The sequence below is a fragment of the Ulvibacter antarcticus genome (assembly GCF_003688405.1).
Lineage (GTDB): Bacteria > Bacteroidota > Bacteroidia > Flavobacteriales > Flavobacteriaceae > Ulvibacter > Ulvibacter antarcticus.
The window spans coordinates 403700-865072 of sequence record NZ_REFC01000012.1; the positions used below are offsets into that span (position 1 = coordinate 403700).

The 461373-nt window shown below is 36.3% G+C and carries 416 protein-coding genes, 3 tRNA genes, 4 pseudogenes and 1 riboswitch (2 of these 424 only partly in view); of the genes and pseudogenes, 270 read left to right on the top strand and 153 right to left on the bottom strand.

From position 1 onward, the window contains the following. Nucleotides 1–117 carry the beginning of a redox-regulated ATPase YchF gene (gene ychF / locus BXY75_RS06620; RefSeq protein ID WP_121906929.1) on the bottom strand. 978 nt of this gene lie to the left of the window's left edge, so the window shows 117 of its 1095 coding nt (coding positions 1–117); it begins with the start codon at nucleotides 115–117; its stop codon lies off the left edge, out of view. 193 nt (nucleotides 118–310) lie between these two features. On the opposite strand from ychF, the gene BXY75_RS06625 reads away from it, so the two are divergent. Next, a complete protein-coding gene (locus tag BXY75_RS06625; protein WP_121906930.1) occupies nucleotides 311–760 on the top strand; it encodes a hypothetical protein in 450 nt (149 codons plus the stop codon). A gap of 72 nt (nucleotides 761–832) precedes the next feature. On the opposite strand, the gene aceA is transcribed toward BXY75_RS06625, so the two are convergent. Both aceA and aceB read right to left on the bottom strand, forming a co-directional pair. Next, nucleotides 833–2110: an isocitrate lyase gene (aceA, locus tag BXY75_RS06630; RefSeq protein WP_121906931.1), complete on the bottom strand. Its 1278-nt coding sequence runs from the start codon at nucleotides 2108–2110 to the stop codon at nucleotides 833–835. A gap of 116 nt (nucleotides 2111–2226) precedes the next feature. Continuing rightward, nucleotides 2227–3819, bottom strand: a complete 1593-nt coding sequence (gene aceB / locus BXY75_RS06635) for a malate synthase A (protein ID WP_121906932.1) — start codon at nucleotides 3817–3819, stop codon at nucleotides 2227–2229. A 127-nt stretch (nucleotides 3820–3946) separates the two neighbouring features. Here aceB and BXY75_RS06640 point away from each other — a divergent pair, with 127 nt between their 5' ends. Further along, complete coding sequence (locus tag BXY75_RS06640) at nucleotides 3947–5428, top strand: helix-turn-helix domain-containing protein (protein ID WP_121906933.1); 1482 nt, start codon at nucleotides 3947–3949, stop codon at nucleotides 5426–5428. Between the two features lie 10 nt (nucleotides 5429–5438). On the opposite strand, the gene BXY75_RS06645 is transcribed toward BXY75_RS06640, so the two are convergent. Together BXY75_RS06645 and BXY75_RS06650 are read right to left on the bottom strand one after the other, a co-directional pair. After that, a complete protein-coding gene (locus BXY75_RS06645) occupies nucleotides 5439–6236 on the bottom strand; it encodes an alpha/beta hydrolase (RefSeq protein ID WP_121906934.1) in 798 nt (265 codons plus the stop codon). A 1-nt stretch (nucleotide 6237) separates the two neighbouring features. Next, nucleotides 6238–7098: an alpha/beta hydrolase gene (locus BXY75_RS06650; RefSeq protein ID WP_121906935.1), complete on the bottom strand. Its 861-nt coding sequence runs from the start codon at nucleotides 7096–7098 to the stop codon at nucleotides 6238–6240. Between the two features lie 129 nt (nucleotides 7099–7227). On the opposite strand from BXY75_RS06650, the gene BXY75_RS06655 reads away from it, so the two are divergent. Continuing rightward, entirely contained in the window at nucleotides 7228–9906 is a 2679-nt protein-coding gene (locus BXY75_RS06655; RefSeq protein ID WP_121906936.1) for a TonB-dependent receptor, read from the top strand. Nucleotides 9907–10088: 182 nt separating this feature from the next. Then, nucleotides 10089–10619 (top strand): hypothetical protein, encoded by a 531-nt coding sequence (locus tag BXY75_RS06660; RefSeq protein WP_147437243.1) that lies wholly within the window; start codon nucleotides 10089–10091, stop codon nucleotides 10617–10619. Nucleotides 10620–10726: 107 nt separating this feature from the next. Here BXY75_RS06660 and BXY75_RS06665 read toward each other — a convergent pair. Next, nucleotides 10727–11119: pseudogene (locus BXY75_RS06665) on the bottom strand (4Fe-4S dicluster domain-containing protein); the annotation flags it as partial. Nucleotides 11120–11142: 23 nt separating this feature from the next. Between BXY75_RS06665 and BXY75_RS06670 the strand changes: the two are divergent. From BXY75_RS06670 to BXY75_RS06705, 8 genes are all read left to right on the top strand, one after another. Then, complete coding sequence (locus BXY75_RS06670; protein ID WP_121906939.1) at nucleotides 11143–12252, top strand: acyl-CoA reductase; 1110 nt, start codon at nucleotides 11143–11145, stop codon at nucleotides 12250–12252. 214 nt (nucleotides 12253–12466) lie between these two features. Further along, complete coding sequence (serC, locus tag BXY75_RS06675) at nucleotides 12467–13534, top strand: 3-phosphoserine/phosphohydroxythreonine transaminase (protein ID WP_121906940.1); 1068 nt, start codon at nucleotides 12467–12469, stop codon at nucleotides 13532–13534. Nucleotides 13535–13616: 82 nt separating this feature from the next. Continuing rightward, entirely contained in the window at nucleotides 13617–14576 is a 960-nt protein-coding gene (locus BXY75_RS06680) for a D-2-hydroxyacid dehydrogenase (RefSeq protein WP_121906941.1), read from the top strand. A gap of 40 nt (nucleotides 14577–14616) precedes the next feature. Then, nucleotides 14617–15255 (top strand): DUF937 domain-containing protein, encoded by a 639-nt coding sequence (locus BXY75_RS06685; protein ID WP_121906942.1) that lies wholly within the window; start codon nucleotides 14617–14619, stop codon nucleotides 15253–15255. Between the two features lie 117 nt (nucleotides 15256–15372). After that, nucleotides 15373–15801, top strand: a complete 429-nt coding sequence (locus BXY75_RS06690; protein ID WP_121906943.1) for a DUF6146 family protein — start codon at nucleotides 15373–15375, stop codon at nucleotides 15799–15801. Further along, nucleotides 15798–16100: a DUF6787 family protein gene (locus BXY75_RS06695; protein WP_121906944.1), complete on the top strand. Its 303-nt coding sequence runs from the start codon at nucleotides 15798–15800 to the stop codon at nucleotides 16098–16100. Before BXY75_RS06690 ends, BXY75_RS06695 begins: the two co-directional genes overlap by 4 nt. Continuing rightward, nucleotides 16100–16426 carry a hypothetical protein gene (locus BXY75_RS06700; protein ID WP_121906945.1) on the top strand — a complete coding sequence of 109 codons (327 nt, stop codon included), beginning with the start codon at nucleotides 16100–16102 and terminating at the stop codon, nucleotides 16424–16426. The genes BXY75_RS06695 and BXY75_RS06700 overlap by 1 nt, the downstream gene beginning before the upstream one ends. A gap of 48 nt (nucleotides 16427–16474) precedes the next feature. Continuing rightward, on the top strand, nucleotides 16475–18688 hold the full coding sequence (locus BXY75_RS06705) for a TonB-dependent receptor (RefSeq protein ID WP_121906946.1): 2214 nt from the start codon (nucleotides 16475–16477) through the stop codon (nucleotides 18686–18688). An 83-nt stretch (nucleotides 18689–18771) separates the two neighbouring features. Here the strand turns inward: BXY75_RS06705 and BXY75_RS06710 are convergent, their stop codons facing one another. Together BXY75_RS06710 and folE are read right to left on the bottom strand one after the other, a co-directional pair. Continuing rightward, the gene (locus BXY75_RS06710; RefSeq protein WP_121906947.1) at nucleotides 18772–19086 is read right to left on the bottom strand and encodes a hypothetical protein; all 315 of its coding nucleotides are present in this window, start codon (nucleotides 19084–19086) and stop codon (nucleotides 18772–18774) included. Nucleotides 19087–19176: 90 nt separating this feature from the next. After that, complete coding sequence (gene folE, locus BXY75_RS06715) at nucleotides 19177–19776, bottom strand: GTP cyclohydrolase I FolE (protein WP_121906948.1); 600 nt, start codon at nucleotides 19774–19776, stop codon at nucleotides 19177–19179. Between the two features lie 154 nt (nucleotides 19777–19930). On the opposite strand from folE, the gene BXY75_RS06720 reads away from it, so the two are divergent. The 12 genes from BXY75_RS06720 to BXY75_RS06775 all read left to right on the top strand — a co-directional run bounded on the left by BXY75_RS06720 (nucleotide 19931) and on the right by BXY75_RS06775 (nucleotide 34167). Continuing rightward, nucleotides 19931–22360, top strand: coding sequence for a DUF5916 domain-containing protein (locus tag BXY75_RS06720; protein ID WP_121906949.1), 2430 nt, complete (start codon nucleotides 19931–19933; stop codon nucleotides 22358–22360). A gap of 40 nt (nucleotides 22361–22400) precedes the next feature. Beyond that, nucleotides 22401–23057: an ABC transporter ATP-binding protein gene (locus BXY75_RS06725; protein WP_121906950.1), complete on the top strand. Its 657-nt coding sequence runs from the start codon at nucleotides 22401–22403 to the stop codon at nucleotides 23055–23057. Between the two features lie 4 nt (nucleotides 23058–23061). Next, nucleotides 23062–24768 (top strand): LIC_10190 family membrane protein, encoded by a 1707-nt coding sequence (locus tag BXY75_RS06730; protein WP_121906951.1) that lies wholly within the window; start codon nucleotides 23062–23064, stop codon nucleotides 24766–24768. After that, on the top strand, nucleotides 24761–25525 hold the full coding sequence (locus BXY75_RS06735) for a TIGR02757 family protein (protein ID WP_121906952.1): 765 nt from the start codon (nucleotides 24761–24763) through the stop codon (nucleotides 25523–25525). The genes BXY75_RS06730 and BXY75_RS06735 overlap by 8 nt, the downstream gene beginning before the upstream one ends. Nucleotides 25526–25633: 108 nt before the next feature. Next, nucleotides 25634–26836, top strand: coding sequence for a sensor histidine kinase (locus tag BXY75_RS06740; protein ID WP_121906953.1), 1203 nt, complete (start codon nucleotides 25634–25636; stop codon nucleotides 26834–26836). 62 nt (nucleotides 26837–26898) lie between these two features. Further along, nucleotides 26899–28095: a sensor histidine kinase gene (locus BXY75_RS06745; protein ID WP_121906954.1), complete on the top strand. Its 1197-nt coding sequence runs from the start codon at nucleotides 26899–26901 to the stop codon at nucleotides 28093–28095. A gap of 89 nt (nucleotides 28096–28184) precedes the next feature. Further along, a complete protein-coding gene (locus BXY75_RS06750) occupies nucleotides 28185–29411 on the top strand; it encodes a T9SS type A sorting domain-containing protein (RefSeq protein ID WP_121906955.1) in 1227 nt (408 codons plus the stop codon). Nucleotides 29412–29512: 101 nt separating this feature from the next. Beyond that, entirely contained in the window at nucleotides 29513–31438 is a 1926-nt protein-coding gene (locus tag BXY75_RS06755) for a BatA domain-containing protein (RefSeq protein ID WP_121906956.1), read from the top strand. Between the two features lie 36 nt (nucleotides 31439–31474). Then, nucleotides 31475–32734 carry a dihydroorotase gene (locus BXY75_RS06760; protein ID WP_121906957.1) on the top strand — a complete coding sequence of 420 codons (1260 nt, stop codon included), beginning with the start codon at nucleotides 31475–31477 and terminating at the stop codon, nucleotides 32732–32734. After that, on the top strand, nucleotides 32731–33051 hold the full coding sequence (locus BXY75_RS06765; protein ID WP_121906958.1) for a hypothetical protein: 321 nt from the start codon (nucleotides 32731–32733) through the stop codon (nucleotides 33049–33051). Before BXY75_RS06760 ends, BXY75_RS06765 begins: the two co-directional genes overlap by 4 nt. Nucleotides 33052–33095: 44 nt before the next feature. Beyond that, nucleotides 33096–33425 carry a DUF4870 domain-containing protein gene (locus tag BXY75_RS06770; protein WP_121906959.1) on the top strand — a complete coding sequence of 110 codons (330 nt, stop codon included), beginning with the start codon at nucleotides 33096–33098 and terminating at the stop codon, nucleotides 33423–33425. A 79-nt stretch (nucleotides 33426–33504) separates the two neighbouring features. After that, nucleotides 33505–34167, top strand: coding sequence for an alpha/beta hydrolase (locus BXY75_RS06775; protein WP_121906960.1), 663 nt, complete (start codon nucleotides 33505–33507; stop codon nucleotides 34165–34167). A 9-nt stretch (nucleotides 34168–34176) separates the two neighbouring features. On the opposite strand, the gene BXY75_RS06780 is transcribed toward BXY75_RS06775, so the two are convergent. Beyond that, the gene (locus BXY75_RS06780) at nucleotides 34177–34671 is read right to left on the bottom strand and encodes a hydrolase (protein ID WP_147437244.1); all 495 of its coding nucleotides are present in this window, start codon (nucleotides 34669–34671) and stop codon (nucleotides 34177–34179) included. A 111-nt stretch (nucleotides 34672–34782) separates the two neighbouring features. Beyond that, nucleotides 34783–35559, bottom strand: a complete 777-nt coding sequence (locus BXY75_RS06785; RefSeq protein WP_121906962.1) for an MBL fold metallo-hydrolase — start codon at nucleotides 35557–35559, stop codon at nucleotides 34783–34785. An 80-nt stretch (nucleotides 35560–35639) separates the two neighbouring features. Here BXY75_RS06785 and BXY75_RS06790 point away from each other — a divergent pair, with 80 nt between their 5' ends. Next, the gene (locus BXY75_RS06790; protein WP_121907374.1) at nucleotides 35640–37094 is read left to right on the top strand and encodes a TonB-dependent receptor; all 1455 of its coding nucleotides are present in this window, start codon (nucleotides 35640–35642) and stop codon (nucleotides 37092–37094) included. On the opposite strand, the gene bcp is transcribed toward BXY75_RS06790, so the two are convergent. Next, nucleotides 37091–37543, bottom strand: a complete 453-nt coding sequence (bcp, locus tag BXY75_RS06795) for a thioredoxin-dependent thiol peroxidase (protein WP_121906963.1) — start codon at nucleotides 37541–37543, stop codon at nucleotides 37091–37093. The genes BXY75_RS06790 and bcp overlap by 4 nt on opposite strands. A gap of 30 nt (nucleotides 37544–37573) precedes the next feature. On the opposite strand from bcp, the gene BXY75_RS06800 reads away from it, so the two are divergent. Next, nucleotides 37574–38233, top strand: a complete 660-nt coding sequence (locus tag BXY75_RS06800; RefSeq protein ID WP_121906964.1) for an endonuclease III domain-containing protein — start codon at nucleotides 37574–37576, stop codon at nucleotides 38231–38233. A gap of 89 nt (nucleotides 38234–38322) precedes the next feature. Here the strand turns inward: BXY75_RS06800 and BXY75_RS17135 are convergent, their stop codons facing one another. After that, nucleotides 38323–38475: a hypothetical protein gene (locus tag BXY75_RS17135; RefSeq protein ID WP_170152860.1), complete on the bottom strand. Its 153-nt coding sequence runs from the start codon at nucleotides 38473–38475 to the stop codon at nucleotides 38323–38325. 59 nt (nucleotides 38476–38534) lie between these two features. Further along, nucleotides 38535–39119 carry an RNA polymerase sigma factor gene (locus BXY75_RS06805; RefSeq protein ID WP_121906965.1) on the bottom strand — a complete coding sequence of 195 codons (585 nt, stop codon included), beginning with the start codon at nucleotides 39117–39119 and terminating at the stop codon, nucleotides 38535–38537. A 186-nt stretch (nucleotides 39120–39305) separates the two neighbouring features. Here BXY75_RS06805 and uvrA point away from each other — a divergent pair, with 186 nt between their 5' ends. From uvrA to BXY75_RS06825, 4 genes are all read left to right on the top strand, one after another. Further along, the gene (uvrA, locus tag BXY75_RS06810) at nucleotides 39306–42149 is read left to right on the top strand and encodes an excinuclease ABC subunit UvrA (protein ID WP_245962934.1); all 2844 of its coding nucleotides are present in this window, start codon (nucleotides 39306–39308) and stop codon (nucleotides 42147–42149) included. 41 nt (nucleotides 42150–42190) lie between these two features. Further along, nucleotides 42191–43063, top strand: a complete 873-nt coding sequence (locus tag BXY75_RS06815) for a T9SS type A sorting domain-containing protein (RefSeq protein ID WP_121906967.1) — start codon at nucleotides 42191–42193, stop codon at nucleotides 43061–43063. Between the two features lie 266 nt (nucleotides 43064–43329). Next, nucleotides 43330–44190: a T9SS type A sorting domain-containing protein gene (locus tag BXY75_RS06820; RefSeq protein WP_121906968.1), complete on the top strand. Its 861-nt coding sequence runs from the start codon at nucleotides 43330–43332 to the stop codon at nucleotides 44188–44190. A 327-nt stretch (nucleotides 44191–44517) separates the two neighbouring features. Then, the gene (locus BXY75_RS06825; RefSeq protein WP_147437245.1) at nucleotides 44518–45810 is read left to right on the top strand and encodes a hypothetical protein; all 1293 of its coding nucleotides are present in this window, start codon (nucleotides 44518–44520) and stop codon (nucleotides 45808–45810) included. Between the two features lie 87 nt (nucleotides 45811–45897). Here BXY75_RS06825 and BXY75_RS06830 read toward each other — a convergent pair whose 3' ends face one another. The 3 genes from BXY75_RS06830 to BXY75_RS06840 all read right to left on the bottom strand — a co-directional run bounded on the left by BXY75_RS06830 (nucleotide 45898) and on the right by BXY75_RS06840 (nucleotide 50007). Then, entirely contained in the window at nucleotides 45898–47181 is a 1284-nt protein-coding gene (locus tag BXY75_RS06830; protein ID WP_121906970.1) for a glycosyltransferase, read from the bottom strand. A 4-nt stretch (nucleotides 47182–47185) separates the two neighbouring features. Beyond that, nucleotides 47186–49648: a YfhO family protein gene (locus BXY75_RS06835; protein ID WP_121906971.1), complete on the bottom strand. Its 2463-nt coding sequence runs from the start codon at nucleotides 49646–49648 to the stop codon at nucleotides 47186–47188. Nucleotides 49649–49725: 77 nt separating this feature from the next. Further along, a complete protein-coding gene (locus tag BXY75_RS06840) occupies nucleotides 49726–50007 on the bottom strand; it encodes a DUF4834 family protein (RefSeq protein ID WP_245962935.1) in 282 nt (93 codons plus the stop codon). An 89-nt stretch (nucleotides 50008–50096) separates the two neighbouring features. Here BXY75_RS06840 and BXY75_RS06845 point away from each other — a divergent pair, with 89 nt between their 5' ends. Further along, nucleotides 50097–51107, top strand: a complete 1011-nt coding sequence (locus BXY75_RS06845; RefSeq protein ID WP_121906972.1) for a transporter — start codon at nucleotides 50097–50099, stop codon at nucleotides 51105–51107. A 6-nt stretch (nucleotides 51108–51113) separates the two neighbouring features. Next, a complete protein-coding gene (locus BXY75_RS06850) occupies nucleotides 51114–52229 on the top strand; it encodes a GTP cyclohydrolase (RefSeq protein WP_121906973.1) in 1116 nt (371 codons plus the stop codon). A gap of 57 nt (nucleotides 52230–52286) precedes the next feature. Here the strand turns inward: BXY75_RS06850 and BXY75_RS06855 are convergent, their stop codons facing one another. The 3 genes from BXY75_RS06855 to BXY75_RS06865 form a co-directional block, all read right to left on the bottom strand. Next, nucleotides 52287–53546 carry an aminotransferase class I/II-fold pyridoxal phosphate-dependent enzyme gene (locus BXY75_RS06855; RefSeq protein WP_121906974.1) on the bottom strand — a complete coding sequence of 420 codons (1260 nt, stop codon included), beginning with the start codon at nucleotides 53544–53546 and terminating at the stop codon, nucleotides 52287–52289. A 131-nt stretch (nucleotides 53547–53677) separates the two neighbouring features. Beyond that, on the bottom strand, nucleotides 53678–54715 hold the full coding sequence (locus tag BXY75_RS06860; RefSeq protein ID WP_121906975.1) for a PLP-dependent cysteine synthase family protein: 1038 nt from the start codon (nucleotides 54713–54715) through the stop codon (nucleotides 53678–53680). 74 nt (nucleotides 54716–54789) lie between these two features. Beyond that, nucleotides 54790–56925 carry a S9 family peptidase gene (locus BXY75_RS06865; RefSeq protein ID WP_121906976.1) on the bottom strand — a complete coding sequence of 712 codons (2136 nt, stop codon included), beginning with the start codon at nucleotides 56923–56925 and terminating at the stop codon, nucleotides 54790–54792. Between the two features lie 65 nt (nucleotides 56926–56990). Here BXY75_RS06865 and BXY75_RS06870 point away from each other — a divergent pair, with 65 nt between their 5' ends. Further along, entirely contained in the window at nucleotides 56991–57314 is a 324-nt protein-coding gene (locus tag BXY75_RS06870) for a YbaB/EbfC family nucleoid-associated protein (protein WP_121906977.1), read from the top strand. A 2-nt stretch (nucleotides 57315–57316) separates the two neighbouring features. Here BXY75_RS06870 and BXY75_RS06875 read toward each other — a convergent pair whose 3' ends face one another. Then, complete coding sequence (locus BXY75_RS06875) at nucleotides 57317–57784, bottom strand: thioredoxin family protein (protein WP_121906978.1); 468 nt, start codon at nucleotides 57782–57784, stop codon at nucleotides 57317–57319. A 128-nt stretch (nucleotides 57785–57912) separates the two neighbouring features. Continuing rightward, nucleotides 57913–58401 (bottom strand): annotated as a pseudogene (locus BXY75_RS17275) (OmpA family protein); the annotation flags it as partial. A gap of 1451 nt (nucleotides 58402–59852) precedes the next feature. Here BXY75_RS17275 and BXY75_RS06885 point away from each other — a divergent pair. Next, the gene (locus BXY75_RS06885; RefSeq protein ID WP_121906980.1) at nucleotides 59853–60173 is read left to right on the top strand and encodes a YegP family protein; all 321 of its coding nucleotides are present in this window, start codon (nucleotides 59853–59855) and stop codon (nucleotides 60171–60173) included. Between the two features lie 47 nt (nucleotides 60174–60220). Here BXY75_RS06885 and BXY75_RS06890 read toward each other — a convergent pair whose 3' ends face one another. Then, nucleotides 60221–61246: a threonine aldolase family protein gene (locus BXY75_RS06890; protein ID WP_121906981.1), complete on the bottom strand. Its 1026-nt coding sequence runs from the start codon at nucleotides 61244–61246 to the stop codon at nucleotides 60221–60223. Between the two features lie 477 nt (nucleotides 61247–61723). On the opposite strand from BXY75_RS06890, the gene prfB reads away from it, so the two are divergent. Together prfB and BXY75_RS06900 are read left to right on the top strand one after the other, a co-directional pair. Beyond that, nucleotides 61724–62831 (top strand): peptide chain release factor 2 gene (gene prfB / locus BXY75_RS06895; protein ID WP_121906982.1). Its coding sequence is split into 2 segments (ribosomal slippage): nucleotides 61724–61786 and nucleotides 61788–62831, totalling 1107 coding nucleotides; the frame shifts between segments, so codons are not numbered across the junction. 55 nt (nucleotides 62832–62886) lie between these two features. Beyond that, on the top strand, nucleotides 62887–65178 hold the full coding sequence (locus BXY75_RS06900; protein WP_121906983.1) for an Ig-like domain-containing protein: 2292 nt from the start codon (nucleotides 62887–62889) through the stop codon (nucleotides 65176–65178). Nucleotides 65179–65354: 176 nt separating this feature from the next. Here BXY75_RS06900 and BXY75_RS06905 read toward each other — a convergent pair whose 3' ends face one another. The 3 genes and pseudogenes from BXY75_RS06905 to BXY75_RS17390 form a co-directional block, all read right to left on the bottom strand. Then, the gene (locus tag BXY75_RS06905; protein ID WP_147437246.1) at nucleotides 65355–66599 is read right to left on the bottom strand and encodes a YCF48-related protein; all 1245 of its coding nucleotides are present in this window, start codon (nucleotides 66597–66599) and stop codon (nucleotides 65355–65357) included. Nucleotides 66600–67071: 472 nt separating this feature from the next. Continuing rightward, nucleotides 67072–68313 carry a T9SS type A sorting domain-containing protein gene (locus tag BXY75_RS06910; protein ID WP_121906985.1) on the bottom strand — a complete coding sequence of 414 codons (1242 nt, stop codon included), beginning with the start codon at nucleotides 68311–68313 and terminating at the stop codon, nucleotides 67072–67074. A 261-nt stretch (nucleotides 68314–68574) separates the two neighbouring features. Further along, nucleotides 68575–69828: pseudogene (locus BXY75_RS17390) on the bottom strand (DUF4331 family protein). Nucleotides 69829–69969: 141 nt separating this feature from the next. Here BXY75_RS17390 and miaE point away from each other — a divergent pair. The 11 genes from miaE (at nucleotide 69970) to BXY75_RS06975 (ending at nucleotide 79597) form a co-directional block, all read left to right on the top strand. Beyond that, entirely contained in the window at nucleotides 69970–70551 is a 582-nt protein-coding gene (gene miaE, locus BXY75_RS06925) for a tRNA-(ms[2]io[6]A)-hydroxylase (protein ID WP_121907376.1), read from the top strand. A 35-nt stretch (nucleotides 70552–70586) separates the two neighbouring features. After that, nucleotides 70587–70973 (top strand): hypothetical protein, encoded by a 387-nt coding sequence (locus tag BXY75_RS06930; RefSeq protein WP_121906988.1) that lies wholly within the window; start codon nucleotides 70587–70589, stop codon nucleotides 70971–70973. A gap of 224 nt (nucleotides 70974–71197) precedes the next feature. Further along, nucleotides 71198–72055 carry an ATP phosphoribosyltransferase gene (gene hisG / locus BXY75_RS06935; protein ID WP_121906989.1) on the top strand — a complete coding sequence of 286 codons (858 nt, stop codon included), beginning with the start codon at nucleotides 71198–71200 and terminating at the stop codon, nucleotides 72053–72055. Beyond that, entirely contained in the window at nucleotides 72055–73344 is a 1290-nt protein-coding gene (gene hisD / locus BXY75_RS06940) for a histidinol dehydrogenase (RefSeq protein ID WP_121906990.1), read from the top strand. The genes hisG and hisD overlap by 1 nt, the downstream gene beginning before the upstream one ends. Next, nucleotides 73337–74365 carry a histidinol-phosphate transaminase gene (gene hisC / locus BXY75_RS06945; protein WP_121906991.1) on the top strand — a complete coding sequence of 343 codons (1029 nt, stop codon included), beginning with the start codon at nucleotides 73337–73339 and terminating at the stop codon, nucleotides 74363–74365. Before hisD ends, hisC begins: the two co-directional genes overlap by 8 nt. Beyond that, a complete protein-coding gene (hisB, locus tag BXY75_RS06950; protein ID WP_121906992.1) occupies nucleotides 74362–75453 on the top strand; it encodes a bifunctional histidinol-phosphatase/imidazoleglycerol-phosphate dehydratase HisB in 1092 nt (363 codons plus the stop codon). The genes hisC and hisB overlap by 4 nt, the downstream gene beginning before the upstream one ends. Beyond that, nucleotides 75450–76028, top strand: coding sequence for an imidazole glycerol phosphate synthase subunit HisH (hisH, locus tag BXY75_RS06955; protein WP_121906993.1), 579 nt, complete (start codon nucleotides 75450–75452; stop codon nucleotides 76026–76028). Before hisB ends, hisH begins: the two co-directional genes overlap by 4 nt. Beyond that, nucleotides 76025–76738 (top strand): 1-(5-phosphoribosyl)-5-[(5-phosphoribosylamino)methylideneamino]imidazole-4-carboxamide isomerase, encoded by a 714-nt coding sequence (gene hisA, locus BXY75_RS06960; protein ID WP_121906994.1) that lies wholly within the window; start codon nucleotides 76025–76027, stop codon nucleotides 76736–76738. Before hisH ends, hisA begins: the two co-directional genes overlap by 4 nt. Beyond that, nucleotides 76732–77493: an imidazole glycerol phosphate synthase subunit HisF gene (hisF, locus tag BXY75_RS06965; protein WP_121906995.1), complete on the top strand. Its 762-nt coding sequence runs from the start codon at nucleotides 76732–76734 to the stop codon at nucleotides 77491–77493. Before hisA ends, hisF begins: the two co-directional genes overlap by 7 nt. Nucleotides 77494–77498: 5 nt before the next feature. Next, the gene (gene hisIE, locus BXY75_RS06970) at nucleotides 77499–78089 is read left to right on the top strand and encodes a bifunctional phosphoribosyl-AMP cyclohydrolase/phosphoribosyl-ATP diphosphatase HisIE (protein WP_121906996.1); all 591 of its coding nucleotides are present in this window, start codon (nucleotides 77499–77501) and stop codon (nucleotides 78087–78089) included. Between the two features lie 389 nt (nucleotides 78090–78478). Further along, nucleotides 78479–79597 (top strand): MBL fold metallo-hydrolase, encoded by a 1119-nt coding sequence (locus BXY75_RS06975; RefSeq protein WP_121907377.1) that lies wholly within the window; start codon nucleotides 78479–78481, stop codon nucleotides 79595–79597. A gap of 3 nt (nucleotides 79598–79600) precedes the next feature. Here BXY75_RS06975 and BXY75_RS06980 read toward each other — a convergent pair whose 3' ends face one another. From BXY75_RS06980 to BXY75_RS06995, 4 genes are read right to left on the bottom strand one after another with little or no spacing between them, the layout of a single operon-like run. Then, complete coding sequence (locus BXY75_RS06980; RefSeq protein ID WP_121906997.1) at nucleotides 79601–81325, bottom strand: hypothetical protein; 1725 nt, start codon at nucleotides 81323–81325, stop codon at nucleotides 79601–79603. Between the two features lie 2 nt (nucleotides 81326–81327). Then, nucleotides 81328–82530: a DUF4249 domain-containing protein gene (locus tag BXY75_RS06985; RefSeq protein WP_121906998.1), complete on the bottom strand. Its 1203-nt coding sequence runs from the start codon at nucleotides 82528–82530 to the stop codon at nucleotides 81328–81330. A 6-nt stretch (nucleotides 82531–82536) separates the two neighbouring features. After that, nucleotides 82537–85290, bottom strand: a complete 2754-nt coding sequence (locus BXY75_RS06990) for a TonB-dependent receptor (protein WP_121907378.1) — start codon at nucleotides 85288–85290, stop codon at nucleotides 82537–82539. 31 nt (nucleotides 85291–85321) lie between these two features. Then, nucleotides 85322–86035, bottom strand: coding sequence for a hypothetical protein (locus tag BXY75_RS06995; RefSeq protein WP_147437247.1), 714 nt, complete (start codon nucleotides 86033–86035; stop codon nucleotides 85322–85324). A 336-nt stretch (nucleotides 86036–86371) separates the two neighbouring features. Between BXY75_RS06995 and BXY75_RS07000 the strand changes: the two genes are divergently transcribed. From BXY75_RS07000 to BXY75_RS07010, 3 genes are all read left to right on the top strand, one after another. Next, a complete protein-coding gene (locus BXY75_RS07000; protein WP_121907379.1) occupies nucleotides 86372–86848 on the top strand; it encodes a hypothetical protein in 477 nt (158 codons plus the stop codon). Between the two features lie 21 nt (nucleotides 86849–86869). Next, complete coding sequence (gene arsC / locus BXY75_RS07005; protein ID WP_121907000.1) at nucleotides 86870–87211, top strand: arsenate reductase (glutaredoxin); 342 nt, start codon at nucleotides 86870–86872, stop codon at nucleotides 87209–87211. A gap of 85 nt (nucleotides 87212–87296) precedes the next feature. Next, on the top strand, nucleotides 87297–89804 hold the full coding sequence (locus BXY75_RS07010) for an outer membrane beta-barrel family protein (RefSeq protein WP_121907001.1): 2508 nt from the start codon (nucleotides 87297–87299) through the stop codon (nucleotides 89802–89804). Nucleotides 89805–89877: 73 nt separating this feature from the next. Here BXY75_RS07010 and BXY75_RS17140 read toward each other — a convergent pair whose 3' ends face one another. After that, nucleotides 89878–90048, bottom strand: a complete 171-nt coding sequence (locus tag BXY75_RS17140) for a hypothetical protein (RefSeq protein ID WP_170152861.1) — start codon at nucleotides 90046–90048, stop codon at nucleotides 89878–89880. A gap of 237 nt (nucleotides 90049–90285) precedes the next feature. Between BXY75_RS17140 and fumC the strand changes: the two genes are divergently transcribed. Continuing rightward, entirely contained in the window at nucleotides 90286–91680 is a 1395-nt protein-coding gene (gene fumC, locus BXY75_RS07015) for a class II fumarate hydratase (RefSeq protein WP_121907002.1), read from the top strand. Nucleotides 91681–91857: 177 nt separating this feature from the next. Next, entirely contained in the window at nucleotides 91858–93144 is a 1287-nt protein-coding gene (locus tag BXY75_RS07020) for a 7TM diverse intracellular signaling domain-containing protein (protein ID WP_121907003.1), read from the top strand. 85 nt (nucleotides 93145–93229) lie between these two features. On the opposite strand, the gene ccsA is transcribed toward BXY75_RS07020, so the two are convergent. The 3 genes from ccsA to BXY75_RS07035 all read right to left on the bottom strand — a co-directional run bounded on the left by ccsA (nucleotide 93230) and on the right by BXY75_RS07035 (nucleotide 97162). Beyond that, nucleotides 93230–96397 (bottom strand): cytochrome c biogenesis protein CcsA, encoded by a 3168-nt coding sequence (gene ccsA, locus BXY75_RS07025; protein WP_121907004.1) that lies wholly within the window; start codon nucleotides 96395–96397, stop codon nucleotides 93230–93232. Nucleotides 96398–96474: 77 nt separating this feature from the next. Beyond that, on the bottom strand, nucleotides 96475–96873 hold the full coding sequence (locus BXY75_RS07030; protein WP_121907005.1) for a group III truncated hemoglobin: 399 nt from the start codon (nucleotides 96871–96873) through the stop codon (nucleotides 96475–96477). A gap of 1 nt (nucleotide 96874) precedes the next feature. Further along, the gene (locus BXY75_RS07035; protein ID WP_245962936.1) at nucleotides 96875–97162 is read right to left on the bottom strand and encodes a hypothetical protein; all 288 of its coding nucleotides are present in this window, start codon (nucleotides 97160–97162) and stop codon (nucleotides 96875–96877) included. A 73-nt stretch (nucleotides 97163–97235) separates the two neighbouring features. On the opposite strand from BXY75_RS07035, the gene BXY75_RS07040 reads away from it, so the two are divergent. The 10 genes from BXY75_RS07040 to BXY75_RS07085 all read left to right on the top strand — a co-directional run bounded on the left by BXY75_RS07040 (nucleotide 97236) and on the right by BXY75_RS07085 (nucleotide 108096). Further along, nucleotides 97236–97823 carry a Crp/Fnr family transcriptional regulator gene (locus BXY75_RS07040; RefSeq protein ID WP_121907006.1) on the top strand — a complete coding sequence of 196 codons (588 nt, stop codon included), beginning with the start codon at nucleotides 97236–97238 and terminating at the stop codon, nucleotides 97821–97823. A gap of 30 nt (nucleotides 97824–97853) precedes the next feature. Beyond that, nucleotides 97854–98642, top strand: a complete 789-nt coding sequence (locus BXY75_RS07045; protein WP_121907007.1) for a Rossmann-like and DUF2520 domain-containing protein — start codon at nucleotides 97854–97856, stop codon at nucleotides 98640–98642. Beyond that, the gene (locus BXY75_RS07050; RefSeq protein WP_121907008.1) at nucleotides 98620–99159 is read left to right on the top strand and encodes a KdsC family phosphatase; all 540 of its coding nucleotides are present in this window, start codon (nucleotides 98620–98622) and stop codon (nucleotides 99157–99159) included. The genes BXY75_RS07045 and BXY75_RS07050 overlap by 23 nt, the downstream gene beginning before the upstream one ends. Before the next feature lie 77 nt (nucleotides 99160–99236). After that, nucleotides 99237–100151 carry a geranylgeranylglycerol-phosphate geranylgeranyltransferase gene (locus BXY75_RS07055; protein WP_121907009.1) on the top strand — a complete coding sequence of 305 codons (915 nt, stop codon included), beginning with the start codon at nucleotides 99237–99239 and terminating at the stop codon, nucleotides 100149–100151. A 155-nt stretch (nucleotides 100152–100306) separates the two neighbouring features. Continuing rightward, nucleotides 100307–100897, top strand: coding sequence for a Maf family nucleotide pyrophosphatase (locus BXY75_RS07060; protein WP_121907010.1), 591 nt, complete (start codon nucleotides 100307–100309; stop codon nucleotides 100895–100897). Between the two features lie 34 nt (nucleotides 100898–100931). Next, the gene (locus tag BXY75_RS07065) at nucleotides 100932–101876 is read left to right on the top strand and encodes a septum formation inhibitor Maf (RefSeq protein ID WP_121907011.1); all 945 of its coding nucleotides are present in this window, start codon (nucleotides 100932–100934) and stop codon (nucleotides 101874–101876) included. 5 nt (nucleotides 101877–101881) lie between these two features. Continuing rightward, nucleotides 101882–102448 carry a mechanosensitive ion channel domain-containing protein gene (locus BXY75_RS07070; RefSeq protein WP_121907012.1) on the top strand — a complete coding sequence of 189 codons (567 nt, stop codon included), beginning with the start codon at nucleotides 101882–101884 and terminating at the stop codon, nucleotides 102446–102448. Between the two features lie 54 nt (nucleotides 102449–102502). After that, on the top strand, nucleotides 102503–104998 hold the full coding sequence (locus tag BXY75_RS07075; RefSeq protein WP_121907013.1) for a PIG-L family deacetylase: 2496 nt from the start codon (nucleotides 102503–102505) through the stop codon (nucleotides 104996–104998). 180 nt (nucleotides 104999–105178) lie between these two features. Continuing rightward, nucleotides 105179–106873 (top strand): sodium:solute symporter, encoded by a 1695-nt coding sequence (locus BXY75_RS07080; protein WP_121907014.1) that lies wholly within the window; start codon nucleotides 105179–105181, stop codon nucleotides 106871–106873. A gap of 95 nt (nucleotides 106874–106968) precedes the next feature. Beyond that, the gene (locus tag BXY75_RS07085) at nucleotides 106969–108096 is read left to right on the top strand and encodes a putative porin (protein ID WP_147437248.1); all 1128 of its coding nucleotides are present in this window, start codon (nucleotides 106969–106971) and stop codon (nucleotides 108094–108096) included. A gap of 62 nt (nucleotides 108097–108158) precedes the next feature. Here the strand turns inward: BXY75_RS07085 and BXY75_RS07090 are convergent, their stop codons facing one another. Beyond that, on the bottom strand, nucleotides 108159–109022 hold the full coding sequence (locus tag BXY75_RS07090; RefSeq protein WP_121907016.1) for a DUF2911 domain-containing protein: 864 nt from the start codon (nucleotides 109020–109022) through the stop codon (nucleotides 108159–108161). Between the two features lie 189 nt (nucleotides 109023–109211). Between BXY75_RS07090 and BXY75_RS07095 the strand changes: the two genes are divergently transcribed. The 6 genes from BXY75_RS07095 to BXY75_RS07120 all read left to right on the top strand — a co-directional run bounded on the left by BXY75_RS07095 (nucleotide 109212) and on the right by BXY75_RS07120 (nucleotide 113542). Further along, a complete protein-coding gene (locus BXY75_RS07095) occupies nucleotides 109212–109874 on the top strand; it encodes an MIP/aquaporin family protein (protein WP_121907017.1) in 663 nt (220 codons plus the stop codon). A gap of 187 nt (nucleotides 109875–110061) precedes the next feature. Further along, nucleotides 110062–110523: an SRPBCC family protein gene (locus BXY75_RS07100; RefSeq protein ID WP_121907018.1), complete on the top strand. Its 462-nt coding sequence runs from the start codon at nucleotides 110062–110064 to the stop codon at nucleotides 110521–110523. Between the two features lie 3 nt (nucleotides 110524–110526). Then, on the top strand, nucleotides 110527–111222 hold the full coding sequence (locus BXY75_RS07105) for an SDR family NAD(P)-dependent oxidoreductase (RefSeq protein WP_121907019.1): 696 nt from the start codon (nucleotides 110527–110529) through the stop codon (nucleotides 111220–111222). Next, nucleotides 111223–112539: a cryptochrome/photolyase family protein gene (locus tag BXY75_RS07110; RefSeq protein ID WP_121907020.1), complete on the top strand. Its 1317-nt coding sequence runs from the start codon at nucleotides 111223–111225 to the stop codon at nucleotides 112537–112539. Nucleotides 112540–112636: 97 nt separating this feature from the next. Then, nucleotides 112637–112858 carry a (4Fe-4S)-binding protein gene (locus BXY75_RS07115; RefSeq protein ID WP_121907021.1) on the top strand — a complete coding sequence of 74 codons (222 nt, stop codon included), beginning with the start codon at nucleotides 112637–112639 and terminating at the stop codon, nucleotides 112856–112858. A 105-nt stretch (nucleotides 112859–112963) separates the two neighbouring features. Then, the gene (locus tag BXY75_RS07120) at nucleotides 112964–113542 is read left to right on the top strand and encodes a hypothetical protein (protein WP_121907022.1); all 579 of its coding nucleotides are present in this window, start codon (nucleotides 112964–112966) and stop codon (nucleotides 113540–113542) included. Nucleotides 113543–113731: 189 nt separating this feature from the next. On the opposite strand, the gene murA is transcribed toward BXY75_RS07120, so the two are convergent. From murA to BXY75_RS07135, 3 genes are all read right to left on the bottom strand, one after another. Then, entirely contained in the window at nucleotides 113732–115045 is a 1314-nt protein-coding gene (gene murA / locus BXY75_RS07125) for a UDP-N-acetylglucosamine 1-carboxyvinyltransferase (protein ID WP_121907023.1), read from the bottom strand. A 17-nt stretch (nucleotides 115046–115062) separates the two neighbouring features. Further along, nucleotides 115063–115722: a DUF4290 domain-containing protein gene (locus BXY75_RS07130; protein WP_121907024.1), complete on the bottom strand. Its 660-nt coding sequence runs from the start codon at nucleotides 115720–115722 to the stop codon at nucleotides 115063–115065. A 118-nt stretch (nucleotides 115723–115840) separates the two neighbouring features. Beyond that, the gene (locus tag BXY75_RS07135) at nucleotides 115841–116131 is read right to left on the bottom strand and encodes a DUF493 family protein (RefSeq protein ID WP_121907025.1); all 291 of its coding nucleotides are present in this window, start codon (nucleotides 116129–116131) and stop codon (nucleotides 115841–115843) included. Between the two features lie 174 nt (nucleotides 116132–116305). On the opposite strand from BXY75_RS07135, the gene BXY75_RS07140 reads away from it, so the two are divergent. From BXY75_RS07140 to BXY75_RS07160, 5 genes are all read left to right on the top strand, one after another. Then, nucleotides 116306–116851: an AAA family ATPase gene (locus BXY75_RS07140; protein ID WP_121907026.1), complete on the top strand. Its 546-nt coding sequence runs from the start codon at nucleotides 116306–116308 to the stop codon at nucleotides 116849–116851. Beyond that, the gene (locus BXY75_RS07145) at nucleotides 116848–118743 is read left to right on the top strand and encodes a RecQ family ATP-dependent DNA helicase (protein ID WP_121907027.1); all 1896 of its coding nucleotides are present in this window, start codon (nucleotides 116848–116850) and stop codon (nucleotides 118741–118743) included. The genes BXY75_RS07140 and BXY75_RS07145 overlap by 4 nt, the downstream gene beginning before the upstream one ends. 53 nt (nucleotides 118744–118796) lie before the next feature. Continuing rightward, entirely contained in the window at nucleotides 118797–119744 is a 948-nt protein-coding gene (gene fmt, locus BXY75_RS07150; RefSeq protein WP_121907028.1) for a methionyl-tRNA formyltransferase, read from the top strand. A 180-nt stretch (nucleotides 119745–119924) separates the two neighbouring features. Continuing rightward, the gene (locus tag BXY75_RS07155; protein ID WP_121907029.1) at nucleotides 119925–120197 is read left to right on the top strand and encodes an HU family DNA-binding protein; all 273 of its coding nucleotides are present in this window, start codon (nucleotides 119925–119927) and stop codon (nucleotides 120195–120197) included. Between the two features lie 138 nt (nucleotides 120198–120335). Next, entirely contained in the window at nucleotides 120336–120896 is a 561-nt protein-coding gene (locus BXY75_RS07160) for a YqgE/AlgH family protein (RefSeq protein WP_121907030.1), read from the top strand. An 8-nt stretch (nucleotides 120897–120904) separates the two neighbouring features. On the opposite strand, the gene BXY75_RS07165 is transcribed toward BXY75_RS07160, so the two are convergent. From BXY75_RS07165 to hisS, 5 genes are all read right to left on the bottom strand, one after another. After that, entirely contained in the window at nucleotides 120905–121771 is an 867-nt protein-coding gene (locus BXY75_RS07165) for an aminotransferase class IV (RefSeq protein WP_121907031.1), read from the bottom strand. Between the two features lie 59 nt (nucleotides 121772–121830). Further along, nucleotides 121831–122217, bottom strand: a complete 387-nt coding sequence (locus BXY75_RS07170; RefSeq protein ID WP_121907032.1) for an START-like domain-containing protein — start codon at nucleotides 122215–122217, stop codon at nucleotides 121831–121833. Nucleotides 122218–122345: 128 nt separating this feature from the next. Beyond that, nucleotides 122346–122419 (bottom strand) — tRNA-Met (locus BXY75_RS07175). Nucleotides 122420–122709: 290 nt separating this feature from the next. Beyond that, nucleotides 122710–123798, bottom strand: coding sequence for a T9SS type A sorting domain-containing protein (locus BXY75_RS07180; protein WP_121907033.1), 1089 nt, complete (start codon nucleotides 123796–123798; stop codon nucleotides 122710–122712). Nucleotides 123799–124190: 392 nt separating this feature from the next. Beyond that, entirely contained in the window at nucleotides 124191–125561 is a 1371-nt protein-coding gene (gene hisS, locus BXY75_RS07190; RefSeq protein ID WP_121907035.1) for a histidine--tRNA ligase, read from the bottom strand. 319 nt (nucleotides 125562–125880) lie between these two features. On the opposite strand from hisS, the gene BXY75_RS07195 reads away from it, so the two are divergent. Next, entirely contained in the window at nucleotides 125881–127119 is a 1239-nt protein-coding gene (locus BXY75_RS07195; RefSeq protein WP_121907036.1) for an ABC transporter permease, read from the top strand. Between the two features lie 226 nt (nucleotides 127120–127345). On the opposite strand, the gene BXY75_RS07200 is transcribed toward BXY75_RS07195, so the two are convergent. The 4 genes from BXY75_RS07200 to rpsF form a co-directional block, all read right to left on the bottom strand. Further along, nucleotides 127346–127942, bottom strand: a complete 597-nt coding sequence (locus BXY75_RS07200) for a DUF6495 family protein (RefSeq protein WP_317125242.1) — start codon at nucleotides 127940–127942, stop codon at nucleotides 127346–127348. A 122-nt stretch (nucleotides 127943–128064) separates the two neighbouring features. Next, complete coding sequence (gene rplI, locus BXY75_RS07205) at nucleotides 128065–128517, bottom strand: 50S ribosomal protein L9 (RefSeq protein ID WP_121907037.1); 453 nt, start codon at nucleotides 128515–128517, stop codon at nucleotides 128065–128067. Nucleotides 128518–128531: 14 nt separating this feature from the next. Next, nucleotides 128532–128828 (bottom strand): 30S ribosomal protein S18, encoded by a 297-nt coding sequence (gene rpsR, locus BXY75_RS07210; protein ID WP_121907038.1) that lies wholly within the window; start codon nucleotides 128826–128828, stop codon nucleotides 128532–128534. A 3-nt stretch (nucleotides 128829–128831) separates the two neighbouring features. Then, entirely contained in the window at nucleotides 128832–129173 is a 342-nt protein-coding gene (gene rpsF / locus BXY75_RS07215; protein WP_121907039.1) for a 30S ribosomal protein S6, read from the bottom strand. 211 nt (nucleotides 129174–129384) lie between these two features. On the opposite strand from rpsF, the gene BXY75_RS07220 reads away from it, so the two are divergent. Then, nucleotides 129385–130098, top strand: a complete 714-nt coding sequence (locus tag BXY75_RS07220) for a LytR/AlgR family response regulator transcription factor (protein ID WP_121907040.1) — start codon at nucleotides 129385–129387, stop codon at nucleotides 130096–130098. A 23-nt stretch (nucleotides 130099–130121) separates the two neighbouring features. Here BXY75_RS07220 and priA read toward each other — a convergent pair whose 3' ends face one another. The 5 genes from priA to nadC all read right to left on the bottom strand — a co-directional run bounded on the left by priA (nucleotide 130122) and on the right by nadC (nucleotide 135533). Then, a complete protein-coding gene (gene priA / locus BXY75_RS07225; protein ID WP_121907041.1) occupies nucleotides 130122–132572 on the bottom strand; it encodes a replication restart helicase PriA in 2451 nt (816 codons plus the stop codon). A 142-nt stretch (nucleotides 132573–132714) separates the two neighbouring features. Next, a complete protein-coding gene (locus tag BXY75_RS07230; RefSeq protein WP_121907042.1) occupies nucleotides 132715–133146 on the bottom strand; it encodes a DUF2147 domain-containing protein in 432 nt (143 codons plus the stop codon). A gap of 16 nt (nucleotides 133147–133162) precedes the next feature. Next, on the bottom strand, nucleotides 133163–133726 hold the full coding sequence (locus BXY75_RS07235) for a chalcone isomerase family protein (RefSeq protein ID WP_121907043.1): 564 nt from the start codon (nucleotides 133724–133726) through the stop codon (nucleotides 133163–133165). A gap of 28 nt (nucleotides 133727–133754) precedes the next feature. Beyond that, complete coding sequence (locus BXY75_RS07240; RefSeq protein ID WP_121907044.1) at nucleotides 133755–134675, bottom strand: YihY/virulence factor BrkB family protein; 921 nt, start codon at nucleotides 134673–134675, stop codon at nucleotides 133755–133757. Then, nucleotides 134676–135533 (bottom strand): carboxylating nicotinate-nucleotide diphosphorylase, encoded by an 858-nt coding sequence (nadC, locus tag BXY75_RS07245; RefSeq protein ID WP_121907045.1) that lies wholly within the window; start codon nucleotides 135531–135533, stop codon nucleotides 134676–134678. Nucleotides 135534–135635: 102 nt separating this feature from the next. Between nadC and rlmH the strand changes: the two genes are divergently transcribed. After that, entirely contained in the window at nucleotides 135636–136109 is a 474-nt protein-coding gene (rlmH, locus tag BXY75_RS07250) for a 23S rRNA (pseudouridine(1915)-N(3))-methyltransferase RlmH (protein WP_121907046.1), read from the top strand. Between the two features lie 9 nt (nucleotides 136110–136118). Here the strand turns inward: rlmH and BXY75_RS07255 are convergent, their stop codons facing one another. From BXY75_RS07255 to BXY75_RS17315, 9 genes are all read right to left on the bottom strand, one after another. Further along, nucleotides 136119–136634 carry a hypothetical protein gene (locus tag BXY75_RS07255; protein ID WP_147437250.1) on the bottom strand — a complete coding sequence of 172 codons (516 nt, stop codon included), beginning with the start codon at nucleotides 136632–136634 and terminating at the stop codon, nucleotides 136119–136121. Between the two features lie 73 nt (nucleotides 136635–136707). After that, a complete protein-coding gene (locus BXY75_RS07260; RefSeq protein ID WP_317125243.1) occupies nucleotides 136708–137022 on the bottom strand; it encodes a DUF6122 family protein in 315 nt (104 codons plus the stop codon). 5 nt (nucleotides 137023–137027) lie between these two features. Then, nucleotides 137028–137750, bottom strand: a complete 723-nt coding sequence (locus BXY75_RS07265) for a carboxypeptidase-like regulatory domain-containing protein (protein WP_449441481.1) — start codon at nucleotides 137748–137750, stop codon at nucleotides 137028–137030. A 117-nt stretch (nucleotides 137751–137867) separates the two neighbouring features. After that, entirely contained in the window at nucleotides 137868–139721 is a 1854-nt protein-coding gene (locus tag BXY75_RS07270) for a DEAD/DEAH box helicase (RefSeq protein WP_121907049.1), read from the bottom strand. Between the two features lie 208 nt (nucleotides 139722–139929). After that, a complete protein-coding gene (locus tag BXY75_RS07275) occupies nucleotides 139930–140502 on the bottom strand; it encodes a non-canonical purine NTP diphosphatase (protein ID WP_121907050.1) in 573 nt (190 codons plus the stop codon). A gap of 93 nt (nucleotides 140503–140595) precedes the next feature. Further along, nucleotides 140596–140970: a VOC family protein gene (locus BXY75_RS07280; protein ID WP_121907051.1), complete on the bottom strand. Its 375-nt coding sequence runs from the start codon at nucleotides 140968–140970 to the stop codon at nucleotides 140596–140598. Nucleotides 140971–141000: 30 nt separating this feature from the next. Further along, nucleotides 141001–141531: an SRPBCC family protein gene (locus tag BXY75_RS07285; protein ID WP_121907052.1), complete on the bottom strand. Its 531-nt coding sequence runs from the start codon at nucleotides 141529–141531 to the stop codon at nucleotides 141001–141003. A 28-nt stretch (nucleotides 141532–141559) separates the two neighbouring features. Continuing rightward, nucleotides 141560–142249 carry a TrmH family RNA methyltransferase gene (locus tag BXY75_RS07290; RefSeq protein ID WP_121907053.1) on the bottom strand — a complete coding sequence of 230 codons (690 nt, stop codon included), beginning with the start codon at nucleotides 142247–142249 and terminating at the stop codon, nucleotides 141560–141562. Between the two features lie 251 nt (nucleotides 142250–142500). Further along, a complete protein-coding gene (locus BXY75_RS17315; RefSeq protein WP_262697278.1) occupies nucleotides 142501–142629 on the bottom strand; it encodes a hypothetical protein in 129 nt (42 codons plus the stop codon). A gap of 52 nt (nucleotides 142630–142681) precedes the next feature. Between BXY75_RS17315 and BXY75_RS07295 the strand changes: the two genes are divergently transcribed. The 4 genes from BXY75_RS07295 to purB all read left to right on the top strand — a co-directional run bounded on the left by BXY75_RS07295 (nucleotide 142682) and on the right by purB (nucleotide 145634). Then, complete coding sequence (locus BXY75_RS07295; RefSeq protein WP_121907054.1) at nucleotides 142682–143362, top strand: SIR2 family NAD-dependent protein deacylase; 681 nt, start codon at nucleotides 142682–142684, stop codon at nucleotides 143360–143362. Between the two features lies 1 nt (nucleotide 143363). After that, nucleotides 143364–143621, top strand: coding sequence for a hypothetical protein (locus tag BXY75_RS07300; RefSeq protein WP_121907055.1), 258 nt, complete (start codon nucleotides 143364–143366; stop codon nucleotides 143619–143621). 1 nt (nucleotide 143622) lies between these two features. Continuing rightward, on the top strand, nucleotides 143623–143934 hold the full coding sequence (locus tag BXY75_RS07305) for a hypothetical protein (protein ID WP_121907056.1): 312 nt from the start codon (nucleotides 143623–143625) through the stop codon (nucleotides 143932–143934). A gap of 356 nt (nucleotides 143935–144290) precedes the next feature. Beyond that, nucleotides 144291–145634 (top strand): adenylosuccinate lyase, encoded by a 1344-nt coding sequence (gene purB / locus BXY75_RS07310; RefSeq protein ID WP_121907057.1) that lies wholly within the window; start codon nucleotides 144291–144293, stop codon nucleotides 145632–145634. Between the two features lie 375 nt (nucleotides 145635–146009). Here purB and BXY75_RS07315 read toward each other — a convergent pair whose 3' ends face one another. Genes BXY75_RS07315 through BXY75_RS07330 form a run of 4 tightly spaced genes read right to left on the bottom strand, consistent with a single transcriptional unit; the run spans nucleotide 146010 to nucleotide 148044 of the window. Next, nucleotides 146010–146552, bottom strand: a complete 543-nt coding sequence (locus BXY75_RS07315) for a DUF4252 domain-containing protein (RefSeq protein ID WP_121907058.1) — start codon at nucleotides 146550–146552, stop codon at nucleotides 146010–146012. Between the two features lie 2 nt (nucleotides 146553–146554). Further along, nucleotides 146555–147097 carry a DUF4252 domain-containing protein gene (locus BXY75_RS07320; protein ID WP_121907059.1) on the bottom strand — a complete coding sequence of 181 codons (543 nt, stop codon included), beginning with the start codon at nucleotides 147095–147097 and terminating at the stop codon, nucleotides 146555–146557. Between the two features lie 19 nt (nucleotides 147098–147116). Next, nucleotides 147117–147551 (bottom strand): hypothetical protein, encoded by a 435-nt coding sequence (locus BXY75_RS07325; RefSeq protein ID WP_121907060.1) that lies wholly within the window; start codon nucleotides 147549–147551, stop codon nucleotides 147117–147119. After that, nucleotides 147538–148044: an RNA polymerase sigma factor gene (locus BXY75_RS07330; RefSeq protein WP_121907061.1), complete on the bottom strand. Its 507-nt coding sequence runs from the start codon at nucleotides 148042–148044 to the stop codon at nucleotides 147538–147540. Before BXY75_RS07330 ends, BXY75_RS07325 begins: the two co-directional genes overlap by 14 nt. Nucleotides 148045–148216: 172 nt before the next feature. Between BXY75_RS07330 and BXY75_RS07335 the strand changes: the two genes are divergently transcribed. Further along, nucleotides 148217–149617, top strand: a complete 1401-nt coding sequence (locus BXY75_RS07335) for a S41 family peptidase (protein ID WP_121907062.1) — start codon at nucleotides 148217–148219, stop codon at nucleotides 149615–149617. A gap of 124 nt (nucleotides 149618–149741) precedes the next feature. Here BXY75_RS07335 and BXY75_RS07340 read toward each other — a convergent pair whose 3' ends face one another. Together BXY75_RS07340 and BXY75_RS07345 are read right to left on the bottom strand one after the other, a co-directional pair. Beyond that, nucleotides 149742–150806: a YncE family protein gene (locus BXY75_RS07340; protein WP_121907063.1), complete on the bottom strand. Its 1065-nt coding sequence runs from the start codon at nucleotides 150804–150806 to the stop codon at nucleotides 149742–149744. A 3-nt stretch (nucleotides 150807–150809) separates the two neighbouring features. Further along, complete coding sequence (locus BXY75_RS07345; protein ID WP_121907064.1) at nucleotides 150810–152639, bottom strand: TonB-dependent receptor plug domain-containing protein; 1830 nt, start codon at nucleotides 152637–152639, stop codon at nucleotides 150810–150812. 23 nt (nucleotides 152640–152662) lie between these two features. Next, nucleotides 152663–152863, bottom strand: a riboswitch (cobalamin riboswitch). A gap of 48 nt (nucleotides 152864–152911) precedes the next feature. Between BXY75_RS07345 and BXY75_RS07350 the strand changes: the two genes are divergently transcribed. The 6 genes from BXY75_RS07350 to BXY75_RS07375 all read left to right on the top strand — a co-directional run bounded on the left by BXY75_RS07350 (nucleotide 152912) and on the right by BXY75_RS07375 (nucleotide 158375). Continuing rightward, on the top strand, nucleotides 152912–154048 hold the full coding sequence (locus tag BXY75_RS07350; RefSeq protein ID WP_121907065.1) for an ABC transporter substrate-binding protein: 1137 nt from the start codon (nucleotides 152912–152914) through the stop codon (nucleotides 154046–154048). Beyond that, nucleotides 154048–155079: a FecCD family ABC transporter permease gene (locus BXY75_RS07355; protein WP_121907066.1), complete on the top strand. Its 1032-nt coding sequence runs from the start codon at nucleotides 154048–154050 to the stop codon at nucleotides 155077–155079. The genes BXY75_RS07350 and BXY75_RS07355 overlap by 1 nt, the downstream gene beginning before the upstream one ends. After that, entirely contained in the window at nucleotides 155079–155873 is a 795-nt protein-coding gene (locus tag BXY75_RS07360) for an ABC transporter ATP-binding protein (RefSeq protein WP_121907067.1), read from the top strand. Before BXY75_RS07355 ends, BXY75_RS07360 begins: the two co-directional genes overlap by 1 nt. Nucleotides 155874–156107: 234 nt before the next feature. Beyond that, nucleotides 156108–157430 (top strand): DNA recombination protein RmuC, encoded by a 1323-nt coding sequence (gene rmuC, locus BXY75_RS07365; protein ID WP_121907068.1) that lies wholly within the window; start codon nucleotides 156108–156110, stop codon nucleotides 157428–157430. 17 nt (nucleotides 157431–157447) lie between these two features. After that, nucleotides 157448–157816 carry a 6-phosphogluconate dehydrogenase gene (locus BXY75_RS07370; RefSeq protein ID WP_121907069.1) on the top strand — a complete coding sequence of 123 codons (369 nt, stop codon included), beginning with the start codon at nucleotides 157448–157450 and terminating at the stop codon, nucleotides 157814–157816. A 1-nt stretch (nucleotide 157817) separates the two neighbouring features. Further along, a complete protein-coding gene (locus tag BXY75_RS07375; protein WP_121907070.1) occupies nucleotides 157818–158375 on the top strand; it encodes an acyl-CoA thioesterase in 558 nt (185 codons plus the stop codon). A gap of 144 nt (nucleotides 158376–158519) precedes the next feature. Here the strand turns inward: BXY75_RS07375 and BXY75_RS07380 are convergent, their stop codons facing one another. The 7 genes from BXY75_RS07380 to rpmH all read right to left on the bottom strand — a co-directional run bounded on the left by BXY75_RS07380 (nucleotide 158520) and on the right by rpmH (nucleotide 164777). Continuing rightward, entirely contained in the window at nucleotides 158520–159092 is a 573-nt protein-coding gene (locus tag BXY75_RS07380; RefSeq protein ID WP_121907071.1) for a T9SS type A sorting domain-containing protein, read from the bottom strand. Between the two features lie 106 nt (nucleotides 159093–159198). Next, the gene (locus BXY75_RS07385) at nucleotides 159199–160083 is read right to left on the bottom strand and encodes a DUF5777 family beta-barrel protein (RefSeq protein WP_121907072.1); all 885 of its coding nucleotides are present in this window, start codon (nucleotides 160081–160083) and stop codon (nucleotides 159199–159201) included. Between the two features lie 6 nt (nucleotides 160084–160089). After that, nucleotides 160090–160467 carry a hypothetical protein gene (locus tag BXY75_RS07390; protein WP_121907073.1) on the bottom strand — a complete coding sequence of 126 codons (378 nt, stop codon included), beginning with the start codon at nucleotides 160465–160467 and terminating at the stop codon, nucleotides 160090–160092. A gap of 9 nt (nucleotides 160468–160476) precedes the next feature. Further along, nucleotides 160477–161025, bottom strand: a complete 549-nt coding sequence (locus BXY75_RS07395; protein ID WP_121907074.1) for a YceI family protein — start codon at nucleotides 161023–161025, stop codon at nucleotides 160477–160479. Between the two features lie 5 nt (nucleotides 161026–161030). Then, entirely contained in the window at nucleotides 161031–161399 is a 369-nt protein-coding gene (locus BXY75_RS07400; RefSeq protein WP_121907075.1) for a c-type cytochrome, read from the bottom strand. 262 nt (nucleotides 161400–161661) lie between these two features. Continuing rightward, entirely contained in the window at nucleotides 161662–164514 is a 2853-nt protein-coding gene (gene carB / locus BXY75_RS07405) for a carbamoyl-phosphate synthase large subunit (RefSeq protein ID WP_121907076.1), read from the bottom strand. Nucleotides 164515–164615: 101 nt separating this feature from the next. Then, entirely contained in the window at nucleotides 164616–164777 is a 162-nt protein-coding gene (gene rpmH / locus BXY75_RS07410) for a 50S ribosomal protein L34 (RefSeq protein WP_082830860.1), read from the bottom strand. Nucleotides 164778–165073: 296 nt separating this feature from the next. Here rpmH and BXY75_RS07415 point away from each other — a divergent pair, with 296 nt between their 5' ends. Together BXY75_RS07415 and BXY75_RS07420 are read left to right on the top strand one after the other, a co-directional pair. Continuing rightward, on the top strand, nucleotides 165074–165640 hold the full coding sequence (locus tag BXY75_RS07415) for a DUF2892 domain-containing protein (RefSeq protein WP_121907077.1): 567 nt from the start codon (nucleotides 165074–165076) through the stop codon (nucleotides 165638–165640). A gap of 140 nt (nucleotides 165641–165780) precedes the next feature. Then, nucleotides 165781–166485 carry a TlpA family protein disulfide reductase gene (locus tag BXY75_RS07420; RefSeq protein WP_121907078.1) on the top strand — a complete coding sequence of 235 codons (705 nt, stop codon included), beginning with the start codon at nucleotides 165781–165783 and terminating at the stop codon, nucleotides 166483–166485. A 120-nt stretch (nucleotides 166486–166605) separates the two neighbouring features. On the opposite strand, the gene BXY75_RS07425 is transcribed toward BXY75_RS07420, so the two are convergent. Both BXY75_RS07425 and BXY75_RS07430 read right to left on the bottom strand, forming a co-directional pair. Beyond that, nucleotides 166606–167535 (bottom strand): lytic transglycosylase domain-containing protein, encoded by a 930-nt coding sequence (locus BXY75_RS07425; RefSeq protein WP_121907079.1) that lies wholly within the window; start codon nucleotides 167533–167535, stop codon nucleotides 166606–166608. 59 nt (nucleotides 167536–167594) lie between these two features. Further along, nucleotides 167595–168260: an alpha/beta hydrolase gene (locus BXY75_RS07430; RefSeq protein WP_121907080.1), complete on the bottom strand. Its 666-nt coding sequence runs from the start codon at nucleotides 168258–168260 to the stop codon at nucleotides 167595–167597. A gap of 107 nt (nucleotides 168261–168367) precedes the next feature. Here BXY75_RS07430 and BXY75_RS07435 point away from each other — a divergent pair, with 107 nt between their 5' ends. Continuing rightward, nucleotides 168368–168685, top strand: a complete 318-nt coding sequence (locus tag BXY75_RS07435) for a hypothetical protein (RefSeq protein ID WP_121907081.1) — start codon at nucleotides 168368–168370, stop codon at nucleotides 168683–168685. 77 nt (nucleotides 168686–168762) lie between these two features. Then, a complete protein-coding gene (locus BXY75_RS07440) occupies nucleotides 168763–169062 on the top strand; it encodes a GNAT family N-acetyltransferase (RefSeq protein WP_121907082.1) in 300 nt (99 codons plus the stop codon). A gap of 164 nt (nucleotides 169063–169226) precedes the next feature. Here the strand turns inward: BXY75_RS07440 and mtaB are convergent, their stop codons facing one another. Further along, nucleotides 169227–170564 carry a tRNA (N(6)-L-threonylcarbamoyladenosine(37)-C(2))-methylthiotransferase MtaB gene (gene mtaB / locus BXY75_RS07450; protein ID WP_121907084.1) on the bottom strand — a complete coding sequence of 446 codons (1338 nt, stop codon included), beginning with the start codon at nucleotides 170562–170564 and terminating at the stop codon, nucleotides 169227–169229. Here mtaB and BXY75_RS17320 point away from each other — a divergent pair. The 4 genes from BXY75_RS17320 to BXY75_RS07465 all read left to right on the top strand — a co-directional run bounded on the left by BXY75_RS17320 (nucleotide 170555) and on the right by BXY75_RS07465 (nucleotide 173268). After that, nucleotides 170555–170686, top strand: a complete 132-nt coding sequence (locus BXY75_RS17320) for a hypothetical protein (RefSeq protein WP_262697279.1) — start codon at nucleotides 170555–170557, stop codon at nucleotides 170684–170686. The two genes, mtaB and BXY75_RS17320, sit on opposite strands and share 10 nt — an antisense overlap. 120 nt (nucleotides 170687–170806) lie before the next feature. Further along, the gene (locus tag BXY75_RS07455) at nucleotides 170807–171163 is read left to right on the top strand and encodes a four helix bundle protein (protein WP_121907085.1); all 357 of its coding nucleotides are present in this window, start codon (nucleotides 170807–170809) and stop codon (nucleotides 171161–171163) included. A gap of 8 nt (nucleotides 171164–171171) precedes the next feature. Further along, nucleotides 171172–172818, top strand: coding sequence for an ABC transporter substrate-binding protein (locus BXY75_RS07460; protein WP_121907086.1), 1647 nt, complete (start codon nucleotides 171172–171174; stop codon nucleotides 172816–172818). Nucleotides 172819–172962: 144 nt separating this feature from the next. Continuing rightward, on the top strand, nucleotides 172963–173268 hold the full coding sequence (locus tag BXY75_RS07465; RefSeq protein ID WP_121907087.1) for a hypothetical protein: 306 nt from the start codon (nucleotides 172963–172965) through the stop codon (nucleotides 173266–173268). Between the two features lie 5 nt (nucleotides 173269–173273). Here the strand turns inward: BXY75_RS07465 and BXY75_RS07470 are convergent, their stop codons facing one another. Continuing rightward, on the bottom strand, nucleotides 173274–174449 hold the full coding sequence (locus tag BXY75_RS07470) for a GlmU family protein (RefSeq protein WP_121907088.1): 1176 nt from the start codon (nucleotides 174447–174449) through the stop codon (nucleotides 173274–173276). 120 nt (nucleotides 174450–174569) lie between these two features. Beyond that, nucleotides 174570–174851, bottom strand: a complete 282-nt coding sequence (locus BXY75_RS07475; RefSeq protein ID WP_121907383.1) for a type B 50S ribosomal protein L31 — start codon at nucleotides 174849–174851, stop codon at nucleotides 174570–174572. 334 nt (nucleotides 174852–175185) lie between these two features. On the opposite strand from BXY75_RS07475, the gene BXY75_RS07480 reads away from it, so the two are divergent. From BXY75_RS07480 to BXY75_RS07510, 7 genes are all read left to right on the top strand, one after another. Then, complete coding sequence (locus tag BXY75_RS07480; RefSeq protein ID WP_121907089.1) at nucleotides 175186–175728, top strand: DUF4199 domain-containing protein; 543 nt, start codon at nucleotides 175186–175188, stop codon at nucleotides 175726–175728. Nucleotides 175729–175731: 3 nt separating this feature from the next. Beyond that, a complete protein-coding gene (locus BXY75_RS07485) occupies nucleotides 175732–176676 on the top strand; it encodes a glycosyltransferase family 2 protein (RefSeq protein ID WP_121907090.1) in 945 nt (314 codons plus the stop codon). A gap of 128 nt (nucleotides 176677–176804) precedes the next feature. Beyond that, the gene (locus tag BXY75_RS07490) at nucleotides 176805–178508 is read left to right on the top strand and encodes a phospho-sugar mutase (protein ID WP_121907091.1); all 1704 of its coding nucleotides are present in this window, start codon (nucleotides 176805–176807) and stop codon (nucleotides 178506–178508) included. 11 nt (nucleotides 178509–178519) lie between these two features. Further along, nucleotides 178520–180346 (top strand): ABC transporter ATP-binding protein, encoded by a 1827-nt coding sequence (locus BXY75_RS07495; protein WP_121907092.1) that lies wholly within the window; start codon nucleotides 178520–178522, stop codon nucleotides 180344–180346. Nucleotides 180347–180858: 512 nt separating this feature from the next. Next, nucleotides 180859–181419 carry an RNA polymerase sigma factor gene (locus tag BXY75_RS07500; RefSeq protein ID WP_121907384.1) on the top strand — a complete coding sequence of 187 codons (561 nt, stop codon included), beginning with the start codon at nucleotides 180859–180861 and terminating at the stop codon, nucleotides 181417–181419. A 5-nt stretch (nucleotides 181420–181424) separates the two neighbouring features. Then, entirely contained in the window at nucleotides 181425–181925 is a 501-nt protein-coding gene (locus BXY75_RS07505; RefSeq protein ID WP_121907093.1) for a hypothetical protein, read from the top strand. 1 nt (nucleotide 181926) lies between these two features. Next, nucleotides 181927–182364 carry a sensor of ECF-type sigma factor gene (locus BXY75_RS07510; protein WP_121907094.1) on the top strand — a complete coding sequence of 146 codons (438 nt, stop codon included), beginning with the start codon at nucleotides 181927–181929 and terminating at the stop codon, nucleotides 182362–182364. Nucleotides 182365–182370: 6 nt separating this feature from the next. Here the strand turns inward: BXY75_RS07510 and BXY75_RS07515 are convergent, their stop codons facing one another. After that, the gene (locus BXY75_RS07515; protein WP_121907095.1) at nucleotides 182371–183414 is read right to left on the bottom strand and encodes a WD40/YVTN/BNR-like repeat-containing protein; all 1044 of its coding nucleotides are present in this window, start codon (nucleotides 183412–183414) and stop codon (nucleotides 182371–182373) included. A gap of 106 nt (nucleotides 183415–183520) precedes the next feature. Between BXY75_RS07515 and BXY75_RS07520 the strand changes: the two genes are divergently transcribed. From BXY75_RS07520 to BXY75_RS07565, 10 genes are all read left to right on the top strand, one after another. Beyond that, a complete protein-coding gene (locus tag BXY75_RS07520; RefSeq protein WP_121907096.1) occupies nucleotides 183521–184744 on the top strand; it encodes an RsmB/NOP family class I SAM-dependent RNA methyltransferase in 1224 nt (407 codons plus the stop codon). Next, complete coding sequence (locus tag BXY75_RS07525) at nucleotides 184734–185771, top strand: endonuclease (RefSeq protein WP_170152862.1); 1038 nt, start codon at nucleotides 184734–184736, stop codon at nucleotides 185769–185771. Before BXY75_RS07520 ends, BXY75_RS07525 begins: the two co-directional genes overlap by 11 nt. A 403-nt stretch (nucleotides 185772–186174) precedes the next feature. Further along, nucleotides 186175–189870, top strand: coding sequence for a phosphoribosylformylglycinamidine synthase (purL, locus tag BXY75_RS07530; protein ID WP_121907098.1), 3696 nt, complete (start codon nucleotides 186175–186177; stop codon nucleotides 189868–189870). A gap of 416 nt (nucleotides 189871–190286) precedes the next feature. After that, on the top strand, nucleotides 190287–192065 hold the full coding sequence (locus tag BXY75_RS07535; RefSeq protein WP_121907099.1) for an AMP-dependent synthetase/ligase: 1779 nt from the start codon (nucleotides 190287–190289) through the stop codon (nucleotides 192063–192065). A 65-nt stretch (nucleotides 192066–192130) separates the two neighbouring features. Further along, nucleotides 192131–193468: a T9SS type A sorting domain-containing protein gene (locus BXY75_RS07540; RefSeq protein WP_121907100.1), complete on the top strand. Its 1338-nt coding sequence runs from the start codon at nucleotides 192131–192133 to the stop codon at nucleotides 193466–193468. 145 nt (nucleotides 193469–193613) lie between these two features. Further along, entirely contained in the window at nucleotides 193614–194063 is a 450-nt protein-coding gene (locus BXY75_RS07545; RefSeq protein WP_121907101.1) for a MarR family winged helix-turn-helix transcriptional regulator, read from the top strand. 1 nt (nucleotide 194064) lies between these two features. Next, nucleotides 194065–196473: a 3-hydroxyacyl-CoA dehydrogenase/enoyl-CoA hydratase family protein gene (locus BXY75_RS07550; protein WP_121907102.1), complete on the top strand. Its 2409-nt coding sequence runs from the start codon at nucleotides 194065–194067 to the stop codon at nucleotides 196471–196473. A gap of 61 nt (nucleotides 196474–196534) precedes the next feature. Then, complete coding sequence (locus BXY75_RS07555) at nucleotides 196535–196894, top strand: four helix bundle protein (protein ID WP_121907103.1); 360 nt, start codon at nucleotides 196535–196537, stop codon at nucleotides 196892–196894. Nucleotides 196895–196937: 43 nt separating this feature from the next. Beyond that, nucleotides 196938–198128, top strand: a complete 1191-nt coding sequence (locus BXY75_RS07560) for an acetyl-CoA C-acyltransferase (RefSeq protein WP_121907104.1) — start codon at nucleotides 196938–196940, stop codon at nucleotides 198126–198128. 125 nt (nucleotides 198129–198253) lie between these two features. Next, nucleotides 198254–200062: an acyl-CoA dehydrogenase family protein gene (locus BXY75_RS07565; protein ID WP_121907105.1), complete on the top strand. Its 1809-nt coding sequence runs from the start codon at nucleotides 198254–198256 to the stop codon at nucleotides 200060–200062. A gap of 86 nt (nucleotides 200063–200148) precedes the next feature. Here the strand turns inward: BXY75_RS07565 and BXY75_RS07570 are convergent, their stop codons facing one another. Continuing rightward, nucleotides 200149–201456 carry a metal-dependent hydrolase family protein gene (locus BXY75_RS07570; protein WP_121907106.1) on the bottom strand — a complete coding sequence of 436 codons (1308 nt, stop codon included), beginning with the start codon at nucleotides 201454–201456 and terminating at the stop codon, nucleotides 200149–200151. Nucleotides 201457–201631: 175 nt separating this feature from the next. Between BXY75_RS07570 and BXY75_RS07575 the strand changes: the two genes are divergently transcribed. Continuing rightward, nucleotides 201632–202507: a TolB family protein gene (locus BXY75_RS07575; RefSeq protein ID WP_121907107.1), complete on the top strand. Its 876-nt coding sequence runs from the start codon at nucleotides 201632–201634 to the stop codon at nucleotides 202505–202507. 2 nt (nucleotides 202508–202509) lie between these two features. Here BXY75_RS07575 and BXY75_RS07580 read toward each other — a convergent pair whose 3' ends face one another. Continuing rightward, nucleotides 202510–203568 (bottom strand): helix-turn-helix domain-containing protein, encoded by a 1059-nt coding sequence (locus BXY75_RS07580; protein WP_121907108.1) that lies wholly within the window; start codon nucleotides 203566–203568, stop codon nucleotides 202510–202512. A 113-nt stretch (nucleotides 203569–203681) separates the two neighbouring features. Here BXY75_RS07580 and BXY75_RS07585 point away from each other — a divergent pair, with 113 nt between their 5' ends. The 7 genes from BXY75_RS07585 (at nucleotide 203682) to BXY75_RS07620 (ending at nucleotide 213795) form a co-directional block, all read left to right on the top strand. Continuing rightward, nucleotides 203682–204314: a M23 family metallopeptidase gene (locus tag BXY75_RS07585; protein WP_121907109.1), complete on the top strand. Its 633-nt coding sequence runs from the start codon at nucleotides 203682–203684 to the stop codon at nucleotides 204312–204314. Nucleotides 204315–204380: 66 nt separating this feature from the next. Beyond that, a complete protein-coding gene (locus BXY75_RS07590; protein WP_121907110.1) occupies nucleotides 204381–205712 on the top strand; it encodes a M28 family metallopeptidase in 1332 nt (443 codons plus the stop codon). Between the two features lie 128 nt (nucleotides 205713–205840). Beyond that, the gene (locus BXY75_RS07595; protein WP_121907111.1) at nucleotides 205841–207463 is read left to right on the top strand and encodes a M1 family metallopeptidase; all 1623 of its coding nucleotides are present in this window, start codon (nucleotides 205841–205843) and stop codon (nucleotides 207461–207463) included. Between the two features lie 237 nt (nucleotides 207464–207700). Continuing rightward, on the top strand, nucleotides 207701–208267 hold the full coding sequence (locus tag BXY75_RS07600) for a YdeI/OmpD-associated family protein (RefSeq protein ID WP_121907112.1): 567 nt from the start codon (nucleotides 207701–207703) through the stop codon (nucleotides 208265–208267). 82 nt (nucleotides 208268–208349) lie between these two features. Then, a complete protein-coding gene (locus tag BXY75_RS07605; protein ID WP_121907113.1) occupies nucleotides 208350–211652 on the top strand; it encodes an amidohydrolase family protein in 3303 nt (1100 codons plus the stop codon). Between the two features lie 335 nt (nucleotides 211653–211987). After that, nucleotides 211988–212659 carry an ATP-binding cassette domain-containing protein gene (locus tag BXY75_RS07615; protein WP_121907115.1) on the top strand — a complete coding sequence of 224 codons (672 nt, stop codon included), beginning with the start codon at nucleotides 211988–211990 and terminating at the stop codon, nucleotides 212657–212659. A gap of 77 nt (nucleotides 212660–212736) precedes the next feature. Next, nucleotides 212737–213795, top strand: coding sequence for a proline iminopeptidase-family hydrolase (locus tag BXY75_RS07620; protein WP_121907116.1), 1059 nt, complete (start codon nucleotides 212737–212739; stop codon nucleotides 213793–213795). A gap of 47 nt (nucleotides 213796–213842) precedes the next feature. Here the strand turns inward: BXY75_RS07620 and BXY75_RS07625 are convergent, their stop codons facing one another. Further along, complete coding sequence (locus BXY75_RS07625; protein WP_170152863.1) at nucleotides 213843–214472, bottom strand: fasciclin domain-containing protein; 630 nt, start codon at nucleotides 214470–214472, stop codon at nucleotides 213843–213845. Nucleotides 214473–214683: 211 nt separating this feature from the next. Between BXY75_RS07625 and BXY75_RS07630 the strand changes: the two genes are divergently transcribed. Both BXY75_RS07630 and BXY75_RS07635 read left to right on the top strand, forming a co-directional pair. After that, nucleotides 214684–215061, top strand: coding sequence for a LysM peptidoglycan-binding domain-containing protein (locus BXY75_RS07630; protein WP_121907117.1), 378 nt, complete (start codon nucleotides 214684–214686; stop codon nucleotides 215059–215061). 60 nt (nucleotides 215062–215121) lie between these two features. Then, on the top strand, nucleotides 215122–215886 hold the full coding sequence (locus tag BXY75_RS07635; protein WP_121907118.1) for a sulfite exporter TauE/SafE family protein: 765 nt from the start codon (nucleotides 215122–215124) through the stop codon (nucleotides 215884–215886). A gap of 76 nt (nucleotides 215887–215962) precedes the next feature. Here BXY75_RS07635 and BXY75_RS07640 read toward each other — a convergent pair whose 3' ends face one another. Both BXY75_RS07640 and BXY75_RS07645 read right to left on the bottom strand, forming a co-directional pair. Continuing rightward, nucleotides 215963–217426, bottom strand: coding sequence for a magnesium chelatase (locus tag BXY75_RS07640; protein ID WP_121907119.1), 1464 nt, complete (start codon nucleotides 217424–217426; stop codon nucleotides 215963–215965). A 182-nt stretch (nucleotides 217427–217608) separates the two neighbouring features. Next, nucleotides 217609–218748: a vWA domain-containing protein gene (locus BXY75_RS07645; RefSeq protein ID WP_121907120.1), complete on the bottom strand. Its 1140-nt coding sequence runs from the start codon at nucleotides 218746–218748 to the stop codon at nucleotides 217609–217611. Nucleotides 218749–218873: 125 nt separating this feature from the next. Here BXY75_RS07645 and BXY75_RS07650 point away from each other — a divergent pair, with 125 nt between their 5' ends. From BXY75_RS07650 to BXY75_RS07665, 4 genes are all read left to right on the top strand, one after another. Beyond that, nucleotides 218874–222077, top strand: a complete 3204-nt coding sequence (locus BXY75_RS07650; RefSeq protein WP_245962937.1) for a WD40/YVTN/BNR-like repeat-containing protein — start codon at nucleotides 218874–218876, stop codon at nucleotides 222075–222077. Between the two features lie 62 nt (nucleotides 222078–222139). Further along, entirely contained in the window at nucleotides 222140–222664 is a 525-nt protein-coding gene (locus BXY75_RS07655; RefSeq protein ID WP_121907122.1) for an LVIVD repeat-containing protein, read from the top strand. 29 nt (nucleotides 222665–222693) lie between these two features. Beyond that, nucleotides 222694–223404 (top strand): LVIVD repeat-containing protein, encoded by a 711-nt coding sequence (locus BXY75_RS07660; RefSeq protein ID WP_170152864.1) that lies wholly within the window; start codon nucleotides 222694–222696, stop codon nucleotides 223402–223404. A 78-nt stretch (nucleotides 223405–223482) separates the two neighbouring features. Continuing rightward, nucleotides 223483–224073, top strand: a complete 591-nt coding sequence (locus tag BXY75_RS07665) for a superoxide dismutase family protein (RefSeq protein WP_121907124.1) — start codon at nucleotides 223483–223485, stop codon at nucleotides 224071–224073. A gap of 507 nt (nucleotides 224074–224580) precedes the next feature. On the opposite strand, the gene BXY75_RS07670 is transcribed toward BXY75_RS07665, so the two are convergent. Then, complete coding sequence (locus BXY75_RS07670; RefSeq protein WP_121907125.1) at nucleotides 224581–227826, bottom strand: M36 family metallopeptidase; 3246 nt, start codon at nucleotides 227824–227826, stop codon at nucleotides 224581–224583. Nucleotides 227827–228090: 264 nt separating this feature from the next. Next, nucleotides 228091–230748 carry a M36 family metallopeptidase gene (locus tag BXY75_RS07675; RefSeq protein WP_121907126.1) on the bottom strand — a complete coding sequence of 886 codons (2658 nt, stop codon included), beginning with the start codon at nucleotides 230746–230748 and terminating at the stop codon, nucleotides 228091–228093. A gap of 141 nt (nucleotides 230749–230889) precedes the next feature. Between BXY75_RS07675 and BXY75_RS07680 the strand changes: the two genes are divergently transcribed. The 12 genes from BXY75_RS07680 to BXY75_RS07740 all read left to right on the top strand — a co-directional run bounded on the left by BXY75_RS07680 (nucleotide 230890) and on the right by BXY75_RS07740 (nucleotide 237293). After that, complete coding sequence (locus BXY75_RS07680; protein ID WP_121907127.1) at nucleotides 230890–231423, top strand: RNA polymerase sigma factor; 534 nt, start codon at nucleotides 230890–230892, stop codon at nucleotides 231421–231423. 9 nt (nucleotides 231424–231432) lie between these two features. Continuing rightward, on the top strand, nucleotides 231433–232224 hold the full coding sequence (locus BXY75_RS07685) for an anti-sigma factor (RefSeq protein ID WP_121907128.1): 792 nt from the start codon (nucleotides 231433–231435) through the stop codon (nucleotides 232222–232224). A gap of 236 nt (nucleotides 232225–232460) precedes the next feature. Next, nucleotides 232461–233042, top strand: a complete 582-nt coding sequence (locus BXY75_RS07690) for a Crp/Fnr family transcriptional regulator (protein ID WP_121907129.1) — start codon at nucleotides 232461–232463, stop codon at nucleotides 233040–233042. Between the two features lie 76 nt (nucleotides 233043–233118). Next, nucleotides 233119–233508 carry a VOC family protein gene (locus BXY75_RS07695; RefSeq protein ID WP_121907130.1) on the top strand — a complete coding sequence of 130 codons (390 nt, stop codon included), beginning with the start codon at nucleotides 233119–233121 and terminating at the stop codon, nucleotides 233506–233508. Between the two features lie 15 nt (nucleotides 233509–233523). After that, a complete protein-coding gene (locus tag BXY75_RS07700; RefSeq protein ID WP_121907131.1) occupies nucleotides 233524–233937 on the top strand; it encodes a VOC family protein in 414 nt (137 codons plus the stop codon). 7 nt (nucleotides 233938–233944) lie between these two features. Continuing rightward, nucleotides 233945–234388: an SRPBCC domain-containing protein gene (locus BXY75_RS07705; protein ID WP_121907132.1), complete on the top strand. Its 444-nt coding sequence runs from the start codon at nucleotides 233945–233947 to the stop codon at nucleotides 234386–234388. A 232-nt stretch (nucleotides 234389–234620) separates the two neighbouring features. Then, entirely contained in the window at nucleotides 234621–234992 is a 372-nt protein-coding gene (locus tag BXY75_RS07715; protein WP_121907134.1) for an iron chaperone, read from the top strand. Nucleotides 234993–234998: 6 nt separating this feature from the next. Beyond that, nucleotides 234999–235307 (top strand): hypothetical protein, encoded by a 309-nt coding sequence (locus BXY75_RS07720; protein WP_121907135.1) that lies wholly within the window; start codon nucleotides 234999–235001, stop codon nucleotides 235305–235307. After that, nucleotides 235294–235683: a VOC family protein gene (locus BXY75_RS07725; protein WP_121907136.1), complete on the top strand. Its 390-nt coding sequence runs from the start codon at nucleotides 235294–235296 to the stop codon at nucleotides 235681–235683. Before BXY75_RS07720 ends, BXY75_RS07725 begins: the two co-directional genes overlap by 14 nt. A gap of 49 nt (nucleotides 235684–235732) precedes the next feature. Beyond that, nucleotides 235733–236035, top strand: a complete 303-nt coding sequence (locus BXY75_RS07730) for an antibiotic biosynthesis monooxygenase (protein WP_121907137.1) — start codon at nucleotides 235733–235735, stop codon at nucleotides 236033–236035. Between the two features lie 54 nt (nucleotides 236036–236089). Beyond that, the gene (locus tag BXY75_RS07735; RefSeq protein ID WP_121907138.1) at nucleotides 236090–236572 is read left to right on the top strand and encodes a YdeI/OmpD-associated family protein; all 483 of its coding nucleotides are present in this window, start codon (nucleotides 236090–236092) and stop codon (nucleotides 236570–236572) included. 136 nt (nucleotides 236573–236708) lie between these two features. Next, nucleotides 236709–237293 carry a YdeI/OmpD-associated family protein gene (locus BXY75_RS07740; protein ID WP_121907139.1) on the top strand — a complete coding sequence of 195 codons (585 nt, stop codon included), beginning with the start codon at nucleotides 236709–236711 and terminating at the stop codon, nucleotides 237291–237293. A 245-nt stretch (nucleotides 237294–237538) separates the two neighbouring features. Here BXY75_RS07740 and BXY75_RS07745 read toward each other — a convergent pair whose 3' ends face one another. The 3 genes from BXY75_RS07745 to BXY75_RS07755 all read right to left on the bottom strand — a co-directional run bounded on the left by BXY75_RS07745 (nucleotide 237539) and on the right by BXY75_RS07755 (nucleotide 240327). Further along, entirely contained in the window at nucleotides 237539–238822 is a 1284-nt protein-coding gene (locus BXY75_RS07745) for a tetratricopeptide repeat protein (protein ID WP_121907140.1), read from the bottom strand. A 152-nt stretch (nucleotides 238823–238974) separates the two neighbouring features. After that, the gene (locus tag BXY75_RS07750; protein WP_121907386.1) at nucleotides 238975–239604 is read right to left on the bottom strand and encodes a DUF4331 family protein; all 630 of its coding nucleotides are present in this window, start codon (nucleotides 239602–239604) and stop codon (nucleotides 238975–238977) included. A gap of 27 nt (nucleotides 239605–239631) precedes the next feature. Beyond that, nucleotides 239632–240327 (bottom strand): DUF4331 family protein, encoded by a 696-nt coding sequence (locus tag BXY75_RS07755; protein WP_121907141.1) that lies wholly within the window; start codon nucleotides 240325–240327, stop codon nucleotides 239632–239634. A 176-nt stretch (nucleotides 240328–240503) separates the two neighbouring features. Here BXY75_RS07755 and BXY75_RS07760 point away from each other — a divergent pair, with 176 nt between their 5' ends. Next, nucleotides 240504–241721: an LETM1-related biofilm-associated protein gene (locus BXY75_RS07760; RefSeq protein WP_121907142.1), complete on the top strand. Its 1218-nt coding sequence runs from the start codon at nucleotides 240504–240506 to the stop codon at nucleotides 241719–241721. A 347-nt stretch (nucleotides 241722–242068) separates the two neighbouring features. Here BXY75_RS07760 and BXY75_RS07765 read toward each other — a convergent pair whose 3' ends face one another. The 8 genes from BXY75_RS07765 to BXY75_RS07800 form a co-directional block, all read right to left on the bottom strand. Next, on the bottom strand, nucleotides 242069–242824 hold the full coding sequence (locus BXY75_RS07765; RefSeq protein ID WP_121907143.1) for a LytR/AlgR family response regulator transcription factor: 756 nt from the start codon (nucleotides 242822–242824) through the stop codon (nucleotides 242069–242071). A gap of 6 nt (nucleotides 242825–242830) precedes the next feature. Next, nucleotides 242831–243970 carry an amidohydrolase family protein gene (locus BXY75_RS07770; RefSeq protein ID WP_121907144.1) on the bottom strand — a complete coding sequence of 380 codons (1140 nt, stop codon included), beginning with the start codon at nucleotides 243968–243970 and terminating at the stop codon, nucleotides 242831–242833. A 22-nt stretch (nucleotides 243971–243992) separates the two neighbouring features. Then, nucleotides 243993–244331, bottom strand: a complete 339-nt coding sequence (locus tag BXY75_RS07775) for a 2TM domain-containing protein (RefSeq protein ID WP_121907145.1) — start codon at nucleotides 244329–244331, stop codon at nucleotides 243993–243995. 14 nt (nucleotides 244332–244345) lie between these two features. After that, nucleotides 244346–244654 (bottom strand): 2TM domain-containing protein, encoded by a 309-nt coding sequence (locus BXY75_RS07780; protein ID WP_121907146.1) that lies wholly within the window; start codon nucleotides 244652–244654, stop codon nucleotides 244346–244348. Between the two features lie 102 nt (nucleotides 244655–244756). Beyond that, nucleotides 244757–246088 (bottom strand): 2TM domain-containing protein, encoded by a 1332-nt coding sequence (locus BXY75_RS07785; RefSeq protein ID WP_121907147.1) that lies wholly within the window; start codon nucleotides 246086–246088, stop codon nucleotides 244757–244759. 2 nt (nucleotides 246089–246090) lie between these two features. Next, on the bottom strand, nucleotides 246091–246729 hold the full coding sequence (locus BXY75_RS07790; RefSeq protein WP_121907148.1) for a tetratricopeptide repeat protein: 639 nt from the start codon (nucleotides 246727–246729) through the stop codon (nucleotides 246091–246093). A 39-nt stretch (nucleotides 246730–246768) separates the two neighbouring features. Then, nucleotides 246769–247185 carry a DUF2141 domain-containing protein gene (locus BXY75_RS07795; RefSeq protein WP_121907149.1) on the bottom strand — a complete coding sequence of 139 codons (417 nt, stop codon included), beginning with the start codon at nucleotides 247183–247185 and terminating at the stop codon, nucleotides 246769–246771. Nucleotides 247186–247286: 101 nt separating this feature from the next. Next, on the bottom strand, nucleotides 247287–249455 hold the full coding sequence (locus BXY75_RS07800) for a TonB-dependent receptor (RefSeq protein WP_121907150.1): 2169 nt from the start codon (nucleotides 249453–249455) through the stop codon (nucleotides 247287–247289). 173 nt (nucleotides 249456–249628) lie between these two features. Here BXY75_RS07800 and BXY75_RS07805 point away from each other — a divergent pair, with 173 nt between their 5' ends. The 9 genes from BXY75_RS07805 to BXY75_RS07845 all read left to right on the top strand — a co-directional run bounded on the left by BXY75_RS07805 (nucleotide 249629) and on the right by BXY75_RS07845 (nucleotide 261877). Then, nucleotides 249629–250225 carry a YdeI/OmpD-associated family protein gene (locus tag BXY75_RS07805; protein ID WP_121907151.1) on the top strand — a complete coding sequence of 199 codons (597 nt, stop codon included), beginning with the start codon at nucleotides 249629–249631 and terminating at the stop codon, nucleotides 250223–250225. Between the two features lie 105 nt (nucleotides 250226–250330). Continuing rightward, nucleotides 250331–251347, top strand: coding sequence for an adenylate/guanylate cyclase domain-containing protein (locus tag BXY75_RS07810; RefSeq protein ID WP_170152865.1), 1017 nt, complete (start codon nucleotides 250331–250333; stop codon nucleotides 251345–251347). 56 nt (nucleotides 251348–251403) lie between these two features. After that, nucleotides 251404–252396 carry a glycosyltransferase family 2 protein gene (locus BXY75_RS07815; protein ID WP_121907153.1) on the top strand — a complete coding sequence of 331 codons (993 nt, stop codon included), beginning with the start codon at nucleotides 251404–251406 and terminating at the stop codon, nucleotides 252394–252396. An 88-nt stretch (nucleotides 252397–252484) separates the two neighbouring features. Beyond that, nucleotides 252485–253345: an OmpA/MotB family protein gene (locus BXY75_RS07820; RefSeq protein WP_121907154.1), complete on the top strand. Its 861-nt coding sequence runs from the start codon at nucleotides 252485–252487 to the stop codon at nucleotides 253343–253345. A 237-nt stretch (nucleotides 253346–253582) separates the two neighbouring features. Beyond that, the gene (locus BXY75_RS07825) at nucleotides 253583–256492 is read left to right on the top strand and encodes a gliding motility-associated C-terminal domain-containing protein (RefSeq protein WP_121907155.1); all 2910 of its coding nucleotides are present in this window, start codon (nucleotides 253583–253585) and stop codon (nucleotides 256490–256492) included. A gap of 19 nt (nucleotides 256493–256511) precedes the next feature. After that, on the top strand, nucleotides 256512–257474 hold the full coding sequence (locus BXY75_RS07830) for a PorP/SprF family type IX secretion system membrane protein (RefSeq protein ID WP_121907156.1): 963 nt from the start codon (nucleotides 256512–256514) through the stop codon (nucleotides 257472–257474). Between the two features lie 11 nt (nucleotides 257475–257485). Further along, on the top strand, nucleotides 257486–259525 hold the full coding sequence (locus BXY75_RS07835) for an OmpA family protein (RefSeq protein ID WP_170152866.1): 2040 nt from the start codon (nucleotides 257486–257488) through the stop codon (nucleotides 259523–259525). Between the two features lie 162 nt (nucleotides 259526–259687). Continuing rightward, nucleotides 259688–261364 carry a phytoene desaturase family protein gene (locus BXY75_RS07840; protein ID WP_121907158.1) on the top strand — a complete coding sequence of 559 codons (1677 nt, stop codon included), beginning with the start codon at nucleotides 259688–259690 and terminating at the stop codon, nucleotides 261362–261364. A gap of 18 nt (nucleotides 261365–261382) precedes the next feature. Further along, entirely contained in the window at nucleotides 261383–261877 is a 495-nt protein-coding gene (locus BXY75_RS07845) for a nuclear transport factor 2 family protein (protein WP_245962938.1), read from the top strand. Between the two features lie 6 nt (nucleotides 261878–261883). Here the strand turns inward: BXY75_RS07845 and BXY75_RS07850 are convergent, their stop codons facing one another. Next, entirely contained in the window at nucleotides 261884–262501 is a 618-nt protein-coding gene (locus tag BXY75_RS07850) for an L-threonylcarbamoyladenylate synthase (RefSeq protein WP_121907160.1), read from the bottom strand. A 110-nt stretch (nucleotides 262502–262611) separates the two neighbouring features. Between BXY75_RS07850 and BXY75_RS07855 the strand changes: the two genes are divergently transcribed. Next, the gene (locus BXY75_RS07855) at nucleotides 262612–263490 is read left to right on the top strand and encodes an alpha/beta hydrolase (RefSeq protein WP_121907161.1); all 879 of its coding nucleotides are present in this window, start codon (nucleotides 262612–262614) and stop codon (nucleotides 263488–263490) included. Between the two features lie 33 nt (nucleotides 263491–263523). Then, nucleotides 263524–263886, top strand: a complete 363-nt coding sequence (locus BXY75_RS07860) for a hypothetical protein (protein WP_121907162.1) — start codon at nucleotides 263524–263526, stop codon at nucleotides 263884–263886. Between the two features lie 20 nt (nucleotides 263887–263906). Here BXY75_RS07860 and BXY75_RS07865 read toward each other — a convergent pair whose 3' ends face one another. Beyond that, entirely contained in the window at nucleotides 263907–265178 is a 1272-nt protein-coding gene (locus tag BXY75_RS07865) for an NAD(P)/FAD-dependent oxidoreductase (protein WP_121907387.1), read from the bottom strand. A 124-nt stretch (nucleotides 265179–265302) separates the two neighbouring features. On the opposite strand from BXY75_RS07865, the gene BXY75_RS07870 reads away from it, so the two are divergent. Beyond that, nucleotides 265303–265797, top strand: coding sequence for an RNA polymerase sigma factor (locus BXY75_RS07870; protein ID WP_121907163.1), 495 nt, complete (start codon nucleotides 265303–265305; stop codon nucleotides 265795–265797). Nucleotides 265798–265804: 7 nt separating this feature from the next. After that, nucleotides 265805–266452, top strand: coding sequence for a hypothetical protein (locus BXY75_RS07875; protein ID WP_121907164.1), 648 nt, complete (start codon nucleotides 265805–265807; stop codon nucleotides 266450–266452). Nucleotides 266453–266600: 148 nt separating this feature from the next. Here BXY75_RS07875 and BXY75_RS07880 read toward each other — a convergent pair. Together BXY75_RS07880 and BXY75_RS07885 are read right to left on the bottom strand one after the other, a co-directional pair. Beyond that, nucleotides 266601–267406, bottom strand: a pseudogene (locus tag BXY75_RS07880) (lysophospholipid acyltransferase family protein). A 104-nt stretch (nucleotides 267407–267510) separates the two neighbouring features. After that, a complete protein-coding gene (locus tag BXY75_RS07885; protein ID WP_121907166.1) occupies nucleotides 267511–268152 on the bottom strand; it encodes an NUDIX hydrolase in 642 nt (213 codons plus the stop codon). On the opposite strand from BXY75_RS07885, the gene BXY75_RS07890 reads away from it, so the two are divergent. Together BXY75_RS07890 and BXY75_RS07895 are read left to right on the top strand one after the other, a co-directional pair. Next, nucleotides 268146–268883 carry a peptidylprolyl isomerase gene (locus BXY75_RS07890; RefSeq protein ID WP_121907167.1) on the top strand — a complete coding sequence of 246 codons (738 nt, stop codon included), beginning with the start codon at nucleotides 268146–268148 and terminating at the stop codon, nucleotides 268881–268883. The two genes, BXY75_RS07885 and BXY75_RS07890, sit on opposite strands and share 7 nt — an antisense overlap. 143 nt (nucleotides 268884–269026) lie before the next feature. Beyond that, on the top strand, nucleotides 269027–269641 hold the full coding sequence (locus BXY75_RS07895; protein ID WP_121907168.1) for a MarC family protein: 615 nt from the start codon (nucleotides 269027–269029) through the stop codon (nucleotides 269639–269641). 572 nt (nucleotides 269642–270213) lie between these two features. On the opposite strand, the gene BXY75_RS07900 is transcribed toward BXY75_RS07895, so the two are convergent. Together BXY75_RS07900 and BXY75_RS07905 are read right to left on the bottom strand one after the other, a co-directional pair. Next, a complete protein-coding gene (locus BXY75_RS07900; RefSeq protein WP_121907169.1) occupies nucleotides 270214–270837 on the bottom strand; it encodes a trimeric intracellular cation channel family protein in 624 nt (207 codons plus the stop codon). After that, the gene (locus BXY75_RS07905) at nucleotides 270834–271550 is read right to left on the bottom strand and encodes an RDD family protein (RefSeq protein WP_121907388.1); all 717 of its coding nucleotides are present in this window, start codon (nucleotides 271548–271550) and stop codon (nucleotides 270834–270836) included. The genes BXY75_RS07900 and BXY75_RS07905 overlap by 4 nt, the downstream gene beginning before the upstream one ends. A 36-nt stretch (nucleotides 271551–271586) precedes the next feature. Here BXY75_RS07905 and BXY75_RS07910 point away from each other — a divergent pair, with 36 nt between their 5' ends. The 8 genes from BXY75_RS07910 to BXY75_RS07945 all read left to right on the top strand — a co-directional run bounded on the left by BXY75_RS07910 (nucleotide 271587) and on the right by BXY75_RS07945 (nucleotide 279578). Beyond that, nucleotides 271587–272558 (top strand): stage II sporulation protein M, encoded by a 972-nt coding sequence (locus BXY75_RS07910; RefSeq protein ID WP_121907170.1) that lies wholly within the window; start codon nucleotides 271587–271589, stop codon nucleotides 272556–272558. Then, nucleotides 272536–273402, top strand: coding sequence for a hypothetical protein (locus BXY75_RS07915; RefSeq protein WP_121907171.1), 867 nt, complete (start codon nucleotides 272536–272538; stop codon nucleotides 273400–273402). Before BXY75_RS07910 ends, BXY75_RS07915 begins: the two co-directional genes overlap by 23 nt. A gap of 3 nt (nucleotides 273403–273405) precedes the next feature. Next, the gene (locus BXY75_RS07920; RefSeq protein WP_121907172.1) at nucleotides 273406–274179 is read left to right on the top strand and encodes a DUF4129 domain-containing protein; all 774 of its coding nucleotides are present in this window, start codon (nucleotides 273406–273408) and stop codon (nucleotides 274177–274179) included. Beyond that, nucleotides 274172–275389: a DUF4350 domain-containing protein gene (locus BXY75_RS07925; protein WP_170152867.1), complete on the top strand. Its 1218-nt coding sequence runs from the start codon at nucleotides 274172–274174 to the stop codon at nucleotides 275387–275389. Before BXY75_RS07920 ends, BXY75_RS07925 begins: the two co-directional genes overlap by 8 nt. Continuing rightward, a complete protein-coding gene (locus tag BXY75_RS07930; RefSeq protein WP_121907174.1) occupies nucleotides 275376–276374 on the top strand; it encodes an AAA family ATPase in 999 nt (332 codons plus the stop codon). The genes BXY75_RS07925 and BXY75_RS07930 overlap by 14 nt, the downstream gene beginning before the upstream one ends. Before the next feature lie 2 nt (nucleotides 276375–276376). After that, nucleotides 276377–277705 carry a DUF58 domain-containing protein gene (locus BXY75_RS07935; RefSeq protein WP_394347347.1) on the top strand — a complete coding sequence of 443 codons (1329 nt, stop codon included), beginning with the start codon at nucleotides 276377–276379 and terminating at the stop codon, nucleotides 277703–277705. 345 nt (nucleotides 277706–278050) lie between these two features. After that, entirely contained in the window at nucleotides 278051–278479 is a 429-nt protein-coding gene (locus BXY75_RS07940; RefSeq protein ID WP_121907176.1) for a DUF2141 domain-containing protein, read from the top strand. Between the two features lie 163 nt (nucleotides 278480–278642). Further along, complete coding sequence (locus BXY75_RS07945; RefSeq protein WP_121907177.1) at nucleotides 278643–279578, top strand: LysR family transcriptional regulator; 936 nt, start codon at nucleotides 278643–278645, stop codon at nucleotides 279576–279578. Nucleotides 279579–279631: 53 nt separating this feature from the next. On the opposite strand, the gene BXY75_RS07950 is transcribed toward BXY75_RS07945, so the two are convergent. The 3 genes from BXY75_RS07950 to BXY75_RS07960 all read right to left on the bottom strand — a co-directional run bounded on the left by BXY75_RS07950 (nucleotide 279632) and on the right by BXY75_RS07960 (nucleotide 281425). Beyond that, a complete protein-coding gene (locus BXY75_RS07950; RefSeq protein WP_093142442.1) occupies nucleotides 279632–279829 on the bottom strand; it encodes a hypothetical protein in 198 nt (65 codons plus the stop codon). 124 nt (nucleotides 279830–279953) lie between these two features. Next, nucleotides 279954–280754 (bottom strand): AIM24 family protein, encoded by an 801-nt coding sequence (locus tag BXY75_RS07955; protein WP_121907178.1) that lies wholly within the window; start codon nucleotides 280752–280754, stop codon nucleotides 279954–279956. A 215-nt stretch (nucleotides 280755–280969) separates the two neighbouring features. Continuing rightward, nucleotides 280970–281425 (bottom strand): DUF4442 domain-containing protein, encoded by a 456-nt coding sequence (locus BXY75_RS07960; protein ID WP_121907179.1) that lies wholly within the window; start codon nucleotides 281423–281425, stop codon nucleotides 280970–280972. Between the two features lie 132 nt (nucleotides 281426–281557). Between BXY75_RS07960 and BXY75_RS07965 the strand changes: the two genes are divergently transcribed. The 7 genes from BXY75_RS07965 (at nucleotide 281558) to BXY75_RS07995 (ending at nucleotide 287444) form a co-directional block, all read left to right on the top strand. Then, nucleotides 281558–282073: a DUF4870 domain-containing protein gene (locus tag BXY75_RS07965; RefSeq protein WP_121907180.1), complete on the top strand. Its 516-nt coding sequence runs from the start codon at nucleotides 281558–281560 to the stop codon at nucleotides 282071–282073. Continuing rightward, a complete protein-coding gene (locus BXY75_RS07970; protein ID WP_121907181.1) occupies nucleotides 282057–282257 on the top strand; it encodes a hypothetical protein in 201 nt (66 codons plus the stop codon). Before BXY75_RS07965 ends, BXY75_RS07970 begins: the two co-directional genes overlap by 17 nt. A 92-nt stretch (nucleotides 282258–282349) precedes the next feature. Then, the gene (locus BXY75_RS07975) at nucleotides 282350–282688 is read left to right on the top strand and encodes a PadR family transcriptional regulator (RefSeq protein ID WP_121907182.1); all 339 of its coding nucleotides are present in this window, start codon (nucleotides 282350–282352) and stop codon (nucleotides 282686–282688) included. After that, nucleotides 282685–284439, top strand: a complete 1755-nt coding sequence (locus tag BXY75_RS07980; RefSeq protein WP_121907183.1) for a PspC domain-containing protein — start codon at nucleotides 282685–282687, stop codon at nucleotides 284437–284439. Before BXY75_RS07975 ends, BXY75_RS07980 begins: the two co-directional genes overlap by 4 nt. Nucleotides 284440–284498: 59 nt before the next feature. Continuing rightward, the gene (locus BXY75_RS07985; RefSeq protein ID WP_121907184.1) at nucleotides 284499–285221 is read left to right on the top strand and encodes a head GIN domain-containing protein; all 723 of its coding nucleotides are present in this window, start codon (nucleotides 284499–284501) and stop codon (nucleotides 285219–285221) included. Between the two features lie 94 nt (nucleotides 285222–285315). After that, on the top strand, nucleotides 285316–286827 hold the full coding sequence (locus BXY75_RS07990) for a serine hydrolase (protein ID WP_121907185.1): 1512 nt from the start codon (nucleotides 285316–285318) through the stop codon (nucleotides 286825–286827). A 176-nt stretch (nucleotides 286828–287003) separates the two neighbouring features. Beyond that, entirely contained in the window at nucleotides 287004–287444 is a 441-nt protein-coding gene (locus tag BXY75_RS07995) for a hypothetical protein (RefSeq protein ID WP_121907186.1), read from the top strand. A 70-nt stretch (nucleotides 287445–287514) separates the two neighbouring features. Here the strand turns inward: BXY75_RS07995 and trxB are convergent, their stop codons facing one another. After that, entirely contained in the window at nucleotides 287515–288477 is a 963-nt protein-coding gene (gene trxB, locus BXY75_RS08000; RefSeq protein ID WP_121907187.1) for a thioredoxin-disulfide reductase, read from the bottom strand. 103 nt (nucleotides 288478–288580) lie between these two features. Here trxB and acs point away from each other — a divergent pair, with 103 nt between their 5' ends. The 3 genes from acs to BXY75_RS08015 all read left to right on the top strand — a co-directional run bounded on the left by acs (nucleotide 288581) and on the right by BXY75_RS08015 (nucleotide 295065). Next, nucleotides 288581–290608, top strand: a complete 2028-nt coding sequence (gene acs, locus BXY75_RS08005) for an acetate--CoA ligase (protein WP_262697280.1) — start codon at nucleotides 288581–288583, stop codon at nucleotides 290606–290608. 283 nt (nucleotides 290609–290891) lie between these two features. Continuing rightward, nucleotides 290892–293816: a PEP/pyruvate-binding domain-containing protein gene (locus BXY75_RS08010; protein ID WP_121907188.1), complete on the top strand. Its 2925-nt coding sequence runs from the start codon at nucleotides 290892–290894 to the stop codon at nucleotides 293814–293816. 4 nt (nucleotides 293817–293820) lie between these two features. Further along, entirely contained in the window at nucleotides 293821–295065 is a 1245-nt protein-coding gene (locus tag BXY75_RS08015; RefSeq protein ID WP_121907189.1) for a serine hydrolase, read from the top strand. Here BXY75_RS08015 and BXY75_RS08020 read toward each other — a convergent pair. The 5 genes from BXY75_RS08020 to BXY75_RS08040 all read right to left on the bottom strand — a co-directional run bounded on the left by BXY75_RS08020 (nucleotide 295052) and on the right by BXY75_RS08040 (nucleotide 302161). Continuing rightward, complete coding sequence (locus BXY75_RS08020; RefSeq protein WP_121907190.1) at nucleotides 295052–297895, bottom strand: NTP/NDP exchange transporter; 2844 nt, start codon at nucleotides 297893–297895, stop codon at nucleotides 295052–295054. The two genes, BXY75_RS08015 and BXY75_RS08020, sit on opposite strands and share 14 nt — an antisense overlap. Nucleotides 297896–297917: 22 nt before the next feature. Next, complete coding sequence (locus tag BXY75_RS08025; RefSeq protein ID WP_394347349.1) at nucleotides 297918–298808, bottom strand: serine hydrolase; 891 nt, start codon at nucleotides 298806–298808, stop codon at nucleotides 297918–297920. Between the two features lie 315 nt (nucleotides 298809–299123). Then, nucleotides 299124–299936 carry a sulfite exporter TauE/SafE family protein gene (locus tag BXY75_RS08030; RefSeq protein ID WP_121907191.1) on the bottom strand — a complete coding sequence of 271 codons (813 nt, stop codon included), beginning with the start codon at nucleotides 299934–299936 and terminating at the stop codon, nucleotides 299124–299126. A 330-nt stretch (nucleotides 299937–300266) separates the two neighbouring features. Beyond that, on the bottom strand, nucleotides 300267–300944 hold the full coding sequence (locus tag BXY75_RS08035) for a LytR/AlgR family response regulator transcription factor (protein WP_121907192.1): 678 nt from the start codon (nucleotides 300942–300944) through the stop codon (nucleotides 300267–300269). 149 nt (nucleotides 300945–301093) lie between these two features. Beyond that, nucleotides 301094–302161, bottom strand: coding sequence for a sensor histidine kinase (locus BXY75_RS08040; protein WP_121907193.1), 1068 nt, complete (start codon nucleotides 302159–302161; stop codon nucleotides 301094–301096). A gap of 191 nt (nucleotides 302162–302352) precedes the next feature. Here BXY75_RS08040 and BXY75_RS08045 point away from each other — a divergent pair, with 191 nt between their 5' ends. The 12 genes from BXY75_RS08045 to BXY75_RS08100 all read left to right on the top strand — a co-directional run bounded on the left by BXY75_RS08045 (nucleotide 302353) and on the right by BXY75_RS08100 (nucleotide 315682). After that, nucleotides 302353–302646 (top strand): EF-hand domain-containing protein, encoded by a 294-nt coding sequence (locus BXY75_RS08045; RefSeq protein ID WP_121907194.1) that lies wholly within the window; start codon nucleotides 302353–302355, stop codon nucleotides 302644–302646. A 123-nt stretch (nucleotides 302647–302769) separates the two neighbouring features. Next, nucleotides 302770–303519, top strand: a complete 750-nt coding sequence (locus BXY75_RS08050) for a hypothetical protein (protein WP_121907195.1) — start codon at nucleotides 302770–302772, stop codon at nucleotides 303517–303519. Between the two features lie 373 nt (nucleotides 303520–303892). After that, nucleotides 303893–304633: a YHYH protein gene (locus BXY75_RS08055; RefSeq protein ID WP_121907196.1), complete on the top strand. Its 741-nt coding sequence runs from the start codon at nucleotides 303893–303895 to the stop codon at nucleotides 304631–304633. A 3-nt stretch (nucleotides 304634–304636) separates the two neighbouring features. Further along, nucleotides 304637–305260, top strand: a complete 624-nt coding sequence (locus BXY75_RS08060) for a toxin-antitoxin system YwqK family antitoxin (RefSeq protein ID WP_121907197.1) — start codon at nucleotides 304637–304639, stop codon at nucleotides 305258–305260. Further along, nucleotides 305229–305921, top strand: coding sequence for an SCO family protein (locus BXY75_RS08065; RefSeq protein ID WP_121907198.1), 693 nt, complete (start codon nucleotides 305229–305231; stop codon nucleotides 305919–305921). The genes BXY75_RS08060 and BXY75_RS08065 overlap by 32 nt, the downstream gene beginning before the upstream one ends. 335 nt (nucleotides 305922–306256) lie before the next feature. Further along, on the top strand, nucleotides 306257–306877 hold the full coding sequence (locus BXY75_RS08070; protein WP_121907199.1) for a hypothetical protein: 621 nt from the start codon (nucleotides 306257–306259) through the stop codon (nucleotides 306875–306877). Nucleotides 306878–307389: 512 nt separating this feature from the next. Then, nucleotides 307390–307827 carry a hypothetical protein gene (locus BXY75_RS08075; RefSeq protein WP_121907200.1) on the top strand — a complete coding sequence of 146 codons (438 nt, stop codon included), beginning with the start codon at nucleotides 307390–307392 and terminating at the stop codon, nucleotides 307825–307827. A 73-nt stretch (nucleotides 307828–307900) separates the two neighbouring features. Further along, complete coding sequence (locus BXY75_RS08080) at nucleotides 307901–309085, top strand: TolC family protein (protein WP_121907201.1); 1185 nt, start codon at nucleotides 307901–307903, stop codon at nucleotides 309083–309085. 66 nt (nucleotides 309086–309151) lie between these two features. Continuing rightward, nucleotides 309152–309340, top strand: coding sequence for a hypothetical protein (locus tag BXY75_RS08085; RefSeq protein WP_121907391.1), 189 nt, complete (start codon nucleotides 309152–309154; stop codon nucleotides 309338–309340). 18 nt (nucleotides 309341–309358) lie between these two features. Beyond that, nucleotides 309359–310861 (top strand): efflux RND transporter periplasmic adaptor subunit, encoded by a 1503-nt coding sequence (locus BXY75_RS08090; RefSeq protein WP_121907202.1) that lies wholly within the window; start codon nucleotides 309359–309361, stop codon nucleotides 310859–310861. 12 nt (nucleotides 310862–310873) lie between these two features. Then, entirely contained in the window at nucleotides 310874–313954 is a 3081-nt protein-coding gene (locus BXY75_RS08095) for an efflux RND transporter permease subunit (RefSeq protein ID WP_121907203.1), read from the top strand. Nucleotides 313955–314491: 537 nt separating this feature from the next. Continuing rightward, entirely contained in the window at nucleotides 314492–315682 is a 1191-nt protein-coding gene (locus BXY75_RS08100) for a dipeptidase (RefSeq protein ID WP_121907204.1), read from the top strand. Nucleotides 315683–315927: 245 nt separating this feature from the next. Here the strand turns inward: BXY75_RS08100 and BXY75_RS08105 are convergent, their stop codons facing one another. Next, nucleotides 315928–317007, bottom strand: coding sequence for a pentapeptide repeat-containing protein (locus BXY75_RS08105; RefSeq protein WP_170152868.1), 1080 nt, complete (start codon nucleotides 317005–317007; stop codon nucleotides 315928–315930). A gap of 343 nt (nucleotides 317008–317350) precedes the next feature. Here BXY75_RS08105 and BXY75_RS08110 point away from each other — a divergent pair, with 343 nt between their 5' ends. From BXY75_RS08110 to BXY75_RS08130, 4 genes are all read left to right on the top strand, one after another. Next, nucleotides 317351–318634, top strand: a complete 1284-nt coding sequence (locus BXY75_RS08110) for a M20 metallopeptidase family protein (RefSeq protein ID WP_121907206.1) — start codon at nucleotides 317351–317353, stop codon at nucleotides 318632–318634. Between the two features lie 239 nt (nucleotides 318635–318873). Beyond that, nucleotides 318874–319842, top strand: coding sequence for an NAD(P)-dependent alcohol dehydrogenase (locus tag BXY75_RS08115; protein ID WP_121907207.1), 969 nt, complete (start codon nucleotides 318874–318876; stop codon nucleotides 319840–319842). Between the two features lie 191 nt (nucleotides 319843–320033). After that, nucleotides 320034–320819, top strand: a complete 786-nt coding sequence (locus BXY75_RS08120; protein WP_147437252.1) for a hypothetical protein — start codon at nucleotides 320034–320036, stop codon at nucleotides 320817–320819. 231 nt (nucleotides 320820–321050) lie between these two features. Further along, nucleotides 321051–321506: a hypothetical protein gene (locus BXY75_RS08130; protein ID WP_121907210.1), complete on the top strand. Its 456-nt coding sequence runs from the start codon at nucleotides 321051–321053 to the stop codon at nucleotides 321504–321506. A gap of 298 nt (nucleotides 321507–321804) precedes the next feature. Here the strand turns inward: BXY75_RS08130 and BXY75_RS08135 are convergent, their stop codons facing one another. After that, nucleotides 321805–323514, bottom strand: a complete 1710-nt coding sequence (locus tag BXY75_RS08135) for a potassium channel family protein (protein ID WP_121907211.1) — start codon at nucleotides 323512–323514, stop codon at nucleotides 321805–321807. Nucleotides 323515–323780: 266 nt separating this feature from the next. On the opposite strand from BXY75_RS08135, the gene BXY75_RS08140 reads away from it, so the two are divergent. The 13 genes from BXY75_RS08140 to BXY75_RS08205 all read left to right on the top strand — a co-directional run bounded on the left by BXY75_RS08140 (nucleotide 323781) and on the right by BXY75_RS08205 (nucleotide 336610). Next, nucleotides 323781–324716 carry an alpha/beta fold hydrolase gene (locus tag BXY75_RS08140; protein ID WP_245962939.1) on the top strand — a complete coding sequence of 312 codons (936 nt, stop codon included), beginning with the start codon at nucleotides 323781–323783 and terminating at the stop codon, nucleotides 324714–324716. Nucleotides 324717–324779: 63 nt separating this feature from the next. Beyond that, the gene (locus tag BXY75_RS08145) at nucleotides 324780–325649 is read left to right on the top strand and encodes an AraC family transcriptional regulator (RefSeq protein WP_121907212.1); all 870 of its coding nucleotides are present in this window, start codon (nucleotides 324780–324782) and stop codon (nucleotides 325647–325649) included. Between the two features lie 106 nt (nucleotides 325650–325755). Beyond that, the gene (locus BXY75_RS08150) at nucleotides 325756–326718 is read left to right on the top strand and encodes an MBL fold metallo-hydrolase (protein ID WP_121907213.1); all 963 of its coding nucleotides are present in this window, start codon (nucleotides 325756–325758) and stop codon (nucleotides 326716–326718) included. Nucleotides 326719–326790: 72 nt separating this feature from the next. Continuing rightward, nucleotides 326791–327177, top strand: coding sequence for an antibiotic biosynthesis monooxygenase family protein (locus BXY75_RS08155; RefSeq protein WP_121907214.1), 387 nt, complete (start codon nucleotides 326791–326793; stop codon nucleotides 327175–327177). 36 nt (nucleotides 327178–327213) lie between these two features. Further along, a complete protein-coding gene (locus BXY75_RS08160) occupies nucleotides 327214–327843 on the top strand; it encodes an O-methyltransferase (protein ID WP_121907215.1) in 630 nt (209 codons plus the stop codon). A gap of 4 nt (nucleotides 327844–327847) precedes the next feature. Beyond that, nucleotides 327848–328705, top strand: a complete 858-nt coding sequence (locus tag BXY75_RS08165) for an SDR family oxidoreductase (RefSeq protein WP_121907216.1) — start codon at nucleotides 327848–327850, stop codon at nucleotides 328703–328705. Nucleotides 328706–329009: 304 nt separating this feature from the next. Next, nucleotides 329010–329552 carry a DinB family protein gene (locus BXY75_RS08170; RefSeq protein ID WP_121907217.1) on the top strand — a complete coding sequence of 181 codons (543 nt, stop codon included), beginning with the start codon at nucleotides 329010–329012 and terminating at the stop codon, nucleotides 329550–329552. A gap of 6 nt (nucleotides 329553–329558) precedes the next feature. Further along, nucleotides 329559–330653: a serine hydrolase domain-containing protein gene (locus BXY75_RS08175; RefSeq protein WP_121907218.1), complete on the top strand. Its 1095-nt coding sequence runs from the start codon at nucleotides 329559–329561 to the stop codon at nucleotides 330651–330653. Between the two features lie 798 nt (nucleotides 330654–331451). After that, nucleotides 331452–331904 carry a nuclear transport factor 2 family protein gene (locus BXY75_RS08180; RefSeq protein ID WP_121907219.1) on the top strand — a complete coding sequence of 151 codons (453 nt, stop codon included), beginning with the start codon at nucleotides 331452–331454 and terminating at the stop codon, nucleotides 331902–331904. A gap of 224 nt (nucleotides 331905–332128) precedes the next feature. Then, on the top strand, nucleotides 332129–332494 hold the full coding sequence (locus BXY75_RS08190) for a hypothetical protein (protein WP_121907221.1): 366 nt from the start codon (nucleotides 332129–332131) through the stop codon (nucleotides 332492–332494). Nucleotides 332495–332752: 258 nt separating this feature from the next. Further along, nucleotides 332753–334612: a PLP-dependent transferase gene (locus BXY75_RS08195; protein ID WP_121907393.1), complete on the top strand. Its 1860-nt coding sequence runs from the start codon at nucleotides 332753–332755 to the stop codon at nucleotides 334610–334612. Nucleotides 334613–335557: 945 nt separating this feature from the next. Beyond that, a complete protein-coding gene (locus BXY75_RS08200) occupies nucleotides 335558–335740 on the top strand; it encodes a hypothetical protein (protein WP_121907222.1) in 183 nt (60 codons plus the stop codon). Between the two features lie 153 nt (nucleotides 335741–335893). Then, nucleotides 335894–336610: a VIT1/CCC1 transporter family protein gene (locus BXY75_RS08205; RefSeq protein WP_121907223.1), complete on the top strand. Its 717-nt coding sequence runs from the start codon at nucleotides 335894–335896 to the stop codon at nucleotides 336608–336610. Between the two features lie 50 nt (nucleotides 336611–336660). Here the strand turns inward: BXY75_RS08205 and BXY75_RS08210 are convergent, their stop codons facing one another. After that, on the bottom strand, nucleotides 336661–337338 hold the full coding sequence (locus BXY75_RS08210; protein ID WP_121907224.1) for a class I SAM-dependent methyltransferase: 678 nt from the start codon (nucleotides 337336–337338) through the stop codon (nucleotides 336661–336663). Between the two features lie 307 nt (nucleotides 337339–337645). On the opposite strand from BXY75_RS08210, the gene BXY75_RS08215 reads away from it, so the two are divergent. From BXY75_RS08215 to BXY75_RS08230, 4 genes are all read left to right on the top strand, one after another. Then, complete coding sequence (locus BXY75_RS08215; RefSeq protein ID WP_245962940.1) at nucleotides 337646–339862, top strand: S9 family peptidase; 2217 nt, start codon at nucleotides 337646–337648, stop codon at nucleotides 339860–339862. 63 nt (nucleotides 339863–339925) lie between these two features. After that, nucleotides 339926–340291, top strand: a complete 366-nt coding sequence (locus tag BXY75_RS08220; protein WP_121907226.1) for a DUF2200 domain-containing protein — start codon at nucleotides 339926–339928, stop codon at nucleotides 340289–340291. An 80-nt stretch (nucleotides 340292–340371) separates the two neighbouring features. Further along, entirely contained in the window at nucleotides 340372–340839 is a 468-nt protein-coding gene (locus tag BXY75_RS08225) for a DUF1203 domain-containing protein (RefSeq protein ID WP_121907227.1), read from the top strand. Nucleotides 340840–340846: 7 nt separating this feature from the next. Beyond that, entirely contained in the window at nucleotides 340847–341350 is a 504-nt protein-coding gene (locus BXY75_RS08230; RefSeq protein WP_121907228.1) for a lipocalin family protein, read from the top strand. 50 nt (nucleotides 341351–341400) lie between these two features. On the opposite strand, the gene BXY75_RS08235 is transcribed toward BXY75_RS08230, so the two are convergent. Then, the gene (locus tag BXY75_RS08235) at nucleotides 341401–341808 is read right to left on the bottom strand and encodes a response regulator (protein WP_121907229.1); all 408 of its coding nucleotides are present in this window, start codon (nucleotides 341806–341808) and stop codon (nucleotides 341401–341403) included. Next, nucleotides 341792–344248: a PAS domain S-box protein gene (locus BXY75_RS08240; RefSeq protein WP_147437253.1), complete on the bottom strand. Its 2457-nt coding sequence runs from the start codon at nucleotides 344246–344248 to the stop codon at nucleotides 341792–341794. Before BXY75_RS08240 ends, BXY75_RS08235 begins: the two co-directional genes overlap by 17 nt. An 843-nt stretch (nucleotides 344249–345091) precedes the next feature. Here BXY75_RS08240 and BXY75_RS08245 point away from each other — a divergent pair. The 3 genes from BXY75_RS08245 to BXY75_RS08255 are packed head-to-tail and all read left to right on the top strand — an operon-like array spanning nucleotide 345092 to nucleotide 347462. Then, nucleotides 345092–345871, top strand: a complete 780-nt coding sequence (locus BXY75_RS08245; protein ID WP_121907231.1) for a HipA family kinase — start codon at nucleotides 345092–345094, stop codon at nucleotides 345869–345871. After that, the gene (locus BXY75_RS08250; protein WP_121907232.1) at nucleotides 345861–346244 is read left to right on the top strand and encodes a DUF3037 domain-containing protein; all 384 of its coding nucleotides are present in this window, start codon (nucleotides 345861–345863) and stop codon (nucleotides 346242–346244) included. Before BXY75_RS08245 ends, BXY75_RS08250 begins: the two co-directional genes overlap by 11 nt. Nucleotides 346245–346253: 9 nt before the next feature. After that, on the top strand, nucleotides 346254–347462 hold the full coding sequence (locus BXY75_RS08255; protein WP_121907233.1) for a PGAP1-like alpha/beta domain-containing protein: 1209 nt from the start codon (nucleotides 346254–346256) through the stop codon (nucleotides 347460–347462). A gap of 62 nt (nucleotides 347463–347524) precedes the next feature. On the opposite strand, the gene BXY75_RS08260 is transcribed toward BXY75_RS08255, so the two are convergent. Beyond that, nucleotides 347525–348592 carry a methyltransferase gene (locus tag BXY75_RS08260; RefSeq protein WP_121907234.1) on the bottom strand — a complete coding sequence of 356 codons (1068 nt, stop codon included), beginning with the start codon at nucleotides 348590–348592 and terminating at the stop codon, nucleotides 347525–347527. Nucleotides 348593–349080: 488 nt separating this feature from the next. Between BXY75_RS08260 and BXY75_RS08265 the strand changes: the two genes are divergently transcribed. From BXY75_RS08265 to BXY75_RS08360, 20 genes are all read left to right on the top strand, one after another. Then, nucleotides 349081–349470, top strand: a complete 390-nt coding sequence (locus BXY75_RS08265) for a hypothetical protein (protein ID WP_121907235.1) — start codon at nucleotides 349081–349083, stop codon at nucleotides 349468–349470. A 217-nt stretch (nucleotides 349471–349687) separates the two neighbouring features. Next, nucleotides 349688–350197, top strand: a complete 510-nt coding sequence (locus tag BXY75_RS08270; RefSeq protein ID WP_121907236.1) for a contractile injection system tape measure protein — start codon at nucleotides 349688–349690, stop codon at nucleotides 350195–350197. Nucleotides 350198–350215: 18 nt separating this feature from the next. Then, on the top strand, nucleotides 350216–351190 hold the full coding sequence (locus BXY75_RS08275) for an alpha/beta hydrolase family protein (RefSeq protein ID WP_121907237.1): 975 nt from the start codon (nucleotides 350216–350218) through the stop codon (nucleotides 351188–351190). Between the two features lie 495 nt (nucleotides 351191–351685). Further along, nucleotides 351686–353965, top strand: a complete 2280-nt coding sequence (locus BXY75_RS08280) for a chondroitinase-B domain-containing protein (RefSeq protein WP_121907238.1) — start codon at nucleotides 351686–351688, stop codon at nucleotides 353963–353965. Between the two features lie 21 nt (nucleotides 353966–353986). Beyond that, nucleotides 353987–355030, top strand: a complete 1044-nt coding sequence (locus BXY75_RS08285; protein ID WP_121907239.1) for a polysaccharide lyase family 7 protein — start codon at nucleotides 353987–353989, stop codon at nucleotides 355028–355030. Between the two features lie 12 nt (nucleotides 355031–355042). Then, entirely contained in the window at nucleotides 355043–356926 is a 1884-nt protein-coding gene (gene gndA / locus BXY75_RS08290) for an NADP-dependent phosphogluconate dehydrogenase (RefSeq protein WP_121907240.1), read from the top strand. Nucleotides 356927–356949: 23 nt separating this feature from the next. Continuing rightward, nucleotides 356950–358224, top strand: a complete 1275-nt coding sequence (locus tag BXY75_RS08295) for an Nramp family divalent metal transporter (RefSeq protein WP_121907241.1) — start codon at nucleotides 356950–356952, stop codon at nucleotides 358222–358224. Between the two features lie 43 nt (nucleotides 358225–358267). After that, nucleotides 358268–359356 carry a polysaccharide lyase family 7 protein gene (locus tag BXY75_RS08300; protein WP_121907394.1) on the top strand — a complete coding sequence of 363 codons (1089 nt, stop codon included), beginning with the start codon at nucleotides 358268–358270 and terminating at the stop codon, nucleotides 359354–359356. Between the two features lie 21 nt (nucleotides 359357–359377). Beyond that, nucleotides 359378–360148 carry an SDR family NAD(P)-dependent oxidoreductase gene (locus tag BXY75_RS08305; RefSeq protein WP_121907242.1) on the top strand — a complete coding sequence of 257 codons (771 nt, stop codon included), beginning with the start codon at nucleotides 359378–359380 and terminating at the stop codon, nucleotides 360146–360148. 146 nt (nucleotides 360149–360294) lie between these two features. Beyond that, nucleotides 360295–362589 carry an alginate lyase family protein gene (locus BXY75_RS08310; RefSeq protein ID WP_121907243.1) on the top strand — a complete coding sequence of 765 codons (2295 nt, stop codon included), beginning with the start codon at nucleotides 360295–360297 and terminating at the stop codon, nucleotides 362587–362589. A gap of 16 nt (nucleotides 362590–362605) precedes the next feature. Further along, nucleotides 362606–362953, top strand: coding sequence for a cupin domain-containing protein (locus BXY75_RS08315; RefSeq protein ID WP_121907395.1), 348 nt, complete (start codon nucleotides 362606–362608; stop codon nucleotides 362951–362953). 284 nt (nucleotides 362954–363237) lie between these two features. Further along, nucleotides 363238–366417, top strand: a complete 3180-nt coding sequence (locus BXY75_RS08320; protein ID WP_121907244.1) for a SusC/RagA family TonB-linked outer membrane protein — start codon at nucleotides 363238–363240, stop codon at nucleotides 366415–366417. A 57-nt stretch (nucleotides 366418–366474) separates the two neighbouring features. Then, nucleotides 366475–367743 carry a RagB/SusD family nutrient uptake outer membrane protein gene (locus BXY75_RS08325; protein ID WP_245962941.1) on the top strand — a complete coding sequence of 423 codons (1269 nt, stop codon included), beginning with the start codon at nucleotides 366475–366477 and terminating at the stop codon, nucleotides 367741–367743. Nucleotides 367744–367988: 245 nt separating this feature from the next. Then, nucleotides 367989–368690, top strand: coding sequence for a FadR/GntR family transcriptional regulator (locus BXY75_RS08330; RefSeq protein WP_121907246.1), 702 nt, complete (start codon nucleotides 367989–367991; stop codon nucleotides 368688–368690). A gap of 215 nt (nucleotides 368691–368905) precedes the next feature. Next, nucleotides 368906–370180, top strand: a complete 1275-nt coding sequence (locus BXY75_RS08335) for an MFS transporter (protein WP_121907247.1) — start codon at nucleotides 368906–368908, stop codon at nucleotides 370178–370180. A gap of 41 nt (nucleotides 370181–370221) precedes the next feature. Next, complete coding sequence (locus BXY75_RS08340; RefSeq protein ID WP_121907248.1) at nucleotides 370222–370986, top strand: SDR family NAD(P)-dependent oxidoreductase; 765 nt, start codon at nucleotides 370222–370224, stop codon at nucleotides 370984–370986. Nucleotides 370987–371110: 124 nt separating this feature from the next. Continuing rightward, on the top strand, nucleotides 371111–372133 hold the full coding sequence (locus BXY75_RS08345) for a sugar kinase (RefSeq protein ID WP_121907249.1): 1023 nt from the start codon (nucleotides 371111–371113) through the stop codon (nucleotides 372131–372133). Nucleotides 372134–372144: 11 nt separating this feature from the next. Continuing rightward, nucleotides 372145–372813: a bifunctional 4-hydroxy-2-oxoglutarate aldolase/2-dehydro-3-deoxy-phosphogluconate aldolase gene (locus BXY75_RS08350; protein ID WP_121907250.1), complete on the top strand. Its 669-nt coding sequence runs from the start codon at nucleotides 372145–372147 to the stop codon at nucleotides 372811–372813. Beyond that, entirely contained in the window at nucleotides 372810–373334 is a 525-nt protein-coding gene (locus tag BXY75_RS08355) for a LacI family DNA-binding transcriptional regulator (protein ID WP_121907251.1), read from the top strand. The genes BXY75_RS08350 and BXY75_RS08355 overlap by 4 nt, the downstream gene beginning before the upstream one ends. 66 nt (nucleotides 373335–373400) lie before the next feature. After that, entirely contained in the window at nucleotides 373401–374240 is an 840-nt protein-coding gene (locus tag BXY75_RS08360; protein ID WP_245962942.1) for a DMT family transporter, read from the top strand. Nucleotides 374241–375007: 767 nt separating this feature from the next. Here the strand turns inward: BXY75_RS08360 and BXY75_RS08365 are convergent. The 4 genes from BXY75_RS08365 to BXY75_RS08380 form a co-directional block, all read right to left on the bottom strand. Continuing rightward, nucleotides 375008–375081: transfer RNA gene (locus BXY75_RS08365), tRNA-Pro, on the bottom strand. A 613-nt stretch (nucleotides 375082–375694) separates the two neighbouring features. Beyond that, on the bottom strand, nucleotides 375695–377236 hold the full coding sequence (locus BXY75_RS08370; RefSeq protein WP_121907253.1) for an acyl-CoA carboxylase subunit beta: 1542 nt from the start codon (nucleotides 377234–377236) through the stop codon (nucleotides 375695–375697). A 13-nt stretch (nucleotides 377237–377249) separates the two neighbouring features. Then, nucleotides 377250–378692 carry an acetyl-CoA carboxylase biotin carboxylase subunit gene (gene accC, locus BXY75_RS08375; protein ID WP_121907396.1) on the bottom strand — a complete coding sequence of 481 codons (1443 nt, stop codon included), beginning with the start codon at nucleotides 378690–378692 and terminating at the stop codon, nucleotides 377250–377252. 5 nt (nucleotides 378693–378697) lie between these two features. Then, a complete protein-coding gene (locus BXY75_RS08380) occupies nucleotides 378698–379183 on the bottom strand; it encodes a biotin/lipoyl-containing protein (RefSeq protein ID WP_121907254.1) in 486 nt (161 codons plus the stop codon). A gap of 324 nt (nucleotides 379184–379507) precedes the next feature. Here BXY75_RS08380 and BXY75_RS08385 point away from each other — a divergent pair, with 324 nt between their 5' ends. Beyond that, a complete protein-coding gene (locus tag BXY75_RS08385) occupies nucleotides 379508–382717 on the top strand; it encodes a tetratricopeptide repeat protein (RefSeq protein ID WP_121907255.1) in 3210 nt (1069 codons plus the stop codon). Nucleotides 382718–383221: 504 nt separating this feature from the next. Here the strand turns inward: BXY75_RS08385 and BXY75_RS08390 are convergent. Both BXY75_RS08390 and BXY75_RS08395 read right to left on the bottom strand, forming a co-directional pair. Beyond that, nucleotides 383222–383296 (bottom strand) — tRNA-Pro (locus tag BXY75_RS08390). A gap of 123 nt (nucleotides 383297–383419) precedes the next feature. Then, nucleotides 383420–389038 (bottom strand): CHAT domain-containing protein, encoded by a 5619-nt coding sequence (locus tag BXY75_RS08395; protein WP_121907256.1) that lies wholly within the window; start codon nucleotides 389036–389038, stop codon nucleotides 383420–383422. Between the two features lie 404 nt (nucleotides 389039–389442). On the opposite strand from BXY75_RS08395, the gene BXY75_RS08400 reads away from it, so the two are divergent. The 16 genes from BXY75_RS08400 to BXY75_RS08475 all read left to right on the top strand — a co-directional run bounded on the left by BXY75_RS08400 (nucleotide 389443) and on the right by BXY75_RS08475 (nucleotide 404186). Continuing rightward, nucleotides 389443–390603 carry a PQQ-dependent sugar dehydrogenase gene (locus BXY75_RS08400; RefSeq protein WP_121907257.1) on the top strand — a complete coding sequence of 387 codons (1161 nt, stop codon included), beginning with the start codon at nucleotides 389443–389445 and terminating at the stop codon, nucleotides 390601–390603. Between the two features lie 17 nt (nucleotides 390604–390620). Beyond that, complete coding sequence (locus tag BXY75_RS08405) at nucleotides 390621–391076, top strand: c-type cytochrome (RefSeq protein WP_245962943.1); 456 nt, start codon at nucleotides 390621–390623, stop codon at nucleotides 391074–391076. A gap of 31 nt (nucleotides 391077–391107) precedes the next feature. Continuing rightward, nucleotides 391108–391566 (top strand): c-type cytochrome, encoded by a 459-nt coding sequence (locus tag BXY75_RS08410; protein ID WP_121907258.1) that lies wholly within the window; start codon nucleotides 391108–391110, stop codon nucleotides 391564–391566. A 70-nt stretch (nucleotides 391567–391636) separates the two neighbouring features. Beyond that, nucleotides 391637–392245, top strand: a complete 609-nt coding sequence (gene udk / locus BXY75_RS08415; RefSeq protein ID WP_121907259.1) for a uridine kinase — start codon at nucleotides 391637–391639, stop codon at nucleotides 392243–392245. A 6-nt stretch (nucleotides 392246–392251) separates the two neighbouring features. Further along, nucleotides 392252–392587, top strand: coding sequence for an FtsB family cell division protein (locus BXY75_RS08420; protein WP_121907260.1), 336 nt, complete (start codon nucleotides 392252–392254; stop codon nucleotides 392585–392587). Continuing rightward, nucleotides 392580–393950 carry a methylmalonyl-CoA mutase subunit beta gene (locus tag BXY75_RS08425; protein WP_121907261.1) on the top strand — a complete coding sequence of 457 codons (1371 nt, stop codon included), beginning with the start codon at nucleotides 392580–392582 and terminating at the stop codon, nucleotides 393948–393950. The genes BXY75_RS08420 and BXY75_RS08425 overlap by 8 nt, the downstream gene beginning before the upstream one ends. A 49-nt stretch (nucleotides 393951–393999) precedes the next feature. Next, entirely contained in the window at nucleotides 394000–396135 is a 2136-nt protein-coding gene (scpA, locus tag BXY75_RS08430; RefSeq protein WP_121907262.1) for a methylmalonyl-CoA mutase, read from the top strand. A 202-nt stretch (nucleotides 396136–396337) separates the two neighbouring features. Next, on the top strand, nucleotides 396338–396859 hold the full coding sequence (locus tag BXY75_RS08435; protein WP_262697284.1) for a GNAT family N-acetyltransferase: 522 nt from the start codon (nucleotides 396338–396340) through the stop codon (nucleotides 396857–396859). A 157-nt stretch (nucleotides 396860–397016) separates the two neighbouring features. Then, nucleotides 397017–397898 (top strand): SDR family oxidoreductase, encoded by an 882-nt coding sequence (locus BXY75_RS08440; RefSeq protein ID WP_121907264.1) that lies wholly within the window; start codon nucleotides 397017–397019, stop codon nucleotides 397896–397898. 193 nt (nucleotides 397899–398091) lie between these two features. Next, the gene (locus BXY75_RS08445; RefSeq protein WP_121907265.1) at nucleotides 398092–398856 is read left to right on the top strand and encodes a ParA family protein; all 765 of its coding nucleotides are present in this window, start codon (nucleotides 398092–398094) and stop codon (nucleotides 398854–398856) included. Between the two features lie 6 nt (nucleotides 398857–398862). After that, nucleotides 398863–399762 (top strand): ParB/RepB/Spo0J family partition protein, encoded by a 900-nt coding sequence (locus tag BXY75_RS08450; protein WP_121907266.1) that lies wholly within the window; start codon nucleotides 398863–398865, stop codon nucleotides 399760–399762. Nucleotides 399763–399787: 25 nt separating this feature from the next. After that, a complete protein-coding gene (locus tag BXY75_RS08455) occupies nucleotides 399788–400348 on the top strand; it encodes a DUF5683 domain-containing protein (RefSeq protein ID WP_245962945.1) in 561 nt (186 codons plus the stop codon). Further along, nucleotides 400345–401046, top strand: a complete 702-nt coding sequence (dapB, locus tag BXY75_RS08460; protein ID WP_121907268.1) for a 4-hydroxy-tetrahydrodipicolinate reductase — start codon at nucleotides 400345–400347, stop codon at nucleotides 401044–401046. The genes BXY75_RS08455 and dapB overlap by 4 nt, the downstream gene beginning before the upstream one ends. Nucleotides 401047–401223: 177 nt before the next feature. Continuing rightward, nucleotides 401224–402795: a signal peptidase I gene (gene lepB / locus BXY75_RS08465; protein WP_121907269.1), complete on the top strand. Its 1572-nt coding sequence runs from the start codon at nucleotides 401224–401226 to the stop codon at nucleotides 402793–402795. A gap of 26 nt (nucleotides 402796–402821) precedes the next feature. Beyond that, the gene (lepB, locus tag BXY75_RS08470; protein ID WP_170152870.1) at nucleotides 402822–403487 is read left to right on the top strand and encodes a signal peptidase I; all 666 of its coding nucleotides are present in this window, start codon (nucleotides 402822–402824) and stop codon (nucleotides 403485–403487) included. Nucleotides 403488–403559: 72 nt separating this feature from the next. Then, complete coding sequence (locus BXY75_RS08475) at nucleotides 403560–404186, top strand: WbqC family protein (protein ID WP_121907271.1); 627 nt, start codon at nucleotides 403560–403562, stop codon at nucleotides 404184–404186. Between the two features lie 52 nt (nucleotides 404187–404238). Here BXY75_RS08475 and BXY75_RS08480 read toward each other — a convergent pair whose 3' ends face one another. From BXY75_RS08480 to BXY75_RS08510, 7 genes are all read right to left on the bottom strand, one after another. Next, on the bottom strand, nucleotides 404239–405285 hold the full coding sequence (locus tag BXY75_RS08480) for an endonuclease/exonuclease/phosphatase family protein (protein WP_121907272.1): 1047 nt from the start codon (nucleotides 405283–405285) through the stop codon (nucleotides 404239–404241). Nucleotides 405286–405299: 14 nt separating this feature from the next. Continuing rightward, complete coding sequence (locus BXY75_RS08485) at nucleotides 405300–406172, bottom strand: rhomboid family protein (RefSeq protein ID WP_170152871.1); 873 nt, start codon at nucleotides 406170–406172, stop codon at nucleotides 405300–405302. A gap of 6 nt (nucleotides 406173–406178) precedes the next feature. Beyond that, entirely contained in the window at nucleotides 406179–406913 is a 735-nt protein-coding gene (locus BXY75_RS08490; RefSeq protein WP_121907274.1) for a rhomboid family intramembrane serine protease, read from the bottom strand. Further along, on the bottom strand, nucleotides 406914–408776 hold the full coding sequence (mutL, locus tag BXY75_RS08495; protein WP_121907275.1) for a DNA mismatch repair endonuclease MutL: 1863 nt from the start codon (nucleotides 408774–408776) through the stop codon (nucleotides 406914–406916). It abuts the gene before it with no gap. Next, a complete protein-coding gene (locus BXY75_RS08500) occupies nucleotides 408776–409078 on the bottom strand; it encodes a hypothetical protein (protein WP_121907276.1) in 303 nt (100 codons plus the stop codon). Before BXY75_RS08500 ends, mutL begins: the two co-directional genes overlap by 1 nt. Nucleotides 409079–409272: 194 nt before the next feature. Beyond that, entirely contained in the window at nucleotides 409273–409770 is a 498-nt protein-coding gene (ribH, locus tag BXY75_RS08505; protein ID WP_121907277.1) for a 6,7-dimethyl-8-ribityllumazine synthase, read from the bottom strand. 2 nt (nucleotides 409771–409772) lie between these two features. Then, nucleotides 409773–410537: a tetratricopeptide repeat protein gene (locus tag BXY75_RS08510; RefSeq protein WP_121907278.1), complete on the bottom strand. Its 765-nt coding sequence runs from the start codon at nucleotides 410535–410537 to the stop codon at nucleotides 409773–409775. Nucleotides 410538–410686: 149 nt separating this feature from the next. Between BXY75_RS08510 and recF the strand changes: the two genes are divergently transcribed. The 6 genes from recF to BXY75_RS08540 all read left to right on the top strand — a co-directional run bounded on the left by recF (nucleotide 410687) and on the right by BXY75_RS08540 (nucleotide 416945). After that, nucleotides 410687–411775: a DNA replication/repair protein RecF gene (recF, locus tag BXY75_RS08515; protein ID WP_121907279.1), complete on the top strand. Its 1089-nt coding sequence runs from the start codon at nucleotides 410687–410689 to the stop codon at nucleotides 411773–411775. Nucleotides 411776–412067: 292 nt separating this feature from the next. Then, nucleotides 412068–412490 (top strand): hypothetical protein, encoded by a 423-nt coding sequence (locus BXY75_RS08520; RefSeq protein WP_147437254.1) that lies wholly within the window; start codon nucleotides 412068–412070, stop codon nucleotides 412488–412490. A 103-nt stretch (nucleotides 412491–412593) separates the two neighbouring features. Continuing rightward, complete coding sequence (locus BXY75_RS08525) at nucleotides 412594–412890, top strand: DUF721 domain-containing protein (protein WP_121907281.1); 297 nt, start codon at nucleotides 412594–412596, stop codon at nucleotides 412888–412890. Between the two features lie 411 nt (nucleotides 412891–413301). Continuing rightward, nucleotides 413302–414447, top strand: a complete 1146-nt coding sequence (locus BXY75_RS08530; RefSeq protein WP_121907282.1) for a carboxypeptidase-like regulatory domain-containing protein — start codon at nucleotides 413302–413304, stop codon at nucleotides 414445–414447. 162 nt (nucleotides 414448–414609) lie between these two features. Then, a complete protein-coding gene (locus BXY75_RS08535; RefSeq protein WP_121907283.1) occupies nucleotides 414610–416163 on the top strand; it encodes a hypothetical protein in 1554 nt (517 codons plus the stop codon). Nucleotides 416164–416396: 233 nt separating this feature from the next. Beyond that, complete coding sequence (locus BXY75_RS08540; RefSeq protein ID WP_147437255.1) at nucleotides 416397–416945, top strand: hypothetical protein; 549 nt, start codon at nucleotides 416397–416399, stop codon at nucleotides 416943–416945. Between the two features lie 137 nt (nucleotides 416946–417082). Here BXY75_RS08540 and BXY75_RS08545 read toward each other — a convergent pair whose 3' ends face one another. The 5 genes from BXY75_RS08545 to glyA all read right to left on the bottom strand — a co-directional run bounded on the left by BXY75_RS08545 (nucleotide 417083) and on the right by glyA (nucleotide 421743). Continuing rightward, nucleotides 417083–417613: a YybH family protein gene (locus tag BXY75_RS08545; protein WP_121907285.1), complete on the bottom strand. Its 531-nt coding sequence runs from the start codon at nucleotides 417611–417613 to the stop codon at nucleotides 417083–417085. Nucleotides 417614–417622: 9 nt separating this feature from the next. Further along, on the bottom strand, nucleotides 417623–418126 hold the full coding sequence (locus BXY75_RS08550) for a GNAT family N-acetyltransferase (protein WP_121907286.1): 504 nt from the start codon (nucleotides 418124–418126) through the stop codon (nucleotides 417623–417625). A 22-nt stretch (nucleotides 418127–418148) separates the two neighbouring features. Further along, nucleotides 418149–418865: a DNA alkylation repair protein gene (locus BXY75_RS08555; RefSeq protein WP_121907287.1), complete on the bottom strand. Its 717-nt coding sequence runs from the start codon at nucleotides 418863–418865 to the stop codon at nucleotides 418149–418151. Nucleotides 418866–419070: 205 nt separating this feature from the next. After that, a complete protein-coding gene (locus tag BXY75_RS08560; protein ID WP_147437256.1) occupies nucleotides 419071–420327 on the bottom strand; it encodes a hypothetical protein in 1257 nt (418 codons plus the stop codon). Nucleotides 420328–420468: 141 nt separating this feature from the next. Then, nucleotides 420469–421743 (bottom strand): serine hydroxymethyltransferase, encoded by a 1275-nt coding sequence (gene glyA, locus BXY75_RS08565; RefSeq protein WP_121907398.1) that lies wholly within the window; start codon nucleotides 421741–421743, stop codon nucleotides 420469–420471. Nucleotides 421744–421850: 107 nt separating this feature from the next. Between glyA and fahA the strand changes: the two genes are divergently transcribed. Further along, nucleotides 421851–423134 carry a fumarylacetoacetase gene (fahA, locus tag BXY75_RS08570; RefSeq protein WP_121907399.1) on the top strand — a complete coding sequence of 428 codons (1284 nt, stop codon included), beginning with the start codon at nucleotides 421851–421853 and terminating at the stop codon, nucleotides 423132–423134. Nucleotides 423135–423258: 124 nt separating this feature from the next. Next, the gene (locus BXY75_RS08575; RefSeq protein WP_121907289.1) at nucleotides 423259–424443 is read left to right on the top strand and encodes a hypothetical protein; all 1185 of its coding nucleotides are present in this window, start codon (nucleotides 423259–423261) and stop codon (nucleotides 424441–424443) included. 73 nt (nucleotides 424444–424516) lie between these two features. Here the strand turns inward: BXY75_RS08575 and ytxJ are convergent, their stop codons facing one another. After that, complete coding sequence (gene ytxJ, locus BXY75_RS08580) at nucleotides 424517–424912, bottom strand: bacillithiol system redox-active protein YtxJ (RefSeq protein ID WP_121907290.1); 396 nt, start codon at nucleotides 424910–424912, stop codon at nucleotides 424517–424519. Between the two features lie 263 nt (nucleotides 424913–425175). Here ytxJ and clpB point away from each other — a divergent pair, with 263 nt between their 5' ends. Continuing rightward, entirely contained in the window at nucleotides 425176–427785 is a 2610-nt protein-coding gene (clpB, locus tag BXY75_RS08585; protein WP_121907291.1) for an ATP-dependent chaperone ClpB, read from the top strand. An 88-nt stretch (nucleotides 427786–427873) separates the two neighbouring features. On the opposite strand, the gene BXY75_RS08590 is transcribed toward clpB, so the two are convergent. After that, nucleotides 427874–428668 (bottom strand): T9SS type A sorting domain-containing protein, encoded by a 795-nt coding sequence (locus BXY75_RS08590; RefSeq protein ID WP_170152872.1) that lies wholly within the window; start codon nucleotides 428666–428668, stop codon nucleotides 427874–427876. 91 nt (nucleotides 428669–428759) lie between these two features. Between BXY75_RS08590 and BXY75_RS08595 the strand changes: the two genes are divergently transcribed. Continuing rightward, entirely contained in the window at nucleotides 428760–429356 is a 597-nt protein-coding gene (locus BXY75_RS08595) for a TetR/AcrR family transcriptional regulator (RefSeq protein ID WP_121907293.1), read from the top strand. A gap of 28 nt (nucleotides 429357–429384) precedes the next feature. After that, nucleotides 429385–429870, top strand: a complete 486-nt coding sequence (locus BXY75_RS08600; protein WP_121907294.1) for an acyl-CoA thioesterase — start codon at nucleotides 429385–429387, stop codon at nucleotides 429868–429870. A 64-nt stretch (nucleotides 429871–429934) separates the two neighbouring features. Here BXY75_RS08600 and BXY75_RS08605 read toward each other — a convergent pair whose 3' ends face one another. Continuing rightward, nucleotides 429935–430120, bottom strand: coding sequence for a CsbD family protein (locus BXY75_RS08605; protein ID WP_121907400.1), 186 nt, complete (start codon nucleotides 430118–430120; stop codon nucleotides 429935–429937). A gap of 302 nt (nucleotides 430121–430422) precedes the next feature. Between BXY75_RS08605 and BXY75_RS08610 the strand changes: the two genes are divergently transcribed. Next, nucleotides 430423–430950: a SixA phosphatase family protein gene (locus BXY75_RS08610; RefSeq protein WP_245962946.1), complete on the top strand. Its 528-nt coding sequence runs from the start codon at nucleotides 430423–430425 to the stop codon at nucleotides 430948–430950. On the opposite strand, the gene BXY75_RS08615 is transcribed toward BXY75_RS08610, so the two are convergent. Next, the gene (locus BXY75_RS08615; protein WP_121907402.1) at nucleotides 430937–431692 is read right to left on the bottom strand and encodes a DUF6503 family protein; all 756 of its coding nucleotides are present in this window, start codon (nucleotides 431690–431692) and stop codon (nucleotides 430937–430939) included. The genes BXY75_RS08610 and BXY75_RS08615 overlap by 14 nt on opposite strands. Before the next feature lie 148 nt (nucleotides 431693–431840). Between BXY75_RS08615 and smpB the strand changes: the two genes are divergently transcribed. After that, nucleotides 431841–432305: an SsrA-binding protein SmpB gene (smpB, locus tag BXY75_RS08620; RefSeq protein WP_121907295.1), complete on the top strand. Its 465-nt coding sequence runs from the start codon at nucleotides 431841–431843 to the stop codon at nucleotides 432303–432305. Nucleotides 432306–432368: 63 nt separating this feature from the next. After that, nucleotides 432369–434852 (top strand): DUF5686 and carboxypeptidase regulatory-like domain-containing protein, encoded by a 2484-nt coding sequence (locus tag BXY75_RS08625; protein WP_121907296.1) that lies wholly within the window; start codon nucleotides 432369–432371, stop codon nucleotides 434850–434852. Here the strand turns inward: BXY75_RS08625 and BXY75_RS17145 are convergent. Further along, on the bottom strand, nucleotides 434812–434970 hold the full coding sequence (locus BXY75_RS17145) for a hypothetical protein (protein WP_170152873.1): 159 nt from the start codon (nucleotides 434968–434970) through the stop codon (nucleotides 434812–434814). The two genes, BXY75_RS08625 and BXY75_RS17145, sit on opposite strands and share 41 nt — an antisense overlap. Before the next feature lie 178 nt (nucleotides 434971–435148). On the opposite strand from BXY75_RS17145, the gene BXY75_RS08630 reads away from it, so the two are divergent. Then, the gene (locus BXY75_RS08630; protein WP_121907297.1) at nucleotides 435149–435316 is read left to right on the top strand and encodes a lmo0937 family membrane protein; all 168 of its coding nucleotides are present in this window, start codon (nucleotides 435149–435151) and stop codon (nucleotides 435314–435316) included. A 99-nt stretch (nucleotides 435317–435415) separates the two neighbouring features. After that, nucleotides 435416–435943 carry a nuclear transport factor 2 family protein gene (locus tag BXY75_RS08635; protein ID WP_121907298.1) on the top strand — a complete coding sequence of 176 codons (528 nt, stop codon included), beginning with the start codon at nucleotides 435416–435418 and terminating at the stop codon, nucleotides 435941–435943. Between the two features lie 76 nt (nucleotides 435944–436019). Here the strand turns inward: BXY75_RS08635 and BXY75_RS08640 are convergent, their stop codons facing one another. Then, complete coding sequence (locus tag BXY75_RS08640; RefSeq protein ID WP_211331812.1) at nucleotides 436020–437720, bottom strand: DUF2207 domain-containing protein; 1701 nt, start codon at nucleotides 437718–437720, stop codon at nucleotides 436020–436022. Nucleotides 437721–437795: 75 nt separating this feature from the next. Next, nucleotides 437796–438356 (bottom strand): LemA family protein, encoded by a 561-nt coding sequence (locus BXY75_RS08645; protein WP_121907299.1) that lies wholly within the window; start codon nucleotides 438354–438356, stop codon nucleotides 437796–437798. A gap of 202 nt (nucleotides 438357–438558) precedes the next feature. Here BXY75_RS08645 and BXY75_RS08650 point away from each other — a divergent pair, with 202 nt between their 5' ends. Next, nucleotides 438559–439542 (top strand): DUF1028 domain-containing protein, encoded by a 984-nt coding sequence (locus tag BXY75_RS08650; RefSeq protein WP_121907300.1) that lies wholly within the window; start codon nucleotides 438559–438561, stop codon nucleotides 439540–439542. 21 nt (nucleotides 439543–439563) lie between these two features. Here BXY75_RS08650 and BXY75_RS08655 read toward each other — a convergent pair whose 3' ends face one another. Next, a complete protein-coding gene (locus BXY75_RS08655; protein WP_121907301.1) occupies nucleotides 439564–440205 on the bottom strand; it encodes a protein-L-isoaspartate(D-aspartate) O-methyltransferase in 642 nt (213 codons plus the stop codon). 233 nt (nucleotides 440206–440438) lie between these two features. Here BXY75_RS08655 and BXY75_RS08660 point away from each other — a divergent pair, with 233 nt between their 5' ends. From BXY75_RS08660 to miaA, 8 genes are all read left to right on the top strand, one after another. Next, nucleotides 440439–441407 (top strand): Gfo/Idh/MocA family protein, encoded by a 969-nt coding sequence (locus BXY75_RS08660; protein ID WP_121907302.1) that lies wholly within the window; start codon nucleotides 440439–440441, stop codon nucleotides 441405–441407. A 37-nt stretch (nucleotides 441408–441444) separates the two neighbouring features. Then, the gene (locus tag BXY75_RS08665; protein WP_121907303.1) at nucleotides 441445–442332 is read left to right on the top strand and encodes a 3-hydroxybutyryl-CoA dehydrogenase; all 888 of its coding nucleotides are present in this window, start codon (nucleotides 441445–441447) and stop codon (nucleotides 442330–442332) included. A gap of 103 nt (nucleotides 442333–442435) precedes the next feature. After that, a complete protein-coding gene (locus BXY75_RS08670) occupies nucleotides 442436–442801 on the top strand; it encodes a four helix bundle protein (protein WP_121907304.1) in 366 nt (121 codons plus the stop codon). 73 nt (nucleotides 442802–442874) lie between these two features. Further along, nucleotides 442875–444113, top strand: coding sequence for a DUF1015 domain-containing protein (locus BXY75_RS08675; RefSeq protein ID WP_121907305.1), 1239 nt, complete (start codon nucleotides 442875–442877; stop codon nucleotides 444111–444113). Between the two features lie 59 nt (nucleotides 444114–444172). Then, nucleotides 444173–444823 carry a YggS family pyridoxal phosphate-dependent enzyme gene (locus BXY75_RS08680; RefSeq protein ID WP_121907404.1) on the top strand — a complete coding sequence of 217 codons (651 nt, stop codon included), beginning with the start codon at nucleotides 444173–444175 and terminating at the stop codon, nucleotides 444821–444823. Between the two features lie 115 nt (nucleotides 444824–444938). Next, nucleotides 444939–446327 carry an exonuclease domain-containing protein gene (locus BXY75_RS08685; protein WP_121907306.1) on the top strand — a complete coding sequence of 463 codons (1389 nt, stop codon included), beginning with the start codon at nucleotides 444939–444941 and terminating at the stop codon, nucleotides 446325–446327. Between the two features lie 28 nt (nucleotides 446328–446355). Beyond that, nucleotides 446356–447225, top strand: a complete 870-nt coding sequence (locus BXY75_RS08690) for an ion transporter (RefSeq protein WP_121907307.1) — start codon at nucleotides 446356–446358, stop codon at nucleotides 447223–447225. Beyond that, nucleotides 447225–448142 carry a tRNA (adenosine(37)-N6)-dimethylallyltransferase MiaA gene (gene miaA, locus BXY75_RS08695; protein ID WP_121907308.1) on the top strand — a complete coding sequence of 306 codons (918 nt, stop codon included), beginning with the start codon at nucleotides 447225–447227 and terminating at the stop codon, nucleotides 448140–448142. The genes BXY75_RS08690 and miaA overlap by 1 nt, the downstream gene beginning before the upstream one ends. Before the next feature lie 149 nt (nucleotides 448143–448291). Here miaA and BXY75_RS08700 read toward each other — a convergent pair whose 3' ends face one another. From BXY75_RS08700 to porD, 9 genes are all read right to left on the bottom strand, one after another. Next, nucleotides 448292–449008 carry a response regulator transcription factor gene (locus tag BXY75_RS08700; protein WP_121907309.1) on the bottom strand — a complete coding sequence of 239 codons (717 nt, stop codon included), beginning with the start codon at nucleotides 449006–449008 and terminating at the stop codon, nucleotides 448292–448294. A 3-nt stretch (nucleotides 449009–449011) separates the two neighbouring features. After that, the gene (locus tag BXY75_RS08705) at nucleotides 449012–450574 is read right to left on the bottom strand and encodes a sensor histidine kinase (RefSeq protein ID WP_121907310.1); all 1563 of its coding nucleotides are present in this window, start codon (nucleotides 450572–450574) and stop codon (nucleotides 449012–449014) included. Between the two features lie 84 nt (nucleotides 450575–450658). Then, nucleotides 450659–451237, bottom strand: coding sequence for a dephospho-CoA kinase (coaE, locus tag BXY75_RS08710; protein WP_121907311.1), 579 nt, complete (start codon nucleotides 451235–451237; stop codon nucleotides 450659–450661). Next, nucleotides 451234–452184, bottom strand: coding sequence for a CdaR family protein (locus tag BXY75_RS08715; protein WP_121907312.1), 951 nt, complete (start codon nucleotides 452182–452184; stop codon nucleotides 451234–451236). Before BXY75_RS08715 ends, coaE begins: the two co-directional genes overlap by 4 nt. A gap of 26 nt (nucleotides 452185–452210) precedes the next feature. Beyond that, nucleotides 452211–453212: a glycosyltransferase gene (locus BXY75_RS08720; RefSeq protein ID WP_121907313.1), complete on the bottom strand. Its 1002-nt coding sequence runs from the start codon at nucleotides 453210–453212 to the stop codon at nucleotides 452211–452213. A 73-nt stretch (nucleotides 453213–453285) separates the two neighbouring features. After that, nucleotides 453286–458022, bottom strand: a complete 4737-nt coding sequence (locus tag BXY75_RS08725; protein ID WP_121907314.1) for a GEVED domain-containing protein — start codon at nucleotides 458020–458022, stop codon at nucleotides 453286–453288. A gap of 185 nt (nucleotides 458023–458207) precedes the next feature. Further along, nucleotides 458208–459023, bottom strand: coding sequence for an enoyl-ACP reductase FabI (locus BXY75_RS08730; protein WP_121907315.1), 816 nt, complete (start codon nucleotides 459021–459023; stop codon nucleotides 458208–458210). 106 nt (nucleotides 459024–459129) lie between these two features. Continuing rightward, complete coding sequence (gene recN / locus BXY75_RS08735; RefSeq protein ID WP_121907316.1) at nucleotides 459130–460782, bottom strand: DNA repair protein RecN; 1653 nt, start codon at nucleotides 460780–460782, stop codon at nucleotides 459130–459132. A gap of 69 nt (nucleotides 460783–460851) precedes the next feature. After that, nucleotides 460852–461373 carry the 3' portion of a type IX secretion system protein PorD gene (porD, locus tag BXY75_RS08740; RefSeq protein WP_121907317.1) on the bottom strand. The gene runs 369 nt beyond the window's last position, so the window shows 522 of its 891 coding nt (coding positions 370–891); its start codon lies off the right edge, out of view — the gene reads right to left on this strand; it ends in the stop codon at nucleotides 460852–460854.

The window sequence follows — 461373 nt, forward strand, 5'->3', positions numbered from 1 at the left end:
AATATTTGGTTCAATGGTACAAAAAGGGAAGTTTGCGCTTTGAGCTTTCGCATTCGACAAACAATTAAAAAGGGTGGATTTCCCAACATTTGGCAATCCTACTATACCTGCTTTCATAGAAATATCTGTTAAAATAGTCGTCCGAAATATAGTTTCGGATTATAAGGGTGCAAATATAAGTCTTCAATTAAACTTTTGGGGCTTTTTATGCAAATGGTTTTTAGATTTCAAAACCAATATTTTAACGTTTAGCAAATTCTTAACATATTGTGCAGTATCTTTACTCTAAATCAATAATAAACCTAATACGATGAAAACAATTACATGTTCAATTGCTGCGATCCTCTTTTCCGTTGGAGCTATTTATGCACAGGAAAACGTAGACGTAAAGAAAGAAACGACCACGAAAACAGTGGTAGTTAAAGACACTAATGTGGAAACCACGGTGATAAACGATGTTAATACTGAAGAAAGTATCATACAGGTTAATGATAACAATGCTGTTAATCAAGATGCTACTGTGGTAACTAAAAAGAATGTAACTTCAGAAATGGTTGAAGACAAGGTTACACCGAATGCTCCAAATGATGCTGACGTTAAAAGTTACACGAAAAAAGAGGTTATGAAAACCGATGCTGCGATTAAGGAGCAAAAAGCGGCGAATCAAGCTGGTATGAATCAGGATCAACAAGATGTACAGGATGCTGAGGATATGACAGCACCTAAAACTAATGTCAAAAAAGTAAAGAATGACAATTAAATAATGTTGTTCGATAAAAAAGACCGTTACGACTTAAATTGTAACGGTCTTTTTTGTTCAAACTAATTTTACTTAAAACTGTGCCTCTTCGGTAGAATCTTTCATCGCGACCGTTGATGCCTTTCCGGCGGTCACCACATTTTGAACAGCATCAAAGTATGTTGTTCCTACAAAAGTTTGGTGTTTCACAGCTCTAAATCCTTTTTCCTGCAAAGCGAATTCTCTTTCCTGTAATTCTGAATAGCCTGCCATTCCATATTCTTTATATGCCAATGACAACTCGAACATGCTTGTATTTAAAGCATGGAAACCTGCAAGGGTAATAAATTGAAACTTATACCCTAAAGCAGCGAGCTCTTCTCTAAATGTCATCATTTCCTTTCTCGACAATTTAGCCGCCCAATTAAATGAAGGAGAACAGTTATACGCAAGTAATTTTCCCGGAAATTGCGCATGGATAGCTTCAGCAAAAGCTTTTGCTTGTTCGATGCTTGGTGTGGAGGTCTCCATCCAAATTAGATCGGCATAAGGCGCATACGACAAACCTCTATCTATACCCTGAGTAATCCCATTGTTTACATGATAAAAGCCTTCCGAAGTACGTTCTCCAGTGATAAATTTGCGATCTCTTTCATCTACATCCGATGTTATTAAGTTGGCAGCATCGGCATCGGTGCGAGCGATAATCAAGGCTGGAACGCCCATTACATCGGCCGCCAACCTCGCTGCTACTAATTTATTAATAGCTTCCTGAGTCGGCACTAACACCTTTCCACCTAAATGCCCACATTTCTTTGCAGACGATAGTTGGTCTTCAAAATGAACTCCTGAAGCACCACTTTCTATCATGGCTTTCATCAATTCAAAGGCATTGAGATTTCCACCGAATCCAGCCTCTGCATCTGCTACAATAGGAACCAAATAGTCTTTTTTGTCATCAACCCCATTCACGGTCTGAATCTGGTCTGCTCTCAACAGCGCATTGTTGATACGTTTTACCACTAGTGGCACACTATTGACAGGGTACAACGACTGATCTGGATACATCTGTCCAGCTACATTCGCATCGGCCGCAACTTGCCAACCACTTAAATAAATGGCCTCAAGTCCCGCTTCCACTTCCTGAATGGCTTGATTTCCCGTAAGCGCTCCCAATCCAGCGACCCAATCCTGATTGTTTAATTTTTGCCATAGTTTTTCTGAACCTAATTTAGCTACCGAATGTTCAATTTTATAACTTCCTTGTAAACTCACAACTTCTTCTGCGGTATAAGGCCGTTCGACCCCTTTCCAGCGGGGATTAACTGTCCAATCTGTAATGAGTTCCTGAATTCTTTCTACTTTGTTCATGAGTAAAGGCGTTTTAAGTTATAATTATTTAAAAATTGACAATATTTATCTTCACTCCTTCTTCGGAATGGTTTTCAATTCAGAATAAATCTGAAGCTATTTATAGTTTAGTTTACCTATAGAAACTCATAGGCGTCGGTGGTTAGAAAGTCTTTGAATTCTTCTGAAACAACCAGATCTTCAAACAACTGAAGGGCTACTTCAAGATTTCCGTCCCGTATTTTATAAAGCGCTATATAGTCTTTTACAACTATCAGTTCACTTAGAAAAAGCTCATGGTATAGATCTATATTGAAAACTCTACCGTCTTCCAAAGTAACTTCATTGTGTAACCATTGCCATAACTGTGCTCTGCAGATTTCGGCAGTAGCAGCATCTTCCATTAAGTTATAAAGTGCAGCTGCACCATTTCCATTTAACCAGGAAAGAATATAGAGAACACCAACGTTGATGTTTATTCTGATTCCTTTTTCGGTTACTACTCCTTCCGGTTCCTCAAGTAAATCGGCTTCTGTGATGGTGAGCCCTTCTATTTGTTTATGAATCTGATTAGGTTCTGACATATACTCGTCGAAAATATCCTTTGCCAGAACAACAAGAGCAGGATGTGCCACCCAAGTACCGTCGTGTCCGTTTTTAACCTCTGCGAGTTTATCTCTTCTAACTTTTTCGAAAGCAGCCTCATTTGCTTCGTCATCACCTTTTATTGGAATTTGCGCAGCCATCCCGCCAATAGCGTGTATTCCTCTTCTATGACACACTTGAATTACTCTAAGCGAATATGCCTTCATGAATGGGGATTGCATGGTCACTTCTGCCCTATCAGGGATGTTGATATTATGCGCTTTTAATTTTTTGATATAGGAGAAAATGTAATCCCATCTTCCACAATTTAGCCCAACTATATGATCCTTTAATTCAAAAATAATCTCATCTAATTGGAAACTTGCTGTAATTGTTTCAACTAAAACAGTAGCTTTTATGGTTCCTACGGGAATTTCCATATAATCTTGTGCAAATTCGAAAACCTCATTCCACAGACGAGCCTCAAGATGATGCTCAAGTTTTGGCAGGTAAAAATAAGGTGCAGATCCATTTTCAATTAATCTTTTAGCATTGATAAAGAAGTACAACCCAAAATCAATTAAGGAAGCAGAGACCAATTCATTATTTACTAGCAAGTGTTTTTCTTCCAAATGCCACCCTCTCGGCCTTACTAATAAGGTGGCTGTTGTTGGGTTAAGCGTATAAATTTTATCTTTTAAGACGTTCTTTAAAGTGATTGTTCCATTCACCGCGTCGCGAAGATTAATTTGACCTTGCATTACATTCTCCCAGGTTGGAGATGTACTATCTTCCAAATCGGCCATAAAAGTGTTAGCTCCGGAATTTAATGCGTTAATAATCATCTTTCGATCAACCGGACCCGTTATCTCAACTCGTCTATCTTGTAGATCTGAAGGAGTACTTCCCGCCTTCCAATCCTTTTCACGAACACTTTTAGTCTCCGACAGAAATTTTGGTTTTTTGCCTGTATCAAACAATTGCTGCTCTACTACCCTTCTTTCAAGTAATTCCAAGCGTTGGTCGTTAAACTTTTCATGAAGTGCTGTAAGAAAATCAAGAGCTTCGTTCGTGAGAATTTCAGAATAATAGTTACTCACTTTATCGCTGAAACTTAATTTATGTTGATTTATTATGAAAGACATACTTCTATGCGTTTAAATTATTTTAGACAATATTAAAATAAAATATTTTACAAAACAAGCGAACGTTCGCTAATTTATAAAAATTTATTATTTATTGTATATTCGCAATGTAATTAGCAATCAACAAATGGTACTTAAAGAAGAATACATCCGACTTATTTTTGGTTTGAAACTAAAGCAGATTCGTACGAAGCGAAATTTATCACTCTTTGGGCTTTCGAAGTTGTCTGGACTTTCAAAATCATATCTCAACGAGATCGAGAATGGTAAAAAATACCCGAAGCGTGACAAGATTCTTATCCTTGCCGAAAAGCTAGAGGTTACTTACGACGAAATGGTCTCTACTAAATTAGACAAGAATCTGGCTCCTATTGGTGAGATTTTACAATCGGGTATTTTAAAGGAAATCCCATTAGAGGTCTTCGGTATTGCGGAATCGGACCTCATCAATATAATCTCGAATGCCCCTTCTAAGGTAAATGCATTTATTAGCACTATTATTGAAATAGCCCAGAATTACAATTTGGGTATTGAAAGTTTTTATCTTGCAGCTCTTCGATCTCTACAGGAGGCCGAGAACAATTATTTTCCAGAAATCGAGGAAGCCGTTCTCCAATTTTCGGAGGCATATCAGTTAGATCTTTCAGAAAATATAAAAAGCATGGAGCTTGAAGAAATTCTAGTTGAAGAATACGGTTATACTATAGTTCCAGACGCCATTGACCAAAGTCCAGGTTTAGAGAATTTAAGGTCCATTTATGTGCCAAAATCGAAAAAATTATTGTTGTCTTCTCGAATGGATGAAGCTCAAAAGGCGTTCATTTTTGCAAAAGAAATTGGTTATAATTACTTGGAAATTAGCACAAGACCGTATACCTTCAGTTGGATTGAATTTAAAAGCTTCGATGAGGTCCTGTCAAATTTTCAAGCCTCTTACTTTGCCGGAGCTTTGTGTATTCCTCGGAAAAGACTTCAGAATGAATTAAAAAAATTCCTTCAATTAAAAAAATGGGATGACAAGGAAATGATCAACATGATGCAATCGTTTAATGCTTCGCCCGAATCATTTTATCAACGCTTAACCAATATACTTCCAAACGATTTTAATTTCAAAAATCTCTTTTTTCTGCGTTTTACTCATGAAGAAGGGGCTCCAAAATATTATCTCAAGAAAGAGTTGCACATTACCCATCATCAAGAACCACACGCTAATGAGATCAACGAACACTATTGCCGTCGATGGGTTTCATTAAAAACATTGATGGAAATTTCAACAACGAAAAAATCACATGTTTTCAATACTCAGATTTCAGAATACGAGAACAGCAAGAATCAATATCTAGTTATTTCATCCGCCACGGCAGATCCCTTTAAAAAAGGGCATTACAGAAGCATTAGCATAGGTATTTTACTTACTTCGTCGCTTCAAAAAAAGTATCCGTTTTTAACCAATCATAACATTCCAACGGCCAAAGTTGGAGTCACTTGTGAGAGTTGTAGTATCACCGATTGCGATGTTAGAGCAGCTGCTCCTAAACGGGTTTTAAAGGCAGCGAGTTTTAAGGAAACTGTTTTAAAAGTTGAAGAGCTAACTAAAAAATTTGAATAATGTTTGTTGATTACTGAAGGGCTTCAGAAATGCCTTTGCTATATTCTTTAAATGAAAGTAGATCGTTATGGTCGCCATCCGGAATACTAATAAAACTCAGTTGTGGTGTTGGAACTAATTCAGATAGCTGAACACCAGATTCATAAGGAACTACACTATCCTCGGTCCCGTGAAAAATTACAACAGGACACTTTACATTTTGAATGTATTCGTTACTCGGAAACTTATACCGCAAGAAATAAGAAACTGGAAAATAAGGAAATCGAAGTTTCGCCATTTGCTCCATACTGTAAAATGGGGTTTCCAGAATTAATTTATTCGGGCTGTTTCGTGAAGATACATAGGCCGCGAAAGTGGTTCCTAAAGACCTTCCTAAAACAACTATTTTTTCTTCGGAATACATTTCGTTTACATAATCATAAAAAAGCTGGGCATCCTGCAGCATAGCTACTTCTGAAAGTTTACCAGTACTTTTCCCATAAGTGCGATAATCCATTACCAAAACATCATAATCAAATTTGGTGTACTCTGAAGCAATTTCCCCCCATCTTGAAAGATCACCGGCATTTCCATGGAAATACAAAATGATTCCTTTAGGTTTTTCTGCTTTAAAGTGAAGGGCGTTTAATTGTGCTCCATCCTGGGCATCAAGAAAAATCTCTTCAAAAGAAGTACTAAAATCGTAGCTATAGTCGGTTTGAAGCTTAGTTGGTAAAAAAATGATCTTTTCCTGCATAAAATAGAGTCCTAGGGATAAAAATATATAAGCGGACAACACAAAAATCAGTCCTTTTTTAAGAATGCGCATTTTATTTTTTATATGAATGTTGCACACCAATACTCGTTGTGGACAAATCTATCTTTTTTTCATCACCCAAAATAATCTCACTTAGAACTTTATGATATTCTTCAAAAGTATTCATGTTTTTATGCCCGCCTCCTATTATTGGATACAAGCGCGTTATTTTAGGGCGTATCTGCGATAGTTTTACACTACTTTTAAAAGGTATCAACTTGTCTTGAGTGCCATGGATGATACGTACCGGGCAGTTTACATATTTCAACCATTTGTAAGTTGGCATAGGATAGCGCATAATGACAGACAATGGCATAAATGGCATATATCTACCAGTTACATTCGTAAGACTATAATAAGGTGCGTCGAGGATAAGCATCTTTGGGTCGTTCATACTTGCTAGTTTGGTTGCAAATCCCGAACCCAGAGACCTTCCGTAGAGTATTATATATTTTTCTGAAACTTTTTCAGTAATCCTTTTATAAATAAACTGAAGATCATGCTTTATCGCTTTCTGTGATCTTTTTCCGGTACTCTTTCCGAAGCCTCTATAATCCACCATGATTACATCGTACCTATGCCTGGTAAAATCTACAGCAAATTTTCCCCAGCCTTTAATACTCTTCGAATTTCCCTTAAGATACAGTACTACCCCTATTGGTTTCTCTACTTTAAAATGAAGACCATTAATAATAGCACCATCTCGCGTTTCGATATTGTACTCCTCCACCACCTGATTCTCATACAAAAATTGAAAATCCTTTGGTAGCTTTTCAGGTTTAAAGAGAAAGAATTCCTGTAAATAATAGAGTAATATACTAATCGCTAAATAGACAATCAGAACAATTATCAAAACATGTAACCAGATTGGCATATTTGCTTTTTATTTAAAAGTACAAAATTAAAACGTTTGATAAGTTTGTTTATAAAAAGGAAGTTTAATTGAAGAATACCAAAAGTTTAACTTGTAATTTAAACATCAATTAACTTTTAACAAACCAATATGAAAAAAATTACATTTTTATTAGTAGCCCTACTATCGGGCATTTGCTTTTCGCAAAATGATGTTTCAGGTACCGTCACCGACGAAGCCGGAGTGACTTTGCCCTTCGTTAACGTAGTTGAAAAAGGCTCCAATAACGGTGTCATTACTTCAGAAAACGGAGATTATTCCATAACAGTAAATGATGACGCAACTTTGGTCTTTAGCTATGTCGGCTTCGGTACTCAGGAAATTGATGTAGCAGGTCAAAGCACAATTGACGTGAGTTTATCTGAAGGTGAAGCGTTGAGTACAATCATGCTCGTGGGTTCCAGAAGCCCTAAACGTACTGCTATAAATACAGCAGTTCCAATCGATGTAATCGATCTCGAGGACAATAGAATTCAGCTTGGTAAAGTTGAAATAAATGAGCTATTGCAGTATGCGGCACCTTCGTTCAATGCCAGTAAACAATCCGGATCTGATGGTGCCGATCATATCGACCCAGCCTCACTTCGTGGATTAGGACCTGATCAGACATTGGTTCTTATCAATGGAAAAAGGAGACATCAATCCTCCTTAATTAACATTTTTGGAACAAGAGGTCGTGGGAATACCGGTACCGATTTAAATACCATTCCGGCGTCTTCAATCAAAAGAATAGAGGTTTTAAGAGATGGCGCAGCGGCACAATATGGTAGTGATGCTATTGCCGGGGTGATTAATATTGTTTTAAGGGACAATGTCGACGAATTAACCGGAAGTGTAAGTTATGGCCTCTACAGCACCAATGCTGATATCGATTCGAGTGATTCTCCAATTTGGAATTCCGATGGTTTCAGACTAGATACAGATCGTGATGGTAATGCCATTGGTGAAGACAAAAGTTTTGACGGTGGATCTCTTAAAATTGGCGCTAATTATGGCTTCGGAATTGGTGAAAAAGGCGGCTTTGCAAATTTCACTACCGAATACATCAATAAAGAAAAAACCTTGCGTCCGGGTTTCAGTTTTAGAAAAGGGTTTGGGGAAGCAGCAATTGAAGGTTTTAATTTCTTCGGAAATATGGCCATCCCTGTATCAGAGAATACTGAAGTATATGCTTTCGGTGGCAGAAACTACCGTGATACTGACGCCTACGCGTTTACAAGAAACCCAGGCGAAGAAGCACGTGTTGTATTAGAAATTTATCCAAATGGATATACTCCACGAATTACATCTATCATTATCGATAATTCGGTTTCAGCGGGTGTAAGAACCAAAACAGACAGCGGATGGAATGTGGATGTGAGTAATACTTATGGAAAGAACAACTTCCATTATTACATAAAGGGAACGTTAAATGCGTCTTTGGTAGAAGCTTCTCCAACAGATTTCGATGCTGGTGGGCATAGTCTTTCTCAAAACACGATAAATGTAGATTTTTCAAAATATTATGAAGACGTTTTGGCAGGTATGAACCTGGCGTTTGGTGGAGAATATAGAACCGAGCGATTTACAATTTTCGCAGGTGAGGCAGGATCTTATGGAACATTCGATGTAAATGGAGTCCTAATAACAGATCCTTCAACTCAAACTCAGCCTATCGATCCTGAGACCGGCGATGTAAGACCGGGTGGTTCTCAAGGGTTCCCTGGATATGGTCCGGATAATGAAGTTGACAGAAGTCGTTCTAATGTTTCATTATATGCTGACTCAGAATTTGATATAACAGAAGCATTTTTGTTAAGTGTAGCGGGTCGATTTGAAAACTATAGTGATTTTGGAAGCACATTAAATGGTAAATTAGCGACACGTTACAAAGTAACAGACAATGTAAACATAAGAGGTTCCGTAAGTACTGGTTTCAGAGCCCCTTCATTGGCTCAGATCTATTATAATCTACGTTTTACAAACTTTATTGGAGGAGTTGCCACCGATCAATTATTATCGCCAAATAATAGTCCAGTAACCGCCTCGTTTGGAATTGGTCCTTTACAAGAAGAAAAATCACTGAATGCAGGTTTAGGATTTACAGCAAACTTCTCGAAGTTTACGGCTACTGCCGATTTGTATTATATAGATGTTCAGGACAGAATTGTATTAACCGGTAATTTCGATGCACCTTTGTTGCCAAATGTTGATTCTGCACAGTTTTTTGCGAATGGTGCTGACACAGAAACAACAGGATTAGACCTTGTACTTTCTTACAAGGATAGTTTTGGAAATAGTAAGCTAGGCGTTTCTGTTTTAGCCAATTTCAACAATATGGTAATTAAGGATGTCAAAAATGGTGATTTGGATGAACAGACATTTTTTGGAGAGAGAGATAAAGCGTTTTTATTAGCCTCTGCTCCTGAAAGTAAAATTACCGGATTGATCACTTTTAGTCATAATTGGTTTAATGCAGGTCTTAACGTCACTCGATTTAGTGAAGTTACTCTTATTGATTTTCAAACTTTCGAACCATTAGATGAATACGGAACCTTTGCAAACCAGATAGCTGCAGCCACAGACACCTATACTGCCAAAATTGTAACAGATCTAAACCTAGGTTTTGAATTATCTGATGCCTTAACGCTTAACGTTGGCTCTAATAACCTATTCAATGTCTATCCAGATCAACAAGACGACTGGTCTGAAGGTGGAGGATATTGGGATTCTGTGCAAATGGGCTTTGGAGGTGCATATTATTACAGTCGCTTAAATTTCAAATTCTAAATTCTTAAAAATACCAAACTAATAAAAGCTCTTTCTATTCAACGAAAGAGCTTTTTTTTTGAACATTTATCATAATTAGTGTTAATACGTTCATAGTTTGTGAAATTCTTAGCATGGCTTTATAAGTACTTAACATTCTATTGCCCTAGTTTTATACCATGATAAATATTAAAACCAAAACAATGAAGAAAATACTGATGATTATTGCTCTTGCAGGAGTTACTTCTGTATTTGCACAGGAAAATAAGAATGAAAAGAAAGAAACTGTGGTAACTAAAACTAAAGTCACAGATAATATGGGAACCGACGTCGCAACCAAATCGGTTACTAAGACCGAAAAGCAGGTAATTGCTTTACAAAGTGGTGATGAGAATAAAACCAATCAGGAGATTGTGATGTTGCCCGCCAATGTAAACACCGAAGTTGATTACAGTAACGAAGGTATTAATTATACCTTTGAACAAGATGACCGCGGTTATAGAATGATTACTGGGAATGGAACAGACGATATAAATGATTACGCCATTTTACGCCCGTCAACACAAAAAGGATATTATATAATATCTCAGGACGGTAATAACTCGTTTGGATATTTTGACAATGATGGAAATTTTGTTCTTGAAAGTTATAATGCAGTCGATGACACTGTAACTTCCACGGTATATCAACTAGAAATGAAAGAAAGAAAAATTATGAAAAAGGATAAGATGTAATTTCATCCCATTCTTTTTAAAAGCCATATTGCTGTCGTAGGTAATATGGCTTTTTTATTATTTCAAAAGAAGTTTAAATAATCCCCAAATCAAATTAGGTAACATATCTAATCCTTAAAGTGCATAAAAGACTGTTTTGCAAGCAAGGTTTCTTCGCTTTCCACATTATCTTCGTCTGGAATACAGCAATCTACAGGACATACAGCCGCACATTGAGGCTCTTCATGGAACCCTTTACACTCTGTACATTTGTCAGCAACAATATAGTAAATTTCGTCGCTTACAGGCTCCTGAGTTTCATTGGAGTCGACCGATTTCCCATTTGGAAGCACTAGTTTGCCTTCCAGATCCGTTCCATCGGCATATCGCCAATCATCTGCTCCTTCATAAATTGCGGTATTTGGACATTCAGGTTCGCAAGCACCACAGTTAATACATTCGTCTGTTATTATAATTGCCATCGATTTTCTTTTTCTAACTTTGTGCAAATTTAACGCCTTAAAAGGGCAACTCCAAACGAAGTATGAATTTACAGGAAAGAATTAACGCTTTTGTTACATTAGGAAAGTTTTTAGGCCAATTTTCAGACCCTTTCGATACTGCTACGGAAGTGGATACAGAAATTGTTGAAGCGCAGGAAGCTATTCCATTTTTTGAAATTTTTTACGACGGAATGCTTCAGCAATTAGAATTAGCTGGGAATCACAATGGATGGTTTACTTCGGAAAACCTTCAGTTTACATGTAATAGCTGGTCTGAAGCTCTTTCAGAAGAAAATCTGCAAAAATGGGTAGCTGCCTATGATTTTAGTGCTTCCGAAGCTTCCGAAAAAACTAAAACGATTGCGATAATAATGGCGGGGAATATACCTATGGTTGGATTCCATGATTTCCTTTCTGTGCTTATAAGCGGGCATAAAGTGCTTGCAAAATTATCGTCTAAAGACAACCAACTACTACCCTATTTGGCAAAATACCTGGTTGAAATCGAACCTAAATTCGAACCCTATATTAGCTTTACAAAAGAAAAACTCGAAAATTTCGATGCCGTGATTGCAACCGGAAGCGATAACTCTTCCCGCTATTTTGACTATTACTTCGGAAAATATCCGCACATTATTCGTAAAAACCGAAATTCGGTAGCAGTACTTACCGGAAAAGAAACTCCACAACAAATGGAGGCTCTAGCCGATGATATATTTCGTTACTTCGGATTAGGTTGTAGAAATGTTTCAAAGATCTATCTTCCGAAAGGATACGAGATGGATCGTTTCTTTAATGGCATGTTTTCCTGGAAAGAAATGATAAATAATAACAAATATATCAACAACTACGATTACAACAAGGCCGTTTATCTTATGAGTGGTTTTGATCTACTGGACAACGAATTCTTACTTTTAAAAGAGTCTGAAGACCACTCCTCACCTATTTCTGTAATCTATTATGAATACTACAACGATCTTTCTGAACTCAAAATAAAATTGGAAGCGGAAAAAGAAAAAATTCAACTAATCGTTGCTAATGCTGGACTGAACAAAGAAATCCCCTTTGGAAAAGCGCAGCAACCAGAGCTATGGGATTATGCAGATGGAATTGACACCCTTCAGTTTCTTGTAAATATAACTAGTGAGTAAATCGCTGTAGGACTTAATAGGTTTTGCATTCAAAATTTAGATTTTTGTATGATGGTTTTTTGAATAATTTGTTAAGAAACTCTTTAATAAGTTATCTTAATTCCTTCCTTAAATAATCAGATAATTCACATCTTTGCAACTTTATTAGTCGTCAATCTAATGTCATTATTGAGCTAACTGCAATATATGATGATAGTTACTTAAACCGGAAGAAATGAAGAAACATAATTTTAGCGCAGGTCCTTGTATTCTGCCTCAATCTGTATTGAAAAAGGCTTCAGATGCCGTTCTAAATTTTAATAATTTGGATCTTTCGCTAATTGAAATTTCACACCGTAGTAAGGATTTTGTCGATGTTATGGAAAATGCCCGGGCATTATCTTTGGAACATTTAGGACTTCAGAATAAAGGATACAAAGCCTTATTTCTGCAAGGAGGTGCAAGTTTAGAATTTTTAATGGTAGCTTATAACCTGCTAGAGAAAAAGGCAGCGTACCTTAATACCGGCACATGGTCTGACAAGGCGATAAAAGAAGCTAAATTGATGGGTGAAATTGATGTGGTAGCTTCTTCAAAAGAACAAAATTTTAATTTTATACCGAAAAATTACAAAATTCCGGCAGACGCCGACTATTTCCATTGTACCAGTAACAACACTATATTCGGAACACAAATGCATAAGTTTCCGGAAACTGCTGTTCCCTTTATCTGTGACATGAGTAGTGATATCTTTTCAAGGCAATTAGATTTTTCAAAATTCGACCTTATTTATGCCGGAGCACAGAAAAATATGGGCCCGGCAGGTACTACTCTTGTTATAATTAAAGAAGAAATACTGGGAAAAGTAAGTCGTACAATCCCGTCAATGTTAGATTATAAAGTACATTTATCAAAAGACAGTATGTTCAATACTCCTGCTGTATTTCCTATTTATGTCTCTATGTTAACTTTGCAATGGCTTAAGGATTTGGGAGGGGTTTCAGAAATTGAGAAAGTTAATAATGTCAAGGCTGCACTTTTATATAATGAAATCGACAGAAACGACTTATTTAAAGGATTTGTGACAAATGCTGAAGATCGTTCCAAGATGAATGCAACCTTCACACTTACAGCTGAGAATCGTAAAGAAGCTTTTGACTTAATGTGTAAAGATGCGGGTATTAATGGTTTAAACGGTCACCGTTCAGTAGGAGGTTATCGAGCTTCAATGTATAATGCCTTACCTCTGGAAAGTGTACAGGTATTAGTAGATGTAATGAAAGAATTGGAGCGAAAGGGATAATTTCATAATCCGAAAAGTCATTCACTTAAAAAGTGAAGACCAGTCAGGAAAATATTTAAAATTTAGAACTTAACATCATCATATGAAAGTATTAGCAAACGACGGAATTTCAATTTCAGGAGTTAAAGCTCTGGAAGTAGCCGGTTTTGAAGTAATCACAGTAAAAGTGGCTCAGGAGCAGCTAGTCAATTATATTAACGAACATAAGATCGATGTTTTGCTAGTAAGGAGCGCGACCACTGCTCGAAAAGAATTGATTGATTCTTGTCCTAGTCTAAAAATAATTGGCCGTGGAGGTGTAGGAATGGACAATATTGATGTCGCTTATGCAAGAGAGCAGGGTTTAAAAGTAATCAATACTCCGGGAGCTTCTTCGGCTTCTGTTGCCGAATTGGTATTTGCTCATTTATTTAGTGGGGTTCGATTTTTACATGATTCGAATAGAAATATGCCATTAGATGGTGATAGTCGTTTTAAAGACCTCAAAAAAAACTATGCCGGCGGAAGTGAGTTAAGAAATAAAACTTTAGGAATAATAGGATTTGGCCGCATTGGTCGCGAAGTGGCAAAAATTGCATTAGGATGTGGAATGAAAGTGATCGCGAGTGATAGTCATGTAGGAGAAGCGGATATTACCTTGGATTTTTACGACGGACAGAAGATTACGTTAAAAGTTAAAACTGAACCTGTAGCAGAATTGATTAAACACAGTGATTTTATAACCTTACATGTTCCAGCTCAAAAAGATTATGTAATTGGCCGTGAGGAAATAGAGAAAATGAAAAATGGTGCTGCAATAATAAATGCTGCCAGAGGTGGTGTAATTGATGAGGTAGCCTTAATAGAAGCTTTAGATAGTGGTAAACTTTCTTTCGCAGGACTCGATACCTATGAACAAGAACCTACCCCTGCGGTAAAAGTCTTGATGAATCAAAAAATATCCTTAAGTCCTCATATTGGGGCTGCTACTGAAGAAGCTCAGGACAGAATAGGTACTGAATTAGCCGAACAAATTATTGATATTTTACAAAAAGTGAAGTAAATTTAAGTACCTTACAAGCTATTAACAAAAACTTTTTTTCATGTCATCAATTTTAGATTTATTAAACAGCGATATGGGCCGTCAGCTCATTTCTGGAGCAAGTACTCAAACAGGACAATCCCCGGATAAAACAGCAGCCGTATTAAGTATGGCACTTCCAACTATATTGGGAGCAATGAAACGAAACGCAGCTACACCAGAAGGCGCTCAAAGTCTTAACAATGCCCTATCAGACTCGCGTCATGATGGTTCCATTTTAAGTCAGTTAGGTGGTTTATTGGGTGGCGGCAGTGCAGATAACAGCCTTTTGAACGATGGAGCAGGTATATTAAAGCACGTTTTAGGTGGAAACCAACAACGTGTTGAAAATAATATTAGTGTGAACAGTGGTGTTGACGCTGGTTCGGTTGGACAAATCATCAAGATGGCTGCACCAATTTTAATGGGTGTTTTAGGAAATCAGAAACGTAAAGACAATGTTGATCAAAATGGCATAGGAGGCCTTCTAGGTTCTCTTATGGGTGGTAATAACGGAAATGATGATCAATCACTTATAGAAAAACTATTGGATGCAGATGGAGACGGAAGCATTATAGATGATGTAGCGGGAATGGTTTTAGGTGGAAACAAGAAAAAAGGTGGCCTTGGCGGTTTGCTGGGAGGTCTTTTCGGAAAATAACCTGAATGATATATACAGGAAGCCATCATGAAGTAATTCAAGGTGGCTTTTTTTGTTAAAAGAAGTTAAATGAAATGCGCTCAAATCCCAAATTTGTAACTTTATAAAAAACTCGTCATGAAGTATATCGCCGCATTATTAATAGTAGCAATGAGTATCTATAGCTGTGATTCTGGAAAATCGACTGTAAAAGGATCCGATACCATTAATTCGAATACTGCAGTCAATGATACCGTTAGAATCGCGAATGACAGCCTCGAATACGAGATCTTAATAATTGAACCTGGTTTTAACTCTTGGTTAGTGACTCAGCCACCAAAAGGCCACTACGGACTTACATTTTTAGAATCGAAAAATAGAAATTTCGTTATTGAATACAACAATAGAGTAAGGAATCCTCAACAGTATTCCACAATTTTATATCCGCAGGAAATAAACTATAATACAGGAACCAACTATGGTTTGGAGGTGAATTATATGTTGTATAATTATTTCGTTTACTACCAACAAAGGTATAAGCAAAAATTTATTGGAGGACGCAATTGAAGAAACTAAAACAACGTTGGGGGATAGATTCCAATTGGCAATTATTTGTTATTTTACTAGTGTTCTCAGTAACAGGAAGTAGTGCTGCGAAACTCGCAGGTCCTCTCACTGCATGGATTGGTGTCACTAAAGAAATGGGTGGCTTTATCTATTGGACAATTCGAATTTTAGCAGTATTTCCGATCTATCAGGTGCTACTCGTACTGTTTGGTTGGTTATTTGGAGAATATGAATTCTTTTGGGCTTTTGAAAAGAAAATGTTGAAGAGAATGGGTTTAAAATTTTTATTTAAAGATTAGTGAGACCTAAGAAATACATATGGCTTAAATTATCTGCGATTGTCGCAACCTTGGTATTTCTATTTCCAACGGCAATGCAAGTTGCGCATTCATTGGAAGGTCATCATCACGAAGAATGTCATGAAGTTTCTACACATATCCATGCAAAAAAGCTCGATTGCAACATAAATGATTTTCATTTTTCATCCTTCACTTTTGAATTAGCAATTTATTCTGAAAGCCGTCTAAACGTATCAATTTCTACTCCAACTATACTATATTTTTCTTCGGAAAAAGACACTCCACATTTTCATTATACCCTTAGAGGTCCACCTATTTATACCTAATTTTTCAGTTTACATAGTTTTATTTAAAAATTTAAAAATCAGGTATATATGAAATATTTATATGCCTTGCTTTTGGGAATTATTCTGTTTTCCGAAGCACAGGCGCAAAATACATTTACAGGTAACATACAGAACAAATTAACCAACGAACCATTGATCGCAACCGTCTATATTCCGAAGCTTGAAAAAGGAACTATTGCAGATTTGGATGGAAATTTTATTATTACAAACATACCCAATGGAGACTATACGGTCATTGTTTCATTACTCGGATATAAAACGACTTCAGAAGAAATTCGTTTTTCGAATGATAAGCAAGTTATAGAAAACTTCTTTTTGGTAGAAAGTGCCGTCGAGATGGAAGAAATCATAGTCTCTACTCCCTTTCACAAACTTCAAAGCGACAATGTAATGAAGGTGGATAGAGTTACTGTTGATGCGCTATCATCGCAAGGTGCAGTGACACTTTCTGAAGGAATTGCAAACATGCCGGGTGTAAATACTATAAGTACAGGAATTGGTATAGGAAAGCCTGTAATTAGAGGGCTTAGCTCAAATCGAGTGCTAACATATACACAAGGCATCCGACTTGAAAATCAGCAGTTTGGTGACGAGCATGGTCTTGGAATAAACGAATCCGGGATTGAAAGTGTTGAAGTTATAAAAGGCCCTGCTTCTTTATTATATGGCAGCGATGCGTTGGGAGGCGTTTTGTATTTAAATCCGGAAAGATTCGCCCCAAATGATTCAGTTGTTGTGAGCGGTGAAAGTCGGTATTTTAGCAATACGTCCGGTTCTTCCTCAAATCTTGGTGTGAAACTGTCGGGAAATAAGTTTAAGTTTTTAGCACGAGCTTCGTACGGGATTCATAGCGATTACAAATCTGGAAGTGGCTATAGAGTTACCAATACGCGTTTTGAAGAGAAAGATTTGAAGACAGGAGTTGGTTTTCAGAATACATCGCTAAAATCATCTTTGAGATACAATTACAATCGTTCGCTACTCGGAATTCCTGAAGAAATAGGAATTCAGTCGCGATCGAAAGAGCTTATTGCCCCTTATCAAGCCATCGATGCCCATATACTTAGTTCTGAAAATCGTTTTTTTCTGAAAAACTCGAGCCTGGATGCAAAATTTGGTTATTCGTTTAATAATCGAAAAGAATATGAAGCACTTAGCAGTGATCCTGAACTACATCTGAAGCTCAGTACTTTAAGCTATGATGTTAAATACAATCTTCCTAAAATGGGGAGATTTGAGACTATTGCCGGAATACAAGGGATTTTTCAGAAGAACACCAATTTTGGAGAAGAATTTCTTATTCCGAACGCCAAGGTAATTGATTTTGGAATTTTTGGTACGACCCATTATCATCTTGAGAAGGTAGATTTTCAGGCGGGTTTAAGGTTTGATACAAGAAAAATTAGAAGTGAAGAAACTGGTATTTCTTCGGAAAGTAATTTCATTCCAACTATTGACAGGTCTTTTAGTAGTATAACGGCTGCTTTTGGCGCAAAAACTGATATCACCAATCATTTAGTCTCACGTGTCAATTTAGCCAGTGGTTTTAGATCTCCAAATCTAGCCGAATTAGCTTCAAACGGAGTGCATGAAGGTACAATTAGGTATGAAAAGGGAAATGCTAGCCTTCAGAATGAGCAAAATTTTCAGGCGGATTTTTCTTTAGAATTCAGAAATGAACATATTGAGATATCGGCTAGTAGTTTTTACAATTCGATTCGTGATTACATATTCTTAAGCCCTTCCGAAGAGATAATAGACGGTTATAATGTATTTAATTACCTTCAGAATAATGCAAATTTGTATGGTGGTGAAATTGGAATTCATTTTCATCCACATCCAATAGACTGGTTGCATTTTGAAAGTAGCTTTGAATTAGTGAGAGGAGAATTAGATAATGGTGGTTCCCTCCCATTACTTCCAGCAGACGCATTAAAAAATACACTTAGAGCAGAATTAACGGGAATTGAAGGATTAAACAAACCGTACATTTTTATTACATACCAGAGTACTTTTGCCCAAAAGAGACCAAGTATTTTCGAAACCACTTCTAAAGCTTATAATTTATTATCGGCTGGTTTTGGTAGTGATTTCAAAATTCGAAATTATTTGTTCCATTTTGGAATAACGGCTTCTAACTTAACAAATGAAAAATATATTTCTCATTTATCGAGATTGAAACAGGAAGGAATAGAGAATATTGGAAGAAACATAAGTTTCAAAGTAAAATTTACCATCTAAAAAAAATAAAGCCCGCTGAAGAAAATCTTTGAATTTTAAGATCACCAGCGGGCTTTTAAAATATGTAAAACTTACATCTAGAGTTAATAACGATCGTTTACTTTTACTTCAATTGTTTGAGGCGTTCCTTGTTTCTCTTTTTTCCAAACGAAGGTATACAACCACATTAAAGTAAAAGTAGGTATGAAATCGGTCATGGGTAATATCTCTTCAATAAAGACAATAACCGAAGCTACTTTTCCTTCGGTGCCCTTATACATATCACTCATTTGTTTTGCGGCATACGGTGCCCAAAGTATATCCAGAAAGGGACCAACAAAAGGAATTGCCATAGTAATCATTCCAATAGTATCGTAAAGCAATCCTTTTCTTAGGAGTTTGTAATTTGAATTTTGCATGAGGTCTTGTGTTATAAATTAATAGTTAATATAACGCAAGAAACATACCAAAATTTCAAGCGATGGTTAACTAAAACAGAACTTTAATCCTTAAGAAAGGTCGCTGCTTATTAATTTTAGGAATTCATTTCTGGTTTCAATCTTCTCGAACTGCCCTCTAAAACCTGACGTAGTAGTTACACTGTTCTGCTTTTGCACTCCACGCATCATCATACACATATGTGAAGCTTCAATAACAACCGCTACTCCTAGAGGTTTTAGAGTATTGTTAATACACTCTAAGATATCGTGAGTGAGTCGTTCCTGTACCTGCAATCTTCTGGCGAATACATCTACTACTCTTGGAATTTTACTTAATCCTACAATATGGCCATTAGGAATATACGCGATATGAGCTTTTCCGAAGAAAGGCAACATATGATGCTCACAAAGAGAATACAATTCAATGTCCTTAATAATAACCATATCATTATAACCCTCGGCGAACATAGCGGAACGAAGAATTTCATTCGGATCCATACAATTACCGGAAGTAAGGAATTGCATTGCCTTAGCCGCTCTTTCGGGAGTTTTTACAACTCCTTCTCTATTAATATCTTCACCAATACTTGATAGAATTTGCGAATAATTCTCTTTTAATTGATCGGTAACTTCGTGTTCGTATTCTTCAAAAAACCTGTATGAACTCATGTGATAATTTTGATTTAAAATTAAAGATTGTATCTAGGCTAACAACAAAAAACACTTGGTTTTAACTTTTATTTAGGATAAGTACCAATGCAGAATGTTAGATTTGTTATTGTAGTGGATTTAAATAAAAATCCAAGTTAGACAATCTCAATATATGTTTCGATACATTACGACTGCTCTTTTTATTATTACTGCAACTCAATTATTATCGCAGACAAAGAAAAGCATCGAAGCAATCCGAATTGAAACTCCACCAAAAATAGATGGTATTTTAGATGATACCGTATGGGACAACGTTCCTATTGCTTCAGATTTTTTTATGTATGAACCCGGGAATGAAGGCAAGGCACCGTTTGAGTATAACACAGAGGTGAAAATAGCCTATGACAATAAGGCTGTGTATGTTGCGGCTTATATGTTTGACCCGAATCCATCATTGATGTTCAATCAATTTTCTCAAAGGGATGATGTTTTTGTGCAAGCTGATCACTTTTCAGTGGCATTAAATACAAACAATGATGGTATTAATGAAACACACTTTTATGTAACCAGTGCCGGAACAATTGGTGATGCGATTGCAATACAAAGTGATTTCGATTTTAGCTATGATGTTGTTTTCGATTGTAAAGTTTCCAAAGATAGTAATGGCTGGTACGCAGAATTTAAAATACCATACAACGCACTGAGATTTCCTGAGATTGAAGTGCAAAATTGGGCTGTTAATTTCTATAGAAAACAAGTAGCCAGAAATGAAACTTACACATGGAATCGTATAGATAAATCTGTGGGAGCTGGAAGTCAGTACAGCGGCTTAGTATCCGGGGTCACCAATATCGATCCTCCGGTACGCCTAACGCTTTTTCCTTTTGCACAAGGTGTTGTGAGTACTTTCGATGGTAATACAGATGCAGACTTAAGTGCCGGAATGGATATTAAATATGGTCTTTCCGATAGTTTCACTCTTGATGCTACCCTTATTCCCGATTTTGGTCAAACGGCCTTCGATGAAGTCGAACTAAACTTAGGCCCGTTCGAGCAAACTTTTGATGAGAATCGACAATTTTTTACTGAAGGAATTGATCTTTTCCGTAAAGGAAACATCTTTTTTTCAAGGAGAGTTGGTGGAAAGCCCTCGGTGAAAATAGATCCAGATGAAGATCTAGCTTCCAACGAGAAAATTATAACCGATCCGGAAAGAGTTAATCTTTTAAACGCTATAAAAGTTTCAGGCCGAACCAAGGGAAACTTAGGGGTAGGTTTTTTTAATGCCATTACTGAAAAGACTTATGCTGTAATTCGTGATACTATTACAGGAGCTACCCGAGAAATATTGGTTGAACCATTGGCCAATTACAACATCCTGGTTTTAGATCAACAATTTAATGGGAATTCATTTATTTCGATTATTAATACAAATGTCACTAGAGAAAATAAATATCGGGATGCAAATACATCGGCCTTTGTTTTTAGCTTAGCAGATAATGACAATGTATTTCGTGCTTCAGGGAGAGCAATTATGAGTCAGGTGAGCGATCTGGATGGAAATAGTTCTGGGTTTCTTTCTGAATTGGACATCTACAAGATTAAAGGGAAGTTCAGGTATAGAATCGGGCATGATTTTGCAAATAAGACATTCGATATAAATGATTTAGGGGTAAATTTTACGAACAATTTCAACAATTTTGTAGCGGGTGCCTCCTATGAAATATTCGAGCCTACCCCACATCTAAATAAATATAAATTTGAGTTAACAGCCCGACACAATCGCTTGTATAAGCCCAGTGTGAAAACTGATAATCAGTTAGCATTGGATATGTTCTTCGTGAATAAAAGTCGCTTCGGATTTGGAGGAAATTTCAGTTATAGTTCCGATTATGACAATTATTTTGAACCCAGAGTTGATGGGCGTTTTGTAACATTTAGCAGTAATCTTGGAGGTCGTATTTGGATCTCTTCAGACTACAGGAAAACCTTTGCACTCGATATGGGAATTGGGTATCGAAATTGGTTCGATGACCCAAAGCAAAATATTTTTGTAGACTTCGCTCCAAGATATCGCTTTTCGGACCGATTACTACTTATCTTATCTACAGATTTATCCTTAAACAACAGGGACTTTGGATACATCGCAAACAATGAAACTGATATATTCTTTGGACAACGGGATATTATTAACTTAGAAACTGAATTAACGGCTACTTATAATTTTGACCCATTTAAAGCGATTGACCTCCGCTTCAGAAATTTTTGGAGTTCGGTAGACTATGGCGATAATGTCTTCTACACATTGAATAGAGACGGTACAAGAAGGCAGACTTCCTACGATATTTCCGAAGAAAATCCAAACCGGAATTTTAATATCTGGAATTTAGATGTAAGTTTTCGATGGCGATTTGCCCCTGGGAGTGAGGCTTCCTTATTGTATCGAAACCAGATCTTTAATCAGGATGAACAATCAACAATAGGATATACAAAAAGTCTGTCAGAACTCTTCAATCAACCGCAGCAACATACAGTATCGCTGCGTCTAACTTATTTTATAGATTACAATAATATTGGTACTGTTTTCAATAAAAATAGTTAGATAACATCCAAAATAGTACATTCACACTTTAATAGTTTATATGATAATAGCAAAGAACATCCACAAATATTACGATGACTTACATGTTTTAAAAGGCGTGGATCTTCATATTAAAAAAAGTGAAATCGTTTCTATTGTAGGAGCTTCAGGAGCTGGAAAAACTACATTATTACATATTTTAGGCACCCTTGATGCCATGAAAAAAGGAGGCCAAATTCAAATTAATAACACAGACATTTCCAATTTAAATGGAAAGGAATTAGCACGTTTTAGAAATGAAAACATGGGGTTCATATTTCAGTTCCATCAGCTGCTACCCGAATTTACTGCCTTGGAAAATGTTTGTATTCCCGCTTTTATTAAAAAAACTCCTAAACCTCAGGCCGAAAAAAGAGCCAAGGAATTACTTACTTTTCTCGGACTTTCACATCGTGAGGGACATAAACCACATGAGCTTTCGGGCGGAGAACAACAAAGAGTAGCAGTTGCGCGAGCATTGATAAATAATCCTTCCATTGTATTGGCCGACGAACCAAGTGGTAATCTGGATACCGAAAGTGCGGAGAATCTACATAATTTGTTCTTTAAATTAAGAGATGAGTTTGGGCAAACCTTTGTGATTGTAACCCATAACCTGGAACTTGCAGAAATGGCAGACCGAAAACTCGTTATGCAGGATGGCAAAATACTAACTTAAATTCATGTTAACTGTATTCGCATATTGGATTTACTTATTCATAATTACTTCCATATATGGAATAAGTTTTCAATTTTTCTTTGGTATAAAACAATGCCATCCCGCGTTAACATCACTTTTAGGTGGCTTTCTAATTACAATTTTAGGAAGTATCTGGGCATTTACTGGCGCATTGCATAGTGGTTATGAAAGCGTCTTAATAATTGGAGCTGTATTATTAGCAGCATTTTTAAAAAAGGACCTTAGCTCCTATTTAATTTCCATTAAAAATGAAATTAGCCACACACCGATTTATTTAAAGCTTTTTCTAAGTACTATTTTAGTTTTAAGTGTTGCCAAATGTGCGGGCACCCCTTTTATTCTCGATAATGAATCCTATTATATACAGACCGTTAAATGGTTAGATTCTTATGGTTTTGTAAAAGGTGTGGGGAATTTACATCCCTTCTTAGCACAACATTCGGGCTGGCATATTTTGCAGAGTTCGCTGAATCTCGATATTCTCACCAATAATTTAAACGATATAAACGGCTACTATTTACTATTTGCTAATTTTTATGCCATAGATCATCTTCGTCGTTTTTTCAGAAATAAAGAGCGGCACTACCTCATTATAGGATTGTTTCCTCTTTTTAATATTTTAATGTTTCAATTTATCGGTGCGCCCTCTCCAGACTTGGGAATTTACATTATCACTTACTTTTTATTTTCAGAAACACTAAAACGATTCGACGGCACCCAAAAGCAATCTAATGGTTTTGTATTGTTATGCCTACTTGTCTTATTCGCTGTATTTATAAAGGTTACTGCCATCCTCTTGTTTTTATTCCCTCTTGGTTTATATGCATTCAATACAAAACAACTAATTCGTAAAGGCTATTGGCTTATAGGCTTAAGTCTATTGCTGTGTATCATTTTTTTAGGAAAAAATTATATAGTATCTGGATATCCATTGTACCCATTAGAAATCATCGAAACTTCCGGCGCAAAATGGAAAATGCCATCCTCCCTTCATTATTTTATCACACAAAACACTCGCCTTTACGGCTATTTTTTAAGTGAGTCACAATTTGCTCAATTTACCTTTTTCCAAAGATTCATACATTGGCTTACACTACCGGGATTGCATGGTGTTTTTAATAAATTAATGACGCTACTATTACTAATTTTTCCAATTTTCATTATTACATCTAAATTTAAAAAAACACTTATATTATTGTATTCATTAGCAGTGTTGCAATACATCCTTGTGTTATTTACCTCCCCACAGTATAGATTTTTTCTAGGATTTATAATACTATTTTTGTTGTGTATCGGGGCAACTTTTCTAAGAAGAGAGGTCATAATTAAGCTCAGCTTATTGATTTCTGTGCTTGTTGTAGCGACGCCAATCTTTTTACCATTATCATTAACGAGTCTTACAACCAACGAACATCAAGCAGTGAGTATACCTTTTTCGATTGAGAATTTATGGTTTCCACATTCAAATACCAGATACACTAATGCGACATTTCAATCCATACACGAGGGCAATATGAAGTACTATTCCCCGACGAACATTGATTTTTTCTGGGCCTCCGGAAATGGGGCATTACCTTCGGTTCAAAAAGGACAAATTGATTATTTTAAAGATAAACTTAAAATAGTACCTCAACTTTTGGGAGACGATATTTCTGAAGGCTTCTACTCTTTACACCTCACAAATGAATAAGATAGAGCTTAAATTATTTTTAGACGAAAAAGTTGTTCAATATAACACCACACAGTTTATTGATACTGATCCCATTCAAATTCCGCGACATTTCTCGCTAAAAGAAGATATTGAAATTGCTGGCTTTCTTGTTGCGATCATCGCATGGGGAAACCGCAAAAGCATTATTAACAATGGGAACCGTCTTTTAACCATTATGGGGAATTCGCCTTATGATTTTATTATGAGTTATTCTGAAAAACAATCGGATTACTTAAATGGATTTGTACATAGAACCTTTAATGAAGTAGATCTCTCCTATTTTCTGAAAGCTTTGCAACATATTTATCTGAAGCATGACGGACTCGAATCCGTATTCTCAAAATATTCTGAAACCCGATCGCTTCAGTCGGCTATCCATCACTTTAAACAATTGTTTTTCAGTCTCCCCCATTCAGCCAGAACCCAAAAACATATAAGTGACCCCTTGAAGAATTCCGCAGCGAAAAGAATTAATATGTTTCTTCGATGGATGGTTCGAAAAGATACAACAGGTGTTGATTTTGGAATATGGAATTCAATTTCTCCAGCGCAGCTTTCTTGTCCATTAGATGTTCATAGTGGGAACGTTGCACGTAAATTAGGTTTGTTGCATCGAAAACAAAATGATGCAAAAGCGGTTCAGGAATTAGACAAGGCGTTGAGAACTCTTGACCCTGTTGATCCGGTTAAATATGATTTTGCATTATTCGGTCTGGGTGTTTTTGAAAATTTTTGATTTCGTTCTAATTAATACAATAAAAGTTAAACGTAAAATATAAATGATTTATCTTTATATGAGACTCAGAAAAAGGCCAACTTGAATAATTTTTAAAAAAAGCGAGATTTGATTAAACCCACTATCCCTAAAGATGAAGATGAACGCTTAGAGGCACTTCAGGAATACGGACTTTTAGATACATTGCCCGACCGGGATTTCGACACAATTACGGCTTTGGCTTCGTCTATTTGTGACGTTCCAATATCGTTGATTTCCTTACTCGATTCTGATCGTAATTTTCTGAAATCCCATCATGGCATTCCCTTTAACGAATCACCTAGAGATATTTCTTTTTGTGGACATGCCATTTTAGATGAAAATCCCATCTTTATTGTGCCAGATGCTAGAAAAGATCTTCGTTTTATTAATAACCCTCTGGTAAAAACACAAGACGCCATTTTCTATGCAGGTGTTCGACTCTTAAGTCCAACTGGATATCCTTTAGGTACACTTTGTATATTTGATAAAAAACCAAGAAGCTTAACTGAAACCCAGCAAGAGAGTCTAAAGATGTTGGGGCATCAGGTTATGAATTTATTAGAGGCCAGAAAGAAAAATAAAGAGCTCATTATACTTAGGGACATAATGAAAGCTAAGAATAAGGAATTAAAGAATTTTGCCGGGATTATTTCTCATGATATGAAAATGCCCTTAGCAAATATGATAGTAACCGCAGATCTGCTCAAAGCAAAATACGGCACTCAGTTAGACGAACAAGCACTTAAATATCTAAGTTATTTAAAACAATCTTCATTTACGTTAAGTGACTATATCTCTGGGTTATTAGCCCATTATGAAAGTGATAAAATTCGCAAAAATGATGTTGAGGTTTTTAATCTTCAACATCTTCTGGAAGAAATTTTTGATTTATTAAATATAAATATGGCCTGTGAAATAAACTTCCCTGAGGAAGATATTGAGGTTAGATGTAATAGAGCAGCTTTAGAACAAATTCTCCTAAATCTTATTGGAAACAGCTTAAAATATAATGATAAGGAAAAGATAATTATCGACATAGAGTGTAATAGAGTGAAAAACAAATATCTTTTTAAAATCACTGATAATGGTATAGGTATCCCTCTTGAAAAACAGCATGAAATTTTCAAACTATTTTCAATCGTAGGCAATCTCGATCGCAATGGAAACAAAGGCCATGGAATTGGATTATCCACAGTTAAAAAACTTATTCTGAACCTAGGGGGTAATATTTCCGTCACCTCTGAATTAGGGAAAGGAACGACCTTCAGTTTTTTTATAGCCACTGTTTAAATTAACAAGAGTTTATAATTGTTAATATAGGATATTGCGTAAGTTTACGTCAACCCTAGTTTATGATAAGCCCGGATATTCCTAAAGATGAAAAAGAACGACTTAAAGCGGTCGAAGCGTATAATTTATTAGACACTTTACCTGAAAGTGACTTTGATAATTTAACCAATTTAATATCGAATATTTGTGAAGTTCCTATTTCACTCATTACTTTATTAGATAGCGAACGGAATTACTTAAAATCTCATCACGGAATTTCTTTACAGTCTGCCCCTCGAAATACATCATTTTGCGGACACGCGATACTTGAAGATGACGAAATCTTTATTATCAGAGATGCCAGGCTTGATGAACGCTTTTGCGATAATCCTGTCATCAAAGAGTTTAAAACTGTATTCTACGCGGGAGTTCCTTTAGTTAACCCCGAAGGATTCAAGTTAGGTACCTTATGCGTCTATGACATTATACCTAGAGATTTAACTTTAATGCAACGGAATACCTTGATTGCAATTGCCAAACAGGTGGTTAATTTGTTCGAATTAAGGAAAAGAAATAGCCAACTTACACATGTTAAATTTGAATTACAGCAGCGTAACGAACGATTAAATCAATTTGCACAAGTAATTTCTCATGATCTTACATCTCCACTAGCAAATATTACTTCCCTTACTCGACTGTTACGTGAGGAAAATGTGAATCGTTTAAGTTCAAATTCATTACAATATCTTGAATACCTTGAAGAATCATCAAAAACGCTTAAAGAATATATAAGTGGAATTTTGAAATTCTATAAATCTGAAGCTTTAGTAAGTTTAAATAAAGAAGATATATATCTAAATGAGCTTTTAGATTCGATAGAAGAAATGCTAGCATTTAAAGATGCGAAAATATCCTACTCTTTTAATCAACCTAAAATCAACATCAACAAATCGGCACTCACTCAAATACTATTAAACCTTATTGATAATGGCATTAAATACAATCCAAATAAAATGAGTAATGTGAAGATCGATTTCGAAGAAGACGATCTTTATTATAGATTTACGGTTCAAGATGACGGACGCGGTATAGAACCCGAAAAACAAGATGAGATCTTCGATTTGTTTCAAACTGCCGGTGTAAAGGATAAAGATGGTAAGGAAGGAACTGGTGTTGGACTGGCAACCGTAAAGTCACTTGTCAACAAGCTGGGAGGAGCGATTCAAGTTTTTTCTGAGATTGGCAAAGGGAGTACATTTACATTTTCAATTCGAAAATAAATCACAGCTATTTTTTTAACTTCTTAAGATTCAGTATCTTTTAGATTGACAATCAACCTTTTACATTAAAAGGTTTAAACAATCAAGTCATGATAAGAGTACTTCTACTTCTGTTTTTTCTAAACTGTTTCTCTGGCTATACACAACTACCACCCAACACCACCGATTTTCGCGGGCTTTGGGTAACGAGTTTTAAAGATAATGTTCTAGGAAACACAACAGCCGAGAACGAGTTACTCCAATATGCTGTAGATAACGACTTAAACTACCTTATTTGTACCAATACCTTTCAAATTTTAACAGCTCCATGTGGTTCCTTTACCCCAGATATGATTGCCTTGCAGAGCTTTATTGATAAAGCACACACCGTTTATGGTATTGAGTTTATTAGTGGAAATGTTGGCTCTAGCGCAACAGCTATGGAAATAGAAGCTTATAATAATTGTAGCGATGTATTGGATTCTGAAAAGTTCGATATGATTACATACGAATGCGAGTTCTATAATCCCGCTACAAATGGTTCTTGTTCGGATTTCACTTCATATTATACTCAGTTGCAGGAAATTCGAACGATTTGCGACAATACCTTTTCCAGTGACCCCACCGAGCATCTGGTTTGTGAAGTTTATATAGGTGGTTCTGGAAGTACAGGTTTAGTTCTTACAAATTCTACGCAGGGCGAAATAGTTCAAATTGCAAATATCGCAGACCATATGTTGGTCACTTATTACCGAAGCACTCCCTATCAATCCAGCGGTAATTTTTTTAATTGGACCATCGTACGCTTAGAGTGGATGCACAATCTGGATCTTCCTAACAATGTGGTTTTACTATTCAAATCCAGAAATACAGATAGTAACAATATGTATAATTACCTACTCACCTATCCCGGTACTCATTTTGATGCGATCCGTGCGCCATATTTCAGTTGGGTGGAAGGTATTGCATTCGATCCATTATTGACTGAAGGATATATCGAGAGCTACAACGACGGTACCTACCCTTGGCTCGCAGGTATAAAAATTGAAGGCTTTACATGGTTCGAGAATGAAGCCAATCAAGAAATTGAATTGCTTGACATTCCAGATAATTCTTTTGAAAACGAAATTGTAATCGCCCCTAATCCGGCTAAAAATACCTTTACAATTACAGGAGTCGAAGATGCTGTATTTGAAATGCGAAGTGCTGATGGAAAGCTAGTTTCAGTTCAGAAAGAAAATGAATTCGATAGTTCCTTGTTTTCCAATGGCATCTATTTTATTTCTATAGCTTCGGAAGGAAAACTAACTACAAAAAAACTACTCATTCAGAATTGATAAATCTATCTGAAGAACTTCAGAAAAAAAAGTAAAGCTTCGGAAGCCTAAAGCGTTCGTATATGCAATCCGTTTTATATATTTGACAAATAATTCTTGGAATGCAGTTTAAACACCCCGAACTTCTTTACGCCCTTTTCCTTCTACTTATTCCCATCATTATTCATCTTTTTCAACTAAGACGTTTTCAAAAAGTAGATTTTACCAATGTTGCCTTTCTTAAGAAGGTTACTATTCAAACCCGTAAAAGCTCACAACTTAAAAAATGGCTTACGTTATTCCTGCGTTTAGCGGCAATGACATGTTTAATTCTGGCATTTGCACAACCCTTCACAGCTTCTAAAACAGCTATGAATACTCAGAAGGAGACAGTTCTATATCTTGATAACTCTTTTAGTATGCAGGCAAAAGGAACCCAAGGTCCTCTTTTGCAAAAAGCAATTCAAGATGTTTATAATAATATCTCCGGAAATGAAAAAATTAGCTGGTTTACCAATAATAAATCCTTTAAGAAGTCATCCGTTCAGGATTTTAAGAATGAAGTATTAAAAGTTGATTATGATCAGAAACAACTAAGTCCGAGTGAAGTGTTACTGATGTCTAACAGGATGTTTTCAAAAGATGTCGGTATCGAAAAGCGCCTGATCTATATTTCAGATTTTCAGCAAAAAGAAGCATTCCCTAATATCCCTACTAACACTATTGTTGACGCGGTTCAATTGAAATCGGTGGATAAAGGAAATATTGCAATCGACACGGCTTTTATCGCAGAAAAGAATGCCGGAGTCACGCAGCTAAAAGTAATTGTTTCTGCACAGGGCGATGACCTGCAAAATGTACCCATCTCCTTGTTTAATGATAATGTCTTGATTGCGAAAACAGCGGTTGACCTGAGTGAATCTTCCAAAAACACTGTCACATTCGATATTGAGCATAATGGCGGATTTAATGGAAAACTTGAATTAAACGACCCTACGCTTTTATTTGATAACAGTCTGTTTTTTAGCATAAATGCTCCGCAAAAGCTAAAGGTTTTATCTATCAATGACGCAAATTCTAGCTTCCTACAGCGACTATTTGATCAGCCTGAATTTGAATACACACAGAAATCTTTCCGAAGTTTGGATTATAATGAGATTCCTTCTCAGAATTTTGCAATATTAAATGAATTGAAAGACGTACCGGCTTCATTAATTACTGCGCTTAAATCTTTTTCCGACAACGGCGGAAGTCTTTTTATTATCCCTTCGGAAGAATCCGACTTAAGAAGTTATAATTCGCTACTAAATACGTTTCAATTAGGGACTATTTCAGAAAAAACAGTAACAGAAAAAAAGATCACACAAATTATTTTTGATCATCCCTTATACCGAAATGTCTTTGAAAAAAGAGTAGTTAATTTTCAGTATCCAAAAGTAAACGCCTTCTTTAATATAGGTAGTAATGCGACCTCTGTGCTACAATTTGAAGACGGTAAACCTTTTATATTACAAAAGAATACAGCTTATTTAAGTACTGCTCCTATCAATTCTAAAAACTCCAACTTTCAGAATTCTCCGCTAATCGTCCCAACACTTTATAATATGGCTCAGCAAAGCTTAAAGCTGCCAAAGCTTTATTACAACCTTGGACGACAAAACCAATTTTCGGTACCGATAAGCCTCAAACAGGATGAGATATTGACCCTGCGCGATAGTGTTTCAGACTTTATTCCATTGCAACAAACAAAGGCGAACCAAGTGAATATTACTACTAATGAAGATCCGGTAAAAGCGGGCACTTACGCCATTGAAAAAGAACAAGAATTTTTACAATTTGTAAGCTATAATTACAATCGCGATGAGGGAAATTTACAGTATGCAAATGTTGATGATTGGGAAGGTGTAAACTCATTTGATAATATCGCATCACTATTTGCAAATATTGCAGAAGAAAATACGATTAACAGTTTTTGGAAATGGTTTGCTATTTTTGCATTGCTGTTTCTGTTAGCAGAAATGCTGGTTTTAAAATTTATGAAAAATTAAATGTAAGATCGGAATGTTGATACTCAATACGGAATTATGAATATTTTACTAAAATCGGTTACCATTGTTGATCCGGAAGGAACATTTCATCTTAAAAAAAGAGATATCCTTATTGAAAACGGTAAAATCTCTAAAATAGCAGCTAATATACCTCAAGTAGGAAAAATTAAGGAGGTATCATTGCCAAATCTGCACATTTCCCAAGGCTGGTTCGACACAAGCGTTTCGTTTGGTGAACCGGGCTTTGAAGAAAGAGAAACAATTACCAATGGGCTTAGAACCGCAGCCCTTAGTGGTTTTACAAAAGTCGCTGTCAATTCGAATTGCTTTCCGGTTACAGATAGTAAGGCAAATATTCAGTTTTTTAAGTCGAAAGCATTAGGAAATGCGGTAGAATTACTACCTGTAGGTTCACTCACCGTTGATGGGAAGGGTATAGATCTGGCCGAACTTTATGATATGCATAACGAAGGTGCTGTTGCCTTTTACGATTATAAGAAACCAATCGCAAATGCTAATCTGCTTAAGATCGCACTTCAGTATGCACAGGGCTTTGATGGTTTGGTACAATCTTTTCCGTTGGAAAACTCTGTAGCACGAAATGGAATGATGAACGAAGAGGTGAACAGTACTCGCCTTGGTTTAAAGGGAATTCCAGCACTTTCAGAAGAACTACAAATTACAAGAGATTTGTATCTATTAGAATATGCCGGCGGTAAGCTCCATATTCCTACTATCTCAACTAAGAAAGCGGTACAACTTATCAAAGAAGCAAAAAAGAAAGGTTTAAATGTAAGCTGCAGTGTAGCGGTCACCAATCTTTATCACACAGATAATGCTTTGGAAAGCTTCGATACTAACTTTAAGTTATTGCCACCTTTAAGAACTTCCGAAGATATAAAAGCACTCTTAAAAGGGCTTAAAGAGGGTGTGATTGATGGTGTGACAAGCGATCACAATCCTATGGATGTGGAGCATAAAAAAACAGAATTCGAGCATGCAGAATTTGGTAGCATCGGAATGGAAAGCTGTTTTGGTGCCTTAAATAGTCTTATTGATTTGGACACAACTATTAAGGCTCTAACCACATTAAAGGACCGCTTCGGAATTAATTCTCATGGGATAAAAGAAGGAGCCATTGCCGATTTCACACTATTCAATCCCGATTTGGAATGGACATTTAGTGAAAATGACATTTATTCGACTTCAAAAAACACCTCATTTCTCAACTGCAGATTAAAAGGAAAGGCATATGGAATTTATGCCAATAAACAACTTGTGATATCCTCGGAATGAAAACGAACCCACCCGGAAAAAAGATCGCTCTAATCGCATATATCACATTTATAGGGATGATCGTGGCCTATTATATGAATAGAGATAAAAATTTTGAATTTGCGCACTGGCATTTAAAGAATATGTTTGGCTTATTTCTGTTGTTAATTATCTCTCAGGTTACACAAGCCTATATCAACATGGAAATTGGTGAAGTACTTTGGGTGTTGGCATTTGTTCTGTGGATCTTTTCGATCATTATGGCTTCCTTAAATATAAAACGTGCCATTCCCTTTTTTAGTGAGAAATTTCAGCATTGGTTTAGATTTTTGGATTAGAAGGGCTATATTTAGGGTAATTAACATTAAAAACGCTCATTATCATGACAGAAACTTCTACGGACGACGGTAAAACAGTCGCCATTATCTCCTATATTACGCTCATAGGATGGATTATCGCTTTGATTATGCACAATGGTAATAAAACAGAATTTGGCGCCTTTCATTTAAGGCAATCTTTAGGAATTATAGTAGTGGCAATCGCCTTAGCTATTATTAATTCTTTTATTGGTATTGCCATTTTGGGTTGGATTATTCAAATCGGTATTCTTGTATTCTGGATTCTTGGTTTTATAGGTGCAATTCAAGGTGAGAAAAAATTAGTGCCACTTCTCGGAGCTCAATTTCAAGATTGGTTTAAGGGAATAGGATAAACCAGATTAAAATTATAATTTTGCAATGTCGCAGTTTACTGAATAATTTCGGTAACCGGCGACATTATTTATTATACAAATTATGAAGCAAACTCTTTCTTTGGAACACAATTACAGGCCAGCTAAAAATCCTTCTGAAGCCTCTCCACTCATTATTATGTTGCACGGTTTTGGTAGCGACGAGAACGATCTGTTTTCCTTCGCAAGTGAATTGCCGGATACCTACAGTATAATTTCTTTGAGGGCACCAATTCCAATGCAACCAAATGGTAATGCATGGTATAATATATATTTCGACAATTCAAATGGAAAATTTAGCGATACAGACCAGGCTATCGTTTCCAGAGATCTCATTAGTGACTGTATTGATGAAATAATTAAGAAATACACTATAAAAAAAGATAACATAACGCTGTTGGGATTCAGCCAAGGTACGATCCTGAGTTTTGCGGTTGCACTAAGTTATCCTGAAAAAATTAAAAATGTTATCGGTCTAAGTGGTTATATAAACGAAGACATACTCGTTGACAAATACGCTAAAAATGATTTTAGTAAACTGAATGTATACAGTTCTCACGGTACAGTAGATCAGGTAATTCCGGTAGAGTGGGCTCGTAGAACCAAGCCTTTTTTACAAAAATTGAATATCGATTGTGCCTATTCCGAATTTCCTGTTGGGCATGGAGTTGCTCCTCAAAACTTTTATGAATTAAAAAATTGGCTGGAACAACACAAAGATTAAAACCGCTTGTTATTGAGGGTACAAGATTGAGCCAAGTGTTGTTAATTTTAAATTGTTTTTTTCGTCAAAAAAATATTCAATAAGCATCTCTCCCCAATATGTTCCATCACTAAAGTCGGCCTGAATCCAACGATGATTAAGGAATTTCAGTTTGTTGACTTTCATATTCCCATTGATGCCTTTTAGCGGAACTAGAGGGTTCCCTCCTGCTTCACCATTTTGATCGTAAATAGCATCCGAGACCATTGCTTCCACCTTTGCGGTATCCATCCCCAAAGATTCGAGGTAAGTCATAGCGCTTTCATTACCTTGTAATGTAAAATAATTGAGGTCGGCCACACGGTTTTCAAGTCCGTTTATGGAATCTTTAAAAAGGTCTACTTTCTCAGTAAGGCTGTTTATTTTCCTATCCTGCGACTCGAAGATGGTCTTTTCGTTCATGTATTGAAAAATGATAAACAACACCGCAAAAAGGAACAGATACATAAAAATAGTCTTTCTCATAATAGGTCTTTGGTAGTATTAACGGTTAATAACTTCAGAAAATGTATGTTCTTCTTTATTTCTTTATAAGGCAGCTAAACGAAACAATCGAAGTAGCCATTATTTATTTAATTAAAGCTTTAATTTCAATCCATCGTATGCCAAATGAACATGATTAGGTAGTTTTTCTTCAACTTCGTCATGAAATCCCATTAAGTGACTAATATGTGTAAGATAAGCTGTTGATGGATTCACTTTTTCTATAAATTCGAGTGCTTCGGAAAGACTAAAATGTGAAGGGTGCGGATGTTCTCTAAGTGCATTCACTACTAGAATCTTACAGTCTTTTATTTTTTCGATCTCAGAATCAGATATCGTTTTCACATCAGTAAGATAAACGAACCCATCAATCATAAAGCCTAAAACAGGGAGATTATTGTGATGAGCTTCAACTGTTGTCACTTTTTTTCCTTCCACTTCGAATTTAGAGTCCTTATCAATGATAATTTCATCTAAAGTTGGAGCACCAGGGTATTTGTTCTCGATTTCAAAAATATAACCGAAACGTTTATGAAGTGAATCAAATACTCGTTTTTCAGCATAAAACGGTATATTTCCCTGCTTGAAATAATAGGGACGGATATCATCAATCCCCGCCGTATGGTCACTATGCTCATGTGTGAGTAAAATTCCATTTACGTTCTGCACATTTTCTCTCAACATCTGTTGCCTGAAATCCGGGCCACAGTCTATGACATAATTAAATTCATTCCAACTCAGCATCACCGAAACTCTAAGTCTTTTATCCTTAAAATTATCACTTTTACAAACCGGATGATCGCTACCAATTACCGGAACTCCCTGAGAAGTTCCCGTCCCTAAAAATGTAATTGTAAGAGGTGAAATCATACCGACAAAAATAGCAGTATTTTTTTTGTTTGCCTATTGTATTCACTACCTTTGTTAGTAAGAAAAAACAGATTGCTGCTATGCCAGAACATATTTCAGGAGATAAGGAATTCGAAGATATTCCCTCTATTAGGAGTAAAGCTTTACGTATAAATCTCAACGAGAATATTTACGGAACCTTTGCCGAAATTGGTGCCGGGCAGGAAACTGTTCGGAATTTTTTTAGAGCAGGTGGAGCCTCAGGAACCATTGCTAAAACGATGTCGGCTTACGATAAGGATTTTAGTGATGCTATCTATGGGATTGAAGAAGACGGTAGATATGTAACTGAATCCCGTCTTAAAAAAATGCTTTCTCACGAAATAGATCTTATTGAGGAGCGAATTATTAGAGAAAAACATCCAAGTAAATTGTTTTTTGCATATGCCAATACTGTGGCAACCATTGATTTTGCTAAAAAATATAAGGGCCATGGTTGGATTGGTGTTCGATATCAAGTAGATCCAAATGAAGAATATAACGAAATAGCATTACATATTCGTTTCCATGAAAATGATGCCATGTTACAACAAATCACTCTTGGAATTTTAGGGGTGAATTTAATTTATGGAGCTTATTATAAGTACGATACTCCAAAAAAACTTCTTCGTTACCTTTACGATCACATTGATAAAGACAAAATTGAAATTGATACTATTAACTTTTCAGGTCCAAGATTTGAAAAAGTTGATAATCGTTTAATGAGTTTACAGCTTATTAAAAATGGGATGACCGATGCCGTAATGTTCGATCGCGACGGACATAACATCCTTCCTGCTAGGATTTTATATAAGAAAAACATTCTAGCTTTAAGAGGTAGCTTTCGACCGGTAACAAAGGTGAATATCGATATGTATGAGAAGTCATACGAGATGTTTTTAAGTGAAAATAAGGTTGATAAAGACAGAACTGAGGTCATTTTTGAGATTACGCTTTCAAATCTTCGGGCTGAAGGAGAGATCGACGAGGAAGACTTTATGGACCGCGCCAGGCTATTATGTTCTTTAGGTCATACAGTTATGATCTCCAATTTTCAGGAGTATTATAAATTGGTGGAGTACTTTTCCCGTTATACCAAAATGCGCTTAGGACTTGCCATGGGTGTCAATAATCTTGTTGATATTTTTGACGAGAAATATTATCGTCATTTAAGTGGTGGTATTTTGGAGGCCTTCGGAAAGCTTTTCTTTAAAGATTTAAAGGTATATCTATACCCTATGAAGGATCCTGAAACCGGAAAATACACAACAAGTGAAAATTTAAAGGTTCATCCACGTATGAAAGAATTATACAAGTTCTTTAAATACAATGGTAAGGTTGTGGATATTGAAAATTTCAATCCAGATATTATGAATATTTTCTCACGTGAAGTGTTATCTATGATAGAAACGGGAGAAGCAGGTTGGGAAGGAATGTTACCAACAGGAGTTTCAGAAATTATTAAGGAAAAGTCGCTTTTCAGCTGTAATACCAAAGATGTCGAAATAGACGGCTAGCCTAAAATTTGAGCGGCATGATCCTTGGTTTTTACCTTGTCGATCACTCGTTCAACTATACCTTTTTCATCTATAATAAAGGTCTTACGATGGATACCATCGTATTCTCTTCCCATAAATTTCTTTGGTCCCCAAACTCCAAAAGCATTGATAACCTCCATATCAACATCTGCTAAGAGCGGAAATGGAAATTCATACTTATTCTTAAAATTAAGTTGTCTTTTTTCTGAATCTGCACTTACACCTAATAATGAATATCCTTGTTTTTGCAATTCTTTATAATTGTCTTTTAAATTACAAGCTTCAGCTGTGCAGCCGGGTGTACTAGCTTTCGGATAGAAGAACACTATTAGTTTTTTCCCTAAATAATCGGATAAACTAATACTATTTCCATCCTGATCGTTCACAGTAAAGTTTGGCACCTTACTTCCTTCTTTTAAAGTGTTCATTCGCGTATTTTTGTATAAAAGTAATCAATAATGAACAAGCAGGAAAAAGTAAATTTTACTATTGAAACCCTTCAAAAAATATATCCTGAAATTCCTATCCCATTAGAACATAAAGACCCCTATACGTTGTTAATAGCGGTCTTATTGTCGGCTCAAAGCACAGATGTAAGAGTGAATAAAATTACTCCTATCTTATTTGAAATAGCAGACAACCCATATGATATGGTGAAACTTTCCGTAGAAGAAATTCGTGAAATAATTAAACCGGTAGGGCTGTCTCCAATGAAATCCAAAGGTATTCATGGGCTTTCAAAAATTTTGATTGAAAAATATAATGGGAAAGTTCCTGCAGATATGGAAGCCTTAGAATCATTTCCTGCAGTAGGACATAAAACTGCAAGTGTGGTAATATCACAAGCGTTTAATATTCCGGCTTTTCCTGTTGACACTCATATACATAGATTATTATACCGTTGGGGTTTTTCTAATGGAAAAAATGTAGTACAGACCGAAAGGGACGCAAAACGGCTGTTCCCAAAAGATCTTTGGAATGAACTTCACTTACAAATAATCTGGTATGGACGTCAATATTCTCCCGCACGTGCTTGGGATTTGGAAAAAGATATAATCACTAAAACTATTGGGAGGAAAACGGTAATTGAAGAATATTATAAGAAGAAACGGAAATAAACGGAAATTATAAACAAAAAAAAACTCCGTCGCGCAAGCTTAGGAGTATAATGAAAAAACCCTCCGTCTTAACAACGGAGGGTCAAAGTTTAGTTTAGAAGTGCTTCAAACTTCAAAAATTTATAATCTATAACACTTAAAGCCTTAGAATAATCCAGAAGAAAACGTATCGTATCTTCTTTTGGAGCTAATTTTTCATTCACCCGCTCCGAGTGTGAAGTTTCAGAGTACATTTTTTGCATATTTACGTTATTTTGAGGTTGCTATTTCCTAATAACGACGCAAAAAAAACTTTATTGTATCAATTTGTCAATATAATGTTGTGTTTATCAATTACTTTACGAAGATTAATCAATGCATAACGCATTCTTCCAAGAGCGGTATTTATACTTACACCGGTTTGCTCACTAATCTCCTTAAAACTCATGTCCTTATAAATTCTCATCATAAGCACCTCTTTTTGATCAGCCGGAAGTTCTTCTATAAGACGTCTCACATCATTTTCCACCTGTCCTTTAATCATCGATTTTTCGGCATTTAGAGAAGAATCCGACAATACAGAAAAGATATTAAAATCACCACTGTTCTCGAACTTAGGCATTCTGTTATTTTTTCTGAAATGGTCTATAACCAAATTATGTGCGATACGCATTACCCAAGGGAGAAATTTTCCCTCCTCATTATATGCTCCTCTTTTCAACGTACGAATTACCTTAATAAAAGTATCCTGAAAAATGTCTTCAGCGACATCTCTGTCGTAGACTTTAGAATAAATAAAACTGTAGATTCTTTGTTTATGGCGAGTTATTAATTCTGACAAGGCTGATTCATCACCTGCCATATATGCGCTCACTAAAAGCGCATCTGAGTTTATGCTTTTTTTCATATCAATACTTTTTAAAAATAAACAACTATACTATTTGGTTGTTTAGCCGTTATGTTTTTTATAGTAAAAAGTAAAAATATGCTATAGGCAATAAATTAAATTAATATCGTTAGAGCCGTAAATATAACAACAAACAATCCACAAAAACAAAAAAAAGTTAATATTTTCTTATAAAAATTATAATATATGCAAACGTGTATGGCTGATTTCAATGTGCTATCTTTGCAAAATTCTGCAAAAAATCACCTTACATTGAACACGGAAACAATAGACATTAAGAAGCATATACTTATTCAGGGAGCCAAGCTTCACAATCTTAAAAATGTAACGGTTGCCATTCCCAGAAACAAACTTGTTGTCATCACCGGATTGTCCGGTAGCGGTAAGTCTAGTCTTGCTTTCGATACATTATATGCCGAGGGACAGCGACGCTATGTGGAGAGTCTTTCATCGTATGCACGACAATTCTTAGGAAGATTAGATAAACCAAAAGTTGATTCTATTAAAGGTATTGCTCCAGCAATTGCAATTGAACAAAAAGTAAATGCTACAAACCCAAGATCTACTGTAGGAACTTCCACCGAGATTTATGATTATTTAAAACTGCTTTATACTCGGATTGGTAAAACTATCTCTCCCATTTCGGGCAAAGAAGTTAAAAAAGATACTGTTTCGGATGTAATAGAATTCATTAAGGCATTTTCAGAAGGTGAAAAATTACTTCTCCTGGCTCCTATCCAGCTTGAAGAAGGCAGGTCTATGGAAAATAAACTTCAGGCGCTAGCACAACAAGGATATGCCCGAGTGAAAATTAATGGTGATGTAAAACGTATTGATGAACTTAATGGTAAGACTTTTCCGAAGAAAATGCAATTAGTCATCGACAGAATTATTACCAAGGATGATGAAGATTTTTATAATCGCCTTGCAGATGCCATTCAAATAGCATTCTTTGAGGGAAAGGGTGAATTGTATATCGAAAATATTTCCGAAGCTAAAACAACAGAATTTAATAATCGCTTTGAAGCAGACGGACAATTATTTGTAGAACCCAATGTTCATCTTTTTAGCTTTAACAATCCGTTCGGTGCCTGTCCTACTTGTGAAGGATACGGCGATGTGATAGGAATTGACACAGAATTAGTGATTCCCAATACCGCATTATCGATCTATGAGAATGCGATTTTCCCATGGCGAGGAGAAAGTATGAGCTGGTATCGCGATCAGCTGGTAAACAATGCCTATAAATTCGATTTCCCAATTCATAAGCCTTGGTTCGAACTTTCACAAGCGCAACGACAAGTGGTTTGGGACGGAAATGAATATTTTGAAGGATTACATACTTTCTTCAAATTTTTGGAATCCAAAAGTTATAAGATTCAGAATAGAGTAATGCTTTCACGTTACAGAGGTAAAACTAAATGCAGCACTTGCAATGGGAAACGCCTTAGACCTGAAGCATCTTATGTAAAAATAAACGGGACCTCATTACAGGAATTAGTCGAAATTCCTTTAGATGAAGCAGCCGAGTTCTTTAAAAATCTGAAGCTCTCAGAACATGATCAAACAATAGCTAAGAGATTATTATTGGAAATTAATAACCGACTTGGTTTTTTAATGAACGTGGGACTACGATATTTAACGTTAAATCGGAAATCTAACACCTTATCGGGAGGAGAGTCGCAACGTATCAATCTGGCAACATCGCTTGGCAGTAGCCTTGTCGGTTCCATGTATATTCTGGATGAACCTAGTATTGGCTTACACCCAAAAGACACTGAGCAACTAATCGTAGTCCTAAAAGCATTACGAGATCTGGGTAATACAGTAATTGTGGTAGAACATGATGAGGATATTATGAAAGCTGCCGATGAAATCATAGACATCGGACCGGAGGCAGGAACTTTTGGAGGAGAAATTATGGCGACCGGGACTTATGATGATATATTAAAGTCCGATTCGCTCACCGCCGGTTATTTGAATGGAAAACTTAAAATTGAAGTTCCGAAGAAAAGAAGAACTTGGAAAAATGCTATAACAGTAAAAGGCGCACGTCATAATAACCTAAAAAATATTGATGCCACCTTTCCATTAGGAGCATTCACAGCGGTAACCGGTGTTTCTGGTAGTGGTAAAAGCACCTTGGTGAAAAAGATCCTCTACCCTGCCCTTCAAAGAGAAATTGGAGGATATGGTGAAAAACCCGGGCAATTTTCTGGCCTGGAAGGAGATTATTCGAATGTGAAGAACATTGAGTTTATTGATCAAAATCCGATAGGTCGATCCAGCCGATCGAATCCTGTTACCTATATTAAGGCATACGATGATATCCGAAATTTATTTGCATCACAAAAGCTCTCCGATATTCGTGGGTATAAGGCAAAGCACTTTTCTTTTAATGTAGATGGTGGTCGATGTGAAACCTGCAAGGGCGATGGGGAAGTTACTATCGAAATGCAGTTTATGGCAGATGTACATTTAGAATGTGATACTTGCAAAGGCAAGCGATTTAAAAAAGAAGTACTGGAGGTGTATTTCCATACTAAGAATATACACGATGTACTCACAATGACGGTTGATGATGCAATCGCTTTCTTCGGAATGCATGATGAAAAGAAAATTACAAACAAGCTAACACCCTTACAAGACGTTGGCTTAGGTTATGTTCAATTGGGGCAAAGTTCTTCTACCCTATCTGGAGGGGAAGCGCAACGTATCAAGCTTGCATCATTTTTAGTAAAGGGTACCACTAAAGAAAAAACACTCTTTATTTTCGATGAGCCTACTACAGGCTTACATTTTCACGACATTAAAAAACTTCTCGCTTCTTTTTATGCGCTACTGGACAAGGGTCATACAGTGATCGTAGTAGAGCATAATTTAGATCTTATTAAATGTGCAGATCATATTATCGATCTTGGACCGGAAGGTGGAAATAGAGGTGGTCAAGTGATGGCACAAGGCACTCCCGAAGAGGTAGTAAAGATTAAGGCTTCAGTAACCGCAAAATATCTTATTGAAAAATTATAGTATATTTAGTTATATTGTTTTTCAACTTTAAACTAAATGCTATGAGAATATTGCTATTTATTGTTTCGGTTTTATTTACCACCATTTCAAATGCTCAAGCCATTATCCCCATGTTAGATGAAGCTAATGTATGGAGTGTCGATTTCTTCGCTTGGACTGGCGGTGACATTCGTACCGATCAAATCCAACTTGGAGAAACTGCGGTTTATAATGGAAATACTTATCATCAGGTAGGAACTTATGAAAACACAGCCTATGTTAGAGAAGAAAATGGAATTGTGTATGTAAATAATGAAATATTCAGTAACGATGATAAAATTTTGTACGATTTTAATTTGGAATTGGGAGATTCTTTTACATTAACTGCATCTTCTAATTTATATTCTGATGGTCCTGCAACTGGTCTTATGGAATTTCAAGTTACAAATGTGGAAACACAGTTTATTGCCGGTATGGACAGAAAAATAATTGAATTAAAAGACGATCTGGTTTTTCCACTTTTTACCGAATACTGGATTGAAGGAATTGGTTCTGTGAAAGGATTTGATCATCATCATGAATTCGTTGACTCAGGTTATACAGGCTTAGCTTGCTTTACAACGAACGGCGAAACGTATTTCTTCAATGGTGCGACCGCATGTGATAATACCGTATTAACTGTTGAGGATTTCTCTTCGGAAAAAATTATACTATCCCCTAACCCTCTTGTCAATACTTCTATTCTCAATTTCCCTTCGGAAGTTTCTATAAATCAAATGAAAATTTATGATATAACCGGAAGATTAGTTAGAAGTGAAACAGTTTCAAAAGAGTACGTATCAATAAATGCAATGGACTTCCGCTCCGGACTGTATTTTTATCAGGTTTTTTCTGCAGGACAAATCATTAAAACGGATAAGTTTATCGTAAAATAAAAGACCACAAGAACTAAGTTTGGCATGATGATTGAATTATTATAATCAACAATGTTTCTGAAGCATGCTTTAGAAATAATTGCTAAAAGAAATTACAAGTTTTTGGTTGGTTAGTTAAAGAACCGTCGTAAGGTAAAAGTTACGGCGGTTTTTTTTATGTTTCATTTCCGAAGAAAACAATTATAAAGATAACTCAAGCTCAATAATTTATCGTAAATTGAAGGATTAGTCCAATTTCTACCTTAGTTGTAGAAGGAAATTGAATTATGAAAAAACTATTTTTAATTATCGCCTTCACTTTTTATGGGTATTGCTATGCTCAAAACTATATTCCAGTGTTCGAAGCAGATCATGTATGGAATGTAGATTTATTTAAGTCGGACGGAACCGTTAAAACGAATCAGTTCGAACTTCAACCGGGTTTTCAGTCCGGAGGAATTATGTTCTGGGAAGTAAACGGGATAAATGGCCCTTGTTATTTTGGAGAAGATGCCGGCCTAATCTATCAGAGTGTTAATGGAGTCGTTGATGTGCTCTACGATTTTACTTTGGAAATCGGTGACATACACACCTACCCAGCAGAATCTTGTTTATATACCCCAGACAATCCATATAACGGTGAAACATTTATGGTAACCGATTTGGAGCATCAGCAAATTGGCGGCAGGCAGCGCAAAATGATGCAATTAAAAGACGATATAAATAATCCTACTTATATTGAATATTGGGTGGAAGGAATAGGAACGTTACGAGGCTTGGTCGCATATAACGATCTAACTACTACAGAATATACATTATTGGCTTGCTTCACCGAGGATAATGTGACTCGTTTTTTTAATGGAGCAACTTCGTGTGATAATACAACTTTAGGTATTACTACTCTTTCTTCGGAAGAAATCCTATTCTATCCTAATCCGGTGACAAGTGTATCGGTGTTACAACTTCCATTTGAAGCTGCCGCAGATTTTTTAAAAATATATGATCAAAACGGAAGACTAATCTCTTCGGAAACAATAACAAAAGATCATGTCTTTATTAGTGCAGACGAATTTCAATCGGGCATGTACTTCTATCAAGTTTCTTCAAAAGGAAATACAGTTAAAACTGAACAATTCATAGTAAAATAAAAAACCACAAAAACTTATTTTGGCACGAAGATTGTCTTTAATTAGCTAACAATGTTTGTGAAGTTAGCTTCAGAAATAATTGCTAAAAGAGATTAAAGTTTTTGGTTGGTTAGTTAAGATTCCGTCATAATGTAAAAGTTGTGGCGGTTTTTTTATCTGTTTCTCTTCCGAAGAAAAAATATTAAAACCACTTCCTCCATTTAGTAGCAACCCTCTTAATACCTACTGTATATCAGCACTTTGCGTTTTTGGCACGGTCGTTGTAATTACTAAACCGTACAGCGCTGACCAAAAAATTAAAGCAAGTACGAACTAAAACTCACAGTAATGAAAAAATTTGCAACATTAGTATTCAGTTTCCTTTTATTAGGAATGACTACAAACGCTACAACAGTAGCTTCGGAAGAAAATGAATATAGTATCTACGACGGAAACGCCTACATCTTCTCTGAAGGTGGAGTGGAATTCTCGGTCTTCCCAGACGGACAATTCGATTTCGTATATGTAGGTCCAAATCAAGGAGGAAATGTTCAGGTTAGTGTTAATTCACCTAATGTAAACCTGAGTTTTAATTCAGGGCATGATTATGAAATGTATGTGCAATACGATGATTATGGTGCTGTGATTCAGATTGAAGATGTAGCCGTATATTATGACGGTTATGGTCGAATTACACAAGCCGGAAACGTCGATATTCAATATAACGATAGACGTATAGTTCGTGTTGGTGGTCTACATGTTAATTATGACCATTATGGACATTATTCAGGATACACCGGTTATATTAATGTTCACAACAGATATTATGTAGCTCGCCCATGGCATGTATTCTATGTTCGTCCAATATTCGCAAGTTGTGTAGTATATGATTACCAATATAGAAGCTATTATAGTCCTGTAAGATATAGCTACGGACACCACAGACAATATTACAAGTATGGTCATGGTAAATACAAGAACTCACGTAGAGATTTTTACAGACCTGGAAGTCGTGTTCACTACAAAAATGGTAGAAGCGCAGTAAATAGAAGCTATAATGCAAATCGTAGAAATACGATGGTGGCTCAGAACGATAGAAACCGTTCAAACACGACCAGAGATTTCAGAAAGTCTGAAGTACGTAACAACAGAAGTACTTCAACAGATAGAGATCGTACGGCTACAACACGTAATAGCAATGACAGAACGAGTAGAAGTACAACGAGAAGTGGTAATGATAGAACGAGTAGAAATGCAACTGTAGACAACAGTCGTAGCAACACTGGTAGAAGTACGACTAAAGGGAACACAAGAAACAGTACTGTTAAAAAAAGAACTGCGGCTACAACCCGAAGTACGACAAAAGGAAATACTAGAAATAGTACGGTAAACAAAAGAACGGCGACAACTCGAAGTTCTTCAACAAGAAATGACAGGGGTTCAAAAATTAAAAGCACTCCTCAAAAACGTACCACTGTTGCAAATAACAGAGGTAATAATACAAAGCGAAGTAACGCGACTCGAACAGCTTCAACACAACGTGTAGCAAAGAGTAGCAACGCTTCCAGAGCGAACAAATCCTCTCAAAATACACGAAGTACTTCTTCACGTGGGAAGACTTCAAAGAGAAATAGAGGATAGAAGATTTTTTGGTTGGTTAGTTAGAGACCCTTGGGATTCATTTTTAGTGATGATCGAGGGTCTCGCTTTTTGCAGTAAGCTGAAATATTACACGAGCTTTCGAATTAAATCCGACATGTGACGGCTGAGTTCCCTCCTACTGTATTTTTCAATATTCTCACTTTCGATGACGAGTCCGGTTGTTTTATACTGTTCGTATAAATTAAGAATATGCGCTTTAAGAACTTCCTCTTTATGAGCGCTAAAGAATTTTCCACTTTTAGTCTCGACAATAATATCTTCTATGTCACTTTCAAAAGGCCCCATCGCGAGGATTGGTCTTTTAGCTGCCAAATATTCAAATAATTTTCCAGGTATTATTGCGCGGGTTTCAGGTCGGTCGATCTCCAACAATAAGAGTACTTGTGAATTATGCTGAAGTTGTAATGCTTCGGAATGTGACACATATCCTATTGATTTGGTAGCTTCGGAAAGTCCAAATTTCTCAATACTTGCAAGCACATCATCGCTTACCGTTCCAGCTAATTGAATACACAAATCCGATTTAAACAAAGGTTTTTCCGAAGCAATCTCGGCCAATACTTTCCAAAGTTCTTTAGGATTACGTTCGCTTAACAATGAGCCAATGTGTGAAATTGAAAACGAGGTGTCAAGTTGCGTCTTAACAACGTTAGAAGCAGCATATCCATTGGTAATTACTTCGATAGGAGTTTCCGTTATCATTTCAAATTCTCTCTTCGTCGTAGGGCTTGTCACCACAATACAATTGGCACTATTTAATACCCGAGCTTCCAATTGTTTGTGTTTTCTTTCTGAAGCTTTATTCAAACGTAATGAGGCATGATAATGAATGGTGGTCCATGGATCTCTGAAATCGGCCATCCATTTTATTCCCGTACTTTTCTGAAGCTGCATTGCTATGAGATGCAAGCTATGTGGAGGCCCACTGCTGATTATTATATCTACAGGTTGTTCCAACAAATAATTAGATAAAAAACTAACTGAAGGTCTCACCCATCCGATTCTGGCATCCGGAATAAAAAAATTACCTCTAATGTAGAGCATAACTTTTTCGAGCAGCGATTGCTTCTTCTTAGAAATGATACCGCTGCTTATCGTGTTTGTTTTTTTCTTTGAGAAGAGTCCGGCCAGACGATAAGGTTCTTTTATTGGATGCTTCAGAATTTTTATGTCCTTCGGAACCTCATAAACAAAACTATTGTCTGTCATGGGATAATGAGGATTTTCCGGAATATATACGACCGGTTCAATTCCGAAGTCATTAAAATATTTCACAAACTGAAGCCAACGTTGTACACCCGGACCTCCTGCAGGTGGCCAGTAATATGTAATGATAAGAGCTCGCTTCATAAGTTTAATCGGTTAGCAAAGTCTCATTCTTATTAGATGATGGAAATTCTTTTTTAAAGCTAAAGAACAAACCGCCGAGTAAAATTAGTCCAAAAATCGCACTACTGGCGAGACTTATAGAACTTCCTGTTTTTATAACGGCAGGTTCAAATTTGAATTCAATTTTATTATTTCCTGAAGGAATTGCCATTGCACGTAAAAGATAATCTGCTCTAAAATACTCGGCTGGTTCATTGTTTATATATGCATTCCAACCATGCGGATAATACACTTCAGAAAAAACTGCCAATTGATCGGATTTAGATGAACTTTCGTATACAATATGCTGTGATTGATGACTCACCAAATCAATTGAAGCCGTTGAATCTCTTACTATGTTTTTAGTGGGTATTAAATTAGAGAATTCTTTACTAATTACAGCAGTTTTCTTAGTATCAAGACTATCTAACAACCGTATTTCATTGTTCGCATTATCTGCAAAAATCACATTCTCAACCAACCAGACGTTTCCATTTGCATAAGGATTTTCTTGCGCAATGGATTCACCGTCCTTTGAACGTGAAAGAATGTATTTAACATTCATCATATTTAGAATGCTAATGTTTCCTTTACTCAAATAAAAATCATAAATCTCATTCATTCTCCGAGGTTTGGCAGCATGGTAACCACCTAATGCGTTATGATAATAACTTGCACGTCCGCTATTAAAAGGACTTGAAGCAACATCATACACTCTAAAATATCCATCATCCTTTAAAACTTGTTCGTCTGCTGCCTCTTTTGGAAAGGGTTGCTCCATCACTCTGGCTTGTACAAAATCATCGTTATTAACATAGCGTCTGTCTACTAAAACAAGATCACAAACAATAAGGACTGCGAGTAAAGCGATAGTAGTAGTCTGATTTATTTTAGATTTTAAGTAGAACCATAAAGTTCCAGCAGCTAGCACCACAAATACTAATGATCGCAATGTATCACTGCTAAACAACTGCATCCTATCCTCTCGAAGAGCATCAATTACTTGAATTCCCAATTGCTCACGGATCATTGAATCGTATGGGCTACTAAAATTAAACAAAGTCGATTTTAATAATAAAAATAGTACCGCCAAACCTCCAACTATTCCGACTGACCAAATGAGGGCTTTTTTCTTTTTTTCATCTTGTTCGAAAGAATTAAACCATTGATGCAGCCCAACTACAGCTAACAGTGGTAGAATTAATTCAATTATTACTTGAATGGAAGAAACTGCTCTAAATTTATCGTAAAGTGGAACATAATCAATGAAAAATTCGGTCAGGAAGCTAAAATTCTTACCCCAGGATAATAATAGGCTCAATAGAAAAGCGGCTATAATCCACCATTTAAATCTACCTCTAACTAAAAATAAAGCTAAAATAGAGAGAAATATCACTATAGCACCTATATATGCGGGAGCGGCTACAATTGGCTGATCTCCCCAATATACCGGTAACTGTGCCATGATCTCATGAGCTTCTTGAGGTGAAGCCCCAAGTTTTAGTAGCGCATCTAGCGTTTTAGAGTCATCCGGTAAAGGATCTCCCGATCCTCCACCCATAAAACTAGGAATAAACAGATTAAAACTTTCCAGCTTTCCGTAGCTGTATTCGGTTATATAGTCGAAATCCAGTCCCGTTGAAGGTGCTTTAGGGCTTCCGTCTGCATTTATTGTAAGCTCGCTTTTGCCTCTCGTTGAAGTGTCTGCATATTCTTTGGTTGCCATTAAATTTGTAGCATTCATTCCTAAAGCAAGGAGTACACCCAGAACCATAATTCCTAATGCTTTGAAGTAATGCGGCAACATATTTTTTCTAAATGCATCTATCAAATATGCGATACCAATGCAGATTACTATAAAGAACAAATAGTAGGTCATTTGGAAGTGGTTTGAAACCAGTTCCAAAGCCATTGCCACTGTTGTTAGCAAAAAGCCATAAATATACTTTCCTCGGAATGTGAGAAGAATACCGCTTAATACTAAAGGCATATAAGCGATTGCATGGGCTTTCGCATTATGTCCGACTCCTAATATAATAATTAAGTATGTTGAAAATCCAAACGCCAAGGCACCCAGAAAAGCCAATTTATAATCAACTTTCAAGACTAAAAACAGAATGTACATTCCAATAAAATATAGAAAAAGGTAATCTGCCGGTCGCGGTAAGAAGCGAATCGCTAGATCTAGTTTCTTTATATAATTGTGTGGGTATTTAACACCTAACTGATATGTTGGCATACCACCGAAGGCCGAATCGGTCCAATAAGTCTCTTCTCCAGTTGTTTTACTATAATCTCTAAGCTGCTTTGCCATCCCATTATGTTGGGCAATATCACTTTGAAAAATCGATTTGCCTTGTAAAACCGGGCTAAAGTAAGCTAGTGATGCTATGACAAATAATATTAGAACAACGAGATGTGGAAGAAACTTCTTCAATAAGTTAGCCATGTGAGAGGTGGAATAATAAGTCGGAAAATTATAAAAAATCTATCAGAAAGCCGTAGTTACTTAAGGAAATAAACTAATTATTCAACTTCCTCATAATCTACATATTCTCCTACGGGATTAGTAGTTTTCGAATTTGATCCGGGCATTTTATCGATACTTACACTTCCCTCCTTTTCTTTATTTGTCGACATATTTGGATTTGTACCAAATACCTTACCAAATTTTTCGTTGGCTTTACGAGCGATGTAACGCATAAAATAAGGGGAAAGCAGCTTCACAAGGAACTTGACTCCGTAATATACCAGAAGTATTATTAATATCGTTTTAAGAAAGGCCATTGAATAAAATATTTTCTCCATTCAAAAGTAATGATTGAAGTATAAAAAGACGAAAATCAACTATTAAATAAATGATAAAATCTTATATCTTTGAACTAAACCTAAAATCTATGAAGACTAGCCTTAATTGTCTTTTACTAATATTCATTTTTACATACCTACCCGCCACGGCTCAATATACTGAGACGATCAACAACAATAGGCCTGGTGTTTCACAAGGTGCATTCTCCGTTGGAACGAATGTATTACAGTTTGAAACTGGTTTTTTCTACGGAAAAGAGGAGCATCGATTGCTAAATACTGAGACCACTGGCTTGGGTGCAGACTATGCCTTACGCTACGGTTTTTGGCGTGAAGAACTGGAAGTCAGTATTATTGGCGAGTTTCAATCGAATAACGTTACCGATAATCGCACCGCTAATTCTCGTGAAAATAGCTATGCTAACTTTCAAAGCAATACAATTGGTGCCAAATATTTATTTTTCGATCCGTATCGTAAAAGGGATTTGGCTGGACCGAATTTATATAGTTGGAAAGCCAATAACCGGATGCAGTGGGCTGATCTAGTTCCTGCTATTTCATTCTATGCAGGCGCTAACTTCGATTTTGCCGACAATCCGTTCACCCCGGAACCGGAAAGTAGTATAAGTCCGAAGCTGGTGCTATCGACTCAAAATAACTTTGTAGGCGGTTTTGTTTTTGTTACAAACATTATTGCAGACAGAGTCACAACCGATAACCCTTCTTACGGTTATATTATTACGTTGACACATACACTTACCGATTGGTTCTCTGTTTTTGTAGAAAATCAGGGAATAAAAAGCGATTTTTACGCAGATCAATTGTTTCGAGGAGGAGCTGCTTGTTTAATTAATAAAAACTTTCATGTTGATGCATCTGTGCTCTTAAATTTTAAAGACACTCCATCCCGTCTCTATGGAAGAGTTGGTGTCGCCTACAGATTCGATATGCACAATAGAGATGAATTTATTGAAGAGAAAGGAAAAGCAGGCAGAACGAAGAAAAAAGAGGAAAAAGCGAAGAAAGAGAATAAAAAAGATAAGAAAAGTAAACGAAAAGATGGTTTGGAAGATGATGGAGATGGAGGACAAAAGTTGTAATGCTAAATGATTAAAGTACAAGAAATAACCAAAAAGGAATTAAAACAATTTGTAACATTTCCATTCGGACTGTACAAAAATTGTAAATATTGGGTTCCGCCGTTGATTAAGGATGAAATAGAAACCCTTGATCCGGAAAAGAATCCTGTTTTTAAAAATGCCGATGCTACTTATTATTTAGCCTATAAGGACAATAAAATAGTTGGAAGAATAGCCGTTATCATTAATCATTTAGAGGTTAATGAAATTGGCAAAAAGAAAATAAGGTTTGGTTGGTTGGATATGATCGACGATATCGAAGTGACCAAAGCCTTATTGGAAAAGGTGTATGAAAAAGGACGAGAACATAAATTAGAGTATGCAGAAGGCCCGGTTGGTTTTTCTAATATGGAAAAAGCAGGAATTTTAACCAAAGGGTTTAATGAATTAAATACCATGATCACTTGGTATCATTATCCATACTACGCAGAACATTTTAAGAAATTAGATTTTCAAAAGCAAGCGACTTGGGTAGAATACCAGCTCACAATTCCGAAGGAAGCTTTTGAAAAAGTAAAGAAATTTTCTAGAATCATTCGAGAACGATATAAATTACATGTAATTCGATTTAAGCATAAAAAAGAAATCTTACCTTATGTAGATGATATGTTTGGATTGTTGAACAATACTTACAATACACTACAAACCTTTGTTCCGATTCAGCAATATCAAATCGATTACTATAAAGAAAAGTATTTCAATTTCATTCACCCGGATTATATCACTTGTATTGAAGATAGTGACAACAAATTAATCGCGTTCTCTATTGTTATGCCTTCTTTTTCCGAAGCGCTTAAAAAAGCGAATGGAAGACTTTTCCCTTTTGGATGGTTCCATATTCTGAAAGCACAAAAAAAGAATGAAAAGGCAGCCTTCTATTTAATTGGAATAGATCCTGAATATCAAGGCAAAGGAGTAACCGCTATTATTTTTGAAGAGATGCAAATCCTATTTAATGCCAAAGGGATTGAAACCGTAGAAACCAATCCTGAATTGATCGAAAACACTGCCGTTCAGCTTTTATGGAAAGATTACAACCCAATACAACATAAAGAGCGAAGTACCTTCAAAAAGGACCTATAACAAAAAAACATCCGCATATGGCGGATGTTTTTTTTATATAAAGTTGTTCAGTAGAAATTATTCTCCCATTGCTGCCGAAACAGCCGCTGATAAACGTTTATAAGTTCCATTTTCCAGTCGTTCTCTTATTGATGAAAAGGCTGTTAATGTCTCATTTATATCATCCAGCGTATGTGTCGCCGTTGGAATCATTCTTAGTAAAATTAAACCCTTCGGAATAACCGGATATACTACAATTGAACAGAAAACACCATGGTTTTCTCTCAGGTCTTTTACTAAGGCCATAGCTTCCGGGATACTACCTTTAAGATAAACAGGAGTAACACAACTTTGAGTCGTTCCTATATCGAAACCACTTTCTTTCAATCCATTTTGCAATGCATTTACGTTCTCCCAAAGTTTTTCCTTTAATTGTGGCATGGTTCGAAGCATATCAAGACGTTTTAATGCTCCAACAACTAATTGCATTTGAAGGGATTTAGCAAACATCTGAGAACGTAGATTGTATTTCAGATAGTTCATTATCTCTTCGTCACCTGCAATAAATGCACCGGTACTTGCCATAGATTTAGCGAAAGTAGCGAAATACACGTCAATCTCATCCTGAACTCCTTGCTCCTCACCTGCTCCGGCTCCTGTTTTACCAAGAGTTCCAAAACCGTGGGCATCATCAACAAAAAATCGGAAGTTATACTTTTTCTTAAGCGCAACGATTTCTTTCAGCCTTCCTTGCTCACCTCTCATACCAAAAACTCCTTCAGAAATCAAAAGAATACCACCACCAGTCTTCTCGGCCATTTTAGTAGCGCGTATCAGATTCTTTTCGATACTTTCCATATCGTTATGTTTGTACGTAAAACGCTGTCCTAAATGAAGGCGAACACCATCAATGATACAAGCATGAGCATCTACATCGTAAACAATTACATCGTCTTTAGAAACCAAAGCATCTATGGTAGAAACCATTCCTTGATATCCAAAATTTAAAAGATAAGCCGCTTCTTTATTAACAAATGCCGCAAGCTCGTTTTGAAGTTGTTCGTGAAGATCTGTATGTCCGCTCATCATTCGAGCACCCATAGGATAGGCAGAACCATATTCGGCAGCTGCTTCTGCATCAACCTTCCTTACCTCAGGATGGTTTGCGAGTCCCAAATAATCATTGATGCTCCAGGTTATTACCTTTTTACCTTTAAAACCCATCCGGTTTGAAATTGGTCCTTCTAGCTTCGGAAACACAAAATACCCTTCCGCTTGTTCAGCCCATTTCCCTAGTGGTCCTTTATCTTTGTAAATTTTATCAAATAAATCTCTCATTAAACTGCTACTTTTCAGAATAGACGACAAAATTAGTTAAATTAATCAGGATAACAATATACTTTTTCAGGAAGAAACGAACATAAAAAAAGCCGTTATTGTTAGTAACGGCTTTTTAGAGGTATAACTTTTTACTTTATATATTCTATTGCAACGAGATCTTCCGTCTTCGCGTCAAAGAATCCTTGTTGACTCATCCATTCGTCGTTGTATATTTTACTCATATATCGTGAACCGTGATCTGGAAAAATAACTACAATATTACTTTCCGAAGAAAACGTATTTACTTCATCTAATTGTTTTAACCCTTGCATCGCAGCACCACTTGTATAACCAACAAATAAGCCTTCTTTACCGGCAAGCTCTCTGGCAGTATGTGCACTACTTTCGTCTGTCACTTTTATAAACTCATCAATGCAATTAAAATCTGTCGCGGTGGGAATTAAGTTCTTTCCTAAACCTTCGATTCTATAAGGGTAAATTTCGTTGGCATCAAATTCGCCTGTTTGATGGTATTTCTGTAAAACAGACCCAAAGGCATCAATACCAATCACTTTAATATCCGGATTTTGTTCTTTTAAAAATCTCGCTGTTCCGGAAATTGTACCTCCTGTACCACTACAGGCCACTAAGTGTGTAATCTTACCGTTCGTCTGATTCCATATTTCTGGACCAGTTGTCTCATAATGTGCATCTATGTTGAGCTCATTAAAATACTGATTTATATAAACAGAACCTTTTGTTTCTTCATGAAGACGTTTTGCCACTTGGTAGTAAGAACGTGGATCATCGGCACTAACATGTGCAGGACACACATATACCTTTGCTCCCATGGTTTTAAGCATGCTGATCTTGTCATTAGATGACTTTGAACTAACTGCAAGAATACAATTATAACCTTTTATGATACTCACCATAGCAATACTAAAACCAGTGTTACCACTAGTTGTTTCAATAATGGTATCGCCAGGCTTTAAAATACCTTTCTTCTCGGCTTGTTCAATAATATAAAGTGCAATTCGGTCTTTTGTAGAATGCCCGGGATTAAATGCTTCAACTTTAGCAAAATAATTACCCTTCATTTTAGCAGTAATATTAGAAAGTCTAATTAACGGAGTATTTCCAATAAGCTCTAATATACTGTTGTGGGCTTGAATCTCTTCTCTCATACAGGGAATTTTGTTACAAATTTTAAGATATAAACTCAAATTTAAAACTGGACAAAGGTACGTAAATATTTTAATTACTCCTTAATTCCTTCCAAATCCAATAAAAAAGCATAATCCATGGCTACTTCTTTTAATGCTTCAAATCTCCCCGAAGCCCCTCCATGACCAGCATCCATGTTTATTTGTAACAATAATACTGAATTTCCTTGCTTCAATTCTCTTAATTTAGCGACCCATTTGGCAGGTTCCCAATATTGCACCTGACTGTCATGTAAACCGGTTGTCACCAACATATTCGGATACGCTTTCTTCTCAACGTTATCGTAGGGTGAATACGTTTTCATATAATCGTAATAAACTTTATCATTCGGGTTACCCCATTCGTCATACTCACCGGTAGTAAGGGGGATACTGTCGTCTAACATAGTTGTCACTACATCCACAAAGGGAACCGATGCAATAACTCCGTTATACAATTCTGGAGCTATATTAACTACGGCTCCTATTAATAATCCTCCGGCAGAACCTCCTGAGGCATATAAATGGTCTTTCGATGTATATTTCTCCTGTATCAGGAATTTTGATACATCTACAAAATCTGTGAAAGTGTTTTTCTTTTTAAGTAATTTACCATCCTCATACCATTTCCTTCCCAAATATTCTCCACCTCTAACGTGAGCTATTGCAAAAATAAACCCTCGATCCAAAAGACTTAAACGCACAGATGAAAAATAAGGGTCAATAGTTGAACCATAAGAACCATAGGCATATAAAAGCAAAGGACTTTTCCCATCCTGTGCAATGCCTTTGCGATACACCATAGAGACTGGAATCTTTGTTCCATCATCGGCTGTGGCCCAAACCCGTTTAGATTCATAATTGTTTTTATCGAACTTTCCTCCAAGTACTTCTGTTTCTTTTTTTATCTCTTTATCACGGGTATCCATGTTAAAATCGATAGTAGAACTCGGTGTTGTTAGTGAATTGTAACCATAACGAAGGATTTCAGTATCAAATTCTGCATTCCCTCCTGTACCGGCCGTATAAGTCTCATTATCGAATGGCAAATAGTAGTCATCTTTTCCATCCCAACGAATGATATGTATCTCATTCAAGCCATTGGCGCGCTCACTTACTACCAGATAGTCCTTGAAAATATCTATATCCTCCAATAAAACATCATCGCGATGTGGAATCATATCGACCCATGCCTTCTTCCCTGTATTATTCGCAGGGGTTTTCATCAACTTAAAATTAGTTGCTTTATCCTTATTGGTAAGCACATAAAAACTATCCCCATAATGTGATATGCTGTATTCCAATCCCCTAACACGTGGCTGAAACACTTTAAAATCATTATAAGGTGTATCGGCATTTAATATTCTAAATTCAGAAGTAAGTGTGCTATAACAACCAATAATCAGATATTTTTTAGATTTAGATTTGTACACATAGGTACCAAAGGTTTCGTCATCTTCAGAAAAAATAAGCGTATCGTCTTTCTGGTCGGTGCCTAGCGTATGTCTAAAAATTTGGTTGGAACGCAAGGTTTGTTCATCCTTACGAGTGTAAAATAGAGTTTTATTATCATTTGCCCAAGTGGCGCTACCAGTTGTTAAAGGGATTGACTCTTCCAGAATCTCTCCGGTTTCAACGTTTTTTATATAAATGGTATAATTCCTTCTACTTAATGTGTCTACTCCAAATGAAACAAGTTTATTATCCTCGCTTACGTTGAGTCCTCTAAGGTTGTAATACGAATGACCTTCTGCCATTTCGTTGACGTCAAATAGGATTTCTTCGGAAGCATCCAAAGTGCCTTTTTTACGGGTATGAATAGGATAATCTTTACCCTTTTCATAGCGAGTGATATAGTAATAGCCATTTAATTTATAAGGAACACTTTCGTCATCCTCTTTAATTCTCCCTTTCATTTCATCAAAGAGATCTGTCTGAAACTCTTTGGTATGGGCAGACATTTGATCGTAATAGTTATTCTCACGCTCCAAATAATCAATCACTTCTTCGTTTTCACGATCGTTTAACCAATAGTAGTTATCCTCGCGCACATCTCCATGTATTTCGAGATGTTTTGAGATTTTATTGGCTTTGGGTGGTATTATATTCATATCTTTTTTTGAAGACTCTTTAATGTTACATGAAACGGCAAAAGTAAGTGAAGCAAGGGAAATAATTACAAAATTTTTCATACGCTTATAATTGAAAATATAGGCGGCAAAGTAGTAATTTTGTAAAGAATAAAAAATTAAAGCAAATGTTTGGAGATTTAATGGGAATGATGGGTAAACTAAAAGAAACCCAGGAAAAGGTTGAAGCAACCAAAAAAAGATTAGATACGGTTTTAATAGACGAGCAAAGTACTGACGGACTGCTCAAGGTCACGATAACTGCCAATCGATCCATTAAATCATTAAAAATCGATGATGCTTTATTGGAAGATAAAGAGCAATTGGAAGATTACTTAATTCTTACCTTAAACAAAGCGATTGAGAAAGCCACAGAAATTAACGAAACAGAAATTGCGGCTGTAGCAAAGGATGGTATGCCAAATATACCCGGAATGGACCTCTTTAAATAAAATTAATTCGATCCTGCATACTTTTCAACAAATGCCAAATGATAACTGGTATCTTGATACGTATTATAAGAACTATAACCCGATAATTTCCCCAGTTCTTTTCCTTTAGAATTTAACACCAGTACTTTTGGGAAAGATTTATTGGTATTGTATTTAGCAACTATCTTCTTATTATATGCAAGTTGCTCTTCAGAGATTACATCCATTCTTCTTGGATAATCGATCATCACCAAAACAAAATCATCTGCTTTAGCAGCAAACGCTTCAGCTTCAAAAAAATCTTTTTTCAATGCAATGCACGGTGCACACCAGTCACTACCTGTAAAGTACATCAAAATTGGTTTGCTTGTAGCTTTAGATAATCCTTCAGCTTCTTCAAGGTTAGTCAACCATTTCAAATTCGACTCAGATTCTTGTCCGAAGGTAATAGTTGTAAGGAACAACAAAGAAATAATTAAAAGATGCTTCATGGCGTGGGTTGTTTTCAAAGGTTTAAGCACAATTTATGCCAAAGGTGATAAAAAAAAAAGAATTCCCAAGTAAATGGGAATTCTTTTAAAACGTGTTGATGATTAATTTATTACAATCCTAATAAAAATTAGTTATTGTTAATTAATCTGAACTCAGTTCTACGGTTTGTAGCATGCTCACGCTCTGTACAAGAAACTCCGTCTTTACATCTGTTCTTTAATCTATTTTCACCAAATCCATTAGCGACTAACAAACTGTTGTTAATACCTTTTGCAGCCAAGTAAGCAGCAACGGCAGAAGCTCTTCTTTCAGAAAGATCCTGGTTAGAAGTATTACTTCCTCTAGCATCTGTATGAGAAGCGATTTCTAACTTAACTCCAGGATTAGCTTGTAATACTGGCATTAAACGAGTATCGATAATTCTTTTAGCTTCAGGAGTTAAACTTGCACTTCCAAGATTCCAGTTAATTGGAAGAGCTTGATACTCAACAAGAGCACATTCTACTTCTTTCCAAGTAGTTAATCCACCTTTTGTTTGAAGTACTTCTTTAGAGACTGTTCTTGTTGTTGCAGGAACTGTTGCTTCTTCAATTCTAGCATCAGAAACTAACTTAGTAACTTCAAGATTTCTTGTAGCTCCACGTAATTCAACCGATCTTGTAGTTGGAGGTGTAGACATAACAGTTTTTGTAAAAGTTTTTGAAACTGCAGGAATATCTTCAACTCTAGAAGATTCGTTAGAAATAATCGTTTTCTTAACAGATTGAGTTCTAGCAGCGATTTCAATTCTTTCAGTTGTAGGTGGTGTCACCATAACTTTCTTAGTAATCGTCTTTCTAACTTCTGGAACTTCAACAACTCTTGTTGTAGGTGGTGTCACCATTACAGTAGTTTTTACCGTTTTAGTTACAGAAGGAATATCAATAACTCTTGTAGTTGCAGGACGCACTAAAGTTGTTTTAGTGTAAGTACTCATTCCACAGTCGCTTCCGCTTCCACCATTTTCTTCACAATCTGAAACTCTTACGAAAGACGCATCAGAAGATAAACGTTGTACGCTTACAGTAGTATATTCTGCAGGAACACCTTTGTAACACCAGTATCTACAGTCGTTAGGGTCACTTGAAGCACATTCGGCTGCAGGAGTATCACTCATCTCCCAACGAGCAGTAGCTGGTTTAACTTCGATTGTTTCAGAATCTGAAGTAAAGCTTGCCGCAGTAGTTCTAATAGAAGAACCAAATTCTCTTTTCTTGTACGTTAAAGTTTCAGAACCGTATTCCGCAGGAATTACTTCCAAACGTTGAGACGCTTCTTTCACAGTTATTGTAACATCTCTTGTTTCGTATTGTGCAGGGATGATTTCAACTTTTTGATAAGCTGGTTGTACAACTACTTCAAAATTTCTGTTCTCATATTGTGCAGGAATAACTCTTAAGCTATAACTAGCATCTTCTATAACAACTGTTTCCGTATCTGAGGTTACCTGAGAAGGAACCTTGGTTAATCGTTGTCCGGCATCTTGAGTTACAATGCTGAAAGATTCAGAACCGTATTGTGCTGGAATAATTTCAAGGTCAGAACCTGTTGCTTTAGACTCAACTGTTATAGTCTCTTTAGCGTATTGAGCAGGAACGACACTTAACTTCTTATATGCTGGTGTAACTTGAATAGTAACATCTTGGTTTACCCAGATATCTGGAGTAACACAACGCACATAACATTTACCGGGTTCAGGGTTTGTTGGTAGATCTTGTCCAAAGGTTACAGAAGCAACTAAGACTGAAAGACCTAATAAAATAATTTTTTTCATGTTTGTAGAGGTTTTATGGTTATCAAATATTTTAGCAATATTAATGCTACTAGACCTTAATTTACCGAAAATTAAGAACTTATTTGCTTGAAACTGTAGGCTTTTCGACTAGTTGCGCCTTTAATAGGTTCAAATGCATTAATTATTCGTTGTTTCAATTTTCACAAATAATTCACTTTTGAAACTATCCCAAAACGGGATAATTTTACGATATTTATATCAATTATATCAAGTCTAACTCTTAAAACTATACTATGTTTGAATTAAAGAAAAAAGGGGATCAATTTCATTTTGTGCTAAAATCGGGTAATGGTCAGGTAATACTATCCAGCGAAATGTACAATACCAAAGCAGCAGCAAAAAATGGAATCGCTTCAGTACAAAAAAACTGTGGTGATGATAAATGCTTCGAAAAAAAGGAAGCAAAAAATGGTAAGTTTCATTTTAACCTGAAATCAACTAACGGACAAATTATAGGGTCCAGTCAAATGTACGCTGCCGAAGCCGGTGTTAAAACTGGAATCGAATCTGTACGCAAAAATGCACCGTCTGCCGAAATAAAAGAAGTTGAGTAATACTCAATTGTTTACTTACCAATAAAAACCTCCAGGCCTGGAGGTTTTTATTTTTGATATGATTTTAAAACTTCTAGCAGTTTTTCATGCATCTTCTCCGTATAATCCAAATGTGTGACGATACGTAGTTTCCCCTCCCCCATATTACTTATCCGAATTCCATCATGTAAAAGATCTTCCATAAATTTTTCTTCTGAAAGCTCTTCCTTCAAATAGAATATCACAATATTAGTATCTGTAGGCTCTACCGCCTTTACATAACTGCATTTCTTTAGTGTTCCTGCAATTTCTGAAGCTCTTTGGTGATCTTCTGCTAATCGCACGACATTATTATCCAGAGCAAATAAGGCCGCTGCCGCCATATAACCTATCTGTCTCATCCCGCCACCTAATACTTTTCGCACCCGAATTGCATTTTGCATCAATTCTTTATTACCAACCAGGACAGTGCCAAGCGGCGTTCCCAGACCTTTGCTAAAACAGATGGAAATTGTATCGAATAAATTTCCGTACATCTTTGGATCTTCATTCTTTGCTACCAAAGCATTCATTAATCGCGCACCGTCCAAATGCATTCCTAAACCATGCTCCTTACTGACTTTTTGTATCTTTTTAATCTCTTCTATATCATAACAGGCTCCCCCACCTTTATTGGTAGTGTTTTCTAAACAAACAAGAGAGGTTAGCGGACTATGATAAAAATCCGGCGGATTTATGGACGCCACCACTTGATCGGCAGTAATCATGCCTCTATGTCCATCAATGAGTTTACAGGATACTCCGCTATTAAACGATACACCACCACCTTCATAATTATAGACATGAGCCCATTTATCGCAAATAAGTTGCTCTCCGGGCTGTGTATGTAATTTTATAGCTGCCTGATTTGCCATGCTTCCCGTTGGAAAAAACAAAGCCTCATCCATTCCAAACATCGTTGCCACTCTCGATTCTAACTCGTTTACTGTAGGATCTTCCTTATAAACATCATCTCCGGTTTTGGCCTTCATAATAGCATCCAGCATCTTTACATCTGGTTTTGTAACTGTATCGCTTCTAAGGTCTATGATCATATTTGTTTTTTATATTGTCATTTAGATTTATACTTTCTACAGAAGAAACCCCTCCGCCTTCGGCACCTCCCCTTTAAAATAAGGAGAGGACCTGGTTCATTGAACATTGCTCATTGAACATTGATAATTAAATTTCTGTTCACTTCGGAAAGCATTACTACAATCCTTCATCTAACTTCCACTCGCAAATGTTATAATTATTTTTCAAATTTTATAAGTGGTAGTTTCATTAATTTGAATTCCTTCGGAAAAAAACGCATTTCTAGTTTCTTCCGAAGCATATAACCCTAAAATACTAATCTCGAAGCTGTCACAATTTCTTCCGAAGAAAAGAGAAAAAATTAATAGTACAAACTGTTCCTCATGCCATATTAAATCTTAGTTTTACAAGCAGTTTTACCCTTTAAAATTATTTTTCATTCTCCTATTGAGATTGAAATAAACTAATAAAAACCACTCCAAGACGTGGTATAACCTATGATAACACAAGATCAGATAAAGGATCTAAGAGATCGCCAGGACGCGTTAAGGAGGTATCTTTGACGTCGCCGGGAAACAAATAGAAATCACCAACGACGAAGAAAAAACCTTCGACCCTAATTTTTGGAATAACCCTCAAGAGGCAGAAGCTTTTATGAAAATGCTTCGGAACAAGAAAAAGTGGGTTACCGACTATGAAGCTGCGGTGACTTTTCTTGATGACGCCGAAATCATTTACGAATTTTTTAAAGAAGGCGAAGGGAAAGCTGAAAACGTTGAAGCCAGATACAACGAAGCTCTGGAAGCCACCGAAGCCCTCGAATTCCGTAATATGCTTAGCGAAGAAGGGGATTCAATGAGTGCCGTACTACAAATTACTGCCGGCGCAGGAGGTACCGAAAGTTGCGATTGGGCACAGATGCTTATGCGTATGTACCTAATGTGGGCCGAAAAAAATGGATACGCCGTAAAAGAACTCAACTTCCAAGCTGGTGATGTAGCAGGTGTAAAAACCGTGACTATAGAAATTGATGGCGAATTTGCCTTCGGATGGCTAAAAAGTGAAAATGGCGTGCATCGCTTAGTGCGCATCTCCCCTTTCGATAGTAATGCAAAACGACACACTAGTTTTGCAAGTGTTTATGTGTATCCGTTGGCAGACGATTCGATTGAGATTGATATTAATCCATCAGATCTTTCCTGGGATTTTGCTCGTAGTAGCGGCGCAGGGGGACAGAACGTGAATAAGGTGGAAACCAAGGCAATTTTAACGCATAAGCCCAGCGGAATTGTAATTCACAACTCAGAAACCCGATCTCAACTAGAAAACCGCGAAAAAGCCATGCAAATGCTTAAATCGCAATTGTATGAGATTGAACTGCGAAAACAACAAGCACAGCGTGCCGAAATCGAAAACAGTAAAATGGCGATCGAATGGGGCTCACAAATCCGCAACTACGTTTTACATCCTTATAAATTGGTTAAAGATGTACGAACGGGGCACGAAAGCGGAAACACAGATGCCATACTAGACGGATACATAGATGAGTTCTTAAAAGCATTTTTGATGATGTCCGGACAGAAGGAAAAAAGCGATGAATTGTAAGAAAGTTGAATCATTTTTAATATCTTGTTAATCTTGTATATCCAAAGAAATTAAAATGCGACACTTATTAGTTCTATTGCTTCTCTCAATCTTGCTTGTACAATGTAAAAAGGAGGATGATGAAGCCATATTAGCAAATGAAGCTCCTGTTGCCGTAAACGACTTTGCCGTAACTTTTGAAAGCACTCCGGTTACAATCGATATTCTAGCGAATGATACCGATCCTGATGGTGCAATAGATGGAACTTCAGTTTCTTTAACGACTCCTCCTTCAAATGGCATGGTTACTTTAGATGCGGTATCAGGTAACGCTATTTACACCCCTAACGAAGATTATTCAGGATCCGACACTTTTACATATACCGTTTGTGACAATGGAACTCCTGTGGAATGTGATTCGGCCTTAGTTACTATAACCATTGAATTAGTTCCCAACGATCCTCCTGTAGCCGTAGACGATACTGCCGCTACTTTGGAAAATGTTGCAGTAGATATAAACATACTCGATAACGATACCCATCCCGATGGAACAATTGATCCTACAAGTGTTACAATTGTGAATAATCCTACAGATGGTAGTGTAGTCGTCGATCCAACAACAGGAATGGTAACGTATACACCAAACACAGATTTTGTTGGAACAGATACCTTTATGTATAATGTTTGTGACAACAACGACCCAATTCTCTGCGATAGCGCAACAGTGACGATTACAGTAACTCAAAATGATGACACAAGCCCACCTTGCACTACGGTTTCTAATCTTACAATCGTACAAAACGAAAATAGTGTTACCGTTTCATGGGATCCATGTATAGACCCTAACGGCGAGGAAGTGACATACCGAATAGAATTTCTGAAGTTTTTATATGATTGTGAGCTTAACACACCTTATGACACTTTGGAGGCGTTAGTAACCACAACCGAAACCTCCTATACTTTTAATAATTTGGAGTACTTTTATAAATACGTAGCACAAGTTTCAGCACAAGATCCAAGTGGTAATTCTTCTGATATTTCTGGGGTTGGCAAAAATCTAATTCCAATTGGTACTTATACCGGAGACATAATTCTAAAATATCAGTACGCGGTGGATTTATTTGAAAATCATCAATTGGAAATTGTAAATGGAAACGTGCTAGTAGAGGATAAATGTGGGTTTTCTTCAACTCGAATTTCAGATTTATCCCATTTAGCCGGGATCACTGAAATTAATGGAGACTTAGTAATCGATAGTCATGGATATCACCTTTTCGATGATATAAGCTGTTTCGAAACCTTAACTAAAGTAACAGGCAAGCTTAAAATTACCGGCGGAAGTAATGGCATAAATAATCAAGTACATGACATTAGCCCGCTATCCAATATTATTGGATTGACAGATATCGAAATCTATCGCACGAATATTACAAGTCTAAGTGGGTTCGGAAATATTACGAATCTAACCGGTGATTTTATACTAAAAGAAAATATTAATCTTACAGATCTTTCAGGTTTTAATAATCTTCAGGAGATTAATGGTCACTTTGTGCTCGAAGGAATTAATTCTACAGCTTATGGCTTTATAAACATAAGCGGATTTGAGAATCTGGAAAGAATTGGTGGTAGTTTATACTTTCATTTTAACCCCCAATTAGAATCAATTCAAGGTTTCGATAATTTAACGGATGTAGGTCTCCTCCAAATTATACTTTGTGAAAATTTATCTACCATTACGGCATTTTCAAGTTTGGAAACAACAAATCAAATTGAAATTGAAAGATCCAAACTAACTAATTTGGATTTTCTCCAAAGTATATCAAATATAAATAATGGTTTAAGGTTTTCATATAATACTGAACTAAACAACATTAGTGCAATCAATAATATCTCCTATATTGGTGCATCCATATGGATTACAGGTAGTGATGCGCTTACATCAATCAACTTTAATAATACTCTTTCTACTGGAAATAATTTTGATTTAGTCTTTCAAAATAATTCAAATTTGCAATCTTTAGATGGCTTGAGCAACATTGGAACACTAGGAAATCTGGATATTCGAAACAATGCGAATTTAGAAACAATCAATATATTACAAAATCTGACAACCATAAAAGATGCCATTTTTATAGATAATAATGATAGCTTGACCAATCTTGATTTCCTTTCCAGTTTAGAATTAATAGAATGTGATGCTTCAGGAACACAGGACTTAACTGTTATAGATAATTTTAATTTGGCCGATTTTTGTGGTCTTGTGGACTTCTTTACCAATGGTGGTTTGTGTTCTAACGACTATGAAATCAGCGATAATGGTTACAACCCATCACATATCCAAATAATTAATGGAGACTGTAGTTTATAAATGGTTGCTGAAAACGATTTACGTGAATCGCTTGAAAGGTGTAAATTAACTAGTCAAGAAGATGAAAGTCAATAAAAAATCACAGTTGTCTCAAAACTAAAAAGAGCGAATCCTAATTGGAGTCCGCCCTTTTTTTATCAAATAATATTCTTAGTAGATTCAAATAAAAATCACCCTTATTCTTTCACAACAGTATAAGACCTTCTCCCGTTATTCGTCTGAAAATTTAATACATATGTTCCTGCTGGGTATTCAAAATCAAATGAATATGATTTTTTTCCGGCTTCTGGCACTCTATCTCTTTTTAAATGTTCCAGCAACTTCCCGTTTATATCGTATAATTGAATTAATAAATTATCGACATGTTCATAGTAGATATCAATATTCAGTTTGTTTTTTAATGGTACTGGCGCGATCACAATTTTTATGTCCTCGATCGATACAGGATCAAATTCAGTCACCGATAATTCTTCTTCAAATTTATAAATAGTTTCGCCAGAGCAGTATGCCAACTGATTATTAAAAAATTGGAATCGGTTTAAGGTATACCCTAAACTTATATCAGTCCAGGTATCACCGCCATCATTCGTTTCGTAAAATCCGGTCGTATGTCCACCCATCCATCCGCGTGTCGGACTCACAAATCCAATAGCTTGAATACTTGCTTCTGGTGCATCTTTTTGAACCCAAGTTGCTCCCGAATCGAACGACTTTATCAATTTACCAACGCTATTGGATTGAATTGATCCGTAGATATACGTATTATTCTCCATAAGTTGTAACTTCCAAACATAATCGCCGGGCATACCCGAATTATAAATTTCCGTCCATGAATCCCCGCCATCTGTAGTTTCTAAAATAACTCCTCCAGAAGCATGACTCCCTGATGCATAACCATGGTTTTCATCGATAAACAAAACTTCAACCAAAGCACTTGCAAAGGACGACATATCAGTAAAATCCCAGTTGGAGCCAGCGTCAGTTGACTTAATCACATAGGCTGGACTGAACCAAGATCCACAACCATATATAACAGAAGTACCAATCGCATCCATTCCACATATCGCATCTGGATTACCTGGCAATGGAACAGGTTCCCAAGAGTCTCCACCATCTGTTGATTTGTAAAACAGTCCATCCAAGGTTCCTAAAAAGCCTATATTCTCATCAATAAATTCAATATTTCTGAAGTAGGAACCGTTAACATGAAATTGAAATTCCCAAGACAAACCTCCGTCGGTCGTTTTATAAACATTAGCGGAAGGACCATTTGCTGCCCATCCAAGGTTTTCATTTAAAAAGAAGATGTCATCAAACCTACCTTCGCCTGAGGGTGCATTTTCAAGTGCTTTCCATTCTGGTTGGGCTACAGCAAGCGTAGTTATTATTAGACTCAACGCCAAAAGAGTAATTTTTCTCATAATTTTTTTTATTTTGCTACTGAAGGGTTTTTCACCTGAAATAGGCACTTAGATTGCCTTTTTTCTGATTCAATTGCGGGCCGAAAATACTCAAATATTTCTAAATTACATTTCTTCCGAAGCAAAACAGAACTATTATAATTCGTAGAAGCTCTCAATTCACTTCAATTCGACTTAATTAATTCAACTAAAAACTAGTTTTTATGAAACAAAAAAGACATAGTTTTAAAACAATTGCGTTAATAAACAAATTCTAATTTATTCCTACCAAGCATTGACCAATTATGGAAACCAAGTTGAAAAAGAAAGGTCCTTCGCATTTAGATAATTATCTATATATGGTGTTTTATGTTCAAACGACTATAACATTGACCAATAAAGACAAGTTTCTATATAAAAAGAGCGGATCCCTAAAGGAATCCGCTCTTTTTTATTAAATAATATTCTTAGTAGATTCAAATAAAAATCAGTCTTATTCTTTCACAACAGTATAAGACCTTCTTCCGTCGTTCGTTTGGAAATCCACGACATAAGTGCCCGTGGGATAGTTAAAATCAAACGAATAAGATTTGATTCCGGCGTCGGCTACTCTATCACGTTTTAAATGTTCCAGTAGTTTACCATTTATATCATATAACTGAATAAGTAGATTATCAACATGTTCATAGTAGATATCAATATTCAGTTTGTTTTTAACAGGAACCGGCGCTATAACAATCTTTATATCCTTTGTAGGAGTCTGTTCAAATTCAGAAACAGATAACTCATCTTCAAACTTATAAATAGTATCACCAGAACAATAAGCTAGTTGATCGTTGAAAAATTGAAAACGGTTTAGATTGTACCCCAAGCTAATATTTGTCCAGGTATCACCTCCATCATTGGTTTCATAAAAACCACTATTGTGGCCACCCATCCATCCTCTTGTCGGACTTACAAACCCAATTGCTTGCACAGATGAATCAGGAAAATCTTTTTCTACCCACGTTGCTCCAGAATCGAATGACTTTATTAGCTTACCCTGACTGTTAGATTGAATTGATCCATAGATATAGGTATTATTCTCCATTAATTGAAGTTTCCAAACATAATCGCCCGGAAGATTTGAATTATAAATTTCAGTCCATGAATCACCCCCGTCTGTAGTTTCAAGGATTATACCACCAGAAAAAGCACTACCTGATGCATAGCCATGGTTCTCATCGATAAAAAGTACCTCTACCAACGCATTGGAGTAAGAAGTCATATCAATGAAATCCCAATTGGATCCCCCATCAAACGATTTAATAATGTAAGCTGGAGAAAACCAGGCACCACAACCATAGACTATCGAGCCGTCAACTACATCCAGACCACATATTGCATCAGGGTTATTTGGCAACGCCAACGCGCCCCAAGTTTCTCCTCCATCTGAGGATCTATAAAAAACACCATCTAATGTTCCCAAAAAACCTGTGTTTTCATCCATAAATTCAATGTTCCTGAAATAAGCATTTGTATGAAATTTTAAATCCCAAGATACACCTCCATCTGTTGTTTTATAAACATTCCCCGAAGGACCATTTGCCGCCCAACCTAAACTTTCATTTAAAAAGAAGACATCGTCGAATCTACCTTCACCTGAAGGCGCGTACTCGAGTGCTCTCCATACTGGCTGTGCGAATGCAATCGAAGTTAAAACAAGGCTTATCGCCAAGAGTATGATTTTTTTCATAATATTTTTTTTGCTTTTGAAGGGTTTATCTTTTGAAACGAGTGTTAAATCTTCTTATGCTGAATCTTTTTCGAGATGAAAATAGTTGATTTTTTCTTAAATTTTGTTTTTTCTGAAGTAAAATAGACCAGTTAAAGACTAATTGAGCTCTTAACTCAATTTAAACCAGTCTCTTAAAATGAAGTGCAAAAGCATGCCTTCAGAATAAAAAAAGGCATACGTTTAAAACATATGCCTTGATAAACTTATAATTAAACTTTTCTACCAGGCTTCTGCCAAGTATGGAAATGACGATGAAAACGCTGTATCATTAGCATCAACATGATCATCTGAAAGATTTGGATTTTCGGTAAAATCTTCTCCTCCAAATATAAGTAGTAGTTCAACAGTGATTACATCATCACTTAATGTTCTTCCTGTAAGTACGTTCACTCCGTCAAAGAATGTAGTCGTTCCATCCAAAGATACATTGAGTACATCGGTTGCTAAAAGCCCGGTAAAAGCTGCGGCAGTTAATCCAAGTGCGTTCATATCTGTTGGGACATTAAAAGCTGGGCTTAAGGCCGTTAAATTAGCTTCAAACATGGGTTGAAAAGAATTTTGATCTGATGGTATGGTTACATTAAACTGATCTTTACTTCCGCTTGACACAAAAACTGTGTTCACTGCAGGACGTCCCATCTGGTCTTGTTGCACATAAGTTCCGTGGAAAACTGCGCGACCTTCAAATTCTTCCATGCTTAGATCTTGCTCTGTAGAAGTACTAAAATCTTCTTTTTGACAGCTAAACAAAACAGCGGTCATTACTAAAATTCCTAATATTGTATTTAAATTTTTCATGATATTATCTGTTTTGATTAATTATTGTCTTCTTTTTGTTTCAACCCAAGTATTAATAGTTCCTGAGCCACCAATTAGCGCTTTAGGTACTTCTACTACTATAGACATTACATTAGTTCCTGCAAAAGTATCACTCCCCGGATCGTTGAAACCACCAGCATTACCAGCTAAAATCTGACTGTATTGTGCAAAATCGAAAAAGAAAGGATCATCGCGAGGTCCTGCAAAATATTTAAGACCACGTCTATTTTCAATAATTGGAGCAGATCCGTAAGGCGTTATCCTAACTAATCCTCTATAGCTTCCACTAGTAATCAGTGTACTTTCAAGACCTGTTTGATCTGGTGCAGATGGTCCATAAAAAAACATTCTCCCGGCCCTTGGAATGGCTTGAATTACTAAATCTTCAACATTATCCCCAGTATTGTCTATGTTTATTTCGATCATTAAATCTTCATCAAAGGTTGCATTCGCCGTAGCTGATGGACTTAAGAGCCCTTGCACGTTGGCAATGAACACAATATTGTCTGTGTCCTCTCCTTGAAAGGCATAAAAGTCTGTGATATCACTTGTCTGCCCGGTTACTGCAGGAGCATCGATGTGATCTGCAGCTACGAAAACTAGTCCTGCCGCGATCAGCAAACCAATTCCGAAAATAATTTTTAATTTTTTCATAATTGTAAGGTTTTAGTTAATAATTTAAATAATTGATTATTATATAGTTATGTACGTAGAAAATTCTCAGTTGGTTTTGTTAAACTTTTGTTAATGCATTTTCGATGGATTAAAAGCTATCTTTACAGCTCAAAAATTGATATGCTTAACTTAAAACTGGCAACAGATCCGCGCTGGGTAAACATTGTAGAGTCGAACATTGAAGAGATACTTACAGATCATGCATGGTGTGAACAGAAAGCTGCCACGAACGCGATCACAATAATCACCTTAAACTCGGAACATACAGACCTTGTTACGGATCTATTGAAACTTGCTCAAGAAGAATTAGAGCATTTTGAAATGGTACACGAAATAATTAAACAACGAGGATACAAGCTAGGTCGTGAAAGAAAAGATCATTATGTCAATCAACTGTTTCAGTTTACCAGAAATGGAGGGAATCGCCAGCAATCGATGGTTGATCGTTTGTTGTTTTCAGCTATGATTGAAGCCAGGAGTTGTGAACGATTTAAACTGCTTTCTGAAAGAATAAAGGATCCTGAATTATCAAAATTTTATAAGGAACTTATGATTAGTGAAGCTGGTCATTATACAACTTTCTTAGGCTTTGCCCGAAAGTATGGAGAAGGAATCGATGTAGAAAAACGCTGGAAAGATCTAATTGAGTTTGAAGGAGAGATCATAAAAAATTATGGCACCTCTGAACGCATCCACGGTTAAATTGCAAATTGAAAAATCAAAAAATATAGGAAATTATGACAAATGAGTCAACAATTACAGATCCGTCTGAAGAAGAAAATAAAGCCGCATTTTTAGAGTCGAATATTTTTTTAGACCTAGAGAATCAACATAAAGGAATAAGAGATAAATCTAAACAATACTTTTCTGAAGAAGATTTTAAAAAAGTACTAGAAAGAGCAGCGTATTATGGAATAGGAATCTATAATATTTACGCATTTCGAAAGAAAAAACCATTTGACACCGTTAATCACGAGGATTACAATAAAAAAGCAACACATCCTAAATGGTATAGCAATGCTTTTATTCATCTTAAAAAAAGAGAAAAAGAAATGCTTTATGCGGCAGATTACAGAGTTACAAAAAAATTGCTTTCGGGCAATCCAAAAACAATGGAAAAATAAAAATCTGTTAATTTGTAGTAATTCTTAAAAAAACATTCTAAGTTTGTCCCAACAAAACAACACATGAATTTTACACAATTACATCATCATCATTTTCATATTTGCTCTCAGGCGAACAGGAAATGAACTATGTAATCTAAAAATATTTCAAAACCCGTCTGAGTGAATCAGGCGGGTTTTTTGTTATAATTACTTCCGGTTTACTCAGAATTATTCTCTAAAACATGAGTACACTAAAAATTGCAATTCAAAAGAGCGGTCGTTTACAGTCCGAATCATTACAACTATTAAAATCCTGCGGCATTAATGTTGAAAATGGTCGCGACCAACTAAAGGTTACTATTGGAAACTTTCCTTTAGAAGTCCTTTATCTTCGGAATTCGGACATTCCACAATATCTGGAAGACGGGGTGGTAGATGTAGCTATAGTTGGTGAAAACCTATTAGTTGAAAAAGGAAACAAAGTAAAAATTATTGAGCGATTGGGATTCTCCAAATGCCGAGTCTCCCTGGCTATTCCGAAAGAAATTGATGATAATAAACTTTCCTATTTTCAAGGGAAGAGAATTGCAACCTCCTATCCCAAAACATTGGAAGCTTTTCTGAAAAAAGAAGGAATTGAATCTGAAATACACGTCATCTCAGGCTCTGTAGAAATAGCTCCAAACATAGGTCTCGCCGATGGTATTTGCGATATCGTAAGTACTGGTAGCACGTTGTTTAAAAACGGATTGAGAGAAACTCAGGTTATTTTACAATCGGAAGCTGTCTTGGTAAAATCATTGCAGATAAAACCTGCGCAACAAGAGATTCTCAATCGTCTTGTTTTTAGAATTCAGGCTGTCCTTCGAGCCAAAAACACCAAATATATATTGATGAATGTGCCTAACGATAAAATTGAACAGGTTAGTGCAATTCTACCAGTTTTAAAGAGCCCCACCGTCCTACCCTTAGCAGAAAAAGGCTGGAGTTCGCTTCATTCAGTAATTGATGAAGGTACATTCTGGAATGTAATTGATGAGCTAAAACTAGCTGGTGCCGAAGGTATTTTAATTGTCCCAATCGATAAAATGGTCATCTAATGGAAATGTATAACAAGCCGCCCAAAAAGCAATGGAAAGAACTTACAAGAAGACCGGGATTTGAAAAAAACCAACTTTCATCACTTGTTTACGATATTTTAAACGAAGTGAAATCCTACGGAAACGCTGCACTTCAGAAGTATTCGGAACAATTTGACAAGGTTAGTATTAATGATCTACTGGTTTCTGAAAAAGAAATGGAAATCGCTGAATCGGAAGTTTCCGAAGCGCTAAAAAGTGCAATAAAACTTGCTAAAAATAACATAGAAAAATTTCATGCCTCTCAACAAAATTCCGAAGAAAAAATAGAAACAACTTCCGGTGTATTTTGTTGGAGAAAAGCCGTCGCCATCGAAAAGGTCGGACTCTACATACCCGGTGGTTCTGCCCCACTCTTTTCAACGATACTCATGCTGGGAATACCAGCAATATTAGCAGGTTGCAAAGAAATAGTGCTTTGTACGCCACCAAATGTAAAAGGTAATATACATCCTGCGATACGCTATACCGCTAGTTTAATTGGGATTTCAAAAATTTTTAAGGTCGGTGGTGCGCAAGCAATAGCGGCTATGGCTTATGGTACTGAAACCATTCCGCAAGTATATAAGATCTTCGGACCGGGGAACCAATATGTCACCAAGGCTAAAGAACTCATCCAACAGAGTGGCACAGCAATCGATATGCCGGCAGGGCCAAGCGAAGTACTTGTGATTGCAGATAAGACCGGAATCCCTTCTTTTATTGCTTCAGATTTATTGTCGCAGGCAGAACATGGAGCGGATAGTCAGGTGATTCTTCTTTCAAACGATCAACGTATTATTGACGAAACACTTTCCGAAGTACAGAAACAATTAAACCAGCTTCCAAGAAAAAATACCGCCGAAAAAGCACTCGAGAATAGTAAAGCTATTTTATTAGAAAGCATGGAAGCCTGTATGGAGTTTAGCAATCTTTATGCTCCCGAACATTTAATACTCGCTTCGGAAAGTGCTTCTGGCTTGTCAGAAAAGGTTATCAATGCAGGCTCTGTTTTTCTTGGCAATTACAGCTGTGAAAGTGCCGGCGATTATGCCAGTGGCACTAATCATACGCTGCCAACCAACGGCTATGCACGAAATTATAGCGGTGTTTCATTAGAGAGCTTTCAGAAGAAAATAAGTTTTCAAGAGCTTTCAAAAGAAGGATTAAAAAATATAGGTCCCGCGATCGAGCTTATGGCAGAAGCCGAACAACTCATTGCTCATAAAAATGCCGTAAGTATTCGACTTAAATCCATAAACGATGTTTAAACTGAAATCAGTTATTCGAGAAAATATTGCCAAGTTAACACCCTATTCTAGTGCTAGGGATGAGTTTAACGGGAAAGGAATATTTCTGGACGCCAATGAAAATCCGTTTGGTGAATTGAATCGATATCCCGATCCGTATCAAACCACGCTGAAAAAGAAACTTTCTAAATTGAAAGGTATTTCTGCAGAGAAAATTTTTATTGGCAACGGAAGTGATGAAGTGATTGATCTTGCATTTCGTATTTTCTGTACCCCGGGAAATGATAAAGCCCTTACATTTTCGCCAACTTATGGTATGTATGATGTTTCGGCTGCAATAAATGATATAGAATTATTAAAAATACCGCTTACCTCCTATTTTCAGATCGATGAGAAATTATTAAAGCCTTTTCTGAAAGATTTAAGTCTTAAAATTATTTTTATCTGTTCGCCCAACAACCCAAGTGGGAATTTATTGAAGCGTTCAACAATCGAAAATATACTCGCTAATTTCAACGGAATTGTAATCGTTGACGAGGCCTATATCGATTTCTGCAAAGATGATACTTGTCTGAACCTATTGGCGAATTATCCAAATTTAATCGTTTGTCAGACCTTTAGTAAAGCCTACGGATTGGCAGCTGCGAGGGTTGGAATTGGTTATGCTTCGGAAGAGATCGTTCAATTGTTCAATAAGGTAAAACCTCCTTATAATGTGAGCGAATTAAACCAAAAGGCTGCAATTGAAGCTCTCGACAATTCTGAAGCTTATGAAGAAAATCTGAATATCATTCTAAGTGAAAGAAAGAAACTCGCAACAGCATTAGAAGAGCTGAAAATTGTTTTAAAGGTTTATCCATCAAATGCCAACTTTTTACTCGTAGAAACCATAAATGCAGATGTGATTTACAAGGATTTAGTTAGCCAGAAAATAATTACACGAAACCGAAACAATCTTGTCAATAATTGCATTAGAATTTCGGTGGGAACACCTTCAGAAAATAAAAAATTATTGCAAGCATTAAAAAATATCAACTTATGAAAAAAGTATTATTTATAGATCGTGATGGTACTCTAGTGATTGAGCCACCCGTCGATTACCAACTGGACAGCTTAGAAAAACTGGAATTTTATCCGGGAGTTTTTCAATGGTTAGCTAAAATTGTAAATGAACTGGATTTCGAACTTGTGATGGTGACGAATCAAGACGGTTTAGGTACCGATTCCTTTCCTGAAGATACATTTTGGCCGGCTCAGGAGAAGATAATAACAGCCTTTAAAAACGAAGGAATCGTCTTTTCTGAAATTCTCATTGATAAAAGTTTTCCAGAGGACAATGCGCCTACCCGCAAACCTCGAACCGGTCTTCTAAATAAATACATTCATGGAAATTACGATCTGAAAAACTCATTCGTAATTGGGGATCGAGAATCGGATATGGAACTGGCAAAAAATTTAAAATCTAAAGGAATATTTATAGGAGAAGAAAGTTCAGATTCTGCTGCTCTTACAACTACTTCCTGGAATGAAATTTATCGTTTTTTAAAATCGGAACCAAGAAGAGCAACGGTAAAACGTGCGACAAACGAAACAAATATTTCGGTAACAGTGGACTTGGATGGTGTTGGGAAAAGTGACATTTCTACAGGTTTAGGGTTCTTTGATCATATGTTAGAACAGATTTCCAAACACGGGAATATCGATCTTAGTGTTATTGTAAACGGCGATCTGGAAATAGATGAACATCACACTATCGAAGATACAGCACTTGCTCTGGGAGAAGCATTTCTAAAAGCGCTAGGATCAAAAAAAGGCATTGAACGATATGGATTCCTGCTCCCAATGGATGATTGCCTTGCGCAGTTGGCTATTGATTTTGGAGGCAGGCCTTGGTTGGTTTGGGATGCCGATTTTAAGCGTGAAATGATTGGAGAAATGCCGACCGAACTATTTATGCATTTTTTTAAATCATTTAGTGATACTGCCAAATGCAATTTAAATATTAAGGCTGAAGGTGATAATGAACACCACAAGATAGAAGCAATTTTTAAGGCCTTTGCGAAAGCGATAAAAATGGCAGTTTCAAAAACCGATGATTATTCAATCCCAAGTACGAAAGGAAGCTTATGATAGCCATAATTAAATACAACGCCGGGAATACACAGTCCGTGCAAAACGCCCTTTCCCGCTTAGGTTATTTAAGTGTAATCACCGATGAGCCGGAAACCATTTTGAAAGCGGATAAAGTGATTTTTCCGGGTGTAGGTGAGGCAAGTTCGGCCATGAAGTATCTTAGAGAAAAAGGTCTCGATAAAACAATCTTATCTATTACTAAACCTATGTTAGGTATTTGTTTAGGGCTTCAACTAATGTGCAAATCTTCGGAAGAAAATGACACTGATTGTCTGGGTATTTTTAAGACTAAAGTAAAGCGATTTCCAAGCTTCGGGATTGTTCCACATATGGGTTGGAATAACTTTAATGTATTGAAAGGCGATCTCTTCCGAAGCATAAAAAAAACGGAAGATGTTTACTATGTTCACAGCTATTATGCAGAAATAAATGAAGAAACAATTGCCAGCTGCGATTATATACTTCCATTTGCAAGTGCAATACAAAAAGACAATTATTATGCAACTCAATTCCATCCTGAAAAATCGGCTGGTGTAGGGGAACAAATCTTAAAAAACTTTTTAGAATTATGAAAATCATACCGGCAATTGATATTATCGATGGGAAATGCGTTCGTCTATCTAAGGGAGACTACAGCACTAAAAAAATCTACAATGAACATCCGTTAGAAGTGGCAAAAGAATTTGAGGCCAATGGCATACAATATTTGCATTTGGTTGATTTGGATGGTGCAAAATCCAAACATATTGTGAATTATAAGGTATTGGAAAGCATTTCAAAGAAGACGAACTTAAAAATCGATTTTGGAGGCGGTTTGAAATCGGATGACGATCTAAGAATCGCATTCGAATGTGGCGCGCAACAAATCACAGGCGGGAGTATTGCGGCTTCAGACCCAGAGAAATTTGCAGGATGGCTGCATACTTATGGAGTTGAGAAAATAATTCTCGGTGCAGACTGTAAAGATCGAATGATTGCTGTTAATGGTTGGTTACAAAGTTTAGAAGTTGAAGTAGTTTCTTTTATAACAAAGCATCAGTCCAATGGTATAAAAACTGTGATTTGTACCGATATTTCTAAAGATGGGATGCTCGAAGGACCTTCAATTGAGCTTTATCGCGATATAATAAAATCGGTTGATGTACAATTAATCGCTAGTGGTGGTGTTTCTTCAATGGAAGATTTATTTCAACTAAAAGAAATTGGCTGTAGTGGCGCTATTATAGGAAAAGCGATTTATGAAGGAAAAATAACATTAAAAGAGCTTCAGAAATTATGCTAAAAAAGAGAATTATTCCTTGTCTGGACATTCAAAATGGGAGAACCGTAAAAGGTGTGAATTTTGAGGGTATTCGCGACGCAGGAGATCCTATTGAACTCGCCAAAAAGTATGTTCTTGAAGGCGCCGATGAATTGATCTTTCTCGACATCACTGCGACCATTGAAAATAGAAACACATTACTGGAATTAGTTCGTGATATAGCTTCAGAAATCAACATTCCTTTTACTGTTGGTGGCGGAATTAGCACTGTGGAAGATGTTTCCAGATTAATAAAAGCTGGTGCAGATAAGGTGAGTATTAATTCGGCTGCTGTGAAGAATCCGCAACTTATATCGGCTATTGCAAATGAATTTGGGAGTCAATGTGTGGTGGTTGCGATCGACACAAAATTTAAAGAGAATGAATGGAAAGTTTATGTTCATGGCGGACGAACTCCTACCCCACTTTCGACAGTAAATTGGGCAAAGCAGATTGAGCAATTAGGAGGAGGTGAAATTTTACTCACCTCAATGAACAATGACGGTACAAAAACCGGCTTTGCAATTGATATTACAGCAGAAGTAAGTAATGCTGTACAAATTCCTGTGATAGCTTCGGGAGGTGCGGGAACCATGGAACATTTTAAAGAAGTATTTGAAAAAACAAAAGCAACCGGCGGACTTGCGGCAAGCATTTTTCATTATGGTGAAATCCCTATACCGGAATTAAAAAAATATTTATCAAAAGAAGATATCGCCGTGAGGCAAATTAATTAAGAATTATGAATTTAGATTTTAAAAAAGGAAATGGGCTTATACCAGTCATAGTACAAGACTATCTAACATTACAAGTCCTGATGTTAGGATATATGAATGAAGCCGCATACGAGAGCACTATTGAAAATAAAAAAGTTACTTTCTTTAGCAGGAGCAAAAACAGACTTTGGACAAAAGGTGAGACTTCTGGAAATTTTCTTGTCGTAAAAGATATAAAAATTGATTGCGATAGGGATACTATTTTGATAAAGGCTAAGCCACAAGGTCCAACTTGCCATACGGGTAGCACGACTTGCTTTAAAGAAGAAACATCTCAGGGCTTTATTTATTCTCTTGAACAAACTATTCACGATCGCATTGATAAAGACGATGAGAAATCCTATACCAACAAGCTATTCAAGAGTGGTATTAATAAGGTCGCACAAAAAGTTGGTGAAGAAGCAGTTGAATTGGTGATTGAAGCAATGGATGATAACGATGATTTGTTTAAGAATGAAGCCGCAGATTTATTATACCATTATTTAATTTTACTAAAAGCCAAAGGTTTTAAACTGGAAGACATTGAAGATATATTAAAAGAACGTTCGAGGCAATAATTCGAGTTATCAAAGTATCTAAAAAAACAAAGAGAACAAGATTTTTAAGTCTGGTTCTCTTTGCAAATCATATTCCTTTAGTTGGTATTATCCGACAAAGTTCGACGGGTTTATTTCTCAGCTGTTTAACTTAAGCTCCCCGACATGATAGTTTGATAAATATACAAACTATTTACCAATAAACAATGATAATTTTAATATTTTAACATATTAACTATGCACATTATCCGTCTGAAGGATTATTACCCCCAATAAAGCAAGGAAAATTCTAACTAAAACTGAGCTTTGTACGCTCGTCAACTCTTAGGAAAGCTTAGATTAATTGGGTTATCTTCGCGACTGTGGTTTTTTTACTAAAACGAATGAAGAAATTTTTTAAAACTCTCAAAATGATAATAGGCATCATCGCTTCATTAATTGGTATGATCGTTCTTATCGCTATCATATTTATCAATACCTCTTCTGAATTTGGCGCGAAAAGTGAAGGTGATCGGCTAAAAAGAATAGAAAAATCAGAACACTATAAAGATGGAAAATTTCATAATTTATCTGAAACGAATGTAGACGGAGATATCAATTATATTAAAACATTGGGCGAATATTTCACCAAAGGTAATAAAGTCCCTGATTGGTCCATTCCAGTGAAGAAAATCACTCCTGAAACGATTTCAAAAACTGCAGATTCAGTAACAAAAATTACTTGGTTTGGTCATTCAGCACTCCTGCTGGAAATGGACGGAATGAAAATATTCCTCGATCCAATGTTAGGAGAAGTCCCTGCTCCACACCCTTTGCTGGGCAGTAAGCGATTTAATGATACGCTACCTTTGGCTATTGAAGATATTCCAATTTTGGATGCGGTAATTATCTCCCATGATCATTATGATCACTTAGACTTCGGAAGTATTAAAAAACTAAAAGAGAAGGTGAAACATTTCTACGTACCTCTTGGTATTGGAGCACATCTAATTTCCTGGGGTGTTTCCGAAGAGAACATTACTGAAATGGACTGGTGGGAATCAACAAACCTTGCCGGAATTGAATTAACCGCTGCTCCCTCCCGTCATTTTTCAGGAAGAGGAATCGGTGATCGCTCTAGGACCCAATGGAGTTCATGGATAATTAAAGGAAAAACAAATTCAATTTACTTTAGCGGAGATTCGGGTTACGATACTCACTTTAAGGAAATAGGCGAGAAATTTGGTCCGTTCGACTTAGCCATAATGGAATGCGGGCAATACGACAAACAATGGCCTTTAATACACATGATGCCCGAAGAAACGGTACAAGCCACTATTGATGTAAAGGGAAAACTTCTTTTACCCATTCATTGGGGAGCATTCAAATTGGGATTACACTCCTGGACCGATCCGGCAGAGCGTGTAACCAAAACAGCTTCCGAAATGAACGTATCTATTACGACTCCAATTATTGGTGAAGCCATCGTTCTTGGCAATGAAACACCGCAATCACATTGGTGGGAGCGCACTTCCGAAGTAAAAAACTAAAGCCTATTCTACTTTAAAATAAGCAACATTACGGGTAAATTTCCCTTCACTGCTATAACCTTCAAGAACAATTTCATAAGCTCCGGTTTCATCAGATGTATAAAAACTCAAAGACTCATCTCCCGTAATTCTCACATTTGGCTGCCAAATCAATTGAACCCTGTTATCGGGAATTCGATCGAGAGATTCCTTTTCATAATTAGGCGTATAAAAATGTTTCCTCGGCAAAGGCTGATCCAATGGGATTGAAGCCATAAAGTCGCCTCCCATTGACGATACAAAATCGCCTTTTTTAGTATTGATTGCGATGATTCCACTATAAATCTGTGGTCCAAAACGATAGGCTTCAGCAATTACACGAATGCTATGAATATTCCTGGCATCATAGGCAAGTAGTTCATCATTGTTTTGGATTAGCATCCCATCCATAAGCAATAGCGCAGGTAACTCGCTAAAAAGCCCTTTCTCGCTATAGTTATATTCATCGAATACAATAAATTTACTCTCTTTGCCACTACCCCGCACTGCAGCAAGTTTTATTACTTCAATAAAGGTTTCTTTTACAGTTGGGAATCGTGTATAATCATCCAGTAAATAGGTGGTGCCAAGCTTCCCAAAAAATCTCGGATTAGGCACTTGCACCTCCAAACTATCATTATTGGCGTTGTAATATGCATTTTGAATCTGAAGTGCGATGCTGCGATCTTCAATCCATTGTTTCATCGATTTATCCAATAAAAGTTCGCGATTCGTGCGTAATTCTTCTGAAGCGAAAGTTTTATCATCTAAACTTATTTTATATTGTTTTCTATCGTTTTCCTTAATTTGAAAAGTAGCCTTGGAAGTCAAATAATATTCATCCACAGAAAAAAAGAAGCGTCCATTTTTATTCGTCTTTGCCAATTTAGAAACATAATTCTGTCCTGGAATGGTGAGCGAAACCATCTTATCGGCAACAGCTTGCCCATTGTTTATATCAGTCACTACACCCGATATAAGTTCTCCTCTAAGTTCAGGAATAAAAAAGGTATTGGACGAAGTATCTGTAGTATTCGATAATCCTTCAGTCGATTGGATAGTCAATGGTGGTAGCTTTCGGACCGACAATAGATAATCTCCATTTACAATAGAATTAGCTGAGTTCAATGTTGATAATTCTACTTTCGAGCGCTTAGGGTAATTAGATTTTATCTTTTGAAAAAGCCCGTTAACATCATTATTTAATACTTCTGAAAGCCCTTGAGGAGTAGTATCTATTAGAATCTTATGAAGTTCATTACCAGATTGAGTGATATTTGCTGGTGTTAGGAAAGGATTAATTATATGAATTGTGGAATGGTCAAAAACATCTTGTTTGTTGTTTCTTGAAAAATTGGTGTATCCTATAAGTTCATACACTCCGGTTTTTAAACTTGCTGGAATAAAAAAGTAGCCATTGGCAGCACCATTTTCTAATTTAAGTTTGTGTTGAAAAACTATGGAATCCTTTGCATTTCGAAGTGACACATAAAGTATCTTACTCAATGTGCTTGCCGAATTTGCATTTGTACGACAATATCCTTTGTATAGCAAGGTTTCTCCCGCTAGTAATATATTCGCATTTGAACTTAATTTAATATTCTCCTTCGGAAAAACCTGACTTCCAGACACAACTTCTGAAGCTGGTAGCTGAGCATAAAGTCCCAAATTGAGAAAAAACAGTACTAATATAACAGATGCTTTCTTCATAATTAATCTTCCCAAAAATCGGGTCTTACATTTGATGAAAAATAGGTGCATAGACTGCACTCCGGTTGAACAATTAAATAATTGGGATGAAAGGCGAAAATCACTTGATAATCAAAATACTGGATATGGGTCTTCAAAATTTCACGTTCGTTTGGATCATTGTCAAGTGTCGTATTATCGTTATAATCGATTTCAATAACATTACAATCAATAAAATATGGGGGTACGGGTAATCCCAAATCCTCATGATTAAAATAAATACGCTGCATACTTACTGAAGCTGCCTCAAAAAAACCGAGAACTTTCTCGTTAGGATTGCCAACAGAAGTAATATTTCCACTCACATAACCGGGCTGCCCTTGTGACAATAGACTTTCTACATTTCCAAGTTCATTTATAATTTTGTAAAAAGTATAAGCTTCAACACTCTGCACGAATTGCTTAACGAGTATGCTGTACCGTTCTCGTAATACAGCATTATTTTTATCTAAAAATCTCACCGGAAATCGTTCAACTCGATTTTCATCAAGTTCATTCGTGGCAGTCTGCCGTATTCCTGTCGAAAACTCTGTCGAATAGCATACGATCTCCGGTTCACGCGGTGTTAGTTGTACGTCAAAAGTTTCACTCTGCGAATTGTAATTAATAATTTCAGCGATGAAAGATGTTGGATTAGGAGCAACTATCTTATAAGTCTCAATATATTCATACCTAAAATATTTTGCGTTTCCTGTGGCATCAAATGCATCTACAAATACTTGTACTCCTTCGACCCCATCCTTTGTAATTACCTCCGGGTATACATTTTCTATCGCAACTGTTTCTGGCAATATAACTGCTTCCGAAGTATAATTTAAACCATCTGAACTATTAATCTTTAAAGTATATTCAACATTTGCTTCAACGGCGAAAACGGTATTTGAAATATAATCTCCCGTTTCAGGATCCTGCGAAAATTGATACATATCTCCGTTATTAGCTTCAATCCAAACCTCAGCATTATTTTCAACCTGACCTCCCGGGTTCTCCAAAGTAGAAGTTCTGGAAACTTTTACTTGCTGGTGCCTACTTTCATTTGTAATAGTAGCTTCTACTACCAGAACGTTTTCAAAATCAATCGTTTCTATCTCAAAAGGTTCTGTACATCCAATCTGCAAAAGAAGGAAGAAACTCAAAATCACTTGTAATATTTGTGTCTTTTTCATAGCTTCTTAAAACTTAAAATTATAGGTGATCGTTGGAACCGGGACTGAAAAGATCGAAGTTTTATACGCTTTTATCTGCCCATCTTCATTTACAAAGAACACCGAATACGGATTATTTCTCCCTAGCACATTGTACACCGATATATTAATAAAACTGTGTGCTAGTTTATTCTTTTTATGATTTCCTTCAATATTGAATCCTAGATCCAAACGGTAGTAATCCGGGATTCTAAACTGATTTCTATCACTGTATAACACCTGCTCTTCTCCTGCGAAAACAAAGCTTCCAATAGGATAGGTTACGGGTCGACCAGTTTGATAGGTGAAATTTCCAGAAAAACTAAAACGCTTTGTAAGTTTATAATTAGCCACCATTGTGAAATCATGGGGTTTGTCATAATTCGCTGCAAAGAATTCTCCGTTATTCACCTGCTCTTGTCGTATCTCACTATCGAGTTTTATAAGGGCTCGCGAATAGCTATACCCAAAATAACCGTTTAAACGCCCCTTATTTTTCTTGATTAAAAATTCTACCCCATAAGCTTTTCCTTCTCCTTGAAGCAACTCAGTTTCTAAATCGTCATTTAAAATTAACTGCGCACCAATCTTATAATCTAAAAGGTCGTTCATCTTTTTGTAATAGCCTTCCAAACTAAATTCCAGGTCTTCGTCCACAATGTTTTTAAAGAACCCTATAGAATATTGATCTGCTCGTTGTGGTTCTACATTTAAATCTGAAAGCTTCCAAATGTCTGTTGGCGACATGGTAGTATTAGTCGACAGTAAATGTAGATACTGTATCGTTCGATTATAGGCAGCTTTAAATGAAAAATCATTCCCGAGTAAATACCTACCGGAAATTCGATACTCCGGACCACCGTAGGTCTTTATCACCTCGTTCTTACCATAACTCTTAACCTCAGTAACCGAATTCTCTGATCTTGGCTCCCCATCGGCATACACATTTTGCGTTGCCTCACCCAATGCTGCATATATCGAATATCGCAAGCCGATATCCACCAATAACTTATCGTTTATTTCATATAAATCTGAAACATAAATCGCAGATTCCAATCCTTTTTCCCTATCGATTGTTTTTGCGTTCACATCAGAGTTAGCTCCTATTGGCACAATTTCACCCGGATCTATCGAATATATCTTACTACTTAAACCGTAGCTTAATTTATGTGCGTCGCTTAGGTTGTAATTTAGATTTAGTTTTATCTGACTTTCATTTAGTTTGTAACCAAAGTCAAAATTATTGTTTGCATCGGCTTCAAAACCGATATCATATTTATACTCACTGTTTACAAAAAGTAATTCACCACGGCTTTTTTCACTAAATCTATGGTTGTATTTTAAAGAAAGCAATCGATTATTATAGGAAAAAACAGAATCGGAGGTAATACTAAATCGATCCTTACTGTAATAAAAAGTTCCCTGAAATGTATTATTTTCATTGATGGCGTGCTTGTATTTTACAATCGCATCATAAAAGGAAGCTTCACTGTTCTTAAGCTGCTCTTCATCAAGATTTTTAAGAATATAATCTGAATATGTAGCACGAACCCCCGCAATTACCGAAGCCTTTTCTTTTACAATAGGTACTTCAATCGCCATATTTGCCGTAATTGGCCCGATTGAACCTTCACCAGATACTTTTTCGGTATTTCCAGATTTAGTTTCTATATCAAACACCGAAGACAGTCGTCCGCCGTAGGAAGCTGGAATACTCGCTTTATACACTTCCAGACTTCCTGTCGTGAAAGGATTCACGGCAGAAAAGAAACCCAAAAAGTGCGATGGATTATAGATTACTGCATCGTCCAATAAAATAAGGTTTTGGTCTGCCCTACCACCTCTTACGTTAAATCCGCTTGAGCCTTCTCCTGTTGTTTTAATTCCGGGTAAGGTAGTAGCCACTTTTAAAATATCACGTTCTCCTAAGATTAACGGAATTGTTTTTATAGCTTCTATGTTTATCAAGGTAGCACCAACTACGGCATCTCGTACATTTGCATCTCTTTTAGAAGCTACGACCACTTCATCAAGTGCCTGTGCATTTTCTGTTAAGCTTAGATTCAATCTGCCGTTTCCATATACAATCACATCTTGAAATATCTGCTCAAAGCCCAATAAGTTTGTTTCCAGCTTATTGAGTCCGTAAGGCAATGTAAGGGTATAATTTCCATTGTCATCAGTCACTGCATAATGTGTACGATCTAAAGTAGAAATAGACAAGCTAGCTACGCCTTCGTCGGTTTTTTCATTGATTACCCTTCCTGAAATTTCGTAATATTTTTTAGATGTAGCTGAGTTCTGCTTCCCAATAGTTATCAACCGATTTGTGCGGGATGACGTTTGTGAGGCAAACTCTTCCTGAAAAATTGGAGCTGTATTTTGGCTGTATTCTTCCTTATTTTCATCTTCAAAGTAACCAAGAGGCAATTTATCATTGACAATACTATTGTTCAACAAAAACACAGCCTTGTCATTACTGTAAAAATTTAGAGAGGTGTTTTCAAAAATTCCTCTTAGTACTGTAACTACTTCAGCCTGATCGAAGCTCTTGGTTACCTTCTGATTCTGAAGCCAGGAAGTTTCAAAGAAAAATTGGAGTCCACTTTTACGTTCTACCTCTAAAATGGCGGTTTCCAGTGGCGTATCTTTAAAATCGACGCTTATCTTCGTTGCTGATTGTCCATATAACTGTATAATTGACATTAATGCAATAAGGAATGCTATATATTTCTTTTTCATTGTAGGCTCCTCACAAATTTTACTGTTTTTACTATAACAAACTGCCATCCAAATAGGTAACCAGCTTGATCATAAAACTATTTCGGTTCGATTTATACAAGGCTCTATAACTTTTATAGAAGTCTTTAACTTGTTGGTATTGATCGGGCATTAAATCTTTAAAATCCCGATACGCATTCACTACTTTATAATGTCCGTTGTAATAAACCATATAAAAATTATCTGACTTAAAGCGATACTGTACCCCGCTACTCACTGCCTTTTCTTTTTTGGTTTTTACATTTTTTATATAAAGTTCTACCTTCTCACTTTTAAACCCTACCTCATAGAATCCATTTTTATTTCCATTGAGATCTATATTCGACAAACGAACAAAATCGTGAGTATACAGCGTGAAATTCGACACTTTTCCAGATATTAACTGAACGCTAAAAACACTCATATTATCATCAGACTTTGTGATAAGCTGATCTTCGAACAAATCGTACTTTAATAACACATTCGAATACAATTGCCCATCATATACCACTGTGCCTCTACTAAAATCAAATAGATTGTAATACCTATGTGTTTTATCCGTATTATTATAAATATCCTTAAACTCTGTACCATTGTATAGCCCAGTGTTTTCTTGGCTTACAATCGCATCGTAAGCTTCATATACATCATGATTTTTGGAAGTTTGTGCTAGGGTTGCTATGGTGAAAAATAGACACGTAAAATAGAGTGTGATTTTCTTATTCAAAAACATATGAGGTTCTACTGGTTAATGAGCTAATAAAACTACTAAATCCAAGTTGTATAAAGAAGTTAAAATTTTAAGATTGTGGAATGCTTTTCATATTTATTTCAAAACGCTAACATTCAGGATAATTGATTGCCTTATCTCTATGTTTTATTTATTTTCTTCGGAAATGTTCGCGTTTTAAAAGATGTTAGCATAACATATAAGAGCAAAAAACCCTTCAGAAACATTCTAAATGTGATTGGGTTTCTTCTGAAGCATTTGCTTTCGTTTGAACACTTTTATAAATCTATTCTGAAAGTATTTAAATACTTTTGCTTTCAGAAGAAAAAAGAAATGAAAGCTGCCACTGTTTCAGAAATAAAAAAAGAACTCAAATTCCGTTCTACCGAACAACTTATGGAACTCTGTCTGCGTTTAGCCCGTTTCAAAAAGGAAAACAAGGAACTACTAACTTATCTGTTATTTGAAAGCGATGATGAAGAAGCTTTCATTCGATCCATAAAATCTGAAATGGACGAACAATTCGAGACTATTAACACGAATTCCTACTTTTATATTAAGAAAAGCGTCCGTAAAATATTGCGAAACGTAAAGAAGTATATTCGGTATAGTCCTTTAAAAGAGACCGAGGTAGAATTATTGCTCTATTTTTGTAACAAATTAAAGGATTTGAACCCATCTATAAAACGAAATGTGACGCTTCTTAATTTATATAATCGTCAATTGGATTTTATTAGTAAAAAAATCACTGCCTTACACGAAGACCTTCAATACGATTATAATAAAGAGCTGGAAGATTTGGCTTTTTAAACTAAAAACAACACCAATATAATGATCACTATTTACCACAATAACCGTTGCAGCAAATCGAGAGAATGTTTTGGATTACTCGAAGATAAAAAAATAGAGATGGAAGTTATAAACTATCTACAAGACCCTATTTCAGAAGAAAAACTTAGAGAAATAATCACACTCTTAGGCATTGCTCCTATTATTCTTGTTCGTAAAAATGAAGCAATTTGGAAAGAGAATTTCAAAGGTAAAAATATGAGCGATGAGGATGTGATTAAAGCGATGCTTAAATACCCGAAGTTAATGGAACGACCTATCGTTATTAATGGAAAAAAAGCGGTGATAGGAAGACCCCCAGTTAAAGTGCTGGAAATTTTATAATTCGACCCCCGACTTTTTAACAAAACTTTGGCTATTCTCGACTAAACGTACGGCTATTTTCGCAGTCAAATCGGCTAAAATAAAGATGAGAATATACCTTTCACTACTTTTTGTTTGTATTACATTCACAAGTTACGCACAAAGACCTAATACTGAAATGATTTCGGTTTCGGGTACCATCATCGAAGAAGGATCTAACATACCCTTAGAATATGCAACCGTTGCTTTTATAGATGCATCCAATAAAATAGTGACAGGAGGAATAACCGACATCAACGGAACCTATAAAATTGATGTAGCTCCCGGGGTTTACACCGTACAATTTGAGTTTATTTCTTATCAAACAAAAAGACTCACAAATCAACGATTAGTTAAAGACATTACTTTACCAAGAGTTTTATTGTCCCTCGATGCTTCAAGCCTGGACGAGGTAGTGGTAAGGGCCGAAACCACCGAGGTGCAAGTTCGTTTGGATAAAAAAATATACAATATCGGGAAAGATTTAACTGCAAGCGGTGCTACAGTAAGTGATGCCCTGAATAACGTGCCATCGGTAACAGTGGATGTTGAAGGTGCTATTAGCCTTAGAGGGAATGAAAACGTTCGTATCCTTATTAATGGTAAGCCGTCTGCTATCGCCGGATTTGGTTCAACAGATGCTCTAAGACAACTTCCCGCCGAAGCTATAGAACGGGTCGAAGTTATTACGTCACCTTCGGCAAGATATGACGCTGAAGGAACTGCAGGAATAATTAATATTATTTTAAAGAAGGAAAAAACACTTGGACTTAATGGTTCCTTCACTGCGAATTACGGAGTTCCTTTAAGTAGCGGAATCACGGCAAATATTAACTTACGGACAGACAAATTCAATATCTTTAATACTACGGGAGTGCGTTATAGTAATTCTCCCGGAAATGCTTTTTTTGATAACCGTTATTTTTCGAGAACCATAATCGATACAGCCACTGGTAATCCAATAACTGTAGATCCTGCCTTCGATAGAAGTACCGAAAAACGAAATTACGACAGGTTGAGAACGGGTTTCAATACCAATCTTGGAATTGAATACTTTATAACCGATAAATCTTCTCTTACCGCTTCTGTATTTGCCCGAACAGGGGATGACACTACCACTACTACCAATCTAACAAATGATTATGAGACGCTAGACAATCTTGCATTTACCAGAGTAAGAATCGAAAATGAAGACGAAGATGAATTTAGCTATCAATTTAGTTTAAACTATGTCAATAAGTTTAATGACGATGGTCATGAACTTACCGTTGACTTTCAGTACGAGAATGACTCAGAGACTGAGAAATCTTTTATTACCGAACAAACTACTTTTCCAAGTATAGTAGCTTCTCCTTCTGAAGATATAACAAGTATAGAAGATCAAAACGAATATTTAGCCGCAGCCGATTATGTGCTGCCAATTGGTGAAAATGCTCAATTTGAAGCAGGTTATCGCGGAACCTTTGACCAGACTGTTACAGATTATACCTTGTTAGAAGAAGCTGGTACAACAGGGGTATTTATACGAAATGATGACATCTCTAATGTATTTACATATAATGAGAATGTGAATGCACTCTACACCCAATACGGAAATAAATTTGGTGACTTCTCCTTCCTTTTAGGATTGCGTATGGAAAACACTCAGTTAAAAGGAAAGGTTAATGCCGAGATAGAAACTACAGATCCAAATGCAGTTCCATTAAATTTCGATAAGAACTACACTGGTCTGTTCCCTACTGTTAATTTAATTTATGAATTGGCCGAAGACGAGAATATCACGCTGGGGTACAACCGGAGAATCAATCGACCAAGAAATTGGTTTATCAATCCGTTCCCATCTCGTTCAAGTGAGGCGAATATATTTCAGGGAAATCCTGATTTAAATCCAGCTTACGCCAGTGCTTTCGATCTTGGTTATTTAAAACGATGGGGGAGAAAATTTACATTAACGACTTCAATATATTTTCAAAATGAAACAGATGCTTTTGAGCGTATTCAGGAAGACACTGGGCAAATCACTTCCAATGGGACTCCTATAATTCGTACGATTCCTATCAACTTATCGACTAACAAACGTTATGGCTTTGAAGCAGGCGTGCTCTACAACCCTTTAAAATGGTTGCGACTAAACAGTAGTTTTAACTTTTTTAAGTTTGTTACTGAAGGCTCATTTAACGACATCGATTATGGTGCCGAAAACACCAGCTGGTTCGCCAGATTTAGCTCGAAAGTAAGTTTACCAGCTAAAATTGATTGGCAAACAAGTGCATTTTACCGTGGTCCTAACAATAATTCACAGACAGTAAGTGAAGGGATTTTTATTATGAACCTTGCCCTTAGCAAGGACATTATGAATGATAATGCAACCTTTGCATTTAATGTAAGCGATCTTTTAAATTCCAGAAAGCGAAGTTCTGTTACCACAACCGAAACATTTACAAGCGCAAGTGAATTTCAATGGAGAGAACGACAGTTTAACTTATCGTTTACCTATAGATTTAATGAAAAGAAAAAGCGAGAAAGAGGACAAGGAGGCAATGGTGGAGATGAAGGTGAAGGTTTCGAAGGATAAATATTTCAGAAAACAACATAAAAAAAGAGCGTTGCCATTAGCAACGCTCTTTTATATTTATAAACCTTTCTACTTAAGGTAATTTTTCTGCTTTTATCCCGTCTCTCTTCATTTTCCAGTTTTCATATAATGCACCACCTATCCAGTAAGGGATTATAGATACTAAGAAGATCATTAACCAAAAACCGATGGTTAAGATGGTTAAGAATGCTAAAAATCCTAAATACTGATCAAAATCGAACATAACTAAACTGGGTTTTAATGATGCTTCAAAGATAATAGGTTTTTTTTATAAAAAGGAAATGAATTATAATATTTATTCCATAAAAAGAATTGACATTGTTAACAACAACTGTTGATTGTTCATCTTAAATTCAAATGGATTTTAATGGCTTCGGAAGGAGTCGAGACTTTATTAAAAGATTGGGTTTAACTCCTGATTTAGTTACCTTTGTATACATAGTATAAAACAACGAAAACAATGGAATTCAGAATAGAAAAAGATACCATGGGCGAGGTGAAAGTGCCTTCCAACAAGCTATGGGGAGCGCAAACAGAACGTTCACGGAATAATTTTAAAATTGGTCCTTCCGGATCGATGCCTTTAGAAATTGTTTATGGTTTTGCCTATTTAAAAAAAGCAGCTGCATTTACCAATTGTGAATTAGGAGTGCTGTCTGAAGAAAAAAGAGACCTTATAGGAAAAGTCTGTGACGAAATTCTAGCCGGAAAGCACGATGACCAGTTTCCATTAGTAATTTGGCAAACTGGAAGTGGTACTCAGAGCAATATGAATGTAAACGAAGTAATCGCAAACAGAGCCCATCAAATCGCAGGAAAGAAAATAGGAGAAGGTGAAAAAACCTTACAACCTAATGATGATGTAAACAAATCACAGTCGTCTAATGATACTTTCCCAACGGGAATGCACATCGCGGCTTACAAAAAACTGCTTGAAGTTACAATACCGGGTGTAAAACAACTTCATAAAACTTTGGATGCTAAAGCTAAAGAATATAACAATGTGGTAAAAATAGGGCGCACACATCTTATGGACGCAACTCCCCTAACTCTTGGTCAGGAATTTAGTGGATATGCAGCTCAATTAAAATTTGGATTGAAGGCTTTAGAAAATACGTTACCTCATTTATCACAACTAGCATTAGGAGGAACCGCAGTAGGAACCGGAATTAATACTCCGAAAGGCTATGACGTAAACGTTGCTGCGAATATTGCGAAATTCACCGGATTCCCATTTATAACTGCTGAAAATAAATTTGAAGCGCTGGCAGCGCACGATGCAATCGTGGAATCTCATGGTGCTTTAAAACAATTAGCAGTTGCCCTTAATAAAATTGCGAATGATATTAGAATGCTCGCCAGCGGACCAAGAAGCGGAATCGGTGAAATATCCATTCCTGCAAATGAGCCCGGATCGTCAATTATGCCTGGAAAGGTAAATCCAACGCAATGTGAAGCCCTTACTATGGTTTGTGCTCAAGTAATTGGAAACGATGTGGCGATTACGGTTGGCGGGATGCAAGGACACTATGAATTAAATGTGTTCAAACCTGTAATGGCAGCTAATTTCTTACAGTCTGCTCAATTGATTGGAGATGCGTGTAACTCATTCGACGAACATTGCGCCCAAGGTATAACACCTAATTATGAGGTGATTAAGAAACAACTTAACAACTCACTAATGTTGGTTACCGCCTTAAATCCGAAAATTGGTTATTATAAGGCAGCCGAAATTGCGAATACAGCGCATGAAAACGGAACTACTTTAAAGGAAGAAGCCGTAAAACTTGGTTATTTAACTGAAGAAGAATTCGATGCCTGGGTAAAACCTGAAAATATGGTGGGAAATATTTAACATTTCATTTTTGGTTAAAAAGCCTCGATAATACAGGGCGTACAACTAGATTAGACTAAGTCATTCAGGATAACTGGATGACTTTTTTTGTGCATTTCATCGATTAAATGCAAATAAATTAGTTTAAGTGTATATTATACCTATATTTGAATACCCAAATTAATTTAACCTATTTATATGAGATCACAAAAATTACCCCCGGCTTTGTGTTTTTTAGTGGCTTTGCTCTTATGTTTAAGCTCAACAGTTCTGGCTTCAAAAGCCTTACCAATTAAAATAGAGACTTCAACCACAAAAAAAGAAACGGTCGTTAAAGACGATATCAATTCCATCATCAAAGCGCCTTTTCTTCTACAAAATGAATCATTTTCAGAAAAAAAGAAAGACGAAATAATGATTGTAGAAACAGCTCCTGTTCTTCCAAAGAATAAGGTTGCTATTAGCACAAACCATTCAGAAGGAAACAAGGAAATTATCCATAACCAAGAAGCTGAAAGCACTTTAGCTTTGACAAATGCCTCATTTAATAAAGGGCTATTCTATGGTTTTACAATAATGGTTGTGTTTTTAAATTTAATATGTTTCTTATTGTTTGAAGAAAAAATATTTTTGTTTTATTCGCTTACACTTACAGCGCTTACTTTTACCTTTTTACAGAGTGATTCTTTACTCCAAGTAATAGGAATTGGTGAGATCGCCAACACTGCAGCCCTTCAATCTACATTTTTATTAGTGGCGACGGGAATTGGAGCTGCATTTGCCACGCATTATCTTACTCTACAGGAATTTGCTCCTAAATTAAAATGGTTTACGTCCGGTCTTATATTACTGGCATCTATGATGGTATTTTCAGGATGGATTTCTGAAACCAATTTCTATACAGGTTTAGCAAACACTATCTTAATTAGCGTTTCGGCAGTATATTTTACCACCGGAATGTTACTGTTCAGCAAAAAGAATTACGCTAAATTCTATGTAATTGCATTCAGCATTCCTCTTTTATTCGCTGTGGACTACTTTGTTCTTAGCAAAATGGGAATCAACTTTTTAGCAACGAAAAGTTTTCACTTAAAAGTTGCTACACTGGCAGAAATGCTGATAATAACCTATGCTATTATGTATAGAATGCGAGCAATTAAAGAAGAACACTTAATACGTCAAACTGAAATGCGCATCTTTTTAAAGCGTCAGGAAGTAATTAACAGAACGAATACTGAAAAAATAATGCAGGATATTTACTTAGAGAATCTAATCATGCAATACGATCTTGACGGACTTGAAATTAAGCTATTACAATATATTTCTGAAGGAAAAGACAACGCTAAGATTGCTCGAAAATTAAAGACTACAGAAATTGAAATTGAATTTCTTACAAAAGAACTTTACAATAAACTAGAGGTGAGTAACCAGATACAGGAAGACGTTAGAATGGTAGAAACGCAACCTGATTATATTTATAACTAATCCCCACAAACCTGCTTAGAAAGCAGTAATTATTATCCCCAATTTTCCCCAACTAAATTAGCCGAAAGGATAAGTTTTACTAAACTTATCCTTTTTTTATGTAGTATTTTTTATATCTGAAGTACGAGACCAAGGTCAAAATCACTGCAAACAGTACAATATACCAAACAAACGTAGGCGTGGCAGGCGCATCTCCACTTGCATATGAATGCAATCCACTTAGATAAAAATTAACGCCAAAATAGGTCATCATAATGGAAGCATAAGCAAAAATAGCAAACACATTAAAAATCCATTTGCCTCTTAAACCAGGAACCAATCTCGCATGGATTACAAAGGCATAAATCATAATACTAATTAGTGCCCATGTCTCTTTAGGATCCCATCCCCAATATCTACCCCAACTTTCATTTGCCCATTGACCGCCCAAGAAATTACCAATAGTAAGCATTACCAGACCTACAGTAAGTGCCATTTCTGTAATAATCGATAGTTCTTTAATATTGATGTCCATCTTTTTCAAATTACCCTTTGTGGTAAAAATCATTAACAATAGCGATGTGATTCCTAAGACCATTCCCAAAGTAAATGGCCCGTAGCTTGCAACAATAACAGCGACATGAATCATTAACCAATAACTATCCAAAACAGGCTGTAGATTAGCGATTGCAGGGTCCAGCCAATTTTCATGAGCCACCCACAAAATAATAGCAGCGACAAATGCCGTTGAAGCAATGGTAAGATCACTCTTACGTCCAAAGGCAAGTCCGAAAAACACTGTTGCCCATCCCACGTATATCACAGATTCGTAAGCATCACTCCAGGGTGCGTGGCCACTTATGTACCAACGAGCAATAAGACCCAGCGTCATCATTATAAAAAATGACCAGATCACATATTTACAAAGCTTCACTAAAATATTGATCGCCTTCCCTTCTTTAAATATTTGAAAAATAATAAACACGAACATCAGCGCACCAAAGAGGGCAAAATATTTATATAGTCGGTTAAAAATATCAACCTTATTATATACAATTTCCGCCTTTATTTTTCCTTCGGAAGGAAGTACATCTCCTCCATATTTTTTCTGAAACTTCTTAATACCGATAAGGACTTCATCCGCTTGAGAATAATCTCCCGTTTCACGTGCGGTTCGTAACATTTGAAAATAAACAGGAAGGATGCTTCTCACAACGGTGGAATCCATTCCTTTATAATTAATTTCATCAAGTTCAGGAAAGGATATCCATCGATTATTAGGATCATTCGCCAATGGAAATATTTTCAAAATTCCTCCGCTAAGCGCCTGATTCAACAAATAATAATTTTCATGTGCTTTTACAAAATCCTTCTCAAATTGATTCGGGTTTGCTTTATTAGTGGCATCTTCCAGATAAGGCTCTAATTTATAATTACCTTTTTCATCGAAAAGATCTAATAGCGCTAACTGTTTAGTCCCATCCGGCACTCCGGCGATATGCCGTATACTATCATTTCCTCGTTTTAAAGCAATTAACGGTACTTGAGACCATAATCTCGGGAATTCGATCATAGATATAAACACCTGATTCGCATCGAGACCTTCATAGCTATTCTTTCTACTTACTTTCCGAAGTAATTCACTGGCAAATGTATTTACCGGCTTCATTCGGCCGTTATCCTGAATAATCAATTTTGCAAAGTCTGAAGCGTGCTCCTTTGAAACAACATTTGCCTTAATAATAGAATCGGCAACGCCTTTTTCGAACATTAACTGTGTATGACCTTCGTGCTGAGCGAAACCAGATAGGCTGATTAACAAGGTTAGAATAGTCAAACCTTGTTTTTTCTTTCTTTTGATTTTTTCAAGCATTCTTTCCAAATGCCCAAATCGTGATCCCCTATCGAATAAGATAGCCATTAGTCCTAAATACAGTAAAAAATAACCGATATAAGTGATCCAGGTTCCCCAGAAATCATGATTTACCGATAAGATGGTTCCCTTTTCATCTGGATCAAAACCGGATTGAAAGAATCGATATCCATCCTTATCCAAAACATGGTTCATGAAAATTTCTTCTTCCTTTGTTCCTTTAATAGAATCGTTCACTGTCACTCTACTTTTAAACGCAGAATAGCCTTTTTCTGTTCCTGGATATTTATCAGCTATAAAATCATTAAGAGTAATACTAAAAGGTAAATCCAGTTGTTTGGACCCAAAACTGAGATATACTTTAAGATTAACTAATTGCACTTCTTTAGGATTTGGAGTTGTCCCCTTCCCTCCTAACAGCTCTACGGTTTGAGTTTCACCGGCAGCCGTTACATCAACAAATAACGCATCCTGTATAGAATTATCACTTTCGTCTGCTTTAACAATCCCAAATTTCCCTTTGGTCACAGGCTCCGGAATTACAAACGACATCCCTGCCATTTGATATAGCGATCGCAGCATTAATGGTTGTACCGAATCTTTGAGTACTTCTCCCTTCATCTGATCTGCCATTCGCATATATTCTCCTTCAAAAGGCGAAGCGATTGTATAAGTCCCATCTTCATTATACTCAATATTAATTGCACCTGCTGTAGGCTTATTGAAGGCAAAAAGTATATTGTGAATGTTAGACACTTCTCCTTTTTTCATATAATGATCATGTCGCGAACCATCGCCCGCTTCTACAATCTTGAGGTAATCATCTCCAGTTTCAGAAGGCATTAAACCTTCCTTAGCCCCTTTAATGAATTTATTAAATGCGATGGAAACAGGTTCATCATTATAATCTGAAGAAATGCTGAAATTAGTATTCAACCGTTCAGACAATAACAACTCTTTAGGTGCTATAAGTCGTCTTTGCGCAACCCCATTTACCATATAATCACCATCGATAAAGGCAGTTAAATAGGTTTCTTGTGTAAGAATGGTGTTTTCGGTTTCTCCTTCTCTAATGTGCATGACTCCTTCAAAACCTATATAGCGTGTCACTCCGGCTCCAATCAATATTAAAATAAAGGATGCATGTAACAGAAGCGTGGTCCATTTTTCCTTTCTATAAAGTCTGAACCTAAAAATATTTCCGACGAAATTGATTACAAACAATAACATAATCGCCTCAAACCACCAAGCATTATAAATAAGTGCTTTTGTATAAGCAGATGGAGCATTTTGATGCCCAACATCTAAAAAGGTTCCAACCGCCATGGCAGCTGCAAAAACCAGGAATAATATTGAGGTAAGTCGGGTAGAAAAGAGAATGGATGCTATTTTATTTTGCATTATAGCGAATTTTGGGTGCAAATTTAGACATTTAGCTTTATAATTCCCCCCTAAAATGATGTCAAATTTTAGATCTTTTACTCCCTTAATTTTCGTGCTTCAAAAATCTTTAAATGTAAAAAAGTGCCCATATTTCTGGCTCTATTTTTAGCAATCTGAGTGACTTCGCCCTCGAAGAGTTCATCCAGAGTAGCATACCATAAGTTGAGCCATACACCAAAATGCATTTCATTGATCTTATTCCCCGTATGTTTATCCACCTCGGCGTGCTTTTGCATAGGATTACCATGATATTTTTTCTCAAAGAATAAATTAGACTCCCAAAAATCGGTTAAGTGTTCGAAATGCTTTGGCCAGTCCTTGATTACCGAATTGAAAACAGGTCCCAAGAGTTCATCTTTTTGAACTTTTCCATAAAAAGTGGTGACCAATAAAAATATATCATCACGGTTTACAATGTCTTTTTTATGCTTCAAATTAGATCAGATTAATAATAATTAATAGTGTATTTACAAACAAACTTACCACTAATAACCAAAACGTTGGTTTCGATTTAAATTGTGCTAAAAGAGCAGCATTATACATCATGCAGGTAGCGACGCTAAAAAAGAGTTCTATTCCACTTTGTAAAGTGGTTCCTTTAGACAAAACCAACATGGCAGCGATAGACCCCAAGCAACTCTGGAAAATGATGGTTAATGGGATATACATATATCGATTATAATCAAATTCATCAATTAAATGTTGTACGACTGGTGCTTTCATAATAGATTTATTTAATTTTACTACAAAGTAACTATCTAATAACCGCCCCACTTATGAGGCAAATCATAATTGAATGATTCCTGAAAATTTACTTGAAACCTATGGTGCCGAATGCCTCCAATACGGGGAGAATGAATTAATCTTTTCGGAAAAACGAAGAGCCGATTTTTATTTTCAAATCAAAGCCGGGGAAGTCAAGATGTTTAACCTTAGTGAAAACGGAAAAGAATTTTTACAAGGCATGTTTTTTACTGGTGAAAGTTTCGGCGAACCGCCATTATTTGGTGATTTTAAGTACCCCGCAACTGCAATAACATTAGGTAGTTCAAAAATTTACAGATTGCCTAAAGCCAAATTAATGGAGCTTCTTAAAAGTAACTTTAACCTCCATTTGAAAGTTACCGAGACTTTGGCGAAAAGATTAAAATACAAATCGATGATTATGAAGGAGATTTCAGTACATCCACCAGAACATCGGATTTTAACGCTGGTTGACTTTCTAAAAAAGCAATACGGTGATGAAACTATGTATAAAGTAGAACTAACCCGACAGCAAATTGCAGATCTTACCGGTTTAAGAGTTGAAACTGTTATTAGAGCCTTTAAAAGTTTAGAATCTGAAGGTGAAATTGAAATCAGGAATCACAAGATCTTTCGCTAAAACCATTAAAAAAGTTTTTACCTTCGCTTTATGACACGTATTATATTTATGGGGTTTGGCAATGTAGGGTTTCATTTATGTAGTGCTTTACACAAAATAGATCATGTTTCTGTAAATCAGATATATAGCAGAAATTCAATTACTTTAGCTTCGGAATTAAAATCGATTCCAACGACCCATAAACTTTCAGAAATTGAAGATGCCGATGTCTATATCATCGCTATTCCTGATGATGCAATAGCTCATTTTTCTGAAACGCTACCTTTCAAAAATAAATTGGTGGTTCATACCTCTGGAAGCGTTGCTATGAATGCACTTTCAGAAAAGAACAGAAGAGGCGTTTTTTATCCGCTTCAAACTTTTTCAAAAAACAGAAATGTGAGTTTCAAAGAAATTCCCTTTTGTTTAGAGACTGAAAATGCTTCAGACTTGGCAATCTTAAAGTCCCTAGCTTCTACTTTGTCTGAAACTGTGGTAGAGATCAATTCCGAAGAAAGAGCTAAACTACATTTAGCAGCGGTTTTCGTTAATAATTTTGTGAATCATATTTACAGCATCAGCCATGACTATCTGCTAGATAACAACATTTCATTCGACTTATTAAAACCGTTAATCGCTGAAACTGCAGCCAAAATACAATCTTTACCGCCTTCCGAAGTACAAACAGGACCGGCAAAGAGAAATGATAAAAACACTATAGAAAAACACTTACATTTGTTGGAAGACGGACCGTATTCGCAACTTTATAAAGAGCTAACCAAGGCTATTGTAGAAAAATATAAAACAGAGACCGAAGATGACACAAGAAAAGAGTTATAAAGAATACCTACAACATATCACCAGCTTTGTATTTGATGTGGACGGCGTGCTTACCGATGGTACTATAACTGTTACTACCGAAGGAGAAATGTTGCGTACCATGAATATAAAAGACGGTTTTGCCTTAAAAACTGCTGTTGATCGTGGATTTAATGTCTGTATTATCTCCGGAGGAAGCAACACAGGTGTGCAAAAACGCCTCGAAGGACTTGGCATTAAAGATATTTACCTTGGTGCCCATCATAAAACTGAAACCTTAAACAATTACCTTTCAGAAAAAGGAATAAAGCGAGAAAACGTGCTGTATATGGGCGATGATATCCCGGATCTGTATGTAATGCAGGAAGTGGGACTACCTTGCTGTCCGCAAGACGCTGTTCCCGAAATCAAGGATGTCTCAAAATATATCTCACATAAAAAAGGTGGGAAAGGTTGTGTGAGAGAAGTTATAGAACAAGTACTTAAAGTGCAAGGTAAATGGCTGGCAAACGAGAAAACAAGTGCTAAATACGACTGATTCAGTGTTCAGTGTTCAGTGTTCAGTGTTCAGTGTTCAGAAATAGGTAAAACTTTTAATATTTTCAAAGAAATAATTTGAACTTCCTCAAACTTATTCGGTTTCAAAACCTTTTTATTATTGCCTTAGTTCAGGTTTTTATAAAATATGGGCTATTTGAGTCATTGGATATCCAGTTGGCGATGAACAATTTTCAATTTGCACTTCTTGTTATCGCTACTTTATGTATCGCTGCTGCAGGAAATGTGATAAATGATATTTATGATATTGAAATTGATAAGATTAATAAGCCTGAAAAATTAATAGTCGGTAGGAAAGTTTCAGAAACGGCTGCGAACCGCATTTTTTTAATCCTCAACATACTTGGCGTCGGAATTGGTTTTTATCTAGCAAATACGCTCGGAAAACCGGGTATGGCGTCCATATTTATTATTTGCTCTGCCCTGCTTTATTTATACGCCTCATACTTAAAGGGAATCCTTCTAATTGGAAATATTTTGGTGTCGGTGCTGGTAGCTCTCAGTATCCTAATCGTAGGGGTTTTTGATATAATTCCGGCAATTAATACTGATCAAATGAACATGCAACTAAAGGCTATGAAAATCCTTCTGCATTACGCTTTCTTTGCTTTTATGATTAATTTGATTCGCGAGATCGTAAAAGATATTGAAGATATTAATGGTGATAAAAATGGCGGTATGAACACCTTACCCATAGCTATAGGTAGAAAAAGAGCTGCTTTTGTAGTGTTTTGTTTAGGTGTACTTATGGTTTTTAGCGTTGTAGGGTATATGTATGTCGTGCTTTATAACACACAATATATAATATTGTATTTTCTATTTCTTGTGGTCGGACCTTTACTCTATTTTTGCATAAAAGCATGGAGTGCAGAATCTAAAAAAGAGTTTGCGTTTTTGTCCTTTTTTCTGAAAATTATTATGTTCACTGGCATCTGTTCTATTTTATTATATCCAATGGTAGTTTTGAAATAATGTGCTGGAAGTTGGGAGATGGAAGCTGGGTGCTGGGTGCTGGAAGTTGGGAGATGGAAGCTGGGTGCTGGGTGCTGGGTGCTGGGTGCTGGAATTCCAGGGAAAAAACTTTGAATCTTTGCTAATCTGAAACTCTGAAACTTTAAAAATCAACTATGCTACGAGAAAAACTAAAAAACTACAAAATCATCCTTGCTTCCGGCTCACCCAGAAGGCAGGATTTTTTTAAAGAGCTAGATTTAGACTTTAGTATTGAGGTGAGGGAGGTCGAAGAAATTTTTCCGAAGCATTTACAAAACGGTTCAGAAATTACAGATTATCTGGCAAAATTAAAAGCCTGTGCCTTTCAGGATCTAGCAGAAAACGACATTCTTATTACTAGTGACACTATCGTTTGGAAAAATGGAGAAGCCATAGGAAAACCTGAAAACAGAGAGGAAGCGGAGAAAATGCTACATAATCTTAGTGGAGATTTCCATGAAGTAATTACCTCGGTAGTATTTACTGGCAAAAACTTTCAGGAAACGATCAACGACACTACCAAGGTGTGGTTTAAAGAACTTACCAAAGCCGAAATCGATTACTATTTAACGCATTACAAGCCTTACGATAAGGCTGGAAGCTATGGTATTCAGGAATGGATTGGGTATATTGGTATTGACCGATTAGAAGGATCTTATTTTAATGTGATGGGACTTCCCACCAGACTTGTATATAAAACGTTAATGGAGATTGCCGATCGTTAATTTTCTTCTAATTTTGCATAAAATTCTTCGGAAAATGACGCGTTTATTTATTATCATCTCATTTATTTTGGCTGCTTCAGTAGTATCGATAAGCTGCAAGGAATCTGAACACAATCTTATCCCTGAAAGTAATCAGAAGCCGCAAAGTACCAAAGACAACGAAAAAAAGAGAAATCTTTCCGAAGCCTTTAAAAATTACTGGTATCAAGGAGAAGCAGAAATAACTTCCTACCAACTTCAACAAGCTCGTTACGGTGAGATTCATGAAGGCACCGCCGTTTCCATTTATGTAACAGAAGACTTTCTTCCGAAGGAACAGGTAAAAGCAAATGCCGTATCTTCAGAAAACACAGCTGTTCTTAAATTAAACCTAACCAAAAATTTTGTCACCGGAATTTATCCGTATTCTATTATGAGCAGCACTTTCAGTCCTGTTAATACAGATCAAAACGCCATAAAAATTAGCACTTCCGTACAAGAATGGTGTGGACAAAGCTATCTTCAATTAAACACTAAAAAAGAGTTTGAAATTAAAGCGCATTCGTATTTTGAAGGGGAGGCCGATCAATCAATTTCACTTCCACAAACCTGGTTGGAAAATGACCTTTGGAATCGTATACGCCTTAATCCGGAAGAATTGCCAACTGGCAACGTGTCAATAATACCGTCCTTCGAATTTCTACGCCTGGGGCATAAAGAAATTAAAGCGTATCCCGCCGTCCTAAGTCTAAAACAAGGAGATTCTCTTAGTATTTACAAAATCGAAATCCCAGAATTGGAGCGCAATCTCAGCATTTATTTTAGTAGTGATTTTCCTTATGAAATAGAAAAATGGGAAGAAACTTCAAAAAGCGGATTTGGGCCAAACGCCGAAGCGCTTACTACGACAGCTATCAAATTAAAACGCATTAAATCGGCTTATTGGACTAAAAACCGATCGATCGATCGTAACTTACGGGATTCGCTGGGATTAAAATAACATCTATGTTTGTACAAAATTATTCATCTCAACTAATATACTCTGCAATTCTTATTGCAGTATGTTTGATATTAAGATTGATTTTTATCCAACTTTTAAGACGTTTTGCAAAAAAATCGGAACGTGTTGAGCATCGAATAGGCCTAATTATAAAGCATATTGATTTCGCAGTCATTTTTCTAATAATTTTAGGGGCTATTTTTATTTGGGGAGTGGATGTAAAGAATATTGGTGTACTTATGTCCTCAGTTTTTGCCGTGATAGGGATTGCGCTTTTTGCCCAATGGTCTATACTTTGTAATATTACCAGTGGTGTGATCATGTTTTTCACCTTTCCATATAAGATTGGCGATTATATTAAAATCCATGACAAAGAGTTTCCATACGAAGGGATGATTGAGGATATCAAAACTTTTCATTTAATTTTGAGAACTAAAGACGACGAGATTATCACTTATCCTAACAGTTTAATGCTTCAAAAAGGCGTCACTGTAATAAAGCCTGATGATATTGCCGAATACATTTCCGAAGAGGAAGAAATCGAAAATGTTAAACATCATTCAATAGACTAGAGTAATTTTCCTTTTTGGGTATATTTACTTTTCTGAAATAACAAAAAAATTTTCATGCGTAAATTTCTTTTTGCAAGCTTTTTACTTGTACTATCAACTCAGTTATTAAATGCTCAAAAACCTTCTAAGCCAACGGCTTCAGAAATTTATGCAAAGCTGGAAAAGCTCAACTTTCTAGGTTCTGCCCTTTATGTTGCCGCACATCCGGATGACGAGAATACAAGGCTAATTTCTTATCTGGCGAACGATGTAAAAGCCAATACTGCCTACCTTTCCCTCACAAGAGGTGATGGTGGTCAGAATCTTGTAGGACCTGAAATCAGGGAACTATTAGGTGTTATTCGCACCCAGGAATTGCTCGCTGCCAGAAGAACCGATGGAGGACAACAGCTTTTTACACGTGCAAACGATTTTGGCTATTCGAAACATCCTGATGAAACACTAGCTATCTGGAATGAAAAAGAAGTGTTAGGTGATGTAGTACGGGCTATCAGAAAATTTAAGCCCGATGTTATCGTCAATCGCTTTGACCATCGAAGCCCGGGAAGTACCCATGGACATCATACATCTTCTGCGATGCTAAGTTTTGAAGCTTTTGATTTAGTGGGTAATGCTGGTAAATATCCCGAAACAGCTTCTGAATTTGGCGTATGGCAACCAAAACGATTGCTATTTAATACTTCATGGTGGTTTTATGGAAGTCGGGAAAAATTTGAAAAAGCCGACAAATCTAATTTGATCACTGTTGAAACGGGGAACTACTACCCTAGCCTCGGACTTTCAAATGGTGAAATTGCTTCTTTAAGTCGTTCCATGCATAAATCACAAGGCTTCGGAAGTACTGGTTCCAGAGGCTCCGATTCTGAATATATGGAATTTCTGAAAGGTGATTTTCCTAAAAATAATGATCTTTTCTTCGGAATAAATACTACTTGGTCAAGATTGGAAGGCGGTGCTGCCATTGGTGTAATTCTGGAAGAAGCTGAAAAAACCTTTGATTTTGAAGATCCTTCAAAAAGCATCCCTCAACTTGTCAAAGCATACAAACTCATAGAAACACTTCCTGAAAGTAACTGGAAACAATTAAAGAGCAAGGAAATTATCCAACTTATTTCCGATTGTGCCGGGCTTTATCTCGAGGCTGTTGCCGATGCGCAAAGCAGTACCCCTAAAGGAAGTATTAAAGTTACTGTAGAAGCAATTAATCGATCAAATTCCGATATAAAACTAAATTCAATAAGTTCCCCTATTATTACTTTTCCTGCTCAATTAGTCGCTACTCCACTAACGAACAATAAAAATGTATCTATGGAGAGTGTAGAAGGAACTTTCTCTGCTAATACTTACAGCACGCCATATTGGTTAAATGAAAAAGGAACCTTAGGTATGTACAAAGTTGATAATCCGGCTTTTATTGGACTTCCTGAAGTAGATTTTCAATTTCCTATCAATTTCAATTTGAGTATAAATGATACAGAAATAACAATTGTTAGGAACATAGTTTACAAATTTAATGATCCTGTAAAAGGGGAAGTATACCGTCCTTTTGAAGTTTTGCCGGAAGTAACATCTTCAATCCCCGAAAAAGTACTCATTTTCGCGACTAGTGAAGCCAAGCAAATTCCTGTTAAGATAAGAGCCGGAAGAGACAATATTACAGGAACAGTTACATTACAACATCCTCAAGGATGGGTCGTAACACCCGAGCAGCATACTTTTAGCCTTCAACGATTGGGTGAAGAACAAACACTTTTCTTTACAGTTCAGCCGCCTTCCAATCAGAGTGAAGGGGAATTAAAACCGATGGTTAATATTGGTGATAAAGCCTATGACAAGGAGTTAATCACCATCGATTATGACCATATTCCATATCAGTCTGTTTTATTGCCTTCGGAAGCGAAAGTAGTACGGCTTAATATTCAGAAAAAAGGAGAGAACATTGGGTATATCGACGGAGCAGGAGATGCAATTCCTGAAAGTCTGAAGCAAATTGGATATAAAGTCACCACGATTTTACCTTCAGAAATTACCGAAACTTATTTAAAACAATTTGACGCGGTAGTTGTAGGAATTCGGGCTTACAATACAGTACCGGAGTTAGCTTTTACACAAACTACACTAAACAATTATGTAGAAAATGGCGGAACACTTCTGCTTCAGTACAATACCAGCCATCGTTTGGTAACTGATGACTTAGCGCCTTATACTCTTAAGCTTTCCAGGGATCGTGTTACCGACGAACATTCCGAAGTAAAGATCCTAGATCCTAAAAATCCGGTTATTAACTTTCCGAATAAGATTACTCAAAGCGATTTTGATGGATGGGTACAGGAACGTGGGCTGTATTTCCCAGAAGAATGGGCGAGCGAATTTACACCAATACTAGGAATGCACGACAAAGGTGCGTCGCAAACCAAAGGTTCCCTTTTAGTTGCCAATTACGGAAAAGGACATTATATTTATACAGGGCTAAGTTTTTTCAGAGAACTGCCAGCGGGAGTGCCCGGTGCATATAGATTATTTGCAAATCTGCTTTCTATTGGAAAATAAAAGTAATTTGTTGATTCTAAACTCTGAACCTTTAAATAATAACTAACCGAATGAAAAACACTACAAAAAAAGAGATTATAATAGAAAAATTTGTCTGGAAACGGAGCTTTACGGTAGTGTTATTATTGAATGCGGCTTATATTGTTTTGTTCTATTTTTTAATGCAGCGTTACTCTTAATATGGGGAAAATTGATTGGATTATCCTCATTGGAACGCTCTTCTTTATTGTTGTTTACGGAACCTATAAATCACGTGGAAGTAAAAATGTAACCGATTACCTAAAGGGCGGGAACGAATCGCGTTGGTGGACTATCGGTCTTAGTGTGATGGCAACTCAGGCTAGTGCAATTACATTTCTTTCCACACCCGGACAAGCATTTCATGACGGGATGGGATTTGTGCAATTCTATTTCGGACTTCCAATCGCAATGGTGGTTATTTGTTTGGTTTTTATCCCTATTTATCATCGCCTTCAGGTTTTTACAGCTTACGAATATCTGGAAACCCGTTTCGATCTTAAAACCAGAACTTTAACTGCTATACTATTTCTAATTCAAAGAGGGCTTGCAGCCGGAATTACGATTTTCGCACCTTCCATTATCCTTTCAGCTGTGCTGGGTTGGAATTTAATCTACCTAAATATAATAATTGGTGTTCTCGTTATAATTTACACGGTAAGTGGTGGTACCAAAGCTGTAAGCGTAACGCAAAAGCAACAGATGGGTGTGATTTTCGCGGGAATGATTTTCGCCTTTTTAATGATCCTCAATTATCTTCCACTCGATATTACTTTTAGTAAGGCTTTGGAAATCGCCGGAGCTAATGGAAAGATGGATATTTTAGACTTTTCATTCGATTTTGAAAACCGATATACTTTTTGGAGTGGAATTATTGGAGGTACTTTTCTAGCCCTCTCCTATTTCGGTACTGACCAGAGTCAGGTGCAACGCTATCTCTCAGGAAAATCTGTTAAGGAGAGTCAGAGAGGTCTAATATTTAACGGGGTCTTAAAAATCCCTATGCAGTTCTTTATACTGTTAGTGGGGGTAATGGTTTTCGTTTTTTATCAATTCAACAGCTCGCCTTTGCATTTTAACCCTTCTTCCGTTAAGGTTGTGATGGCTTCGGAATATGCTTCAGATTACCAAGCGCTTTCGGATGAAAAACGTGTCCTCGAAAAGGATCTAAAAACCAAACAAATTGCCTATGCTCGTTCGGAAGCTTCCGAAGAAAAGGAAACACTCTTGGCAGAAATTTCAGCCTTAAACACTTCCGAAGATAATTTAAGAGAACAATCAAGAGCTCTTATTAAAAAAGCAAATCCCGATGCTGAAACCAACGACAAGGATTACGTCTTTATACATTTTATCCTTAACAATCTACCTCGTGGGTTAATTGGGCTTTTGTTAGCAGTAATTTTAAGTGCTGCCATGTCATCTACAGCATCTGAATTGAATGCTCTTGGTTCAACCACCGCTATGGATCTCTATCGCAGAAATGTGCATGAGAAGTCTCCAAAACATTATATGAATGCTTCCAAATGGTTTACACTTTTATGGGGTGTAATGGCGATTGGCGTTGCCTGCGTGGCGAATTTATTTGATAATTTAATTCAGTTGGTGAATATAATTGGTTCTATTTTCTATGGAAATGTACTCGGGATATTCCTGTTAGCGTTCTTTATAAAATTTGTCTCGGGAAGGGCTGTTTTTATTGCCGCACTTATTACACAGGTGATAATTATCTATATCTGGTGGATAGACCTTATGCCCTACTTATGGCTGAATCTAGCCGGTTGTGCAATCGTTATGGGGATTGCTATGGTGTTACAAGTGGTTTTTCCTCCGAATAAACCGAAGGAGCTCTTAGAATAATTTCTTTATCTTAAATTAAATATTTAATTTAGTGTTGCGTCTTTAGTTCGCTACCAAAATTGAACCAATTACGCTTATCAACTAACCATTTTTAAGTGAAAAAACGAACTTATGCTTTAATAGCACTGCTCTTCCCATTAATGCTGTTCGCTCAAAAGGACAGCATTGCTTCAAAATTATCGGTGAGCGGAGACTTCCGATTTCGCGTCGAACAGGATTGGGATTCCCGAAAATCGGATGGTTCATTTCGGGACGATAGAACACGTCTTCGGTACAGAGCGCGATTTGGCGCTTCTTATCAATTTAAAGAATGGGTCTCATTTGGCGCCAGAATTAGAACTGGTGATCCTAAGAAGCAGCAGGATCCGCAGCTTACCCTTGGCGATGAATTTAACAGTCTGCCAATAGCTTTCGAAAAGATATATGCGCAATTTAAATACGATTGGTTTTCTGCCTGGCTCGGAAAAAACAACTTTCCATTCGAAAAACAGAATGAATTATTCTGGAGTGATAATGTTTTTCCTGAAGGTATCGCAATTCGTGGAAAGTGGAAACTTGACAATGCTGTGGTTGAATCGATACAACTAAATGGAGGTCATTTTGTAGTAAACGCCAATGGAGGCGGACTCGATACAGACGGCTACTTTGAAGGGTTTCAGTTGGTAACTTCACATTTTGACAACCGATTAAAACTCTACCCGGCAATCTATTATTTTAATGACATCCCGGATATTCCCGACGGAAATGCAACTACGACACTCGATTATGTTATTTTTCACGCGGGTACTTCAGTCGAAGTGCTTAAAAAACCAAGTACTTCTGTTAGCTTAGATTACTATCAAAATTTAGAAGATTATACTGCAAACGATTCTATTCCGAAGATATTAAAAGATCAAAAAACGGGATTAGTAGGAAGCATTAGCGTTGGAAAACTAAAAAAGAAAAACGATTGGGCCGTACAACTTACTTATGTTAACCTAGAACGCTATGCTGCTGTCGATTTCTTCGCACAGAATGATTGGGCGCGTTGGGATTATTCATCTCAGGGTTCGGCAGACGGCAGACTCACAAATTTTAAAGGATTTGAATTAAGTGCAGGATATAATCTTGATGCGAATATGAATTTGAAATTGCGTTATTTTAATGTGGATCAACTAATTCCAGTGGGAAGCTTTTCAGAAACTAATAGTCGCGTTCGACTGGATTTCAATATTGGTTTTTAGAATGATGCAAAAAAAAATCCTCTGTGCTAAACACAGAGGATCTTCTTATAAAAAATTGTATTCTATTTATCTGCAGCTGCAGGACGTCCTTCCCAAACAGCAATTGACTTCTTGTTTAGAGCAACATAATCATCGTTACCAGCTTCTTTAGCCATTTCCATTGATTTGTTTGCCGCTTTAATTGCAGCTTTCTTATCTCCTGCTTTCGCATAGATTAAAGATTGTTGTCTGTATTGCCAAAATCTAGGAGTTTCACTCATTGATATAGCCTTGTCGATCCAGGTTTTTGCCTGATTAATATCTTTTCCTGATTCAAGATAGTAGACCGCTGCAGAATAGTAATCGCCAGCATCTGGACCATTCATCACTTTATCGATCGAAGAAGAAACCGTTTTATCGGTACCAAACTTAATTGTAACTCCAACATAGCTTCTTTCCCACATAATTCCCAAAACAGCAGAATCGTTTGTAAGATCATCAAAACTCATAGTAAATGATTGGATATCCATTGGTAGTGGGTACACTGGTGCTGTTACCGAAGCAACAACTTTAGATTCTTCCCATGTTGATGGTGTTCCCCCATTATCTGAGTCACTATAAAAGATCACTTCCCAATTTTTCACATTTGGCTTTGTGTATACAGCGTATTTACCCGCTTTTAAAGTTTTTCCTCCTATTTCTACGTCATCACTAAAAGAAATAGTTGTGTTTTTGTTAGCACCAGTTCTCCATAATTTTCCATAAGGAACTAATCCTCCAAAAATAGATCTCTCTCTCATAGCAGGACGAGAATATTCCAGAGTAACTTCGGTCAGTCCAACTGTTTGTTCAATTTTCTGAAACGGACTAGGAGCCGGAGTTTTAATTTGCGCATAGCCTCCCATTGTAAAAGTAATAAGAGCTAAGTAAAAGAATGCTTTTTTCATAATTCGTGGTTTTATTAGGTGTATTAATTCTGGTCACGAAGTTACAAAGTCATTATTTTTTAATAGTTAACAAAAACTTAAATTCGATTGCAAAAAACTATCATACCTTTGTGCTCAATAACTATCATTATTTGTCAGAATATGAGTTAAATAGCTTCTGAAAGATGGTGAAATAACTAATAAAATAAATTGAAACGTTACATTGCCGAAGCCATTGGTACCTTTGCACTCGTTTTTTGCGGAACAGGAGCCATTATTATCAATGAGTTTACAAATGGTGCCGTAACTCATCCTGGAGTTGCCGTTACTTTCGGATTGATCGTTATGGGTATGATTTACGCTTTTGGTGATATTAGCGGAGCGCACATAAATCCGGCAGTTACCATTGCTTTTGCCTACGCGAAAAAATTTCCATGGAAAGAAGTTCCGGCATATATTGTCGCTCAAATTATCGGAGGGTTTGCTGCCAGCGGATTGTTATTTTTTCTTTTTCCTGAAAATGAATTACTGGGAACTACGCTTCCTCACATTGGAGCATTTAAAGTGTTTGTCTTCGAAATAGTACTTTCTTTCATTCTCATGCTGGTCATCATCAATGTTTCTACCGGTTCAAAAGAAATTGGTGTAATCGCCGGTATTGCCATTGGAGGCATTGTCTTACTCGAGGCCATGTTTGCCGGACCTATCACAGGAGCATCAATGAATCCAGCAAGATCTATCGCGCCGGCTGTCGTTTCGGGGAATCTTCAGCATTTATGGATCTATATCACAGCACCTATTATTGGGTGCATCTTAGCAGTTCTAAGTTGTAAAATTGTTAAAGACGAACAATGTTGCGACGAAAACTGTTAATATTTTGTTTAATCATTTGATAAAACAGTGAAACAGTTTTATTTTTACTGAAAACCACAGTGAAATGATAATGCTGCTAAAAAAATTGTTAGGTAATAGAGTCCGAAAACTAGAAAATGAAACCTATCGCCTTCTTCGTATAAACAAAAGACTTTCTAATACTATGCAAAGAAAGTAGTCTTTTTATATGAAAATTTATACGATTCACACAAAACAGAGGATTCCAATTTCGAAAATCGAAGCCTGGGAGTTTCTCTCAGATCCTAAAAACTTGAAAGTGATTACCCCGGATTATATGGGATTTCATATCAAATCCGGAGCAGAAAAAGAAATGTATGCCGGACAGATTATCGAGTATATAGTTACGCCGGTGCTTGGTATTAAAACAAAATGGGTTACCGAAATCACTCATGTGAAGGCTAAATCCTATTTTGTAGATGAGCAGCGATTTGGTCCTTACGCGCTTTGGCATCACAAACATTTTATCAATGAAGTAGAAGGCGGAGTTGAAATGGAAGATCTTATTCATTATAAAATTCCTTTTGGATTTTTAGGGCAATGGCTTCATCCTCTTTTAGTAAAACCGAAACTGGAAGAGATTTTTAACTATCGACAAATCGCATTAGAAAATCGCTTCGGAAAACTTTAGACAATGAAAAAAAATATACTTCTTATTGGAGGATCTTACGGAATTGGCAATGAAATCGCCAATCTTCTGAAAGATTCACACAATGTACATATAGCATCCCGGAGCAACGAAAACCCTTCCGAGGGCATTACTCATTACTTTTTTGACGCACTAACTGATAATATTTTGGATCTGGAACTGCCTGAAGAAATTCATGGATTTGTCTATTGTCCGGGATCCATCAATTTGAAACCTTTTAAAATGTTGCGACCGGAAAATTTTGAAGAAGATATGCAACTCAATTTTTTTTCACTTGTAAAAGTGATACAACAGTTATTGCCAAAATTTAAAGCAGCCGGTTCATCTAGTTTGGTTTTCTTTAGCACTGTGGCGGTAAAAACGGGAATGCCCTTTCATACGAGTATCGCCGCTTCCAAAGGAGCAATTGAAGGATTTGCGAAAGCATTGGCGGCAGAGTACGCACCAAGTTTTAGGGTAAACGTTATCGCACCATCCTTAACCGACACACCACTCGCAAGTAAATTACTAAACAACGAGGATAAGATTGTGAAAATGGGCGACCGACATCCTTTAAAACGCGTAGGGACCGCGAAAGACATTGCTGCAATGGCAACATTCTTATTAACTGATCAATCGTCATGGATTACCGGACAAATACTAGGCGTAGATGGCGGAATATCAACTTTAAACCTTCAATAATTGTCAAATAAAGTAAATATTTTTTGGTTCAGAAGAGATTTGAGATTGGAAGACAATCGTGGATTTTACAAGGCTTTACATGGAAAACATCCAGTACTTCCCATCTTTATATTTGATTCTGAAATACTTGATGAACTACCTAAAAACGATCCTAGAGTTTCATTTATTTCTGAAAGACTTCAGAAGATGCAGCAGTCATTAAAGGATCATGATAGTGGCATTGCGGTGTATCAAGGCACTCCTGAAGCCGTATTTAAACAAATCACTTCAGAATATACAATAGCGAACGTTATTACAAATCATGACTACGAATCTTACTCCCTCGTGAGAGATTCCGAAGTGCAAACATTGCTTGAAAGCAAAGGTATTGGATTTTACACCTATAAAGATCAGGTTATTTTTGAAAAGGATGAGGTTGTAAAATCGGATGGAACGCCATATGTTGTCTATACGCCTTATATGAAAACCTGGAAGTCTCAATTTAAAACAGCTGTTGATTTAAAGAATTATGATTGTAAATCGCATTTTGACAATTTATTAAAAGGGACGTCACTACCGTTTCTCACTTTAGAAGATATCGGCTTTGAGAAAAGTGATATTCGCGTTCCCGACTTTGATATCTCCCCAGCTACGATTAAAAACTATCAAGCCACACGAAACTTCCCATCTGTAGAAGGCACCTCTCATCTTGGTCCACATCTACGATTTGGCACCATTAGCATTCGTGAGGCCGTACGGAAAGCAATTTCAGAAAAGAATGAAATCTTTTGGCAAGAGTTGATTTGGAGAGAATTCTTTATGCAAATTCTATGGCACTTTCCGAAAACAGTAAATAATGCTTTCAGAAAAAAATACGATCTGATCGAATGGCGGAATAATGAGAAGGAATTTGAAAAATGGAAGTCTGGAAAAACAGGATATCCTTTAGTAGATGCCGGTATGCGAGAATTAAACAAAAGCGGATATATGCACAATAGAGTGCGAATGTTGGTTGCGAGTTTTTTGTGCAAACACTTATTAATAGATTGGCGTTGGGGGGAGGCCTATTTTGCTGAAAAACTTTTAGATTATGAGCAGGCCAGCAATGTAGGGAATTGGCAATGGGCTGCCGGAAGTGGTGTTGATGCAGCCCCTTACTTTAGAATTTTTAATCCCACCACTCAAATTGAAAAGTTTGATAAGGACCATATCTATATCAAAAAGTGGATTCCAGAGTATGGAACTGATCAATATCCCGAACAATTAGTCGACCATAAAATGGCGCGTGAACGCTGCTTAAAAGTATACAAAGAAGCTGTTTCTCAACATATTGTATGATTTTTCCTATAAAAATTATTGTTTAATCGTATTTTTATATATATTTAACGATATATTTGCCTTATTAGCAATTACATAACCCCCAAAATGTAAGCTTATGGAAATTCTTGCCACCGAATTCACCAATGGTGAAATCACAGTAACTTTCGAACCAAAAAAATGCATTCACGCCGAGCGATGTGCCAAAGGTTTATCTGAAGTATTTCGAACAACTGTCATACCTTGGATCGATATAGATGCGGCTACTTCACAAAAAATTATTGCACAAATTAAAAAATGTCCCTCCGGTGCTCTCAATTACTGTAGGAATGAAGACTAATGGATGTTAAAAAAAACTAAATTTGTTTGTAAATTTGGGTCGTTTCACACAATTTTTCTACTCTTGTAGTGTTAAATTATTTGAATTGACCTAACCTCTCTTATAATGAATTTTAAATTTTTCGCACTTATCACTTTTATGTGTGCATCCCTATCCGTTTTTTCACAGGAAAACGGTAACACTATTGAAGACCAATTTGTCGATGTTGTTGACAAATCGAACAACTATCAGGAATTTAAGGTAATTAAGAAATCCAAGATTAATGTCTTGAGAAAAAACATCCTCGATTCTGTTGCAGCTCTAGAAAATACGATCACAACGGCATACGCCGAAATTGATACTCAAAAGACTGAAATTTCTACTCTTAAGGCAACACTCGCCACTACTCAGGATAATTTATCTGTTTCCAAAGAGAAAGAAGACGGTATAGAACTTATCGGTATACTTACACAAAAATCCACTTACAATACCGTTATGTGGTCTATTGTACTTGTTTTACTTGCAATACTCGCTTTCTTATTTTATAAATTTAAAAATAGTCATGCGGTAACAAAGGATGCCAAATTGAGACTTGATGAGACAGAAAGTGAATTTGACGCCCACCGAAGAAAGACTTTGGAAAACGAGCAGCAATTAAGAAGGAAGCTACAAGATGAAATTAACAAGAATAGGAATGTTTCTTAGTTAATAAATCTTTACCACCACCACCCAATAACATCCCTCTGTATCTCCTCTCAAATGGAGACGTAACAAAGTATTCCCTTACTTCGAAGGAAGAGTTGGGGAAGGATGTTTCATAAAGTACTTATATAATTAAAAAACACCCTATACTTTATTAAATATAGGGTGCTTGTAAATTTTTATCTTTTTGGTTTAGCTTTCCGTTCGGGTGATCTTCGCACCAATAGCTCTTAATCTTTCATCAATATTCTCATACCCTCGATCTATCTGTTCGATATTATGTATAATACTGGTTCCTTTAGCAGATAAAGCGGCAATCAACAAAGAAATACCTGCTCGAATATCTGGAGACACCATCGTCGTTGCTTTTAAGGCCGACGTAAAATTATGCCCTATTACAGTCGCACGATGAGGATCACATAAAATTATCTTTGCGCCCATATCGATGAGTTTATCTACGAAGAATAATCTGCTTTCAAACATCTTTTGATGTATCAAAACACTACCCTTTGCCTGCGTACAAACGACTAATACAATACTCAATAGATCCGGTGTAAATCCGGGCCAAGGAGCATCCGCCACTGTTAAGATCGATCCGTCGATATATCCTTGAATTTCATAAGATTCATGTGCAGGAATATAAATATCATCACCTCGTTTTTCAAGTGTGATACCTAGTTTTCTAAAGGTATCAGGGATAAGTCCAAGATTTTCCCAACTCACATCTTTAATTGTGATTTCACTATGTGTCATAGCTGCCAAGCCAATCCAACTTCCAATTTCGATCATATCCGGAAGCACACGATGTTTACAACCACCAAGTTTCTTTACTCCTTCAATAACAAGTAAGTTAGAACCAATACCTTTTATATCGGCACCCATGGAATTTAGCATTTTACAAAGTTGCTGCAAATAAGGTTCACATGCAGCATTATAAATGGTAGTAGTTCCCTTAGCGAGAACAGCAGCCATCACAATATTGGCCGTCCCCGTTACAGAAGCCTGATCCAATAGCATATAGGCGCCGGTAAGTCCGTTAGGAGCTTCAACCCCATAAAAACGTTCTTCTTTATTATATCTGAAAGTAGCTCCAAGATTAATAAACCCTTCAAAGTGAGTATCTAGTCGACGTCTTCCAATTTTATCTCCACCCGGTCTTGGTATATATCCTTTTCCGAAGCGAGACAATAAAGGACCAACAATCATGATAGAACCTCTAAGTGAGCTTCCCTCCTCTTTGAAAAGTTCAGATTCCAGGTATTCTAGATTTAAGTCATCTGCTTTAAAAGCATACTTACCTTTTCCTAGTTTCTGGGTTTTTACGCCTAAGTTGCCTAGAATTCCAATAAGTTTATTGACGTCACGTATATCGGGAATATTCTCGATAATGACTTCTTCCGAAGTAAGTAAAACGGCACAGAGTATTTGTAAAGCCTCGTTTTTGGCTCCTTGGGGGCGGATAGATCCTTTTAGTTTATGCCCACCTTCAATTTGAAAAGTTCCCATAAATTATGGCAGATATTTTAGTAACGCTTACGGTTTGTATTTCGATTCGAATTGCTTTTGTAATTCTTTTTTCCTGAAGTGCTCGAAGTACTACTGTAGCGCTTTTTAGATTTTAGTAAAGCTGAAGCATCAGAAAGGTCTTCATCGCTATTTTTTAGGTTTATTTTTCCATCTGAAAGTTCAAACAAATGATTAAAAATCACGTCATCTTCAACCGTATCTTTGTTCCAATTAAGGAAACATTTTTTCATATGATTGGCAATGGTAAGAATTAAACCTTCTTTTTTGTCGCCTTCTTCCCATCCAACAGCTACATCAATCATTCGTTTAATATTATTTCCGTAGAAACGATATTTTGGAAAATTCTGTGGATAATCTAAAGGTTCAGGGCGTTCCGCTAATTCTTCACGGGTTGGAATTGGAAAAGGAGAGTCAACATCTAGTTTAAAATCTGAAATAATAAACAACTGATCCCAAAGCATGGGCTGGAAATCCGGCACATCTCTTAAGTGGGGGTTTAAATTTCCCATTACGGCAATAATGCTTTTCGCTATTTTATTGCGTTCAACTCTATCTTCGGTTGCAACGGCCTGATCGACCATTTTTTGCATATGACGTCCATACTCGGGAATAATGAGTTTAGGTCGTTCTGTATTGTATTCTATGTCTTGTATCAAAATGTAAGTATTAGGAAGTATTCTTTAATTCGGAACAACCTTATGAAAGAACAACAGATGTCGATCTGAATCTAAGGTATTTGCCGGGGCGAGTAATACGGTACGCAAAATACTAAATTTATAAGGAAATTACGCCTTCAACCGTAGAAACTTCACGATATTTTTCAATAACTGCCTTCGGCGATTCCATGGTTACTTTAATAGATATACTTGTATAAGTGCCTTTTGATGAGTCTCTTGTATTAATAACGGCGTCAGTTTTATCGAAAATGGATTCAATTTCTGCGATCTTTTCAAGCTCCGAAGGTACTATAAACTTAAATAAATAAGGTGCTGGCCACTTTGTATCACCCTTTAGTTGTTCTTCTAAGCGGGCGTAAAAATCATTCGTTTTTTCGTCTTCTTTCATTTGATTTCTTCAATTTATTACTACAAAGATAGGTTTTCAGTATCAATAAATATTTACGAACTTTGTCTAATAAGTAAAGCTAACCGAAGCTTGCAATTACTATAATTCTAAAGCACAGATACTAAAAAAGCTGACTTAGATCTTTACAGCAAAATTTCATTAAAAGGGAAACGATTGAAAACAAAAAGAATTGTCATTACCGGAGGGCCGGGCTCTGGAAAAACCACTTTAATACATCATCTAGAAAATAAAGGCTACAATTGTATCCATGAGATATCTCGCGATGTGATTCGAGAAGCTCAGCAAGAAGGAATTGAACAATTATTTTTAACGAATCCGTTGCTATTTAGTCAGAAATTATTAGAAGGAAGATATAAGCAGTTTATGTCGGCTTCAGAAAATCAAAAAGGCTTGCTTTTCTTCGATCGAGGAATGCCGGACGTAACAGCTTATATGGATTATATTGGTTCTCATTATCCGAAAAACTTTTCAGAAACCTGTCAAACAAATCGATACGACACTATTTTCTTACTTCCTCCCTGGAAGTCTATTTACAAACAAGATAACGAACGCTATGAATCTTATGAAGAAGCTGAAAAAGTGTACGATTTTTTACTGAAAGGCTATAGAAATTACAACTATGAAGTTATTGAAGTACCTACAGGACCAGTGCAAGACCGATGTGAATACATCGTACAACATTTGAAAAAACTATTTTGAAAACGCCCATCCAAATTCTGGAACGCTATTGGGGATTCACCTCCTTTAGATCAAAGCAAGAGGAGATTATCAACTCATTGTTGGACGGAAGGGACACTGTAGCTTTACTTCCTACCGGCGGTGGGAAATCAATCTGTTTTCAAGTGCCAGCCCTGGTCAATGCTGGTATATGTATCGTCGTTTCACCCCTTATTGCCTTAATGAATGATCAGGTGCAATCTTTAAAAGAAAAAGGCATAAAGGCGCTTACAATTTCGGGAGGGATAACGCCTCATGACCTTAGTGTTTTACTGGATAATGCAATCTTCGGAAATTATAAATTTTTATATCTCTCTCCGGAAAGATTACAGCTTGAAATGGTACAGAATGCCATTAAACAAATGAACGTTAATCTAATCGCGGTCGATGAGGCGCATTGTATTTCACAGTGGGGGAACGATTTTCGTCCTGCCTATAAAAACATCACCATTCTTAGAGAGATTCGCCCTTTGGCACCGGTGATTGCGTTAACTGCCACTGCAACGCCCGAGGTACTTGAAGATACTATTTCGGAACTCCACCTTGAACTTCCAAATATATTTAAGGACTCTTTTCTTCGGAAAAACTTGTCGTATCGGGTGCTGGAGGAAGACGATAAATTGTATCGTATTCAGGAACTTCTTAAAAATAATCCGGGATCTGCCATTGTATATGTCCGAAGCAGAAAGAGTGCGGTAGAAGTTAACAATCAGCTGAATCATTTAGGAATTACAAGTACATTTTACCACGGCGGAATTTCGGCCAAAGACAAGGATTCCCGCTTTCAAGCTTGGAAAAATCGTCGTGTATCCACGATGGTCGCTACAAACGCCTTTGGTATGGGAATCGATCATCCGGATGTCCGGTTTGTGATACATATTCAATTACCGGAAAGCCTGGAAAGTTACTTTCAAGAAGCAGGACGGGCGGGACGTGACGGAGAATATGCAACTGCGGTAATAGTGTTTAATTCGTACGATAAAATTTTAGTGCAAAAGCAGTTTATTGACTCGTTAGCGACCCCAAAAGATCTCAAAACTATATATAGAAACCTGCACAATTATTTTCAGATATCCTATGGTGAAGGGGAGTATGAGCAGTTTAGTTTTAGTTTTTCAAATTTTTGTGAGACCTACAAACTGAACACTTTATTAGCTTACAATGCATTGAACACTTTGGATCGATTGACAATTATACAACTCACTAAAGAATTTGGAAGGAGGTCTATACTTCGTTTTTTAGTGCCTTCGGAAACTTTGCTGGATTATTTTGAAACTGACGTAAAGGCTTCTATTATTGGAAAGACAATTCTTAGGTTGTATGGCGGTATTTTTGAAGCACCCACCGCTGTGAATCTGGATTTGGTTTCAAAAAAATCGGGGCAGAATATATCCGATATCATTTCCGAAGTAAAAAAAATGGAACAAAAGGAACTTTTGGAACTCACTTTACATATTACCGACGCTTCACTTACGTTTTTGGTCCCGAGAGAAGATGATAAAACCATTAATGTTGTGGCGAGAGAAGTGAATGCTTTAAATGAAAAGAAAAAAAATCAGGTGCAGGCTGTTCTCGATTATGTCGCTAATGATACAGTTTGCAGGAATCTTCAGTTGGTGCAGTATTTTGGGGAAAAAAATTCAGAAGCTTGTGGAGTTTGTTCGGTTTGTATTAAAAACAACACTCCGCTTAGCAAAAAAGAAGTCAGAGACATTTCAGATAAAATAAAAAATGCCTTAAAAGAAAGGCCAATGAGTTCGCGAGAGCTTTCAGAAAAACTTATTTTTACCGAGTCGGAAGTAGTAAAGGTGTTGGAATTATTGATGGCTTCGGAAATGATCAAGGTAAATAATAAAAATGAGTACTATATATAAGGTATAGCCGAAACCGATTAAACGGACAAATAACACTAGCAAAAAGAAAAACTGTGAGAGATTTACGTATTGTTTTTATGGGAACCCCCGAATTCGCAGTTGGTGTGCTTCAAAAACTAATTGAAGAAAAAAAGAACATAGTAGCGGTTATAACAGCACCCGACAGGCCCGCCGGACGAGGTAGGAAGTTAAGCTCATCGGCAGTGAAAGAATATGCCGTTTCTCAGGACATTCCAGTATTACAGCCTACGAATTTAAAATCGGATGCTTTTCTGGAAGAATTGCGGTCATTTAATGCAAACCTACAGATCATTGTGGCATTTAGGATGCTTCCGAAAGTTGTTTGGTCGATGCCGGAATATGGTACATTTAATCTTCATGCTTCACTTTTACCTCAATATCGTGGCGCGGCTCCAATAAACTGGGCTATTATAAACAGAGAATCACAAACCGGAGTTACGACCTTCTTTATTGATGAAAAGATTGATACCGGAGAGATAATCTTAAAGTCGGAAGTCCCAATCAAGGATACTGAGAATGTTGGAAGTTTACATGATAGCTTAATGGAGATAGGAAGTGAGCTTGTTGTTGAAACTGTGACTTATATTGAAAACGGCGATGTAAAAACTATTGCACAGCCAAAAAGTGACATCTTAAAAGAAGCTCCAAAACTCACATCCGAAAATACCAGAATCGATTGGACCAAAAGTGGTTTGGAAATAGATGCCTTAATTAGAGGGCTGTCTCCTTATCCTGTAGCATGGTGTGAACTTACGAATAATGAGGAAATACTAAAGGTAAAAATATACGCGGCTACATTTGAAGAGGAAGAGCATATTTTGGCAATTGGTTTTATCGAGGCGGGTAAAAAAGAAATGAAAGTAGCAGTAAAAGATGGTTACCTTAATATTACGGAAATCCAACTTCCTGGAAAGCGAAAAATGGAGATCAGTGCGCTCTTAAATGGATATTCTTTTAGTGAGGAAGCAAAACTTATGTAAAGCCTTACTACCATTGGAATCCCAAAATTCCTACAAAATACGCTGTGTTTATTAACAAACTCCCGAAGTTATCAACAAATACGCCTATTTAGCGCGCTATTACTTGCCTGAACCGATATTCCTGTTAAATTTGTATAGCAATTTATTAAAGTTTAATCAACAATTTAATTTTATCAAACTATGAACAAATCAGATTTAATCGATGGAATGGCAGCTGATGCCGGAATTACAAAAGCTGCTTCTAAAAAAGCATTAGAGTCATTTTTAGGTAACGTACAAGGGTCACTTAAAAAAGGAAACAGAGTTTCATTAGTAGGTTTCGGATCTTGGTCAGTATCTAAAAGAGCTGCAAGAGAAGGAAGAAACCCACAAACTGGAAAGACTATTAAAATTGCTGCTAAAAAAGTAGTGAAATTTAAAGCAGGTTCAGATTTACAAAGTAGTGTGAACTAAATTGTAATAAATATTTTATACAGAAACCCTCTTTTGATAGTCAAAAGAGGGTTTTTGCCGTTATAGTGGGAAGTTATACACAATAAATTGGTTAATTAAAAATTATTTAATTAGATTTAAATAACTAAAACCAACCAAATGACAACGCTTAAACCAACAAAAGGTGTTCTTCTTGTAGCGGAACCGACGATAATTGGAGATGTTTCGTTTAACAGATCTGTCGTGTTGTTAGCCGAATATAACGAAAGTGGATCGGTGGGGTTTATTCTCAACAAACCTCTAGAATACCGATTAAAAGACTTTATCCCTGAGGTAAATTCGAATTTAAAGGTATATAATGGCGGTCCTGTAGAGCAAGACAATTTATACTTTATACATAGAATTCCCGAAATCATTCCAGATAGTATTGAAATTTCGAACGGCATTTATTGGGGCGGTGATTTTAAGGCGATTATAGGATTATTGCAGGAGAATAAATTAAAGTCAGATCAAATTCGTTTCTTCCTAGGCTATTCGGGCTGGGCTAACGAGCAATTAGAGCAGGAATTACAGGTTAATAGCTGGGTGGTAGTTCCCAATGACTATAAAAATGATATCATCGGAAAATCGAACGATGATTTTTGGAAAGAGAAGATGATAGAATTTGGTGGTGACTATGTAATTTGGTCTAATGCCCCCGAAAACCCTTCATTTAATTAATAGATTTCTTATCCTAATCTAGCTTTCAGATTTAATTTGGCCAACAACTCTTTTGCTACTTTGTTAGTGTACTCTTTTTTGCGATATTTTGTGATGGGTTGAATCCCCATAATTACGTTGGTCGTAAACATTTCATCCGCTTTCTGCAATTCGAATGGTGATACTGAAGCTTCTTCTAAAGTATAATCGGGTAGTTGTTTGCAAATAGCTATGAGTTGTTTTCGTAAAATACCATTGAGGCATCCATCTGCTAATGGTGGTGTTTTAATATTGGTACCATTCACTAAAAAAAGGTTGCCATTTAGCGCTTCAACAACCTGTTTGTTTTCATTAAGTAGTAGACAATTGTGATAGTCATTTTCCGAAGCAAAAATACTTCCTAACACATTTATAATCTTGTTATTGGATTTTAATGTAGAAAGCAATCCGGAAGTTATAAAGTGATCTTTAAAAAGTTCTACTTCATAAAATATGTCGTTTAGTGTATAAAACGGTGCATCCAATTCTTCCGAAGTAATCATATACGAAACATCGTTCGTCGATGGATGGTACCTCCCTCCTTCTTCACGCCACACTAGAATTTTAACTCTGATTGCATTTTTCACCTGCCCTACAGCATCCATGTCTTCGGAAAGTGTAGCGATGGTTTTAAAAATTTCATCTTCAAGATATTCTAAGGTAAACGACATGGGGATTTCCATACGTAGTATTCTCATTGAAGCCATGAGACGAAAATAATGATCTTCCCAAAAAAGCACTTTTCCAGCCGAAACTCTAATGGTTTCAAAAACTGCATCTCCATAATTTAGACCACGGTTATCCGGACTTATTGAAGCATCTGATTTTTTGAGTATTGTTCCGTTAAGATTTATCATAAAAAAAACCGTCCCATTTTATTGAGACGGCGCAAAGATATTGAATTTATATAGTTTTATTAGGATGAGCCTAGAATCTGTTTTAACTCAGAAATCATGTTCTCCCACAGCATTTTACCCTCTTCAACTTCGTCTTCTTCAGCAAAATCGGTGATCATTAAGGATACATCCTTAGTTATTTCATCTACTTGTATGCGAAGCTCAAAAAAGAAATCGGTGCCTTCATCTTCAACCCATCTAAATTTTATCCGTTCCGGACTTTTCTTACTCAGCAATTTTGCTTCTTCTTCACTTTCAGACCATATAAAAGTAAAAAACTCACCACGTGAGTTGACATTATCGGCATACCATTCCGACATACCCGAAGGCGTTGAAATATATTGATATAACAGCGTTGGAGAAACGTGTATTGGAAACTCCATTTCGTATTTAATTTTTTCGTCCATAGTTATTGTTAGCTGAGCCCAATATATAGATTTAATTACAAACCTAAAAAGAAAGGGATTAGATTTTTTAGATCATTCGACATAGTTATTTACAAAAAAAATCCCTTTCAAACTGAAAGGGATTTTTGTAGCGAGAACGAGACTTGAACTCGTGACCTCCGGGTTATGAATCCGACGCTCTAACCACCTGAGCTACCTCGCCGTATTTTAAGTTTGCAAAGATAGTAACAAAATGGAGTAGCGCAAATATTAGGTCTAATTTTTTGATAGAAAATTAATCATTTATACATAGTGGGTTTTAGGCTACTTACATAACTCTGGAATAGTATTCTAGTCTGCTTTTGAAGGATTAAACGTATTGTAAGCATTTTAAAAAAAAAGGCAGACTTGTAGCAGGACGTAAAAACCCCTCCGCCTTCGGCACCTCCCCTTAAAATAAGGGGAGGAGTTATTGAGAAGTCTTTTGAATTAGTTGGATGATAATTTGGTAAATTACTTTTTTATCACCTGAAATACACCCGTAATATTATCGGCAGTTATCATTACAAAGTAAGCTCCGGCGCTCAAAGAGGAAATATCTATTGTTTCTTCTGAATTGTTTGTCTTTTCTGAAAACAGTGTTTGACCAAGTACATTTACGATTTCAATCGAATTTATTTTAGCATTAGCTTCTATAGTAAAATAGTCTGAAGCAGGATTAGGATAAATGCTAATCGAAGAGGTTTCAAAATCAGTTATTTCTAATAAACAATCGACAAAAACGGTTTGTGGCGGAATATGTGCAAAGTTATTTTCAGCAAAAGTGATATCGTCCACACAAATTGATTCTAGAATTGGATTATTCGTAGCAAGTAAAATAGTATTACTGTGCCCAGATCCCCAATAACACGTATTCCCTTCTACTAATAAGGTATTTCCTCCATTTTTTAAATTGATATATTCCAGAAAATTATTGCTTCCAACGGTTACTGAACAGAGCAGTGGATTTTGCGAGAAATCGAATTCAGTGAAGGAATTTCCAGCTACAAGATCAATATTAGACAAGATAGGGTTTTGGGTCACATCAATAGTTGATAGCTGATTATTTCCCATACTTAAGGATGCCAAACTTGGTATTTGAGTTACATCCAACTCCACAAGTTCATTGTTCGATCCCCAGAGTATTTCAATATTTGGATTGTTCGAAAGATCTAATTCCGAAATGCTATTACCTGTAAACCATAACCGTCTTAATTGGTCATTATTAGAAATATTGAGCGTTTCCAATTGATTATATTCTATCAGCAACTCCTCTAATATGGGATTGTTAGTGAAATCTACCGTTGTCAAGTTATTGAAACTCAAATACAACCGACTAATATTGACAAAAGCTTCAATTCCTGTAATGTCAGAAATATTTCTACTATTAGCGATGATCACTCCAGCATTCTCGGCTTCACTTACTTGAATTTCACCATCGGCATTCAAGTCAACATTGGATTCCAAAATAGCAGCTTTAAAATTAGGATCAGGGATATTTACTATTTGAGCTGATGAAACTATAGAGATTAACATAAGGAAGACGAGTAGTTGATTTTTCATGATGAATATATTTAATGTGAACCTATTGAATATAAGTGTTTTATGGTTTAAATGAAAGGAGATAGAAGGAAAGTTAAATGAAACTTAAGGTTCACTGCTCAATGTTCACCGCTCACTCTTGATAGTTGGATGCTGGATGCTGGAAGTTGGATGCTGGATGCTGGATGCTGGGAGTTGGGAGTTGGGAGTTGATTTGAAATATATTTATGAGCTTCCGTTAAAATTCATGTTTTTTACCCCTCCGCCTTCGGCACCTCCCCTTAAAAAAAAGGGAGGAGAATTACCCCTCCGCCGTTGGCACCTCCCCTTAAAAAAAGGGGAGGAGAATTTGTATATACTTTCTAAAAGTCTATTGTGATTTTGTTAAAATACTGAGTATTGAGTATCGAACATTATTTCAATTTAGCTACTAACACATCAAAACTAACCTCTTGTTGCTCCCCGCTTTTCATATTTTTAAGCGTATAGGTTTCTGAAGCCATTTCATTGTCTCCAGCGAGTACCGCAAATGGAATATTCCGTTTATCAGCATAACCCATTTGTTTCCCCATTTTAGCTGCATCAGGATATAATTCTGAAGGGATATTTGCTCTTCTAAGCTTAGTGATTGCTTTCATAGCATACAAAGATTCTGCTTCTCCAAAATTGATAAAAAGCACCTTTGTATTTTCTGAAACAGTTTCAGGAAATAAGTCTAATTCTTCCAGGACGAGGGCAATTCGGTCTAATCCGAAAGAGATACCTACGCCGCTAATATCTTTCATTCCGAAGATGCCGGTAAGGTCATCATAACGTCCGCCACCGCCTATGCTTCCCATTTTTACTTCGGAAGGGGCCGCTACTTCAAAAATAGCTCCTGTGTAGTAATTAAGTCCGCGTGCGAGTGTTACATCGATCTCAAGAGCTGCGGTTTGCAAACCAAGTGTTTCAACCGAAGCGACAATAAATTCCAAATCTGAAACTCCTTCTAGGCCGATTTCAGAAGTAGTTAATAATTTTTTTAACTGTGCTAACTTTTCAGAAGCACTTCCGAAGAAAGAAAATAAAGGTTGTAATTTAGTAAGTGCAGTTTCAGAAATTCCTTTCTCAAGCATCTCCTTTTTTACACCTTCTTCCCCTACTTTATCTAGTTTATCTAAGGCAACGGTAAAATCGATCAGCTTATCCTCGGCGCCAATCACTTCAGCAATCCCACTTAAAATTTTACGGTTGTTTAATTTTATGGTAACTCCGTCGAGTCTCAAGTTAGAAAAAACAGCATCATACAACTGAACCAACTCCACTTCCTGCCAAAGAGACTTTGATCCCACCACATCCGCATCACATTGAAAAAACTCCTGAAAGCGACCGTGTTGTGGTCTATCGGCTCTCCATACCGGCTGAATCTGATACCTCTTAAAAGGAAATGTTATATCATTTTGGTGTTGTACAACGTATCTCGCGAAGGGTACGGTAAGGTCATATCGCAATGCTTTTTCGGCAAGTGAATTCGAAAATCTAGCCAAATTTCCTTCTTCTAAAGCTCGTAAATCTGCCTTTTTCACCTTTTCACCAGAATTGAGGATCTTGAATATAAGTCGGTCCCCTTCTTCTCCGTACTTTCCAAGAAGTGTTTCAGATTTTTCAAACGAAGGTGTCTCAATAGGCTGATAACCGTAAGAAGTAAAACAGCTCTTTATGGTATTCATAATATAGCTGCGTTTCGCTACCTCTTCGGGAGAAAAATCACGGGTGCCTTTGGGAATGCTTGGTTTTTTCAAGATGTTAGATGTTAGATGTTAGATGTTAGATGTTAGATGTTAGATGTTAGATGTTAGATGTTTAAAAACTACTCAATCACTTGGTAATAAAATATAAGCAGCCTATTTAATTCAAATTAATTTTAAAAGGATCTATAAATCCTTTCCTCAACAGATCAAGGCTTTTGTCTTATGACTTAAGTCTTTTATCTAAAAGCGGAGCAGTCTTATATCTAAGAGCATAGCGATCTTACTTCTTAGGATGCAAATATCTTAAATAATTAGAGAAATTGTAACATTATCGTAGCTTTATAGTCTAACGATAAATACTTCGACCGACCCTATGTTTTCACTGTTTCGCGAAAATGTGCGTATAGCACTGGACTCCATTAGAACACAGCTTCTTAGAACGATTCTCACCATTATTATTATTGGGATTGGGATTTGGGCTTTAGTTGGGATTTTAAGCGCAGTAAAAGCATTAGAAAACACCATTTCGAGTGACTTCTCCTCTATGGGCTCTAACACCTTTAATATTCAGCGATACGAGTTTACAGTACAACGTCAAGGCGGGGAACGTGAAAAAATTAATCCGGTAATTGCCTATAATGACGTTCGTGAATTTATTGACACTTATTCCTTCCCTTTTACCAAAACGTCAGTTTCATTTATGGGAACGGCAGGTGCCGAAGTGAAATTCGAGAACGAAAAAACCGATCCCGAAGTTCAGGTTTTAGGTATTAATGAAAATTACCTCGATAACACCGGTACCAAGATAGAGCAAGGAAGAAACCTAAATATTTTCGATATAGAGAACAATAATAAGGTCTGTATAATAGGTTCCGATTTTTTAAAGAATCTATTCACTAATGATGATCCGCTTAATAAAACGATTAGTATTCGCGGTGTAAAATTTAAAGTAGTTGGGATTTTGGAATCGAAGGGCGCCACCTTCGGAAATAATCAGGATCTCAAAGTACTTATTCCAATACAAGTAGCTAGAGGGATTTTTACACAGCCTAATATCGATTATACGATTAGCATAAAGGTAGATGATAAAGAAATGATGCAAGGCGCTCAGGATGCAGCGATAGTTACTTTTCGGAACGTTCGCGGGTTGAATCCGATAGAGAAAAGCAACTTCGGAATTGAACGCAGCGATGACCTTATTAATCGCATAGCTACGATTACCGGCTATCTGGAAGTTGCCGCATGGATTATTAGTATCATTACAATTTTAGGCTCCTCAATCGCCTTAATGAACATAATGTTGGTTTCAGTGACAGAAAGAACCCGAGAAATTGGCGTTAGAAAAGCATTAGGTGCTAAAAGTTCCACGATTTCCACTCAGTTTTTTATTGAAACCATTGTGATTGGTCAATTTGGAAGTATCCTCGGAATTATTCTTGGAATACTAACAGGCTTCGGATTTGCCAAAGCATTGGATTTCGAATTCTCACTCCCTTGGTCGGCGATGATCTGGGCTACTATCATCACTTTTATTGTTGCGGTAATTGCTGGTTCTTATCCGGCCGCAAAAGCAGCGAAACTAGATCCAGTGGAGAGTTTGAGGTATGAGTAGTCAGTAGTCAGTAGTCAGTAGTCAGTAGTCAAAATTATAATTCTCCTTTTCAAAACTCTTTCTACTTCTTCTCGATACTCTCGAAGCCTCGGGATTAATTCCCGCTGGTCATTAAAAATCACTCCTTCTCGATACTATCCGCCGCTGGCGGATCACTCGAAGTGACAAAACAGTCTTTCTTCTTTCTTCTTTCTTCTTTCTTCTTTCTTCTTTCTTCTGAATTTAACTAATCAACAAATTTCTCGAAAAATCGGTACAATTCTCCTTTGGTGATTGCGGCACCTTGCTTGATGAGTCCAAATATATCGGCATTTTTATCTTCGGAAAAGGCCTTTGAAGATGTGAAAAATTCGACTTCATCTGAAGCGAAATTTTGTTGTAGCCATTTATAGCCTTCTGCGGAAGTAATGTCATGTGCTTCGTTTGTGACTTTCACAACAATTAGAGACATTTCCGAAGCTCCCACTTCAAACAAAAATAGTTGTTGAGCAGAAATATTTTCCAGGTATGTAGCCTGTTTCAGAACCCCTTCCCAAACCAGATCACTAAAAATATCTAATTCCTGTTCGGCAACTTCGGGTTGTTTTTCTTTTATGGTAGTCCATTCATCACCAGTAATAGACTGGGTTGCTAGAAAAGTAATAAATTCTTTGTTTAAAGATTCGAATTGTTCTTTTGTAAGTCGGGTGTATTTCAATGTTGGATTATTAGATTGTTGGATTATTAGATTTTTCGATTCATGGAATGCTAGATTTTTGATTTTGGCTAAACATGCTCTTGCCTCTTTAGTCTTTCCTCTTTTATCTTTTATCTTTTGTCCCATGTCCCATGTCCCATGTCTCAGGTCTCATGTCTCAGGTCTCCGGTCTCCGGTCTCCGGTCTCTAAAACTAAAAAACCCTCCGAAGCTTACGCAATGGAGGGTAATATATAATAGTACTTAAATCTATTTTGCTTCAGCTACCACGTCGAATGCAAAGTTTGAAATCACATCTCTGTGAAAACGAATTGTTGCTTCGTAGTTTCCAGTACGTTTGATTGTACCTCCGGCGATAGAAATAAATTTCTTCTCGATAGTCACTCCTTCTTTTGCAAGAGCGTCTGCAAGGTCTGCATTGTTGATAGATCCAAATAATTTGTCTCCCTCACCAGTTTTAGCAGAAATTTTAATTTCTAGTCCGTTTAATTTATCTGCTTCTGTTTGAGCATCTTCGATTACTTTCTTTTCTTTAAAGGCACGTTGCTTTAAAGTTTCGGCTAATACTTTCTTTGCAGAAGGTGTTGCCAAAACAGCTTGTCCTTGAGGAATCAAAAAGTTTCTTCCGTATCCGTTCTTTACAGACACTAAATCATCTGTAAAACCAAGATTATCTACGTCTTTCTTTAATATAAGTTCCATATTCTATCTGGTTTTTATTTCATTAAATCGGTTACATAAGGCATAAGTGCCAGGTGACGTGCTCTTTTCACAGCTACAGCCACTTTACGTTGATACTTCAAAGAAGTTCCAGTTAAACGTCTTGGTAAAATTTTACCTTGCTCGTTCACGAATCTTAGAAGAAAATCTGCATCCTTGTAATCAACATATTTAATACCGGATTTTTTGAACATGCAATATTTCTTTGCTTTGTTCGTCTCTATGTTTAACGGAGTAAGATATCTGATCTCTCCGTCTTTCTTTCCTTTTGCTTGTTCTTGAATCGTTGCCATAGCTTATGCAGTTTTTTTGTTATCACGTACTCTTCTTCTTTCCGCCCATGAAATAGCATGTTTGTCAAGAGCTACATTAAGATAACGCATAACACGTTCATCTCTTCTAAACTCGACCTCCATGTCATTAATAGCATCACCTTCTACAGTGAATTCGAATAAATGGTAAAAACCACTTTTTTTGTGTTGAATTGCGTAAGCTAATTTTTTTAGCCCCCAATTCTCTTTGGATATCATCTTAGCACCTTTAGAAACAAGAATATCTTCGTATTTCTTAACTGTTTCCTTTATCTGATCTTCAGATAAAACGGGATTTAAGATGAAAACAGTTTCATAATGATTCATAAAAAATCTATTAAAATTTATAAAATTCACTCGGCACCTTGCCAAGAGCGTGCAAAAATACTACTTTATTTATTATTTTCAAACCCTAAATCAATAAGTTATCGTTTTTCTTACACGCTATGATTAAGTGAACGATTTTTACGACAAAAGTTAAAAAAAGTTGCAGTTCATCGAATTTTTAGTTATAATTGCTGTAAGAAAAACTTGAACTGTGGATAAACCTATTCTTAAATGCGCCATAGTAGATGACTCTACACTGCAACGACTTTCTATTGTAAAGCTTATTGAAAATCACCCTGCCTTAAATTTGGTTGCGGAGTACAATAATGCAATAGAAGCTAAAATGGGTTTGGCTACAACAGACATTGATCTTATCTTTTTAGATATTGAAATGCCAATACTTTCAGGTTTCGACCTTTTAGATGATCTTACATTAAAACCACAGATTATCTTCGTTACTGGAAAAACAAAATATGCGTTTAAAGCATTCGATTACGATGCTGTTGATTATTTACGCAAACCTATTTCGAAAGAACGTTTCTTAAATGCCGTTCATAAGGCAATTACAAACTACAAACTTAAAAACGACGAAGGCTTCGACGATGAAGATTTTATTTTCGTTAAGAGTAATCTTAAAAAACGAAAAGTCTTCCTCAATGAACTTCGCTATATTGAAGCTCTTGGAGATTACGTCAAATTAGTTACCGAGCACGATGCGCTTGTAGTATTATCTACTATGAAGGCTTTCGAAGCTCTGTTGCCATCTGAAAGATTCTTACGTATACATAAATCGTATATCGTAAATCTAGATAAGGTAGAACGGTACAACAGTAAGGTGATAGAGCTCGACAAAGAGCAATTACCATTAAGTCGTAATCGTAAAGCAGATCTTGTGGAAGCTTTGGCCGCCACAATTCGTAACTAATACACTTTCCTTTTTTAAATTACCTAGTAATTATCTACGTCAATCGTTATTTTGACAGTGGAAAATTCTTTTATGGAAGTAAAGGTCCTTTTAACGTTGTTAAGATACTCCTTGGTTTTCGCTAACGATTGTTTCTTCGGAATTTTAACGAGTACATTCGAAATGTATTGATTGCGAACTCGTGCTACCGGCGGAGGTTCAGGTCCAAGGACATTTTCTTTTAATTTTATTTCCAAAGCACGTCCAAACCAAACTGAAGCATTTTGCATCTTCTGAAGGTTCCTATCCTTGAAAATAATTTTAATTGTTCTATAAAATGGCGGATACTTATACTGATACCGTTCTTCATGTTGTTGTTTATACATTCCCTCATAATCATTCACACTCACCTGTTGCAGGATCTGGTGGTACGGATTATATGTCTGAATCAAAACCTTTCCTCTTTTCTGCGTTCTCCCAGCCCTACCCGATACCTGTAATAACAACTGAAAACTTCGCTCATGCGCTCTAAAATCGGGGAAATTGAGTAAGTTGTCTGCATTCATCACTCCAACAAGACCAATATTTCTAAAATCCAATCCTTTAGCTAACATCTGTGTTCCTACTAAGATATCAATCTCTTGCTCATCAAGTCGTTCTATTAGTTTAGCATAGGCGTGTTTTCCACGAGTTGTATCCTGATCCATTCTGGCCGTGGTATGATTTGGGAATAAGGCTTTTAGTTCAGTTTCTATTTGCTCGGTACCAAAACCTTTGGTGTCTAAGGTCTCGCTTCCACAGGCCATACATGATATTAACATTGCCATATGATATCCACAATAATGACATCGCAACTCTTTTTTGTATTGATGATAGGTAAGACTCACATCGCAATTAGGACATTGTGGTGAAATTCCGCAGGTGGTACATTCAACTACCGGAGAAAACCCTCTTCTATTCTGAAAAAGAATAATTTGTTCTTTATTTGCAAGGGCTTCAGTCATTTCTTCAAGCAATTGATCACTAAAATGACCTTTCATTCTTTTTTTTCGATGCTTTTCTTTAATATCCACCAATTCAATTTCAGGCATCAAAACATTTCCGAAGCGCTTCTTTAAATGCACCAAACCGTATTTATCTTGTTCGGCATTATGATAACTCTCCAAAGATGGAGTTGCCGAGCCCATAAGTATTTTAGCCTTGTGAAGATTCCCTAAAACAATGGCACTGTCCCGTGCATGGTAGCGTGGTGATGGATTGTATTGTTTGAATGAGGGTTCGTGCTCTTCGTCAATAATGATAAGTCCGAGATTGTGAAATGGCAGAAACAATGAGGATCGAGCCCCAATTACGATCCGCGCTTTCGATTTCCCTTCCAAAACATTATTCCAAACTTCTACCCTTTCATTAACCGAATATTTAGAATGATAGACCGAGATCTGTTCACCAAAATACAGCTGTAGTCGAGAAATAAGCTGAGTGGTTAAGGCAATTTCGGGAAGCATATATAGCACTTGACGCTCGGAAGCCAACACCTCCTCAATTAAACGAACGTAAATTTCAGTTTTACCACTGGAAGTTACACCGTGTAAAAGGGTAACCTGATGTTTCTCAAAACTTGTTTTTATTTCAGAAAACGCTTTCTCCTGAGCCTCATTTAGTTTTTTAATATCAGCATCACTTTCTCCGGTATATTCTACTCTATCCTTTTGTACAAAATACTCCTCTAGAATACCTTTTTCGATCAAGCTTTTAATGACGGCGGGTGTTGTATTACTTTTCTTTTGAAGTGTTTTTACCTCCACAGGTTTTTTATCTTGTGAGGTGATCATAAACAGCGTCATAAGCACTTCTCGCTGCTTAGGTGCCCGGCTGAGTGTGTCTAGTAACTCTTTTAGGTTTTCTTCGGAAGTGTACGCTACTGCTAGTTTTACATAGCGTTTCAATTTAGGAGTGTACTGCTCATAAAGTGTTTCCTGTACAGATATCACAGCTTTCTGAAGCAATTGCTGCAACACTTTAACAACGTTTTTTCTATCCAGAATCGATCTTATATCGTTTATATGCAAGGAAGATTGATGCTGCAAAGCTTCAAACACTAAAAATTCATCATTGCTTAATTCAGATTCGTGTTCGTATGTTTCCGAAGCTAAACTAACAATAGTTTCGCTTTCCAGTAAAAAAGCACCTGGCAGCGCTGCGCGTATCACTTCTCCCAGCGTACACATATAATAAGAAGCCATCCATTCCCAATGTTGGATTTGGAGAGCTGTAATTAATGGAGTTTCATCCAGAATCTGGTCAATTTCCTTAGTCTCATAGGCAGGAGGTCTATCCTTATAAACTGCATATACAATACCAGTATAGAGCTTCGATTTTCCAAAAGGAACGGCGACACGCATTCCCTGCTTTAAAAAAGCAGCCTCATCCTTGTTTACGTTGTAGGTAAATGTTTGTTTTAAAGGAATAGGAAGTATGACGTCTATAAAATACAATGGATTTATTCTGAAATTGATTTAAAGATTAGATTACAATATAAGAGACTAGACCCGAGAACCAAAACTCACGACTAAGGTCTAAAAGTAAAAAAGGCTGATCAATAAATGAACAGCCTTTCTTTTAATTTATAAACAAACTTTATGAGACGCGTATCCAGTATTGGGTTCTTCCAAGAATCTCAAAACCTATATAACCACGTACTTTCAGCTTATTAGGGTTCTCTAAAACGATTAAACATTTATAATGCTTCCCATTTTCAGGATTCAGTATTGTCCCACCACTATATTCTTCACCATCTTTTTCAAGACCACGGATGAAAGTCAATCCTATAACACGCTGGTCTTTATCATCCCCTTTACATTCAGTACATCGTACCTCTTGAATATCCGGATTAAAAATTTTAATAATTTTTCCGTAAATCTTACCGTCATCACCTTTAAATATTTCTACATACGATTTAGCAGTACCTGTATTATCATCGATAGTTTTCCAAGTACCAATAACATCCTGCGCCTGAATCGAAAAAATTGCGAATAAGCTAAGGATAAAAAATAGAAATATGTTTTTCATAGGTTAGTTTAAGGGATTATTTACCGAGCATGGCTTTTTTAAGTTTGCTATCTGCCGGATCATTCCCTAACCAAATTCCAAAAAGTGCTTTCTTAAAGTCCATACCACTAACAGTACCAAGTTCCTTTCCGTTTTTGTAGCAAACTGCTCCTTTTCCTTTTTGGTAAGTGATATCGAAGGTATCATTCTCTACGATCTCTGCACTGAAAAAACTGATAAACTTTTTAATTTCTGTGGCTAAGGCTGCGGTATTCCCTCCTGTCGATGCTTCAAAACCTTCTGATACAGCTTCACTCATAGCTTCGCTTGAAACAAATCCAGAAGTAATCACCAATTTAATTGCCATAGTTTCATCTGCATTTACAATGGATTTTGCATCAGATGCTTTTTCAGCAAGGTAAAGTCCGCCAGAATATAATTTCAGTACCATAGCTTTTTTACGGATACCCGCACCATTTAATTGCAGGTCTTGTCCGCCAAAGTTCACTGAATTTGGCAATGTTACTTCCCCCACTTGGGTTTGAGCTACCGAAGTATTGATAGTGATCATTGCAAGAGCAAGTAATAATAGATTTTTCATGAGTAAATAGTTTAAATTAGAATTAGTGTTAAAATTTATCTTTCAATCGTCGTATCGAAACATTTAGTTCGAATCCCAGCAATAATAAGTTTGAATTGATCCAAATATATAACATCATTATTAATAGAGCACCAATCGAACCGTATAACTCGTTATACTGGGAAAAGTTATTTATGTAAACCCCAAATAAATAGGTAGTTAGCAAAAATAATAATGTAGTCACTAAAGCTCCAACTGATAAAAATCTGGACTCTTTTCCTTCTACAGTACCATAATAATAGAGTAATGCAATAATTATGTAAATCATAACCACAAAGACGACTAACTGTAAAGCCGAAATCCAAAAAAGATCATTTTGTAAATAGTGACCACCTTTTAGTGAATTTACAATATACTCGCCATACAATATGACTCCAACCGTTATTAACAACAACAATGCCAAAATAAGTGAAATGGCTATAGACACCGTGTACTGTCGGAAAAATGAGCGGTTTAGATTTACATGTACCGAATACTCAAAAGCGCTAAAAATAGCGTTTACCCCGTTGGCGGCTAAAAATAATGAAAGTATAATTACAAACGAAAGCAAACCACCACCTCTTGGATTCATTGCGATATCTGCAATGGTGGGATAAAAGAAATCTGCGGTTTGAGGCGGCAATAAATCTTCAATAAATATAAGAAATCGCGTTTGAAAACCTTCAATAGGGATATAAGGAATCAAATTCATTATAAACAGAATAAAAGGGAAAATCGCTATAAAAAAACTGTAGGCAACCGAACTTGCTCTGGATGAAAATGTACCCTTTATAATTCCCGTGATATATATTTCAAGGAGATCATATAACGACAAACCATTAAAACCCGGAAGCTTAATTAGCTTATGGAATTTTACCAGTGTCCCTACAATAGGAATTTTATTGAGTTTTTCTTCAACCTCAGCACTCATTTAGACTGCTTTTAGACTTAAATCCATATTATATACAGAATGTGTTAAGGCACCACTAGAAATATAATCGACCCCACATTCTGCATACTTTCTGGCGGTTTCTAAGGTGATTCCGCCACTCGATTCTGTGAGACACTTTCCATTTATCATTTTCACTGCCTTGCGAGTGTCTTCGTAATTAAAGTTATCGATAAGAATACGATATACACCATCCGATTTTAAAATCTCCTCGATCTCCGGAAGATTTCTTGCCTCCACAATAATCTTGAGTCCCATACTATTTGTTCTAAGATATTCCTTAGTAGTTTCAATAGCTTTCGTAATACCGCCACAGAAATCTATATGGTTATCTTTAAGCATAATCATATCGTATAAAGCGAATCGATGATTCTCCCCGCCTCCAATTTTTACGGCCCATTTTTCCAGTGCTCTGATGCCGGGAGTGGTTTTTCTAGTATCTAGTATTTTAGTATTAGTACCTTCCAATAATTTCACGTATGCATTGGTTTTAGTCGCAATCGCACTCATTCGTTGCATTGCATTAAGCACTAACCGTTCCGATTTAAGGATAGATTGAGAAAGCCCCGAGACATAAAAGCATACATCGCCATATTTAACACTTTCTCCATCATTTATCTTTACATCTAGTTTTAATCCTGGATCTACATAATTGAATACTTGCTTTGCAAACTCAATACCAGCAATGATCCCTTCATCTTTTACCAAGAGCTTCGCTTTACCCACTGCATCTTCAGGAATACAAGCAAGGGAGCTGTGATCTCCGTCTCCTACATCCTCCCGAATCGCATTGGCAATAATTAGATCAATTTCCTTATTATATTGTTTTTCTGAAATCATAGCGGTATAATTTCAGCTAAAATAATAAAAAGAGTTGGCAGTAATGGATTTTAGCCAACTTCTAAAGCAAAAAACATAATATATTTCAAGTATTTTTGAAACATGAAAATAAACCTGATCGCAATTGGTAAAACCGACAATAGGAACTTACAGTCGTTAATGGATGATTATACTAAAAGACTAGGCTTCTATGTATCGTTCGAGCTTCAGATTATTCCCGACATAAAAAATGCCAAAAATCTTTCCGAAGCACTTCAAAAAGAAGCAGAAGGGAATGAAATTCTCAAACGTATCAATACGTCTGATACCGTGATCTTACTGGATGAAAAGGGAAAGGCATATTCGTCGGTGGGCTTTTCAGAATACCTACAGAAAAAAATGAACAGCGGACTCAAAAATCTTGTATTTGTAATAGGAGGCCCTTATGGTTTTTCGGAAGAAATATACAATCGATCCAACGGAAAAGTATCTTTGTCCCAAATGACGTTTTCACATCAAATGGTACGTCTTTTCATTATTGAACAACTATACAGAGGATTTACTATACTTAAAAACGAGCCCTATCACCATCGATAGAAGTAACCACTAGTTACTACTTCGAATCTTTTTATAGTCTTTTTTAGTAGCGAACATAAATTTATAACTACTCATACCATCGAAATTTGGCGGAATGGTAATTTCGGCAATCATGCCATTATGCTTATATACTTTAATAATATTGCCGCTATCAGTTTTGGAAGAAAATAATTTAAAATCTAAATTGTCAAGCTGTTCTGTGAAGGAGTCGAAAATCTGCTTTGTTCTAAAAGACATCTCGATAGCATTCGCATTTTCATCTTCCGAATAATAATATATGATAAAATACTTTGCTGCATCTCCCACTTTGAAACCTGGTCGATCGAATACAAACTTTACATTACCAAATACTTCTTTAGTTTCGTCAACACCTTGGTAGAAATGCCAGTTTTTTTCTGTTAATACTTCCTGAATTTCACCTAAACTCATTTTACTTAGTTTTAGGAATTCGCCAACGGTTACATTTTGACTTGTCATGATGCTGGTAGCAAATAACATCATAACTAATAAAGTTAATTTCTTCATACTTGGAAATTTAAGCGTCTAGCATTCTCTGGTTAGGAAACTGTGACACAATATTAATAAAAATAAACAAGGTTTACGTCATCCAATAACAATCGATTAAATCTGTGATCATGTGAAACAATAAACCTGTCGCAATAATTTTTGTTCTTTTGAAGAGGAGTAGAACAACAAACATGCCAATTGCAATATACGAATGAAACAGATGAAATCCAATACTGCATCTATCTGCCGAAAACACTGGGCTCGCAAGTAGATGATCCACATCTACTATCATGGTTGCTATCATAATAAGCCAGGCTTTCTTCCAATTTGACCTAAAAAAAATCCAGGCCAAAAGACCTGGAAATATAAAATGTAATCCGTAATGTACTAACTGTTGTAGCATCATCAAGCTTATCCTCGGTCTCTATTTAAAACCTTGTATTGCTCATAACACTCACTTATTGCATCTAATATTTGCAGATCATTGGCAGTTTTTATAAAGTCTGAAGAATAACTGCACTTATTAAGTATTTCATCAATATCAACGCGTTCCAGTTGTAATACCGCCATTAAAGTTTCACGATCGAACTTAGATTGAAGTAAGTTCCTAATGTCGTCATCTTCCTTCATCTGACGCAGTTTACGCATCTGTTTAGGGCGTTTTCCAAATACATTATACAGGAAATCTGCTGGATTAAAAATCGCACTCAGTACTTTATTTACAGCCCCTGGTTGGGTACTACCTCCTTCATAACCGGAACCTAGTCCCGCAATACGATATCGATAATTATCATAAATAGGTATAATTCTCGCATCGACTTCAACATATCCAGTTAACTGAATTGGTCTTACCACCACTTCTTCAAGAGCGATTCCCAATTCGGTCATTTTAATCTTAATTTCACCGTATTTTAACCAGTCGTTTGTTACTCGAACACGAATAGACTTAAAACCCAAGTATGAAAAATAAAGGGTGTCATTTACTGCAGCTCTTACTTTAAACGCGCCTTCACTATCGGTTGTAGTACCTTTAACCTTGTTAAGATTGACAATGTTAACATTTTCCAAAGCTTCATCATTGGCATCGTTTAACACTTTTCCTTCAATAATAACATCCTTGTCTTCCTGAGCCATGATTAGCCCGGTTCCTAAACAAAAAATAAGTAAAAATAAAACTCTCTTCATAGTAAGCACATTGTAAATGTACAATTATAGACTAAAAATCTGTGCCAAAGTTTAGTTAACGACTAATTAAACTCTCTTGCGACGCTTTCCACCTGTTCCTGACGAGTCCGGCTTAGCCGATTTACCACGTCTTTTTCCTGAAAATTTCGGCTTATTATCTCCAAAATCGCTACTGCGTTTTTTGAAACCTCCGCTTCTCTCTCCACCTTCTCTTTCTCCTCGTCTAACATCACTTCTTTTTCTATCGCTTCCTCTTCCACGATCGTCTCGGCTTCGAGAACTTTTTCCTCTTCCCCCGCTTCTTCCGCCTCCGCGACCACCACGGCCTGTATCCTTAGAAACTTCAACAGAAACTCTTCGTCCTTCAAGTTCAAATTCATTAAAGACACTTAACACCATTTCCTGATGTTTCTCGTCTGTATTAAAGAATGAAAAACTTTCCTTTACGTCGACTTTATATACATCATCCTTACCGAGGTTCAGTAAATCTTTTAAGAAATCTTTTAAAGACATCCAATTGAAATCATCTTTCTCCCCAATATTGATAAAGTAACGTGTACTATCTTTTTGATCTTCCGAATATGAGGAATTTCCACCTTCAATATTAAGATCTTTAGATTTTTTATAATAGTTATTGAAGCGTGTAAATTCTACCGAAAAGAACTTTTTAATCAGTTCTTCTTTACTGAAATCTGCCAATGCTTCGTTTAACTTCGGAAGGTGAATATCAATTTCATGATTAATTTCAGTTGAAGCGATATTATTCGCTAAATGGTACAACTGCTTTTCACAGATATCATCTCCTGAAGGAATTTCTTTCTTTTCGAACTTCTTCTGAATCTTCTTCTCTATACTCGAAATCTTACGAACTTCACTCTTAGATACAATTACCATTGAGATCCCTGTCTTACCTGCACGACCAGTACGACCGCTACGGTGAGTGTAAGTCTCTATTTCATCTGGCAACTGATAATTGATAACATGGGTAATATCATCCACATCAATTCCTCTTGCTGCAACATCGGTTGCAACCAACATCTGAATTTGACGATTTCTAAACGATCGCATCACCATATCACGTTGATTCTGACTCAGATCTCCGTGTATAGCACCTGCATTATAACCATCTTGGATTAGTTGTTCCGCAACCTTCTGTGTATCTCTTTTAGTTCTACAAAAAATAACCGAAAATATCTCAGGCTGTGCATCAGCAAGCCGCTTCAATGCAGAATAACGATCTCTGGCGTTTACCAAATAATATTCATGTGAAACTTGAGAAGATCCAACATTTGCAGAACCTACAGTAACCTCTATAGGGTTATTCATAAATTTCTTAGCAATAGTAGCCACTTCTCTAGGCATAGTAGCACTAAAAAGCCAAGTACTCTTATCATTTGGAGAATAGGAAAGGATTTCTGTGATATCTTCATAGAATCCCATATTCAACATTTCATCGGCTTCATCGAGAACACAGTATTCAATTTTCGAAATATCGATCATATTTCTACTAATCATATCTTTCATTCGACCAGGAGTCGCTACAATAACCTGTGCGCCCTTTTTAATGGCTCTTGCTTGATCTGTAATGCTCGCACCACCATAGATAGCAACTACGTTTAAGCCTTTCATGTACTTTCCGTAGTTTTTCATCTCGTTGGTAATCTGCATACATAACTCTCTTGTAGGAGAAAGAATTAGACCTTGCGTAGTCCTGCTCGCAACATCTATTTTTTGAAGCATTGGAAATCCAAATGCAGCAGTTTTTCCGGTTCCGGTTTGAGCCAGAGCTACCAGATCGACATCATCTTTTAATAAAATTGGGATTGCTTTATCCTGTACTTCGGAAGGGGTTTCGAACCCAAGATCAGTAATTGCTTGTAATAGCGTATCGTTAAGACCTAACGATTTAAATTTAGTCATATATAAAGTATAAAGTTATGTGTGCTCATTGGAAGTAAGTCGACACATGTAAACCTTATTACTTCGTAATGCACTACCTCACCCTGAGGATTTTCTGTAAACCACAAATCATAATCAATTATGACCCGGAATTTCAAGCGGCAAAGGTACTGTTTTATTTAGAATTAACACTAATTGACTGCCAATTAATTTTGTAAACTACTGAATATCATTTGGAAAGATAGGCTATCAGCTGTCTCATTGCTTTTCCGCGATGTCCGATTTCACTTTTTTGAAGGAGTGTCATTTGTGCAAAGGTTTTATCAAAGCCCGTTGGTTGAAAAATTGGATCATAGCCAAATCCTCTGTCACCCCTAGCCTCAGCGACAATAATCCCTTCACAAATTCCTGTAAATAAATTGTTAGCTCCTTTTAGTGTAAGCGCAATGGAAGTCTTAAATCGTGCGCTTCTATCATCATGTCCGTCCAATTTCTGAAGCAATTTCTTCATATTTGCTTCAGAATTGTTTTCTATGCCCGCATATCTTGCGCTATAAACTCCCGGTTCATTATTTAGCGACTTTACTTCCAAGCCAGTATCATCTGCAAAGCAATCTAAACCGTACTCATCTCTTACATAATTTGCTTTTATAATAGCATTGCCTTCAATTGTCGTTGCCGTTTCAGGGATATCTTCTTCACAGCCAATATCGGTAAGACTTAGCAGCTCAAAATGATGTGGCAATAATGCCTTTACTTCTTTGTATTTATTCAGATTGTGCGTGGCAAAAACTAATTTCATAGGAATCGTTTATAAAATTCACAAAAGTACTTTTTACTTTTCTCTGATGCGAATAGAACCGTAGATTTTAAACAATCCATTCATAAATACATCTTATTTTTTAGAATAAAGTGCTACTCTATTTCCTTCAGTATCTATAAAAACCGCCATATAACCATGCTCGGGAGAGATCATCGTTTTTTCCTGACGGATGCTTCCGCCGGCTTTCTTAATTCTTTTCAATTCAATTTGTACGTCTTCCGAAGAGAAATAAACCAGAGTTCCTTTTTCCGAAGGGATATATCCTTCATTCTTTATCAAAGTGCCAGTAGCGCCATATGCCTCACCCTCATTGGGAAACCATCCCATAACAACGCCTCCAAAATCCTGAACAGATATTTTAAGATTAAAAACCTGCTCATAAAATGCTTTGGCTCTATCCATATCACTCACCGGAATTTCGAACCAGCTTACCATGTTTTGTTTCATAATGATACATGTTACAATAGTGAAGTTAAATTAATTTTCTAATATTTTTTTTAGATCAGATAGACCTTCTTCAAAATCTTTACCCACGGTCTTATCCATATTATAAAATAGCATCATAATATTAAAAGGAACTTTATTGACTCCTTTAAAGCCCCAGGTTACTTCAGTTTTATTTGACTCTAATTCTTTAACCAGAAAATAGCCCGTACTTACCGATTTAAAGGGTTTAAAGAAACGTAGTTCAGACTCTATCCTCTTATTTTCTTCATCAATCAGAATCAATTCCTGCTCTCCTTCTCCTACTTGCTTATGATCACTTTTCCAGCTATTTATAGACCCAACAGTGCCATCTACTCCGGTTTGAGTTTGCACCATTTTTGGATCACGTTTTTTCCACGGCGACCAAAGGTCCTGATTTTTCACTTTCTTTAGATAATCGAAAGTATCATCTGAAGCATTATTGACAATTACATGTCGCTCGATATTGTAGTTCCTGGGAGCGAGTATTGCGAGAATAATTATTAAAGCAAAAATGGCAAATAATATATAAAGTACGAACATGGTTTAAAGTTTTAGTTAGTACATAAATTTACGGTTTTTTCTGATTATGATACAGTTCAATTATTTCACTCGAACTCTTGATAGATTTTTTAGCCCAATCAAGTTCGATTTCAATTTTCTCCTCTTCGGAAAGCATCCAATCCACATTAGATTGTTTTAGTTTGGTAACAATACTCTGAAGGATAATAGCAGCCGACACAGAAATATTAAGACTTTCAGTAAAACCGTGCATCGGAATTTTTAGAAATCCGTCAGCCTGATTTATTAGTGTATCACTAAGTCCATCGCGCTCGGTTCCGAAGAAAAGAGCCGATTTTTTAGAGACATCAAAATCGTGTAATAAGGTGGAACCATCATGTGGCGTGGTTGCGATGATCTGATAACCTTCTTTACGTAACTTCTCAGTGCAGTCTACCAACCGATTATAACGATGCAAACTAACCCACTTCTGCGCACCCATTGCAATCTCCTTATCAATTCGCTTTCCCAAACGCTCTTCAACCACATGAAGGTCCTGTATGCCAAAAACATCGCAGGAACGCATTACCGCACTTGTATTATGTAATTGAAACACATCTTCAGTAACCACGGTAAAATGTCGTGTACGCTTCGATAAGACTTCATGAAAGAGATCAATGCGTCTATCTGTTAGGAATGTTCTTAAATGTTCTAAAAGGGCTATATCCACAGAATTTACTTTTATCGCTAAGATAGACATGTTTTTATTGGATATAAAATGATGCTTTTGCTGCTGGAAGCTGGGTGTTGGGAGTTGGATGTTGGGTGCTGGGAGCTGGGTGCTGAATTCTAAAATTTAAAATCTGAGGACTAAGTGGTGGTTTAAGTTTTAATACTACCATTTCTCGATACAATTTTAAAACTCCTGTTAGTCGTATTAAAATCACTCGAAGTGACAGCCAATTCCTGCTTCTTACTTCTTACTCCTTACTCTACCCCTCATTACTCACTTCACACTCCACACTCCTCACTTCTTATTTCTTCCTTCTTTCTTCCCGCTGCGTGCTTCCTGTTTCTTTCTTCTTTCTTCTTTCTTCCAGCTTCGTGCTTCCCGGCAGTGCTTCCAGCTTCGTGCTTCATTCTTCTGAATTCTTCCAAATAACTTAGTAACTTAGTAACTTAATTTAAGTTTATGAACATCGCAGTACTTACAGGAGCCGGAATTAGCGCTGAAAGCGGATTGAAAACATTTCGTGACAGCAACGGACTTTGGGAAGGCCATGATGTTATGGAGGTTGCAACCCCGGAAGGTTTTGAACGAAATCCAGATTTGGTGTTGGATTTCTACAATCAGAGAAGAAAACAGCTATTGGAAGTACGTCCTAACGAGGCTCATAAGGCGATCGCGGACTTAGAAAAAGATCACAATGTCAGTGTGATTACTCAAAATGTGGACGATTTGCACGAAAGAGCCGGAAGTTCAAAAGTCGTTCATTTGCATGGTGAATTACTTAAAGTGAGAAGTACAGGCGATCGTAATGATATTATAGAATGGCGTACAGATCTAATTGTTGGTGATTACTGCGAAAACAAACATCAACTGCGACCTCACATTGTTTGGTTTGGGGAAGAGGTTCCCATGATGGAGGTTGCTATTTCTATCGTTGAAAAAGCAGATGTGATTATCATAGTCGGTACATCAATGCAGGTGTATCCGGCGGCCGGACTCATTCAATATGCTTCAGAAGTGGCACAATTATATTTTGTAGACCCCAATCCCTCGCTACATACTTCAGAAAGAATTCTGGTTTTTTCAGAAAAGGCGACTACTGGTATTCCTAAGGTCGTGGCTCATTTAAATATGCTGAACTAAGATGGCTTCGGAAACACTTTCAGAAAAACTCAACATTACAAAAGCCTACAGACAAACCCGTCTCGATGTTGCAAACTGGGTGTTGGATAGACCAGAAACTTTTTCAGAATTACTCAAACACTGCTTTAATGTGAAAGATGAAATTTCGTATAAAGCTGCGTGGATATTAGAATTTGTATGCCTTGAACGACTGGAACTTCTTTTTCCTCATCTCGATTATTATTTTAAAAGCCTTACGACCTTTGGCAAAGGTTTCTGAAATGATAGCAATCACTTATTTCAAAAAAAAAGACCCAAAACTTAGAATACTACTAAGCAAACAACACAAGGAAATAATGACGGAATGTTGTTTCGATTGGTTAATCACCGACCAAAAAGTGGCTTGTGAAGTTTATGCCATGCATTCTTTATATTTTCTAGGGACAGAGAGTGACTGGATCCTTCCCGAACTTCAAACCATAATTGTAGCCAACATCCATCAACGAAGTCCGGCGTACAAGGCACGTGGAAAGTATGTGCTTGAAAAGATTGAGAAATTTAATACTTCTCAAAATAGTTTAAAGGCAGATTAAGATTTTTAAAATTATCTTAAGATATTATTGAATTTTTACTTTTCAGCCTACGAAAATTTTTCATAAAGTTTGAATTGAGTGTGCCGTTAAATTTTAGGCTGTCTGAGCGAATAGATTTACAATGTTTGTTTACATTATGAAAGCGAGTTTCTAAAATTTAGGCACCGAAAGATGAACTTAGAAAAAGTTTCGTAAGCCTAGATTTTTTTGGTTCATTTTTTCATCAATGGAAAAAATGAACGAATTAAATAATTAAGCCAGGATTAGCTTCTTAAAAAGGAATCTCTTAAAAACTGTCAAGTTATATCGGCTAACTCTTAAGTCTTCCGTATCTTTGCAGCTTTCAAAATTTACACATGAACACAAACGCACTCCAAGCAATTTCCCCTATCGACGGTAGATATGCTTCTAAAACAGCTTCTCTTATTCCATTTTTTTCTGAAGAAGCCCTTATTCGATACAGAGTACAGGTTGAAGTAGAATATTTTATAGCATTGGTAGAACTTCCATTGCCACAATTAAAGGATTTTGACAAGAGTTTGTTTTCAGAATTAAGGGATCTATATCTCAATTTTTCAATCGCTGATGCGCAACAAATAAAGGATACAGAGGCGATTACCAATCACGATGTAAAGGCGGTAGAGTATTTTATTAAAGAAAAATTCGACGGATTAAATTTGGTACAATACAAGGAGTTTATTCACTTCGGACTTACATCGCAAGACATTAACAATACCGCTATTCCGCTTTCTTTGAAGGAAGCCATGAATGATGTATATGTGCCAATGTTGTTTAAGTTGTTGGACAAACTAAAAGAACTGGTTACAGAATGGGCAGATATTCCTATGCTCGCACGAACGCACGGACAGCCTGCTTCACCAACACGTTTGGGTAAGGAAATAGAGGTGTTTGTTGTTCGAATAAATGAACAGTTCGAATTATTAAACGATATAAAAAGTGCCGCTAAGTTTGGTGGAGCTACAGGTAATTTTAATGCTCATAAAGTAGCCTATCCAAATATTGATTGGAGAGGATTTGCAGCAAAATTTGTACAAGGAAAACTAGGATTACACCACTCCTTCCCTACTACGCAAATTGAGCATTACGACCATATGGCAGCGCTTTTCGATACTTTGAAGCGTATAAACACTATTATTCTTGACTTAGACAGAGATATTTGGACGTATGTGTCGATGGATTATTTTAAACAAAAGATCAAGGCGGGTGAAGTTGGATCGAGTGCCATGCCACATAAAGTGAATCCAATCGATTTTGAAAACAGTGAAGGAAATTTAGGAATTGCCAATGCTATTTTTGAACATCTATCATCAAAATTACCTGTAAGTAGATTACAACGTGATCTTACAGACAGCACCGTTTTACGTAATATTGGTGTCCCAATTGGGCATACTATAATTGCATTTCAGTCTACGCTGAAAGGATTAAACAAATTACTGCTAAACGAATCTAAATTCGCCGAAGACTTAGAAAATAATTGGGCTGTGGTTGCTGAAGCTATTCAAACCATATTGAGACGTGAGGCATACCCTAACGCCTATGAAGCGCTAAAAGGACTCACCAGAACGAATGAAAAGATTAACCAGAAATCTATTGGTGACTTTATTGAAACATTAGAAGTTTCCGAAGCTGTTAAAAAAGAAATGAGAGCTATTACACCGTCTAATTACACGGGAATCTAATTACAATTCGAAACTCCACCTATTGGATTTTGGAAGTTTTCATGGATTTGTGAATGATTATGGAAGCATTCTTTTTCCTATACGAAAAATCACTTCCGAAGTAAAACAAAAAAACTCAATCTAAAAACATTCTATTAAACTGAAAAAGGCCTCCAATTTAAGGAAGCCTTTTTTTGTGAACAACCTATCCATTTTAGGTTATGGGTCTCGGGTTGGTGAATGAATCTAATTAATCGGGGGAGTTATTTAAACCATTCGCATATCACATTTCAAAGTACGTACCATTTCTGATATTGGATGTTCTAAAAAATTGGTTTTCGACCAAAAACAAAAAAAGCCCCCTTAACGGAAGCTCTTTATAATGTTAACTATTTTTTACATTTTAAAAATATCACCTAAACCGGATAATTTAGAAATATCGATATCTCCATTTTCAACAGAACCTATCAATTTCATTATTTGATCTGGTCTCATATTATTACCCGACAAACGAAATACAGCAAAGCCTTGTTCATTATCACTTGCAAAGACAACAACCTCATCAATCGCATCCTCTTCGCCAAGATATTTTAAGGTTGCCCCTTTGTTTTTAGACCCGTATTTCATTAGCGTTTTATACTTCTCCTGACTAACAATTGCCGCCAGTTTCCCTTTCTCGGCTTCATAATCGGCCATATTTCCATCCTTGATTTTATAAGCAACTACGTTGATCTTTTTCACTGTATTAAGAATTTCCTTTTGTTCTTCGGAAAGGGTATTCTCATCTGATTGTAACAAGCTGGTTGCCACATCGACTTTCAAAAATTTATCATCATCCTGTTTATCTACCAGATATCTCTGAAGCGACTCGTTATTGCTACAGCTAAATAATGATATAACTGTCATTGCAAGAGGTAATATATACTTTAAGACTGCCATGATTATTGTTTTTTCTTGTTCTTATCTATGTTTTTCAACTCTTCACTTCCCGGAACTTTAAGCTCTTCGGTTAATTTAGAAATCTGCTTAAGGTCAATGTTTCCAGTAATACTCATGATTACCGTCATGTCTTTTCCATCAACATTACCAATCATAAACATTAGTAGCTCGCTTACAAAATTATCATTTTTCCCTTCTTTGGAATAAAATTTAATGTTCTTACCATCATCTTTTACTCTCATAAGTTCTCCTAGGCCATTTGATTTTGATACATAGCTATTTACTGAAGTTTCCATTTTCTTAGCCACTGCAGGATTATCTGTAGTGAAAATCTTAATGTTTTCAAGGTTATCCACCATTTCCAAATATGCTTTGGCTTCCGGATCTGTTGAATCCAGATCCATTTTGCTCAATAATTTGAACATGTTCTTTGTAACCACCACAGAGGTAACGTCTTTTTCATCTTCAAATGAATCGAAGGCATTCTGCGCATGAATAAACATGGGGGTTACTACTAGTGCTATTAAAAGTGCTATTTTTTTCATCTCTATTTATTAATTAAGTTTATTTTAAAATTCTATTCTTTGTGTTATTAAATTCATTTACTATTGCCAGATGCCCAGTACCTTTATTAAAGTTTTCTGAAAGAATTAACATCGCTTTTTTACTTTCGTTGAAAGCTGTTAATGCCTCTTGCTCCTGAGCTGTTATTGAAGGTCGAGAAAACATAAACCCTGCCACTAGTACTACTATTGCTGCGGAAGCCGCGATTCCATACCACCAACTACGATTTATTCCTAAAGACTCTGGAAGCACCGGTTCTTTCGTCGCTACCTCTTGTTTTGCTGCCTTAAGACCTGCAAATAAAGGAGCATACATCTGAAATTGAGGTTCAACCTCTTTTTCTGTAAAGTAGGTGCGAAGAATTACTTCTTCATTAAGGGTGGTATTTCCTTCAAAATACGCTTCCAACAGTTTTTCTATATTAACCGATTCCATACTTATGTTGTTGTATTAATTTTTCTCTTATTGTTTTTCTTGCTCTCGATAAAGCAACTCTAATAGCTGTTTCATTACTATCGAGCATTTTTGCAATCTCTGCAAATTCAAATTCTTCAACATCTCTTAACTGAAGTACTATCTTTTGCTGTTCTGGCAGGCTTTCCATTAACTTAAAAACTATTGCCACTCCATCGTTAGCTTCAATTTGCTTTTCAAGATTATCAGAATTCTGATAATTACTATGTACAATTTTCAAATTTGATGCCTGCTTCGATTTTAACCGATCCAGACAGTAATTCTTCGTCATTGTTATTGCAAAGGCTTCGGCACTTTTATAGTTTGATATTTTCAGCCTTCCTTTCCATAATTTCAAATACACCTCCTGAACTGCATCTTCTGCTTCTTCCGAAGAGATCAAAATCCGTTTTGCCAACCGATAAAGCCTGTCCTTAAAAGGAAGTACGATCGATAAAAACTCTTTTTGTTGCATTTCTCTTTGGTTAGTTGATGCTGTTATTAAGTTGACGAATGACTAGCAACTTTGTTACAATTAATTTTCACAACTTGATATCTATGAATTATTCTTGACAACATATTTCATAAGTTACAATATTGTACTTAATTTAGGAGTTTGTAAAAAAACTGATCTAAAAAAGATTTAAATGAAAAAGAGATTAATCTTATCCCTGCTTGCCGTATCCCTAGTTTTCACCTCCTGTTTCAAAGATAAGGACGATGATATACAAATTGCTTCGGTTGCCGAAATACAGAATTTTATCTACCGCGGACTTAACTATTTCTATCTTTATAAGGCCGATACTGCCGAACTTGCCAACGACGCTTTTACTTCCGAAGAGGAAAAAAATACTTTTATTACAAGCTTCGACACTCCTGAAGCCTTATTTGATTATTTAAAGTCGCCTCAAGACCGTTTTAGTATACTAGTTGATAATTATATTGAACTGGAAAATGCACTCAGCGGGATTACCCTGAATAATGGTATGGAATTCGGACTCGTCTTCTACCCTAATAACAGTGGGAATGTCTTTGGATATATTCGTTATGTCATTCCAAATACAGCCGCCTCTTCTGCCGGATTACAGCGAGGAGTGATTTTTAATACTGTAGATGGGCAACAAATAACAGAGAACAACTTTAGCGAACTATTAACGCCAGATGAATACACTATCGGTTTGGCGACCTTTGATGGCACAGAGGTCACACCAACCTCAGATGAAGTGACTCTTACAAAAACACAGGTTTCTGAAAATCCTATTCATGTAGCACAAACCTTAAATGTAAGCGGTCACACCATTGGATATCTAATGTACAATGCTTTTACTTCGGAATTTGATTCGCAATTAAACGGAACCTTTGCACAATTTCAGGCAGATGGCGTAACAGATTTAGTGCTCGATCTTCGATATAATGGCGGAGGATCAGTGAGAACGGCAACCTATTTAACAAGCATGATCACAGGTCAGTTTACAGGTGATTTATTGTACACCGAAGAATGGAATGCAGATCGCCAGAATGAAAACGCAGAAAACGGGGTGTTCCCGGCTACATTTGAAGGTGGTAGTGAAATAATCAACAACCTTGGTTTAAGCCGTGTGTATATATTAACTACTGGAAGAACAGCTTCTGCTAGCGAATTGGTGATCAACACCTTAAATCCATATATAAATGTGATTCAGATTGGTGGGGCAACCACAGGAAAATTCCAAGCTTCATTCTTGTTATACGATGCTCCTGCTCCCGGTTTTAGTCGTAGTGAAGCGAATCAAGGTCATACCTATGCAATGCTTCCTTTGGTGTTTAAAACAGCCAATTCGGTAGGGTTTACAGATTATGTTGATGGACTGACTCCCAATATTGAATTGGGTGAAGATTATAGCAATCTTGGAATTCTAGGCGATGCAAACGAACCTCTATTAGCCGTTGCAATTGCGGACATCGTAGGGCAACCAAGACCTTTTCAGAAGAATCTTGATAAACTTGAAGAAATTTCTGAAAGCAAAGCGAATTCTCCGATTTATCAACTAATGATCGCGGAGCAGTAAAATGAATATGCTATTTTGTAGCTTTAGTTTACTAAAATTGAATAAATTGAAAATAAGGATTAAAACAAAAAGCGCTACCCATGTTTGGGTGGCGCTTTTTAATTACATCTAGGCAGATCTAGACTTATTCATTAAAATAGATTCCTCCAGGGATAATTCCTACGGTAAATGAATCAACTTCGGTGTTAGTCAGCAAATCGAAAAGCGTTAAGGTTCCGTTGCTAGCAAAATCGCCGGCATCCGTCGCATAAAGCATCCCATTTTTTGCGATCATTGCGTAGAAAAATCCTGTTATGATGCTGTTTGATGGTAATGTGGAATCGCTCATATCCATTTTGAAAACCCCACCATTTAATGCATAATACAAGCTTGTACCATCCACGCTAAGCAATCCTGGATGCTCGATATCCTGAAAGTCAAGACTTGTTAATAGTGTATTATCAGAAGTATTAATTCTATATAAACTACCGCCAGTTTCTGCTCCTGTAAAAGAAGGGCTTCCACCACATAATACCCAAAGATCTGTTCCGTTCAATACCATAGAATTAGGCACATCTCCTATCGTAATTTGATTTAAAACAGCATTGGTAGTTGCATCTATCACAGAAATCTGATTATTTTGCCCGTAAGCCCCCTGATGTGCTACATAAACCTTATTGTTTGTTGTAACCATTCTTTCAGGCCCTAGAACTACAGGTATATTTGAAGTGATTGTATTGGTTAAAAGATCGATTACTGCTATATAATCATCTGTTGAGACATTTGGATCTCCCCAATTAGACACATACCCAGTATCACCTACAGCTACAAAATGTCTTGGATTATTAAGTCCAGTATCAATTATAGCAAGTTCTTCGAAGGTATATCTATTCACAACACTGATTTTATGTGAATTGTTAACCACGATATATCCAAATTCTTCATTGAAACCCATAGAATTTACAATGTTTCCAAGATCTGACCCATTTTCTATATTAAAAACCGACGATACCTCTGTACTAAGGTCATTCGATATAAAGGACACCGTTCCTGTGCCTGATCCAAAAGGGCCTTCATTGGTAATCAGTATTCCATGTTCATAGTCGCCAAGAGGCTGCATTTGCTGATCAGCGTTATCATCATCGTCTTTACATGACGCGATTAAAACGACCACTATTAATAAGTAACTAAGTTTTTTAAGGATGTTCATTTTTTAAAATTTAATGTTAATTGATGTTTCAAAATTTCTATCAGGCATGGGCCTGTAGGCTACGTTTTCGTAATAAGTATTGAAAATATTGTTGGCTTTAATTGCTATTGTTATGGGAATATCAGCTTGGTTAAAAGTGTAATCAATTCCAGAATTTATTATATGAGAGGCAGCTACAACCCCAATATTATCGGTAGTTGTATATACTTCTCCTGTGTATCTAGACTGCACAAAAAGCACGAGTTTCTTATAAGCATACGATATTGTTCCTGTTGCCTTATGGAAAGGAACGTAGATTTGTTGTGTGTTTTTTTCTGAATTTATTGCTTTAGTGTATGCATAATTGCTGCTAAAATTCAATGCATGAGACCTAAATTTTCGAGTGTAATTAATTGAAACTTCCAGCCCATAGTTTTGTGCTTCGGAAACGTTTTCGGGAGACCAAACACCGCTCGTATTAGGACGCCACTGTATTAGGTTTTCTGAAGCTATATAAAAAGCATTTAGATCTAACTGAAGCTTCCCAAACTTAATTACATTGCCAAATTCACCTTGAAACGAAGTCTCAGGTTCTAAGTTGGGGTTACCTCCATCTGTCCAAAAGAGATCATTAAATGAAGGAGTTCTATAATTTTTTGAACCGTTGATTTTAAGTGCATACCATTTATTTACTTCAAGCAATGCATCAAATGAAAACAAAAACGGGTTTTCAAAATCATTTAGCAGTTCTTGTCTTAAATTTAAGCCATAGCTTAGTTTTTTTGTAAGTCGATGTTTCAGTAAAAATATTCCTGCCAAGTTATTCCGAGCATTATGATCCAGGTTATCACCACTTCCTTCTATTCTAGTGAAATTCGCATCAAAACTCAGTTCGATATTCTTTCCTGCCTTATAATCGAATACATATCCTGCGATATACGAATTTGCCAATCCTTTATTAAAAGCATATCGATCTCTATTCGGAAAATACCGATACTGCTCCATTAAATGTGCTAGTTTAAAGGTCGACGCAAATCTATTGCCTTCCAGCCTCCATCGAAGCAAATTGCGTGTAGAGATATCATTATAGGCACTATTCGAAGGCGCAGTCAATGAACCTGAGAAGCTTCTATCACCATAAAAATATTCCGAATTCCAGGTGATGAGATGTTGCTTCAGTTTAAACCCGACACTAGCATTCGCGTTAAACCTTAGAAATTCACCATTCTCGTTCTTCATTTTCCGATCTATATAATCGTAGTCATTTTCCGAAGAAATAAAACTACCCCCAACAACAACTGAGACTGCCCTCCCCAAGACAGAACTCTTAAAATATGCTGCGGGGGTAGTATAACTACCGCAGGACAAGCCAATTTCGGTGTCCCGTTGTTCTATAAACTGTAATTCATTGTTAAGATGTACACTGCCGCCAATCGCTCCGCTACCGTATTGCACGCTCCCTCCACCACTTCGAACGGTAATACTATTGTAAGCATTAACGGGCAAAGCATTAAAATCTGATTGACCTGTAAGTGCCGAATTAATTGCAATCCCGTTCCAAATCACAGCTGTTTGCGAGGCATTGGTGCCACGAAAAGATGGCGATGACACCATACCGTAACCATTTTCTTTAAAATAGATCGAAGTGTTATCACGAAGTAGATCGGTAAGCGAATTATTCTTGCTGATTATAGAATCTGAAACCGCTTGCAATTTATACCCATCAGAAAAAGTTGTTAGCCTCACATCGGTTAACACAACAGTTTCGAGTTGTTGCAAAGAGTCTAGTTGCGCATACACAGGAGTAGCACATAACAAAACAAGGGTCGATATTGCAGTATAAATCTGATTCATATAAAACTTTTATCCCGAAAGTTTGATAATTTACAGATCCGGCAGGTCTCCTGACTTGTCTTTTGCGTTACCTTCCCGCTAGCTATGCCAACAGTGGTGTTGAAGTGATACGCTATCCGCCTGAAACGGACGACTTACAGTTGCGGGAACAGCTTCGGCATTGAACCGAATTCCCTTTTAAGAACGATCTTTAAAACCGCTCACCTAAATCTGCCGCAAAAATAAGCTAATTTTTCGGTAGGGATGCCAAACAAAAACTATTATTTTTGGGCATGCTAAAATCGTACGTTTTCATTTTCTTTATTGCTTTTTTCTCTGGGTGTGTGGATCGACCTATCAAGAGCACTTCAAAATCTTCACCTAAAGAATCACTTGAAATAAGATACGCCAAAGGATTTGAAATCAGTAATTTTAATGATTACAAAATAATCACCATAACCAATCCTTGGCCGGGAGCTTCAGAGAAATTTACCTATGCCCTTATTGAGGATGGAACTATACTCCCTGCTTCGGAAAACTACGACGCCGTTATTAAAATTCCTGTTTCAGAAATAGTAGTGACTTCCACAACTCATATTCCTTCTTTGGAAATGTTAGGTGTAGATGAAGCATTGGTAGGATTTCCAAACCTCAACTATATCTCTTCCGAAGCTACCCGAAAAAGAATCAACAATAAAGAAATCGTTGAACTCGGTAAAAATGAAGATATCAACACTGAAGTACTTATCGATCTTAATCCTGATGTAGTCGTTGGCTTCGCTGTAGATGGCAATAACAATGCTTTTAACACGATTAAAAAGACAGGTATTCCGGTGTTGTATAATTCCGATTGGACCGAAACAACTCCCTTGGGAAAGGCCGAATGGATTAAATTCTTTGGAGTTCTCTTCGACCGTGAGCAGTTGGCCGATAGTATTTTTAACGAAATAGAGCAACAATATCACGAAACAAAGAAAATAGCTTCCGAAGCCTTAGTAAAACCAACGGTATTAAGTGGTGCCATGTATAAAGATGTATGGTATTTGCCTCAAGGAAAAAGCTGGGCGGCACAGTTTATCGCAGACGCAAATGGCGACTATTTATGGAAAGACACCAATGGCAATGGCAGCTTATCGCTTAGCTTGGAGTCGGTTTTAGAAAAAGGGCTACATGCCAAGTTTTGGGTTGGCACCAGTCAGTTTAGTAGCCTTTCTCAATTAGAAGAAGCCCATAGTGTGTATAGCGAATTTGATGCGTTTAAAAACATGAACGCTTTTAGTTTTACCACCAAAAAAGGTGCTACAGGCGGGGTTATTTACTATGAATTAGCCCCTAACCGACCGGATATTGTACTAAAAGACATTGTGAAAATATTACACCCGGAACTTTTGCCGGATCACGAACTTTATTTTTTTAGCCGTCTGCAATAATGGAGGGCGTCCAAACATATAAGGCCTATTTTGTGATATTGGTGCTATTGCTGTTTCTTACATTTCTTTTAAACCTAAGCCTCGGATCTGTGTCAATTCCCGTAAATGAGGTCTTTTCGGCACTGTTTGGAGGCGAAACCGCTAAAAGCTCATGGCAATACATCATTATCGATTACCGACTCCCTAAGGCGATTACAGCACTCCTTGCCGGTAGTGGTCTGGCGGTTTCCGGTTTACTTATGCAAACTTTATTTCGAAACCCTTTGGCAGGACCTTTCGTTCTCGGACTGAGCAGCGGAGCCAGTCTAGGGGTTGCTTTTCTCATTTTAGGCGCCTCAGCCTTTGGAGGCTTCTTTGGAAGTCTGTTGTTAAGTCAGTGGAGTTTAGTCATTGCCTCAGCCCTGGGAAGTTTTCTAGTGCTTTTAGCAGTATTAGCGGTTACTTTCAGAATTAAGGATACAATGGCGATATTAATCATCGGACTCATGTTTGGAAGCGTTACGGCAGCTGTGGTAGGAGTTCTTTCATATTTTAGTAACGCCGAGCAGCTGCAGCAATTTATATTTTGGTCATTTGGAAGTTTGGGAAATCAATCCTGGCAAGGCGTGTTAATAATGGCTATTTGCTGTTTTATAGGGCTGGCAGTAAGTTTTTTTAGCAGTAAGTCATTAAATGCTCTCTTACTGGGTGAAAATTATGCCCGAAGCATGGGCTTACATATCAAAAAAACAACTTTCGTTATCATACTTGCTACCAGTATTCTCGCGGGGAGCGTAACGGCTTTTGCAGGTCCCATTGCTTTTGTAGGATTGGCGGTGCCGCATATTACCCGTCAGTATTTTAAAACTTCCAATCATTTTACACTTATTCCGGCAGTGCTACTTTCAGGCGGAATTTTAATGCTTTTTTGTGATACTGTAGCACAATTACCAATGAGTGAATTTACCTTGCCAATAAATGCGATCACCTCGTTAATTGGCGCCCCTGTTGTGATTTGGTTGCTGGTTCGAAAACGTAAACTTTTATTTTAATGGCTTCGGAAGAAAAACATATCATATTGGAAACACGCGATCTCGCGGTTGGTTACACTTCCAAGCGGAAATCGGATGTTATCGCTTCCGGGATATCTTTTTCTGTTTCTGAAGGTGAACTCGTTGCCTTAGTTGGCGCGAACGGGATTGGAAAATCTACTTTGCTAAGATCCTTAGCAGGAATGCAAGCTTCTTTGAAAGGTGAAATATTTCTGAAGGGAAAGCGATTAAGTGAATATGGCATGCTTCAAATGGCAAATGAGTTAAGTGTCGTTCTCACAGAAACTCCCGCGTCAAAAAACTTAACGGTTTTAGAGTTGATTTCCCTCGGAAGACAACCTCATACGAATTGGATGGGGACGCTTTCCGAAGAAGATAAAAAAGCAATAAAATTCGCCCTCGAAGCGACAAACACTGAAACTTTAGCGCAGAGTAAATGCTACGAATTAAGCGACGGACAATTACAAAGAGTATACATAGCACGTGCATTGGCACAGGATACAACGCTAATCATCTTGGATGAACCAACAACTCACTTGGATCTTTATCACCGTGCATACGTTTTAAAATTGCTTAAAAAACTGGCAAATGAAACTGGCAAAGCAATTCTGTACTCAACTCACGAGATCGATCTGGCTATTCAATTAAGTGATAAGATGCTGGTTATGACCCATGAAACCTGTTATTTTGATCGTCCGAAGAACTTAATTGCAGATGGTAGGTTTGACAGCTTATTTCCAACTGAAACCATTGATTTTGATAAAAATTCGGGGCGGTTTACGATAAAAGAGTAGTTTAAAAATCCAATATTCATTTAAGAAAAATTGACAGTTCGAGTGTTCTCGATACAAGCCCGATAGCTATCGGGGTCACTCAAACTGACAAGCTTTAATAATTAAGCGGATAAGAGCTAAATGTTTAATTGGAGTAAATTTACTCGCCAATTTCTTTAGTAACCTATAGACGAAAAAACAATTTGTGACTATCTTTACTTTCAATTCTGAAAACACATAAAAGGATCAATTTAAATGAACGAAACCTTTCTTTTCTTACTACTAGCTGCTATTTGCCTTCTCATTGGGGCATTTATTGGAAACCTTATTGCCAATTTAAAAAGTAAGTCGGTTACCGGCACTTTGGAAGAGCGACTTACGCAATCTAAATTTCAGGAAGAGAAGCTCAATGAACGGTTCGATCTGTTAAATCAAGAGAGAGAGGCAATACGAAAAGAAAAGGATTTTTTAAATCTGGAACTCACCAAACGCAATTCGGAATTTGAGAATCTGGAGACCAAACTTCGCGAACAGAAAAACGAAGTAGAAAAACTTCAGGAGAAATTTACCAACGATTTCGAAGTCCTTGCCAATAAGATTCTTGAAAATAAATCGGAAAAATTCACCAAACAGAACAAAGAAAACATTGATGTTATCTTGAAACCCCTTCAGGAGAAAATAGAAAAATTTGAAAAGAAGGTAGATGACACTCATAAAGAAAGTATTGACCGTCATGCCATGCTTCGACAACAAATTATTGGCTTAAAAGAGCTGAATGAGCAGATGAGCAAGGAGGCGACCAATCTCACCAAAGCCTTAAAAGGTGATAGTAAATTACAAGGGAATTGGGGAGAATTGGTATTGGAACGCGTACTTGAGAAGAGCGGACTTGAAAAAGACCGGGAATATTTTGTTCAGAACAGTTTTACTACCGACGAAGGAAAACGAGTGCTTCCCGATGTGGTTTTACACTTACCGGATCAAAAGAAGATGATTATCGATTCCAAGGTATCGTTGGTTGGATATGAACGCTATATCAATGAAGATGACGAAAGTTTACGTAAGACATTCCTAAAAGAGCATATCAACTCATTGAAGAAACATATTGATCAATTAAGTGCGAAAAATTATCAAGATATTTATCAGATTGAAAGTCCGGATTTCGTTTTACTATTTGTACCTATAGAACCTGCTTTCGCGGTCGCACTCAATGAAGACAACAGCCTTTATAACTGGGCATTTGAGAAGAATATTGTAATTGTAACTCCTACTACCCTTTTAGCAACTTTGCGTACTATCGACAGCATGTGGAACAATGAAAAGCAGCAACAAAACGCGCTGGAAATTGCAATCCAAGCAGGAAGGCTATACGATCAATTCGTGAATCTAACTGAAGACCTGCTTAAAGTTGGCAACCAGTTAAACACTGTGAAAGGTAGTTACGACGGTACTATGAAAAAATTAACAGGGAAAGGAAATCTTATAACCCGCGTCGAGAAACTCAAAAAACTAGGATCAAAAGCAAGTAAGCAGATTAATGATAAGTTATTGAATAAGGCAAATGAAGATTCTGAATAAACATTAAAGAAAATATAATGAAAAAAATCCTCTTTATCATTCTTGGCAGCCTGTTAGCAATCTATCTGCTGTATTTTGCCGTTGTTTATTTTGTGCCATATAGTGAAGGAACACGGGCGGGAGAACTTATTAAATTCAGCCATAAAGGAGTGATCGTAAAAACCTGGGAAGGCGAGATTAGTCAGGGCATAAGTGGGGCTCAGATATTTTCATTTTCGGTACTGGATCAGGAAGGAGACGTAATTAAGAAAATGCAGGAATATCAAGGACAGTATGTAAAACTAACTTATGTGGAGCGCTTTGGGACTTTTTTCTTCTGGGGAGACACTAAACATTTTGTATCTGACGTGAGTTTAGAACAATCCCCACATTTTAATCGAAACTAAAATGCAAGATATTCATAAAAACATAGAAGAATCGCAGGTAACCATTTCAGAGTTAATGCTTCCCTCCCACGCCAATTTTGGTGGTAAGATTCATGGAGGATATATTCTTTCTTTAATGGATCAAATTGCCTTTGCGTGTGCCTCTAAACACAGTCGGAATTACTGTGTCACCGCTTCAGTAGATACGGTTGATTTTTTACAACCCATAGAAGTTGGGGAATTAGTTTTGATGAGAGCATCCGTAAATTATGTAGGTAGAACTTCGATGGTTGTTGGAATTCGAGTAGATACTGAGAACATTCACACCGGAGAAAAAAAGCATTGTAATTCGTCCTATTTCACCATGGTGGCAAAGACCGATGAAGGTGAGAGTGTTGCTGTTCCGGGACTCATTCTGGATTCTAAAAATGAGATCAGACGTTTTATTAAGAGTGCTAAAAGAGTAGAATTAAAAAAGAATCGGAAATCACTTTTTAGAGATGCCGATTTTAAAGCCGAAGATTATTTGGAGGAATTGAAGCAATACAATGTTATCGTTCCTTATAGGTCTAGGGATTAGCAAAACATCCTTCCTTAGCCATTCCTTCGAAGGAAGGGAGTATCTTTTTGCTCTGTTTGATAAATTCCTTTCATAAGCTCGTCAACATAAAAAACCGGCATACAAACAGTAAACCGGTTTTTTTAATAATTTTCTATTGCTATTTTACTGCTTCGTAACTTTAAAAGAAGCTTCCCTATCACCAGATTTTGCATTCACAAAATACATTCCGCTTTGAAGGCTTGACATTTCAATTTCGGTGATGTTACCATTCGCAGCTCCTTGAAGCACCATTTTACCAAGGACATTGTACACTTGATACGAATCTAACTCGTATAGAGAAGTCACCTTTAATCTGTCCTGAACAGGGTTAGGGTAAAAGCTAAGACTCTGTCTGAAATTATCATCAACGGCAGCGACTTGATTTACTGTAATAACACCTTGCATATTTGGATGTACAATACAATCGTATGGATTCGTTCCCGGCACTAAAAAGGTGTAAGAAAATGTAAATGGTGGTGACTGTGTACCACTATCAAAAGTTTCTGTCGATCCACCAAGACTCCTTACTGAATGAGGCGCACCATCACTCCAAACCCAGTTAACTGTATCACCTTGGTCGATGGTTATCGAGGCATCTGTCCCAACTCCAATCGCCCATAAAATTTCATGAGTGGTTTGCGCACTTGCGAATGTCGTTACAAGTGTCAATAAAAAAAGTAGTTTAATTGTTTTCATAATAGTTGTTTTAGGTTAATTTACATTTACTGTTTATATAATTCTCTTTTTCAATTTCTATAAGTTACGTATATTCTTCTTGTCAAGTTTTTACCAGATTTTATATCTAGAACACTCTACTTATGTTAAATCCGAAGAAAAAATCGCCTTCTCCCCAATCGCCTTGTCCCTGGACTATAAATCCATCTTCGAACATGGCTTGTGCATTGGTAAAATGCATTTGAAAAACATGCCCGCCGGTTTCAATATCTACCCCGACAGACAATGGGTTCTTAAAACTTGAGTTTTCATTTCTGTTAAGATGTATGCCGTAATCTGCATTGATGCTCCAGCGTTTTGTTAATTTATATCTCCCTCCTATTCCCATTGCAAATTGATTCGCATTCTCGTCGTAATTTAAGGTGGTTCCATCACTCTGAATCACCCGACTTCTGGTTGCCAGATTTTCATGTACATAGGTTGGAGCAACAAGAAGAGACAAGTCTTCACTCATTTTTTTTGAAATCAGTACCTGAGTAACATAAGTTAGTCGATCACTAAATTCCAAGTTGGCGTAGTTGTCTTTTTCTAGTGAGGAATTGATCGTCATAAGATTATAGCCTACGATAGTCACCGGGAACCCTTCCATTTCTTGTGCTACCAAGCGGTATTTTAAATGCATTCCATATTTCTTCTGAAAAGAACTTCGGGCAACACCAACATTTAGCCATTCATTAAGTCCGTAAATAAATTTAAGCTGTGTCACCGCGTTGTCCAATCCGAAGAAATCATCAAAACCATTCTTAACCGTTCCGAAGCGATGCGCCACTATAAAAAACAAATCCTTCTCACTTGCCAATTTGGTCGATTCGAAATTTACGATTTTCAAACCTTTAAAAGCAGCAATCACCGTTTTATCGACGATTGCTTCGGCCTCCAGGTCTTCCAATAAATCATCCTGTGAAAAAAGCACCATAGGAATGAAAAATAATAAAAAGTATAATTTTTTCATAAATCACTATTTAACGATAGTACATTGGTCCAACTTCACTAATTCAAACAAATCATCATATCCTATACATCTACCTTTGATTCTGACTTCCTTGTTCGTTGCAGTCACGGCTGTTTCCGAAGCCATACTACAATAAACACTAAAATCTATGGTTACCGCTTCGCCCTCAACCTGCGTAACTTTTCCCGTAACGGTGATTGTTCTGTTCAATAGATCTTCTCCATTTCCGGTTTTAAATCGCTCCAATAAATAAGTCCCCGCAATTTCCAGGCTCGGTTCTTCAGTGCTGATATCCCTGTGATCCTTATACATATAGTTATAGGCAAAATACCCACCCACAACAAGCAGGAAGAGTACAACAATAATTTTTCGACGATTGTTCATAATATTTGGCTATTGACTTAATGTAAAATTTGCTGCCACATCCACTTCTTCAGCGATTTTACTACTTACGATAGATGGAATTTTTATATCAAAATCTTCAGGTTTCAGCTTAAATTTTAATGCTACAATAATTGAGTCGCCTTTCATTGATACCGCTGCAGGTATCGCAATCTTTTTATCTACGCCATGGAGGTTTAAAGTACCTTCAAAAATTAGTTCAGTGTTATCTTCTGAAAGATCAGAAAGCACAAGATTCTTTATCACTCCTTTAAATGTTGCCTTCGGAAACTTTGTAGATTCGATATAATTCTCGTTGAAATGCTCTTCCATCAACGCCACTTTAAAACGGAATCCTTTTATAAGAGCCAAAGCTGCAAATTCACCCGTATCTCCTTTTAACACTGCGCTTACATTATTATGTTGTGCCTTAACTTCTTCAAAAGAAGGCACAGATGCTTCAAAAGTAATTTCTCCGCTTTTGGTGCTATACTTTTGCTGTGCAATTGAAACAGTTGCAAGACATAGTAAGAAGCAGAGTATTTTTATTTTAAGTTTCATTTCAATTAATTTTCCAGAAGTCCGTCAGAATTCCATTGTACGATTAAATCAATATCTTGTTGAGGCAATCTCGGTCCTCCCAATGGCATAAGGCCACTTTCTCCTTCGTTTCTACTAATTCTATCCAATAAGCCACGTGTTTCGACAGCATTTTTAACTAAGGCAAAATTTGTTAATGACATGGGCGCTCCATTTTGAGGAGGGTTACTGTGACATGCGCTGCAAATATTTTCAAAAACAAAAGCAACATCCTGATAAGTTACTACCAAAGGCGGAGGAGCCTGTTGTAGTTCTTCCAAATCATCATAAGTGTGCGTTGTACAACTGCCAAGAATGAGAAAAACAATAGAAGATAAATAGGAAAGTAATTTCATAAATAGTGGCTATTATTATTCTTAGTCTAAACCTCAGTTTTAATTTGATAAAAAACCTGGTTAAATACCAAAACTGGTCGCGGTTATTGGTTGTTATAGTAAGAACAGCCCTAATACAAAAAACCCTACTTTGTTATCAAAGTAGGGTTTTTAATAGTTATTGGAAGTTTAAAACAAATGTAAAATTATACAAAGAAGCTTTGAAGTTAAGAAACTCTACAACTTTGAGTCTTTGGGTCTCTCAATCCAATAACTTCATAATTTATCTACTCAAATACATTTTTCTCCTAGCGTACAAATCGTAGAATGCATCGTCTTTCAAACTATCAATAAACAAAATACTCTCTCCTGTACTTTTCATTTCGGGACCTAACTGTTTGTTTACATTCGGAAACTTGTCGAAGCTAAAAACAGGTTGTTTAATTGCGTAACCCTCTAAATGCGGTTTGAAATCGAAATCCGTTACCTTATTATGTCCTAACATCACTTTCGTCGCATAGTTAACATAAGGCTCACCATAGGCCTTAGCAATAAATGGCACCGTACGCGAAGCTCTTGGATTAGCTTCAATGATATACACCATGTCATCCTTAATTGCAAATTGGATATTGATTAACCCAACTGTATTAAGTGCTAAAGCAATCTTTTTGGTATGATCTTTAATCTGTTGCATCACAAATTCCCCTAAATTAAAAGGTGGTAAGGTTGCATTCGAGTCACCAGAGTGTATTCCACAAGGTTCGATATGCTCCATGATCCCAATAATGTAGACGTTTTCACCATCACAGATCGCATCGGCTTCCGCTTCAATCGCCCCGTCGAGGTAATGATCTAATAATAATTTGTTATTCGGAATTTTCCGAAGTAAATCAACAACATGCGCCTCCAGTTCTTTTTTATTGATGACAATCTTCATCCCCTGGCCTCCTAATACGTAGGAAGGTCTTATCAATAATGGGAAATCCAATTTATCGGCAAGTAATAATGCCTCCTCAGTGGTTTCTGCTACACCAAATTCTGGATAAGGAATACCAAGTTCCTTTAATATTGTTGAGAAACTACCACGATCTTCGGCTAAATCCAATGACTTAAAGTTAGTTCCTATTATTTTAATTCCGTAGCGTTCTAATTTTTCTGCCAGCTTCAGAGCAGTTTGCCCGCCTAATTGCACAATAACACCTTCCGGTTTTTCGTGACGGATAATATCGTAAATATGTTCCCAGAAAACCGGTTCGAAATAAAGCTTATCGGCTACATCAAAATCGGTGGATACTGTTTCCGGGTTACAATTAATCATGATTGTTTCGTAGCCCACTTCCGAAGCCGCCAAAACCCCATGCACGCAACAATAATCGAATTCAATTCCTTGTCCGATACGGTTTGGACCGGAACCTAAGACAATGATTTTCTTTTTATTAGTAACTATACTATCATTTTCGGCATAGATTTCCCCGTCTTTGGTCTCCATCGAATTCTCGAAAGTAGAATAATAATAAGGAGTCTGCGCCTTAAATTCAGCCGCACAGGTATCAACGAGCTTATAAACTCGCTGTACATTTAATTCTTCCCTTTTATTGTACACCTGACTTTCAAGGCATTTCAACATATGTGCAATCTGTCGATCACCGTATCCTTTTTGTTTTGCTTCCAGTAATAATTCCCTCGGAAGAGTATCCAAAGTAAAAGTAGATATCTCTTTCTCGAGCATATAAAGTTCTTCGTACTGACGAAGAAACCACATATCGATTCTCGTAATCTCGTGAATTCGGCTCAATGGAATTCCAATTTGAATCGCATCATAAATCACAAACACACGATCCCAACTCGCATTTTTCAGCTTGTCTAAAATTTGCTCATAATCTGTGTAGCTTTTGCCGTCGGCGCCGAGACCGTTTCGTTTAATTTCAAGCGATTGGGTCGCCTTATGAAGGGCTTCCTGGAAAGAACGTCCAATTCCCATCACCTCTCCTACCGATTTCATTTGCAGTCCGATAGTTCTTTCAGATCCTTCAAACTTATCGAAGTTCCAACGTGGTATTTTTACGATAACATAATCTAGTGTAGGCTCAAATAAGGCCGAAGTAGATTTTGTAATCTGATTATCCAACTCATCCAGATGGTATCCGATAGCTAGTTTAGTTGCGATTTTTGCAATAGGATAACCGGTTGCTTTTGAAGCTAAAGCCGAGGAGCGTGAAACTCTTGGATTAATTTCAATAGCGATGATATCTTCCTTTTCGTCGGGGCTCACGGCAAATTGCACATTACAACCGCCGGCGAAATCACCGATACTTCGCATCATTTTGATAGCGAGGTCTCGCATTCGTTGGTAACACGTATCACTTAATGTCATAGCAGGTGCGACAGTGATAGAGTCTCCTGTGTGAATCCCCATGGGATCCATATTTTCAATGGTACAAATAATAACTACGTTGTCATTTTTATCTCTAAGTAGTTCAAGTTCATATTCTTTCCAACCTAATAGGGCTTTGTCGATAAGCACCTCGTGAATAGGAGAAGCTTCGAGACCGTAGGTTAATAATTCGTCGAACTCATCTTCTGTATGTACGAAAGACGCACCGGTCCCTCCAAGTGTAAAAGAAGGTCTAATCACTAATGGAAATCCGAACTCCTGTGCGATCTCCTTACCTTTTAAATATGAATTCGCAATTTTCGCGGGTGCAACAGGTACACCAATCTTTATCATCAGGTTTTTAAACTGATCTCTGTCTTCCGTAATATTAATCGCAGCAATATCAACACCTATAATATCAACATTGAAATCGGACCAGATACCTTTTTCGTCTGCTTCAATACAAAGGTTTAAGGCAGTCTGTCCACCCATTGTAGGCAATACAGCATCAATCTGCGGATGATCCTTTAATATTTTGACAATTGATTTGGTGTTTAATGGAAGGAGATACACATGATCGGCCATTGAAGGATCTGTCATGATAGTTGCCGGATTGGAGTTGATCAAAACGGTTTCTATACCATCTTCACGTAAAGAGCGTAAAGCTTGTGACCCGGCATAGTCGAATTCGCAGGCCTGACCAATTACTATAGGTCCCGACCCGATGATTAAAACAGATTTTAAAGAGGTGTTTTTTGGCATTTTAATGAACTTTTTTCAGTGCGGTAAAATTACGATGCGTTAGGGTATAAAAAAAAGGTGCTGTTTTAAAAACAACACCTTTTATATATAACTTATCAACATTATTTTTTGTGACGAGTTTCAGAAGATACAGAAATTTTCTTTCTGCCTTTAGCTCTACGAGCGGCAAGTACTTTTCTACCGTTTACAGACGCCATACGCTCTCTAAAACCGTGTTTGTTTCTTCTCTTTCTTTTTGATGGCTGAAATGTTCTTTTGCTCATTTTAGTATATCTTTAATCTTCTAATACTTTTTAGTTTTAACAAGCTTGCAATCGAAGCGGGCCTGCCTGCCGAAACAGACAATAGGTTGATCTGCATAGGCGGGTGCAAATATACAACGTTTTTTTACTTTCCCAAATGGAAAACACAAAATATTTTTGAATGTTTTTACTACCTTTGAAGCCGCTTAAAAAAGGATGGCATATCCCCGACTTAGTTGATGATTAATAACTATAGAACAATGTAGATAATTAATCTACATTAAATGATACTTTAACTCATATAATAAAACAATACAATGTTCAACAAAAATATAAAACTCATCTTGGCAGCTGCAGTAATTGGAATGGCAGTTTGGCAATTTACGGAAACCAATATAGGAAATGGGATTATGCTCATTTTGCTATCGTTGATGTTTATCTTTCTTTATTTTAAAAATGAAATTATCCTGCTGGCTTTTTTAAGACTTCGGAAGCAAGACTTCCCTGGAGCCAAAAGGTGGTTAGACAAAATAGGCAATCCGGAAGGTGCACTAATAAAGAAACAGCAAGGATATTACAACTACTTAAATGGTCTTATGATATCTCAAACCAATATGAATGAAGCTGAAAAATATTTCAAAAAAGCTGTAGAATTGGGATTATCAATGGATGCCGATATGGCCATGACAAAATTAAATCTTGCTGGGATAGCGATGACTAAAAATCGTAAAAGAGAAGCTGAAACTTTACTTTCCGAAGCTAAAAAACTAGATAAACACAATATGCTGGATGAACAAATTAAAATGATGAAACAGCAGATGAAAAAAATGGGTCAGCCGAGACAGCAATTTGGAAAGGCAGCAACCCGTGGAAGTAGGAGATAATAATCTATCAGTTAAATAGGGTGATTTCAGAAAAATCTTACGTCACATTGTATTTCAACGAGTATTTGAAACAGTACGTCTAAAACTTCCTACTAAATCTATTTTACCTCCGTAGCTTTGTATCATACAAAATAGAATGTATGATTAAAAAATTACTACTACTACTTTTATTAGCTTCGTTTACCGCTCATTCTCAGGAAATTGGGCCTGAAAATCTATTTTCTACCCAGATCGGAAAGAACATTAAGCAGTACCGCCAAAAATCTCAGGACGCTTATGCGAACAAAGATTTCGAACGTGCAGAATTTCTTTTCGATTCTCTTATAAATAATGTAGTCAACGATAGTTATCTGGATAATTTTAAAGTAAAAAAACTATCCGGACGCAAGGTCGAATTGTATGATTTTGAGAAGCCTGTCTTCCTAATAACATATGCTTCCTGGTGTACAACCGGAGTTGGTGAAATTCCTGCTCTTAATGAACTAGCCGAAAAATATCACAAAGACATCGATTTTGTATTGTTATTCTGGGATTCCAAAGACAAAGTAAGAAAGACAGCTCGTAAATACAGTTCGAAATTTACAGTCTTATATGTAGATGAAAAAGAAAACACTCATGATCATATTGTAGAAACAATGAAGCACAGTCTTGGTTTTCCAACAAGCTTCTTTATTACAAAAGAAAAACAAATTGTTGATGTTAGAAGAGGAATTCTTCATCCTTATAACGAAGAATTCAATAGCTCTTATAACATGCATTACAACGCATATTTAAATGGCATTTCTTTATTAAAAAACCTTAATTTGGACGCAGAAGACGGTTACGTTTCAAAGTTAAAGCCATAAAAAAACTCCGCTTTTCACTTAAATTAGTACGAAAAAAATCTGCGCCTTGAAAAAGACGCAGATTTTTACTTTTATATCGATGTTCTTATTTCTAAGGATAACTGATTTTCATATTAGAAGCTATTGCCCAAATGTATAATAACCATTTTCCGGAATCTCAATGAAGTATTGTTTCCCAGAAGCATTATTCAGATACGTATCTCGTAGCCACGGATTATGAATCTTTAAGATCTTATAATTAATACCGTACTCCTTGGCGAACTTAGCAAAATCTTCAACTGGTTTATCTACCATGACTTTATAAGTAGGCACCTGAGTATATAAATCCTTACCTCTAAAATTAAATCCGTACTTCTGTGGATTACTTAATATTTCTTTAAAAGCCAATATTCTGAAAACATATCTACTCGTCTCATCATTCAATAAAAGGTCGTAATAATCGCTAACATCTTGTCGTTCCATCTGCTTATTAACCCCTGCATTTCCCGCATTATAAGCAGCTGCTGCCGCTGTCCAGCTTCCAAAACGTTCTTTAGATCTCTTCAAGTATTCGGCGGCTACTTTGGTAGCCAACTCCATATTATAACGCTCATCTACATAATCATTAATCTCAAGACCATACTCTTTCCCGGTGCCTTTCATAAATTGCCAGAATCCGGATGCTCCCGCGTTAGACCGTACATTATCCAAACCACTTTCTGCTACTGCCAGATATTTAAAATCATCTGGTAATCCGTATTCAGCCAATAAAGGTTCAATTTGTGGAAAGAATTTATGCGCCCTTTTTATAATTAGAAACATATTAGATTGCCAGTAGGTGTTAACAAGTAGTTCCCTGTCAAAACGTTCACGGATATCCGGATTATTTAATGGAACTCGTTCACCTGCAAATTCCAGATACTCCGGCATTGGCAAGGCATAAACATTATAATTATTGATTAATTTCTCCTCCATTTTCTCATCGGTTGGAGGATCTTGCACTGCATTAATGTATAATCCGCAAATGGTAAAAATCACCGCAGCCAGCCCTATTTTCGATAAAGTATTCATGATTCTAATATTTTCACTAAAGATAAAAAATAATAAGGCGCAATTCCTAAGAGTAGATGTTAATTATTCGCCATGATTTCCAATAGTTTTTCAGAAATTTCCTTCCCCTTATTCAAAAGCATAATATGTGTACCTCCTTCAATAACAGTACAATTGGTAATATAGCGTATCGGAAAAACACCGTCCTTGTTTCCATGAATATGATGCACTTTTGGGTCTGCTTCTACTCGATTCCAGGAAACCATATTTTTTATAGCCCAATCGAGATATCGCTTATCACGAACATGTAAGTATTGATCATATAATTTTAAACGCTTTTCAGATCTTGGACCAACGGCTAGTTTCGAAAGATCCTTCGCACTAAGTACAAACCTTGTAGGCGCCAATTTATACATCCTTGTACGATTCAAATATCGCAATCTTCTTGGCATTTCCCTACGGGACTTTACACTTGAAACAATGATTAGTTTTTTCAACTCCAAAAAAGCACTCATTTCCTGCACTACCACTCCACCAAAAGAAACACCTATGAGAACCGCGTTTGGCTCAGTAATTCTAGCGGCCATTCGCACTGCATAATTACTCAAAGTTTCAGATTTATTAGGGATTAACCACTCTAGAATATGAATCTCATATTTCTCCAGAGGCAGCGCTATATTCCTAAAAATTTCCTTTCCGGCCGCCATTCCCGGAACTAAATAGATATGTACCTTTTCCTGAACCATTTATTTTATAAATCTATATTGAATTTACTAGCTACTATTTGTAAGATATTTCGTAACTTGTACGCTGCAAAGATAAAATTATCTTGCGGTAATTGGGGCATTTACTCATGAAGAAGATATCACAGGAGAAGGCACTACTTGAACCCGGAATTTTTAAGAGATTCCAATCAGGGGTTTTTCTCACACAGAGATCACATCACTCTTCCTATTCTAGAAGACTTCTTGGCTTTTTTGTAAATCAATTAATGCCATTTTTGAATGTTCCTAACATTACACTATTTCCAAAACCTATTTTTATTCACACCAACACTACAAATTCACAATACTCTGTAAACAAACCTACCCTCATTTATGTAAATTCTGGTATCTTTTTTGCTAACAATGAGAGACTTAGTAATCTTAACACCATAGGAACCTGGACTTAAAAAATCCAAACAACTATAGAAACAGACAAATATGTCTAGCATACAAAGTAAATAACATAATTTTAATTTGACCCCCTATGATTGAAGATGTAGAAATTACCGACAACGAATTTTTGAGACAATTCGAGCTTGAAGTTGGTGATAACATGGCGCGAATTGAATATGCGCTACAAGACCGTAAAATATTTCTTACCAAGTACTCAATGCCGGAAGAAATGGAAGAGCAAGGCTTTAGAACAATTTTTATTAGAGCCGTATTCGAAGAAGTGAAGAACCGAAATATCAGTCTGGTTCCTACCAGTCCTGAAATCGCATCATTTCTAAGAAGTAACCGTAGAAAGTATAAGAGTTTATTGCCGGTTGGGATAAATATCTAGAATGCTTTTTTGGGCGTTTCATGAAGTAGAGGCGCTGCCTCACTTCACCACCAGGCTTTCAGCTATATCTTTTAAAGCTGTGAAAAACAGCATAAAAAGGATGCCGCTTCAATCCTTAACGCGTTACATATTCCCTTTTCAAATCTATTCAGAATTGAATAATCTTAAACAGCTCCAATTGTTTGATTTACAAAATTAAAACGAACCAAACCGTCTTCTGCAATATCAGTGAGCTGTATCGTGTGTAGTGTATTTACCAATTCTGGGTTCCAGGGTGCTTTCACTTTTACGTAGTTCTCAGTAAATCCGTGAATATATCCCAATTTATTCTCGCCTTCAAACAAAACTGATCTTGTACTACCTAATTGTCCTTCATAAAAAGCCCTTCGTTTTTTAACAGACAAGCCTCTAAGCATCTTACTCCTTTTGGTACGTACATTTTTAGGCACGACTCCTTCCATCGTCGCAGCCGGAGTATTATCTCTTTCAGAATATGTAAAGACATGCAAATACGAAATATCCATTTCATTCAAAAAATGATAGGTTTCCAAAAAATGTTCTTCTGTTTCACCTGGAAAGCCAACAATTACATCGACGCCAATACAAGCATGTGGCATCACTTCACGAATCTTTGCAACACGTTCCGTATAAAGTTCGCTCATATACCTGCGACGCATTAATTTCAAGATAGCATTACTCCCACTCTGCAACGGAATATGAAAATGAGGCACAAAAGTTCGAGATTTCGCTACAAAATCTATAGTTTCATTTTTAAGAAGATTAGGTTCTATAGATGATATGCGAAGACGCTCTATTCCTTCAACCGTATCTAAAGCTTCACACAATTCAAAAAAAGTGTGCTCGTGCTTTTTATTTCCAAACTCACCTTTACCATAATCACCAATGTTCACACCGGTTAAAACGATCTCTTTTATTCCCTTGGCAGAAATTTCGGCAGCATTATTTAGTACATTTTCCAATTCATCACTTCTGGAAATTCCTCTCGCTAACGGAATCGTACAATAAGTACACTTATAATCACATCCATCCTGTACTTTTAAGAAAGCTCGTGTTCTATCGCCAATAGAATATGAACCCACGTAAAAATCTGCGTCTTCTATTTCACAGCTATGTATTTCCCCATGGTCATTCTTGGATAGATCATTAAGGTAATCGGTGATCTTAAACTTTTCTGTAGCTCCTAACACCAAATCCACACCATGAACATCTGCCAATTCCTGTGGCTTTAGTTGTGCATAACAGCCCACTGCCACTACAAATGCTTCCGGATTTACTTTCTGTGCTTGCTTTACAATGGTTTTAAACCTTTTATCAGCGTTTTCAGTAACACTACAGGTATTAATCACATAGATATCTGCCGTTTCAGAAAAATCAACGCGCTCAAATCCTTCGTCGGTAAAATTTCGTGCAATAGTAGAGGTCTCGCTAAAATTTAGCTTGCAACCCAAAGTATAAAAAGCAACTTTTTTTGATGAATACATTCCTTACATTTGTAAAACAGGATGCAAAGATACAAAGTAATGTTGGAAGCCGGAAGTTGGAAGTTGGAAGCTGGAAGCTGGGAGTAGGAAGTTGGAAGTGGGAAGCTGGAAGCTGGGAGTAGGAAGTTGGAAGATGGAAAATGGAACTTGGGTGATGGGTGATGGGTGATGGGTGATGGGTGATGGGTGATGGGTGTGCTAAAAATAATTAAAAAAAACAACTCCCCATTATAGCAGTGGTTATGAGTTTTAAATTTGAAAAATTGCATATTTGGCAAAAGGCTATGAAATTGGGGGAAGAAATCAATGAAACCGCTAGTAAATTTCCAAAAAAAGAGATTTATAATCTCTCTTCTCAAATTAGAAGAGCAGCTGATTCTGTGGCATTGAATATCTCTGAAGGAAGTATTTTGCAATCGAAACCAGAGCATAGGAGATTTTTAGGATATTCTATAAGGTCATTGGCGGAGGTAGTTACATGTTTATACAAAGCGAAATATAGAAGTTATCTTACTGAAACAGATTTTATTAAAAAATACAACGAATGCTACTTATTGATGAATATGATGATTGCATTTAGAAACACTTTAAAGACTTAATTAACACCGTGCATCGAGCTTCCAACTTCCATTCAGCAATAAAATCAATAGTTTTATTAATTTTCTTATTTGCTATAATTTCTTGCAATAACAAAAACACCCAAGACCGCGACCACCTTGTTTTTCGCTATAACGAACATAGTAACATACCAACTTTAGATCCTGCCTTTGCTAGAAACCCTCAAAGTATCTGGCCGGATAATCAGTTGTATAACGGACTGGTGCAATTGGATGATTCCCTCAATATTATTCCCGACATCGCCAAAAGCTGGACTATAAACGACACCACAAACACATATACATTCACGCTTCGGAAAGATGTTTATTTTCATAAAAACAAAGTATTCGCGAACTCGGGTCTTTCCGAAGAAAACGATTCGACACGAACTGTTATTGCTTCCGATTTTGTGTATAGTTTCGATCGTTTAATAGATGAAAAAGTTGCCTCTTCCGGAAGTTGGGTGCTTCAGAATGTGCATTCTTATCGTGCTATAAATGACACCACATTTAGTATTCAGCTTAAACAACCCTTTCCACCCTTTCTTGGTTTGATGTCGATGCGCTATTGCTCTGTTGTACCTAAAGAAGCTGTAGAATATTACGGCAGCGATTTCCGAAGAAACCCTGTAGGAACAGGTCCGTTTCAATTAAAACTTTGGGAAGAAAGTGTGAAGTTAGTGCTTCGGAAAAACCCTTTGTATTTTGAAAAAGATGAGAATGGTAATCAACTTCCTTATTTAGAAGCTGTCGCCATCACTTTCTTACCCGACAAGCAAAGTGAGTTTTTACAATTGGTTCAAGGTAAAATCGATTTCATATCTGGTTTGGATAGCTCGTATAAAGATGAATTAGTCACTACTCAAGGAAAATTACAAGAAAAGTATAAAGACCAATTGGTCCTTATAAGCGGACCATTTTTAAACACCGAATACCTAGGTTTTTTCCTCGGATCTGAAACATCAGAGATTAAATCTAAATCATTGCGGCAAGCTATAAACTATGGATTCGACAGGGTGAAAATGGTGACCTACCTCCGTAATGGCATGGGAATACCTGCCGTAAATGGATTTATCCCTAAAGGCTTGCCGGGATTCGATGCAATTGAAGGATATAGTTATCAGCCTAAAAAAGCCAGAGCCCTGGTCGTGCAATACAAAGAAGAAACCGGCGATGAGAATCCCCAAATCACCATAGGAACGAATAGTCAGTATTTGGATCTCTGTGAATACATCCAACGAGAATTAGAAAAAATTGGTATTGATGTAACCGTTGATGTAGTTCCTCCTTCTACACTCCGACAAATGAAATCTACAGGAGAACTTGATATTTTTAGAGCTAGCTGGATTGCCGATTATCCCGATGCCGAAAATTATCTATCATTGTATTATAGTCCGAATTTCACTCCCAACGGCCCTAATTATACGCACTTTAAAAATGAAGCCTTTGATAGTTTGTACGATAAAAGTCTAACTATTTCCAATATCGAGGAAAGAAAAGTGCTGTATACTAAAATGGATTCCATAATCGTCGATCAGGCTCCGATAGTACCTTTGTTCTACGATATGGCAGTGCGATTTGTAAGTAAAAAGGTAAGCGGTTTAGGAAGCAATCCTCAGAATTTTTTAGTGTTGAAACGAGTTAAAAAGGAAAAATAATAGCACCTATTATAAAGCTTAACTCTCGATTATAACTCCTGATCATCAATATTTTAACGTATAATCTTTACTTTTTATATAGTTTGACTGCCCTTATGCATTGTAACTTTTCCTACATTTCTTACGTACAATATAGTAAGGAGTATGAAGTATAAAACAACAGGCTTAAAAGCCGGACATAAAATTTTTATTAGAAAACGAGAATCTGCTTTCGACAATGGTTTGCGGCTAAAAGACAGTACTTTTGGCACTTTTGAAGATCATAAGGAGATGAAGACTTATGAATACGCTGCTTTTCAGAAAAAAGTATTTGAAGAAAATAGAATTCTGAAACGTAAAAGAAACATCTTAATCATAATAACCATTATTGCAGTTGTGTTAATCCTACTGTCACTTCCCTTTTTATATGATGAATTGTTCAGTGGTGATTATCAAAAAGTAAAGTTTTAATAAAACTAACTGCGACGCCACTTTGCCGATTCTTCAAAAACGTGCTCCAGTATTTTTGCGTCAGTTTCGGAAAAATCTATTCCTCTTCTAGACATCACTACCTTGGCAACTTCAAAAGCTTTTTTAGTTAAATAGGTGGTCATGCCTCCACTTCCACCCCAACTGAAACTAGGAATGAAATTACGAGGAAAACCACTTCCGAAGATATTAGCGCTCACCCCCACTACAGTACCAGTATTAAACATAGTATTTATACCACATTTACTGTGATCTCCCATCATGAGTCCGCAAAATTGCAGTCCCGTTCTCGCAAAACCTTCTGTTTCATAATCCCAAAGTCGCACTTCGGCATAGTTATTTTTTAAATTGGAGTTGTTAGTATCTGCACCCAGATTACACCATTCTCCGATCACCGAATTACCTAGAAATCCGTCGTGACCTTTATTTGAATATCCAAATAGTACCGAATTGTTGACTTCTCCCCCAACTTTAGAATGAGGTCCGATAGTAGTACCTCCATAAATTTTAGCTGCCATTTTTACAGTTGCATCCTCACAAAGGGCGAAAGGCCCTCTAATCATAGCTCCTTCCATAATTTCGGCATGCTTACCAATATAAATAGGACCATCCGTTGCGTTCAATGAACAAAGCGGAAGGGTTGCTCCTTCTTCAATAAAAATCTGTGCCTCATTAAAAGCAACGGTCTTTTCTGGAATGGGTTGAGATGATCTCCCTTTAGTAAGCAATTCGAAATCCCGCTCGATGGCAAGATGGTTTTTCGAAAAAATATCCCAACTATGCTCGATTCGCAGCACATCATCATACGAATATTCAGTAATATCGTAGCTTTCGAAATCTACTTCCTGCCCTTCAGTAGTATAGAATGCAAGAGGTTCATCCTTGTAAAAAATCGCTTGATTTTCAGAAAGCCCTTTTATTAGACCCACTAAATTTTCCGAAGGTATAAATGAGGCATTGATTAGAATATTAGCATCCATCTCTACCATAGGAAACGCATCCGAAAGATAGTCCTCTGTCACCGTTGTTGTAGTGAAACCAAGCATCTTTTCCCATTTCTCGCGAATAGTTAGAATCCCAATGCGAATATCTGCTACTGGTCTAGTGAAGGTAAAAGGTAATAACTGGTTGCGGACGTTTCCGTCGAAAAGGATATAATTCATCTTGAGTATTGAGTATTGAGTATTGAGTAAATATAATGAAAGAACTTAATGTTTTGAAATAGCTATAAATAAAAAAGCCTTCGAAATTCGAAGGCTTTTAAAATTATGTTGTCAAAAATACTATTCTTCCTCTTTAGCAGCTGCTGCAACAGGTTTTTTGAATTTTGCGTATTTTGTTTTGAATTTATCAATACGACCAGCTGTATCGATAAGTTTAGATTTTCCAGTATAAAATGGGTGAGAAGTTCTTGAAATCTCCATTTTTACTAAAGGATACTCAACACCGTCTACTTCTAGAGTTTCCTTTGTGTCTGCTGTTGATTTAGTAACAAATACATCTTCATTCGACATGTCTTTGAATGCTACTAATCTATAATTTTCAGGATGGATACCTTTTTTCATTTTCTTATATTTTAAATTGTCAATCCCATAGTTCAAGGATTGAGCGTGCAAATTTAAGCATTATTTACAATCCTGCAATATATAATGATGTTTTTTTATTCTGAAAGAATCTAATGTTTTTGTTTCTTTTCTGAAGCAATAATATGTCTGAAACCATTGAATTAAATGCAACTTAATCAATTTCTGAAATGTTCTTCTCATTGGTATCCAATTCATTCTGAAGCAGAACCAAAAAGAATAGAATCATCATCGTTCCAAATGTAACGTTTTGCTATCTTTGTTAACTAACAAACCGAACTACTCTGTTGTTAACGGCAGGATTAAAAACACTTTAATGGAAGCACAAACTATCTCAACTAAAAAAAATGCAGTATCCTATGGAGTTTTATTAGGAATTGTACTCACTCTTATAACAACTGTCCTATATGTAATAAATACAGCACTTCTTACTAAATGGTGGATTGGTATTTTTACCTTACTCCTTGCCATTAGTTTTGGAATTGTCTCTGTAGCAAAAGCTAAATCTTTACAGAACGGTTTAATTTCTTTTAAGGAAGCGTTTACTTCCTATTTTATTACTATCGCAATTGGGCTATTAATAAGCGTTGTAGTGAATATTCTTATTTTTGTGGTTATCGACCCCGATGCTGCCGCTTTCCTGCAGGAGGAGATAATGAATATGACCAAAGGGATGATGGAAAAATTTGGCGCTCCTGAAGCAGAAATTGACAAAGCTTTAGAAAAAATGGCAGAGGATGATGCTTTTTCGGCATTTGCACAATTAAAATCATATGTATTCCAACTTGCCTTTTATTCGATATTCGGACTATTAATCGCATTGATCTTCAAGAAGAATGATCCTAATGCTATCGCATAAACTATGAATTTATCCATCGTAATTCCACTTTTAAACGAGGAGGAATCTATAAATGAATTATACCATTGGATTGCAAAAGTCATGCAATCCAATGGTTTTTTATATGAATTGATTTTTATAGACGATGGAAGTACCGATCATTCCTGGAATATCATAGAGAAACTTTCGGAAGAGCATCCTGAGGTTAAGGCAATTCAGTTTCTACGCAACTTCGGAAAATCCCAAGCTTTACACGCTGGTTTTGCAATGGCAAAAGGAGATGTAGTAATTACTATGGATGCCGACCTACAAGACGATCCGGAGGAAATTCCTGAGCTTTATGAAATGATCACAAAACAAGGATATGATCTTGTTTCCGGTTGGAAAAAGAAGCGTTTTGATTCCGTTTTAAGTAAAAACATGCCTTCTAAACTCTTTAATTTTGCCGCTCGTAAAACCTCTGGTGTACAATTAAATGATTTTAATTGTGGTCTTAAAGCTTATAGAAATGAAGTCGTAAAAACGATAGAGGTTACCGGCGATATGCATCGTTACATTCCTGTACTTGCTAAAAATGCAGGCTTTAGTAATATTGGCGAGAAAGTTGTAAAACATCAGGCTCGTAAATATGGCACGACCAAATTCGGTGCCGAGCGATTTGTGAGAGGTTTTTTAGACTTAATTACAATATGGTTCTTATCGCGCTTCGGAAAAAGGCCGATGCATTTATTTGGAGCCTGGGGTGCGTTAATGCTTTTCGTTGGATTTTGCTTTGCGCTTTACCTCGGAATTGACAAACTGTTTATCCATCAAAGCGGACGACTCATCACGGAGCGTCCACAATTTTATATTTCACTTACCGCCATGATGCTGGGAACACAGCTTTTTCTCGCAGGATTTCTTGGAGAACTAGTTTTAAGAAGCAGAAGAGACACTAAAAATTACATTATAAAGAGGCAAATTGGATAGTTTTTATAGAGCCTTTAATTTTGCAGAATTAATTGAATAAATGCAGAATTAAAAAATTGGTCTCATCGTAATACTGCATTAATCGGTTGCCACTTTTTTTCCTATTTTTACACTTTAAAGTTGAGCAAATGATCTACATTGACCCAAAAATCCTGGAACGCCTTAACAAATGGCTCACTCCCACTTTTGATCAAGAAACACAACATACTATTAAAGAGATGATTGCCCATGATCCGGAAGGTCTGGAGGACAGTTTTTATAAAAATCTCGAGTTTGGTACTGGTGGAATGCGCGGTGTGATGGGTGTTGGTGATAATCGTATTAACAAATACACTCTTGGAAAAAATACGCAGGGAATATCAAATTACTTAAAAAAACAGTTTCCTAATACCCAAACTAAGGTAGCAATCGCTTACGATTGTCGTCATAATAGTAAAGAATTAGCAAGAGTTGTAGCGGAAGTTTTTTCCGCAAATGGTATTAAAGTGTTTTTATTTTCTGAATTACGCGCTACTCCAGAATTATCCTTCGCCGTAAAACATTTAAATTGTCAGTGTGGAATCGTACTAACCGCCTCTCACAATCCTCCTGAATACAATGGTTATAAGGTGTATTGGGAAGATGGCGGACAACTAGTGCCACCTCAAGATGAGGAGATAATTTCAGAAATTAACTCATTACAATACAGCGATATTAACTTTAAGGCTGATGCTTCTAATATATCCATTATCGATACAGAAGTTGACGAGGCCTTTGCTAAAGCTTCAGTCTTAAACGGAAGCTTTCAAACTTCTCAGAAAGCGAAGGACAATCTAAAAATTGTTTTTACATCGCTACATGGCACATCGATCACTATGATTCCGAAGGTACTGGAAATGGCAGGATACAAAAACGTGCAAATTGTTGCCGATCAAGCAATACCTGATGGAGATTTTCCAACCGTGGCATCGCCAAATCCGGAAGAACCTGCTGCCCTTAAAATGGCATTGGAACTCGCAGAAAAAACGGCGGCCGATATTGTAATAGGGACCGACCCGGACTGCGATCGATTAGGAGTCGCTGTGCGGAGCCACGAAGGTAAAATGGTGATTTTAAGCGGTAATCAGGCGATGGCTGTGATGACCTATTTTTTACTAGAGCAATGGCAAAAGAAAAATAAACTCAACGGAAAACAATTTGTTGCGTCTACTATAGTATCTACTCCGCTGATTCAAAAAATAGCGGAAAAGTTTGGAGTACAATATATGGAAGGTCTTACCGGCTTTAAATGGATTGCAAAAATGGTAAAAGACCATCCTGAACTGGAATTTGTGGGTGGCGGTGAAGAGAGTTTTGGATATATGGTTGGTGATTTTGTACGTGATAAAGACGCGGTTACTGCAACCTTATTAGCCTGTGAGATCGCAGCTCAACAAAAAACTGCTGGTGGCAGTGTTTACGCTTATCTTCAGAAGATTTACGAAGAAAACGGGCATTATAAAGAACACCTAATATCGATTGTAAAAAAAGGTAAAAAGGGAGCAGAAGAAATTTCAGAAATAATGAAAAATCTTCGGAATGACCCTTTTCAAAAAATTGGAGGAAGTAAAGTGGTTCGAATTGAAGATTATTCCAATAACAAAGGGTACAATCTAATTGAGGGCACTTCCGAAGCATTGAACATCCCACTATCGAATGTGCTTATTTATTATACGGAAGATGGTAGTAAAATCGCTGCTCGTCCAAGTGGAACTGAACCCAAAATCAAGTTTTATGTCAGCGTTACTTCCGAAGATGAAGCACAATTGGATACCAAAATAAAAACTATTATTTCAGATTTAAACATGGGTTAAACCCAAACTTAATGAAATACCTAAAAAAAATACTTCGTTTTGCCGTTCCTTATAAAAAGTTTGCCTGGTTAAACATCATCTCAAATGTTTTTTATGCCTTGTTTGGCACCTTGGCATTTGTATCGTTAATGCCAATGCTAAAGGTTCTTTTCGATAATTCTGAAAAAATCACTCAAGAACCACAGTGGGAAGGAGTTTTTAAAATAGGGGATTATTTTGAGAAATTTATGAATTTTTACATCAATCAAAAGATCGATAACATTGGGGAAATGAACACCCTATTGATCATGATAAGTGTTGTAATTTCTACCTTTTTATTAAAGAATTTTTTCGGCTATCTGGCTATGTATTTTATTACTTTTCTGCGAAATGGAGTTCTAAAAGACTTGCGTAACGAGGTATATGAGAAGACAATAGACCTTCCTGTTTCATTTTATTCTGAAAAGAGAAAAGGTGATACGATGGCTCGTATTTCCAGTGATGTTCTGGAAATTCAGAATAGCTTTTTATCGGTATTGGAACTGATAGTGAGAGAACCACTTACTATTCTTTTTACAATTATAACCATGTTCATTATAAGTGTAAAGCTTACTATTTTTGTGTTCATCTTTATTCCTGTTTCCGGGTTAATTATATCTAGAATAGGTAAGACTTTAAAAAAACATAGTGACAAAGTACAGCGTGAACAGGGATTTTTTCTTTCTATTGTTGATGAAACTCTTGGAGGGCTTAAAATTATAAAAGGTTTTAATGCTGAAAAGATTTTTAGTTCAAAATTCAAGGAATCTACCCAACGTTACTTCAAATACTCCAACACCTTATTAAACCGTCAAAATTTGGCTTCTCCGCTAAGTGAGTTTTTAGGTATTGTAGTAATTTCTATACTCCTATTATACGGAGGTTCTATGGTTTTGGTTGAAAAGACCTTGGCTCCGGAATTTTTCATTGCATATATGGGCTTAGCGTATAATATTTTAACCCCTGCAAAGGCAATTAGTAAAGCGAGCTATGGCGTGAAAAAAGGAAACGCCGCCGCAGAGAGGGTTTTGGAAATATTGGAAACTGAATCGGCTATTAAAGATGCACCCGATGCGATTGTGAAGGAAGGTTTCACTACTGGAGTTGACATTGAGAACATATCATTTAAATATGAGGACGAATGGGTGCTGCAAGATTTTACACTCAAGGTGCCGAAAGGACACACGGTGGCATTGGTTGGTCAAAGCGGTAGTGGAAAAAGCACCATCGCTAATTTAGTGACTCGCTTTTATGATGTAAATAAAGGTGATATTAAAATAGATGGAGTTTCAGTAAAAGGAATGACGCAACAATCTTTACGTGGGCTTTTAGGATTAGTAACTCAAGATTCCATTCTCTTTAACGATACGGTAAAAGGAAATTTAAAGGTAGCAAAAGAAAATGCGACCGATGAAGAAATAATCGATGCCTTAAAAATCGCAAACGCATGGGAATTTGTAAAAGATCTTCCTAACGGAATTGACACAAATATTGGTGATAGTGGTGGTAAATTGAGCGGCGGACAAAAACAGCGTCTTAGTATTGCTCGTGCAGTGTTGAAAAACCCTCCTATTATGATTCTCGATGAAGCGACTTCAGCTTTGGATACCGAAAGCGAACGCTTAGTTCAGGACGCTCTGGAAAAAATGATGAAAAACCGTACATCGATTGTTATTGCACATAGGTTATCTACCATTCAGAATGCCGATACGATTGTTGTATTGTCGAAAGGTAAGATTGTAGAACAAGGTAAACACCATGAGCTGTTAAGTAATAAAGGAGTTTATTATAGCCTGGTGGAAATGCAGTCTCTTGCGTAACTATAACGCATAAAAAAAGAGCGGTTGGGGCTCCGCTCCTTTCATTTTGACAGTATTACAATTGGGGCTCATAATACTACCTATGATACATAAGTCTGTTAAGTATGGCTCAAATATATTTAACTTTTTATTAACGACCAAATTTTTTGTCGCTTAAACCTTATAAAATGTGCTTTGTCGATTAAAAGATTAATTTTTTAATCTTTTTCCTACAAATTTTTTAAAATATATTTAAGAACATTTATTCAATAAAAAAACGGGCTAGCCCCCGCTTAAGCCCGTTTTTACTACAATCTTAGATAGTCTCGGCTCTTTTAAAAAGCTCTTACCTAAATAGTACAGATCAAAAATAGTAAATATTTTCCTACAAAAAAACATAAAACGCATTTTATCGTGTTTTATTTACACTTAATCGAAAATTATAACTGATTTTCAAATGATTAATGGTTATTAAAATTTTGATTAAACCATTTCAATTTAATTTAGTCTCAGATATAAACGTTTTAAGGTTGGTGACCGAAGAAAAAGAATTAATAAAAAGACTACAAGAAGGAGCAAATCAAGATGCTGCCTTTCGTGAATTGGTGTCTAAATATAAGGAACGTTTGTATTGGCAAATTCGTAAAATTGTGTTGGATCATGATGACACCGATGATGTGCTACAAAATACCTTCATTAAAGTTTTTAGGAACATTGACAAATTTAAATCAGATAGTAAATTGTACACGTGGATGTATCGTATAGCAACAAATGAATCTATAACCTTCCTCAATAAAAAGTCAAAAAAACAAAAAATCACAATTGAAGCTGTGCAAAATCATTTGATACAAAATTTGGAAAGTGACGTATATTTTGAAGGTGACCAAATGCAATTGCAATTTCAAAAGGCTATTGCGACCTTACCTGAAAAGCAACGCCTTGTTTTCAATATGAAGTATTTTGAAGATCATACCTATGAAGATTTATCGGAGATACTTGGTACTTCGGTGGGCGGATTGAAAAGTAGCTATCATTTGGCAGTAAAGAAAATTACAGCCTTTATTAAGAATACTGAGATGAGTCTTGAAAAATAAATAAGATGAAAGACGAAAAAAACATACATGGATTTAAAGTTCCCGATTCTTATTTTGAATCGTTCGAGGAGCGCCTTTTAAAGCGTTTAGCCTCTAAAAAATTACCCAATGAGACCGGTTTTAAGGTTCCTGACGATTATTTTATAAATCTCGAAGACAAAGTGATGGCTCGTTACAAAGCTTCAGAAGAAACGCAAAAAGTCATTCCTCTTTTCCGAAGAAAAAACCTAGCGTATATTTCTGCCGTTGCTGCATCGATTATCATTATTCTATCGGTAGTGCTTACAAACAGTGACGCAACAGCTACTTTTAGTTCTATCGATCCTAACAGCATTGAAATGTATATAATCGACGGGAATTTGGAGTTGGACTCAGATGAAGTTATGGCCCTGCTTTCAAATGAGAGTATTAACGAATTGGAAAATGCCGAGGCATATTTTTCCGAAGAGAACATTGAAAATTATCTTCTGGACTCGCTAGACGATACAAACATATTAATCGAATAACATGAAAAATATTCTTATCACTTTATTATTTATTAGCTTCGGTATGCACGCACAGAGCGACAGACATGAAAAGATCAAGGCTTTAAAAGTTGCGTTTATAACCGAAGAATTAGACCTCACTCCTACTGAAGCCGAAGCCTTTTGGCCAATCTACAATGTATACAGCGACGAGATGCATCAGCTTAGAAAAACTGAAATGAACGAGGTATATAAAAGGTTAAAAGACGGTATAGATACACTTAGCGATGCCGAAGCGAACGAACTTATTGATAAAGGTCACCAGATAGAAAGCGATAGATTGATGCTTCAGAAGGAACTGTCCCTTAAATTAAGAAAGGCTATTCCACCGAAAAAAATTATTAAACTACGGAAGGCTGAAGAAGATTTTAAACGAAAACTGCTCGAAAAGTATAGAAATCAGAAAAGAAGAGGACAATAATGTATATTATTCTTTAAAAACTATTTTCGAAATTCTGTTGGCACCTGAGGCAAAAGCAAGTGTATCATTTACGAATTCGATTGCGTAAAAACCCTCCTTTGTGAGCTCAATCCAGTTCTCACCTTGATCTTTACTATAGGATATACCTGGTGACCCAACCGCTACAATTCCCATCCCTTTACTTCCGGGAACGAATTTAACCGAAGAACGATACCCGGGATCCTTCCCGTTACTAATTAAACTCCAAGTTTTACCTCCGTCATGAGTGATAGCTTTGTTTCCTTCATTAAATTTTTTGTCTTCCCAATTGCCTCCAAATACCACACCCGTTAGTTCATCGTAAAAGGCAATGCTATAAATACCTGTCATTACCTTTCCCTGAACGATTGGAGTTTCAAACACCTCCCAGGTTACAGCCTTGTCTGGCGAATGAAACACTCTGGATTTCTTCCCTCCTGTTGCAATCCAAACATGATCGCCAACGATTGCTATATTCGAATTACTAGCGGCAAAGGCAGCCTCTCCTTTTTCCGATTTAGGAAGCAAATCACAACTCAACTTCTTCCAAGTATTTCCTCCATCGCGAGTGACAATAATAGATAGACAAGCTGCCGTTGGGTCACCCATTGCGATACCTTCTTTATCATTAAAGAAAGAAATTGCGTCGTAAAAAACATTTTCACCTTCTTCCAAATACACTTCTTCAATATTAGAGGCTTCCTTTCCACTCACCCCAATTTTGTACAATACAGCAGGATTTGCAATGCTCAATACAAATACTGCATCTTTTGTTTTTGCAATCGATCGAAAATGCAATAATGAATCCTGATACTTTATTGTTGCTAATTTAGGAGTATCGCCATCTATAATACCAACTTTCCCTTCATTCGCAGCAAACCAAACACTATTCTCATCGACAGGATATATCGCTCGAATGCTTAAACTATCTGTAAACACCGGCGTGATCTCTACAGTTTTAAAGTCTTTAGCGGGATTATTATTGCAGGATAGCAGTACGAATACCGCGAGAAGAAAAATGATTGTACGCATGTTTAATTTTTTGTCAAAAGTAACAAAAGTATTCCTTGCTATTGTGATACCTTTGCAACTTCAAAACATCAAATAGGTAATTTGGTGTTAATCAATTTGAAAACCTATGAAATTACACCGTAATCTGGTATTTGCAACGATAGATTCTCTTCATCTTATCTTTAATGAAGGGAAACAGGCCGATAAGGTTTTAAGAGATACATTAAAAAGAGACAAACGTTGGGGTTCACGCGACCGAAGCTTTATTGCCGAAACTACTTACGATATTGTTCGTTGGAAGCGTCTTTATGCCGAGATTGCCGAAGTAAAAGAACCATTTGCGCGTCCCAATTTGTTTAGGATGTTTACAGTATGGGCGACACTTCACGGTATTGCGATTCCAGACTGGCCTCAATTTGAAGATACTCCAACCCGACGAATTAAAGGGAAATTCGACGAATTCTCCAAAATCAGGAAACTTCGCGAATCCATCCCGGATTGGTTAGATGAGTTAGGTGAAAAAGAATTGGGTAAGAAATGGGATAAAGAAATCGCTGCTTTGAACAAGCAGGCAGATGTTGTGTTAAGGGTGAATCCCTTAAGAGCGACTATCGAGACACTACAAGCAAGTCTAGCGGAGGCAGAAATCCAAACAGAACCTATTAAGGGATATCCACACGCCTTAAAATTGGTTGAAAGAGCCAATGTATTTACAACCGATGCCTTTCAAAATGGTTGGTTCGAAGTACAGGATGCTTCTTCCCAAAAAGTGGCTCAACTTTTAAATCCACAACCTGGCATGAGAGTAATCGATGTATGTGCAGGCGCCGGTGGTAAGAGTTTACACATTGCTTCACTTATGGATAATAAAGGGCAGGTTGTGTCCATGGATATATACGAAAATAAGCTGAACGAATTAAAACGTAGAGCGCGTCGTAATGGAATCCACAATATTGAAACCCGTGTAATCGATTCGACAAAAGCGATAAAAAAATTAATTGGGAAAGCAGATAAGGTTCTTATCGATGCTCCTTGCTCAGGATTGGGCGTTTTAAGAAGGAACCCCGATTCTAAATGGAAATTGCAACCTGAGTTTCTAGACAGAATTAGAGCAACCCAAGCTGAAATATTAGATTCATACTCTAGAATGGTAAAACCTGGCGGACAATTGGTGTATGCAACTTGTTCCATTTTACCTTCGGAAAACGAAAAGCAAGTGAAAGCCTTTCTAAAACGAGAAGCCGGAAATGAATTTACTTTAACAAAAGATGAAAAAATATTACCATCGAGTTCAGGATTCGACGGATTTTACTTAGCCTTACTTCAAAAAAACAATGAAAATGAACAATAGATTACTTCTTCTTTTTATGCTTCCTGCACTATGTTTTGGGCAACAACCATATTATAACGGAATCGACCTTTCCCTTACAGGACAAGATATGTATCTTGAATTACAATCCATAATTAGTAATTACAATTCTAATTTTAATTACGGGGATGTGCGCGATACGGTTTTAATCACCGACGAGGACACCGAAAATTCTAGTAATGTCCTTTTAATTTATGGTTACGATGATACGGGAAGCTGTACTACTGATAGAACAAGAGATAAAGATGATTTTGGTGGGACTAGCTGTGAGTACAATCGTGAACATGTTTTTTCTCGATCGAATGCTAATCCGACCATGGGAAGTGTAAACAATGCTTCAACAGGAATTGGTGCCGATCCACATAATTTGCGTCCTAGTGATCAGCAAATGAATGGGAATCGGGATAATAAAAAGTTCGCAACCGGTTCAGGTGATGCAGGAAATGTAGGTAGTGGAAACTGGTATCCGGGTGATGAATGGAAAGGTGATGTAGCCCGTATGATGATGTATATGTATACTCGTTACGGAGATCGCTGTCTACCATCTTTAAACGGTGCAGGCACAACTCAATCGGGGAACGATATGCTTCAAATCTACTTGCAATGGAATGCAGATGACATGGTGAATGACTATGAAGATCAACGTAATCCATACTTGGAAAATGTCTACGGAAATCGAAATCCATTTATTGACAATCCATATTTAGCAACAATAATATGGGGTGGTCCTGTTGCTGAAGATCGATGGGGACTGGCATCTGTTTCTGAAAATGATCTAAGTAATGTTGTGATTTTCCCTATTCCTTCTTCGGAAACAATTTGGGTGCAATCAAACAGCTCATTTCCATTAGAAGCGTACGTTATTTACGATTTAAGTGGTCGCATTATTTCTGAAGCTACTTTAGATGCTTCCGAAGCTATCGATATTTCAAGCCTTAATAAAGGCCTTTATTTACTAGAAGTAGGTAACACCGACAAAAAGATCACCAAAAAGATCATTGTAAACTAAGTTTCGATTTTATTTGTATAAGAATTGAACTTCCTCATTCAAGGAATGTCGACGAGGATAAGTGTCTATGATCGCTACGCTCAAAGAATAAAGAAGCAAGACTTAATTTCCTTTGTCTTGGCTCTGGTATCTTACTTCTTCTCGATACATTTTTTAATTCCCTGTTGGTCATTAAAAACCACTCGAAGTGACAGTCACAAGTTTTTCTTCTTTCTTCTTTCTTCTTTCTTCTTACTTCTTACTTCTTAATTGAAGATGACTATTTTTTTATATTAACTATTACCGTTAATAAGTCAATTACGATCATAACAAAAACAGTTTACTTTCCTTAAAAATTTGGTATCTTTGCAGCGTTAAAAACCAAGCTGTACTTCGTTGTACCGGCCTTCAAATTCGCTATAGAATGATTCACTTTTTTGGAGACGTAAAAAACACTGTTTTTGCTGTCCAAACGCAGGAAGAAATTTCAAAAACCGACATACAAAAATTAGAGTGGCTATTTGGCAACCAACCTAAAATAAACACATCCGTCTCGAATGATCTCGCGACGGATTTTTTTATTGGTCCCAGAGCTGCAATGATAACTCCATGGAGTACGAATGCCGTTGAGATTACGCAAAACATGGGCGTTCAAGGAATAATTCGTATTGAAGAATTCCATCATGTAACTGAGAATTTTTCAGACTACGACCCCATGCTCTCTCAAAGATATGCTGGGCTTAATCAGGAAATTTTTACTTTCGATATTCAACCGGAAGGCATCCGGGAAATCGACGATATTGCTCTTTACAACAAGCAGGAAGGGTTAGCGCTTAATGACGAAGAAATTGTTTATCTCGAACAAGTTTCAGAAAAAATAAACCGCAAATTAACCGACAGCGAAGTATTTGGATTTAGTCAGGCAAACAGCGAACATTGCCGTCATAAAATCTTCAACGGTAGTTTCAATATTGATGGTAAAGAAATGCCATCGTCGCTCTTCAAACTCATTAAAAAGACTTCTAAGGAAAATCCGAACGAAATCGTTTCAGCCTATAAAGATAATGTAGCATTTATCAATGGTCCGAAAGCCATTCAATTTGCACCAAAAAGTGCTGATAAGCCCGACTTTTACGAAACCAAGGAATTTGACAGTGTGATTTCCATAAAAGCGGAAACTCATAACTTCCCGACTACCGTTGAGCCGTTTAATGGAGCTGCTACCGGAAGCGGAGGTGAAATTCGCGATCGATTGGCAGGTGGAAAAGGATCACTTCCTTTGGCAGGAACGGCTGTTTATATGACTTCCTACTCTCGCTTGGAAGAAAACAGACCTTGGGAAAAAGGAATGAAAGAACGGGAATGGTTGTACCAAACTCCTCTGGATATCTTGATTAAAGCCAGTAATGGAGCATCCGATTTTGGAAATAAGTTCGGACAACCATTGATATGCGGATCTGTATTGACCTTTGAACAACAGGAGAATTTTAACAACGCAAGTGAAACTAAATCTAGAAAATTAGGTTTCGACAAAGTGATTATGCTAGCCGGTGGTGTTGGATATGGTAAAGCAGATCAAGCACTTAAAGACACTCCAAAAACAGGAGATAAAATAGTAATTCTTGGTGGTGAAAATTATCGAATTGGGATGGGTGGTGCTGCGGTATCATCTGCGGATACAGGAGAATTCTCAAGCGGAATTGAATTAAATGCTATTCAACGATCGAATCCTGAAATGCAAAAACGTGCTTCAAATGCAATAAGAGGGATGGTTGAAAGTGACCACAACCCTATTGTATCTATACACGATCACGGAGCCGGCGGACATCTTAACTGCCTAAGTGAACTGGTAGAAGATACAGGCGGACTTATCGATTTGGATAAATTGCCGGTTGGTGATCCTACTTTATCGGCTAAAGAGATTATTGGAAATGAGTCTCAGGAGCGAATGGGATTGGTGATTGGAAAGAAGGATTTGGCAGTTTTGCATCGCATTGCAGACCGGGAACGTTCACCTATCTATGAGGTTGGTGATGTAACCGGCGATCATAGATTCACATTCCAAAGTAAGAAAACAGGTGCTAAGCCTATGGATTTCGCATTAGAAGATATGTTTGGGAGCTCTCCAAAAACAGTGATGACCGATATAACCATAAATCGTGATTATAAAAATGCTGATTACAGTATTGAAAATATAAAAACTTACTTGACACAGTTGCTTCAACTAGAAGCTGTAGCTTGTAAAGATTGGCTTACTAACAAGGTAGATCGCTGTGTTGGAGGAAAAGTTGCGAAACAACAATGTACAGGTCCGTTGCAATTACCATTAAATAATTGTGGTGTAATGGCTTTAGATTATAATGGAAAAGAAGGAGTTGCAACTTCCATCGGTCACTCCCCTATTTCAGGGCTTATCGATCCTGTTGCAGGTTCTCGAAATTCAATTACAGAATCATTAACCAACCTTATTTGGGCACCTTTGGAAAAAGGACTTAAAAGTGTTTCGTTATCAGCCAATTGGATGTGGCCATGTAATAATCCGGGAGAGGATGCTCGTTTGTATAAAGCTGTGGAAGCAGTTAGCGAGTTTTCTATAGATCTAGGCATAAACGTGCCTACGGGGAAGGATTCGCTTTCCATGAAGCAGAAATATAAGAATGAAGAGGTTATTTCTCCAGGAACGGTGATTATTTCTGCCGCTGGTCATTGTAACGACATTAAAAAGGTCGTTGAGCCTACATTGAAAAAATCTCAAGGCAGTATATACTATGTCAATCTTTCTCAGGATGACTTTAAACTGGGAGGTTCTTCATTTGCGCAAGTTCTTGGTACTATTGGAAACGATGCGCCAACAGTAAAAAGCGCGAGCTATGTAAAGAATGTGTTTAATACTATTCAGCAACTCATTTTGGACGAGAAGATTGCCGCAGGACATGATGTTGCTTCAGGAGGGTTGATCACGACTTTATTAGAAATGTGTTTTTCAGATTTGGATTTAGGTGCTAATCTAGATCTTTCAAACTTGGGAGAAAATGACCTTCTAAAGTTGTTGTTTTCTGAAAACTGCGGAATTGTAATTCAGGCTTCGGAAGATGAAGCGGTGACGAGCTTACTTTTAGCAAATGAAATCGATTTTGTAAAACTAGGAGCGGTTTCTGAAAATGCAGTGCTTCAGCTGAAGCATCCACAACAAAACTTAAGCTTCAGTATTCCTGAAATGCGCGATACATGGTACAAAACTTCCTATCTGTTAGACCAAAAGCAAACTGCCAATGGCATGGCCGACGAACGTTTCAGAAACTATAAACAACAACCCTTAACGTATAGCTTTCCGAAGCAATTCACAGGAAAATTACCGTTGATTGGCGAGCGAAAAATAAAAGCAGCCATCATTAGAGAAAAAGGAAGCAATAGCGAAAGAGAAATGGCAAACGCCATGTATTTAGCGGGATTTGACGTGAAAGACGTTCACATGACCGATCTTATTAGCGGTCGTGAAACCCTGGAAGGAATTGAATTTATAGGTGCTGTAGGAGGATTTTCAAATAGTGATGTTCTTGGATCGGCTAAAGGTTGGGCTGGAGCATTTTTATACAATGAAAAAGCCAATACCGCATTGAAGAACTTCTTTAAAAGAGAAGATACTTTGTCGGTGGGTATTTGTAACGGTTGTCAGTTGTTTTTAGAATTGGATCTTATCAATCCGGAACACGAAAAGTTAGCTAAAATGAAGCATAACGTTTCACATAAGCACGAGAGTTCGTTTTCTAGTGTAACCATTCAAGAAAACAATAGTGTGATGCTATCATCACTCGCAGGAAGCACTTTAGGCGTTTGGATAAGTCATGGAGAAGGTAAATTTGATCTTCCTATGCCAGAAAACAACTACAGTATTGTAGCTAAATATGGCTATGAAGGTTATCCAGCTAATCCTAATGGTAGTGATTATAACACTGCAATGATGACCGATAAAACCGGAAGACATTTGGTAATGATGCCACATATTGAGCGATCAACTTTTCAATGGAATTGGGCCAATTATCCTGAAGGAAGAAAAGACGAAGTTTCACCTTGGTTGGAAGCTTTTGTAAACGCTAGAAAATGGCTGGAAAAGAAATAATTATAGGAAGCTAAAAGTTATATAATATATTAAAAGCAGCAATAAATTTTGCTGCTTTTTTTCTGTTTAAAAGTTAGATTCGATAATTTTAATGCTCGAAACAATCACGATTATGTAAATTTTTACCCCACAATTGATGAAAAAAGAAGTTTTTATAGTGATTTTTTAAAGAAATTGACATTTTCTCGATTTTTACAAAATTTAGTAAAAATAAGTCTTCCGAAGCTCCAAAAACCATCCTAGTCACTTCGTTTTCAAAAGAGAAGTACTTTAGAAAATAGTGATTATTTTCACTAAAATTTTGCCAACTTATGCGTAAATTTAGTAGTTATTAAGCAATTCTATTTTAAGTGAATGTTTTCACAATAGAATAAACAATTTTTTTCCTATTTTGCGTGTCTACAATTTAAAACATCATGACAGAACCAAAAAGACTATTTGACTTCCCATATTATCAATTGCAAAAATATCCGCAAGAAAAAGCACTTGTGACCAAAATAAATGGTGAATGGGTGGGAACTTCTACTCAGGAATATATTGATAAAGCGAACGCAATTAGCCGTGGTCTTCTGCGTCTTGGAGTTAAACCAAATGATAAGATTGCCATCATTTCCATGACCAATAGAACGGAGTGGAATATTTGCGATATTGGAATCCTTCAAACGGGAGCTCAGGATGTGCCAATTTATCCTACAATTAGCGAAGAGGACTACGAATATGTGTTAAATCATAGTGAGTGTACTTACTGCTTTGTGTCTTGTAAGGAAGTACGCGACAAAATATATAAGATCAAAGCAAATGTGCCTTCGTTAATTGAAGTCTATAGTTTTGATGAAATGAGTGATTGTAAAAATTGGGAGGAAGTTTTAAAATTAGGCGAAGACAAAAGTAATCAGGATGAGGTAACTAAACGAATGGAAGCGGTACATGAAGATGATCTTGCAACCTTAATTTATACTTCAGGAACTACTGGACGACCAAAAGGTGTAATGCTTACTCATAAGAATATTGCCAGTAATGCGATGCATAGTGAAGGAAGACTTCCTATTGTTATGGGGAATTCTAAATCCTTAAGTTTTCTCCCTGTTTGCCATATTTACGAGCGTATGTTATTGTATATGTACCAGTATTGTGGCGTTAGTATTCACTTTGCTGAAAGTCTTGAAAAAATTAGTGACAACTTAAAAGAAGTACACCCAGAAGTAATGTCGGCAGTGCCAAGATTGCTGGAAAAAGTATATGACAAGATTATTGCCAAAGGTGATGATCTTACCGGAGTAAAGAAAAAATTATTCTTCTGGGCAGTTGACTTAGGTCTTGCCTGGGAACCATACGAGCAAAATGGATGGTGGTATGAAACCAAACTTAAATTAGCTCGAAAACTTATATTTAGCAAGTGGCAGGAGGCATTAGGTGGAAATCTAGTGGCAATTGCATCAGGAAGTGCTGCTTTACAACCTAGACTTGCCCGTGTTTTTAATGCTGCAGGTTGTCCGGTGATGGAAGGTTATGGTTTAACTGAGACCTCTCCGGTATGTACTGTAAATGATATGCGGAATGGCGGATTTAGAATTGGAACTGTTGGTAAAGCCTTGCCGGAAACAGAAATTAAAATCGCTGAAGACGGAGAAATTCTTATCAAAGGTCCTCAGGTGATGCAAGGGTATTATAAAGACCAAGCACAAACTGATGAGGTATTAAAAGGTGGGTATTTCCATACCGGTGACATTGGTGTAATTGATAGCGATGGTTTCTTAAAAATTACGGATCGTAAAAAATCTATGTTTAAAACCAGTGGTGGTAAATACGTAGCACCACAGCTTATTGAGAATGCGATGAAGCAATCTCAGTTCATAGAACAGATTTTGGTAGTTGGTGATGGTGAAAAAATGCCTGCAGCCTTAATTCAGCCAAACTGGGAATATATTGCAGATTGGTCGAAGAAAGAAGAAATGAATATTTCGACAGATCCTAAACAGGCAATCAATGATGAGAAATTGATTTCGAAAGTTCAGGAAGAAATAAATATACATAACGAGCGCTTCGGAAAGTGGGAAAAGGTAAAGACCTTCCAGATGACACCGGATATTTGGAGTATTGAAGGCGGACAACTTACCCCTACTATGAAAGCCAAACGAAAAGTGATCAAAGAAATGTATAAGGATCTTTATGAGAAATTATACGGAAGAGGGTAATTAACTGCCTTAATAACGTTCTTAAAGAGCAGCCATTGGCTGCTTTTTTTACTTAATTGTCAATTATGAATAAAATCTTTTTTAAGTCAATTATTGTCATTGTTCTTATCGGCACTTTGTTTGTCATGAAAGGGCAATGTTTACCTGGTGGTATCGTAATACAATCCCAACAAGAAATCGATAATTTCGCGGTAAATTACCCGGGATGTACCATCATTGAAGGAGATATGTTTATTGATGATGCTAATAGTATTATCAACCTAAATGGACTTTCTCAAATTCAACAGGTAAATGGATCTTTACGAATCGCAAATACAGTAAATCTTCAATCACTAACGGGATTAGATAATTTACAGGGAATTGGAGGCTTCCTAACTATAGGTGGCAATAGTGAGTTAGTTAACCTCGACGGATTGGAAAATCTTACTTTAATTGGAGGTCTTCTATCTATAGAGAATAATTTTGATCTTAGCAACATTTCAGCACTGCATTTAATTACTTCAGTGGGTGGTTTTATTTCAATAAAAAGTAATAATGAGTTAGTGTCGTTAAATGGTTTAAACAATCTTGAAACAATAGGTGGATTTTTCAGACTAGAAAATAATGGCGCGCTGATAGACATTTCAGACCTAGAATCTTTAATCTCGGTTGAAGGTAATTTTTCTTTAAGGGACTTACCAATGCTTGAAAACTTACATGGTTTAGAAAATTTAACTTCCACCGGAGGATTGACTTTAGCCCAAAATTATGCGCTAACTTCATTAGAAGGACTTAATTCACTTTCATTAATAAATGGAGGATTTAATATAGCTTTCAACATTTTTTTAGCCGATTTCAGCAGTCTTTCAAATTTAACAAGCATTGATGGAAATCTATTTATTAATAATACGAAAGCCCAAACTCTTGACGGATTTGATAGTTTAAATTCAATAAATGGTATTTTGAGTATATCGGCGAATGAATTAATTACAAATATAGAAGGTATAAAAAACATAGATGCCACAACACTGAGCGATCTTTGGATTCAAAACAACCCGTTGTTATCGGAATGTGCCGTAAAAAGTGTGTGTGACTTTTTAGATATTAATTCTGCGAACAGCAATATAGTTGTAAACGCGTCAGGTTGCGCTACCCAACAAGAAGTAGAAGACGCTTGCTTATTAGGATTGGAAGAAAATCAACTCACCGAAGTAAAAATCTACCCAAACCCAATCAATAGCATGATTTTTATTGAGGGTATTTCTGAAGGAACTATAGAAATTAAGGATGCTTCAGGAAGAACGATAAACAGTATGAATTTTGTTGGTGAAGCAATTGATCTTTCTGGAATAGCTGAAGGTCTATACTTTCTAACAATTTCTTCCGAAGGGCAATCAATCACTAAGCGAATTCTAAAGCAATAAATAGTACCTAGCTAATTTAAAAAAACCATCCCAACAAGAATTTTATACAAATAGCTAACCCCTGCTCTTTTTTGTATAAATATTTCATCTATTTACTATGCACGCATAGTAAATTTTCGTATCTTTGACTTCCCTAAGTGATTTTATGAAAGAAAAGACAATAGATTATATTCTTCGCTCCACTTGGATGGGTGTACAAAAAATGTACAATGAAGAAGCCGGACGTAAGGAAAGTACTATGGCTACAGGTTTTGCACTAATAAGCATAGATCCTGAAGAAGGAACCGCTTCCACAGCCTTAGGACCAAAAATGGGGATGGAAGCCACTAGTCTTTCACGTACTTTGAAAGTAATGGAAGAAAAAGGGTTGATTGAACGCAAACCCAATCCGTTAGATGGACGAGGTGTTTTAATTCACCTAACTCCTTTTGGCAAAGAAATGCGCACGTTTTCTAAAGGTGTTGTGTTACGTTTTGATGAGGCCGTTAAGGAGAATATTTCGGTCGAAGATCTAAACACATTTAAAAGAGTTGCCAACACCATGTTGGAGCTCATCAATTCAAAAAAAATATACGATTCAGAAAAACATTTATAATATGTCGAAAAGAAGAATAAATAAAGTTGCCGTTATCGGTTCCGGAATTATGGGAAGCGGTATCGCATGCCATTTTGCCAATATTGGCGTGGATGTGTTGTTGTTAGACATAGTCCCACGTGAACTAAATGACAAAGAAAAGGCGAAAGGACTAACATTAGAGCATAAAGTTGTGCGTAACCGCTTGGTGAATGATGATCTTCTAAAGTCAATTAAATCTAAACCTGCTCCTCTTTATCATATAGATTTTGCAAAACGAATCACTACAGGAAATCTGGAAGATGATATTGCAAAAGTTGCAGATGTAGATTGGATCATTGAGGTTGTTGTGGAACGCCTGGACATTAAAAAACAGGTGTTTGAAAATCTTGAAAAGCACCGTACTCCAGGAACACTTATAACTTCGAATACTTCCGGTATTCCTATTAAATTTATGAGTGAAGGACGTAGTGAGGATTTTCAGAAGCATTTCTGTGGAACTCACTTTTTCAACCCGCCACGTTATCTAAAATTATTTGAAATCATCCCGGGACCTAAAACCGATCCTAACGTATTGGATTTCTTGAATGGTTATGGTGAAAAGTTCCTCGGAAAGACTTCCGTAATCGCTAAGGACACTCCGGCATTTATTGGTAATCGTGTTGGTATCTTCGGAATACAAAGTCTTTTCCATCTTGTGAAGGAAATGGGACTCACAATTGAAGAAGTAGATAAGCTTACCGGACCAGTTATCGGTCGTCCGAAATCGGCTACTTTCAGAACAGTTGATGTCGTTGGATTGGATACTTTGGTACATGTTGCCAATGGTATTTATGAAAATGTTCCTAATGATGAAGAACACGATATTTTCCAATTGCCAGCTTTCATCAATAAAATGATGGAAAACAAATGGCTGGGAAGTAAAACCGGGCAAGGATTCTACAAAAAAGTAAAGGGTGATGACGGAAGCAGTGAAATTCTTGGAATGGATCTCGAAACTCTAGAGTACCGCTTAGGAAAGAGAGCTTCTTTCGCTACCTTAGAGCTTACCAAATCAATCGACAAGGTTACAGATCGTTTTCCTGTATTGATCAAAGGAAAAGACAAAGCAGGAGAATTTTACCGTAAGAACTTCGCAGGAATGTTCGCTTATGTTTCTAAACGTATTCCTGAGATCACAGACGAATTATACAAAATTGATGATGCCATGAAAGCCGGTTTCGGATGGGAAAACGGTCCATACGAAATTTGGGATGCCGTTGGCGTTAAAAAAGGAATCGAACTTATAAAAGCAGTTGGAAAAGAACCAGCGGCCTGGGTAAATGATATGCTGGCAGCCGGAATTGAATCTTTTTACACTATAAAAGATGGAGCTACTTATTATTACGATATTCCTCAGAAAAAACATGTGAAAGTTCCTGGACAAGATGCATTTATCATCCTGGACAATATTCGCAAGTCTTCCGAAGTATTTAAAAATAGCGGTGTTGTTGTTGAAGATTTAGGTGACGGAATTCTGAATGTAGATTTTCAGAGCAAAATGAACAGTATTGGAGGTGACGTATTAGCCGGCTTAAATAAGGCTATCGACATTGCCGAAAAGGATTTTGACGGCTTGGTTGTTGGTAATCAAGGAACTAATTTCTCTGTAGGCGCCAATATTGGAATGATATTTATGATGGCCGCAGAGCAGGAATATGACGAATTGAATGCTGCGATTAAGTATTTTCAGGATAGCTGTATGCGACTTCGCTACTCCTCTATCCCAACGGTAGTCGCGCCTCACGGAATGACACTAGGTGGAGGTTGCGAAATGACCTTACACGCAGATCGCGTAGTAGCAGCAGCTGAAAGCTATATTGGACTGGTAGAATTTGGAGTTGGTGTGATCCCAGGTGGTGGTGGATCAAAGGAAATGGCGTTAAGAGCAAGTGATATGTTCCAAAAGGGAGATGTTGAGTTAAACATTTTACAAGACCACTTCCTTACCATTGCAATGGCGAAAGTATCAACTTCGGCACATGAAGCGTATGATTTGAATATCCTAAAACTAGGAAAAGACATAGTAGTTGTAAATAAGGACAGACAAATCGCTACAGCGAAAGCGGTTGCGAGAATGATGGCAGACCAAGGATATACGAAGCCAGTAAAACGGCAAGATATAAAAGTACTTGGGAAACAAGCATTAGGAATGTTCCTAGTAGGAACAGACGCCATGGAAGACAGTCACTATATAAGCGAACACGATCAGAAAATTGCTGATAAATTAGCTTATGTAATGGCAGGTGGTGATTTATCAGAACCAACATTGGTAAGCGAACAATATTTACTTGATTTAGAAAGAGAAGCTTTCTTAAGTCTATGTGGAGAGCGTAAAACATTGGAGCGTTTACAACATATGCTTCAAAAAGGGAAACCATTAAGAAATTAGACTTGAGACATAAGATTTGAGATTTTAAAAAACAGCAACTCCCCGATATAGAATAAAGGATATGCACAATTTTCAAGAATTAAAAATTTGGAGTAAAGCAATGAACATTACTGAGCAGATATATAATATAACTGCTGAATTTCCAAAGGATGAGAAATTTGGTTTAATAAGTCAATTAAGAAGATGCGCTGTTTCTGTTCCTTCAAACATTGCTGAAGGATCTGGGAGAAATACAAATGGAGAGTTTCGAAATTTTCTAGGTATTGCAAATGGTTCAGTAAATGAACTTATCACTCAATTATTAATCTCAAATAGAATGAATATGGTTTCAGAAAATACAATAAACCCGATATTAAATGAACTAATAGAAGTGCAGAAAATGAATTATTCATTGATCAAAAAGTTTTCAAAGAAAAACTAAAAATCTCATTTCTTACATCTAATATCTAACATCTAAATAAAAAATGAAAACAGCATATATAGTAAAAGCATACAGAACAGCCGTTGGGAAAGCACCCAAAGGAGTGTTTCGTTTTAAAAGAACTGATGAATTGGCAGCTGAAACCATCAAGTATATGATGAATGAATTGCCAAATCTAGATCCTAAGAGAATTGATGATGTCATGGTTGGAAATGCTATGCCGGAAGGATCTCAGGGACTTAATATGGCACGACTAATTTCTTTAATGGGATTAGATATCGTAGATGTTCCCGGAGTTACTGTCAATAGATTTTGCTCTTCTGGAGTTGAAACTATTGCTATGGCGTCGGCTAAGATTCAGGCTGGAATGGCAGATTGTATCATTGCAGGAGGCGCAGAAAGTATGAGCGCGGTACCTATGACTGGTTTTAAACCTGAATTAAATTACGATATCGTAAAAGCAGGTCATGAAGATTATTATTGGGGAATGGGAAATACTGCCGAAGCGGTTGCGAATCAGTTTAAGGTTTCACGTGAAGATCAGGATGAGTTTGCTTATAATTCGCATATGAAGGCATTAAGAGCCCAAGCAGAAGATCGTTTTCAGGATCAGATTGTTCCTATAGAAGTTGAACAGACCTATGTTGATGCCAACGGAAAAAAAGCAACTAAAAAATATACAGTAACTAAAGATGAAGGACCTCGCGCTGGAACTAGTAAAGAAGTATTAGCCAATTTAAGAGCTGTCTTTGCTGCCGGTGGAAGCGTAACCGCTGGTAATTCATCACAAATGAGTGACGGAGCAGCCTTTGTAATGGTGATGAGCGAAGATATGGTGAAGGAATTAAATCTTCAACCAATTGCACGTCTGGTAAATTATGCTGCTGCTGGAGTAGAGCCTAGAATTATGGGAATTGGTCCGGTTAAGGCTATTCCGAAGGCATTGAAACGCGCGGGATTAAAGCAGGATGACATTGGATTAATTGAATTAAATGAAGCATTTGCATCCCAATCTCTGGCAGTGATCCGTGAATTGAACCTTAATCCGGATATCATTAATGTTAATGGTGGTGCCATTGCACTTGGTCATCCCCTTGGATGTACAGGAGCTAAATTATCGGTACAACTGTTCGATGAGATGCGCAAACGTGAAATGAAAGGGAAATACGGAATGGTTACCATGTGCGTAGGAACCGGGCAGGGTGCCGCCGGTATATTTGAATTTCTTAATTAGGATTCGAAGCTATTTATAGGATAATCACAAAAAATAAAGTAATATAAAAAATGATATCAAGATTTAAATCCGGACTATGTTAAAAGTCCTGATTCCTGACACTTGAATCTATTATAATCGAAATTATGGAAGCAACAGAAACAAATAAAGACATACTACGAGGTGGACAATTTCTTGTAAAAGAAACAGCTTGTGAAGATATTTTTACTCCGGAAGATTTTACCGAAGAGCAGAAAATGATGAAGGAAGCGGTAATTGAATTCAACGACCGAGAGATAGTTGCTCATAGAGATCGCTTCGAAAATAAAGACTATGCGCTTACTGAAGAAGTGATGCGTAAAGCAGGTGAGCTTGGGTTTTTAGGAGTGGCAGTTCCTGAAGCTTACGGCGGACTCGAAATGGGATTCGTTTCTACCTTACTTACTTGTGATTATATTTCAAGTGGAACAGGATCTTTTAGTACGGCTTTTGGAGCGCATACTGGGATTGGGACTTTACCAATCACACTTTATGGTTCTGAAGAGCAAAAGAAAAAGTATGTTCCAAAATTAGCTACCGGTGAGTGGTTTGGCGCCTATTGTCTTACTGAACCTGGCGCAGGTAGTGATGCTAATAGTGGAAAAACTAAAGCGGTTTTAAGTGAAGATGGAACACATTATAAAATCAGCGGACAAAAAATGTGGATCTCAAATGCAGGTTTCTGTAGTCTGATGATTGTTTTTGCACGTATTGAAGATGATAAAAACATTACCGGTTTCATTGTAGAAAATGACCCTGCTAATGGAATCACCATGGGGGAAGAAGAACGTAAATTAGGAATTCGAGCTTCTTCAACAAGACAAGTATTCTTCAGTGAAACGAAAGTTCCTGTTGAAAACATGTTGTCGACACGAGGAAATGGTTTTAAAATTGCCATGAACGCTTTAAATGTTGGACGAATTAAGTTAGCCGGTGCTTGTTTAGATTCTCAAAGAAGAGTTACTACAACTGCTGTTAAGTATGCTTCAGAACGTAAGCAATTTAATACTCCAATTGCAAACTTTGGCGCTATCAAATTGAAGATCGCTGAAATGTCAACTAGTGCCTACGTTGGTGAGTCGGCTACTTATAGAGCTGCTAAAAATATTGAAGATCGCATTGCCATGCGAGTTGCTTCTGGAAATACACATCAGGAAGCCGAATTAAAGGGTGTTGAAGAATATGCTATAGAATGTTCAATTCTGAAAGTTGCCGTTTCTGAAGATATTCAGAATTGTGCCGATGAAGGAATTCAGATCTTTGGTGGTATGGGATTCTCTGAAGATACCCCGATGGAAGCAGCCTGGAGAGATGCAAGAATTGCGCGAATTTATGAAGGAACCAACGAAATCAACCGTATGTTGGCTGTTGGAATGCTTGTAAAGAAAGCAATGAAAGGTCACGTGGATCTATTAGGTCCAGCACAGGCAGTTGCTTCAGAATTAATGGGAATTCCTTCTTTCGAAACTCCTGATTTTTCCGAAGTACTTTCTGAAGAAAAAAATATGATTGCTAAGCTTAAAAAAGTATTTCTAATGGTTGCCGGAAGTGCGGTTCAAAAATTCGGACCAGCATTAGATGAACATCAGCAAATGCTTATGGCTGCTGCCGATATTCTTATCGAGATTTATATGGCGGAAAGTGCAATTCTAAGAACTGAGAAAAACATAAAACGTTTTGGTGAAGACGCTCAAAAAGAACAACTTGCCATGACAAAACTTTATTTGTATCACGCTGTGGATATTATCTCAATAAAAGCGAAAGAATCGATTATCTCTTTTGCTGAAGGTGACGAACAACGCATGATGTTAATGGGGCTAAAACGATTTACTAAATATCAGAACATGCCAAATATTGGTGCAATGAGAAAACTGATCGCTGAAAAAGTAACAGCCGAAAACAAATATCCATTTTAAGACAACTCCTCACTTTTTCATAGTTAACGATATAGTGAACATCCCTACCGCCTTTAGTTTAAAGGCGGTTTTTTATTGTTCAGATCTTATTCTTTATAAACAACGCCCTCTTTCATTACAAAACTTACTTCCTTCAAAATACTTATCTGTTCGAGTGGATTTCCAATTACAGCAACAATATCTGCCGATTTCCCAGCTTCAATAGTGCCTAGTTGATTTTCCATTCCTAAAAGCTTAGATGCGTTGATCGTTGCTGTTTTAATAGCTTCATTTGGGTCCATACCGTATTTAACCATCAACTCGAATTCTCTCGCATTATCACCGTGTTTACTCACACCGCTATCTGTTCCGAAGGCGATATTAATCTTTGCTGCCAAAGCCTTTTTAAAGGAAGCCTCGACGACGGGACCTACTTGTCTGATTTTATCTGCAATCGCAGGAGGAATATTTTCATTCACATCTAATTCTTCTGTTACTGAAACACCAGCGAGTAAGGTAGGCACCAAATAAGCTCCTGTTTCTTTGAATAATCGTATCGATTCGTCGTTTAAATAAGACCCATGTTCAATTGAATTAACGCCAGCTCTCAAAGCCGCATTCACCCCTTCAGCATCGTGTGCATGCGCTGCCACTTTTCGGCCTAAACTTGCTGCTGTGGATACAATTGCTTCCAATTCGTCATTGCTTAACTGCTGCCCTACTCCAGCTGCGGTGTTGCTGAGAACACCACCGGTGGCAGTAATTTTTATAACATCTGCACCCTGTTTTACAAGAGCTCGAACTGCTCTTCGGCAGTCATCACTTCCATCGCAAATTCCTACTCCTTTCCCATCCAATTCCAATATATCCTTTCGATAGCCATGAAAATCTCCATGACCTCCCGTTGCCGAAATAGCACCCGTAGCTGCAATAATCCTTGGTCCTTCAATAAGTCCTTTTGCTATAGCACGTTTTAATGCATTCATAAGTTTAGCATCTCCTCCTAAATTTCGTACAGTTGTAAATCCGGCTTGCAATGTCCTAGTTGCATAAGGTATCGCGTTAAAAGCATAATCTTCATTCTCAAGTGTAACCCATTCATGTGGATTTTTGTTAGGATCGCGCTCGCCGGTTATGTGTGTATGTAAATCAATAAAACCAGGCATTACAAAGGAATTTTTTAAATCTATTAATTCTATTTCTTCGGAAGCTAAACCAAGTTCGGTTGCCATTAAAAAGCCGTTTCTTACTTCCTTTATCTTACCATCTTTAATTATAATGGACTGATTCTTCTTTGGTTTGTCACCCGGAATAGTCAATACTGTTCCAGCATGAATTACCGTTGTTTGTGCTTTAGTACTGAACACGATTAGATTTATTGAAAGCACAATTAGTAATAATTGAAATTTTGGCATGTCTTGATTTTTGGATTAGTTTGTTAGCTGATTTGTTAAAAGTACAAAAAGATATCAGAAGGTTCCTTCAACAAATTAGAATCTAAAAAGTTAATAATTAAAGCTTTATAACAAAGTTCTTCCATGAAAAATATTTTGGTCTGAACTTTGTTATATTTAAACCAAAATCAGAAATATGAAATACCAGTTATCGGTTTTATTTATGTTATGCTTCTTTTGCTTAAATGCTCAATCCAATACTGAAGTCTATCTTTGTAATCTTGAATCTGTTTACGGCGGAATTGACATCTTTAATATTCAAAATATCTCCAATGACCCGGGCTATGATAGTCAGCCCTCTTTTTCAGATAATAACACTGTTTTATTTGCCGGCAATCACAATGGGCAGACAGATATAGCGCAGTACTCTATTTCAGAAAAATCTAAAACATGGTTTCATCTTCCTACCGATGGAGGTGAATATTCACCAACGCATATTCCTAATGGAAAGAATAATGTAGCCGCAGTGCGTCTTGACCCGGACGGATTACAACGTTTATATTATTACAAAAAAGATTCACCGAACTCTTCCGAAGTAATAGAAGGACTACAAGTTGCATATTTCGCCTACTACGATGACCAGACTCTTCTAGCATCAGTTTTGGGAGGCGAAGACCTGGATTTGGTACTTTGCAACTTAAAAACAAAGACCGTAGATACGTTGCTTACAAATTCAGGAAGATCTATTCATAAAGTACTTGGATCTAAATCCATGAGTTACACTATTATAAATAAAGAAAAAAATGAAGATCTTTATCTATTCGATGTGGACAGTGGTGAGAGCTTTTTTGTTTGCCAGTTACCAATTGGGGTTCAGGATTATACATGGCTAAACAGCTCTCAAATTCTTATAGGCAGTGGGAGTAAAATTTATATGTACGATACTTTTCTCAGCTCAGAATGGAAATTAGTCGCAGATCTCTCGGGTGCGGGTTTTAAAAATATAAGCAGAATGGCAGTGAGCCCGGATGAAAAGAAAATAGCACTTGTGGCCGAGCCTGTTCAAAAATAATCCTATCCTTTTTTACTTTGTTTTCTATATTTTCCGGGAGTAATCCCTGTACATTTCACGAAGGCTTTATTGAAGGTGACATTATTATTGAACCCCGATTCAAAAGCAACGGCAAGAATTTTTAAATGATCTTGTTGTCTATCTCTTAGCAATGCTTTTGCATGTTCTACGCGCTGTAGATTTAGATAATTCGAAAATGAAGTTGAAAAATTTTCAGAAAAGACCTGTGATACATGATGTGTCTTTTCTTGTATTTTATCGCAAAACTGATTGAGACTCAAAGAACTATTCAAAAAAACAAAAGGATCTTTTGTCACATTATTAATTTTCTCGACGATACGGTTTCTATCTGTGGTCTTTAAACTACTACTAAAGTATTTTTTTTGTAGCTGTATTAATATTTCAGGATACGTATACAGCACGAAACCGGCGATTAATACAATTGTGGATGCCAGGAAAAAGTACAGTACAAACTGTCGATAGCTATCTGCAAATCGCGTGAGGTAAGATTGTAATACAGCTGTAAGAAAATAAATCACGGCAACCACTGTTAAATAAACGCCTTGTTGATTATTTCGAAAAACTTTATTCTTTATAATTACAAACAACATCAAGAGCCCATAAAAAGTGACATGTGTTGTCCTAATATAATTTAATGGCATCATATGGCTATTAAAATTAATCCTGGTGTATTCTAATCTTTGAGCCCCCTCAAGTTTAATAATAGGCGCGAGCAGAAAAACAACAAACACTAAAAATGGCAAGGCGTGGAGGAGATGTGTGTATTTAAATTTCAATTCTGGATGCTGCACATATCTAAAATGCATCCATAATGAGGGACCAAACAAAAGGCAAACAGGATATATTAATAAATAATATTCTGGATAAATGAGCACTATATCACTGGTTGTGTATAAAAAATCCAGTTGCTCCAATGTAAATAGAAAAATAAAAATGGCGAGCGTAATATTGGCAGGCGATCTCCTTTTAAAAAATAATCCTCCTGCAATGAATACCCCTAAGAAGCAATAAATAAAAATAAAATATCGAAGTACTTCCACTATATAAATGTAGCCATTTTAAGAAATAAGATTATTAAAGATAATTATTCTTAACTAACTAGTTCACTAAATAAATGTAGAACAGCCCTTCAAATGGTACTTTTAAAATAAAAATGAAACTACTAGTATTAATAAACTTTGTCCTACTTCTTTTTATCAATTGTGAAAAGAAATCTTCAGCAACTGCGATATATAATCCCGGCCAAGGAGGAGCTGGAAATGCTACTATAGGATGTACGAATTACGATTATGGTAATTGGGAAACCTCCTATTATGTTCTACCCTATCCAGTTGATATTTCTTATACTGTAAATTTAAGTCATTGCACTAGTTCCTATCATGCAGAAGGAAGACCGGATCAGTTTGGGATTGATTTTGATATGCCCATCGGCTCTTTAATTACGGCTACAAGAGAAGGTACTGTAATCCATATAGAAGAAAGTGGTATCGACGGAGGCTTTCCTAATAATCTAGTGGTAGTGCAACAAAACGATAATACCTATGCCCAATATATGCACTTAACAGAAAACGGCGCCATCGTATCTGTAGGCGATGTAGTTGAAAAAGGATCTCATATAGGATATAGTGGTTCAACCGGCTTAGCAGGATACCCTCACCTCCATTTTATTGTTACCATTGAATCATGGGAGTATCCATATGTAGGAATTCCTTATAACTTCAAGAATACAGAAGCAAACCCACATAGTTTACAATTAGGCAAAAGCTATACCGCCCTACCTTATTAAGATAAGTTATTAAAATGTACCATAAAAGCCATCTTTTAGCTATTTTTAATCCAAAGTTTTTGGAAAATGAAAATATGTTTATCGGTTATAGGATTATTTATAACTTTCACTACAATATCTCAGACCGATTCCCGTATCTATAATATTATCAATGAGGTTTCTTCAGAAAGAATTGAAGCCGACATCACCATTCTCGCCGGATTTGGAACCCGAAACACCTTTAGTGACACTCTTAGCAGTACCCGAGGAATAGGAGCTGCCAGACGTTGGATAAAATCGGAGTTTGACAAAATTTCAACCAACTGTAATAATTGTCTGGATGTTTTTTATCAGAAGGATTTGGTACTGGCTGAAGGCAATCGAAGAATTCCAATGGATACTTGGATTGTAAATGTGGCGGCAATACAAAAAGGAACAAAGTATCCAAATCGTTATATCATTATGAGCGGTGATATCGATTCCCGAAATAGTGATGGCAATGATTTCACCAAAGACGCGCCCGGTGCAAACGATAATGCCAGCGGAATGGCAGGTGCCATTGAAGCGGCCAGAGTTTTATCAAAGTATTCGTTCGAAAGTAGTATTGTCTATTTAGGGCTTAGCGGTGAAGAGCAAGGTCTCTTTGGCGGCCAAGGGTTCGCAGCTTTTGCTCAGGAGCAGAAATGGGATATTATTGGCGTACTAAACAACGATATGATTGGAAACATAAAAGGCGTTGATGGCGTAATTAGCAATGTGGATTTTAGAATTTTTAGCGAGCCTGTACCTCCCACTGAAACGGAAAAAGAGCGCAATTCGAGGCGATTTTATGGGGGAGAAGTCGATGGCAACTCCAGACAATTAGCGCGATATGTGTATACTACTACTAAAACCTATATGCCCGAAATGAATCCAATGTTGATCTATAGATTAGATCGTTTTGGACGTGGAGGCCATCATAGACCTTTCAACGATCTTGGTTATGCCGGAATAAGAATCATGGAGGCTCACGAAAATTATACGCAACAACATCAGGATATTAGAACTGAAAATGGCATTGATTATGGCGACAAATTAGAATTCGTGAATTTCGACTACGCCAGAAAATTAACGGCAGTAAATGCTATTACAATGGCAAGTCTTGCTTGGTCTCCTCCCGCTCCCACAAACGTTGCTATAGGGGGAATCGTCGAGCCATCGGTGAAGTTAAAATGGGAAAAGAAAGATGGAGCTGTAGGCTATAAAATATATTGGCGCGATACCACCTCCCCTACTTGGGATTATAGTAGGTTTGTAGGTGATGTTTCAGAATTTACTTTAAACGGAATTGTTATTGATAACTTTTTCTTCGGAATTGCATCCGTTGGAAAAGACGGTCATGAAAGTACTGTAGTTTTTCCTGAAGCCGTTTTCAGGTAGTCTCAAAGTTTGAAGTAATTAAAACTCTTTTGTTTCCGGAGTTCTTCAGAATAAAAAGGAAAAGAAATAATGTAAAATTCTGAAGCTGTTTTCAATACGAGGACACTTCCGAAGATAAAATATATAAAATGAAAAAACTAGTAAGCACACTCTTTCTACTAGCAGTTACAATAAGTTGTTACGCTCAAAAAATAAGTGAGGAAGAAGAATTAAGAGGTAGTATTACCCCCGAAAGAGAATGGTGGGACCTAATGCATTATGATCTTGCTGTTGAAGTATTTCCTAATCAAAAGTCAATTAAGGGAAGCAACACTATTACTTATAAAGTTTTAGAAAAAGGTAAACTGCTTCAGATTGATTTGCAGACACCCATGAAAATCGATAAAATTGAACAAGATGGAAAAAAGTTAAAAATAAAATCTAAAGGAAGTGCTCACTTTATAAAACTTCAGAAAAGTCAGAAAAAAGGAGACGAAAACAAGCTCACAATTTATTTCTCCGGAAAGCCTGTGGAAGCAAAGAGACCACCGTGGGATGGCGGATTTACATGGAGTAAGGATGAAAATGGCAAAGATTTTATTGCTACTTCCAATCAAGGCATCGGTTCCAGTATTTGGTGGCCGAATAAGGATCATCCATACGACGAACCTGATAATGGAGTAACAATAGCCGTTACTGCGCCGAAAGATCTTATGGATGTCTCTAACGGACGTCTTATTAATACAATTGATAATGGAACGACGAAGACTTGGGTTTGGAATGTTGTTAATCCAATCAATAACTATGGAGTAAATATTAATATAGGTGATTATGTGCATTTTGGTGAAACTTTCGAGGGACTAAACGGTGATCTCGATATGGATTATTATGTACTTCGTGGAAATCTTGAAAAAGCGAAAGATCAGTTTTTACAAGCTCCTATGATGATGCATGCATTCGAATACTGGTTTGGACCGTATCCGTTTTACGAAGATGGTTATAAATTGGTTGAGGCTCCTTATTTAGGGATGGAACATCAAAGCAGTGTAACCTACGGAAATAGGTACCAAAATGGGTATCTGGGCACCGATCTTTCTGAATCAGGATGGGGTTTACGGTTCGATTTTATAATAATTCATGAGTCGGGACATGAGTGGTTTGCCAACAACATTACCAACAAAGACGTGGCCGATATGTGGATCCATGAAGGGTTTACGGCATATTCTGAAAATTTATATCTAAGTTATCAATTTAGTGACGAAGCTGCTTCTGAGTATGTCCTCGGAACTCGCCAATTAATTCGCAACGACCGTCCAATAATTGGAACCTACAACGCAAATCGACGAGGCAGCAATGATATGTATTATAAAGGGTCGAATATTTTACATACGGTTCGACAGATCATTAACGATGATAAACAGTGGCGATCAATCCTTAAAGGTTTAAACAAGGATTTTTACCATCAAACAGTTACTAGTAAGCAGGTAGAAGAATACATTAGTGAGAAGAGCGGAATTGACCTTTCACTTTTTTGGGATCAATACTTACGTACCGTTGAAATTCCACGTTTCGAATACACCAAGGACGGAATGAATTTAAAGTACAGATTTACTAACGGAATTGAAAACTTTAAAATGCCTCTTATCGTCTATATCAATGGTAATGAAGAATGGATTACTCCAACTACCGAATGGCAAATGATGGAGTTCAAAGAGCCGATAGAAACTGTAGATGTGAAAAAAGACTTTTACGTGGATTTTAATGATGAATGACATATGATGTTAGAAGTTTATTTTGGTTTTGAATTAGTCATTACCGTAAACTGAACACTGAACACTTCTGAAAGCTGGGAGTTGGGAGTTGGGAGTTGGGAGCTGGGAGCTGGAAATTGGATGTTGGATGTTGGATGTTGGATGTTGGATGTTGGAAGTGGAAGTTGGGGCTGGAAGCTGGAAGCTTTGAAACTTTGAAACTCTGTGTCTTTGAATCTTACTTATAAAAATGCCAACATGGAAAAACCAGAAATCTACTTTCCCAGAGATATAGAATGGCGGGAATGGTTGCATATTAATCATACGGAATATGCACAGGGTGTCTATCTTATTTTCTATAAACTGGAATTAAACGTGCCTTCGATGCGTTGGGAAGAGGCCGTAAAAGTGGCTTTGTGTTATGGCTGGATAGATAGCACTGTGAAGAGTCTTGGCAACGGGAAAAGAAGGCAATATTTTTGTCCTAGAAATCCTAAAAGTACCTGGAGCGGTCTCAATAAAAGTCACATAGATGAGCTCGAACGGCAAGGTCTGATTCATGAAAGCGGTAAAAGAAGCATTACACTTGCCAAAAAATCCGGAACCTGGAGCGCCATGGACGATGTCGAAAATCTAGTGATTCCACAAGAGCTTCAGCATGCTTTCGACTTACATCCACTCGCCTTTGGAAATTATAAGCGTTTCGCCCCTAGTTATCGTAAAAGCTATTTGAGTTGGCTACGACAGGCAAAACGCGACGAAACCCGTTTGAAAAGAATCTCAGAAATTATAAAACTCTGTCTTCAGAATAAAAAGTCACGATAAGGTCAGCAATGGTCTACACATAATTTAAATTCTTCAATTCCGTATTTATTATGCTATATTTAACCTTCAAAAATCTATATAAATGCGGCTATTACTAACCATACTGATCGTTTTAATTTCAACTAATGTAAACGCTCAAAAGAAGAAAAAGAAAGAAAAAGAAGAAGAAGAAATCAAATGGGAGGTAACTGCCCCGGGAAAAGATTTCAATTACAAAACTCATAGTTTTACCACAGACGAAGGAACATGGATGAATCTTGATGTGAGTCCGAACGGTCAGTCGATTGTTTTTGATATGTTGGGCGATATCTATTCTATGCCTATAAGCGGTGGTAAAGCAAAAGTGCTTCGGAAAGGAATCCCGTTCGAAGTACAGCCTCGTTTTAGTCCTGATGGACAAAAAATTTCATTTACAAGTGACGCGGGAGGTGGTGATAATATTTGGGTGATGAATGTCGACGGAAGTGATGCAAAGCAAGTAACAAAAGAAGATTTTAGACTGCTCAACAATGCTTTCTGGATGCCTGATGGAAATTCCTTCGTTGCACGGAAGCATTTCACTTCTCGAAGAAGTCTAGGAGCCGGCGAAATGTGGCAATATCATATTACCGGAGGCGAAGGATTACAATTAACCGAACGCAAGAATGATCAGCAAGATGTAAATGAGCCTTGGATTTCTTCAGATGGGAAATATATGTATTACTGTGAAGATGTATATCCGGGAGGTAATTTTCAGTATAATAAAGATCCTAATAGTCAGATTTACGAAATTAAACGCTATAGCTTCGAAGATGGCAAGATCGAAACAATAACCGGAGGTCCTGGTAGTGCCATGCGATCAACTCTTTCAAGAGATGACAAAAAGATGGCATTTGTAAAACGAGTGCGTGAAAAAACAGTACTCTATATTCATGATTTGGAAACTGGGGAAGAATGGCCAATCTACGATGAGTTAAATAAGGATCAAAGTGAAACCTGGGCCATTTTTGGAACCTATCCTAATTTTAGCTGGATGCCAAATAACACAGAAATTGTATTTTGGAGTGGCGGAAAATTACATAAGATTGATATCGATTCGCGCCAAATAACCAACATTCCTTTTTCGGTCGATGTACATATTGACCTGGCAAAAACTGTTCATTTCGATACACCAATCGAAACGGAATCTTTTACTCCAAAAATGATTCGCCACACTGTGACTTCTCCTAACGAAAAATTAATTATCTTTAATGCGCTGGGATACCTTTGGAAAAAAGAATTACCAAATGGAACACCAGTAAGACTAACAAAAGGCACTGATTTTGAATTCGAACCGCAATTCTCCCCAAACGGAAACGATATCGTTTACGTTGTTTGGAACGATATTGAAAAAGGTGCCATTTTTAAAATACCTTCAGTCGGAGGTACTCCCGAGAAATTAACTTCTACCAAGGGAATTTACAGAACACCTTCCTATTCTCCGGATGGTCGAACCATTGTATTCAGAAAAGAAGAAGGAAATACAGATCAAGGAATTTCGTTTACAAAGAATCCTGGAATTTATACAATGAATTCCTTTGGTAAAAACGAAGAAAAAATCAATGATAAAGGGCAATTTCCTCTGTTTAACAAGACGGGAGATCGCATATTTCTACAAACCGGAGGAACTTACTTTGGTGAAAAAACCAAAAGCTTAATCAGTGTAAATTTACAAGGAGATGATGAAAAAATACATATCACTTCCAATTATGCCAACAGATTAGTACCGAGTCCGGATAACAAATGGATTGCTTTCACCAATCTTCATAAAGTATTTTTGGCCCCCTTAGTCCTAAACGGACGCACGGTTGATTTGGATAATAATTCTAAATCGGTGCCGGTTTCACAGATTGCTAAAGATGCCGGAATTAGTATACATTGGTCACCAGACAGTAAAAAAGTGATGTGGACTCTTGGAGACGAATATTTTAGTAATGAGGTGAAAAACCGATTTACTTTTTTACCCGGTTCACCAGAAACGGTTCCAGAAATGACTACAGAAGGTATTAAAATCGGGCTTAACGCATCTGTAGATAAGCCTTCGGGGAGAATAGCTTTCGCCAATGCGAGGATTATTACTATGGATGGTGATAAAGTAATCGAGAATGGAAATATTATTATAAAAAACAATAAAATCGAGACAATAGGAGATGCCGCAACCACTCCCATTCCATCCGATGCTAAAATATATTTGTCACTAGGTAAAACTATAATGCCTGGAATGGTCGACGCACATGCGCATATTGGTGCATTTAGATCCGGACTTACAACACAGCAGAATTGGCAGTTTATGGCGAATCTCGCTTTTGGAGTCACAACTTCCCATGATCCATCAGCAAATACTGAAACGGTCTTTGCACTTTCAGAATTGCAGAAATCCGGAGGACTCACAGGTCCTCGAATCTACTCTACGGGGTTTATTCTCTACGGTGCCGATGGTGATTTCAAAGCAGTCATCAATAGTCTTGAAGATGCCGAAAGCAGTATTAGAAGAACAAAGGCATTTGGAGCAAAAAGTGTGAAAAGTTACAATCAGCCGAGACGTGACCAGCGTCAACAGGTATTACAAGCTGCACGAGAGATGCAAATCAATGTCGTACCAGAAGGTGGCTCGACATTTTACCATAATATGACCATGATAATCGATGGGCACACTGGGGTGGAACATAATATTCCTGTGGCTCCTGTATACAAGGATGTAAAGGAGATTTGGGGGAAAAGTGGCACAGGCTACACTCCTACTCTTATCGTCAATTATGGAGGTTTAAATGGCGAATATTACTACTATCAACGAGATAAGGTTTGGGAGAATGAAAAACTTTTGAATTTCACACCACGTTCAATCATCGATAGCAGATCCAGACATCGTACAATGGTTCCAGAAAAAGAATATGAAAACGGACATATTTTGGTTTCAAAAACCGCTAAGGAACTAAGTGATTCAGGCGTAAAAGTAAATATGGGAGCTCATGGTCAATTACAAGGTCTGGGGGCGCATTGGGAAACCTGGATGCTCGCTGCCGGTGGTATGAGCAACCTTGAAGCACTCAAAACAGCAACTATTAATAGTGCGCAATATATCGGCGCAGGAAATGACATCGGTTCTTTGGAAGAAGGTAAATTAGCAGACCTCATCGTATTTTCTAAGAATCCTTTAGAGGATATTGAGAATACACAGTATATCGATAAAGTAATGGTGAATGGAAGATTATATGACGCCGAAACCATGGATGAAATGGGCAATACAATTAAAGAAAGACTTCCATTCTTCTGGGAAATGGATAAGGCGAGTGAAGCTTTTCCATGGCATGAAGAAACACATGGATTTATGAACGGCGGCTGTGGCTGCCATATTGGAAAACAGTAATTCGTGCTTTCGTTCGGAAGCAAAAAAGCTGCAATTGAAGTCAATTATGAATATTAGAGCTATTTGGCATTTTTATAAGACCTTACTACCTTTTATAATAAGCTTTACTCTGTTGTCAAAAATAATTTTCGGGAGTTTGATTGCCGTTTTTCTTATACCAACTTTTGGTATTCTCCTTGGGTTTTTAGGGTTTTGGTTGATCAAGAAACAGGAGTTTTATTTTTATCACAATTTGGGCTTCAACAAATGGAAATTGTTTAAATCGGCATTTCTATTAAACCTAATTGTTGGTGTTCCGCTAATAATCATCTTATTAATTATAGTAACCCTTTTCTTTGGCGACACTAAACTTATATAAGGCTTCAAAAAGCTTTGGCGCTAAGAAGGTGCTGGAAGATGTATCCATTGATCTTAAAACAGGGGATATTCTGGGCATTTTCGGACGTAACGGCTGCGGAAAATCAACCTTGCTTAAAATGCTCTTCGGAACTTTAAAAGCAGATACGCTCAACCTTAAAATTAACGGGGAACGAATTACTTCTGAAGCTATTATCCCTGGAAAAATTATTGCCTATTTACCACAAGATCCTTTTATTCCAAAAAATGTAAAAGTTCGGGATGTTATTCCCATGTACTATAAGTCACAGAAAGAGCAAGATGCTGTTTTTTACAATCCGGGGGTTGCGAAGATTTCCGCGAAAAAAGTAGGTTCACTTTCCTTGGGTGAACGGCGTTATTTTGAAGTGATTTTAATTGGTAACCTTCCTCATCCATTTATCATGCTCGATGAACCTTTTTCCATGATCGACCCTTTGCATAAGGAAGCCATCAAAACCTTTCTTTTGACACTAAAAAAGACGAAGGGCATCATTCTTACCGATCATTATTATGACGATGTATTGGAGATTACAACACGGAATATGGTTATTTCGGAAGGAAAATCTACTGAAATTGCATCAAAAGAAAGCCTCATAGCGTTGAAGTATCTTTCGAAGCGACAATTATAAGTTTTTTCTAATGCACTTCGGAAGCAAGGAGTTGGTAAAAAACCGTATATTTCAGAAAGAACTAAATCAATCGCTACATGAAATTCTTATTCCTTTTTTCCATCTTGATTCTTTGTGCTTCCGGCTGTAATAACCCTTCCGAAGAAAGACAAAACAATAGCATCCAAACAACAAATAAGTATTTGTCCTTTGAAGGAAAAGACGATCAGTTTACAGGAGGTATTAAAATGATTCCGATAGAAACTCCAAAGGGAACTTTTAATGTGTGGACAAAGCGCGTGGGCAATAATCCTAAAATCAAGGTACTTCTCCTTCATGGCGGACCAGGGATGACACATGAGATCTACGAGAGTTTCGACGGTTATTTTCCGGAAGAAAGTATTGAGTATTATTATTACGATCAGTTGGGTAGTTACTATAGCGACCAACCCGATGATTTAAGTCTGTGGGATACTGCAAGATTTGTGGAGGAAGTTGAACAGGTTCGGTTGGCGTTAGGATTAGATAAAGATAATTTTTATTTGTTCGGACAATCATGGGGAGGGATTCTCGCAATGGAATATGCATTGAAATATCAGGAGCACCTCAAAGGGCTAATAATTTCTAATATGGTTCCTTCTATACCGGATTATATGGAATATAGCGATACGGTATTAGCGCCAAAAATGGACCCGGAAGTACTAAAAGAAATAATGGTGTATGAAAATGCAGAAGACTATCAGAATGAGCGGTATTTGGAATTGGTGGTAAACAACTATTATACCGAACACATTATACGAATGCCTGTTGATGAATGGCCAAATTCCATACAAAGAGGTTTTAATCATCTAAATCCGAAAGTATATGTTACCATGCAAGGACCTAGTGAATTTGGCGTTAAAGGCGATGCTATCCTTAAAAATTGGGATGTAAAAGACAGATTACATACTATTGTCGTGCCTACCTTATCAATAGGAGCAACTTACGACACCATGGACCCGAAACAAATGGAATGGCTGGCAAACGAAGTTCAAAATGGTCGTTTCTTATTATGTCCTAACGGCAGTCATTTGTCGCAATACGACGATCAAAAAAACTTTTTCAATGGATTAATAAAATTCATAAAAGATGTTGACATGGGAGAGTTTAATCCATAAAAAAAGCCCTCACTTTGTGAAGGCTTTTTTCTAAATATATAAAAGAATTACTTCTTTGGCATCATCACCTTGTCGATGGCATGAATAACTCCATTGGAAGCATTCACATCGGTCATGGTAATTGTTGATGTATTCCCTTTCGCATCTTTGATCATAACTTTACCGTCCTTAGCAGACAATACAATATTTTCTCCCTGAAGGGTAGTAACATTGTATTTATTTTTGTTATCTGAAATTGCCTTAAGTACATCGGCAGCCATCCATTTACCAGCTACTACATGGTATTTTAGTAAATTCTGTAATGTTGCTTTATTCTCCGGCTTCATAAGGTTATCCATAGTTGCCTTTGGTACTTTTGCAAATGCATCGTTTGTTGGTGCGAACACTGTATACTCACCTTCACTCATGAATGTTTGTGCTAAATCTGCTTGTTTTAAAGCGGTAACTAAGGTTGAGAAATTATCATTTCCCATAGCTATGGAAGCGATGGTATTTTTCTCAAATTCCATTTTTGCCATTTTAGCTTCTTCTTCTGCCTTCATTTTTGCAGCGTCATCAAGTTTCGCTTGTTCCATTTTAGCTTTTTCTAATTCAGCTTCTTTTTTCTTAGAATCATCACAGGAAACAAATAACATACTTGCCACTGCAACTGACATTATTAACATTTTGATTTTCATTATTTTATATTTTTTAGGTTGGTACCAATGTACGCTTCGAAGTGTGAAAATTTTATTAATTATGATTAATTGTTTGTTAAATATCAGTTTCAACGAATTAGTGCGTAAATCATCGAAAATACTAGTCTTCACGATCAATAATTAATTCAAAATGTAATGCGAAAGTGGCAAATTGTGTATCTTTAAATCATCAATTTAAAATATTTAAAAAATGATTAAAGCAAAATATCAAAGTGTATTGGATTTGGGTGAAAAACTAAAAATTCAAAACGGGGATGTAAAGGTTGAAGGAAATCAATTAAAAGTTAATGGAACCGCCAATACTCAATATGAAAAAAATCTAATTTGGGATGAAATAAAAAAAGTTGGTGGCGAATCTCCTACCGATATCACAGCAGACATTAAAGTTGCAGATACTTCTGTATTTCATCGCCATACGGTGCAAAGTGGTGAATCTCTTAGTAAAATAGCTAAGCATTATTATAAGGACCCGATGAAGTACAATGCAATATTTAAGGCAAATACAGATATATTGAAAAATCCTGATGTGATACATCCCGGACAGGAATTGATCATACCCAATTTATAAGTAGTATATCATTACTTAATTTAGCTGCCCTTTCAATACTTTTGGAAGGGCATTTGTTTTATGTTAGAAATTTTAAGCAACATACCTGTCTGGTTACTCGTTACACTATTTTTTTTAGGCGCGACGACTTTTACTTTATCCACTATCAGTGGCGGAGGTGGTGCTTTGATGCAGATTCCTATTATTAACTTTTTAATTGGAACATCTCAAACTGCACCCGTAATCAACCTCGGAGCATTTATTAGCAGACCCACTCGAATTCTTTTGTTTTGGAAGCATATTCAATGGAAGGTTTTTTGGTATTTCGTTCCATCAGCAATGCTAGGTGCTGTATTGGCAGCCTGGTTGTTTTCTGAAGTCAAAATATACTGGATTCAGCTTATAGTAGGGATTTTCTTGATGAGTACATTTTTTCAGTATCGCTTCGGAAAAAAAGAACGTTCTTTCGAAGTAAAACTTTGGTATTTCATACCTCTCGGACTCCTAATTTCTATAATTGGCACTTTTACAGGCGGCATGGGACCAGTCCTTAATCCGTTTCTTCTTAATGCAGGTATTGAAAAGGAAGAATTGGTTGGAACCAAAGCCGCACAGGCCTTCTTTCTTGGACTGGCACAGATAAGTGGTTATATGTTCTTTGGGCTACTCTCCGGTGATTTATGGATCTACGGAATTGCTCTAGGAGCAGGCGCCATCGTAGGAAATATTATTGGTAAGCATTTATTAAAACGAATGAGTAAACTGGCTTTTAGAAAATGGGTAATCACCATTATGGTTATAAGCGGTTTTGTGCTGTGCATAAAGGCGATTACCGAATTAATTTAGTTTTTTATTCTACGTTCTTTACTTTCTGAAATATGTACGACCTAATTCACTTGTTCGTTGAGTATTGAGTATTATTTTAAAGTCCGCTAATATAACTTCCATAGACATCCTTAAATCGAACTCCGTCACTCAGATTATACTTGCTTAGTTTTTTAAATTCCACCAACGCCCATAAGACGAACTCTTTATAAAATGGTTTGTCTTCTTCAGAAATATCCGGAACATATATGTTTATTAGATCTTCTAAAGCTTGTATTCTGTTTAGCTGTTCTTTATATTCTGAATTGTTCAAACTATCCAGTAATTCGAAGCCGCTTTCTTCAAAAAACCAGTTTACTATCGCAGCATATGGATCTGGATCGCCTTCTTTCTGAAGCTTCTCAATTTTAGGAAAGTATTCCAGAAATTGTGATCGCACGGCATCGGTAATCAATTGATAAGCAACCTGTGCCGCTCCCTCCTGCTCTCCTTCATAAACCAATTCTACTTTCCCGGTTATGGCCGGAACAATTCCGAGGAAATCACTTAAACGCACTGAGGTCATTTCGTCTCCGTTTTGAAGCGCTCTTCTTTCGGCAGTGCTTAATAAATTCTGAAAGGCAGTAATACTTAATCTCGCACTTACCCCACTTTTGGGATCTATGAAATCACTTGCTCTAGCTTCAAAACTAATCTGTTCTAAAATGTCCTTTGCGAGTTCGGGCACGTACACATGTTGTTTTTCTAAAGCTGCTTCGACCGTTTCTTGTTCCGTTATCGTACGTGCCGTCTTTATATCATCTGGATAATGTGTTAAAATCTGACTCCCAATTCGATCCTTCAAAGGAGTCACAATACTTCCTCTATTGGTATAGTCTTCAGGATTAGCCGTAAATACAAACTGAATATCCAGTGGTAAACGCAATTTAAAGCCTCGGATTTGTACATCGCCTTCCTGCAAAATATTGAATAAGGACACTTGAATTCGAGCCTGAAGATCGGGAAGTTCATTTATTACGAAGATGCATCTATTAGCACGCGGAATCATTCCGAAGTGAATTACTCGATCATCGGCATAGGTAAGCTTTAAATTGGCTGCTTTAATAGGATCTACGTCACCTACCAAATCTGCGACAGTGACATCTGGTGTGGCTAATTTCTCTGCAAATCGCTCATCTCTATGAAGCCATTCAATTGGAGTGGCGTCTCCTTTTTCGTGCAAGAGTTCTTTTGCATATCGGGAGATAGGCTTAAAAGGATCGTCGTTAATTTCGCTACCAGCCACAACAGGGATATACTCGTCCAGTAACTGCACCATTTGACGAGCAAGCCGTGTTTTCGCCTGTCCTCGCAAACCTAACAAATTGATATTGTGTTTAGAAAGTATAGCGCGTTCTAATTCGGGAATAACGGTAAAATTATAACCATGGATTCCTTCGAAAGTAGTTTCCTTTTTCAGCAATTTCTGAAGGAGATTTCTTCGTAGCTCTTCCTTAATAGGTTTATAAACGAAGCCTGCTTTTTTTAATTCTCCGAAAGTTTTAATATTTTCTATGTTCATATTTTAAATATTCTCTAATTCTTTTATCTAATTTTTTCTGATCTCACTGTCACTTCGAGTGTTTTTCTTAAAGCTCGATAGAGAATTAGGAAAAATGTATCGAGGAGTGATCTCTTCTCGATACATTTTTTAATTCCCTTCTGGTCATTAAAAATCACTCGAAGTGACAGTCTTATATAATCTTACCTCAACCGTTTCTTTCTATTCGTTTCATAATCTGTAAAGATCATTTCTCCTAGTCCTTTAATTCCAGTATAAAACGCCTTTCCTTGATTTGCCAACGTAAAATTATCCACAAACTGTTGCAAATAGGGATCACTTGCAATCATAAAAGTCGTAATCGGTATATGAAGCTTTCGCGCCTGTGCCGCCATCGAATAACATTTATTAACGATATACGGATCAAGTCCGTTGCTATTTTTGTAATACTGTCCGTCGGGTAATTGCAAGCAACTTGGCTTGCCGTCGGTGATCATAAAGATTTGCTTGTTTGTATTTCGTTTTCTCCTCAACATATCCATGGCTAGTTGAAGTCCGGCCACCGTGTTGGTATGATAGGGACCTACATTTAAATATGGAAGATCTTTTATTTTTATAGGCCAGGCATCATTTCCGAAGACTAAAATGTCTAAAGTGTCTTTTGGATAACGGGTAGTAATGAGTTCAGATAAAGCCATCGCTACTTTCTTCGCCGGGGTAATTCGATCTTCGCCATATAAAATCATACTATGACTAATATCGATCATTAACACAGTACTCATTTGTGCTTTATAGGTAGTTTCTTCAACTACGAGATCATTCTCGTCTAAGGTAAATCCGTCGATCCCATGATTTATCTGTGCATTCTTAAAGCTTTCCGTCATCGAAATTTGTTCGAGGCGATCCCCAAACTGATAATTCCTGTACTCCCCTGCATGCTCGTCACCTTGCCCTGTATGTTTTGTTTTATGGTTACCTGTTCCACTTTTATTTAGCTTTCCGAAGATTTGTTCTAATGCTCTCTTCCGAAGAGAACGTTCCAATTTTTCGGTCATTTTGTTCTTTCCCTTCCCATCTCCTGTACCCGTGCCGTTAGGATCTAACTCTTCACGTATAAAGCCTTTCTTTTTCAGGTCTTCTATGAAATCATCAATAGTATAGTCGTCTGTTGTTAATTCGTATTCCTTATCCAATTGTCGTAACCAATCGATGGCCTCATCAAAATCGCCTGATGTATGCGTAATCAATTCCTGGAAAATCTCGAAAAGTCGTTCGAAGGGTGACTGGTCTTCGGGGGAGTGTTTTGTAAATACAAAGCCTGTATTTCCTTTATTCTGCTTCATTCTTTAAAATTAACATATTTATCACCATTTGTAGAGCAGTTAACATCCATTTGTGAATTGCTTCTGAAAGTATATTATTAACTTTAGAAACTCTAACCAAAATAGCAACCTCTTTGCCTATCAATATGTATAAAAAAATACTCTTCTTACTGCTTTGCAGTATATCGTCCGTGCTTATAGCCCAACAATTTTCAATGGATATTTTACAAGACATGAAACCTCGAAATATCGGCCCTGGAGGAATGTCGGGAAGGGTTACCGCTATTGATGTGGTTACAGAAAATCCGGACATTATGTATGTAGGTACAGCTTCGGGAGGATTATGGAAATCGGCAAGTGGTGGAATTAAGTGGGAGCCTATTTTCGATAAGGAGGTTACAGCCTCTATTGGCTCGGTCGCGATACAGCAATCAAATCCTGCTGTTATCTGGGTTGGAACCGGTGAAGGTAATCCGAGAAATAGCCTTAACGGTGGCTACGGAATCTATCGCTCCCTAAATGGTGGGAAAACTTGGCAACTAATGGGTCTGGAAAAAACACGGCACATCCATAGAATAATTATAGACCCCACAAATCCAAACGTGATATATGCAGGTGCAATAGGTTCTCCTTGGGGTGAGCATCCTGAACGTGGCGTTTTTAAAACAACTGATGGCGGAAAAACATGGAATAAAATTCTCTTTGCGAATAACAAAACCGGCGTAGCAGATATGGTGATGGATCCTTCAAATCCGAACAAACTTCTCGTTGCTATGTGGGAGCATAAGCGCGATCCATGGTTCTTTAAATCGGGTGGTAAAGGTTCCGGTTTGTTCATTACGCACGATGGAGGTACTAGCTGGGAAGAACGCACCGACAAAGATGGGCTGCCGAAAGGTGAGTTAGGAAGAATTGGAATTGCAATCGCTGCCAATAAACCGAACATTATATACGCATTGATCGAAGCCAAAAAAAATGCTTTATACAAATCTGTTGATGGCGGATTTAAGTGGGAAAAGATTAACGACAAAGAAGATATTGGGAATCGACCTTTTTATTATTCTGAAATCTATGTAGATCCTCAAAACGAGAATCGGGTGTTTTCTGTCTTCACCTATATTAATGTGTCGGAAGATGGTGGAAAGAATTTTACTGAACTGATGCCGGCCTATGGGGTGGATAACGGAGTTCATCCGGATCATCATGCATGGTGGATTCATCCCAAAGACGGGAGTTTTATAATAGACGGGAATGATGGTGGAATGAACATCACCCACGATGGCGGAAAATCATGGCGCTTTGTAGGGAATTTACCTGTAGCGCAATTTTATCATATAAATGTGGATAATGAGTTTCCGTATAATGTCTATGGAGGTATGCAAGATAACGGAAGCTGGCGTGGTCCTGCTTATGTTTGGAAGGATCAAGGAATTCGAAATGATTACTGGCAGGAGATCTCTTTTGGCGATGGATTTGATGTAGTTCCCGACCCGGACGACAGCAGATACGGCTGGAGTATGAGTCAGCAGGGTTTTGTGAGTCGTTACGATCATATCACCGGAAACAATTATACAGTGCGACCAACGCATTCAGACCCTGATGTGAAACTTCGCTTTAATTGGAATTCTGCTATTAATATCGATCCTTTCGACTCTAATACGCTGTACTTCGGAAGTCAATTTGTACATAAAAGCACAGATAAAGGTTTGACATGGAAGGTGATCTCAACAGACCTTTCTACAAACGATCCTGAAAAACAGAAACAAGGAGACAGCGGCGGATTGACTATGGACGCCACTGGAGCCGAAAATTATACCACGGTGTTAGTGATTGAACCTTCTCCATTAGAAAAAAATATGTTATGGGCAGGAACCGATGACGGGAGAGTGCATTTTACACAAAACGGCGGACAAACATGGACGGACGTTTCGGCAAATTTAAAGGGTCTTCCAACCGGAAGTTGGATTGTACAGATCAAGGCTTCAAACAAAAATAAGGGCGAGGCTTTACTGGTTGCCAATGACTATCGCAGATTTAACTATACTCCTTATGTATATAGAACAGTCAATTACGGTAAAACCTGGAACCGCATTGTAGATGTAAATGATGTAAAGAGTTATACTTTGTGTATTGTGGAAGATCCGGTGGAGAAAAATCTCTTGTTTTTAGGAACCGACGATGGCTTGTATATAAGTTTGAATGCCGGAAGTAGTTGGACTAAATGGACACATGGCTTTCCAACAGTTTCAGTAAAAGATCTTGTGATACAGCCACGTGAACATGATCTGGTAATTGGTACCTTCGGAAGAGCAGCCTGGGTGTTAGATGATATAAGACCTTTAAGAGCGATCGCAAAGAATGCGAATGTATTGGCTTCGGAAATAGTTGCCTTTGAACCTCCTCTTGCCTACCATGCGGCATATCAACAACCCACAGGAAGCCGTTTTGGTGGAGACGCTTTGTTTAATGGTACAAACAGAGATGAAGGTGGAATTATATCGTATTACTTTCAGAAGAAATCTGAAGAAAAACCTTCCGAAGAAAAGGAAAATGAAGAAGAAGACGCTTCCGAAGAAAAAGAAGAAATGGAAGATGGAAAAAGCAAGGATTCTATTTATATGAGAATCTACGATGGTGACCGACTTATTAGAACTTTAAAACGAAAAACACCTGATAGCAGTGGAATCTACAAAATGAACTGGAGGCTTGATGAAGCTGGTGTTGACAGACCTGCAAGAAAAACAAGAGAACGAAAGAATGAGCCCGGTGGGGTTTCAGTAAAACCTGGATTTTACAAGATCGATTTGCATTACAACGAGGCAATTTCCACTACTCGGATAAAGGTAGAAAGTGACCCAAGGCTTGAAATATCTCAAAAAGCAATTAATGATGGCTATGAGCTAGGGAAACAATTAGAAACAATGACGGCAAAAGCCTCCGAAGCAGTAAAACAGCTAGTTGAAAGTAAAACCTCCGCCGAGGAAATAAGTGATAAACTTAAGAAGGATGATAAGAAAAAGTATAAAGAAGAAATCAAACTGAGCAAGGAGATTGTGAAAAAGATTGATTCTGTGATCGCATTTTATATAGGTAAAGATGACAAGAGACAGGGAATTACGCGAGATCCAGAGGTAACGGTAATGCAGAGATTACGTACTGCGGATTGGTATTCGAGTAGTCGGCCATACGGTACAACTCAAACTGAAACAACCCTACTTAAGCATGCGAAAGATGCCTTAAATGACGCAACAGAAAAAACCAATACATTTTTTGCTTCCGAATGGGTTTCCTACAAAGCAAAAATGGAGACATTAGATTTATCACCATTTAAAGAAACTAAGACTTTTTGAAACTATTGTAAACCGGATGACGACTTAATACTTTATTACCTATTTTAGATAAAAAATTAAACATGAAAAAACTAAAACTTTTACTGCTTACCGCAGTAGTAATTAGCTTGCAGAGCTGTTGCTATTACGGAGGTTGCAATGACGACGATATTGGCGATCCATTTTTTAATGAAACAGATTACACTGCTATCGTGATGGACAGAGCTAGCTTCGAAACAAGCGTTGAACTTCTTTCACCAAGAGCTATTATAAATTCAGGTAAAATATATGTCATTGCCGACTTACTGATTATAAACGAGGTGAATGAAGGGTTCCACATTTTCCTAAATAGTGACCCTACAAATCCTTCTCCTCTTAATTTTATTACTGCTCCGGGTTCTAGTGATGTATCCGTTAAGAATGATGTATTATATATTAATCATGCGGTTGACTTAATCGCGGTTAGTTACAATGCATCCTTGGCACAACTAAGTGTTACTAAACGAATTCGTAATATATTTCCATCATTGTTATCACCCGATGGGTTTTATCATTTCGGCGGAGAAGACCAAATTGTTGTTAATTGGATTCTAACACCTCAACCATGATGAAAAATATAACGATAATTTGCATAAGCATGCTACTCATAATAGGCTGTAGCGATGAAAACAACAATGGAAGTTCTTTTGAGAGTAACCAGGGAGGACAAGGTGGCTCATTGGCGAAATTTACGCTAAGCGGTGATTATTTATATACTGTCGATGAAAATGATCTTAATGTTTTTAATATTTCTACCGCTACAGATCCAGTTCAGGTAAATACAATTCCTATAGGATTTGGCATAGAGACAATATTTGGTTTCAGAGACTATCTCTATATAGGTTCTCAAAGTGGGATGTTTATTTACAATATTGAAAACCCTGAATTTCCCGAATATTTATCGGATGTTCAACATTTTACGGCCTGTGATCCGGTGGTGGCAAATGACACTAATGCCTACGTAACGCTTTGGTCTGACATTGGTTGTGGTAATACTGTTAATCAGTTGGAAATCTATGATATTACCAATATTGTTGATCCATTATTAATTAGTGTCCGTGAATTAGTATCGCCAAAAGGCTTAGGTCTTTACGGTAATTATCTTATCGTGTGTGATGACGAAATAAAGATATTCGATGTGTCCGATCCGGAAAATTCGGTCTTAGTACACAATATAAATCGTGCTGTATTTGATGTGATAATCCGTGGAAACTTGCTTATAGCAGTTGGTTCGGAGGGAATTTATCAATTCCAATTAGACCCAAATGTACTCGAGAACACTGTAGAATTGAGTACTATAGAAATATAAATGTTTCTTAAATTCTTCATGCTGGTCTCAAAGAATTGTACCTTTAGTATGTAAGTTAATAATACAAAAACCTAAATCATGAAAAAAATTGGATTATCTATTGCCATTGTTGCCCTTTTAGCATCAATGAGTTGTAAAGAAAAGAAAACAGATGACAAAATGGATGAAAAAGAGACGGATGTTGAAGACATGAAAGAGCCTGAAACAAAAATGGAATCCAACTCTGTTACATTCATTCTGGAGTCTAAAAGTGAAAGTACCGCTACTGGAAAAGTAAATTTCACCGAAACCGACGGTATAGTTCAACTTGCGGCTGAATTTTCAGGATTAAAACCTGGAACGCATGCTATACATATACATGAAAAAGCAGACTGTTCTTCTCCCGATGGTAAATCGACCGGGGGCCACTGGAACCCTACTAAAGAAAACCACGGCAAATGGGGTGATGCTACAGGTTATCACAAAGGAGATATTGGAAATATAGTAGCCGAAGACGATGGTACAGCTAGTCTAAGTATGCAAACCGATGAATGGTGCATAGGTTGTGGAGATGCGAACAAAGACATTATTGGTAAAGCAATTATAGTTCATGAAGGTGTTGATGACTTCGTTTCTCAGCCTACAGGTGACGCAGGAGGAAGAGTAAGTTGTGGTGGAATAATAAAATAATTAATAGTATTAAATGCTTTGAAATCCGGTACATGTATGTATCGGATTTTTTTGTTCCAAGGAGACTTACTTTAATAAACACGAATACATAGATTGATACTCATATATCCCTTCCTAACCTTTCCTTCAAAGGGAAAGAACTATATGTCTAGCTTTTTCTAAGTGCTATAAAGTTATTTCGTACTCCCAGTAATACAACAATGCTGAACTGATATAACTTCACAGAATCCAATTGCTGACCATTCAATCACTGTCCTATTAATTTCTTCGGAAGAATAGCTGCCACAAAAAACCGTCCCAAGTTTTAAATGAGATGGTTTTTATAGTTGATGATCGAAATGTTTCTTTTTAGGGAAATCACGGGGCTTTCTGAAATTTACTTTATGTTTCATTAAGAATACACATCTATGTTATACTATGCAAAATCAATACCAAACTTTAGAAAACACAAAAAACCCTCGTCTACAAAGAGAAGACGAGGGTTCTTATTTATAATTTAAGTGAATCTTATTGCTTCACAATTCGCTTAACGATTGTTGCATCGTCTGCTTCAATCTTAACAAAGTACATCCCTTGTGCTAAACTAGCAATAGAGAATGAAGTTTGTGTAGCATCATCAACATTAAGTATTTGAACAGTTCTACCATTTACATCTGTAATAGTTGCTGAACGAATTACATAATTACTAGTGTTAACCATAGTAATTTGTCCGTTAGTAGGATTAGGATACAAGCTTACATTTTGATTAAACTCATTATCATTAATTCCTAAATTACAAACGGTAAGTGGATCAGTTACTGTAATCGTTGGAGTACAATCTGCCGAGTTTCCGTTAGTGTCTGTAACAGTAACCGTAATTACGTTAGGACCAAAGTCATCACAAGTAAACAATGTCTGACTCATAGTTATCGTAGCACTTGCTCCACAATTATCTGCTGGTCCTCCTGGTGAATAATAGTATGCAACATAATCGTTTGCTGCACTCCAAACCGATGAATTTCTTCCCGGCGTTGGTAATCCCATAGTTCCATCCTGATTTTCAATTCCTTGTGTAGTATTACCATTTGAAGGAATTAATGTAGAGTGAATTTCAATTCTATTTGATCCTTCAAATAAATGAATCTGAGAAGTCACAGCATCTGAAGAAGCATAAAATGGAACTCCATCAAATTCAACTATTAACTTACGATCCGGTGCAGTACCAACAGTTTCATATCTTATTGTACCTCCTGAGCTAGGGTTCAAATCTTCCCATGCCATTGCAATTATATTATCTGCATCACTTGGTAATGGTAATAATTCACCAGAGCAACATCCATCATCTACTGAAGCATCGAACGAAATGAATCCGTTAGAAGATATAAAGAAATTAGTATAAACTGTTTCGTAGAAGCTAAAATCGAATCCTATAGCCAATGCATTTGACACATCATCATCTGAAAGTGATACTGATGTTCCTGTCGCACTTATATCAATAGGCGCAAAAGTACCTGTTTGATCTACTACTAATGCTCCTGGCTCTAGATTTGTAACTACATCATATTGCGTAAGTGTAGCTTCACCATTAATATCTAATTCTAAAGTAACATCTTGACAAACAATCTCTGGAATATCATCCGTAACTTCAATCGTGTCTGTATCCTGAGATGTTGTGCTACATAAACTTACAGCATCGTAAGTAATAGTGTGAGTTCCTATTCCGGCTACAGCTGGATCGAAAGTATAACTTAAACCATTTCCATCATCAGTAACACCAGGTCCTGAGTAAACACCACCTGATGGTGATCCTCCACCATAGGTTTGAACACCTTCACCTACACATACCTCATCGGCTGTATTTAGAGATGTAATTGGCATATCGAATGCTTCAGTTCCATCACTTCTGCTTCCAGAAGAACCTTGATCTGCACTATATCCTAAACCTCTAATAGCAAAAGCTTCCCATAACAAACATTCGTTTGCACCTCCGTAGATCGCTTGATCTGCTGCGAAAATAGCATCTCTTCCATCAACAAATCCAGGACTACAAGGTTGTAGTTTCATACCTTCCATTACCAGCGCAAAAGCTTGCACATTTCCAGCATCTGTATTTACATCACCTGTAAAATCAAAGAAATCATCATCATAACCATGCTCATCAATTAGTGTCCAAGTCATCTCCCAAAGAATTGTAGCCCAAACAGATCCTACACCATGCGGTACAGCAGCTGTTTTAATATAGTCATATGTCTGTGGATCAACTGAAAAATCAGTACTATAAGGATAATCACGTATTCCAGGACCTCCAATTCCTTGTCCGAATAGATAAGTACCAACTCCTCTTGGATCTTCTCCTACTGCACCTGGTTCAATGCTTAGAACTGCTCCAAGGAAATCACCCCAGCCTTCGCCCATTTGCTCACTATTGTTTAGACAGCCAGTATTAGTTGGACCACCTGTTAATCGGTTAGAAATTCCATGAGCATACTCATGAATAATCACTAAATTGTCGAAATCCCCATCTTTATCACCACAAACATACATCTGCATTGTTGGATTAGATCCATCTGGCGGTGTTCCAAAGTTTGCATTACAGGTTCCTGAACCATCCTGAGCTTCTGCATTTACAGAATCACTTCCAGCACCAAGTCCTGTATAATTCATTTCTTGAAAGTTTCCAGATACTTCATCAAATCCATAAGTATAAATAATATCATGGAAAGAGTTATTCATATAAAATAGATGTGAAATAGCCGCATCTTCATATTGGTTAGCACCAGAATAAATTTCACTAAAAGGATATCCCGTAAAGTTAAGATCTGTACCACCATCTGGTTGATATCCTGAATTGTTTCCATCTTCGTAAGCATTCGCATTATTACCTCTTGTAACGGTAAACTCGGCACCAGCGGCACCATCGGTATCGTGCCATCCATAAGGTGATGCTGTAGCATTTGCTGGCAACACTTCAATTGTTCTTGTTCCGTAATAAGGACTTTCTAGTGGAAGTTTAAATACTTCATAACACTCTACACATCCCATTTCATTTTCTACTGAAACCGCCTCGTAATTCGGAACATCATACAAATTAGTGTTGTAGTTTAATTCTGAAGTATCTTCACTGTGATCATGGTCGAAACCACAACTCACCATATAGTCGTTTTTATCGATAATAGTTCCCGTGCTTGCATCAACACGCATACTCCACCAGTTCTTTTGACTTTTCTCCTGAATAGATAGATCCCAGCTAAGAACTAATTTGTTTTCTTCATTCAGCGTGTAAACAAGTTCTGCTGGAATTTCACTTAATGAAATACCACCATCGCTTAGTAGCGTTTTCTGACTTAATCCGTTATCACGGCTTATTACAGCAAGTGATTGTGTTAGATTGTAGTTCAGCTGGTTCGCTGCTGCCTGAACAGCTTCCGAAGCGCTTAAACTAGCAACTGAATTAGAAAGTTTATCGGCCGTTTTATTAATAAATCGATTATTTGCGGCGATTACTTTTCCATTTGAAGCAATATGTACACCAGATTCGGTACCATATACCTGTACCCCATTTACTAACTGTCGATAATAAATGTGATGTACACCACTTATTGAACTTGTGTGTTGGCTTGTAATTTCCCATTGAGCATCTGCAGCTAAAAGATCGCTTTTATCTACAAGTTTCTGTATTTCCAGAGTAATGTTCTGAGAAAAATTTTGAGCGAACAAATTCGCAGAAAGAAGAGTTACCATGCAAAATAGTAAACTCAGTGTAAGTTTTTTCATAGTTATGAGTAATTAGATTGGTTAATTTAAAACGAGGAATTCGTTATTGATTTACCCAAAAATAACTATTTATTGGACAAATCACCTTAGTGGCTATACATTTAACATATTAATCCTTACCCTATTAATGAGGTAGGAATTACTTCAGAATAAGCAATTCAATAAAAAGTTGTATATATAATTTTCATGCTAAAAACACCATACAGAGCGTATTATTAAAATCGAGCACTGATTAAAACCCAGGGTATTATCGAGTAATTATTTCTACATTTTTATTAAACTCAACACTAATTTATCACCAGATTCAGATTCGATATAAACAAAATAAGTACCAGCTTGAAAATCGGAAACATTATATGTGTTGACATGGTTTTCCGAAGAAAAACTTATATTCTCAATTAAACGTCCCTGTACATCCAGGATCGTTCCTTTGGTAAGCTTCAAGCTTGTCAAGTTTAAGATAGTCATCTCATCGTCTGCCGGATTTGGAAACATAAGAATTATATCTCTTAAGTCTAGGCCTTCCCTGTATTGAACTTCAATTATTAAATTTATAATACAACTCCCTGTTTGATTATTGGAATCGGTAGCGGTCATGATTATTTGCCTCGCACCTTGATTCACCTCTGTCCCTGGTTCAATACTTTGAGTAATTTGAGCGGTTTCTCGACAATTTTCAGGAAAGTTCGTCGAGTTTGTATAATCTTCAATGGTGAATGTTTCTCCAAATTCTAGTTGAATAATCAGTTCTTCTAGACAATTTATAATGGGAGGTGTGGTATCAAAATAGACTTCTAAGATTGCCGAATCGGAAGATGCCTGAGTACATGAAGTTTCCGGTACAATATATTGTATTTCATGCTCTCCCAATCCTGTCAGTGAAGGCTGGAAGGTAAATGTCAATCCGTTCCCATCATCAATTACACCTAAGCCACTGTAAACTCCTCCAAAAGGGGTTCCTCCTTTTAATCCATATACATTATCATCATTAATACACAATAAGGTTTGACTTATATCGAATGTTGCTATAGTATCCGGTATATCAAAGCGCTCATGACCAGTTATCGCACTATATCCCAATCCGCGTTTAGCAAAAGCTTCCCATATAAAGCATTCTGAAAAACCTCCATAAATGGATCTGTTTGCGGTTATTATTGCATTTCTCGCTTCGATGAACCCAGCGTTGCACGGTATGAGTTTCAAACTTTCGGTAATGATTGCAAAAGCCATCACATTCCCCGCATCCAAATGTACATCTCCAGTAAAATTATAAATATCAGCATCGTAACCATAAAGAGAAATTAATTTCCATGTCACTTCCCATAACATTTCTGCCCATACAGAACCTTGATAGTGTGTTAATGAACTGAATTCAACGTCACCGTATGTATGGGGATTTACGTTAATATCGGTTGTATATGGATATGTGCGAATTCCGTCACTTCCGGAACCTAAGTTTCTATAAAATGTCGCAATTCCACGACGCATCGTACTTGTGTCTTCAGCATCCATAGTAAATGCTAAACCATACCAATCGCAATAGCCTTCCTCCAGTTTTTCAAGTGGATTTTCACAATCGGTTACTGTCCTACCTCCCCAAAGGCGCTGTACTATTCCATGTCCATATTCATGAATGGTAACCGCCGAGTCAAATGAGCCATCTCTGTTATCGCAGGTATTTATACTTAACTCTGGAATTTCACCATCTACCGGACTTCCAAATGTCGCGCTGCAATTTCCAGAGAATTCTAATTGAGTTCGCACACTTACACGATCATTTTCCAACCCTCCTTTTCCGTAGTTGTTGTACTGAAAGTTACCAGCTGCTTCATCGAATCCGTATATATAGCTAACATCATGCACAACGTTCAGGCAATAAAAAAGGTTGGTAAGAGCCGCATCTATTGATCGATCTTGCAAACTATAATATTCATTAAATGAGTAACCAGTAAAATTAAGCAGGCTTCCTCCATCTGTTTGGTAAGCTTCACTGGCATCCCTTACAAAGACATTAATATTATTTCCTGTAGTATTCGAAAAATCCGCACCTAATTCTCCATTTATATCGTGCCAACCATAAGGTGATGCTATTGTATTCGCGGGATTTTCGACTATGGTACGCTGCCCATAATATGGACTCTCTATTGGTAATTTAAACACTTCGTAACAATTACTACAGCCAGATTCATTGGTACTTGTATTTATCTTTTTTTCTTCGGAAGGTTTTGCATTGTAATTAGGAACATCGTAATTGGCTATTCCACTTTTACATGCTTCGGAAGAAAAAGAACATTTTTTTATAAGATCTTTTTGAATGATAATCTTTCCGGTATTCGCTGCTGCAAAGATATTCCACCAATGTTGTCTACTTTTCTCATAAATGGTCATTTGCCATACCAATACTAATTCATCATTATTCCACAAATAAGACTTTTTACAAGGGATATTCCGAAGAGAAATTCCGGCATTACTTAATATAATAGGTGAAGATGAATTCAAACTTTGCTGTACCACTTCTATTTTATTAGTAATGGAATAATCGAGTTGGTTTGCAATTCGCTCTAAAATTTCTACTGCTGTCAATTGCCGCGAAGTAGCTAAAACTTTCTCAGATGGCAATTCGGTTAAAAAATTAATATCCTTATAAACAACTATATCATCGCTACTAATATGAACTGACGATTCTGTACCAAATATATCCAACCCATTAAATTGCTGTCTAAGATAAAAATGTCGTATTCCGCTAGTACTACTTTTATGTTGAGATGTAATATTAAACTGTTCATCCTGCGAAAACAGGTCAAAGTTTTGTAGTTGATCCCATAGTTCCTCTTCCGATAATTGAGCGGTATCTTGAGCAATGACGGTACAAACTGAAAAATTCAATAGTAATGAAATAACAATCAACCCTTTCCAAACCATAATACTAAATATACAATTTTAAACTTAAATATTACATCAACAACTGTGATGGCAGGATTTAAGAACTAATTGTGATTAATTTCTTTTGTAGCTCAAAAATTCAAATTACTTTTATAAAAGTTACTCTGACAAAAAATCTCTATGGAACAACCAAATGCGTTGATCATCGAAATGCAAAACGGAAACGAAACTGCATTTTCAAAAATATATTCCCTTTATTCTGAAGCCATCCACGGTATAATTTACAGCATTGTTCTAGACAATGATGTGGCAGAAGAAGTGCTACAAGATGTGTTTGTTAAGGTTTGGAACAATTCGAAATCTTACAATATAAAAAAAGGAAGGTTTTTCACCTGGCTTCTGAATATTGCTCGCAATGCGGCTATAGATAACACACGATCTAAGGCTTCTAAAAACGCTAAAAAAAACCTAAGTACCTCTAACTTCGTAGATATATTGTCTGGCAGTGATAACTTAAACCAGACAACCAATGCAATTGGAATTAAAAAGTTTGTTGATGCATTAAAACCTACTTGTATAAAGATCATAGATCTACTTTTTTTCAAAGGTTTTACTCAAGTAGATGCGGCAAAAACACTCGAAATTCCATTGGGAACATTGAAAACACGAAATAGAAATTGTATTCAAGATTTAAGAACCATGGTTCTTGGATAGACAAAGCTTATGACAACAGAAGAACTTATAGCATCAGGTAAACTAGAACTCTATGTAACGGGGTCTTTAACTCCCGAAGAAATTCCGGAAGTGGAAGACGCCATCGCTACCTCTTCCGAAGTGAGAAAAGAAATAGAGCATATAGAAATTACGCTACTTAACTTAGCCGAAGCGGTCGCTCCACCTCTGCCGGCAATGGTATGGACTTATATCCTTAATTCCATTAGAAATGTTAGAAGTATTGGAGATTCCAAGAGCGGTACAAATTGGTCTGCCATTACTGGATGGGCAGCCGCGATACTTTGTATTGGAGGTATTTTCTGGATGCTACAACAAAACAACTCATTGGAAGATGAACTTCAGGTTACAAACACAGAAAATATCGATCTAGAAGATAAATTGCAATTGTCGCAAGGGGAATTAGCTGAAACTAATGACATTTTGGATGTGGTACGTTCCAAAGACTATAAAACGATCTTACTTCCAGGGAATCAGGCTGTAGCTCCCGATGCATTTGCCAAGGTATATTATAATTCAAAAGATAAAATAGCTTATATAGATGCAACCGGTCTGCCAACACCACCTAGTGGAAAAGAATACCAGGTCTGGTCGCTAATTATGGACCCGCTCACGCCTACAAGTGTGGGACTATTGTCTAAGGTGAGTGATAACGCCAAAAAAGTATATAAGTTCGAGAATATCCCGGATCCGGAAGCTTTTGGAATTACACTTGAACCTGAAGGTGGAAGTGAATCTCCAACATTATCGCAACTGTATACCTTAGGTGCAGTAGCTCCATAATATCTCAATAGAATAAAATACAAGCAGCCACGAAATTCGTTTCATGGTTGCTTTTTTTTTGTGTAAAACCTAAGTTTATTCAGTTTATCAATATGTATTTATCAAGATTGATCTCTTAAAGGAATTATGTTTACTACAAATAATTGACTAAATTAGATTTAGAAATCAAACTATTTGAGTTGCTAAGAAAGATAAAATTACACTGGTAAAATAAACCGAAAACTATAAGAAGTACTATGACACATGATTTTTTCGAAAAAATGTATAACCATCCTTCAATAAAAAAAGAGGACTATAAAGCAATTATCGATTCGCATAAAAGAGTTGAATTTTCAAAGAATGAACTCTTGTTAAATGAAGGGAAAACGAGCAATGAGTATTACTTAATAGAAAAAGGTTTGTTTCGGTCGTTTCTTTATGATTATAATGGAAATGAAATTACTGCAGATTTTTTTGGCTCGAATGAAATATTAATTGAGGTTGCTTCCTTATTTCTAAGAATACCTTCAAAGGAAAACTTGCAAGCGCTTTCGGATGGCTATGGTTGGAAAATTGAGTTTAGCGATTTCCAAAATTTATATACCAGTATTGATGGTTTCACAGAATGGGGAAGAACTTGGATGTCCAATCAATTATTTATCTCAAAACAAAGGGCAATTAATATGTTAACTCAAAGTGCAACGGAAAGATATTTAAAACTAACAACAGATCAACCACAAATTATAAAGCACGTCCCTCTTAAATATATTGCTTCTTACTTAGGTGTTACAGATTCGTCCTTAAGTAGGATAAGGAAAGAAATCTCCCAAAAAAAATAAATCTTGTCCTATGACAAGCATTTTGACATTTCGATATTCTATTTTTATATTCTATTAATCGTTAATATCTCAAAAAATGGAAAATGGAAATCCAGTAGTGTGGTTCGAAATTTATGTCGATAATTTAAATAGAGCTAAGAAATTTTATGAATCGGCATTTAAACTTACATTGAGTGAAATGCCTATGCCCGATACAGGTGAAGAAATGAAAATGTTATTTTTTCCATCCGATATGGAGTCTAAAAATAGCGCTTCCGGAGCATTGGTACAGATGAAAGGTTTTAAAGCAGGAAATAACAGCACCATTGTATATTTTATGAGCGAGGACTGTAGTATAGAAGAGGCAAGAATAGCTGGTGCAGGAGGGACTGTTATTAAATCTAAAATGTCGCTTGGCGAATACGGCTTTATGGTACAGGCCAGTGATACCGAGGGGAATATGATTGGCATCCATTCAATGAAATAATTAAAGATACTAATCATGGCAAAAGAATTTTGGTTTAATCTACCTGTCAAGGATTTAAAGAAATCGAAAGTGTTTTTTAAAAGTATTGGATTTGAAAGCAATCCGATGCATGAAAATGTAGATCATTTGGGAAGCTTTTTTTTAGGTGATAAGAAAGTGATAATGATGCTTTTTCCGAAGGAAACCTTTAAAACATTTACTTCCAATGATCTTGTTGATACTTCAAAAGGAACGGAAGTTCTTTTCAATATTGACGCACAAAACAAAATCGAAGTAGATAATATGGCAGCAACAGTAAAAGCTGCTGGCGGAAAAATCTATTCTAAACCCGGAGAAAAAGACGGTTGGATGTATGGATGCGGATTTGAAGATTTGGATGGCCACCGTTGGAATGTTTTGTATATGGACTTTAGTAAAATGCCCAAATAAGTAAGTTATGCTAAAAACCTTAAAATTCTCAACAACGATAAGTACCTCGAAAGAAAGAGTTTGGAACATATTGTTTACTGATGAAAATTATCCGAAATGGGTTGAAGTTTTCTGTGAAGGCTCTTATGCTAAAACCGATTGGAATGAAGGAAGTGATGTCGAATTTTTAACTCCAAGTGGAGAAGGTATGTTTAGCATAATAGAACAAAAAATTCCCAATCAGTTAATGATTTTTAACCATCTGGGTATGATAAAGGATGGAAAAAAAATACACGATAAAAAATCGAAACAGTGGGAAAACGCTAAGGAATCCTATGAATTGAATGAAAAGGACGGAATTACAGAATTAACTGCTAGTATGGATACAATTGACGAATACATAACTTATTTCAATGAAACATTTCCAAAGGCCTTGAAAAGAATCAAAGAGCTTGCTGAAAATATTATTTAACATCATGGTTGAAGTTTTTAAGACCAATATTAGCCAGATTAACGTCGCGGAAAGTGTTCTTCAAGATCTGCTGAAACATTTTCCTAGTTCTTCAATTAATTTTGATTTAGAAGATTGCGATAAAATATTGCGGATAGAAAATTGCTTGGCCAAACCTGAATCTATTGTACTGTTTCTGAACAGAAATGGATTTGAATGTGAAATCCTGAAATAACAATAATAACTCTTTAAAATGAGCGAAACCGACCCATTTAAATCAGTATCCGATTATTTTGAAGCACAACCTGAAAAGACGAAACAAAGACTTCTTGAATTAAAGAACTGCATTGTTAAAGTCGTTCCGAACGCGATCGAATTGTTTAATTATAACATACCTGCTTATACCTTGATAGAAGGTGGAAAGAGAGAACAGCAAATTATGATTTCAGGAAATAATAAATCCGTAGGGTTTTATCCACATCCAACAACCATTGAGAAGTTTAATGAAGAACTCAAAGATTATAAAAAAGGAAAAGGATCTGTGCAATTTCCTTTGAATCAGCCATTACCAACAGACTTAATTAAAAGGATGGTAAAATATAGATTGGAACTACTTCAGAAATAAACCAATATGAACAACCAAGATTACACAGCCACTATCCAAGTTGAAAAAAGTCCACAATCAGCTTTCAATGCTATCAAAAATTTTCGTTCTTGGTGGTCTGAAGATATTGAAGGCAATACCGACCAATTAAATGAAGTATTTATCTATCACTATAAGGACGTACACTTATGTAAAATGAGACTTATAGAGATAGTTGAAAACAAAAAATTAGTGTACCGAGTGGTAGACAATCAGTTTAGTTTTACAAAGGATAAAAGTGAATGGATAAATACAAAACTCATCTTTAATATTTCAAAAGAAGATGACGAAACTTGATCCAATAATAGCAGTAAAAGATGTTGAAGCCAGCTCTAAATGGTACCAAACTGTTTTTGGGTGTAAAAGTATGCATGGGGGAAATGAATTTGATGTACTTATTTCTGAAAATGATGAAGTTCTCATTTGTCTCCATAAATGGGGCGCACATGAGCACCCTACAATGAAGAAACCAAGTATTGGTCCTGGTAATGGTCTAATCCTGTACTTTAGAACCGAAAACATGAAAATTATACGTCAGAATGTCAAGAAAATGGGTAGCATTGTTGAAGAAGATATCCGCTTAAATTCAAATTCAAGACGTATGGAATTTTCACTTAGGAATCCAGATGGTAACTATCTAACAATATCAGAATACCACGAATATGAAGGTTAATATATTCTAAATTTATTTTAGATAAATAGAAGTAATTAAAATATCCAATATGAAAAAAATTACAAGAATTTGGCATGGTACTACAAAAGCCGAACATGCGGATATCTATTTAAAATACGTTGAAGAAACAGGCATGAATGATTATCGTAATGTTGAAGGTAACCTATCTGCAAAAATATTGAGAAGAATTGACGGAAATATATGCCACTTTCTTACTGTTACCGAATGGGATTCTTATGAAAGCATAAAGAAGTTTGCAGGAAATGAATTTGAAAAAGCAAGATATTATAAAGAAGACAAAGAATACCTTCTCGAATTTGAAGAAAAGGTAAAACACTATGAAACATTTTGAGTAATAACTGAACCAAACAGTTATTTAAAATCTATAAAAGGTCATTTCAGTTGAATGGAAGAGTTTAAGGCAAAAATTGAATTAATTGGGATCAATCCTTTTGTATATGTGCCTAAAGAGGTGCTAAAGAATATATTCCAACAAGCAAATAAAGAAAAAACTCCCATCCCAATTCGTGGGGTAATTAATGCGACGCCCTATCAACAAACTCTGGTCAAATATAGAAGAGCTTGGCGGTTTTATATCAATAATAAGATGCTTAAAAATTCTCCGAAAAGAATTGGTGAATCCGTAAGAATAACAATTGAGTTTGATCCCGATGATAGAAACATTAAACCACATCCTAAGCTAGTAACTGCACTTCAGGAAAATAAAGAAGCAAGAATAATATTTGACAATCTTTCGCCATCAAGGCAAAATGAAATTGTGAAATACATCTCACATTTAAAAACGGACGAAAGCATAATTAAAAATGTGAGAAGAGCAATTCAATTTTTGCTCGGCAATGAGCGATTCATTGGTAGAGACAAACCATGATAAATATTGTTTATTTTTAGTTGTAAATAAATGATATTAAATTTCATTAAAAAAGTCTTAGACTATTGGAAAACTATATTACTAATAGCGAGGCCCTTCAATAAAGAAAATTAAGTTCGGATAAAAAATTAAAAATATGAATCCCAAAGTAGTCGATAGGTATTTGGACAGGGCCACAAAGTGGAAGGAAGAAATGAAATTAATGCGGAAAATCTGCCTTGATTGTAGTCTCACCGAAGATTTTAAATGGATGCACCCTTGCTATACATTTCAAGGAAAAAATATTGTTCTAATTCACGGGTTTAAAGAATATTGTGCGCTTCTTTTTCATAAAGGAGTATTATTACAAGACACCAATAATATCCTTATCCAACAAACGAAAAATGTACAAGCGGCTAGGCAAATTCGTTTTACCTCATTGCAGGAGATAATTGATTTAGAGTCAACCATTAAAGCCTATATTTTTGAAGCCATTGAAGTAGAGAAAGCGGGATTAGAAGTGAAAATGAAAAAGACTTCAGAATTTAGAATGCCCGATGAATTTAAAAAGGCATTAAATAATAATTCTATTTTAAAATCTGCATTTACAGCCCTAACACCAGGAAGACAAAGAGGGTATCTGCTCCATTTCTCGCAAGCTAAACAATCAAAAACCCGCGAAGCTAGAATTGAAAAATGCACTCCAAAAATTTTAAACGGAAAAGGATTTAATGAAAATTAGATTATTTGTTGATAGTTTGAAATCTTTTAATAATAGGATTATTACTCTAATTAGAAGTATCAATTTCGCATAATCTGGGTAATTGTGATAATTAAATAACTAAAAAAACGCCCCTTTTACAAGAGGCGTTTCAACTAACAAAAAACTCTGAAAAAAACCAGCTTAATCCATTTATGATCTCACACAAGTGAACAGCCAACCTTTCATATACATTTACGTAAAGAGTGTAGGTTTGGTTTTAATTTTTATAAATCTTTAACATTTCTCATCATCACAGGACCTAATTCAAATGCAGCATCCTGTAATTCAGCTTTTAATGGAATTACCTTATCATTCAATCCGTTCGCTTTATAAACTAAAGCACTACAATACGCAGCTTTTGGTTCAAATGTTTTGCCTTCCACATGGGTTTCGATGGTTTGTAAAGCAGCTTCCTTATCACCTGATTTTAATTGAGCATAGGCCAATAATTGATATGTTTCCGGGGTAGCTCTGTTTTCCACCTCCCTTTCGGCCATTTGTAACGCCTTTTGAGGGTCACTGTCGGCATAAATCTCAATAAGATAGGCATTATACATTTCTCCATAATTTGCATTTTGCACTGCTTGAAGAAAGTTGTTGGTTTGTTTTTGTGCTTCGGAAGCATCGCCGTTGTATTCAGCCATTTCAGCTTTCAGAAGATAATAATCCGGCACTTTGTGTTGCACCATAATAGAGTCTAAAATTCTATTAGCTTCCTGTGTATTCTTTTCCGAAGCATAGGTTATCCAGGCAATTCCTTTTTTTACATAGGCATTGTCTGGTTGCAGCTCCAGAGTTTTTAAATAATAAGAATACGCATCCTGAATTCGTCCAGCATGCCCATAATAATCTGCAATATTAGAATACGTCCAAAGGCGCAATGATTTTGAACCCGAAGATTCAGCCACCTTCATTGCTTGTTCCATATATCGTATTGCGGAATCCAGATCTCCTTTGTGATCACTCCATTTTGATAATCGTATAAGATAATTGTAATCGCTATTATTCTTTATTTTTCCTAAAAATTCATCGGCCAAATCATAATTACCTAGCTCCATATTAACGTCGAACAACATAAGTTCGGTGACCCGTTTATTATCTTTTAATGCATACGCACTATCCAGTAATACTTTTGCTTCCTTAAAGCGATGTTGTGAGATATAATTATGAGCTAACGATCTAAGATAATTGTCTTTATCTATGGCAGCTAAATGCTTCGCCTTTTTAATAAATGTTTCAGATTTGTAGAGTTCTGAAACATCCCCAGTCGCAGAAAAAAGCGCAGTATGTAATCCTCCTAGCTTCGAAAATTCCACCAATTGAGTAGAATCCTCTTTTATTCGTTTACCCCAAAACTCGATATCGGTCAATGCTGCATCCCGAGACGGGGCTTCATTGGTTGCTAAATAGCGGTTATAATCGGTTTCTGATGTTATCTTTTCCTTCTTTTCTGAAGAATTACAGGCACTCACAGCAATAAGTACCAGAATCATTAATATATTTTTCATTGTTTTTTGAGTTTTATTAGTTGTCAAAACTGCTTAATATTTTGACGAATCCGTGTTTTTATCTTAAATGTCTTCCGAAGAGACAGCGATAATTCAAACAAAAAAAGGAGAACCCCGTAGCGTTCTCCTTAATACATTATATGCGTTAGCTATTAGTTAGGAGCTACTACGTAAGGGAATGAAGCTGAAAAAGCCACATCATTTGAGTCTACATTATCACTCGTTAATGTTGGGTTCTCACTGTTTGTTGGTCCACCAAAAATTAAGATCAACGATACGTCAATAACGTCATCTTGTAAGGTTCTTCCAGTTAAAACTTCAGTTCCATTAAAATAGGTAGTGATACCTGTTTCTGCAACCCAAAGTACGTCATTTGCTAAAACTGTTGTAAAAGTTGCAGCATCAAGTCCGGCTAAGTTCGTTGTGTAACCAGGATTTAAAGCTAACAATTTAGTTTCAAAACTAGCTTGAAAAGCCGCTCCCATATTAGATGGAGTCGTTACATTAAATGCATCTTTCATTCCAGTAGATCCAAAAACAGTATTTATACCAGGACGTCCCATTTGGTCTTCCTGAACATAATTCCCATCAAATCCAATTGCGTCTAAACAAGACTGACATGCAGTTCCACCACAATCAATACCTTCTTCATCACCATTTTGTATGCCATCATCACAGGTCACTGCTCCAATTACATTTCCGTTATCGTCGTCGTCACACTGTACAAATAATAGAGATGTACATATTGCAACAAAAATCATTAAATATTTATATGTTTTCATATTTTTCATTTTTCTAAATTCTACTTCTTATTGTTTTCTTTTCGATTCAACCCATACACCATAAATTGATGTACTTGGAGCTAACGGATTAGCACCTACAGTACCGCTTCCAATCATGGATTTTGGCACTTCAATTGCTACAGATAAAACATTTGTACCAACAAAGGTGTCATTTCCTGGGTCATTAAATCCAGGTGCAGTTCCTGCGATAATTTCATTGTATCGTGTAAAATCAAAGAAAAATGGATCTTCCCTTGGTCCGGCGAAAAATTTCATACCGTTTGCATTAGAACTAGATACCTGAACATCGGTTGTAGTAGAAATTTTTACACTCCCTACAAAAGTTTCTGTATCGATTGTACTAGTAAGACCAGGAGTTGATACCTGTGGCTTCAAGAAGAAATACATAGAATCATTTCTTTTTATTGCTTGAATCACTCTATCTTCAATAAGGTCATTGTTATTGTCAATGTTAATTTCCAGTAAAACGTTTTCACTAAACTCAGCTTGTTCTGTTGATTGTCCGGGAGCCAATAACCCTTGTACATTTACCACAAATGCCAGATTGTTCTGATCTTGTGCTCTAAAAGCATAAAAATCAGTAATGTCTGAATTTGTTCCTGCAACCGCGGGAGCATCAATGTGGTCGGCAGCGATTAAAAAAACCGAAAGCACGGCTAGTCCGAGCCCTCCGATTGCTGCAAAAATTTTTGTTTTTTTCATAATTTAAATTGTTATTTAATACTTATTTTTACTTGTTGACAATATTTACGACGAAATTACATTCTTGGTTTTTTAATTGTCGTTAATCTTATGTTAACAACGTTTCATCGAAGCCAATGCTTTGTTAATCAAGGTCAATTACTATTAAAATAAGTTAATAATATCTTCAAAAAAATATGAACCCCTCGGCAGCCGACTGGATTAAGAAGTTTTTAAACCGTTTTGAAAAGCAATCTTTAGTGTTGCGCTTCAATTCGGAAGATGATTTCTACGCTCATTTAAAATCTTCCGGGTTTATATACGGAGTTTCGATCGCGGCACTTCCGGAAGAACCTGTTAGCCATTTAAAACTAAGTAAGGAAGAGTTTACAAAAATAAACCTTTTTCATGGCCTACTGTTCACTTACCTTAACAACTTCCCCGATGGGAGTTTCGATGAAGCAATTGATTCAATTGTGCTTTTTTACAAAGCTTTAGGTAAAGGGAAAACCGGTTTTTTGCAAAAACTAGTCAAAACGAATGCGAAAGACAATCAGTTGGAGCATATTCTATCGGCTCGTTTGCAGGAAACGAATACTGTATTAAAGAAGAACTCGACATCACTTATTACGTTTGCACTCCTTTATATGGATATCCTATCTTTTAAGGTATTCCTTTCGACACCTAAAAAACTAACTCATTATACTATAGAGTTGGAAAGCACGATCATTAATTGTTGCTTTCTGGCACTAAGATCTAAAGAAAGAAAGAACAAATACGATAAACAACTGGTAGCGCTATTCGAATCTTCTTCCTCATATCTGAATGAAATTAATCATGGTGATGATATATTATGGGCCGAGAGCGCGACTTATCTAACATTAAAAGACGGACTTGAAAAAAAATATCTTTTAGATTTATGTACATTGGCGGTGAATGATGACCATGTTTTGGATGCTTCAGAATTTCAATTCCTTCAGCAATTGACGGTTTTTCTGGATTTTTCTGAAGAGGACCTTAAACAGTCAATTAAAGACCTCAGCGATTTTTCCGAAGCTCATTCAGCTAAAATTCAACTGTTTGAATATTCGAATCCGGTGCATCAGTTCTACAAACAATCTTCAGAAACTGTTAAAAAACTAATTCTGCGTAATAAGGTGCGTTTAACTAAAGAATTGGAAGAGAGCGGCGAATTAATGGTATTATTAGGACAATCGGCTGTGCGTGATCTTACTTCCGAAGAAAAAACAAAGGTGAAAGATCAATTGCTGGATATTTGTAAAACGATTCCATCACTAACCATTTTCCTGCTTCCAGGCGGTACAGTGCTTTTACCGCTTTTAGTCAAGTTTATACCTAAAATACTTCCCTCCTCTTTTCAGGACAATCGGATTGATACAAAAAAGCGAAGTTGAAGTTGTATTTTGAATCTGAAGCTGAATCTGAAATCGAAGTTGTAAAATAAGAAACCAATCAAATAAATTCTAATCAAGTTTAGATTTTAAATACGGCCTATCGAAAGTCTATCGTAAAATTTGAATTGAGTGTTCCGCGAAATTTTAGACTGTTTGAGCAAGTATAATTCATATACTTATTGATATTAATAAAGCGAGTTTCTAAAATTTAGGAACCGAAAGATAAATTTAGATATAGTTTCGTAAGCCTAGATTTTTTTGGTTCGTTTTTTCATCAATGGAAAAAATGAACGACATAAATATTAAAGACATCGTTTTGAAACAAATTTGTTTTCATCCATTGAACACTATTCCAGCCACAATTTAAAATCCTTAACACGTTCGCGGGCAACAATAACTTCTTGCTCCTTATAACTGTTTAGCTTCAATTGTAGTCTGGAATTGGTATAGGAAATAATATCTTTTATTGCGTTGATGCTTACATAGTATTTTCGGCTAATTCTAAAAAAATACTCTGGTGAAAGCTCTTCCTCCAATTGCTCAAGCGTTGTATCTAGTAAATAATCCCTTCCATCGATGGTATGGGCATAGGTTCCCTTATTTTCTGAATAGAAACACTCGATCTCATCAACCGCAATCATTTTAATATGCTGACCTATCTTAGTTGTAAAACGTTTTTTGTATTCGCGTTCTACAGGATTGATTAGTAGTTTTTTAATATCGTCGAAATTCAACTGAAGGTTTTGTGATTGTGGTTTCAGCCTCTGGTATTTGGTAACGGCTGCCTCTAATTCTTCCTCATCAATAGGTTTCAACAAATAATCGATGCTGTTCAACTTAAACGCCTGAAGCGCATACTCATCGAAAGCCGTAGTAAAAATAATGGAACTCTTTACCTCAACTGTGTCGAAAATCTCGAAGGAGAGTCCGTCGCTTAATTGAATATCTAAAAAGATGAGATCGGGATGTGGATTGTTGTGAAACCATTCCAGGGATTCTTCAACCGAGTGTAGCATCACGTTAACGGTAACATTCAACTTTTCCAACATACGTTGCAATCGGCGTGCAGATGGTCTTTCATCCTCAATAATAAGTACGTTCATATACGTTTAGTTGTGTTTAACAATTTTTCCGTCTTTCCAAATAGTGACGATACTATTCATGTTCTCAAATTCCTCGGTTGGATTCTTATCCAAAAGTATCATATCTGCATTAAAACCTTCTTTAATAAATCCTGTTCCTTCCAGATTGAACTGTATCGCCGGATTTGAAGTCGCAGTTTTTAAAACATCAATCGCAGACATTCCAGCTTCATGAAGCAGTTTTAATTCTTTGTAAAGGTCGCTACCATAATTGATATTGGCGTTGGGAGGATCTGTTCCCGCAAGAATTGGAATTCCTGCATCATAAAGTCGTTTCACTTCATTGCTTATAGCTTCATTTGAAAGAAATGAGCCCTCGGGTGCAGAATTTCGAATAAACTGAAGCATCGTAATTGAGGTGAGCAAGGTTGGAATCACAAAGAATTTTTTTTCCGAAGCTAAACTTTTTAAGTCTTCCTCACCAATTTCGGTATCCCACCAGATATGAACGAGTCCGTCTGCATCGTCTTGCAGCACTTTAACTGCATCTTCCACCTTAGAAATATGCACCACTGCCTTTTTATCACGTTGGTGTGTTGCATCAATTAAAGCACTCACAACTTCCTCTGTTAAAGTAGGTTTCCAGGGTTCCACAATGATTTTTATATAAGCTGCTCCAGAGGCGAGTCTGGTATCTACAAAAGCCTGTGCTTCGTCGGTTGTAGTTAATGTAGGTGAAGGAAATCCAAATTGAGTTCCATGTCCGTTGGGAGCAGTAGCCGCAGCACCGGCGTAGTAATAACGTGCATAGTTTGTTGAATCTGCAAATTTTTGCTGCATTGCCTTTTGTGATTGTTCCATGCCATGCATATCCAACAGATTTAAAACCCCTGCCGAAGCGGCTTGAGTTAAATTGCCGGCCATAAACGCATGTACATGGCTGTTGGTCAATGCCGGCATCAAGAATTTTCCGGTACCGTCTATTTGAATTTCTTCGGAAGTGATAACGGTTCCAATTTTTGTGATAGTACCATTTTCAATTAAGACTGAAGTATTTTCTGTAATTGTCTCTCCATCGAATAAAGTTACATTGTTCACTATGAAGCTTTGCGCATGGCTCAAGCTGTTCGTGAATATTAGTAAGACTATTAAAATGACTTTATTCATGGTTAATTGATTTTATTTAAAATTAGTTAAATTTTGAAAATTGACGGTTTTCATCTTCTTCCTGCTCTTTCAATATCTTTTCTATTTTCTTATCCTCCCAATTCTTTAGGAAATCGGTGTTAAAATTAAAGAAGACCAACACATAAAGAATATGAAAGAAAAGTCCGATTCCCCACATAATAGTGGTAAAATAAACTCCCAAATATGAAAAATCTACGGGGCTCTCACTAAATACTTTTGCATTTATTAGAATCACAATTGTATTTAATATTACAAACACAATTATATGTCCATATAAGCCTTTGAGGGCTTCTACTTTTTTCTTTGCTTTTAAATAAGCCAAACTCTTTTTAGTTTCCATGATTCAAAAAATTTTTAAAATCGTAATGTATCGTCTTCGTTATTGTCCTTATTCATAAACTCTTTGATCTTACGGTCTTCCCAATCTTTTCCGTAGAAAGGATTCCAGCGAAAGGCTTTGACACCTTGAAAAAATAATCCTATTCCCCATCCAAAGGCAGCCCATAAAAACCAAGGGTAGCGTAGTTCGTTGGTGTAGTAATTAATCCCGGCGAGAAAGGCGATAAAAATGACGTACATCATAAGCCCTGTATAGAATTTTTTAATCTCCCCTACTCGCTTTTTAGCTTTGTAATATTTGTTCCCTTTATTTGAAGTTTCCATGATTGTTATTCTTTTAAATTATAGAATAAAAGTAATATGAAGCTAGCCTTTTTTAAAATGAATGCTACTCAATTGTAGGAAAAGTGCGCTGAACTGTCATACTTAATTATCATTATCCATAAAGTCACGGATCTTGCGCTCTTCCCAATCCTTTCCGAAGAATGGATTATAATTAAAAGTCTCTGAAGCATGTCCCAATATACCAAACCCCCATCCACCTATTGGGAAGATTGCCCATGGAAATCCTGCCTGTGAAATATAATTTAGATATAAAAATACCGGGATAAAAGCCAGGTAAATTGTGAAGTGAATATAAAATCCTTTTAATTTATCCACCTGCTCCTTTGCAAGTGCATACTTCTTTTCTGATATAAATGTATCCTGTGTTTGCATAGTCATTGTATCTTTTGTGAGCATTGGTATAGCAATGCTAAATTTTGTTGTTGTTTCATCAATTAAAACCGGACGATCGGTTAACAGCATATAGCGCTGCTGAATGTTTCGTAATCCCACTCCTGTGCTTTCCTTTACCACCTGCTTTGGCTGTAGGTTATTAGTTATCACCAAATTTCCGTCCTTTTCTTCTATTGTTATATGAAGCTTCCTTTTGGGAGTAACCATATTGTGTTTTACTGCATTCTCCAATAATAACTGAAGTGCCAAAGGAACCACCTTTGCCTCCGGATTAGAAATTGTTTCCGGGACTGTAAAGACAATACTATCCTCAAATCGCATCTTGATAAGAGACATATACAGGTTTGCGAATTTTAATTCATCTTCAACGGTTACCAGTTCTTTATTCTTCTGTTCTAAAACGTAGCGATACACTTTCGACAGAGCCGTTGTAAATCGGGTTGCTGCTTCCGGATTCTCTTCAATTAAACTAGTAAGAACATTTAAGCTATTAAACAAGAAATGTGGGTCCAACTGATTCTTTAGTGCGTCAAATTTAGCCGATGCTGTGCCCGCAATAATCTTTTGTTCCTTTACCTTAGATTCTTGCTTATATCGATAATAATAAAAACCATAAAGAATAAAGGTTACTACTAAAGCAATTACAAAGGATATGTAATAATATGCGGCTTTTTCATTGGCTAAAAATGAGGTAAAATTGCTTCCTTTTAAAATTACTTCGGAAAAAATTCGAAGTAAAAAAATACTGAAAATTGAAATCAAAACTGCACCAATCACTCCTTGGCTAAGCCCTTTTGAATTATAAATATTCTTGTCGTATTTTTTCTGAAGGTAAACGAAATAGAGCATATTTCCGCCATAGAGAACTACAGAGTACAACTGGTTCATCCAAAAGCGTTCCCAGAAATTGTCCCCTCTAAATACATCATAGCCATTAGCGTATTCGATCAATCCAACTATGATAAAGATCAATACGCCAATAAAAAATGCTTTCCCTATTTCTTTAACCAGTACGATCATTATTATTTACATGTTTTTGCTAATACGCTTTCTGCGTAATCTTTTCCACCGCGCGGGTAAAATTCGCCTTCAGGTTCAAAGGTGTCGAAAAGTGCTATGGCTCGTTCTATTTCCGGGCAATATTTATCAACAGGCTGTCCAAAAAACTGCGCTGATCCCATTTGCCATTCTGTGTTTCCCAGGACTACCCGTGGGTTTTCTGGTGCCAACTGCATAGCTTTTTGGTAAAGTTCGGCAATTTTAGGCGAATACTTCATCCCGTATTGCATTCCATCAAAAACAACCCAAGCCGTATACCATTGCGCTTCAAGTACCATAATTTCCGGATTGTCTTTTGAAAGTGCCATGGCATCGTTTAAAAAGTCTCTCGCTTTGCCTAACTGAGCAGTAACCGTAGTTTTGTCCTTTTCAGAAAAACTGTTAAAAACATTTATCTGTGCGATGTAAAACGGAGGTAACCAATTGTCGGGTTCGGCTATTGCTATGCGCTCAAACATATTAGCCGCTTCCAGAGATTGATTATTTTGCCAAAGATCAAAGGCCTTTAGCATACCTTGTTGGTATTTAGTTTTGGTTTCTGAGCTTTGTGAAATCCCCTGGAATGAAATGATTGCTATTAAGATAATTACTATTTTTTTCATGGTTAAATATTTTGTTTGTTGTTTTTTATATCTTCTGAATTAATTCATTTTGATTTGCATCTTTACTACTTCACCATTTCGAAGCTCGAACTTCGCATCCTCCCATGTTGGCGGTCCAAAGTTAGCAGGCGCATCATTTGAAGATCCCGTTTCTTCAGAAGGAATAAATCCCATAATCATATTGAGCTTACCATTTTTATCTTCGTCGTGAACAATAGAAACGGCATATATACCATCTGGTAAATCTGAAAAAGACGTAGAAACTTCCTTGTTTTTAATTTCAAGTAAGGAACCTTTATATCGAGTCGCAAGAAAACTGTCTTCCGAATTATACAAAGCGATCATTGCCTGACCATCGTTGTTTTCAAATCCGGTAATTTTCAAATCTACTGTATTCTGCGCTTGAAGAATTAAGCCGGTACATAATAGCGTTAAGTAAGTGAGTATTGTTTGCATGGTTTCTATATTTTTATTGTTATACCAAAGGTCGGGTAGTTGGTAATGATTTTTAAAAGTGAATGACCGAATTGTAATTTTTAAATGATGAACTGTAATTCTTATAATTTATCCAACTGATTATCGGTTCCATCATCACTAATTGACCAGAAAAAGCCTACAAAGAAGAACTGGTCTGCTGCCGGCAGTAAAGCCCGTCTATTATACACTCCATTCGTATTTGGTGCATCTGCATATTGATAGCCGTTTACATTTGTAAAGCCCAGTGCATTGTTAATCGAGAAATACAAAATCTGCTGCTGTGATAATAAATATGCCCAATTCAGACTTAAGCTGTTATAATCCTTTGTTTTATCCTGAAGAAATCCGGGTCGGTTCAAATCTGTGTATGTACGACTGCTTCCGTAGTTATAACTAAACCCAATCTGACTTTTCCAATCTTCAATCCAGTATTTAGCGACTACAGATAGATTGTGTGTATTAGCAAACGAAGGTGTCGCTTCAATAGGGAAATTCTGATATTTCCGTTTAGTGTCCAGGAACGAATAGCTCACCCAATAGTCAATATTTTTTATGCTTTCATCGTCCCGAAAGAACAGATCTATTCCCTGCGCATAGCCATCGCCATTATTTGTGTAGTTTGAACTGAACTCGGGAGTTGGCGTGTTGTACGTAATAAGACCGTTGTATTGTTTTCTGTAAGCTTCGGCTCTAAATATCCTATTATTCGCCGAATATTGATAGTTTAGGATATAATGTTGCGTTTTTCTTGCTTTCAAATCAGTTTCAAATTTTAAAATCTCACTTCCCGGTTGTTGGTAGAAATCGCCATAAGCCAAAGACAACTGACTGCTTTTACCTGTTTTATACGCAATAGAGACTCTTGGTGAAACAGTGTACTCATCGAATAATCCACTATACTCACCTCTGGCTCCAACTTTCATTGCGAACTTTCTTGAGAAAATAATATCGCCTTCGGCAAAAATTCCACTAATGTTATTGTTAAAACCGTAGCTTTCACTAAAGGTCTCTGATACGTATTCTTCTTCAAAATCAGTGATAAGCTGATCCACTCCAATGTTTAACTTATATCGGTTACTAAATCTTTTTTTAAGCTTAAGTTTAAGATGCGCCGAATTCTCGGTGTCTATAATATTATCGTTTCCAATCCCTATTTTATCCTTGGCAGTTGTAAAGCTTCCCCCGGTTTGGATTTTCCAACTCGAACTGAGATCTCCACTATAGCTGGCATTGGAATAGAAGTTGTTATTCTTCAGACTAAAATTAACTCCTTCTGGGTCGTTGATATCTTCATAATCTAATTGAAAATTAGAAGTATCGAAAGCACTGTATATTTTTAAAATACCTTTTTCAAAATGCTGACGAAAAACAGCCTCCCCCGAAATAGTTTCATAAGGTTTTTGCCAATTATTACGGTCTGGTAACAAAGCTATATAAGGTGCAAGATTAATATAAGATGCGTTCACACTTAAAGAACTCTTTTCCCACTTTTGTGTATTCCCCAGACCACCACCTACAGTCATTAATGATATTTCTGTCTTTTCCTGATCCGGTTCATCAACGGTACTCAAAAGTAAAACCGATGATAATGCCTGCCCGTATTCGGCCGAATAACCACCAGTTGAAAAGGTAATCCCGTCAAAAAGAAACGGACTATAACGTCCTCTCGTAGGCGTGTTGTTTGTAGTAGGACTATAAGGAGTAAATACACGAATTCCGTCAATATAGATTTGAGTCTCGCCTGCATCACCACCTCTCACGAACAAACGACCATCCTCGGCAACCGTGGTGGTGCCTGGTAGTGTTTGAATAGCACCTACAAAATCGCCCAACGCACTTGCTGTTGTTACGACATCTAATGGTTTTAACACTGAAACTTTGCTGTTATCACTCGCTTCGAAGGTTCCAGCCGTAATAACAACTGTATCCAATGAGTTTACATCTTCCTTTAGTTGAATTGAAAGATCGTTCATATCATTTACTGATGCCGCCATCATGAAGGTCTCGTAAGAAACGAATGAAATACTAAGTGTCTGTACACCAGTTTCTGTGGTTTCGAACGAAAAGCTTCCTAATTCGTTTGTAGAATCCCCATCGTAGGTTCCATCAAGGTAAACATTTGCGCCACTGATAGGTAAGCCGTTTACCTGAGTCACAGTACCCGAAATTGTCTGTTGTGAAAATGCTTCGGAAGTAATTGCAATAGACAAGAACATGAAAATAAAGAAATGATGCTTAAACTGGTTCATTGTTTGGTTGATTAGAATTATACTTCAAAATTCAACATTAGTACAAAGCTTTCAGAAAAAAACAAACCGAATTGTAAGTTTTGCCTACCGAACTGTAAGTTGAATTATTACTTTTGTATAAATGAATAAAATTTGAAAAATAGTATCTTCGGAAGAAATTTAAATGGTTAGTCATGTCTGACAAAAAGAAAATAGACTCTTATATTAAAAAGCATTCACTTTGGACTGAAGAATTGATGCTTTTAAGAACTCTTTTCAATGCTTCAGAACTAATTGAAGAAGTTAAATGGGGCGCTCCTGCATATACGTTAAACGGAAAAAACGTTGCTGGTTTAGCGGCATTTAAAAACTATATGGGAATTTGGTTTCATCAGGGTGTATTCCTAAAAGATAAAACGAACAAATTAGTCAATGCACAGGAAGGAATTACTAAGGCGATGCGACAGTGGCGTTTCGGCAAGGGCGATGCAATAGATGCCCAACTTGTGACTGCCTATATTAATGAAGCTATTGAAAATTCGCGTGCAGGGAAAGAAGTAAAAGTAGAGCGTAAAACTGGCGTAGTGCTTTCAACGGAGCTAAAAAATGCCCTTAAAGAAGACGTAAGTTTTAATGAGGCTTTTAAAAAACTTACTCCTGGTAAACAGCGTGAATATGCACAACATATAGATGAAGCCAAGCGCGAGGCTACTAAACTATCTAGGCTTGAAAAAATAATTCCCATGATACTTGAAGGACAAGGATTACACGATCGCTATAAAAACTGCTAATAATTGAAGCCACCTAGATTTAAACAATATTCGTATCAAAAATTGATGTTTTATGTAAGAAGGGCCCTGTGGATTTTAATCGCATGGGTCTTAATCTCGAACGTCATGTTCTTTTACGAAATGATCACTCTATCCACTAATGGAGTTTTGAGTTCTGCTTACGATTTTCAATCTGCTTTTATAGCTAATTTAATAGTGTCTGTTTCTGCAGGACTTGTTGGTGGTATTTATACGGTGAATTTAATGGAGAAATGGATTAGAAATTTCGCATTTTGGAAAGCGCTCGTTTTTATAATAGTTACTTATACCGCCGCGGCTTTGATCATTAGCTTTTTAGGAGCACTCTATATAAGTTCTGAGAATTTAAATATGTCATTTTTGCATACTGAAGTTTTAGAAGAAACACTCTTCTTTTTTGGTACGTGGATGTTTCTTAAAAATTATATCATCTGGTTGGTCATAGTGCTGCTTACTTTAATTGTTCTAATGGTCAACGATAAATATGGGCCCGGTGTCTTTCCTGATTATTTAATGGGACGATATTTTAGTCCGAAAAAAGAGCGACGTATTTTTATGTTTGCCGATTTAAAAAATGCAACAGGAATTGCGGAAGAACTGGGAGAAGAGAAATACTTTAATTTTCTAAAGGATTTTTTTAAGGACATCGCTCCGGCAATTGTGCAAACCCGTGGAGAAGTGTATCAGTACGTTGGTGATGAAATTGTGGTTACCTGGAAAATGAAATGGGGAATAAAAGATGCAAATGCCCTCAGATGTTTTTATAGTATGAAAAAAATCCTGCGATTTAAAGCTAAAAGATATATGACTAAATATAATGTAGTCCCCGATTTTAGAACTGGATATCATTTTGGCTCGGTCATGGTTGGAGAAATTGGTCAAATTAAAAGAGACATAGCATTTTCCGGAGATGTATTGAACACTACATCGCGAATTCAAGGCTTATGCAGTGATTTGGATGTAGATATTTTGGCTTCCAAGGATTTTGGAGACGTTTGTTATAAACTTCCAAAGAATGTTATGAAACAGGCCGTTGGCAAGGAAAAACTTAGAGGCAAAGCGGATGAAATGGAGTTGGTTACCTATGTTTGGAATAAAGATTGATTTAAATTTTCTTTTAAATTAAACACGGTTGAAGTAAAAAACTAACTTTGCGTTCAATGAATATAGCTGTAGTTATTTTAAATTGGAACGGTCGGGCATTGTTGGAGAAGTTTTTACCTTCAGTTGTAAAGTTCTCTTCGGAAGCGACCATTTATGTAGCCGATAATGCTTCAACAGATACATCAGTTTCATTTATTTCTGAAAACTTTCCGACGATAAAGATCATACAGAATACATCAAATGGAGGGTATGCAAAAGGATACAATGATGCCTTAGCGAATCTTTCCGAAGCACTCCTTGTACTTTTAAATAGTGATGTAGAAGTCACCGAAAATTGGTTAACACCAATGATAAGGGCTTTTAACAATGACAATAGTCTCGTCGCAGCTCAACCAAAAATACTAGATTACAATCACAAAGATACCTTTGAATATGCCGGAGCGGCTGGTGGTTTTATAGACGCTTTTGCATACCCATATTGTCGAGGTCGTATTTTTAATGCTATTGAAAAAGATTCTGGTCAATATAATGATGAAGCCGTTATTTTTTGGGCAAGTGGAGCGTGTCTTTTTGTAAGGAATGAGGCATTCAAGGCGATAAATGGATTTGATGAAGATTTTTTTGCGCATCAGGAGGAGATCGATTTATGTTGGCGACTTCAGGCAAAAGGTGGTGTAATTAAATATATTGGCAGTTCGTCGATTTATCATGTTGGAGGTGCAACACTGTCTTCAGCGAATCCACAAAAGACCTTCTATAATTTTAGAAATACCCTTTTAGCATTAGTAAAAAATGTAAAAGGATCTGGCGTTTGGGGGATAATTCTAATTCGTCTCATTTTAGATGCCGTAGCCGCATTTCAATTTGCATTTCAAGGCAAATTTAGGCACAGCTTCGCGGTTCTTAGAGCTCATCTCAGCTTTTACGGATATTTACCTAAATTTTTGATAAAACGTGCTAATACTTCATCGAAACTAAAATATTACGACGTAAAATCTATTGTATTTAAGCACTTTATAAATAAAATATATAATTTTAAGGAACTGTGATAAATAATTACTTAAAGTATTGTTAATCGTAGGCCTAAGTGTCCCCTTTTTAATAATTTTGGGAAACATTTAAAAACATGTACTCATTATGAAAAAACTATTGATTTTAGCCATTTCTTCAAGTTTACTGCTGACGTCTTGTGTTTCTAAAAAGAAATACACAGATTTGGAAAGTCAGTACAAGAACACTAAAGATTTGTTGAATACTGCTACTGTGAAATTAAACAGTTGTTTAACAGACAGAGCGACTGCAGAAGCGCGAGCAAAAGAACTTGCTGAGCGATTGGCAGATATGAAGAAAACAAACTCGGATTTGATCCAGAGTTCCAAAGATTTAACTATGTTAACATCTAAAGGAGCTACAAACCTTGAAAAATCGTTAGAAAGTTTAAAAGAAAAAGATCTAAAAATATCACGCTTACAAGACGCTTTAACCAAAAAGGACAGTGTTACTTTAGCATTAGTAACCAGTCTTAAGAGAGAAGTTGGTATGAATGATCCGGATATTGAGATTAACGTAGAAAAAGGTGTTGTATTTATCTCTATCGCAGATAAATTATTATTCAAGAGTGGTAGTTACCAAATTACAGGTAGAGCAGATGAAATTCTTGGAAAAGTTGCTAAAGTAGTGAATGGAAAACCAGATTTCGAATGTATGGTTGAGGGACATACCGATAATGTGCCTTATCAGAATGGTGTGTTGATAGACAACTGGGATTTAAGTGTGAAAAGAGCAACGGCTATTGTTCGTGCTTTAGAAGGACTTGGAGTTGGACCACAACGTTTAATCGCCGCAGGACGTAGTCACTATGTGCCTTTAGTACCTAATGATTCTGCAGAGAATAAAGCTACTAACAGACGTACAAGAATTGTGGTACTACCTAAGATTGATCAATTCTATGATATGATCGAGAAAGAAATGAAATCACTTTCTGCTACAGGAAACTAAGTAGATTTAAATAAAAATTTAAAAGCCGAACTTTAAATAGTTCGGCTTTTTTTATGTCAAAAAATGAAACCTATACTTTGTATGATTCTTTCAAAAAATAAACCTACAAAGGGTAGGTGTATTTACCAAAACATAGATAAAATGTAAATTTTCTTCGTTAAAGTGTAATTTATTGAAAAATAAAATTACATTTGTAGTCCAAGTCTTAAAGAAAACTTAACTAACCCCCGATCATTTATGTTAAATTTCTACAATAAGAAGGTCTGTTCGTTTTATGTTGTACTAGTATGTTTTATTTTATCTACTAGTCAATCGTATGCACAATGTGCCGGTACCTCGAATACTGTTAGTGTTTGTGAAAAGGAACAGGACCCTACTAATCAAGCGTATGATTTATTTTTGCAATTAAATGGAAACCCTGTACCTGGAGGAATCTGGCAAAGTGATGATCCATTTAACAATGACGCTTTGAATGAAACAACGGGTATCCTCAATCTATGGGGTATCAATATCTCGGGAGAACATTCATTTACTTACTCATTTCCATCATGTGATACAAGTACTGCTGCTGTAACAATACAACTGGGAGGTTATTCTGGAGAAAACAATGTGGATGGTGGCGCCAATGCTTGTCAAGGGGATATCGTCAACCTCTTTTCATTTCTTGATAGTGTCTCACCCGAATTGGACAGTGATATTAATGGAGATTGGGAAGAAGTACCTGCCGGAGCAACTGGTGGATTAAGCCAAGAATTTTTTGATACAAATGGATTGACTCCTGGAAATTATACATTCGATTACACCGTACCAGCAATAGGTAGCTGTCCAGCAAGAACATCAAGAGTCATAGTGGAAATCCATAGATTACCTGTTTCCGGAACCCCCATACCTATTGGATTATGTGAAACTGAAGATTTAAGTATTTACACAAATGTCGACTTATTCGACCATCTTGTTAATGAAGATGCAAATGGACAATGGTTTGATGATGTAGACTCCGGCCAAATTACATTTGCAACAGATCATCATATAAATCTTCAGGAATTATATGACACTAACGGTCCGGGAGTGTATAGTTACACCTATCGTGTAGTCTCTCAACAAGGAGTTTGTCCGGATCAACAAACATCTGTTGAAGTAGTGATAGAAGAAAAGTTTATTTTAAATGGTTCGATTTCTGTCGATGATTTCTGTGTTGATGAAGGTCCGGCAGTAGTGTTAATCAATTATGATGATTCATTATTAAACGAAGGATTCTATCTCATTGAAGGTACCCTAACAGGCGGTGTAAACACAACTTTTTCTGAATATGCTACGCTTACCAACGGTGTAGGTAACTTTGAACTCCAAGAGCCATTTCCTACCAATGTTGATATTATTGTTACTATTACAGATATAGGGCCACATATCTTTTGTACCAGCGATGTAGGTATGATTGAAGATTCATTTAAGGTTATCGATATTGTTATGCCATTAATTCAGGTTAACAATATATGTTTCAACGACGACCCAATAGTAGTTTTAAGTAATGTTGTTAACGCTTCTGTTTCAGATCCATCAAACGAATCTTATAGTATAAACTATACTCTTACAAGTCCTTCAGGCTCAATTCAAAATCTAACATCTCCGGAAATAAATTTCAACAATGGAACGGGAAACTTTGCTATCGATTCAGTTCTCATTTTAGAAACAGGCTTATATACGGTTAATATTGAAGATCCTTTTAACTTTACAGTACCCTGCGCGATAAATGCAATAAGTGACACATTTACGGTCAATTCTAGACCTGATAGTATCGTTTTGGACCTAATAATTGATAATCCATGTGTGGCGACAACACTCCAGGTAATCATTAATGCACCATATTTGACTTCTGGGCAATATACAGTTACATACACTGTAACCGAATTAAACCAATCAATTGAGTTAATCACAAATACTATAGTATTCTCGGGAGGGACTGCTAACTACGACGTTAGCATATCAAATCTTCCTCAAGGCAATTATGTAGTAAGAATACATAGTATTCAAACCGATTCAACACCTTGTCGGGAAATATTCGAATTCGAAGTTATTGAAAATTTCTCAATACAAGGAATTCCGGATGCACCCATACTTGATGCCCAACAAAGTTTTTGTCTAGAATCATACTTACCGGATGTGCCAACAATTAACGATATTGTTATAATTTCAGGAAATGGCCTTGTTTGGCATGAAACAGCGACGTCCACTACCCCACTTGATGTTAACACGCCACTTATTAATGGTGAAGAATATTTTGTTTCTGGTACCGATCCGATTAACAACTGTTATAGTTCAGACAGAAGCAGTGTACAAGTAACACTTTCAGAAACCAGCATTGTTATTGTTGATTCTGAAACACCTATTTTTTGTGTTGAAACAGCACCTACTCTTAACGATTTAAACGTACAAACACAGAATGGTGGCGGCGTGATATGGTATGATGCTCCTAATGGCGGAAATATGATCGATCCAACTAGCATGATTGTAAATGGTATGACTTATTATGCTGGCGAACAAATAAATGCTTGCGTAAGCAATACATTAATTAGCATCACTCCTCAAATTATTACCATTCCTAATCCTGAAGTTGATGATTTTGCAGGGAATCTATGTATCATAGATGCCCCAACAATAGCCGATATAGAAAAGAATGTTTTTATTTCAGGCCCTTATAATCTAAATTGGTTCGCCAACCTTACTTCAGATGTAATACTTGAGCGATCACAGATGGCAGAGCCCGGAACTTATTATGTCTGCGGTTTTGATCCCATAAATGGTTGTGAAAGTGATAGAGTTCCAGTAAGCGTGACATTAGATAACTGTAGCCCGGAAACATTCGAATCGTTTATCCCGGATGGATTTTCCCCAAACAACGACGGCGTAAACGACGTATACAATCTTGTGAATTTCAATATCATTTTTCCAGATTATTCCATTTCAATTTACAATCGCTACGGAAAAATTCTTTTTGAAGGAAATACCAGCACTGGTCCATGGGATGGTGTAAGTAGTAAAGGCTCCCTCGGAAAAGGTATTATGCCAACAGGTGTCTATTTTTATGTGATAGAATTCAATAAACTCGACCTGCCCCCAAAGCAAGGAAGATTATATCTAAGCCGTTAACCCCCCCAGACGAGACCAGATGAAAAATAACCTACTTAAAATAAAATACCTCTGTATCATTGGCCTTATTGCATTTTCGCAATTATGCCATGCACAGCAGGATCCACAATACACACAGTATATGTACAATATGAGTGTGGTGAATCCAGCCTATGCCACAGATGATTTAGGAATTGTAAACTTCGGACTTTTACATCGCACGCAATGGGTGGGTGCTGTTGGAGGTCCCAAATCCTATTCCTTTTTCGGTCACTTACCTGTAAATGATAAGATAGAAATGGGCCTCTCATTTATTTCAGATAATATAGGGGAAGGTGTACTTAACGAACATAATATTTACGGTGATTTTGCTTATAAATTACAATTGGATGATAAAGGAAAACATCTGTCTCTTGGTTTAAAAGCAGGTGTAACACTGTTTAAAACAGACTTTAACGGCTTCAATTTGGAGTCTGGAACAGCCGACACCGATATCGCTTTTGGTCCGGGTCAAAGCAGAACATTTCCAAATTTGGGAATAGGTGCATATTTCTTTTCTCACAATTATTATATCGGACTTTCGGCACCAAATCTTTTAAATTCCAAACATTTAGAGGAACAGGATGGCCTAGCTCGACTAGGATCTGAGGAAATACACAGTTTCCTTACAGCCGGTTATGTGCTAGCAATAAATGAAAATTATTTGCTTAAACCATCTACGATGATTAGAGCGGTTTCCAATTCCCCATTTATGATCGATGTATCCTTGAATATGCTATGTTATCAAAGAGTGGAAGGTGGAGTTTCTTACAGATTTGATGATTCGGTGAGTGGTATGTTAAATTTCAAAGTTACGCCAGACCTGAAAATAGGATACGCCTACGATCATACTTTGACGAATTTCGGCAATTACAATTCGGGTTCTCATGAAATTTTTGTGCTGTTCGATCTCGATCTTATGAGTCTTACTTCAGGATTCGATAAATCACCTAGATTCTTTTAAAACGTATGATCATGAAATACTTTTCAATTCTTATATTATTTATCGGATTTACAGTTGTTTCTCATGCACAAGCCGATTTGAAACGAGCCAACAAATACTTCGAAAATGCTTATTATTTCGAAGCGATTCCTCTTTATGAAAGCATCGTAAAGAAGAATAATGCTTCCGAAGTTGTTCAAAAACTAGCCGATAGTTATTACAATACAGGAAATTTCAAAGCCGCTTCAAGATGGTATCGCTATTTGTCTAATAAATTCGGGAACGATCTGGAGGAAACTGCTTTATTCAAATATGTTCAGACATTAAAAGCGATCGAAAGTTACGAGGATGCTTATACTGTACAACGCAATGTTTTTAAAGTAAACAATGATTCCGAAGGACTGAAAAAACTGGATGACGAAATAAAATACCTTGAGAATGTAAAAGGGATGGGAGATCGATTTTCAATGGAAAATCTAAAAATTAATACCGAGCAGTCAGAATTTGGAATGATCGAATTTGGTGATCAGGTAATTTTTGCAGCACCTTCTAAAGAAAAAGGATTACTGGATTTTAAATACCACTGGAATGGAGAAGGTTATTTGGACCTTTACACCGCGTCTAAGGACAGTTTAAAGTTCGGGAATAGCGTTGCTGTTGGTTTTTCTGAAAAGATCAATACCAAGCTTCATGAGGCAAATGCAATTTTCACTAAAGACGGAAACACCATTTACTTCACAAGAAATTACTATATCAACGGAAAAAAGAGCAAAGATGAGAACGATGTATTACACGTCGAATTATTCAAGGCTCAATTGATAGATGGCAAATGGAGCAATATTGAAGTGTTGCCATTTAATGGAAACAATTTTTCAATTGAACATCCGGCGCTAAGTACTGATGAAAAAACATTGTACTTTGCTTCAGACATGCCAGGAACCATTGGTTCTTTCGATATTTTCAAAGTAGATGTTCATGAAAACGGCACCTATGGAGCTCCCGTGAACCTTGGAAATACAATTAATACAAAGCATAGAGAACAGTTTCCTTATATAAGTGAAAAAGGCAAACTCTATTATTCTTCAGACGGATTACCGGGTTTTGGTGCCTTGGATGTATTTGTTTCCGAAGAAAAAAATGGTAGCTTTTCTAAACCCGACAACGTAGGATTCCCTATAAACAGTGGTTTTGACGATTTTTCGTTTAATATAAATGAAAGGACTAAAGAGGGATATTTTGCCTCTAATCGACCGGGAGGAAAAGGAAAGGATGATATCTATAAAATTAAAGAAACAAAGGATTTAAAAATTGAAGATTGCGGTCAGTTTATCGCTGGTATAATTAGCGATGCAGTGACTAAAGAACCACTTGCGAACGTGGCTCTTAATGTATTGGACAATGATAACAATGCCACGATAATTGCCACTTTCACTTCAGATGAGAATGGTGCTTTTAAACTCCCGGCAAATTGTGAACTTACCATTGAAGTCAATGCTTCAAAAGTTGGTTATCAGGATAAAAGTCGTACGATTTTCCTCGGAAAACAACGCGGAATGGTCAACGACGCATCTATGGAATTAATTTCTTTGGAAAGTATACGCAAAAAAGAAGATGCCGAACGTCTTGCGGAAGAAAAACTGAAACTGGAAAATGAAAAGGATAGAGTTAAAAATATCATTAATTCAGAAAGAGAAATCGTTAAAAGAGATGATAAATTGTTAATCAAGGTTGAAGATATGCGATTCGATTACAACCTTTGGTATATGCGGAAGGATTCAAAAAAGATTAGTAACAAAGTGATCGCTATCATGAAAAAATATCCTAGCATGATCGTCGAAATAGGAACGCATACAGACATTCGTGGTTCGGCCAGTTACAACGCAAATCTTTCACAGAAGCGAGCAAATTCGGTACTTGATTACTTTTTAGAACAAGGTGTTGAAAGTAGTCGCATATCAGCTAAAGGCTACGGCGAAAGTGACCCAATAGTGAGTTGCGCCACTGAAGAAGCTTGCGACGAAGAACAGCACGAAGTAAACAGACGATGTGAATTTGTGATAAAACGAATGTAATTCCGACTACGGATTACAGCCGTTTATTATATAAAACTAACTCCCCAGTTACCCGGCCTATGGCCGGTTTTTTTTGTCTATGATTTATTATTTAGTTTTAAAAGGTTACTTTTAAACAAACAAAAATCGTTCTTAAATAATTCGATTTATCATGAGGCATTAATGAGCATAGAAAAATTTGACACTATAATAATTGGATCGGGCGCCGGCGGACTTAGTGCCGCGATCTGTCTTTCACAACACGGACAAAAAGTACTAGTTTTAGAACAACATGATGTTCCCGGAGGATGGTGTCATAGTTTTTATCTCAATGGTCATCGGTTCACGCCCGGAGTGCATTATATTGGACTCTTAGACAAAGGACAATCTACCAGTCTACTTTATGAAGGTTTAGGCATTGCAAACGATCTTGTTTTTTTTAGAATGAACCCCGAAGCCTATGAGCATTGTATCATTGGCGAAGACCAATTTGATTTTCCAAGCAATTTTGACGACTTAGTTGAAAAACTTTCAGAAAAATTTCCGGAAGAACGTAAGAATATTTACAACTACCTATCTAAAGTACGCAGGGTGAGTCGGCAATTACAACTCATTCCGAAGATAAAAAACTTATGGGAACAGATTACGATACCCTTTCGCACCAAGGATATGGGGAAATACGGACTTTTCAGTTTAAAAAGAGTTATTAACTGGCATATAAAAGACCCACTACTAAAAAAGATACTCAATATACAATTTGGGGATCATGGCCTCCCTCCTGCCCGAGCTAGTTTTCCGTTGCATTGTGCTGTAATGGATCATTATTTTAACGGCGGATTTTACCCTATGGGTGGTGGAGCTGCTATAATCAAGGCGATGACGAATTCACTGAAAAAGCAAGGAAACTCAGTGCGCACAAGTAGTGGTGTGAAAAAAATCCTTCTGGAAGGTACTAAGAAAAAACGCGCAATAGGTGTTGAACTCGACAATGGCGAGAAAATTTATGCAAATACAATTATTTCGAATGCCGATCCCGGAATTACCTATATGGATCTAATTGGTCGTGAAAATATTAGTAAAAAACTAACCAAGAAACTTGAAAAGACTAAATATTCCTGCACTTCGTTAATGCTTTTTCTAACTGTGGATATGGATCTAAGAAAAGAAGGTATTGATTCTGGGAATGTTTGGCTGTTTGACGATGAATGTTTGGATACTATATTCGAAAAAATGGAAAGTGAAGATTTAAGAATTGGAGATACCTTTCCGGGAATGTTTATAAGTTGTACTACTCTGAAAGACCCCGCTAGTTTCGACGGAAAGCATCACACAATTGAAGCTATTACTTACATAAATTATGAGGCTTTTAAAGAATTTGAAAATGAACAAAGTGAGCGATCGCAAGCATATTTGGACTTTAAAGAGACTTTAACGAATAAAATGATCAATACGGTTGAAAAGAGAATCCCAAACATCAGGGCGCATATTGTAGGCTTGGAACTAGGCACGCCGATTACCAATGAGTACTACGTAAACTCAACAGATGGTAGTGTGTATGGCACCGAAAAAAGTTTAAAACATATTGGTCCCTTCTCGTTCAAAGCAAAAAGTGAAATAGAAAACTTATATTTATGTGGCGCCAGCATAGCAGCACATGGAATCGCCGGTGCAAGCTATTCAGGAGTACAAACGGCTGGTGAGATTCTGGGTAAACGTCAGGACGAATTAATACAAGCCGACGAAACGCAAGATGTTCGTATTTATGAAGCCGAAGATGACACGCTATATCCCGATTGGATGAAGAAAAAAATCACCTTGAGAAATGAACGCAGGGAGCAAAAGTTCAATAATGTTGTATAAAATAACCATAACCAAATTTTGAAAGAAAATGATAATATCATAGTTGATTTTTACCAGGCATTCGAGAAATTGGATGCCGAAAAAATGGTGGCCTGTTATCATCCTGATATTACCTTCCAGGATCCGGCATTTGGTGTTCTGAAAGGTGAAGACGCCAAAAATATGTGGCGAATGTTGTGTCATTCTCAGAAAGGCAAAGATTTTCGTGTAAAAGCTTCAGAAATTGAGTGTTCACGCGATAAGGCAAAAGCCAAATGGGAAGCTTTCTATACTTTTAGTCAAACAGGAAGAAAGGTTCACAATAGTATTCATGCAGAATTTGAGATTAAAGACGGTAAGATAATAAAACATGTTGATAGCTTCAACCTATACAGTTGGGCAAAACAAGCGATGGGATTTAAGGGGCTTTTGCTGGGATGGACCGGATTTTTCAGAAAAAAACTCAACGCACAAACTAATAAACTTTTACGAAAATTTATTGCAAACCAAGAGCAACAAAGCAACAAGAAATAAGGGTGACTATATTTCCAGACTCCCCTTACCTTCTCTAACTACGATTGGCTCATCGCCTGTTAGATCGATTACTGTAGAAGCCACATTGTCACCATAACCGCCATCAATTACCGCGTCCACAAGATGTTGCCATTTTTCGTAAATCAGCTCTGGATCTGTAGTATATTCTATCACTTCATCTTCATCCCTAATTGATGTAGAGATAATCGGATTTCCCAAACCTTCAATTATTGCCTGCACTATGGAATTGTCCGGCACTCTAATCCCGACTTCCTTTTTCTTTTTGAAGACAGTAGGGAGATTATTATTTCCGGGTAGGATAAAAGTATAAGGTCCCGGTAGAGCCCGTTTTAGTAGCTTAAAGGTGGCTGTGTCTATTTGTTTTACATAATCGCTTAAATTACTTAGATCCCTGCACACAAATGAAAAATTGGCCTTTTCCAATTTTACACCTCTTATCTGAGCCACTTTTTCCAACGCTCTGGTATTGTTAATATCGCAGCCCAGGGCATAAACTGTATCACTGGGGTAGATTATTACTCCTCCTTTTTTGAGGATATCTACCACTTTTTTCACGTCCTTCGGATTAGGATTTTGTGGGTATATTTTAATAAAATCAGCCATTATTTATCATTTGACATTTAAAATTAGTCGTTTTTTTCAGATATTCATCTCATATCGCGATTCATTAACATAAATTCCCTTTTTTTACGTTATCTGAAAAAGTATTTGCTATGAGTAAGAAGGTTTTCTATGTATTATTTGGAATAATTTTATCAAGTTTATTTGTTTTTTGTTCTTCTGAAGATGACTCTCCCATAGTCAATCAGCAACCACTGGAGGCCGAAATACTTTTAAATGTTTCTTACGGAAGCCATGCGCAACAGAAATATGATTTGTATTTGCCGGCAGATCGAAAATCGAATAAAACTAAAGTAATTGTTCTTGTTCATGGCGGTGGCTGGACTGAAGGTGATAAACTAGATATGGATGGTTATATCACGCTTATTCAGGATAATCATCCTGATCATGCAATCGTAAATATTAATTATGTGCTTGCTACGCTCACATCTCCTGCTTTTCCTAATCAATTTCTAGACCTTCAAAGCGTTATAAATAAACTCACAACTGAAAAAGAAAGTCTCCAAATCGATCCGGAATTCGGACTAATAGGTATCAGTGCAGGAGCTCATATCTCTTTGATGTACGACTATGTTTATGACACAACAGATAGCGTTAAGTTTGTTTGTGACATTGTGGGACCTAGTGATTTTACTGATCCGTTTTACACAAATAATCCTAATTTCCCCATATTACTAAGTTTGTTGGTAGATGAAAGTGCGTATCCCAGTAATACGAATTTCGCCGAAGCTACAAGTCCCGTATATCAGGTTTCAAGTAGCAGTAGTCCTACCCTCATGTTTTATGGGAATCAAGATCCTTTAGTTCCATTGACAAATGGGCAAAATTTGGATATCGCCTTGGATGCAGAAGGAATTACCAACGACCTAACTGTTTATAACGGGGGTCATGGTAATTGGGATACAGCCAGTTTATTAGATGTTCAATTACAATTAAGTACGTTTATCGAAACGCATTTGCCAATACAGTAAGGATAAATAATCTTCAAACTAAAATCTATTATTATGAAAAATGATCTTTATACTAAGACCATACTAACCGTTATTGCTATTTGTTTAACACTTCAAGTAGTGAAAGACCTTGATTTAATTCCTTCAGCTTATGCTTCGGAAGGCAATAATACTGCAGATAAAACTTCAGAATACAGACTCGTTCCGGTTAATGAGTTCAATACTATGGATGTGAGAATCGTTGACATTAATACCTACGATGAGCTAAATGTAAATCTGAAAAGCGTCGATACCTACGACGAAGTAAAAGTGAACATTAAAAGCATCGAAACTTCAGATGAACTGGATATTAACATTGACGAGATTGGCGGAGGTTTTGTGACTAGCGGCGGTCCTATTAAAGTTAAAATAGAGTAGCGAATCTTTCCGAAGAAAAATTAATTCTTCTTAAACGGCCTTATGATCAATCGAGCAGCACGATCGTAGTTGATATAATTATACGTCCAATTAAAGAAAGTGATCACCTTATTACGGAAACCTACCAGAGACCAAAGATGCACAAACATCCAAATGAACCAGGCAAAGGCACCTGAAAAATGAATCTTTTTGATATCACAAACAGCTTTATTCCTTCCAATTGTGGCCATAGATCCCTTATCTAAATAGGTAAATTGCTCCATTTCTTGACCAAGTAAAAGCTTCTTAAAATTCTTACCTAAGAGTTTTCCTTGTTGGATAGCCGGTTGCGCCACTTGAGGGTGCCCCTTCGGAAAAGATTCAGTTTCCATAAGAGCAATATCACCAATGGCGAAAATATTTTTGAATCCAACAATACAATTGAAGCGATCAACCTTATAACGATTTGCTTTTTCTACTAAGGAATCACTATCAATACCTGCTATCGGAGCACCGGTAACACCTGCCGCCCAAATAAATGTTTCTGTTTCGAAGGATGCGTCGCTTGTAACAACTGTTTTACCATCATAATCCTTGATAAAAGTATTTAGATGAATTTGCACTCCTAATTTCTCAAGAAACTGCTGAGCATTTCGGGATGATTTCGCACTCATAGGGGGAAGAACTCTGTCACCACCTTCAATAAGATGTACAAACATTTCTTCTTCCTCCAATTGCGGATAATCATTTTCAAGGATTCCTTTTCTGAATTCTGCCAATGCTCCGGCCAATTCAACACCTGTAGGTCCTGCGCCTGCGACGACAAAATTTAACAATCTCCGTCTTTCGGAAGGATCATCTGTCATATCGGCTTTTTCAATATTTTGAAGAACAAGGCTTCGGATGTTTAACGCCTGCGGAATTGTTTTCATAGGCATGCTATGAGTTTCAATGTTTTTGTTTCCGAAGAAATTAGTTTTAGTACCTGAAGCAATCACTAAATAATCAAATTTCAGATTCCCGATTGAAGTTTCTAAAGTATTGTTGGCTGTGTCTATATGCTGTACATCGGCCATTCGAAAATGAAAATTCTTTGACTTTCTAAATACCTTCCGAAGCGGATAAGCAATAGAATCGGGTTCTAAACCCGCAGTGGAAACTTGATACAGCAACGGTTGAAACGCATGATAATTATGTTTATCGAACAGAACGATTTGAACATTTAATTTTCGCAACCTTTGAATTAGTGAAATACCGGCAAAACCACCTCCAATTACTACAATTCGAGGCATCTGAGTGTGAGGAATATTCATATTGAAATCTTGTAATACAAAATTACCAATTGTTGTGTTAACCATACCAATTTTGGTTAATTTTTAAGACTTTTGTAACAATCATTTCCATTAGGCTACTAATGCCATAACCAACAATCAATCATTGAACAAAGAACTCGAACATAGTTTCGTAACTCAGCTGGAGGAGAATCAGAATATTGTGCACAAGATCTGCAGGTTATATACAAATAACAGCGATGCGCATAATGATCTGTTTCAGGAAATTACCATCCAATTATGGAAGGCATTTCCAAAATTTAGAGGGGATTCGAAATTTAGTACCTGGATGTATAGAGTAGCATTAAATACGGCTATTACACTATACAGAAAATCTAAGCGTAGAGTAAGGACTCAAGATTTTGAAAGTGTAAGTTTTAAAATTAAGTCTGTAGACTACGATGACACTGTTGAAGAGCAACTGAAACTGATGTATAGTGCTGTTAAGAATTTGAATGATATTGATAAGGCGTTAGTGTTTTTGTATTTGGAAGACAAATCATATCGGGAAATATCTGAAACATTAGGTATATCAGAAGTTAATTCCAGAGTAAAAATGAACAGAATAAAGAAAAAATTGAGAACAATTTTAAATCCGTAAACCCCCAATGGATAATTTAGAACTTTTAAAAAAGCAGTGGCAATCAAGGGAACAAGAGCTCCCAAGGCTGTCTTATAAGGATATTCACCAGATGCTGCTTAAAAAATCCTCTTCCATCGTAAAATGGATCTTTCTCATTAGTATTGGTGAGTTATTGTTCTGGACGATTCTCGCTTTTTTTGTGCCAGAATCAAGCAAAGAGATTAATAATGGGATTGGGTTAAAAACAACCTTTCTGGTGATAAACATTATTCATTACTGCATTTTTGCCGTGTTTATTTATTTATTCTACAAAAACTATCGAGGAATTAAAATAACAGACACCATAAAGGATCTGATGAAAAGCATTTTAGACACCCGTAAAACAGTGAAGTATTTCGTGGTCTATAATGTTGCAGCTTCGGTCTTACTACTCATTGGTGTGAACTTATTCTATTACACCAAAAAAGAACAGTTATATCAATTAATGGTGGAAAATTATGAAGGTTATGCCTCCATTCCACCGGATAGTTTTACTTCTGTATTTTTTGTTAGTCAGTTAATAATTGGTGCCATATTTATTGGGCTTATCATACTTTTCTACCGTATTGTGTATGGAATATTAATGAAAAGACTGAGTCGAAATTATAATGAACTTGAGAAAATCGAGGTCTAGATTTAGATGTTAGATTAATGATATTAGACACAAGAATTAAGAATTAAGAAATTTAAAAGAATAGCTTCCACACCCTTTTCTAAATTAGGAACTTTTCTTGCTAAGCTGAATTATAAAAAATTTGGAATTTGGAATTTTAACAAATTCACTAGTATCTCCACTCACGGTCTTTATTGAGTTCTTCCTGAGTTTTAATTTCTTCGGAAGGGATTACTTTTAAGAAAGATGGGTGTTGTTCGATAGCGTATTCCAGTTGTTCAACGATAGCATCTACCGTATCATTTTCATAGTCAATTTTCAAAGGCGCTTTAATCTCCATTGATTGTAGAATTCCTTTCTTTTTTGTCCGTAAGCCTTTTTTGTCGAACGACCTTCTAAAACCATCGATTACGATTGGCACCACTATGGGTTTATTCTTTTTAATAAGGTGTGCTGTTCCTCTACGTATAGGTTTCCATGGTTTTGTAGTTCCTTGTGGAAAGGTAATTACCCAGCCATCATTTAAGGCTTTAGTAATGCTACTAACATCGCTCATTTTTACCTGTCTATTTACTTCTTTTCCTTCCGCTCTCCAGGTACGCTCGATACTCACTGAACCTGCATAAGCCAGGATTTTAGGTAAAAGTCCGGACTGCATGGTTTCTTTAGCAGCAACAAAATAAAGGTTCAATTTAGGCTTCCATAAATACCCAATATTCTTAATATTGTCTTCTCTTCCACTCAAACTCGCATTAAAAACGTGGAACATAGCAACTACATCCGCAAAATAGGTTTGGTGATTGGAGACAAAAAGAACATTAGTTTCCGGAAGCTCTCTTAGAATTTCACTACCATCTATCTGCAACTCATTAAACCCCTTGAATCTTCGATGAGTCAAAGACCCTAAAATTCGAATAAGCCAAAGTTTAACAAATATTATATGTCCGAATGGATTTTTTTTTTAAAAAGCCCCATGTAATTTATATTCAATTGTCAGCAGAGTGTCGGCGCTACTTTAAAGCACATCACAACCCTATAAACTGATATCCCTAAGGCTGTAAATATACAAAATATAGCGTTTACAGCAGTTGTTTTAGTAATTCTCGTACTTCGCTAAGCATCATTGCAGTAGCTCCCCATACAACATGCCCGTTAAGTAAAAATGCAGGAACATCGATATCAGTTGCGTACGATGTAGACAACACTTTTGTTGTGAGAACAGCGTCATCCATAAAATGATCTAAAGTAACTTCTACGAGTTCTTCTACCTCATCTTCCTGTAATACAAATTCTGGTGTAGTAGTGGTTATTCCTATGAAAGCTTGCACAAAAAAATTGCTGGGCGGAATGTAAATTTCTGTGAGTTCCTTTAAAACATTTACTGCCAGACGAGGCACGCCTATCTCTTCTTCAGTTTCTCTTAAGGCTGTATCCGTTAAGTTAGCATCTTCATCTTCTACTTTACCTCCAGGGAATCCAATTTGAGCCGAATGAACCCCTTTATAAGTTTTTCTTAGAATTAACGCGAGCATTGCTTCATTCTTTGCATTCGGATAAAATAGTGCTAACACTCCTGCTTTTCTAGCTGTATTCTTTTGTCTCGCCTGATCTTTAAGTTCTAGAAGTCTTTCGACCGGAGCCATTTTTAATTGAATGGCTTCTCCGGGTAACTCCATTTTTGCTATTTTTACAATCCGATTTTCAAATTCTTCAAATGTCATTCAGCTACAATTTACTATCGATTTCTTTCGCTTTACTCCTTGTCTTCGCCTCTTGTGAAGATAATAAAAAGTCTTCCGAAGCAAAAACAAAGGCTGCAAATGTAGCTGTTACCGATACCATTTCAGAAAAAAACAACTCAGAAATAAAAGACGATAAAAAGCTTCCCGATTTTCCGAAAATTACTGAAGAAAATGCGGTAGAATTTTTTACTAAATACGGAAAAGAAAACCCTGAAACAAAGGTGTTAATCACAACGCAATATGGCGGCATTGAACTAGAATTGTACCAAGACACACCATTACATCGCGCCAATTTTATCTATTTGACGAAGCGAAAATATTTTGATGGCACCTTCTTTCATCGCGTGGTTCCTAATTTCATTATTCAGGGTGGAAATAGTGATTTACGCTCTACACCAGAGAAACGAGCAGACATTGGAAAAGACTATCTAATCCCGGCCGAATTGAAAAACGGTCGAAAACATAGCTATGGATCTATTTCAGGAGCCAAAGAGTATCGTGAAAATCCGGATAAAAATTCGATTCCTTTCGAGTTTTTCATTTTTCTGGGACCGCAAACGTCGACAAGTCATCTAAACGGAAATTATACTGTCTTCGGAAAAGTGGTTAAAGGTATGGACATTGTCGAAAAAATCGCAGATCTTAAAACCGGAAAATTAGATGACTGGCCACTTCAAAATGTTTATATACAAGTTGAAATTTTAGAGTAAGCACTTATTAATAGATAAAAGTTGATTTTTTAGTACCCCTATCTATAGTTGTGAGTAATTTTTTACTGAACATTTTCTCTATAAAGCCGAAAAGACTATGCAAAATATTTAATTTTATTGATTCAATAAATAAGGCTTATTAAATGAATGAGATTATAACGACAATTCTTTTTTTAGTTGCAGTAATTGATCCTTTAGGTTCAGTTCCCGTTTATTTAGAAGCAACAAAACAGTTAAAAAAAAGTGATAGAAAACGAGTAGCTATTAGAGCTTCCATAATTGCCTTTTTTATACTTTTAATTTTTATAGTAGTTGGACAAATCGTTCTTGACGGTATGGATGTTTCACTCGATGCCTTTCAAATATCAGGTGGTGTAATTTTATTTTTATTTGCTCTTACCATGATTTTTGGAGATGGAAAGCCGGAATCTGAAAAACATTTAATAAAGGACTATAAGCATGTTACCATATTTCCTGTAGCTATTCCTTCTATTGCATCTCCCGGTGCAATTATGGCTGTAGTATTATTAACTGATAACAACTTATATACCATTCAACAACAAGCCATTACTACTATCTTAGTTTTTGTAGTAATTGCAGTTACGTGTTTACTGCTTCTTATAGCTAATAAAGTAAAGGAAAGTGTTGGAGATTATGGAATTACTGTGGTTAGTAAGATTATGGGACTTATTTTAGCGTCATATGCGGTTCAAAGTATACTATCAGGTTTGAAAGGTTTCTTTGTAGTTTTGGAATAAAAAACTACACAACCGTGTATAGTGTTAATAGCTTGTTCGGTACTAAAGTTAGAATTTGAATAAATATTTAGCTAGATTGATTCTCGAAATAAGCCAGATTAGCCTGTCTTACAGAGTGTCACGCAGCTTTAGACAATTGAGTCGAAACGAGATCTGGTGGCTGGAGCTGCTTCAAGCTGAACGTTCCGCCGAGCCCTACAAACATTGTTCAAACCTCTTAGCAAAAAAACAAATTTTAAGTAATCTATTGCGCTTATGAAGCCTAATGGTTCACTTTTATATTTGGTGTTGTACACATCATAAAAAATCCAAATCTTTATTACTTGATTATTTGAAATTGGAGAATTTCAGACAGCTTGTATCTTGAAAAAGTGCAAGCTGTTTTTTCTAATGAGAACGCATGTGAATTGAAATGGCGCGGATTTGAATTGATACTTGTAGAGCACTCAAAATTATTTCACCTTTGAAATAGAAAATTGTTTAAAAAAGAAGAATATGAGGTAATCTGGAGCTGCATTAGCCAAGGTTGCCTTTTTCTTTTACTTCGGAATTCGGAATTTAAAACTTTTCAGCTATTCTTCAGACATTTCTTTCTTCGAATAAATGCTTGGAAGTGACAATTTAAACGTAACGGCCAAGATGCGTATAATGATCACTATAGACCCGGAAATAATAACTATAAAATCTTTAGAGAGTGACGTTTTCAGAAGTAAAAAATATACAGTACCTCCTAAAATACAAGCAGTAGCATAAATTTCTTTTCTGAAAATCACAGGTATTTCATTACACAATATGTCACGAATTACACCTCCAAAGCAAGCGGTCATCGTACCTAATGCTACACAAATTAATGGTGGGAATCCAGCCGCAATGCCTTTCTCCACTCCTACAATCGTGTATAACGCAATCCCAATGGTATCGAACAAAAACAAGGATTTTCTTACATATCCCAACTTTTTTCTGAAAATTACTGCCACCACCGCAGCTCCAAATATCACATACACAAACGTTAGATTTCGCATCCAGGTAATATTGGCGTCGATCAAAAGATCACGTAACGTTCCTCCTCCTGCCCCCGTGACAAAGGCAATGATCAATATCCCAAATGGGTCCATTTTCTTCTTTAATGCAGTTAGCACTCCAGAAATTGAAAACGAAATGGTTCCTAAAATATCTATAATTAGAAATAAACTCACATGTTCCGGGTATAATAGTTATAATCTTTAATCACCTTGTCAATAAACACAACTGGTTTCTCATCAAAGTTAACCTCCATCATCTTCGCAACTTTTTCGGAAAGACGAAGAATGACATTGTGATTTCCATTGTATCTCGACTGATTATAAAGATTCTTAATCGTTTGTATTTCCGAATCCTTAAAAACAGTCACTTGTGGGTATTTAGGAATGTAATCATCGGGTATGTCGGTAAGTATCGTCTGTGATAAGCTAATTGTCTTCTTTTCTGTAATTACCGTTGTAGTGGCCGCAATATCGCCTAATCGCTGGCCTTTTCCATTCAACAATATAGAAAATAAAGCAATAGCACCGCTAGAAGCCGTAACGTCAATTATTCGCAACAACCAACGAACCATAAAATTTGAAAAAGCAGGTTTTGTACCATCCAATTTTACAACCCTCAATTTCATAACTGCCTTTCCCGGACTGCGACCATCCCAGAACATCTCCCAAAGTAAATGATATAAAAATATTGGTAAGCCAATAGTAATTGCGGCTATCATATAATTATCATCCGATATTGATAATTGCGAATACAACACTGAAACAATTATCACATAGGTAGCGATTATTAGACCGTCTATTAAATAAGCCAATATGCGATCGCCCACATCTGCAACATTTTGGATAATGTTGACATTTTGAGCTGTTTCTATTTGAAATTTATCCATTAAATCTGTTTCTTTGAGGCTAAACAACTTCAGTTTATGCGCGAAGCTGCTTTTGCCAAGCAAAATAAGGATAAATGGTTAAGATTTGAAAATGTTCTACGGAATAATATGCAAACAAATCCGGATGAACTTAGTGCGCTCTATATTGAAATCACAGATCACCTGAGTTATGCCCGCACTTTTTACCCGAAAAGTAACACCTTACACTACTTAAATGGCCTTTCGGTACTGGCACATCAAAAGATATATAAAACCAAACGTGAGTCTAGAACACGATTTATCACTTTTTTCACCAAAGAATTTCCATTGTTTTTTTCACAATACCACAAACAACTATTAATTGCCTTCTGTACATTTCTGTTATTTTCTATTGTAGGGGCCTATTCTGCCGCTTCCGATGGAAATTTCGTTCGCTTAATTCTGGGAGATGGCTATGTAAATATGACGCTCGACAATATTGAAAAAGGCGACCCTATGGCTGTCTATAAAGAAATGGGAGAGCTGAACATGTTCTTAGGTATTACCATAAATAATATTCAGGTTGCTTTGTATGCCTTTGTTTATGGGCTTTTTTTAAGCCTGGGCACGCTGTTTATCCTAATGCGAAATGCCGTGATGCTAGGATCTTTTCAATACTTCTTTCATGATCAAGGACTCCTTTGGGAATCGGTGAGAACGATCTGGATACATGGAACTATTGAGATATCGGTAATCATTATTGCCGGATGTGCAGGCCTGGTTTTAGGAAATAGCATCCTGTTTCCGGGTACCTACACGCGATTACAATCATTTATTCGAGGTGCCAAAGATGGCCTTAAAATAATGCTGAGCACAGTTCCATTCTTTATCATTGCAGGCTTTCTGGAAGGTTTTGTTACCAGACATACCGAAATGCCAGACTGGCTTGCTATTTTGATTATAGGAGGCTCGCTTTATTTAATTTTGTATTACTACATATTTTATCCAATTAAACTTAAAAAAAGAAATGAACGAATTCATTCAATTTAAAAAACAACGTGATCTCGGTGAGATGCTTACGGACACATTTAAGTTTATTAGGCTTAATTGGAAACCACTTTATGGCCTTATTTTTAGAATTGCAGGTCCTGCCCTATTACTGGTGTTATTTGCCTTTATCTATTATATGCAGTCTACCTTAGGAAGTTTCGATTTTTTATCGGCACAAACTGATCTGGGGATGTTCTCTGCTAATTTTTTCATTTCCTTTTTATTATTAATGGCATCTGGGGTTGCTTTTTATGCTTTACTCTATGGAACAGTACTTCACTATATAAAATCCTATGTGAACAATGAAGGGGTCGTTAGCGAAGCTGAAGTTAAAGCAGGTGTCAAGAAAGATTTTTGGGGTCTTATCGGACTTGGTTTTCTAACCGGACTTATCATCGCTTTTGGACTTATTCTTTGCTTATTACCGGGAGTCTATTTAGGAGTGGTATTCGCTTCAGCCTATGCGGTCCTCGTAATTGAAAAACGTAGTGTAAGTGATACGATCAGCTATTGTTTCGATCTTATCAAAGGGGAATTCTGGATGACTTTTGCCACGCTCTTAGTGGTTTTTATATTGTACTATATAATTATATTTATATTTCAAATGCCCCAGTATATCTACTTCTTTATCAAGTCCTTTACAATGAATGAGCAGATTACCAGTGATCCCGCCGCTTTGTTCGATGGGATTTATATCGCCCTAAACGCGGTTGCGATGATCGCTCAATATCTGGCATATACCCTAATCGTTATCTGCACTGTTTTTGTTTATTATAATCTGAATGAAAAAAGGAACTTTACCGGTACTATTGAAGCTATCGACTCGCTAGGAAAAGAGGAATAAGTTATGCATAGATTCATTTTTCTTTGTCTTATACTTCTTTTTTCTTCGGAAGGGTTTTCGCAAGATACTATTCTTCCATTAGAAGGACGATTAGTGCGTGACGACTTGGATAGTGATGTTGTCCCCATAGAATTTGATCAGGATAAAATTGAGGCATATAAAAAGGATGAAGCCTTTAATTATGTAGAGTTGCAGCAAGTGGAGAATCCCTGGGAGCAGTTCAAATCATGGCTAAATGAATTATGGCATCGCTTCTGGAGATGGTTATTCGGGGATTTTGAAGGCAATGGATTTACAGCCTTCCTCGTTCGCATCATTCCATACATTATTATTATAGGAGTCATTGTTTTTGTAGGGTGGCTATTTTACAAACTTAATCCCGGGAGTCATTTATTAAAATCTAAGGACAAACCAGAGGTCTTTTTTACCGAAGAAGAGGAGATTATTAAAACCAAGGATATTAAAAAACTCATTCAGAAAGCCTTGGATGCTAATGATTATAGACTGGCAGTTCGATATTATTATCTTTTTATTCTGAAAAAATTGAGCTCTGCTGAATTAATTTCGTACGAATTTGATAAGACGAATAACGACTATATCTCTGAAATGAGTGTGACCGTTACTACTTCTGAAAACATTAAAAACAATTTCAGAAAAGCAACAAATATCTATGATTATATCTGGTACGGTAACTTCCTGGTAACCGAAACAGATTTCAGAAAAGCACAACAAACTTTTACGAACCTGGAACATCAAATACCAAAAGCAGTTGACTAAGCTTCAGAAGATATTATTTGGAATATTCCTGCTACTGCTGGGCACGTTGGTGTATCTGGAAGCTACTAAACCACAACCGGTAAATTGGTTTCCAAGTTATACAAAAACCGATAAGATTCCACTGGGAACCTTCGTTTTGCATGATTTATTGACTGAGAACAGCAATCTTGAAGTAATTGAAGAACAGAGTCCGCCATTCGAAGTTTTGAAAGATTCAACTGTTTCCGGGACCTATGTCTTTATCAATAATGACCTTAATTTCGACAAAATTGAAGTTGAAAAATTGCTCAATTGGGTCGCGAAAGGAAATACTGTTTTTGCTTCTGCTAATTACCATAGTCAATTTTTAAAAGATACCCTTCAATTAGAAACACAAGCAGCATGGCTTCCAAACACTATTGGCAGTGAACCACTAATGAATTTAATTAATCCTAAGTTAAAGTCTGAAAAACCTTTCAGAATAGAAAGAAATTTAAGCGTACGTTATTTCGAAAAAATCGATACCTTATCTCAAATCGCACTTGGGGTTTCTCAAATTTATAATGATACATTAAGCATTGCTATTCCTAACCTTAACTTTATAAAGGCTCCCGTAGGCAAAGGAGCATTTTACCTGCATTTACAACCTGAGATTTTTTCGAATTACTTCTTACTTGCTGAAAATAATGCCGATTTCACTAAGAAGGTTTTATCGTATATTAATGATGATAAAATGTTGATCTGGGACAATTATTACAAATCTGGGAAACCCATAAATGTATCGCCATTGCACATTCTACTTAATAATAAATATTTAAAATGGGCCTACTATTTTGTTCTAATTGGAGCACTACTCTTTATCCTTTTTGAAGGAAAGCGCAAGCAGCGAAGTATTCCCGTGGTTCCGCCACTCACCAATAAAACCTACGAGTACACACGAACTATTGCCGGAATGTATCTCGATAAGAATGAAAACCACGAAATTGCAAAAAAACAGATTGCTCTTTTCATGGAATTTATAAGAACAAGAATGAGAATTCAAACTGATAAACTTGACAAACGCTTTTTTGAATCGGTGGGATCCCGAAGTGGCAATACAGAAGAAGCTACTGTAGCTCTCTTTAACTTTATCCAAAAAGTGCAAAGTCAACAACATACAGAAAAAGAAGAACTGATTAAACTATACCACCTTATTACAGATTATAAAAAGAAAATTGATGGAAAATCCTGAATTACAGAATGACGAATTACACTTTAACAACCGTATTCCACTGGAAGAACTCAAAACGGCGGTAAATGCAATAAAATCCCAATTAGCAAAGATCATCATTGGTCAGGAGGATTTTATTGAATTGCTAATTGTGAGCCTTTTAGCAAACGGACATGTGCTTATCGAAGGGGTCCCCGGAATAGCCAAGACCATCACGGCCAAGCTTTTTGCGAAGACTTTAAAAACAGATTTCAGCCGAATTCAATTTACCCCTGATCTCATGCCTAGTGATGTATTGGGAACCTCGATACTAAACATGAAAGCATCTGAATTTGAGTTCAAAAAAGGGCCTATTTTCTCAAATGTGATTCTTATTGACGAGATCAATAGAGCTCCGGCGAAAACCCAGGCTGCCTTATTTGAAGTAATGGAAGAGCGCCAGATCACTATGGACGGTGTACGTTATATAATGGAATACCCTTTTATGGTATTAGCTACTCAAAATCCTGTAGAACAAGAAGGTACCTATGCCCTACCTGAAGCTCAGTTAGACAGATTCCTCTTTAAAATAAAAGTGGGTTATCCAACGCTGGACGAAGAGGTAACCATTCTAAAAACGCATCACGATCGCAAACAGGTTATGCCTCAGGATGCGATTGAAGGAATTTTAACGCCGGACGATTTGAAGAAATTCAGAATGCAGGTTCAAGAGATCTTGATAGAGGATAAAATCTTCAATTATATCGCTCAGATTGTCGATAAAACCCGAAACCATCCGCATTTATATCTTGGAGGATCGCCTCGGGCGTCTCTTGCCATCATGAACGCCGCCAAAGCATACGCGGCCATCAACGGAAGAGATTTTGTTACTCCAGATGATGTGAAGCGTACCTTGGCACCTGTGTTGAGACACCGTATAATTTTATCTCCTGAACGTGAAATGGAAGGCATGACACCCGAAGCAGTAATAGAAATGATTGCCCATTCGATCGAAATACCTAGATAGTGATACAATTTCTAAAGTCCTTATATCTTAGTCCGCGCTTTTTTTATGCGATGGCTGTGCTTGCGATATTGTTTTTAATATCGTATTGGTGGCAGCCGCTCTATGGAATTGTATGGCTTTTAGTTTTAGGATTGGCGGTAGTGACATTTATTGAAATTATAATGTTATTTAGTAAAGCCGGATTAAAAGGAGAACGAATCCTTCCGGAAAAATTTTCAAATAGCGATGAAAATGAGGTTCTAATTCAATTACAAAACACCTATTCGTTTAATCTTGAAGTAGTGATTATCGATGAAATACCGGTTCAGTTTCAGAAACGAGATTTTTTCAGAAAAACCAAAATAGAAGGTAAAAACAGAGTCACCTATCAATATTCGCTGCGTCCTGTTGATCGTGGTGAGTATAGCTTCGGAAGGCTTAACTGCTACGCAACATCTGTTATCGGATTGGTTCGCAAGCGATATACGTTCAACAATGAGCAAATGGTGAAAGTGTATCCTTCGTTTATCCAAATGAAGCAATACGATTTTCTAGCTATCGACAATCGATTGTCTCACATCGGACTTAAAAAGATACGTCGAATCGGGCATACCATGGAATTTGAACAGATCAAGGAATATGTTGTAGGCGATGATGTTCGGACTGTGAATTGGAAATCGACCGCTAAAAACGGGCAACTGATGGTGAATCAGTTTCAGGATGAAAAAATGCAACCTATTTACTCTGTGATCGATACCAGCCGTGTAATGAAAATGCCTTTTAACGGCTTAAAATTAGTTGATTATGCAATCAACAGTTCATTGGCCTTTTCAAATATTGCACTCAAAAAAAATGATAAAGTTGGGCTGATTGATTTTTCAAACAAATTAGGAAATTACCTTCCGGCCAAGGCCAAGAAGACTTACCTGAACAATGTTTTGGAGACTCTTTACAATGTTGACACGAAATTTCTGGATGCCGATTATGGAATCCTTCAATCGCTTGTAAAAAGGAAGATCACTCATAGAAGTTTACTATTGCTATACACTAATTTCGAGCATATATCATCTCTGCATAGACAGTTACCATACTTACAAGCCATTGCGAAAAAGCACGTGTTGGTGGTGATCTTTTTTGAAAACACCGAATTAAAATCACTAAGCGAGTCTGAAGCTACTACCCTACCCGAAATTGTTGATCAGACGATCGCTAAACAATTTGAACACGATAAAAGACTAATGGTGCGGGAATTACAGCAACGCGGAATTCAAACTGTCCTTACTCCCCCCGAAGACCTTACCGTTAATACCATCAATAAATATCTAGAAATAAAAGCAAGAGGGTTACTTTAGTAGCTGGTAGCTGGTAGCTGGTAGCTGGTAGCTGGTAGCTGGTAGCAAAAAAAGATTATTGTTGTCACTTCGAGTGATTTCTTGGAGTAAAACGTAAAGAAATAGTATCGAGAAGAGGCTGAGCAGTGAGCAGTGAGCAGTGAGCAGTGAATAGATAAAATATTTTCATTTATTTTGTCTTACTTCTTATTTCTTACTTCTTTCTTCTTAATTCTTAATTCTTAATTCTTAATTCAAAAAATACATTTCATCCAAATAATTCGACAGTTGAGTAACCCAGTTTATGAGAACTTTGTAATCCACCCCATCTTTGTTTCATAATTAATAACCTAAACACCAAACATTATGAAAACGCTACTAATCACATTCGCCTTATCACTTTCTGCCTTTTTTATGAATGCTCAAACTGACGCTCAAATAGCTTCGGAAGGAACTACAATTACGATTAACGTTCCTTTACAAAGTACCGAAGGAAACGTAGTATTCGGACTTTACAACCAAGACAATTTCATGAAGAATCCTTCCGAAGGCGCAGTGGGAGAAATAATAGAAGGCAATGCGAACGTAACTTTTACTAATATTACTCCCGGTGAATATGCAATCATTCTTTTTCACGATAAAAACACCAACAAACGAATGGATTTCGACGCCAATGGAATGCCTTCAGAGAATTATGGACTGTCAAACAACCCCATGAGTTTTGGTCCGCCACAATGGAGTGATGCAAAATTTGAAGTAACAAACCAACCAATTGAGATGGAAATCAGAATGTAGATTTCCAAAACATACAAAGAGAAATAACCACAAATTCACGAATAAATATTCGTGAATTTGTGGTTTAATTAATATAATTACTATAAGCAAAATCTTATTATAATAAATTATCAATAGATTTTATCAATAACTATTCTTATCTTTGTTCAAAGGAAATTAAGTTATGACAATCACTCAATTAAAATATGTACTTGCGGTTGCCGAGCATCAAAATTTCACAAAAGCCGCTCAAAAAACCTTTGTAACTCAGCCTACTTTAAGTATGCAAATCCAAAAACTGGAGGACGAATTAGAAATACAAATCTTCGATCGAAGTAAAAAACCTATAGAGCTAACAAATGTTGGTAAAAAGATAGTTAATCAGGCACATAAGATTGTGAATGAGGTCGAACGCATGCAGGACGTAGTGGATCAGGAAAAAGGATTTATTGGTGGAGAATTTAGGTTAGGGATCATTCCTACCATCATGCCGACTTTACTCCCAATGTTCCTTAAAAACTTTACCAATCGCTATCCGAAGGTACAATTAATCATAGAAGAACTCACTACCGATGATATCATCGCGCGAATAACAGAAGGTCATCTGGATGCCGCCATTGCAGCAACTCCCTTGGGAAATGAAAAAATTAAGGAACGAGCTCTTTATTACGAACCCTTTGTTGCTTACGTGCCCGAAAATCATCGCCTGGCTTCAGAAAAGACAATAGATAGTAAAGATTTGGACCTAAACGACATTTTATTGCTTGAAGACGGACATTGTTTCAGGGATGGGGTGATTAATTTATGTAAGGCATCTAAATTACATCCAGCAGATACTTTTCAATTGCAAAGTGGAAGCATTGAAACATTAGTAAAACTGTCGAATGAAGGACTAGGTATGACGCTCCTTCCATATTTACATACATTGGAGATATCAAATGAGCAAAAAGGAAAATTGCGTTATTTTAATACGCCTTCCCCAGCTAGGGAAGTGAGTATTATATATAGTAAAAGTGAATTAAAAATGCAGATAACAAATGCATTGTACGATGTAATCTCGGGAGTAGTACGAGGTGCCATTGCATTTCAGGATGTGAAAATAATCAGCCCTGTAAAATAAATCTCTAATTTTATTGAAAAACCTCCTTCACACAATGTAAAGGAGGTTTCTCTTTATGGATTTAGAAAAATTAGACATTGATTTAATTGGGGTTTCTGCTTTATGAGAGAATCAACCCAGATTTTAAGTTCCTCAATTTCGTAAGGAAGTAATCTGGTCATTGCTTTCTTCAACTCTTTACAGAAGAGATTAACATCAAAACTTACTTTTGCAAGAACGGCCTTGGTGTAATCAAACATTGCTCTAGCCATAGTATAAACTGGATTAAATGTAGGGTTAAGTAGTTCTAATCAATAGGCCTTAGTTTTTTATATTTAGCTTTATAAATATAACGAAAAAAACAACACGAAAACTTACTTTTCATGCTTTTCATCGTTAAAATTTGTTATCTCCATCCAATAAGTCACCTAAACCACCTAAAATGCTACCTTCACCTTTATTCTTACCTCCACCTTGTGGTGCCGCCATCCAAACTCTTTTGGCGAGACGACTAAATGGCAATGATTGAATAAAAACGGTACCCGGTCCAGTTAATGTTGCGAAAAATAGTCCTTCACCTCCAAACACCGTGTTTTTAATACCTCCAACAAATTCTATATCATAATTCACCGAACTGTCGAATCCGATGATACAGCCGGTATCAACTTTCAACTTTTCACCTATTGCGAGCTCTTTGGTGGCTGTAGTTCCTCCTGCGTGTACAAATGCCATTCCGTCGCCCTCTAGTTTTTGCATGATAAAACCTTCACCTCCAAACAGACCTCTTCCTAGTTTTTTAGAGAATTCAATTCCTATTGAAACTCCTTTAGCAGCACATAAAAATGCATCCTTTTGACAAATAAATTTATTACCAAACTTACTTAGATCGATTGCCATAATCTTCCCCGGATAAGGAGAAGCGAAACTGACCCTTCTTTTGCCTATTCCAACGTTATAAAAAGCAGTCATAAACATGCTCTCACCTGTTAACAGTCGTTTCCCTGCACCAAATATCTTTCCCATCACACTGTTGTCCTGAGCCGATCCATCTCCAAAAATGGTTTCCATCTTAATACCATCTTCCATCATCATAAAACTTCCTGCTTCGGAAATAACGCCTTCGTTGGGATCTAATTCGATCTCTACATATTGCATTTCTTCGCCATAAATGATATAATCTATTTCGTGTGAGTTCATAAGTGATTTGGTTTTTTGTTCAATGGTTTATATGTTGTGAAAATCATCTAAATGTTACGAAACATTTGAAAAGAAAATAAATTTATTTAGAAGTGATAATAATTAGTCAATTTAAAAATTACGTCAGACATCCAACCGCGGCCATTCCTTCGAAAGAATGGTTTATGAATTAAAGTGATATGAGGAGAAGTAGAATAATAGCAAAATCTTGATGGTTAGCCTTTCTTCTTCACCGTCCACTCAAAATTAAAAATAGAAACCACATCGCCATTTGCATCTTTTCCTTCAGAGCGCATCCAACAGGTTTGCCCCTCGCCTGTTTTTAGCGCTTTGGATATTGCTTCCTTAATAAGATCACCATCACTACAGCTAAACGTAATTCTTCCTTTAGCCTTTTTGGTAAATGTTGCATTGTTATTGGCAACCAACATTGAAACAGCGGCATTACTATTTCTAATTTGCGTCATCACCATTGCCCCTGTACTCAACTCTGCAGCCATTCCTTGCACTGCCCAAAACATAGATTTAAATGGATTCTGATTGATCCATCGATGCTTGGCAGTTGTAATACAGCTAGTTTCAGAAATAGATTTTACACGAACTCCCGTCAAATATGCGGATGGTAATTTGAATAATAAGAAAGTGTTGATTTTACTTGGTGTCATAGGGATGAGAGCTTGTTTTGCGCAAATATATCATATTTAATCGACACTCTTAATTGTTAAAATTATGTTAATATTTACTACTATGCGTAACATATTACCTTCTTTTGTACATATATTTGTATAAGAATCTAATAAGCAATGGAAAATACTGTAACAGAGAATTCAAAAAATTTAGGTGCGATCATTCATTTATCGACCTTTCTAAAGTTCTTTTTTCCCTTCGGAAATTTTATCGCTCCCTTAATCATTTGGACAATGAATAAAGAGAAGCCATTTGTAGATGAACATGGAAGACAGGCCATCAATTTTCAGTTGAGTGTATTTTTGTACACCTTATTAATTGGTGTATTATGTATCCCCTTCTTTGTAATCTTTGCGGCCGATTTTATATCACTAATAGATGTTATTGAGCATACGGCTCATGAAATTCAGTTTAATGAGATTACCAATCTTTCCGGTTATATCTTGCTCTTCGGAATTGTGGCTATGTTGTTATTCGGACTTTTTATTTTCGAATTATACGCAGTAATCACTGCCACCATGCATGCCGCCAAAGGAAAACTTTACAAATACCCACTTAGTATACCATTCATCAAATCTGAAGCTTCATCAATTTCAGAATTAAATCAATCAAAAAATGAGCACAATAGTTAGTTTAACATTAGCCGCTGTTTTAAGTTTTCTCGGGCACGAAATGCCTTCAGAAACAAGCATTATTTTCAATTCTGAATTTATTCAGAAAGAGGTACAAGCGAGCAACAACAGATTAGAATTAATAGACACTAATTGTTGTCTCCTGAAAAACGAACAGTCAATTAAAGTACAAGAAATCAGATAGTGTACTTTAAATTATTCAGAAGAATTTCTTCGGAAACTTCAGAATAAAAAACAAAACATTATCTGAAAGTAAAGAAACAACAACTCAGACACATGAAAATTGAAAACACAAAAGCGCAAATGCGTAAAGGGGTCCTGGAGTATTGCATCCTTTCCATTTTAAAAGATGGTGAGGCGTACACTTCAGATATTCTTGAGACCTTGAAAGACGCAAAATTGCTAGTCGTTGAAGGCACCATTTATCCGTTGCTTACACGTCTTAAAAACGCAGGATTACTTTCCTATCGTTGGGAAGAATCTACTGGAGGTCCACCTCGTAAATATTACGATTTGACCGAAACAGGAAAATTATTTTTAAAAGAATTAAACTCGACCTGGAGCGATTTGCAACAGGCAGTAAACAGAGTAACCAGCGAAAAAACCAACAAATGAAAAAGACAATAAATGTTAACCTGGCAGGTACGTTTTTCCACATCGATGAAGATGCATACGGAAAGTTATCACGTTATCTGGAAGCGATAAAAAAATCACTCTCCGACCCAATGGGAAGCGACGAAATCATTAAAGATATCGAAGCTAGAATTGCCGAGCTATTTTCAGAAAAAGTAGAAAGCAAATCACAGGTAATATCTATAAAGGAACTAGATGCCGTTATTTCTGTAATGGGACAGCCGGAAGATTATATGGTCGACGAAGAGATTTTTGAGGATGTTCCTCAAAAGCCAAGGAGGTCAAGATCACATTCATCTTACAAGCAATTGTTTAGAGATATCGACGATAAATTTATCTCCGGTGTTTCATCGGGTTTAGGTCACTATATGGGCATTGATGCAATATGGGTACGCCTTTTATGGATATTACTAACATTGGCAAGTAGTGGTTTATTTATACTATTCTATATTTTATTATGGATTTTAGTTCCGGCAGCGGTTAGTACTTCAGATAAACTTAAAATGACGGGAGAACCTATCAATATCTCCAATATTGAAAAAAAGTTTAAGGAAGGATATGATGCTGTTGCGGACAAGGTAAAAAACGCAGACTATGACAAATACGGGCAAAAAGTAAAGAGCGGAACTTCCGGTTTTTTCGAAACGCTTGGTAGTATCCTTCTTACTTTATTAAAAATATTTGTCAAATTCTTTGGTGTACTACTTATAATAGTATCACTTTCCACCATTATTGGTCTCATTGTAAGTCTATTCACATTTGGATCACTTGATATTTGGGGAAATGGAGACCTTATGGAACTCTTTTATGCTGTTGACACTACAAATGCCCCTATTTGGTTATTAGTGCTCATTGCATTATTTGCGATAGGAATTCCATTTTTCGTACTCTTTATTATAGGACTAAAACTTTTGTTCAATAATTTGAAATCCATTGGAACACCCGCCAAGATCGTTTTATTCACCTTATGGATACTGTCGATAATTGCGTTAGCAGTAATTGGGGTTAGACAAATTACAGAGAATGCCTATGATGGTGATGTAATTATAGAAAATCCAATTTCTGTAAGAACGGGTGATACGCTTAAAATCGCCATGCAATCTGATAAACAATACAGTTATGAGGTTCATAAACACGGTGGATTAAAGTTGAAATATAATGAGGCAAAAGAAAGAATGATATATTCAAACGACATTCGCCTAATTGTGCGACATACAAAAGATAGTGTTGGAAAAATTGTAATTAAGAAAAAAGCCGAAGGACATGATTTTCTAGATGCAAAAGAACGAGCTGAAGCTATTGATTACAACTATTCTTTCGAAAATAATCAGTTGTTACTAGATGGATTTTTTATAACTGATCTCAAAAATAAATACAGGGATCAGGAGGTAGAAGTTCTATTATATCTTCCTGTAGGAGCGATTCTATATGCAGATGAAAACACGTATTCCTTCCATAGAAATGATTCGAGATTCAATGATATCCTTGATAACGGCGATGAAGAGCAGTATTTGAGAATTCTTGAAGATCGCACCGAGTGTCTGGATTGTCCATTGGAAGTAAATGATCGTCAGGATCGCACTAATAAAAATTCTTCCGATTGGGAAATCGAAGTGAACCGGGATTTTAAGGGGGAAAATGACATGGAAAATGAAGAGGAAACATCCGAATCTTACATAATTGATGCCGATGGAATCACTACCGATGTAACTACAAAAGACACTATAAATTAAAATCAGTTGGCTTAAAATTTATTTGTTTAGCTATTCTGAAAACACTAAAACTAAAAATCATGAAAACAATAAAATATTTACTTATTTGCTTGATGGCGCTGCCACTGGCGAGCTGTGATTTTGATATAAATATAGGAAGTACTCAAGGAAACGGAAATGTAATAACTGAAGACCGACATATTTCTGAAGATTTCGATCAAGTAAAAGGCAGTGCCGGACTTGATGTTTATCTAACCGAAGGCAATGAAAATAAAGTTGTTGTCGAAGCAGATGAAAACCTTATGGAACTCATCGAAACTACGGTTAGCAATGGGAAACTAAAAATTGGAACTAAGAGTAATATTGGACGTGCCAAAGCGAAAAAAATACATGTTACTTATACCAAATTAAAATCTATTGAAGCCAGTAGTGGTGCCGATGTTATAGTAAATTCAGTATTAAAAAGTGAAAGCTTAACCTTGGACGCCAGCAGCGGTTCTGATGTAGAGGTTGAAATTTTTGCAAAGGAAGCCTATGTAGAAACAAGCAGTGGTGCTGAAATCAAAGTCACTGGAAAAACTTCAACCTTAAAGGCAAAAGCTTCAAGTGGAAGCGAGATCGATGCTAAAGAATTAGAAACAATCGATTGTATTGCCGATGCTTCCAGTGGCGGGGATATTACTGTTACTGTAAAGGATAATTTAGAAGCTGAAGCCAGTAGTGGTGGAAGCATTGATTATTACGGTGATCCAGCTGCCGTTACCAACAACGGAAGCCGTTCAGGTAATGTTCGGAAGATGTAACAACACTTAAAAGCAACCATTAATAAATCCGCTTCAGATCTTCAATGCTATCGATAGGTTTGGGGTGGATTTTCTTTTTTCAGAAACTTAACAAATGAAGACACTATCAGTATTAATCATAGCCTTTTTTGGCCTTTCTTCCCAAGTAACTGGACAAGTTGCAAGTACTTCAGAATTATACAAAACAATTATAGCTAAAGATAGCCTATTGTTTACTATTGGCTTCAATACTTGCGACCTCAGCCAATTTATTAACAACTTAAGTGAAGATTTTGAATTTTATCACGATAAAGGTGGGATCACAACAACTAAGGCAGAATTCATAATCAATTTTGAAAATGGCTTATGCAAATCACCAGAGTCGTATCAGTCCAGAAGGGAGTTGATTCAAGGGAGTTCGGAAATATTCCCCCTAAAAGACAATGGAAAATTGTATGGAGCCATTCAAAAAGGGGATCATAGGTTCTTTGAGAAAGTAGAAGAGCAAGCCGAAACATTTGCGAGTACCGCTAAGTTCACACATTTGTGGATATTGGAAAATAATGAGTGGAAACTTTCCCGAAGTTTAAGTTATGACCATCAAAACTTTGATGATTCTGTATCTCAACAAATAAAGCAGTTAGAGCTACAATTTGATGATCAAGTCCAAACGGAGCAATGGTTAATTGAGCAAAACATTCCTGCTATGGGAATAGGTTTTATTGAAGATGGAAAAATAAAAGAAATAAAGGTTTTTGGAGAATTAGAAAAAGGAGTTCCTGCGCCAAAAAACACTATTTTCAACGTGGCTTCTTTAACAAAACCAATTACGGCATTAGTAACCCTAAAATTAGTTGATTCTGGGCTTTGGAATCTAGATGAACCCATCTACAAATATTGGATTGACCCTGATATTAAAGACGATCCTTATCTTAAAAAACTAACAACAAGACATATTTTAAGTCATCAGACCGGCTTTCCAAACTGGAGACGACTTAATGACGATGGTAAACTTGGCTTTCAATTTGAACCCGGAACCCAGTATCAATACTCGGGAGAGGGTATGGAATACCTAAGAGAAGCACTAGAGCGCAAATTTGTTAAAGCTTTAGAAGAGTTAGCATCCGAACTTATTTTTGAGCCACTTCAAATGAAGGATACCCGCCTTTTTTGGGATCAGAATATGGATGAAAAACGATTTGCAAAATGGTTTAATTCAAAAGGAGAACAATATGAAACTTATAAAAATGACCAAGTGAATGCTGCCGATGACCTACTAACAACAGTAGAAGATTATTCGAAATTCATGTTATATGTTATGAACGGAGCCGGACTTTCTTCAGAATTAATAAAGGAAATGAGTAAGGAACAAGTCAAGGTAAAAAAAGGACAACATTTCGGACTGGGATGGTCCGTAGATACACCTATTGGTAAAAACGAATACGCATTAACGCACGGTGGAGATGATATTGGCGTAAAAGCAATTTGCTTTGTTCTTCCTAAGACCAAACGAGGTTTACTTATTATTACGAATTCGGATAATGGCGTACAAACTTATATACCGGCTATTAAGCATTATTTAGGTGAAGCTGGTGAGGATATTATCTCAATTGAGACCAATCAATAAGCATTGTAAATTTGAAGTATCTATTCTAAAGTCCCATATAACACCGCAATAACACTAGTTGTGTGTGAAAGAAAACTTAAATCTACATTAATAAAAAGTTATTTATCATTCCTTTGTGAAATAAATAAAGACTAAAGAGGTTTATTGCAGTACAAATCTAATAATAAATAAACCTCATGAAAACTCTTAAATTAATTGTACTAGTCGTTACTATAAGCTTATTTGCTTCGTGCAAAAGCGACGATAACGGAAACAACGATGCTAATCAATTTGCGAATATTGTAACCGATATTCAAGGAAACTGGGAAATAACTCTTTTTTCTGAAGATGACGTCGATCAAACATCCAACTTTCAATCTATGGAATTTGAGTTTAAAGCAGACGGAACTGTTGTTGCCTCCAATGACCTCCTATCGGAAGTAGGAACATGGAGTTACCAAGAAACTTCGAGTAATTCGAGTGACGAAAAACTTCAATTGCAATTTCCAGTTGGTGGTCTTTTCGAAGAACTTACCGATGATTGGCATATTACTTCTGCGAGCACCACCTCAATTGTACTTTTCGACATTAGTGGTAATGGAACCACAGATTTATTGACTTTTGCTTCGCTTCAGTAAGAAATAATGTAAAGTAAAAAGCCGTTCCAGTTAAATTGGAACGGCTTTTTTATTTATAGTACTTCAGTTTTTATGCCGTTACCTCAGATTCAATAGATACTAAGTATCTTTCAGCATCTAAAGCAGCCATACATCCTGTACCGGCAGCTGTCACCGCTTGACGATATTCTTTGTCTTGTACATCGCCACTGGCGAATACACCAGGCTTGTTGGTTTTTGTAGATTTTCCTTCAGTAATTAAATATCCGGTATTGTCCATTTTTAACTGACCTTTAAAAATATCGGTGTTTGGTTTATGTCCAATAGCTATAAACAATCCGGTGATAGCAATTTCTTCCTTCTCTCCAGTTTGGTTATTTTTCATTCGTAAACCTTCCACGACCATATCGCCCAATACCTCATCAACTTCAGTATTGTAACGGACATTGATATTCTTAGTTGCAGTCACTCTGTGTTGCATCGCCTTACTCGCTCTCATCTGGTCCTTACGTACTAACATAGTCACATTTTTGCAGATGTTAGCAAGATAGGTAGCCTCTTCTGCAGCGGTGTCACCCGCTCCAACGATTGCAACATCCTGACCCTTGTAAAAGAATCCGTCACAAACCGCACAGGCAGAAACTCCCCCACCACGTAGTTTTTGTTCACTTGGCAATCCTAAATATTTGGCAGTCGCTCCAGTAGAAATAATCACAGTTTCGGCTTCCAGTTGTGTAGTATTATCTACCGTAATTTTATGAATCCCCCCATGTACTTCACTAAACTCAACAGCAGTAACCATTCCAATGCGAACCTGGGTTCCAAAACGCTCTGCTTGTTGTTGCAGTTGCACCATCATTGTTGGTCCGTCGATTCCTTCAGGATATCCAGGAAAGTTATCAACTTCGGTAGTTGTGGTTAGTTGACCACCCGGCTCCATACCAGTGTACATAATAGGCTTAAGATCGGCTCTGGCAGCATAAATAGCAGCTGTGTATCCGGCAGGACCTGAACCAATAATCAAACATTTAATTCTTTCGATAGTATCAGACATAATTTATTTGCTTCAAATTTTTCAGATTGTAAAAATAAGAACTTTAAGGAGAACCATACACCTAAAGTTATTAAGAAATATTATGCTAAAATAATCAATGCTGATGCTTCGGAAAAAAATGGCAAGATCTTATAAAAATTTTAGTACCGATTTTGTAATTTTAAGCTTCATATCATTAGCATTTACTCCTTCTGAAGCATCTAATCATAAATTCAAGTCTAAAATGAGCAATTATCACATAAAAAATTTAGAAGAATATTTTCAAGTATACCGTAAATCGGTACGTGACCCTGAAACATTTTGGGAAGAAATAGCTGAAGAAAATTTTGTGTGGCGAAAGCGATGGGATTCAGTATTAAAATACGACCTCGAAAAACCGGAAGTAAAATGGTTTGAAGGTGCAAAGCTCAATATCACAGAAAACTGTATTGATCGTCATTTATATACGCGAGGTGATAAAACCGCGATAATTTTTGAACCCAATGACCCTTCCGAAAAAGCCGAACATATTTCGTATCGCAATTTACACGAACGGGTATGTCGATTTGCGAATGTCTTGAAAGATCATGGAATTAAAAAAGGAGATCGTGTATGTATTTATGTACCCATGATCCCCGAATTGGCTGTGTCGATCTTGGCATGTGCGCGAATTGGTGCTATTCATTCGGTTGTATTTGCCGGCTTTTCGTCTAAGGCGCTATCGACTAGAATTAACGATTGTGATTGTAAAATGGTGATCACCAGCGACGGATCTTTCCGAGGAAATAAAACAATAGACCTAAAAGGTATTGTAGATGAAGCTTTAGAGTCATGCGATGGTGTAAAAACAGTTTTGGTCGCCAAACGAATTAATTCTGAAATATATATGAAGGTGAATCGGGATAAGTGGCTGCAACCATTACTCGATGAGGCTTTTCACGATTGTGTTCCGGAAATTATGGACGCCGAAGATCCTTTATTTATTCTATACACCTCAGGTTCGACCGGTAAACCAAAAGGGATGGTACATACCACTGCCGGATATATGGTTTATTGTGCTTACACATTTAAAAACGTATTCCAATATCGTGAAGATGATGTTTATTGGTGTACAGCAGATATTGGTTGGATCACCGGGCATAGTTATATCGTATATGGTCCTTTGGCAAATGGAGCTACCACATTGATGTTTGAAGGCGTTCCCTCCTATCCCGATTTTGGGCGTTTTTGGCAGGTGATTGAAAAGCATAAAGTTAGTCAGTTTTATACGGCACCAACAGCTATTAGAGCCTTGGCAAAGGAGCGTTTGGATTTTTCTGACAAATACGATCTAACTTCTTTAAAAATTCTTGGCTCCGTAGGTGAACCTATTAACGAAGAAGCCTGGCATTGGTACAATGATAATATTGGAAAGAAAAATTGCCCCATTGTAGATACATGGTGGCAAACAGAAACCGGCGGAATTATGATTTCACCTATTCCATATTCAACGCCAACTATTCCCACCTACGCTACATTGCCTCTGCCCGGGATTCAACCTGCTTTGATGGACGAAGAAGGTAATGAACTTAAGGGAAATCTAGTGGACGGCAGACTCTGTATTAAATTCCCTTGGCCGGCGATGGCCCGAACTATTTGGGACGATCACAAACGCTATAAGGAAACCTACTTCTCTGCCTATAAGAACTACTATTTTACCGGTGATGGTGCCTTGCGGGATAGTACAGGATATTATAGAATTACTGGAAGAGTGGATGACGTGATTATCGTCTCTGGCCATAATCTTGGAACCGCGCCCATTGAAGATGCAATTAATGAACATCCGGCGGTGGCAGAAAGTGCGGTTGTAGGGTTTCCACATGACATTAAAGGAAATGCGTTATATGGCTATGTGATTATAAAAGATACGGGCGAATCACGGGATAGAGATAATTTAAGAAAAGAAATAAATCAAATTATTGCAGATCATATTGGTCCGATAGCTAAATTAGATAAGATCCAGTTCGTATCTGGATTACCAAAAACAAGGAGTGGTAAAATAATGAGAAGAATACTTCGTAAAATAGCCGAAGGTGATACTTCAAATTTAGGCGATACAAGTACTTTATTGAATCCTGAAGTAGTTCAAGAGGTAATTGATAATGTATTGTAATGTCAAAAATTGTTAGAAATATTATTTTTTTCTTAAATTAAGCACAATAAGCCATCTAACTATGTTAAATCGATTTTAATTTGTCGTTTTATGTCCTGCTTTCTATGTATTTTTCGATGATATATTCTATTCGAGATTTTAACTAGATTTCGCTTCCTTTGATCACTATCATATTGGAACTTTTAGCTTATATTTAAAAGCATATTAAGTAGTATCTAATGAGAAATTTTACCTGAATCGACTTTAATACAATCAACCATTACTCAACAGCATTAACCAATTTATGAAAATACACCGTCAACGAAACAACCCACTACTTCTGAGTCTTATTTTTATTTTTTTCTTCGGAATCTCTTTCTCACAAGAACTTCCTATATCCACTATAAAAGAAAAAATACAACTATTTAAAGACAATCCTAGAGGCCCTTACAAAGGAATCAATTGGTTTTGTGAAGATGGGACCGTTCGAGAAGCACGTGATCCTTGCCCTGGAAAACTGGAAGGAGTACAACACGCTAGCTATAGAGATGACACTAAGGACCTGGCAAAAAAACACCATTTATTTTTTGGAGAGATTCTAGCATCTACAGACCGAACCGCGTTCTGGGATGAGGAAAACAATCACAGTCGTTTAAAACAATACCAAATTAACAAATATTTGGAAAGTGTAGATGATGGGTGGATTCAAAGAAAATCTCAATTTTATCGAGGTGCTCTTCAAATTGAAGACGAGCAAGCATGGGGTGTAGAATTTTATGAAAAATTTCTCCCTAGAGATGAGCGTATTACAAATAACTACTTTTTACTGAAGCAATCATTAAAAGATATTCCTCATGATGGTGACAGTAATCTCTCCCAATTAATGAGGAGTCAATCGAAGACAGTTGCCGATGAGTTCCCGAAATTTATGGACGCCCGGATAAAAATTCATGGAAATCCGACTGTTGAAGATGTTGAAATGGTGAAAAATTTTCAATTGAAGTACGAAAAAGATCTTTCAGCTAAACTAAAGAATGAGCTTGAGGAACTTCAAAACACAATGGCAGAAATTTACGCTCCTTTAAATACTGCAAACCTAAAAGTTCAGGTAAGTAAGATTTCCAAATCAAATTCTACACGACAGCGATTATTAGAATTCCTGGAAGGCTATAGTGATGTGGAATCACCAGAACAGATGGTTCCTGCTTTAGCCGATATACTATGTGTAATTCGGACAGATATTACTGAAAAATCGACAGGTAATGATCGTTTGCTGTTATTAGATCTTTCAAATGCATTCGAAGATGTACTTTTAAAAAAGACACAAGAATGGCAACCCGATACCCTCTTGGGATTGATGGAGAAAATACGCCATTTAAGTTTGGCAGCGGCCGGAACTGGTCTCATAGAACTATGGGAATGGCATAAAATCGAGCCTTTGCTAGAATCACATTTAAATAAAACTGAACTTAGTATAGAAGAATTGAATCAATTTCTACAAACTTCTAGAGGTGTGGTAGAATGGAGTGCTGCCATGGTGAAAGCCAATTATCAGGAAGTAGTTGACACCTATACGGCCTTCGAGCCTATGAGTTATGGTTTTATAGACGATAGAATACGATCTACCGTGGCGCTGGATCTGGGAGAAACAGTGAGTAGATTGGGAGGCAAGATCGCTCAAATATCTGCTATGACTAATAATGTGATGAACTTAAGATCTCAATCGAGTTTTAGAGGTCTAAATCCTGGATATGCTTTGGGTGAACTTGTAGTGATAGAAGAGTCTCCAGAGAATATTGATATCGATTCGGATAAGATCTATATTTTTCAGAAGCCACCATCAGATCTTAAACCTGTAGCTGGTATTATGACGGTTTCTGAAGGGAATCTCGTTTCTCATGTACAATTGCTTGCCAGAAATCTGGGAATTCCAAATGCTGCACTTTCAGGTGATAATTTAAAGTCACTTTCGAAGTACAACGGAAAAAAGGTGTTCTATGCAGTTTCAGAAAAAGGCAATGTAATCCTGAAATCTGAAGACGATATGTCGAATGAGGAACAAGAGCTTTTCAGTAAAAAGGAAAGAAACACTGAGAAAATTGCGGTCCCTGTGGAACAAATCAGACTCGATGTTTGTGAGGTTTTAAATATGCGCGATGTAGGTGCATCAGATTCTGGGAAGTTATGTGGCCCGAAGGCTGCGAATTTAGGGGAGTTAAAAACAATGTTTCCGGAAAATGTGGTTGAAGGAGTTGTGATTCCCTTCGGAATATTTAGAAAGCATATGGATCAGGAAATGCCGAGTGAAGGTGTAAGTTTCTGGACCTATTTAAATACCACTTTTTCTGAAGCAGACTATAAAAGACAAAACGGAGTTAATGAAAATGAAGTAGAAAACTACCAATTAATTCGTCTTGAAAAGCTGAAAAATGCCATTTATAAGATGCCTTTGGATGAGCAATTTGTTACGGATTTGGAAAAGAAATTCAATAAGGCATTTGGTAGTGCGATTGGTACTGTGCCTGTGTTTTTAAGAAGTGACACCAATATGGAAGATCTGAAAGAATTTACAGGTGCCGGTTTAAATCTTACACTTTTTAATATTCTAACTAGAGACAATATCATGGAAGGAATTAAGAAAGTATGGGCCTCACCGTATACCGAAAGAAGCTTCAAATGGCGTCAGAAATACCTGTCGAATCCTGAAAACGTATATCCGTCTATTCTTATTATACCTAGCGTTGATGTGGAATATTCCGGAGTACTGATTACAAAAGGGATTAATTCCGGTAACGATTCCGACCTTACGGTAGCGTTTAGTAGAGGTGCGGGTGGTGCTGTCGATGGACAATCGGCCGAGACACGATTGGTAACTGCGAAAGAAGATTATTTACTCGCTCCAGCGCGGGAGGGTAATTACCTTAGATTGCCAAAAACCGGTGGAACAACTAACAACAGAACTACCTTTGAAGGACCCATTCTAAATGAGAAAAACATAAAAGACATTCGCGATATGGCAAATCGTGTTAGAACCACAATGGCTTCGGAAGGAGAAGATGCTAACAAAGGAGCTTGGGATGTAGAACTTGGTTTTCAGAATGATAAATTATGGCTTTTTCAAATTCGGCCTTTTGTAGAAAACAAGCGTGCCAAAAGTTCAGACTATCTGGCTTCGATTACCCCAAAAATAGACTATTCAAAAAAGATATCATTAGCGACAAAAATATAATTTCATGAGAACAACTATAACAGTAGCCTTATTAATTTGCACATTTATATCTTTCGGATTCTATCCAATTGATGGGTACGAACGATCTCGTATTGTTCGACTTCTGGACATTCAGGAGAGAATCGATAAGGGAGAAAAATACACAAGAATCCCTACTGGTGCTTATGCCAGTATTAATGACATCAAATTAAACCTTACAGACATTGCTTCGAAGAATATGGATGATATCCTTACAGAAGATGCTGAATTTGCAAAGAAAATAAACCGTCTATTCCCTGGGAATGGCTATTCGGCGGCTGTATTGGATATTACAAATCCTGATAGCTTGAAATATGCAGCCTTTAGAGAGAATGTTGGGTATCAGCCGGGAAGCGTAGGGAAAATCGCGGTGTTAAATGCATTGTTTACAGAACTCGAGAAAATTTATCCGGACGATTTTGAAGCGCGTATTGCATTGCTTTGTAATAAACGAGTCTCCTCGGGAATTTGGGGGGTAGGTGATCATCATACCATACCTATTTACGACCCTAAGAAAAAGACACTTGTAAAACGACAGGTGATAGCTTCAGATGAGTTTACGCTTTTTGAATGGGCAGATCATATGGTATCTGTAAGTAACAATGGTGCTGCCAGTGTGTGTTACCGTGAAGCAATGTTGATGTCGGCTTTTGGAAAAGATTACGCAAGGCTTTCCGAAGAAGATGCAAAAAAATATTTTGAAGAGACTCGAAGAGATTCACTCACGCTATATGCAAATCGTGTGGTTAATGACCCATTGCGAAAACTAGGAATTACCGAAGACGATTGGAGATTAGGTGGCGTTTTTACCAATGGGCCGGACAAATATGTGGGGCGTATGGGAGGAAGTACAGGAAGTCCGAAGGGATTAATGAAATGGTTGGTGCAATTGGAGCAGGGAAAAGTGATCGACTCCTCCTCTAGTCTGGAAATGAAACGTCTTTTATACAGTACAGATAGAAGAATTCGTTACGCCCAATCGAAAAAATTAGACAGTGCCAGAGTGTATTTTAAATCAGGAAGCTTTTACAGTTGTGACAAATCGAAACCCGGTCATTGTGGGGAATACGCTGGAAATAAATTCAATTACATGAATTCTGTAATTACTGTGGAGCATCCAAATGGCAAGAAATATATTGTGTGTTTAATGACCAATGTACTAAGCAAGAATTCCGGAACTGCACATATGTATTTGGCGAGCCAGATTGATGATGCAATTACGAAGGAGTAAGTTGCCCTTGTCGAATTTTGTCTAAGGCATTTTTAGCAAAATAGCGTACACTTTTGTTCTTATGCTTGAGTAAGGGCGTGATCTTTTTAATGAAGGTCACGTCATGTAATTCTGCCATTAAGTTTAGTACTGCTAATTTTACCTTAGGTCCGCGGTTCTTCATAAGCATTAACAACACTCGTTTTTCGCTAATATCGGCAGAGTCGAACGATGAAATGCTGTAATCGTTATTGTCAATGATATGATATTCAATTAAAGGAAGCATGGAGCTTTTTAATCGTGATTGTAATAAGTTATCCAAAAATTCTACAGCATTTATCTTAGTATTCTGGACGTCACTTTTAAGTCCGAAGTAGGCTGTTTCTATATCTACTCGATCGTATTTTAGACTTAATAGTTTAAAAACACATTCCAAACTCTGATCTAATTGATGATTTAAAATTTCGATCAAACTTTCTCGTGCAACTAGCAGATCGGTTTCTTCATCGGTAGTTGTTTCTGAAAGATCCTGAGTCCCAATAGACCTCTTAAGGCTCGTAATCGCGTTTAGCGTATTTTTATAGTACTCATTTTCTTTGAGAATAATTTTGGTAAGTGATCTTTGATCTATTTTCAGCGTAGCGGAATTAATTTGAAGTTTATTCAAAGATTTGGCGGCTTGAAGGCGAATAATAAAGTCTTTACTTTTCAATAATCGCATCAAAATTTTAACACCTTCCTTGCTTTTAAAAGATTCAATAACCTTCGGAATATAGGGCTTCACTTCATTATCTAAATTTTCAGAAACCACCAGATTTAAAATTGTTTTATTAATTTCCGGGCCATAATTACGAAGCGCTCTTCTCGCATTTCTTCGGAAGGTTTTTTCAGCTAGAAAATTTATTAAATCATTTACAAAAGGGGCATGTGCAGTGATGCCTGCCGCCTTTATAGCATGTCCTACAACATAAGGATCCCTATTATTAAAATTCGCTGAAATAAAACTATAATACTTAGGTTCGCCGGCATAAGCAATGGCGATCATTAATTCTCCAACTTCCTGTTTTCGCAGGTCATTGTCGGCAGTTGTCAACTCTCTTATCTTACGCTCGATTCTTGCATTAAGATCATATTTTACTGCCAAATTTTTATTTTCAGGAGACTCTTTTGCCAGACATAGTAAGGCCGCATTTGTAATATAATCGCTCGAATGGTTTAGATATGACTCAAAAATTCTGGAATCATCAATGTCAGTATGATGCAATAGATAATCCATTGCTCTGTAAACCACATCATCATCTTTGGTATGAATTAGCTCTTTTATTCTATTGATGGCAGTACCTTTCTTATAAAAATACAATTGAGTTATGGCTGCCGATTTAATTTCATTTGATGGATGATCAAGGAGTTTTATTATATGGGGTTCTAACGATTTCAATCTGTAATTCTGAAGCCGGTCAAGAAGGTTTAGAATTTCTATTTCCGAACCATTTGATAGAACTTGTATTGTGGAATTTGTAGTAGTCTCCAATGAAATCTTCTTCTTCACTTGACTATTGGCTTGTAGTGAGCTCTGAATGTTTGTGCGAAATGATTCGAAATAGGTCTCTCGTAATTTATAGATCAGGAAGATCCAAATAAACAATATGAGTAAAATAATAACTGTGATGTAAGAGCTATTAAGATTCATTCCCCGAACAACAAAAAACAATAGTAAACCAGCGATCCCTGTTGCAAAACTATCGACTACCACATCGATAAATGACTTTGCCTGACTCTTAATATGATATGGAATAGGAAGTATTGAAAGTTCGATTCCAGCTTTATTGATGGATTGTTTAAAACTTCCATCCAAACCTTTTATAATGATGAGCACCCAAAGCTCTGGGAAGGTTAAAAATAGCAAACAACCAATTGCAATACCAAATGGAAGCAACATTAAGTTGGTGGTTACACCCAACCATGCCAGCATCCGATTGGTAAGAAACAACTGAATCAATAAGGCAATAACATTGAATGTGGAGAACCAAAATCCGAAGAAAGAAGCCAACTCATCACTATCTGGAATAGCCCTATTCGCAAAATCACTAAACTGAAAATCGACGAGCTTTGCCATGATCACCCCCACTCCTACAATTGCTGCGAGATAGGTAAGGTGTTTAGATTTTAAAACGATTTTATAAGGACTGGTGTATGATTGTTTTTCGGCATTCTTACGTTGATTCCGAATATAGACGTTTAGCTTCCTAATCCTAATTTTCCATACAGAATTTAAAATAGGAATACAGCATAACAGCAGGGCTGCTGCTAACAACATAACTACTCTGTTTCCAAATGCCGGAGCAATAATTGAGGTTAAATATCCTCCAAAGATACCTCCTGCAATCGCCCCTGCTCCAATGAAGCCAAATAGTCGTTTCGCTTCTCTTGCGTTATAAACCATATTTGCTATGATCCAAAATTGCGAGGTAACTAAAACTGCAAACAGTGCAACACTTAAATAATATGCATAAAGTGCAAAATAGCTCAATGCCCCCCAAAACATCAACAATGAGAGTAGTAAAAAGCTTAAGCTAAAGAATACCAAGGTGCTTATTGTGATAATACGCAAGGAAAATTTCTTTATAGCCTTATTGTAAAAGAACATTGTAATAAGAGCAATAACGGCCACTAGGATATATCCGTACGGAAGATGGTCTGCACCCAGTTTTGAAAGGAAAAGCGCATTAATTGTGGGCTTTACCATTAATAATACGGTGATTAGCAGAAAGATATATAACTGCATAAAAAAAGAGATGTGTATTTCACCATCTCTTATATCGAATGTTTTCTTAAAAAGTTCCTTAAGCATTTTAAATCATCAGTAATTCGTTTTATAAATTACGGGATTTTTTCATAACTTTTTCTAAAGGAACTACTAAATCTCTAATTATTTGTTCACCTAAGTCGTTATCGATTAATGCGACTAAAATATACTTCCGTTTAGGACCCCATACTAATACTGAATCTGAATGGTAGTTTTTCCAAGATCCCGACTTTCTAAAAAGTCTGGCTTTAGGCGCCACTTTATCAAGTGTATTTACAAATTTGTGATGCAAACCAGGATTTTCCATAATGTCCAACATTTGCGCAGAACGTTCTTCGTTCACCAAATTACCCATTGCCAATTGATAATAGAAACTACATACTTGTCGTGTAGTTGCAGCATGGCTTAATCCTTTCATAGGTTCTGGATGACGTTTTCCACCGGCAGCATAACGTTTTCCAACCCAAAGTCCACCACCCTCTTCTTCATCATATAAATTATTCTCGGGCGTGCGGAGTACTGCTTCTATTTTTTCGTAACCAACACGGTCAATCATTCGCGTTGTTGCCTGATTATTAGATTTGCTAATCATCAAGCGCATATCACTCTGGATTTCTTCGGAATCTTCCAGTTCACCTTTTTCCAAGGCATCCATAGCTGCTAATAATACGGCGATCTTCGGAAGGCTTGCCGCGTACATCATATAGTCATCATTCAATCCAGCATAGCGTATATTGTTAAGATCTGATAGATCTACAATACCAATACTCATTTGCTTATTTTGAACAAGACTCTTCCATGTTTTATTCGTGTAAATTTGTTTTTCAAGTAAGGAGTGTAAATCTTCAGAATATAAATCGTTAATTTTTTCGATTTCACTATTAGAATGTATAGGAAGTTCCCTAATTATACCTGTTGACGGTTTGATCTCCGGATATGTAGCAATTGCCATATCCATTTTGTTCTGCTTGAGGGGATATATTTGCGCTTCAGTAGCATGAATAGTAAAAAGCGCAATAAAAGAAAATAATTTAAAGGGAGTTTTTAAGTTCATTTAAAACGTAGGGGTTAAATTATTAATTAGAGTTTATTTTTATAAAAATCAGACAAATGTATATTAAAGTTCTGATGTTTTAACTAACTAAACGTTAAATTGTTAGATTTGGTATGTCTGTTTTTTAATGACACTTAACTTTAACATACTATAGGCATCATTTTAAGGATAAGTGATTGAATAATAGATGATAAAAAAACCAAAAAAATTGCTTTGTTTTTATCGCTTCACCATAAATTCCATGTAGAAAATAAAGATAGCCATGACGAAAATAAAGTAACCAAATCCTTTCTTTAATTTATTTCCATCGATAAAACTACTTAAGTAACTCCCAATGAAGATTCCAACCAACGATAGGCCTGTAAATGTTAACAAGAAGTTCCAATCGATATTCATATTAAAAGCATCGCCAAAGAAAAATCCTAAAAGTGATTTTAAAGCAATAATGATTAAGGAAGTACCAATCGCTCTTTTCATTTCTAAGTTTGCAAGTAATACCAATGCCGGGATAATCAAAAATCCACCACCAGCTCCAATAAGTCCGGTTACAGCTCCAACTATTACTCCTTCAATTATTATAAGTGGATAGTTATACTTTACTGAACCGCTTACTTTTTTATCACAATCCTTTCCATTTTTTAGCATAGAAAGAGCCGCTGGAATCATAAGAGCCGCAAACAGCCCGAACATTGCCATACGTCTTGTCAACTCAAAATCGTTGAAGGTAAACAACACAGATGGTAAGGCGGGTATAACGTAATAACGAACTAAGGTAACTCCCAGCATGGCGGGAACTCCAAAAACTATGACCATGCGCCAGTCTACATATCCCTTCATGTGCTGTTTAATACCGCCTACAAGGGCGCTACAACCTACCACGAATAAAGAATATGCCGTGGCCACTTTTTCGTCAACTAAAAATAAATAAGCTAAGACCGGTACGGCGAGAATAGACCCTCCTCCACCAATAAGCCCAAGCGAAACACCAATAATTAATGCACTGCAGTAACCTAATATTTCTATTAACTCCATATTTATTTTTAATCTGTGCAAACCTACTATAATTAATTAAAACCTTTGGGATTGAATTTTATATAGATATAAGATTTGAGACCTGAGATATGAGATTAGGATGGTTGGATGGTTGGATGGTTGGATGGTTGGATGGTAAAAATAAAAATTTGAATTCTTAATTCTTAATTCTTGTTCTCGATACTATTTCTTTACGCTATCACTTCAAGAAATCACTCCTTCTCGATACAATTACAAAACTCCTTTTAGTCATTTTGTAATCACTCGAAGTGACAATAGAGGAGTTTCACTTATTTTTTCTTCTTCCTTCTTACTTCTGAATTCTGAATTTCAAAACAACTCCTTTTTTACATTATCATAATAAGAATCACTTACTGCAATTGTAATATCACCCAGTAACAGATCTCTCCCTTTTAAACCTGAAACCTTATTCTTATTTACAATAAATGATCTGTGAACTCGCATAAAATCTGAAGCCGGCAAAGAATTTTCTAAAGACTTCAAACTTTGATATGACATGATCTTCTTGTCTTTCATATAAAACGTCACATACTCACTATCACTTTTTATATAAAGAATATCTTCTGTTTGGACTTTATGAAGGTCATACCCGGATTTTATAGTTAGGGTATCAGTTGTTTTTTCTGAAATGCCTTCCGAAGTACTTTTAACCTTATTAACCGCAGTTAGAAAACGTTCGAAGGTGATTGGTTTTAAGAGATAATCAATTGCATTTAACTCGAAACCATCCAGAGCATATTCTGAATAGGCGGTTGTAAAAATAACACGGGTATTTGAAGGCACTAACTTAGCGAAATCGGTACCTTTTAGTTGTGGCATCTGAATATCTAAGAAAACAACATTTATAACTTCCGACTTCAAAATTGCCAAGGCGTCCAACGGATTCTCAAATTCACCTATAGAAACCAAAAAATCTAATTTATCTACATAACTCTTCAGCAAGGTTCTTGCTAATTCTTCGTCGTCTATGATGATACAGTTAAGCATTGGTTATTGGTTATTGGTTATTGGTTATTGGTTATTGGTTATTGGTTATTGGTTATTGGTTATTTAAAAGAATTGAAAAATAGTTTACAAATTGTGGGAAAACATCCCTTCCCAGCCTTCCCTTTAAAGGGAAGGAGCTAATATTCTATTCATGATGTCTTAATTTTTAAAATCAAGGACACTTTAAATACATTTTTTTCTTCTGAAATTTTTAAATCATGCTGTTCAGGATATAAGATAGACAATCGCTTCTTAACGTTCTCCAGTCCGATCCCTCCTACTTCATCTTTGGCAATTCCATTTTCAGCAATGGTGTTTTCAACTTCAAAAGAAACCTCATCATCTTTTACATCAATTTTTATTTTAATATACGTATTATCAACAGCTTCAATATTACTATGCTTAAATGCATTCTCAACAAAGGGAATTAGCAGCATGGGAGCAATTGTTATGGTTGAATCAGAAATATTGAATTGCGTCTCAATCGGATAGTTTTTACTACTCTTCAGAACAAATAATTTAATGTAATCTTCTATGTAAGCAACCTCCTTTTGTAAAGAAACCAGTGGCTTTTCACAATCATACAATACATAACGCAACATATTAGACAAATAACTAATACTCTCTTGAGTTCTTTTGGAATCTATGGCAGATAAAGCATAAATATTATTTAAAGCATTAAACAGGAAATGCGGATTGATCTGAGACTTCAAAAGCTTTAACTCTGTTTCTAGATTTTCAGTTTTACTTAAAATAAGGGCTTCCTCTTTTACCTTGGCGAATAAAAACACTTCTATTACAGTTGTTAAAAAAAATGTAAGGCAAAGGATCAAGAAGTTTACAAGAAATGATCTGTTTAGTATTCTTCCCAATGGCGTTAACCTGGCTCTCGGCATTGGCGGACGTTTATGTGAGAGTTCGGTTGGAAGGTTCGGGGGAAGGTCCGGAGATGGAAATGCAAATGAAAACTGATACGCCAGAAAGGCACAAACTAAAATTGAGGCAAATCCAAGTCCGATAAATAGGTAATTGTTCTTTTTAGATAGAATTCGGGGAGCTAAAGTGTAAGTCACCCACACAATTATTACAATTTGTATAACAAGGATCTCTAGATTTTGTTCGAGGAATTTCAGCTTATCTTCGTGGCCAAGTGCCATGATAAGCCAGACTACAGCCCAAAACAAGATTAAAAATATAATTCTTTTTAATTCCTTCATACCGCAAATTAAAGTAAAATAAAAGTAATGATTATCAAAATATAGCTACTTGAAAAGGTTTAATAGAACCGTTCACTGAATTGATAAGCCGATTCACATAAAACATCCTATTGTCTACTGAATATCTGTAATACACATTAATCCATTCTCGACCTTTGATGTCATAATAGAGAATTTAAAACAGTAATATCATGAAAAATATCAATTTAAAAACAGTTACAATGACCCTTGGCTTTTTATGCTTCGGAATTGCTTTTACAAATGCACAACCTAGTGGTGAACGATCTCAAAAAGCTCCAAGCTTCAGTGAGTTGGTTGAAAAAATGGATTCCAATAAAGACGGAAAACTTTCCGAAGACGAATTAAAGGGACCCCTAAAGGAAAATTTCGCAAAGGTGGATACTGATGAAGACGGCTTTATTTCCGAGGAAGAATTTAATAAAGCTCCTAAGCTAAAAGGAAGAGAGAAACGTCAGAAGAGTTAAAAGAATAAATTTAAAAATTAAAGGTTTTCATTATTTAGTTGGTTGTTAGAGAGAAGCTTCGTAAGAAATTACGAAGCTTTGTTTTAAACCGGATTTTTTTGAAAAGTAATAAAAGCACCAAGGATGAGGCTATTAAGAAACATTAGAAGAAAATTAGTTGACTCGGGAAAATTTAAAAGTTACCTGATATATGCATTTGGAGAAATACTATTAATTGTTATCGGGATTTTAATAGCATATAAGATTAGTGATTTAAACGAAATAAGAAAGAATAGAATAGTTGAGATTAAGATCTACGAAAGTCTGTATGAGGAATTGCATACCAACTTAAACGTTTTAGATAGCGCTATCGTTCGATATGGTAATAACTCACTCGCACTGGAGAGTTCACTTTACTACGTCGGTCCAAAATCGGGAAATTTAACGCAAGAAACAAAAGATATAATCGTACAGATAAAATTTAGAAATACGAATTTGAGAAATGAAGCACTGAATTCAATTAATAATACCAACAAATTTGAATTTCTCGAAAACGACTCTTTAAAAGAATTAATTGCAGCATATCCTAATGAAATGAACGTATATAATATTCAGGAAGTAAAGATTATGAATATTGTACAAAATCGATTGCAACCGGTGATTGAAAAACACATTTCATTAATCGATTTACTTCCGAAGGAAAATAAAAAGTATAACCATATCAAGAACTTTGGGCAGCAATCAAATTATTCAGATTTATTAAATAGCAGGGAATATCAGAACAGTGTAATTGATCAATTGTTACAAACTCAAATTCAATTAACATATGCGAAAAAACTTAGGAATAAAACAGAAACACTTGCAATTAAATTAAAGAAGGAATTAAAAGGATAAATTTTTTCCTGTCAGAGTTTATAGAGAAGTTAAATAAAATACTAAATCCGATTATTATGACTAAAAACCCACATAAACAGGAGAAAATGCAGCCTTCTAAAGTTCGATAATTTCTGTTCACCAGACAAGATCCGCTGTTTACTTAAAAGTTTCGGGGATTCGCTGATTGGAAGATTTTGTCATCTAAATCAAGACTACCTTTAACTTATGATTAAAGAAAATTAAGTGTTCACTTTAAAAAAAGAGATTATGAAAATGACAAGATTATTTAATAAAAACTCCCATTTCGTTCCCGCGGGTTCAGACTTGGTTGCAGTTATCGAACTTAAAGCAAAACCCGCACACATATATAATAATCTAAATAAAGAAAAAAATGAAAATTACATTTAAATTCTTATCCTTTACTGTATTCTCATTAGCAGCTTTTATGGCATGTTCAAGTGACGATTCAACGTCTCAAGATGACGATGAGGCAGTAACTGAATTACATGCGGCTTTTGCAGCATTTAATTCCGACGCAACTACTATCTATTTGGATGGATCGAATGTAGTTATTGAAACCACAGGCTTACCAAATCACGAAAGTGTTTATTGGGGTGTAGGTAATGCGCTTTACAGGGATGAACCTACTGTTCAGGTTACGCCAAGTATTATGTCCAGTAATAACAATGCGACTACAATTACTGTAGATGCAACGCCAAATTTAAGTGGAAGTACTGTAGCTACCCAGTTAAATACAATTGGGATTGCGGTGAGTGGTGCCTCAATTTTTAACGATCAGGAAGGTGGAGGGGCCTTGGATCAGGCAGCGGGCAGTTTAGATTGGACGGGAGCACATATTGGCCCTGGAGTGTATCACTATCATTTAGAGCCTAAAGCCTTTACCGATGATGACGAAAATTTGGTAGGTATCTTATTGGATGGTGTTTTTCTCTACGGAAGAAAATGTAACTCCACCGGGACGTATCCAACAGATTTGGATGCTTCAGGAGGGCACACGACTACCACGCAATATACTATAGGTGATGAAGAATACCATTACCATATAATTAATGAATTGTATTCAAACACCGGGTCATATATAGCTTTCGCCGGACCTTACCAAGGATATTAAATTATGAAACCATTTCTTATCATCATACTCGCATTGTTTTTATGCACCAGCTGTTCTGAAGCTTTAACAGATAGAACGGAAGCTGCTACTAATATGGTTGAAGAAGCCATAGTGATTGTAAAATTGGAGGTTTTGAAAGAGGAATTGGTATTAAATCAAACGGAAGGAATATGGTATTACAAGGAGAAAGCTTATAATGGTTTCTCCTTAAAATACCATAACAACGGTACTTTAGCTGAAAAACTAGGGTTCTATAATGGCAAACGGGAAGGTGTGGCTAGAAGATGGTCTGAAAATGGTGTCCTTCGTGAAGAATTCTATTATAAACAAAACCGTATGATAGGGATCTACAAAAGTTGGTGGGAAAATGGCGTATTGGCTTTAGAATCAAAGTATGTCGATGGTAAAATCAACGGCATTGCCAAGGAATGGTATCCGAACGGCCAATTGTCTAAAGAACGTCAGCTCGTCGATGGAAATGAAGACGGTTTGCAAAAAGCCTGGTTGGAAAATGGAAGCCTATACGTTAATTATGAAGCCAAAAACGGACGAATCTTCGGAATGAGAAGAGCTAATTCATGTTATACATTAAAAAATGAAGTTATTAATAGAGATGAAAAAATATAGCCTGTTGTTGATTTTGGTATTGATCTCTTTTACAAGTTGTAAAAATGAGGTCAAAAAGGAGAACCTTGCTATTGTTGAAACCAGCAGAGTGGCTCACCTTCCCTATTACGATGAAGAGTCGTTTACACCTAAGTGGATAACTCCTGGTACTTCGGAAGAAAAAGATTTTCATAAGATCCCCGATTTTGAATTGACAAACCAGTTGGGAGAAATTGTAAATCAAAAAACTTTTGAAAACAAGATCTATGTAACGGATTTCTTCTTTACGATTTGCCCCGGCATTTGTCCGCAAATGACAGATCATATGCACCAGATACAGGAAGAATTTAAGAATGATGATGATGTCCTTTTACTTTCACATTCGGTGATGCCATCGACAGATTCGGTGTCTGTTTTGAGGGAATATGCTAATACCCACGAAGTAATTGACGACAAATGGCATTTGGTAACCGGCGAGAAAACTGAAATCTATAGCCTCGGAAGAGATCAATATTTCGTAGAAAACGATATGGGAGTACCAAAAGACCTAAACGATTTTCTACATACCGAAAACTTCTTGCTCATCGACAAGAACAAGCATATCCGTGGTATTTACAATGGACTAAACCGAGCTTCCATTGCTCAATTAATTACCGATATTAAAGCCCTTAAATTAGAGTAGGCAGGTTTTAGTGGTCAGTAGTAAACGGTCAGTGGTCAGTTTATTGTTTTAAGTTATTAGAGTTCAGTTTTTAGTTTAAAGTTTATATCCCCAGTATCTCGTCTATCGACAGGCAGCTATATTCTTTCTTCTAAATTCTGAATTCTTATCTCACATCTCACATCTCATTTCCTCCTCCTTAAATAATTCTAATTAACTAGATGTTAGAAAGTTGTGGTTTTAAGTGGGCTTATCTCTTTTTTTAGTGTTCTTTCTTCGGAAGGGTTTGATGGGTTATTAGTACTTTTAAGTTTTATAATATGAATTATCATACATTAAACTAGAGCATTGAAACTATGAACAACCCTAAGAGAATTTATTTAATTGCATTATTTACACTTAGTTTACTATTTTTAAATAGTTGCGATAATGACAACGACCCAACCAATAACGTTTGTGAAGACACCTATGTATCAACACTTATTACGAATGCCTTTTCTATGGGTGTATATAGCGATTTTATAAATGTCGACTATGAAATACACGAATATGAAATTCGAATTAATGCTGATGGAGAAATATGTACCATAGGTTATCAAAATCCAGGTCCAGATACTCCTTGGGTTGGATATGCTGGTGCTTACACAATGGAAGTCATTAACAATACAAGCGGAACTTCTTATATAGGATTGCATACATTTTCTCAAACAATGCTAGACTACCAAGCAATTACACCAGTATCTGTAGCAAGTGGGGATATAATTACTGTTAGAAGAATTACTGACGCCCCTAGTATAGGAGGTTTTGAAGCAACTAGAGGTCGTGTATTACAGAAGACTGATGGGAGTCCTATTCCTTATCCTATAACTCAAGGAAATGTAGATTTTCTAGGCTCAACACTTTACTATGAAGGAGGAAGCTCTGTTAGTAATAATAACTTTCAGCCCTACATTGCGCTTGGATTTAAGGTAAATTAAAAACAATAATTAGGTATTATGATATTGATTCCCTTTATTTCCATAAATTCAATTAGTAGATACAACTTTTCGGAATTGAATATCTAAACGGAATAAAAAAAGCACTACCTACAACACCGTAAATCGCTTATAACTAAGAGTACTGTAAACAGTATATTTCTTACAAATTATCATCTATCTTGTAGGTCGGAATAGAACGTAAAGCTTGCCCTTCTTCCCGAGGTATCGGGATCACACGGCTCCAAATAATTTGGAAAAAAGAATTAACTTTGGAGTAGTCGCCGCGTCGAGCCATACGCTGCGCCAAGAGCAACGATTATTATACAAACCCGTTAGGTGTAAGCTGAAAAAAAATCCGAACTAAAAAAGCTCACCACACAAACAGCACATTTATTTTTCCCCTACGCAAAAGCCAACACCTTAAAAAAATAACAGATGTAATTCTCGCCTTTGCCCACAAGAAGAATTTGCATTCGAAAAAACCAAATTATAAATTATTACATTTGTGAACGATGCAAAAACACAATCACATAAAAGCACTTTTCTTTTTAGGTATATTCAGCCTAATGCTTTTTCATCAAGTTTTGCCTCATTTACATCATCAACACGAAGTTGAACACTCACATAAAGCTGTTTCAAATAGTGACAGGTATAGCCATAATCACGATGTTCCAGCAAAAGAAAGTACTAAAAAAGGGCTTTTAGATTTATTTTTGGAAGTACACATACATTCTATAGTTGCTAATGAAATAGTAATAACTCACGAAAGTAATGTAAAACAACTCAATGTTAAACAAGATGTAAAAACATCTGCTTTTTTTAATCGTTATAGCATTTCTATAAATTATGATGATGAATCCGAAAAGATTTCGGTGTATCGTCCACCCAATAAATATTTCAATCCTTATCTTTTTTCCCTCGACTCACGAGGTCCACCATCATTAGGTTAATCGTTAAGGAATACTTTACGACTACGTAAATATTCCATCTTAAAAATTCAGGTTAAACCTAAAATTTCAAACAATGAATAAACACATCGTGTTCGCAATTTGCGGATACCTGTTCTTTATTACTGGTTTTTCACAAACTAAAAGTGTAGAAGAACTGCTAAACGAAATTGAACAGAATAATACAGAGTTAAAAGGCTATCAATCATTTATTGAAAGTCAGCAACTCGAAAACAAGAGCACTAACAATTTGCCCAACCCACAGCTATCTGGATATTATATGCCTTTTGGCGATAATATAACCGGAGATTATACCGAATATGAAATTTCACAATCTTTTGAATTTCCTACGGTATATGGTTCTCGTAACAAGTGGAACGAATCTAAATCGCAACAGTTAGCGTCAGCCTATTCAACAAAAAGACAAGAAGTCTTGCTGCAAGCAAAGAGCATGCTTTTAGAACTCGTTTTTTTACAAAAACAAAAAGCGATTGAAACCAAAAGGAATGCCCAGAGCAAGCAGGTTTTCGAACAAATTCAAGAACTTTTTGACAAAGAGCAAGTAGGTATTTTAGATTTGAACAAGGCGAAAATTGCTTGGATTCAAGAGCAATTTGTAGTTAAACAGCTAGAAAGCGATATCCAGATTCAAATGTCCAAACTCGAAACTTTGAACGGTGGAAATCCTATTGATGGCATTTTATCAGAAATTGTTTTGCCTATTGAGATTGGAACAATTGAAAATCTTTGGCAAGATAAACTGACAAAAGATCCTCAATTGCAGGAATTGAAAACCAATGAAACTGCTTCGCTTCAAAAAATAAAATTAGAAAAAAACAAGGTGTTGCCCAATATAGCTCTTGGCTATAACTATCAAGGAGTCAGCGGAAGTAACTATTCAGGATTTTATGGTGGTATTTCATTACCACTTTGGAGCAGCAAGAATAAGGTAAAAGCTGCCGAAGCAAATTATGAATATCAGCAAACTAACACAAAAGTAATCACTACTTCGATTTATGCAAAATTTCAAGAAATCTATAATCAATACGAATTGATGCTCGAAAAATTCAATGAGTATCAAGCAATAATAGGCAATTTAGATAGTGAACAATTACTGTTTAAGGCGTATCAATTGGGCGAGTATTCTTTTATGGATTATTATTTGGAGCTTCAGTTTTACCGAACTGCATTAGACAAAATGTTGCAAATGGAGATGGAACTACAATTGATTCAAACGCAATTATTAAAACATCAATTATAAATTTTAAAACATACAATTATGAAAATTTCAAAAATAATATTAGCAATTGCAATCACATCAACTTTAATGATAAGTTCTTGTAGAGACACAAAAAAGGAAGCAACGGACGACCACGGTCACGAACACAACGCGGACGGTACACATATGAACGAAGAAAAAGTGGAGCAAGAAGAATTTCAAGTCGAAACCGATTCTATGGAAATGAAAAAAGAAACACACACTCACGATAATGGCAGTGAACACCACAACCACTAAAGATAAAAAAAATTACAGATGAAATATATAATCATAGTGTTGGCCTTTTTGGTAATGTCCTGTAACAACAAGACAGAAGATGCTCACGCACATAATCCTGATGGAACACACGCTGGAGAAGAAATTCCTCGATTAGACCACACCATTTGGACAGATCAAACCGAACTCTTTGTAGAGTTCCCAGCGTTAATTGTAGGTAATTCAAGCAGGTTTGCAGCCCACTTTACGGTATTAGATAAGCACCAACCTATTAGAGAGGGATCGGCTACAGTAAGTTTGATTAAAGAAAATAAAGGTTTACGAAATACTGTCGATGCACCATCATCACCGGGTATATTTTCGCCAACCATTCGACCCAAAGAAGCGGGAACATACCAGCTTGTTTTTGAGTTGAAAACACCAGAATATTCAGATAAAATTACAATTGATGATGTTATTGTTTATGCCAATACCCAAGAAGCTATTAAAGCATTAGGAACTGCGGAAAAAGGTGGAAGCATTTCGTTCTTAAAAGAACAGGCTTGGAAAATCGACTTTCAAACTGCACCTGTAGTTTCAGGTAAAATTTATGATGTTATAAACACCTCTGGTGTTTGGATACCATCACTTGGTTCGGTAAAATCATTGGCAGCAAAATCTAACGGTGTGGTTGATTTTAAAGTGAACAATCTTACAGAAGGTACAGCAGTAAAACAAGGTCAGTTATTGATGAGTTTAAACAGTCAAGGCCTGGCAACTAACAATTTAAGTACGGAAATAGCCAATGCACGTTCCAATTTTGAACAGGCAAAATCTGAATACGAACGCAAAAAGGAGTTATACAATTCTAAAATTATCCCAAAGTCCGATTTCGAAAAAGTAGAAAGCAATTATTCGATAGCAAAATCCAACTATCAATCATTAACATCAGGAGTTTCAGGTGGTAGTAAACAAATTGTTGCGCCTTTTGATGGTTTCATTAAATCTATTACAGTTTCTAATGGCGATTATGTAGAACAAGGTGTTGCATTAGTTTCAATCGGCACACAACAATCCAAAGTATTAAAAACCCAAATAGCACCTAATTACGGACTAACAATGGAGACTGTACAAGGAATATGGTTTCAAACTAAAGACGGAGAATGGAAAAACGTAACTGATGCTGATGGTTCAATTCTTTCTATCGGTAAAGATGTAGAACGAGAAAACCCATTGATTTCTGTTTTTGCTCAAGTAAATGCAGAAATCGATATGCCAGAGGGAAGCTTAACGCCAGTTCAAATAGCAATGGGAGACGCAACGAAAAATACTATGATTCCTGTTAATGCCTTATTAGAAGACTATGGAAGTTATTCTGTTATCGTGCAACTTTCGGGCGAGGGTTTCGAAAGAAGACCTGTGAAAATTGGAAAACGAAATGGAGAAAATGTAGAAATTATACAAGGTTTGGAAGTTGGCGAAGTGGTTGTCACAAAAGGAGCTTACCAAGTTAAAATGGCTTCAATGTCAGGCTCAACACCTGCTCACGGACACGAACATTAAAAACGAAGGGAAATGTTAAACAAAATATTATCAATTTCACTTCAAAATAGATTACTCATTCTATTGGGAGCGGCTGCATTGAGTGTATTGGGCGTGTATTATGCGCGAACAATGAACGTAGATGTATTCCCAGACCTTACAGCACCAACGGTAACTATTCTTACCGAAGCGCACGGAATGGAGTCTGAAGAAGTAGAAAAATTAGTCACCTATCAACTGGAAACGGCCTTAAACGGTTCGCCTAATGTGAGAAGAATTCGTTCTTCATCCGCAGCGGGAGTTTCCATTGTTTGGATAGAATTTGAATGGGGAACCGATATTTATCGGGCACGCCAAATTGTAAGTGAGCGCATCCCAATGGTTCGAGAAAATCTGCCTGAAGGTATCGGCGCACCTACTATGGCACCTATTTCATCCATTATGGGCGAAATAATGCTTTTGGGAGTGACATCCGATAGTTTGTCGCCAATGGAACTTCGAACCCTTTCCGATTGGACAATTAGACCACGTTTAAAAGCAATTGGTGGAATTGCCAATGTGGTGGTCATTGGTGGCGATTACAAGCAATATCAAGTATTTGCGAATCCTGAAAAGATGAAGCATTACGATGTAAGTCTTTCCGAATTGGTAGAACACGTTAAGGAAGCCAACGCTAATGCCCCAGGCGGTGTAATCAATCAATATGGAAATCAGTATATCATTAAAGGTAGCGGTAGAGCTTATGCTTTAGAAGATTTGCAGGAAGCAGTTTTAAAACAAGTCAACGGGCAAACCATAAAAATCAAGGACGTAGCAACAGTTCAAATTGGTGCTGCCGATAAAATTGGCGATGGTTCTTTAAACGCAAAACCAGCAGTCATTTTAACCATTTCAAAACAACCTGATGTCAATACCTTGGAATTGACAGACCGTTTAGATGAAGCGATTGCCGATTTGGAAAAGACCCTACCAAAAGGTGTAAATATCAAAAGTCAAATTTTTAGACAGTCCGATTTTATTGATGCATCCATTAGCAATTTAAATCAAACTTTATTGGAAGGTGCATTTTTTGTAATGATAATTCTGTTCATCTTTTTAATGAATTGGCGTACTACTTTAATTTCATTATTGGCAATTCCTATTTCATTATTGGTGACCATCATCATCTTAAAATGGTTGGGTTATACTATTAATACAATGAGTTTAGGAGGAATGGCAATTGCGATTGGTGCTTTAGTAGATGATGCCATTATTGACGTGGAAAATGTGTATAAACGCTTGCGTGAAAACATAAGAAAACCGAAAGAAGAACGTGAATCAACTATTACTGTTGTACGTGATGCTTCGGTAGAAATAAGAAGTTCTATCATCATTGCAACCTTAATTATTATAGTTTCATTTATTCCATTATTCTTTTTAAGTGGAATGGAAGGTCGATTGTTGCAACCGTTAGGTATTGCTTTTGTAACATCTGTTTTAACATCGTTGATTGTTGCAGTAACCGTGACGCCTATTTTGTGTTCTTATTTATTGAATAACGAAAAATTGTTGAGCAAACAAGCAGAAGGTACAAAAGTGGAACGTTGGTTACAGAAACAGTATGGCAACCTCTTGGAAAGTGCTACTAAAATGCCAAAAACCATTATCGGAACAACTGTTATTGCTTTTATCATAAGTCTTTTTGTATTAACCCAATTAGGAAGAAGTTTTCTGCCAGAATTTAATGAAGGCTCATTGGTAATAAGTGTTGTTGGTCCACCTGCAATGTCTTTAGAGGAAAGTAACAAAACAGGAAAATTAATAGAGACCATTTTATTGGATTTACCTGAAGTTAAAGTTGTTACACGAAGACAAGGTCGTGCCGAATTGGACGAACACGCACAAGGGGTAAATGCTTCGGAAATTGATGTGCCTTTTGTTCTAGAAGATAAAACCAAAGAAGAATTTTTTGAGGAAGTCAGAAATAAATTAAGTATCGCACCAGGCGTAAATATAACTTTGGGTCAGCCCATTGCTCACCGAATTGATCATATGCTTTCGGGGACACGTGCCAATATAGCAATCAAAATTTTTGGTACAGATTTACAGCGTTTGTTTGAAGTGGGTAAAAGCATAGAACAAAACATCAAAAATATTGATGGATTAGCAGATGTCGCAGTAGACCAACAAATTGAAGTACCACAAATTCGTATCAAACCAAAACGCCAAATTCTTTCGGCTTATGGAATGACAGTTGGTAATCTAATGGAGCAAGTAGATATTGCTTTTGCTGGCGAAGAAGCAGGCGAGATTTATGAAGGTCAGCAGTATTTTGATTTGGTAGTTCGCTATGAAAAACCATTTCGAGATAATATTGAAAACATCTCAAATACCTTAATCAGTTTACCAAATGGAGGTCAAACTACTTTAGGCGAATTGGCAATGGTAGCTTCGGTAAGCAGTCCAAATACGATTAATCGAGAAGATGTGCAACGCAAAATCGTTGTAGCTGCTAATGTTCAAGGCAGAGATTTACGAGGTGCAGTAGAAGAAATAAAGGAAGTGGTTGCAAACAATGTGAATATGCCAGAAGGCTATCGGGTACAATATGGCGGACAGTTTGAAAGCGAATCGAAAGCATCACAGTTACTAATGATAACCGCAATTATTGCAATAGTTGTCATTTTTCTGTTACTCTACTACGAATTTAGAGATGTGAAATTGGCTTTTGTAGTGTTAATTAATCTACCATTGGCACTAATTGGTGGAATCTTGATTGTGTATTTTACATCAGGCATCATCAGTATAGCAGCAACCATTGGCTTTATTAGTTTGTTTGGTATCGCTACTCGTAACGGAATCTTATTAGTCTCACGTTATGAAGATTTGAGAAAAGAAGGAATGAAAGGATTTCAGTTAGTAAAAACAGGAGCATTAGACAGATTGAATCCAATACTAATGACAGCCTTTACAACAGGTTTGGCTTTAATACCATTGGCATTGAAAGGAGGAGAACCAGGAAGTGAAATACAAAGTCCAATGGCTGTAGTAATTTTGGGTGGTTTGCTTACAGCTACTATTTTAAATTTGGTTGTAATTCCTTGTGTGTATCAATTGGTTACTAGAAAACACTAGTTTTTGTTACACAATAATATTAAAAAAAGGGCTGTTGAAATTGTTACAACAGCCTTTTTATTAATAACACTTTTATAATAATATAACAACCAACTTAAAAAAACATTTACGATATAATTTAGTTTGACAAAGCCAACGCTAAAAGCCATACACATTTACAATTCGCTCAATGTCAGCTATACCAAAAATTGTAAAAGAGTATTTCTAGACAACGCTCAATCCGAAGGGAAATTAAAACATCGGAATAGAAAATCTGAATTGAGCAAAGCCAGTGGCTAACTACGAATAAGTCATAATGGCTTCTCTCCTACTAGAATTATGTTAGCTACAAATAAATGACTAAATTGGTTCATGGAATATGCCGAACTAGTTTGCCTTTCTTTCCGAAGTATCGGGATCACGTGGCTCCAAATAATTTGAGAAAAAGAATTAACTTCGTAGTGGTCGCCTCTTCAAGCCACACGCTTCGCCAAGAGCCACGATTATTATACAAACCCGTTGGCAATAATTAAAAACTAAACTTCTAAATTTAAGTATATGAGATATTTTATTGTCCTATTAGTTGTTTTATCATCTTGTAAATCTTCGACAGATAAAGAACCTGAACTCAAAACATTTATAGAAATTCATAATGAGGCAATTGTAATTGACACCCACAATGATATCTTGATGAAAACTGTAGACCTAGGAATCATGTTGGATCAAGATTTAACCGGGAAAACACATAGCGATTTGAACCGTTGGAAAAAGGGAGGTTTGGATGTTCAAATATTTTCTGTGTATAGTGATGGAGCTGTTGAAAACCCTTTTGCGTTAGCAAATAGGCAAATGGACAGTCTAGATGTAGCAGTTGCGCGTAACCCAAATAAGATCATTAAAGTTGCCAACTCTGATGCGATTTTAAAAGCTATAAATGAAAATAAAATTGCAGCAATGTTTGGTGTTGAAGGTGGACATATGATTGAAGATGACCTTAATAAATTAGAAACACTCTATAAACGAGGCGCTAGATATTTAACTTTAACTCATAATGTTGCTCCTTCTTGGGCGACTAGCGCTGCAGATGAAACAACAAATCCAAATCTTCCACAAAAAGGCCTAACAGATTTTGGAATGCAGGTTATAAGGAAAATGAATGAATTGGGTATGATGATAGATGTAAGTCACTCTGGCGACCAGACATTTTGGGATGTAATTAAGATTACCAATAAACCTATTATCGCTTCTCACAGTTCGGTTTATAGTCTTGTAGCTAGCCGTCGTAATTTAAAAGATGATCAAATAAAAGCAATTGCTAAAAATGGTGGTGTAATTATGGTGAATTTTCATCCTGGTTTTATTGACAGTAGTTTCGATGGAAAAGAGATGGCCTTTCTTGAAAAGCACGCTATTGAAGGAGATTCTCTCATGAAAAGCAGAATGGACGAATTTTATACGATGGATTATCTGTATAAAAAATATGCAGATGAAGCAGAGCTAATGAGACCGCCATTATCTAAGTTGATTGATCATATAGATTATATTGTTAAACTAGTTGGCGTTGATTACGTTGGTCTAGGATCTGACTTTGACGGAATCGTTCTTACACCGTTGCAATTGGATGATGTAACAACATATCCTTTAATAACGAAAGAATTAGTCGAAAAAGGATACAGTGAGGAAGATATTGTTAAAATTCTTGGAAGCAATTTTTTAAGAGTTTTAAAAGCAAATGAATTGAAAAAATAACTACTGCCAACAACGAATATGCAATCATGGCTTAGTGGGAAATTGAATTGGAATTCCTACTTTTATTCAAAATATGATTCGTCGGAATAATCCGAACTCGCTTGCCCTTCTGAGTCTCACGCAGCTTCGGAGAATTGAGCCGAAACGAGCGATTGATGGCTAAGCTGCTTCAAGCCGCACGCTGCGCCAAGCGCCACGTTTCATTTACAAACCCGTCGGGCATAATTGTCAAAATTAGCTTCTATTCAAATAATTATAATACCATCTTCTACTAATTGCCAATACTGTTGAGGGTTAGATTCTTTGAGTTTATTAAATTTCTTTTTTTGCTCAAGTATTTGTTCTTCGGCTTTCGGTTTTTCATTTACTTTATTTTTCCAATTCTCAACCGAATCTAATATTTCAGATTTAAGATTGTCCAGTAAATGTGCTTTATTATCATAATAAAAAATTGGCAAAACAGAATCAAATCTTTCCCAATGCTCAAACATTGCATAGACCTGTTCATTTTTTAAAAGAATAGGTAAGATTGGGACTGAGGGAAATGAAGGAATAATGATTGATAACTCCTGAGGAATGCTCTTGGCATCGGTAACATCTGCGATCACAAATTTGGACATACTAGCTAATAATTGAACTGTTTCTGTAAGGTCGCGATTCTCAGAAGGTTCGAAATCGAAGATAATTGGTGCCAAATCATTTTTCTTTAATTCTTCTCTCAAAGCATCTAAAATAGACTTCCTTTCTTTATAAAAACGTCCTAGAATTAGTACGGCTTTTGAAGTTACCGTATGTATCACATTTCTTATCTCTTTATTCGTCAATAACAAATAAACAAATTGTGCCATTTTTAAATCGTCAACAGTTACTTGAGCTTCGTGATTTCCTGTAATAACAAGTCCAGATTGATCTGCTGGTGTTCCTTCTAAATTCCATGTTGAGATACCATGAACAAGAGCTTTTTTAAATGAAGCCCCTTCAATCTTGGTCTGAGACAAGAGGGACATTTGTAAATTTGCCTTACTAAGATCAGCTCCTCTTAAATCTGCACGTCCTAAATAAACTCGATATAAATTGGCGCCTGAAAGATTTGTGTTAGTTAAATTTACTCCATTCATGTTAGCCCTATATAGTTGAGCTCCTTTCAAATTTGCCGAGCTAAGATTTACTTCTCTTAAGTTCATTCGACGCATATCAGCATTGTGTAGGTCAGCTCCTGATAAATTTGTTTGGAATAAATCGGCAGATATCAAATCAATTTCTTCATTCGGGTTTTCTGCGCGCCAATTGTTCCAATCCTTTATACTTCCTTTAAGTAAATTCAACTGTTTCTCGTTTGCCATCGTACTTTTTGGTTATTGTTTAAAGTTACTTAAAAAGAAACTGTGTCCAACAATGTATAATTTTCATTGCCGGTTCGGTAATAAAGTTAGAAATTGATCTAATATTTAGCTAAATTGGTTCTCAGACCAATCTGAACACGCTAGCGCTTATTTCCAAAGTATCAAAATCACGTGGCTCCAAATAATTTAGTAAAAAGAACTAACTTTGGAATAGCCGCCACTGCAAGCTAGTCCTGAAGCAGTCAGGCGCTCGCTGCGCCATGTGCCACGATTATTATACAAACCCGTTATGCATAATAAAAAAACACCGAACTAACATCAAAATATGAAATTGAAAAGCCATCTTATATTATTAGTAATGTTATTCAGTATTACAATTGGTTGCAAGACTTCAGACGACAAAATCGTGCACCAAAAAATTGAAAAACACACCAATGCAATATTTGATGGTTTGGTTAAAATTAGAAGAGACTTTCACGAAAATCCAGAACTCGCTGGAAATGAAACAAGAACTTCCAAAATTATTGCAAAGTATTTAACTGATTTAGGTTTGGAGGTAAAGACCGGTATTGCAGGCAATGGAGTTATCGGAATCTTAAAAGGAAAGGAAAATGGCAAAAATATAGCTTGGCGAGCGGATATGGATGCCCTACCAAATGATTTTCCCGACGAAGCATCGTATAAATCTAAAGTTGATGGAGTACAGCACGGTTGTGGCCACGATGTTCACATGGCGATTGGACTTGGAATAGCTGAAGTTCTAGCTAAAAATAAAGATTTATTAAATGGCACTATTTATTTCATATTTCAACCAGAAGAAGAAACTTTTGTTGGCGCGAGGAATATCGTTGCCAACGATGAATTTTTAAAGATGGACCTTGACGAAATATATTCATTACACGTAACTGCCTTACCAGTCGGTCAAATAATGGTTAAACCTAACGAACTTTATGCATACCAAAAAAGAGTTCAAATTACATTGAACGATAAGTTTTCTAAAGAAGATGTAAAAACACTTTACGATGAAATAAGGAGTGAGATTCTACGAAAAAAAGATGGAGCGAATCCTTGGGAAATTCCAAAAGCATTTGATTCCATAATTGGCTTAACAAACCCAAATACTGTTTTCAAAAACTACCTTTTTTTAGAGGAACATTTCGTTATCGAAGAAGAAAACAATCAGCTACAAATAAAGGCATATCTGTATGAAACGAATAAATCCAATCTGCCAAATATTTTACCAAAAATTGAGGAAATAATAGACAATTCAGAATTTAAAGACAAATTTGTCGCCACATCATACATTCAGGAAAATCCAACTGTATTAAACGATGAAAGATTGACAGATAAAGCGACAATGATTCTCAATGAGATTTATGGTAATGAAACTGTAGTAATGGATTATGGTCAAATTCCTTATTTCAATGACGACTTCTTTTACTTTCAACAAAAAGTACCAGGAGTATACTTCCTTTTAGGTGGTTCGAATATTGAAAAAGGAATAAGCGCAATGAATCACGCACCAAATTTCAGAGTTGATGAAGAATGTATAAAAATTGGTGTAAAATCGTTTTCATCATTAATTTTGGAAAGAACCAATATCAAATAAAGCACAAGGCATAACATTGTATATGCAATCATGGCCTAGTGGGAAATTGAATTGAAATTCCTTTCACCCAAAGCTTTAATATCCCACCATAAAGAAGAATTTTGGTAAAAAGAACTAACTTTGAGGTAGTCGTCGTTTCAAGCCCCTCCGAAAAGACAGGCAGGCGCGAGCTGCACCATGAGCCAAGATTATTTTACAAACCCATTAGGCTCCATCAGAAAAAACTGAATAAACGATAAATGAAAGCTTCAATACGTAGGAAATATGGTTCAACAAATCAGATAAGAGTTGAGAATATTGAAAAGCCTATTCAGATTGGTAATGAGATATTAATTAAAGTATATGCTACCACAGTAAATAGAACTGATTGTGCAATCCTAACAGCTCAACCATTTATTATGAGATTTATATTAGGATTATTTAGACCAAGAAAAATTATATTGGGGACAGATTTTGCGGGAGAAGTTGTATCAATAGGCGAAAATGTCAAATCATTTAAGGTTAATGATAAAGTATTTGGTTTTAACGATACAGGTTTAGAATCACAAGCTGAATACATCACATCAACAGAGGAAAATCTATTTCCTATTCCAGAAAATATAAATTATAAGCAAGCTGCTGCAAGCTTAGAAGGTGCTCATTATGCTTATACTTTTATCCACAAAGTGAATATTCAATCTGGACAAAGAATTCTTATTAATGGAGCAACTGGAGGAATAGGTTCAGCGCTCTTACAATTTGTCAAACAGTATGATGTAAAGATAACAGCTACTTGTAATTCAAAAAATATAAAATTAATAAAATCTTTAGGTGCTGATAAGATTTATGATTACACCAAAGAAGATTTTACGAGTGATGAAGATTCATATGACTTTATATTCGATGCTGTGGGAAAAAGCACTTTTGGAAAATGTAAACCTTTATTAAAAGAAAAAGGCATCTATATATCCTCAGAATTGGGACCTTATTCCCAAAATTTATTTTATGCATTCACAACATCAGTTTTAAATAATAAAAAAGTAATCTTTCCTCTACCATATAGCACGCAAAAAACCATACCCTATATTATGGAACTTCTGATAAAAGAAAAGTTTGAACCCGTAATAGATCGAGTATATTTATTAGAAGAAATAGCTTTGGCATACAAATATGTGTTAAGTGGAGAAAAAACAGGAAATGTAATAATTAAGGTCTCAAATTTAAGATAACGAGAGCACAACCACGAATATGCAATTATGGCTTAGTGGGAAATTGAATTATATTTCCTAGTTTTAATCAAAATATGATTCGTCGGAATAAGTTGAACAGGCTTGCCTTTCTTTCCGAAGTATCAGGATTACGCAGCTTCGAATAATTGCAACTAAGAAAAAAACTGTCGCTGCTTCAAACCCGGCATTCATTGGGCTTCGGTAAGCAAACACACACTGCGCCAGGCGCTACAATCGTTTTACAAACCTGTTGTAAACTATTTAAAAAACAAACAAAATTGCAATTCAAAAAAGAACGGAAAATGAAATTATTTAGTCCTAAATTAAATCTTTCGTGTTTACTCATTCTATGTGCTAGTCTATTAATATCATGTACGGACTTTGCCACAGATGATAGAAAAAGTGTTCAACTGATTCTAAAAAAAGACGATAAAACGTATCTCTTTTCACGTTTAGGGACTATGATCACTAACAACAAATTAGACAAAAATGAAAGTCCTACAACTGTACAATCAACCAGTATAGTTGTAAAGGAAAATCAACTTTATACTGAGCCTCAGCATATAAAAAGTATTGCAAATTTAATTTCAGGAAATTATGTAATACACGACCACCAAGAGAAAATATTTGACGGATATATTTCGGATGGAAAGCATAAAGTTTACAATAAGAAATATGTTAATGAGCATTCAGAAAAGTTTGGAGAAATGATTTCAATAGCAAACATCTATTTGACAGACACTGATCAAACAAGAAAATACCATATTTCATGGCAGAGAAGTCCAAATCAAATTCCTATAACGAATTGTATTGAAATGGCTTTGTGGGTAGATAAATCATATAAACCCGGCGAGCGTACAACAGCAAGAGACAATTTTATAATGATTAATTTAAATGATCTGGTGGAATTCTACAATTCAAATGTTAAACTCGATTATGTTGAAGAAGATAAAGTTTTGTACTTTATCGTTGATTAACCCAAGTAAAACGGCTTACAACAACGAATTTGCAATCATAGCTTAGTGGGAAATTGAATTGAAATTCCTTTCTCCAAAAGCTTTAATATCCCACCATAAAGAAGAATTTTGGTAAAAAGAATTAACTTTGAGGTAGTCGCCGTTTCAAGCCCCACCGAAACGACAGGCAGGCGCGAGCTGCAAAAAGCGCCGCGTACAAACCAGTTGGCACACATTTAAAAAAGCGAAATCATGAAAAAACTTCTTTTAATTTTTTGTCTTTTATTTATAAGCAATGGCTTTTCCCAATCCGAAAAAGAAATCAAATTTTTAGATTATGCAAGTATTGAGATTGCGATTCCTGATAACTGTTCAGCAAAATCGAAGTATGAACTTTTAGATTGTGATGGAATTTCAGCTCAATGGATATATTTTGATCAAGAAATGCTAAAGTCGGCTTTTGAACAGTTTATTAAAAAATTCGGCGAGAAAAATAAATCTAAAGAACAGATTGCGGTAATCTCATTTGGCTCAACCTTAAAAGGTTATAAGTTTACTTCTAAGGATCCAGAAAAATGGAACCGAATATTAGTATATGGAACAGTCAACAACCAACCATTAATCTTAAATGTTGCTTCAGAAGATGAACTATTAGGTGTTATTAAATTGAATGAGTTTCTTAAAAAAATCATGAAAATAAAAACGTGAGTAAACAACGCATATGCGATCATGATTAAGTGGAATATTGAATTGAAATTCCTTTCACCCAAAGCTTTAGAATCATACCACAAAAATTTATTTGGTTAAAAAGTACTAACTTTAAAGAGGTCGCTACTTCAAGCCCCTCCGGAAAGACAGACAGGCGCAAGCTGCGCCAAGCACCACGATTGTTATACAAACCAATCAGTGACTATTTGATGCAAAAAAGACAAGAAAGAAGTAAATACTAGATAGTACTCTAGCTTTCCTTAGCATCAATAAAATGTGAAAAATCACTTCAGTCTCATCAAATAAAATCAGAATATATTTCATTGAATTTATCTCTCATTTCGATGTTTCCAAGCATGACTATTTCTGCTCCATGGGGAAGAATGGTATTTGCCGATAATTGTGTTACAACTTTGGAGTTTTCTTTTATAGCAATTACAGATAATCCTGTCTTAGCGCCTATCTCAGATTCTGCGAGTGATTTACCTTCCAAGAGCTTTGGTACAGGCAAACTAAATAATAAAATACCTTCTCCAAGTATATTGAGTTCTTGACCCTTTGAGATGGACAAAACGGCTTCAGAACCCAAAGAAGCATAACTCAAAACAAAATTAGCTCCTGCCCTATGAATAATATCAATATTTCGAGCTTCTGATATCCTACTCACTATTCTCAATTCCTTGTTTAATTGACGACAATAGGATGAAAGATAAATATTCATTGAGTCATCATTGGTAGAAAGCAATATCGAGGGCGCTTCCAATATTCCAGCCTTAGTCAGCAGGTCGTAATCTGAAGCGCGCCCAGTGAATACCTTATTACAAATATGACTTGCCTTTTTGCATATCTCTGGATCTTTATCAATTAAATTCACTAGGATGCCATTTTTATGTAGTGACTTAGCGGCAGCTAGCCCTACTCTACCCCCTCCAATGAGAAGTACCGGATTCGGATTTATATTATAATCATGGAAGAGTTCATCAATGCTTCGGAATTGCTCTTTGCTCCCTATAATAACCAAAACACTTTCAAATGTTAGTTTTTCATCAGCTCGCACAGGTTTTAATCTACCTTTTTCCCAAATTGCCACAATACTAACTCCGAATTTTTTTCTCAATCCGGCCTCTTTAATGGTTTTAGAAACCAATGGAGTGTTGAGGAGTGGTAATTCTGCGATGAATAAATCTTCGTATTGCCCTATGGGTTGTGATTTAGCATGCTGTGCATTTACCCTGTTGGCCAATTGTTCTCCAAGCCACCGTTTTACTGGCAGCACGTGATTAGCGCCACTCAATTCCTGTACATCGACTGCTTCATCATCGGTTGCGATGGCGACAATAGGGATGTTTGGAGCAATATCGCGTATGGTAAGAATGATTTTGGTATTTTCAATGTCATTTCTATTGACGACCACCAGCTTTGCATCCTGAATATTTGCCTTTATGAAAGTTTCCTGTTCATCCAAATCTCCATATAGTACGGGAACACGATCATCATGATTTTCCAGAGCTTTTTCTAAATCGTTTTCAATGACATAATAAAGAGTCTTCTCTTGTTTCAATCGTGCTGTTAAATCTCTAGCTATAACATCGTAAGAGCATATGAGAATATGATCTTTTGTTCCATTAGGGGCACTTCGAGGAACTCTATTATTATTTTGGGACTCTAAAAGCGGAATGTAAAAATGCCTGATAAAGGCGAATGGCAAAACGATTAGTAACATAACTATTCCAGAAAGTAAAACTACGATGCTAAAAATACGACCGATATCAGATTCAAATGTGATATCTCCAAAACCAAGAGTACTCATAACAGTGAGTGTCCAGTAAAATCCTGTAACCCAAGAATGATCATGACCCTCAACCTGAGCCATTATAATGTGGAAAAGAATAGAATAAATAAAGATGACTATTCCTAAAATGGCCAAATACTTAAGAAGTAACTTGGAGTTTCTTTTAAATTCTCTGTCACTTAAATAATAGGCTATCTGACTACCAACAAATTTCATACTCTCTTTTTCTATTGGGTTATAATTTGGATTCTAGACGTATACAATTTACGTCATGTTTTTCTTAAACAAGAAAAAAATAGCGATTATACGCTTCATGAAATTTGAAATAAACTCCTTCAATCGAGAACAAATGTTTAAAAAACCTAAACACGATAAAATTTTAATTTTGATTGTTTCGTTGTTAGGATTGGATCATTAGTTTGTCTTCTTCCCTTAGATTCGGAAGGATGCCCTCAAGAAACATCCGACAAAAAGAATTAACTTTGAAATCACCGCTACTTAAAGATGTAGACCTCAACAAGCACGCCAATTCATATATCAACATATTAGGCATCATTATGCAAAAAAATTATTTACTCATAAGTCTACTACTAATTTATATTGTTAGTTCTTCTTGCACGGTTCTACAATGGCGAAAATCAGATAAAGAAATTCAAGAAAATTTTAAGGTTTTAAATATATCGAGTGTAATTTCATATTTTCGAGTAGACAGCCTTGATTTAAATGTTCGTATTCAAGAAATTAGTACTGATGGAAAGGATGTAAATCTGTTGTTCGTTCATGGCGCACCAAGTTCTATTTCCACATGGGAAAAATACTTAATTGATACAACACTTATCGCAGCCACAAATATGTATGCCTTAGACAGACCGGGTTATGGCTATTCGAATTTTGGAGATGAGATAACCTCAATTGACCAACAGTCTCAAATATTGAGCGCTATAATTAACGAAAATAAGCTACAAAACGTTATTGCAATTGGATCATCATATGGAGGCCCTATTGCGGCAAGAGTTGGCCTTTTGAACCCTAATGTAAAAGCTGTAGTAATGATTTCACCCGCAATAGACCCTTCTATAGAAAAGGATTTTTGGGCATCTCGGTTTACACAATGGAAATTAACTAGATGGCTGGTTCCAACTGCGTATCGAGTTGCAGGAGATGAAAAACAATTTCACGCAAGAGAACTTGCTCTTATTGAAAATGATTGGAAAAACCTTACGATACCCATTTTGCATTTTCACGGAAACATTGATGACATTGTACCATATGAAAACATTAATTTCAGTAAAGAGAATTTTCAGAATGTGGAAGTTATTTCAATTTCAGACAAGGGACATGAAATTTCATATAAAAATAGTGAGCTAATCATTCCACATATAATTGATCTTATTAATCAAATCCAAGAGGATGATTAAGAGTATTGTAATGTGTCTACTTTTGGTTAATAAAGTGATATATTACAGTGTAAAATTTTCTATTTGAAAAACATTCCCAACATATCATTTGAAAGTTCTGAAAACGCAAAAGATTTTGAGTTTTTAAATTTGACAAAATTATTTGCAAGAATTCCTGATATTTTAGATCATAATCCGTCTCAACCACATAGAATATCCTTTTTTGCATTAATGATTATAACCAACGGGACAGGTAGCCATCAAATTGACTTGAAAGATTATCCTCTAAAAGAAGGAACCGTACTAAAAATTGCAAAAGGACAAGTACATTCGTTTCAAAACAATCCACAATATGAGGGCTTTATACTTATATTTACTGAAGATTTTGTGCTAAACCATTTTTCAAAATCATCTTTAAATATAATATCCCACTTATATAATTATCACATTACTTCACCCATTTTTAATGATAAGACTGGAAATGAAAATTTTCTAAATCAGCTTATTTTTGAGCTTAATTCTGAAAACAGTTATGCTCAAAAAAATATTATAGCGGCATTATTGGACCTGTATTTATTAAGATTAGAGCGTAAATCAAATACTAATAAGCTACAAGTTAAGAATCCGAAGCAATACACCATTTTCATCCAATTTAAAAACTTGGTGGAAGCTAATTATACAAGGACACGAAACGTAAAAAATTACGCTGAATTGATGTTTATTTCTACAAAAAACTTAAATCAAGTGGTAAAAGACTTCACTTTAAGTACTGCCAAAACTTTTATCGACAATTATGTAATTCTTGAAATTAAAAGAGCCATTGTCACTACGAACCAAAGTTTTAAAGAAATTGCATTTGCAACTGGTTTTGATGAAGTCACGAATTTCACCAAATTCTTCAAAAAGAACTTGAAAATTTCTCCTAAAGAATTTAAGGAGAACCTATTTAAGTAATTCCACTTTTCCCACATTTACCATTTTTGTCATCACTTTGATAATATTTTAAAGGCTTCATTACCTCAACTTTGTGGTATAATCAAATTAATCTTTAAAATAAAAAATGATGAAGTATTCAAATTTAAATTTTTGGCTCATTGCAATCCTGGCTACCACCCTAATTGTATCATGTACAAATGATGATGAAAGTTCGCAAACTGAAGTTGTTGTCTTTGAAACGGCGCCATCAAGTGCCATTATTACAACAGGTTCAGTAAATGTTATTACAGAAAACACTGTAAGATACCATACCATTGATTTTACACAAGCTCCATATACAGTAACAATTATTGAAACTGAAAATGAAGTTGTTATTGTAGATCTGGGACCCGCCCCTGTTTTCGCAGTTGAATTAAAGACCTATTTAGATGTTATTAACAAAACGGGTTCTGTAATTATCACGCATAATCACGGCGACCATTATGGCGGTGCTGTAAATTTTACAGATTTGGATTTTTATGCTGAAAGCACTATAGCCAATCAGTTAAATAACACCTCAGATTTTACTGACATATATCCTAATAATGTAATTGGTGTTAGCGGTACTCAAACCATTGGAGATTTAACATTTAGCTTTGGAAAAGTTTCGAATGCTGAAACCGGAGAAAATGGTTATTTCTATAATGAAGAACACAAAATATTATTTTCTGGTGACCTTGTATACAACCTTTCTCATCCTTATTTAAGAGAATACACTCCCAATGACACAAATGATGAAATTGATAACTGGATAGCAGGTTTAAACGTACTAAAGACAAATTTTTCAGCCTACAATCATCTATTCGTAGGTCACAATGGTTCACGTTCTGATATTGAGGTTGTTATCGATGAAAATATAGATTATTTGCAAAATGCACAGGGTATTATTAATGGAACTCAAACTATCACTGGAGGAGGTATAGCAACGACACACCAACAAGTCATAGATGAGCTCGAATTGCTATACCCAAATTATCTGGAGGCAGGTCTTTTCTTATCACTACCAGACGCCTTTTTTCCAGGTGACCCAGGAGCAGATTGGTTCTAAGATTCATCAGAATTATTAATAAAATGTAAACCACTGTAAATAAAAAATTTATAATTACTAAAATCAAACAAAATGAAACATTTACTTCTATTAACTACACTATTTTTAACGCTAACGAGTTTCACACAACTTCATCCTGAAAAGAGGAAGAGTAAAGAAATAATTATTGAGGTCACCACTTTTAAGATTAAATCAGATATAGATATAGCAGCTTTTGAAAAGCGAGACCAATCGACTAAAAGAGAATATACCGCTAAACAACCTGGTTTCATGAAGCGGATGAGTGGAGTAAGTGAAAACGGGGAGTATGTTGTAGTTGTTTACTGGAAAACAATGGCCAATGCAGAAGCTTCTATGTCCAAGTTTATGTCTGACAGTTCAGTTGCAGATTATATGGCAATGATAGATAATTCTACCATGAAAATGTCACGCTATAAAATGCTAAAAAGAAGTCGATAATTATTTTGCAGGCTATTTCCATATAAAAAAAGGAAAATGATGAATACTGAAGAACAAAAAGTCGAAACAATTCTCAATGAACTTTATTTAGATTCAAAATACGACTTTATAAAAATGGTGAAAGGTGCTGCTAAAAGCATATTCAGTCCTATGCAACCATTAGATTTTAAAGATGCATACTTATCGATTTCTAAAGTGCAGGGAGTAGATCTAGTGCAACTTATTAAGGAAACAAACTCTAAAAACATTGTTGAATTTGGAACTTCATTTGGGATATCCACTTTGTTTTTATCCCAAGGTATTTTAGAAACAGGAGGGAATATAATCACCACGGAATTAATAGAATCGAAAGCCATAAAAGCCATAGAGAATTTTAAAAAAGCTGGTGTGAGCAGCCTTATTGATGTCCGAATTGGCGATGCAATGGAAACCTTAAAGAATCATGATGAGCCAATCGATTTATTGCTATTGGATGGCTGGAAGGATTTGTATTTGCCATTATTTCAAATGCTCGAACCTAATTTTCATGCAAAGACAGTAATTTATGTTGACAATGCTGACATGGCAGATTCGCGTAAATTTTTAAAAACAGTCGAGCGAAACAACACCTATAAATTACGGTCTAAATTTGGTAATAAAGTAGTTTTGATAAGCCTTAATAATTAAAATTATGAAAATCGCAGTAACATCAGCAAGTGGAAAATTAGGGTCCTCAATTATAAGACAATTGATAAACGAAATTAGTAGTGACAATGTGATTGGCATCGCACGCACACCAGAAAAAGCAAAACATCTTGGCATTGAAGTCCGAGAAGGCGATTATAACAATCGCGTGCATTTTGATAAAGCTTTGGAAGGTATTGATACGGTATTACTAATATCTGGAATGGATGAACCGCAAAAAAGAATCCAACAACACAGAATTGTCATTGACGCTGCAAAAGCAAATGGTGTAAAAAAGATTGTGTATACCAGTATTGTTGGTGCCGAAGAAAACAATGCTTTTAGTCCTGTGGTACAAAGCAACAGACAAACGGAAAATGACATAAAAAATTCGGGACTTGATTGGGTGATTGGTAGAAACGGTATTTATATTGAGCCAGATTTAGAATATCTTGATACTTACATTAAAGATGGTGAAATTAGAAACTGCGCAGGTTTAGGTAAATGTACTTATACAAGCCGAGAAGAATTGGGTTATGCGTACTCGAAAATGTTAGTTCAAGACTCGCATGGCAATAAGACTTATAATTTGGTGGGGGAACCACTATCTCAAAAGGAATTGGTTAAACTTATTAATCAGGTGTATAATACAAAACTTGTTTTTAACGCAATTTCTGCTGAAGAATATGCCAAAGAAAGGAAACGAGAATTAGGCGAATTTATTGGAGGTGTTATTACTGGGATTTATGAAGGAATTAGAGATGAAGAATATGATATCACTTCCGATTACGAAAAAGCTTCAGGAAGACCTCACAAATTAGCTGTCGAAATGATAAAAGAATTTAAGCTTAACCAAAAAACGTAGCTTAACAGTTCCTGATGTTAATTTCTCGAGTATTCTTATACTTAGATCTTGAATAACTATGTGACAAATAGATCCTTCGAATATCCCGTGCATGTTTTTAATATGCCTTCCGAAGTATCAATTATTTAAATTAAAATAATTTGAGGCGATCACCACTTTAAAACTGTTCTACGGCAGTATAAAGATATTCCAGACGCAACAATTCTTATACATCCCTGTTGACATTCGCAGTAAAAATCTCGATACAAATTCAGTATCTTTAGAATTCAGAAAACTGATAGCATTTATATCTAACCTAAAGAATATGAAACAAATACTTATAGTAACAACCGTTTTGCTATTTAGTTTGGTAAAATCACCTCTATTCGCTCAACAAGATAATTTTATTGCAGATTATTTAGAGCGTTTGGAAAATTCTCGAAAGTATCTAATTCTTGTGGCAGAGATGATGCCCGAAGACAAATATGATTTCAGAGCTACACCAGAGTCAATGAGTTTTTCTGAAAATTTGTTGCATATAGGATATGCGATAGATTGGCACAGTCAGTCGTTGTTAGGTGGACGAGAATCAAGAGATTGGAACACTGACACCATCTTCAAGGTTGCCAACAAATCTAAAGAAGATATGATTGCAACAATTGATAAAGCATTCGATCAAGCCATAAAACTGATTGAACAATTCGATACCACTAAAATGGATGAGGAGTTAGACTATTTCGGATTGAACAGGACGAAAAGACAAATTTTCTTGTTGCTTGCTGATCATATAACACATCACAGAGGACAAATGCTCGTTTCTATGAGACTAAACGGACTTGTTCCTCCTAGATATGTTTTGTTTCAATAATTTGGTATGAGACACTTAGCAATCTTGATAATTGTAACATTATCTATTCATTCATTTTGTTATGGACAAGATACCTACACATATTCTCAACCTAAAGAACTTGGAGATGGCTGGAAAACAAGCGATCTAAAATCACAAAATGTAGATACTACATTGATTTATAAGTTGTTCAACCAACTGAAAGACAGAGAAAATCAAATTCATAGCGTGCTATTAGTAAAAAATGACCAACTTATTATTGAAGAATACTTTAAAGGACAGTCAGTGAACGATGCACACGACCTTCGTTCTACAACCAAAAGCATAAGGTCTATTCTAATGGGAATCGCGATTGACAAAGGTTTTATCGAGAGCATTGACGATCCAATATCAAAATATCTCAAAAACCCCATACCGAATAAAAATCTTGACGAAAGAAAGGAAAAGATTACTATCAAACACCTTTTAACTATGTCGAGTGGACTAGATTGTAACGATTTTGACAGAAAATCGAAAGGACAAGAGGATAAGATATATAGAAAAAAAGATTGGCTACAGTATGCACTTGACCTGCCAATGGTCAATGAACCTGGCGGGGTATCAAATTATTGTTCGATAGGCACCGTTTTGATAGCGGAAATAGTTAGTCAGGCATCAGGAATGCCAATCGATAAATTCGCCGAACAATACTTATTTAATCCTTTGGGAATTACCAATGTAGAATGGGGACATACTTCAAAGAAAGAGGTTATTCCTTCAGCTAAGAGACTGTATATGAGGTCACGTGACATGGCTAAAATCGGACAATTGATACTCAACAATGGGAAATGGAATGACACACAAATTATTTCTAAAAAATGGGTCGAAGAATCTACTTCCACGAAAACAAAAATTGAAGGAATCGATTATGCTTATTTATGGTGGAATATTCCGTTTAAACTAAATGATAAAATTCTTGTTTCTAAAACCGCATCTGGAAATGGTGGACAGTTTATTATTATAATTCCAGAAATGGATATGGTTGCTGTTTTCACGGGTGGAGCCTACAACTCGCAAGATGGACAATTGGCTTTTGCTATAATGAACGACATCTTTCTACCTACATTTACTAGCAGAAAATAACAATTGGGTACAAAGTAAATCTTTACTCAAATGTATTCCGAAGAAAAAAAACAAGAATGTTTATTAATTGCTAAAACATTTTCATGTCCAAATCCTTCAACTTTTCCGGAATGTCTCTGTAGAAATTGTTGATTACAGGATCATAATCATGCGAATACGATTGATAATAAATCTGCTGTTTTAGAGAGGGTTAATAGATATTTAGGAAGTAATAATCAAGACACCAAATCACGAATTTCTAAAGATGTTAAGGTAATTATATCGGGTAAAACTGGTATCGTTAGTGGATTAACTATAATGGATAGAGGTCCTAGTCCAATTACTTACCATTTTATGAGAACTTATGTTGAAATTAATGAAAGGTGTTATCTAATTGCCAACCATACTATGGCCATTCCTGAAAAAGAATAATGAGACGGGAAGTTGTCTATCACTAATGAAAGTTACTTTGTCATAATTGTACCCAATTTGAATGAAAAACCATTCAAATGTAGTCTGGCTCCTGGTACTTATTTTCTAATTCTTAATGATAATGAAATTATTAAAGTCTTGAAAGAATAAACATTGTTAACATCGCATAATGTTAATTGCTTGTTCGGAAATAAATTTAGAATTGGAGATATTTTTTAAGTAAAATGGCTCTCAAAATGAACTGAACTGGCTCTTCCTTCTCCACTTAACACTGGAATTACTCGAATCAATACTAAGTAAAAAAAGAAGTAACTTTGAAGTAGTTGCCGCTTCAAACCTGTTGTTCAACATTTTGAGAAGCTGTCATCAATCTTAAAACAATCCAAAATGAAACTATCTAAACTTCTACTTCTATCCTATTTCTTTATAGGAACATTTACTATAAATGCACAATCTGAAAATAGTCAATCAGAAATTCAATTAATTACGGAAACATTGATGGATTATATTGATGGCACTGCAAATGGTGAACCTGATAAACTTAGGCGGGCATTTCACCCAGACTTCAATTTATATACTATTTCTAATGACAGTCTTTGGATTCGCTCCGGAAAAGAATATGTTTCAAATGTCAAAGAAGGTAAAAAGTCAAACCGAATAGGCCGAATTATTTCGATTGATTTCGAAAAAGACGCTGCCATGGCGAAAGCAGAAATTGTAATACCTAATTGGAGAATTTTTACCGACTATTTTCTGCTATTGAAATACGAAGGCAGTTGGAAAATTGTTCAGAAGTCCTATACCTACAGACCATTTCCGAAGAAAGAGGATAAAAATTAAGACTTCGGAAGAAATTGAATTGAAATAACTTCTTTAGTCTAAAATATGCTTCGTCGGAATAATCCTAACATATTTGTTTACCCCCGAAACATTGGAATTTGGTTAGGTCTGGCGCCACGTTTTACTTACAAACCCATTATACATCCTTTAGAACAAACAGCTATATTTCAGGAACTTAGCGCAATAATTATTATTTTTAGTATTCACTTAAAAAATAATAAAAGATGAAATACCTAAGTTTTTTTATCGTGCTTTCCCTTGCTGTAATATGGGGATGTGGTGATCCTGTTGAGATCGATTGTTCAGATTGTAAAGAAAGTATTACCGGTTATGAAATTGTGGTAGTAGAATCGACTTACGATAACGCTCCAAGTAAGCAACTTGTAGCAAATTGTCCGGCTGGAAAAAAAGTTTTGTCGGCAGGATGGTCTGTTTTGGATGGAACTGATGCCATATTATCTGGGCGAGCAACTTATTCAGAGCCTTCATTTGATGGTCAAAGCTGGATGGTAAATGCCATTAATACCGACACTAGTTTCTCTCCGGAATGGAAACTACGAATAAGATGTGTCTGTGCAGACGTAGAATAAGAATCATTTTCCATAACTACCAAAAGCCAAAATGCTTTGTTAAAAAGTGAATTGTAATTCCTCGTTTTAATCAAAATATGATTCGTGGGAACTATAAGACTGCGCTTTTAATTCTAAATGCTATAGTGATATTAGGTCACTCTTGGCACCACGATACATTTTCAAACCCTATAAACACAATCTTACAAAACGTCTTGCCACACTTCTTAAAATAAATATGATTAATGTATTTTTGCAGCCGATTTAAAGATGGGAATTATGAAAGACATTAAAATGCTTAGTTATATTAAAGATGTATTAGAAAATATACCAACTGGCTGGTTAAGTATAACAACCCATCGGCTAGATATTTATGATGAAAAGTTGGCGAAAACTCAATTTCTAGAGCAGTTCGAAATCTTATTTAATAGTAATAATTCTGAATCTTCGGCACTAAGTGAATTACCCACTGCTTACGACTATATTCGATTAGGGCATCCATTATCTTGTGTATTAGAATGGGGAATTGCTCACTTAAACAGTCTAAATCCAAAAAATGTAATAAGTTTTTCATCAAAGACAATTCCTATTTTGGCAATTTTAAGAAAAAATTTATTAGAAAATAAAAGCACTCAAATTTTTTATACAGGTAAATTACCTGATTATTTTGATGTTGATGTATTGCAAGGTGTTTATGGTTATAAATTTGATTTAAAGCATGTTGAGAAAGTAGAAGAGATTTCTTTCCCTGATAGCTATCGCGATAACGGCAGTACCATCTTCATTTCACAACAAGAGAAAATTGGTAAGTATAATCTCAATTCTAATATTGACTTTTTCATCAGTCTTAATGCTCATCTTGGAAGTATATTAGTAGTAAATGGTGAACAAAATGAAAGTTATATTTCAGACCTTCAACATGTAAGAAGAAGAGAGACTATTGCAATGACGCCAGCCAATTCGCTTGCTGCTTTAAGGTTGCTAATAGCGCAATCTTCTTTTGATACTAAGAAAACTAATGTGGAGGCAAACAAAATACTTGTCTTAGATTCAATTAATGACATTACTGGTACGAACACTAAGGTACTAGTGGCTTCTAGTGGACTGTCTATACAATATGCTATTTTGATGGGGCTCATTCACGATGCCATAGTAAATCACAAAGGAAAGGCCATCAAAATTATTGTTCCTCCTAATTGTTATGGTGGAACAAATGATCAAGCAAGACGAGTTGCAGCTTGCCTGGATAATGTTGAAGTGGTAGATTTACTTGTTGATGGTGATAATGAAATGGTGCAAAGTATTGATTCCGTTTTAAAAAATATAGCCAACGAAGATGCTGTTCCATTCATAATTGCTGAAATTCCAACAAACCCTAGAGTTGAAGTTCCAGATCTTGAAAAATTAAAAGATGTTTTAAGAAAAGAACGTAAAACAAGCAAAGGTGAAATTGCCATTGATCCAGTTTTTATTTTAGATCAAACATTTTGTCCTAATGTACACTTTTTAGGAGAAGGTGAAATTCTCTCAACAGTTAAGACCATTTCATTTGCTAGTGGTTCGAAATTTCCAAGTGGTGGGTTATGTACTGCCGGCTACTGTGTAGGAAATAAAAAAGCTGAAGCTTTGATGGAAAAAATAGAAATTCACCTAAGACTTTGCGATAACGAGGCTACAAATCTTCAAATTGAAATATTAGCAAAACAATTGCCTACAATGAATCAAAGAATTAAGGACGCTTATAAGAATACACGTGATTTAGTAAACTTCATCCACGATACTTTACCAGAGGCTAAAATCAATTTTGTTTCAGAAGAATTGGCAAAAAAAGGATTTACCCCATCTGTGTTTTCCTTAGATCTTCCCACTAAAGGTAATACTGATCAAGAAAAAGAATCTTATAAAAGAGAGTTAAATCATAAACTAATCAATTTAATGATTACAGAAATCCCCAATGAAAGTAAGTTCTGTGTGAGCTATGGGCAGTTAAACGGGTGTTATTGGACCATACCAGCAACATCTACTCAAGGGACGACTAAAGAAGGAGACAAAGATTATATCGTCCGAGTATCACTTTCTCCCAATCTGGATTTGGAGCTTCATAAAAAAGTATTTTTAGATTTTGTTAGTACAATTTGATGAAGGAAAGGCAGACGATAATAAGCTCACAACTTATTCCTATTATTAAGTAGTTTTTTAACCGTTAAGCTTTGCTAGTAGCTAATAACTCAGTGCCTCAAGATGACACCCGTTTTGACTTAGAATATTAAAATACCAGTATTCCATCCATATAATTAATTATCATTTATATTCGGACTATTACATAGAACTAGCTTTTCTTCCCCGAGCATCGGGATAACTTAGATTTTAGAAATCAAGTCGAAACGAGTTTTGATGGCAGTAGCGGCTGTAATACTGATCTTCTTTAGGCAAGCATAGGCTGCAACAAGCCCCACAATTATCAAAGCAAAACAACTCTAACCACCATTAATAATTCTGATAGTGAGTTGGTTGTTGAAAAACATATTTAATTCTTTTATTTTTGAAAAAGGAGTATAATACTTAAAAAATAGGGTTGAAACCCCCGTATTTTAATCAAGAAGAATCTCTAATTTTAATGTTTAACTAAATAAATTGATAAAGTATATAAAATACCTGATTTCCTTTCTTCTAATCTTCGGTCTGACGGTTAGCGAAGGCACTGCATACACTCGCATAAATTCTTCAGACTATCATCAAGTTTCGTACGTCACCACTCGAAAAGAATTAAGCCGCAAACATTCAAAATTGTATGTTTTTGCAAGACAATTTCTTTCAGAAAAAGTAATCATTTCAGTTATTACATATTGCAATCTACGCGATGTACATAGTAATCAAATTCAAACTATTTTGAAATTACATATTGAGTTTTTTAGAACAATAAATTCAATGATTGCTCAACGTGTTTTTTTAAATAAAAAATTCATTTCCAGTAACCAATATTCAAGTCTATACATAGCTTAGAACAGATTTTAGTTCTACGCGAACATGCACTTAGCTGCATAGAATGATAACACAAATGTCTAATCATTTATCATTACTAAAATGTATAAACAAAAGAATAAAACATATTTGGAGAAATCCAAAACTTTCGCTTATTGGATAAAAAGAAAACTTATTTTAATCATTACCGCATTCATGCTAGGAATGTCTAATTCGATGTATGATGAAGATAAAATGATTAATGGAGATCAATATTACACAGAACAAGAACAGAAAAAAGATTAATATAAGTACTTATAAAAAACATGTTTTGTGAAAAATTGAATTGAAACTCCTAATTTTAATCAAAATATGATTCATTGGAGAAACTGAGTAACGATGCTTTTTTTTCTGAAGTGCGGGATCTCATATCCTAAACAATTTAATAAAACAGTTTAAATGACAGAGAAATCAGAAGATTTAGATACTTATCTAGATAATCATTACATACACCGAAGTAATTGGTTAAGAGCTGCTGTTTTAGGAGCTAACGACGGAATTTTATCAACCGCTAGTATTGCAATAGGAGTTTCTGCTGCCAGCGGAATTCGGGAGCCTATTATTCTGGCGACACTGGCGGGATTGGTTGCCGGGGCTTTATCCATGGCAGCCGGCGAATATGTTTCTGTAAGTTCACAAACAGACATTGAAAAAGCCGATATCGAACGAGAACGGCAAGAACTCGAAGAAATGCCGGAAGAAGAATTAAAAATGCTTGCAGAGATTTATGAAAAAAGAGGTCTGAAAAAAGAAACTGCCCTAAAAGTAGCTGAAGAATTAACAGAACATGATGTATTAGGAGCACATATTAGAGATGAATTAGGAATCAATGAAATAAGTCAGGCCAAACCAATGCAAGCTGCATTTGCTTCTGGTGCTGCCTTCACTGCCGGAGGAGTATTACCTTTAATTGTAACTATTTTTTTACCATTAGAAAGTATGGAGTATACATTATACGGTTTTGCTACTGCTTTTCTAATTATTCTAGGAGCATTGGCTGCAAAAACGGGAGGATCAAGTATATTAAAGGCAATTTTACGGATTACATTCTGGGGTACTGTTGCAATGGGGTTAACTGCTTTAGTTGGACATTTATTTAATGTTAGTGTCGGATAAGCCTCCACGAACGATGAATACGTGCTATCATGTTTAAATAAAAATCTGGATTAGAAAATTTTATAGAAAGTAGTGACAATAACACCTTCACCATCATTTAACTTTACCGCCAATAATTGTTTTTCTTGTTTTATCTTGAAATTAAATGGTGGAGCTGATATGTTTAAACCACTATGTTTTTTTAGTCTAATCCCCTGTCCTGAAACTATATCCTTATTGGGTGTAAAATCTCCTAGAGGTAGATGTTCTGTTAGAATTACATACTTAAAACTATATAATTTACTCAAAATACTATTTACTTCAGCATTCGATAGATGCTGCAATACTTGTCTTAATAATACACAATCTCCGGAAGGCAAATCATCCGTTGCAATATCTAAACAATGGAATTCTAAATTTTTTGCTTTAAATTTTTCTTTGTTGTATGTGATAAGGTCTTTTACTATATCTACAGCGATATACTTTTTAGAATGCTTTACTAATTCTTTCCCAACATTAAAATCGCCACAACCCAGATCACATACTACAATAGCGCTTTGAAAAGAGGTTAGAAATGAAGTGAGAACTGTGATATATGGATTTACTAACTCAGTAAGATGCGATCCTTCTCCTGAATAAAAATGAGATTTGCCAGCACCCCAGAGTTTCATTTCATAAACCTGTTCCATAGCTTCTTTCGTTGGCCAGGGCTTCTTTATTCTTTTAGTGCCATTTTCTTTCTTATTCATAATCAGACTAGTGAACTATAAAAATATGATTTAATGCATTCAAATTTAGTGATAAAAGAAACTATCAAATTATAGTTTCTTACCAATACTCTAAAACTGATAACTCTTTATGTTTAAAACTTTTTACAGGATATACACAAATATTGGTTAATGCGAAATTGAATTGAAATCCCTACTTTTAAATAATAAATACTTCGGAATAAATCGAACCTTCTTGCTTTTTTCCGGAAGCATCACAATCACGCGACACTGAATATTTTGCAGCAAAGAAATAATACCTAAATATTAAAACTAAAATCTTCAATAAATGAAAAGTTTAAAGAAATTCTTAATGGGGAATAAAAATGTTTTTAAAACCCTCGTGTTTATATGTTTTTTCTCTCTTAATTTTAACCTCAATGCTCAGATAAATTGGGCTAATGATGGTGATTCTTATTACAGTTTAGACAAAAATGAACTTGTTGCCTATACGCTCCCTAATAATGAAGCAAAAACAATCCTTTCAAAAGTGCAGCTCACTCCGGCAGGTAGGACAGAACCTATTAAGGTCGCTCATTTTACATTTTCTTCAGATCAACAAAAAGTACTGTTGTTCACAAATACTCAAAAAGTCTGGAGACTTCACACCAAAGGTGACTATTGGGTTTTCAACTTTAAAACAAATACGCTCACTCAAATAGGAAAAACCTTAGCTGCTTCATCTCTCATGTTTGCAAAATTCTCTCCAGATGGGAATTCTATCGCCTATGTTTCAGAATATAATTTATACAGTGAAGATTACGCAACCGGTAAGATCCAACCTTTAACCAGCAATGGGACGGTTTCTTTAATAAATGGAACATTTGATTGGGCCTACGAGGAAGAATTTTCCTGTAGAGACGGATTTCGTTGGAGTCATGATAGTAAATCTATTGCTTATTGGCAAATCGATGCAAGCGCGATTAAGAAGTTTTATATGATTAACAACACAGATTCTATATATTCACAATTAATCCCTCTAGAATACCCTAAAGTTGGTGAAAAGCCATCTGTATGTAGAGTTGGTGTTGTGAATCTTTCCGACGCCAAAACCAATTGGATAAATGTGCCTGGAGATGCTTCTCAGAATTACTTAGTAAGAATGGAGTTTATTCCTTCAACCAACAATCTTTTAATCCAACAATTAAACAGAAAACAAAATAAGAGTACATTATACATTGCAGATGCTTTAAAAGGAAACACTAAGATTATTCAGGAAGAATCGGACGAAGCATGGGTTGATCTATTTCAAATTGGTGATCCATATCAAATTGATTACACCAATAATTTTAGTTTTTTGAAAGAAACGAAAAGCATTCTTTGGGCGTCTGAAAAAGATGGCTGGAGGCATTTATATCAAATTTCTTTAGAAGGAAAGCCTGAGACTCTAATAACAAAAGGCGAATACGATGTTATAGATCTAAAACATATCAATTTAAAAGAAGGATATGTTTACTATTTAGCTTCCCCGGATAATGCCACTCAAAAGTATTTATATAAATCTAAACTAAACGGAAAAGGAAAAAATGAATTAGTAAGTCCTGAAAGCTTAAAAGGAACTCATAATTATTCTTTTTCTGCTGATGGTACTTATGCATCACATACTTTCTCAAATCACTATACGCCGGAAACCAACGAAATAATAACGGTTTCGAATCATAAGGCCTTGAATGAAGAAGAAAGTATTTTGAAAAGAGTAAAGGAATTGGAAGAAAAACCTACTGTTGAATTCATTAAAATAAAAACCGCCGACAATATTGAAATGGACGGGTGGATGGTAAAACCAAGCAATTTTGATCCTAAGAAAAAATATCCAGTAGTATTTTATGTTTATTCTGAACCTGCCGGTGCTACCGTAAATGACATCTATAGAGCCGGTCAAAATGGACTGTATGTAGGTGATATGGCGGAAGATGGGTACATCTACATTTCACTAGACAACAGGGGAACTCCAGCTCCGAAAGGACGAGCATGGCGAAAATCAATTTACAGAAAAATTGGTGTAATTAATATAAACGATCAGGCTATGGCAGCCAAAGAAATTTTGAAATGGGACTTTGTTGATGCAGAACGAGTTGCCGTTTGGGGTTGGAGCGGCGGAGGATCTGCTACATTAAATTTGATGTTTCAACATCCGGAGATATACAAAACAGGGATTTCAATAGCTGCTGTCGCTAATCAGCTAACATATGATAACATTTATCAGGAACGTTATATGGGTTTACCTCAGGAAAATATGGAAGATTTTGTAGCAGGTTCTCCCATTACTTATGCCAAAAATTTAGAAGGAAATTTACTTTATATTCATGGAACTGGAGATGATAATGTCCATTATCAAAATGCCGAACTCTTATTGAATGAATTAATAAAATACAACAAGCAATTTCAGTTTATGCCTTATCCGAACAGAGCTCATGGAATTTATGAAGGAGAAGGAACAAGAAAACATTTGTCAACTTTATACACCAATTATTTAAAACTTCATTGTCCGCCTGGAGGAAGATAGGTTTTGGTAAAAGTGGTGTATTGAAAAAGAGTAATTAGACTGGTTAATATTATAGCATAAATTATGAAAACAACACCCGAACACGATGAACGGATCGCAAAAATGACATTCTCTTCTGTTTATCCGCACTACATAACAAAAGTCGAAAAGAAAGGGGGAACATTAGAAGAGTTGCATCAAGTGATTGAGTGGCTTACTGGTTTTAGTAAAAACAAATTACAAGAACTAATAGATGACAAGGTAACATTCGAAACATTCTTTCAGAAAGCAAAATTAAATCCGAACGCACACTTAATTAAAGGTGTCATCTGTGGCTATCGAATAGAAGAGATTCAAACCCCATTGACTCGACATGTAAGGTACTTGGATAAACTAGTGGATGAATTAGCGAAAAGACGTAAAATGGAAAAGATCTTAAGGGTTGAGTAACTTTTACCTTATTAATTGTACAAAGAATCAATTGAAATCGCAGTATAATAATTTATATAAAACAAATAAAAACTAGAACTATGGACTTTCAAATTTCAGCCTTAGACGACACTATATTTCATGCTTTTTTTAAGCTGAACGACACTGAACTAGAAAAAATAGGTGGAAAAAGAATGATCGTAGATGAAAATCCCGGATATCCATGTAGAGTTAGCTTGGAAGACGCTGAGATAGGAGAAAAAATTATTTTAATTCCGTTTGAACATCACAAAACACAAAGTCCGTATCAAGCTAAAGGTCCAATTTTTATTAGAGAGGGGATAAAAACAAAGACATTAAAGAAAAATGAAATTCCGAAAATGTTAGATCATAGACTGCTTTCATTTCGTGGATACGACAAAAATGGATTTATGAAATCTGCAATTACTGAAAAAGGAAATGAGACTAAACAAATCATTGAAAAAATATTTCAGAAAAAAGAAATACAATATATTCATATCCACAATTCAAGTCCGGGATGTTATAACTGTCAGGTGACTAGAATTTAATAGGGGCATGAATTTAAAGATACATTTATTAATTTTTTCATTAATAATCCTATCATGTAATGATGAGGAAAAAAAAGTATTCCTTGTCCCTGAAAATGCAGTTGAATTAATTTCTGGCGATACTATAAAAACCTGGAAAATAGCTAAGCGATTCAATGACGGACACAGGATGAACATGGGCGATTGCTTTTTAAGCTATAGGGTTTCTTATTCTCGGAATTCGAATATGAGAGATAATAGTTCTGAAAATATCGACTGTGGTGAGTCACTCGAAGCAAATTGGCAGCTTATAACCAACAAAAACGGTGGTTTCATTAAATTAACAGGAGATAATCTATCCGAACTATTAAATATAGATGAGAGTTACAAATATTTCAAGATAAAAGCACTGTCTCAAAATGAACTAGTGCTGCAGTTCAAACACAAGCAGTTTTCAAACAAATCGACAATAATTGTGGATCATCTAGTTCCTGAAAATGTTCTGGTGGAAGATCGCGATTTTCACAATTAGTAAAATGATGCTCACTGCTTAAAAATATAAAGTTGTTGAGTAAAATTCGGTTATGTTGTTTCAAAAGAATTCACTATTGAAATTAGCTCGCCGGGCTTTATGGGTTTAATTATATAGTCTGAAACTTCAGAAATACTTTTAGCTCTAAGTATATCACTGGAGTCTACTGAAGAAGAAACCATATAAATTAGTATCTTTTTTCCTACTCTTGGTTTAATTTTAATATATTCTTCCATGAATTGAAATCCATCCATTATAGGCATATTAATATCCAATAAAATGATGTCTGGAAGTTTTGCACTATCATCAAGATTTCTAATTAGGAAATCTAAAGCCTCTTCACCATCCGAAAAAGCGATAATTTCTTTAGCTAAATTGTAAGCTTGAATTGTTTTTGAAATTGTGTATTGATAAATGTTATCATCATCAATAACACAAATATTATAAAGGTTTTTCATTCCTATCCTCATTAAAAATTATAGTAAACACAGAGCCCTTATTTACTTCACTTGCTGCAGAAATAATCCCACCCATAGATTCGATTTGTATTTTCGTTAAATAAAGCCCAACACCTTTTGCTTCAGGGTGTCTATGAAATGTTTTATTTAATCCAAAAAGTTTATGTCCGTGTTTTTTTAAATCTATTCCCAATCCATTATCGCGAAATGTAAGTTTAATCTTATCATTGATATATTCCGTTTCAATATGGATTTCAGGATTTCGATCGGGTGATCGATATTTCACAGCATTGGTCACTAAGTTAAGAAAAATACTTTCTAAATAGGTTTTATGATATTTAATTTTGGGTATTCTTGAAAATTCACTAGTTATAGTTGCGTTAGATTTAATTATCTGCCCTGAAATTATTTCTTTTGTTATACTCAAAATTTCCTCGAAATCTATAAATTCAATCTCTTTTGCGACGCCTTTTTTAGTTTTTAAAGCTTCGATTAAGGTATTTAAAGTTGAGGTGAGATGGCTAATTACGATCTCAAATTTTTCAAACAATAATTTTCTTTCCTCCTCACTATCTGAAATATTATACAAATGTAATAGTGCATTTAAGTTACTTACGGGTGAACGTAAATTATGGGAGGTAATATGTGCAAAGTCTGCCAACTGATTATTTTGATCTGTAAGATGTTGCGTTAAAACTTCTAGACTTTCTTTCGCTTGAAGTATTTTATGTTCTGCTAATTTTTGTTCTGTAATATCACGTATTGCGGCCGAAACGAGTAAACCTTCTTCTGTTTGAAGGGGACTTAAGCTTATTTGAATTGGAATTTCTATTCCTTCTTTATTTATTCCGAATAGCTCTTTTCCCACGCCCATTCCCCTAACCTTAGGGTTGGTGAAAAAACTATCTCGATACTTTTCATGGTTGCCAGTAAATCGCTTGGGAATAAGAATTTCAACAGATTTCTCAATTAGTTCCAGCGCAGAATAACCAAACAATATTTCGGCTTGTTTATTAATAAGTTGAATGTGTCCTTTTTCATTCACAATTACCATAGCATCGGGCGCAGATTCTAATAATCCTCTAAACTTATTTTCTGCCATTCTCTGCTCAGTCACATCTTGACACGTACCGATCATCTCTATTAATTCGCCGTCTTTATTAGTGATAATCTCTGCTAAGAGTTGTATTATTTTAACAGTACCGTCTTTTAATTTGATGCGATGCGATAGGTCATCAAATTTTTTATCTTCAAGTGACTTTTGGACGTGTTCAGTCACCATTTCCTTGTCATCCGGGTGAACAAAACTAAAATAGGTGTCATAGCTTACATCTGAATTTTCATCGAGTCCAAAAATTTGAAATAAATTAGCAGACCACTTTACAGCATTGGTAGTGAGATCCCATTGCCAATTCCCCATCATAGTTATTTTCTCTGCGAAAGTTAATAACTGATTTTTGCGCAACAATTCATTCTCTGTTTTTTTCCTTTTAGTAATGTCTCCTGTTTGCATTAATATGCCTCCGATATTGCCATCTGAATCATACCAAGGCCTTACATCCCAAGTAATCCATTGCAATGATCCATCGGTACGAATAAACGGTTCTTCATCATTTATATCAATAGCGCCGTTAAGACATCTTTGATGCATTTTCTTCCATTCTTCCCCTATTTCCGGAAAGAGATCATAATGAGAACGGCCAATAAACTCTTTACCCTCCATTTTATAGTCCGTAATCCAGCGCTTGGATACTGCTATGTACCGCATATTATTATCGACCATAGCAATAGCTATTGGGCTTTGCTCAATAAAAATTTTGTTATGCTCATCTTTAGCCTCCAAATATTTTTTGAGCTTTTTTAATTCCAAAGCGTTCAGATTCAATTTGTTTTCAGAAATAGCTAATTCAGTAGTTGCTTCTCTTAGCTCTTTATTTCTTTGAAACAATTGTTTTAAACCAGGGGTTAAAACGAAAAGGAGTTCTCCTATTAATATTAAAACGGCTATTAATACAAGAAAATAAATTATCAGTTTTAAATTTTGAAGATTTTTCTCTGCGTTTTTTTGATATTCGTTGACTAGGGCATCCATAGTCAACAAAAAAAATGGCTCTACCTTTGCAATAGTATTTACATCCTTTATAAGGAACTCAGAATCCGGATCATTAATTATATTCCTTGAGGAGCTAACTATCTTTTTTAATTGTAACTCACTAGTTTTTAATAATGAATCAATCGTACTATTATTCTCCCCTTCTTTATTAGTATTAATAAGATAATTATGAGTGCTTTCAAATTCATCAATAACTGTCTTTAATGAATTTAATCTTAGAGTATCGCTTGAGTCATTATCAATAGAAAACACTATTTTAGTTATGTTTTGACTTAGCGCGCGTTGTTTTCCCGATTTGTTAATTAGGTAAGCATCCTGTTTTTGCAAATTGATACTTCGGTGTATAATAAATAGTACACTTACAATTATAATTAATAACGTAATTATGAAAAGTAGATATCGATTTTTTATGGACTCTGTTAGTTTATGAATTGCCAAAGTCCTTCTGATTTGGGCTCAGTGAGCCGATATAGGTTTTTGAAATAAATTTGGAAATGGTGAAATCAGAAACTTTTATCATCATTGAGTTAGAATTTACTATGCTTAAGAGGGTTTGTTTAAAATAAAAATAGCGAACTCGATGATGTATACAAAATAAATCGCTAATAGATATAAGTTATATCTACTTGAAATTGGGGATTTTCGTACAAATACATTTATTTACGCTGATATACCATCAATGTTTAAATCATTGTTTATCAAATATAGTTTTTTAATGAACAATACGAATATTTTTTTTTACTGAATTTAGAATAACATCCTAATCTAGTTATTAAAGAAAGCATTATAAAATCAATTTTACCCATAGCTAAATTTCAAAATGTGATTGTATACTCCTTCGTCAAAAGTACTTTAGGCATTATAACTAATTTGTATATGTACGCTTCGGAAGATGTCAATAATCTGTTACTATAAAAAGAGTTAGGAAGCTTTTAAATAACATTCGAACTGTCTAGAACCTAGTAGAAAAACGATACTGAAGTACAATGAAATATAAGAATTTGTAGAAACAATAATTGTTCTATATAATTTCACCATTAAAAGACAAGTGAAATAATATTTCAAGCGAATTTATAAATTATTTAATGTCGAAATTCTATTGAAAAAGTTACTCAAATAAGTAGCGATAACTAAAGCTCCATAAATTCCATTTTTAGTACTTTCGTGTCCATGAATAAAATTGATATTCGAAGCGTAGATGTTATTCAATATGTGCAGCCGTTGCGGGAAGGTGGCTCACTTCCTGCTATAGTTAAAGCCGATGATGGATTTCTTTATGTACTTAAGTTTAGAGGAGCCGGACAAGGTAAGAAGGCGCTGATAGCTGAATTTATTGGAGGTGAAATTGCGCGAACAATTGGTTTACATGTTCCTGAATTGGTATTTATGAATCTAGATGATTCTTTTAGCAAGACAGAACCTGATGAAGAAATTCAAGACTTGCTTAAATTTAGTGTTGGTTTAAACCTGGGGTTGCATTTTTTATCAGGTGCGATTACTTATGATCCATTAGTTTCAAATGTAGATGCAATGACTGCTTCAAAAGTTGTAATACTAGATAGTCTTATTAGTAATATTGATAGAACTTCCAAGAACACAAATTTGTTAAACTGGAATAATGAACTTTGGGTAATTGACAATGGAGCTAGTTTATATTTTCACCATGACTGGAAAAATTGGAAAAAACACCTTATTAGAACATTTCCACTCATCACAGATCATGTACTTTTGCAACAGGCAACTGTTTTAACTGAAGCTTCGGAAGAAATCCAAGGTTTACTTAGAAATGAGAGAATTACTGAAATAATTTCAAATATACCCGAAGACTGGTTGTTAAGTGAAGCTGATGCATTAAGTCCTAACGAAATGAGAGCAGCGTATATCGAATTTTTAAGTGCAAAACTTTCTATGATTGATTTATTAGTTAAAGAAGCAGCCGATGCAAGATAGATATACATTTGAATATGCCATAATAAGAATTGTGCCAAAGGTTGAACGTGAAGAATTCTTTAATGTTGGAGTAATTCTCTTTAGTAAGCAGAAAAAATTTCTAGGAATAAAATATCAAATTAATGAAGACAAGTTAAAAGCATTTTCAACTGAAATTGAGCTGGAAGTATATAATGATTACTTAAATGCCTGGAAATTAATTTGCGATGGTGAACCTTCAGGAGGGAAAATAGGGAAACTGGAATTATCTGACAGGTTTAGATGGTTAGCAGCTTGCAGAAGCACAATTATTCAAAGCTCTAAAACGCATCCCGGCTTAAGCCATGATCCGAAAAAAACATTGGATGATATATTCAAAAAGTACGTTTTATAAACAGTTTAGATGTCAAACAAACAAAAAACAGGTTCCAAACTACAAGGAATTAGCCGTTTAATTACTGATGCTACTATAGGAATAACCGATTTGGTCGAATCCATGCATAGAAGGATAGTCCATCCTCCTTTTTTACCCTCCACCCCCATTCAGCATCTAATTACCGATATTTCCGGAATAGTTTATAACAACATAAGGTGGAGTACTCGATTTATTGGCAGTGGTGTAGATAATGTTTTAGGACAATTTGCAACTGTAAGTGGAAAAATTAAGACTACCGCCGAAAGGGAAGCTTTACAAGCTGTTTTAAACGGCGTTGTAGGTGATTATTTGGAAAAAACTGAAAATCCGTTGCAGATTGAAATGCAATTAAGATACGAGGCAAATACTGTCTTAATTAATAAAAAAAGTCTTGAAAAAGCATTTCCGTCAATCAATGGCAAAATTCTCTTAATGGTACACGGTTCATGTATGAATGATATCCAATGGACTAGAAATGACCATAATCATGGAACAGCGTTAGGAAAAGAACTTCAGAAAACCCCCATTTACCTGCTATATAATAGCGGTTTACATATTTCCAGCAACGGACAAAGTTTAAATGAATTATTGGAAAAACTGGTGCTTCATTGGCCTGTACCCGTTGAAGAACTTATAATTGTCGCGCATAGTATGGGTGGCTTAGTCTCGAGAAGTGCCTTACATTACGGTGAAGAACAGCAAAAAACATGGACGAAGCATCTCAAAAAAATCATTTTTTTAGGCACCCCTCACCACGGCGCATCCTTAGAGCAGGCAGGTAATTATGTGGATGTCGTTTTAGAGGCTGTTCCCTATGCCAAACCATTTGCACGATTGGGAAAAATAAGAAGTGCCGGGGTTACAGATTTAAGATATGGGAGTTTAGTAGATGAAGACTGGAAAGACATCGATCGTTTTAAAATGGGAGGCGACCAAAGACAGAGCAGCTCATTACCGAAAAAGATTGATTGTTATGCTATCGCCGGAGTTGTAGGAAAGGATATTAAATCTGGATCTACCCAGCTATTAGGAGACAATATGGTGGGTTTGAAAAGTGCACTTGGACAACATAGTGACCCCGCTAAAAATTTAAATTTTAAAAAGAAAAATACGTGGATTGCTTTTGAGAATAATCATATGGATTTGTTAAGCAATAAAGAGATTTATTCCAAAATAAAGACATGGATGCTTTTATAAGCCATAATTTAAAGTCTCAGCTGTTTTTAAACGATCAAATTTAATCTTTGCTACTCAAAAACTTATTTATTTATTAGTACCCAAAGTTCTACTTCCTCCAAAGCACGCCAATGCTGATCTCGCTTCGTTTTATTTGAAGCACTTTTAACCGTTTTTTTTAAATAGTTATCCAGTTGAAATCGCCCGCCTTCGGCTAGTTCCTTTTCAATTGGATGTTCTTTTGACACATTTGTTATTTGTGCTAAATTCGAGAATAAGAGCACCAATTTTCCATCTGGTAAAAGTCGTTGCTTTGCTCCTTCAAAAAAATCAGGAAATAGATTTTCATCGTAATAAATAGCTTCATCAATTCTGTCTAAATCATGAGATTTTGGCAACCATGGCGGATTAAAAACTATTAGTTCGGTTTGTTTTTCGAACTTTCCAAAAAGAGATGCAACATCTAATTCTATCTTTCTAGACAACTTTGTATCTCCCATATATTCGATTAATCCAACAATGGCATTTGGGTTTGTATCTGTGCCAAAAACCTTTTGAAAACCATACTTTATCATTTGAAAAGAAAGTATGCCACTGCCAATACCTACGTCTATCGCTGTTTTTTTGTGCCCATCATAGCGTTTTAACCAATTATCGAAAAGTATTAAATGATCAAAACGAGTTGGGAAATAGGTACCGTAATAAGGATGTATTTTATTTCGTAATACAGGAACAGAAATTCCGTTTTTATACCATTGCCAGGCACTGTTTAGTCCTTGTATTTGAGGAAAGGTCAATAAAAAATCACTTGATTCCGGATACAATTTTTTTAGCCAACCAATAGAGGGTGATTTTTTAAGTATTAAATTATGCGCTACAATTTCCACATAAATAAGATTGGATAGCTTATTATATTCCGCACGATATTCACGTTGTTCTTGAAAAGAGCTATTTGGGAGTTTTTTTTGAAGATATATCTTTAATGCCTTGAGCAGTAATAATCCGTTGCTATAAAACTCGGTTATTAATACCGGCTTACCCGCTTCTAATGCTTTAATAGTGAGTTTAACATCTGAAGTCCGATTAAACAATTCTAATTGCTTGTTTAGAATAATAGGTTCCGGCTTACTTAGATTTATATCTGTACTCATTGTTTGGTTTTACTTGTGTGTAATGATCGTTTTACTTTCTGTTATTGTAAATGTAAAAACTTTGCGTGAGGGATTGCAGTGTAAATCCCGCATTCGCCAGAGGCGGAGCGGAATTGCAACGGAAAGCCCGACCCTTTTGGGCACGCCCTAATTTAAAAGAAAAAAATGTCTTATACATTTAGCTTAATAGTGCTTTCGCTCATTTATTTAATAGGATCGTATAATTCTTAAAATGGTGTGAAAGGATCACAAATATCTATAGATAAATAATGCGTGGCAAAGGTACTTTATTAATGCCCATTAGAGAGCTTCGATTAAAGCAATTATAAATCAAGCGGATCCACATAAAAGCAGAACGGATAGCTCTTTTTGATTGGAAAAGCTGACTAATCGTAATAAGTATAAGATTTATTAAATTTATTGGCGACCAGGTAAATGCAATCACGACTTAGTGAGGAATTGAATTGAAATTCCTACTTTTAATAATTATGATACTAGAGATTGCAAAATGGGTTGTAATAATATTTGGGATCTTTATCATTTTTGCTGGTTTCGTGATGCTATTTGCACCAAAAAAGGCAAGAATAACTTTGAGAAAAGCCGGTAGTTCAAATTTGATCAACTATTCGGAAATAACAATCCGATTAATCCCTGCGATTGCATTGATTTTACATGCTGATTATTCCAAATTCCCTATTGCATTTAGTGTTTTCGGATGGGTTATGTTAATAACTTCTCTAATTCTTTATGTTGTTCCAAGAAAAATACATCACAAATTCTCAATGAAAAGTGCTGATATACTTAAGCCATTATATTTTCAATTGATTTCACCATTCGCCTTTTTGTTCGGTGCATTAATAATTTATACAGCTATTTAAAATTTAATTTTTTTATTTATTTAGCATGAATCACAGGTTCTAAGGATTAATAGGAATAACCAATATCTTAACCGAAGAAGTTGAACTTAAACAAACCAATGTGGGAGCCAGTCTTAATGTGGGTGGCGTATTTGCGTTTTAGAAGCAGAAAACTTTAGTTAGTCAAAAAAGAAGTATCTTCATTCTATCAGTTGATTATTAACTCATTTTACATATCATGAACGATTCCATATCGATAAAAAGCGCCGGTCTAGTTTTAATTCAGAGTTTTTTCCCTATGCTCTTTGAGCGCTTAGGACTTACACAAGACAATGCTTTTATTAATAAGGAAAATCAGATGGATGCCTGTCGTTATCTACAATACCTGGCAACCACAGACGCAAATGTTGAAGAGTCTTATTTACCTTTAAATAAGGTTCTTAGTGGTTTGTCTGTTAACGATCCTGTATTTCCGGATCTTGATTTGATTCAGGCAGATAAAGATCTAATGGAAGGGCTTATTCAGGCAGCTATAGGTCATTGGACAGCAATAGGAGAAACATCAAATCTTGGTTTTAGAGGCAATTGGCTTGTTCGCGATGGCATTTTAACAGAACTTGAGGATCGATGGGAATTAACGGTAGAAAAAAAAGCATACGACCTCCTAATCAGCAAAGCTCCTTTCGCCTTTTCAATTATAAAATTTCCATGGATGCAAAAACCGATTCATGTAAACTGGCCTTATTAAAAAGATGTTTAGAATCTTATGAAATGTTATAAACTTTTAATTTTTGTCTTACTGTTTTCAAGCTGCAAAGCACAGGAAACAAAGCTTATAGTTAGCAAGGAACTAATAGCAGATATCTCAGGGGCTCCCATTTATTCAAGCTTAACGGAGGAGATTAATGGTAAGATAGAATGGAAAGAAGAGTACAATTATCTAGACAGAATTGATATCTATAAAATCACCTATTTAAGTGATGATTTAAAAATAAACGGCCTCTTAGTAAAACCTAAAAAAAAGGGCAAATATCCGTGTGTTATTTATAATCGCGGTGGAAACAGAGATTTTAGCGCACTTACAATTGCTACAGGAGCAATTAGACTGGGTGCCATTGCTAAAGAAGGCTATGTGGTTATTGCAAGTCAATACAGAGGGAATGGAGGAAGTGAAGGAAAAGAGGAGTTTGGAGGAGCCGAGGTGAATGATATTACAATTTTAACTGAAGTTTTAAAGGAAATAGAATCGGCCGACACAGATAAAATTGGAATGTATGGTTGGAGCCGTGGTGGAATGATGACCTATATCGCTTTAACCAAAACAGATAAAATTAAAGCCGCGGTTGTAGGTGGCGCCGTATCAAATCTTTATAGTATAATTGAAGACAGACCTAAAATGGAAACGGCAGTTTTAGCAGAATTAATTCCGAAGTATTCAGAAAATAAAGAGATTGAATTAACAAAGAGATCTGCCATAAAATGGACTGATAAATTCCCTAAGAATGTTCCAATTTTAATGCTTCATGGTAACGCAGATTGGCGCGTAAAGCCTGAACAAAGTTTACAGCTGGCTTTAAAACTTGAAGAAAACAGAATACCATACAGACTTATAATATTTGAAGGAGGAGATCATGGAATTTCGGAGCATACGAAGGAAGTCACAGAACAAATAATTAAATGGTTCAATAGATTTTTGAAAAATAACGAACCCTTACCAGACATGGAGCCCCATGGAAGATAGCAATTACCTTGATTGTAATTCTTGCAACTAGTTAACAGCTTGGATCACTTTTAAATTAAATGTTGATTGAAAGCTTCAACCTCATGGATTTCTGTTTATGGTCAAACCCATTTTTCTATTTATAAATTTTCTTCAAAAGTATAGGTCTCGTTATAAATGTTCATTTCAATTTTTTGACAATAATTTTATGCTATTTTACTTTTATTTGAGAAACAGAATTTAAAAAATCCTATCGACCCTCATTATAAAGCTGACAGACTTCTAGTAGTTGAAAAATGATGGTTTGTGATTTACCTCTCCTTTAATTTAATCATTTTCAAAAGGTTATATTGTTATTGAGATAGTTAATTTCAAATAACCTCAACATAAAAGTTTCCAGCTAAAAATTTGCAGCTTAGAATAAAATACATATATTTGGTAAACCAATCTGGTAAACCAATTATATTTAGCTCTGATATGACACGAAATTTTAGATCATTTTTTGCATTTATTTTGATGAGTTACTTATTAATTTCCTGTAACACTACATCTAATAATAGCACTTTAGTTGAAACCATCATTGAATTTAATGAGGCAGTAGCAAATGCCAAACCTGGTGATGCCATAATATTAAAAAACGGAATCTGGGAAGATTCTGAGTTGTTATTTGCAGCAGAAGGAACAGATGAAAAACCAATAACACTGCGAGCAGAAACACCGGGCAAAGTTTTTATAGAAGGAGTTTCTAGCTTAAAATTTGGCGGAAACTATTTGGTAGTTGATGGCTTGCATTTTAGAAACGGATACTCACCTACTGAGGCCGTTGTAGAATTTAGAGTTGATGATAACAACATTGCAAATCATTGTACTTTTACCAATAGTGTAATTGAAGACTTCAATAAAATGCAACGTGATGACTCAGATCTTTGGGTGCTTTTTAGAGGAAGACACAACACCATGAGCAACTGCTACATTGAAGGAAAAACAAATAGAGGACCAACGGTAAGAGTGGACATCGCAGGAAGGGAAAGCATTAATAACTACCACCAGATAATTAATAATCATTTTGGACCAAGACCAACGAAAGGTGGAGCTAGTGGAGAAACCATACAAATAGGTGACAGTTATACTTCAATGTCACCGAGCTATACTATGGTTGCTAATAATCTATTTGAAAAATGTAATGGTGAGGTAGAAATTATATCAAGTAAAACCAATTTCAATGAGTTTAGAAATAACGTATTTTATCAAAGTGAGGGTTCATTAGTTACCCGACACGGTAATTATGTGACCATTGATGGAAATTATTTTATTGGCGATGGTGTAAACGAAAATTACGGCGGAATACGAATCATAAATACAGGTCATACGGTAACAAACAACTATTTCTACAGCATCATAGGGAAAAATTTTAGAAGTCCGTTAGCGGTAATGAATGGTATCCCAAAATCTCCATTAAACAGATATAATCAGGTTACAGATCTTGTGGTAGCCTATAACACCTACATAAATTGTGCTTCGCCTTGGCAATTTGGGGTAGGATCTAATATTAGTCAGAAAGATGTCTTGCCATTGTCAGAAATTCGTTCTGCAAGACCTATTCGATCTTTGGTAGCCAACAATATTATCTATAATGAGAATGGAGACCCTTCTCCTATTATTGAGCATGATGAAGCTGATGGTGTAACTTTTAAAAGCAATGTAATAAACAATCACGGGCTTGCATTTAAAGCTTATGATGGGCTGGAAAATTTAGACTTCCAAGTACAAGAGATAGCTCCTTATATTTTCATGCCTTCAGAAACTTTAAAAATTAAAGCATATCAAGGATTTGGATTCGATGAATTTTCAAAAGATATCTTCGGAAATTCTAGAAAAAATGATACATCTATAGGTGCTAGTGTAAATCCTGCGGCAAAAGATCCAATGATTTTAGATAAAACGAAATATGGGACAAACTGGTATTCAAATGAAGTAGAAGCAAATGATCCAACAACCCATACCGTATCTAATGCTGATGAACTAAGAATAAAAATTAATGAAGCCGAAAATGGGGATATTATAAAATTGAAGGCTGGAAATTATGCTATCGAAACTTCATTACAAATTCATAAAAGACTCAACATTTTATCTGATGATAAATTAAACACTATCCTAACGTATTCGGGCGCAGAAAACACCGCACTTTTTGAATTGCATCCTAAGGGTTTTTTAAACTTGAAAAGTGTTGTCTTAAAAGGTAATAGCTCACAATATGCTTTTTCAAGTATAAACAAAAACATGTTTACTCATTTTGGGCTGACCGTTTTAGACTGTGCTATAAGTGATTTTAACTATGCCTTAAAAGTGTACAAAGAATCATTCGCAGAACGAATCACCTTTCAAGATACGGCTATTTCAGATTGTACAAACGGCTTAGAATTATCTGAAGAAACAGATGATAAAGGAGATTATAACACAGAATATTTAACCATCAAAAATTGCGATTTTTCAAATGTTAATCGCAATGTAATCGACTATTATCGTGGCGGGTATGATGAATCTACTATTGGTGGAAATCTTTTAGTTACCAATTCGAATTTTACTAATTGCGGGGGAAAAGAAGAAACCGGGATCCTGATAAACACGCGAGGTATTATTAATGTAGCTATTTCAGAAAACACCTTTAAAGATAATCCTGTAAAATTGGTTGCATTACTTTGGGGAGCAAAAAATAACTCACATTCGAATAATCAAATTACAAATTCGGGCGAAATTAAAGTGGAAGAGAATTTGAAACTTAAGTTGATGTACTAGTCTTTCTAAAAAGTAAGCAAAATGAAAAATATAGCTTTAATAATACTAGCTCTTATTGCAATTGTTGCCTGTAAAAATAAATCGGAAACTATTTCCGAAGGAATTGTACAAACCAATGAAATTGTAAAATACCCAAGCGATGTCTTACCATTTATGGATGAATGGAAGATTTTATTAGGCGATGGTACTCATAATGACTCTTTAATAAATTATTCAAAAGAAGATTTTTTTTATACTGAAAACGATGGTAAAACTAATTGGGTAGTATACAAAACTCCAAACTCTGGTATTACCTCCAAAAATTCGGGGAATACAAGAACAGAATTAGGACAAAAAAAGCGCTGGATACCAGAAACTGGTGGCAAACTTACCGGCAAATTAAAAGTACAACACGTTTCTACAACTGGTGATGCGAGAGTTGCTGCATCATATTCGGTGGTAGTTGGGCAAATTCACAGTGATGAAGGTCATAAAAATGAACCCCTTAAAATATTTTATAAAAAATTCCCTGGGCACACTAATGGTTCTGTTTTTTGGAATTATGAAATTAATACGGAAGGTGACAATGGAGAAAGATGGGATTATTCAACGGCCGTTTGGGGTTATGATATGTCTGTTCTAGGAACAAGCCTCGCAACTTATCCGGAAGAGCCCAAAGATGGCATTGCCTTAGGTGAAGAATTCAGTTATGAAATAAATGTTTTTGAAGGCATCATGTATCTCACATTTTCAAGTGATACACACGAGACTAAGACCTTTACAAAAAGCTTAATAACTTCCGACTATTCAAAAAAATCTGACATTCCGCAACAAATAGTAAGCTTATATGCTACCATTGGTCGGGATGGCACGGAAAGAACTAATGCCTATGCCGATGAGTTACAGTTTTTTAAACAAGGTGCATACAATCAAACTAATGGTAAAAAACCAGTAGATAATATGGTTTGGAGTACCGGATCAGAAATCTTTGGAGGTAATGTGGCGGAACAATATGCCAAAGGAAGTTATACAGAAGTTTGGTTTAAAGAAGCCACTGTTGGTTCAGGAACAGCACCGAATAATTAAAATATTAAATCATTGAAAAAAGTAATCTTCATAATAGGCGTTGCTGGATGTGGAAAAAGCACTATTGGAAAATTACTAGCAGAAGAATTACATATTCCTTTTTTTGATGGTGATGATTTTCATTCTGAAAACAACCTTAAAAAAATGTCTGGCGGACAAGCTTTAAATGATGAAGATAGACAAGGTTGGTTAGAAACTTTAAATGATTTGGCCAAAAAGCAATTGATTAAGAACAGTTGTGTTATTGCATGTTCAGCACTGAAACAAAAATACCGTATTACGTTAAGTGATACTTTAGAGAACCAAACTAAATGGGTGCATTTATCTGGAAGCTTTGAGCAGATTTTGGAAAGAATGAATAGTCGAACGGATCATTTTATGCCCTCAGAATTATTAAAATCTCAATTTGATATTTTAGAAAAACCTAGAGAAGCGATACAAATAGATAGTAGCTTATCACCAGAAAACAGTATTAAAATCATAAAAAAAGAATTAATGAATACCTCTGACTTTGGATTATTTGGCTTAGGTGTTATGGGAAAAAGTCTGTGTAGAAATTTAGCAAATAATGGATTTAAAATTTCAATGTATAACAGACATGTTGAAGGTGTTGAGGAAAATGTCGCTAAAAATTTTAAAGACGAATATCCTGAGTTATCCAATGCAGCTGCTTTTGACGATATTTCTGCTTTTGTAAAATCTTTGCAACAACCAAGAAAAATAATGCTGATGGTTAATGCAGGAAAAACAATAGATTTTGTATTAGAAGATTTGCTTCCACATTTATCTAAAAATGATATAATTATAGACGGAGGAAATTCTAACTATGTAAACACCAAAGAGCGTTTTGATTATTTAAAAACTAAGGGTATTCATTTTATAGGAACAGGAGTTTCCGGAGGAGAAGAAGGTGCTTTAAGAGGGCCTTCAATAATGCCAGGTGGAGACTTAGCGGCCTATAAAAGTGTTCAGTTATTTCTAGAAACAATTGCTGCTAAAGACCAAAATAATTTACCGTGTTGTACCTATGTTGGTCCCGAAGGAAGTGGTCATTTTATAAAAATGGTACACAATGGTATTGAGTATGCTGAAATGCAATTGCTAGCTGAAGTATGTACCATATTAGAATCTACAGCTAAAAATCCGGATGAAATAGCCAACATTTTAGAAACTTGGAAAGACAATGCTAATAGTTATTTACTAGAAATTACAATTGATATTCTTAGAAAAAAGGAAGGTGACGATTGGTTGGTAAAAAAAATATTAGATAAAGCTGCTAATAAAGGAACTGGAAACTGGACGACTATTGCTTCGGCAGAGCTGGGTGTTCCAAGTACTTTAATAGCTTCTGCCCTATTTGCTCGATATACTTCGTTTAATAAAGGTGAGCGACTTGCAAATAATGAAATTTATAGAAATACTAAAAAAGCAAAAGTTGATATCGCCATTGATGAGGTGCGTGAAGCATATCAATTTGCAAGAATTATAAATCATTATCAGGGTTTTAAACTCATTTATGAAGCGTCGAATGCTTATTCCTGGAATTTAAATTTAAGTGAAATTGCCAGAATTTGGACCAGTGGCTGCATTATTAAATCCTCTTTAATGAAAGATTTAGTCGATATCCTTAAAGACACAAAAAACATATTAAACAATCCGCGATTAGTGGAATCCATTAATCAATACAAACCATCAGTCAAAAAAGTAGTATCACAATGTGTACTCAATGACCTTACTGTGCCTTGTTTAAGTGAATCTATTCAATTTTTCAATGGAATTACAACTGCATACTCTTCAGCAAATATAATACAAGCTCAAAGAGATTATTTTGGAGCACATACCTATCAAAGATTAGATGATGTAAAAGTAAAAAGTCATCATACAAACTGGAAATAAGAACAAGCCAATAAACTAATATTATGGAAGCGTCTAAGACTAATAAATCATTTCTGAAGAAAGTTATAGCGCTAATCTTGGGTTTTGGTCCTGGTATTTTTGCAATTGGCTACACCATTGGTACAGGCAGCGTAACCTCTATGATTGTTGCAGGAAGTAAATTTAATATGCAATTATTATGGGTGCTTTTATTAAGCTGTATTTTCTCAGGAATTTTAATGTTTGCTTATGGAAATTACGCGTTACTAACAGGTGAAACAGCACTTTTTGGGTTTAAAAAACATTTAAAATACGGGAAGGTTTTAGCGATATTAATAATTATAGGAATTACGTTTGGACAATGGAATTCACTAATGGGTATTTTAGGGATTTCATCAAATATTATATATGAAATACTGGCAGTTAATTTTAATGGATTAGGTGCTTATAAATATGAAACCGTTCTAATAATTGCAATTGTAATAATTATTACTTTTTACTTACTAATGCTAGTCGGTAAGTACACTTTTTTTGAAAAGATACTCGTCATATTTGTAACCCTAATGGGTTTCTCGTTTATATTGTCATTATGCTTTGTGCAGCCACTTCCTTTAGATGTTGTAAAAGGATTAATACCAACGATACCTGATGTTCCGGGTGGTAAAATGTTAGTTGCCGCATTTGTTGGCACCACTATGGCTTCGGCTACTTTTCTATCACGACCCTTATTTGTAAAAGGAAAAGGATGGACTATCAAAAATTTAAAGCAACAAAAAAGAGACTCCATTACTGCTGCCATTCTAATTTTTGTAATTAGTGGAGTTATTATGGCAGTAGCCGCTGGCGCTTTGTTTTATCAAGGTAAGGAGGTGACTCAAGTACTTGATATGGCAAATACTTTAGAGCCGGTAGCTGGTAAATGGGCTGTTACTATTTTCTTTTTTGGAGCATTAAGCGCAGGCTTATCATCAATATTTCCTTGTTTATTAATAGCGCCGTTACTGGTTGCTGATTATCAATCGGGAACCTTAGACACCAATTCTCGTCAGTTTAGAATTATCACTGCAATTGCATGTCTGGTGGCTTTAATTGGCCCTGCCTTTGGAGCAAATCCTATTGAAGTCCAAATTCTATCCCAAGTTTTTAATGTGTTTGTGCTTCCAGTTGTAGTACTAGGTATTATTCTTATGCTAAGCAGTAAAAAAGTAATGAAAGATTATACCACTAGCGTAGGTGTTTATATGGGCTTGTATGCTGCGCTTTTCTTTTCATTAGTGATTTCATACAATGGTATAGTAGCACTTCTGGAATATTTCTGATAACTAATTAAAGATGAAAAATATGAAACCAAATAATATACAAATGACTAAAAAAACGATTACATCATCAGCAACGTTCATAATTCTTACTCTTCTCATAATATTAAGTAGTTGTAAAAATGAAGCGAAGGAACCAAACAAAAAAGAAATTGCAAAAACAGTTTATGCAAGTGATGTTATTCCATTTTTTGATCATTGGAAATTAATTTTAGGTGATGGTACAAATGCTGGTATTGCAAACAATTTTGAAAATACAGATTTCTTTTTCACCACAAATGATGGCAAAAGCGATTGGGTTGTATTTAAGTCTCCAAATGGTGGAGACACACATGGAACTTCAAACAATACAAGAACCGAATTGGCGCAAGTAAAAAAATGGTATCCCAAAACTGCTAATGATAAATTAACAGCTACACTTAAGGTAATGAATGTATCTGCGACTGGTGATGCACGTGTAGCGGCTTCATACGCTGTCGTTGTAGGTCAGATTCATAGTGCAGATTTACATGAAAACGAACCACTTAAAATATTTTATAAGAAATTCCCCGGCCATTCCAAAGGCTCAGTTTTTTGGCATTATGAAATCAATACAGAAGGTGATGATAATTCTGGAAGATGGGATTATTCCACGGCTGTTTGGGGCCATGACTTTTCTGTAGTTGGTACTGATGCAAAGACCTATCCGGAAGAACCTAATGACGGTATAACTTTAGGGGAAGAATTTAATTATGAAGTCGAAGTTAAGGATGGTATTATGACCTTAAAATTTAGTAGTGAAGGTCATGAAACAAAATCGTTTACAAAAAACTTAATCGAATCTGAATATACAACAACTGCAGATATACCAGATCAAACACAAAAATTATTTGTGCCAATTGGTCAAGACGGAGTTGAACGTAAAAATGCCTACGCTGGTGAAGGTTGTTTTTTTAAGCTTGGCGCTTACAATCAAACCAATGGAAAGTCTCCCGATGAAAATATGAACTGGTGTTCTGGTGCTGAAACACATGGTGGCAATCTTCAAAAACAATATGCAGATGGTAACTACGCAGAGGTATGGTTTAAAACAGCAACGATCTCTGTAAGTGATGCGGCCGTATCCAATGAAGGATATTTCACCAAAAATGATTAAACCGATTAATTCAGCAATAAGATGATAAACAATAATAAATTAGCTGGCAAAAATGTTCTAATAACCGCTGGTGCTCAAGGAATTGGAGAGTCGATTACAAGGCATTTTATTGATAGCGGTGCTAATGTTGCCATTCATTATTTTTCCAGTGCCGAAACTGCAAATCAATTAATTGAATATGCAAACGGCAAAGGGCAAAAAGCGGTTGCAATAGCTGGTGACTTAACAAAAGAAACTGATGCGAATGCGATAGTAAAAAAAACGGTAGAAGCATTTGGTGGATTAGATATACTAATCAACAACGCAGGTTCACTAGTTGCGCGTAAAATGTTAAGCGAAATGGAGACTGAGTTTTGGCATAAAGTAATGGATATCAATCTTACATCCATGATGTTTGTGACGCGAGCAGCGGCTCCATATTTAGCAAAAAATGATCACAGCAGTATAGTGAATTTGGCATCACTTGCTGGGCGTAAAGGGGGCCATCCTGGATCATTAGCTTATTCTACAAGTAAAGGTGCTATCCTAACCCTAACACGAGCCCTCTCGTCAGAATTGGGACCCCAAGGTATCCGAGTCAACGCAGTGTCTCCAGGTCTTATCCTTGGAACTTCATTTCACAATACACATACTACGAATGAATCAGCGACTGCAACAACGGCCGGAATTCCAATTCAAAGAGCGGGCAACGCAGCTGATGTAGCACGAGCAGTTGTATATCTGGCATCCGAATACGACGGGTTTATTACCGGTGCGACATTAGACATCAATGGCGGCGTCTACAATATGTAATTCTAGTCAAATTATGTGTGAACAACAGTTGAATATTTATGTTCTAAGCTCAATTTATAATAAACTAAATGTGTAAATGCTTGGTTAGTAATATAATATGTGTATATTTGGTTAACCAATCTGGTTAACCAATTAAAATTCTTTGAATGAGAATAGTTAGTAACTATAATACTCTAATAATAATTATCTCAACATTATTGATATTTATTTCCTGTGCAGAAGATAAAGTGTCGTCCCCAACACTTTCTTCTTCTGCTTCGGAAATATCAAATAATGCACACCCCTCTTTGATTATAACTAGCGCAGGTGTAGAAAAAATAAAAGCGAATCTAGGAAGTATTCCCATTTTCGATGCCTCTCTTGAAGCTGTAAAAAATGAAGTGGATACTGAAATTGCATCTGGAATAGAAGTACCTATTCCGAAAGATTTTTCAGGAGGTTATACTCATACTCGTCATAAGAAAAACTTTCTTATTCTTCAAAAAGCAGGAATTTTATATCAGATTTTAGACGATCAGAAATATGCAAAGTATGTTCGTGATATGCTCTTTCAGTATGAAGCAATGTATAAAACATTACCTATTCATCCTCAAACGCGATCTTACGCCAGAGGTAAATTGTTTTGGCAATGTTTAAACGATTCAAATTGGCTGGTATATGTTAGTCAGGCTTATGACTGTATTTATAATTATTTAACTGCTGAAGAACGTGAAACATTAGAAAAGAATCTCTTTAGACCTTTCGCCGATTTTATTTCAATAGAGAATCCACAGTTTTACAATCGCATTCACAACCACAGTACATGGGGAAATGCCGCAGTTGGTATGATTGGTTTAGTGATGAATGATGAAGAATTAATAGAACGTGCACTCTATGGAATAAAGCACGACGGTTTGGATCCTAATGCAAAAGATAATGATGGAGGCTTTATTAAAAGTAAAGATGGAAAAGCAGGTTTCATAGCCAATTTGGAAGAACCTTTTTCACCCGACGGTTATTATACTGAAGGCCCCTATTATCAGCGTTATGCGATGTATCCATTTTTAATTTTCGCTGAAGGTTTACAAAATGTAAAACCGGAACTGAAGATATTTCAGCACAAAGATAGTGTGCTGCTAAAATCGGTGGATGCTCTTTTAAATCTTTCTGATGCAGACGGTGAGTTTTTTCCACTTAATGATGGTCAAAAAGGAATGTCATATTTTTCAAGAGAGTTGGTTACGGCAGTGGATATTGCATATCATTATGGAGGACATCATCCAGGACTTCTAAGCATTGCCGAAAAACAAAATAATGTATTATTAGATGATTCAGGTTTGTCTGTAGCATTGGGATTAAAAAATGGTGAAGCAAAACCATTTAATAAAAAATCAATCAATCTTTCAGATGGTTCAGATGGCAAACAAGGAGGCGTTGGTATTTTGAGATATGGTAATGAAGATATGACCCTCGTTTTTAAGTATGCAGCCCAAGGATTGAGTCACGGTCATTACGATAAGTTATCTTTTTCACTTTATGAAAAAGGAGACGAGATACTTCAGGATTACGGTTTGGTTCGTTTTGTCAATATCGAACAAAAAGGAGGAGGTAACTATTTACAGGCAAACTCTAGTTGGGCAAAACAGACGATTGCCCATAATACATTAATTCAGAATGAAACTTCGCATTTTGAGGGGAAATATGAAATTGGCAGTAAACATTTTTCAGAATTATATCTTTTTGATGTTGCAAATGAAGCCATTCAAGTGGTAAGTGCCAAAGAAAACAACGCTTATCCGGGGACTCAAATGCAGCGCACATTGGTAATGATAAAAGACGAAAATTTTGAAAAACCTTATGTGCTGGACCTTATGCAGGTAACTTCCAATACAACGAATCAATACGATCTACCCTACTATTTTATGGGTCAGGTTATAAAAACCAATGTTGACTATAAAACTCATCAAACACTAAAGAAACTTGGGGGCGCAAACGGATATGAACATCTTTATGTTGAAGGGATAGGTAATGCTTCGGAAGAGAATACAAAACTGTCTTGGTTAAATCATGGTAACTTTTACTCATTAACTTCAGCAACAAATAAAGCAGATCAAATACTATTTACTAGAATTGGAGCTAATGACCCGGAATTTAATCTAAGAAGAGATGCCGGATTTATGATACGGAGGAAGAATTCAAAAAACACTGTATTTGCAAGCACGATCGAATCACATGGTAGTTATAGCCCTGTGTCTGAATTCGCATTAAATTCAAATTCTAATATCGCCGATTTGGAAGTCGTATTCTCTTCCGAAGAATATATGGGTATAAGTATTACGGATTTAAATGGCAGTACCCGATTATTTATTATGTCGAATAAAGATGCTTCAAAGGAAAAAAATCACACGATTAAAATAAATAACATAATGCATCAATGGACAGGTGCTTATTATTTCAAATAAAAACAAAACTATTATTATGAAAACATTTGGATCAAGTAAAGAATTTATATTCGGCGATGAAATGGATTGGGAAGTTGTTGGAGTAGGCCTTAAACGTAAAATAATGGGTTACGACGATAAGATCATGTTAGTAAAAGTTGACTTTCAAGTTGGCGCTATTGGTGTTATGCATGAACATTACCATTCACAAGTAACTTACGTTGAAAGTGGCGAATATGAATTAACCATCGGAAATGAGACTAAAACGGTTAAAGGAGGAGATTCATTCTACATTCCACCGCATATAATGCATGGGGCAATTTGTACGAAGGCCGGGGTTCTTATTGATGTTTTTAGCCCTATTCGGGAAGATTTCATGGAATAATTAAAATTTAACTCATTAATTTCTTGTGAGTTAACAAAAATTTAATATATTTGGTAAACCAAAGTGGTTAACCAGTTTGGTTTACCAAAAAGAATACTCATAAAAAAAAGGACAGGTGCACGCCTATCCTTTTAAATCATACTTCTTTCGAGGGAAGTAAAATTCACGTAGTAACTAATTAAAACATGAGCCACAAAAATACGAATTTGTTTATTCATTTATCGGTCCACTGTCTTTTTAAGTTCCTATCATTTGCAAACAACCAAAACTTAAAAAATCTCATTATGAATTTAAAAACGAAGCTAACTTTAATTATGATGCTCTTTAGTAGCATTGTTATTATTGCGCAAGACAACTACCAACTAAAAGGTACTGTAGTTTCAGTAGTCGACCAATTTGGTATTCCAGGAGCTAACGTGCTTATTCTGGGCACATCGACAGGAGCAAGCACAGATTTTGATGGAAATTTTGAAATTGACGTAAAAAGCGGCGATCAATTACAATTTTCTTATATCGGTTATGTTACTCAAATTGTAACAATTACTGATCAAACTAACCTTTCAATTGCATTAACTGAAGACGCCAACACTTTAGATGAAGTTGTTGTTGTTGGTTATGGTACACAGAAAAAGAGTCATGTAACAGGTTCAATTGCTAAAGTAGGAGGAGATGATCTTGCAGCAATTCAAGCTACTCGTGTGGATGAAGCATTAGCAGGTAAGTTAGCGGGTGTATTGATTCAAAATCAGAATGGGTCACCGGGAGCAGATCCTAAAATCCAAATAAGAGCCGCTTCATCTATTAATGGTAATTCAAATCCACTGATTGTTGTGGATGGGTATCCGATTTCAGGAAGTTTAGCGACTGTTAACCCAAACGATATTGAAAGTGTTGAGGTATTAAAAGATGCTGCTTCAGCTGCCATTTATGGTTCTAGGGGAGCAAATGGGGTTATTTTAGTTACCACCAAAAAAGGAAAAGAGGGCAAACCAAGTTTTAGTTACAATGCCTATGCAAGCATATCAAATAAATATAAGAATGATAGAATAAATATGACAGCTGGAGAATGGGCCAACACATTAGAAACTGGTATAGCTAGTGGCAGGTACGATGTTTCTGAATTGGATCCAGCCTTTGTGAATTATAAGATAAATGCCTATAAAAATTCACCTGACGTCTTAGCGGTAGAAGATTGGCTTTACGGAAGTGGTTATAGTACCAATCATGACTTCAGCTATAGCGGGGGCACTGAAAAATCAAATTATTTTGCTTCAATTGGTTATCAAAACACAGATGGTATTGTAAGGACTGAAGGTTATGAAAGACTTAATGCGCGTTTAAATATCGATACTGAATTGGGGGATAAGTTCAAGACAGGATTAAGTTTCAACGGATTTGCAGCAGATAGAGATATTGTAGGTCATGACCAGAGAGATTTATTAAGAGCCTATAGCGTTAGTCCTATTTACCATACCGAAGCGTCTATTGCATTTGTTCAACAATTGGATCAGCAAGCGCAGGCTTTGGGACTTGATCCGTTTGACGATGGTTATAGAGGAGGTGATGCACCTTTTAATAATAGCATCTATACACTACAACCTGGGGATACGGCGCAAGACTGGCATTATGGAAGAAGCGGTAATGGTATTGGAGGATCTGGAGATGCAGGTCCTGCAACGAAGCTTGACAACACAGACCGATATCAAAAAACTTATTTCGCAAATGTGTCTACATTTTTACAGTACAGCCTCTTAAATGATTTGGATATAAAAGTTGTTCTAGGAGCTGATATTAGAGATACCAAAGACTATTTCTGGAGAGGACTTGAGTTTGATTCCAGGGCACGTACTAATCAAACTGCCTTAGACGAAACCAATATAAAACAAACTTCAACTTTAAGTGAAACTACTTTGAATTATGCAAAAGAAATTGGTAAGCATGATATATCTGCGGTAGCTGGAGTTGAATTTCAAAAGATCTATTTCAGGGGTACCGCTACAGCAGGAACCAATGTGCCATTTACCGATATAGTAAATTATAACCTGTTAGATCCGGCAGATATTACTGTAAGTGAAAGAGACGAGACTATTTCAAGATGGAGCATTTTTGGAAGAATTAACTATGCCTTTGACGATCGTTATTTGCTATCGGCATCTGTGAGAAGAGACGGTGATTCTCGTTTCGGGGCTAATGAAAGATACGCTACATTTCCGGCGATTTCTTTAGGATGGAACGTGCATAAAGAATCATTTTATAACTTAGACTTCTTGAGTTTATTAAAACCAAGGTTTAGTACTGGGTCTTTAGGATCTACATCTGATTTAGGGGCATACAATTCATTGAGTCTTTTGAACCCTCAAGCAACGGTGTTAGGGACTGGATATTTAATCCCGTCGGATATAGCAAACTCGAATTTAACTTGGCAAACAAATACAGAGACTAACTACGGAATTGATTTAGGTTTTATAAACAATCGTATTAGAATTGGTGCAGATTACTACACATCTGATATTGAAGACATCTTAATTAATCAAAGTGTATCTGAAGTTTTCGGTACCTCTACATATAGAGTAAACGCTGGTGATGTGAGAAGTTCTGGTTTAGAACTTGAATTAACCGCAGGCATTGTGAGACAAGATAATCTGAGATGGGATATTGGAGCCAACTTCTCTACAGTGAAAACAGAAATCACAGATTTAGGTGGTCTAGATCAATTACCTAATGTAATTTACGGTCAAAGTGGAAGAGGTCCCGTGTTTAGAAATTATGTAGGTGGAGAAATTGGAGAAATGTGGGGATTAGAAACCACTGGACAAGTTGAAGATAGTTTTATAGAAGACCCAACAAGAGCTATTGGCCTTAATAGTTCAGCTTTTTACGTCGTTGATCAAAATGGTGATGGTGTAATTGATAAAACAAAAACAGTTGAAGAGGGTGGAGATTTAGTCAAAATAGGACAAAATACACCAGATTTTTACTATGGTTTCAATAGTACAGTAAACTATAAGGGTTTTGATTTGTCGTTCCAATTTCAAGGAACCCAAGGAGGGGAAGTTTGGAATGTCGACCCGATTTACTATAATTCAGAATTTGGTGGAAGAGTACGTGATAGTTTTGATGCAGATAACGATGGTATTGCCGATCATAATGGGGAGTACTATTTAGATTCAAATAATCAACTAGATGCGCAGATACAAGATGCTTCTTATTTAGCTTTAAGAAACTTGACTATAGGTTATACCCTTAATTCAGAACTGACTAATAAAGTGGGTATAAGTTCGGCGAGGGTATATCTTGCATCCACTAACTTGTTGTATGTCTGGGGGGACGATTATACCTCTTATAATCCGGAAGGTGTAGAGATTACGCAAAGTGATTATTTAGGACCTACTACCTATGGAGTGCAAGTAGGTGCGAGTCCAATTGTTAGAAGCTTTACGTTTGGTTTTAATGTTAATTTTTAAATTAAGGAAAAAATGAAAAAATTATATATATTATTTTTAGGATCATTGTTGTTAACAATGTCATGTAGTACGGATTTGGATGAAGCTCCACCAAATATTGCTAGTTCAGATTCTTTGACAGATTTTGAAGGAGTTTTGAATGCGGCATATTACTATCAGCTTGGCTCTGTTACGCCAATGGGAGTGATGGGAGACTTCAGAGCAGATAATGCTTTAATGTTAGAATCTCCTTACACTGAATTTGATGTTTACGGTCCTGGTTTAACAGCGATGGAAGATCAATTTTTTGGCCCTTTATATACGGCTTTATACCGGTCAATATTAAGCGCGAATAACGTAATCGAAAATTCATTGGATGCTACTCAAGTAGGTGAAGCTAAATTTATTAGGGCTTTGTCTTACTTTAAACTTGTCCAAGTGTTTGGCGATGTTACTGTTATTTTAACTTCACCAGACATAGGCGACATCCCTACGTTCGATTTAACAAGACAACCGGCTGCTAATGTTTATAGTACCGTTATAATACCTGATTTACAAGATGCAATAAGTGCTTTGGGTACCACAAATACTAATGGTAGAGCATCAAAACTTGCTGCACAAGGCGTATTAGGCAAAGTATATATGCATATGGGGAATTATAGCAGCGCGCAACCACTTCTAGCTGCTGTTGTAAACGGAGCTGCTGGCGCAGGGATTAGTTTAGAGGCTAACTTTGCTGATATTTTTGTTACAGATTTGAATTCAGAAATTATATTTGCAACTCAAGTATCTAGTTCTGTAGTAGATGAATATGGTTTTTCCGAGTTTTGGGAATGGTATGGTGGTCTTGACACCAAATCTTTAGATCCTTTAGATCCACGTTTAATTGCTGCATTTGATGCTAGTCCTGGAGATTTAAGAAGAGCTGTAACTATTGATGTAACAACTTTATCGTCTCCTAAATATCCTCAATCAGGAGGAGCTGATTTCGACTGGATAGAACTGAGATTAGCAGATGTTATTCTGTTATATGCTGAAACATTAAATGAAAATGGTTCTTCCGCTGAGAATGTACTTAATCTTTTGGATCCTATACGAACTAGGGCTGGATTAGCTGCTCTGGATCATACTGTCATTAATACTCAGGCTTTAGTTAGACAGGCTATTCAAGATGAAAGAAGACTAGAGTTGGCTTTTGAAGGACATCGATGGTTTGATTTAGTTAGAACAGGTACCGTTGACGCTGAAATGGGAGAAACAATTAATCCCAATTATCATGTGTTTCCAGTTCCAATCTCAGAAATTCTTGCGAGTGATCAAGTGATCACTCAGAATCCTGGATACTAATCATTCCGATGCATTTGCAAAAGTTAATTATAACAGTATAAAGGTGTCTCATTAACGAATGTTTGATTAGCCAATCAAGATTCGTTAAAAGTTTTACTGGCCTTGTTAAGGGCCGGTAAAACTTATTATAAAGAGTATGCTAGTTGAAAAAACAAAAATGTAGAGGTTAACCATACAGTTTTACAAGATTTTTCTAACTTTAAATTTTATTGTTTGGTTAACCAATTATTGAAAATATAAAGACTATGAAAGTCGAAATACTTAATTCAACTGAAAAACGCACACTTCAGAAGGAAGTAATTGATAAGATTCGAAAGCTTATTAACCATAAGAATTTGGAGCCTGGAGATAAGCTACCTTCCGAACGAACGCTTTCAGAAAAATTTGAAGTTACAAGAAGTACCATTCGTGAAGCAATTCAGAAATTGGAATTCTACGGCTTGCTCAGGTCAATACCACAGAGTGGAACTTTTGTTGCTAATATAGGAGTAGTTGCATTAAACGGAATGATTGATGACATTTTACGTCTTGAAGTTCCAGAATTTAAATCACTCGTTGAAACAAGAATTCTTTTAGAGTTAAAAACTTCAAGATTGGCGGCGATTAGAAGAACGGAAGAAGATCTTGATATTATGAAAGAAGCTCTGGAAGCATACGCTACTAAAGTTGAAAAAGGCGAACACGCTGTACAAGAAGATCTACTCTTCCATTTAGCCATCGCCAAAGCAAGTGGCAATAGTACAATGAATACATTTATGTTGATAATTACACCCGAAATAATTATAAATTTTGAAAAATATCATGTCTGCGATGCTGCCTTGGCGTACTCCGGAATTGAAGAACACCGCTTAATTTATGAAGCTATTAAGGATCAGAATCCTCAGTTGGCCAAACAAAGAATGAAGGAACATTTTAAAGAACTATACAAATATTGTTACAATGTATAATTGGAATGTTAGAGAATTAAGTTGCACGCTTAATTTCTAACAAATTAAAAAATATTGGAGGGGGGTTATATTTATGTGGTAGACTCATTTTTCTACACAAGCTTCCTATTGCCCGAATAATCAAAGAATTTTCAAACTATTACACCTGTTTGATGCCTTAACTAAATTAGGTGCAAATAATTAAAGAATTGAGTGAATTAATTTAACGAAATATCATGAAAATAAAAGGACTAAGATGGTGGATTATATCTTTAATCTGTTTAGCCACGGTTATAAATTATATTGATAGAACAGCATTTGGGGTGATGTGGCCAGAGATGGGTAAAGACCTTGGTATGGACGAATCTGACTATGCCGTTATGTTAAACGTCTTTATGGTTACCTATGCGTTAGGAAAATTTTTATCAGGAAAATTATATGATATAATTGGAACACGTATGGGCTTTACAGTATCAATTGTTGTTTGGTCTGTTGCATCTATCTTTCATGCATTCGCTAAAGGATTATTTTCATTGACATTATTTAGAGCTCTTTTAGGTTTAGGAGAAGCTGGAAACTGGCCTGGAGCCGTTAAAAGTAATGGAGAATGGTTTCCGGTTAAACAACGGGCTATAGCACAAGGTATATTTAATGCTGGTGCTTCATTAGGAAGCGTTATTGCACCGATTTTAATAGCTTTTTTATATGGCCATTTTGGTTGGAGATCAACTTTTATCATCATTGGAGCAATTGGTATACTTTGGGTAATTCCCTGGTTATTTATAAATAAGACTACTCCTGAATCTCATCCTTGGATTACCGAGAAAGAAAGAAATCTTATCATGAACAGTCAAATTGAGAAAGCTGCATGTGATGTAAAGAAAGGAAAAGGACTAAGTGTAGTACAAATTCTAAGTTATAAGGAATCTTGGGGAGTACTAGCCTCTAGATTTTTTATTGAGCCTATTTGGTGGCTATTTGTTGGGTGGATGCCCTTATATTTAAATTCAAAATTTGGATTCAGTATAGAAGAAATTGGTTCTACTATCTGGATATCTTATTTAGGAGGTATGGCAGGAAGTATAATTGGTGGTTGGTATTCAGGAAAATTAATGGAAACAAAATCTGTTGATGCGGCCAGAAAGATTACAATTACCATTGGGTGTACCTTGATCTTTTTAGGCTTACTAGGCATTATATTCTTAGTAACAGAAAATAATCCAATGACATTCATATATATAGTCGCTGTAGTTCTCTTCGGATTTCAATTCGCAATTGGGAATATCCAAACAATATCAAGTGATTTATTAAAAGGGCCATCAGTTGGTACATTAGCAGGATTAGCAGGAAGTGTTGCGGCAGTTTCTGTAATCATAATGAACTCACTAATCCCATCTATTGCTTCTGTATCATATACACCCGCATTTATAGTAATCGCTATTCTAGCTCCAATGGCCGTGATATCAATCTTCGCGTTGATTAAAAAAATAGAGCCAGTAGAAAATAAATAAAAAGAAAACAATTATAATTCAATAGAATAAATATAAAAAATATGAGTAAAGCAAAAGGAAAAGTAGCTGTAATAACGGGAGCAACAGGAGGAATTGGTTTTGCAGTAGCACAGCGATTAGGAAATGATGGATATACGGTAGTTTTAAATGGTATCGACAACGAAGCAGGAGCTAAAAGAATACAAGAGCTTAAGGCTGAAGGAATCACTGCAGAATATTATGGTTTCGACGTTACAAATGAAGAAGATGTAACATCAAACATAGACGCGATTGGAAAAAAATACGGTAAAATTGATCTACTTGTTAATAACGCTGGTGGCTTAGGTGGAAGATCTAGGTTTGAAGAAATGACCACCGAGTTTTACAGATCTGTAATGGCACTGAATCTCGATTCAGTATTTTTTGCTTCTAGAACAGCAATACCATACCTTAAAAAGGGAGAGCACCCTTCCATTATTAATTATACTTCAAATGCAGGATGGACTGCTGGAGGTCCCGGAGCAGGAATCTATGGTACATCCAAAGCTGGTGTTCATGCAATAACCAGAGCATTAGCAAAAGATCTAGCAGAATATGGTATCAGAGTTAATGCAGTATCTCCTGGTACAATTGACACGCCATTTCATGCGCAAATTAAAGCGACAAAGCCAGAAGTTTTTGCATCTTGGGCAAATAATATTATGTTGGGCCGTTTAGGCCAACCGGAAGATGTAGCTTCTGTTGTTTCATTTTTAGCAAGTAAAGATGCCGCTTTTATTACAGCTGAAACCATTCAAATTGGTGGAGGACAAGCGTTAGGAATTTAAAATTATAATCTAATTGTCAAGTAGTTTTATTATTTAACGTATCTTCTTTAAGTTTAAATTAGACATTAAATAATAAAGCTATTTGGCTTTTTAAAAAGTGAAGTTTAGTAATAAAATTCAAAAAATGAGTAAAGTTGTCACATTTGGCGAAATCATGTTAAGACTCTCAACAGAGCGTCATTTAAGATTTTCTCAAGCCAAAAGTTTTGCTGCTTCTTATGGTGGTGGAGAATTTAATGTAGCAGTTTCATTAGCAAATTATGGAATTCCCGTTGAATTTATAACAAGATTACCTAATAATGAAATTGGAGCCTGTGCGTTAAAAGAGATGCGTAAATTTAACGTGAAGTCTGAAAACGTAATATATGGTGGCGACCGTTTAGGTATCTATTATCTTGAAACAGGTGCTGGAACTCGTGGTAGTAATGTTGTATATGATAGAGCAAATAGTTCGATGGCAACTATTACAAAAGGAGCTATAAACTGGGAGTCTGTATTAAAAGATGTTACTTGGTTTCATTGGAGTGGTATTACTCCTGCAATTTCTGAATCTGCCGCAGAAGAATGTTTAGCAGCAATAAAAGTTGCCCATAAACTAGGTGTTACAATTTCTTCAGATTTAAATTATAGATCTAAACTTTGGCAATACGGAAAGGAGCCAGATCAAATCATGCCAGAACTTTTAAAATATAGTAATATTATTTTAGGAGATATTGACACTGCTCTATTTATGTTAGGAAAACCTAAAGTAAAGCCAAACTATCAAAATGAAAAATCATTACCTGTTATATATGATGAACTATTTAAATTATGCCCTAATTTAAAAACTGTTGCGACCACATTAAGATACTCTGTTAGCGCATCGCATCAAAGAATAGGCGGTATATTATATGATGGTAAAAACATATTCAATGCAGATGTTAAAGAAGTAACTCCTGTAGTTGATAGAGTTGGTAGTGGTGACGCGTTTATGGGTGGATTAATCTACGGAATGATAAACGATAGCAACGACAAACAACGAGCTTTAAATATTGCAGTGGCTGCTTGCTGTTTAAAACATACTATATCTGGTGATTACAATTTAATTACCCTCAACGAAATTGAAAAACTACTAAGTGGAGACGAATCTGGTAAAGTCTCAAGATAAATCACAATACAATGGCACAACACTCAAGAATTAATGTTGCAAATATTATGACTAAAACGGGCTTAGTTCCGTTGTTTTATGATAGTGATATATCAATTTGCAAAAAAATATTAGATGCTTTATATAATGGTGGAGCACGATTATTAGAGTTTACTGCTAGAGGCGATTTTGCCGAAGATGTTTTTAGTGAACTAAATAAATATGCAATATCAAAATTACCTGGAATGATTCTAGGCGTTGGTTCTATAACCGATGGGGCTGCTGCATCAAGATACATGGCTTTAGGTGCCAATTTTATTGTAACTCCTGTTTTAAGAGAAGATATTGCGCTAGTCTGCAATCGTAGGAAAGTGCTATGGTCACCAGGTTGTGGATCTTTAGCCGAAATTGCAAAAGCCGAGGAATTAGGTTGCGAAATTGTAAAACTGTTTCCCGGGGGTATCTATGGTCCCGATTTTGTAAAAGCGATAAAAGGGCCTTGTCAATGGACAAGTATTATGCCTACAGGTGGTGTATCACCTACCAAAGAAAATTTGGAAAGTTGGTTTAAGGCTGGTGTTACTTGTGTTGGTATGGGATCTAAATTAATTGTAAAGGATGCGAGCGGAAATTATGACTATAATAAAATCCGAGAACTGACAAAGTCCTCTCTTGAGATAATTGCAGAATTAAAGAAATGAACCAAAAAAATGCATCGATTAATTTAAAAGAATTGTCGCACTTAACAGGCTTTTCTATTTCCACAGTCTCAAAAGCTCTTAATAACAGGGTAGATATTAGTTTAAAAACTAAAGAAATTGTTGTGGAAGTTGCTAAGAAACACAACTATGTTCCTAATAGTTTTGCCGTTGGTTTAAGAAAAAATAAGAGTCATACAGTCGCAGTTATTCTGCCTCAGGTGAATGTGCCTTTTTATGGAAATCTGCTTTTTTATTTTCACAGAATAGCAGATTGTCTTGGGTATAGACTTCTAGTTTTTCAATCCTTCAAAAGTGAAAAAAAGGAAATTGAATACTTAAAGAATATTGGTGATGGAAGTATCGATGGCGCAATTGTTATTACGAATAAAAAGAATAAATGCCCCTATAATCAATTCTCCGTTCCTGTTTTAACGATCCCAATTTTCGAAGCAGAAGCCGCAGAGAATCTAGAACGATTTTCTTTTAATACATTTGAAAAATTTCTTGTCGAGATAAATTGATTTTTACTTTAAAGAATTATTAAAATGTATCTATTTTTGATTCTTTAGCCGGTTTAATCCTACCATATGTTCAAAAAGTCACTGTATTACATGTTTATAAGTGCATTGGCATTTACCTTCTTAAATGTATTTGTGAAACAACTTGAACAATTTGATGTACCTCAAATAATCTTCTTCAGATCTTCAGGATCTCTTATATTCTCGCTCGGATTTCTATTGCGCTATAACATCTCCCCACTTGGCAATAAAAAAGCTTTACTAATTCTACGAGGACTCGCAGGTTTAATTTCATTAGGACTCTTCTTTGCAGCAATTAAAGAATTGCAATTAGGCTCAGCAGTTTCATTAAGGTACACCTCCCCTATCTTTGCGATGTTGTTTGCCTTATTCTTTCTGAAAGAAAAAATTCAACCTCTGCAATGGCTGTTTATTGGAATCGCCTTTTTTGGAGTATTACTAATGAAAGGTTTTGACAACGATTTAAATAGTCTTGGAATGCTTTTCATTCTAGGTTCTGCTATTTTCAGTGGACTGGTATTTATAATTATTCGAAAGATCGGAGACCGTGATCACCCAGTAGTAATTGTAAATTATTTTATGGTTATTGCGACCATTGTAAGTGGAATTTTCACCTTTTCAAATTGGACAACTCCTAAAGGTACAGATTGGTTTTTTTTATTGAGCCTTGGTTTGTTCGGTTACGTGGGTCAGCTTTTTATGACGAAGGCATTTCAGTCGGAACAGACGAATTTTGTGGCTCCGTTAAAATATCTGGAGGTTATTTTTACAATGTCACTAGGTCTCATATTTTTAGATGAAAAGTATTCTATGTGGAGTTTAGCGGGTATCATTTTAGTACTCACAGGCCTAACGTTGAATACACTTTTTGTAAAAACTGGAAAGTAAAGTTTTAAACTTAACAACTACTACTTTAAAATGTAGCCATCGATTAGTAATCACAACTTTATATCACAGCAAGAAAACTACCCATAGAAGAAATTAAAGACTAAAGATCAAAAGATTCATAATGTTTTTAAAACCACTAAGAGCAAGCCCCAAAATCTTAAAATAAACAAGCTAAACTTGGTCGCTGTATTATTATTGTAGCTCAAAGACAGATTAGGGTTAAGTAAAAACAGCGTTAGGCACATTCATTTTTTTCAACCATTTACAATAGCCGAGCTTTTGACACAGTGATAATTCCAATTAAATTGCAGGATTTGCATAATCCTTATAAACCCTCATTGCAAATGGAAAATGATCGCTTTCAGCGTCCACATTTTTTATTTCCATGCGTTTACAAAAACTTAGAAAAATGGATTTACAGAATCCCAATAAACCCTCGTTGCAAATGGAAAATGATCGCTTTCAGCGTCCACATTTTTTATTTCCATGCGTTTACAAAAACTTAGAGAAATGGATTTGCAGAATCCTAATAAACCCTCATTGCAAATGGAAAATGATCGCTTTCAGCGTCCACATTTTTTATTTCCATGCGTTTACAAAAACTTAGAGAAATGGATTTGCAGAATCCTAATAAACCCTCATTGCAAATGGAAAATGATCGCTTTCAGCGTCCACATTTTTTATTTCCATGCGTTTACAAAAGCGCTGCTTTTGACACTTTTGGAAATAAAAAATGACCCAGTTTCACTGGATCATTTTACATTCAGTCGGGATGACAGGATTTGAACCTGCGACCACTTGACCCCCAGCCAAGTACGCTACCGGACTGCGCCACATCCCGAATTACTATTATTTGCTAGAATATAATATGACTAATTAAGTTGATCTCATTTCATATTCACTCATGTGGGGCAGCCTGTCCCGAGCTTAGCGACAAAGGAGCTATTATCGAGGGGCCACATCCCGAATTACTATTGTTTGCAAAAATATAATATTACTAATTAAGTTAATCTAATATCCTTTTCACTTTTGTGGGGCAGCCTGTCCCGAGCATAGTTGAGGGGCCACATCCCGAATTATTATATTTTAGAATAAACCAACTGTGGTGCAGTTTACCCTGAGCATTGTGACAAAGGAGCTATTGTCGAAGGGCCACATCCCGAATTAAAATTGTTTGCAAAAATATAATATTACTAATTAAGTTAATCTAATATCCTTTTCACTTTTGTGGGGCAGCCTGTCCCGAGCATAGTTGAGGGGCCACATCCCGAATTATTATATTTTAGAATAAACCAACTGTGGTGCAGTTTACCCTGAGCATTGTGACAACGGAGCAATTGTCGAAGGGCCACATCCCGAATTACTCTTCCAACTTCCAGCTTCCAGCTTCTTTCTTCTTTCTTCTTTCTTCTAAAATCCAAATATACTATTACCAATAAAACTAGATACTAATATTACAACGGAATATTCCCATGTTTTCTTTTTGGAGAATCTACTGTTTTGGTCTCTAGCATCGCGAAGGCTTTTAATAATTTCCGTCTTGTTTCCTTCGGAAGAATAACCTCATCAATGAAACCTCGTTGTGCTGCTTTGAACGGATTTGCAAACTTTTCGGCATATTCGGCTTCCTTTTCTGAAAGTTTCAGTTCCGGATTTTCAGCTGAAGCAATCTCTTTTCTAAAAATGATTTCACTTGCTCCCTTCGCTCCCATTACAGCAATTTCGGCGGTTGGCCAGGCATAATTGATGTCGGCACCAATATGTTTACTGTTCATAACATCGTAAGCGCCTCCATAAGCCTTACGGGTAATTACAGTTACTCTAGGAACTGTTGCTTCACTCAATGCATATAGTAGTTTTGCGCCGTTTAGAATTATTCCATTCCATTCCTGATCTGTTCCTGGTAAAAATCCGGGCACATCGACTAATACAAGTAACGGAATATTAAAACAATCGCAGAATCTGGTAAATCGCGCGGCCTTTCTCGAGCTATCTACATCAAGAACTCCCGCCAAACTCATAGGCTGATTCGCAACTATACCTATACTCCTACCTCCTAACCTTGCAAATCCAACAATAATATTTTCGGCGTAATCTTTATGGACTTCAAAGAATGAATCTATGTCAATAATTCCCTTTATAACATCATGCATGTCATAAGGCTTATTCGAGGAGTCGGGAATGATGGTTTCAAGTTGCTCTCTCAATTCATCTCCAAGCTCATAAGGAAGTTTTTCTGTAAGGATCTTGTTGTTCTGCGGTATATAACTCAACAATCGCTTTATTTGATTTAAACAAACAATATCACTGGCAGCTGTAAAATGAGTTACGCCACTCTTAGTAGCATGTGTTCTCGCTCCACCTAATTCTTCCGAAGTTACATTTTCATTAGTAACGGTCTTCACCACATTAGGACCGGTAACAAACATATAACTACTATCCTGAACCATTAGGGTAAAATCTGTCATCGCAGGTGAGTATACTGCTCCACCGGCACAGGGTCCCATTATTGCTGATATCTGCGGAATCACACCTGATGCCTGCACATTTCGATAAAAAATATCTGCATATCCACCAAGCGATCGCACTCCTTCCTGAATTCTCGCACCTCCCGAATCGTTTAACCCGATCAATGGAGCACCCACACGAACTGCATGATCCATTACTTTACAAATCTTTTCGGCATGAGTTTCAGATAATGCACCTCCAAAAACCGTGAAATCCTGAGCGAAAACATAAATTAAACGCCCATCTACAGTACCATAACCGGTAACTACACCATCTCCATAATAGATTTCCTTATCCATATCGAAATCGGTAGTTCTGTGTGTTACCAGAATTCCCATTTCTTCAAACGAGCCTTCATCGAGTAGATACTGAACCCTTTCTCTTGCTGTTAATTTCTTTTTTGCATGTTGTTTTTGAATTCTTTTTTCTCCGCCACCCAGATGTGCTTCAGCAATTTTTTTCTGTAAACTTTTAATATTATCACTCATAGTAATTATCTAATTAATGATTTGGAAGACGTAGTTTTTGAGCGTCCTTCACATATTGAAACAAAGCTACTTTGGCAGCGATCTTCGCTTCAGCCTCTAGTTGTTCTTTCATTTTTTCTTCGGAATAGTAATTCTTCACGAAATGTGTATTAAAATTTCCACTTCGGAATGCATCATGCTCAAAAACAAACTTTCCGAAGGGTAGCGTAGTACTAACACCTTTCACTTCAAAACTGGAAATAGCATCTATCATACGTTGTATGGCCTCATTGCGAGTCTTTCCGAAGCAGATCAGCTTAGACAACATGGGATCGTAATAAATAGGCACTTCCATACCTTCTTCAAAACCATCATCCATTCGAATATTAGCTCCGAAAGGTGGTCGATAGAGCTCTAAGGTTCCCACACTCGGCATGAAGTTATTTAAGGAATCTTCGGCATACACCCTCAATTCCAACGCATGTCCGTTTATCTGAATATCATCCTGAGAAAACTCAAGGACTTCACCGTTGGCTACCTTAATCTGCTGTTCAACAAGATCAATTCCGGTGATCCATTCGGTAACAGGATGCTCCACCTGCAGACGAGTATTCATTTCCAGAAAGTAAAAGTTCAGATTTTCATCCAATAAAAATTCAACGGTTCCTGTTCCTACATAATCACATGCTTTTGCCACTTTCACAGCAGCATCTCCCATTTGCTTTCTCAATTCGGGCGTAAGTACCACGGAAGGAGCCTCCTCCACAACTTTTTGATGTCTTCGTTGAATACTGCACTCTCGTTCGAAGAGATGGATAATATTTCCATGCGTATCGGCTAAGACCTGTATTTCTATATGACGCGGAGAGGCAACATACTTTTCAATAAATACCGAACCATCACCAAAAGCATTTTCTGCCTCACTAATAGCACGTTTCATTTGTTCCTTTATTTCTGAAGCGTTTTCAACGATTCTCATCCCTTTTCCTCCCCCACCAGCTGATGCTTTTATAAGAATAGGAAAGCCAATTTCATTTGCCACTTCTGAAGCCTTTTCAACATCAGTAACTGCTGTATCGATCCCAGGGACCATAGGAATATCGTAATTTTTAACGGCCTCCTTCGCAGCAAGTTTACTTCCCATTATACGGATGGCGTGTGATTTTGGTCCAATAAAGATCATTCCGCTTTCCTCCACTTTTTCGGCGAAATCGGCGTTCTCACTTAAAAACCCATAGCCGGGGTGAATTGCATCCACGCCTAACTCTAATGCAACCTTAATAATGTTATCTCCTTTTAAGTAAGATTCGGACGAAGGCGGAGGGCCAATTAATACTGCTTCATCGGCAAAACGAACATGCGGTGCATTTCTATCTGCTTCAGAATAAACTGCGACCGTTTTTATTCCCATTTTTTGAGCCGTTTTCATAACTCTAAGCGCAATCTCTCCTCTGTTGGCTACTAATATTTTTTGTATCATATTTAGACTTCAAATTCGATTAACAAATCCCCTTTATCCACGGTTCCTCCCGTTGTAATTTTAAGCGATTTAATAACGCCATCGCGTGGGGACACTAATGCATTTTCCATTTTCATCGCTTCCAGTACACAGAGTGTATCACCCTGATTAACCTTCTGACCTTCCGAAACAGAAACTTCCAAAATCAAACCCGGCATCGGCGCATGAATTTCGTTTGTTACCGTGTCTTCACCTAATGAAAGGCCCATTTCGGCAATTAGAGCGTCTAATTCATTTTCTATTTTTACTGTATAACTGTTACCATTTATCTGGACTGTATAACATCGCTTATTGAAATCAGCTTCAGTTATTTTCGCTATGATGGAATTGTGATTCACAACAATATGTGACTCATTATTTTTAGACACAATATCGAGCATTTCAGTGTCCTTCCGAAGTAAAGAAAACTCAAAAGAATCGTTGACAACGGCTTTAAATTTTGATTGCATTTATATAAATTTTGATAAAGATAAGCTTTGTGGAAAAATGCAACAAATAGTGAGGCAATGATTACAGATAACTTCTAATTAATTACCGTAAATCAATTTTTAAGAGTGTGTTTAAACCAGCGATTGGCTCAAGTCTCGAAAAAGGATCGTTGTTTTACGACATGAAAATCAACGTGATTTATTTAAAATAAGGGAACAAAATTGTTTTAAATTCCTTAATTTCAAGTCTTCAAATAAAAGCCATTTACAAATGGTCGTAATTAGTCTTCTCCCCTTCTGACTAATTGCAAATAAAAAAATTGTTCATTTTTTAACCCAGTTTAGATGGATTTTTCACCAAAACGTCGTCGTTCCTTAGGAAAGAAGAAAGCGCAATCGCAGCAGCAAATTTTTGTAGGACGAGAGAAACAAATAGAACAATTCACCTCCAATTTAAAACTAAACCCAAACGACAATTCATTTAAGAACATTTTCTCTATACATGGACAAGGTGGCGTAGGTAAAACCACTCTATTAACGTATTTCAAAGAACTTTCTGAAAATCATGGTGCATGTTCTGTCCTTTTAGACATGGAAGACATACAATTATATCCAATTCCGTCGGTGATGGCTAAGATTGCAAGTCTGTTGGAGGAAAATGGTTTTGAATTTAAAAAGTTCAATAAACTTTATAAACATTATTTGCGCAAACGAAGTGAATTGGAAGGGGATCCTCATCGACCTGACAGTCTTTTAGATAATGTTGCGAGTAAAAGTTTAAAGATTGGCGTTAGTGTTGCCGCCGAATTTATTCCTGGTGGTGGAATTGTAAAAGATTTACTTCCTATTGATAATCTTGCCAAAAAGACAGGCGAACTAGCGGATTTTGCATGGAGGAAGTTCGACAATAAAGAAGATGTGGAATTAGCGCTTTATCCATTGAAAAAACTCACTCCCGTATGGCTAGATGAATTATATGATTGCTGCGATGAGAAAAATATAATTTTAAACCTGGATACTTATGAAAATTCAAATCCTAATCTCGATAAGTGGTTCGCTGAGTTATTGGAGGAGAAATACGGCTACGTTCCTGATAATATTACATTGGTTTTTAGCGGAAGGAATAAGTTAGACTCCATTACATGGAAAGATTCATTGGGCTTAATATCTTATATCTCACTACTCCCTTTTACAAAAGAAGAGACTAAAGAATTCCTTTTAAAGAAGGGTGTTATTGATGAAGATGTTATCGCATCGATTATCTCAATTTCTGGCTGCTTACCAGTTTATCTTGCTCTTCTAGTAGATGAAAACCCGGATCAGATGGCGCATATTTCACACCCAAATGAAAAGGTTGTGGAAAGGTTTCTTAGACATATCACAAATCCGGAACAAAAAAAGTTAGCGCGTCTAGCGTCTCTACCTAGGAAATTAAATGCCGATATTATAAAGAGGTTGTTAACTGTGGAAGATAAACATATAGACCTTCTATTTAACTGGCTTAAAGACAGGCCATTTGTGCAAAACAGAGGTGGAAATTGGATTTACCATCCAATTGTACGAAAACAGATGCTGCATTATACGAAAGGCGAATCGTTTGAAACCTGGGAACAAATTCATACTGACTTAGCTGATTATTATACCAATCTAGCGGTGAGAATAGAAAGCGAAGAAGAAGAAAAGAATTTTGCGGATGACGAATGGAGAAGCCTAAGCTTAGAATCATGGTATCATAAATTATGTGCTAATTATAAGAGATACTTACCCGAATTTATTAGATTTTTTGTGCTTTCTGGAATGAAGAAGGTGCCATTTGAAGACCTAACAATTTATGGAGAGGTTCTCTCTCAGGCTGGAGAATTGACAGAATCTATCGAATGGGGAGATAGAATAAAAAATGGAATTGGTAATTATTTGTCTTCGGAAAATGATATGGGATTGGATCTATTTACATCTCTTATTAATTCTGAATACCACAACGATATTGAGAGCAAGGCATATTGTCAGAATGCATTGGGGGTCGTATATAGTAAACTAGGGAAATTTAATGAAGCGGAAGCAGTGACCCTAAAAGCCATCGAAATATTACCCACCTATACCCGAGCTTACAGAAATTTAGGAAATCTTTATAGACTAGAAGATAAGAAAAAGAAGTCCATCACATATTTTAAAAGAGCATTGGAACTTGAACCCGAAAATATAGGATGCTTATTTGGGTATGGTTATGCATTCACTCATTTTAAGCAATTTGACGACGCAATAATTCAGTATAATAAAGTATTACAACTAAAACCAGACTTAGCAACCACTTTAAATAATTTAGGGTACGCATATTTTGCTAAAAAAGACTATGATGTGGCAATAAACAATTATGAAAAAGCGCTAAAAATACAACCCGATTATCAATTGGCCTGGAATAATCTGGCGATTTTACATGTTGAGCAGAAAAATTATGAAATGGCCATTGATTGTTTTCTGAAGCTTGTTGAATTGGACGCCAAGAATCACTTATTTTATTATAACCTTGGATGGCTTTATTATGGTGAAAAAAAAGAGTTTGATTCCGCTCTCAAATATTTAGAAAAGGCCATCGAAATTAAACCCGACTATTTCGAAGCGATGAATACTATGGGGCTCACTTACAATGAACTGAAACAATACGATAAAGCTATAGCTACTTATAATAAAGCATTGCTAATACAAAAAGACCATCATTTTACTATAAACAATTTGGGCAAGGTCTATTTTGATTTAAAAAAAGACTATGACAAAAGTATTGCACTTTTTAAACAAGCCATTGACCTGCAGCCCGATAATCACACCTATTGGTCAAATTTAGGTCTCGCCAAATACATTGGCAAGCTGGATTATAAAGAGGCGATCAAATGTTTTGAAAAAGCGTTAGTGCTTAAAAATGATAATCCTCTAGATTTAACAAATTTAGGATCTGTTCTAGTTAGGAGTGGAAATGACATCGATAGAGGTATAGATTGCTTGAAAAAGGCAATAGAAATTAATCCAGACTCTTATTTGGCTTGGTATAATTTGGGTTATGGTTACTCTAGAAAGTTAGATTTTCTGGAAGGTATACGATGTTTTTCGAAATCAACGGAATTAAATCCGGATCATGCACTTGGTTGGTTTTCAAAAGGGATATCACTTAAAAATGCGAAGAAAGATTTTTCTGAAATGATTAATTGTTTTGAAAAAGCGGTAGCATTAGAACCACAAAATGCCGAATATCTAAATACTTATGGGTTTAATCTATTGATTCAACACAAAACTGAAGAAGGTAAAACACAATTATTAAATGCGTGGAGCTCTAAAAAGGAGAATGTTTTATTCGAAATACCAATGAATATTGGCCATTGTTATTATATGCAGCGTGAAAATGAGCAAGCTATAGATTGGTACAAAAAAGCAATCACATTATGCAAAGATGAACCGCATTTCTTTAAGGGAATGGCATCGGACTACGCAGATTTAAAGATGAAGACTCTTGGAATAAAGGAAACAGACTACAATCAAATGATTGAAGATTTAAAAAAAGGTTAAGCCTGAACTTTTGCAATCGTAATCATCTATAAATAAACCACTGAAAAATCAGTGGTTTTGGTCGGGGTGGCAGCCCCGATACTTCGGGGGAACCTGCAACCTATAAAAGGGATATCTTTAATTAAAATTGTAAACCAACTGAATGCTCAAAGATAAAACTCCAATTGCTTAAGTTAAATGCACAAAAAAACCACTGATTTCTCAGTGGTTGATGTCGGGGTGGCAGCCCCGATGCTTCGGGGGAATCTGCGATCTCTAATATTTGATAATATTTTTATAAACAATTCGTCGTAATGGACTCACACATATTTTCCCAAATTTATGGCACAAAAAAACCACTGATTTCTCAGTGGTTGATGTCGGGGTGGCAGCCCCGATGCTTCGGGGGAATCTGCGATCTCTAATATTTGATTATATTTTTATAAACAATTCGTCGTAATGGACTCACACATATTTTCCCAAATTTATAGCACAAAAAAACCACTGATTTCTCAGTGGTTGATGTCGGGGTGGCAGGATTCGAACCTGCGACCTCCTGCTCCCAAAGCAGGCGCGATGACCGGGCTACGCTACACCCCGAAAAGTGAGGTGCAAAAGTAATTAATTTATTCCTTCCTGCAAGCTACTTACTGAAAAATCTTTATTTTTTTTAAGTCCGATCCAGCTAGCTTAATTAGACCCAGTATTTTAGCAACAAAGTGACTATTTACCTTTCTTTTTTGGCTTAGCACTAACTTTCTTTACGACTGGCTTAACAGCTTTTGTCGCTTTTTTAGTCCCCACCTTGTTCTGTTTGCTCTTAAGATGTTTTTTGGCAGCTTCTAAAGCCTCTTTTAGTTCTCCTGTATACGATTTAAAATTATCATCTATCTTTTCATCTTTAGCTATTCGTCGATCATAGAATTCGGTGTTAGTATCTGCTGCTTTTTTCAACGCATGTATCAGAAATTCAATATGTTCAATTTCTGCAGTCTTCTTAGCTATTGAGCCCGCCTTTTGCCAAACTGTTTTAAATTCTTCAATGAAATTCTTCCATTTTTTAGAAGTTTTATCGTCTTCAGAAATTAACAATAAGCACAAATCTATATTCAGGTAATCAATCATATCCCAATAATCCAGATTTTCTAAATTAGATTTTTTCTGAAGTTTTTCATGTTCTTCATCAAGATTTTTGACGTAATCGGAATCTGTATTAAATTCATAGACCTTATCCTCGAATGTGAATTTTCCTTTGCTTTTATAAACACCATTATATTTTAATATCGCCGCTAATTCAATCATATTAGTAAGTGCGTATACCTTCTGTTTGTTGTTTTCGTGTGAATACGCTCTCGAATAATAAGCATAGGCGCCTTTGTATGCACGAATTCGTTCATTGAATCCTACAGCAAGCATAGACAATCGTTTGTAAGCACTTCCCAACAGGGTTAAACGTTCAGATGTAACACCTGCGTTCACCAAAACACCTAAATCAGGGATTACCCTAAAATCCATTGCTAGGTAAGCGATATTACGGATCTCCTCACGTTCTTTTTCTCTGTCATTTTTCTTTTTATCCTTAGGATCTATTTTAATCTCAAAAAATTCACGGACGAACGATTTAGCTCTGATATTACAATACCTTTCCATACATCTAAAAGAGAATTCGGCATTCTCTAACTTCAGGAGTTTTTCGTAGCCTTCAATTGCTTTTGCATATTCTCCCAGTTCCTGATAAATTCTCGCTTCTTTCTCCATTATGCGAGGTGTAATTTCCACATCCCGCTTAACCGCCTTAATTATTGCGTTTAAATCGGATAGATAATTCTTATCAATTCTGGTAGCCATTTCCAGCTTATTGAGAAGATTATCTAAATCCACTTCCGCCTCTTGTGAGGCAATGTAACTAGGACTCCACGTACCTGAAAAAGAGCTAATTTGCTTCAATTTAAAGAAGGGATCTCCATAACATTGATAAGCTCCCCAGGTATTATTCTCCGGGTATTCCTGATATACTTGTTTACGAGCATTTTTTACAGCATCTCCAAAATTACAGCCGGAAAACATTCCTGAGTAAAATGATTTTGCAAAAAGGCTGGCTGCGGCATCATCAATTGCCCATCCGGCAGCAACCACCGCTCTTACGCCCATTCTTATTAACTGAGTTCCAATGTTGGCAGCTAGTTTATAACGGTTCTCATAATATTTTGAATCTTCGGAACTTGAGTAACCTAGATGGCAACAGTTTATAAATACTAATTCAGGTACCACTGCCATTTGTTGGATCGCAAAAACAGTTAAGAATAAATCTTTTCCTATCACCATTCCAGATTTCTTTGGATCATCCGGGTTATATATTCCGTGTCCGGCTAAGTGAATAATCGAATAGTCTTTACAGAATAAACTTCTAATTATTGTTGCAGCATCGCTACCTATAATATCATTTACGGGATAGCCCACTCCTTCCAAAACCTCTTTTACTTCTAATCCTTCTCGTTTCGCACCCTTTAGCTGACCAATAAAACCATGTAAATTGGGATCAGCAATCACTAAAGCATCATTAGCTGCAACACGTTTTATGTTTACTCTAAAGTCTTTTGTTTTTAACTGTCTTATCATTCCAGCATCGATACACAACGGATCTGCATTTGTAGTGTTATCCTGTAACAATTCCCAAGGATAGGATGCGGTGTCATCATCAAGAATCCAGAACATATTTCCTTTTCGTTTGAGCTTCTCTTTGAATTCATTCGGAATTAAAAGCTCAAATAATGTCTTTGCTGTACAATCATTCCAATTGTGATTACGTGATATTTCAGAAACAAACATATCTATCAAAGATGTACTACTCTGAAGCTCCACCTCTTCTTCCCTTGAATCTCCTGTAGAAACACTAAATAACATACTTGACATCTTATCTTTAGACTCGTCTTCAGTTTTTCCAACAATTGTGATCCGTTTCCACCAATCATCTGTAGTATCTAAAGGAATCATTTTTCTAACCCCTAGAAGATTTTTTATTTTCTTATTACCAATTTGAATATTGTACGATGAATTTTCATTTTTAGCAATCTTATTAATTACATACATGCAATTCAATGCCCTGTTTTCATACAACTCTACAAATTCTAAATGTCCTATTGTTTTGTAGCCTTCTTCGAATAACATTCTTATTTTAACATTCGCACGATTCACCCCTTCAATAATTGCCTTTATGGAACTTTCAACCGACAATCCTCCATATCCTGATCCAATTACTAAAGCTGAAACACCCACGGTGTTATTCATGCTGTTGTCTCCACGAATTCTAAGCATATAATTTAATACACCCTGTTCTATCGTTTTGGTTAGTTGAAAAGAAGTGAGCTGATCAGGTTCACCTAGCCCAACAATTATTGACCCAGGAAAATCACTTCCCGGAAGTCGATCAAAATAGGAATGTGTACTAATTCCGCCGGGATATAATCCCAAAAAGTGATTGGCCGACAAGCTATCGTTCAAATAACGATCGATTGCTTTCTCTGCCGAAAGAATTCCGTCGTTAAGAAAATGGCCTGCAAGTATTGGATACGAAGCGTACCTTAGATCTCCATTGCTAATTGTAACATTTAATGGTAGTATACTTCCCTCAGGTGATTTAGTTGCACCTACGCCAAATATTGTATGTGCCAATCCACCTTCAGAAATATCAAAATCCAGATCCGGTTCGGCTCTAAATACTTTCTCTTCTCCTCGAATAAGTGGTCGGGTTTTACGAATAAGTCCGGTTTCTCCTGTTAACAGAATTTCTTCAATAGCAGGGAATAATTCAGCATCGTTTGCTAGCGCTCCATGTGTCATTCTAGAATAATACACCGTATCATTCTCTATCATTTTCTTCGGAATTCCCAATTCCCATGTAACACTCTGATCTCCTTCATTAGTGTATAGGAAATAGAGCTTCTTTTTCTCTTTTTTGCCCTTATCGTAGTCTTCCAGATAATAACCACAAGGGGTCATTTTATCTTTTCCGGCGATATACACCATATCTTTATAGTCTATATTCTTCAGACTTGAATTTATTGTATCTCTATATTTTCTGAAGTCGGTTAAATCTGCTTCCCGTGGTAACGGCCAGTCTTCTTCTCCAAAATATTCCCGCATTTTTTGCCATGTCTCAATATTCGCAAAATCGTTCTCTCCTTTATCCGTCAATGGCAATAAACTTAGAATACCGGGGAATTTCGAAAACATGGTTAATAATCTCTTCTTTGAATGAAAAAGATCCAGTTTACTCAATTTATTGATAATCGCATCTTTTCCAAATAAGACAGCTGGAATACGATGTGACCCACCAAGTGGTGAACCAAGAAAGAGTACCTTAAATTCGGAATGTTCCCTTAATTTACTTAAAGTCGTAGGGTGGGAAACCATAAAATCCCTTACAAGGACGCCTCCCATCGAATGTCCAATAATTTTTATGGGTTGCCCAATCTTCAGTAAATCTTCAATTTTTTTGTTAAAATCGCTTACACAAGCAGTAAGTGGTCTACGCCAATCGAAGGGATAAATTACAACATCATAGACATCGCTTAATCGATCGTATAACTTCTTATAGGATGTCTCTACAACAGAGTCTGCAACTATCTTATTAGAATCGGAATACTCTAGTTGTAATAAACCTCCACTTAATATGCGTCCATATTGAAGCCAGATCTCCTTATTTTTTTGCGATAAATTCGACCCCATAATCCCTGGGAGCATAATCACAATTGGCTTATCTCCTGCCGGTGGTAAATCGGATGGTTTAAGTTCTCCGTGCTCAATTCCTCCCCTGTCACTACCGGGAACAGACATTTGATAAACATCCTTAAATCCCTGTATTACTTCACCCTCTTTGGATCGTATCACTACTTCTATTGCCTCACGTGTTCTGTCATTTTCAAAGTATCGAACATGGTTAACATTCGCAGCTTGATCGAAAAAATAACGAATCTTCTCTTTCCTCTTCACACCCAAGTACATAGAGTCTGTATTCACTACAAGATCGTTTCTCTGCCAGTAAAATAACCTTCCCAGAATCACAAACAATCCTTGACCTGTAAAACTCACCCGTCCATTACCTGAAATAACAGATAAAGCATCCCCTTCAATTGCACTATCATCTCCGGGATCGTTTAAAACCTTGAGAAAAGGGGAATCGGGATGCATAGCTTCGACACCTGCAAGTACATTTGAGTCTGCTTTACTTTTTATGGCTTCGGAAAGCAATTCCTTTAAAACATCTCCAAATCCTCCGCCAACAACAGTTAGTAGATTTAAAAAGACATTAAGTATATGATCTAGTCGCTGCGAGGCAAGTTTCGTTCCTGCCGCCGGACATGCAACCCTTATATATTTGGTTATGTATATCTTTTTATTAGAAAAAGCCTTATTTAATTCTTTAATACTTTCAACATCTCTCTCCCTCTTTTCTTCTTCATCTAAATAATTAACTTGTCTTTCATTGAAACCGGGAGGATTATCCCCGGCGTATTTGCTCAGAACGTCTCCCACTAGACCTCCTCTTGAATGAGTCAATAGATGTAGCTCTGCATTTTTTGGAAGCATTTTAGCAAGTTCCACTGTGTTTTCAAGCGGACTTTTAGTAAGTGTTCTATGTTGAAATGCAAGTATATTTTCTCCATAGGTTTGAAACAATACAGGCCAAACCGATGAATTTTTCAAATCTTCATAAGCCCCAAGCGTATCAGAATTTGTTCCATGAATAAATAGAAAATATGGCTTTTGAGACGAAGCATTGGAAGTACCATTTGTAGCATTGTTTGTTTTTGTAAAATCAACAGCTTTGAAGCCAAAGCTTTCATCAATTCTAAAAAGACCGGCACCTTTTTCTAAAAATTCATTCTTATCCATTGTCTCCCAGACATCACTATCTTCCGGAATACCATTCTGAAGGTTCTTTTCTTCGAGCTTCGATGCGAGCGCAACAACTCCCGCACTTATTGCCTTTTTTGCAAATATCTTTAAAACCTTTATGGCAATCTTTCCTATTATTCCTCTTTCAGTACTCGGTGCGTCAATTGTGGGTTCCAACACAAACACTCCATCCTTACCATCTCTATTTAAACTAGGGTTAACAGCAGGATCTAGTTCAGGATAGATCTCATGCATAGTGGAAGCATCGCACATCCAAATGGTGCCATCATCCAGTTCAAATTCCATGAGGTCTCCATCTTTTTCGAGATCGATTTCATGCGAATCTGCTCCGGCACGATTGCTTGAAACTAGATTATAAATGAAATTGCCATCGGCATCTTTCTCCATCTCGCCGTGGACTATTATTTTTTTTATTGGTATCATATAATTGCTATAAGGTTGATTCAATTATTAAAAAGACTGATGTAATTTTGGGGATACCAATCAAATATAAAGGTGACAATCATTTCAATTCAAGATAGCCACCTCATTCTAGGGAGATTAAAAAGGTACAACTTTTTTTCAAATTGGAACTTATTATGTTGAGCAAAGCAAATGAGTTTCCGAAGTAAACAGCACCCAGCTTCAAAAAAAGTAGTTTTAATAAAAAAACACCTTATTTAAAAACTATAATCCGAAATATTACGTATGTTTATATAAGTCAGAGACCCACACATTGCTTATGTTTTGTGGAGAGACTTAAATCCCCCGCAATATCCCCAATCGTGTAATGGTTGGGGTTTTTTATTTCCCGCCCGATTTAGTATCTTTCAGAGTAAAAATTTGATATGAAACTCTATATCTTCTATTTCTCCTCTCTATTGTTTTTAACTGCCTGTCCATCATCGCAAGAAAGCAAAAAGCAAGAAAAGGAAATTGCAAAAAACAGTGAAATTGTATCTCAAACAGAGCTTACAACAGCAGATCGAACCTATACGATTGAAAAAGTGGTAGAAAATCTATCGAATCCATGGGGTATGACGTGGTTGCCAGACGGAAGTATGTTGATAACAGAAAAAAGCGGCGAACTTATTCACTTCAGAAACGGGGAAAAAACAGAAATTAAAAACGTGCCTGAAGTCTATAACCGCGGACAGGGAGGCCTTTTGGATATCGAACTTCATCCTAATTACAGTGAAAATGGCTGGATTTATATCACGTATTCTTCGGAAGAAGGAGAAGATAAAGGTGGAAATACTGCGCTAATTCGTTGCAAATTGAAGGATGCCGCTCTCACATCCATCGAAAAACTCTATAAAGCAACACCAAATTCTACCCGCGGACAGCATTTTGGCTCCAGAATTGAATTTGATAATGAAGGTTATCTCTATTTTTCTATCGGCGAAAGAGGAGATCGGGATGTAAATCCGCAAGACATATCTCGTGACGGAGGGAAAATTTATAGACTTAATGACGATGGAAGTATTCCGGCAGACAACCCGTTTATTGATACACCTAATTCAAAAAAAGCAATTTTCACCTATGGAAATCGCAACCCTCAGGGAATAGCAAAACATCCTGAAACTGGTGAAATATGGATTCATGAACACGGTCCTAAGGGTGGTGACGAAATAAACATTGTGAAGAAAGGTGCTAATTATGGCTGGCCCGTAATTTCGTATGGGATTAATTACAGCGGTACAAAGTTCACCGATGAAACTTCCAGACCGGATATGGAAGAACCTGTTTACTATTGGGTGCCTTCTATTGCTCCCTGCGGAATGGCATTTGTAACCGGCGATAAATATCCCGATTGGAAGGGGCAACTTTTAGTAGGCTCATTGAAATTTAATTATGTAGAATTGCTGAAATTTGAAGGAACTAAATTAATTAGTCGTCAAAAAATCGCAGAAGATGTGGGTCGTGTAAGAAATGTGAAAATGGGACCCGATGGCTATATTTACATAGGAGTTGAAGGTCAGGGAATTGTGAAAATGGTTCCCAATTAATTTGAAGATTAACTAATATGAAAAACTTATACGGTCTCTTATTCCTGCCTTTGATTATTATTTCATTGTTTTTTTCTGAAATAAACCAAGATCCTAATTTAATGAGGTATCGGGATGTTGTTTTAGAGTCAATGCAAAGTGACCTTGAAGCAAGTATCGACCGTGGCGCGATTGTATACAAGGAGTATTGTAACCGCTGTCATCGTCCCAAAGGGAAAGGAATGGGAAAGAGCTATCCTCCTCTGGCCGGATCGGATTATTTAGCAAATAACAGAACGGAAAGTATAAGAGGTGTTAAATTTGGTCAGGAGGGTGAAATAGTTGTTAATGGAAAGACCTATAATAAAGTAATGGAACCGATGAATTTAAACGACACCCAAATAGCCGATGTGATGAATTATATCATGAATTCCTGGGACAACACACAAGTTAATATAGTAACCCCTCAGGAAGTAGCAGCTATAACAAAATAATACTTTTATCCTTCAGAAATACTAAAAACCTATGCAATTATTGAAATTAAAACGAAATGTTCCGCTTTTATGTCTCATCTTTCTAATCTCCTGTAATAATTCAGAAAAGAAAAAAACTCAAATACAGATCGGGCAAAATTCAGAAGTCAATCAAACCAGCCTGGAAGTGAGCATTGAAAAAGGCAATGAAGTGTATCAAAATTTTTGTCTTCAATGTCATTTGCCAAATGGTAAAGGGATCCCTAATAATTTTCCTCCTTTGGCGGGTTCAGATTGGCTGACAGAGAAGAGAGAAGAAAGTATCCGCGCAGTGAAGTTTGGGCAAAATGGCGAAATTAAAGTCAACGGTTTAACCTACAATGGAGTGATGACCCCTATGGGACTAAGTGATGAAGAAATCGCCAACGTTATGAATTATGTCATGAATTCATGGGGTAACACACAGGATAAAATGGTCACTGAAGCAGAGGTAACGGCTGTTGAAAAGTAACTATATGTTTTATTAATTAAGGTAGCTTCTATTTAAGTTAATCTCTATTTTTGTAAAAAGCTAAAACTATATGCTCATAATTGGTATCGCGGGTGGTACAGGAAGTGGTAAAACAACTGTTGTTGAACAAATTGTTGCAGAGCTTCCGAAAGACGAGGTATGTGTGATTTCACAGGATTCCTATTATAAGGATACGAGTCATCTCACTTACGAAGAGAGGATAAAGATCAATTTTGACCATCCTAATTCTATAGATTTCGCTTTATTGGTAAGTCATTTGGAAGAACTTCGGAAAGGCCATTCCTTCGAACAACCGGTGTATTCGTTTGTAGAACACAATCGCACTGGAGAAACTATAACCACCTACCCCAAAAAAGTGGTAATTGTTGAAGGTATTTTAATTTTAACGCATCCCGAAATTCGGGAAATGTTCGATATAAAGGTTTATGTGCATGCCGATAGTGACGAACGGCTAATTAGAAGATTAAAAAGAGATATTTCGGAAAGAGGCAGAGACTTAGAAGAGGTACTTAACCGTTATCAGACAACGCTAAAGCCAATGCATCAGCAGTTTATAGAACCAACCAAGGAGTTTGCAGATATCATTATACCTACAAACCGATATAACACAGTTGCGGTAAATCTAATTCGCAGTATTATTCATCAAAAATTAGCCTAAAGACCTGTGAAAATTTCAGAATTAAAACAGAAAAAATGGCTGCGGCTAATTAGCAATAAATATGTGCTTATATTGTTGTTATTCGTTATTTGGATGTTTTTTTTCGACACCAATTCATTTCTAATTCACAACGAACTCAACCATGATGTAAATGCACTGGAAGATAATAAAGAGTTTTACAAGAAGGAAATAAAAAACGATAAGGTCTTTATTGAACGAATGAAAGATAGCGAGCAGATTGAAAAATTCGCACGTGAAAAATACTATCTGAAAAAAGAAAAAGAGGATATTTTTATCATAGAAAACGAGGACAGCCTTAAAAAAAAGAAGAAAGATGAGTGATTTCCTGTTTAATGAATTCGATACTGTTTCTGCAAAACAATGGAAGCAAAAGATACAGGTAGATCTCAAGGGAGCCGACTATAACGACACCCTGATCTGGCAGAGCTTGGAGGGGATTAATGTCAAGCCGTTTTATCATAATGACGATCAGAAAGCGGATTATTCTACTATACCCGGCCAACCATTGAACTGGAATATTGCTCAGCAAATTTTTATCGATGATGAAAAAATAGCAAACAGATTAACCTTAGATTCCTTGGAAAGAGGAGCTGAGGCTATTATCTTTTCTTCGGCTGAAGAATTTGATCCGAAGGTTGTTTTTAAAGGGTGTTCACCAAAAAAAACAAAAATTTATTTTCAGTTTACGTTTCTTTCTGAAGCCTTTATCCTTCGTCTGAAGCAATTTTTCAAGAATCCAGCTTGGGAAATTTACTACAATATCGACCTCATTGGTAACCTTACGAGGACTGGTAACTGGTTTTTTAACCTGAAAAAGGATCATGAAATATTGGATTCCCTTCTTCAGAAATTACCAAAGGAGCGATTTATTAGTGTCGATGCTAGTCTATACCAGAATGCTGGAGCCAATATGGTTCAGCAACTTGCCTATGCCCTTGCACATGCAAACGAATATCTAAATCACTTTGAGGAAGTTTCAGAAGAAAATTTGAAAATCACTTTTCAACTTTCTGTTGGCTCAAACTACTTTTTTGAAATCGCAAAGATTCGTGCTTTACGAAAACTTTATGCAGCACTCGCTTCAGAATACACCAAAAAGCAGGAATGTTCTATATTGGCTATCCCTTCAAAAAGGAATAAAACCATTTACGATTATAACGTAAATATGCTCCGTACCACCACCGAATGTATGAGCGCGGTGCTAGGAGGTGCAAACACAATTTCAAATTTAGCTTACGATGTGCTATATCATAAAAGCAATGAATTTGGAGAACGAATTTCACGTAATCAATTATTAATTCTGAAAGCCGAAAGTTATTTTGAAACGGCCGGTAATCCCGCAGATGGTACCTATTATATTGAGGCCTTAACCGACGAATTAGCCGAAAAAGCCTTGAGTCTGTTTAAAGATATCGAAGCCAATGGCGGATTTCTAAAGCAACTCAAAGAAGGTACCATTCAAAGAAAAATTAAAGAAAGTGCATCAAGAGAACAGAAATTATTCGATTCTGGGGAAATTAAACTACTAGGAACCAATTTCCATCCCAATCAGCAGGATCACATGAAAGAGAATCTCGATTTGTATCCTTTTGTAAAAACTAATCCTCGTAAAACACTAATTGAACCAATTATAGAAAGAAGACTTGCAGAAAAAACGGAACAGGAACGCTTAAAAACAGAATAGTCATGAGTGAATCGTATTTTGAACATTATTCCCGAAAAATTATCATGTAATGGCAAGAAAGAATCTGCAACATATAAGCTTAAAGAATTCGATAGTTAAAACGAACAATTCACAATCGGATGTAACTTTTTCGACTGCCGAAAAGGTCGATGTGAAAAAGCAATATAGCGCTAAGGATCTTTCGAATCTGAAACATTTAGATTTTGTTGCAGGTATTGCACCTAATCTACGTGGTCCTTATTCTACCATGTTCGTGAGAAGGCCCTGGACTATTCGACAATATGCCGGTTTTTCGACTGCCGAAGACAGTAATGCCTTCTACCGCAGAAACTTAGCTGCAGGGCAAAAAGGCTTGTCGGTTGCCTTCGATTTGGCCACCCACAGAGGTTATGACAGTGATCATCCAAGAGTTGTTGGGGATGTTGGGAAGGCTGGTGTTGCAATCGATAGTGTGGAAGATATGAAAATTCTCTTCGATCAAATTCCGTTGGACAAGATGAGTGTATCTATGACCATGAATGGCGCGGTGTTGCCTATAATGGCTTTTTATATTGTTGCTGCGGAAGAACAAGGAATATCTATTGAAACCTTGGCAGGAACCATTCAGAACGATATTTTAAAGGAGTTTATGGTGCGTAATACGTATATCTACCCTCCTGCTCCTTCCATGAAGATTATCAGTGATATTTTTGAGTTTACTTCGGAAAAGATGCCGAAATACAATTCTATTTCCATCTCAGGATATCATATGCAGGAAGCCGGAGCGACCTGTGATATTGAATTGGCATACACTTTGGCTGACGGTCTAGAATACATTAGAACCGGAATCGCCGCCGGAATGGACATAGACACTTTCGCACCAAGGCTTTCCTTTTTTTGGGCAATTGGAATGAATCATTTTATGGAAATCGCCAAGATGAGAGCGGCTCGGATGTTATGGGCCAAATTGGTAAAACAATTTAATCCGAAGAAGGAAAAATCGCTAGCCTTGCGAACTCATTGTCAGACAAGCGGTTGGAGTTTAACTGCTCAGGACCCTTTTAATAATGTAGCCAGAACTTGTATTGAAGCTGCTGCAGCCGTGTTTGGCGGAACACAATCATTACATACCAACGCCCTTGATGAAGCTATTGCACTTCCAACCGATTTTTCGGCTAGAATTGCTAGAAACACACAAATTTATCTTCAGCAGGAAACTCAGATCACTAAAACTGTAGATCCATGGGCGGGAAGTTATTATGTTGAAAATCTTACCAATGATATTGCAAACCGCGCTTGGGAATTGATTCAGGAAGTGGAAGAGCTTGGAGGAATGACGAAGGCTATTGAAGCCGGAATTCCGAAGCTAAGGATTGAAGAAGCTGCTGCACGCAAGCAAGCACGCATTGATAGTGGACAAGATATCATTGTTGGTGTAAATAATTATCGCTTAGAAAAAGAAGATCCCTTACAGATTTTAGATGTTGACAATGAGAAGGTTCGCAAAGGTCAAATTGAACTATTAAATAAAATAAAAGCTGAAAGAGACACTAAAAAAGTGAATAATGCCTTGAATAATTTAACCCAATCTGCTAAATCGGGTGAGGGAAATTTACTAGCTTTAGCTATTGAAGCAGCTCGTGAAAGAGCTACTTTAGGAGAAATTAGCGACGCGCTCGAAGAGAAGTTTGGGCGCTACAAAGCACAAATTAAATCTTTTAGCGGTGTGTATAGTAAAGAAATAAAAAAGGACCCAACTTTTGCAAAAGCAAGAGAAATGGCCGATCAGTTTTCAGAACTGGAAGGTAGGCGTCCGCGTATCATGATAGCTAAAATGGGCCAAGATGGTCATGACCGTGGTGCTAAGGTTGTGGCGACCGGCTATGCCGATGTTGGTTTTGATGTTGATATTGGTCCGTTATTTCAAACCCCGGCCGAGGCAGCAAAGCAGGCGATGGAAAATGACGTTCATATTCTTGGAGTATCTTCCTTAGCAGCAGGACATAAGACACTTGTGCCTCAAGTAATTGAAGAGCTCAAGAAATATGGTCGGGAAGACATTATGGTGATCGTGGGAGGTGTAATTCCGCCACAAGATTATCAGTTTTTGTTCGATGCCGGAGCCGTTGCTGTTTATGGTCCCGGTACTAAAATTAGTGAGGCTGCAATTGAGTTGCTTCAGATTTTGATTGATTCGGTTGAATGAGTTTAAATTGGTGGATTGTTAGATGTCGGATGTTAGATAAAATGTCAGTTCGAGTGATTTCTTGAAGTGGAACGAAAAGAAATAATATCGAGAACGATCTTAATTTGATAGGTGACCGCTAATGGATCGTTGGATATCTGAATATTTAGACAAAAGACAATAATTCTTAATTCTTAAAATAATCATTTCTACAAAAACCTACATCCTAAAAACCGAAAGACTCGGTCTTCGTAATTGGGTTGCTTCAGATGTAGCACCGTTTTATGAGATGTGCAGTGATGAGGAGGTAATGCGTCACTTTCCGAAGACACTTTCCGAAGAAGAAACTACAGAGCTTATAAACAGACTAAAAGAGCATTTCGACATCTATGGCTATACTTATTTTGCGATTGATGTATTGGAAACTGGTGAATTTATAGGGTTTGCAGGTTTGAAAAATCAGGAGTGGGAAAGCGACTTTACACCTTGTGTCGATATTGGTTGGCGCTTAAAAAAAGCTGCCTGGGGAAAGGGTTATGCTACAGAAGCTGCAAAAGCTTGTTTGGATGCCGGTTTTCAAACCTTCGGTATTAAAGAGATTCTATCATTTGCCACCGACACAAACGTGGCTTCAGAAAATGTGATGAAAAAATGCGGCATGAAATACGTTGGAAACGTACAGCATCCGGCTATTTTAAACGATTCTCGATTTAAACATTGCGTGGTGTATACCCAGTACTCATGAAATTTGAATTCGACTTTCTTATGGGAAAAGGATTCGTAATTTGAAAACACAGCAATTATTTAATAAGTCGCTAAAATGAAAATCTAAAAATTATTTACTATGCAAGCATAATAAATTAGCCTAGATTTCCTACTTTTGTTACACAAAATGTACTTCTATGGATTTTAAAGCAAAAATGTTGCGTGATGACGCATTAAAAGGTAAGACAATCGTAGTTACCGGTGGTGGTAGTGGTCTTGGAAAAGCGATGACTACTTACTTTTTAGAATTAGGTGCCAATGTTGTAATCACTTCCCGAAATATAGAGAAATTACAAACCGTAAAAACTGAATTAGAGGCAGCAACTGGTGGAAAAGTATTACCTGTTCAGTGCGATGTACGTAATTACGATGAAGTAGAAGCTATGGTAGCAGCTTCGGTTAAAGAATTTGGAACCGTTGATGTATTATTAAATAATGCGGCGGGTAATTTTATCTCTCCTACTGAAAGACTTTCGGCCAATGCGTTCGATACTATCATCGATATCGTTTTAAAAGGAACAAAAAACTGTACTCTTGCCTTCGGAAAGCATTGGATTGAAAAGAAGGAAACTAATAAAACAGTATTAAATATTGTAACAACCTACGCTTTTACAGGATCTGCGTATGTTGTTCCAAGTGCAACCGCAAAAGCCGGTGTTTTAGCGCTCACAAGATCATTAGCAGTAGAATGGGCTAAATACGGAATGCGCTTCAACGCCATCGCACCGGGACCTTTCCCTACAAAAGGAGCATGGGACAGATTATTACCGGGAGATTTAAAAGAGAAATTTGACTTATCTAAAAAAGTACCATTAAAACGCGTTGGAGATCATCAGGAATTAGCGAATCTCGCGGCTTATCTGGTTTCAGACTTTTCTGCTTACATCAATGGAGAAGTAGTTGTAATTGATGGAGGAGAATGGTTAAAAGGTGCCGGACAAATGAATCTTCTGGAAGAAGTACCTGAGCAAATGTGGGATATGCTGGAGGCGATGATACGCTCTAAAAAGAGCAAATAACACCTTAAAAATATAAATTTTATAAAAGTTCCTTCTTATTCTTCGGAAGGAACTTTTATGTATAACAAAACTATAATGTGTGTGCTGAGGCTTGAAAGTCAAGTGTCTGAATTTTGTTCACTTCCTGTTAACAAAATTCATTTTCAATCCGCATAATTAATCGTATTTTTAACCTGAATTTTAGAAATAATTAATGGGTAAAATAATTGCAATCGCAAACCAAAAAGGAGGTGTCGGAAAAACAACTACATCGGTAAACTTAGCCGCTTCCTTAGGTGTTCTTGAAAAGAAAGTTTTATTAATTGACGCCGATCCCCAGGCAAACGCAACATCGGGATTGGGTATAAATGTTGAGGAAGTAGAAGCAGGATCTTATCAGGTAATAGAACATACTATAAGTGCGAGAGAAGCCATTATTAAAACCAAGTCTCCCAACGTAGATCTTATTCCAGCCCATATTGACCTGGTAGCAATCGAAATTGAACTAGTTGATAAGGAAAATCGTGAATCAATGTTGAAGTCGGCTATATCCGATCTCGCCAAAGATTACGATTACATTTTAATAGATTGTGCACCCTCTCTTGGATTACTAACTTTGAACGCACTTACGGCAGCTCATGCAGTAATCATACCTATTCAATGTGAGTATTTTGCACTGGAAGGTCTTGGAAAACTGCTCAATACCATAAAAAGCGTTCAGAAAATACATAATGAGAATCTGGATATAGAAGGTTTATTATTAACCATGTACGATTCCAGACTTCGCCTATCGAATCAGGTGGTGGAAGAAGTGAAAAAGCACTTCACCGAAATGGTATTTAAAACAATCATTCAGCGAAATGTGCGTTTAAGTGAAGCCCCTAGCTATGGTGAAAGTATTATAAGTTATGACGCGGGTAGTACAGGTGCCAATAATTACTTAAGTTTGGCGCAAGAATTAATTGAAAAAAACAAGTAGGAGAAGATGGCGAAAGCGACAAAAAAACAAGCCTTAGGCCGCGGCCTGTCAGCATTACTAAAAGATCCCTCGAACGATATTCAATCTGTTGCTGATAAAAATGCGGATAAAGTAGTTGGAAGTATTGTTGAGTTAGATCTAGATGCGATCGACGTCAACCCATTTCAGCCACGGACAAGTTTTAATGAGGAATCCCTAAGAGAGCTCGCTTCTTCGATTCGCGAGTTAGGTGTAATTCAGCCAATTACGGTACGTAAACTCGATTTTAACACCTATCAATTAGTAAGTGGAGAACGTAGGTTCAGAGCTTCGAAATTAGTAGGTCTGGAAACGATACCAGCTTATATAAGAATCGCCAATGATCAGGAATCGCTCGAGATGGCATTGGTTGAGAACATTCAACGACAGGATTTGGATCCAATCGAAATTGCAATATCCTACCAACGTCTAATCGAAGAAATTCAAGTAACACAAGAAGAGCTTAGCGATCGTGTTGGGAAGAACCGATCTACTATAGCAAATTACTTACGATTGTTGAAGTTAGACCCAATTATTCAAACAGGAATGCGGGATGGCTTTATTTCAATGGGTCATGGAAGAGCACTAATAAACGTAGATGACACCAATCTACAACTAGATATTTACGAAAAGATTGTCAGTGATAATCTATCAGTTCGAGACACAGAAGCTTTGGTGAGAAATTATAAGGCTCCGGAAGAAAAAGCCAAGCCAACTAAAAAGACAGTACCTAATTTCGCCAAAGAAGCGAAAATAAACCTGTCTACTATTTTTGATCGTAAAGTTGATATAAAGCTTAGCAGTTCAGGCAAAGGTCAGCTTATTCTACCTTTCAAGAATGAAGAAGATTTTCAACAAATCCTGAAGCTTATTAAAAGTGCAAAGTAGGACAATACATATCCTATTCCTCCTTTTGGCGACGACCCTTTTTGCCCAAGAAAATGATACATTAACGGTAAAAAATGTCAAAGTCCTTGTGGTTAAGGATTCGCTATCTCCTAAAGAACCTTATGATCCTTTAGCACCTTCAAGAGCTGCATTTTATTCTGCCGTGATTCCTGGTTTAGGTCAGGCATACAATAAAAAATACTGGAAAATTCCTGTTATTTATGCAGGAATGGCTGCAGGGGTCTATTTTTATATTCAGCAAGATAACGATTACGATCGCTTCAGAAATGCATACAAAAGACGCTTGGCGGGGTACACAGATGATGAATTTTACGGGACTGGAACTACGCCAACCATCTCGAGCGATCGACTTATTGATGCTCAAAAATCAGCACAAAAAAACAAAGATGTAAGTATTATCGTTTCTCTGGCCTTCTACTTACTAAACATAGTTGACGCCAATGTTGATGCGCATCTTGGACAATATAATGTGAGTGAAGATCTTTCATTACAGCCTAGCTTAAATTATAATTCGGTAAACATTCAGCCCAACTACGGATTGTCACTTCGATATTCAATAAAATGAAAATAGCACTCTTAGGATATGGTAAAATGGGTAAAACCATAGAACGATTAGCTTCGGAAAGAGGACATACAATTGTGTATAAAAAAACCAGTAGTGCTTCGGAAGGTGAACTACATAAAGCTGATGCTGCCATCGATTTCTCTACTCCTGAAACTGCCGAAAAAAATATATTGCTCGGATTAGAAACCGGCATCCCTGTAATTTCAGGTACTACCGGCTGGTTGGAAGCATTTCAGAAAATCACAAAGTTTTGCCAAGACCGTAACGGAAGTTTCATCTATGCGTCCAACTTCAGTGTTGGCGTAAATCTATTTTTTCAATTAAATGAACAGCTTGCAACCGTCATGAATTCGTGGCCGGAATACAAGGTATCCATCGAGGAGATTCATCACACTCAGAAAAAAGATGCCCCAAGTGGCACCGCCATTACAGTAGCTGAAGGAATTATAAAGCATTCAGAAAAGAAAAAATGGACACTCAATGAAGGAGACCCAGATGCTATTGAAATAAAAGCTAGACGAATTGATGATGTTAAGGGAACACATAGTGTTTACTATACTTCGGAAATTGATACAATTTCAATAAAACATGAAGCTCATAGTCGGGATGGATTTGCCATAGGAGCTATTATGGCTGCAGAATGGATTTTAGACAAAAAAGGTATATTTACCATGAAAGATGTGTTGGAGATTGGTTGAATTAGATATTAGATGTTAGATGTTAGATGTTAGATGTTAGATGTTAGATGTTAGAAATAAAGTAATTTACATTTTGATAAAGGTTCAAAAACTATTCTTAGTTGAAATATTTTGAATCGATTTAAAGATTGAACATTTTAAAAAGGTGTAAACCTTTCAGAATAAAAGAAATAAAATATGAGTTGGACAGGTTGGTTACTATTTATAATCGCAGTACAAGTGATTCATTTTCTAGGTACCTGGAAATTATACGTTAAAGCAGGGCGACACGCCTGGGAGGCCGCAGTTCCGGTATACAACGCTGTAGTATTAATGAAAATAATTAATCGCCCGTGGTGGTGGACAATCTTGCTTTTCATCCCTATTGTAAACCTAATTATGTTTCCGGTAGTTTGGGTAGAAACACTGCGCAGCTTCGGAAAAAACAGCATGATCGATACGCTTTTAGGAGTACTAACTTGCGGACTTTACATCTATTATATAAACTATACTCAGGATGTAAAATACATAGAGGATAGGTCCTTAAAACCTCGCACTTCGGGGGGAGAATGGGTAAGTTCTATTCTTTTTGCTGTAGTTGCAGCGACTATAGTACATACATACGTAATGCAACCGTTTACAATTCCGACTTCATCCTTAGAAAAAACTTTATTAGTGGGAGATTTCTTATTCGTAAGTAAGTTTCATTACGGCGCAAGACTGCCAATGACACCGCTATCCTTTCCAATGGTGCACGATACCATTCCAGTAGTTAAATCAAAATCATACATAAAGAAACCGCAAATACCCTATTTTAGATTTCCCGGTTTTCAGAAGATAAAAAGAAACGATATTGTTGTGTTTAGTTGGCCAACAGATACGCTAACCAATATTACCGACCCTTTTAGTAAGGTGGATATCAAACCACTGGATAAAAAATCCAACTACGTAAAACGCTGTGTAGGCTTACCGGGAGATTCACTTTCGGTGCGCGATGGCTATGTATTTATCAACGGCGAACAAAATAAGTTGCCTAGCCGGGCAAAGCTTCAGTTTGCATACGCGGTTCAGACGAACAGTGCAATTAACCCACAATTGTTAATGGATCGCTACAACCTCACCGATCGTTATCAGTATGACAATCAGCGGAATGTCTATTACTTTGCAGCTATTTCGGATGAAAGTTTGGAGTTATTAAAAAAGAACCCCAGCGTTGTGAATGTGGTATCACTTAAAGGAAAAGAAGGCGAAGGAAATGCTGCTACTTTCCCACAAGATCCCAATTACAATTGGAATACAGATTACTTTGGCGCTTTATATATTCCGAAAGCGGGTGCTACTGTTGCAATCACACCCGAGACCCTTCCACTCTACCGAAGAATTATTGAAGTATATGAAGGAAGTGAAATTGGGTATGACAATAAAATAACTCAGTCGGGTACCGAAGTTTTACTTAATGGTTCGCCTCTAACTGAATACACTTTTAAGTTGGATTATTATTGGATGATGGGAGACAACCGAAACAATTCTCAAGATGCTAGAATGTGGGGTTTTGTACCTTTTACACACGTTCTGGGAAAACCGGTTTTCGTATGGATGAGTTGGGATACCAATGCAAAAGGAATTATGAATAAAATCCGATGGGAGCGCATGTTCACTACTGTTGGTGGTGAAGGAGCACCTGTTTCCTATTTCAAATACTTCCTTGTATTCTTAGCAGGCTGGTTTATATTTGACTTTTTCAGAAAGAGAAAGAAGAAAGTTAGCTAATAAGCCATTTATTAAAATCACCTTGTTTGAAAAAAAATCACATTATTCTGCTCATTTTAGCTGTGATTCTGATTGTAGGAGGAATCATCTTCTTTTTTAATCAGAATTTATTGAAGACCTATCACATTTCAACAACTGCAAATGAGCCAGCACTGGAACAAGGAACATTTATAATTAGTTCCAGTTTATGGAAGCCAAAGAAGAACGATTTCGTTCTCTTTAAGCATAAAGATTCAGTCTTTGGAATCGGTGCATATATTTATAGACTTATTGCCACTGAAGGTGATACACTTCGAATCAAAAACAGTACTACTTTTATAAACAGTTCAAATGTAGATAGTAGTTTAAATCTAAAACATGCGTATTTTATTTCTGAAAAGCAAATGAATAATGTTATGGATAACCCGGATTATCAAGAGGCATACCTTACGCAAGACAGCTACTTAGTTCATTTAAAAGATTCTATTGCAGCGAAAAACGACTATAAGAGAAACTTAATGAAAGTGAGTGAACCAAATCCGATTGTGAGTAAAGTCTACAACGCAAATTGGAATGCAAACTTTTTCGGACCTTTAGTAATTCCAGAAAACAAGATATTTGTTATGGGTGATAATCGTGATAATGCGATGGATTCAAGATATATAGGACTCATCGATGAAGAAGAGATCATTGGTGTAGTAAGAACAAATTGAGAAGATCATCAGTAAAATCAATACCTTCAGAAAATATCAAATCAACAATTAAACGAAAGACGGAAAAACTAAATGACGAAGATCCTTCTATATCCTACATACTTTCCATCTATTGTGCAGATGATTGCGGTGGTGAAGGCAGAAGAAGTTGTATTTGAAATTAATGACAATTACCAAAAACAAACCTATCGTAACCGCACATATATTGCTCACAATAATGGCAAATTATTGCTCAATATTCCAATAAAACATACAAAGGACGGTGAACGTCAGAAAACGGCCGATGTGGTTATAGAAAATGACTTCCCATGGCAGTTACATCATTGGAAATCCTTACAGACAGCCTATCGCACTTCTCCTTTCTTTGAATTTTATGAAGATGATTTAATGCCAATTTTTAAAACTCCGGCTAGTTCGTTATTAAAATTAAACTTTCAAATTTTTGAAATGCTTCAGGAGCTTATTGGTTTCAGTACAGATTATTCTAACACTGAAACATACCAAAAAACACCTGATTTCCTGGACTTACGATTACTTTGCGATGTGAGAAAAGCGAAGAAGTTCGTTATGGAGCCATATACCCAGGTTTTGGAGGCAAATCATGGATTTTTACCAAATTTATCGGTCCTGGATCTCCTTTTTAATGAAGGTCCTAACACCCTGAATTATTTGGAATCGCAAAGTTTTAAATTCGAGTAGTGTTGAAGATTGCACCTTAGGGTTTTTCATTAGGATGCTCAGTGATCGACTGTTACCAACCAACCTTAGCGCTTATAGGATAATGATCTGAAAACGTGCGCTTACTAGTTTCAAAGCTTAAGACTTCAAAACTTTCCGAAGTAAAAATATAATCAATCCGCATTGGATAATAGTCGAAAAGATAAGTGGTTCCCAGGCTATTTCCTTTTTCCACAAACCCATCTTTCATTCCTTTTTGGATTTTTCGGTAGATATAAGAAAATGAAGTATTATTAAAATCCCCACAGAGCAACACAGGAAACTTACTTTTCGCCTTATGCTCCATAACAGCCTCCATTTGCTGTTGTTGTCCTAAAAATGCATTGGACATTCGCTTGCGCAGCTTTTCTTTATCACCATCCTGCAACGTCGCTACCGACGGAGTTATTCCCATTGATTTTAGATGCAAATTATAAACCCGAATCGTATCGTCCCCTTTCAAGACATCTGCGTAAATACTATTATTATAGGTTTTATCAAAATCAAAGGCGCCGGTATTTATCAATGGATATTTCGATAGAATTGCATGTCCCAAGACATGTTTTTTGGTAACACCCTTATTGTTTGTTGTCTTTTTAAAATGTACAAATTGATAAGGATATTCAGAAAAAGTCTGATTTGCGCCATTATAATATTCTTGTATACAAACTATATCCGGTTGCTGCTCTTCCAGTATTTCTGAAATAATTTCTGAAACATTTACCTTAGAATCATCTTCATAGGCATTGAACAAACGCACATTGTACGACAGTATCTTCAAACTGTTCTCAAATTCATCTGAAGATTTTTCCGAAGAAAATTCGATAAAGGGATTAAAAAAGAACCATGCCGCCACTAAAATAACAGCAGAAAGCAAAAATGTTCGCTTCCTTCTTATCAACCAATAAATCACAAAGATAATGTTAATCACAATTAAAGGTGAAACTCCCAAACTAAGTAAGGAAAGATTTGGAAATCGATCTGGTGGCAGATAAGGAAGCACAAACGACAATAGCAGACAAACTGCAAATATTTGGTTAGCCCTATAAAGTATTTTCGTAAAAAAACCTGATCCTCTCAACGTTAGTATGTTTTCTATTCCTCCTTACCGGCTTTAAACAAAAAGTCTTTCTCTGCCTTCGTCAAGCTTTCGTAACCACTTTTACCAATCTTGTCTAAAATACCATCCACCTTTTTCTGATGTTCAGATTTATTTACCTTGGCGTTAGTGGGTGTTTCTGTTTTTCGCTTGTTGCGATGTACTTTTCTAAACGGTTTTTGAGTCCGCGGTTTAAACAAGTTAGTACACCAATCCATGATATTTTCAAACCATTTTCCGATATCATTTCCTTTGACCAATTGTACCGCGTAAAGATAGCCAAAGATTCCGCCTCCTATGTGAGAAATTAGACCTCCGGCATTTCCAGATGAAGGCAATCGTACCAAGTCAAGAAGGAACAAGAAGGCTGCAATCTGCCACAACTTTATAGTAAATGAAAAAATCCTGAATTCGGTGTTAGGTGTATATGTAGCAATAAAAATCATGATCGCCGTTACGGCCCCCGAAGCGCCAATTAGAAACGCTTGTTTTTCAGCAAATACAGGGAAAAGGTTATAGGCAAAAACATAAGCTAGTCCACCAAAAAATGCTCCTAATAAATAAATGGTTAAAAATCGTTTAGCATCGAAGATGTTGAGTATGTATTTTCCAAACCAATGAAGCCATAGCATATTAAACAGCAAATGGAAAAATCCGAAGTGTAAAAAACTATAGGTAAGTACCGACCAAGGTTGTGTTATAATCGAACCTAGATCACTAGGCAAAACAAACCAACTTGTTAACCAGTCCGGGTTTACCTTAAACAAGAAGGTAGCCAGATTGATCAATAAATAAATAAGTGCATTAATCACAATAAGTTTAGTGACTATGCTTGCCGTTTTATATTGATATGCTAAGTTATTTGCCATAATTTATCAATCCCACCTTCGATCATTAAAACTATTCTTTTTCCAGTAATACGCCATTAAAAATCCAAATAGCGCCCCACCAATATGTGCCCAATGTGCAATTCCAAAGGGAGAACCCGTTATTCCGAAGAAAAGATCACCCAAAATAATAGCAGGTATAAAATACTTAGCTTTTATTGGAATTGGAATAAACATTAGCATAAGCGCCACATTTGGAAACATTAACCCAAAGGCTACCAATACACCATAAACGGCACCAGATGCACCAACTGCAGGAATCGTATAGGAATCATACAAATTTTGAATAGTTTCCCTCGAAACTGAGTTCAATATATCTGGATTGAATTGTCCTGAAGACAACAATTCAGTTATTTGAGCTTGAGACATTCCTGCTGCTAGTAAGGCATCCATTCCATTTTGCACAAAATAATAATTCGACAATGTATGTATTAAAGCTGCACCTATACCTGCGGAAAAATAAAAGAATAAAAATTTATTTCGACCCCAACGTTCTTCTAATGGAGACCCAAAAGCCCATAATGCATACATATTAAAAAGTATGTGCATAAAATTACCATGCATAAACATATGCGAAATTGGCTGCCAGAATTTAAAGCTCGGACTCTCAAAATAATAGAGCGAAAATAGCTTGTATGCCACGTCTCCAGTAAGCTGTGTTCCAATAAAGAATATCACATTTACAATGATCAGTGCCTTAACTGTATCTGTTATTCTCCCCATTTATATAAATCTTTTATCAAAATCATTAACGTTCATTGTAATCAATACTGTCTTATTATTCGGTGCGACACTTGGTTCCTTACAAGCAAATAATTGATGTACCAGATGTTCTTGTTCTTTTCGGTTCAACTGAGTCCCAGTTTTTACAGCCATACTCTTTGCCATTGACTTAGCTAACAGATCGTTCTGACTAAAACCTGCATCTGGCACTTCGTCCTTAATATCTTTTATCAATTGTTCTAAAACCTGAGCTACCTGACTTTCAGAAATGCTTACGGGTGTACCGCTAATTTCGACGGTTTCTTTATCGAGCGATGAAAACACAAATCCAGTATGTTCAAGTTGCTCTTGTATTTTTTTGAGAATTTCGATATCCGGTTTTGAATAATGAAACTCTAGTGGAAATAATAATTGCTGACTTACAGCTTCCTGAACAGTGATATTCTTTAGCAACTCTTCATACAAGATTCGCTGATGAGCCAAATGCTGATGGATGATCATCATTCCCGATTTTATAGGGCTAATAATATACTTATTATGCAATTGAAAAGTCGTTTGTCCTGAAGCTTCCGAATCTCCTTCAAAAAGGGTTCCAGTCACCTCATCGCTTTCTACTTCAATATTGTTCATTCGATGTGAATTCGACGTATTATCGCCATCCACTTCATCTTTCAGACCTACATACAAGGATTCCCAGGAAGCAGTATTTTCCCTTTTATATGGAAATTTTATATTGCCCTGAGAGGCTTCTCTTTTAAATGGATTAAAGGCTCTATCTACTTCTATCGTTGGAGCTACTGGAAATTTCTTACTGTATTCGTATGGCGTATCGAAGCCTGAATCTTTATTGAAATCCAGAACAGGAGCAATACTAAATTGTCCCAAACTGTGTTTTATCGTTGATCGCAACATTGCATACATAGAATGTTCATCATCGAATTTAATCTCGGTCTTTGTAGGGTGAATATTTATATCGATAGTTTTAGGATCTACATCCAGGAAAAGAAAATAGCCTGGATTCATCCCATCTTTTATTAAACCTTCGAAGGAAGCAACAACCGCATGATGTAGATAAGAGCTTTTTATAAAACGGTCGTTTACAAAAAAGAACTGTTCTCCCCTACTCTTCCTAGCAAAATCGGGTTTTACTACAAATCCACTTATTTTAAGAATTTCGGTTTCTTCACTTACTGGAACCAATTTCTCGTTTGTTTTTGTACCGAATATATTCACAATTCGCTGACGAGAGTTACTCGCCGGCAACTGAAAAACATCACTTCCATTGTTAATCATTGTAAACGCAACATTAGGATGCGCTAATGCCACTCTATGAAATTCATCTATAATATGTCGAATTTCGACCGTATTACTTTTTAGAAAATTACGTCTGGCAGGAATATTATAGAATAGATTCTTCACCGAAATGGTGGTTCCTTTTTGCACAACAGCAGGTTCCTGAGAAATCACCTCACTGCCTTCAATGGCAATCTTTGTTCCTACTTCGGAAGAGTCTTCTGTTCGTGTTTTTAACTCTACATGTGCGATCGCAGCAATCGAAGCCAATGCTTCGCCTCTGAAACCTTTGGTATTAATACTAAATAGATCTTCAGCCGATTTTATTTTTGATGTCGCGTGTCTTTCGAAGCATAATCTGGCATCGGTTACACTCATGCCGGCACCATCATCAATGACTTGCACTAAAGTTTTTCCTGCATCTTTAATAACGAGTGTTATCGATTCAGCTTTCGCATCAATAGCATTCTCCAACAATTCCTTTACAACAGAAGCCGGACGCTGTACGACCTCCCCTGCAGCAATTTGATTCGCTACATGATCCGGTAAAAGTTGAATGATATCTGCCATTATTTTTGCGAGAATATGGACAAATCGAAGTCAATTATAAAAAGAAATAGTAAAATAAGGGCTAACGCAACAATCACAATTGTAGCATTTAAACCACCATTGTTTCTATTTCGGTTAGCGATTCGCGCATCTCTCCATTGTCCGCTAAAATCATTACTGTTGTAAACATCCTGATACGCATCGAATTTACTGGCACTTTTTACCTCATCAGCTCCTTCTTTTCCTTTAAAATACCTAGGAGTATAGTTGAAGTGATTGTTCGTTTTAAGTCTTTTTATTAATGTGAATTTAATAGGTCCCATAGCGCTTATCGTGTTTCAAAGTTACTTAAAATAAGACAGTTTTAGGAATACAAACTGTGCATAATTTTAAACAATTAACGTGCCGTTTTCATGAAACACAGCTTAACAAGATTATTCTAATTTTATTGTTCGATCAACAGGATTGACCTTAAAATGCCTTCCGAAGATTAGAAAATAAAAGTAAGCCTGTTCTTTTAAAACTTTGAGTCCTTTCGAAGTTGTGCCATTTTAATTGCGGCAATTGCTGCCTCAGAGCCTTTGTTTCCGTGTTTACCACCACTGCGATCAATAGCCTGTTGTAGATTGTTATCTGTTAGCACACAGAAAATCACAGGAATATTATTCTGAACATTCAAGTCTTTTATGCCTTGTGAAACTGCTTCACACACGTAATCGAAATGCTTTGTTTCCCCTTGAATAACACTTCCAATGGCGATTACAGCATCCAGCATATCGTAACTCTCCTGCATGCGTTTACATCCATAAATAAGTTCGAAGCTACCGGGAACATTCCAACGCACGATATTTTCGTTGATGGCTCCACAATCTTTTAATGTATCGAAAGCTCCCTGAAACATGCCTTCGGTAATTTTATCATTCCATTCAGAAACAACAATCCCAAACCGAAAGTCCTTCGCGTTTGGGATTGTTGTCTTATCGTAAGCCGATAAATTTTTATTTGATGTAGCCATATTTACTGCATTGCTTCAGCCTTCCCGATATTAACGGTTGCTTTAGCAAATTCTGGTGCATTCGGATACTTCTCAGTAATTTCAGTAAAATGCTTTATTGCTACTGCAGGCTTTTCTAATTTCATTGCTGTTAGTCCAGCTTTCAATAAAAACCTTGGAGCTGTAAACTCATTTTTATTCATACTAGCGGCAGCTTCGTAATAACCCAATGCTTTATCATCCTGACTCAACTGGACAAATGCATCACCAATCGCACCTTTAGCCAATGGCCCGATTATCGCATCATCGCTGCTAAAATCATCTAGGTAATTGATTGCCTCTTTGTAATTGTTTGTATTTAAGTAAGACATTCCGGCATAGTATCTCGCAAGATTTCCAGCCTTAGTCCCTCCGTAGTTGTTGATAATATCGAGGAATCCGTATTTTCCTTCACCACCTTGAAGTGCCAAAGTAAATAGTGAATCTTTTGATGTAGCCGTCAATGCTTCTTCAAAATAAGTCTGCGCCTGAAACATTTCGTTGGTCGCTTCTATCTCTTTTGGTTTCTGAACAAACTCGTGGAAAGCCAAATAACCCAACACACAGATAGCAACAACCCCAATAAATCCTAAGATATATTTCTGGTTCTTCTCTACCCACTCTTCCGTTCTGGATGCACCTTCATCTAAAGTATTAAATACCTCAGCCGTTGTACTTCCTTCTTCTATGTTCTGCTCTTTCTCGGCCTTAGTTCTTGGTTTACCACCACGTTTCTTGTACGTTGCCATAGTTTAGTTTATTGAAGCGCAAAAATAAAATATTTATTAGAATTTAAAAGGGAAAAGATTTCTTATTTTTCAATAATTTGCAGTGCGTAATTCTGGTTTCTGAAGAATATACATTTAATCGGGTTTTAAAGAGCAACTACTTAATTACTATGCTGTTAGAAAAAATATCACTTCTTAATTATAAAAACTTTGAAGCCGAAACATTCGACTTCGACCCTAAAATCAACTGTTTTGTGGGTCATAATGGTGTTGGAAAGACAAATGTCCTTGATGCAATCTACCATTTGTCCTTCGGAAAAAGCTATTTTAACCCAATTACCGGACAAAACATAAAACACGGTGAGGAATTCTTTGTAATTGAGGGAGAATACATTAAAAATGACCGTCCGGAAAAGTTCATTGTAAGCGCAAAAAGAGGCCAAAAAAAGATCATAAAACGAAATGCGAAAGCCTACGAAAAATTTAGTGAGCATATTGGTTTTTTGCCCTTAGTGATTATTTCTCCTTCAGATCGGGACCTCATCACCGAAGGAAGCGATACCCGTAGAAAGTTTATGGATGGTGTGATTTCTCAAGGCGATAGCGGTTACCTTCAAAATCTAATTAGCTACAATAAAGTGCTGGCACAGCGGAATTCTCTATTGAAGTATTTCGCGGCTAACAATACCTTTAATAAAGACAATTTAGATATTTATAATGCTCAGTTGGATGGCTTCGGAAGTAAAATCTTTGAAAAAAGAACACAATTCATTGAAGACTTTACACCTATCTTCATGGAAAGATACGACTCAATATCTAGTGGCTCTGAAACTGTTAGCTTAGAATACAGCAGTCAATTAAAAGCTGAGAAGCTCCTAACACTACTTGAAGAAGGCATCACCAAAGACAAGATCACACAATACACAAATTATGGCATCCATAAAGACGATCTTAGCTTTCAGATTGATGGTCATCCCATTAAAAAATTTGGTTCCCAAGGTCAGCAAAAATCGTATTTGATTGCTTTAAAACTGGCGCAATTTGATTTTATTAAAAAACTGAACAAAGTAAACCCAATTCTATTATTAGATGATATTTTTGACAAGTTGGATGAAGTTCGTGTTGAGCAAATTATAAATCTTGTGTATAATGAAAACTTCGGACAACTATTTATAAGCGATACTCATGCCGATCGTACTGAAGAAGTGATAAAGAAGGTAGGGCAAACTTATAAGATGTTTAGACTTAGTAGTCAGTGATCAGTGGTCAGTGGGCAGTGGTCAGTGGGCAGTGGGCAGTGGTCAGTGGTCAGTGTTCAGTGGGCAGTGGGCAGTGGGCAGTAATAAAAAAGAACAGTCTTGTCACTTCGAGTGATTTAAAAAGGACTAAAAGGAGTTTTGAAATTATATCGAGAAGAGACAGTGGGCAGTGGGCAGTGGGCAGTAAAATAAAGTATGATTATGGTCACTTCGAGTGATTTTTAATGACTGGTAAAGGAATTAAAAAATGTATCGAGAAGATCGAAAAGAGAGAGAAGTCAAATTACAATTTATGAAAACAAATTTTATTATTATCCTTTTATTTTTCTTCGGAATTATTTCCTGTTCGAAACCTTATGAAGTAGCGAAAAAAGAGAATTTAGGTGGGTATTGGGAAATACAATCGGTCGAAATGCCGGATGGAACTATGAAACATTTTTCATTTAATGCTATTGTAGAATTCATTGAGGTTACTGGCGACTCTGGTGTGCGAACGAAGGTTTCTCCTCAATTGGATGGAACATTTATTACTAATGAGACTTCAGAAAAATTTATAGTAAAAATAGAAAACGATAGTCTGCGTCTTTTGTATGAAACACCATACGATAGCTGGAAAGAAACGGTGATTAAAGCAACAGACAGCAGCTTGCAAGTAAAAAACAAAGAAAACAAATTATATAGCTATAGAAAGTTTGAGAAGTTTAATTTTGAATAATGAAGATCGTTAGTAATTAGTAAAAACATGTCAGTTCGAGTGATTTCATGGAATGTTAATGAGATGGAATAGTATCGAGAACCTAGATTCTTAATTTAAAAAAGTGGCCAAAAGAAAAGCAGAAAACACCAGTATAAGCGATGTCCTCAAAGACTTTATTCAGACCAACAAGCTAGAAAAAGGGTTAGATAAAGTTGATGTAAAAAAAGCATGGCATGAAGTCATGGGCACAGCCATTTCCAAGTATACCACCAATATTCTTTTAGAACGTGATGTCTTGTATGTTTCGTTAAGTTCCTCCGTTTTACGCGAAGAATTGAGCTACGGCAAAGACAAGATCATAAAATTACTTAACGAAGAGCTTGGCAAGAAATTGATAAACAAACTTGTATTGAGATAAGTAAAGTTGGAAGTGGGAAGCTGGAAGTTGGAAGCGGGAAGCTGGAAGTGGGAAGTGGGAAGCTGGAAGTTAGACTTTTTTCTTTACTCTTCTTCTCGATACTATTTTTTATTCCCCTTGGTCATTAAAAATCACTCGAAGTGACAGACCTCACTACTAACCTCTAATTCTTTCTTCTTTCCTCTTTCCTCTTTCTTCTTTCTCCTTTCTTCTTCTTTCTTCTTCTTCTCGATACTATTTTTTATTCCCCTTGGTCATTAAAAATCACTCGAAGTGACGGACCTCACTACTTACTCCTTAACTAAAACTATTTAATCCACCCTTTTCCCTCACTAAAAACACCTGTTCCCTCAATCATGGTTTTTTAGTGGGATAATTTTTGAGTGCTTTGAGGTATCAAAACCATCACTCATGAAAAAAGCAATTACCATACGAATTCCGGAACCTTGCCACGAAAACTGGACAGAAATGTCACCAACTGAAAAAGGAAAATTCTGCGGAGTCTGCACTAAAGAGGTTATCGACTTCACTGCTAAAACCGATGAAGACTTGGTAAAAACCTTATCCGGAAAAACAAATGTTTGCGGCAGGTTTAAGAAAAATCAGTTGGATCGTGAAGTCAAACTAGAACGCAAATCGGGCATTAATTTAGCTCCTTACGCAGCCTCTTTATTACTTCCCTTATCGTTATTAGGTAATTCTGGAACGATGAATGGAAATAATGAAGCGTCGGAAAAGTCGGCCATATCATTAGGCATTGGGCGCTACAGCAATCCCGACAGGATCTTGATTTATACCACGGGTAGAATATTTGGTCAGGATGGGGCTCCGATTTCGAATGTAAAAATTACTACTTCAGAAAACGACAGAACTTTTTACAGTGATGATGATGGTTATTACAGAGTTCGATCTCTGGATAGAGAGACATTGACGTATACCAAGAGTGGATATGAATTACATACTTTTAAAACCGGTATTGCTTCATCAAAGCAGGATATTTTCCTTAACTCCCCGAATATTCAATCAATGATTTTAGGAAAAATAGCTATTCCGAAGGAAACCTACGAAGAAATTCAAGGTGATATAGTACAAATTGAAGAGCCTTCCGAAGAAAAAGTTTCCGAAGAGATTAACATTAAAGGCACTATCACGGACGAAGCCGGCTTACCACTTCCCGGAGTAAATATTATAATAGAAGGAACTAATGATGGAACACAGTCGGATTTTGAAGGAAACTACAATATAGAAGCAGAGCCGGGTCAGAAATTAGTAATTAGTTATGTAGGCTATGAAACACAAACTATTACGTTGTCTAATATTTCCAATACACTAGATGTTCAAATGTATGAGAGTTACGATGTCTTAGGAGGAATGGTGATAATATCGTGTAGAGCTTCATATGAAGAAGTTGAAAAGGTATCCTATTCTCTAACATTAGATGAAGTCAAAGAAAAACGTGCTCAAATAAAACAGGCCAACGAAAATACAAGAGCCTTCAACAAAATAAAACAAGCTCGAAAAAAAGCCGCAAGAGAATTAAGAAAAGGAAAAAAGTAATAACGAAGAAGAAAAATAGGAACGAAACGGGAAATTTCATTTGGACAGGGATATAGAAGTGAAATTTCTCAATCGTTCTATTATTATAAACAACAACAATCTTTTTGCTTCAACAATAATTAGCTTCATAAAAAGTTATATTTTTACGAAAAATTTATCTTAATGAAGTATTTGTACGGATTGGCAATTCTTTGCTGCCTTGTGTTATGGAGTTCTTGCCGAAATGATTTTGAGACAGTTGCCAGTAGTGGTAATTTGGAATTCTCCCGAGATACTGTTTATTTAGATACGGTATTTACGAATATTGGCTCAAGCACCTACAATTTAAAGGTTTATAACCGTAGTGATGAGGATATTAACATCCCAACAGTACGCTTAGGCGAAGGTGAACAATCTAACTACCGTCTTAATGTAGATGGCTTGCCTGGAAAAGTTTTCAATGACGTACAGATTCTAGCTAAAGACAGCATTTTTATTTTTGTCGAAACCACTTTTGATATCAACTCTCCCCCAATTTCAGATCTTCAATTTTTATATACCGATCAGATTTTATTCGACGCCGGAAGCCAAGAACAGAAAGTAGAATTGGTGACGTTGGTTAAAGACGCATCTTTTCTATTTCCGGCAGATTTGGGAAATGGCATGTTTGAAACATTAAACTTAGGAGTTGATGAAAATGGTGATGATATCTTAATTGAAGGATTTATCTTAGATGATACCGAATTACATTTTACCAACGAAAAACCCTATGTGATCTATGGCTATGCAGGCGTTGCGCCCGGAAAGACCTTAACAATCGATGCCGGAGCGCGGATTCATTTTCATGCGACTAGTGGAATCTTGGTGGGTAATACCGGTTCCATTCAAGTAAATGGTGCTCCAAGTGTAGACCCTGAGGCAATGGAAAATGAGGTGATTTTTGAAGGCGATCGTCTAGAGCCTGATTATACAGATGTGCCTGGTCAATGGGGAACCATCTGGCTTACCGAAGGGAGCATGAACAATAGAATGACGAATACCACGATCAAAAACTCGGTAGTGGGAATTTTAAGCGAAGGAAATGATGGAGATCCTAACACCAACGAGTTAGAACTTACAAATGTTCAAATCTACAATAGTTCGAATGTTGGTCTTTTAGCTAGAAACGGCCATATATTAGGTGAAAACATGGTGATTAATAATAGTGGTCAAACCTCTCTATCATGTTCTTATGGAGGAATCTACGAATTCAACCACTGTACTTTTGCTAATTATTGGACCAATAGTTTTAGATCTTTTCCCTCAGTGCAAGTCGATAACTTTTTGCCGATCAGTGATACGCAGGTATTGCTCGCAGATTTGCAAGCCGATTTCAACAACTGTATTATTTATGGAAATGAAATGCGCGAATTAGGGATCTCAATTATTGACGATCCTTCTGTTACTTGGAATTATAACTTCCGAAATAGCCTAATTCGTTTTGAAGATCCTACAGGAGAGTTTGACGATGATCCTTTTTATATGTTTGAAACTAATCCGTCTTTCATTAACTACGTATTGAACGTAGAGCCGTCCTTTCAGGAAACGAACTTCAACAACTTCAATATAGAAAAAGATGTAACAGGCGCAGAAGGAATTGGAAATCCTTTATACGGTCCGGTGATCGATCTTAATGGCACTACCAGAGTAAATCCACCAGATGCCGGAGCTTACGAAAGCATTGTGTTTCCAGATTGACACAATAAAAGTAAAAATTCACAATATACATCCACTATTTCAGCGAATAAATTTAATTTAATTTACTGATATACAGCTTGTTGTGATCAAATTTTGTATATTTATTTACTCGTATACAATCCTCTTCATATCCCCTTTTTTGTTATAGAATATTTTATGAATCAATCGATTCAAAAATTTCGAATATGAAATTTTAAAAATCGATCTATTTACTAACCATAAACATTATGACTATGAAGGCACTACTAAATTTTACAAAAGGATTATTTACAACTATTTTTATTGCCGGGCTATTAACTTTCTCTGGTTGTCAGAAGGAGAACCTTCCATCCTCGACTGATGAAGGAGCTTCTCAAATCACTACCGAATTACAAACAAAAGGCAGTGGTCCCTCCGCAAACGGACAAGGAACAATAACGCTTGCAAGTGGCTCTACAAGACATTTCTCTTTTCACGCTAAAATAAAAAATAATGGAGATGTTCAAGGAAGTGGGGTTCTCACATATACTGCTGGAGAGTTAAAGGTTCATTTTGACATAGAATGTTTAGCGATTACTGGGAACACAGCAATTATGACAGGTATAATCACAAATTATCCGCAATTTCCGGAACGAGTTGGCTGGGAATGCTGGTTCAAAGCAGTAGATAATGGTGAAGGTTCTAACGCCGATGCTGACGAACTCACATTAATGTTATCGAATCCTGATCTTGAAGATTGTGACTTCGATTACTTAGTAGCATTGAATGTAGTCGAAGGAGGGAATATTCAGATAAAACCTTAAAAGAAATTTCAAAATTTAAATCAGGGCTGCTCGTTTTATATTGAGTGGCCTTTTTTGTTCCTTTTTTGGCAATGAAAAAAAGAAAAATGTTTCAATTTCAAACTCTACTCGAAATCTTATTTAAATTAAATGGAGTGCTATTTTTTATCTGTTGATTTCTCTACCGAACTAGCATGGTCTTTTATCACGAACCACTTTCCGTTTATCATTTTTAGATCATAGCTCACAATCATTCGATTGAAATAGGGTTTTCCGTCTCGCAGTGGTTCTCTGTAGACTATTTCAGTTACTGCCATTCCCATCTCGGTTCCAATTTCAGTGTTTAAGATCTTTGTTTCGAAAGTCCAATTTGGTGAAGCGAACCAGTCTTTATGATACTGCATAAATTCATCTACTGTATTTGTTGTTTCGGTTCCCGGTAAAATAAGCTGCATATTGCCATTTGGCGATAATGTCTGTTTCAGAGTTTCCAGATCTCTATTTGTAACAGCATCGAGATGTGTTTGCATTGTTTCAATGAACATTTTACTGTTCTCTTCGGAAGGCATTTCCGAAGCAATTATAGTTTCCGAAGCTATCAAAGGATTTGTAACTTGCTTTTCTGTGCAAGCTGAAAAAATTAAGAGAAATAATAAAAAGCCAGGAAGTAGATAGTTATACGTTTTCATAATAGAATTTTAAGTTGAGAATAAGAGTAAGTCTTCGGGATCGTCTTTCAAATTAATCACATCTATCTGCTTCATTCCTAATTTTTGCAAAAGTTTAATGGAGTTGTGATTGTAATCTACGGTAATTCCCCAAATTGTTGAGAGTTTGAGTGTGTTTTTAGCATGCTCCATCAACGCATTGGTTGCCTCGAACGCATATCCCTTTTTACCATATCTGGAGAACATTGCAAAACCCATATCAGGATGCTCCAACGCTTCCCGTTTATACAAGCCACAGGATCCGAGTATCACCCCATCTTCCTTTCTCACTATTATATAAGCCCCATAGCCGTTATCCTTGTATTCAGATAAATAATGCTCTTCAATGTACTTTGCAGCCACTTCAACAGATGTTATTTTTCTATCCCCAATGTATTTAAGCCATTCGGGTGTATTGAGTAATTCATAAGTAAAAGGGGCGTCATCCAAGGTAAATTGTCGGAGTTGCAGGCGTTCAGTTTCTAATAATATCATTGTAATATCTTGAAAGGTAAAGTTATGTTTTTTTATTTTCTGAAGGTCGGTAGATCGTTCTTGGATAATCCAGAATATTTACCTTCTCCCCTTCCAACTCGCGAATAGCATCTTTAGCGATCCATTGAGCACTTTTCGAATTTTGTTGAAGGAGTTGTTTAGCTTCGGAAAGAGCCAATTTGTTAAGATCTATATTGCGTTTACCAATACTTCGAAGCGCCCAGTTCACGGCCTTTTTTACATACAGCCTTTCATCTGAAGCAGCCGTCTTTATCAATGGTAAGAATGCTACAAAAACCTTGTTGTCGGCTTTTTTATCTGCCATGCAATAGGAAGACATTGTTGCAAAAGCAGCCCGTTTCTCGAATTCAGCTTCTCGTAGGCTCCATTCGTTGATTTTTTTTAGAGCAAAAGGACTTTTGGAAAACAAACCCATAGAAAAGGAATCACAAATCTCCCAGTTTTCGAAGGTAGCCACCCATTTTTCCATGAGTGCTTCGGTTACATCTTTAGGTTTAAAAATTTTACTACAGAGGAGGCGCGCTTCATAAATACCGCTATCAAAAAGTTGCAAGGCAAGTTCGTTATTGTTACCAATTTCCTTGGCCAATACTTTAAGATCTTTGTGATAGATTCCGAGGGATTTATTCGCGATAATCCCAAACTTTTTACGCTTAAAATCTACTTTAAGGGGATTGGAAAGGGATTCTAGTTTTTCTAGGGTTTTATGAATGGTCATGTTTGTTACTCACTTAATAAAAGGGGAGCAATAAAAGCTACGTTCTGCACAAATACATGTTTGGCTTTCCCTCACAGAAACAAGAACGCTTGTCTAAATATACATTAATTTTTTAAATGACTGAGGTTTAACTCGTTGAACGGTATAAAAAAACCTTCAGCGAGTTACTAAAGGTCTTTTATTATTCTATCTTCAAAAACCACTATTAATAGTCTCTGGTAACGCCTTCGGAATATTCATTTACTGATGAGGGCACATAACTTTTACGTTCAATCTTGTATCTTAAAATATCTTCATACGCGTTTATCGAACTATAATTAAAAAGACTAATAGCGTCAAGTGGATAACTAGGAACTAGCGCTAAGTTTGGAAAAAAGCTTTGAATATTTAATCGTAAGTTTTCAATTGAAAAAGTAATTTCCGGGGCTGCCTCCCCATAGATAAGATGTGTAGAATGCAAACCGTTAGCATTACTACTATAGAATGTACTTGCAAGATACCAATCCGCTACTCCGGTAGTTGTCATACTAAATTGATCGAGATTCGGATTAACGACTGCAAAATCAAAAGACGGTGCTTCGAGGGACGAAGGGATGTCAACTCTATTTTCTGTTTTTGTATAAGAGTAATCACCCAAGCTATATCTCATTCGAATCTTGTACATATCAAATAGGTTTAAAGGAACTGGTACAGTAAGAGTTCCTATCGAAGTATTTGAAAATTGATATGAAATTTGTTGTGTGATATCGTGCAAGCTAGTATCTAGAAATCCATTAAGTATAAAACTGCCTCCATCATTATCAGGAAGCGTAATGCTTTCCAGATTACTAATTTCGGGGAGCGTGCTATAGTCCACATTGAAAACAGACCCTTCTTGCACATCTTCTTGCCAAAAATATTTGAAAACTGAATCCCCTAGTCTTTTAAACGAAATAAAATAATCACTTATCGGAGAAACAGGCAAATTTGACCTATAATTTAAATACCCTCCATTTTCGGTACCACATTCAAATGCTCCCGGTGGTATATTTTCCCAATCACAACTTGACCCTGTATTCGTCATATTCAGGTAGAATCCATCATTCGTAAAATCATGGACCCGTTTTTCCAAATTATAGGTTTCCTGCACCACATCTTTATAGGTTAACAGATCAATAAATTTCACATCCCCGGATGCTAAGACTTCGTAGACAATTGTCAAATCTAGAATCTCAGATGGATCTATTTGGGCATTTAGTACTGTAGGAGGTCCTACGTTTATTTCGGCCTCATTCACTATATTCCCACTCTGATCACTTAGAAAAGCTCGCGCTTGTACATGTTCGGTATCACCAATTTCATGTCCAGCCTCATAATTGAGTGTTAAGGTAAAATCCTGAAGTTGTTCATGGACGTCATCTTTATCCTTGGAACACTGTACTAAGAACACGGCTAAAAACAATAGTGGTATTGACTTTTTCATAAATTCCATTTTAATATACAAAGACCGATTTTAGCTTTGTTCCTACTTTATAGTCTTAAAAACAAAAAAAAGTTGCGTACTAAACATAAAAAACCTTCAGTTTTAAGTTGAAGGTTTTTTATTATTAGCAATAATTATCGCTTAATTCTTAAACAAAGGCAAACCACTCATCATGGCATGTACTTTTTCTGAAATAGCTTCCAGCTTGGCTTCATCTTCAAAATTGGTTATAACTTCGTCGATCAAATCAACAATTTTTGTCATATCTGCTTCTAGCAAACCTCGCGTTGTTACTGCGGCAGTTCCAATTCTAATTCCGCTGGTAACAAAAGGAGATTTATCATCGAAGGGCACCATATTTTTATTTACGGTAATATCGGCTTTACCAAGGGCATCTTCAGCCTGTTTTCCACTTAGATTCTTATTCCGAAGATCGATCAACATCATATGATTGTCTGTTCCGCCGGAAATAATATGGTAGCCTTTATCAACAAAGGCCTGTGCCATTACTGAAGCATTCTTTTTCACCTGAACCATATAATGAAGGAAATCATCAGTTAATGCTTCTCCAAATGCGATTGCTTTAGCTGCAATTATATGTTCTAATGGACCTCCCTGATTTCCGGGGAAAATACCACTATCCAATAAAGAAGACATTTTTCTAAGATTTCCGTTCTTTAATTTTAAACCAAAAGGATTATCGAAGTCCTTGCCCATCAAGATCATTCCTCCACGTGGTCCTCGTAAGGTTTTATGTGTAGTTGTTGTTACCACATGACAATGAGGTATGGGGTCGCTAATAATACCTTTTGCAATCAATCCGGCCGGATGCGCGATATCGGCAAAGAGAATAGCACCCACTTTATCGGCAATCTCTCTGAATCGTTTATAATCTATCTCTCTAGAATAGGCTGATGCTCCCGCAATGATCATTTTTGGCTTTTCACGAACAGCGATTTCTTCGATCTTATCGTAATCTAATCGTCCCGTAGCTTCTTCAACTCCATAAAAAACCGGAGTATATAATTTTCCTGAAAAATTCACTGGAGACCCATGAGTTAAATGTCCGCCATGAGAAAGATCAAAGCCTAAAAATTTATCACCAGGCTTCAGACAGGCGGCATACACTGCTGTATTTGCCTGTGAACCACTATGAGGTTGCACATTGGCATATTCGGCACCAAATAAGGTCTTCGCACGATCGATCGCAATTTGTTCTACTTCATCGACTACTTCACAACCGCCGTAATATCTTTTTCCGGGGTAACCTTCAGCATATTTATTAGTTAAAACAGAACCAGCAGCTTCCATTACCTGATCACTTACAAAGTTTTCAGAAGCAATAAGCTCCAATCCATTTAATTGCCGTTCTTTTTCGGCTTCAATCAATTCAAAAATCTGTTCGTCTCTAGCTATCATTTGGTAAAAAAGTTAAATAATGCCAAAAATAGTAAAAGCATTCGGTTAGTATAATGAAAATTATATATTTGGTATATAATTTACTAACAGAAAAATTAATTACTATGCCTCTTACAGCTAACGATCCTAACAATAAAACTTGGATAGAGACTGCTCCAAATACAGATTTTCCTATTCAAAATATTCCGTTTGGTGTTTTCTTAACAAGAGATGATATTATCACCATAGGAACAAGAATTGGAGATACCGCTATCGATCTTGGTGCGCTACACCAATTGGGATATTTTAAAGGAATCGAACTTACTGATGATATTTTTCTACAAGACACTTTGAACGATTTTATCAGTGATGGTAAAAAAACATGGCGTCTGGTACGAAATAGAATTTCAGATATATTTTTAAAAGACAATCCTGCACTAAGAGATAATGCAGAGCATTGTAAACAGGTCTTATTTACGATGGATGAGATTGAAATGCAATTACCCGTGCAAGTTGGAGACTATACCGATTTTTACGCGAGTAAAGAGCATGCTACCAATGTAGGGTCTTTATTTAGAGACCCTGAAAATGCTTTGTTGCCAAACTGGCTTCGTATTCCAATAGGATATCACGGAAGAAGCTCATCTATAATACCGTCAGGAACGCCTATTCGAAGACCTGTGGGACAAACAAAACCGGGTGATGATGGTATTCCAGGATTTGGACCAACAAAGTTGTTGGATTTCGAACTTGAAATGGCTTTTATCACTACCGATGCGAATCCGTTGGGAAAACGTATCTCAGTTAAAGATGCCAAGGATTATATATTCGGACTTGTATTATTCAATGACTGGAGTGCCCGTGACATTCAGGCTTGGGAATATGTGCCGCTTGGTCCGTTCTTAGGAAAAAATTTCGCTTCAACGATTTCTCCATGGATTGTAACTCTGGATGCGCTTGAAGGATTTCGCGTGGCTGGACCAAAACAAGATCCTGAACCTCTTCCTTATTTGCATCAGGAAGGAAAGAAAAATTTCGACATAAAAATGGAAGTTTCTATCCAACCAGAAGGCGGTGAGGAAACAAAGGTTGCACATTCCAATTTTAAATATATGTATTGGTCTATGGCGCAGCAATTGGCTCACCATACAGTGAATGGTTGTAATCTTCGATCTGGAGATATGATGGGAAGTGGTACTATTTCGGGACCTACCAAGGAAGAATATGGCTCGATGCTGGAACTTACTTGGCGCGGACAGAATCCCATAAAATTAAAGGATGGTAGTGAGCGTAAATTTATCAATGACAACGATACTGTAGTAATGAGAGCTTATTGCGAAAAAGACGGACAGCGAATTGGATTTGGTGAATGCATCGGAAAAATACTTCCAGCCTTTCCTTTTGAGTAGATTTGAATCAATAGAACATAAAATTATACCTTTAAACCTCAGCTACTTATCTACAAATAAGTGATTGAGGTTTATTTTTGGCATTAGAATTGTAATTTCCTATCCATAACCAAACTATTGCATTATGAGAATCACTTATACTTTACTGTTTACACTACTACTTCTGGTAGGATGTAACAGTGTGAAACGCAATCAGAAGTTTCTGGCTCAGGGGAATTACGATCGTGCAATTGATTTGGCCATAAAAAAGCTTCAGAAGGATAAAGCTTCAGAAAAAAACGATGCCCATATTGCATTACTTGAAGAAGGATTTAAAAAAGCTTCCGAAGAAGATCACAGAAGAATCACCTTTCTGAAAAAACAGAACAATCCGTCGAATATAAAAGAGGTATACCATTTATACAAAACATTAAACAATAGGCAGGAGTTAGTACGTCCTCTCTTACCTTTATTCAGTCAATCTCTGAATAGAAATGCGAAGTTCAAACTAATAAATTACACAGATGAGCTTATAAGTTCAAAAAAGGAATTATTGCAGTATCTATACTCTGAAGCTACTATTTACATGAATCGGCAAACAATTGATGATTACCGAACGGCATACAATGTTTTTTGTGAAATAGATGAATTGCAGACCAATTATAAAGAGGTTGCCCGTCTTAAAGAAGATGCACGTTTTTTAGGAACTAATTTCGTTTTTGTCACTCTAAATAATAGAACAGGACAAATAATCCCTTTTCGTTTAGAACGAGAACTATTGGACTTTAACACCTACGGCCTGGATGATTTTTGGACAGAATATCACAATGAGCGTGAACAGGGTATCGAATACCACTATGGCATTGCCTTAAATTTTAGACAATTGGATATCTCTCCTGAAAGAGCGAGGACTACAGAGGTGATTCGCTCACTACAGATTAAGACTGGTTGGGAATACAAACGCAACAGAGATGGTGAAATCATCAATGACGAGAACGGGAACCCAATTAAGATCGATAAATTCGAAAAAGCAACTGCTGTGCTTACTGTGACGGTTCAAACAAAAGGGGTTCTTTTGGGAGGAAATGTGATTTATCGTGATTTGGTTAACCGAAGGGATATTGAAGATTTCCCAATTGGTACTGAATTTGTATTTGAAAATGCCTTCGCCACTTATAGAGGAGATAAACGAGCTTTAAATAATGATGATCTCGGTCTAATTAATAATCATTACGTTCCCTTTCCAACGAATGAACAAATGGTTTTGGATGCAGGGGAAGATTTAAAATCGAGATTAAAAGATATCCTTGAACGAAACGGACTTGATTAATTAATGTAAGTTCCACCCCTTCTAAGGGGAGGATAGAAGGGGATGTTTTTTTTAGATTAAAACCCCTAATCTATCACACAAACTTCTCAAGTTCTACCGCATCTATACTATGATGACTGGCGTGATACACAGTTTCAGTATTCTTTAATACAATAAGCTGCGGACTTTGATGCATCACCTGAAATTTAAAACCTACCTCGTCTGAAACATCACGATGCGCGAGTAAATCGAGAAAATAAAGGTTCAATTTTTCGGGTTCGATATTGTAAGAAGCTTCAAATTGTCGAAGTACCATTTTACTAATTCCACAACGTGTAGAATGCTTGAAGATGGCTACAGGAATATTTTTGGATGCTTCGGAAATTTCTTCCAATTGATCAATGGAAGTCAAACGTTTCCAAGGTATTTGCTTGGTCTCTTTTATTTTTTCTGAAGACTCTTTCGATCCAAATAATCCAAATAAACTCATATTTTATTTTTTTTCAAAGTTACACATTTAATCGCTTCGGAAATGTTTACGAAAATGTAAAATTTGGTTACTTCCGAAGTTATACATCAGTCAATTTGTCTTGCAAAAACTTACAAACATCCGACATTTTGTCTTAAAACTACTGTGGCTTGCATTTTGAAATAGACTTATCAAAATTGATAATATACTGAAGCTTCTTACGATAGAGAAGTCATTTCAGAAGAAAATAAAAACACTAAAATTCAATTAAAATAAAAAAGCAAATGAATTTTAATAACTATACTATAAAATCACAGGAAGCCTTACAGCAAGCACAGCAGCTCGCTCAAAGCTTAGGGAATCAACAAATCGAAAATGAGCATATTTTAAAGGCCATTTTTGAAGTTGACGAGAACGTAACGCCGTTCATCTTAAAAAAACTAAATGTAAATCTGGAATTGTTACTACAAATTCTGGACAAACAATTGGAGAGTTTTTCGAAGGTTACTGGTGGCGATATAATGCTTTCGAGAGAGGGATCAAAAACTGTAAATGAAGCGAGTATTATTGCTAAGAAAATGAACGATGAATACGTTTCCATCGAGCATTTATTGTTAGCTATTTTTGCTTCAAAAAGCAATATTGCGCAAACTTTAAAAGATCAAGGGGTGACCGAAAAAGGTCTCAAAGCAGCTATTAATGAATTGCGAAAAGGAGAATCGGTTACTTCACAAAGTGCTGAAGAAACTTACAATTCGCTAAACAAATATGCGCGTAACTTAAACGAGCTTGCCAAAAATGGAAAGTTAGATCCAGTAATTGGGCGGGATGAAGAGATTCGTCGTATTCTTCAAATACTTTCGCGAAGAACAAAGAACAACCCTATGTTGGTTGGAGAACCTGGAACAGGTAAAACTGCTATAGCAGAGGGATTAGCGCACAGAATTGTTGATGGAGATGTACCCGAAAACCTTAAATCAAAGGTAGTTTACTCTCTGGACATGGGAGCGCTAATAGCCGGTGCAAAATTTAAAGGTGAATTCGAGGAGCGTCTTAAATCCGTAATAAAAGAAGTTACTTCAAGTGATGGCGATATCATATTATTTATAGATGAAATACACACTTTAGTTGGTGCCGGTGGCGGACAAGGTGCGATGGATGCAGCAAATATTTTAAAACCTGCATTAGCGCGAGGAGAATTAAGAGCTATAGGTGCAACCACTTTGGATGAGTACCAAAAATACTTTGAAAAGGACAAGGCATTAGAAAGACGATTCCAAAAAGTAGTCGTGAATGAACCGGACACCGAAAGTGCGATTTCTATCCTTAGAGGGATTAAAGAAAAATATGAAGCTCACCATAAGGTGCGTATTAAAGATGAAGCGATTATCGCAGCGGTCAAATTATCGCAACGATACATAACCAATCGATTTCTGCCCGATAAGGCGATTGATTTAATGGATGAGGCAGCTTCAAAAATCCGAATGGAGATCAACTCTAAACCTGAAGAACTCGATGTCTTAGACAGAAAGGTCATGCAGTTGGAGATTGAAATAGAAGCTATAAAACGTGAAAAGGACGAAGTAAAACTGAAGTCACTACGTGCTGATTTGGCTAATCTAAAGGAAGAAAGAAACGAGCTGAATGCCAAATGGATGAGTGAGAAAGAGGTTGTAGATAACATTCAGAATGCAAAAAAAGAAATTGAAGATTATAAGGCTGAAGCCGAAAAAGCAGAACGTGAAGGTGATTTCGGAAAGGTTGCAGAATTACGCTACGGGAAGATAAAAAATGCACAGGAGGAATTATCGGCACTGGAGACTGAGTTAGCTGAAAACGAAAATGAATCCACTTTAATAAAAGAGGAAGTAACCAACGAAGATATTGCTGAAGTAGTTGCAAAATGGACTGGAATTCCAGTAACCAAAATGCTACAAAGTGATAAAGTGAAGCTACTGCATTTAGAAACCGAATTGCACAAACGTGTGGTAGGACAGGAAGAAGCAATTGTTGCTGTGAGTGATGCAATTAGACGTAGCCGTGCCGGTTTACAGGATGAGAAAAAACCAATTGGTTCCTTTCTTTTCCTCGGAACAACAGGTGTTGGTAAAACTGAATTAGCTAAAGCATTGGCCGAATATTTATTTGATGACGAAGGTGCAATGACTCGTATCGACATGAGTGAATATCAGGAACGCCATAGCATAAGCCGATTAGTAGGAGCTCCTCCTGGATATGTAGGATATGAAGAAGGTGGACAGCTAACGGAAGCCGTGAGAAGACGCCCCTACTCTGTTGTTCTTTTAGATGAAATAGAAAAAGCCCATCCGGATACTTTCAATATTTTATTACAAGTATTGGACGAAGGACGATTAACAGACAACAAAGGTCGATTGGCAGATTTCAAGAACACTATTATTATAATGACAAGTAATATGGGAAGTGAGATCATTCAACAAAAATTTGAAGCCGTAAAAGATCCGGAAACGGCAATGGAAGCTGCAAAAGTAGAAGTACTTGGCTTGTTGAAACAAACGGTACGGCCGGAGTTTCTCAATAGAATTGATGACATAATCATGTTCACTCCTCTAAATAAAAAAGATATTAAACAGATTGTTAAACTTCAATTGAAAGGTGTTACAAAGATGTTGGCTAAACAGAACATTGTTTTAGATGCGACAAATGAAGCGATAGATTTCCTGGCTGAAAAAGGCTATGATCCCCAGTTTGGAGCACGTCCGGTAAAAAGAGTAATTCAGAAAGATGTGCTCAATGCATTGTCTAAGGAATTGCTTTCAGGAAAGATTAGTACAGACAGTATTATATTAATCGACAGTTTTAATGATGAAATTGTCTTTAGAAATCAGGCAGATCTGGTTGAAAGTAATGGTTAGAGTTCCTTAAAAACTCGTTTCATAATTGGTTGGTTAGTTGAACCACCTGTTTCCGAAAGGGACAGGTGGTTTTTTTATAAAGAACTAATTATTGAATTATTATTGTTTTTGTACCAATACTATTCTCTGAAACAACATTAACAAAATATGTTCCTGCATTTAAGTTTAATTGCATAGAAATCTCTTTTTCGTTATAGTCATTTTGAAAAACAATTTTACCTGAAACATCATATATACGAAGAGATACAGGTGATTGATCATTTAGGATAATAGAAAAAACTCCGTTTGAGATTGCAGGAAAAACTTGAAATAACTCCACAATATCGTTATCTTCAAATCCAAGGCTACAGGATGTAACAGGTGGTTCAAAACCACTTGGAAATGTATTTTCAAAATCTTCTAATGTAACAGTACCATTAACCCAAATATCTTTTTCCAGAAGTACATTTCCAGGACCTATCATACAATACGTTGGATAAGCAAAAATACCTAAATTAATATCTACCGCTGCAGATCCACCTTCCGAACTTACTGCAGGGGCATGGTTAAAAGTCCCTCCATAAGTTTCACCAAAAGCGATAACAGCTGCATCATCGTCAGAGCCATTATTAATGGAAAGACAAACCACATCACCCAGATTACAACCATATTTATCAAAAAATTCATTAAATATTGGGGTGGTCTGCTGACAAGGATAACAGGTATCGAAAAAGAAATCAAGCCATACATACTTACCTTGAGAAATATAAGTATATAGATTATGCTCAACACCTTCTACATCGGTAACAGTAAAATCATCTACTACGTCGCCGACATTATAATTACCGACTTGAGCATTCACAGAGAATGCAATAAATAATAATAAAAAAGTAATTTTTTTCATGGCATGAGGTTTTAAGTTGAATACCAAGGTATTAATTAAAATTAAATAAATAAAATACCGTTTGGTATATTTTTTATATCTTTGCACTGTTATGCTAAAAAAATCGGATAAAACCACAAAATTTATTATTGAGAAAGCTGCCCCTATTTTTAGTAAAAAGGGATATACCGCAACCTCCATGGCAGACATTACTCAAGCTACTGGTCTTACCAAAGGTGCGATTTATGGGAATTTTGTGAACAAGGAAGCAATTGCTATTGCGGCATTTCAAAAAAATGTAAACGATCTTCTTGTGCGAATTACTAAGCATCAGGAAAAAGGAAAAACATTCTTGGATAAATTATACCTCATCACAGATTTTTATCGTCAATATGAAGATTACAGTAGATCTTTAGGGGGTTGTCCTATTTTAAATATAGGTGTTGATTCGAGTCATCAGGACACTGAATTGTTATCGCAAGTGCAATTCGTTATTAACAAGACCCAACAGAATATTGTACGACTTATAGAAAAGGCAATTGAAGACGGAACAGTAAAACAAGAAACAGATCCTCAACAATTTGCCAAAATGATGTACACTAGAATACAAGGGGCGATTTTTATGTCTCAAACAATGGGAGATAAATCCTATTTAATCGAAGCAACTAACGAACTTGATGAGGTCATCACCAACAAACTAAAAAATTAATATACCAAATGGTATTAAAAAATATTACATGAACAATTTACCTAAAGTGTTAGAGAGTAAGACTAAGATTCGTTTTCAAGACTGTGATCCATTTAATCATTTGAACAATGTCGCATATTTAAACTATCTAATTAATGCGAGAGAAGATCAGGTGAATGACAACTATGGTATTGATATTTATGAAATGGCCCGTAAACAGGGTAAAAGCTGGGTGGTAGGAAGCAATCAGATTGCCTATCTAAAACCTGCATTCCTTATGGAAGAAGTGGTTATACAAACACAACTACTAAAATTTAATGAAACAGAGTTACTAGTTGAATTGAAAATGCTCAACGCCGACAAAACAGAAGTGAAAGCCATTATGTGGAGCACCTATGTTCATTTCAATCTATTAAAACAAAAAAGAGAAATTCATACGGAAGATCTAACGACCTTATATAATGAAGTAGTTGTCCCGGTAGACACGACTATCTTTGAAAATAGAGTAGCTTCCTTCAAGAAACAAAAAGTGTAAATAAAAAATCCCCCAACAATTGTTGGGGGATTCCTTTTTCATAGCAACTTATAGTTGACACTGTTTACCAGCGATCTATTTCATCTTTAAGTTGTTCCTTGGTCTTTCCTGTACTTTCTTGAAGTTTACCCAACATCTCGTCGAACTTACCTTCAGCAAAGACGGTATCATTATCGGTGACTTTACCATATTTTTGCTTAAACTCACCTTTAATTTGTTTCCATTTTCCTTCTAATTGATCTGAATTCATAGCTTTTGTTTTTTTAGTATTAATGTATATCTCAAAATTAAGCCATAGAATAGCCAATCAGTTATAACAAAACATTAAAAAAGGAGTACAATTTGTTATTGTTTTGTAAAAGTTTCTTAAAGTATGTTATAAACAAGAAAAACTCTTCCTTTAAATATAAAAGAAGAGTTTTTCAATCAATAACAAACAAACAAATTCAGTTTTTCAATCCTCACAATCAACAAACTGCTTATAATAAATACGTAATATTTTGGAGTTTGGTTTTATCAATTCGTATTTTTATCCTCTAAATTATTCAATCCGTGCAAAAAATCCTTCTATCCGCGCTCATAGTCTTGCTTTTCAGCAGTTGTAAAGAGAATAAAAAAGAGATAGCCACTTCTACAGTTAACGAAGTATCTACTACCTATTATCTCATCAGACATGCAGAAAAAGATCGAAGTGACTCAACCAATCAAAATCCTGAGCTAAATGCGCAAGGAATAGAAAGAGCGCAGAATTGGGCCGCCTATTTTGAAGATAAAAAAATAGACCAGATTTATGCCACCGATTATAAAAGGACTATGCAAACAGCTGCATATACAGCAGCAAGCAAAAACCTGATGATACAGTCTTATGATCCATCAAACCTATATACTGATGATTTTAAAACGGAAACTAAAGGGCACGACGTACTCATTGTAGGCCATAGTAATACTACTCCTCAATTTGTGAATGCAATTATTGGAGAGAAAAAATATCCGGATATAGACGATTCTGAAAACGGGATGTTATTTATGGTAACTGTTACCGGAAATGACAAAAATGTGCAGATTTTTACGGTTGACTAGTCCCAGTTAAAGTAACTTTAACTTCTTCACTTTCAATTTTCGATAACAATGTAAGTTGACCGGCTTCAAACAAAGATGTAAGCTCGGTAAGTTTAGTGTCAATAGAATCTGGTTTATAATTATTGTAATCGACAAATCGAATCCCATTTACCTTCCTTTCATTATAAGCTTCTCTAAATCTTATACCTCCTCCATTGGTAAAATATTTATAAGCCAGGTAATCTACCGTATAATTTGTCTTGTGAATCCAATAAACAAAAGAATCATCGAAATCCACTCCTCCACCTTCTTCCGAAAAAGTCACTCCAATTACATAATAGTCTTTCGCTTTTATAGTAGTTTCTCCAATTAACTCCTTCATTACGGCAGGAGCATTCAAACCATAAGGCAGCTGTACAAAATAGTGCACAGAATTCACAGCTTCCTCATAACGTGTTCTCATCGAGTCTGCTACCACATACTCGCTGCCGTTAATCAATCGTGTAAATCCGTTGTTGGTTAGTTTGTCATGTATCACATTCGTCGAGTCTTTAAACATTCGTTCTAAACTATACTCCCCTCCATTTAGTTCACTTTTATACTGTTTGTCCCTAAACTTAAATTCGACAATGCGTTGATCACATTGTGTACCACAAACATTCGATATTGCCTTATCCACTATAGATTGTGCCGTAACAACAGGTTCTTTCTCTTTACAACTAACTATTAAAATCAGGCAAATTAATATTGTATATAGTTTCATTCGATTCATTTTTTACAAAAGTACGTTCTAAGTCAATATTTGACATTAAAACTTACGTTATAATTTTATGTTATTTCCCTTCAGAAGAAAAAAATAGTCAAACTTAATAATCTTTCTAATTCATAAATAGAAATACTACTTTTGTGCAATGGCACTTCAGAAAAACGTAAAAATAAAAAACCGCAAGGCACGCTTCGAATATGAGATCCTCGATACTTATTCGGCAGGAATTGTTTTAGCAGGAACCGAAATAAAAGCCATTCGTGAAGGACAGGCATCAATCGCCGAAAGTTTCTGTGAATTTCACAACAGTGAATTGTTTGTAATTAATATGACTGTTCAGGAATATTCGCATGCTACTCATTTTAATCACAACCCAAAAAACGAACGCAAGCTATTATTAAATCGAAGTGAACTTAAAAAGTTAGAAAAAGAAGTAAAAAACTCCGGACTAACTATAATCCCACTACTTCTTTACACCAATGACAAAGGCATAGCAAAATTGCAAATTGCACTTTGCAAGGGAAAAAAAGAATACGACAAACGGGATACCATCAAGGATCGCGATAATAAACGAGACCTCAGCAGAATTAAAAAAGCATTTAATAATTAACTTTTTCTTGCAAAATTTCTTTCATTTTCGTTGTAGTTTCGTCTTAAGAAGCCTTTAATGTCTATGATCAAAAAAATTATTTTGTTGTTATTCTGTATTTACACCAGCCTCGCTTCGGCTCAAATTGTAGGTAAAGTAACAGACCTCGAGGGGAATCCATTACCTTATGTAAACATTTATTTAGAAAACACCTATGTTGGTACGACTACTAATGACGACGGGAATTTCGAATTATCCGTTACCAACGATGACAGTTATTCGGTGATTTTTCAGTTTTTAGGTTACAAGACCGTTTCTAAAAAAATCAACATTGTTTCATTTCCATATATCCTAAATGTCTCTATGACAGAGGAAAGTGTGAGCCTTGATGAGGTGATTATTTCTAACGATGAAGATCCTGCCTATCGAATCATTCGTGAAACAATTGCCAGGCGCAAGCATAATCTCGAGAAGATTAGCGAGTATACTGCCGATTTCTATTCCAGAGGTTTGTGGAAGGTTGAAAATGCTCCCCTAAAAATCATGGGACGCGATCTTGGTGATTTAGAAGGCGCTCTGGATTCTACCCGCTCCGGAATTATTTATTTATCAGAAAGTATTTCGAAGCTTTCCTATCGGCAACCAGATGAATTTAATGAAAAGATCATCGCTAGCAAGGTGAGTGGAAATGACAATGGTTTCAGTTTTAATAGTGCACAAGAAGCGAATTTTTCCTTCTACGAAAACACCATAGATCTTAATGCTCCAATAGTTTCTCCAATTGGCGCCTCTGCAATGAGCTATTACAACTACAAATTGGATGGAATTTTTTATGAAGGCGATAAATTGATCAACAAGATTAAGGTGACTCCCAAACGACCTAAAGATAGGGTTTGGGAAGGATATATTTATATTGTAGAAGACGATTGGCAATTGTACGGTGTCGAAATTAAAACCAATGGTGCCGCTATTCAGGTTCCCTTTATAAAAGAACTGGTCTTTAAACAAAACTTTAAATTCGACCCTAAATACAACTTTTGGGTTAAGATTTCACAGACGATCGATTTTGGATTTGGTTTTTTAGGTCTGAATGGCGACGGAAGGTTTATCGCAGTCTATAGCAATTACGATTTTAAACCGAAATTCGAGAAGAGGCATTTTACTAATGAGGTACTTTCTTTTGAAGCTGAAGCAAACAAAAAAGACAGCATTTTTTGGAAAGGAACCAGACCTGTCCCTCTAACAAATGAAGAACTAACAGATTATATCAAGAAAGATAGTCTGCAGGTTTTACGACGCTCAAAACCCTATCTCGATTCTCTTGATCAAAAATCGAATCAATTCGGATTGCTTGATCCTCTCACAGGCTATACCTATAAAAACAGTTTCAAGAAATGGCGTGTAAGCTACGATGGCCCACTAAAAGGGATTGCATTTTCTACTCTTCAAGGATGGAATAGTAGCGCCGGACTCTCCTTCTTTAGGTGGTTCGATGAGAATCAAACGCGATGGTTTTCACTTCGTACCGATGCAACTTACGGAATTTCAGATGATCGACTGCGTTTCACCGGTCGGGCAACTTATAATTTTAATCGTAAAAATAACCTGCGTTTTTCCCTTGCTGGCGGTAGTAAAATAGAACAGTTTAATTCAACAGAACCTATTTCTCTACTTATAAACAGCATCGCTACCACTTTTTTTGAACGCAATTATTTAAAAGCATACGAACTTAATTTTGCCAGAATCTCCTATTTCCAGGAAGTGGTCAACGGAATTGAACTGCAAACCAGAGTAGGATATGAAAATAGGAAGCCATTGTTTAACGAAACAGATCAGATAATTGTTAAAAATAAAAATGTTTCCTATACGTCAAATAACCCTTTAGCGCCTTTAAATTTTAATTCTGCCGCTATAGATGAGCACGATATAGTTAAGGTCGATCTTTCGACCAGAATTACCTTCGGACAAAAATATTTCTCGAATCCTGATATGAAATTCAATATTGGTAACGAGCGTTATCCAAGGCTTACATTGGGTCTGGAAAGTGGTTTTGGCGCGTCCAATTCTAATTATAATTATTCGCAAGTTAAAGCTGCTTTAGATCAGGAATTGAGTCTTGGTAACAAAGGTAAATTCTATTACAATCTTAAAGGCGGGACGTTCTTCAATGCCGAGGACATTTCGTTTGCAGATTACCAGCATTTCAACGGGAACCAGACTCGTGTGGGGACAAGTGTGAATTACACCAATGTATTCAACTTGCTGCCTTATTACGATCAAAGTACCAATAAAAGTTACTTTGAAGGCCATTTAGAGCACGATTTTAAAGGCTGGATCCTCGGTAAGATTCCTGGAATAAATCAGTTGAATTTTAATCTCATCGCCGGTGCCCACCTTTTGAGTAGGGAAGATAATAAGCCTTATACCGAGTGGTCTGTTGGAATCGATAATCTAGGAATTGGGAAATACCGATTGCTACGTCTAGATTACGTTCGCTCCTATCACAATGGTGTGAGTGACGGCGCCTTTATCTTTGGATTAAAATTTCTTGATCTTTTAGGTTTATAATTTCTTCGGAAGGCTTCGGAAGTGCAATTAAGCTAAATCCTCCATTAAAATAAATTGACTCACTTGAATAATTTTCTGTTAGCGATCTTTCTGAAGCATTGCTTTCTGAAGAAATCATAGAGATTAATTTTCAGAAAAAAGAGATAATGAGTTTAGTATCGTGCAAAGATGTTATTGATTTCTTCATAATGCCATAATTTCAAGTAGAATATTTGGTGAATCATTTTTGACAAAGTAGAAGTAAATCAATTAGTTTTCTTTTGTATCTTTAGTTCTCAATCTAAAAATCAACACTTATGAGAAGCTTACTTTGGTTAGTTGCAGTAATCTGTATTATCGCATGGTTATTAGGATTTTTAGGGGTAATTCCCGGTTTAGGCACAAGTAGTCTTATCCACATCCTTTTAGTTATTGCTATTGTTGTAATCTTGTACAATATAATTAGTGGGAGAAAACCCTTATAAATTTTAGATCATAGATATGCTTAATAATCTCAAAATTTGACCAATTAGTATAGTGCAATTATATTGAGCTTATTAAGTATATCTAACAAATAAGATATCATGTTAAAAAGAGTTTTTGCGATTCTCCTTTTGTGCGTATTGTTTCCAGTAACAATCTATGCGCAATCGCAAAAAAATCTGAAAAAAATCAATGAGGTTTGGGCTAAATTCTATCAAGCATTCGATTCACTTGATTATACTTTGATGGCACAGATTCATTCAAAAGAACTCATTAGAATAGGCGGTGGTCAAAGCATACTGGATTATAACACCTACATCGAAAATTACAAACAGCAATTTCAGAATTCAAAAGAAAATAATACGACCAGTACAATCTCATTACGCTTTTTTGAACGAATAAGTAATGATTCGGTTGCGAGCGATAGAGGGATTTATAGATTAATAGTAAATAAAGACACTCAAGATGAGCAATCCCATTATGGGCAGTTTCATGTGATTTTCAAAAAAGAGGCTGGAGACTGGAAGATCACTATGGATTATGATGCTACAGAGGGAAACACTATCAACGAAGTAGATTACGAGAAAGCTGTTCCTATAAATGATTTTAGACCTTTTATGGAAAAGTAACTTCCTTCGAAACTCTTAATAAACAATTTTTGAAGATATTAAACGACAAATCATATTAAAAGATTTGAAAGAAATGCTACCAGCTTCCACCGCCACCGCCACCAAATCCACCACCTGAAGAGCCGCCGCCTCCAGACGATCCGCTGCTGGAAGGAGAACTTACCATTGTTGATCGAGCCGAACTCATTGAACTGCTAAATGAATTAGAAAAATTATTCATATTTAAAGAACTGTTTGCAGAGTTACTATACCACTTTGGAGGTGTTATATCCAAAGCAGCAAACTTCGACGCCCAATTTTCAAATAACCCAAAAGCTAACGCATAACTCATTGTGCTCTCAAAATACCTTGGATTTTCTGCTAGTAACATTTTTAGTTTATTCTCTTCCGCGACTTTTACAAAACGCTTAAATCCTTTTAATTGGGAGAAAATTCGATTGCCTTTTTCATTTTTTTTAATCATATATCTATTAAAAATCATCAAAATGAGACAACTTGCTAAAAGTGCAATTACTCCAATAAAGCTCCATAAGTAGAGCATCGGAACAAAAAGCGCAGCACATATTAAAATTAGAACTACATACGAAAAGCCTTTTACTTTTCTGGATCTTGCGTTATAATAGACTTGTGCATCCTTCTTCAGCATTGCTTTTGCACTTATCATGGAAGTGTAGAATGTATTGCGAAGACTACTAATAAGAACTTCTGTTTTAGTCTTCCCTGTATAATTTCCGAAGAGTCCTGAAAAAATCTTTTTTTCGTATGGATTTGCTGTGTCCGGCAACGGTTTTAATCGAATAAGTTTTGTATCATTTGAGCCAAACCAAGCTTTTTTAGGAATATCCTCAACAATCAATAACCCTTGTGAACCCCAGTAAGGAATTAAGGAAATCAGATCGGAGGTATCCTCTTTGTCATTGATTAAGAATCCCGCCATAGCAGGATCCATGTCATTAGGCGGAAAATATTCGGTAGCAGCTACAACCTCATCATCCTTGCCGTAACTGCGCCAGACTAAGAAGTAAGTTATAAAAAGTGCTGCAATAATTAGTGTCCATCCATACTTTGTCCAAAATGGCCATAGTGGAACAATTTCTTTAACAGACCCTAAGGGCAAGTTTAGCAATACGGTAACGCTTTGACCTGTGTAGGAAAAAAAGAACTGGTCACTTTTTCCAACAATCTTGCCTCCTTCTTGACTCACATCAAAATGTGTGCTCACTGTGTCAGTTCCAGTAATTCCAGAATACACAAAAATAGAATCGGGCGAAACTTCTATTCCATCTGGCAGGTGAATCTCAAAATCAATCTGTCTAAATAGTGTATACCATCCGTGAGGTTTTAAATTCCAGTAAAAACGAATATTTGATTCCTCAAACAGAAAAGCATTTTCGACCCTATATCGAATTTCATAATGCTGTGGTCCTTGAATATATACATCAGGATCTCCAATTTTTACGTTGAAGTATCCGCCAAGTCTTTGAGATAAACGTGATGAGGCGTCAAACATATAATCGGGCACATCGACATGAGAAATCTCTATTTTTCTTTTTTCTTTTTTCCCTTCAGAAGTAATCAAATCATAGTTCGTTTGGATATCTCTATAAATCCCATGTTTGGGAAGACTGAAATTCAAATCATACTTTTCTACAACATCAAAATAACCCTCTTTATGAATGTAAACTTCAATCTTACAATAGGTCACTGTAAAATCTTGCGCACTTGCTTCCGAAGTAAATAAAAACAGCAAAAAAATAATACATATTCGTTTCATCATTTAGGTAATTTGATTGCAATTGAATAAAACATCTTCAAAATAAAAAACATTCACATGATTCTAAATTTTCAACTCTTAGGAAAAATCCACTTTTATATTTTCTCGGCTCGCTGCATCACTTTCAAAAAAGTCGAAATGCTGATACTTCAAAATTCCGGCGAACAATAGCCCAGGGAAACTTTCACCATAGGTATTATTGACACGAACCGTACCATTGTAATAACGTCGACTACGTTCAAGATTCTCTTCGATTTCGTTTAGTTTATTCTGAAGATCGATATAATTCACATTGGCCTTCAATTCTGGATAGGCTTCAGCTAGTGCAAAGATACTTCGTAACGTTTGCTGCAACTGATTTTCAGTTCTAATCTGCTCGTTAATATCTCCTTGCGGCACAGCCACAGCTGCATTACGAGCTTTAATTACTTCATCCAAGGTCGTTTTTTCATGAGCTGCATACCCCTTGACTGTTTCTACCAGATTGGGAATTAAATCGTAACGACGCTTCAATGCAACATCGATATTGCTCCAAGCATCCTTTACTAAATTTTTGTTGCTCGTAAATCGATTGAAAATAAATATCAGTAAGAATCCGAGGATTATTAAAACTGGCACCAAAATAATTATGAAGTTCATAAACCAAAATTTTCTAACTCAATTATAAGGAGTTAATAATGAACATCTAAGATAAAAACTTTTTATTAAAATCATTCAAGTGTTATCTCCCCATTTTCTTAGTGTTTTACCTTTTCTATATGAAAATGCTCAGTTTATTGTAAATTAAAACAGTTATATTAGTAGATACTTTTCTTCATCTCATTACTTAAAATCTTTGATTATGAAACCATCAATTATCATTATTCATCTGATTATTATGGCATTTTCTATAAATTCCTATTCACAAAAACCCTCCGATCCATTAGCCCACACCTTTTCTATCGTTGCCAGAGATGCGAATACCGGTGAAATGGCCGTTGGAGTGCAAAGTCATTGGTTTAGTGTAGGTACTGGAGTTTCCTGGGGAAAAGCAGGAGTTGGCGTGGTTGCCACACAATCATTTACAAACAGAGGTTTTGGTATAAACGGCTTAGCACTACTCGAAAGTGGAAAAACCCCGCAGGAAGCTTTGGATATACTACTCAGTGATGATGAAGGAAGAGACTTTAGACAGGTTGCCATTCTCGACGCTAAAGGCCAGGTTGCGACACATACCGGAAAAAGCTGTATTGATTTTGCCAGCCATTTAAACGGTAAGGATTTTTCCGTTCAAGCTAATATGATGCTTACTGATAATGTAGTTCCCGCAATGGAAAAAGCATGGAAAGACAATAGTACGCTTCCATTGGCAGAAAGAATGGTAGCGGTTTTACAAGCAGCACAAGAACAAGGTGGAGATATTCGAGGAAAGCAATCGGCAGCTTTGCTTATTGTTGCTTCGGAAGGCAGTTCGAAACCTTGGAACGATACCTTAATAGACTTAAGAGTAGATGATGCTGAAAATCCTATCGCAGAATTAGATCGTCTTCTGAAGGTCTTTAGAGCCTACGAACACATGAATAAAGGGGACTATTTTGTCGAAAAGAATGAGATGCAAAATGCAATGTTGGAGTATAACAGCGCTATGCAAATGTTTCCGAAGAATTTAGAAATGCAATACTGGACGGCTATTACACTCGCTAATGATCAAAAAATTGAAGAAGCTTCAGCCATGCTACAAAAAATCTATGCGCAGGATGCTAACTGGCGAACATTGACCCAAAGATTACCCAAGGTCGGTTTGTTGAATGTTTCCGAAGAAGATCTAAAAAAACTACTTCAATAAAAAGGTCAAAGATGAGCTAATTTAATTCTTATCCTCCAATAGCGGGACGAAACGAAATTCGCCAAACTTCTCTTTTTCAAATGAAGTTGCAGATGTGCGTGTAAAAACGTTCATAATTTGCACGGCATCCCCCACAGGAATAACCAACTTCCCTCCTACTTTTAATTGGGCGAGTAACGGATTTGGGACATAAGGAGCTCCTGCTGTTACGATAATCCCATCGAAAGGAGCTTCACTTTCTAGTCCGATATATCCGTCTCCAAAAATTAACTTTTTAGGACGATATCCCAATTTGGGAAGAAAAAGCTTGGTCTTTTTAAAAAGTTCGTTTTGTCGTTCGATTGAATAAACAATAGCTTTCATTTCCAACAAAACCGCTGTTTGATAACCACTGCCCGTTCCGATTTCAAGAATTTTATCGCCTTTTTTTACATTCAACAACTCTGTTTGGCGCGCCACTGTATAGGGTTGTGAAATTGTTTGCTCGGCACCAATTGGGAATGCCTTATCCACATAGGCGTGATCTACAAAGCCAGAGTCCATAAACAAATGTCGGGGAATTGTACTAATTGCCTGCAATACATCCGGGTTGGTAATTCCTTTTTTTCGAAGGATTTTTACCAATTTATTCCGCATTCCTCTATGAGTAAAAGTATCTTTCAATGGTTGGGGTTTTGACTGCAAAATAAATAAAAATGCGATGAAGTCTGTGATTTGAAGAAGGAAGTTTTTCACCTTCTCTGATAATCGTTTTTTTCCTTTTTTCTGAAATACTTATATTTTCATAAACGCATCAATTGTAATATGCATTACAGCGATTATCCCTATAGAACTTCTAATCTTATAAACTTTTAAACTTCTTCTGAAACTCTTACATTTGTACAAAATATATACCGATGTTAAAAGCCGGAGTACTAGGTGCAGGTCACCTGGGAAAAATTCACCTAAAGCTACTTCAACAATCCGATGCTTACGAACTTATTGGATTTTATGATGCAAATCCAAAAGCTTCCGAAGCAATAGAAAAAGAATTTGGATATAAATCCTTTCCAAGCATGGATGCACTTATAAATGCCTGTGATATGGTAGATGTAGTGACTCCAACGATTCATCATTTCGAATGTGCTAAAAAAGTGTTGGAAGCCGGAAAACATTTGTTTATTGAAAAGCCCATCACTCATACCGTGGAAGAGGCAAATATTATTCGTGATCTCGCTAAAAAGCACAAAGTAAGAGGACAGGTTGGGCAAGTAGAGCGCTTTAATCCCGCATTTATGGCGGTAAATCATATGATTAAGAATCCAATGTTTATCGAAGCCCATCGTCTTGCCGAATTCAATCCAAGGGGAACGGATGTTTCAGTTGTGTTAGATCTTATGATTCACGATATAGACGCGATATTAAGTGTGGTTAATTCCGAAGTAAAGGAAATTCATGCAGGTGGTGTGGCCGTTATAAGTGAAACACCAGATATTGCAAACGCACGAATCGAATTCGAAAATGGCTGTGTTGCCAATCTTACAGCCAGTAGAATTTCTATGAAGAAAATGCGGAAAGCTCGCTTTTTTCAGAAAGATGCATACATCTCAGTTGATTTCCTAGAAAAGAAATGTGAAGTGGTAAAAATGAAAGATGCCCCTGAAAATCCTGATGATTTTGCTATGATTCTCACCAATGCTGAAGGAGTGAAAAAACAGATTTATTTCGATAATCCCGAAGTGGATAGTAATAACGCTATCCTGGATGAGCTTGAATCTTTCGCCAACGCCATAAATACTGACACAACGCCTGTAGTTAGCTTAGGTCAGGGAGCCGAAGCCCTTCGCATTGCGATGAAAATAATAGAAAGTTTTAAAACAGTATAAAGTTTAATTAAAAGATACCGCCATTGCGGATAAGTTTATGAAGAATATTGCAGTTATAGGAGCGGGAACCATGGGAAATGGAATTGCCCACACATTGGCCCAATTCGATTATAAAGTACAATTAATAGATATTTCTCAGGCCTCATTAGACAAAGGGATGGCTACGATCACTAAAAACTTGGACCGCATGTTAGCCAAGGAAAAAATCACCGAAGCCGATAAACAGCGAACCCTAAATAATATTTCTACCTATACCAGTTTGGAAGAAGGCGTCGAATATGCGGGTCTCGTAATTGAAGCAGCTACCGAAAATCTCGATCTAAAATTGAAGATTTTCAGAGATCTTGAAAAATTCTGTCCAGACGATACTATTCTAGCAAGTAACACCTCGTCTATATCGATCACTCAGATTGCGGCAGTTACTTCCCGCCCTGAAATGGTGATAGGAATGCACTTTATGAATCCGGTTCCTATCATGAAATTGGTGGAAATCATCAAAGGATACAGTACGAGTCAGGAAACATATAAAACGGTAAAAGAACTCTCTGAAAAATTAAATAAAGTTCCTGTAGAAGTAAATGATTATCCGGGATTTGTAGCGAATAGGATTTTAATGCCGATGATCAACGAAGCTATAGAAACGCTATACAACGGAGTCGCAGGCGTGAAAGAGATTGACACAGTTATGATGCTTGGAATGGCTCATCCTATGGGACCATTGGCATTAGCAGACTTTATTGGCTTGGATGTATGTCTTTCTATTCTGAATGTAATGTACGACGGATTTAAAAATCCAAAATACGCGCCTTGTCCGTTGCTTGTAAATATGGTGATGGCAGGCAAATTAGGTTCTAAAAGTGGTGAAGGATTCTACGATTACAGTCAGAACAGAAAAGCGGAGGATGTAGCAGCTATGTTTTCTTAGAGGGTGTATTCACAGTCGCGGTCACAGTCGCATTCACAGTCGCAGTCGCAGTGACGGTGGTTGTAAATAAAATTATATCAACTCCCCTTAACACATTAGTTTTATGGATTATCGCGAGTTGATAGCGTATCGGAAATCGGTAGATTTAGCGATGCAAATTTTTGAAATAACCAAGAAGTACCCTAAAGAGGAAACGTACGCGCTCACAGATCAAGTTAGGAGATCGTCCCGAAGTGTTTCGGCTAATATGGCAGAGGCGTATAGAAAAAGAAGCTATATTAAACAATTTCGAAGTAAATTATCTGATAGTGATGCAGAAAATGCAGAAACACAGACGTGGCTCGAATTTTCTTTTAAATGTGGTTATATAGATAAAATAGTTTATAACCGATTAATTGAAAGCAGTATTGAAATTGGTAAGTTGATAAACTTTATGATCCTAAATCCAAAGAAATTTGGTGTAAATTAGCTACCCAATTTTGAACACTGAACACTGAACACTGAACACTGAACACTGAATACTGAATACTGAATACCAAACAATGGCAAAGATAATCCCATTTAAAGCAGTTCGCCCAACGAGAGACAAAGTCAGTTTACTTGCAGCACGATCGTACGACAGTTATACATCGGCACAAGTGGAATCGAGGCTTAGGGATAATCCGTTTTCATTTTTACATATTATTAATCCGGGCTATAAATACCAAAAGGAAATTTCCGGTGAGGCTCGTTATTCTTTGGTGAGAAACCGTTATCAGGAATTTAAGGAAGATGGAATCTTTATGCAAGATGAAAATCCTTCGTATTATTTCTATCGTATTGTGAACCGCGACGGATTGGAATTTAATGGAGTTGTCGCCGCTGCTAGTGCTCAGGATTATGAAGACGACATTATTAAAAAGCACGAAGATACGCTCGAATACAAAGAGGTGATTTTTGAAAAGTATTTAAAAACCGTAGGCTTTAATGCAGAACCTGTACTACTCACCTATCCCGACCACGATGAGTTAGCAGCCATTATCGCTAAGGTGATGGAAAATCGACCTGAATACGAATTCACTACTACCTACAGAGACACTCATTATCTTTGGGCGGTCGATGACGCCGATATTGTAGCCAAGGTTAGCGCTATTTTTTCTGAAATGAACACCTTGTATATAGCCGACGGACATCATAGATCGGCTTCCTCTTGTTTGTTGGCAAAACATCAGAATGAGGAAAACAAGGATGCAAAGAAACTGGAATCGTACAATTATTTTATGAGTTATCTAATTCCTGAAAGCGACTTAAAGATTTATGAGTTCAATCGTCTTATTAAAGATTTAAATGGGCTGAGTAAAGAGGAATTTTTAGTACAACTTGATGCTATTTTTAGAATAGAAAATCGTGGAGAAGAGTATTATAAACCCTTCAAAAAGCATCATTTTAGTATGTATATGGACGGAAATTTTTATTCATTATTTCTTCGGAAAAACAATTACGAAATTAACAACGCGCTTGACGGTTTGGATGCTCAGATACTTTTCAAAACTGTTCTGAAGCCTATTCTTGGAATTGAAGATCTTCGTAACGACACTCGCATCGAATACTCGCATGGAAAGAATGATCTTGCTTATGTACGAAACCTGGTCGATAAAGGCGAGTTTACTGTGGGCTTCGGATTGTTGGCAGTTACAACCGAGGAATTAAAGCAAATAGCCAATGAAGGTTTAAAAATGCCTCCAAAGAGCACTTATATCGAACCCAAACTTAGAAGTGGGGTGACCATTTATGAATTTTAGTATTAAAAAATTCTCTTGAAAATACAACTTTACACCCTTTTTGAATTATTATGAAAACTATGAGTATTTCAGAAAACATTACAAAACTTACAAAACAACTTTCAGAAGACGTCACTTTGGTAGCGGTTTCAAAAACCAAGCCTGTGAGTGATCTAATGGAAGCATATAAAGCCGGACAACGCATCTTTGGTGAGAATAAAATTCAGGAGATGGCATCTAAATGGGAAGAAATGCCCAAGGATGTACAATGGCATATGATTGGGCATGTGCAAACCAATAAGGTAAAATATATGGCTCCGTTTGTGAGTTTAATTCATGCAGTTGATAGTTTTAAATTATTGAAAGAGATCAACAAGCAAGCAAAGAAGAATGATAGGGTGATAGATTGTCTGCTTCAGATAAAGATTGCGGAAGAGGATAGCAAATTTGGTATGGATGCTGCAGATGCCGGTGTTTTATTAGCTTCAGAAGAACTAAAATCGCTTCAGAATATAAAAATAAAAGGCCTAATGGGAATGGCCACATTTACCGAGAATGAGAAGCAATTGAGAAGTGAATTTCAGAAGTTAAAAAAATGCTTTAATAATTTAATGAATACCTACGAGCTTTCCATTATATCGTTGGGAATGAGTAGTGACTATATTATCGCTATTTCCGAAGGAAGCACCATGATTCGTGTAGGTAGCGCTATATTTGGTGAACGAGTTTAGTAGGGGATTTTGGACGCTTTCATCGTGTAAATATTTAGCGTAGATCAACATAAATCCTCGTACCTTTGAACTTTGTAACTTACATAACTTTAAACGAAAGCACAGAAATTTATAGATGTACGCAATTTTAGATATAGAGACGACAGGTGGAAAATATAATGAGGAAGGAATCACAGAAATTGCAATTTATAAGTTCGATGGACACAAAATAGTAGATCAGTTCTCCAGTCTCGTTAATCCTGAAAGAAGTATTCAGCCTTTTGTGGTAAATCTTACCGGGATAAATAACGATATGCTTCGAAATGCTCCGAAGTTTTATGAGGTTGCCAAACGAATCATTGAAATCACCGCAGATTGCGTGTTAGTGGCACATAATGCAAAATTTGACAACCGTATACTCACCACCGAATTCGACAGACTGGGATACAATTTTGACCTAAAAACCCTATGCACCGTCGAGCTTGCAAAAAAGTTGATTCCCGATTTACCTTCATACAGTCTTGGAAAGTTGGTTCGTACATTAGGCATACCGCTAAGTGACCGTCACAGGGCTCAGGGAGATGCAAAAGCAACCGTAACACTTTTCAAGTTATTATTATCGAAAGACACTTCCAAAGAGATTATACAGTCGTTAGTTCGCAAAGATCCTAAACGACAATTGGAACCTAAGTTACTTGATATCATTGCAACGGCTCCAAGTGAAACTGGCGTCTATTATATGCATCGTGAAGATGGAAAAATCATCTATATCGGGAAAAGCAAGAATATTAAAAAACGACTTACCCAGCATTTTACCAACGATAATCGAAAGTCAAAACGAATACAATTGGAAGTAACGGCTGTTACCTACGAAGAAACCGGAAATGACCTTATAGCGCAACTTAAGGAAAGTGATGAGATAAAATGCAATAAGCCTCTATTTAATAGAGCGTTAAGCAAAACAATATTTACACATCAACTCACATCGTTTATAGACGAAGCCGGCTATATGCAACTTAAAATAGAAAAGGCAGACGGAAGAAAGCAAGCGATTACAACCTTCGGGAACTATCAGCAGGCAAAATCTTCTTTATTTAAAATTACAGAAGAATTTCATCTTTGTCAGAAGTTAACAGGTCTATCTGAAACTAAGAATGCTTGTTTTCTACATAGTATTAAAGAATGTCACGGAGCTTGTATTAACGAAGAAGCACCAGATGATTACAATATAAGGGTGCGACAGTTTTTAGATAAATACAGTTACGAGAATCAGCATATGTTAATTATTGATAAAGGAAGAGGTGTTGACGAACGTTCGGTGATTTTAATTGAAAACGGACAATACAAAGGCTTTGGTTTTTACAATTTGAACTTTCAAATTAATAACATTGAGGTATTGAAAACGATTATTAGTCCGATGCAAAATAACCGGGATGCTCAGCATATTATCCAGAATTACCTTCGTAAAAACAAAGTGCTTAAAACCGTGCATCTAACTACAGACAATGTAGATTCTAGAAATTGATTACATTTATAAATACAACCATTCAAGATTGAAAGGAATAAAAAATAACAACTGGCGTACAAAACTTCATGATATAATTTATGAAGCAGACACCCCTATAGGAAAACTATTCGATATTATATTACTCGCACTTATTTTGCTAAGTGTTATTTTTGTGATGATCGAGACTATTAGAGGGCTACCCGGCTGGGCTTACGACCTGTTGTATTATGGAGAATGGGTTATAACGATATTTTTCACCTTCGAATATATAGCAAGAATTGTCACTGTAAAGAAGCCATCAAAGTATATATTTAGTTTTTATGGCATCATTGATTTCTTGTCTACTATCCCACTTTATATATCTTTTATCTTAGCAGGTAGTAATGTTTTACTTGCGGTTAGGGCACTGCGTCTACTTAGAGTATTTAGAATTTTAAAAATAACTCGTTATATAGGTGAATCAAATAAGTTAACGAAAGCCCTTAAAGATAGCCGACCTAAAATATTTGTGTTTTTATTTGCCGTACTAATTATTTCCATAATTGCGGGAACCTTAATGTATCTTATTGAAGGTGAGGAAAGTGGTTTTAAAAGCATCCCAGTAAGTGTATATTGGTGTATTGTGACACTTACTACTGTTGGTTTTGGCGACATCGCACCTGTAACTCCTTTGGGTCAGCTTCTTGCCGCCATCATTATGATTATGGGTTACGGTATTATTGCCGTTCCAACGGGAATCGTGAGTGCTGAATATACAAAAGCTGGTAAACCGCTTCAAAAGGATGATCCTGAATACGTTCATGTTAATTCGCAGGTTTGTTATCATTGTGGCGCAGCAAAACATAGAGATGACGCAGAGTTTTGTCACAAATGTGGGAACTCACTCTTCGAACAAGAAGATGAAACTTCGGGCTAATGAGCGTTAAAAAACCCTTGCTTATATGTGTTGTAGGCCCCACTGCTATAGGAAAAACCAATCTTTCAATTGAACTGGCAAAGGCGTTCAATACAGAAATTATTTCAGCAGATTCACGACAATTTTTTAAAGAAATGAGGATTGGAACTGCCGTTCCTTCTTCGGAAGAGTTAGCGATGGCTCCTCATCATTTTATTCAGAATAAGTCTATATTCGACAGTTACAGTGTGGGTGATTTTGAAAAAGAAGCACTTCTGAAGCTGGAAAATTTATTCGAAAAACATCGGTTAGTAATCATGGTTGGCGGCTCCGGAATGTACGTGGATGCTGTGGTAAACGGTATGGACAAATTTCCTGAAGTAGCTTCAGGTGTACGTGAACAGCTAAATCAGGAATTAGAAACATTGGGACTTGAAGCACTTCAGAAAGAACTAAAAAAAGTAGATCCAGAGTATTTTCAGAAGGCAGACATACAAAATCCACATCGCGTGATACGAGCCTTGGAGATTTACAGGGCAAGTGGTAACTCCTACTCTTCCTTCCTCGCAAAAAAGAAACCAGTTAGAAGCTTCAATACAATCTATATTGGCCTTACAGCCGAACGAGACGTTATTTACACTCGAATTAATAAAAGAGTAGATCTAATGATAGAAGAAGGGCTATTAGAAGAAGCAAAATTACTATTCAAACATAAAGACCTTAATGCTTTGCAAACTGTAGGTTACCGGGAGCTATTTCGTTTTTTTGAAGGAGATCTAACAAAAGAAGAAGCGATTGAAGAAATTAAAAAAAATAGTCGCCGTTTTGCCAAAAGACAAGGCACCTGGTATCGTAAAAATGAACAGATAAAGTGGTTTGATTATAGTGATTCAACTTCAGGAGTAGTAGACTATATAAAAGAGAAGAACGCCCTCTAGGAGAGCGTTCAAACACCTATCTTATATCTTAAATTAGGGAATATGCGTCACATTAAATACGTACTAAGAGTATGTATTTTGATATGCGCTAATTATCCATCGATCTTTTGAAAATCAATGTATTTACTTAAATCTGTAGAAACAATAATTTAGTTATCTACTTCGTCCTTTACAACCAGACGGAATCCTTCCCCATGAATATTTATAATTTCCACGCCGTCATCCTTACCAAGGTATTTTCTAAGTTTAGCAATATATACATCCATACTACGAGAAGTAAAGTAATTATCGTCTCGCCAGATCTTTGTAAGTGCTAATTCTCTTGGCATTAAATCATTTTTATGCAATGCAAGCATCCGCAGTAATTCGTTTTCTTTAGGAGATAATTTAATAGAATCTTCTTTCTTGTAAGTAAGAAAACGAAGTTTTGAATTTAAATGGAAGTTACCAACCTCGAATTCAAATTGTTTGCTGTCGGCTATCGAATCGGTCGCTTTACGTTGGATAATCGCCTTGATCTTCATTAAAAGCACTTCGCTATCGAATGGTTTGTTGAGGTAATCATCTGCCCCAACCTTGTAACCTTTCATCACATCTTCCTTCATAGCCTTTGCCGTAAGAAAGATGATAGGCACTTCTGCATTTTTTTCGCGAATCTCCTTTGCAAGAGTAAATCCGTCTTTGTAAGGCATCATTACGTCCAAAATACAAAGGTCGAAATCATCTTTTTTAAATTTTTCGAATCCTTCCATTCCGTTCTTCGCATGAGTAACATTGTAATCGTTCATAGCAAGATAATCCTTAAGGACTGTTCCAAAGTTTGGATCATCCTCTACAAGTAAGATTTTTTTGTTTTCTGTTTCCATAATTTAAGATATTAAGTGTAGTTTTATTATAAAAGTACTGCCTTTGTCTTTTTCACTCTCCACATAAATTTGTGCATCGTGATCATCCAGTATACGTTTTACGTATGCTAATCCAAGACCGTGACCTTTTACATTATGTATATCACCGGTATGTTCCCGGTAAAATTTTTCAAATATTTTCTTTTGAACTGCATTAGACATCCCAATTCCCTGATCGGAAATTTTCAGAATAATGCTGTTTTTTACATTTTCGGTATAAATGTCAATTTTAGGAGCATCGTCCGAATACTTTATTGCATTGTCAAGGATGTTTACAACCACATTTGTAAGATGTAGTTCATTTCCTAAGACCGATGATTTTGCGGCCTCACAATTGGTATGTATATATCCACCCCTATCTTCTATGATCAAGCTAACATGGCTTATTGCGTCATCTATAATATCGTGTAACTTTATCCTTTCCTTTGGAAGGTCTATTTCATTCTTCTCGAGTTTCGAAATCCTAAGTACGTTTTCAACCTGTGCATGCATTCTGCGGTTTTCCTCTCGAATCATCCCTAAATATCTACCTAGAAACTCGTGATCATCCTTCACCTTAGGATTTTTTAAAGCATCCAATGCTAAATTGATAGTAGCGATTGGTGTTTTAAATTCATGCGTCATATTATTAATAAAATCACTTTTTATCTGAGATATCTGTCGTTGTTTAAAGATCTGAGAAAGAGCACTAGCATACGCCAGAACAATTACTGCTGTAAATGTCAAAGACAACATGGCCATTCCAATAATTGAATTGAGCACCACTTTTTCTTTCTCTGAAAAGTTTACATACAATTCATACTTCGAATTCATATCCACATTAACGAACAGCGGAACACTATAAGTGGATTCAGGATTCAAAGTAAAATGTTTCGACTGTACCTTGGTCGCCAATTTATTACTGTAAATTGCATATTCAAACTTGGATTTCATCCCACGTGCTTTCAATTCACTAGAGATAATCTCTTCAATTTCTGCCTTAGTTACCCGCTTATGTATCGGGGTTTTAGACGAAATATTACTAAACGCTCTTTCAAACTGAATGCGTTCATAATCTTTTAATCGGGTTAATGAATTTATAGTGGTATGAATCTCACTACTCCCATCTATTCCCGGAGTGATTTTTGTCGTACTTTGACGGTTAGTTAATTTTTTAAACTGAATACTGTCTATTTCCGTATCCAGAAAATTGGAAGACAATTTATAGTCCTCCTGCAAAATACCATCCGAAAATATATAGGTTTCTTCGTTGTTTTTATTATTAATCTTATAAATAAGTTCGCTGATACTTACATTATCAGGAGTTTGAATGCTATCTATAAAGCCATCATAAATTTTATAATAATAATCTACTTCTCTAAGATGTATTTCCTTAGAGGTGACGGTTAAAATCTGTTGAACATTAAAATTAAATTGATCATCTTTTGTTTGATATGAATTCGATATCCAATACCCCTGAACAAATATTATCCCTAATAATGAAAGGGTCATCAAAGCAATAAGAAGGGCAAACAACTTTTTGTTCATATATCAAAAGTAAGATTTTAACATTTAGGCTTCTGTCCATTTAACCAAATGTTAACAAAATGAAATTCGAGGAGTTACAAGCACCTATTTTTGAAGCTCTTTGTGGATTTCCAAGACCCGTTTTGCAGTAGATTCCAAAATGACATTCTCAATAATTATATCAGCTAGTTCAGCCTTTTCTGCATCAGTCCATTGGTTTTTAATACGGTCGAGAACTTCCTTACGTGTGCTTTTATCACGTTCCATGACTCTGTTTATTCTTACTTCTTCAGGACTGGTAACCAAAATAGTTAGGTCACATTGTTTATGCCCTCCATTTTCAAAAAGGATGGCTACTTCTTTTATACAATAATTTCCTTTTTGCTTTTTAATCCAACGTTTAAAGTGACTGGCTACTTTAGGATGAACAATAGCGTTAACCGTTTCTAGTAAAGATGTATCATTAAATATCTTATTTGCGATAAAGGACCGATTCAAACCATCCTTATTGTAAGCCTGATCTCCCAGTAATAAGGTCAGTTTTCTTCGAATTATTTTAGAAGATGTCATTAATCTTTTAGCCTCCACATCTGCAATATATACCGCTACACCCAATTCTTTGAACATTGCGGCAACTGTAGATTTACCACTTCCTATTCCGCCTGTAAGTCCAACTATTTTCATTTAAAGATTAAATAATCAATTTTTTCTGAATCAATTAGAATGTTTACGATGCCCTTCGGGTGTTTTATCAGCTTCGGAATCATAAAATTCTCTTCCTTATTTCTCTCTGTATAATCACAAACTAATCGAAATTCCTGCTTTGAGATACCTTTGAAATCATCCACCGACGCATCGAATGTTACGGTAACCACTTCTGGAATTAATTTAATAATTGTGCTTTCCGGGGCATTGATAATTTCCACATTAAGGATCACTTCATTCTGTGAAAACTCTGCAACTTTCACTTCAATTGTTACTTCAGAAATATCTATAATCAGATTATTGACATCAGGATTCTGTAATTTTACTGTTTTGATAACGTTCTTATCAATATTTTTTTCTGAAATATTATCTGTTCGTATTATGTCAATTTTTTCAACGTATTCTGAAGGACCCGAAATATTTACAGAGTCGGGACTTACACTTACCGTATCTACTGCTCTGAAACCATTTTTATATTCAAGATTAACTTCAGAAAAAACAGGTACCTTCTTACTTATAATTTCGTCAAGTTTTACAATTAGATTGTCGACCAAAATGTTGTTTACAGCTATATTAGATTTAAGTCTTGATGAAATCATTCGTGCTAAATCAACACTTGGGATTATCACCTCTTTCGAACCTTCTTTATAAAACGATGCTACATCAATAGTAATATCCGGTCTATTAAGTTTGTAATACAAAAACTCAAATCCGTTAGTGGTAAGATCTACATCTATACTTTTATAATTACTATGCGCTAACATAGTAGTGGCCGGCACATTTATGCAATGAATATCCATCGTTGCTGAAGCTGTATATTGTCTTGAAAATTTTGTTAACACCCAGAAGAATGTTGCTAAAAACAAAAAGAACAAAAACGCCTTAAACTTGGTATTTTTAAAAGGATTCTTAAGCTGTTTCTTCATTTTTTTCTTTTCTGAATCTATTAAAATTACTTAAAAAATAAACTTGGAAATTGCTTTTGAGGATCTTTCTTTAAAAGGGCTATGTAAAAGGTTGATTTTAAGAAGGCCAGTCCATAACCAAAAAATTGTACAAATACAGCAATAACCGACAAAGCTCCTATATATACACTGCTGTTTCTATAGCTAGAATCAATAAAGATTAATACCATATATCCCAGTAATGGTAAAAACCATTTCAAATCAACTAATAATGCCATTATAACAGAACTGATTACAAAAAAAACGAAACAACTTGGAAACCAAAAACTAATCTTTGAAGCTTGTGGATGCCAGCTATTTAAGATAGGCCTCACCATTCCGAATTTCTTTACCTGAGTATAAAACTTATTCCAGGAAATACGTCTTTTATGATACACATATGCATCCGGAACAAATGCTGTTTCAAATCCTGCCTTAATAATTCGTTGCGAAAGATCTGGATCTTCTCCTGGATGAATTTTAGCAAAACCACCAGTTTTTAAGAATGCTTCTTTCGAAATTCCCATATTGAAGCTTCTAGGCTCAAAATTGGAAACGCTTTTTTCACTTCCTCGTATCCCTCCAGTAGTGATAAATGAGGTCATCACGTAATTAATTGCTTTTTGTAACGGACTAAAACTTTGATGTGCTGCATCTGCGCCTCCATAGCAATTAACAAAATTCTGACTTAAAAAGGATTGTACAGTTTTAAGGTAATGTGGAGGTAGCAAACAATCTGAATCCAAAATAATAAAGTAGTTTCCTTTGGCCTTTTGCATTCCAAAGTTTCGGGAATCACCCGGACCTGAATTAGGCTTAAAATAATATGAAACATTCAAAGTTTCAGAAAACTCAGCAATCACCTTTTCGGCACTTTCCGAAGAACCATCTTCAACAATAACGATCTCGTAGCTAGCATCAAAATCCATTTCAGAAAAACTTATTAAAAGCTCTTTGATCTCCTGAGGACGATTGTATACCGGTATAATGAAGGAAAAATCGAGATTCATCTGGTAAAGATAAACAAAAAAAAAGCCGTCCCAATATGTATTGGAACGGCTTTAGTATTAGAATTACTCTATTCTATTTCTTAAGAATCTTGTAAGTACCAACTTGTCCATTAGCAGAAACTTTCATAATGTAAGTTCCGGTTGCAAGACTTGATAAATCAAGAACTGAAGTAGTAGCATCTATGTTTTGGTCAATTACTTTTTGACCTAACATATTGTAAATAGCAGCACTTTCGATGTTATCTACAGATGTTAAATTAAGAGTACCTTCGGTTGGGTTTGGATAATACGAGAATCCTTCGATTGTATTATTCGGAGTACCCAAGTTAGTACCATCAATTACGATATCTGTAATTCCACCGTGGTTAGCTACATACACATAGTATGCCTGACCAGCTGTAGTAAGAATAGTTGCTGTATTTCCAGGTACACATTGGTTAGAAAAATAAGGAACCAATGTAAGATCTGTTTCTACTGCATTCTCATTAGGAGCTGTATAGAAAGTTACAGAACTAAATCCAGCAGGGCTAGTAATAGTAGCTGTAGCATCTCCGTCACCTTCAGGAACGAAATTGTACCATACACCTTTTACTCCAGCGTTGTCACAATCAGCTGGCGTACCAGCTTCAGTAGTTGCAGCTGGCATGGCTACAGCAGGATCTGTATAAGGAAGTGGTCCATTCTCATCAACATCGATAGAGTTCGCGATCATATCGTTTGGTGGTGGGATTGGAGTACAAAGCATCTCTAACTCAAAGTTACCAGTTGCTGTTCCAAAACCATGTACCAAAATATAGAAAGTTGTATTACCATCACTCTGGAATGAAACTTCAGACTGTAGTCCACAAGTATCATCGTTACCAACCACACATGTTAATGGTGGTGCGTTACAATCTCCAGTATAAACAGATAACTTACTATCATAATCAGTAGTTCCATTACACATTGTAATTGTGATATCAGTTACTAAACCAGTTGTGTCTTCGTACTTATACCAAACACCAGCTGCAGTTACAGTAGTATCACAAGTAGGAGCAACAGCACTGTCTCCAGTAGCACCAATAGTGCTTCCTGCTACGATTTCACCACACATAATTGAACGAGCTCCGTCACAAGTATCGTATGTTGGATCTGGCACAACAATTAATGGAGAACAAGTTCCTGCAAAAGTATACACTCCTTCAAGTGTATTATCAATTACAAAGACACCTGAAAGACCATCATCGTAGGCTTCACCCAATCCTACTAAACCAGCAGTGGAGTTTTCCCAGAAAGTATTAGATCCATCTGTTGGCTCTAAAGAGATTCCAACCCAATAAGTAGTTGGTACACCCGCTTGACCTTGTAATAGTACATCCGGAATATCTAACTCAACATCCCATACATCAAATCCGAAGTTGTTTCCAATTACGGTTTGTGAGTCTGGAACATAAGCGGCAAATGAAGTAACAACAGCTCCCGGTAGTCCACCTGAATTTTCATAGATAATGATATCTACATCAGCAGCATTTACACCAGAACCAGTGGCTCCAATAAACGCATTCAAGTTAATAGTCTCTAAATTGAACTCTTCGTCGGCTGCAACAGTTATGTCATGAGCAACAATACGAGCAAGGTTTTTAGTAAAACTCTTTCCATTTTCGAAAGCATTACTTAAACCTTCAGTAGAACATGGTCCACCAGTTCCACCGCCTCCACCAGTACAAGTACCAGCGAAAGAGTAAACTCCTTCAAGTGTGTTGTCAATTATAAATCCTCCTCCAAGACCATCGTCATAAGCTTCACCTAATCCAACAAGACCAGCAGTTGAGTTTTCCCAGAAAGTATTAGATCCGTCTGTTGGCTCTAAAGATACTCCAATCCAGTATGTAGTTGTAGAACCTGCCTGACCAGCAAGGTTAATATCTGTTACATCTAGTTCAACATCCCAAAGATCAAATCCGAAGTTTCCACCAATCACTGTTTGTGCTGTTGGAACCATCCCTAGTTCTGAAGTAAGAATTGCACCCGGAGCTCCAGCTGCATCTGCATATACATAGAAATCAACAAAAGCAGCATTTACACCTGAAGCAGTTGCTCCGATAAATGCGTTTAAGTTGACCATTTCTAACATAAAGTCTCCATCGGCGGCAACAGTAACATCATGTGCTACGATACGACCAAGGTTGTTTGTAAAACTCTTTCCGTTTTCGAAAGCATTACTTAAACCATCTGTAGAACAAGGTGCAGAAGTACCTCCACCTGCAGTTGTACATGTACCTGCAATTGTATAAACACCTTCAAGAGTGTTATCAAGTACATATCCTCCACCAAGACCATCGTCATAAGCTTCACCTAATCCAACAAGACCAGCAGTAGAGTTTTCCCAGAAAGTATTAGATCCATCTGTTGGCTCTAATGATACACCAATCCAATAAGTAGTTGGCACACCTGCTTGACCAGGAAGGTTGATGTCTGTTACATCCAATTCTACATCCCATGTATCAAATCCAAAGTTTCCACCCACAACTGTTTGTGAAGCTGGAATCATCGCTAATTCTGAAGTAAGAATTGTACCTGGCGCACCAGCTGCATCTTCATATACATAGAAATCAACAAAAGCAGCATTTACACCAGAACCGGTAGCTCCAATAAACGCGTTTAAGTTGACCATTTCTAACATAAAGTCTCCATCTGCATCTACCGTTACATCATGTGCTACGATACGACCAAGGTTGTTTGTAAAACTCTTTCCATTTTCGAAAGCATTACTTAAACCATCTGTAGAACAAGGTGCAGAAGTACCTCCACCTGCAGTTGTACATGTACCTGCAATTGTATAAACACCTTCAAGAGTGTTATCAAGTACATATCCTCCACCAAGACCATCGTCATAAGCTTCACCTAATCCAACAAGACCAGCAGTAGAGTTTTCCCAGAAAGTATTAGATCCATCTGTTGGCTCTAATGATACACCAATCCAATAAGTAGTTGGCACACCTGCTTGACCAGGAAGGTTGATGTCGGTTACATCCAATTCAACATCCCATGTATCAAATCCAAAGTTTCCACCCACAACTGTTTGTGAAGCTGGAATCATCGCTAATTCTGAAGTAAGAATTGTACCTGGCGCACCAGCTGCATCTTCATATACATAGAAATCAACAAAAGCAGCATTTACACCAGAACCGGTAGCTCCGATAAACGCGTTTAAGTTCACCATTTCTAACATAAAGTCTCCATCAGCATCTACCGTTACATCATGTGCTACGATACGACCAAGGTTGTTTGTAAAACTCTTTCCATTCTCGAAAGCATTACCAGGACCGGTAGTTGCACAAGGACCAGAAGTTCCTCCACCACCACCACCAGTGGTTACAGTGATTGTATAATCTTCAGCCTGTCCAAATCCAGTTCCTAAACAAGGATCTAAATAATTGGTAGTACCAAATATTTTTTTAACTCTCATTCTAGTATCTCCTGCAGTAACACCAGCTGGTACAACTATACTTCCTGTTGCTTGCTGTCCATCGGTACCGTTAGAATTTATTATTGTTTGAGTAATTTCATAAACTTCACCGGCATCGTCAAGAACATCATTTTGGTTCCAGTCGATAAAAACAGCAAATCTATTTGTAAAGTTTCCGTCAGTATTTCCTTCAAGTGCTATAGGATAAGACATTCCTTCCTCCATAGCTCCAACAATAAGTGTGAAGTCTTCGTGAGCTGGTGTTCCGCCTACTGTAGCATCAGTTACATTACTAATTCCTGCAACATCAACCAAAGTCATTGGTTCTACAGCACTAGTAAATACCAGTGGTCCACAATAAGGAGCTGGAAATACAACTGGTGCAGACAATGCAGTAATTTCAGCATCCCATCCACCATAATCAACTACGGCAGTTGCGTTGAATTCAAACGTTAAAGACCCGGAAGTTCCAGTAAAAATTCCAGAACCATGAGAAGCAATCATGTCGGCTAACGTAATGTCACCTTCATTTGCTCCACCAGCAGCATTGTTAAATAAAATAGGTCCAGATGTATCTGCGCTATCGTAGATTTTTAACCAATCGAAGTTTGCAAAAACACTGAAAAATTGAAATTCAACTTCAGAGACACCATCTAGTGTAGTCAAAGTAACACATCCACAGTTTGGATAGTTACCGGCAGTTCCGCCAGTACTACTTCCTCCCGGTCCTCCCGGATCGAAAAAGTGGTCTCCTAATGCTGGAGTGAATGTTTCTGTTGCACCTGCTGTTGGAATAATATCTGCAAGGATTCTTGCTCCGGTATTATTTGAAACAGGACGATTTACAACCTGGTTTGCAGGGCTTATCTGATAAGCCTCATTGGCTACAATCTCTGCCTCTACATTAGTAGGAATTTCTGCAAAACCGTTTAAGTACATGTTCACATACTTATTGTTTTGACCTTGTCCGGCAAAATAAGGGTTATTAACTCCCATTGAACTCGCTACTTCATTCCCTGAAGTAATGCTCTTATATGTTACTTCAGTCATTGGCTGAGAAACATAGTAAGGAGCATTCTGCCCTAACGTACTTACTCCCATTGCCTCAGTACGAGATGGGGTAACATTTACACTTGCACTCTGAGTTTTGAAATACAATGGATTATTATCTCCATAGTTCCCAATCATCTGAGTTGCAAAATTTTCACTGTTTGATTGATTTACAGCTGGCCGATCCTGAACTTGGCTCGTTTGCTGTGTGCGTTGGGAGGCCCTAATATCCGTCCCCAACTCCGACACTTTGTGCTGGCTAAAACCTATAGCGCAGACAAAGAGTAAGGTTAGTAATGTAATTTTTTTCATAATATGAGATTATTATAATAGTTAATAGTATCTTAAAAGTAATTTAAATAATGGGATTCCAATTATTTTTTCGACAACCGACTTCTTTTATCGATTAATACTAAATTCCTACATAATACGCAACAAAAAAAGCTGCCTTCCATATTCCAGAAAGGCAGCTTTTTAGCTTATTAAGAAAAATTTTACTATTCTTTGCTTATTGCTTCAATCACTTCATTACTTACACCCATATTAGAAAATCCTCCATCATTATAAAGATTTTGTAAAGTGACTCTTTTTGTTAAATCACTAAACATCGCTATTGTATAATTTGCACAATCTAAAGCAGTAGCATTTCCAAGTGGAGACATCTTTTCTGCATAACTAATAAAACTATCAAATCCTTTCACTCCTTGCCCCGCCGTTGTTGGTGTTGGCGACTGCGAAATAGTATTCACTCTCACCTTTTTTTCCTTTCCGAAGAAATAACCAAAACTACGCGCTATCGACTCCAAATAAGCCTTATTATCTGCCATATCATTGTAATCAGGAAAAACACGCTGAGAAGCCATATATGTTAAAGCAACTATACTCCCCCATTCGTTCATTGCGTCATTTTTGTACAATGTTTGCATCGTCTTATGAAAAGACACAGCCGAAACATCCCAACCTTTTTGAGTCCAATCGTAATTTTGATCGGTATAATGCTTTCCTTTTCTAACGTTTACCGACATACCAATAGAATGCAAAACGAAATCCAACTTACCTCCTAAAATTTCTACAGATTTTTGAACTAAATTTTCAAGATCTTCTATACTTGTTGCATCAGCAGGCACGATTTGAGAACCAGTCTTTTCTGCTAACTCGTTGATTTGCCCCATACGCATCGCAATAGGCGCGTTAGTAAGAACAAAAGAACCTCCTTCTTCATGAACTCGCTCGGCAGTTTTCCAAGCAATAGAATTAGCATCAAGAGCCCCAAAAATGATTCCTCTTTTTCCTTTTAATAAATTATATGACATACTTTTCTGATTAAGTTAGCGTTACTTTTTATCGAAAACACATTACAACTCTACTCTAATTTATCGAGTTAACAGCGTATTTTCTATCTATACACAAATATACATTTTAATTCAATAGTTCTTTTGCATTCGCAATCGCCGCTTCGGTTACATTATGACCACTTATCATTTGCGCGATTTCAACTATGCGCTCTTCCTGCGATAAACTCTTCAAACGGGTTTGTGTAACTTCTTCCACATCTTGCTTATATACCTTTATATGGTGTAATCCTTTTGCAGCTATCTGCGGTAGATGTGTAATACTCAATAACTGCATTGAACGACTCATTCCGGCTAAAATTCCAGCCATACGATTCGCAATTTCACCCGACACGCCCGTATCGATCTCATCGAAAATAATTGTTGGGAGTTTTTTATACCTCGCAAGCACCGCTTTAACAGCCAACATAATCCGACTCATCTCTCCTCCCGAAGCCACTTTTTTCAATGAACCAAAGGCCAATCCCTTATTCGCTGTAAATAATAAGTCCAATACATCAATACCGTTTTTTCTAAATTCTACTCCTTGATGCAATTCAAATTTAAATTGGGCATTTGGTAAGCCTAACTCAAATAAATAGCCTTCCAGTTGTTCTTTTAACTTCGGAATAGCCTCTTTCCTTTTTTTATGAAGACTGCTACCAATAGCGATAATTTCTTCTTTAATAGTAATTTGCTCTTTTTCTAATTTCTGAAGCCGATCGTCCATACTCACCGTATCATCAATCTTTTCTGACAAGCTTTCCTGAATTTCTAATAATTCTGAAACCGTCGCCACCGAATGTTTCTGCTGAAGTTTATAGATTGTTTGCAATTTTTCGTTGATCTCGAATAATTTTGAAGGATCTGCTTCCACATTCGACAATTGATCTTCCATGCCTTCAAAAACATCTTCCAACTCAATGATAACACTGTTCAAGCGATTCCAGAATTCTTCATAAGTCCCTGAAAATCCCTTTATTTTTCCGAGTGCGATTCTCGCTTCTTTTGCAGTCTCTAATGAACCTATATTTTCTTCAGAAATCAATTGAAGTATCTTCGAAAAAGACTCCTGAATCACTTCAGTATTGCTCAGTGTCTCATAGGTTTCCTCTATTTGAACAATATCGACTCCTTTCAAATTTGCTTCTTCTAATTCTTTATGTAAAAATGTGTGATAATCCAACTCTCTGGCTGCTGTTTCTTGTAGTCCTTTTAATTCTGAAATTTTTGCGGTTATACTTCGGAAAGATTCCAATTTCTCCTGATACTTTTGTAACACGGAATTTGAATCTGCCAACGCATCAATCACTTCCATCTGATAACTTTCAGAAGCTAAAGAAAGAGTTTCATGCTGACTGTGAATATCGACCAAATGTTCGGCAATCGACTGAAGTTGTGAAAGAGAAACGGGACTGTCGTTTACAAATGCCCTGGATTTTCCACCAGGCAGGATTTCACGTCTAATTATCGTCTGTGCATCGTAATCCAGATCATTTGCTGCAAACACATCTTCTAATCTGTAGGCCGCAATAGAAAATTCTCCTTCAATAACACATTTCTTGTCCGGATTTTTAACGCTTCCCATATCGGCTCTTTTTCCGAGAATCATTCCCAGAGCTCCAAGCAGGATGGATTTACCCGCTCCGGTTTCGCCAGTAATAATGGTTAAACCTTCGTGTAGCTTCACATTGACATCGTCAATAAGCGCATAATTTTTTATAGCGAGGTTTGTTATCACGAATGAAGATTAAAGTTTTTTCTAAAGTAAGTGAGTTTTACTACAATCGCAAGCGAAACAGAAGCTGTTTTATAACTTTATTTCACTCCAGGCACTTCTCTTGGTAGGTGCCATTCTCGTAAGATTTTCAACCAATTCGGCAATATCAACTCTAGGTCCGCCAGAAAATATCGACTGAATTTCTCCGCTTTTAGCATCGAAGAAAGTACGCAAAAGATACGAATTAGGTCTACGGTCATTAATTCCTTTGAGCGTTTTAATAGATCCAATAATTGTATTCTTTGCCTCCTTTTGATCTTCAGACATAGCGTCCAATCCAACGCGGTGATAATCGTACATTGCAGTGTGAAATTCTTTGTAAACAGGCGAAAGAATCGCATCGTTATATTGATAACGGGATTGAGTTCCATCGGTAGGTTTCCAACCTGTAAAACTACTTGATGCAGCAGTACCCACAATCTGCTTTGCTATTTTAAAATAATTTTCTCCACCGTTTGGAGCAAAGGTATCTGCATCTAAACCAATAAGCGTATAAATATGATAGGAAACTATAGATACCAAATTCGACTCATAAGTGTTCAAATTGAAATT

Excerpts from the sequence above, each read along its gene's own strand:
- BXY75_RS07470 (WP_121907088.1), bottom strand. The coding sequence starts at position 174,449 with ATGAATTATATCCTTTTCGACGGAAACGTCCGCAACCAGTTATTACCT.
- BXY75_RS06625 (WP_121906930.1), top strand. The coding sequence starts at position 311 with ATGAAAACAATTACATGTTCAATTGCTGCGATCCTCTTTTCCGTTGGA.
- BXY75_RS07780 (WP_121907146.1), bottom strand. The coding sequence starts at position 244,654 with ATGGAAACTTCAAATAAAGGGAACAAATATTACAAAGCTAAAAAGCGA.
- BXY75_RS08510 (WP_121907278.1), bottom strand. The coding sequence starts at position 410,537 with ATGGCAACGTACAAGAAACGTGGTGGTAAACCAAGAACTAAGGCCGAG.
- BXY75_RS08205 (WP_121907223.1), top strand. The coding sequence starts at position 335,894 with ATGACAGAGAAATCAGAAGATTTAGATACTTATCTAGATAATCATTAC.
- BXY75_RS07625 (WP_170152863.1), bottom strand. The coding sequence starts at position 214,472 with ATGAAAATCAAAATGTTAATAATGTCAGTTGCAGTGGCAAGTATGTTA.
- BXY75_RS08595 (WP_121907293.1), top strand. The coding sequence starts at position 428,760 with ATGCTAAAAAAATCGGATAAAACCACAAAATTTATTATTGAGAAAGCT.
- BXY75_RS07825 (WP_121907155.1), top strand. The coding sequence starts at position 253,583 with ATGTTAAATTTCTACAATAAGAAGGTCTGTTCGTTTTATGTTGTACTA.
- BXY75_RS08605 (WP_121907400.1), bottom strand. The coding sequence starts at position 430,120 with ATGAATTCAGATCAATTAGAAGGAAAATGGAAACAAATTAAAGGTGAG.
- BXY75_RS08660 (WP_121907302.1), top strand. The coding sequence starts at position 440,439 with ATGTTAAAAGCCGGAGTACTAGGTGCAGGTCACCTGGGAAAAATTCAC.
- BXY75_RS07550 (WP_121907102.1), top strand. The coding sequence starts at position 194,065 with ATGTCGAAAAGAAGAATAAATAAAGTTGCCGTTATCGGTTCCGGAATT.
- BXY75_RS08600 (WP_121907294.1), top strand. The coding sequence starts at position 429,385 with ATGAACAATTTACCTAAAGTGTTAGAGAGTAAGACTAAGATTCGTTTT.
- BXY75_RS06900 (WP_121906983.1), top strand. The coding sequence starts at position 62,887 with ATGCGACACTTATTAGTTCTATTGCTTCTCTCAATCTTGCTTGTACAA.
- BXY75_RS07675 (WP_121907126.1), bottom strand. The coding sequence starts at position 230,748 with ATGGTTTGGAAAGGGTTGATTGTTATTTCATTACTATTGAATTTTTCA.
- BXY75_RS06785 (WP_121906962.1), bottom strand. The coding sequence starts at position 35,559 with ATGATTTCACCTCTTACAATTACATTTTTAGGGACGGGAACTTCTCAG.
- BXY75_RS06835 (WP_121906971.1), bottom strand. The coding sequence starts at position 49,648 with ATGGCTAACTTATTGAAGAAGTTTCTTCCACATCTCGTTGTTCTAATA.
- BXY75_RS08530 (WP_121907282.1), top strand. The coding sequence starts at position 413,302 with ATGAAAAAAGCAATTACCATACGAATTCCGGAACCTTGCCACGAAAAC.
- BXY75_RS08425 (WP_121907261.1), top strand. The coding sequence starts at position 392,580 with ATGAGTGATTTCCTGTTTAATGAATTCGATACTGTTTCTGCAAAACAA.
- BXY75_RS07035 (WP_245962936.1), bottom strand. The coding sequence starts at position 97,162 with ATGAAAGCACCAGTCGTACAACATTTAATTGATGAATTTGATTATAAT.
- BXY75_RS08260 (WP_121907234.1), bottom strand. The coding sequence starts at position 348,592 with ATGAGTACAGATATAAATCTAAGTAAGCCGGAACCTATTATTCTAAAC.
- BXY75_RS07860 (WP_121907162.1), top strand. The coding sequence starts at position 263,524 with ATGAAAAATGATCTTTATACTAAGACCATACTAACCGTTATTGCTATT.
- BXY75_RS08010 (WP_121907188.1), top strand. The coding sequence starts at position 290,892 with ATGAAAATACACCGTCAACGAAACAACCCACTACTTCTGAGTCTTATT.
- BXY75_RS07170 (WP_121907032.1), bottom strand. The coding sequence starts at position 122,217 with ATGGACGAAAAAATTAAATACGAAATGGAGTTTCCAATACACGTTTCT.
- BXY75_RS06780 (WP_147437244.1), bottom strand. The coding sequence starts at position 34,671 with ATGAGAAAGACTATTTTTATGTATCTGTTCCTTTTTGCGGTGTTGTTT.
- BXY75_RS06860 (WP_121906975.1), bottom strand. The coding sequence starts at position 54,715 with ATGAGAGAAGAGATTCAAGCCCACAACAGTATATTAGAGCTTATTGGA.
- BXY75_RS08575 (WP_121907289.1), top strand. The coding sequence starts at position 423,259 with ATGAGAATCACTTATACTTTACTGTTTACACTACTACTTCTGGTAGGA.
- BXY75_RS07545 (WP_121907101.1), top strand. The coding sequence starts at position 193,614 with ATGAAAGAAAAGACAATAGATTATATTCTTCGCTCCACTTGGATGGGT.
- hisH (WP_121906993.1), top strand. The coding sequence starts at position 75,450 with ATGATAGCCATAATTAAATACAACGCCGGGAATACACAGTCCGTGCAA.
- BXY75_RS06655 (WP_121906936.1), top strand. The coding sequence starts at position 7,228 with ATGAAAAAAATTACATTTTTATTAGTAGCCCTACTATCGGGCATTTGC.
- BXY75_RS06825 (WP_147437245.1), top strand. The coding sequence starts at position 44,518 with ATGAAAAAATTTGCAACATTAGTATTCAGTTTCCTTTTATTAGGAATG.
- BXY75_RS08165 (WP_121907216.1), top strand. The coding sequence starts at position 327,848 with ATGAAAATCGCAGTAACATCAGCAAGTGGAAAATTAGGGTCCTCAATT.
- BXY75_RS07950 (WP_093142442.1), bottom strand. The coding sequence starts at position 279,829 with ATGGCTAGAGCAATGTTTGATTACACCAAGGCCGTTCTTGCAAAAGTA.
- BXY75_RS08545 (WP_121907285.1), bottom strand. The coding sequence starts at position 417,613 with ATGAAAACGTATAACTATCTACTTCCTGGCTTTTTATTATTTCTCTTA.
- BXY75_RS08310 (WP_121907243.1), top strand. The coding sequence starts at position 360,295 with ATGAGAATAGTTAGTAACTATAATACTCTAATAATAATTATCTCAACA.
- BXY75_RS08635 (WP_121907298.1), top strand. The coding sequence starts at position 435,416 with ATGTTAAAAAGAGTTTTTGCGATTCTCCTTTTGTGCGTATTGTTTCCA.
- dapB (WP_121907268.1), top strand. The coding sequence starts at position 400,345 with ATGAAAATAGCACTCTTAGGATATGGTAAAATGGGTAAAACCATAGAA.
- serC (WP_121906940.1), top strand. The coding sequence starts at position 12,467 with ATGAAGAAACATAATTTTAGCGCAGGTCCTTGTATTCTGCCTCAATCT.
- BXY75_RS08350 (WP_121907250.1), top strand. The coding sequence starts at position 372,145 with ATGGCACAACACTCAAGAATTAATGTTGCAAATATTATGACTAAAACG.
- BXY75_RS07100 (WP_121907018.1), top strand. The coding sequence starts at position 110,062 with ATGAAAATTTATACGATTCACACAAAACAGAGGATTCCAATTTCGAAA.
- BXY75_RS08485 (WP_170152871.1), bottom strand. The coding sequence starts at position 406,172 with ATGGCAAATAACTTAGCATATCAATATAAAACGGCAAGCATAGTCACT.
- BXY75_RS07120 (WP_121907022.1), top strand. The coding sequence starts at position 112,964 with ATGAATTTTAAATTTTTCGCACTTATCACTTTTATGTGTGCATCCCTA.
- BXY75_RS08180 (WP_121907219.1), top strand. The coding sequence starts at position 331,452 with ATGAAACTATCTAAACTTCTACTTCTATCCTATTTCTTTATAGGAACA.
- BXY75_RS08235 (WP_121907229.1), bottom strand. The coding sequence starts at position 341,808 with ATGAAAAACCTTTATAATATTTGTGTTATTGATGATGATAACATTTAT.
- BXY75_RS07680 (WP_121907127.1), top strand. The coding sequence starts at position 230,890 with ATGGAACAACCAAATGCGTTGATCATCGAAATGCAAAACGGAAACGAA.
- BXY75_RS07235 (WP_121907043.1), bottom strand. The coding sequence starts at position 133,726 with ATGAAAAATCTATTATTACTTGCTCTTGCAATGATCACTATCAATACT.
- BXY75_RS07725 (WP_121907136.1), top strand. The coding sequence starts at position 235,294 with ATGACGAAACTTGATCCAATAATAGCAGTAAAAGATGTTGAAGCCAGC.
- folE (WP_121906948.1), bottom strand. The coding sequence starts at position 19,776 with ATGAGTTCATACAGGTTTTTTGAAGAATACGAACACGAAGTTACCGAT.
- bcp (WP_121906963.1), bottom strand. The coding sequence starts at position 37,543 with ATGAACACTTTAAAAGAAGGAAGTAAGGTGCCAAACTTTACTGTGAAC.
- BXY75_RS08080 (WP_121907201.1), top strand. The coding sequence starts at position 307,901 with ATGAATAAACACATCGTGTTCGCAATTTGCGGATACCTGTTCTTTATT.
- BXY75_RS08250 (WP_121907232.1), top strand. The coding sequence starts at position 345,861 with ATGCAAGATAGATATACATTTGAATATGCCATAATAAGAATTGTGCCA.
- BXY75_RS07335 (WP_121907062.1), top strand. The coding sequence starts at position 148,217 with ATGAAAAAGAGATTAATCTTATCCCTGCTTGCCGTATCCCTAGTTTTC.
- BXY75_RS08715 (WP_121907312.1), bottom strand. The coding sequence starts at position 452,184 with ATGAAGAAACAGCTTAAGAATCCTTTTAAAAATACCAAGTTTAAGGCG.
- BXY75_RS08380 (WP_121907254.1), bottom strand. The coding sequence starts at position 379,183 with ATGCAATCAAAATTTAAAGCCGTTGTCAACGATTCTTTTGAGTTTTCT.
- BXY75_RS07385 (WP_121907072.1), bottom strand. The coding sequence starts at position 160,083 with ATGAAAAAATTATACTTTTTATTATTTTTCATTCCTATGGTGCTTTTT.
- BXY75_RS07700 (WP_121907131.1), top strand. The coding sequence starts at position 233,524 with ATGGCAAAAGAATTTTGGTTTAATCTACCTGTCAAGGATTTAAAGAAA.
- BXY75_RS07075 (WP_121907013.1), top strand. The coding sequence starts at position 102,503 with ATGCGTAAATTTCTTTTTGCAAGCTTTTTACTTGTACTATCAACTCAG.
- BXY75_RS08520 (WP_147437254.1), top strand. The coding sequence starts at position 412,068 with ATGAAAACAAATTTTATTATTATCCTTTTATTTTTCTTCGGAATTATT.
- scpA (WP_121907262.1), top strand. The coding sequence starts at position 394,000 with ATGGCAAGAAAGAATCTGCAACATATAAGCTTAAAGAATTCGATAGTT.
- BXY75_RS07535 (WP_121907099.1), top strand. The coding sequence starts at position 190,287 with ATGACAGAACCAAAAAGACTATTTGACTTCCCATATTATCAATTGCAA.
- BXY75_RS08020 (WP_121907190.1), bottom strand. The coding sequence starts at position 297,895 with ATGCTTAAGGAACTTTTTAAGAAAACATTCGATATAAGAGATGGTGAA.
- BXY75_RS07570 (WP_121907106.1), bottom strand. The coding sequence starts at position 201,456 with ATGCCAAAATTTCAATTATTACTAATTGTGCTTTCAATAAATCTAATC.
- BXY75_RS08345 (WP_121907249.1), top strand. The coding sequence starts at position 371,111 with ATGAGTAAAGTTGTCACATTTGGCGAAATCATGTTAAGACTCTCAACA.
- BXY75_RS07080 (WP_121907014.1), top strand. The coding sequence starts at position 105,179 with ATGGGGAAAATTGATTGGATTATCCTCATTGGAACGCTCTTCTTTATT.
- BXY75_RS07600 (WP_121907112.1), top strand. The coding sequence starts at position 207,701 with ATGGAAAAACCAGAAATCTACTTTCCCAGAGATATAGAATGGCGGGAA.
- BXY75_RS07540 (WP_121907100.1), top strand. The coding sequence starts at position 192,131 with ATGAATAAAATCTTTTTTAAGTCAATTATTGTCATTGTTCTTATCGGC.
- BXY75_RS17315 (WP_262697278.1), bottom strand. The coding sequence starts at position 142,629 with ATGAAGCACGAAGCTGGAAGCACTGCCGGGAAGCACGAAGCTGGAAGA.
- BXY75_RS08725 (WP_121907314.1), bottom strand. The coding sequence starts at position 458,022 with ATGAAAAAAATTACATTACTAACCTTACTCTTTGTCTGCGCTATAGGT.
- BXY75_RS17135 (WP_170152860.1), bottom strand. The coding sequence starts at position 38,475 with ATGCAAAAAATGTACTCTGAAACTTCACACTCGGAGCGGGTGAATGAA.
- BXY75_RS08135 (WP_121907211.1), bottom strand. The coding sequence starts at position 323,514 with ATGAAATTTGTTGGTAGTCAGATAGCCTATTATTTAAGTGACAGAGAA.
- BXY75_RS07915 (WP_121907171.1), top strand. The coding sequence starts at position 272,536 with ATGAACGAATTCATTCAATTTAAAAAACAACGTGATCTCGGTGAGATG.
- BXY75_RS08670 (WP_121907304.1), top strand. The coding sequence starts at position 442,436 with ATGGATTATCGCGAGTTGATAGCGTATCGGAAATCGGTAGATTTAGCG.
- BXY75_RS07350 (WP_121907065.1), top strand. The coding sequence starts at position 152,912 with ATGCTAAAATCGTACGTTTTCATTTTCTTTATTGCTTTTTTCTCTGGG.
- BXY75_RS06745 (WP_121906954.1), top strand. The coding sequence starts at position 26,899 with ATGATAAGCCCGGATATTCCTAAAGATGAAAAAGAACGACTTAAAGCG.
- BXY75_RS07875 (WP_121907164.1), top strand. The coding sequence starts at position 265,805 with ATGGATAATTTAGAACTTTTAAAAAAGCAGTGGCAATCAAGGGAACAA.
- BXY75_RS08370 (WP_121907253.1), bottom strand. The coding sequence starts at position 377,236 with ATGAGTGATAATATTAAAAGTTTACAGAAAAAAATTGCTGAAGCACAT.
- BXY75_RS06875 (WP_121906978.1), bottom strand. The coding sequence starts at position 57,784 with ATGAAGCATCTTTTAATTATTTCTTTGTTGTTCCTTACAACTATTACC.
- BXY75_RS07020 (WP_121907003.1), top strand. The coding sequence starts at position 91,858 with ATGAGATCACAAAAATTACCCCCGGCTTTGTGTTTTTTAGTGGCTTTG.
- BXY75_RS07980 (WP_121907183.1), top strand. The coding sequence starts at position 282,685 with ATGAAAAAGACAATAAATGTTAACCTGGCAGGTACGTTTTTCCACATC.
- BXY75_RS07560 (WP_121907104.1), top strand. The coding sequence starts at position 196,938 with ATGAAAACAGCATATATAGTAAAAGCATACAGAACAGCCGTTGGGAAA.
- BXY75_RS08130 (WP_121907210.1), top strand. The coding sequence starts at position 321,051 with ATGAAAAAACTTCTTTTAATTTTTTGTCTTTTATTTATAAGCAATGGC.
- BXY75_RS06685 (WP_121906942.1), top strand. The coding sequence starts at position 14,617 with ATGTCATCAATTTTAGATTTATTAAACAGCGATATGGGCCGTCAGCTC.
- BXY75_RS07920 (WP_121907172.1), top strand. The coding sequence starts at position 273,406 with ATGCATAGATTCATTTTTCTTTGTCTTATACTTCTTTTTTCTTCGGAA.
- BXY75_RS06735 (WP_121906952.1), top strand. The coding sequence starts at position 24,761 with ATGAATAAGATAGAGCTTAAATTATTTTTAGACGAAAAAGTTGTTCAA.
- BXY75_RS07930 (WP_121907174.1), top strand. The coding sequence starts at position 275,376 with ATGGAAAATCCTGAATTACAGAATGACGAATTACACTTTAACAACCGT.
- mutL (WP_121907275.1), bottom strand. The coding sequence starts at position 408,776 with ATGGCAGATATCATTCAACTTTTACCGGATCATGTAGCGAATCAAATT.
- BXY75_RS07585 (WP_121907109.1), top strand. The coding sequence starts at position 203,682 with ATGAAACTACTAGTATTAATAAACTTTGTCCTACTTCTTTTTATCAAT.
- rpsF (WP_121907039.1), bottom strand. The coding sequence starts at position 129,173 with ATGAATCATTATGAAACTGTTTTCATCTTAAATCCCGTTTTATCTGAA.
- BXY75_RS07595 (WP_121907111.1), top strand. The coding sequence starts at position 205,841 with ATGAAAAAACTAGTAAGCACACTCTTTCTACTAGCAGTTACAATAAGT.
- BXY75_RS07155 (WP_121907029.1), top strand. The coding sequence starts at position 119,925 with ATGAACAAATCAGATTTAATCGATGGAATGGCAGCTGATGCCGGAATT.
- rplI (WP_121907037.1), bottom strand. The coding sequence starts at position 128,517 with ATGGAACTTATATTAAAGAAAGACGTAGATAATCTTGGTTTTACAGAT.
- BXY75_RS08085 (WP_121907391.1), top strand. The coding sequence starts at position 309,152 with ATGATAAGTTCTTGTAGAGACACAAAAAAGGAAGCAACGGACGACCAC.
- BXY75_RS08405 (WP_245962943.1), top strand. The coding sequence starts at position 390,621 with ATGAAAAACTTATACGGTCTCTTATTCCTGCCTTTGATTATTATTTCA.
- BXY75_RS08665 (WP_121907303.1), top strand. The coding sequence starts at position 441,445 with ATGAAGAATATTGCAGTTATAGGAGCGGGAACCATGGGAAATGGAATT.
- BXY75_RS07645 (WP_121907120.1), bottom strand. The coding sequence starts at position 218,748 with ATGAAGCAGAATAAAGGAAATACAGGCTTTGTATTTACAAAACACTCC.
- BXY75_RS07465 (WP_121907087.1), top strand. The coding sequence starts at position 172,963 with ATGAAGTATAAAACAACAGGCTTAAAAGCCGGACATAAAATTTTTATT.
- BXY75_RS07480 (WP_121907089.1), top strand. The coding sequence starts at position 175,186 with ATGGAAGCACAAACTATCTCAACTAAAAAAAATGCAGTATCCTATGGA.
- BXY75_RS06850 (WP_121906973.1), top strand. The coding sequence starts at position 51,114 with ATGATTAAAGTACAAGAAATAACCAAAAAGGAATTAAAACAATTTGTA.
- BXY75_RS06710 (WP_121906947.1), bottom strand. The coding sequence starts at position 19,086 with ATGCAAAATTCAAATTACAAACTCCTAAGAAAAGGATTGCTTTACGAT.
- BXY75_RS07800 (WP_121907150.1), bottom strand. The coding sequence starts at position 249,455 with ATGAACCAGTTTAAGCATCATTTCTTTATTTTCATGTTCTTGTCTATT.
- BXY75_RS06755 (WP_121906956.1), top strand. The coding sequence starts at position 29,513 with ATGCAGTTTAAACACCCCGAACTTCTTTACGCCCTTTTCCTTCTACTT.
- BXY75_RS07670 (WP_121907125.1), bottom strand. The coding sequence starts at position 227,826 with ATGAAAAAACTTACACTGAGTTTACTATTTTGCATGGTAACTCTTCTT.
- BXY75_RS06830 (WP_121906970.1), bottom strand. The coding sequence starts at position 47,181 with ATGAAGCGAGCTCTTATCATTACATATTACTGGCCACCTGCAGGAGGT.
- BXY75_RS08400 (WP_121907257.1), top strand. The coding sequence starts at position 389,443 with ATGAAACTCTATATCTTCTATTTCTCCTCTCTATTGTTTTTAACTGCC.
- BXY75_RS07575 (WP_121907107.1), top strand. The coding sequence starts at position 201,632 with ATGAAATACCAGTTATCGGTTTTATTTATGTTATGCTTCTTTTGCTTA.
- hisA (WP_121906994.1), top strand. The coding sequence starts at position 76,025 with ATGAAAATCATACCGGCAATTGATATTATCGATGGGAAATGCGTTCGT.
- BXY75_RS07060 (WP_121907010.1), top strand. The coding sequence starts at position 100,307 with ATGCTACGAGAAAAACTAAAAAACTACAAAATCATCCTTGCTTCCGGC.
- BXY75_RS17145 (WP_170152873.1), bottom strand. The coding sequence starts at position 434,970 with ATGATTTCTTCAGAAAGCAATGCTTCAGAAAGATCGCTAACAGAAAAT.
- BXY75_RS08475 (WP_121907271.1), top strand. The coding sequence starts at position 403,560 with ATGACGAAGATCCTTCTATATCCTACATACTTTCCATCTATTGTGCAG.
- BXY75_RS07805 (WP_121907151.1), top strand. The coding sequence starts at position 249,629 with ATGTCTGACAAAAAGAAAATAGACTCTTATATTAAAAAGCATTCACTT.
- BXY75_RS08280 (WP_121907238.1), top strand. The coding sequence starts at position 351,686 with ATGAGTTACTTATTAATTTCCTGTAACACTACATCTAATAATAGCACT.
- BXY75_RS07010 (WP_121907001.1), top strand. The coding sequence starts at position 87,297 with ATGAGAATATACCTTTCACTACTTTTTGTTTGTATTACATTCACAAGT.
- BXY75_RS07820 (WP_121907154.1), top strand. The coding sequence starts at position 252,485 with ATGAAAAAACTATTGATTTTAGCCATTTCTTCAAGTTTACTGCTGACG.
- BXY75_RS08445 (WP_121907265.1), top strand. The coding sequence starts at position 398,092 with ATGGGTAAAATAATTGCAATCGCAAACCAAAAAGGAGGTGTCGGAAAA.
- BXY75_RS07760 (WP_121907142.1), top strand. The coding sequence starts at position 240,504 with ATGAACCCCTCGGCAGCCGACTGGATTAAGAAGTTTTTAAACCGTTTT.
- BXY75_RS07115 (WP_121907021.1), top strand. The coding sequence starts at position 112,637 with ATGGAAATTCTTGCCACCGAATTCACCAATGGTGAAATCACAGTAACT.
- BXY75_RS08275 (WP_121907237.1), top strand. The coding sequence starts at position 350,216 with ATGAAATGTTATAAACTTTTAATTTTTGTCTTACTGTTTTCAAGCTGC.
- BXY75_RS07895 (WP_121907168.1), top strand. The coding sequence starts at position 269,027 with ATGAATGAGATTATAACGACAATTCTTTTTTTAGTTGCAGTAATTGAT.
- BXY75_RS06670 (WP_121906939.1), top strand. The coding sequence starts at position 11,143 with ATGAATTTACAGGAAAGAATTAACGCTTTTGTTACATTAGGAAAGTTT.
- BXY75_RS07295 (WP_121907054.1), top strand. The coding sequence starts at position 142,682 with ATGAACATCGCAGTACTTACAGGAGCCGGAATTAGCGCTGAAAGCGGA.
- fahA (WP_121907399.1), top strand. The coding sequence starts at position 421,851 with ATGCCTCTTACAGCTAACGATCCTAACAATAAAACTTGGATAGAGACT.
- BXY75_RS06975 (WP_121907377.1), top strand. The coding sequence starts at position 78,479 with ATGATAATAGGCATCATCGCTTCATTAATTGGTATGATCGTTCTTATC.
- trxB (WP_121907187.1), bottom strand. The coding sequence starts at position 288,477 with ATGTCTGATACTATCGAAAGAATTAAATGTTTGATTATTGGTTCAGGT.
- BXY75_RS06845 (WP_121906972.1), top strand. The coding sequence starts at position 50,097 with ATGAAGACTAGCCTTAATTGTCTTTTACTAATATTCATTTTTACATAC.
- lepB (WP_121907269.1), top strand. The coding sequence starts at position 401,224 with ATGAGTTGGACAGGTTGGTTACTATTTATAATCGCAGTACAAGTGATT.
- BXY75_RS07160 (WP_121907030.1), top strand. The coding sequence starts at position 120,336 with ATGACAACGCTTAAACCAACAAAAGGTGTTCTTCTTGTAGCGGAACCG.
- BXY75_RS08110 (WP_121907206.1), top strand. The coding sequence starts at position 317,351 with ATGAAATTGAAAAGCCATCTTATATTATTAGTAATGTTATTCAGTATT.
- BXY75_RS08335 (WP_121907247.1), top strand. The coding sequence starts at position 368,906 with ATGAAAATAAAAGGACTAAGATGGTGGATTATATCTTTAATCTGTTTA.
- BXY75_RS07785 (WP_121907147.1), bottom strand. The coding sequence starts at position 246,088 with ATGATCGTACTGGTTAAAGAAATAGGGAAAGCATTTTTTATTGGCGTA.
- BXY75_RS06660 (WP_147437243.1), top strand. The coding sequence starts at position 10,089 with ATGAAGAAAATACTGATGATTATTGCTCTTGCAGGAGTTACTTCTGTA.
- BXY75_RS07180 (WP_121907033.1), bottom strand. The coding sequence starts at position 123,798 with ATGAAAAATCAACTACTCGTCTTCCTTATGTTAATCTCTATAGTTTCA.
- BXY75_RS08245 (WP_121907231.1), top strand. The coding sequence starts at position 345,092 with ATGAATAAAATTGATATTCGAAGCGTAGATGTTATTCAATATGTGCAG.
- BXY75_RS07985 (WP_121907184.1), top strand. The coding sequence starts at position 284,499 with ATGAAAACAATAAAATATTTACTTATTTGCTTGATGGCGCTGCCACTG.
- BXY75_RS07945 (WP_121907177.1), top strand. The coding sequence starts at position 278,643 with ATGACAATCACTCAATTAAAATATGTACTTGCGGTTGCCGAGCATCAA.
- BXY75_RS08015 (WP_121907189.1), top strand. The coding sequence starts at position 293,821 with ATGAGAACAACTATAACAGTAGCCTTATTAATTTGCACATTTATATCT.
- BXY75_RS07045 (WP_121907007.1), top strand. The coding sequence starts at position 97,854 with ATGACACGTATTATATTTATGGGGTTTGGCAATGTAGGGTTTCATTTA.
- BXY75_RS06760 (WP_121906957.1), top strand. The coding sequence starts at position 31,475 with ATGAATATTTTACTAAAATCGGTTACCATTGTTGATCCGGAAGGAACA.
- BXY75_RS06885 (WP_121906980.1), top strand. The coding sequence starts at position 59,853 with ATGTTTGAATTAAAGAAAAAAGGGGATCAATTTCATTTTGTGCTAAAA.
- BXY75_RS08555 (WP_121907287.1), bottom strand. The coding sequence starts at position 418,865 with ATGACCATTCATAAAACCCTAGAAAAACTAGAATCCCTTTCCAATCCC.
- BXY75_RS07790 (WP_121907148.1), bottom strand. The coding sequence starts at position 246,729 with ATGAAAAAAATAGTAATTATCTTAATAGCAATCATTTCATTCCAGGGG.
- hisC (WP_121906991.1), top strand. The coding sequence starts at position 73,337 with ATGTTTAAACTGAAATCAGTTATTCGAGAAAATATTGCCAAGTTAACA.
- BXY75_RS06725 (WP_121906950.1), top strand. The coding sequence starts at position 22,401 with ATGATAATAGCAAAGAACATCCACAAATATTACGATGACTTACATGTT.
- BXY75_RS08200 (WP_121907222.1), top strand. The coding sequence starts at position 335,558 with ATGTATAAACAAAAGAATAAAACATATTTGGAGAAATCCAAAACTTTC.
- BXY75_RS08115 (WP_121907207.1), top strand. The coding sequence starts at position 318,874 with ATGAAAGCTTCAATACGTAGGAAATATGGTTCAACAAATCAGATAAGA.
- clpB (WP_121907291.1), top strand. The coding sequence starts at position 425,176 with ATGAATTTTAATAACTATACTATAAAATCACAGGAAGCCTTACAGCAA.
- BXY75_RS06990 (WP_121907378.1), bottom strand. The coding sequence starts at position 85,290 with ATGAAAAAGAAATATATAGCATTCCTTATTGCATTAATGTCAATTATA.
- BXY75_RS07740 (WP_121907139.1), top strand. The coding sequence starts at position 236,709 with ATGAATCCCAAAGTAGTCGATAGGTATTTGGACAGGGCCACAAAGTGG.
- BXY75_RS07775 (WP_121907145.1), bottom strand. The coding sequence starts at position 244,331 with ATGGAAACTAAAAAGAGTTTGGCTTATTTAAAAGCAAAGAAAAAAGTA.
- aceB (WP_121906932.1), bottom strand. The coding sequence starts at position 3,819 with ATGTCTTTCATAATAAATCAACATAAATTAAGTTTCAGCGATAAAGTG.
- BXY75_RS07520 (WP_121907096.1), top strand. The coding sequence starts at position 183,521 with ATGAAATTACACCGTAATCTGGTATTTGCAACGATAGATTCTCTTCAT.
- BXY75_RS07440 (WP_121907082.1), top strand. The coding sequence starts at position 168,763 with ATGATTGAAGATGTAGAAATTACCGACAACGAATTTTTGAGACAATTC.
- BXY75_RS07655 (WP_121907122.1), top strand. The coding sequence starts at position 222,140 with ATGAAAAAACTAAAACTTTTACTGCTTACCGCAGTAGTAATTAGCTTG.
- ccsA (WP_121907004.1), bottom strand. The coding sequence starts at position 96,397 with ATGCAAAATAAAATAGCATCCATTCTCTTTTCTACCCGACTTACCTCA.
- BXY75_RS07370 (WP_121907069.1), top strand. The coding sequence starts at position 157,448 with ATGAAAAAAATCCTCTTTATCATTCTTGGCAGCCTGTTAGCAATCTAT.
- ribH (WP_121907277.1), bottom strand. The coding sequence starts at position 409,770 with ATGGCTACATCAAATAAAAATTTATCGGCTTACGATAAGACAACAATC.
- BXY75_RS07505 (WP_121907093.1), top strand. The coding sequence starts at position 181,425 with ATGAAAGACGAAAAAAACATACATGGATTTAAAGTTCCCGATTCTTAT.
- BXY75_RS06640 (WP_121906933.1), top strand. The coding sequence starts at position 3,947 with ATGGTACTTAAAGAAGAATACATCCGACTTATTTTTGGTTTGAAACTA.
- nadC (WP_121907045.1), bottom strand. The coding sequence starts at position 135,533 with ATGATTTCAGAAAAACAATATAATAAGGAAATTGATCTAATTATTGCC.
- uvrA (WP_245962934.1), top strand. The coding sequence starts at position 39,306 with ATGCAAACGTGTATGGCTGATTTCAATGTGCTATCTTTGCAAAATTCT.
- hisG (WP_121906989.1), top strand. The coding sequence starts at position 71,198 with ATGAGTACACTAAAAATTGCAATTCAAAAGAGCGGTCGTTTACAGTCC.
- BXY75_RS08060 (WP_121907197.1), top strand. The coding sequence starts at position 304,637 with ATGAAACCATTTCTTATCATCATACTCGCATTGTTTTTATGCACCAGC.
- BXY75_RS07320 (WP_121907059.1), bottom strand. The coding sequence starts at position 147,097 with ATGAAAAAAATAGCACTTTTAATAGCACTAGTAGTAACCCCCATGTTT.
- BXY75_RS08160 (WP_121907215.1), top strand. The coding sequence starts at position 327,214 with ATGATGAATACTGAAGAACAAAAAGTCGAAACAATTCTCAATGAACTT.
- BXY75_RS07665 (WP_121907124.1), top strand. The coding sequence starts at position 223,483 with ATGAAAAAAATTGGATTATCTATTGCCATTGTTGCCCTTTTAGCATCA.
- BXY75_RS08720 (WP_121907313.1), bottom strand. The coding sequence starts at position 453,212 with ATGAATCTCGATTTTTCCTTCATTATACCGGTATACAATCGTCCTCAG.
- BXY75_RS06705 (WP_121906946.1), top strand. The coding sequence starts at position 16,475 with ATGAAATATTTATATGCCTTGCTTTTGGGAATTATTCTGTTTTCCGAA.
- BXY75_RS07430 (WP_121907080.1), bottom strand. The coding sequence starts at position 168,260 with ATGGTTCAGGAAAAGGTACATATCTATTTAGTTCCGGGAATGGCGGCC.
- BXY75_RS07695 (WP_121907130.1), top strand. The coding sequence starts at position 233,119 with ATGGAAAATGGAAATCCAGTAGTGTGGTTCGAAATTTATGTCGATAAT.
- BXY75_RS06820 (WP_121906968.1), top strand. The coding sequence starts at position 43,330 with ATGAAAAAACTATTTTTAATTATCGCCTTCACTTTTTATGGGTATTGC.
- acs (WP_262697280.1), top strand. The coding sequence starts at position 288,581 with ATGCTTCGGAAAAAAATGGCAAGATCTTATAAAAATTTTAGTACCGAT.
- BXY75_RS07360 (WP_121907067.1), top strand. The coding sequence starts at position 155,079 with ATGGCTTCGGAAGAAAAACATATCATATTGGAAACACGCGATCTCGCG.
- BXY75_RS07830 (WP_121907156.1), top strand. The coding sequence starts at position 256,512 with ATGAAAAATAACCTACTTAAAATAAAATACCTCTGTATCATTGGCCTT.
- BXY75_RS08340 (WP_121907248.1), top strand. The coding sequence starts at position 370,222 with ATGAGTAAAGCAAAAGGAAAAGTAGCTGTAATAACGGGAGCAACAGGA.
- BXY75_RS07510 (WP_121907094.1), top strand. The coding sequence starts at position 181,927 with ATGAAAAATATTCTTATCACTTTATTATTTATTAGCTTCGGTATGCAC.
- BXY75_RS07400 (WP_121907075.1), bottom strand. The coding sequence starts at position 161,399 with ATGAAATTACTTTCCTATTTATCTTCTATTGTTTTTCTCATTCTTGGC.
- BXY75_RS07275 (WP_121907050.1), bottom strand. The coding sequence starts at position 140,502 with ATGAAATTAGTTTTTGCCACGCACAATCTGAATAAATACAAAGAAGTA.
- BXY75_RS07065 (WP_121907011.1), top strand. The coding sequence starts at position 100,932 with ATGACGCGTTTATTTATTATCATCTCATTTATTTTGGCTGCTTCAGTA.
- BXY75_RS06855 (WP_121906974.1), bottom strand. The coding sequence starts at position 53,546 with ATGAGAGATTTATTTGATAAAATTTACAAAGATAAAGGACCACTAGGG.
- BXY75_RS06840 (WP_245962935.1), bottom strand. The coding sequence starts at position 50,007 with ATGGAGAAAATATTTTATTCAATGGCCTTTCTTAAAACGATATTAATA.
- BXY75_RS06645 (WP_121906934.1), bottom strand. The coding sequence starts at position 6,236 with ATGCGCATTCTTAAAAAAGGACTGATTTTTGTGTTGTCCGCTTATATA.
- arsC (WP_121907000.1), top strand. The coding sequence starts at position 86,870 with ATGATCACTATTTACCACAATAACCGTTGCAGCAAATCGAGAGAATGT.
- BXY75_RS07195 (WP_121907036.1), top strand. The coding sequence starts at position 125,881 with ATGTTTTCACTGTTTCGCGAAAATGTGCGTATAGCACTGGACTCCATT.
- udk (WP_121907259.1), top strand. The coding sequence starts at position 391,637 with ATGCTCATAATTGGTATCGCGGGTGGTACAGGAAGTGGTAAAACAACT.
- BXY75_RS07455 (WP_121907085.1), top strand. The coding sequence starts at position 170,807 with ATGAGTTTTAAATTTGAAAAATTGCATATTTGGCAAAAGGCTATGAAA.
- BXY75_RS07795 (WP_121907149.1), bottom strand. The coding sequence starts at position 247,185 with ATGCAAACAATACTCACTTACTTAACGCTATTATGTACCGGCTTAATT.
- BXY75_RS08705 (WP_121907310.1), bottom strand. The coding sequence starts at position 450,574 with ATGAACAAAAAGTTGTTTGCCCTTCTTATTGCTTTGATGACCCTTTCA.
- BXY75_RS07300 (WP_121907055.1), top strand. The coding sequence starts at position 143,364 with ATGGCTTCGGAAACACTTTCAGAAAAACTCAACATTACAAAAGCCTAC.
- BXY75_RS07050 (WP_121907008.1), top strand. The coding sequence starts at position 98,620 with ATGACACAAGAAAAGAGTTATAAAGAATACCTACAACATATCACCAGC.
- BXY75_RS07965 (WP_121907180.1), top strand. The coding sequence starts at position 281,558 with ATGGAAAATACTGTAACAGAGAATTCAAAAAATTTAGGTGCGATCATT.
- BXY75_RS07495 (WP_121907092.1), top strand. The coding sequence starts at position 178,520 with ATGAAATACCTAAAAAAAATACTTCGTTTTGCCGTTCCTTATAAAAAG.
- miaE (WP_121907376.1), top strand. The coding sequence starts at position 69,970 with ATGCTTAACTTAAAACTGGCAACAGATCCGCGCTGGGTAAACATTGTA.
- BXY75_RS07230 (WP_121907042.1), bottom strand. The coding sequence starts at position 133,146 with ATGAAAAACATATTTCTATTTTTTATCCTTAGCTTATTCGCAATTTTT.
- BXY75_RS07940 (WP_121907176.1), top strand. The coding sequence starts at position 278,051 with ATGAAAACGCTACTAATCACATTCGCCTTATCACTTTCTGCCTTTTTT.
- BXY75_RS07660 (WP_170152864.1), top strand. The coding sequence starts at position 222,694 with ATGCTACTCATAATAGGCTGTAGCGATGAAAACAACAATGGAAGTTCT.
- BXY75_RS07425 (WP_121907079.1), bottom strand. The coding sequence starts at position 167,535 with ATGAATACTTTATCGAAAATAGGGCTGGCTGCGGTGATTTTTACCATT.
- BXY75_RS08285 (WP_121907239.1), top strand. The coding sequence starts at position 353,987 with ATGAAAAATATAGCTTTAATAATACTAGCTCTTATTGCAATTGTTGCC.
- BXY75_RS08030 (WP_121907191.1), bottom strand. The coding sequence starts at position 299,936 with ATGGAGTTAATAGAAATATTAGGTTACTGCAGTGCATTAATTATTGGT.
- BXY75_RS08325 (WP_245962941.1), top strand. The coding sequence starts at position 366,475 with ATGTCATGTAGTACGGATTTGGATGAAGCTCCACCAAATATTGCTAGT.
- BXY75_RS08075 (WP_121907200.1), top strand. The coding sequence starts at position 307,390 with ATGCAAAAACACAATCACATAAAAGCACTTTTCTTTTTAGGTATATTC.
- BXY75_RS08150 (WP_121907213.1), top strand. The coding sequence starts at position 325,756 with ATGATGAAGTATTCAAATTTAAATTTTTGGCTCATTGCAATCCTGGCT.
- BXY75_RS07975 (WP_121907182.1), top strand. The coding sequence starts at position 282,350 with ATGAAAATTGAAAACACAAAAGCGCAAATGCGTAAAGGGGTCCTGGAG.
- BXY75_RS06770 (WP_121906959.1), top strand. The coding sequence starts at position 33,096 with ATGACAGAAACTTCTACGGACGACGGTAAAACAGTCGCCATTATCTCC.
- BXY75_RS07865 (WP_121907387.1), bottom strand. The coding sequence starts at position 265,178 with ATGAATATTCCTCACACTCAGATGCCTCGAATTGTAGTAATTGGAGGT.
- BXY75_RS07420 (WP_121907078.1), top strand. The coding sequence starts at position 165,781 with ATGATTAAAAAATTACTACTACTACTTTTATTAGCTTCGTTTACCGCT.
- hisB (WP_121906992.1), top strand. The coding sequence starts at position 74,362 with ATGAAAAAAGTATTATTTATAGATCGTGATGGTACTCTAGTGATTGAG.
- BXY75_RS06750 (WP_121906955.1), top strand. The coding sequence starts at position 28,185 with ATGATAAGAGTACTTCTACTTCTGTTTTTTCTAAACTGTTTCTCTGGC.
- hisD (WP_121906990.1), top strand. The coding sequence starts at position 72,055 with ATGGAAATGTATAACAAGCCGCCCAAAAAGCAATGGAAAGAACTTACA.
- rpsR (WP_121907038.1), bottom strand. The coding sequence starts at position 128,828 with ATGGCAACGATTCAAGAACAAGCAAAAGGAAAGAAAGACGGAGAGATC.
- BXY75_RS08450 (WP_121907266.1), top strand. The coding sequence starts at position 398,863 with ATGGCGAAAGCGACAAAAAAACAAGCCTTAGGCCGCGGCCTGTCAGCA.
- BXY75_RS08685 (WP_121907306.1), top strand. The coding sequence starts at position 444,939 with ATGTACGCAATTTTAGATATAGAGACGACAGGTGGAAAATATAATGAG.
- BXY75_RS07850 (WP_121907160.1), bottom strand. The coding sequence starts at position 262,501 with ATGGCTGATTTTATTAAAATATACCCACAAAATCCTAATCCGAAGGAC.
- BXY75_RS08490 (WP_121907274.1), bottom strand. The coding sequence starts at position 406,913 with ATGGGGAGAATAACAGATACAGTTAAGGCACTGATCATTGTAAATGTG.
- BXY75_RS08195 (WP_121907393.1), top strand. The coding sequence starts at position 332,753 with ATGAAAGACATTAAAATGCTTAGTTATATTAAAGATGTATTAGAAAAT.
- BXY75_RS08295 (WP_121907241.1), top strand. The coding sequence starts at position 356,950 with ATGGAAGCGTCTAAGACTAATAAATCATTTCTGAAGAAAGTTATAGCG.
- BXY75_RS08025 (WP_394347349.1), bottom strand. The coding sequence starts at position 298,808 with ATGGATATGGCAATTGCTACATATCCGGAGATCAAACCGTCAACAGGT.
- rmuC (WP_121907068.1), top strand. The coding sequence starts at position 156,108 with ATGAACGAAACCTTTCTTTTCTTACTACTAGCTGCTATTTGCCTTCTC.
- BXY75_RS08675 (WP_121907305.1), top strand. The coding sequence starts at position 442,875 with ATGGCAAAGATAATCCCATTTAAAGCAGTTCGCCCAACGAGAGACAAA.
- BXY75_RS08065 (WP_121907198.1), top strand. The coding sequence starts at position 305,229 with ATGAAGTTATTAATAGAGATGAAAAAATATAGCCTGTTGTTGATTTTG.
- carB (WP_121907076.1), bottom strand. The coding sequence starts at position 164,514 with ATGCCAAAAAACACCTCTTTAAAATCTGTTTTAATCATCGGGTCGGGA.
- BXY75_RS06980 (WP_121906997.1), bottom strand. The coding sequence starts at position 81,325 with ATGAAGAAAGCATCTGTTATATTAGTACTGTTTTTTCTCAATTTGGGA.
- BXY75_RS07735 (WP_121907138.1), top strand. The coding sequence starts at position 236,090 with ATGGAAGAGTTTAAGGCAAAAATTGAATTAATTGGGATCAATCCTTTT.
- BXY75_RS08095 (WP_121907203.1), top strand. The coding sequence starts at position 310,874 with ATGTTAAACAAAATATTATCAATTTCACTTCAAAATAGATTACTCATT.
- hisF (WP_121906995.1), top strand. The coding sequence starts at position 76,732 with ATGCTAAAAAAGAGAATTATTCCTTGTCTGGACATTCAAAATGGGAGA.
- BXY75_RS08175 (WP_121907218.1), top strand. The coding sequence starts at position 329,559 with ATGAGACACTTAGCAATCTTGATAATTGTAACATTATCTATTCATTCA.
- BXY75_RS08045 (WP_121907194.1), top strand. The coding sequence starts at position 302,353 with ATGAAAAATATCAATTTAAAAACAGTTACAATGACCCTTGGCTTTTTA.
- BXY75_RS06890 (WP_121906981.1), bottom strand. The coding sequence starts at position 61,246 with ATGATCATAGACCTTAGAAGCGATACAGTTACAAAACCAGATGTAAAG.
- BXY75_RS08385 (WP_121907255.1), top strand. The coding sequence starts at position 379,508 with ATGGATTTTTCACCAAAACGTCGTCGTTCCTTAGGAAAGAAGAAAGCG.
- BXY75_RS08440 (WP_121907264.1), top strand. The coding sequence starts at position 397,017 with ATGGATTTTAAAGCAAAAATGTTGCGTGATGACGCATTAAAAGGTAAG.
- BXY75_RS08650 (WP_121907300.1), top strand. The coding sequence starts at position 438,559 with ATGAAACCATCAATTATCATTATTCATCTGATTATTATGGCATTTTCT.
- BXY75_RS06905 (WP_147437246.1), bottom strand. The coding sequence starts at position 66,599 with ATGAGAAAAATTACTCTTTTGGCGTTGAGTCTAATAATAACTACGCTT.
- BXY75_RS06720 (WP_121906949.1), top strand. The coding sequence starts at position 19,931 with ATGTTTCGATACATTACGACTGCTCTTTTTATTATTACTGCAACTCAA.
- BXY75_RS08255 (WP_121907233.1), top strand. The coding sequence starts at position 346,254 with ATGTCAAACAAACAAAAAACAGGTTCCAAACTACAAGGAATTAGCCGT.
- BXY75_RS07635 (WP_121907118.1), top strand. The coding sequence starts at position 215,122 with ATGTTAGAAATTTTAAGCAACATACCTGTCTGGTTACTCGTTACACTA.
- BXY75_RS08645 (WP_121907299.1), bottom strand. The coding sequence starts at position 438,356 with ATGAACTTCATAATTATTTTGGTGCCAGTTTTAATAATCCTCGGATTC.
- BXY75_RS07515 (WP_121907095.1), bottom strand. The coding sequence starts at position 183,414 with ATGCGTACAATCATTTTTCTTCTCGCGGTATTCGTACTGCTATCCTGC.
- BXY75_RS07270 (WP_121907049.1), bottom strand. The coding sequence starts at position 139,721 with ATGACTAAATTTAAATCGTTAGGTCTTAACGATACGCTATTACAAGCA.
- BXY75_RS08640 (WP_211331812.1), bottom strand. The coding sequence starts at position 437,720 with ATGATGAAACGAATATGTATTATTTTTTTGCTGTTTTTATTTACTTCG.
- BXY75_RS07745 (WP_121907140.1), bottom strand. The coding sequence starts at position 238,822 with ATGAAAAATATATTAATGATTCTGGTACTTATTGCTGTGAGTGCCTGT.
- BXY75_RS06800 (WP_121906964.1), top strand. The coding sequence starts at position 37,574 with ATGAACAAGCAGGAAAAAGTAAATTTTACTATTGAAACCCTTCAAAAA.
- BXY75_RS07640 (WP_121907119.1), bottom strand. The coding sequence starts at position 217,426 with ATGAACATAGAAAATATTAAAACTTTCGGAGAATTAAAAAAAGCAGGC.
- BXY75_RS08155 (WP_121907214.1), top strand. The coding sequence starts at position 326,791 with ATGAAACATTTACTTCTATTAACTACACTATTTTTAACGCTAACGAGT.
- BXY75_RS08215 (WP_245962940.1), top strand. The coding sequence starts at position 337,646 with ATGAAAAGTTTAAAGAAATTCTTAATGGGGAATAAAAATGTTTTTAAA.
- BXY75_RS08360 (WP_245962942.1), top strand. The coding sequence starts at position 373,401 with ATGTTCAAAAAGTCACTGTATTACATGTTTATAAGTGCATTGGCATTT.
- BXY75_RS08615 (WP_121907402.1), bottom strand. The coding sequence starts at position 431,692 with ATGAAACTATATACAATATTAATTTGCCTGATTTTAATAGTTAGTTGT.
- BXY75_RS07970 (WP_121907181.1), top strand. The coding sequence starts at position 282,057 with ATGAGCACAATAGTTAGTTTAACATTAGCCGCTGTTTTAAGTTTTCTC.
- BXY75_RS08700 (WP_121907309.1), bottom strand. The coding sequence starts at position 449,008 with ATGGAAACAGAAAACAAAAAAATCTTACTTGTAGAGGATGATCCAAAC.
- BXY75_RS08300 (WP_121907394.1), top strand. The coding sequence starts at position 358,268 with ATGACTAAAAAAACGATTACATCATCAGCAACGTTCATAATTCTTACT.
- BXY75_RS07485 (WP_121907090.1), top strand. The coding sequence starts at position 175,732 with ATGAATTTATCCATCGTAATTCCACTTTTAAACGAGGAGGAATCTATA.
- BXY75_RS07620 (WP_121907116.1), top strand. The coding sequence starts at position 212,737 with ATGAAATTCTTATTCCTTTTTTCCATCTTGATTCTTTGTGCTTCCGGC.
- BXY75_RS07330 (WP_121907061.1), bottom strand. The coding sequence starts at position 148,044 with ATGCAACAAAAAGAGTTTTTATCGATCGTACTTCCTTTTAAGGACAGG.
- BXY75_RS08630 (WP_121907297.1), top strand. The coding sequence starts at position 435,149 with ATGAGAAGCTTACTTTGGTTAGTTGCAGTAATCTGTATTATCGCATGG.
- BXY75_RS06870 (WP_121906977.1), top strand. The coding sequence starts at position 56,991 with ATGTTTGGAGATTTAATGGGAATGATGGGTAAACTAAAAGAAACCCAG.
- BXY75_RS07555 (WP_121907103.1), top strand. The coding sequence starts at position 196,535 with ATGCACAATTTTCAAGAATTAAAAATTTGGAGTAAAGCAATGAACATT.
- BXY75_RS07240 (WP_121907044.1), bottom strand. The coding sequence starts at position 134,675 with ATGAGTGCTGAGGTTGAAGAAAAACTCAATAAAATTCCTATTGTAGGG.
- BXY75_RS07325 (WP_121907060.1), bottom strand. The coding sequence starts at position 147,551 with ATGGAATCGGTTAATATAGAAAAACTGTTGGAAGCGTATTTTGAAGGA.
- BXY75_RS07835 (WP_170152866.1), top strand. The coding sequence starts at position 257,486 with ATGAAATACTTTTCAATTCTTATATTATTTATCGGATTTACAGTTGTT.
- BXY75_RS07395 (WP_121907074.1), bottom strand. The coding sequence starts at position 161,025 with ATGAAACTTAAAATAAAAATACTCTGCTTCTTACTATGTCTTGCAACT.
- BXY75_RS07630 (WP_121907117.1), top strand. The coding sequence starts at position 214,684 with ATGATTAAAGCAAAATATCAAAGTGTATTGGATTTGGGTGAAAAACTA.
- BXY75_RS08170 (WP_121907217.1), top strand. The coding sequence starts at position 329,010 with ATGAAACAAATACTTATAGTAACAACCGTTTTGCTATTTAGTTTGGTA.
- BXY75_RS08220 (WP_121907226.1), top strand. The coding sequence starts at position 339,926 with ATGAAAACAACACCCGAACACGATGAACGGATCGCAAAAATGACATTC.
- BXY75_RS07490 (WP_121907091.1), top strand. The coding sequence starts at position 176,805 with ATGATCTACATTGACCCAAAAATCCTGGAACGCCTTAACAAATGGCTC.
- BXY75_RS07165 (WP_121907031.1), bottom strand. The coding sequence starts at position 121,771 with ATGATAAATCTTAACGGAACAATACTCAAAAAATCAGATGCTTCAATA.
- BXY75_RS08500 (WP_121907276.1), bottom strand. The coding sequence starts at position 409,078 with ATGGGACCTATTAAATTCACATTAATAAAAAGACTTAAAACGAACAAT.
- BXY75_RS07750 (WP_121907386.1), bottom strand. The coding sequence starts at position 239,604 with ATGAAAACATATAAATATTTAATGATTTTTGTTGCAATATGTACATCT.
- BXY75_RS07690 (WP_121907129.1), top strand. The coding sequence starts at position 232,461 with ATGACACATGATTTTTTCGAAAAAATGTATAACCATCCTTCAATAAAA.
- BXY75_RS07605 (WP_121907113.1), top strand. The coding sequence starts at position 208,350 with ATGCGGCTATTACTAACCATACTGATCGTTTTAATTTCAACTAATGTA.
- BXY75_RS08210 (WP_121907224.1), bottom strand. The coding sequence starts at position 337,338 with ATGAATAAGAAAGAAAATGGCACTAAAAGAATAAAGAAGCCCTGGCCA.
- coaE (WP_121907311.1), bottom strand. The coding sequence starts at position 451,237 with ATGAAAATAGTTGGACTTACAGGCGGAATAGGAAGTGGTAAATCTACA.
- BXY75_RS07305 (WP_121907056.1), top strand. The coding sequence starts at position 143,623 with ATGATAGCAATCACTTATTTCAAAAAAAAAGACCCAAAACTTAGAATA.
- BXY75_RS08320 (WP_121907244.1), top strand. The coding sequence starts at position 363,238 with ATGAATTTAAAAACGAAGCTAACTTTAATTATGATGCTCTTTAGTAGC.
- BXY75_RS07105 (WP_121907019.1), top strand. The coding sequence starts at position 110,527 with ATGAAAAAAAATATACTTCTTATTGGAGGATCTTACGGAATTGGCAAT.
- BXY75_RS07355 (WP_121907066.1), top strand. The coding sequence starts at position 154,048 with ATGGAGGGCGTCCAAACATATAAGGCCTATTTTGTGATATTGGTGCTA.
- BXY75_RS08560 (WP_147437256.1), bottom strand. The coding sequence starts at position 420,327 with ATGAAAAAGTCAATACCACTATTGTTTTTAGCCGTGTTCTTAGTACAG.
- hisIE (WP_121906996.1), top strand. The coding sequence starts at position 77,499 with ATGAATTTAGATTTTAAAAAAGGAAATGGGCTTATACCAGTCATAGTA.
- BXY75_RS07040 (WP_121907006.1), top strand. The coding sequence starts at position 97,236 with ATGATTCCTGAAAATTTACTTGAAACCTATGGTGCCGAATGCCTCCAA.
- BXY75_RS07720 (WP_121907135.1), top strand. The coding sequence starts at position 234,999 with ATGAACAACCAAGATTACACAGCCACTATCCAAGTTGAAAAAAGTCCA.
- BXY75_RS08100 (WP_121907204.1), top strand. The coding sequence starts at position 314,492 with ATGAGATATTTTATTGTCCTATTAGTTGTTTTATCATCTTGTAAATCT.
- BXY75_RS07565 (WP_121907105.1), top strand. The coding sequence starts at position 198,254 with ATGGAAGCAACAGAAACAAATAAAGACATACTACGAGGTGGACAATTT.
- BXY75_RS07475 (WP_121907383.1), bottom strand. The coding sequence starts at position 174,851 with ATGAAAAAAGGTATCCATCCTGAAAATTATAGATTAGTAGCATTCAAA.
- mtaB (WP_121907084.1), bottom strand. The coding sequence starts at position 170,564 with ATGTATTCATCAAAAAAAGTTGCTTTTTATACTTTGGGTTGCAAGCTA.
- BXY75_RS07380 (WP_121907071.1), bottom strand. The coding sequence starts at position 159,092 with ATGAAAACAATTAAACTACTTTTTTTATTGACACTTGTAACGACATTC.
- BXY75_RS08680 (WP_121907404.1), top strand. The coding sequence starts at position 444,173 with ATGAGTATTTCAGAAAACATTACAAAACTTACAAAACAACTTTCAGAA.
- BXY75_RS07345 (WP_121907064.1), bottom strand. The coding sequence starts at position 152,639 with ATGAATCAGATTTATACTGCAATATCGACCCTTGTTTTGTTATGTGCT.
- BXY75_RS07265 (WP_449441481.1), bottom strand. The coding sequence starts at position 137,750 with ATGGCTCAGGAAGACAAGGATGTTATTATTGAAGGAAAAGTGTTAAAC.
- BXY75_RS07525 (WP_170152862.1), top strand. The coding sequence starts at position 184,734 with ATGAACAATAGATTACTTCTTCTTTTTATGCTTCCTGCACTATGTTTT.
- BXY75_RS07260 (WP_317125243.1), bottom strand. The coding sequence starts at position 137,022 with ATGATGCTACAACAGTTAGTACATTACGGATTACATTTTATATTTCCA.
- BXY75_RS08730 (WP_121907315.1), bottom strand. The coding sequence starts at position 459,023 with ATGTCATATAATTTATTAAAAGGAAAAAGAGGAATCATTTTTGGGGCT.
- BXY75_RS07290 (WP_121907053.1), bottom strand. The coding sequence starts at position 142,249 with ATGTCTATCTTAGCGATAAAAGTAAATTCTGTGGATATAGCCCTTTTA.
- BXY75_RS06790 (WP_121907374.1), top strand. The coding sequence starts at position 35,640 with ATGCCAGAACATATTTCAGGAGATAAGGAATTCGAAGATATTCCCTCT.
- BXY75_RS06805 (WP_121906965.1), bottom strand. The coding sequence starts at position 39,119 with ATGAAAAAAAGCATAAACTCAGATGCGCTTTTAGTGAGCGCATATATG.
- BXY75_RS06650 (WP_121906935.1), bottom strand. The coding sequence starts at position 7,098 with ATGCCAATCTGGTTACATGTTTTGATAATTGTTCTGATTGTCTATTTA.
- aceA (WP_121906931.1), bottom strand. The coding sequence starts at position 2,110 with ATGAACAAAGTAGAAAGAATTCAGGAACTCATTACAGATTGGACAGTT.
- BXY75_RS07715 (WP_121907134.1), top strand. The coding sequence starts at position 234,621 with ATGAGCGAAACCGACCCATTTAAATCAGTATCCGATTATTTTGAAGCA.
- BXY75_RS07730 (WP_121907137.1), top strand. The coding sequence starts at position 235,733 with ATGAAAAAAATTACAAGAATTTGGCATGGTACTACAAAAGCCGAACAT.
- BXY75_RS08315 (WP_121907395.1), top strand. The coding sequence starts at position 362,606 with ATGAAAACATTTGGATCAAGTAAAGAATTTATATTCGGCGATGAAATG.
- BXY75_RS07765 (WP_121907143.1), bottom strand. The coding sequence starts at position 242,824 with ATGAACGTACTTATTATTGAGGATGAAAGACCATCTGCACGCCGATTG.
- BXY75_RS08050 (WP_121907195.1), top strand. The coding sequence starts at position 302,770 with ATGAGGCTATTAAGAAACATTAGAAGAAAATTAGTTGACTCGGGAAAA.
- BXY75_RS08055 (WP_121907196.1), top strand. The coding sequence starts at position 303,893 with ATGAAAATTACATTTAAATTCTTATCCTTTACTGTATTCTCATTAGCA.
- BXY75_RS07885 (WP_121907166.1), bottom strand. The coding sequence starts at position 268,152 with ATGACATTTGAAGAATTTGAAAATCGGATTGTAAAAATAGCAAAAATG.
- BXY75_RS07255 (WP_147437250.1), bottom strand. The coding sequence starts at position 136,634 with ATGAAGAAATTAACTTTATTAGTTATGATGTTATTTGCTACCAGCATC.
- BXY75_RS07995 (WP_121907186.1), top strand. The coding sequence starts at position 287,004 with ATGAAAACTCTTAAATTAATTGTACTAGTCGTTACTATAAGCTTATTT.
- BXY75_RS06985 (WP_121906998.1), bottom strand. The coding sequence starts at position 82,530 with ATGAAAAAGACACAAATATTACAAGTGATTTTGAGTTTCTTCCTTCTT.
- miaA (WP_121907308.1), top strand. The coding sequence starts at position 447,225 with ATGAGCGTTAAAAAACCCTTGCTTATATGTGTTGTAGGCCCCACTGCT.
- fumC (WP_121907002.1), top strand. The coding sequence starts at position 90,286 with ATGGAATTCAGAATAGAAAAAGATACCATGGGCGAGGTGAAAGTGCCT.
- BXY75_RS07435 (WP_121907081.1), top strand. The coding sequence starts at position 168,368 with ATGAAGAAGATATCACAGGAGAAGGCACTACTTGAACCCGGAATTTTT.
- BXY75_RS06930 (WP_121906988.1), top strand. The coding sequence starts at position 70,587 with ATGACAAATGAGTCAACAATTACAGATCCGTCTGAAGAAGAAAATAAA.
- BXY75_RS07200 (WP_317125242.1), bottom strand. The coding sequence starts at position 127,942 with ATGGGACAAAAGATAAAAGATAAAAGAGGAAAGACTAAAGAGGCAAGA.
- BXY75_RS07375 (WP_121907070.1), top strand. The coding sequence starts at position 157,818 with ATGCAAGATATTCATAAAAACATAGAAGAATCGCAGGTAACCATTTCA.
- BXY75_RS07840 (WP_121907158.1), top strand. The coding sequence starts at position 259,688 with ATGAGCATAGAAAAATTTGACACTATAATAATTGGATCGGGCGCCGGC.
- BXY75_RS07315 (WP_121907058.1), bottom strand. The coding sequence starts at position 146,552 with ATGGCAGTCTTAAAGTATATATTACCTCTTGCAATGACAGTTATATCA.
- BXY75_RS08035 (WP_121907192.1), bottom strand. The coding sequence starts at position 300,944 with ATGCTTAACTGTATCATCATAGACGACGAAGAATTAGCAAGAACCTTG.
- BXY75_RS07135 (WP_121907025.1), bottom strand. The coding sequence starts at position 116,131 with ATGAAAGAAGACGAAAAAACGAATGATTTTTACGCCCGCTTAGAAGAA.
- rpmH (WP_082830860.1), bottom strand. The coding sequence starts at position 164,777 with ATGAGCAAAAGAACATTTCAGCCATCAAAAAGAAAGAGAAGAAACAAA.
- BXY75_RS08190 (WP_121907221.1), top strand. The coding sequence starts at position 332,129 with ATGAAATACCTAAGTTTTTTTATCGTGCTTTCCCTTGCTGTAATATGG.
- BXY75_RS06690 (WP_121906943.1), top strand. The coding sequence starts at position 15,373 with ATGAAGTATATCGCCGCATTATTAATAGTAGCAATGAGTATCTATAGC.
- BXY75_RS08225 (WP_121907227.1), top strand. The coding sequence starts at position 340,372 with ATGGACTTTCAAATTTCAGCCTTAGACGACACTATATTTCATGCTTTT.
- BXY75_RS08550 (WP_121907286.1), bottom strand. The coding sequence starts at position 418,126 with ATGATATTATTAGAAACTGAACGCCTGCAACTCCGACAATTTACCTTG.
- BXY75_RS08625 (WP_121907296.1), top strand. The coding sequence starts at position 432,369 with ATGATCAAAAAAATTATTTTGTTGTTATTCTGTATTTACACCAGCCTC.
- BXY75_RS08265 (WP_121907235.1), top strand. The coding sequence starts at position 349,081 with ATGATACTAGAGATTGCAAAATGGGTTGTAATAATATTTGGGATCTTT.
- BXY75_RS08040 (WP_121907193.1), bottom strand. The coding sequence starts at position 302,161 with ATGAAGGAATTAAAAAGAATTATATTTTTAATCTTGTTTTGGGCTGTA.
- smpB (WP_121907295.1), top strand. The coding sequence starts at position 431,841 with ATGGCACTTCAGAAAAACGTAAAAATAAAAAACCGCAAGGCACGCTTC.
- BXY75_RS08590 (WP_170152872.1), bottom strand. The coding sequence starts at position 428,668 with ATGAAAAAAATTACTTTTTTATTATTATTTATTGCATTCTCTGTGAAT.
- BXY75_RS07390 (WP_121907073.1), bottom strand. The coding sequence starts at position 160,467 with ATGAACAATCGTCGAAAAATTATTGTTGTACTCTTCCTGCTTGTTGTG.
- BXY75_RS08230 (WP_121907228.1), top strand. The coding sequence starts at position 340,847 with ATGAATTTAAAGATACATTTATTAATTTTTTCATTAATAATCCTATCA.
- BXY75_RS08090 (WP_121907202.1), top strand. The coding sequence starts at position 309,359 with ATGAAATATATAATCATAGTGTTGGCCTTTTTGGTAATGTCCTGTAAC.
- BXY75_RS17320 (WP_262697279.1), top strand. The coding sequence starts at position 170,555 with ATGAATACATTCCTTACATTTGTAAAACAGGATGCAAAGATACAAAGT.
- BXY75_RS08535 (WP_121907283.1), top strand. The coding sequence starts at position 414,610 with ATGAAGTATTTGTACGGATTGGCAATTCTTTGCTGCCTTGTGTTATGG.
- BXY75_RS07705 (WP_121907132.1), top strand. The coding sequence starts at position 233,945 with ATGCTAAAAACCTTAAAATTCTCAACAACGATAAGTACCTCGAAAGAA.
- BXY75_RS06815 (WP_121906967.1), top strand. The coding sequence starts at position 42,191 with ATGAGAATATTGCTATTTATTGTTTCGGTTTTATTTACCACCATTTCA.
- BXY75_RS07415 (WP_121907077.1), top strand. The coding sequence starts at position 165,074 with ATGTTCAACAAAAATATAAAACTCATCTTGGCAGCTGCAGTAATTGGA.
- BXY75_RS07070 (WP_121907012.1), top strand. The coding sequence starts at position 101,882 with ATGTTTGTACAAAATTATTCATCTCAACTAATATACTCTGCAATTCTT.
- BXY75_RS07910 (WP_121907170.1), top strand. The coding sequence starts at position 271,587 with ATGCGCGAAGCTGCTTTTGCCAAGCAAAATAAGGATAAATGGTTAAGA.
- purL (WP_121907098.1), top strand. The coding sequence starts at position 186,175 with ATGATTCACTTTTTTGGAGACGTAAAAAACACTGTTTTTGCTGTCCAA.
- BXY75_RS08410 (WP_121907258.1), top strand. The coding sequence starts at position 391,108 with ATGCAATTATTGAAATTAAAACGAAATGTTCCGCTTTTATGTCTCATC.
- purB (WP_121907057.1), top strand. The coding sequence starts at position 144,291 with ATGAACACAAACGCACTCCAAGCAATTTCCCCTATCGACGGTAGATAT.
- BXY75_RS07685 (WP_121907128.1), top strand. The coding sequence starts at position 231,433 with ATGACAACAGAAGAACTTATAGCATCAGGTAAACTAGAACTCTATGTA.
- BXY75_RS08330 (WP_121907246.1), top strand. The coding sequence starts at position 367,989 with ATGAAAGTCGAAATACTTAATTCAACTGAAAAACGCACACTTCAGAAG.
- BXY75_RS07090 (WP_121907016.1), bottom strand. The coding sequence starts at position 109,022 with ATGAAAAAAGCATTCTTTTACTTAGCTCTTATTACTTTTACAATGGGA.
- BXY75_RS08395 (WP_121907256.1), bottom strand. The coding sequence starts at position 389,038 with ATGATACCAATAAAAAAAATAATAGTCCACGGCGAGATGGAGAAAGAT.
- BXY75_RS06765 (WP_121906958.1), top strand. The coding sequence starts at position 32,731 with ATGAAAACGAACCCACCCGGAAAAAAGATCGCTCTAATCGCATATATC.
- BXY75_RS08540 (WP_147437255.1), top strand. The coding sequence starts at position 416,397 with ATGAAGGCACTACTAAATTTTACAAAAGGATTATTTACAACTATTTTT.
- BXY75_RS08070 (WP_121907199.1), top strand. The coding sequence starts at position 306,257 with ATGAACAACCCTAAGAGAATTTATTTAATTGCATTATTTACACTTAGT.
- BXY75_RS08355 (WP_121907251.1), top strand. The coding sequence starts at position 372,810 with ATGAACCAAAAAAATGCATCGATTAATTTAAAAGAATTGTCGCACTTA.
- BXY75_RS07770 (WP_121907144.1), bottom strand. The coding sequence starts at position 243,970 with ATGAATAAAGTCATTTTAATAGTCTTACTAATATTCACGAACAGCTTG.
- BXY75_RS06910 (WP_121906985.1), bottom strand. The coding sequence starts at position 68,313 with ATGAAAAAAATCATACTCTTGGCGATAAGCCTTGTTTTAACTTCGATT.
- murA (WP_121907023.1), bottom strand. The coding sequence starts at position 115,045 with ATGGGAACTTTTCAAATTGAAGGTGGGCATAAACTAAAAGGATCTATC.
- BXY75_RS17140 (WP_170152861.1), bottom strand. The coding sequence starts at position 90,048 with ATGTTCGATTTTGATCAGTATTTAGGATTTTTAGCATTCTTAACCATC.
- BXY75_RS06865 (WP_121906976.1), bottom strand. The coding sequence starts at position 56,925 with ATGAAAAATTTTGTAATTATTTCCCTTGCTTCACTTACTTTTGCCGTT.
- BXY75_RS07590 (WP_121907110.1), top strand. The coding sequence starts at position 204,381 with ATGAAAATATGTTTATCGGTTATAGGATTATTTATAACTTTCACTACA.
- recF (WP_121907279.1), top strand. The coding sequence starts at position 410,687 with ATGCTGTTAGAAAAAATATCACTTCTTAATTATAAAAACTTTGAAGCC.
- BXY75_RS06680 (WP_121906941.1), top strand. The coding sequence starts at position 13,617 with ATGAAAGTATTAGCAAACGACGGAATTTCAATTTCAGGAGTTAAAGCT.
- BXY75_RS07990 (WP_121907185.1), top strand. The coding sequence starts at position 285,316 with ATGAAGACACTATCAGTATTAATCATAGCCTTTTTTGGCCTTTCTTCC.
- BXY75_RS07000 (WP_121907379.1), top strand. The coding sequence starts at position 86,372 with ATGAAAGCTGCCACTGTTTCAGAAATAAAAAAAGAACTCAAATTCCGT.
- BXY75_RS07955 (WP_121907178.1), bottom strand. The coding sequence starts at position 280,754 with ATGAACTCACACGAAATAGATTATATCATTTATGGCGAAGAAATGCAA.
- BXY75_RS07855 (WP_121907161.1), top strand. The coding sequence starts at position 262,612 with ATGAGTAAGAAGGTTTTCTATGTATTATTTGGAATAATTTTATCAAGT.
- rlmH (WP_121907046.1), top strand. The coding sequence starts at position 135,636 with ATGAAAATAAACCTGATCGCAATTGGTAAAACCGACAATAGGAACTTA.
- BXY75_RS07280 (WP_121907051.1), bottom strand. The coding sequence starts at position 140,970 with ATGAAACAAAACATGGTAAGCTGGTTCGAAATTCCGGTGAGTGATATG.
- BXY75_RS07905 (WP_121907388.1), bottom strand. The coding sequence starts at position 271,550 with ATGGATAAATTTCAAATAGAAACAGCTCAAAATGTCAACATTATCCAA.
- BXY75_RS07815 (WP_121907153.1), top strand. The coding sequence starts at position 251,404 with ATGAATATAGCTGTAGTTATTTTAAATTGGAACGGTCGGGCATTGTTG.
- BXY75_RS07285 (WP_121907052.1), bottom strand. The coding sequence starts at position 141,531 with ATGTTCGTACTTTATATATTATTTGCCATTTTTGCTTTAATAATTATT.
- BXY75_RS07890 (WP_121907167.1), top strand. The coding sequence starts at position 268,146 with ATGTCATTCAGCTACAATTTACTATCGATTTCTTTCGCTTTACTCCTT.
- BXY75_RS06730 (WP_121906951.1), top strand. The coding sequence starts at position 23,062 with ATGTTAACTGTATTCGCATATTGGATTTACTTATTCATAATTACTTCC.
- BXY75_RS08270 (WP_121907236.1), top strand. The coding sequence starts at position 349,688 with ATGAACGATTCCATATCGATAAAAAGCGCCGGTCTAGTTTTAATTCAG.
- BXY75_RS07340 (WP_121907063.1), bottom strand. The coding sequence starts at position 150,806 with ATGAACATCCTTAAAAAACTTAGTTACTTATTAATAGTGGTCGTTTTA.
- BXY75_RS07755 (WP_121907141.1), bottom strand. The coding sequence starts at position 240,327 with ATGAAAAAAACAAAAATTTTTGCAGCAATCGGAGGGCTCGGACTAGCC.
- BXY75_RS07810 (WP_170152865.1), top strand. The coding sequence starts at position 250,331 with ATGTTCTTTTACGAAATGATCACTCTATCCACTAATGGAGTTTTGAGT.
- ytxJ (WP_121907290.1), bottom strand. The coding sequence starts at position 424,912 with ATGAGTTTATTTGGATTATTTGGATCGAAAGAGTCTTCAGAAAAAATA.
- BXY75_RS07650 (WP_245962937.1), top strand. The coding sequence starts at position 218,874 with ATGTATAAAAAAATACTCTTCTTACTGCTTTGCAGTATATCGTCCGTG.
- BXY75_RS08305 (WP_121907242.1), top strand. The coding sequence starts at position 359,378 with ATGATAAACAATAATAAATTAGCTGGCAAAAATGTTCTAATAACCGCT.